The sequence below is a fragment of the Bacillus sp. GC_Bacil_1 genome, from assembly GCF_026540675.1.
In the GTDB taxonomy this organism is placed as follows: domain Bacteria; phylum Bacillota; class Bacilli; order Bacillales; family Bacillaceae_G; genus Bacillus_A; species Bacillus_A cereus.
Genome location: NZ_JALNUG010000001.1, coordinates 172,493 through 578,648, shown reverse-complemented (window position 1 = coordinate 578,648; position 406,156 = coordinate 172,493). Strand labels below are relative to the sequence as shown.

Below are 406,156 nucleotides of genomic sequence, written 5' to 3'. Positions count from 1 at the left end.
ATTCACTTCACTCTTTTTTATCACAATTATCTACTTTCCACTTCAACTGAAACTACTCGATCAATCTCTTTCAGGGAACTATATAACTCTGTTGTATATAAATCTTCTGGAGCTAAAATAACCATCTCCAGTTGCTGAAATGCTCCACTATCTATATCTTTAATTTTCACGCGTTTCACATGCATGCCTAAATTTTTAATTTGCTTAAATATACCATCTAACTCATGATGCTCTTTAACAGTAATTTTTATAGATAAATCCTTTTGTCTTAATGAATACGGTCCTGCAATTTTCACAAGTTGCGGAAGTACATTAATCGCTAAAATAATTAAAACCATAGCAACTGTCGCTTGTAAATAAAATCCCGCACCAATTGCGATCCCTAAAGCTGAAGCAGCCCACACCATAGAAGCTGTTGTTAATCCAGAAATAACATCATTACTTCTTCGTAAAATGACACCTGCGCCAAGAAAACCAATTCCACTAACAATTTGAGCGGCCAGTCGCATCGGATCCATATTTGTATGTCCTGGAACAGAATATACATGCACAGATTCAATTGAAACCATCGTAATTAAACAACTTGCTACAGAAATAACCATACTTGTTTTCACACCAAGTGGTTTATTCTTTAGCTGCCTATCTATCCCGATGAATAATCCTAAAAAGAGTGCTAAACCTAATTTGAGTAAAAATTCATATGACATATTTCCATTCTCCTTACTTTACAATGTTTCCCTTAGAATAACTCACTATAACTCTTTTATGATATCAATTCCAGTCTTTTCTATTCATTTAACGTAAAAAACCGAAAAAACATTTATAACGATGTTTCTCCGGCTTTTTATTACACTTTAGATTCTTCTTTATTTCTGATCTTTAATCTTAATTTCTGCATCTTTGTAGAATGCTAATTTACTGTCATTATACTCTTTTGTAAATTTGTTAAACTGCTCTTTCGACTTTTGTGCTTCCACATTTAATTCATTAACAGTTTTAACTTTTTCACCGATTTCTTTTAATTTCGTTTCTTTTACTTTTAATTTTTCATACAGTTCTTTTTCAGTCGCTAACACTTTCGTGTAATTTTCATTCATCTTTTTGAATGCATCATAACGGTTTTTATACGACTCTTCTACTGCTTTTGCTTGTTTTTGTAACTTCTTATCTTCAATCTTCTCTATATTACTTTGAACAGATTTTGTTTCCTTCTGTGCTTTTTCTAACATTTCTTTTTCACTTTTCAATACTTTTTCACGATCATCTACATTTGCAGTAGCTTGCTCTATTTTCTTCACAACTGCTTCATTATGATCTTTACCTTCTTGCAAAATTTGAGCATATAATTCTTGCCCTTGTTTCTCTAACTGCTCTAATTTTTTTGCTTCATCCACTAAAGATTTTTCTTGTGTTGCTGCTGTTTCAAAAGCTGTATATAGATTTTCTTCTGGCTTTTCACCGAAACAACCTGTTAAAAGTCCTACTGATAATGCTCCTACTACTGCTACTTTTCCATACTTCAACGTTCATTCCTCCATTACATACGGTTATCATGCCAGAGGTTCACTGGGAAGTGATTCTCTTCATGATAAGCTTCAAACTCATAACCCTTTTCTTTTAGCCCCTTTAAAATTGCTGGCACAGCAGCAACTGATTGCGGGTGAATATCATGCATTAAAATTACTTCTTGTGGTTTTGTTGCGTTTGTTAATACATTTTGAGCAATTTGTGCTGCAGCTGCATCAACTGGCATTTTATTGTATTTCCAATCTGATGAATCAATTGTCCAATCCCATACTTTAAATCCGCTTTCTACCACTTTATTTCGAAGACCTTCATTCAATCCAGGCATCGAACCATATGGAGGACGTGTTAATTTAGGTGATTTCCCAATAATATTAGCGATTAAACCTTGATCTTCTTTCATCTCATTTACATACTCGCCATTTTTATATAACTTTGCGAAATTATGTGTCATACTATGCATGCCTACATAATGACCCTCAGCATTTTCACGTTTCACTAAATCAGGAAATTCTTTGACATTCGCTCCAATTAAAAAGAACGTCGCCTTCGCATCATGTTGTTTTAGCGTATTTAATAATTCAGCCGTATATTTCCCTGGCCCATCGTCAAATGTAAGATAAGCAACTTTTCTTTCTTTTCCATTAAAACGACTTGGTGCCGTTTTATTCATTTCAACTTTCGGCTGTTCACTTGCAAGCTGCACTACATTTTCTTGTTTCGCAACAGCTTTTGCTGGTGAAGTAATTGATTGAAACATGTAATACCCAATAGCTACTGCGGCAATCGCTATTAAAACGACTACTATTTGTTTAATTTTTAAAGCTTTTTCCATTCTATCGAATTCCTCTCCCTATTAATCTTATATATAAATCGCCCAATATAATTATACATCTATTTATTTTTATTTCACCATATAAATAGATTTTATTTGTATTATAATGGGAGTTTTATCAAAATTGTTGTTCCTATTCCTTCTTTACTTGTAACACTAAGCGCACCGCCATGAAGCTCCACCATTTTTTTAACGATAGCTAAACCAATACCTGCACCTGCAGCATGATTATTAATTTGGTAAAATGATTGCTCAATATATGGTAAATGTTCTTTAGCAATTCCAATCCCTTCGTCTCTTACCTTAATCACTGCTTGTCCTTCTATTTTAGTCGCTTCAATGTGTATTGTGCTTTTTTTATGTGAATACTTAATTGCATTTTGAACAATATTCAAGAAAACTTGCTTTAGCCTATTTCGATCTCCCATCAATTCAATTCGGTCTATAGTAGTAATAAATTGAATTTCCTTCTCTTCCGATTTAGGAGTTAATTGCCAAATCGTCTCCTCTAGTATATCGTACAATTGCACCTTTTGTTTATATAAATTAAAATGATTTGATTGTAATCTTGAAAAATCTAACAATTCTTCTACTAAATGAATCAACCTATCTGTCTCACCTGAAATAATGCCCATACCTTGCTTTATTTCTTCTTCTGTTAAATGATCTACTGTTTTTAACGTCTCACTCCAACCTTTAATTCCTGTTAAAGGCGTTCGTATTTCGTGCGAAATAGAAGCAATGAATTCATTTTTCATCTGCTCAGCCTTATCTATTTTATAGGCCATATAATTTAAACTATGTGCCAAGTCACCTAATTCTCCAGGATAATCTTCTTTAATTTTTTGCTTTAATGTGCCTTCTGCATTTTGTGAAGAGGCTTGAATAATGGATTCAATTGGCTCAACAAATGAATTTGCCAAACGTCTACTAATTAAGAAGACGACTCCCGAAATAACAATACCTACAGAAATAGTAAACGTAATAATTTCAATAATCTTTTTATTTACATTTGTTAAAACAGTCGTATATTTTAAAACACCAATAGTTTGTCCTTGATGTATAAGTGGGCTTAGCACCTCTAGTTGTTTTTTATTACCTTTCTTAGTAACTTGATTATACATTTCACCTTCTAATAATGATTGTGGAATATTGACTTTACCTTCTATCTTTTCACCACTTGAAGATTGTATAACCGAGCCGTGACGATCAATTAACTGTAATTCTGTTCCTTCTAATTGAAAGCTACTAATTATGTCACCACTATATTCTTGTAACCGAATAAAGTATAGTGAATTGTATTCTGAAAAAAAACGTGTACTCGTTTTCGCATGAGACTCTATATATTGCACAATACCATTATAATAGTATCGATAAATTGAGACTGAAAATACAACTTCAAATAATACAAGCATAAGTGTAATGACCGTCATAAAATATAAAGTCACTTTCCGTTTCATCTTATACTTTCCTTCCACACATATCCTTTTCCCCACACCGTAAGAATAAATTCAGGTTCTGATGGATTACATTCTATCTTTTGACGTAACCGTCTCATATTTACATCTACCACTTTCGTCTCACCTACGTAATTGGTTCCCCAAATCATATTTAAAATTTCATCACGCGAAACTGGCTTTGAAGCCTGATTCATTAAATACTGTAATATCATATACTCTGTAGGTGTTAAATCGACTAATTGTCCAGCTTTATACAATCTTTCTTCTATAATATTTAACGAAAATGGACCTGACGTAACAATATTCGTTTTTTCTTCATGTACTTCTATTCTTCTTAATAAAGACTGTATACGTGCAGTTAATACTACTGGACTAAACGGTTTTGCAATATAATCATCTGCACCTATTCCTAGTCCTTGCACCTTATCTTCATCTTGTACACGTGCGGTTAACATAATAATACCCATTTTTTTATTTTCTTTCCTGATAGCCTCACAAACTTCTAAACCATTAATCCCCGGTAACATTACATCCAGCAGTGCTATATCAACAGTTTGTTCACTCAAAATTTGTAACGCTTCTTCTCCAGTAGTAGCTTCTATTACATAAAATCCAGCACGTTTTAAATTTAAAACAATAAAGCTACGGATTGTTAATTCATCTTCTAAAACTAAAATTTTTGACATAATTCTCACCTCCTACTCTTGTTGATAATCCGCTAGCGGTTTTATATATGCTTTCACTTTTTCAAATTTTGATTGCTTCGGTACTGCATATACGTGAGAAGCCGTTTTAATTGCTGCGCTGTAGCCTTTTATATTGAACCATTCTTTCCGCTTAAAAATATGAACTTCAAGCCATATTTCATTTGTTCTTGTATCCAAAAACTTTTGAGAATTTGATTCTTTTTGCTGATCTGGTATTGTAATTTTCCCTATTAACTCTTTAGGGATTTTCACATAATACCCTTTTTCTATATCTATATATCGTTCTTCAATTGGTTTAATTCCAGATTCACTCCACTGTATGTAACGTTCGAAAAGCGGACTATCACCATGTGATTTATCTTCCCAACCTTTTGGGCGTACAGTACGAACAAATTCAATAATGCCGTCTTCATTAACATCTTTACTTTCTACAACATATTCATTAAATAAATCTTCTTTCCCATCTATAGGTAATACTTCATAATGATCCTGATCAAATTTTGCTACATAAGTTATACCTGAATGAGCCCCTGTTCCCGCATCGATTACAACTGCCTTTAATGATTTAGAAATACGACCCATTTGTATTCTTTGAATACTATTTATATACGGATCAAATGTAACCTCTGACAATACCTTAAACTTTTCAATGAACTGAACCTTCAACTGTTCATCTTTCATATGCGAAACAAGGCTTATGTCTTTAAAACCATTTTTGTTTAAATCATCTATAAATAACTTTGTATACTTCTGTCTATAAAATTCCTTTATATCGTCACTCTCATCGGAAAAAACATACATTGTGTTTTCTAATAAATCACGATTGGTAGTTATTCCTATCAATAGTTCCCTTTTCCCACTCCCTGTGAAATCTCCTACCTCAACAATATCTACTTCTTCCCCATCAAATGTATAGGTTGACTTCATATTCCATCCATTATTTTTCTTCTCATATACGGCTAAATATATATGATAATCTTCATTAGGTATTTTATATACGATGACAGCTTCTTTTTTATTATCTCGCTCGAAATTCATTGACCATGTCGTCTGTTTATCTCTATTAGACATTGGAGTAAGTAAGCGATAATTAACAGGTAAATCTTTATCAATTTGTTCATTTAATTCATTAATCCATTTTTTATTTGTAGGAGCTTCCATTAGACTTGTTGGAGCTTCAGACATTTTACATCCAGTCAATATAAAGATAATTCCCATCATGCTTAACCATTTCTGCATATGATATCTTTCCTTACCACAAATTTTGAATATGTCCTTTTACTTTTTTACCTATCCATTATACTCATACATATGAGTATAATTTTTCTAAACTAAAAAATCGTTACAGAAAAGTTACAAATACATTCCAAAAAAAAGATTGGCAAAAGCCAATCTTTTTTTATTATTCGTTTCGAACTGGTTTTGGCGTTACACCTAAATGATCATTTAATTTTTTTGAAATATCTTTTACATTTTTTTCATTTGGAATGTAATAATAAATACCACCGATACGTTTATCTGTACCTTCTATTTGCATTTTTTCCATTTCCAAATTAGATCCTGCCATATTTTTTGTAATGGCAAGCATATCGTCAAATGTTAAGTTCGTTTTCATGTTTTTATCAACCGCATCTAGTAAAGAGCCCATTTTGCTAATTGATTGAACAGACATCGCTTTTTTGGCAATTGCTTCTATTACAAGTTGCTGTCTCTGTCCACGCATTGCGTCACTATCAATTTTACGCGTTCTTGCAAGTGCAAGTGCTTGTTCTCCATTTAAATGTTGGTAACCTTTTTCTAAATGGATCATACCAGCTTGGTCTTTACTATCTTGTTCAGTGAAAGTAACTGGTACATCAATATCAATACCACCAATTGAATCGACAATTTGTACGAATGATTCAAAGTTAAACTTCACATAATAATCAACAGGGACATTTAAAAATCTTTCCACCGTATCGCGTGTGCTTTCTACGCCACCAAATACGTGAGCATGAGTAATTTTATCTAATTTTTTTCTAGTTGGAATATAAACACGTGAATCACGTGGAATACTTACTAGCTTAACAGATTTATCATCTTTATTAATTGTTGCTAATAAAAGTGCATCTGTTCGAACTGCTTCGCCATATTGGCTTTTTCTCATTTCACTTCCATCTACACCCATGATTAATATTGAAATATTATCCTTTAAAGGTTCAACTTCTTTATCACGCTTTGATGACTTTTCAATTTTTGCATACGCATCATTTACAACAGCTTTTGCTTTATTATATATAAACGAACCATATCCTACTCCTCCAAAAATAAGTAGGAAAAATGGAATTAATATGAACCATTTTATTGACTTTCTTTTAGAACGCTTTTTATTACTTCTCGTATTTTGTTCTAATTCAGAGCTCATACCCATTCGCCTCTCTTTCTCTTTACCAAGTATAATGTAAGTCTATTTATCTTCATATTGAATTTCCTTTCATTAACCTTACAATTTTGTAAGGTTACTACTTAAACCCAATATGTATTCCATTTCACATTATACTCTCGTACTTATTTTTGGCAAGTCACTATTTACCATTTTCAAAAATTTAGCACTTCGCAACATGCGGATTTACAAATTTATTAACTCTTTCATTTTAAATTAGAATGTCTTTTTCCTAACAAACGATATGAATAAAGAATCCAGCTAATTATAAAATCTCTATGAACACAGTATATTTAACTTTATTATTTCTCAAACGGCGTATACACACTTTTCTTCCCCTGATTATCAATAAAAGCCGACTTTGCTTTTATTTTCGTTTTTTCTACTTCCATGTCTTCATTTGAGAAGTTCACAATGATTTTAATATCTTTTCCATAAGAAACAGATTGTACTAGCTTATCTTCTGACAAATACGCAAAATTCGTCATCTCTTCTTTTACTGCTTTTTCATGAACTTCATTCCAAACTTTTAGATGCTCTGCAATTTCTTTTTTATGCTTATTCCACTCTACTTCATCTAAATGGTACAACGGAGGAACATTATACAATAATTCAGACAGCATTCGATTTCCAACTTCATCTTTTACCTTTAAACTTCCCCATTCCCAATGGTGCGTTGTAATAACGGAATCATTGTATACTAATTTATATAATGGTACCGAATATACTGGGTTTAAATACACTTGTTTATATTCTTCTTTCAATGGTACTTGTTTTGCATATTTTTCGGGAACATTTTGATTTGGTGACCAATATCCACCGACATAATACGGACTTGTTTTATTTTTCCGCATATCTTCATCGTCCCATTTAATAACAGGTGTTTCAATTCCGTGTGCAAATGCAATCGTACTACTAGCAAAATCATTTCCACCTTCAGAACCAACGACCATACCCTTTTCTTGCGCAATGTAGTCCATTCGTTTTAAACGTGCTTTTAAATCTTGCTCTTGTGTCGTTATATGTTTCGCTGAATAGTCATCGTAAATTTCACCTGTCGCATCACAATCAATAAACCATGAATTATATTTAGGACCATTTTGTAATATATCATTCATGCGTTCCTTTACACTAGGCAGCGATAAAGTCGGGTTTAACTTGCGACCTCTGCCTAAAAAGCCTTGCACCTTTTCTCCGTTTTTCTTCGTTACAGTAGCCTCTTCATATAATGATGGGTCATTAAAGGATGCTGTGTTCCAATTTTTATCACTTTTTTCGTGAATGGAATGATATGAATCATACGGACCAACTAAATACCCCATTTCCTTAGCTTTTGTCACGAAATTAGGTTGCATAAATCCTTGTTCCCAGTTCGGCAGACCAATCCACGCTTTTTCTATTCCTGCCTCTTTCATTTCCTTTAGTATGTCCGTTCCATCTGCATTACCCCATTTACTTACCTCTTCAACCGCATCACCAAGTAGCGACTTTAATAAATGCTTATTTAAGCTATACAATTCTGTGTTCGTTAAGTGACCTACACCTTTCTTTAATAGCACACTAGCTTCCTGATCAACGTTTTGAAAAATATCCTCTTTATAAAATTCCTTCATGGATAATACTTCGTTTATATAACGTAAAATAACATTTTTTTGATACTTATCAATGAAATCTTGTTTACTTACTTGATCTAATACATTCAGTTCCCCAGGCTCTGAACTATTCTTTTGAATAAGTTCTTTTATATGACTAAACAGCGGGCTATTTATTTGCTCCCTTAGTTTTGGCCAATTTATATTATTTTCTGATAAACCATTTTGATTCCAAAAATAAAAATGCGCCGCTCCATATAACTTTTCGATTTCTTTATTTTTTCTAGCCTTTTCTTGTAATGTTTTAAATTCACCTTTTCGAACAATATCATCCTTATACAGTTTAGCAATGCTTACCGCATCATTATTTGTCACATATAATTGAAATCCATATGTTTTATTTTTATTTATGCTCGGAAATTCATGTGTAAAATCAAATCCTATTTTCGGATCCGAATGAAATTTCAATTCATTATTAAACATATTGTTTGCAATATATACAATTGAATATTTCGAACCATTTAATGCGAAAAACTTCATAGAAAATGATTCAGCAAATGAATATGCATCATCCTTTAAAAACTTCTTCCAATTCTCATCATTGCTCGGAATTTGCTTACCCTCCCATAACGGAAGTGTATAATTTTCAGCTTCTACTTTCGGCCATGTAAAGCTTTCTGCACCAGTCGATTCCACTTCAATGTTTAAGTGGTCTTTTTTCTTTTCTAATTTTATTTTTACTTTTTGATCTGGATATTCCCACGATGTACGATCCTTTTCTTTTTTTACATTCGATACCTTCATTTTCGGTAGGGGTTGTGATGCCTGTTCCTTTACCCCCTCATGTTCTACAGTTAATGTGAATGTTTCTGGATTTACATCATAAGTAAAATCTTTATACGTCGATTTCTTTATTTTAGACTCTTGTACAGCATTACTACCTTTTACGTCACAACCGACTAAAGTCGAAAATGGCATAGTTGTTAGAAGACATATCGCTATCATTTTTTTCATCCTCTGCACCTCCACCAATGAATATACAGGTGGTTTGTTACAGGAATGTGGCAAAAAATAATAGAGCTAGCATTTTGCTAGCTCTGTTTGGAGTATTAAAAGTTGATATGAACAACTATAATTCGCTTAGAAGATATGTAATACAGTAACTGCATTTTTTCTCAACAATTATGAAACTAAACAAATCAAAATTTTAACAAGCATTCTTCAACTGAAAAAATAAGTGTATACAATGTATCCTAAAAGTAGTACTAAAATGATTATTCCTGTACCTTTCCAATTCATACCGCCTGCTATATCAACTGGACTACCCGTTTCCGCTCTATTGAGTCCGTCATGTAAAGAACCCGTAGGATTACTTTTTAATTCACTTTGTCTCATACGCTCTCTTTTTTCTTCTGGTGACTCTTTATTCATTTAATCACCTCCAAAATGAATTCACTCTTTACTTACATTATTCAAAATCAACATTTGTTTTATATTTTTCCGAAAAAACCTAATTTAAAATAGGTTTGCAATGTAAAGAAAGCTAGCCATGCCAGCTTTCTTTACGATCCAATATGCTCTTCCTTATTTACAATAATACCTTTATGGTCGATTTCAAGCTCACATACTTTCATATCTGTAAATACTCTCGCTAATTGCTCAGCGATTTCTTGACGTTTCTCATATGGCGTTAATATAAAAATAGATGGTCCCGCACCGCTAAGTGCTGTGCCGTACGCACCAAATTCTTTTGCGCATTTACGAATAGATGGTAATAACGGTACGAGTTCTAAACGATATGGCTCGTGAAAATGGTCTCTCTCCATCATTTCACCTACAACTTCCCACCGTTTTTGACATAATGCAGCTACTAATACGTTACTTATCGCACTAGCTTTAACTGCCTCATGAAACGGAAACATCTTTGGTAATACAGAGCGACTTTCATCTGTATTTAATTCTTCATTCGGAATAAGAGAAATTACCCCTAATTCCTTGCTCTCAATTCTTACGACGGAAATATCCTTTCCATCAAGTGCTCCAATTACAGTTCCACCTAATATAGAAGCAGCAACATTATCAGGATGTCCTTCAAAATTTGTAGCAATTTGAACTTTTTGATCAGCAGTTAAGTTCAAATTGCCTAGTTGATTCGCAAGCTCTATCCCAGCTACAATCGCTGATGCACTACTTCCTAGCCCTCTCGTTAATGGGATATTACTAGTAACTTCTATTATATGGGGTGATATAGAAGGACATACTTTACATGCCGTGCTAACGATTAAATTTTTATCGTCTGTCGGAATTGATTCTTCAAAGGAATGGATTACTTGCCATTTATCAGCTTTTTCTTTAACCACCACACCTAAATACAATGACAAAGCTATTCCAACTGAATCAAATCCAGGACCAACATTCGCCGTACTAGCAGGGACACGAACGCTAAATGGTATCACGACATAATCACCCCTTTAATATGATCTTTAATTTGTTCTATATCATTTGACACACTTGCGATGTCTAGTTGATTTGAAGAAATAGCGATATCAGGATCCTTCAAACCATTTCCAGTTAATACCGCAACAACTGTTTCTCCCTTTTTGATTTTCCCAGATTGAACATGTTTAATTACGCCGGCTAATGAAGCATTTGATCCTGGTTCAGCGAAAACTCCTTCAGTTTTTGCCAATAACCTATACGCATGTAAAATTTCTTCATCTGATACCATATCTATTTCACCACAAGACTGCTCGGCAGCCTCTACTGCATACGCCCAACTTGCTGGGTTACCGATGCGAATCGCTGTTGCAATTGTTTCAGGCTCTTCAATTACATGCCCTTTTACAATTGCAGCTGCTCCTTCCGCTTCAAAGCCATGAATTCTTGGCTTTTTATAACCTTTTTCTTTCTCATATTCACAGAAGCCTTTCCAATACGCTGTAATATTCCCTGCATTCCCAACAGGGATAGCTAGAACATCTGGTGCATTTTGCAATTGGTCACAAATTTCAAATGCTGCTGTTTTTTGTCCTTCAATTCGATAAGGATTCACTGAATTTACTAATGTAATCGGCTCTTCTGCAGCAATATTTCTTACAGCCTTAAGTGCATCATCGAAATTCCCTTCTATTGAAATAATTTCAGCTCCATAAGCGACCGCTTGCGCTAATTTTCCATGCGCAATCTTTCCTTCAGGGATTACGATTATACATTTCATCCCAAGACGTGCCGCATATGCTGCAGCTGATGCTGATGTATTACCTGTTGATGCACAAATGATTGCTTCTGAACCTTCTTCTTTCGCCTTAGCAACTGCCATCACCATACCACGATCTTTAAAAGAACCTGTCGGATTCGCTCCTTCGTACTTACCATATAGCTGAATCCCTAATTGCTTTGATATATTTAATAACGGAATAAGAGGTGTGTTTCCTTCCATTAAACTGACATCAGGTGTGTTTTCATTCACCGGTAAATAAGAAGCATATTGTTTTAATAGTCCTTTATACATATTGTTTTTCCTCCTCAATAATGTAGTAACTGTTTATTTCACTTGCGACAGCTTCTATCGCTCCTAAAACTCGTTCGAATTGATACTTGGAAGTTCGATGTGTCACAACAACGACTTCTGCCAGTTCACGGTTTAAAGGTAATTGAATAACTTCTTTTAAACTTACAGAATAATTAACGAAACATTCTGTTACTTTTTGCAACATCCCAGGCTCATCTCGTAATGAAATACGCAAGAAATATTTCGAAACTACTTCTTCATCACCTTGTAATTCATAAGGAACTGGTTCTTTTAACGCACTTTTATTTTTCGGCACTTGATTCATATTTTTAACGATGGAAATAATATCACTTACTACAGCAGAACCAGTTGGCAGCTTTCCAGCTCCAGGTCCGTAAAACATTACTTCTCCTACCGCTTGACCGTGAACATATACTGCATTAAATTCATTATTTACATTCGATAATGGATGACGACTTGGTAAAAGTGTCGGTTCTACACTTAAATGAATGGCTGATCCTTGTTTTTCTGCTTTCCCAATTAACTTCATAGTAAATCCTAACTTTTCAGCCATTTGTAAATCTTCTTTTTCAACCTTTCGAATCCCTCTTACTTGCACATCATCTAATGAAACATTCATCGAAAAACCTAAGTTTGCAAGAATTGCTACCTTTCTCGCCGCATCTAGTCCATCTACATCTGCTGTCGGATCCGATTCTGCAAAACCTAATTTTTGTGCTTCCTGTAAAGCCTCTTCATAAGACCACCCATTTTGACTCATTTTTGTTAACATATAATTTGTTGTACCATTTACAATTCCCATTATTTTTTCAATTTGATCTGATGCTAGCCCGTCAGTTAGTCCTCTTAACACTGGAATACCGCCTGCTACGCTCGCTTCATAACATAAGTCACAATCATTATCGTTTGCCAGTTGAAGAAGCTCTGCACCATATACAGCCATTAAATCTTTATTTGCTGTTACGACATGTTTTTTATTTTCTAAAGCCTTAACAATATGCTGTTTTGCTTCTTCAATTCCGCCCATTACCTCTACTACAATATCAATATTTGAATCATTTAGAACTTCATCTGCATGACTTGTGACTGCAATTCCGTCAATACAAACATCGCGTTCTTTTTCCAAATCACGTACAACGACTGTTTTCACTTTCACTTTGTATCCTGTATCAAGAGCGATTTTTTTATAATGTTCTTTCAAAATATGAACAACACCACTTCCGACCGTACCTAAACCTAATACCCCAACATTTATAACGTTATTCATCTTCTAATCTCCTCCTACAATTTTATTATTTATCTCTATCAATCACCTTGCGCTGCTTTTTAATCATGCAGGTGGTGGTTATTTCCGTACGTACAAATCGTTCCATGTTACTGCACCTCCTTTCAAAGTAAAAAAACACACCCATCCCTAGGAAAGGGACGAATGTGTTTTCGTGGTTCCACCCTTGTTCCAATCTAGACGTATCTCTCCCTAGATTGCTCAAGTTCAGATAACGGCTGATACCGTCAATAATTAATAGATTACTCGTTCACTATTGAAGTTCAAAGGTGGTAAAATCATTTCTCGTGTTAGGAAGCTCACACCCTAGACTTCCCTCTCTGTAAACCGTAAAAATGATTTCTTGTCCTTATCGTTACTTTTCGTTCATGTTTATTTGTTAACTCATTATACTCGCATAAAAAACAAAATCAATACTATTTTTCAATTATTTTAAATTTTCAATCTACAAATCCGTAAAAAAACACACTCATCCCTAGGAAAGGGACGAATGTGTTTTCGTGGTTCCACCCTTGTTCCAATCTAGACGTATCTCTCCCTAGATTGCTCAAGTTCAGATAACGGCTGATACCGTCAATAATTAATAGATTACTCGTTCACTATTGAAGTTCAAAGGTGGTAAAATCATTTCTCGTGTTAGGAAGCTCACACCCTAGACTTCCCTCTCTGTAAACCGTAAAAATGATTTCTTGTCCTTATCGTTACTTTTTCGTTCATGTCTATTTGTTAACTTATTATAGTTATCAACTTTTTAAAAAGCAAGCCTATTTTTACTAACTATTTTCAAGAATTTTTTTTATTATATTTTACAATAGCATTATGCAACCGCCACTCAATTTACCTATTTTGTTATTTCTCCAGTTTATAAATCAACGGTTCATATATAAGTTCCCCATTTTAAAACCCGTACATATCCACCTCACAAAACTATATCAATAAAATTTTCAATACAATCTTTTTGTATAACTTTCTTCTAAAGAACGTGCAACATCTTCTTCTGAAGTATTCACTTTCGCATGCTCCAGCAACATTTTTGCTGCTGATGGTAACTCTTTTTTATTTAACCAAGATTCTGGATCCCACATCTTAGAACGAATAAACGCTTTTGCACAATGAATATAACACTCTTCTATTTCAACAACAATTCCAAGCAACGGATTACGTCCATTCGCCTGCATTTCTTTCAAAACTTCTTCGTCGTTTGTAATATACGCTCGACCATTTATTCGAAGCGTCTCCCCAAGACCTGGAATAAAAAAGATTAATCCTACACGTGGATTTGAAATAATATTCAAAATGGAGTCTATACGACGATTGCCCGGTCTTTCTGGAATGATAATTTTATTATTATTTAATACGTATACAAATCCAGGTGCATCTCCTCTCGGCGAAGCATCACACTCTCCTAATTTATTTGCAGTAGATAATACTAGAAAAGGAGATTTAGACAGAAAATCTACGCAATGGTGGTCTAATGATGAAATAACTTTCTTTAACGCTCGCTCACTTGGTTGCCCCAATATTTTCCGTAACTCTTCCTCTGTTGAAATAATCGATTTTATTTCCGCACGCTCTATCCCCACTTATAACCACTCCTTTTTCTTTATTTTCCCAGAATTCAATACAAATATTGTATAATGAAATTTGCAGAAAGGGGAATTAAAATGACAGAGTGGTTAACAATATTTGATCCTGAAAGAAATACACTTGGGAAGAAATTACGTGATGAAGTGCATCGTGACGGTGATTGGCACGAAACATTTCATTGTTGGTTTGTAGAAAAAGATAATGAAGATATGTTTTTATATTTCCAATTACGCTCTAAAAATAAAAAAGAAGCTCCATGTATATGGGATATTACTTCAGCTGGACATATTATGCATGATGAAGATGTACAAATTGGTGGTCTTCGTGAAATTGAGGAAGAATTAGGGCTTTCCTTTCAAACTAATGATTTAACATACAAGGGAATCTTTAAAATAGATTATGAAATTTCAAATCTTACTGATCGCGAGTTTTGTCATATGTATTTTCACAACGTCATCAATCCACTTCCATTCGCACCAGGTGAAGAAGTAGACGATGTGATGAAAGTACATGCAACTTCTTTTCTACAACTATTAAAAGGAGAGATTTCATCTTTAACGACTATTTCAGTCTTAAACAATACACCGATTACGATAACATTTGAAGATATTTATCCGTATGACCTTGCATACTATGAATTTGTTATAGAGCAAGGAAACGAATTATTAAAAAATAATAGTTTATAAATAAAATAGGACTCCTAGCATAATATTGCGTAGAGTCCTATTTTTTATTATTGTTCAAGTATTTTTAATCTACTCTCTACTTGTATAAATAAACGAATGATTAATAACAGCATAACCACTATAATCGCTATTATTGTATGTGGATATCTAAACAGTATACTAATAACACTTCCAATTAACATCATGATAAATCCGTTTTGCTTCATCACTTCCGCACTATACCTGTTACCCGCATCCCATAATTCCTTATTTTTCATAGATCGTTTCGTACGATAACCATATGCCGCATTAATATCGGTCGGTGGATTTTTTTGAAGAATAATTGCCGCAAGTATAAAAATAATACCAATCAATATGCTTATTCCTATGTTTACTAGTGCATCAATCAATTATATCCCCCCCTAACTTACACTTTCATTATACGACACACCCCTTATTTTTCCAATTTATAACACATTCACTTTCTTTCTTTCGATGTCTGGAACATACTTGGAAGTGTTACAAAACGTGCCCCTTTCGTTTTTAACTGCGGAATGATTTTGTCTAGTGCATCAACAGATCCTTGTAAATGCCCACCTGGAGTAGAATGCTGCAGTATGACACTACCTGGAAATGAATTCCCTAACACATTATTTGTAATCGTATCGGCACTTACACCTTTCCAATCAACTGTATCAACACTCCACTGTACAATCATAAAATTTTGCTCAGTTGCCCAATTCAATTGATTTTCAAGTATTTCACCATACGGTGGACGTATAAATTTAGGAGCATAGCCGGCTAAACGTTTTAATATTTCTTCCGTTTTTATAATTTGATTACGGTACTCAGCGTCATTTACTTTCGCTAAATTCGGATGACTGTACGTATGATTACCAATTACATGCCCTTCATTTGCAATACGCTTTACTACATTCGGAAATTTTTCTGCGTTTTCACCAAGTAAGAAAAAAGTAGCTTTTACATTATGTTGTTTTAACTTATCTAATATTTTTGGCGTGAATTCTGAATCTGGTCCATCATCAAATGTAAGAGCTACTTCCGCTTTATTATACGGTCCTGAAAATGCGTACGCATATTTTTCAACCCATGTAAATGGTGTCCACGATCCACGATCATCTGCTTTCATTTGTACTTCATAGCTTTGAGGGATATATGCGTATGGCAATGCGCTTATATAGTCTCCATAATAAAATGAGTTATATGGCATATAAGCATACGAAACATCTCGTTCTAGTCCCCATTGATATGGAGCAAACATTTCTGGCGAATAAAAATAATACATGATAAAAAACCTCCCTAAATTTTCATATGTGATTCATCTGCACTTTGTTAGAGAAATTGTTATTCATAAACAAAAATAAGACTGTCCTTAATTAGGACAGTCTTACTGCTTACTATTATTAATAAATCGATGTACTATCTTTTGGCAAAGCTTTCACATGTTTTAAATAGTTCGTCACTTTATCATCATCATCTTGCGGATATTGATATTCATATGTGTTAGCGATTTCGTTCGCCACTTCCCTAAATAAATCACCCATGACAAAGAATGACTTCCATATGTTTTCATATTCTGCATTAGAAAATGTTCTTTTAAATTGCACCCACATATCTTTTTCAATATATTGCTCGAAATGCTTTCCAAACTTCCCTGCATTAACTGTAAAATCTGTTTTCATACCAATATACCATTCTAGCATTACGATGAACATATCTCGCACTGGTCCCTCAAGCATTCCTTTTGCATAAGAAAGCTCTTCTCTCCATAGCCCTTTTGCCACATTCGTACTACACCACCAAAATTCATTACAACAATCCAAAAACTCTTTTTCTGTAGGCTTTTTTATTAAGTAATCTTTATCGCTTGCTGGCGGGAATCCTTCCATACAATTATCTTTATCGAGAAGTAATTTACTTAAACTATCTTGTCCAACGAACTTTTTTATTAACTCAACTGGAACTAGCGTTAAATCAATCCGATTCCCATCCATGAACTGCATCAAATACGGAAACTTCCCATCTTCATCTGGTTGAACTAACGACATTTCTTCTGGCATTTGTACTATCATTATTTCTCCAAATCTATGAACCCAATTATGATTAGACGTAAAAGATTGTATATCATTTACAACATACATAATATCATAGTCTTGAAAACAATCTCTTTTCACATTTGGATTTACACGCGATCCATTCATGATAACTGCTCGAATTCTTCCATCCTCTTTTGCTGTATTAATAATTAAGTCTAGCATTTCTTTTTCAGTTCTCATCTACTTATAGCCTCCAATTTTTTGATATATAATATAGTGTTATGTATGTCGGAGGCCCACGAGCTAATCTCGTTATACAAGATACATGTTATAATTTTTCAAACATCTTTTTCATTCTATCTATCTCCTTACCTCATTCTTTTACGATTGCCATTACAAATCCATCGTATCCCTTACTTCCGACAGTTTGAAGCGCTGTAGCACTAACACGTGGCTCAGCAGCTATTAATTCATAGAAACGACGTATCCCTTGTACACGAGGATCGGTACTAGTATTGTCAATAACTTCTCCTTCACGTACTACGTTATCCCCAATAATTACAGTACCCGGTCGTGATAGTTTTAGTGCCCATTCAAAATAAGCAGGGTTATTTTGTTTATCAGCATCTATAAAAATAAAATCAAACGGTTCATACTTCTCGTTTTCTATTTGTTGTAAAGAATCTAACGCTAATCCTGTTCGTATTTCAATTTTATCAGTCAAATTAGCACGCTCAATATTGCTACGTGCAATTTCAGCATGTTTTTCACTTGCTTCCAATGTAACAACTCGGCCTCCAGATGGCAATGCTCTAGCAAGCCATATCGTGCTATACCCGCCTAGCGTGCCAATTTCTAAAACATTACGAGCCCCTTGAATTTGTACTAATAATTGTAAAAACTTCCCTTGCGTTGGTGATACATCATGTGCTGGCAAATTAGCTGCAGCATTAGTTTGAAGAACCCCTTCTAATGTAGAATCTTTCGGTATTAATACATCACTCATATATTGATCAACAGCCGTCCATTTCTCAATTTCACTCATGCAAATACCATCCCTTTCAATTTCCCAATGCTTTCTACCATTCACTTTTAATTATACCGATAATTCTGTCTCGAATACAAAAAATAAAGAAGGGACATCTACCCCTTACAGAATAGATATCCCTTCTTTTAAAGTTAAATTTACTTCCTATGGATTAGTAGACCAAAGCCCAGCAGATTTAATAAATGTACGTTTATTTAATTTCAGCTGCGCTACGATAAATTCTGCAATATCTTCTGCTTGCATTACTTTATCAGGGTTTCCATCAGTTAATCCTAAATCTACAGCCATATCAGTCGCTACTGTACTTGGAGTTAAAGCTGTTACACGAATGTTATGTTTGCGAACTTCCATCGCTAACGATTCTGTTAGGCCAAGGACACCAAATTTAGAAGCACTATATGCACTTGTTACAGGTGCACCTTTTTGTCCTGCTGTAGATGAAATGTTAATGATATCACCAGATTGTTGTTCAATCATGCTCGGTAAAGCAGCACGAGTTGCATAATATACACCCATTAAGTTTACTTGAATGATTTTTTCCCAATCAGCAACGTCTAGTTCTAAAAACTTACCGAATTTAGAAATACCAGCGTTATTAATTAAAATATCGATAGATCCTAAACCATTTTTTAACGTTTCAATCGCAGTTGTTACTTCTTCGTATGAAGAAACATCAGCAGTTGCAATAACGGCTTTTACACCTTCTGCTTCTACTTCTTTCGCTACAGCTTTTAAGTTTTCTTCTGAACGAGCTAATAAGCCTACATTTACGCCTTCTTTCGCTAATGCGATTGCTACAGCGCGACCAATCCCTCTACCTGCTCCTGTAATTAAAGCATTTTTACCTTGTAATAATTCTGCCAAGTATAACACTCCTTAATCATCTCAGTTATGTATTATATTAAAATTGTATCTATGTTTATGTAAAAAGGCAATGATGCACTTTCATGTGCGTAGGTTACTTGTAGGTAACTATAGAAAGTTTTTGTTTATAAGTTTCATGTTTTTACCATTATTCATGTAAAATAAAAACAAATCCAGCATAGGAGAGTGTATGTGTATGAAAAGAAAAAAATGGGTCTTGTTACTAACTGCAGTCGGACTATTTATCATATTGTTTGCCCTGTACTTTATATTTGGTAATCCACTAAATTATAAAGTAATAGAAAAAGATACTAGCAATTATCTCCATATTAAAAAAGGTTATAAACAAGAAGAAATACAAGACATAACCGGAAAATATACTCCCATTTATAATATTGGCTATTATGCAACAGTAGTATATAAAGACGAACCATATTTTACATACTCTTATACATACGATGATAATAAAAAATAATACAAGACAACGGTATTTTAGGAAGACATACTGAGTCATTTGAACATCTTAATTTAAACTGGTCGTTGTTTGACCAGTTAGTAGATGGTATTCATACAAACTTGCAAGGAAGAGGTTTAAAAGAAAAGAAAGATTATTCTATACGAAACGTTCAATTCATTGATATAGATGACGATAAAAACGGTGCAGAAGCATACGTTGACTTTAAGAACGATAAAGAATCTGATTACTCATACCGTATGAATAACGAAGGAAAAGCTTATCAATATAATTGCAGTAACGGTAAATGCATTTTTAAAGAAAAATAGTGTTAGAAGGCTCTCCTTCTAACACTATTTTTCTTCATAATTAGGAATACACACAATAAATTCTGTTCCATTTCCTTCTTCACTCTCTACTTTTATCTCTCCTTGATGAAGGTCGAGTACTTTCTTTACAATAGCTAAACCTAAGCCACTTCCTCCATAGGCACGATTTCGTGAAGAATCCGCTTTATAAAAACGCTCAAAAATATGTTGTTTCTGTTCTTCTGATATACCGATTCCCGAATCATGGATGCGCACTTCCACTACTGTTTCATGTTCCTTTAACTGAATAGTAATCGTGCCACCGCTTGGAGTAAATTTAATACTATTATGAATTAAATTAATCCACACTTGACTCATACTTTCTTGGTCAGCAATAACATGTACTTTTTCTAAATCTAGTTCTAACTCGATTTCTTTTTCAGCCCAGAGTGGTTCACTATTTAACACAATTTGCTTTAACTGCTGATCTAATCGATAACTCACTCTTTCTGGTATATACTCTTCTGATTCTAAAAGAGTTAGCTTCAATAAGTTTTGACTTAGTTTAGATAATCTCGTTGTTTCAGTTTCAATAATGGTAAGATAATGTTTTCTTTTTTCCTCAGAAAGATTATCGTCTTGTAGTGCTCTAGCAAATCCTTTTATAGAAGTTAATGGTGACTGTATTTCATGAGAAACATTCGATACAAATTCTTGTCTCATTTTCTCCATCGTATTCAGTTCATCTGTCATATCATTTATACTTTTTACGAGCACGCCAATTTCTCCATCATACTTTTCTTCATTTCGTATTTTTACGGAGAAGTCTCCTTTTGCAATTTTTTGTATCGGTTCAATAATAGTCCAAATCATTGCCTCTCGTTTTGGCCTCATTAATATTCCAATTAATGTCCAAATAAGAATAATAAATATAAAACCGACCATATCACTAATTAGAAAGGCAACAAATGGCGATACGTTTACGTCAAAAGCATTCAATATACTAGTTGCTACATAAAATGCGATAGACCAAATGATAGTAAGAAAAGAAAAGAGCGCTAATACCGCTCCAAATACTTTCAGCATCTTCAACTTACTCATTCGTTTTCCTTTTCTCATTTACTTACCTCTAAGCGATACCCTAATCCTCTTATTGTTTTAATACTAAATTGCGACTGCTCTTCTTGAAACTTCTCACGTAACCGATTAATATGAACGTCTAGTGTACGTTCATTCCCTTCAAAATCATATCCCCATATTTCTTCAATTAATTGCTCTCTCGAACAAGTTCTTCCCGATTTAGACCCTAAAGTAAAGAGCAGCTCAAATTCTTTTAACGGTAACGTAACCGTTTGTTCTCCAGATGTAACTTCGAATGTTTTACGATTTAATAATACATTTCCAACTTGAATCGATTGTGAAACTGTAATTTGGTAACGTTTCAATAATGCTTTTACTCTCACTACTAGTTCTATAGGGTCAAATGGCTTTACAAGATAATCATCTGTCCCAAGGTGAAATCCTTTTACTTTTTGTGATGTTTCCCCTTTGGCAGTTAGCATCAGAACCGGGATATCATAGTATTTTCTTAATTCAAAACATACATCAAACCCATCCATATTCGGCATCATAATATCAAGAATAACCATATCGACTTTTACGTCATCCATTTTCCGAAGTGCATCTACTCCATCAATTGCCTCATATGTTTGAAAACCTTCTCGTTCTAAAAATACAGAAACGAGTTCCCTAATGTATGGATCGTCGTCTACTATTAAAATTTTAGGTATCAAAGGAACCATTTCCTTTCTACTTAGCATCTAATATATTGTTTAAAAATGCACCCTCTTTAATTTTCAATTGTTGCGTTGCAAACTCACGATACATATCATGCGTCTGTAATAATTCATCATGCGTACCACTACCTGTAAGATTCCCTTTCTCAATAAAGATAATTTTATCTGCATCTACAACAGTAGAAAGTCTATGCGCAATCACTAACGTTGTTCTGCCTTTCATTAAGTTATTTAACGCTTTTTGAACGACAGACTCAGATTTACTATCTAAGCTTGAAGTTGCCTCATCGAGCATAAGAATTTGCGGATTTCGAAGTAACGCTCGGGCAATGGCAATTCGCTGTCTTTGCCCACCAGAAAGCTTCACACCGCGTTCTCCAACTTCTGTTGCATAACCGTTTGGTAAGTCATGAATAAATGCATCAACATATGCCATTGCTGCTACTTTTTCAATTTCTTCATCCGTTACTTCGCCTTCAACGCCGTAACAAATATTATCACGAATCGTTCCATCGATTAACGGACTATCTTGTGATACGTAACCGATTTGACGTCGCCATGACTGTAATGAATAACTCGTAATTGATTCTTCCCCTAATTTAATGGCACCACTAGTTGGCTCATAAAAACGTTCCAGTAATGAGAATAACGTTGTTTTCCCACTACCACTTGGTCCTACAATCGCTGTCACTTTTCCAGATTCAATTGTGAAATCAATATTTTTCAAAACTTGCTCTTCTTCGTTATACTCAAAATGTACATTTTCAAGAACGATCGGTTGCTTAGCATTTGTCACTTTCACACCAGTTTCATGATCTTCTACTTTATATTCTAAAATCGTACTAATTCTTTCCGTTGCACCAATTGCCTTTTGGAATTGTGTAAAGAACATAGATAATTGACTCATCGGCATTACAATTTGAACTAAATACAAAATAAACGCTACAAGTTCACCAGTTGTTAATGCACCGCTAGAAACTCTCATCCCGCCATATCCTACGATAATAACAAGTAGTGCCATTAAAACAAACGACATAACTGGCGAAATTAATGCTTGCACCTTTCCTTCTTTCAAACCAAATTGTAATAATTTTTGTATACCTGTATTACCCGTTTCATATTCTCTTTTTTCTGTATTTGAAGATTTCACTAAACGAATTTCTGATAACACTTGCGTTAATACACTTGTAAAAGATGCCGTTTCATCTTGAAGCGCTTTTGAAATCTTATACATTTTTCGTCCAAGTGGAACTAAAATTAATACAGACAACGGAATAACCGTTAAAAGTAACGCAGTCATTTTCCAATCTAACACAAATAATACAATTAACGATCCAACAATTGAAATACCACCTGTTAATAAGTTTGACAAATGCTCAGAAATTAACGTTTTCACAACACCTGTATCATTCGTCATACGGCTAATGGTATCACCTGTTCTATTTTGATCGTAATAAGATACCGGCAAGATAAGTACCTTTTTCCACAAACGTTCTCTTAGTCCCGCTACAATCTTCTGCCCAATATAATTTAGTAAATATATAGACAACCCTGCCGCAATAGTTTGCATTACAAAGAAAGCAACTAACCCAACAATTTGTCCTGCACTAATTGAAGAAAGCGAAAAATTATCTACTAATCCTTTTGTTAGCATAGGAATAAATAAACTCGCTCCCGTAGAAAGCAAACTCATTAATAACGCAAAAACTAAAATTCCTTTCGGAGGATTTGTATCTTGAATAAGGCGTAAAAACTGCCTCCAACTCCCTTTTTTCTTCATTTCATTTCTAACTTCCATTCCTGTTCATCTCCTCGTGTTAAACCAAACTGTTCTTGCTAAAATTAGAATACGATACAAATGTAAACTGAATGTAAACACACTTTTTCTATTTTTACAAAATATACATAAAAACTCATCTTTACAACAGATATAAACATCTGATATTATTACCTGGTACTTAATATTATTCTATGTGAATTATAGATAAATAATTTAAAACACGATATAAATCTCCAGTTAGTGAAAGGAGTATCCTTTTTGCAAACAAATATACATTCTGAAAAGGAAACAATTATTTTTATTCATGGATTAGTTGGCAATCGTCGCGCCTTCAAAAAGGAGCAAAAACGATTTTCTGCCTCCTACAACATTATAACTTATGACTTATTAGGTCACGGTGATGATAAAGGAGAAGCAATCGACTTTTCATTACAGCGTCTCGTAGATCAATTATTAAACTTATATGAACAAGAAGGTATTAAAAAAGCTCATATTTGTGCGCTAAGTTACGGCTGTTACATCTCTACAATTTTTGCACAAATGCATCCAGAAAAAGTATTAAGTATTTGTCATATTGGAGGACATTACAATAACCCTTCTCGCTTATATAGCGTATTCCAAAATTTTTGGGAGAAGCGAGGGGATGAATATTCTAAATGGCTCTCTCAATACGCAAATACTATTTTTCCAAGTGGTATACTAAAAGCAAATCCGTTTGCAGTCATTTCAAGAAATATTTACTACCGTTTCGGATTACAATTACATTCATCCATTATTGCCCAGTCATTACGACATCGGTTAGAATTCGATTTAAAGTCTAAATTAGAATCACTTCCTCACCCTATACTATGGGTAATGGGAGAGCATGATCATCTCTATAAATCTTGTCTATTTGATTTGAAATCTATTTTACCTAACGTTCTATATAAGGAAATACCTTTAGCAGGACATGCAGCGAACTTATTTCGTCCTAACTATTTCCATGACTTATATGATCGATTTTTAAATGGAAATTTAAAATAAAAACTATTAAACTTCCAATTTATACAATTATAAAAAGGCTTCCCAAGTTTCCTTGGAAAGCCTTTTCTCTATACGAAAAGTATATAAAACTACTTTTTCTTAGTATGCTTTTGTGTAACCTAATAGGTGCTTGCTCCAGTAAGAGTTACTTACAGAACTAATACGTACACCAGTTGCATCTGTTTCTGCACTAATGAACTGACCGTTTCCTAAGTAAACACCCATGTGAGAAGGACCTGATTTATAAGTATTTTGGAAGTATACTAAATCACCTGGTTGTGGATTGCTAGTTTTTGTTTTAGAGCTCCAGTATCCAGCAACTGTTTGACGAGCGCCTTTATGACCAGTTTGATTTAATACGTAGTGAATGAATCCACTGCAGTCAAAACCAGCAGGTGTTGTACCAGCATTTCTGTATGGTGAACCATTTAAAGATCTAGCGAATCCAGCGATTGAAGATGTATCTCCACCTGTTGTTGGTTTTTGTACGTCTTTACCTGGTTGTTGAACGTTATTTGTAACGTTATTGTTATTTGTAACGTTGTTTACTCCGCCTTTTACAAACTTAACGAAGTCTGCACTTACGTAACCCGTGCGGCCGTTATGGTTAATTTTGTACCAACCATTTTCAGCGCCAGTAACGTTTAGTACTTTACCATTTGTTACTCCACCGATTACAGCGTTGTATGTAGCTGGGCCTGTACGTACTTTTAAAGCACCAGTGTTAACAACATAAGAACCACCAGTTTGAACTGTTGTAGTATTGTTGTTTGTAGTTGGTTGTTGTGTTTCGTTAGATACAGCAGAACCACCTTTTGTTACGAAGTCTTTGCTTACGTATCCAGTTCCACCATTGAAGTTGATTTTAAACCAATCTTGTACTTCACCTACAACTTGTACTGTTTTACCTTTGTTTACAGAACCTAATACTGTATGAGATGTACTTGGGCCTGTACGTACGTTAAGTGAAGAAACGTTTACTGTGTAAGTACCTGTTCCTTGTTGAACAGTCGTTCCTGTTTTGCCACCAGTCGTTACGAAGTCACCACTTACATAACCTGTTTGACCATTTACGTTTACTTTGAACCAACCGTTTTCTTGTCCAACTACTTGTAGCACTTGACCTGATTTCACTTTAGAAATAACGTTATGTCCTGTACCAGCACCTGAACGAACATTTAATACATCAGCAGTTACTGTGTATTTTAATTCAGAAGTTGTTTCTACAGTTTTTGTTTCAGTTACAGTCGTTTGAGTTTGAGTTTGAGTTTGTCCATTAATTTCTTTTAGCGCTTCATTTGAAACTTGTGCATGAGCAGAATCCATTCCTGGAACTGCAACGCCAGCTACAGAAGCTGCTGCTAAACCTGCAATTACTTTTTTCATAAGTTGTCTTTACTTCCTTTCCCTACTATCCTCTTAAAAAAAACTTAAAACTTTAATACTTTACAATATTATCAAAGTAAAATATTCATCCAGTTCCATTTTTTAGCAAGAGTTTTATTTTTCACACAGAGTTCATTTTAAATGAACAAAGTGAAATCCGTGTGAACTTCATGTGAACTTTATCATTAATTATAGTGTTTTTGCAATGATTTTTTCAAATTTCTTATATATCGCATGAAAATTCGACATTTCATTTAATATCTCAATATAAAACATCGCTTTTCTATCTTCTATAAAAAATTCTATTAACCTAATACAAACCACATTATGTATTTCCTTATAAAGCTCCTTACATGAAGTATACTTTCATCATGACAAAAATCACTCTATTTATCAATAGTATAATATTTTTAGAAAACTAAATTTCTATACTATCTACAATTTTGAAATAATTTGACGAATTGTAAGATTTATTTCATAAAAACCATTTCTCCTTTAAAGAAAACACACACTATACCAACTGTTTTCTTTTCCGATAATGGAATTTATAGGATAATCATAGTATTATATATCATAATAAAACTTTAATTAGTAAAGGTTTTATCCCCCCGCTAATTATTAACCCTCACTACTCGGGCTACCCATTAATGCGGAATTTTATTGGAATAAAAAGAGGAGGCATATTTGTGAGAAATATAATAGATGATCCAATACAAAAAAATATAGAGCCATACTATGCTTTTATTCAATTCGTTTCAATGATAACATTACAAAAAGTATCAGCTATTGAAATACGTAAAAATGAATTAAAAAATCAGATGAAAAATGCTGGACAAAAAAACCCTTATTACGTATAAAAAAGGTGAACAGGTTATATTCCTGTTCACCTTTTATCAAATTATTTTATTTATAAATTTTCACACGGTTTTCTAACGGTTGGAATTCTTTTTCACCAGCATGTACTACCGGTTTACCAAATGGCATTTGCGCAGTGAGCTTCCAATTTGCTGGAACATCCCACTCTTTTCTCACTTCTTCATCAATTAGCGGATTGTAATGCTGCAACGTAGCACCAAACCCTTCAATTTCTAAAGCTGTCCAAATTGCAAATTGTAACATTCCTGATGATTGCTGAGACCAAGTTGGGAAATTATCTTTATATAATGCAAAGTTTGCTTGAAGGCCTTCCACAACTTCACTGTCTTCAAAATATAAAACCGTTCCATAACCACTTTTAAATGCATTCATTTTTTCTTCAGTAGGTGCAAAGTTATTTTCAGGTACAATTTTTCTTAATGTTTCTTTCGTAATATCCCATAATTTATCATGTTGTTCTCCTAATAAAACAACAACGCGAGCACTTTGAGAATTAAAAGCTGAAGGTGTATGTTTTACAGCATGATAAATCACTTCTTGAATTTTTTCATCAGAAACTACTTGCTCTTTACTAATTGCATAAATAGATCTTCTGTCTTCAATTGCTGAGTAAAAATCTTTTGCCATCATAATTCCCTCCAATTTTCAATTGAGGCTATTTCATATGTATATGTCATATTACGCCCCTCAAACTTATTATTAATAAGCTTATAACTTTATAATATCACAGCAACAAATAAACTCAAATGATAACACTTGTATTTAGAATCTTTTTCCTTTTTAAAGTTAAAATAAAAAGACCGTTTGTTGTTATCTAAAATTAGTAACAACAAACAGTCTTACTTATGTAGCGATCTAGATTCGTATTTTACTTACTTACTTACTTACTTACTTACTTACTTACTTACTTACTTACTTACTTACTTAATTAACTAATCCAAATGCATACGACATTAACTTATTTGTCTCTGTAAAACGTTTTGTTTTACTTGATGTCCCCATGACTACTGTAATAATTCTGTTATCACCTTGCTTGGCAGTCCCAGTAAAACAATATCCTGCACTATCTGTAAATCCTGTTTTTAGTCCGTCCATTCCTTCTATATATAAACTTTTATTATTTTTGTTTAACATGTCGTTTGTGCTTATAACATTAATATTATTAAATGCTAGCTGACTTTGACGCAAGTGAGTCACTTCTAATATTTCCGGATAATCTTTTATAAGATGATACGCCAATTGTGCTACATCAGCAGCCGTCATTTTTGTTTCACTTCCATCTGGCTCTTGTAATCCAGAAGCATTTGCAAATTTAGCATGTTCCGACATTTTTAACTGTTTCGCTTTTGCATCCATAAGCTGAACGAAATCTTTCTCCGATTTTGCCATATGTTCTGCTAAAGCCACAGCTGAATTATTAGCTGACTCAATCATTAATGCATGATATAAATCTTTAACAGTTAATGTGTCATTAACTTGTACTGGGATTCTCGCTCCCTCTGTTTGTGCCGCCTTCGCACTCATTTTAACTGGATCTTCCCAGCGAACTTTCCCGTTATGTATACTCTCTAGTAGGAGATACGCTGTCATCATCTTAGACATACTAGCCGGTGCAAAAGCTTCATTTTCATTATATTGATAAATAATATCTCCATCACTCGCATCGATAATCATAGCCGCTTTTGCGTTAATTTCTGGTGGGATGTACTTTGGCGGGACTACTTTTTCAGTAAATCCTGCTTTAGGTAGTTCTGCCACTTGCAAAGGTTGTCCTTCTACATTCGCTACGCTCTTTTGATTTCCTTGGAATAAGAACCAACATATCCCTAAAATAATGACTAATAGGACTGTCATCCTTCCCCATTTTAACCGATTCATTTCAAAACTCCTTTAGCAAACCTTTTATACACTCACATTTAACCTTAACAACAATTCCTTTATACAGTCAAGGTAAAAAGTATATTTATTCATATACAGGAATTATTATTTTAATTTGTTTATGTTACACTTATAATACTGAAATATAAGAATATTCAACAATAAAATCTTGTAAATAAACTATTTAATAGAAGGGATTCATACAAATGCTACTTCCAAAATCATTAAAATATGGAGACACAATTGGGATCTACTCCCCTTCTTCACCAGTAACCTACACTTCTCCAAAAAGATTTGAACGAGCAAAATCTTACTTACAACAGAAAGGGTTTCGTATATTAGAAGGTTCATTAACAGGTCGATATGATTTTTATCGTTCTGGTAGTATACAAGAGCGTGCTGATGAACTAAATGCCTTGATAAGAAACCCTAATATTTCTTGTATTATGTCAACAATTGGTGGGATGAATTCAAATTCAATATTACCTTATATTGATTATGACGCTTTTCTAAATAACCCTAAAATAATGATTGGATATTCAGATGCAACTGCTTTATTACTAGGAATTTATGCTAAAACAGGAATCCCTACATTTTATGGGCCCGCTCTCGTCCCTTCCTTTGGCGAATTTGAACCTTTTGTTAACTGCACATACAAATATTTTGCAGAAACTTTACTACATGATCAATCTCTTCCTTATCATATAAAACAACCATTATTTTGGTCAGATGAATTTATTAATTGGGAAGAAAAGACGAAGGAGAAAGAACTTCGACCAAACAATTGGATTTCAGTAATTGAAGGAAAAGCTACTGGGCGTATTATTGGCGGGAATTTAAACACGATACAAGGAATTTGGGCTAGCCCCTATATGCCACATATTCAAGAAGGCGATATTCTCTTTATTGAGGACAGTTCAAAAGATGCAGCTACTATCGAAAGAAGCTTTTCATTCCTTAAAATTAACGGTGTATTTGATAAAATTTCAGGTATCATTCTTGGAAAACATGAGCAATTTGATGATTGTGGTACAAATCGAAAACCTTTTGAAATACTGTTGGAAGTACTTCAAAATCAAAAAATTCCTTTTCTAGCTGACTTCGATTGTTGTCATACACATCCAATGATTACTATACCTTTCGGTGTTCAAGTAGAGTTGGATGCAACAAATAAAACGATACATATTGTAGAATCTTGGAAAAAATGAATGCATGGCTTCTATTGTTTTACAATAAAAGCCATGATACTATATAATTTGGAATGTGAAAGATTAAACAAAATATATTTCTATATCTATCATTAAAAAAACAGATATAAATAGATATTTATATGTAAAAGAGAGTGAATAAATGAAACCAACTATTAAAAATTATGTATTTTTACATGTAGCTTTTTTGATATATTCTATCATTATGGTTTACATGAAATGGGCAGCTCAATTTCCAATTGCTTCAATCTCATTTTTTGTTGCTTATTTCGGACTAGTTATACTTTTATTCGGATATGCAATTTTATGGCAACAAGTAATTAAACATTTCGAAATTTCAAAAGCATATTCACATCGAGGGATTATTATACTATGGTCAATGCTTTGGTCAGTATTTCTATTTGGAGATACAATTCAGTGGAATCATTTACTTGGTGCAGCTATTATTATCGTCGGAATTGTGGTGGTGACAAAAGATGAATAGTTATATGCTATTGTTTATTTTCGGGATAATTTTAGCAAATTACTCACAAATATTATTAAAAAAAGCTACTTTACAACAATACGATTCTAGAATAAAAGAATATGTGAATCCTTATGTTATTATCGGTTACTCTTTATTTGTACTTAATGCTGGATTAAATGTAATCGCCATGAAGGGCATGGAATTAAAACAAGCATCAGCATTAGAATCCTTAAGTTATATCATCATATTAATTTTCGGTTGGTATTTCCTAGGGGAAAAAATAACGAAACGTAAACTCATCGGCAACATGATTATTATCGTTGGTGTAATCGTTTATTGTATCCAATAACAAAAAGCTCCGTTTGTAACAAACGGAGCTTTTTGTTATTGACCTAAATTTTGCACCTTATCTTTCAAATCACGAACTTGATCTATCGTCTGCATGAGCTCTGAGTTTTTAAATTGCTCTACGTCCATTTTTCCTTCCTCTATCTTTTTCATAGACGTATCAATTAACGAATTTAGCTTTTCATTATATCCAACGATTTGTTGATGAAGATCCTTCGCTACATCTGGTGGCGTTAATTCATTGAAAGCTGGTATATCTTGTTTAATTTCATTCAGCTTCGTTTCTAATTCTTTTCGAGCTGTCCCATCGTTAATAGCTTTCTCTGCTAATGCCGGTGCTTCATTTGCAAATGCGCTTATTTCATTTACATAGTCTGTCGCCTTTTGAGCATAATCTATGGAGTTCTTTCCTTCCTCCACTATTGAACATCCCATTAAACCAATTGAAACTATAAATACTAATAAAATTGATTTTATTTTCATTTCAGACTCCCTTCGTCTTTATAATTGTCTATAATTTTCTCTATCATAACTTCTAGCTAAATTGCTTACAACCTTTTTTCAAATAGCTATTTATACTCTTACATGCCCTATTATTGTTACAACATCTATTTCTATATGTACGCTTATAATATCTTCAATTATATCCATATATCCTTGTCCTATAGCTGCTCCATAGTGTAATGTAATCCCCTTCTTTTCATACACTGACTGTGGCACTGAAAAAATAAATCTCCTCAAGTTTCTTTCATCAGCTGGTTCCATAATTAAAACAATCCCATCCTCATCAAACATATACGCTCGCCCTCCAACTTTACATTCACTATGGCTCAGTATTGCCTTGGTCAGCAAAATTTAAAACATAATAAGTTAAGATACACTTTGCTCTATCATAAAGTGAAACTTTAATCAGCTCCCACCTAATTTCTTTGCTTTCGCTGAATTTTGAGGTGAAGTCTTACTGCCCGGCAAATAGCGAGATAAAAATAAAAAGCATTCATTCTTTTTTATTAAGAACGAATGCTTTTTAAAAAATCAATTTCCAACTCTAGCATCTTTTTTTGACGAGGTTTTACTTTCCTTACGGGAACTCCAGCGTAAATATACCAATCATCTAAACTCTCTTTTACCATACTCATCGCGCCGACTGCCGTACCTTCTCCTACAGTTACATTTGGAAAAATAATAGAATTAGCACCAATAATCACATGTTTTTTAAAAATAACTTTTCCTACTTTCACATTCCTATATTGATTCGGGACGGTTGGCCCCATTAATGTATTTCCACTGAAATCATCAAGTACTGCATATACGATTGTTTTAGCTGAGATGTTTGCAAAATCATGCATTTCAATCCCAACTTCCCCTCCATATAACGCTGTATACGCTGATATGTGCGAATAACTTCCAATTGTGATTTTACCACTTAAAATGCAAAAATCATCAATTCTTACATGATTGCCAACTGATATAGCACTCGGATTATATATACTTGCTTTTTTACTAACCAATACATTTTTCCCAACAGATAAAAATCCAATTTTCTTTAGTTCTTCTTGACTATAAAAACTATTCATCTACCGACACCACCTTCTGCTCTAAACAGATTACAATTTGCTCTACTAGTTCTTTCGTCATTCCTTCCCATAAAGGTAAACTTACGATTCGTTTTGCTATTTTATTCGTTTTTGTTAAATCTGTAGACTTATAGTTTTTAAAAAGAACTTGTTGGTGGCAAGATGGTGAAAAGTATAATCTAGCTTCTATTTTCTGTTTTTTCAGTTCTTCTATTACTTGTATGTTGCGAACTTCTTCTGGACAAATGATAGGCATAAATTGGTGAATAACTGCTTCTGTCTTTTGGACATTCCACCCTTTTTTCATTAGCCCAGTATTTTGTAACAATTGTTTATACCATTCAGAAATACGGGTGCGTTCTTTTAATTTTTGATCCCACTTTTTTATAGTCGCAATCCCAATAGCTGCTGCGTATTCAGACATTTTACAATTAAACCCCATCATCGTGCATTCACGATTTTTATCAAATCCGAAATTCCCCATTCTTTTAATACGTTGTATATCTTCTTCGTTTTTACTATATATGAGCCCTCCTTCACCAATTCCGAACGGCTTTGTTGCATGAAAGCTATATACGATCATTCCACTAAAATCTTGACCGTAATGCATCCCTCCATTCATTAATCCAAATCCCGGCGCCGCATCTACGACAACCGGAATCCCCTTCTTCTCTAATTCTTCATATTCTTCTAAGTTCATCCATGATCCAAAGGTGGCGTACGGGACAACAATCGCAACCTCTTCTTTTAATTCTTCTATCTTATCCAAAAGTACCGTTTTATCCATATACCAATCATCTATTGAAATATCAATAAAGTAAGGTTCCAATCCACACCAAATAGCGGCTAAGGCAGTCGCAGGGAATGTAAAGCTAGGCATGAGAGCATACTTTCCCTTTCTTCTTTTCTTTAGTTGAATAGCCGCCATTAACCCTAACGTTGCGTTTGCTACTGTTGTAACAGCTCCCCTGTTTTGAAAAAACGCCGACATAATTGTTTCCTCAAAACGTTGATTTATAGGTCCATAATTCGTATATATGTGAGATGTATCAATTTCCTTCAATTCGTCCAAATACTCACTTACAGGTACAGTTGAAGCACGTAAAAAAGGAATATTCTCCATATCTATCTATTCCTTCCTATCATTTTCGGACAATATAGAGCATATCTGTTTCAGATAATCCAAATTTCCTAGCACTTTTCATTCCTTGTTTTTCCGCTATGTTATATAATTCTACCTTAAATCCTGCATTCATTAATCGTTGAATAAATCCCGATTGATTATAAATTCTCACATGATCTTCTTGACCAAAAGCTAGTTTCCTCAATTGTGGTGTTACAATTAATTCATTCTCTACAATAAAATCTACATTCATTACGATTGGTACTTGAATAATTCCCCATCCATTTGGCTTTAACACTCTATATAACTCTCGCATTGCTTTGTCATCATTAGGAACGTGTTCTAACACATGACTACATAATATTACATCAAAAGTATTACTATCATATGTAATCCTTGTAACATCAATTTCCTTCATTAATGGATCCTTTGGTTCTAAGTCACCACATACATACGTAATATTTTTATACTCGTTAAACCAATCTCTTAACTTCGCTTCAGGTGCAATATGAAGCATTGTATAGTTTCTATTTAACAAGTCCGTTTCCGTTTCAATGTACGCACGATACAATCTTTCACGATCCATCGAATTACAAACTGGACATATCCCTGTATCTTTATTCCACATCTCAAATTTATATTTCGGAAAATCATAATGTGCTGGCCAAGGTGAAAATTTTTCAAATTGTTGATTGCAATATTGACAATAACAAGATTCTTTCTCGAACATATGAGCAACTAACTTGTTTAATCCTTTTTTTATCTTTTCATTATAAATTTGATCTAGTTCGCCATTTCTTACTGCATCCTTAACTATAAATCCCGCATTTTCTAAACAATAAGATAAACTCTCTTTATACTCACTTTCGGAACTTAAAAATCCACTATTATATGCATCTATAATTAATTCAATCCACTCTTCAATTGTCATTAAAATAAAATGCATTTGTTTTTGATTTTGTCCACTATGTTGTCTAAAATAACTAAGAGGTTCTTGTATATAAACTACTTTTCCTTTCCTCATCATATCTAGCCAAGTTGCAATGTCATTAATAGCAGAATAAGCCTTTCCTTTAAAATATCCAAACTTCCCGTCAAACAAATTCCGATTAAACAAAACAGTTGTCGGCTCACCAACTACATTTTTCAAGTTTTTTAACATATAATTCCCTAATTCTTTTCCTTCAAAAAGTGTAGTTTCTTTCGCGATTTTCATATTTAATGTTGAAGGTGGTAATATCTCTCCATTCTCATCAATCAGTTCACGATATGACGTCACAAATGAAATATTTTCTAACGTCAAAAAGTATTTCATCATTCTCTCGATCTTTTCATGATGAAATAAATCATCATCTAATAAAAAGTTTATATAGTCCCCATTCGCAAGTTCTACACACTTATTAAAGTTTTCGGCAACTAACGGCGTTTCATTTTTAACATATGTAATACACTCATATTCACGTAAGTACGGTTGAATCATAGCATTGACTTCATTATTTGTACTGTCGTCAGAAATAATAATTTCAATATTTTCATATGTTTGATTGAGAGCGCTGTTGAGTGCTAATTCTAAGTAATAAGGTCTATTGTACGCAGGAATAAGTATACTTACTTTCGGTAAAGAAGAATTATTATTTATATGTTGTTTTTTCTTTTCTATGTTTATTTTCTTCGCTCTAATTTTTTGGTAATAGTCTAATGTATATAATATCGATGATGGAACTATCCTTCTTGCATAATCTAGAAAATTAGTTATTGCTTTGTCTAACTCTTTTTCAGTGGATAAGAAACCATATTTTTCGCCTGCTATAATACTGTGTGAAAAATCTTCTAACCCATCCATCATTTTATTAGATTCATTTAACTGTTGATCTGGATGTAATCGAAAGTAACTAAGTGTCTCTGCTATATATACTGCTTTTCCTTTACTTAATAAAGATAACCATGAAGCTATATCTACGTTACATAAATACCGCCTCTTATCAAAAATCCCATATGGTTCTTGTAAATCATTTTTACGAAATAAAACTGTTGTCGGTTCTCCAATATAATTTTTTTGATCCACAATTACCTTATTTCCTAATTCTGTTCCCGCTATAATGGTATCCTCTTCAAATAAACGGACAGTCGAATAAATATGTCGTAGCTCTTTCCCTTTATCATCAATGACTTGACGATGAGATGTTACAAGCTTAATTTCATTATCTAAATCATCGAAAAAATACTTCATCATTTTTTCAATTTTATTCACATGAAATACATCATCATCCATTAAAAAATTTATATATTCACCGTTCGCTTCATTAAATAACATTAGCGCATTTTCAAATTGTCCGAGAGTTGATCTATTATTTATATAAATAATATTTGAATGATCACATAAGTATTTTTGTAACACTTTTTCTGTTTCATCATTCGTGCTGTCATCTCCAACTATAATTTCTATATTAGGGTACGTTTGTTCTAACACACTACATAGCGCCTTTTCAAAGTAACGAGGACGATTATACGTAGGAATTAATACACTTACCAACGGAAGTTGCTCTACCACCTCTTCAGTTCTTTCAATACGAGTTCTCATTTTAACTCTCTCACCTCTTCGCATATTATTTATATACGCGACACAAAAATCACATTACTTTAACTGTATGGAGCCTATATACTTTTATGCAAACATGAAACAAATTATCATACTTTTCGTTCCTGAATAAACATATTTAATAATGCGGACATTTTATTTGCACCTTTTTTATTCATATGATCACTATCATAAAAATCATCATCACAAAATAATGGTGAATCAAATAGATCTATAATTTGAAATGAATATTGAGTTTGAAAATCATTTATAACTTTATAAAAATCTTCTTTTAATTTCTTACTACTACAATTGAAATAATGTGAAGTAACTGGGAATACAACAATTAATGGTTTTATATCATTTTTTAACAGTAATTCTAAATATTTTTTAAAAATTATTTTATTTTCAACTAAAGTTTGAGGATACGCCAATTTAGCATGTGAAGCTGCTCTTATTTTCCCGTGTTCTTCAAAAGGAATATGAAGAGGAGTAGTATTCCATTCAGCATTTATCCAAGGCAGTATCAATGATTCATCTTTTAGTTCATCTAATAAAATATATTCAAAATGCAAATTAAAAATAGAAAGAAGTGGTTTCGGAGTATTTAGATGGGAGAATCCATCAGTGGGTAGAGGAGAGTGAACTACAGTATGATGACCATCTTGAAACAATGGATAATATACTTTGTGAATTCTATATGATTCAGATGATAACGACATATCAAAGTAAAACGAGAAATAGGCTATTCCTATTAAACAATATTGAAATGAATGATTGTTTGATAAAAGTTGTGACGCTATTAAATAATCATAGTATAGATCTTGCGATGGAAGTGTTAATTTTATTGACTTTTTTGAGAGAAGCTCCGTACTTATGCCACAATGTGGATAAGACAAACCGGTAGCAAACAATTCATACGTCGGATCACTCTTTGCTTTTTTCATAGAAATGTATAAAGACATAAGATCCGGATTTATTTGATAGATAGAAATTAATTTATCCTTCCATTCATACATGTATTTTGTTAAATTAATAATTTTTGAACTTTGCACGCCCCTATTTATCAAATCATTTGTAAGTTTTTCTGCGTCCCCTCTCCAAATGACTATATATTGAAAAGAACTTTCTAGACGAACAACATCTGAAACGTCCACAACATGAACTATTGTTTTACATTTATTTTTGTCTAACGTATTTCGAATCCTATCCCCTGATAATTCATCACTTAAAACAATGATTTTATATTGCTCCTTCATGTACATCCCCTCCATTATATGTATAATATGAAATTCATTTTTAATTCGTAACAATCATATACACCTGCAATCTAACAAAAAAAATAGCTCCACCATTAGGCGTAGCTATTTTTACAATTATTGCTTATTCAAATTATATTCCTTTATCTAACTCATAAAGTTTACGATACTTTTCATTTTCTTTCAGAAGTTGTTTATGACTACCTTGCATGACAATTTGGCCACGATCAAGGAATATAACTTCGTCTACATGTTCTATTCCTACAAGATGGTGCGTAATCCAAATAACCGTCTTTTCTTCCGTTGCAGAAAACATTGTTTCAATTAAAGACAATTCTGTTTTTGGATCTAAACCGATAGTCGGTTCATCAAGTACAATAATTGGTGTTTCTTGCATAAGAGTTCTAGCAAAAGCAACCCTTTGTCTTTCCCCACCAGAAAACCGCTTTCCCATTTCATGCATTTTTGTTTGTAATCCGTCTGGAAGAGAAGTAACATGTGAAGCTAATTGTGCTTTCTCTAAAGCTTTCCATATCTCTTCATCCGTCGCCTCTGGTTTGCCAATTCGTACATTATTTCCAATTGTCGTATCAAACAAATGGGGCTTTTGATTTAATACAGAAATATATTTAGATAAAAGATTCGTATGAGCTCGTTCACCATTTAGTACAACTTGGCCATTTACTGGGCTTAACGCCCCTGTTAACAATTTTAGTAAAGTAGATTTCCCTGTGCCACTTCTCCCTAAAACAGCAATTTTCTTCCCTGCTTTTATTTGTAATGATACATCTTTTAATACAATCTCATTACTATCTGGATAACTATACGATACGTGATTCAGTTCAATATCTACATGTTTTGGTTCAATATAATCTTTCTCTCCATGCAAATCCGTTTCATCATGTAAAACACTATCACTTTCTACGCCATTAAGACGATGGGTAGATTCTACATACGACGGTATTCGATCGATGGCATCTGCAATAGGAATAAGCGCGTTCGTTACAGATAAAGTCATTAATACGAAAGCTGCGATAACTGTAGGAGCAATTTGTTCACTTGCCGCTTCATTACCAGTCCATATGATCATCGAAATAACTACAATACCTACTACTAATTGAATGATACTGTCCCGAATATGATACCAGCGTTTCACTCTCTTTTCGATTTTTAACAACTGATCATTTTGTTTTACATACTCATTAATAAATTCATCTTTACGACCACTTGCTTGCCAATCAGATAATCCAAAAACAGCATCTGTCAGTTGTTGATACAAACGGTTTCTTCCTTGCTTTAAAGTAACATGATGTTTCTTCATCAAAAGTAATGATACAAACGGAAGAAGAAAAACGATAATAGCTAACATACAACCTACAATAAGTGCAAAAACAAAATCAAATGCACCGATAACAAGTACGAAGATACTATAAACAACTAGCGCTAATATGCTAGGAAATATTGTACGTAAATATAGGTTTTGCAAATGCTCTATATCTTCGGATAACACTCCTAACATATCACCCGTTTGAAATCGAGAACGGAAAAATAACGCCTGTGGTTCTACTATTCTATATAGCCTCGTTCTCATTTTTTCTAATATACGTAGTACGACATCATGTCCAACTAAGCGCTCTATATAATGAAATACAGCTTGCCCTATACTAAACGCTCTTGTTGCAACAATAGGAACATATACAGCCATTACATTTTCTGGTCTAAGGGCAGATTTTGAGATCAAATAACCTGAAATAAAAAGTAACATCGCTCCTGAACTAACTCCAAGAAGACCAAGGAAAATAGTTAAAGTCATTCTACCTTTATTTTGTTTTATATAAGGTTTAACCCAGTTACTCATTTCTCTCCCCTCTCTTCCCTATGAAAATGTAATGTCTCATTCTCTAAAAGTTCTTCATACGTCCCACTTTCTTTCATTTCCCCTTTATTTAAAATAAGAATATGGTCCATTTGTTTCATCCAATGTAGACGGTGGGTTGCTAAAAATACTAACTTTCCATTAAATAGACGTAACATCGCTTGCTTTATTTCAAATTCGGTTTCAATATCAAGATGTGCCGTAGGCTCATCTAATAAAATGATTGGTTTTTTACTTAAAAGCGCACGCGCCATAGCAACACGCTGTTCTTGTCCGCCACTTAGCATACGTCCACCTTCCCCAATTCTTTCGTGCATCCCATTTGGAAGTGATGTAACGAGTGAACGAAGGCCGACTTCATTAATAACTCTTTCAACTTCTTCATCTGTTGCATTTGTTTCATAAAAACGAATGTTATCCTTTAATGAAAGCGGAAAAATATAAGGTTGCTGCGGAATATAAGCGATATTTTTTTGCCAATCTTCACGAGTAGATCCATCAACTTCTAGACCATTTACTAACATCTTTCCACTCGAAGGAGATAAAAAACCTGCTAATACGTCGATTAACGTCGATTTGCCTGCACCACTTTCACCAATAACACCAATAGCACCGTTACCTTCCCAAGTAAAATTAATCCTTTCTAATATAGCCTTTTCAGATTCAGTATTATTAACTTTGATATCTTGTAATTTCAAGCTACTAGAGGCATTCCATACTATGTCTTCGTTTAAATCTTTCTTTTGTATTCCTTTTTGTTGTTGCAAAATCTCTTCTATTTGCTCCATCGCAATTTGTCCATCTAATGTCGCATGATAATTTGCTCCCACTTGTTTAATCGGCAGAAAATATTCCGGAGCTAAAATCAAAATTGTAAGGGCTGGTAATAGTATAATCGTTCCATCTATTAAACGTATCCCTAATCCAACTGCCACAAACGCGATTGATAAACTCGTAAAGAAATCTAATGCAAAAGAAGAAAGAAAAGCAACTCGCAAAGTACGCATCGTTGCTTTTCTATACCTTTTACTTACTTTTTCAATCTTTCCTTCGTGCTGTTCACTTTTCCCTAAATACTTTAATGTTTCTAAACCTTTTAACGTATCTACAAAATGGTTCGAAAGTACACGATATATCTCGTACTGACTATCTGCCATTTTTTGCGCTGCTAATCCGAGAAGAATCATAAATATGATCACGATAGGAATCGTTACAACTAAAATGATTCCAGACTCAATATCTAGCGTAAAAACGTATAGTGCAATTAGACCTGGAACGATGCTACTTCTAATCATTTTAGGAATCGTTAATTCAATATATGTTTTAAATTTCTCAATCCCTTCAATTGATAAGGTAACCAGATGACCAGTTCCAACAGTTTGAACATACCTTGGACCTAATGTGAAATATGCCTCTATTAGTTGTTTTCTTAGTAACGACCCTGTTTTTTCAGCAAAACGTTCCACTAATATTTGTGATGTTCGAACTACTATGTGACGCGCTGCAAACGCGATACCAAAATAAACAATTTCACTTAATATTGTTTGTACTGTCTCTCCATGAAATAAAAACGTAATAGCTCGTGCTAAAAAGATTGTTTGCGCAATAATACTAAAAGCTTCTAAAATACTAATAATCGTTAACGCTACATATAAAATACGGCTACCGGGATAAGACGGAAGTCCTCTTTTTCTTTTCATTAGTACTCCAAATCGTTGTCTGACTTAACAGGTTGTCTAAATACATAATAACTCCATATTTGACTTCCGATAACGAAAGGCAAAATAGCAATCGCAAAGTAAGTCATAAGTTTTAATGCATAAGCTCCTGATGCTGCGTTGTAAATTGTCAAATCATTCATTGCTCCTAAAGAGCTAATCATAACACGTGGGAACATACCGATAAATACACTCGCACTTAGTAAAATGATTGTTAAACTCGTCATAAAGAAAGCCCAACCATCTCTTCTTCTTTTATTTAATAAAGTGGACACTAATAGTGCTACAAAAGCTCCGATTGGCACCATAATCCATTCTGTTCCATGAGCAGTGAAAATGTCGGTTTTCCATAACCCCACACCAGCAAAAACAAGAAGTGTAATTAATGAAAATGGTGCAATTTTTATTGCAGCAATTCGTGCACGTTCTCTCAATTTACCAGTTGTACGTATCGTAAGAAATTGTAATCCGTGAACAATACATAGCAGGAGAAACATTACTCCTCCAAGTAACGCAAATGGATGAAGTAATTGCAAGAATCCACCTACAACATTTTTACTCTCATCAATAGGTACACCTACCATAAAGTTTGCAATCGCAACTCCCCAAAGGATAGGAGGTAACATACTTCCAATAAACATCCCCCAATCCCATGCACTCTTCCATTTATGATTATCTATTTTCGCGCGAAATTTAAAAGAAACACCTCTTAAAATTAAAGCAAGAAGCATAAATACAAATGGAATATAAAAACCACTAAATAAAGTTGCATACCAGTGCGGAAATGCTGCAAACATCGCTCCGCCAGCACAAACAAGCCATACTTCATTCGCGTGCCAGAACGGTCCTATTGTATTTAAGTAAACTCGTTTTTCAAAATCATTCTTTCCTAAAAACCTCGAAACCATTCCTACCCCAAAGTCGAAACCTTCCAGTACAAAGAATCCAACAAATAAGATTGCAATAACTAAAAACCATAACTCATTAAGAGATAACATACTCTTCCTCCTTATCAAATGGATCATGGCTTTGATAATCCTTTTTCGTTTTCTTATTCTTGTGGCCCTTAATGGTACGAACAAATAAGTACACACAAATTCCACCCATAATTAAATACATTGATGTGAATGAAATAAGTGAGAATAATACTTCACCAAATGTTACATTTGGTGATACAGCATCTTCTGTTTTCATTACACCAAATACAACCCAAGGTTGACGACCCATTTCAGTCATAATCCACCCTACTGTATTACCGATGAATGGAAGAGAAATTGCATACACCATTAATTTTAAATACCACGTTTTTTCCGCTAAACGATCTTTTCTTGATAAGAACCATCCGTAAGCTCCTAGAAGAAGCATGAATGTTCCACTCATTACCATCGCTCTAAAACTCCAAAACATTGTATGCACTGGAGGAATATAATCTCCAGGTCCATATTTTTCCTCATATTGTTTTTGAATTTGATTCATCCCTTCAACTTGACCGCTAAACTTATCATACGATAATAGACTTAGCATATAAGGGATTTGAATTTCAAACGAATTTTCTTTCTTCTCTGTATCAATTTTCGAAAATACTGTAAATGGTGCTGGATCCTCACTTGTATTCCATAGCGCTTCGGCTGCCGCCATCTTCATTGGATGTGTCTTAATTAATTGTTGCGCTTGTGCATGACCGAAGAATAATACAAGCGCCGTTGTAATTGTTCCAATAATGATAGAAATTCGGAAAGATTTTTTAAATACTACAGTTTCTTGTCCTTTTGTAATTTTCCATGCACTTACACCAGCAATAAAGAATGCACCTGTTGCAATTGCCGCTGTAATTGTATGCGGGAATTGTACCCATAGTTGTGGGTTTTGAATAATGGCTAAGAAATCATTCATTTGCGCACGACCATCAGCTGCCATTTCATACCCGACAGGTGACTGCATAAATGCACTTGCAGTTAAAATCCAGAATGCTGATAACATCGTTCCAATTGAAAGGAGCCAAATACACATTAAGTGAATTCGCTTCGGTAATTTATCCTCACCGAATACCCATAAACCCAGGAATGTAGACTCAATGAAAAATGCCAGTAATCCTTCAATCGCAAGTGATGGACCAAATACATCACCTACAAAACGTGAATACGTTGACCAGTTCATACCAAACTGGAATTCTTGTAAAATACCTGTTACTACACCTACTGCAAAGTTAATAAGGAATAATTGCGTCCAAAACTTTGCCATCTTCTTATATACTTCTTGCCCTTTTACCACATACAACGTTTGCATGATCGCAATAATAAAAGCTAAACCAATTGACAGCGGAACAAAAAAGTAATGGAAAATCGTTGTTGATGCGAACTGTATTCGTGCCAATTCGAGCGTTTCCATACTAAAATCACTTCCTTCATAGTTTTTATAATAAAAGTTAATTGAGCAATCTTATCAAACTCAATTATTAAGAAATACGAAAAGACAAAAACATTTTGTATGTATTGTCGAAAAATATGAAGTTTCAGTTTTTCAAACTATTGTAATGCTATTTTTTACCTTTTCACTATTTCTGTAGTGTTTTATTCGTTAATCGAATTGTATAATATACCTGCATAGTAAATTCAGGTTATTTTTGACGTATTATTGACATCATTTTGTCTGAAATATGTCTTTTGTCATTTTTTTGAATCAGATTTTTCTCATTAGAAAAATGTGTTTTTTCAATATACTTCTTACTTTTATATCTATAAAACAATCGTTTTTCTCTTCATACACTTGACTTTCACCCGAAAAAATGTCCTCGAAACTACCCTCGATAAATGCTTGTTTTTTGTCAAGAGAAAAATGTATTTTCAAAATTCAAACTCGAAATAATGTTATTCAAAAATAGAAAATAACTTCCCTCTTCCTCGACTAAAAGTTCATTTTTTTGTCATTTTTCCAGAATAAATAAAAAAAACTGAAAGTCGATTAGACTCTCAGTTTTTTATTTATTTTGCTGTATGTTTTCTAACGGCTGGTAAAATTTCAGTAGCAATTAATTCAATATTTTTCTCAATTTTATCAAATGGTACACCGCCAAAATCAATTTGTGCCATAAAGCGTTGTTGGCCAAATAATTCATATTGGTAAAGCATTTTCTCAATGATTTGTTGTGGGCTACCAACCATTAAAGCATCACGGTAATCTATTGCATTTGTAAATTGCTGTTTCGGATACCCACCACCGCGCAGTGTAAGCATACCAGCATTAATGTGAGGGTAATATTCACTAAGTGCATCTTGTGAATTTTTTGCCGTATAAAATAAACTCGTTGTCGCAACTGGTAAACTAGCTGGATCAAATCCACTTTGTACAGCAGCCTCGCGGTAAGCATCTACTGACACTTTAAAGTTAATTGCTGGACCACCAAGTGTTGTTATCATCATTGGCACACCTGCACGTCCCGCTTTAATTGCACTAGCTGGTGGACCTCCAACTGCACGCCAAATTGGTAAGTTATTATTTTTCGCTCTCGGAATAACCGATGCATGTGCGAGCGGTGCTCTGAACTGTCCATTCCATGTTACATGTTCCTCGTTATTAATTTTTAATAAAAGATCCATCTTCTCTTCAAATAATTCTTCATAATCATTCACGTCATAACCAAGTAAACTATATCCTCCAATACGAGATCCACGACCAGCCACAATTTCTGCACGTCCATTAGAAATCAAGTCAATGGTAGCGAAATCCTCATATACTCGAACTGGGTCAGATGTACTTAATATCGTTGCGGAACTTGCAATTTTTATATTTTTCGTAGCTTGTGCAATAGCTCCTAAAATAACTGTATGAGCTTGTGTTGTAAAATGCGTTTGATGACTTTCGCCGACAGCAAACACATCAAGCCCTGCCTCATCTGCTAACTTAGCTGTTTCAATTAGTTCGTGAATTCTTTTTTCTGGCGTAATTTTCTCCCCATTATGTGGATTTAAAACATGATCACCAATTGAATATAATCCAAACTCAATTCCTTTTCTTATATCTATACGGTATTTTTCCATAGTTACTCTCCTCTTTAATAAAGTAGTATTAGTTTTTTTCTAAAAACGTTGGTAAGTCAAGTATATCTCCGTATTACCTATACCTTCACTTGATTAGTCAATTGACAGTGTAAAAAAAATTACTCTTGCGGTAATTCTTTTTTTTCACTATGCTTATGAACTTTCGTCATTAGCTCGTATAATATTTTCTGCTCTTCTTCATTTAATACATCATCAAAAAACGAAGATTGAAATGCAAGTTGCTCTGGCAATGCTTTCTCTAAGGCCGATTCCCCTTGCTCTGTAAGACTAATTGTTTTCGTTTTCCAATCTTGTTTTCGTACAATATATCCTTCTTTTTCAAGACGAGTTAACATTCGAGAAATGCCACCTTGTGTAACAGTTACCTTTTCAGCTAACTCCATTTGTGTTAGTGGTTGATACGTACGTATTTGCAAAAGCACATCAAATTGAGCTGTCGTTAAATCAAAACGTTTTAAAAACTCATTTGACATTTGATTACTTTGGTTCGTAAATCGTATTAAACGTAACCATATTAATGATCCTATCGTATTATCACGCATGTTTGATCACTTCCTATCGTGAATCTTACTATCACTTTACTACGCAAGTGATAAAAAAGCAAGAGAAAATGTAATAAATATAGCGATAGAGTATTGTATAAATAATGATAAGTAAGAATTCATATAAACATGAATTCTTACTTATCATTATTCTTAACTTTTCATTTCATTCATTACTATATTTAAAGCTGCCATAGCTTTTGGCCAACCAACGTAAAAAGCCATATGTGTTATTAATGCAACCAATTCATTCTCCATAACCCCATTTTGTTTAGCTAGCTTCAGATGAAATTGTAATTGTTCTGTATTACCGAGACTGATTAGTGCTGACACAGTACACAAGCTTCTTTCTCTTAATGTTAAAGTGGCATCCCGCCACACTTCCTCAAATAATATCTTTTCACTATAATGAGCAAATGCAGGTGACATTTCTCTCATTTTCTTTTTAATATGTACTTCAATAAGTTCGTTTTTCATTTTTTTCTCCCTTTATTTTCACCATTTGTGCTATTCCTTGACCAAATGACCAGTTTTCAGCAGCTGTCTCATTTAGTGTAATAAAAATATCCGAAGTTTTAAAATCGGAATATTCCGTAATTTTTAAGGATACGGATTGATACAAATCTTTTTTCTGTTGCACCGTTCTTCCCGGTCCACATGTAATAGAAACATAAATCATATTCTCTGTTCTCTTTTCTCCTCTTTCCAACAAATAATATGGATTATATAAAAATTTGTTTTGTTGGTAAGGTAGGAACATTTGAAAATAATCATTTTCAGGGATGTTAAAATGTTCAATTAATGAAAGATGGATACATTCACCCATTTTTTCCAACTCTTCTTCATTTAATGTGTTTTCAGAATAATAAATCTTCACAAAAGGCATAGACTTTCATTCCTTTTCTTATTTTTAATATACAACAAAATTTCATCGTGAAATGTGTAAAATCTCATATACTGTAACACCTTTATTCACTACAATATCAGGTTTCTCTTCATAAAACTCAAACCTACTATATCTCCATTTATCCGGATTATAAACGATTACATCCCCTAAACACTTTTCATTGTTTTGTACATTTTCATTCATCGTGTTTAATTGAGTCCCAACCAGCGTTTTACTTTGAGAAATACTTCCCGCATATTCAACAACATATCTACTTTTCTTAAATCCATCACTTAGATTAACAACTAATGGAACACCTATATGTATTTGTTGCCATCCAAAAGATTGTAAAATATTATCATAATATCCTTCAAAGATAAATTTGTTCATTCCTTCATGGCCATTCCAAATATATAAAGGTGCATAACAGTTATAGAAATTCCCGTCCTTACCTACCTCAGTAATTAAATAAGCTTTAAAATTCAGGTCTTGAAAACCATCAGTTTTATGCCCATTATCCTTTACCCTATTCCTAATAATCTTTATATTATAATCCTTTGGCAAAATGACCTTATATTGCATTCCAATCATGTTTATCACTCGCTTTCAATCTTATATACATTATGATAAATCGATAAGTGGCTAACGTAAAATAGGTATAAATTATATTTGGTATCATTTATAATGATAGTGCATAAGGGGCTGAGATACATGGAAATAAATGATCTTATTATATTCAAAACTGTGGCCAGTGAGGGTTCTATTAGTAAAGCTGCTAAAGAGTTAGGATATGTTCAACCGAACGTAACTGAGCGAATCAAAAAATTAGAACAAGAATTAGAAACGCCTTTACTACATAGAGATAACAAAGGTGTTTCCTTGTTACCTGCTGGTGACATTTTATTAGATTACACGAATAAAATATTAACTCTATTAGAAGAAGTAAAAGATGAAATTAAAACGAGTGGTTCTTCTTATATAATAGCGACGTCACAATCTATTTTGACAAATTATTTAAGTAAGCGTATTAAAGTAAATTTCAGAAATTATCAAATATATGTAGAAAGTAGTAGTCATTTGCAAAAATTACTGCAGCAACAAAAAGTTGATATGGTCATAACTTATGAGGATTATCCTGACGCATCGTTTAAAAAAGTGTTCACAACCTCAATTTCTGTAGGCTTATTAAAAGCGAAAGAAAAATGTACCATTGATTATTCAAAAGAAATTTTCTTCGTTAGCAATGACAAAAAGTGCCCTTTTAGGAATAAGACAATACAATTTCTAAAAGAAAACAATCTATCTCAGCGACAACTTCAACAGTTGGATTCTTATTCGCTTATGGAAGAGTTTATTGCTGATGGAAAAGGAATAGCTTTTTTACCGATTAAAAATGATACATTAGTAATAATTGAAGATGTTCCCCTTGAGAATTTAGCTGTTCATTTTTTTACGAATCAAACCTTTATAAAGCATATCCCTGATGAACTATTTGATTAATAAAATGACTTTGATTACAAACTTTTTTCAAAATAAAAATCCCTCTTTAACGAATATAAAAGAGGGATTTTTATTTTGTATACAATTGATTTTTCACACGTTTTGCTCCACTTCTGTACTTTTCTCCTTTTTATTCCTTTTAAAACTCTTCAATTTCTTAACCGTCCCAACCAATCCTTTCGGAAAAACGAGTAGCACGATAATATACAATAAACCTAGAATAATCGTCCATCTTTCAAAAATCGGATATTCCGTCGCTAGTTCTGATAAATAATATTTTAGTGATTCAATAATCCCAGACCCAGCAATAGCTCCAATTAATGTTCCCACTCCTCCAATCATTGTCATTAAGAGTGCATTTAGTGTCATTTCAATTGAAAATACAGTCGTATTGACAAAGCGCAATGTAATAACAAATAAACCACCGCTAATTGCAGCTACTATTCCTGCGACTACACTTGCGATTATTTTATAATGGAGGACTTTATATCCAAGTGCTTCAACACGTTGTTCATTTTGTGAAATTGCCTTTAATACTTTCCCAATAGAAGACTTTGTAAAAAGACGTAATAGAATAAAAATGAAGCATAAACATACAAGTGATACATAATAAAAAGTAAAACGATCACGGAATATTTCTGGTACCCCAAATGTAAAACCATCTCCTCCGTGAGTAAGCCCACGCCATTTTTCAGCAAGTACGAAAAACAACTGTGAAATAGCAAGTGTTAACATTGCATAAAAATGACTTTTCAATCGTAAAGAAAGCAAACCAATTATATAACTAACGATTGCTGAAACGATAATTGCAGCTACTATTCCAATTAAAAAGTTCGTTATTGATACGCCTTGTCGATCAAATAAAAGCGCTACCCCATATGCTCCTATCCCAAAGAACATACAATGACCGAACGATACAATTCCTGTATACCCAAGCAATACATCAAAACTCATTGCAAAAATAGCAAAGATGAAGATTTGAGTGAACAAAATTAACAGGCTCCGTGAATCATTTACGAACGGAAATACACTTAAACAAATGAGCATACATACTCCGAAGTATACTTTAATTCGGTCCGATGTGTTGTTCACCATTTCACCCCTTTTCACCAACAAGTCCAGTTGGCTTCACTATTAAGAAAAATAGTAACATTAACATATTAATTGCAAGTGATAAATCTGGTATAAAATACGCTGTAAAAGCACCAGCTAATCCGACAATTAAAGAAGCAATAGCTGAACCTTGTACGCTTCCTAATCCACCGATAATTACTACTATAAATGCTAAAATTGCATACTGCATGCCCATCTCGGCGAAAATAACGCCCGAATACGGTGCTAATAAGAATCCTCCCAAAGCTGCCATCCCTGCCCCTAATAAAAAGACGCAAGAAAATATCGCTTTTACATTAATACCAAGCGCTTGAACCATTTCTTTATCCATTACACCTGCACGGATCATAAGACCTATCTTCGTCTTTTTGAGTAATAGTAGTAGTGCAATGTAAATAATTATCCCAATCAAAATAACAAATAGACGATATTTAATTAATATAATACCTCCGAATGTAAAACTTCCTTGTAACCATAACGGTAATTTTGCACTAATAGGGTTTGGCCCCCAAAATATTTTAATACACTCACTAAGAACGAGCATTCCTCCAAGCGTAACGAGCAGCTGTCGAACATGATTTCCATATACCGGTCTAATAAGAAACCTTTCTAAAATAAATCCTAGGAACATTCCCATGGCTACTGCTCCAACTAAAGCTAATATATAACTTCCTGTCATATTAAATAACCAAACACCTGTAAATGCTCCCCATGCAAATAAACCACCGTGTGCAAAGTTTAAAACGCTCATTAGACCGAAAATAAGTGAAAGCCCTGATGCTAACAAAAAAATGAGCATCCCTGTTGAAATCCCATTTACAAATAAATTGATTAACACATCCATCCTTTTCACCTCGGATTCATGTTAAGAGATTCCTAAATATTTATGACACATTTCCTTATTCTTTTTTAATTCATTCATAAAACCGTTATGAACAATTCGTCCGTTATCCATAATGTAAAAATAATCGCCAATTTGACTAGCCATCATAAAATTTTGCTCAACAAGTAAAACTGTTGTTTTCTCTTTCATCTTCAAAATAGCTACCATTAATTTCTCCACCATTATCGGGGATAGCCCTTTGCTCGGTTCATCAATAAGTAATAATCCATCACTATTAATAAACGCTCTTGAAATAGCCAACATTTGCTTTTGCCCTCCGCTCAAGAGCCCACTTTTCTTATTCCAAAACTGCTTTAAATCCGGAAATAGTTCTAGCATCCACTCTATTTTCCCTTCTACTTCTTCACCTTTCCCCCTAGCAAGAGCGAATGTTTCTTCTACTGTCAAATCATGAAAAATACCTTGATTTTCTGGTACATATCCTATTCCTTTCCTTGAAATTAAATGTGTAGCTAATCCACTTACTTTTGCACTATCATAATAAATTTCACCATCTGCAATGCGGTGAAACCCCATCACTGAACGTAATGTCGTTGTTTTCCCTACCCCGTTTCTACCAAACAGTACAGTAATCGTCCCTTTCTCAACAGTAAGAGATACTCCTTGCAAAATATGAAACTGATCTAAATACGTTTCTATATTATTCACTTGTAATAGTGCCACTATATAATCCCCCTAAATAAGCACTTTGTACACGCTCATCTTTCATAATTTCTTCTGGCAATCCTTCAGCCAATAACTCTCCATGAAATAAAACGATAAGATGATCTGACAAACCTAGTATCATATCCATTTTGTGTTCGATAAGTACAATTGTGCTCTCTGGATGTTTCTTAATATTTTCAATCACTTGTAATATAGCAGGGACCTCTTCAACCGAAATACCTGCCGTCGGCTCATCAAGTAATAACACATCCGTTTTTAAAGCTAATAACATCGCAAGTTCTAGCTTTCTTTTCTCTCCATGTGCCAAATCTTTCGCTAATACGTTCTCTTTCTCGTGAAGTAATACTGTTTTTAAGAAACGTCTCGCCTCTCCAACTTGTTGCTTTAATTTTGCTGAACTCGGGAAAAAACTATAGTAATCTTGTACGAATGATTGAACACTTAAACGGACATTTTCAAGTACCGTTAATTCTGGGAATATGTTTGTAAGCTGAAAAGAGCGACCGATTCCTAAGCGTGTTCGATCTGAAATCGATAGTTTTGTAATATCTTGCCCTTTAAAATACACTTCACCTGTTGTGGGTGAAATCTGTCCACTTAGTAAATTAAATAATGTTGTCTTCCCCGCACCATTTGGCCCGATAATAGAAATGAGCTTTCCTTTTTGGACAGTTAAATTTACATCTTTAATAACATGATGTTCACCAAAAGATACGCTAAGATTTTTCGTCTCTAGCAAATGTGTCACGAAATCCCTCCCTTTAAAGCCGTGAGTATGAAAGAAATATGTATAAAGAGGGTCCCCCCTCTTTATACAAAAACAACAGAAAATTCAGTCTATTTATTTTGAACTGGTGGTTCTGTTTCTTTCATCGTTAATTCTCGCTCTAACACTGGCACCGGATAATCAACACCGTCTTGCTTTTTCAATGTGATAGAATACAGTATCTGCATGGCTTGGTGGTCCTTCTCTCTAAACTTCATCTTTCCTTTCGGTGTATCAAATTCCATTCCTTCCATTTTCTTAATCAAGGTATCTACATCTGTATCACCTTTTGTTTTCTTTAAGGCTTCTACAATAGAAATTGCTGCTGACATTCCTCCCGCTGTAAACAAATCTGGCACTGCACCATTAAAACGTTTTTTATGCTCTTCAACTAGCCAATCATTCACTTTATTTTTTGGAAGTGTGTGATAATATACGGAAAAACCTTGCATACCTACTAATGCATCCATTGTTTTTAATGCTGGTATATCTGGCGCACCTGTAGAAATTTTAATACCTTGCGCTTCCACATTCATATCTTTCAACTGTTTCCAAGGTGAATTTGCCCCTGCCCAAACGATAAATAAATAATCTGGTTTTGAACTAATGATATTTTGAATATTCGCTGTAAAATCTGTTGAATTTGTATCCGCGTATTGCTCATTCACAATGTTCGCACCTAATTTTTTCGCACCCGCTTTAAATGCAGCAATCCCTTCACGACCAAAAGCGTTATCTGGGGCAAATGTCGCAATCTTTACATCTTTTTTCGCAATTGCTGCTGCTCCTGCAATCGCATCTTGTGAGGAACTTCTTCCAGTTCTAAAAATATATTTATTCCAGTTCTTCCCGGTAATACTATCCGCAACTGCCGGTTCTACAACCATAATCTTTTCATATTCTTCAGCCAGTGGTAAAACCGCTAACGTATCACTTGAACTAGACGATCCAACTAAAAAATCAACTTTCTCTTCTTCTAATAACTTCGTAGCTTTTTTAACTGCTACATCCGCTTTCGTTTCTGTATCTTCTACAACAAACTTAATCTTTTTCCCATCTACTTTCCCAGTTCCACCAGTTGCATAATCTAACCCTAATTCAAATCCGTTCACTGTTTGTTTTCCATACGATTCTAGCGGTCCTGTTAAAGAAGCAAGGACTCCTACCTTAATCGTTTTTTCATCCTCTGTACTTGTTTTCTTTCCTGAACAAGCTGCCGTTATTAATAACGAACCTAAAACACAACCAGTAAACATTGTCTTTAGCCACTTACGTTTTTTCATCGACATTGTGATCCTCCCCATACTTTACTTTCTGATAGAATCAAACACGCCAAAATCCCCTGTCCGTAATCATGACTAACTAATTCGATAGATAATGGAAAACTCTTGTAGTACCCTCTACATTCGGCACAAATATATAATCACCTTCCTATGTAATGGAAACGGACATACAATCAATATATATTCTGCAATCCAATTGAAAATACTGTTTCATTTCAGCAATGACCATACAAAAAGACTAACTTATTTTTAAGTTAGTCTTTTCCCCTTAATTAGAGTTAAGTTCTACTTTCTCTAACCCTTCAGCCAATTGTTTCTTATCTAGTCCTTCTCCTATTACTACTAAGTTTGTCGGGAAACCGAAGTCTTGTTCTAATAAAGTTGGTACTCCGAACGAATATTGGAATAGGTGAGGGTATTTATCTCCACGGAATTTCACAAAACCTTTCACTCGATAAATACTATCTGGTAAATTCGAAAGCCATTCATATAATTTGTCTTGATCAATCGGTTTCGTAAATTGATATGTCATCGTTTGTATATGTAAATGCTGTTTGACATGTAGTGTCTCATGTTCCTCATCATTTGGAAATTCTGCTTCTTCTATATCTTTTAAAGATATATTACAATACTTTGTCTCATACATTTTCGCATGATCATTTATTGCCTTTACTTCTTCAAATACTGTGTTCTTATCTTCATCTGTTAGTAAATCTGCTTTATTAACAAGAATGTGACTACCAAATTTAAGTTGCTCATGCAATAGCTGTTGTACATTTGCACTTAATATACTTCGGTTTAACCACCTTACTGCATCTAAAACGACTACAATTGATTTCACTTCCAGAAAAGGAGCTAAAATTGGCGAGACACACGCGTCTAACACTTCAATTGGATGCGCAACACCTGTCGTTTCTATATAAATTACATCTGGTCTTTCTTGTTGGTATAACGAATGTAATTGTATTTCAAGCTCTTCTTTTAACGTACAACAAATACATCCTTTAAGAAGTTCTCTTAAAACATTCTCTTTTCCAATAATATCTGTATCTACCGAGTATTCACCAATTTCATTCATTAATACTGCAACTTTTCTATTCTTCTTTTTCTCTGCTGACAATAAATTTTGTAATAATGTTGATTTTCCACTACCTAAAAAACCACCTAATATATGAATCTCCACTTTATTCATTCAACCGACCATCCATTTCTTTACTTCAAATGTATTCAAAGCGTAATAATTACGATTTATATTTATCATTTTATTAAAAGAATGACCATTTGTAAATATAAGAGATTCACTGTTCATTTACTTCATATGCAACTCTAACTCCAGACTCAATTGCCCCTTGCATCCACCCATGTGTTAATGTCGTATGCTCTCCTGCAAAGTGTACTTTTCCAGATGGTGGTGTAATATACGGAAATAACTCGAGCTCTTGGCCTGGTTCGAAAGCTGTAAATGCACCGCAAGAATACGGATTTTTACTCCAGCTAAAAGATGTTCCAGTGACAAACTCACTATAGACGATGTCACCGTATATTTCCGCTAAATTTTTTAATGCGTAACGAATACGATCTCTTTGCGGGAGACTATCCCATGTTAACGCCTCATCTGCCCACGTATAACTTGCTATAACGATAGCTGGTCCTGGAGTATGAATGCCATAACTCGGATAGTATGTAAACCGTATCGGTAAATCAGTAATAGATTTACCTCCACACTGTCCCGCTTTCTCCCAAAATCTACTTTTAAACTCTATTGCAATTTTAGTTGCAGCAATATAATTTAATTCACGAATTGCTCTTTTTTTAAAATAAGAGAATAAATAGTATGGCTGAACTTCTACAAATCTTAACGCTGAAAATGGAATTGTAATAATAGCAAAATCACTTGTTATTGTAAATTGCTCTAACGTTTGTTCATGATTTCCTTGTAACATTACTTTATTATCTTCTTGTATAATTTTATCAACCTTATACGGCATTAAAATATGTTCCCTTAATTGTGGTAAGAATGCATTCGATAACTTATCCATTCCACCAGTTATTTCATAATATTTCGTTGTTGAAGTAAAGAAAATCATTTCACGTAATACTTCAATTAAGGACATTCCCATATAAGCTTCCATATCAAGAAGTACCCCAATCATATCTATCGCACCATCTGAATAATACTCCATTAAAAATGAACCAAGCGAATAAGTTTTATACTTTTTTTCAACGATAAGCCAGTTTTTATCAGGATCCTTCTTAATGTAATTTAGTATTGGTTCTAATACTTCAATCATTAGCTCTTCTGCCGTTTTTCCTCTTTCTTTATCCAAAACCGGATATTCAAGTACACTTGGATCATTTTCAAACACATTCAATCTCGTTTGAATGTTATTCGTATAAATGATATCTGCAAAAGTTTTATTTATAAAAAGGTTTAAAGGTAGTTTAAATTTATGAATATACGCTAAGGTTAACTTATGGGTGTCAGGGATTCTCATCGGTCCCGCATTAAAATATAAACCCACACTAAATGGTTCCCGAATCGTATACACTCTGCCACCTATTCTGTTATTTGCTTCTATAATCGTTACTTCGTGCCCAGCCTCTTTTAATAAAGAACCTGCAACTAATCCAGAAATCCCTGCACCTGCAATCGTAATCCGTTTTGGATTATTCTTTTTAACAAGCCCTGCATGAATAATATGAAGCATTTCTTCCATTGCTAATGGGTTCCCCATGCCATTTCCCCTTTTACAAAGGATTTTACTGAATTATATTCGGTTCACTGAATTCCTATGTTTTGTTCGCGGATTTGCACGGATACATTTTCAAATACTTGAATATCTTTTATAAAATGTAATAAACTAGATATGACTCTATAGAAGTAAGACGTATTATCTTACATAATAAAATCAATGAAATTGCGAGGAATTTTGAAATGAAAAAAGGTATTAACCGTGTTGTATTAGTAGGAACAGGAGCAGTTGGATGTAGTTATGCTTACTGCATGATTAACCAAGCCGTAGCTGAAGAATTTGTTTTAGTCGATGTAAATGAGGCAAAAGCTGAAGGAGAAGCAATGGATTTAAGTCATGCTGTTCCATTCGCACCAGCTCCAACTAGAGTATGGAAAGGCAGCTACGAAGATTGTAAAGATGCTGACCTTGTAGTTATTACAGCTGGATTACCACAAAAGCCAGGCGAAACACGTTTAGATTTAGTTGAGAAAAACGCTAAAATCTTTAAACAAATCGTTCGCAGTATTATGGATAGCGGATTTGATGGCATCTTCTTAATCGCAACAAACCCTGTAGATATTTTAACTTACGTAACTTGGAAAGAATCTGGTTTACCGAAAGAACGTGTAATCGGTTCTGGTACAACGCTTGATTCTGCTCGTTTCCGCTATATGTTAGGTGAGTACTTCGATATTGGTCCACACAACATTCACGCTTATATTATCGGAGAACACGGCGATACTGAACTTCCTGTTTGGAGTCATGTTTCCGTTGGTATCCAAAAACTACAAACACTGCTTGAAAAAGACAACACGTATAATCAAGAAGATTTAGACAAAATTTTCATAAACGTCCGTGATGCAGCTTACCATATTATTGAGCGTAAAGGCGCAACTTATTATGGTATCGGTATGTCACTTCTACGTGTTACAAAAGCAATTTTAAACGACGAAAATAGTGTATTAACTGTATCAGCTTACTTAGAAGGGCAATATGGTCAAAAAGATGTTTATATCGGGGTACCTGCTGTCTTAAATCGTGGCGGTGTTCGTGAAATTTTAGAGGTTGAATTAAGTGAAGAAGAAGAATTAAAATTCGATCACTCTGTTCAAGTATTAAAAGAAACAATGGCTCCGGTTCTTTAATTAAGATAAAAAAGCAATCCAATTTATTTTGGATTGCTTTTTTATCTTAATTATCCCCTATGACCTTTTAATGATTTTCTATCATTTCTTATTTTTTAGTCGCATCCTCATTATTTATATCAAGTACATCTAATAAAAAGATAAAGATTGGTATCCCGATAATAAGCCCCCATATTCCGAGAAAATGCTCTGAGAAGATAAGAATCATAAATGTGTAGAATATTGGTAAATTTGTTTTTGCAGACATAAACTTCGGATTTAAAAAATAACTTTCAAGAGCATGGATTACTGTTATGAATACGAGTATGTATACTACGTACATAACTCCGCCTACGTTGTAAGCAATGATACAAAGTGGAAACAAAGAAATAATCACACCTGCAACAGGAATCAACCCTAGTAAGAAAATCATAACAGCTAATACAAGTAGCTGTGGAAATCCTAAAACGATTAATGCAATGACAGTAAGAATACAATTTACAACGGCAATTAAAAACTGAGCCTCAATTACTTTGCCGAACGATCTTGCAAATCTTTCACCAAAATATGCAATTTCTTCATAAAAGATTTTTAACTTACTATCTTTAAACTTTGATGTAAATGTAATAATACGCTCCTTTTCTAATAAGAAAAATAAGCTTAAAATTAGAGATAATAATATTTGTAAACTTACCTTTCCTATATTTGCTATTGATTGATATATGACGTCTACACCTTGTTCTATATATTTTGATACTTCCATTCCATTAATTGTCGAAAGTGCATATTTAACGATTTCATTATCAGGTGGATTTTGAAAAAACAGTTTAAATTGATAAATTAATTGTGAAATTTGTATCGTCAGCACAGGTAAATATTTATATAATGTTGTGCCTATAAAGGAAACTAGTATTATATATAAACATGCAATAACAATTTTCCGGTTTACTTTCAATTTTCTTGAAATAAAACGTTGAAATCGATCCATTAAAAACGTCAGTATAAACGTAATTAATATTAAATTGATCATACTTTTTAATGCATATAATACAAGCGCTACTATTATTAAAACGAGAAACCGTTGAAACCCTCTACTTCGAAAAAAACTCTTTACTTCATTCATTAAGAATTAACCTCCCCCTTCAATGGATGGAAATTGAATATATTACATTTTATGAACTCCTATAGACAATCTTTCTTACTAATTGAGAAGAATCCTTTTTTTCTTTTCATATTGTTAGATTCGTTTAACTGGAATCCACCAACATAATTTCGGTGGATTCCAGTTATTTTTCATATAATCTTTTATAAACTAGGTGATTTTCTATTTTTAGACTGCTGTTCATACGCATATCCCATATTGAAAAGCTCTCTTTCACCAAACAGTTTCCCTACAAACACTACACCGATTGGTTCTCCATTTTTATCATATCCAGCAGGAACCGCTAATTCCGGGTAACCAGCTACAGCTGATAGAAGAACTTCATCGTTATTAATCATAACTAGAGCATCCAAACCTTTTTCTACTAAATACCTATCTAGCTCTTTTTTTGCATTTGCTTGACTCGTTTGTACTACGTTTTCGAACTCTTCTTTCGTTATAGCAGATTTTTCAGACCCCTCAATTAATGTTTGTCCGTATTTTATTCGTCTTTTACTATCCTTTTTATTAAACGCTAAAATCTCTTCTAACGATTTTACCGGTACATTCTTTTGCCGTGAAAGATAGTCGTTTACATTATGCTTGAACTCATATTCTAAAGTTTGCAAATTATCTACACCCCCATTGTTTAACTGAATATAATCAGTCAATATTGCACCTGCATCTTGAAGGTCTTTTTTTATTTTTTCTGCTACTGTTTTTCTATTTTCATCTTGTTGGTCTACAGAAAAAAGAAGCCCTATCTTTTTCCCTTTTAATCCATCTATTGATAAATCCTTTGTATAATTAATTCTTTCTTTATCTTTCATTTTTTCTGTCATAACATCTTTTTCGTCATAACCTATCATTGCATTAAATAACGTTGCTGCATCTTTTACTGTTCTTGCCATAGGTCCTGCTGTATCAAGAGTTTCAGCTAATGGAATAATTCCTGTTCTACTTACCATACCTAAAGATGGACGTAACCCAACTACTGATTGCTGCGCCGCTGGTGCAACAATCGATCCCGTCGTTTCTGTTCCAATTGCAAGCGGCGCAAAATCTGCCGCAACTACTGTAGCAGATCCTGAACTTGATCCTGAAGTATCGAATGTAATCGGACCGTACGGGTTTAAATTTTGTCCTTTCTTCCCGCTATACCCGCTTGGCATTGTAAAAGATAAATAGTTCGCCCACTCAGACATATTCGCTTTTCCTAAAACAAATGCTCCTTCTTCTTTCAACTGCTTCACAATTGTTGCGTCTTGATCTGCAATCCAATCTTTTAATACATAAGTTCCTGCACTAGTCGGCATCACTTTTTCCGTCTGTACATTATCTTTTACAACGACAGGAATACCATATAAATTCGAATTTTTGTTTCTACCCCGCTCTTGATCTAACTTTCTTGCTTCTTCCATCGCATTAGGATTTATCTCTGTAACAGAATTTAATGTTATTCCATTTTGATCATGTTCTTGTATTCTAAAGAGATAAATGCTCGTTAATTCTTCATATGACAACTTTCCGTCATCAATCATTTTTTGAAGCTCATCTACAGTCGCATTTACGACTTCTTTTTCTTTTATCTTTACATTTTCTATATTGATTCCTTTAAGCTGATTATGTATCGGTTGTAGCACTCTTTCTTTATCATATACAATACGCTCAGGTTCCTTTGGAAAATAATTTTTATACACGTAATATCCGCCGGCACACGCTAATAAGACAATGCCTCCAGTGATAGACAGCGTTACCTTTACCCATTTCTTCATGTTGCTTCCTCCACTCTATAAGATGCTTAGCTATACAAAAAAGAGAGTTACCTTTTACTTAACTCTCTCCAATCAAAATGCTAAATGAAAAAATGAAAGATTTCAATCTAATTACTTCTTTTTTTGCATTTGCTTTGCTAACATTTCTTTCACTTGATTATACGTTAATCCTGAATTTTTATTTAAACGCTTTACTTCCTCAACATCAGTACCTACCACTGTATATTTTTTCTCATCATTCATTTTTCTAATTCCCTTCTCACCGTATTATTTCTTATATTTCTTCCCTAAATGCGCATAAATTAACACCACTACAAAAAGGAAGCTGTTTTTAAGCACAGCTTCCTTCTCGTTACATATTGTATTTCTTAATAAAATTTCACTACATCTTCAGTAGGCAAGAACGTTCTTTCTGCTGGTTGTTCGTTTGGTTCACCAAATGGCATTTGACCTACTAAGCTCCACTCTGCTGGAATGTTCCAAGTTTCTTTCACTTCAGCATCTACGATTGGGTTGTAATGTTGTAATGATGCACCAATTCCTTCAGCCGATAATAGCATCCACACAGTATGTTGTAACATCGCATTTCCTTGATGAGACCAGAATGGGAACTGATCTTTGTATAATGGGGCATTTTCTTGCATTTTTTCTACAGTTGCTTGATCTTCAAAAAATAGAACTGTTCCTACACCTGCATGGAAGCCTTTTAGTCTTTCTACAGTCGCTTCAAAGTTTTCTGCTGGTACGCGTGCTCTTAGTGTTTCTTTAACGATATCCCAAAACTTTTCATGCCCTCCATCCATTAATACAACCATACGACCACTTTGCATATTGAAAGATGTTGGTGCGTGTAAAGCTGTTTTTAACACTTCTTCAATTCTTTCTTTCGTAATTGCATCGTTTTTTGCTACTTTACGAATTGAACGGCGGTTCACGATTGCTTCTTTTAAGTTTGTTGTAGTTGCTGACATTTTAATTCCTCCAAAAGTTTGTTTTATAATTTATTTTGTTATTTCATAACAAGCGAATTAGCAATATCCATCGGTATTACATTGCATACCTTCAAATGAATTTGTTTTATCCTTTTCAATTTCTTTATCAATGACCCTTTCTAGTGTTTCTTTACTAGCCAGCCCTTGAATGACTTCATCTCCAATCATGACAGTTGGAACAGCCATAATATTCGCTTCATCATATGCGTGTTGAATTGCTTCTTGATGCTTTTCTTTATATTTACGAGTTACTAAAGCATCTTTAAATTCCGCCTCAGGAAGTCCTACTTCTACCGCTAATTTTGTTAACACATCAATATCTTCAATGTTTTGCTCTTCTTGGAAAAATGCTGTGAATACGCGATGATGATACTCATTACCTAGTCCACGTTCTTTCGCAAATTGACATCCTTCGAAAGCTAAATGTGTATATGGATGTGGTGAAACACGTGGCAAGCGCATATCAATTCCTAACTTCTTCGCTGTCGGAAGAATGAAAGCATCCCATGAACCTAATTTTTCTGGTTCATTCCATGGATCTATTTTTGAATATGGACTTGGACGTAATTCAAATGGCATCCATTCAATCTCTACATCTTTCTCTTTCGCTACCTCATCTAATGGACCTTTTGCTAAAAAACAAAACGGACATATAAAATCTGAGTATACTTTCATTTTTACAGTCATAACTTTTACACCTTACCTTTATTGTTGTAATCAAATCAGTTACATTAATGACAAAAAAATATAAATAGGATTTAAGCATTCATTTTTTCTTGCAAAGTTTCAAACAACTGCCCCATTGTAATATTTCTCAAAACTTCTTCCATCGCGGATTGTGCTTGAATTAAAATAATTTCTAACACCGCTTGAATATTCGCCCCAATTGGACAATCTGGATTCGGTTGCTCGTGAATATGAAATAGCTTGTCTTCTTCGACTACGTTCACTGCATGATATACATCTAACAATGTGATTTCATATAAATCCTTTAGTAATCCCGCGCCACCCGGTCCACGATTTACGTAAACAAAGCCAGCTTGTTTCAAGTACGACATGATTTTACGAATGACTACTGGATTTGTATTGACACTCTCAGCCATATAGTCTGAAGTACAAAGTGAAGATGGATTGTTTTTCAAAATAGATAAAATATGAACAGCTATGGAAAAGCGGCTACTAATTTTCATCGTAATCACCACCTCGATGTAATCATTATAGTTACAACTAAAAAATAAGTCAATCCTTTTCATAGATTTTTTATAAGTAAATTAAAAAGTGTCCCATTATGATATATGAGACACCTCTTTTTATTCTGCAAATAGCGATTGAAATTCTTCAATAAATAGCTGCACAGCGATTGAAGAATCCTTTAATGAAGGAACAGCTAAAGCAATTTCTCTCCATACTTGTGGTTCCAATTCTCTCGTTTGCACATTTTTTGGTAAATTCGTTAAAGATAATTCAGCTAATATTGCAATGCCCAATCCTTCTTGAATCATATTTAAAGCTGTAGTAACTGTCGAAATTACATATTCAGCCCGAAGTGGTACGTTTGCTTGTTTAAACATATCAATAATGGGTGGTTCGTATCCACCCTTACATAATATGATCGGTTCATTCTCTAAATCACTAATTGTAATAGAGTCCTTCTTACAGAGAGGATGATCCTCTCTTAAGATAGCAACCATTTTCCCCTTCGTTAATGGAACAATCTCCATATCTTTATTAGGCAAAATAACAATTCCTATATCAATAACCCTCGATACTAACCAATCTTCAACTTCTTTAATCGTTCCTTCACAAAGAACGACTTCTAAGTTCGGATACTTCTCCTTAAAAAGGTTTATCATTTTGGGTAAGAAATGTGCAGAAGCGCTCGGAAAACTCCCAATTCGAATCGTCCCAACTTCGTGCCCTTTCTCCATCGCAACTTCTTGTTCAATCTTCTCTACACCGTTCAAAATCTCTCTAATATGTACAAGAATTCTGTTTCCTACATCCGTAACAATTAATCCTTTTCGTTTATCACGTATAAGAATCGTAACTCCTATCTCTGACTCAATACTTGAAATCGCATGACTAACAGCTGGCTGCGTCATATTTAACACCCGAGCTGCCTTCGTAAAACTACCTAACTCAACGGTTTTTATTAATACTTGCAGTTGTGTAATGGTCATAACTAATCACTTATACTCCCCATAAAAAAGATTCATTTTATTTATTACAGTCGATATCATATCATAGTGAAATGAATAACAACAAGGAGGTCTTACCGTGACACAGCTTTCTCGAACTAAGACGGCCATAATCCTTACCTTTCTCGTTTTCATGTGGGGAATCAATTGGCCTTTATCTAAGTTTGCCCTGCATTATACACCACCCGTTTTATTTGCAGGCGTTCGAACTTTAATTGGAGGATTCATTTTACTCCTTTTCGCATTACCGAAATACAAAGAGTTACACTTAAAAGAAACTTGGCATTTATACGTTATTTCTTCTTTACTTAACATCATTATATTTTACGGATTACAAACTGTCGGCCTTCAATATATGCCAGCTGGGTTATTTTCCGCCATTGTATTTCTACAACCTGTTTTACTCGGCATTTTCTCATGGATTTGGCTTGAAGAATCTATGTACGGCTTAAAAATTTTTGGGCTTGTTCTTGGATTTATTGGCGTGGGTGTCATTAGCTCTAGTAGTTTAACTGGACATATCTCTATTATCGGAATCCTTCTCGCGATAGGATGCGCTATTGGCTGGGCACTTGGAACAGTATTTATTAAGAAGACTGGGCACCGCGTTAATTCCATTTGGATGGTAACACTTCAGCTTATTATTGGTGGCCTTTGCTTAATTGGATTTGGTTCAGAGTTTGAAAGCTGGTCTAGTATCGCTTGGAGTATGCCATTTGTTAGCGTACTTCTCTTTATTTCATTCTTTGTTATTGCAATGGGGTGGCTTGCATACTTCACACTTGTTGGAGCTGGTGAAGCAAGTAAAGTTGGGGCTTATACCTTCCTCATTCCACTAATCGCTATTATTGTAAGTTCAATTTTCTTACATGAGGCTATTACCATTAGCTTATTCATCGGACTATTATTTATTGTTGTGAGTATTTGTTTTGTAAATATGAAACCGAAAACACTTGCTGTAAGGCAGCAAGTTGAAATGAAATAAACGTAAGAAAGAGCCTACTGTTTGTAGGCTCTTTCTTACGTCTTACTTTTTACGACGTACTACAAGAACACACGCACTTACCGACGATACTATCGCGAAAATAGATAAGACAATTGCTATCAATTGCATATTACTAGTACCTTCATTCTTTTCTACACTAGACACTTCACCATGTTCTCCTGTTAATGACGTACCTTTTGCAATTGTAGTAAGTGAATGCGGTTTTTCAGCTTTTTCATCACCTGTCCATTCAACAATTTCTCCGTCTTTATATTGTTGATATGCGTCCCAAGCTATTTTTTGCTCTTTATCCGGATTTTTAGCGACGAAAGTAAATCGCTGGAACTGGCCGGTTAAAATCCCTTCTCCTGTCGCTTCCCATACTACAGTTTTAACTTTTCCGGCTGTATCTTTTTGCTCCTCAACTTTCCATCCTGGGACTGGTTCATACTGTTGGAACTCTACTCCAGACGGTATTTTCAGTGTAACTTTCGTCGTTGCTTCATTTTTTTCAACTGGTACTTTTATCGTATAAGTCTCCCAAGAACCAATATCAGAAGTTGCTGGTTTTACAGTGACGTGCGCACTAACAGGTAACGAAAAAATTCCCATTGCAATAATTGTTGCGATCATTGTTGTTCCTAATTTTTTTATACGTTTCATTTTCTATTAGCTCCTTTTCATACATAGCTTCTTTTTATCTGCCACCGACAATAAATTTAAAATCTGTATCGAAACTATCAAGAGATTTTGTTAATCCATGAACATGTATATTCCAGTTTCCTGTCATGTTAATATACATACCTTCTGCTTCATATTCTCCCGGTGAAACTACTGAAACTTTAAATGAACCGTTTCCCATGTTCATATCTAATGATTGAGTAGTCAATATCATTTGTTCCATATCAGTAATAGGCTGTCCCTTTTCATCCTTTAGTGTAATATGGAATTTATTTTGACCTACCTTATTCGGACTTACATTTAGCGTAAGTTCATATCCATTATCTAATTGCTTACTCTCTGTAAATGGTCCAGTAGGAGGCATCGGTGGTGTTTGTACGTTTGTCATAAAAGCTACGATTACGAAAATGATAATTCCAATGACAAACTCTACTTTCACCGTAGCTCCTAATCCTTGCTGTGCTCGCATTCTCCCTTTCACATAATGAATAATTCCCAATATCCCCATGAAAATGAATAAAAGTATCTTTGTTAATAAAGCCAATCCATACTTCGTATCAAATAACGAGTGGATTGTTGGAATAAAAAATGTACTGTTAAAAAGGCCTGTTATTAAAATCACGATGACAGCACCTGTTGCCCACGGTGAAAAACGCTTAATCATATCCCAATACATATGCCACTTGTTATCCTCATTACGTAAAAGAAGAATAATAGATGATAAACCACCAGCCCATAATGAAGCTGCGAATAAATGTAGAAAATCCATAACGACAGCAATGTCTTTAAACTTTAAACCGTATGCGTGACTATTAAAGGCCTTCATAACAAGTAACCCTATAAACAATAGTATTGGAATACTCCATACTTTAAACGACGAAAACTTCTCATGCTTCACCGCAAAATACGTAACAATTATAAGCGTACTAATGAGAACCATTTGAGTAATCCATACATAACCAAAAACAGAAAGCTGTAATGTTTCTTTTAATAGTAAAGGGTTGAATGCTTCTAGCCACGAAACATCGGCATTTATTTTCGCTTGCAATGGTAGGTTGAATAACAAGCTAATAAATATCCCAAATAAGGAGATCCATATTATGTTCTTACTCCTTGATCGAACCGAGGTTGCATTCCCTTTATACATAATAAGATTAAAGAAGAGAACTCCTAAAAATAGCGAGAAACTTGTATATAAAATTCCACGTTCCATAATCATATCGATTTGCGGGACATACCCCATCTCTTCCACTTGTACATCGTCTGTTCCCGCTTCCGCTAATCCAATACGGAATGGAATAACCCCTTGAATTGGATGCCCATCAGCTGAAATAGCTTTCCACTGAATAGAGTAGAGACCATTTTTGAGATTTTCTTTTAATCCGGCTTCTAATAGTTTTTTATTTTTTTTATCAATATGAGCATCTTTTAAATCGACTCTTTTACCTGATGTATCTCTCACATACAATGTATTAAAACGTGAAACTTGTATGTCCTCATCGAATTCAATTTTCACAACAGATGGTGCTCTCTTCAACGTTTCATTTTCCGTAGGGTTTGATTTCACAACATACGCATGAGCATATGCACTTTTCGGTATCAATATGATAAGCACACACGCAAGTAATAACCATGTCCCTAATCTTCTCATTACTTTCACACTCATTTCACTTCTTTCTTCCTCATCGCTCTATTTTCATTACTTTAACTTCCGAAGTTTGATTCTCCGGCGAAATATTAACCTGATTAAATATAAACTTCTAGAAAGTATAACTCTTTATTTCTCTTCCACCTTTAAACTTCTAATATGATAGTAACTATCACGATAGATACAACTTACATTTTTAAAGTCGATTGTTATTATATCATAAAATATATTTATGTAAGTTATCAAAGAAGAAAAGTTATCGTGAATCATTTGTGAAGAAAATGTGAAATACATAAATAAAAAGGTATTACTTTATTACGTAACACCTTTTTAAAAATATCCCTCTTCTATTTCTCTTCCGGATAATCACAATACTCGATAATCGTTCCTTCAGTATCCGCTGGGTTAAGATAAATTAATCTTCTGCCGTGTTTATTAATTCGAAGTGTATGCTCTAACGTTCGAATGCCTTGCTCCTTTAACTCTTCTAAAGCTACATCTAAATCATCTACTCGATATGCAACATGATGTACACCTTTACCTTTTTGTTTGATGAATCTGGCAATTGGCGACGTCGTATTATTCGTCGGTGCAAGTAATTCAATTCTATCTCCATCCACTTCAAGAATGGCTACTTCGCTTTCCACACCAGGAGCTTCACTTACGTAACGATCTATTAAAGTTCCTAGTAACACATTTTCATAAAAACGTATCGTACTATCTATATCTCGAACTGCGATGCCGATATGATCAATTGTTTTTTTCATTTTATTTCCCCTACTACTTTATTTTTTCTATCCTTATCAATAGTAACAAAAAAAGTTATAGAAACAAGTTCTATAACTTTTTTATTTAACCTATTTTCTTATCCGCTCTAGTTGCTGGTTGAACTTGATTTTTTGCTTTTACAACGCTAATGCCATATCCGATAAATCCACCGATAATCGCTGGGAAGATCCAGCCTAATCCTACTTCCTGCATCGGAAGGAATTTAGTGAACACTTGGCTTACTACTTCAATGTTAACTCCAGCTGCACTTAATCCATCGAATAAGCTGATGATAAATGTTACGATTAAGCTCACTTGATAAACTTCAGCTCTTCCTTTGAATAATGAATGGAAGAATGTTAAGAAAATCAATACGATTGCTAGTGGATAAATTGCTGTTAATACTGGCACAGAAACTGCGATTAACTGTGTTAATCCTACGTTTGCAACAATTGCACTAAATACACATAGTGTGATTGCAATTGCTTTGTAAGGAACATTTGGGAATAACTTATGGAAGAATGAAGAACATGCTGATACAAGTCCCACACTAGTTGTTAAACAAGCTACTGTAATCATTAATCCTAATAATACTCCGCCATATGATCCGAAATAGTAGTTAGAAACTTTCGCTAATACTTCTCCGCCGTTCTCTAAATGTCCAAGCTTTGCAACACTTGAAGCACCCATATAAGAAAGAGCTGTATAGATAATTGCTAAAATAGATGCTGCAATTATTGTCGCTTTTGCACAAACGACCATAATTTGTGTTTTCGTTTTCGCACCTTTTTCTTTAATAGCATTGATGATGATAATCCCGAATACGAATGATGCGAGCGTATCCATCGTTAAGTATCCTTCTTGGAATCCTTTAAAGAATGCATGTGATGTATAAGCTTCCACTGGTGCTTGCATATCTCCAATCGGATGTATAAAAGCAACGATTACTAAAATACCGATGAAAGTCAACTTAATTGGCGTTAAAATTTTTCCAACAATATCGACAATTTTCGCGGGATTTAGCGAAAAAAAACAAGTGATGCTAAAGAATATAATTGTGAAAAGAATTAAAGGTGTAGAACCTACTCCCTCTGGCATAAACGGCTTAAGACCAATTTCATAAGATACATTTCCTGTTCTCGGTATTGCAAATAACGGACCGATCGCTAAGTATAAAACTGTTGTAAATACAATCCCGAACACTGGGTGAGCACGACTTGCTAATGACTGTAAATCATCTTTACCTGAAAAACCAAATGCTAGTACACCTAGTAATGGTAATCCAACACCAGTTACTAAAAATCCAGCGTTAGCAATCCATACATTCTCTCCTGCTGATTGACCAAGCATCGCTGGGAAAATTAAATTTCCTGCTCCAAAAAATAGTGCAAATAACATTAATCCAATAACTACTATGAACGAAAACGGTACTTTATTCGCCATATTATAACCCCCATTCAAATTTCCTTATCTCATTTTCCAATTTTAACTAATTGAATTTTCTGAATATTTAATTTAAGTATCAACTATTCTTGAACTCATTATAGTTTGCTATATAATATTTTGCAATACTATTTTCGAACTTTTCTTTTATTTTATAAACATACATTTTTTAACATGAAAAACAGACTAAAAAACCAACACGGTCATCCATGTTGGTTTTTCCATTTACTATCATAAATTAAAATTTCGCTGCTACTTTTTTAACGTTTTCTAGACCTTCTTCAACAATTTGTTGTGAACGATCTGGATATTGATTGTGCCCTTCAATTACAACTGTCTCTGGATTTGTAATTCCCCAGAATCCAAGTACAGTTGTTACGTAATTAACTGCCATTTCCATAGGAGCCATTTGCTCTGAAGAGTAATCTGAACCACGAGCACCTAACACAACTACTTTTTTACCACCAACTAAACCTTCTGGGCCATTTGCTGTATATTTAAACGTTTTTCCAGCTTGAGATAAGTATGAAATATATGTGATTAATGGTGCTGGTACTGTAAAGTTCCATAATGGGAATGCAAATACAACCTTATCAGCTTCTAAAAACTGATTTAAATATTGATCTACTGTAGCAACTGCCTTCTCTTCTTCAGCTGTTAACTCCATGCCTTGGCTACGTTTATATCCACCTGAAATCGCGATATTTCCGTAATAAGGAAGATCTAATGCAAATAAATCTAATTCCGTAATTTCTGTATTTGGATTTGCTTCTTTATAAGTACTTACAAATGTTTCATACATTTTTGAACTAACTGCTTGCTCCGCTGGACGATCGTTTGCTTTTACAAATAATACTTTTGACATTTTTTTATTCCCCTCTACATTCGTATTTTCTTCTTTTTTACCAAATAATGAGCTAAATAGTCCCATTTTCTTCACCTAATCTTTCTTTTCATATTCATTATTCATCATCATAAAAATTCTTATTCTAAGAAAAAGTTTCAATAGATACCTTAAGTTAAGCTATCAAAACTTTTTGTTATTTAATTACCTTATGTAAGTGATTGTAATATAGTCACTTACTTTAGTCAAGTAACTTTTAATAAAAAACAAAATCTCAATTTAAAAATATTAACTAAAATACAATTGAACACCAAATACATCTTTATTACTTGTATAATAAACTTAGAGAGGAAAATTCATATATAGAAAGGATTTATTCATGAGCACTATAGAAAAAATTCAAACTTTTATTATTCTTTTTGCTGTTACATGCGGCATCGTACTCGGACAATTTAATATGATACATACGTATTCAGACAAGTTTATTGTTCCCTTCTTATTTTTTATGCTATATGGATTATTCCTCAGCATCCCATTAAAAGAAATAAAAAACGGATTTCGCAATTTAAAATTTGCTGGAACAAGTCTTACTATTAACTTCTTATGGACCCCTTTACTCGCTTGGGGATTAGGAGCACTATTTCTTTCAGATCATCCAGCACTTTGGGTTGGATTTATAATGTTAATGGTTACTCCATGCACAGATTGGTACTTAATCTTTACTGAAATAGCGAAAGGAAATGTAGCACTTTCTACTGCAATTTTACCTGTAAATTTAATTTTGCAAGTACTACTCCTTCCAATTTATTTATTTTTATTTGCTGGTGTCATGAAAACTGTAGCGGTTTCTGTTTTAGTAGAAAGTATTGTTATCGTAATCGTCTTACCATTTATACTTGCACACGCTACAAAATTCATTATGAATAAAATGAAAAAAGCTGAAACTCTCGAGAATAAACTCATTCCGTTTTTCAGCTCTGCTCAAATTGTATTTTTAAGTTTAGCAATAGTAGCGATGTTTGCATCACAAGGTAAATATTTACTGCAAAATATGAATGTCGTTTTATTATTACTCGTTCCTGTTCTATTGTTCTTCATCATTAATTTTTTACTAGGACAATTTATCGGACGCATCATGCATTTATCTTACAAAGATACAGTAAGTCTAAGCTTAACAACGTTAGCAAGAAACTCACCTGTTGCACTCGCTATCGCTGTAACAGCTTTTCCAGACGAGCCTCTTATCGCACTTGCACTCGTTATTGGACCGTTGATTGAGTTACCGGTACTAGCTTGTGTTTCACAAGTTTTGTTGCTTATTAAGAAAAAACGGCAATACGCATAATAAAAAACGTCCCATTTTGGGACGTTTTTTATTATGGAAAGATTACATACAACACTTATTTCTTATTTCTTATTTATCAATACAAATGAAATTACCGAAACTACAAACGTAATAATACCAATTGTAATAAAGTGAAACTTTAATCATTGGGGGTTTTGTTCATCCCCCAATGATTATTAGCCCTCACCACTCCCGCATTAACAGATCCTTTCTAATTAAAAATGATAGGAAACGTAAATATAACGAAAGCTGCCCAAAGTCCGTATATTGGCAAATACTTCGTAACGGCATCTTGGATAGCTTTTGGTCCTGATTTATTTTGCAAGAAACGCATATAGGCAAACATAATCCAAATGAGATTTGCCCAAATCAGTATGTTTACTCCTAAAACAGCAAGTCTATTAGGTGTAATCCCGTAAGAAGAAAGTCTAAATACTATGGCTGACAATGCGACAGTGTCAATAATAAGCGCCAGAACAATTAAGGAAAAATTTATATAATCTGAAATATTCTTTTTCTCGTCCGAGTCACTTTCAACGATAGAAAATATGGTAACAGCCAATACACCAAGGAGGATTCCGTTGAAGGCCATTAGGAAATTGCGATCCAAGAACGGATTTTTCCCGACCAAAATTACCGTTATAAGATAGATAAGCAACGTGATCAGGACGAGAGGACTAAAAATTTTAGATATGTATGGTGTAATATTTTTAGCAAGCTTAAGATTCATTGATACTAAGTATGCAGCCACAATAGCGAGAGCCGCTGCTCCAAATAAAACAACATTACTAAAATAGAATTCTCCTATATCTAAGTCAACAAAGCTAAATAAACGCATGGTGAATACTGCTAGTATCATTCCGCTCACTGCCATGCTGGCGTAGAGAAGACAATATTCTAAATTAAATTTTATATAGGCTAATCTTGTACTGCCTTTTGAATATTCATTTCCTGTAAACGCAAGCCCTACTAAGACCCATAAAAATATAGGAAGATGTAAATAAGCAAGAATGGTACTGTCTTTATAATTTAATGGCAACGTATTAAGATACATCCCGGAAATAAGGAACAACGCTGCAAGGGAATAAATAATACTTTTTTTGGGAGTATTATTGTAAACAAAATAAGCAGCAATAAAGGGAATTACACCAAAAGCCAAGTTAATTGGAGCAATTGCTTCCTGCTCAACAAAGTGGAAAATGATCCTGGTGCTTATGCCGGCCAGAATAGCTAAAAGGCCCATGAATAAGAAACCTTTTTGAAACAAAGATGTTTTTTCTTTATTTACTTTCTCCTTGAAATGCAACCTTTCATACCAAGCACCTAGAACCTGGGAATCAGGGTTTTGGTCCCATGCTTGTGAGAATGCTTTTTTAAAAGCTTTCGGATCTTTTCTATACATCTTCTCCAACTCATGGGGGTTATCCATATTTTTAACAATCAAATTGTTAATGTTCATAGTTATACCTCCTCTAATTTTAAAAATAAGGTTGTTACCTTTTAACAAAAGCACCTCACTCATTTATTATGATTTTGATTTTAATACAAAATTTATCGTTTTACAATAAAAAATTATTATTTAAAGGATTTTTTTTATCGTTAAATTTTAAATAAAAGAAAAAACAAAAGAGCATGACAGTTTTATGTCATGCTCTTTTAACAAATTAATTCTCAAATACAAAATTAATCTTATTATCTTTCCACTCTAATTTCGCATCAAACGTTTTCTCGCCCTTTTTAAAACCTTTAATTAAATCAGTCTTTTCACCTTTTAAGAGCTTTGTCATATTCTTTTGCGAAATTGTTTTACTTAATATCTTCTTTGAAATGGTGAAATCACATTGCGTTGTATTATAGTTAGAACAACCGTAAAACGTTGACTTATCAATTACATCACCATCACATTTTTTACAGCTACCAACCTTTTTACCCGTTGTAAATTTCGATCCTTTCCGTTCAATCGATTCAACATGTAGTCCCGTGAAATCCCACTTCTCAGACATTTCCACTGCGTCTTCAATAATTTTAGCTGATAGCTTTTTCGTCTGTTCCATAAATGTAGCTGGTGAAGCTGTACCTTCACCAATTTCCGCAAGACGTTGTTCCCATTTCGCAGTCATTTCCGGTGAAGCTAGTATTTTATCACCAATTGCGGTAATTAATACTTTTCCTTTATCAGTCGCATACACTTGGTTTTTCTTTACATCTATATACTTACGGTCTTTCAGCATCGTAATAATACCTGCGCGAGTCGCTTCCGTACCTAAACCTTCTGTTTTCTTTAATACTTTCTCCAGCTCTTCATTCTCTAAATACTTACCAGCTGTTTTCATTAACGTAATAAGTTGTCCTTCTGTATAGCGCTTCGGTGGCTGTGTTTTTCCTTCTTTCACTTTCACCTTTACAACTTTTCCTTCTTCGCCTTCAGCTACAATTGGAAGAATGGTTTCGTCATCTTTATCGTCTTGGAAAATAACTTTACGCCAACCTTCTTGAATTTGCTGTTTTCCTTTTGAAATGAATTCAGCACGTTCATCTACAAGCGTTACAATCGTTGTATAGTCAAAGATTGCAACTTCATAATGAGCTGCAATAAGCCTTCTTACGATCATATCGTATATTTTCTTTTCATCACCTGATAGTCTGCTTGGGTTTGTAACTTGCTCTGTCGGAATAATTGCGTAGTGATCTGTTACTTTCTTTTCATTTACATAACGCTTGTTATTCATAATGGATTCAACCGGAGCCGGTAATAAGCCTTTATATTCATCAAACTGACTTAACTTCTGTAAAATATCAGGGAACGTCGCTGCTTCTCCTTGTGTAACATAGTTAGAATCTGAACGTGGATAAGAAACAATCCCTTTTTGATAGAGTGCTTGCGTTATATCAAGCGTCTTTTTCGGTGAAAACTTAAAGGCTTTATTTGCCGTTGCTTGCAGTGATGATAAGTTAAATAAAAGCGGCGGCTGAAACTCTTTACGCTCCGTTTTCATTTCCTTCACAACAGCCGGTTTCCCTTGGCAAAATGCCGCAATTTTATTCGCCATATCAGGGTCTTTTAAGCGGGATTCATTATCCTTTTCCCATTTTCCGTCATATTTCTTTCCTTCTATATTAAAGGTTGCAAACACTTCCCAGAAAGGCTCTGACTTAAAGTTTTCAATTTCTTTCTCTCGCTTTACAATCAATGCTAACGTTGGTGTTTGGACACGACCAGCAGAAAATACATCATTCATTCCTTTTTTCTTTAACAAAATACTAAAGACACGTGATGCATTCATACCAACAACCCAGTCAGCGCAAGATCTTGTGTATGCTTCGTAATACGTATTAATTGTATCTGATTCATCAAGTAGATTTTTAAATCCTTGGTAAATAGCTTGCTTCGTTAAAGATGAAATCCATAGACGTTTCATCGGCTTTTGCACGTTACAAAGATTAATAATATTTCGTACAATCAGTTCCCCTTCACGCCCAGCATCGCCCGCGTGAATAATTTCTGTTACCTGAGGATTATGTAACAGCTGTTTCACTACGTTAAATTGCTTATACTTTGACTTTGTTACTTCAAATTGAAAACGTTCTGGAATCATCGGTAATGTATTAAGTGACCATTTTTTCCACTCTGCGTGATAATGCTCTGGATTACATAACTGCGTCAAATGACCAATTGCCCATGTACAGTACGCTCCATTTGGAAATAACTCATTCGCTTCTACCTCTAAATATCCATCTTTCCGGCGATATTTAAACTGTGAAACAAGAGCCAACCCTTGATCTGGTTTCTCGGCAATAATTAATTTCATTTTATAACTCCCTATCTGTATTCCAGTGTTACTTTCATTGTCTATATGTTTAGAAGCGATGATAAAACAACAATCTTATTTATCATTCGCGGTTTGTCTCGCAAATGGGAGACCTATAATATTATACGCTTATTCTTTATGCCTTCACAATAGAAACTCATAATATAACAATTTCTTTCACATGCTTATAATTAAAAAAGACGCCCTAAAAAATCAAGCGTTCCTTTGCTTACATCTATGAAATTGTGCAGATAATATGCAGATATTAATAAGCATAAGTACCCTCCATATAAACATATGATGAAATGAACGATAGGACAAGGAGGTATCATAATGTTTGCTTATACGTTAACTACCTTAACACTTTGCTGTACCTCGATTCTTATTACATCCTATATTTCTAAACGTAAGGGTACCCTAATGGAGTATATGGTATTTATTATGTCTTTTAATATGAGTATCGGTTTAAGTATTGGTTTTTACTTAGGCATTCTCTTTAAGGGGGAATTACTATATTCTACTTTGCTTGCTATTTTAATTAGTGGTTTTATCGGTTTCTTAATCGGTCTACGTTTTCACCTATATACTGCTTTAGAAGGAATGTTCTCTGGATTAATGGCAAGTATGATGGGAGCAATGATTACAGAAATGTTAAACGCTCAACAAGCTCATAGTATATTGTTCATTAGCCTTTTACTTACTATAACGATTACTATGTTCTGTGTGATTCAATTATTATCGGAGAACTTTTCTACTTTTATCCAACAGCGTTTTTTGTTATTACTTTCAATTAGTGTAGTAATTATCGTTGCCGTATTCGCGACATTCCCAGATCATACTCCCTCACCTTCATCCGGGCATGATCAACACATACATTAGTACTTGCAACAAAAATGAATAAGCAGCTATCCATAGGATAACTGCTTCCTATTATTCTGGCTTATTAGGAATGTTTTGGTTTGGAACATAGTCAGATTTATAATCTGTATAGTTCACTTCCGTTACCATCCCTGCTGAAGCATGGTGTAAATCGTGACAGTGGAACATCCACTCACCCGGATTGTCTGCTACAAAGGCTACTTCATATTCTTCACCCGGTTTTAAGTTCAATGTATCTTTTACAATTGGAGAACCTTCTATCGGTTTTCCATCTTTACTCAACACCTGGAAAAAGTGTCCGTGTAAATGCATTGGGTGATCATCCATTTTAGAACGATTTACCAATCTCACTTTTACTAAATCACCCTTTTTCACTTGAATTGGGTCAATATCCGGAAATACCTTTCCGTTAATTGTATATACCATTTCATTTCCATTCATTTGCGTATTTAAGTCCATATTATATGTGGCAGTATACTCTTGATTTAACGTGAAACTACCTAATTTTTTAGTACCATATTTCATTATATCTACTTTCGGTAATTTTTCTTTTTCGTCTGTTTTATCTTTCATCTCTTTGCTGCCATCATACTCAATAACAGCTTTCATTCCTTTTGCACCTTTATTTTTTGAATGGTCTTCAACATACCATTTCCCAGGATTATTAGCAGTAAATTCAATATCATAACGTTCACCCGGTGCGATTGAAATTACTTTATCCTTTATAACTTTTGGATCGTTTATTGGTTGACCATCTGTCGCAATTACTTTTATATCATGGCCATGAACATGTATATCATGTGATAGATAACCAGCATTGACGAGTCTAAGACGAACGTTATCTCCCTTATTCACTTTTAATGGCGCTACTAAATCACCGCTTTTTCCATTGATTGTGAATAAATCGTACATACTCATATCATGACCTTCCAACTTCATATTTCCATGGTCCATTCCTTCCATATTACTAGAGCCTTTTTTATCACTGCCCATGTTCATATCAGAATGATCCATGCCGTTCTTATCATCATTCTTTTCCCCATTTTCATTACCTTTAGATTTATTACCTATTTGCCCTTTTGTCATTTCTTTTAACTGCTTATTAATTTCTTCTTTATCTGTAACCCATTCATCCAACATTAATGTGTAATCTTTATCATATTTTTCCTTTGTATCTTCTACAATGAGCGCTCCATACAAACCTCTATCTAATTGATTTACAGAATCTTGATGCGAGTGATACCAGTACGTTCCTGGTACGTTTGCTTCAAATTCGTAAGTGAAACTTTTTCCTGGTTCAACTGCATCTTGTGTCACACCTGGAATTCCATCCATGTTATTTGGGACAGGATATCCATGCCAATGAATAGATACTGGTGCAGATAATTCATTTTTTAATGTCACTTTCACCTTTTCACCTTTTTTCACCCGAATTTCTGAACCAGGAGATGAGCCATTAAATGTCCAGACTGGAACAATAACACCGTTACTTAATTTTTGCTTTTCTTCTTTCGCTATTAAAGTAACTTCTGGTCCTTTTTCAACCTTCAATGGTGTTGTAGCTGTTTCAGTCTGTAGTGTTTTTTTATCATTCATATTTTTATGATCATTTGTTGTATTTGTCGTCACAGAACAGGCAGCAATTAAAAATATTACAGAGACTGTAACGGCTGCTAATACAAATCGCTTCATGGAAAATCCCCCCTTTTTCTTTTTCAAAATCATTATAGAAGTTGATTTTCAAGAAAATAAGGAGATGTAATTAGATCTTACGTAAGCTAATTGGAAGATTACTAAAAGCGGAGACATTACAAGAGGCGAATATTTTAGAAATACAAAATGCTTTCCTTGTAGCGACTATATTAGCCGTTCTCGTATTTGTTTTGACGTTATTTCTTAAGAAACAATAACACTGGTATTATTAAATAAGAAAAATGTAGCTAAAATGCTCTTCACAAAAGAACTTACATTTTTGTATAATAAGAACTAATGTTCCTTACAAGAAGACAATAGACTCAAATTACACAAATATATCAAATAGAAGAGGATTGATATACGATGAAAATTGATAGACCAAAAATTTCACCAGAGTTATCTTCAAAGAATTTTCAAGATATTTTTTATGAAGAAGATCCAACATTAGAAGTGTGTGAAATTATAGACTCCACTTTCGAAAATGAATCTGTAGATAGAGTGCGATTGTATGATGCAGTGATAAAGAATTGTAAATTCACTAATACAGACTTTAGCAATATTGATATTACAGATGTTTGTTTTGAAAACTGCGATTTATCAAATGTTAATTTAAGCAATTCTTCTGTTCATAGAGTCGAATTTAAAAACAGTAAATTAATCGGGGTTAATTTTGCAGAATCTAGCTTAGGAAATGTTAAATTTGAGAATTCAATTTTGAATTTAGCAGCATTTGGGAATTCTAAACTAGAAAAAATTATATTTAATGAAACTTCATTAAATAATGCAGATTTTTTTGACTGTAAACTTAAAAAAGTTGAATTCCAATTATGTAGTCTTGATGAAGCTAATTTTGATCAGACATCACTGAAGGGGATAGATATTAGTTCTTCTACCTTTGATACACTTACAGTTTCAGTGAACGATTTAAGAGGATGTAAAGTATCAACATATCAAGCTGTTCAGTTTGCTACTTTATTAGGATTAATAATTAAAGATTAGTATTTCGAAGAAAAGAACCCTATCCCGAATCATGGATTTTTTAATTGTCCACGATTCGAGATAAAGTTCAAATAAATTAGTGATGACTCTTTTATTATTTAACTACAGCTTGGTTTCCTTTTACATGTTCATTATTTACACTCATAAATTCTTCAATTTCTTCAACTTCTCTAATGATATCTTTTGACAAGTTTTCATACCCGTCTTTCGTTACAAGAATGTCATCTTCAATACGAATTCCAATTGATTCTTCTTCAATATAAAGACCAGGTTCAATTGTTATAACCATACCTTCTTCTAACATTCTATCTTTATATGTTCCTACATCATGTGTATCTAAACCAAGGAAATGGCTGACACCATGATAATAGTATTTTGATAACTCTTCATCTTCTTGAATTAAACCAATTGCTTTACACTCTTCTGCCAGTACCTTTTTTGTATGCTCATTTAATGCAGCGAACTTTAATCCCGGCTTAATAATCTCTGTTGTTTCTTTTAATGCTTTTAATACAATATTATAAATTTGTTTTTGACGACTAGAGAATATTCCATTTGCCGGGAATGTATAACTAATATCAGCGTTATAGTAGTCTTTTTGAGCACCTAAATCTAGCAATACTAAATCACCATTTTGAATTTGTGCATCATTATCTTCATAATGAAGAACTGTAGCATTTTTACCACTTGCCAAAATTGTATTGAACGCATGATGCTTAATGCCAGATGATTTCAGTGTAAAATCAAATTGAGCTTCTAATTCATACTCCATCATGTCTGCTTTTGCATGCTTAAGTACGTTGTAAATACCGTCTTTCGTTATAGCAATCGCTTCTTTAATAATTTCAATTTCTTCCTCGGTTTTAAAAACTCGTAATTCACAAATGTTCGGATATACATTACCAATTGTTACATGTGGGTATTGTTCTCTTACATGTTTAGCAAACGTTAAAACTTTTGTCTCCGTACCATTCCACTCTCGGCGCTCTAAATCTAAATATATGTGCTTCGCGTTTTCTGTAAAAAGTATATTTGACATTGTCTTTTCAAAGCTATCTAAATATACAACTTTCTTTACACCTGAAATTTTCTCTGCTTCTTCACTAGAAACTGTTTTACCAACCCATTTTTCCATTACTGGATCTGATTTTTCAATGAAAAGTGTCTCTTCTACACTATTCCCAAACTTTTTCAGCATAAAAATAACATTTGGTTCATCGATTCCCGTTAAGTAGTAAAAATTACGATTCGGTACAAATTTATAATGTGCATCAGCTGACATATGCGGTGCTTGTCCCGCAAATAAAATCGTAACGGATTCATCAGGTAATGTTTTCGTTAGTCTTTCTCTATTTTGAGCAAAAAATGTTGATTTCATAATAATCCCCCTAGTGTTCTATGTATGCTTGTAAAGCTAATTGTCCTCTGTTATTCATTTTATTATTGTTATAATTTTTCGTCAATTTTTAACCTTTTAGATGGTGTTGACATAATAAAAATTAAGCGTTACAATAACTATATATTAGTAAGTAACTAATATATTCAAATCTAACTAGAGGTGAATCAAATGAAAAACATTTTATTCCGTATTAACGAATTGTCAAAAAAAGAAAAAGCAACTGGATTAACAGTTGATGAAAAACAAGAACAACAAATGTTACGTCAAAACTATACAGAAACATTTCGTGGAAGCCTAGATTCCATTTTATTAAATACAAAAATTGTTGATTCGAATGGTCTTAACGTTACACCAGTTGCATTACAAGATGCTCAAATACGTTTAAAATTAAGCAAATGAGTTCCGCGCTAAAGAATTTCAATAAAACATAAACAGAGCTGGATTTCCTATATAGAAATTCCAGCTCTGTTTATTGTCTTTTCTAATTTAGTAAACGAGCGATACATCGCAATTCTCCACGACACAATCATCGCAAATGCTAGTAAGAAAAACATGCCGCTTAACTCTGCCAAATCAATTGATTGGCTTAAATATGACTTTAATGCCACGCGTACAGCTAATAAGCCTACTAAAATGAATATGAATGCTTTTGACGGTTTCATAAATATATGTTCGCCTTTTATTTCGAACTTAGTTGTTTTAATAAGAAAAATAGAGAAAATAATCCCTATACTAATTGCCTCGACTATTTCTAACGATGTTAATCGAAAATCTGGTAAAAAGTACATCATCGCGCCTGTACTCATAAAAATTGGTGGTAATATAATTTTCTTTTTCGTTACCGGCTTTTTCGCTGCTTTAAAACGTAGAAACATTACCCCAACAGCCATACAAACCGCTATGACACTTGATAAAAGTGCTATCATACTTTCCACTCCTATCTATTTAAATGACTTTTTTAGCAAAATCATAAACCAATAAGTAACTACATGCCGCATTATAGAATTTCTTCATTATATTCCTCCTGCTGTAAACTTTCCATATTCGCTGCAATCATTTTACGCAAAGTTTATGAACGGAATATGAACAAAAAAGCCATTCTGCAATTAATAATTGCAAAATGGCTTTTTAACTTATTTTAAATCGTCAATTGTGAAAGCACCTGGAAGTAATTGCTCAACAGTCACTTCTTTTTCATCACCTTTTACATTCGTTAGTAATACAGGCATTTTCGGATCACAGAATTCAGCAATTACTTGTCTACACGCACCACATGGTGAAATCGGTCCATCAGTTTCTCCTGTAATAACTAAGTAACTAAAATCGCGCTCCCCTTCTGATACCGCTTTAAATATTGCTGTTCTTTCTGCACAGTTACATAAGCCATAAGAAGCATTTTCTATATTACAACCAGTATAGATTTTCCCTTCTTTCGTAACTAACGCTGCGCCAACAGGAAATTTAGAATACGGAATATACGCTTTCGATAACATCTTGTTTGCTTCTTCAATATATATTTTCTTATCCATATTATTTCCCCCTCAAAGTAAATGAAATGATCATTAGTCAGTAATAACTGTATGAACTAATTTAGGAGCCACTGCTGTTTCAGCGATAGAGATGTTCTCATAAATTTTTGCTTTTACATCTTCTACATTTTCACGGTTTGCGTAGATTGTTACGAAAGGCTCGCCTTCTTTTACTGCATCGCCAACTTTTTTACGTAACATTAATCCTACTGCTAAATCGATTTCATCTTCCTTCGTTGCACGACCTGCACCAAGTAACATAGCTGCAATACCAATCTCATCTGCAACAATGTTAGAAATAACACCTGAGGTTTTAGCAGGTACATCAATTACATACTTCGCTTGTGGCATTTTTTCTGGATTGTCTACAATTGAGCTATCTCCGCCTTGATTGCTTAAGAACTCTTTAAACTTCTCAGTTGCTTTTCCGTTCTTCATCACTTCAATTAGCATTTCACGAGCTTCTTCTAATGTATTTGCTTTTTTCGCAAGTACGACCATCTGACTTCCTAATACGAGTACTAATTCTGTTAAATCTTCTGGACCTTCACCTTTTAACGTATCAATCGCTTCTTTCACTTCTAGAGCGTTACCAATTGCAAAACCAAGTGGTTGTGACATATCTGAAATAACAGCCATAGTTTGACGTCCTACATTATTTCCGATACGTACCATTGCATGTGCTAATTCTTTTGCATCTTCTTCTGTTTTCATAAATGCACCAGCACCTGTTTTTACATCAAGTACGATTGCGTCAGCACCAGCTGCAATTTTTTTACTCATAATTGAACTTGCGATTAAAGGAATTGAGTTAACAGTTCCTGTTACGTCGCGTAATGCATAAATCTTTTTATCTGCAGGTGTTAAGTTTCCTGTTTGTCCAATAACAGCTACTTTGTCACGGTTTACAATATCAATGAATTGTTCTTTCGTAATTTCAACGTGGAATCCTTCTACCGCTTCTAATTTATCAATTGTTCCGCCTGTATGTCCTAAACCACGACCAGACATTTTTGCTACTGGTACATCTAAAGCAGCTACTAACGGTCCTAATACTAATGTTGTTGTATCACCAACACCGCCAGTTGAATGTTTGTCTACTTTAATTCCTTCAATTGCTGATAAGTCGATCGTTTCTCCAGACTCAACCATCGCCATCGTTAAATCTGCACGTTCGCGATCTGTCATATCTTTAAAGAAGATTGCCATTGCAAGCGCACTCACTTGATAATCAGGAATACTTCCGTCTGTATATCCATTAATAAAGAATTTGATTTCTTCAGTCGTTAATTCTTTGCCGTCACGTTTTTTTGCAATAATATCTACCATTCTCATTACAATCACCATTCCTTTTTATATTATATAAATCTATTAAAATAATAAGCCAACGATTGTTGCTGATAAGAAACTTACTAATGTTGCACCGAATAGTAATTTCAAACCAAATCTTGCGACTACATTCCCTTGCTTTTCATTTAAGCTCTTAACTGCCCCTGCAATAATCCCAATTGAAGAGAAGTTTGCAAATGAAACTAAGAATACAGAGATAATCGCTGTCGTTCTATCTGAGAAATTAAAGTTTCCTTGTGCTAAATCTGTCATAGCGACAAATTCATTTGATACTAATTTTGTTGCCATAATATTTCCGGCATTAACTGCTTCATGCCAAGGTACACCCATAATAAATGCAAATGGTGCAAATGCATAACCAAGAATTTCTTGGAATGAAATACCGATTACACCTTTAAATACTGCATTAATGAATGCGATAAGAGCAACGAAACCGACTAACATAGCTGCTACTGTAATCGCAACTTTAAATCCATCAATAATGTATTCCCCTAATACTTCAAAGAAAGTCTTTTTCTCTTCTTCTTGTACTTCTAACATATCTTCTTCCTCAGTAACTTCATACGGGTTAATGATAGAAGCAATGATGAAGCCACCGAATAAGTTAAGCACTAAAGCGGTTACAACATATTGTGGTTTTAATAAAACCATATATGATCCAACGATAGACATAGAAACTGTAGACATTGCTGATGCACATAATGTATACATTCTTTTCTCTGGCAATAACCCTAGTTGTTTCTTAACCGAAATAAATACTTCCGATTGTCCTAAAATCGCCGATGCCACAGCGTTATATGATTCTAGTTTCCCCATTCCATTTACTTTACTTAATGCTAGACCGATAGATTTTACAATAATAGGTAATACTTTAATATGTTGCAAAATACCTATTAAGGCTGATATAAATACGATTGGCATTAATACACTTAAAAAGAACGAAAACTCTTTTTGATTTACTAATCCACCAAATACGAAATTCACACCGTCAGCGGCATATTTTAATAGCTCTCCAAAACCATCTGCTATTCCGCTAATTAATATATTCCCTACACTTGTATTTAATAATAGAAACCCCAAAATGAATTGTAATATAACCATCGTTATGATTGGACGATATTTGACTTTCTTTCTATCATTACTAGCAAGCCAAGCGATACCTAAAATCAATACGAGGCCAAAAACACCGATTAAGTATTTCATAAGCCGTTTCCTCCCATTCGTATCCGCTTACATTTTTTTCAATTATTAAAGCAATAGATATACTTTAAACGTATATCTATTGCTTTAAGCTTTTATCGATTAGTAGTTATCTGTAGCACCTTTTGCATCATTTAATACGATTGCAACACTAGCACTTGCTCCAACGCGAGAAGCTCCAGCAGCTACCATTTTGTCTGCATCTTCACGTGTACGAACACCGCCAGATGCTTTTACACCAACGTTTGGTCCTACTGTTTTACGCATTAATGCGATATCTTCAGCAGTTGCTCCGCCAGTTGAGAATCCAGTTGAAGTTTTTACGAAATCAGCACCAGCTTTTACTGATAATTCACAAGCACGTACTTTCTCTTCATCTGTTAATAGGCAAGTTTCAATGATTACTTTTACAAGAGCTTTTCCTTTTGCTGCTTGTACTACTTCATAAATGTCTTTTTCAACAAATTCGTTATCACCATCTTTTAAAGCGCCTACGTTGATTACCATATCAACTTCAGTTGCACCTTTTGCGATAGCATCTTTTGTTTCAAATGCTTTTGTTTCAGTAGTGCTTGCTCCTAATGGGAAACCGATTACAGTACAAACGTCTACATCATGTCCAGCTAGTTCATCAGCCGCTAATTTTACCCATGTTGGGTTAATACAAACAGAAGCGAATTTATATTCCTTTGCTTCTTCGATTACTTTCATAACATCTTCTTTAGTAGTATTAGCTTTTAAAATTGTATGGTCAATTAACTTTGCAATGTTCATTATCTTCACTCCTCATATCTTTTAACAACTTCATTCTAACTCTTATTTGAACAAATGTAAATACACTTTTGAAATTTTGTTCATTCTTTTTTAAAGGGCATTTTCTTGTAGTAAATAAAGCGCATTCTAACAAAGAACACTTCATATATAATCAAATTTTCTATGTTAACAATGGTAGTATGTATCTCCATATCCATAATTATTTTTAAAAAGGCAATTTGTGTTCAAAAAAGACTCCTATCATTCATACATAACAAAATAAAAGGAGTTCTCAAAATGTTAATTTTGAGAACTCCTTTTATTTCTAACCTTTTTGATAATGTAACAGTTCTTTTGCTGTATGCTGATCGATAATTAATACATTTGCATACCCGCCACGTAACGCACCATCAATTGCTTTTATTTTTCTATTACCACCTGCAACTAAAATAGAGCGTTTCTTTAATTTCAGTTCCTCTAACTCAATTCCAATTGTACGCTGATTAATCTCTTCGCTACTAATATTTCCGTCTCCATCAAAGAAACGTGAACAAATGTCACCGACTGATTGTTTTTTGAGTAAACTTGTTTCATCCTTATCGAAATAACCTAATCGGAATAATAGCGCTTCGTCTCGCACTGTTCCTACAGTGAAAACTGCAATATTCGCTTGTTTCCCCATTTCGATAATGTGATGAATATGTCGATCCTGCTCTACTAATTCTTTTGTCACTGCATTATCAAATATAACTGGAAGAGGTAGATTTCTTGGCGTCGTTTGAAAAGCATCTGCAAATAAAGCTATCGTCTCATTCGCATATGTATTTACACTCGAATGACTAATGCCACCTTTTAGCTGGACAACCTCTACCCCTTTTACATGTTGCGGTACGATTTTTCTAGCAATTTCATACATCGTCATTCCCCAGCTTACACCAACAATATCACCGTTTTTAACCGTCTTTTCCATATACTCAGCAGCATATTTACTTATATACTCTGTAATCGTTGCATATTCCGGTACTGGAGAAAACACAACATGTGCCTCTAACAAGTTGTACTTTTCTTTCAGTAAATTCCCGACGTTATCTAAATCCGCAAATGGATCGGCGATGCTAATTTGAACAAACCCTTTTTCTTTCGCGTACTTTAACAATCTAGAAATCGTCGGTCTTGAAATATTTAATTTGTTAGCAATTTCTTGCTGACTATAATCTGATTGATAATATAATCTTGCAACTTCAACGCTTAATTGTTGTTTATCTTTTTCCATAGTAACTCATTACAAATCCCTTCCTGTATTTCCCTTTCGTTACAAGCATTATACAGCTTTATGCAAAAAAATTCGACTACCGAATTTTATTTAACTGAACTTCTATTACGCTTATTATATATAATGAAATCGTTCAATAAGAAACATGAAACATCATCTAAAGACTACCTTTGCTAAAATCTATTCAAATACCCCTCATAAACAAAAGATACTGTCCATAAGGGGTATGTATTCAATTTAACTTTATAAAAATTGGATGGAAACACTGCAAGTTCTCACTTATTTAGAATAAGAGAAAAGATGATGTTTTATTTGTTCAATAAAATAATGGTGGTGTATATTATCGTTAGATACGCGACTTGCCATAATAGCTCCCTCCATTGAAGATGCAAGAAAAGAAGCGAGCGATATAATATCTATATCTTCTTTAAGTTCTTGTTTCTCTATTCCTTCTTTTATGAGAGAAGCCATTAACATTACTGTATCATCATAACCTTTTGCTGCTGCTTTTTGTAATTCTGGAAATACTCCAGTACTTTCAATTGCGCTATTAAGTAATGGACAGCCTCCAGCAATAGGAGGATTATTAGCTGCATCTTGATATACAAGGAAAATTGCAAGGACTTTATCGATTGCTGTCTTTTTATTTTCCATTGCTTTATGAAAATGACTCCACATAATCTCACCACTTTTGTCGTAGGCAGCAAGGACAATTTCTTCTTTACTTTTGAATCTACGATAAATAGATCCCTTAGGTAGTTCAGTAGCTGTCATTATATCCTGTATGGATGTGCGAGTTATCCCATTAGTATTAAATAAATATAAAGATGTTTCAATAATTTTTTCTTTAATCTTATCAACTTTAGTCATACTTTGTAATCCTCCTAATAAAAACGAGCTTAATATTCCAGGTGATATTTACCATCTATTTTCTTGAATTTTTTTGTAAGTATAAATAAGTTTGGAACAAAAATATATTATCCATCCCTATATTATGTGAACCTCAAACAATACAGTTTGAAAAGAGGTAATCAAATTGTAGTATCTATATCATTCAAATGAATTTTCTGTCAAAATTAACATGTCCAATTATTTAATTCAGTCCTGTTATACAACTAATTTCACCTACAATCGTAGAAGGTGTAAAAATATATAGTTAATTTTAACGTATAGACTATGATTATTATATATAATTTTTATTAATATGTTTAGCTAAAGTGTTTGAACTACTCCCACTTTCACTTCATTCTATAAAAGATTAACCATTAATGATTACTGGAATTAAATTGTAACAAAGCAACTGAAATATAAATATATTTGCTTTTTTCCATTTTGATTTTGTTAATACTTTATAAAAAGGGTTTAAAAAACTAGAAACTTGTAGTATCATTAGATTTCAATTCGGACCGAACCGTCCGGTTTAAATCTTATATAAATATATTTAGAAGGAGAGCGTTATGCAGAAAGAAAAATCAAAAATTATAGGTAATTTAATTATGGGGGCAATACAGTGAACTTTATAAAAATGAATAAAAAAGAAATCATTATGCTAATAATCTTTACACTGTTTGTACCATTTCAAATTGGCTTGTACATACTATTTGGCATATCACTTTTAGCTAATGTCAATTTAGTTGAATCAGAATTTGTTCTTAGTGCCATCGGTTTTACTGTACCTGCTATTGTAGGAATCATTTGCTTTAGGAAAGAAATTATTGAAAGTTTTACTTATTTTAAAGAGAAGACAATTTTGAAAATAGTAAGTATTCCTATGGTAGTTTTATTTACGTTAATTGTGGAACAGTGTGTTATGTATTTTCTAGCAACTGGTCAACCAGAGAACCAAGAGCAGCTCCTTGAAACGGGTGCAGAGGTACCTCTTGTATTTACATTGCTTATATTTGGTATTCTGGGTCCAATACTTGAAGAAATTGTGTTTCGCCACATATTAATAAATCGTTTTTCTTACCATATTGGTACTGCTATTGCATCTATCATTTCGATTATGATTTTTACACTTCTTCATACGAATCAACTTTCGGATATTGCTATTTATTTACCTGGATCGTTGATACTTACTGCGGCTTATCTTATTTCTAAAAGATCCATTGCATATGTTATAGCGATACACATGTTAAACAATTGCCTTGGTTTCATTCTGTAAGAAACTAGACTTGTTTCTGGTGCCAAAAATACTTTTTCTATGGCATAAGAAAGCTAATCAAAAATTATAATATATTAGGAGAGTGTCAGTCATGATTGTAACAACAACTTCTGGAATTCAAGGTAAAGAGATTATTAAGTATATTGATATTGTAAATGGTGAAGCTATTATGGGTGCAAATATTGTCCGCGATGTATTCGCTTCCGTTCGTGATGTTGTCGGTGGCCGTGTTGGTGCTTATGAAAGTAAGCTAAAAGACGCTCGTGATATTGCAATGGGCGAAATGAAAGAACTTGCAAAAGAAAAAGGTGCGAACGCTATCGTTGGTATTGACGTAGATTACGAAGTTGTTCGTGATGGAATGTTAATGGTTGCTGTCAGTGGTACAGCTGTACGTATATAAGTAAATAAAAAAACGGTTCCCCTTGGAATTTATACTTTGAGGGGAAATCCTGGTTCTGTTGCAGATTTTAAAGAATAACAAGAGATGTTGATAAATCATTGTACGTCGAAAAAACACAGTTTGAGTGTAAACTGTGTTTTTTTATATAGAGGCACCATCCCATCACTATCAAGCTAAAATTTTGTGTTAACTTGTACAAAATGTCCATTTTTTCGCTTTGGGGTAATTTTGAATCCTTAAGTTTATGAGCATGTGGCGTTACCCTAATACTGTACAACTTTTTTATAAATGGTTGTAAGGTTCTACGTTTTTGACCATTCTGTACAACGATAACTTTGGTTTATTGATTTCACCTGTAATCTGGTAGCCTATCCTCTGATACAATTTAATGGCAAGTTGGTTCTCTTTCTTTACTGTCAGAGAGCATTTGGCAAAGCCTTGCAGCGAAGCTTGTTCCTCAGCAAACTCAATTAGTCTGGTACCTATCCCTAGTCCTCGACTTTCGGGCAGTAAGGCAATTGTGCCGATGTGAAACTCGTCATCTTCTCCCTCCTTCAAGGTAAACATGGAATAAAGCATTTTGATATTCAGAATGTTATAAACAACAAACCCCAGCTTTCGGAACGAAAGCAGCTGTTTAAAAGTGGGCCAGGCAAGACGATTTAAAACGGATATGGGATAGCAAGTAATCATCCCTAAAGTTTTCCCATCCATTTGAGCTTCATAGGCGTATTGATGACTAAAACGGTTGTTCTCCTGCCGCCATAGCTTACAAAATGTCCAATCGACTGTGTTCTTCTCCTCAGATCCTGCAAGTGGAAACGCCATGTATTCCAATGCCATTACATTTAGCTGGGCGCCGACAATGGATTGATGAACAGCCTTTACAATAGAGATTTTATTCATTATCCTATTGCTCCTTTTCACTTTCTATATTATTAATATTAATTATCATGGATTTGAATCAGTTCACTTCCCTCTCAATTCATCCTTAGCTTTGAAACCATAATAAAATGTATTTAAAACAAGCTCTGCAGCAGATTTTTTAGCCACATTTCCTTCATGTACCTGTTCCCAGGTATGGAAAAGCAGAGCATAAAGCGTATTCAAAATCCATTCACTGCTAACTGTTTGCTGAAAGTAACCTCTTTGTTGTAGCAATTCAATAACGCGTCTTAAGGGTTCCCTCAGCTTCTCTTCTGCTTCACCTAATTCTTTGTTGTTAAATACAGATGCATCATGACCTAGAAAATAGATTTTGTCACCTAAAGGGATTAACGCTTCAATGAGTTCCGGGATATAGTTTTCGCTTCTTTCCTCATCCAGTGGAATCTGGTTTACAGTATCACTTACCAGTTGTATAGCCCGATGGCCCAAGAACAGCATCAATTTCTCCCTGCTTTCGACGTAGCGATGGAGTGTAGCAATTCCAATTCCCGCATATTCCGCAATTTCATTCATCGAAGCAGTAGGATTTTCAACAAGCAATATAGTAGCTGAATCAAGAATTGCATTAAATCTCGCTTCCTTCAACGCTGACAAGTCTTTCTTCATCGTCAATCTCTCCCTTTTTCTGTATAACGTCGTCATTTTTGATAGATAAATATATCATTTGATATTATAATAAACAATCTCAAATAAAGTGTCCAGCTGCTGAATGTAGCTTTTCAAAAAGAATTATATTCCTGAAACTGATAGTACTTTGAATGTTTCATTTTTAGCATTTCATTATTTAGATAACGATGAAGAAATTAAATTCTTTAATGTAATAAATACAAGAGCCAAAGGAAATGGTACGAGTTACTTTCTGCATAAAGTTATCGGTTTATTTTAAAATTCACTTCCGGGTATTGGGTTATCAGCCTTTTAAGGGTTGAGCCGTCATCCTTCTGTTTTACATACTGGTCAAAAAATGCCAGGCTGAATTCGTTAATAATACGATGAACTTCCTTTGGATTTTCACCTGGGCTCTGCAACAGAGGTGAGAACAAATGTAAATCGGTAAAGCTTGTATGATCCGTATGAGGAATGACCATTGACATACCACCGCCAGCTAACCCGCGTCCGTATCGCTCCCTCACTTCAAAGGGATCTGCTTCATCAGGCTCTTCTGCATTCATGAGCAGAAATGGTTTTCCAATGCCACTTTCAGGCAAGATTTCACCATACAATGTACCATCCATATTGATAGCTGCTTTGACACGAGAATCTTTTGCAAGTATTTGTGCTGCGGTAGCTCCACCGTAAGAGTGGCCAAACATTCCAATTCGCGAGGTATCCAGTCTTCCTGTAAAGAAACCGGTCTCATCGTTTTCGTTAAGTTTCTCTATCTGATTAAGGACAAAGCTGACATCTTCCTCCCATAATTTTATGTGGCTATCTCCTTCATCAGTTAAATTGATGGGCTGTACGTAAGCAGTTCGACCACCTGGAAAGACGGTAGCTGCAGCATCAAAGGTATGATCGATACTTAGAACAATGTACCCTTGACTAGCCAACTCCTCAACTTGAAACGTGTTTTGATTACGAAAACCATTAAAACCATGAGAGAAAAGTAATATGGGATAGTGATTCTCTGAGTCTGAGAGTTGTAAATCCATAAACGAATGAGACTTTACCAATTCCATGTGGCTGAATGCAAATGCAGGAATGGACAATGTTTTTTCCAATCCCTTGGAGAGCTCATTTATGTTACGAATATAAGGTTCTGGATCCCCCTTGCTTTTTTCAGCTGCAGGATACCAAATTTGCACCATCAGTTCGCGCCGATCGGTTGGATTTTTCGAATATGGTTCATTTCTCTGATGATCAATCCAATGATATACCTTCGTACCGACCCTATGTGGGCCAGTTGGTTCTTCAAATGAAAATACTGGCATAAGTAAGGGTAGCGCAACTGCTACAGACAAATAGATACATAGCAACGAAGCCTTAACTATGAATATACCCGAACTTCTAAAGCCCTTTTTCCGCACCGTTAATAAATAGCATAAAATTAAGATAACTGGGGATACATATGCCGGAATCATCTGCCATCTAAAACCTTCTGCCAATAGCTGAACTGTAACCATTACAACGGCAACCAAAGTAGCTAATTTAGACCACTTTTTCGTTTCTCTTCCTACTAACAGTATCCAACTTAATAGACTAAAATTCACAACTATCAAAACAACTTCCCAGAAATTCATTGGCATATCTCCTTTGCATGCATTTTACTTCTAATTAAAGAGGTAGTTTTCAGTTTGAGCAAAAGCAGATGAAACACCTATATAGTTGCACCGATTATGCTAATCGTTTCATCCACTCTACTCCTTTCTTCAAATTAAAAACTTAAAATGCCCAGCTACCTTTACGGAAAATTGGTTCTACAGTTCCATCTGATAGAATACCGTCGATGTCCATCTCTCTGCTACCAATCATAAAGTCCTCATGTGTTACTGAAATATTTGCCCCTAACGTTTCAAGCTGATCGTTTTCTAAATCTCTTCCACCCTCTAAGCAAGTTGGATAAGCTTTACCAATCGCTAAATGATTCGATGCATTTTCATCAAACAATGTATTAAAATATAAAATTCCCGATGCTGAAATTGGTGATTCATGTGGTACAAGTGCTACTTCACCTAAATAGCAAGAGCCTTCATCCACATTAATAAGCTCCTGTAATAAATCATGTCCTACCTGTGCTTCAGCTTTAACAATTTTTCCTTCTTCAAATGTAAGTTTAAAGCCGTCAATAATATTTCCTTGATAAATTAATGGTTTTGTATTACTTACATAGCCATTTACCCCTTGTTTCATCGGTAACGTATACACCTCTTCTGTCGGCATATTAGCCATAAAGATAGTATCATCAGGAGTTTTACCACCTCCAGTAATCCATTTATGCTGTGGTGCTAATGCAATTGTTAAATCAGTTCCTGGCGCTGTATAGTGAAGCTTCATATATTTTTTATTGTTCAGTAGGACCGCACGAGATTCTAAATTCTCTACATGTTCACGCCATTTTTCAATAGCATTGCCTTCACCAATACGAACAGCTTTAAAAATAGCCTCCCATAATGCTGGTACTTGATCCTCAGCTGCTAAATCCGGGAACACCTTCGATGCCCACTTTGGCGAAGGAACTGCTACCATCGACCAAGCTATTGAATCCTTCATTACGGCGTTGCGATTGTTTCTCAGAGCAGCTCCTGCTACCTTTTGATAGGTAACTAGACGATCAGATGAAATACCTGTAAATTTATCAGGATCTATAGCATCTATCATTAATAGTGCTCCTTTACGTTCGATTAGCTCATCATTCATTTTAACTATCCACTCTGGGAAGCGATTAAATTCTTCATCTGAGGCATGATCAAAGTACGCACGTTCCATTTCTTCATCCGAAAAATTAACATGAACACGCCCTGCCCCAGCCTTATAAGCCTCTTTGACAACTATACGGGCGAAATCCAATGTATCTACTGATGTATTGACTAATAAGTATTGCCCTGGTTGAATATTGACACCGATTTTCACCGTAAGTTCTGCATATGCTTGTAATTTTTCTTCAAAAGTCATATTATTTACCTCGCTTTTATCAAATTGGTTTTGAATTCCCCTCACTAACCTGCTTTCATACCATACTTTCTGAACAGGTTTTCTCAGAATTTATCTTTCCTATTTTTTACATTTTTCATCAAGACATGATAACAACTAATGGATTTTTTCTACTACTCATATATTTACTTTCTAAACTTTGATTCAAATAATATTGGTTTTTTTCAAAAAATCTAATCGAAGGTATCAAACACTACAACAAATTATAGAGTTCTTTATTGTGAAAGCTCACTCATTTCTTCCCAATCTTTTCAATGTTGCTGCACCTAAAGGCTTTCCATCAATGTGGCGTTTAACATTCTCAATCACTCCTTTCTCTTTATAAAGTTATTTTTGATAGATAAACATATCATTTGATATAAGATTAAATCATTTCAAACGAATTATCAAGTCGTAAAATTTAATTTTTAAAAAATTGGGTAAAAAAAACTATATGAACATGGATTCTATCAAAGGGAGCGATAACGAAAAGATTTTTACGCACACATGGATACGAAATTACTGCTCAAAAATACCCCCTACATTTATCTGCAAGAGGGCTATCTTTTTATTCATTTTGCCAATAAACAAACATGTTTCCACTTTACCAATCTTTTTTCATGTTTATATTATCCTATCTAGATGAAGATATCTCCTAGAGGTAACACCACATGCCCATCAAGTTAAGAGTTTAATTGTTGCCACAAAACGAGAAAACTGAACCGGATTTTTATGAGTAATTATGAAGAGATAGAATTTTAGTTTTGGGGATATTTCAAAAGTTTAGCTTGATGGGTATGTGAATCTCCTCTCTATAACAAATATTTTTTAGTAAATGTTAAAAATTTTGCGAGAGTGTAAATTTTTAACATTTTAATTTTTCTCAATTGTATAACTTTATTTTTGAATTATACTTAATTCGTAATCCCAAAATTAGGAAAGGAACTTTGAGATAGGACATTTATCTTAAATGTTTACTTGGAGGAGTGATTAAAAAAATCAATAAAGGTAATGTGTTTCTAAATTAATCAGGAAGAGAACTTGAAATGTTACTATGCTTTTTTTACTCATCTAAAAATATCATCAAAATTTTTTAATAAGTGCAAATTTAAAAAATCCACTTTCGGCATTAATGAAAAAGCTGATATTTCGTATATAAGTAATTAATGAATTTGAACGAAAGGACTGATCTATATGGACAGCAGAAAGAATTGTAGATTACAAAAAACTATAAAGGTGTTTGCAACATCCGCTATTTTAGCAACCACGTTATTTGCACCTATTATGTCACACAATTTAGATGTGCATGCAGAAACTGCACAAACTGCAACTCAATTTGAACAAAGAGAGTTTGACCTTCCAGGTACAGGAAGTTTTTGGGATGAAGCAAAAAGAGAAAAAAGAAGTGAGCAAAAAAATTATATGCCAACAGGCATATATTTGAAACCTAATGAACAGGTTACAATTACAGTATCAGGAACGCAAAAGATTAGAGCCATTATTGGGACACATCAATATGATAAAGAATGGGGAAAAGAAATTGATCTTTCTCCAGGCTCTAATACTATCTCTTCACCAAACGGCGGCGTATTAGGGTTAGATAATTTTCAAAGCACAGGAACAGTTAAGGTGCAAGTAACGCAAGGCGGTAGTCCTATTCCTTTCTTTGTATTAGGGAAACACACAAAAGCTGACTGGATTGCCATGATGAACAACTATCCAAATGCACATGCAGTACAATTGAAATCAGAACGAGCCGTACTAACTGTAACTCGTGATAGTGCCAATAAATATATTGTAAATCAAGATCCTGTGCCCCTATTAAATAAATATGATGATATGATTCGAGCGCAAGACAAGTTAGCAGGGCTATCTGAAACGGATCCTAATCCTTTACATCGTTCAACTCGTCGTATTTGGGCCTTTGTAGAAAATCCTAACGCACAAAGTTGGGGCATGTATGCAAGTTGGGATGGAGCTGTCTTTACGACTGCTGGTGAAGCTATCAAAAGTACTTTAAATGTAAATGAGTTTGGATGGGGACAAATGCATGAAGCGGGACATGCACGACAACAATATCCATGGACGTGGAATGATTTAAGAGGTATGGGTGAAGTAACGAATAATCTATATTCATTAGCTGCATTCAAGAAAATATACCCAAATATACCAACACGTTTAGATACAGAGGGAGATTATAATAGAGCTTTTGCGTATTTAAACCAAACAAATAAAGAATATAAAAATATTGACGACCTGTTTGTAAAACTTGTTATGCTTTGGCAACTTCATTTGGCATATGGGGATGATTTTTATCCAAATCTCCACAAATTATATCGTGAGATACCTGAAGATCAACTTCCCAAAACAGACGAGGATAAAATACAGGCATTTATTTACAATACATCGAAAATAGCAAAACAAAATGTACTGCCATTCTTTGATAAATGGGGATTGAAAGCAACACAAGAAACGAGACAAAAAGTAGAAGCTTTAAACACCCCAACATTAATTGCACCTATATGGGAAGCGACGGATGCTAAACCTGTTAAACCACTTGCTGTATTGTCAAAAAAAATAATGAAGGCAAGTGCAAATAGTGAGGAATCAACGGGCTCAGCTAGTAAGGCGATAGATGGAAAAACAGATACACTTTGGCATAGTACTTGGACACCAAATCAATATCCTTACAATTTGACACTAGAACTTGGTGATACACGTACCATTTCACAATTGGCATATCTTCCAAGGCAAGATTGGTCAGAAAATGGCCGTATTTTAACTTACAATATTTATACGAGTGTAGATGGCATTACGTATGACAAAATATCATCAGGAACATGGGAAAATAATAGTGATAAGAAAACGGCAACATTTACCCCAGTTACTGCAAAGTATGTAAAAGTGGAAGTAACGAAAGGACAGAATGGATTTGCTTCAGCAGCTGAAGTAGATATTTTAGGGTATTAATTATTTTCACTTGTAAATGAGTATATGATCACAGGGTGGATTTTGAAATATTTTGAGGATCTGCCCTGTGATATTTTTTGCGTATTTCATGTTCTGTTTTCACTTTATAATTTCTGATAGGAAATTAAGTGAATAAGTTTCAGTTAATACTAATAAAGTAAAAGTCTATAATGATTCTTCAAAATTTCTTCCTCAAAAAATCTTTTTTATTTCAACATTTTTCTGACTACTTAGTTTTTCAAACACTGCTTCTGCTTCTTGACCATAATCTCTAAATGTACCTCCAGCAACAGAATCAATTTCTAAATATTTTTCCTTTGAAATCAGATTAGGAGTTAAGGAACCCTTATTCTCATCTCCTACTAAAGACATGTACATAAATATAAGTAGAAATATAACTAATAATCCTAATGTTATTTTCCCTATTTATTGTCTCCTGTTCTAAAAAAACAGTTTCTGTCTATCATACCAACAATAGGGAATGTCCTTTTAGAATTTATAAAAAATATAAAAATACATGACAAACTTATATATAATTGCAAGTTCAACTCTCACAAAAAACAGGATAAAAAAATAAACAGCAGAACTAGTCCACTGTTTACTTTGCCACACCTTCATGTAATTTTTCTGTATAATCCTTTACATCTTTCCAGCTATCTTTCGCTGTATGTAAATCTTCTTTTATAAACGTAAACTCTTCTGGAGAAATTCCTTTTACGTTTTGTAGTAAATTATTATATTTTGCACCTACTGTATACCATTGATTTGATATGTTTTGTAGTGCTGTAATTGCTGCATCAATTGTTTCTGTCATGTTTGTTGTTTTATTTTTTACATCAGTCAAAATTAAGACTTCTGCTTGCGCTCCTGAAATTCTATCTTTTAAATTAGCGATTTCTCTTTCTGCATTTGCGATATCTTTTTTCGCAACCGCAATCATTGGCCCGCCAGCAAGACATGTTATTAATGCTATGCAAAGTACGCCACCAGCAATGACCATATCATTACTCTTTTTAATTGAATCGTTATATGTATTTATTTGTTGCTCTAAAGCTGGAATACCAGCATTCGTACTTGCCAATATCGCTGTTAACTGATTTGTATCCTCTTTGAAACTATTTGTATCTTTCGCCATTCTATCGCGAAAAGCTTTCAAATTCCCTAATAATACATCTACCTCATTTTGATTCTTTACAATATCCGCATACAACTTTTCTAAATCCGCTTTTAATTTTCCGCTATCCTTTTGATCAATCGCTATTAACATGTCATTATAATACGATTGAAAAGTATTATTGTAATTTATAATATTTTGATCCGTTTTCATAATTTGAGGCTTCATATTATTTAACCAATATGCTGCATTAACTTTTGCATCTCTTTGATGCTGAATCATATTCCCTTTAAATTCACTATTAATCGAACTTATTTTACTTAAATCCGTCTCTTGTTGATTTTGAATTAATTTTGCATATGAATCCATTGCAAATATACTTGATGTCGTTTGTGCCATTACATCTTGGAATCCAGCTGGTCCAAGAGAATAGTTTTTCACATTTTCTTGTAGCACCTTTACATTTTGTTCTGCTGCAAAAGGATGTAAAGGGAATGCGTTACTCGTTGCCACCCCAGCAATCATTACCGCTAAAAGACATTTTTTATAAAAACTTTTCTGCATATTTTTCACCTATTCTCCTTATAAGGATATCAAAAGCTCCTGCTCACAACTGAACAGGAGCTTCAAATCATTCATCAACACTTAACGCTCTAACGATTCGTATTCAATTATGCTTTTTTCGTATCTACTACTTTAATATCTTCAGCATAAATCTTTTCTGCATAGTCTTTAATGTTTTTCCAGCTATCTTTCGCAATGTTTAAATCTTCTTTAATGAAAACTAGGTCGTTTGGACTAATAGAATCTACATTTTGAAGTAAAGAATTGTATTTTGATCCCATTGTGTACCATTGGTTTGAAATATTTTGTAACGCTGTAATTGCAGTATCAATTGTATTTGTTAAATACTCTGTTTGTGTTTTAATGTTCGTTAATCCTGCTACTTCTAATTGCGCAGTTGTAACTTGTCCTGTTATCTTTTGAATTTCTGCTTGTGCATTATCAAGCTCTTTCTTCGCTAATACGATTCCAGCTGTACCACCGCCTACAGCTGCTGCACCACCTGCAATTAATGCTACTCCTAGCGGTGTTCCTGCGCCCGTAGCAATAACTACTGCACCACCGATAATTGCAATTGGTCCTAGAGCTGTCGCAACAGATGAACCGATAATAATTGCATTATATTTACTAATTGCTTCATTGTACGTTGTAATTTGATTTTGCAGAAGCGGAATCCCTGCATCTTGACTAGCTAATATAGATGTAATTTGATTTGCATCACCCTTGAAGTTTTGCGTATCCGAAGTCATTTTATTTCGGAATTTCTTCAAGTCTTCTACTAACTGATCCACTTGTGCTTTATTTTCATTAATACTACTTGATAATCTAGTTAAGCCTTTCGTAAGAGTCGCTTTATCCTTTGCATCAACTGCAGCAACTAAAGTATCATAATAGTTTTGGAATTTCGTATTGTAGTTAATGATATTTTGATTTGTTGAAATAAGCTGTGGTTTTAATACATCTAACCATTGCTTCGCATTTCCTCTAGCTGTATCTTGGTGCTGAATTACTTTCCCTTTTAAAGCCGCATCAACAGACGATACATTTCCAAAGTTAACATTACCTTGTTTAATAATTGTTAAAGCGTACAGATCCATTACTAAAGCATTTGAACCTGTTCTTTCCATTGCATCTTTCAAGCCTTCTGGTCCTAATGAGTATTCTTCATAGTCATTATAAGCTTTTGCTACCGCATGAACTGGAGCTTGTTTCACTGTACTTTCAGCTGCATACGTATGAGCCGGCATAATATTTCCTGCTGCAAATACTGCCATAAGTGCTGATAGAGCCATTACTTTATAAGGTTTTTTTGTCATTTTTCTTCTCTCCCTATATCGCTAATTATTTTTCTGTTTAATGTACTTCAACGTTTGTAACGTAATCTTCAAATTGATTTGTTTGCTTATTCATTTCATCACTTACTTTTTTAATTTGATTGAAATGTTTTTGAAGTAAACTACTGTCTGTATACGTGCCTTCTTCAACATTTGTTTGAATTTGAATCATATTATTATTTAAAACTTTCCAATCCGTTAATAACGTTTCTAAAGTTGTAATTTGACGATCAATTAATTCTGTAAAGCTATTTACTTGATCTTCAACGAATGTAATTTGAGTCGCCTCTGCTTCAGTTTGTGATAACTTTTGAATAAGTGGTAATAACTCTTTTTGCTTTTGTTGAATGCGAAGAGCTGCTTCTCTCGTTTGACTATCTGCAGCATTTACAATTTCATTACTTAAAGTACCGATAGAAACAAAATCGATTGTTTTCGTTTGTGCAGTTTGATTTGTGATTGTAAATACTTGTTTACCGATATTAATAGAACCTTTAATGATTTCTTGAGGTCTATTCAAAATAGTAGTTAGTTCAGCTTGAATTTCCCCTTGAATTCTTTTAATATCTTCTCTTAATTTCACAATATCTCCACTTGATCCTTGCAGTGTTTTTATTGCTTCATCGGCTTTAATTGATAAGTTGTTACTATCTTTGTCTAATACTGTTTTAAATCTATTTAACTCTAATAAATCTTGCTCCATACTCTCTTGGATGCTTTGTACTTGCAATTGTAATTTTCCATATGCACTCATAAAATCTGCTTTTGCTTGCTGATCTTCATTTACGTTTCCTGCTAGTTCATAGAGCTTACTATAATAGCTATTAAATCTAGTGCTGTATCTCATCATTTCTTGATTTAAGTCAATTAGTTTCGGATTATATTCATCAATCCATTCTCTTACATTCGCCTTTGCAAACTTTTGATGATTCGTTAAGCTACTCATCGCATTTACCTTAATGTCTGGCTGTTGCAAGATAATTAATCCGTATGCTTGAATAAGCGGTGATTGTGATCCTAACATTCTAATTGAATTGGATAATGTATTTGGAGCAATTACATTTTGCGCATATACTGTTTTCACTTCTGTTTGCCCCTCCTTAGCGTAAGCGCTTACAGGAATGAAGCAACTCGTAGATACTGCTGTAACCAATAACCCTGTAATTAAAGTCTTTTTCACTTTAACTCCTCCTATGTATTAGCAACTATTACTATCGCATTTTATTATTCTATTTTCTTGCCCATAATTTGAGATGATTAAAATAGAGAACGTTCTCACCGTGATCCATGTATGAACCACCTCTCTCGTATTGCTACAGTACTTACTTATCGTCACAAAACATTTTATTATTTTTCATATGTGTTTAGTATGAATAACATTGTATAAATTTTCTATTTCATCGAAATTCTCACATTCACATAGTGAATATATTACTTAAAAATATTATTCATTTTAAACTAAACAACATGCGTAAATATGAAATTTCGTTTTGTTTTCATATATGTTTTGTACTGTAAGGTCATTTAAACACAGCTGTTTATATAACGTAAAGAAGTATTTTCATTCCCTTTATTTTCAAGCTTTCATGTCCTTATTTCAAAATATAATCCGATTCACTTTATCGATTGAAATATCTATATATCACAACAGAAAACACTACTTGCAAATAACCGATAAAATTATATTAATATAATTTTTAAATCCATATGCAATTATGCATAGCATATACACAAAAAGGATAGCTTCATTTTCACGAAGCTATCCTTCAAAAATCTTCTTATTTTTTCAAATGATATGGAACTGTCGTAATAACAACATTTCTTTTATAAAGTAAATACGCACGTATGAGTAAACTGGATTGATTATGAAGAATGTTATGCCAACCTTTTTTCGGAATGAACTGTGGTATAACGACCGTAACGCGGTAATTCGATTCACTTGCCTTATATTGCACTGTATCAATGAACTTCGTTAGCGGCTGAATAATACTTCTATAATGAGAATGTAATGTAACAAGCCTTACTTCAGGTTGCCACACCTTCCATTTCTCTTCAAATTTCTTTTCCTCTTCTCTGTCAAAAGCAACATATACAGCGATAACTTGATCTGCCGAAAGAGATTTCGCATAGTTCAATGAATTTTCTACTACATGCGTCATACCTGCTACAGGAACGACAATTACATTCCCCTCAATTGGAATAAGAGGTTCACAAGTTTTTAAACTTAATTGATCACCCACTGCATCATAATGCTTCTTAATTCGATGAAACAAGAAGATAATAGCAGGTAAGAAAATAAGAATCGACCAAACTTGTGCAAATTTAGTTAAAAAGAACATGCTCATTACGATAAAACTAATAACTGCACCAATTAAATTAACCGTTAATTTTAAAACCCATCCTTCAGGTTTTTCGCGAAGCCACTTTAATACCATCCCTGTTTGAGAAAGTGTAAATGGAATAAATACCCCTACTGCATATAACGGAATTAAATGTTCTGTTTGTCCTTGGAAAGCTACAATTAAAATAATCGAAGCAACTCCAAGTATTATAATACCGTTTGAGTAACCTAGACGGTCTCCTCTAATCGTAAACATTCTCGGTATAAATTTATCTTTTGCGAGGTTAACCGCTAATAAAGGAAATGCAGAATAGCCTGTATTAGCTGCGAGAATTAATATTAAAGCTGTTGTACCTTGTATGAAATAGTACATGAAATTACGTCCAAATGTTTGTTCAGCAATTTGAGAAACAACTGTTACTTCTTTACTCGGCGTCACTCCGTAATAATAAGCTAAAAATACAATTCCTGAAAATAACACAGCAAGTAATGCACCCATTGCAAGCAATGTTTTTGCAGCATTGTTTGGCGCAGGATCTTTAAAGTTCGGAATTGCGTTTGAAATTGCTTCAACACCTGTTAAAGCAGAACTACCTGATGCAAATGCTCTTAACAGTAAAAACAAACTAATACCCGCAACCGGCGTTCCGATCGGCGTGTGTAAAGTTGGTGAAACGTGACCAGTCAAAATATTATATATGCCTACACCAATTAATATAAATAGGGCTAAAACAAATAAATAAACAGGATATGCTAAAACAGAAGCTGATTCCGTTACTCCTCTTAAATTTAAGATGGTAATAAATATAACAAATATAATCGCAATGATTACATTATGTGCATGTAAACTAGGAAAAGCAGATGTTAGCGCATCTGTACCTGCAGATACACTTACCGCAACAGTTAAAATATAGTCGACTAATAAAGATCCTCCAGCAATTAAGCCTGGATTCATCCCTAAATTTTCTTTTGATACAACATACGCTCCCCCGCCATGCGGATAAGCAAAAATAATTTGACGATAAGATAAAATAAGGGCTGTCAATAATACTAATACCCCAACAGCGATCGGAATGGAATACCAATAAGCGATCGCTCCCACACCTGCTAAAGCAATTAAAATTTGTTCTGGACCGTAAGCAACTGATGACAATGCGTCAGAAGATAAAATAGCTAAAGCTTTCGTTTTATTAAGCTTTTGTTCTCCAAGCTCTGTTGATTTTAACGGTCTTCCAATTAAAAATCTTTTAATAGATGAAACCAATGCTGTCCACTCTCCAATAATTTTGTACGAACTTTTCTGCTTGTTACAGCCAGTAAACTATTTCTTCAGAAAACAAAAAATGTCTACAAGCCATAGCGAAATAGACTTGTAGACATTATTTTTTTTGTCGCACAAGCTCCACCTTCCTTCTCAATATAACGCTTACGAGGTTAGCTGTCGGATTCGGGCCTATGAGTAGCCCTACCTTTTTCAAGGATTCACCCCATCGGATTATGTACTAATCCGTAAAAACGGGTCCCCCGTACCATGCGGTTTCAGCGATTTAGAAAATTGAAACTGTGGATTATAATACTCCTTTATTTTCAAAAAGTAAACAAAAATTTTTAATAAGAAAAAAATTAAAATGATTGCGCATAATCCGCTGAGAAATATACATAATGAATATTAAAAATCCGCAAAGGAGACCCATATGTCTAAAGAAAAGAAGCCTATTTTTTCCGATTCATATTTAGATGCAGTAGCAAATGAAATTAATCAGTTATATGGTAAACGTGAACAGGAAATAAATTTGACAGATAGAACGAAAAGAAATAAATAATTTGTCATACAAAAAAATAAAAAAGATAGCAATACACTTATATATTGCTATCTTTTTTATTTTTTCATACATCTAATTCTATTACAGATTTGTTAAAGGTCATCTCTTCATACACCTTTAAATTTTGATATATAGATTCTAATAATGGTGCCGCTATAGAAAATTTCTCTGCTACATCCAGTAAATATCCTTGCAAGTGCTTCCCTTCAATAAACGAACCCTTTTCCATATCACGTTGCATTGATGACTTCATATCATACGAAATTTTATCAATCGTTTTCATATGTTCCTGGGCAATATTAGCCTTTACTGGAGCTCCTAATACTCTCATGATTTGTACAGATTCCTCAAACACATTACGGATAAAATCACGGCCGCCTTCACTTTCACGGATTGGTCCAATTGGTGCACGCATTAACGTTGTCACACCTGACATTACAGTAATAAATAAATATTTATGCCACATATCTTGCGTAATATTTTCACTTAAAACAAAACTAGATTTCGTACCTGAAAATGCTTTAGAAATATGCTTTACTCTCTCTGAATTTTGAGACTTAATTTCTCCAAACACAAGTCTGTTGGCAGCGCTAGTTTGTACAATTTCTCCTTGATTGTTTAACGTCGTCTCGATAAAGCATAAACCGCCAATTACTTTTTCTTCGCCGAATTCTTTTTGTAATAGCGATAAATGAGCGATACCATTTAACAATGGAATGATTACAGTATTTTCGCCAACAAACGGCTTCAAATCTTGAATTGCCTCGTTTAAGTGATACGCTTTTGTTGAAAATAAAATGACATCAAATGGAGAAGTTCGCTCTTCTTTCGTTATTAATTTCGGTCGGAAGGAAAAATCCCCGTTAACACTTCGGATTACAAGTCCTCTTTCCTCTAATTGTTTTTTCCGTTTACTACGAACAAGAAACGTGACATCTTCTCCCTTCTCGACTAATCTGCCACCAAAAAATCCTCCGACTCCACCAGCGCCTAATACTAAAATCCGCATACAGCATCCCCCTTTTCAAAATACAATTTTATAACTTTTAGTATACATAACATTATACATGTTCCCTGCTAAATAAGCTGAATTTTCACTCTCAATTGAGTATAAAAGAGTGGTTATTTTCAAATAAATTTGGGCATGTTGTTTCTATAGCATATATGGAAAGGACACAATGTAGATGGAGGCAATACAATCAATTGAGGAAAAAGGTGTAGCAACAGCTATATTCCAATTTATATTCCCGTTTTCGTTTAAAGCTGGATATGAACAAAATATGTTCCCTTTCTTACAAAAAAACGATTTTCGTCCTTTTCGGCTCGATCATCTCGATGATGAAAATACATATTATGGGGAGTTTAAAGTTTCACATCAAAATATGGAAGCATACTATCTTTCATTTACAAATAAAATTCTCTTTCCTCATTCAGAGCATCAAAAGGGCTTGCAACGTTATTCAAAGGACCTTAACTTAACTGGACATTTAACAACAAACCTTATTTCAATTCCATTCAAGATACACTCTATTGATGTAACACTTTGTCCTTATGAACTTGGCTTCTTAACAATTCGAACAGAAGTAAACACTGCTCCAAACATGACTTTATCTGAAGCAATCGAATTCGCTGCTCGCTTCCGTGTACTTGAAACTAAAAATGATACAAATGAGACTATTTGTATTGAATGTAACGGAAAGAAGTATTCCCAAGTTGAAAAATTCATTTTTGGTTATTTATTTCATGGTGTAACTGATTTCTTTGAAAAGAAGAGATTAAGAAGTTCATACTTTCAAACCTTCCCTTTCTTTGAAGACCAAAGAATGTACGTTCAAACTTTATTGTCACTAAAAGAAGGTATGGAACTTAATGAAGTAGATGTTTATCGTACTTCTAGTCTTTCCGGATTAACAAGTGATGGTAAGCCCTATGTGAGTGCAAATAACCTTCCTTACATTCATGACTATTTAAAAAAACACGCTTACCAGAGATGGGCTCCAAATCGTTATTTCATAATGGAAGAACATATTTTTACATGTGTAACAAATGATGGAGAACGCGAAATCTCTAAACTTGCTAGTCAAATGTTCGGAGAATTTTATTACGCTTTATTATTAAACCTATTTCATAAAATTGTTTTATTAAAAATGGCAAACGCCTATGCTGAGCTAAACATTGAACAAGATACTAATGAAATAGAGAAATTAATTTATTCGATCAATTCGTTCACTGCTAATTATTTTTCTTTAGAATTAGTATCCCAATCACAAAGTGAAGATATTTTCTTTCGCTTAAGAAAACTTTTTAATATTGAGGTTCTATACTCGAATGCGAAACAAAATCTTGATAGTTTGTTTAAATATCAAGAAAATGTCGCCTCTAAAAAAGATAGCCTTTTATTATTAATTTTAACGCTCTACTCTGTAGTGGGCCAAATGTTAGGGTTTACTATGATCGACCTTTTAAGAAACACCGATTCAAACAAAATATCGTCACCTCTTGAATTTTTCGCTCTATTAATTGCGATTAGCGGCATTGTCATTTCACTTATTTTAGGAGCCCAAAGTTTATACCAATGGGGTCTACAGCATAAACAAAGAAAAGCTTGGGTAAAACAAACGGTACTGTCTGCTGTAAAAGAAAAAGAGGATAAAAACTAAAGAAGGTTATTTTCAAATTCTTGGTGTGCTACAGTAAGTGAAATTTTTATCAGCGATTTTTAAGATATATCAGCGATTTTTTAAATATATCGACTTACCGACAAAAAACGACAAATGACAGGACTGGATAATAAAAAAAGGGTACTCCAAAATAAAACTTGGAGTACCTTTTTATTATACGAATTCAGCTTACTTCCCTGCTTCGATTTTCTCTAATGCAGCAGCTACTTGTTCTTCAGTTAATTCATGTTGTATTACATAGCGGTTACGTGGACTTACACGACATTCATGAGAACATGCACGTAAATATTTCGCTTCGTTTTCTTCAGAACATAAAATTTTCTTATTACATTCTGGATTTGAACAGTTTACATAGCGCTCACATGGTTCACCTGTAAAGTGATCTTTACCAACGATAACATGTTCTTTTTGGTTTACTGGAACAGCGATACGTTCATCAAACACGTAACATTGCCCATCCCAAAGCTCACCTTGTACTTCTGGATCTTTTCCGTACGTTACAATTCCGCCGTGAAGCTGACTTACATCTTCATAACCTTCACGAACTAACCAACCAGAGAATTTCTCACAACGAATTCCACCTGTACAGTATGTTAAAATCTTTTTACCTTCAAGTGTTTCTTTGTTTTCTCTAATCCAATCTGGTAATTCACGGAATGATTCGATATCAGGTTTAATCGCGCCTTTGAAGTGTCCTAAATCAAACTCATAATCATTTCGTGCATCAATGATAACTGTATCTTCTTGTTTCATTGCCTCATAAAAATCTTTTGGCTCTAAATACTTCCCAGTTATTTCGTGTGGGTTAATGTCATCTTCTAGACGAAGTGTAACTAATTCTGGACGAGGACGTACGTGCATTTTCTTGAATGCATGCCCTTCTTCTTCATCTATTTTAAATACGATACCATCAAAACGTGGATCATTATTCATTGCTTCCATGTATTTCTCTGTTTGCTCTACAGTTCCAGAACAAGTTCCGTTAATACCTTCTTTTGCTACAAGAATTCTTCCTTTTAATTCAAGTGAATTACAAAATGCTAAATGCTCTGCAGCAAATTCTTCTGGGTTTTCAATTGTTGTGTACATGTAATATAGTAATACTCTGTATGGTTTTGTAGTTGCCAATGTATTTCTACCACCTATCTAATTTTTAAAATCATGTATAAGTTAACGTTCATATCAAAACATATATAATAAGAAAATGAATCCCATTTTCTTTTCTTTATACTATTTTCTATCAGTTAACAAAAATAAAAAACAAGATTACACATCATAACACTATGGTTATGTTGTAATCCCAATATATTATATATCATACAATTGCAATTCCATCAATTAATATGCTGTATTATCAGCTTTATGTTCACATAAATTTCAAAAACAGCCCTTTAATTCACTATGATTCCCCATGTCATCACACCATAAACTCCCAATTCATTTTACATTATCACACCATCCATTGCATAAAGGCATATAATTTGCATTAAGGAAACTTTCGTGTTCAAATGAAATTATCACATAACATATTTAAATGTATTGAAATAATGAGTAAGAATAAATACAATAATTTCATCAAGTTAACATTTTAAAGGGGAAAACTACTATGAATAAAGATATAACAAAAGATAAACATCTCCCTTCTGAAAGTACAACTGTACAATCAGCTCACTTAGCTTTAAGTGGAGAAACAAAAGGCTGGAAAAGACTGTTACCATTTTTAGGACCCGCTTTTATCGCGTCCGTTGCTTATATTGATCCTGGCAACTTTGCTACAAATATCGCAGCTGGTTCACAATATGGATATTTACTATTATGGGTTATACTCGCTTCTAACTTAATGGCTGTATTAATCCAAACTTTATCGGCTAAATTAGGAATTGCTACAGGAAACAATTTACCCGAAATAGCTCGTGAAAACTTTCCAAAGCCTGTGTCTATCGGCTTATGGATACAAGGTGAACTAGTTATTATGGCTACAGATTTAGCGGAATTTATTGGAGCTGCTTTGGGGCTTTACTTACTATTTGGAATCCCGATGCTACCTGCCGCTTTAATTACAGCAGCCGGATCATTTATTATCCTTGAATTTCAACGTAGAGGATTTCGTCCACTAGAAGCTATTATTACAGGAATGATTTTCATTGTAGTAATTGCTTTTGGGATTCAAGTTTTTTATGCAAAACCAGAATTAAGTCCCCTTCTTTCAGGACTATTTATTCCAAAATTCCAAGGTGTAGACAGTATTTTACTTGCAGCAGGGATTTTAGGTGCGACAGTTATGCCGCATGCAATATACTTGCATTCTGCATTAACACAACGCCGTGTGGTCGGAACAACTGACGAACAAAAGAAAAAGATTTTTCGTTTCGAATTTATCGATATTATTATTGCAATGGTTATCGCTGGAGCAATTAATGCGAGTATGTTAATTGTTGCAGCTGCACTATTTTTTAAAAATGGTATGCACGTTGAAGATTTAGATGTTGCTTACACTCAATTTACCAACTTAGTAGGTCCTATATCAGCTGCTTTGTTTGGAATTGGTCTGTTATCAGCCGGTTTATCAAGCTCTTCTGTCGGTACAATGTCAGGCGATATTATTATGCAAGGATTCATTCGCATGCATATTCCGTTATATTTACGCCGATTTATTACAATGATTCCACCACTAGTTATTATCGCTTTAGGTGTAAATCCAACTTACGCTCTAGTTATGAGTCAAGTTGTCTTATCATTCGGTATTGCATTTGCACTTGTACCACTTATTATGTTTACAAGTAATAAAAAGATTATGGGTGCACTCGTTAACCACCGTATAACAACATTTATCGCATGGATAATTGCTGCTCTCGTTATCGTTTTAAATATCTTCTTACTGTATCAAACATTTGTAGGGTAATGAAAAAAGGGTATTCCAATTTTTATTTGGAATACCCTTTTTGGATGAAATGATTTTCTTCTAGTTACCACTTATGTATGCCCCTCTTTCCGGCATCATGACACCATTTTCAGTTCGAAAGTAAAGTGGCAATCCTTCCGCAAAAAACATACTTACCTTGGACGGATCTTGCCTTTGATGATGAATATGTAAATGCGGCTCACTTGAACTTCCTGAGTTACCGACTTGAGCAAGAACTTCTCCCTCTCTTACACGTTGTCCTTCTTTCACTTTAATTGACCCTTTCTTTAAATGGGCAAGAATTAAAAATGTGCCTGTTTCATCTAGTCGTAAATAAATATGATTCCCAGCCATTGACTGAAAATTATCCGATCCCGGAACTAAATCTTGTTCATTATTATTAATTGATACCACCGTCCCAGAAGCTGGTGCCATTACTTTCGCTCCATATATTCCGTAATCCTCTAACTTACTACTTTTCACTTCAGCAGGTGGAATGAGAATATCATATGCCCACCTTTCATTTGGTTTTATAACGTGATAGTTCGTTTCTAACCGATCACCACCCCAACCTATTAATACCCGTTCATTCAAAGGAAAACGAACTACTGTTTTAGGACTCATAGATTGTATATCTGCTGGATAAGCAATTCTACCTATATTAGCAAACCAACCGACAGGCCAAGCTCCAATGATAGAAAACAGAATGATTAAAAATAGCGTTCTATCTATCCGCTTTCTAAAAATGCCTTTCCAAAAAAATATTATTACTGATCCTATCAAGAGGAAAACTGAAATAAAACTAAAAGCCTGAATACTCCACCAAACAAAAACTGATGTAACACCATTAGCTACATAAATTAAACTCCAACTTATAATTAAAAAAGAAACTATAATTACTAATAAAAATTTCTTCCACATGTCGCATCCCTACTCTCATATCCTTCTTCTCAATGATACAAAGTAAAAATTACGACATATAAAAGAAATACTTACGACTTTCTTACTTTTTTATACTGCGGTAATTTCACAGTAAAAACTGTTTCTTTATCGTTACTACGTACAGTGATATCCCCTTGATGGAGATCGGCTATACTTTTTGAAATTGCAAGTCCTATTCCTTTCCCGCCCGTATGAGAACTACGTGATTTTTCACTACGATAAAACTTTTCAAAAATGTAAGGAAGGTCCTCTTTCGGAATGCATTGTCCAAAATTTTTAATTTCTACTTCAACATTCATTGTTTTATTGAAAATTTCAATTGCAATTCCCTTTCCATCTCTCCCGTACATAATACTATTACCTATTACATTTTCAAATAGTCTCACTATAAGTGTCACATCAACTTCTACATGTAACACTTCATCACTTTTAATATAAAAGCTCATATTGGCATCATCTAATTGTGGTACAAAGTCAATCATGATTTGTTCAATTAATGCTTTCATATCTACTTCATCTTTATGTAATTCAATCTCTCTATAATTTATTTGACAGTATTCTAATAAATCATCTACTTGATTTTTTAATTCATAACTTTTTCGCTTTAATATACTTACATACTGTTCACATTCTTCTCCATTCGAATGGAGTTTATTTCCTAACAGGTCCGCATAACCGATTAAAGATGTTACTGGCGTTCGTAAGTCATGAGAAATATTACTAATCATTTCATTTTTCATTTCCTGTGATTTTTTTTCATTTTCAATAGACTCTTTTAAACTTTTCGCCATTCTATTAACATTTGCTGCTAGTTCACCAATCTCGTCATTTTTCAAAATAGGTATATGTATTTCAAAATTACCGTCACTTATTTCCTTCACGTTCTTGTTAATTTGAGACAACCTTTTCATCAGTGTTTTTGTCATTAATGCAAAGTATGTTGTAGTAAAAATCAAAAAAACTATAAAATATAAAAATGAATATTTTTCCTCTAAAACATTAACCTGACTATATATATTTCCAACCAAAATTTGAAACACTATTATACTTACAGTTGCTAACAAGATGCTACATATGAATGCGATAAAAAACTTAGCTCTAATACCTTGTAATGATTTAATCTTCAAATTTATATCCGACTCCCCAAACATTTTGAATAAACTTCGGTTCTTTTGGATTCTCTTCAATTTTATTTCTCAATCTTGCAATATGAACCATTACTGTATTATTATTTTCATAGGCTCTTTCGTTCCAAACGCTCTCATATATTTCTTCAATTGTGAACACACGATTCCTTGCAGCTGCCATTAAGTGTAAAATATCATATTCAGTTTTCGTAAGATTGATTCTTTCTCCATATAACATTACTGTTCTCGACACTTCATCTATTTCTAAACCTCTAATATTTAGTTTCTTTTCCATTACTTGAACAGCATTTTGGTTGAAATATGTATACCTTCTTAATTGAGCTTTCACTCTTGCGATAAATTCAATTGTACTGAACGGCTTCACAATATAATCATCTGCCCCAGTACTAAATCCAATTACCTTATCTACATCCGATGATTTCGCGCTTAAAAACATAATTGGTAAACTATGTTTCTCTCTAATCCTTCTACAAAGTTCTATACCATCCATTTGAGGCATCATAATATCCAAAATAGCAAGTTGAATACTGTTATTATTTATTATTTCTAAAGCCTCTTCTCCTTTATGAGCACTAAAAACTTTAAAACCTTCTTGTTTTAAATTCACATTAATAAATTGAATAATATCTTTATCGTCATCTACAATTAATATCGAATTTTTTTCCATTTCCAAACCTCTTTTTGAAATATATTCCACATCTAAGTTTATCATAAATCAAATCTACCCTTACACCTTGAATAATCTTTATTTTCAGATTAAATTATATAATAACAAATACATTCTATTTTCATGTGAAAAGGAGCGAAAATATGTTTCCTTTATTAAAAACTGAAAGACTTATTTTAAGAGAACTTACCGAAGAAGATGCACCGCGTATACTACAATGCTTTTCTAATACTAATGTACTGCGCTATTATGGCCAAAAACCGTTACAAGATGTTGATCAAGTGAAACAAATCATTCATAACTTTAAGTTGAGTTACAATGCAAGAAACGGTATAAAATGGGGAATCGAATTAAAAGACAAGAAAGAACTCATCGGTACCATTGGTTTTCACGATTGGTCTTCTGAGCATAAACGAGCCAATATAAGTTATGCCTTTTTGCCTGAACACTGGGGAAAAGGCTATGCGACTGAAGCTGTTTCTGAGGTTATATCATACGGTTTCCATACAATTCATTTAAAGCGGATTGGAGCAATTGTATTTCTTGAAAATGAAGCTTCCAATAAAGTACTATTAAAATTAGGCTTTGAAAAAGAAGGTGTTCTAAAAAATTATATGTATCAAGATGATATCCCATATGATACGAATTTTTACGCTTTATTAAAATCGGTTTAATAGAATTCATGTGTAAAAAACTTGTTTTAGTATACTAGATATAGATAGTGAATTTTTAATGAAGGATGCTAAGTACTATACATTATAAAACATTAAAAAAGGGCTATGAGTAAACTTTTACTCATGCCCCTTTTTATGTTCTTTTTCTGTTTTCGCAATGCTTTTGGAATATGTACGCAAAAGGCTCACTTTCCATTTAATCCCCCGTCATCGCATATGCTCTAGAACGAAATTCCCCACAAACATACCGAAACTCAAAAATACCACACTTCCCCTTATCCTTATCTGGATTACGAAGGTTTTGAAACACAGGGGAGTTTCGATAAATTTCAGCTAGCGATGTTGTTCTAATGTTCCCGGTTTTAATTACCAATACCTTATTTGGATATGTTTCTCAGTATAAAATTAAGAAATTAGGAATTTTTCATTACTCTAAAAACACGCTCTTTAACTGAAGATTATTAAATTAAGTTTTTTAAAATTATATTTTTAAAGGTTTTCAACATCATTGCCTCTTTTCTAAAACCATAAAGAAAGTACTATCTGGTAGCGCAACCGCATTCCCAGACTCATCTGTAAACTCGATTTTCTCGCTAAGATGGTTTGTATATCCATCCTGCAAATAGTTCATAGCTTGAACGATGTTTACTTTATCTCCAAAGATACTCTTTACAAAATCCTTATAATCGTTTGGCGTAAAGATTCCAAACTGCTCCTGCACTTCATGAACGAAGGAGTCCTCGCCCCAAGTATATGTATATAAGAACTCCATTGCATCGTTAACAGGCATTTTGACTGTATTTTCTGCAATTACTTCATACTGGATTGTACGCCCCTTAAATTCATGGGCATACTGCTCTAAGAACTTCATTCCATCTGCATCTTTAAAACGAATCAACCGCATTAACTTTTTATCTTCGGTCATGATGCCATCACGAATGATAATACGACCTCCTCGCTTTAACACCTTATAGGCACTCTGCAGCCCCTTTTTAATAACTTCATGATTGAATTTCTTACCTTCATACTCGATATAAGAGAACAGCTCATGAAGGATAGAAGAATATACAATCGTATCAACCGATTCTTGTTCAAACGAGCTGCTTAAGTTGATTGCATCTCCTTTAATGACGTCCCAAGAACGCCCTTCGTTCTGCTTCTTCTTTTTCAACGTATCAATCACGTTTTCAGAAATATCGATACCGTAGATTCGTTTATTCTCGGTCTCTTCTTCAATCATGTCTAGCATGACACCACCACCAGCTCCGACATCTACAATCGTATCTCCCTTTATATAATCAAGAATAATTCGTTTATCATCAGCCGAGCTATTCATATGCTCCAAATACACTTCTTCGTTATGGAATCTATCATATGCATCCTTTCGTAACCCGAAGAAATCAAACAGCAGCACATTTGCCCGAGCATGCATCATATCTATCTTTTCTGCCTCTACACAGAAGGTAATTAACGCCTCACCTACAGCAGAAAACTGAAACGACACATACGCAGTCTTCATATCTTCATCGACTTTAACCTTAAAAGAAACATGCGTTGTATTCGGTTTCTCGTTCTCACGGTACTCCCGTAGATACTTCTCAATAACCCGCTTACGATACACGTTGTCCTTTTTTTCGCCTTTAAAATCATAATGCAGCTGTTGCATCAATTTCTCGAAATGTATATGCTGAACTTTTCTAGTGCCTATCTCATTCTTTAACATAACAAAAACTGTCCAAATATCCTCAAAGCTAAGAGCATGCATAGACGGTTCTACATACCATAAATCCTTATCAAATAAGAATGTTTGAACGTCACTCTTCTCGCTCCCCATAATTATATCTTTTTCAAATGCTGACTCCTTATGTTTTGGCGTGAGTCTATGTATGCGAGAAGTAAATGGTTCCATATAACCATCAAACAAACCATCAATTGTAATCTTCACATCGTTCTTCACTTCACTCCACAAAGCTTTTGATACGCCCTCAATAATGCATTGGTTAAGATAGTATAGAATCTCCTTTAACCTAACGTCTCCGTATTCTTCTTTATATGTGTTAATTAAATCAATATGGGAGTCCAAACGAGCCTCTCCGCGGATATACTGCCCGATTAATCCATGTGTTCTAATTAAATCTCGAATAAACAAATATTCAATAGCGTTTAAGTTTGTCTCTACACGTTCAATAAACTGAATGTCACTAAAGATGTCAGCAGAACCCTCATTATGTACCAATAGATTAATCCCTTTTTTCTTCCATTGCTCCCGCTGTTTTAAAGATCCTACCTTTGCAAGTTCACTATACGTTAGTACCTTTTCAATAATATGATACGCTTCTTCAGCTAAAGGCAATCCATCTAGCACTTGCAGCGTACGGTGTACATAGTACAACACTGCATCTGTTTTTAATGCACCAAGTGCTTGTACATTCTCATAGTTTTGATGTATCTCCTCTGCCTCAATTAGATGTTTTAACCACGTAGGGATTGCAACAGAAATCCCTTCAATGTATGTATTTAGAACTTCAATGCTTTTCAACTTATTTCCCTCCATATATAATCAATATCTGTAGTAAAGTCTGGGACACCTTCTCCAAAAAGAGCATCACCTTATGTCCCTCCCCCTAAATACTACTACTTGCTTTTTACCATCTACATCTCTTTCGAATAAAAATGCATCAAACCCAGTCTTTTTATCATGTAAAAGAGAGATATCAATTTCGTTACTAACATGCCAAGGTTGTAACATATTCTTTTGTTCATCTCTTATTTTAACTTCATTTGTTTTAACAGAATCAACTGAAAATGGAAAAGGCAAGCGGATGCACTCCACTTGCCATTTTTTCATAGCTTAGTATGTATTTGAATTTCTTTTGCTTTCTCTTTTTCACCCTTCACGCGTACAATTAAATCATATGATCCGGATTTTGGAGCTTCAAAAGAAAGCAAACCTTCTTTTTGAGAAGTGATTTCTTCTTCATAAATAACCTTATCATCTTTTGTAACTTGTAATAAAATTGTACCTTCTTCAACAGCTGCTTCATAAGGGATTTCCACATTTCCTTTTTCAGCTTTAAGCGTTTGTACATCGTAATATCCTTGCAGAGAACCAATTTTCAAAGTCGTTTCGCCATTTTTTTGAACCTTTGTAACTTGTGTTGCTGTATTGCACGCACTTAACAATACAACAAGAGTGAGAATCATAAATAAACGTAATGATTTCATAGAAATTCCCCTTTCTTTATGTATATGAGAATTAAAATCCATTCTTTAACTATTTCAAAAACACCAACACCTAAAAAGAATCACTGCTTTTCTTCAATTTCTTTTTTAAATAATTTTTGAAACTCTAATTCTGTTTCATTAATAAAACCAAGATGTAACACACTAGAAATATCTTCATGATTCAAGAAGAAATTGTACTCTGAAGAAATATTACCATGAGGGAAATAACAACATACATAATCCCATGTTGTTTTTGTTTCAGAATCCATTTGTCTTCTTCCATAAACCATTAATGGATGTTCCCAATCTTTAAACATTACAACAGAACCTATTGGAAGTAATTCTAACTCTAAATTTTGTCCCATCTTATTTCCCACCTCTTAAAATAGCTTTTTTTACAATAAAATACATAATAGAGAATAGTAAACAAGCTCCAATTGTACCGAAAGTTGCAATTGAAATTTTCCCTGCTAATGATTCATTTGGATCTAATGCATTAGGTAAAACTGTCCCAAAAATTGCAATGCAAGCTAATATAACCATAAAATATTTTAAAATTTTCACTTTTTTATTCATACTAATTTTCCCCTTTATTCTTTAATAGCAAATTCTCCACCAAATCCCCATAAACCTACACCAGGACCAAATGGTACATGGAATTTCACTCCACTTTTTCCAGCTTCTAAAGATCCCCCGACTGTCCCAAGTGACGCCGATCCTCCAATTTGTAATTTTTTATCAGAAAATGGAAGTGGGATTTTTATAGCACTCTCATATTTTACCAGAGTAGCTTCAGCTCCTATATGTAAATTCCCATTTTCTACATGAGCACCTAACTCTGCAGTAGCAAGTGCTACTTTAGCTTCAGCTCCCACATTAGATCCTTTAATATTCTCTAGTTCTATTCCAGCTTGAGCTACCGTAAAACCAGCCATTGGTCCAAAAGTTTGTTCCCTCTTGTTTTTATCTTTCACATCAAATTTATCATAAGTACGAGAACTTACAAATGGCTCAGCTTCAACTGTAAGCCCCTTAATAAATAGACCACCAGTTCCCTTTTCATCTACAAGTGATTTTTCATATTTTTCACCATTAATTACATAACCAATTCCTTTTACAACTACTCCAGCTCCCGCTTCAACTGCTGACTTTGAATTCATCAAAAGTGAATCATTTTTAGAGTTTTTAGACGAGTATTCCATATCAGCTTTTTCAAATTTCTCTGCTATACGAAGTAATTCATCTTCTATTTGCTTTATAATATTAAGAAAAGATTCATGTGCTTTATTCATTCTAGGTAGATCATTATAAAAACTTAAACTGGAAGCACCAACCCATCTCATTTGAAGCTTTAATAATTCCCCTTGAATTTTAAAATGACGATCTGATTCTATATTACTAGCATATTTAAAATTCTTTGCAATTCTTCTCAATTCTTCCGGTCTAACTTGTATATTCCCCATGGATATCCCCCTATCCCAATAACGCATTCAAAAAATTTCATCACACAAATTTTTAATCCTAATCATTAAAAACCCTACTTTTTCTTACTTTAATTGTTTCTAAAATGTAGAAAAGAATCCCTAAACCAAATATCTTTTCAGCATTAGAAATATTATTACCTAATTTAATAATAGGTACATTTAATCCGAATCTTTCGCTCCATTCCAAAGGCATATATCCTCTTTTACAGTTTATTAATATCCGGTTATCCATTGTCCGAAAAGAAGTTTCGAAAAAATCAAATTCAACTTCTACTTCACAAATTTTCATCTCTTTTTCATTCATTAAAGAACCACGTACCATTCCAAATCCTTGTATCATATTTTCTTTAAACATCCCTACACAATTATAATTTGAGTCATAAATAGCCCAATCATAGTTTTCAACTTCACTATGAAAATATGCAAGAATTTCCCCATCCTTTGCTTCCAATCCAACAACTTGCTTGTTTTTTAAAAAAGGTAATTTTGAAGAAATTATATCAGTTGGAACTATAGTTGTTCCTACTATATAGGCGCCATCGGGAGTATATAAACCGTAATGTTTATTATTTTGAGGTAATTCTAGTAAAACATAAGTATCAATATCCCAAAACTTCAAATCATTTTTAGCTATATTCTCTTTTAATAAATTCCCTTTTCTTAATTGCCAAAATCCAATTCCCCCAAAAACAAACGAAGCTATAACCATAAATATTATTTCTCCCCAATTAACATCACTCCAACTATTATACAGACAATATAATCCAAAGAGAAAAATCCCTGTCCCAATTAAACACTTAAACCGTCCCCTTTTTTTATAATACTCAAATAATTCCACACAAACACCTCTATCAAATCATCTTAATACCCCAAATTACCTTTTAAGTATACCAAGGACAAAATATATAATCTAATATTTTTTTTATATAATTAAAAACAAACATAGTTACAGAAAAAGAATGTTTGTATGCTGATCTGTACTACATTTCCTTATTCCTTGTATGCTATATTTCTATTCTTCTTTTTACTTAAACAAACTGCTCAATCTTATTTGTTGCAACTTCTTATGAATGTGTACCTACAATTTTGCATTTATCTTCTTTATATGCAGGGAACACCACCAAAGGATTTCCCTGCCCCCTGTAAAAAAAACCTTACTTTTAAAAAGTAAGGTTTTTTGTATTTATTCATTAGCAATATAAGCATTCTTATAAGTATAAATACCACCAAATTGATGTTTTTCAATCCCTTTTACATAATCCTTTTGTACATACGCTGAGCCAATATGATAAAGCGGTGCCACAGCTGCATCTTCTAATAATACCTGCTCAGCTTCTCGCAACGCTTCCCATCGTTTTTCCGTATCTAGTACAAAATCCGTTTTCGCTTTCTTTATTAATTCATCGTAACGAACATTAGAATAATTCATTTTATTATTCGGATTCTCTGTCGTAAATAACTCTAAATAACTAATTGGGTCTTTATAGTCAGGTCCCCAATTTGCCATAGTTATATCGTAATCACCTATTTGTTCTAACTGTAATTTTTGCTTAAATGGCTGTTGTTTAATTTGTATCGTTAACCCTTGCAAATTCTTCTCTAAATCACCTTTTATATATTCTGCCATACGTATTGCGTTATCTTGTTCGAACGTTAAGAACTCTAGGTTTACTTGTTCTACCCCAAGCTCTTTTTTCGCTTCTTCCCAAAGTTTTTTCGCATTTTGCAAATCATATGAGGAAATATCTCCATTTTCTTTTCTAAAATCTTTACCAGTCACTTCATTTACATGACCAACTGGTACAAGTCCACTTGCAGGTTTTGCTCCGTTATTAATAAAGTGAGCAACGAAATCATCTTTATTTAACGCTAATGAAATAGATTGACGCACCTTTTTATTTGCTAACGCGTTATTTTTTTCATTAAAACGAAGCATAGCAATTCCAGGATCACTCGACATATGTAATTCCTTATTCCCTTTATACTTGTCTACAACTTGCGAATTAATAGGTACTCGATCTAAATCTCCGGCTTCATATAAATTTACAGCTGTCATTGTATCCTTTAGGATATGAAAGTTTATTTCATCTAATTTCACTTTCTTTCGATCCCAATATGTAGTATTTTTCTTTAATTGAAACTCTTGCTCCTGCTTCCATTTTTCTAATACAAATGGACCGTTATATATGAGATTACTAGGTTCCAATGCATAATTGTTTCCTTGTTCTTTCAAAAATGATTCATGCTGTGGTAAGTATATAGGTAGTGCTAACAACTGTAAAAAATACGGAACTGGCTGTTCGAGTTCAACTTCTAACGTATAATTATTTATCGCTTTAACCCCAAGTGCATCAAGAGGCATTGTTCCCTTATTGATCTCTTTCGCATTTTTTACATAAAAGAGCATGGACGCATATTGAGAGGCTGTTTCAGGGTTAATTGCACGTTTCCAAGCAAATATAAAATCATTTGCTGTTACATTATCCCCATTTGACCATTTTGCATCTTTACGCAAGTCAAATGTATATTTCTTACCATCTTCACTTCTTTTAAACGATTTTGCTATGGCTGGAGTAGGCTGATCTTGATCGTTTAATACATATAACCCTTCAAATATATTCTGCATAATGTGTGCTGATGTACCATCTGTTGTTTTCACAGTGTCCAGAGAAGGAATTTCTTCTGATACTGTTACATTTAACACTTGTTTTTTAACCTCTATGTCACTTTTATCCGCTTTATTATTACAAGCTGTTAATAATAAAGATGTAACAAGTGCCATTACCATTAAATGGCTCTTTTTTCGCTTCATGAGTTGTTCTCCTTAAATATAAAATATTATAAAGCGTAATATATTATAGCAGAAATACTAACAGAAAGATGCGACATTCTTTTGAATATTTATTCGTTCAAGAAAAAAGCTATCCTTTTAAAAGGATAGCTTTTTCAACTGCCACATAATTATCTATCTTTGCAGACCTCGTTTATATCGACTTGCTTCAAATATAATACGCTCTTCATCTAACGTTTTACATTCACCATTCCAAACGACACGTTTTCCGTTAATAATTACATCGCTTATATCTTTACCACTCGCAGCATATACAAGGTGTGATAACACTTCATCTGCTGGTTGTAGATGCGGCTTGTTAGACGGGTCAATCGTAATAAAATCAGCACACTTACCAGCTTCTAGTGACCCTGTTTGTTTCATCCCGATTACTTCCGCAGCTCCTTTTGTCGCAAGAGAAAGAGCTGTTTCAACTGGTAATGCTGTTGCATCTTGGTGAATACCTTTTTGTAATAAAGTCGCTATGCGCATTTCTTCAAACATGTCTAAATTATTGTTAGATGCAACACTATCTGTTGCAATTCCTACTTTTATTCCTGCTTCTAGCATCGCTTTTACATTCGCTATACCAGAACCTAGTTTTAAATTACTATTCGGATTATGAGCTACTCGAACATCATGTTCTGCTAAAAATGCACGCTCATCATCATTTAATACTACACCGTGTGCAATAACTGTTGGGCGTTTAAACAATCCGCAGCTCGCTGCATATTCTACTGGACGTTTTCCATATTGTGCTTCAATATCACGTACTTCACGCTCTGTTTCAGAAAGATGGATATGAACCATCGTTTGATTCTCTACTGCAATCCGTGCGCACTCTTCTAACAATTCTGTACTACATGTATATGGACTATGTGGTGCAACCATCGTAGTTAACATGCCACTTTCTTTATAATAACGCTTCACATATTTCTCAGCTTCTTCAATTGCTTTCTTTTCATCGTCTTTCGTTCCGAAGCTAAATAAAGTCCTTGAAACAGCAGCTCGCATCCCGCTCCTTGATACCGTTTCCATAATTGCGTCTTGATCTACTCCAATTGGATTAAACATGTCAGAGAATGATGTTGTACCACTTTTCACCATCTCAAGTAATCCTAATTCCGTACTAGCGACCGCAATTTGGGGAGTAAATTGACTTTCCAGTGGCCAAATTCTCGTCTCAAGCCATGGCTGTAATAACATATCATCTCCAATACCTCTTAGGAGACTCATTACAACGTGTGTATGTGTATTTACAAGCCCTGGTAAAACCCACTTTCCTTTCATGTCAATTACTTCATCTACTTCAAAATCATTTGCAAATTCTCCGCTCTTTACATCTATAATTTGATCATTTTCTACAATGATATATCCATTTTCTATCACTTCGTTTTGTTCATTCATCGTTACAATTGTAGCGTTTACATAAGTTGTTTTCAAAAGTATTTCCCCTTTCAACTCTATGAAGTTCCCTTTAATAAGTTACCACCATTATAGTAACTTATTAAAGATTAAGAGTCAAAAGATAATTTTAATTCTTTCGTTATTTTTCCCTTCAAAATGCTATATTGTTTTTCATTTGTATCTGCAAATGCTTCTTCCCGATTTGACTTTTCATCCATATAATTCAATTTCCCATTGAATTGAGTCTCTGTAAAATCAAATCTCTGCCCATCTATAAAGTTATAAAAGTGCCATACCTCTCTTACTTTTGTCTTTTTAATTTCTCCTCCGTATATGTCTTGAACGACAAGAGCTGTAACACCACATTGTCCCTTTGCTGGGTTTTCAATTATCCACTTTGAACTCGTTTCAATCGACCACGATTTTATTAGTGCTTCATATATTCTTTTTTCCTTTACATCATCCATTCTAATCTTCCCCTACTATTAATAGTTTTACACATCATATTTCAAAAGAGGCAGTACACGCCCCTTAAAGACAGTTGATGGTGTCTCTCCTATTAACTGTGCTCCCATTTTCAAGTAATATCCTTTTGCATTCGGATCACTATCAATTGTAAAACTTTTTAATCCTAGTTCATTGGCTTTTTCTATTACATACTCCCAAAGTATTTTCCCGTAACCTTTTCCTTTGTAATGAGGATGAATGTACAAGAAATCGAGAGCTTTATCATTACGTAAAAATGAGAAAAAACCAATCTTCGCATTATCGTTTACTAAAACATATACAAAATTATTTTTTATGTACTCTTCCGTAATTGTTAAATCTTCCTTACAAGCAAGTATGAATTCTTCACTATAATTCCACGTTGCTTTTGAATGTAGTGCGAGTTCACTTAATTCATTTGCTTCACTTAATAATGCTTCTCTTATCTTCATGGTTCTTTTTCCTCACTTTCAATATGTACACTACTAAATTGATTCGGAAAGCACTTCAAAAAAACCTTTAATTTCCATAAATTAGAAATTATTTTTATAAATCTTTATTATAATCAGTACGATTTTCAACAATTTTTTTAAAGAAAAAGAACGCCATCCCTAAAAGTTGGCGTTCTCTTTTTCTAAATTTTAATCTTCAAGCTCACTCATTCGTTTTACTATTTCGTACGATACAAACCTATACAGTTTCTACTACCACTTCAAGCATTGTTCCATTTTTAGCATAGTTCGTATGCCAAGAAAAAGCTTTTTCTAAAATATGAGGAGTTTGTCCACCTCTTATTTTTGCTTCTTCGTAATAAGCTCGTAGCTGTTCACGATACATTGGATGTGCGCAATTCTCAATAATAAGTTCCACTCTTTCTCTTGGCGCAAGTCCCCTTAAGTCGGCATATCCCTGTTCAGTGACGATAACATCTACATCATGTTCAGTATGGTCTACATGAGAAACGAAAGGAACGATACTTGAAATGTTACCACCTTTCGCAATCGATTTAGTAACAAAGATAGCTAGGCGGGCATTTCTTGCAAAATCGCCAGACCCACCAATACCATTCATCATTTTTGTACCTAAAACGTGAGTAGAGTTAACATTTCCGTATATATCTAATTCTAATGCAGTATTAATTGAGATTAATCCAAGGCGACGAATAATTTCAGGATGATTGGAAATCTCTTGTGGACGCATCATTAATTTGTCACGATATTTTTCAAAGTTAGAAAATACTTGTTGCATTTTCTCTTCAGAAAGCGTGATAGAACAACAAGAAGCAAAATTGACTTTTCCAGCATCCATAAGATCAAAAACTGCATCTTGTAAAACCTCGGAATATACTTCTAAATCTTCAAATTCTGAATCTAACATTCCATGCAATACGGCGTTAGCCACTGAACCAATTCCTGATTGTAACGGCGCTAAACGATTTGTTAATCGGCCTACTTTGACTTCTTCTCGAAGGAATTCTATTAAATGCTGTGCCATAATAACAGTTTCTTCATCCGGAGGAACAATTGTCGATGGCGAATCCAATTGATTCGTAAACACAATTCCCTTTACTTTTTCAGGATCAATTGGAATACCGATTGTTCCAATTCGGTCATCTGTTTTCACAAGCGGAATTGGAAGCCTCTCCCCTTGTTTACCTGGTTCATATAGATCATGTAGCCCCTCTAATTGCGCGGATTGAGCCATATTCATTTCAATAATAATAGACTTAGCATTTAAGGAAAACGCTAAGGAATTTCCAATTGAAGTGGTTGGAATAATCATTCCGTCCTCTGTAATCGCAACCGCTTCCAAAATAGCGAAATCTATATCCAGAACGTCAGCACGGAGTAACTCTGCTGTATGAGACAAGTGTTGATCCACAAATAAAAAGTCTCCGTTATTAATTCCTTTTCGCATAGTCGCGTCAGCTTGGAAAGGTAATCTTTTCCCTAAAATTCCTGCCTCAGCAAATAATTTGTCTACATCCGATCCTAAAGAAGCCCCAGTATAAACATTTACTTTAAAAGATTCATCATTCTTAACTCGGTTTACAAGCGCAAATGGGACTGCTTTTACATCACCTGCACGTGTAAACCCACTTAAGCCTAAAGTCATTCCACTTTGAATCCAGGAAGCTGCTTCTTCAGGTGTAACTACCCGATCTTTTAGACGTTGATCTCTGATTCTATCTAAATTGTTCTCCATATGTAATCCCTCTCTCATTGAATATTCATAATTATTTTACACATTAACACTATCAAAATAGGGATTTTAGTATACAATGCCGAAAATTCAGACAGAACAGCAAATCTAGGTTCTAAAGCAGAAAAATTTAGAATCCTAGAAGTTTACGGAAATAACTAGCGTATGATTGACTAACTGGTACTCTCTCACCATTATCCATTGAAAGTACAAAAGTAGAATGGGTATCAGGATAAATCGCTTTAATATGATTAACATTTACAATAAACGAACGGTGACATCTAATAAATGAATCTTTCGGAAGCAAGTATTCGAATTCTTGCAGAGAGTATTTATGTGTTCCTGATAACTCTTCTGAATTCACATACGTCTTTTTATCTTTAGCCTCTAAATACATAACCTTTGAAAAAGGAACCGGAATCCAGCCGTCTGTTGTTTTTAAAGTAACAACTGACTTTCCATCCGTTAAAGCTGGATAAATTGCCGTTACGCACCCTTCAAGCTTTCCATTGTTTGAAAATGGTACAGCCATTCCATGATAAGGAATACCAAAAACATCCCGATTAATAAACTCAGAGGTTTTTTGATTCATCACCATCGCTTTATGAGCAATCGTTCCTTCCTTTATAGGATCCCCGACACTAATCTTTAAATCAATTCGTTTACTTGGCCGATAGTAAATATATTCTTTCGTATTCGAAACAGCAATTGAAATTTCATCTGAAAATAATTCCCCAACAACATCTAGTAATAAACCTAACGTTCTATCTTCCATTCTATTAACACCTCATTCACTATTATACTACTATTATGAACAGGCATCTGTTGCTTTATAAAAAGTTTGATTTTAAGTTACTTTTAAAATTAGTTTTATTCACTATTACTTCGTTACTACAAAAAACCTCACTTCAGAAAAGTGAGGTTTCCTCTCATACAATATTTCTTTATTTTTTGAACGACTATAGAATAAGATTTATTTTTTATTAAGTAAAGTGAATTTAAGAATTTATTGCCCCTATTTCTGTATAATAAATAATCCCAAACTACAAACAGTTTGGGATTATCTTTCTCATTTACTATGCGCATCTAACCACGAAATTAAATCTTTAAATACTTCATCCTTATTTACTTCATGAAACATTTCATGTCTACCATTTTCATATAAACGTAGTGTCACGTCTTTCACACCACATTTTTTATAGTTTTCATATACTTCTTTTACACCTTTCCCCATATCGCCAACAGGATCACGATCACCAGAGAATATATGTATTGGAAGATTCTTTGGCGTCTTCTTGTATTCTTCTAGTTTATTTACTTCTAATACTCCAGAAAATAATTCTCGGTAAAAACTCGTCGTACAAATGAAACCACATAACGGATCCGCAATATATTTATCAACTTGATTATTATCTGAAGATAACCAATCAAATTTTGTACGATTTGGCTTAAAGTTCGAATTGAAGTTTCCGAAAGATAAAAAGTTTAACATTGGACTTTTCGTTTTTGCCCCGCGCAATTTCATTTCGATTGTTGCTACTTTATGACCAATAGCTCCTAAAAGCCCTGGATTTCCACCTGTTCCTGAAATTAGAAATCCATCATATAGTTCACCCCTAAGTTGTACAGCACGTCTTGATAAAAAAGAACCCATACTATGTCCAAGTAAAAACAAAGGACTTGACTGTTCTTCTTTTATCCTTTCTGAAACAAAGATAACATCCGATACAACTTGATTCCACCCTATATTTGGTTCAAAATGACCATAATCTTCTTCTTTTTTTACTGTTTTCCCATGTCCTTTATGATCATGCGCATAAACACCATAACCTGCTTCCAATAAAGCATCTACAAATTCTATATACACCCCTGCATGCTCTGTCATGCCATGTGCAATCTGAATAATTCCTCTCGGATCTCCTTCTGGTAACCATTTACGCAAATAAATTTCCGATCCATCCAATGCCGTAACGAAACTTTCCTGTACATTCATTTCGTCAGCCCCCAAATTTATTATGTATACCTTTAAGAAAAATGAATATCCATTCACTTTTCTTATTTTATATTATATGTAATTGCTTTCATTATGACAAATGATGTATTTTTCAGACTTGCTTTCAAACTAATCTCTTGACGAACCAAAAATAAAATTATATAGTTACTTACATAAAGTAATTATATAATTTTTAGGAGGTTTCTACTATTATGATGCCATCACTATTTTTAGCACATGGTTCGCCTATGCTCGCTATTCAAGATACAGACTATACACGATTTTTAAAAACACTTGGAGAAACATATAAACCAAAAGCAATTGTTATTTTCACTGCTCACTGGGAAACTGAAGTATTAACGATTTCCTCATCAGATAACGAATATGAAACAATTTATGATTTTGGAGGTTTCCCCCCTGAGTTATACGAAATCAAATATCGTGCGAAAGGCTCTTCTAGCATTGCATCTATGTTAGAAACAAAATTTAGAAACAAAGGTATTCCAGTCCATCATAATATGACCAGAGGTTTAGATCATGGTTCATGGACACTCCTGCACCGCATGTATCCAGAAGCAAATATTCCTGTCGTGCAAATATCAGTAAATCCATTCCTTTCTGCAAAAGAACAATTTGAAATTGGAGAAGCACTTAAAGGACTCGGACAAGAAGATATTTTAGTAATCGGTAGTGGCGTTACCGTTCATAATTTACGAGCACTGAAATGGAATCAAACTACACCTGAAAAATGGGCAATTGAATTTGATGATTGGATTATTAAACATATGCAGAATAACGATAAAGATGCATTGTTTAATTGGGAGAATAATGCTCCTCATGCACAATTAGCCGTACCAAGAGCAGAGCATTTTGTTCCTTTGTTTATTGCAATGGGAAGTGGCGAGAATAGCGGTGAAGTCATTCACCGTAGTTATGAGCTTGGTACATTAAGTTATCTCTGTCTTCGATTTTAAAGAAAAAGGATGAAGCACATGTTGCTTCATCCTTTTTCTTTTTCATTCACTTAGTTAACTAACTTCCAAACGTTGTTTCTCTGATACTTCTTCGTTCTTATTATGAAAATAAACCCAAATACACGCAATAAATAATAGTGATGATGTAGAGAGGAAAACATATTGGAAGCCTGCATGCGCTGCAATTTGTCCCCCGAGCACTGGCCCAATCATATTTCCTAAAAACTGAAACGACTGATTATATCCAAATATTCGTCCCGTAACATGGGTTGGTGTATGTTGTTTTAGTAGAGTTTGTACGGAAGGCAATAATCCTGCTTGTGCGATACCTAATAAAAATCGAAGAATTAATAGTTGCCAAGCTGAGGTTACAAATGCTTGCGGGATAAAAATAATTCCTGCTGCAAATAACGCTACAACTAACGTTTTTTGAGGACCGATATGATCTGATAATCTTCCTAGTCTTGGTGCTGCCAAAATAACTGCTAATCCTGTCGCTGACATAACTGCACCCGCAATTGTTTCAATATGTGCAGTATGAGGACCTACTAAATTTTTCACGTACAATGTAACAATTGGTTGAACTGACATATTAGCAAGTTGAATAATAAATGTTGTTACAAATAAACTAATAATTAAATGCTTCGCTGGGACCATCGTCCATACTTTTTTCGGCTGTGTTTTTTTTGCTTGAGCAGAGTGATTTTCTTCATGCAGAAAGAAAAAAACGATGAGAAAGGAAAGGAATAAAAAAGCTCCTGTAACAAGAAAGACATGACGCATTCCAATTAACTCAGACAAATAACCTCCAAGTAACGGGCCAAGTAACGAACCGCTCACACCACCAGTTGAAATTGTGGAAATCGCCCAACCTGAATGTTCTTTCGGAGTTTCTGCTGCAATAAATGTCATCGCTGTTGAAAGGAAACCAGATACTGCTCCCATTAAAAATCTTAGTGCGACTAGTTGATACACATCCGTTACAAATCCCATAAGCGTCATAATAATCGCCATACCAAGGCTAGCACGAATAAGCATCAATTTCCGTCCATGTATATCACCAAGCTTCCCCCATATTGGTGATACGATCGCACCCATTAAAAATGTTACACCAAATGCAAGTCCCGACCACTGTGCAATGCTTGAAGTGCCAGTTACTCCTAATTCCTCAATATAAAAAGATAAGAAAGGAATTACTAAACTCATACCGGCTGCAGTGGTAAAACAACCTAGCCAACAAATCATTAAATTCCGTTTCCAGCTGGCCATTTTCACACCTTCTTTCTTTAGATACCCATTCTACACCCTTTCTTGTAAAAAGTTTAGTAATTTGCTTTATATGTAAGATTTACTACAAAACCCGCTATTTTCTAGTGAAAATCACTACAATCCCACATTTTTTTCATAATAAAACCAACTCCCACTAAATGAAGTTGGTTAATAATCCATTAAACCGTAACCATAAATAATTGAAACAATTACACCCACTACCAATATACCTGGAAGTAAATTTGCCACCTTGATTTTAATAATACTAAGCAAGTTCAATCCAATAGCAGATATCATAATGCCGCCCGTAGCCGTCATCTCCACTATAAATTGGTTCATTAATTCTTTCGGGACAAAACTATTAATTTGTGTTGCAAAAACTGCAATACCACCTTCATATAAAACAACTGGAATCGCCGAAAATACTACGCCAATTCCTAGAGTTGTCGTTAATATAATAGAAATAAATCCATCGATAATCGCCTTTGTAAATAAAATATCATGATTTCCGCGAATCCCACTGTCAAGTGCACCAAGTATCCCCATCGCGCCAATTGCAAAAATTAAAGTAGCTGTTACAAAACCTTCTGATATGCTACCTTTCCCTTTCGATCCAACTTTATTTTCTAGCCAATCCCCTAAATGTTTTAACTTTTCTTCTAATTGTAACCATTCTCCAATTACCGTACCAATCACTAAACTCAGTATGACAACAAGAAAGTTTTCACTTTTTAATGCCATTTGAAGCCCAAGCACAGTAACCGCTAAACCGATTGCGTGCATTATCGTCCCTTTCATACTTTCTGGAATCCTACTAAATAATTGACCAAGTAAAGTACCAAATATAATACAAATCCCATTTACAACTGCTCCTAATATAACCATTTCTCATTCTTCACCCTTCGAATTCTTTATTTCTATATTTTGGTTTATACATTGATTTACAGGTTATCTATATGTTAACTTAATATTGAGAATATTAACAAATGTTTTCCACTACATAACCCGCTATTTTTTGTAACTTTAATTACCTTTAATAGATTCAGTGTTAATTTAATTGCGGGATAATATTAAAAGGGAAGGTATATATGAAAACTTTACTAAAACGATTTTTGTTAATAGCCTTTTTCATTACACCGATTGTTTTATTAATCAATTACTCTTTTATTTCAAAAGCAAAAGACAAACCCGATTTGCAAAACAAATCTAGTAAAACCGCTTCAAAAAGCGAAAAGAAAATAGAAGACCAAGAAATCACACTCACCTTCTCTGGTGATACAATGTTTGATTGGCAATTACGTCCTATAATCGAAAAGAATGGGGCTGATTACCCATTCCAACATGTAAAAGAAGAAATAAAAAAAGCTGATATTTCTTTTGTGAATTTAGAGTCGGCATTTACAACGAAAGAAAAGAAAGCACCTGGGCAACTGTTTTGGATTAAAAGTGATCCATCTTCACTACAAGCTATTAAAAACACTGGATATGACATCGTAAATATTGGGAATAACCACACACTTGATTATGGGCAAGATGGATTATTAGATACGATTTCTCACGTAGAAAAATTAAAGTTCCCTTACACTGGAGCCGGAAAAAATGCGAAAGATGCATATACAGCACGAGAAATGACCGTAAAAGGGAAAAAGTTTAAATTTCTTTCCTTCGTTCGATTTATGCCTGATTCTAATTGGGTAGCTGGTGAGAATAAACCTGGCGTTGCGAATGGCTATGATTTAAATCTTGTAACAAAAACAATTAAAGAACAAAAACAAGATGCAGACTATTTAATCGTCTATATGCATTGGGGCGTTGAAAAATCAAATCGTCCGGTAGAATACCAAAAGCAATATGTACCTAAAATGGTTGAAGCAGGAGCTAACGCAATTGTCGGAAGCCATCCACATTGGTTACAAGGGTTTGAGTATTATAATAAAGTTCCTATCGCTTACTCATTAGGTAACTTTTTATTCCCGAGTTATGTGAATGGGAAAAGCGCTGAAACTGGCGTATTAACTTTAACTTTTAAAGGAAAGGATGTCCAAATGTCATTCAATCCTTATATCATTCGCAACAACCAAGTTTCCCCTGTAAATGAGGGAGAAAAGAAAAAAGCTCTTCAATATTTACAAACAATTTCAACTGATGTAGAAATTGATGATACAGGGAAAATAAAAAACAAACGAAACTAGACAGCTCAAAATCTATTTCTCTGTAATATACTTTACAGAATAGGTGATAAACATGCTGAAAGACTTATTAGAAAATGTAAGTTTGTTAGAGAACGTTTATAAAATTTCTATAGCAGTTCTACTTTTATGTTCCTTTTATTCTGTGAGACTATTTAAAAAAATAAAGCGAGAGAGAAATCTTACTCCTTTTGAATTTACAATGTATGTAATCATTCGTATTGCGATACTCTTTTGGTTAGCTAGCTTTATTCTTCTTGAATTTAATGAGTACCTAGTTTAACTATAAAAAAGATAGAACAAGCACTATATTCCCTCGCTTGTATCTATCTTTTTTATTTACATTCTAACTCTTTCCTTCTATTAAATAAGCAAATCAAACAAAACAGGGTTTTTATTAAGTTCCATAAATTGAATATTATTTTCTTTAAAGCGAGTAATTAATTGCTCATAATCTTCTTTATGTTTTAATTCTACGCCGACTAATGCTGGACCATTTTCTTTATTATGTTTCTTAATATACTCAAAGCGCGTAATGTCATCTTCTGGTCCTAATCCTTTATCAAGAAATTCTCTTAGCGCACCTGAACGCTGCGGAAATTCAATGATAAAGTAATGTTTCAGTCCTTCATAAATGAGCGAACGCTCTTTCATTTCTTGCATTCTATCAATATCATTATTTCCACCACTTAGCGTACATACAACTGTTTTACCTTTTATTTCATCTCTATATAAATCAAGCGCTGCAATAGAGAGTGCACCAGCCGGTTCAGCTACAATCGCATTTTTCTTATACAGTTCTAAAATCGTCGTACAAACTTTCCCCTCTGGTACTAAAATAATATCGTCAATTACATCTTTACAAGTTTCAAATGTTAACTTTCCTACTTTTTTAACAGCTGCCCCATCAACAAAGCTATCTATTTTCTCCAATGCTACATTTTCATTTTGAAGAAAAGCCTCTTTCATAGATGCAGCTCCCATTGGCTCTACACCAATAACCTTTGTAGTAGGACTAACACCTTTTACATATGTACCAACTCCTGATGCTAATCCACCACCACCGATTGCTGTAAAGATATAATCAACTGATTTCTCCATATCATGCATAATTTCAACTGCCACTGTCCCTTGACCTGCAACGACATACGGATCATCAAACGGATGAACAAATGTCATCTTATTTTCTTCACAATAGCGCTGTGCTTCTTGGAAAGAGCTATCGAATGTATCACCAACTAATACAATCTCTGCGAAATCACCACCGAAAAATTGTACTTGTGATACTTTTTGTTTCGGTGTTGTTGTGGGCATAAATATTTTTGACGTAATCTTCAATAAATTACACGTATAAGCAACTCCTTGCGCATGATTACCAGCACTTGCGCAAACAACACCGTTTTGTAATTTTTCTTTCGGTAAGCTTTGAATTAAATTGTACGCACCACGAATTTTGAAAGAGCGAATTAATTGTAAGTCTTCTCGTTTTACATAAACGTCACAATCATATTTCTCAGATAAAACTGTATCACGTTGTAACGGTGTTTTAATAACGATATCTTTCAGGCAATTATGAGCCATTAAGATATCTTCAATTTTCACTCTCTCCTTTACCTTTTGCACCATTATATATCATCCTTATCTCTTTTAAATTGGCTCAATCAAAATGTGGGATTTTCAGGACAGCCCCTGTATTCGCCGATGTTACCATTTGTGCATAACGTCCGAGCCAGCCAGTTTTTACTTTCGGTTCTGGTCGTTTCCATTCTTTTTTACGCTTATCTAATTCTTCATCACTCACTCTTACTTCTAGTAAGCGTTCTTCAACATCAATACATACAATATCCCCTTGTTCAAGAAGTGCAATCATCCCGCCAGCTGCTGCTTCTGGTGAAATATGTCCTACTGAAATTCCACGTGAAGCTCCAGAGAAACGTCCATCCGTTAATAATGCAACCTCAGCACCTAATCCCATTCCAGCAATTGCTGATGTTGGTGCTAACATTTCTGGCATACCAGGGCCACCTCTTGGTCCTTCATAACGAATGACAACTACATCTCCTTTTTTCACTTTCCCAAGCATAATGCCAGCAAGTGCCTCATCTTGTGAATTAAAAATAACGCAAGGTCCTTCAAAACGCTTTACTTCTGTTGCACCGCTTTTAATAACTGCTCCATCTTTCGCAAGGTTGCCTTTTAATATACGCAATCCTCCTTCCTCACTATGAGGGTTTTCGAGAGAGTGAATAACTTCCTTATCTTTAATCTCTGCCTCAGCAATATTTTCTCTTAATGTTTGCCCAGTAGCAGTTATTCGATCAAGATGAAGTACTCCTTCTTTCCGGCTCATCTCTTTCAAAATTGCACTAATCCCGCCCGCACGATCAATATCTTCCATATGCCAATTTGAGGCTGGACTTACTTTACATAAATGAGGTACACGTCTTGAAACTGCATCAATACGGTTCATATCATAATCTAGTCCTGCCTCTTGTGCGAGTGCTAGCGTATGTAATACTGTATTCGTTGATCCGCCCATCGCCATATCAAGTGCAAAAGCATCGTCAATTGCTTCTTCTGTTACAATATCACGCGGCTTAATATCTCTTTCAATTAAAATTTTCAATTTCTCTGCTGCTTGTTTAATTAACTCTTCGCGTCTTGGATCAATTGCTAAAATACTCCCGTTACCAGGAAGAGCTAAACCTAACACTTCACATAAACAATTCATAGAGTTCGCGGTAAACATACCCGAACAAGAGCCACAAGATGGACAGCCATGATCTTCAATATCTTTTAATTCTTCTTCTGAAATTTTCCCAGATTGATAAGCTCCTACTCCTTCAAAAACGGAACTCAGATCAACAACTTCCCCTTTAGATGTTTTTCCTGCTGCCATCGGGCCGCCTGAAACAAACACAGTCGGAATATTAATACGTAGTGCAGCCATCATCATACCTGGTGTAATTTTGTCACAGTTTGGGATACAAATCATGCCGTCAAACCAGTGTGCATTTACAACCGTTTCTACTGAATCTGCAATAATTTCACGACTTGGAAGAGAATAACGCATACCGATATGTCCCATCGCAATACCATCGTCAACTCCAATTGTATTGAATTCGAATGGTACCATACCTGCCGCGCGAACTGCCTCTTTTACAAGTTTCCCAAACTCGTTCAAGTGTTTATGCCCTGGAATAATTTCAATAAAAGAATTACAAATCGCTATGAAAGGTTTATCAAAATCTTCATCTTTCAAACCAGTTGCTTTTAATAAACTACGGTGCGGTGCTTTATCAAAACCTTTTTTAATCATGTCACTTCTCATCTTGTCAAATCCCCTCTTACATATTTTTCATTTATACTCTCTTACTCTATTTCTTTACTAATTCTTTCGGTGCATGAATCCAGCTCATCATTTCACGAAGCTCTGCTCCCACTTTTTCTAATTGATGATTTTGTTCTGCTTTTTTCATTGCGTTATACGTCGGACGCCCTGCTTGATTTTCTAAAATCCATTTCTTCGCAAATTCACCTTGCTGAATTTCTGTCAGAACACGCTTCATTTCCTTCTTCGTTTCATCTGTAACAATTCTCGATCCTGTTACATAATCTCCAAACTCTGCCGTATCTGAAATAGAATGGCGCATAGTCGTTAATCCACCTTCGTACATTAAGTCAACAATTAGCTTTAATTCATGCAAACATTCAAAGTATGCAATTTCAGGACGATATCCACCTTCCGTTAACGTTTCGAACCCGGCCTTCACAAGTGCAGTTACCCCGCCGCAAAGTACAGCTTGCTCACCGAATAAATCCGTTTCGGTTTCTTCTTGAAATGTCGTTTCAATTACCCCCGCACGTGTACACCCTACACCTTTTGCATACGCCAGTGCTACATGTAGCGCTGTTCCCGTCGCATCTTGATGCACTGCGACTAATGCTGGAACACCATTTCCTTCTTGAAATACACGGCGAACGAGATGACCTGGACTTTTTGGCGCGACCATCGCTACATCTACGTAACTTGGCGGATTAATTTGTCCGAAGTGAATGTTAAATCCATGTGAGAAAAGTAACATTTGTCCTTCACGAAGATTCTCTTCTACCTCTGCTTTATACACATGAGCTTGCTGTTCATCTGGCAATAACATTTGTACAACTTGTGCGGTTCGAACCGCTTCTGAAACAGACATTACTTCAAATCCATCCGCTTTCGCTACTTCATACGACTTACCAGGACGAACACCAACTACAACCTCTACACCAGAATCACGTAAATTTTGTGCTTGCGCATGACCTTGTGATCCATAACCAACTACTGCAACAGTTTTTCCTTGTAATAACTCTATATTTGCATCTTTTTCATAATATGTTTTCATATTCCATACACTCCTTATAATTTATTTACTTGCAGAACATCAATTAATTTTTTCAACTGACTAACAAGTAATGTCGCTTCATTTTCAGTACAAACTGCTGTGAGTTTCATTTCAGAAACACCACTAGTATCTCTTTCTTTTAAATGTAAAGAAGAAATATAATAACCACGCCGAGCAAAAATCCCACTTATACGTAATAAGACGCTTGGCTCGTTATGAATAACGAGTGAAAAAGTATGACTCATTCTTCCCACCTCTTCATAATCATTTCGTTATTCCCTTTGTTTGGCGGAACCATCGGAAATACGTTTTCACCTTCTTCTACACAAAAATCAACTACGACAGGACCTTCGTGAGCAAATGCTTCTAACATCACTTGTTTTGCCTCGGTTGAATTTGTTGCTCTTAATCCCTTTACTCCATAAGCTTCTGCTACTTTCACAAAATCTGGTGATCCAATTTTTGATTCTGATAAACGATTTTCATAAAACATTTCTTGCCATTGCCTTACCATCCCTAAAAATTTGTTATTTATGATAAATACTTTTACAGGGATGTTATTTTCAGCAATTGTTTGTAGTTCTTGAATGTTCATTTGAAAAGAAGCGTCACCTGCAATACAAATGACAAGTTCTTCTTTTTTAGCTAGCTGAGCACCAATTGCTGCTGGAAAACCAAACCCCATTGTTCCTAATCCTCCAGAGGTAAGGAACGTCCGAGGTTTTCTTGCTTTATAGAAGTGAGCAGCCCACATTTGATGCTGACCTACTTCTGTTGTGACAATCGCTTCACCATTCGTTAATTCACTTACTAAGTTGATCACATGCTGTGGTTTTAACTCAGATTCTTTTTGCTTATAAGAAAGTGGATATTCTTCTTTCCATGTCTTTACTTTCTGAAGCCATTCGTCTGTTTGTGTATAAATAGACATATGTAACAGCATGTGTAACGCTTTTTTTACATCACCAACAATCGGATGTTCTACAGTTACATTTTTATGAAACTCAGAAGAATCAATATCAATATGTACTTTTTTCGAGTTTGGAGAAAAAAGTTCTAATTTTCCTGTTACACGATCATCGAAGCGAACACCTAATGCAAGTAGTAAATCACATTCTGTTACCGCCATATTAGCAGCGTATGTCCCATGCATACCAAGCATCCCTAGAAACAATGGATCTCCCGGTGGATATGCACCAAGTCCCATTAAAGTTGAAACGACTGGAATACGGTTCTCCCTTGCGAATTCGAAGAGTTCATCGGATCCACCTGAATGAATGACACCTCCTCCAATATAAAGAAGTGGACGCTTAGATTTTGAAATTGCTTTAGCCACCTCTCTAAGTTTCATGCTGTCTGGTACAAGTTCTGGTTTGTACCCCGGAATATCAACTTCTTCATTAAAGAAACTGGTGACTTTTGCATTTTGAACATCTTTTGGAATATCAATTAATACTGGTCCCGGACGCCCGCTTTTGGCGATGTAAAAAGCTTCTTGCACAATTCGTGATACATGATTCACATCACGAACCTGGTAATTATGCTTCGTAACAGGTACTGTAATTCCGACAACATCCGCTTCTTGAAATCCATCTTTACCAATTAAAGGCGTCGCAACTTGACCGGTAATGACAACTAAAGGAATCGAATCCATATAAGAGTCTGCTAAGCCCGTAACTAAATTTGTCGCCCCTGGGCCAGAGGTAGCAAAGACTACCCCGACCTTTCCAGAAGCTCTCGCATATCCTTCAGCCGCATGAATGGCAGCTTGTTCATGACGAGTTAAAACATGTTTCAAACCACTTTCGTATAAAGCATCGTATATTGGCAAGATTGCTCCGCCCGGATAGCCGAAAATGGTCGTTACACCTAATCTCTTTAAACATTGAATCACATGTCCAGCGCCTGTCATTTCTTCATACTGTAATTTCTCATACGCTGTATACTGCTGCTTCATTTCCATTAACTCCTCTCCTTATTTACGCTAAGCTTTCCGTCAGCCCGGGAACACGTACTCCTCTTTCTCTCGTTAATTTTTTAAATTCTTCGGTCAATTGTTTCGTTACACTTCCTGGTTTCCCATCTCCAATTTCTCTGGAATCAACTTTTACAACTGGAATTAACTCCGCTGCTGTTCCTGTTAAAAATACTTCATCCGCTACATATACATCATGGCGAGTGAACGGTCTTTCCTCACACGGAATACTCAGTCGCTCACATAGCTCGATAACACTATTTCTCGTAATACCTTCTAATGCTCCTAAATAGGATGGCGGGGTTAATACTTTTCCATCTTTCACAACGAAAACATTATCACCAGAACCTTCACAAACATATCCTTGTTGATTTAACATAAGAGCCTCTAACACTCCTGCTTGTGCTGCTTCAATTTTTACAAGTACGTTATTTAAATAATTCATTGACTTAATACGTGGATCTAACGCATCTGGCGTATTACGTCTTGATGCAACAGATACAACGCTTAGCCCATTATCATAAAATTCTTGTGGGAATAACTTTAATTGTTCTGCAATGATAATTACGCTCGGCTTCACACAACTTCTCGGATCGAGCCCTAAGTCACCTTTTCCTCTTGAGACAATTAAGCGAATGTAAGCATCAGTATATTCGTTTTTTTGGAGTGTATGTAAAACTGCTTCTTCCATTTCTTCTACCGTCATTGGAATTGTTAGTAAAATAGATTTCGCTGATTCATACAATCGTTTCACATGTTCTTTTAAACAAAATACATTTCCTCCGTAACTACGAATCCCTTCAAATACACCGTCTCCGTATAAAAAACCGTGATCATATACTGAAACAACTGCCTTTTCTTTTTCTACAAATTCCCCATTCATGTAAATGTACTGGTTTCCCATCTCACATCGCTCCTCTTTTTTTCTCTATTTTTTGCAATCTATTTCTACATCGATTGCTGAGATGAGTATTTTTAACAGAATATTCAGTATATAAACCTTAAAAATATACTCGTCTCAACAATCGATTACTTACATACTTATAGCAATCCATTGCTGAGACGAGGGAATCGTGGTACCACTCAGCTTCCTTATACTTCTCACGAAATATAAGCTCTGCAAGTCCAATTAGACTTTTGTTTTTCTATCGGGAACAACCCCGCTACTTTTTACTAGTTTTCAAAAGTAGTGCTCCAAGGTGATTTTCAATGAGTGAATTGTTACCACCCTCACAGCCTCGGGGCAGCTCTCTGAAACAATCTTTATCATTTACTCTCCTCTTCTACGCATTCTCTTCTTCTATTTTTAAAAATAAAAACTCTCGCCTCAGCAATCAACTACTACAATTTAGTAGCTTTGATTGCTGAGGCGAGAGTTTCGCGTTACCACTCAGCTTCCTTATACTTCTCACGAAATATAAGCTTTGTAGGTCCAATCAGACCTCCGTCCTTTTACCGGAGACGATGCCGCCGCCCTCTACTCAGTTTCCCTTTCGCAAGCGATGCTCCGAGGTGATCTTCAATGATTCGATTGTTACTACCCTCACAGCCTTGGAGTAGCTCTCTGAAACGATCATAATCATCTACTTTCCTCTTCTTTGCATATACAACATATAAAGTTAGAAAATTCTTAATTAACTTTTATTTGTTACACGTATTATAGGACGTTGTTCTTTTCCTTGTCAACATGTTTTTTCAAAAAAAATCAAAATTCATTCTATTTATTTTTTCTCAAATCAAAATTGGAATGCATTACTTACATACACTCATATATTACTTAAGTATGTCTGCATTACTACATAAAGAAAAACTTATAAAGTTTATGAGGAGATGAGGAAACTATGTTAAAAGGGAAAGTAGCGTTAGTTACAGGAGCAAGCCGAGGAATTGGACGAGCAATCGCTAAACGTTTAGCAAATGACGGTGCATTGGTTGCTGTTCATTACGGTAATCGAAAAGATGACGCTGAAGAAACTGTTCATGAAATTCGATCAGATGGTGGCCAAGCTTTTTCTATCGGCGCAAATTTAGAATCCTTACACGGTGTAGAAAACCTTTATAACGCTTTAGATACTGAATTACAAATGCGCACTGGTGAAACACAATTTGATATTTTAATAAACAATGCTGGCATTGGTCCTGGTGCTTTTATTGAAGAAACGACTGAACAATTTTTTGATAGAATGGTTTCAGTAAATGCAAAAGCTCCATTCTTTATCATTCAACTAGCACTACCACGTTTACGTGACAATAGCCGAATTATTAATATTTCATCCGCTGCCACCCGCATTTCTTTACCTGATTTTGTTGCATATAGTATGACGAAAGGCGCTATTAATACAATGACTTTTACGCTAGCAAAACAGCTTGGAGCACGAGGAATAACGGTGAATGCAATACTTCCAGGATTTATTAAAACAGATATGAATGCAGAACTCTTGAGCGACCCAATGATGAAGCAGTACGCTACTACTATTTCCGCTTTCAATCGCTTAGGTGAAGTAGAAGACATTGCCGATACTGCTGCATTCCTTGCTTCTCCAGACAGCCGTTGGGTTACTGGACAATTAATTGATGTGAGCGGAGGATCTTGTTTATAAAAAACATATATTTTCAAATCTTTTTTATTGCGCAATAAAACAATTTATATAATACTATATAAAACATATACATTTAGGAGGATTACAGCAATGTCCGAAAAAACATACGAACTCGCAACCTTCGCAGGCGGTTGCTTTTGGTGCATGGTAAAACCATTTGATGAACTTCCTGGTATTCATAAAGTACTTTCTGGCTATGCAGGAGGTCATGTAGAAAACCCAACATATGAACAAGTAAAAGCTGGAACATCTGGACATTTAGAAGTTGTTCAAATTACATTCGATCCTTCTATTTTTCCTTATCAGAAATTACTAGACTTATATTGGCCACAAATCGATCCAACTGATGATGGCGGACAATTTTTTGACCGTGGTCCATCTTATCGTACCGCTATTTTTTATCATAACGAAACACAAAAAGGGCTTGCTGAAAAATCAAAACAAGCTCTTGCAGAAAGCGGTATGTTTAAAGATCCAATCGTGACTGAAATTCGTCCTGCTGCACCTTTTTACGAAGCAGAGGAATACCACCAACATTTCTATAAAAAGAATCCAGAGAAATATGCTACTGAGCAAAAGGAATCTGGTCGTGAAGACTTTATAAAAGAAAATTGGCAAAAAAAATAATAAAAACGCATCGTGCTTTTTGAGTACGATGCGTTTTTATTTTTGATAAAAGTACCATACAATTAATAGAACAATTGCTGTTAGTGACCAAAGTACTATCTCGTTTTTCACTCTATTCTTTTTCTTAGTCATTTCATTCCCTTCTAATAACTATTAAACATATTCAATTTTTTCTTTGTTTAATTGTCCATCTTATATAAGTGAATACATCCTTACAAATTCTAATAGCAAGACCACCAATAATTCCGATTGCAATGGAAATTACTAGCATCTGTCCAAAACTAAAAGAATTTGTGTACATTATGTAGAGAACGATACATATAAGTAAAACATCCGGTAAAGAAAGTAAAAACCTTTTAAGCATTCCTTTATCTCCTCTACACTTTTTAATTTATATCTTCTACTGTAATTTTGAAATAAAATTTGTTCAAAAATTCCATTTATACCCTCATTTTATGAAAAATAATAAGAATCCCTTTTCAAAAGAGATTCTTATTCAGCAGATTTAAGTTTAATTATTTTCTACATATCCTATTCCATAATTACTCCTAAAATAGAATAATATTACTAATGATTTATTGTAAATTGACTATTTGCCAGGCAACCGAATGTCGCGCCAGCTACCTACATCGCATTGGCCAAATTCATTATTACCTACCGCAATCACCGTGCCGTCTGATTTTAGTCCGACTGTATGTGCACAACCAGCCGCTATCGCTACAATATCTCTCCAATCACTTACGTTACATTGACCATACTCATTCCAACCCACTGCCACCACGGTACCGTTTGATTTAAGTCCGATTGTATGATTCGTACCAGCCGCTATTGCTACAATATCTCGCCAGCCACTTACATCACACTGGTTATGTTTATCATTACCCACTGCTGTCACCGTACCGTCTCGTTTAAGACCAACAGTATGAAGATACCCAGCCTTGACCGCTACAATACCTCGCCAGCTACTTACATTGCATTGACCATATCGATTATTCCCCACAGTCGTCAATGTGCCGTCCAATTTAAGACCGACTGTATGCCAGTCACCCGCTGTGACTGCCACAATACCTTGCCAACTGCTTACATTGCATTCTCCTTCTTTATTTCGGCCCACCGCTACTACCGTGCCATCCGATTTAAGGCCAATAGTACGACGCCACCCTGCCGCAACCGCTACAATATTATGCCAATCGTTTACATCACATTGTTCATGCTTATTCCAACCCACTGCTACCGCAGTACTGTCACATGTAAGACCGATTGTATGAGCATTACCCGTGTTCGTTGCCATATGAACATTGCCCACTGCGACTGCTTCAATATCTCGCCAGCCACTTACATTACATTCCCCTTCTTTATTCCGGCCCACCGCTACTACCGTGCCATCCGATTTCAGGCCAACTGTATGACAACGCCCCGCCGCTATCGTATCTTTAGGCCATCGTTTCACTTTTTCTTTCGATAAAAGGTAATCCATGTTTTACCTCCTTGCATATAAGCAACTGTATCATAATAGATATTTTTATCAAATTTCATTATAAATCTACATTTACAAAGAAAGCTTATTTTACTTCTTCAAAAAATAAAAACCTCCAGTTTAAATACTAGAGGTTTTCTCGTTATTTCTTCAAGCGTTCAATAAAATCGTTCAATTTATCTAGCGATTTCATATTCTGATTGCAAGCTACACCATCTTTGCAAATGTAGTTTCCCTTTTTAACGAAAGTTCCTGGTACATCGCCTTTAATTTCAACTAAAAACATTCCTACTTCTTCATGTCCATGACATAACGAACAAATGCTTTTTTTATTTAAACTTTGGAACGTTCCTTGCAGACCAACAAATTTATTTTTATCATTTTTCGCTATAATAAATTTCCTGCTTGACCCCTTATCAATCCAGCTTAAATAAGATATTTCTTTCATATCCATTTCTTCCATATCAGGAAGTTTTAACTTTTTCGCTTTAGGAAATAATTTTTTTAATGTTTGTGCTGTAACTTCTTGAAACGGAATTACATACGGATTTATTTTCATTAAAAATGATTCTGCATCTTCTCTATTTTGAACTGTTAATACCGTATCAATTAACTCTTTCTGTTCATCCGTTAAATTCTCAAATACATGTATTATCTTTTCAATCGCAAGCGATTTTAACGCTTGAATTACACCTCTATCATTTGCCGTTGCATGCCCGTTTGCTAAAATATAAGCTTGTGATTTTATAAAATTATATTGATCACTTCTAATAAACGCTTCCATCTTTATCACTCCATACAAATTGTTGATCTAGTTTTATTGTATACAATGATTACGTTTTTTGATATGTAAAAGATAACTTAGAAACAAACATTACATATATCACTTATTCTCTACCGCTGCATTTCCTGACAAAAGAAGCCATCATCTGTTTTCCATTCCGCATATAATACGTCTTCAAATTTAGTAATTCCTTTTTGCTTTATTTGTTTATAAAGCCATCCTTCATCAAATCCCGCTTCCCTCAAATTATCCTTAACTACTTTTCCATCGCTAATTAATGAAATTGGTAAGTATACAGGCTTATGTTTTAAACTTAAATCATTTATAGTAGGAGATTCGTATTTACTTTTTTTCAGAACGCTTATGTTTCCGTTCGGTTCCAATATCATATATTCAACTTCTCGGATTGAAAATATATCTTTTTGTTGCCTAAGCATTTGTTGTAATTGGTTTATATCCAAATGATTTACGCTTAATTGTTCACGATCAATCTTTCCGTTACGAATAATAATTGAAGGATATCCTTCAAAAAACCTTCTTGTTCCTCTTATTTTTTGTGTTATCACTTCTATAGTATAAATTAAAATTACCCAAACAAATACTGAATATAAAATAGACCATACTTTAATTTTAGGATCATATATTGAATTTCCAACGAGCTCACCTAGGACGATTGCAGAAATAAAATCAAATGGCGTTAGCTGAGATATTTGTGTTTTCCCTAATATTTTTGTAGCAATTAATAGAACAAAAAAACCAACTAAAAGCTCTATCGTTATTTGTCCAATATGATTCATATATGTTCACCTTTCTACTTTTCAAGTGCTCTGTATACCATTTAATAAAAAAACGGCACATTTTTTCTATTATCATGCCCGTTCACACCTCATATATCCAATACACATAAAACAAAAAGAGTCTGATTCAAAGTAATATATGAATCAGACTCTTTTCCTCTTATTTAGAATACACAATCTTTTTAATCGTTTCCCCAGAAAGAAAATATTCTTCTGCAAGTTGATGAATAGCAATCCCACTTTTAAACGCTTCTTTAATTGCTTTATTTCTTTCATCTAGTTGTTTTCTTCCGCCAGATCGTGTACCCCATTTATAATGTTTCGTTTCTTGTTTCGGAATGTAAATTGTTTCACCTTGTATATACTTTTGAATTTCAGTAATTAAACTCTCTGGTAAAACAGCATTAGCTTTTACGTATTTCATTTCTGCTCGCCCCTTATTTTTTATGGTTCATTTCAATAAGGTGCAAAGCCAAATATAAAAAATGATACGAGCTCATATAGGCGATTGTATATTACTTGTCTACCTCACGCAAAGTATCGCCATTTCCATACTTGGCTTTGCATGAGACGTTGCAGTGTCTGGCAATTGAATTATAATCGCCATATAAACACCTCCTAATATACCTTTTGCATTTTATTATATGATAAATTCCTTCTCCTTGCATCCACACCCTTCTTAAAGCACGAAATTACTTAGTTTGATATAATACTTTTTAACTGAATTAAAAATCATTGTGAGGTTACATTATGAAGAAAAAAATTATCATTACAATCGTTACACTATTCTTTATTATCACGGCATTATTCGGAACATACAAATTGATGAACGCAAGAAGCTTTCAATTATTTGGAGCTTTAACACAACGCGTAGAAACAAATGAAAAAGTGATTGCTTTAACTTTTGATGATGGCCCTACTAACAATGTAAAACAAATATTACCGCTACTAGATAAATACAACGCTAAAGCTACTTTCTTTTTAATTGGAAATGAATTAGAGCAAAATTTATCGTTAGGAGAAGCTATCGCGCAATCTGGGCACCAACTTGGAAACCATACATATTCTCATAATAGAATGGTTTTCAAAACACCTTCTTTTATTAAAGATGAAATAGAAAAAACGAATTCATTAATCCGCCAAACAGGATTTACAGACAAAATTGATTTTAGGCCCCCTAACGGAAAAAAATTAATCGGACTACCCTATTATTTAAATAAAAATAATATCGAAACCATTATATGGGATCTTGAGCCCGATACTTTTTATAAATCTGCAGCTGATAAAATTGAATATGTTAATAAAAATGTAAAACCAGGTTCTATCATTTTACTGCATTCTATGTATGATGAGTCTAATGAAAATTTTAAAACGATTGAAGGTATTTTAGATTCTTTATCTAAGAAGGGCTATCAGTTCGTAACAGTAAATGAATTGCAAAAAAGAGCAAAATAAAAAGGTAGCGTATCTATGTATGATACGCTACCTTTCTTTTTATATAATGCCAAGTACATTTAAGAATACGATAATAATCGCAATTGGTGCGATATAACGAAGTAAGAATAACCATAACACAAATAGTTTGTATCCTTTATTTTTACTTACACCTAGCTCTTTCATTAATACATCTTTCTTCATTTTTAAAGGAACAAAGATAGAAACTAATAATACACCAAGTGGCATTAAAACGTTACTTACTGCATAGTCCGCTAAATCAAAGACTGTCTTTCCGAAAATCTTCAGATCACTTAATATACCGAATGATAATGCTGATGGTACCCCAACAACGAAGATTAATAACCCTACGATTAAGGCCATTTTTTCACGTTTCCCTTTACCTTTTGATGTTAACGATGCAACACTAATTTCTAACATCGAAATTGCTGATGTAATCGTAGCGAAGAAGAATAGTAATAAGAAAACAATGAAGAATAATTTTCCGAACGCCATTTTACTGAAAATAGCTGGCAACACGATAAATAATAGTCCCGGCCCTTGAGATGGTTCCATTCCAAATGCGAACACAACTGGGAAAATTGCAAGTCCTGCAAGTAATGTAATAACAAGAGTTAAGGCTACGATAGAAAATGCTGAACGTGGTAAGCTTTCTTCTTTCGGTAAGTATGAGCTATACGTTACCATAACGGCTACCCCGACAGATAATGAGAAGAACGATTGCCCCATTGCGTATAATATAACTTCTGATGTTACATGTGAGAAATCAGGTTGTAAGAAGAAACGAACGCCTTCTCCAGCACCATCTAATGTAAGTGCACGAACGATTAATACAAAGAATAAAACGAATAATGCTGGCATGAAATATTTATTTACTTTTTCAACACCATTTTGTACACCTTTACTTACGATGAAAATAGTAATAAGGATGAATAATAGCTGTGATCCAACTGCTAAATATGGATTGGAAATGATTTCACCAAACGTAGCTTCGTATGCTCCATTTCCTTCCCATAGTCTACCTGTAATTGCATTCCATAAATATAATAAAATCCAGCCTCCTACAACACTGTAGAAAGAAAGTAATATGAAACATGTTACAATTCCTAATTTACCTAACCAAGGCCATAACGTTTTAGGAGCAATCTCTCTATATGCATCGACAGCCTCTTTTTGTGTACTTCTTCCAATAACAAATTCAGCTAATAATAGCGGTAAACCAATTAATAATGTGAAACCGATGAAAATTAGGAAGAACGCTCCGCCTCCTCCAATGCCGGCCATATATGGGAATTTCCAAATCGCTCCAAGACCAATTGCCGAACCTGCTGCAGCTAATACGAAACCTAATTTCGATGTCCATTGCTGTGAATTCATTTGTTAATCTCCTCTCTATCTCTTTTTCTTTGTTACAATTCGGTATTTATATTGTTCTATCAATACTCTTTTCTAATACGTTCACTTCCTCCCTAATAAAAAAACGTCCCTACGTAAATACGTAGGGACGACAAAAATATCGCGGTACCACCCTAGTTGTGAAGAACACTAAGAAACCACCTAAATAAAAACGCCCCTACGCAAAAACGTAGGGACGATAAAATATCGCGGTACCACCCTAGTTATGAAGACACACCAAAGTTAGGACCTAAATAAAAAACGTCCCTACGTAAATACGTAGGGACGATAAATATCGCGGTACCACCCTAGTTGTGAAAAAATCTTCACCACTTTATTTGATAACGGTATAAACTACCGTCTTTCATTTCCTCATAATGCGAGATTTATGAAAGATGCTCCAGGACGAACTTCATGAATAATCTATATACTGATTCACACCAACCATCAGCTCTCTGAAATAGGGAGATATTCACTACTATACCCTTTCATTGCCCAAATATTATTTTCCGAATTGATTACTATCATTTTTATCACACATTAAAAATAGTGTCAACTTATATTTCGAATTTTTATGTATTACAATCTATTTCAAAATTCGAAATATAAGTTTTTAGTTTAGAAAACAAGTGGATTAGTACATAACGAATTCTAACAGGCAATAGAAAAAGAATTACGTATTATTGATACTTATTCAATAATACAAATCATCTAGAAACATAACCTGTCTCTCTGTATTAATTTTTTAAGAGTTTGATGGATACCAAGAAAATTTCGCATCACTATCCAGTGGTCTATTTTTCGTTTCTTCTTTAATTACACGAAACCATTCATTTAGAATTTGAGTTTTGGGCAATTGAGCAGCAAGGTTATCTTCCCAAATTATATGTGAAAACCAGGCTTTCGTTTCCCATTCAAACTGCAATTGCGCAAACGAAATTATAGGGTGATCAGCTTCATGAAATTGCTCATTTACTGCATTTGAAACTTCTGGAGCTTTCGGTAACAACTCGTTCTGAATTCTATTTCTTATCGTCTCATTTTCTAGCTGATCCCAGAAATACAATTGCCCATTTATTTGATAGAAAATATCAAATGAAGCCTCACCTTTCTTCAAATTCAATAATACGAAGGCACGTTCCACATCATTGTCAGCCGCCTTTACAGCATTAACAATTATATTTTGTGCCATTGATACCCAGTAACTAGTCGCTTCCTCTACCGGTGATTCAACATACAATTCTTCACTTAATTCATGAAGAGTGGCTTCTTGCTCATTTACTTTTTCAACTTTTTTAAAAAACCTATTAAAAAAACCCATAACTTCCCCCTTATTACTGTTTTCTATTTCACAAAATAAAAAATCGATTTTTCTTGCTCATCCACATTTACTCCTGGCGCGTATGTATGAACTTGTTGCAACACTTCTTCTATTAGCAACTCTAACTCCTGCACACTATTTTCTGGACTCCCTATTAATGTGTCCGCCATACGTTCATATAAATTTTCAGGTTTAATAGTCATTCGTTCCACATTATTAGGCATCCATTTAAACGCTGGATGATGTACATACATTTTATTCAAACCAAATAAAACACCGAATACGTTCCTTTGTACTTCGCAAATAACATCATAAAGCATAAGCCAATCTTTCCGTTTTAAAAGCGCCTTTCGATTGTGCCAACGATTACTTAACCATAGATTTTCTGAAATCATTCGTTTTACTAGTTCATCTGGATATACCACTACTCTATCTTTTAATTCATTCACTTTCTCTTCTCCATACAAACTAACACCATCATGAACGGATGATACAATACATTGTTTTTCATAACTTATATCATATTGATTCACCACATCCGAAATCACTTTCTCTACTGTCTCTGTTAAAAAGTTACTAATCTCTAATTTAATTCCCTCTTTCGTTAAATACGTTTCCGACCATTCTTCTTCCTCATACGGATAATACGATAATATTGTCCCATCAATATGATGAATAGGGGCCCTACGATCCTCATCTTCTGGCGGTGTTGACCATAAAATATGTAATTCTATATCTGAATGTTCATCTTCAAGCTTTCTAGCTACTGAACCCGCTAAAATAATGGCTTCTACTTTCGGATTTTGCCTATAGATCTCTGACATCTCTATTGCTTTCTCTTTTAATCCCATTTCATTTCCCCCTAAAATTGCAGTAATCCCCTATATTTCATTTATCTATTTCGATATTACAGCTTGCATTACCTTTTCAAATTCCTACTACATCATATTTCTATCCAAAAGCGCTGAATAACTTCACCAGTACGAGAAGAAACTATTTCATTTTCTAACACACCGCCAACCTTTTGAATCGTTTTAGCAGAACCGATATTGGATTTATCACAAGTTATTAATACTTTCTGCAATCCTAATTTTTGTGCTTCAGCTAATGCAAGTTGTAGTTGTTTCGTAGCGTAACCGTGGCGACGTTTATTTGGATGGACACTATATCCAATATGACCGCTTTCCCGTAATAATTCTGGATTTAATCTATGTCTAATATTCACAAAACCTATAAGTTCCTCTTTTTCAAAACTTAAAAACTGACTAGATGGCACTCGATTAGCTAGTAAATTTTCTCCTAGTTCTTGTTTACTCACTTTTTCAAACCATTCATCAAGAGAATCAAAGTTTTGTAAAGAACTACTTCCATGTGGTTGTTCCCCTGAGTGTAAAAACGCGTGTCTATACGCTGTAATATGCTCACTATATTCATGGGTTGGTTTTAATAGTTTCATTGTTCTTCTCCCCCTCTTCATTCCATAAAACAAACACCTTAATAGCAGCTATTCACTATTAAGGTGTTTCTATCCTTTTTATTCAAATCACCCCATGCTCAAATAACGTTCACCTGTATCAGGCGCAATACATAAAACTTTTTTACCAGCGCCTAGACGTTTCGCTATCATGATTGCAGCATAAACAGATGCTCCAGAAGACGGCCCAACTAATAATCCCTCTTGTCTAGCTAAGTTTCTCATTGTCGTTAAAGCCTCTTCGTCTGCAATTTGAATAATTTCGTTATACACTTCTGTATTTAAGTTTTTCGGGATAAACCCTGGGCTTGTTCCTACTAGTTTATGAGGACCTGGCACACCACCTGATAAAACGGGTGATCCTTTCGGTTCCACTACTGCAATATATAAGTTTGGTAATTTCTCTTTTAACGTTTCACCAGTCCCTGTAATCGTTCCGCCTGTTCCTGCCGTTGCAACAAAAGCGTCCAGCTCTCCATCCATTTGTTCGTAAATTTCAAGCGCAGTCGTATAACGGTGAATATTCGGATTAGCTGGGTTTTCAAATTGTTGCGGAATAAAACTATTCGGTATTTGCTTTTGCAATTCTAACGCCTTCGCAATTGCTCCTGGCATTCTTTGTTCTGCTGGTGTTAAAACTACTTCTGCTCCGTATGCTTTCAATAAATTAATACGCTCTTTTGACATATTATCTGGCATAATTAAAATCGCTTTATACCCTTTAGCTGCTGCATTCATCGCTAAACCAATCCCTGTATTCCCGCTTGTCGGTTCAATAATTGTATCTCCTGGTTTGATGAGACCATTTTCTTCTGCAACGTGAAGTAAATTATAAGCAGCACGGTCTTTCACACTGCGCGATGGATTAAACATTTCTAGTTTCACATACACATCTGCTGCGTCTTCCGGAATAAATTTAGATAATCGGACGACAGGTGTATCTCCTATTAATTCCGTAACGTTTTCACACAATTTCATAGCGCATCCCCTATTCTATCGTTTTCTTATCACTTGGCAGTAACCATGAAGTGAGTCCAATTAATGGTAGACAACTACATAATAGCATAATAAATTGCAGGCTATATATATCTGCTAATTTCCCAAGAACTACAGCACCTAATGCTCCAAGTCCAAACGCAAGACCTACGATTAATCCTGACACCATTCCCACTTTTCCAGGTACAAGCTCTTGTGCATATACAACAATTACACTAAAACTACTTGAACTAATAAAACCGATACATAAAAATAACGGTACGACCCACACAAGTGAGACATGTGGTAATAACAGTGCAAGTGGCGCTGAACCTAACATTGAAAATACGATGATATTTTTCTTACCAAATCGATCTGCTAACGGTCCTCCGAAGAAAGTTCCTAACACACCAGCAATCATAAATGCGAATACGAAATACTGGGCATTTTTTATAGATAAACCGTAATGCTCTATTAAGTAAAATTGATAGAAATTCCCGATACCAGCACCGTACCAAGAGCGTACAAAAGTAAGAAAAACAAGAAGTATAATAACGAATTTAATGTGTGTACTTACAATTGCATTTTCCGCCTCAAGTGCAGCCCTCTTCTTCCTTCTTACAGCACCGGTTGCTAATTCATTTTTGTACCAATTCGATACGAAAATTAATAATACAATTCCTACTGCTGCAAATGCTGTAAAACCTAATGAACCAATTTGACCGAGTGGAACGAAAATTAGCGCTGTAAAAATAGGAGCTAGAGAATTCCCCGTGTTTCCCCCAACTTGATAAATTGCTTGCGCTAACCCTCGTTTTGCACCTGCCGCCATATACGCAACACGAGCGCCTTCTGGATGAAAGACCGCGGAACCTAAACCAATAAATAAAACAGAAATAATAACAATAATAAAGTTTGGTGCAAACGCGAGTCCAATCATTCCAAGCATACTTGAAAACATGCCGAGTGGTAATAAAAATGGTGACGGCTTCTTATCTGAATACATACCAAACACCGGTTGCATAATCGATGACGTCATATTTAATGCAAACGCAATCCACCCTACTTGCATATAGGATAAATTCATCGTTTTTTCCAAAATAGGAAACAACGCCGGCACAACTGCTTGCATCGAATCATTTAAAAAATGCCCAAAGCTAATCGCAAATAAAATTCGATATATTGTCGGTGTTTCTACAGTTTTTTTGTGTGAAACTGCCTGCATATGTGAATCTCCCCTTTCTGTACAAAATATATATTTATTACAGTAGGTGTAATAAATTCTGACTTTTGAAACATTTCTATTCTATACTGCTTTCATTTCTTTTTCCAGAAATATAACTTAACTCCCGTCATTGGCTTGCATCCTTGTAACTTTCAGCGGTAAAACAGTACAAAAAAAGACAACCCAATCACATACTGGGTTGCCTCTTACATTAAATTGCAAAATGCTTATACTTCTCGTAATCACTCGTCTTACATTCTATTTGTAATTTGGTACCTTCGTTTTCGTAACTCGTAGATAAAACGTGTGCATGATTATTGAAATACGAAACTACCTGTCCTTGATCATATGGAATTAACATTTCACACTTCGTATATTCTTTATAGATGTGTGAGCGAATCATTTCTACAAGTTCTTCAATTCCAACATGTTTCTTCGCTGATAAATAAACGCGATCTTCTTGCACTTTCGGAATTTCAACATCTACCATATCTGATTTATTATAAGCATAGATCGTTGGAATATTTTCTACTCCAATTTTCTTTAACGTTTCATTTGTAATATCAATTAATTGTTCATAATTTGGATTTGCGTAATCTACAACGTGAATAAGTAGGTCTGCTTCCGCTACTTCTTCTAACGTTGAACGGAACGCCTTCACAAGATGATGTGGTAATTTACTTACAAATCCAACTGTATCTGTTAATAAAAATGATTTATTATCTGGCAAATCAATATTTCGTACAGATGTTTCTAACGTCGCGAATAACATATCTTTTTCAAATACTTGTTTTTCTTCTGTACCATTATAAATTTCAAGCATTGCATTCATCGTCGTTGACTTTCCTGCATTCGTATAACCTACTAATGCTACAACAGGTATTTCATTTTTCTTACGCTGCTTTCGCTGCGTTTGACGCTGGGCAACGAGCGCTTCTAAATCTTTATTCAAAACTGAAATTTGTTCTTCAATTTTACGACGGTCTAACTCTAACTTCTTTTCACCGACACCTTTATTTTTCGTACCAACGCCGCCGCTCTGTCTCCCTAACGATTCACGAAGACCGATTAAACGAGGCATCATATACTGAAGGTGTGCTACTTCTACTTGTAGCTGTGCTTCTTTCGTTTTCGCACGTTGCGCAAAAATATCTAAAATTAAAATGGTACGATCAATTACCTTACAATCTAAATCCTCTTCTAAATTTCGAATTTGTGAAGGAGATAATTCATCATTAAAGATAACCATATTCGCATCTATTTCTTGTACATACGCTGCAACTTCTTCAATCTTTCCTTTTCCGATATAATGCGATGGATTTACTCGTTGTAAATTTTGCGTTACTTGCCCAATTACCTCTACATCACAAGCTTCCGCAAGATTTGTTAACTCTTCCATCGAATATGCAAAATCATCTTCATTACCTACATTTACTCCAACTAAAACTGCTCTTTGTAATACTTCTTCCATATATTTATTCCTCCATTTCGATTACGTAAAATAAAAAACACAGGTCGCTGCCTGTGTTTTCGTAAACGGATAAGGGTTCACCAAAGAAATAGAAGAAAGCTATGCTTTCATCCTATTTTATAGTCAAAAAGTCCCAAGATTGTATACGTATCCACAGTAAGTGTTCACTTATACAATCCCATTCTATTTATAAAGGCAAAACAAAAAGAGGGCGTATTCGTCCCTCCCTCTTTTTCACATATAAGCTTAATAAAGGGTTCCTTTAAAATAGGCAGACCAATCCCGTTCACTCTGTACACAGACAGAGCCTTTGAGCGCTATTCAATTATTGGCACAAAGTATTGAGACGTAATCTGATTAAGATCAAAGGAAGCCCCTCCGTTCATTTTAAGTTACATAAAGTGTAGCATAAGTAATTCGCTTTCACAAGGTTTAACAACCTATATCACACTAAAGAAAATCTTTATATTTTTACTTTAATCGTCATTTTTTGCGAATTTTTCTCACAATAAAAATAACAAAAGCAATTATCAATTTTAGAAACTTCTCGTATATTATTTTTACAGCACTCGCCAAATTCCTTCATAGTAAGTTAAGTATTATCGTTTTAATACAACAAAAATCTTTATTGACATTTTTATAACCTAATATTAGTATCAGGTTATAAAAAATAAAAGTTAGGAGATGTTCCTATGCATTCTAAATCTCGTATTACTGCAATTGGTACTTATGTTCCAGATCAAATATTGTCTAATAACGATTTAGAAAAGATGGTCCATACGAATGATGAATGGATTGTACAAAGAACAGGAATAAAGGAAAGAAGAATCGCTAGTGACGAAGAATACTCCTCAAACTTAGCCATTAAAGCAATTAAAAATTTATGTACAACATATAAGAAAAACTTAGAAGATGTCGACTGTATCATTGTCGCTACTACTACTGCTGATTACGTTTTCCCTAGTGTTGCTTGCCAAATACAACAATACTTCAACATACCTCATACACTAGCTTTTGATTTAAATGCAACTTGTGCTGGTTTTACATATGGACTACACGTCGGTAATAGCTTAATCACTTCTGGATCACATGAAAAAGTACTTGTCGTAGCGACAGAGACATTATCTAAAGTTACTGATTATAGCGATAGAACGACCTGTATTTTATTCGGTGATGGTGCTGGAGCTATTTTATTAGAAAGAGATGAAGACACCCCAAGCTTTATCGCTGCTCACATGGGAACAAACGGTGATGGCGGCATTCATCTATATAGAACAAACTTATCTACTACTATGAATGGCACACCACTGCAAACAAATGAAAAAATCGTTCAAAATGGAAGAGAAGTATATAAATGGGCAACACGCACAGTACCAAAAGGCATAAAAAATTTATTACATACCGTAAATATGCAAGTAGATGATATAGACTGGTTCATACCCCACAGCGCTAACTTACGAATGATCGAATCTATTTGCGAAAAATCTCAAATTCCAATACAAAAAACATTAACGAGCGTGGAATATATGGGGAATACCTCTTCAGTCACCATTCCACTCGCTTTAAATTTAGCTATAAAAGAAGGGAAATTAAATAACGGAGACACACTTTTACTATACGGATTTGGTGGCGGACTTACGCATTTAGGGCTTATTGTAGAGTGGAATTTAATTTAAGTGTATAAAAAGAGGCTCTAGTCAGTAACTAGAACCTCTTTTTCATTTAATTTCTTGCCCCTTTTCGAGACCATATCACAACAGGAATAAGTAATAACGCTAACACCCCTCCAGCCAATGACAATGCCGCATAACTTGAATTCGCTACTACCATACCTGACATTGCTCCACCAGAAGCTCCAGCTAGCGCAATAAAAACATCTATTTTCCCTTGTGTTTTAGCACGTGTAGACGTTGTTGTGGAATCAACGATTTGTGCTGTACCACTTATCAATCCGAGGTTCCATCCTAGCCCAAGTAAAGACAGAGCAACGATTAATAATAATAAAGAATCACTTGGCGCTATCGCAGCTATAACACCCGCTGCAAGTAAAATCACTCCACCAGCTATGCTCATTGTAGTTCGGCCAATTTTATCAATTAACATTCCTGTAACGAGAGATGGAAGATACATTGCACCTACATGAAAACCTATCACAAGTCCTACTGCACTTAAACCGTGACCGTGGTGTCCCATATGAACTGGCGTCATCGTCATAATCGCAACCATCACTATTTGCGTAAGTATCATTACGATTGCTCCAACTGTAATACCTCGTTTATTTTCTTTCGCTTCTTCTGTTATTGGTTGTCCTTTATATGTATGTTCCTGTTTATATCTTTCTATTATGTTAGCAATAATCAAAGGATCTGGACGAAGCATAACAAAAAGAACTAGACCCGCCAGTATAAATGCTGCTGCCGATAGTATGAACGGACCTGCAAGTTTAGGAACTCCAATTGAATGAGCAAAACTTCCCATTACCCCTACTAAATTTGGTCCTGCAACTGCACCGAAAGTCGTCATTACCATCGTAATACTAACAGCCGTTGCTCTCTGCTTCTTATCTGCTAAATCTGTACCTGCATAACGAGCTTGTAGATTCGTGGCTGTACCGGCACCATATATAAGTAAAGAAATAAGTAAAAGAATAATACTATTTGTTAAAGCTGCCATTACAACACCAATTGCTCCAAATCCGCCTACTATAAACCCTGTTGCAAGACCTATCCGGCGTCCATATCGTTGCGAAAGCTTCCCTACTATGAAAGCTGCGAATGCCGATCCTAATGTAAACATAGCAGTTGGTAATCCTGCAAATGCATCTGTTCCAAGCATTTGCTGCGCAAGAAGTGCTCCCACTGTAATACCAGCAGCTAGTCCTGCACCGCCAAACATTTGTGAAATGCTGACGATTATTAACGTTCGTTTGTATAGTTTTTGTTGCTCTTCTTCTGTGTACACATGATTATCTATTAAAGCCCCTGCCTTATCTAGCAATTCCCCATCCTCCTTTTAAAATTAATCCCTCTTGTTAATGTACTATGTATAACGTTACATATTCAATGGCATTTTCCATTCCTTCCTTTCATTCTAAAAAACTTTCTAATCATACTCGACTTATCCCATGCTATATTAAAAATACTAATATTCACAATATGCAAGGAGAAAACAATGAAAAAAACAGGCTGCTATAGCCTGTTTTTCTTTACGCTTCTTCTACTAATCTTCCCCTTCTCTTTTTACTCAAAGCTTTCCCTTCCCAAAACAACAAACTTACGAAAGCACAAATTAAAATAATTGGCACACTTGCTTTATATAAATCTGTAAAACTCATAGCCATCTGATTCTTGGCATAATGATTCACATCATTTGAAAATGTGAGTACCTCTTTCTTTATACTTTCCTCTTGTTTTTCAACTTCTTTTGTCACTTGCCTCATAACTTCTTCTCTTTTTACATCTCTATATTCTACTGGAACTTTTCTTAATATTTCATCCGTCTTGTCGCGAATCAATTCTTCCTTTTTCTCTTTACTTAATCCCATTGTCATTGCATTTTGTTTCTTATTTATATTCGACTCTAAACTTTGATTCTCTATTTTCTCTTTAGTCATTTGTAAAATTTCAGTTTGCTCAGTACTATTCACATGAATAGTACGCACCTTTTCTTCTGCATAACGATATACTTTTTCTTTATTTACAGTTAAATTGTGAGTTAAGTTAGAGACAAATATTGCGACTGCCAATACAATTCCGACTTGTCGTAACATTGATACAACACTTTGAGAAGCAGTTAACAATTCTCCTTCAAACGAAGACGCACTTAAAACTGTAATTGGCCCCACTACTAAACCATATCCAACACCTAATATCATACATGGAATAATAATTTCTATATTTGTTGAATGCACATCAATCATTTGCAACCAATAGTAGGAAAGCCCCATAATAAGAAATCCTGACAAAATAATAGTTACTTTTCCGAGTTTTTTAATTAAAGTTGCTGCAACTGGTGAGACAAAAAATATCATTGCTGAAATAGGTGTCACTAAAAAAGCCGCTTCAATTTCCGTTCGACCTTGTAGTTTCGTCAAGAACGTTGGAAGCAATACAGTAACTCCAATTAAAAATAAATTACTTAATATAACAACGATAGACGCTCCGACAAACATTCGATCTTGAAATAACTTTAAATTCACCATTGGATTATGAAGCTTTCGTTCTACTAAAACAAATAGAATAAGAGAAATAGTGCTAATTGCATAACAAGACAAAGCAATATTACTTTGCCATCCCCATGTATTACCTTTTACTAATATGAGAGTAAATGAAAAAATTGCTGTGCTACTTAATAGTAGTCCTATCCAATCTATTTTTGAGATAATACGTTCTTCATTTTTTATTTGTAGCATGATGCAACATAACACGATTCCTATTATACAAACCGGAACATTAACGAAGAACACCCATCTCCATCCTAAATTTTGCGTAATAATTCCACCTATTACTGGTCCCATAGCAGCTGACAATCCTTGTGTTACTCCTAAAATTGCAAGCGCAACATGCCTCTTAGCTAATGGCATAGCTGATACACCAATTACCATACTTGTTGGAAATAAAATCGCTGCCCCAATACTTTGTATAAAACGAGAAAAAATAAGAAAATCACCTGTATTAGCAAAAGCGCAAAGTACCGATCCACCACCAAAAATCACCAGACCAAGAATATACATCTTTGCTTTTCCAAAGATATCAGCTATCCGCCCTAACGGAATGGCAAGTACTGCAATCGTCATTGTATAAACATTTAATACCCAAGACATCTTTTCTAACGAAGTATTTACACTCGATTGTATTGCCGGTAAAGCTATATTCATAATTGTCGTATCAATCATACAAAGAAAGATACCTAGACACATTAAAAAGACAATCTTAATACCCTTTGATTGCTCCATCTTTATATACCCCTTTATTTATTGTGAACGCGTTTTTCATTCTTCTGTTTTATTGTTTTCTTTCGCCTCTAACTCTTCTAATTTTTTCTTCAAAGTCTCCACTTGTGCACTATACGATGCAATACCTACATCTAGTGAAATTTCTTCGACGAAAGTAATACCTACTCTCCACTTTTCATATTTCAATCGAAGATCTGCAATGTACGCTTCTTTTCTTTCAATTTCATCTTTAATCCATTTTTTTATTGTTACATCATCACTATAGTTACCAAAATACATTCTCATTAAAAAATCCGAACGTAAAACATCCTTCTCTACAGGTGTCTGCATGTATTGATAAAATTCTTCACGCCCCTCATCTGTAATAAAGTACATTTTCTTATTCGGTTTTCCCTCTTGCATGACAACCTCTTTTTTTATTTTCCCTTCATTCTCCAATTGTCGTAACGTTGGATAAATCATTCCAAAACTTCCATCAAAAAAATGAGTAAATACGTCTTCAAACACAATTTTAATATCGTAACCAGACAATTCCTTTTCCATTAATAAACCTAAAACAACATCTCTTCCCTTCAAAGTAAAACCCCCACATAGTATATAATCAATAATCATATTAACAATGTTAATATGATTATTGATTATATACCTTATTCTGTTAATTGTAAAATGTTTCTAAATAAAAAAGCCCCATAATTTGGTTTCACCAATTCACAGGACCATTTTCTTTTTTACTCTTTAACACCTACATCTTGCAAAACTTCGATATCCTCTTTCATTTCATAATAATAAGAAGGCAATTCTATACCATGTTCTAAGAAATAATCCTCAATGAATAAAATTATAATTTTTAACGTTTTCACACGAGCATACAATTTATCGTTACTTTCAATAATATGCCACTTCGCATTTGGCTTACTTGTTTTTTCAAACATGTCTTCCATTGCTTCAACATATTCATCCCATTTTTCACGATTACGCCAATCTTCGTCTGTAATTTTCCATCTTTTCAAAGGATTTTTCTCTCTATCTTTAAATCTCTTTAACTGTTCCTCTTTACTTATATGGTAGAAGAACTTCCCTATTATGTAATGGTCATCTGTTAGTAGTTTTTCAAAATCATTAATCTCATCATATGCTCTCATCCACTCTTCCTTTGTAGCAAATCCTTCAACACGCTCAACTAACACACGACCGTACCATGAGCGATCAAAAATGGTGATTTGCCCGTACTGTGGAATTTTACGCCAGAAACGTTGCAAATAATGGTAACGTTTTTCATGAGGTGCAGGCGCTCCAATTGGATTTACTTGGAACCCACGCGGGTCAAGATGTTCCGTCACCCGCTTAATTGCCCCACCTTTACCAGCCGCATCCCATCCTTCCATAACAAGCATAACCGCGATTTTTTCTTCTTTCAAAATTTGCTGTAATGCTAATAAGTGCCTTTGATATTTTTCTAATTTCTTATTGTACTTAGATTTTGATTCAATTTTTTTCGTTAAGTCTACTTTAGCAAGATGTCCATTTTCCATAAAACAAATCCCCCTTGTTGTATGACAATGTTATTTTAACATATTTTTGGTAATTTTTTCATATCCTAAATAGCTGTGTAGAAACATCTCTACACAGCTTCCCTCTCTAATTTCACATATACAAGTACATTTAACTACATTAAAACAAATAATTTATACGGAACTCTTAGTATATTCTTTTTATTAAAACGTAAAAATAGCCCTTTTAAAAAGGGCAGTAATCTAAGTATAGAAAAAACAAATTTATTCTTTCTTACTTCATACGTAATTATGCTAGCTATAAGAGTAGTGAATAAGATATTGATTCACTACTCACAATAACCACTTTACATTATATGGTATATTAACTCGTAAAAAGAAGATAATAACAAGTAAATCCATTAAAGAATGGGAGCTCTAAAAAAATGAAACGAAAAATATTAACTCTCTTTACGCTTATATGTTTAGCACTACCAATGCAAGCTAGTGCTTACACATTTCAGTCACTACCGATTGCATCAAAGTCTAAACAATGGTATGTCGAAATTGATAAATCTCATAACTCAAACAAGCAAGCAATCCAGCCGAAACAAGGTGTATTTGATACGTATAGTTTACTCGTAAAAAACATCGGTCATGATGTATCAAACGTATCCGTGGAAATACTTGATAACAATCCTACCTCTAAGGCTACCTTTAAACCTACTACACCTAATGAAAATATTTCTAAAAGTCATACAAGCTTTGACTACATGGTATTCCCATTAGACTTTAATAGTCATAATTTTAAAGTTGTGATCACTTGGGAAGAAAAGAATTTCTCTTATAACGGCCATCCGGTAAATGAAGGTAAAAAAATGAAACAAACATTTGTATTTGATGAAGAATAAGTCCTAATTTCTTTAGGGCTTATTCTTTCTTATGGATACCAATCGATACAGCACTAAAGCTACCTATGCAAACTTGGTTTAAAGAAAGATTCCCATTATTTTTTGAAACAGGCACTTTTGAAATTCAACGTGTTTGGGATAATGAGCTAAATAAACAAATTTCTATGACAATTACCCATACATAAAAAAGCTTGGAAACCCATCCAAGCCTTTCTTACTTCTGTGCAATTTTTTCAATCTTATAATGAATATGTAAAAATTCAAGTCCAAATAGCCACATGCTATGATGAGCTGTTAACATTTTATCCTTACCCTCTGTAATGATGAAAGTCTCTGCTAACGGTAAACGGATTGTTAAGAACCGAGTATGTAAATAAATCCCCTCATCTCCCTGGCCATTTTCTCTTAACTTACTAGTAATAATTAAATCATGATTATCATTACATAGCCTCAAAATACCAGTCATATTCGAATAAGGTAAAGGCAAGGCGATATTCATATATGTCTCATCCTTATCTGTATGCTTTGAATAAAGAGCTACAAAAATAGATTCACCTGCTTCATTTTTCCTTAGCCAAGCCCTTACATTCTCTCTTCCATCTTCCTCATCCATTACACCAATGATAGAGCCATGCATCGTTTCCCACTTGTCGCCCATTCCTAAATGTATTTGTCCTACATGCTTGCTCATTTTCTCATAACAAAATGCAAATAGGCGGAACCAACGAGCCCATTTAATATTTGATTGCAACTCATACTCTGTTGTATTTTCATAAAAACGAATAATACTTAAAGGTACCTTCGTCACGTCAAATGACTCACTATGAAAATCAGTTATTTGATCAACTAAACCGTTGTATTCCTTACTGCCTACTAAATTGCCGCTATATAAAAAAGCCTCACCAATTGCCACACTTCCTCTTAATTTACTCATTGGTTTCCCATAGTATTTATAATTCGGAACACTCTTTTCGATCATCCAGCCGACAAATGCCGGTAACGCTACTCCAATTCCGTTGACAACACCGTGAATCCAAACCATTTGAGCAATTGTAATCGTCATTACATGCTTCAAATTCCCGTATGAGTATATAAGTGAGAACACAATTGTAACCATGAGTGTACTAGACGAAACGATTAAAAGAATCTTTGCACTGATAGCATTAAATTTTGCTCTCCAAACGTAAAATCCATATCCATAAATCGCACATAAATATAGAAGCACTGCAAAAAATTCAAATATTCTCGAGTATGTAATTCCTATTGCAACTGTCATAGGTGAAATCATGATGATAAACATAATAGCATCATATACTTTACTTCTCTTTTCTCTTTTTCTCCCTATTAAACCAGCTGATAATGGCAATAGAAACGCCGAATAATGAAAATGTGCAGCTGTGAGTAAAACAATGTCAGAGCTAAAATGCATAATTGAAAGTTTTGCTACTGAAGCAAAAAACCAAAAACCACCTAAAAACAAATAAATATACGCACTATCTATGGCGTTCTCTTCTAGCGGCTTCCATCCTCTTTCTAGCAATCTACTTACACCAAATAACGCAACAATTCCTGTATATACAAACCAAACTAGCGCAAATACATAGTGATTTGTGACGAAAGCTAGCATTGTACAAATTGCTGCGATTGGATATAAAAACGATACGAATTTATAAAATAATAAATACGATCCATCTCTTTTTCTTTTATCAATAATACAAAGTGACATTGGTATAAATAGTAAAACAGATAATAATATAATTGCTTCAACAGGATTTATATTCGACCACTCATATATTAGAAAAACAACATAACAAGCAAGCCCAAATATTATATTTTTCATATCGTTTATTTCCTTTCCACAAATGTTCCCTTATATGAAAAAAGCGAGCCAATTAACGGGTTTCGTACTTGTACGTGAATTCGAAAACACTGTAGTGTTGCATCATAACTTTCAACAATTTTTGCCTCACCATACAAAAATTTTGGTAACGGAATTTTTCTTCCAAACATATAAAACCATTGTTTCTTTGAAGAAATATGCATTGCACCTAACTCATCGATATGAAAATGCAGTGTAGAAACGAGTAAATGTGGTTCGCCAAAATAATCTACAATTTCATTTTCTTTTTCATCCAATTGCATAACTGCATTAAAATATCTTTTCTTATTATGAAAATAAAAAGTACGATTCCACCTTACTAATTCTTGTCCATATTCATCTCGCTCAGCTGTATTTTGTATCGTAAATGGAATTTCCTCTCCTCGTTCTGAGAAAAACATTCGAAACCTCGATGCAATTTTTAATATGAATTTTACGAAAAAAGAACCACCGTAAATTTCATCCATCTTTCCTTCCCCTGTAAAACTATTTTCTTCTGTAATCGCATAACGCTTCTGCAATTCAGGATGAAGATTTTTATAGATATCCCCTAATAATCGTTCATACATATTAGCCATACACTTATCCCTTTCTCGTCCTCTTGCAATTTTTCGCGCTTGGTAAATCGAAACTATTTATATAACCGACAATTGATAACCCCATTAGAAGAATATTTAATGTAATCGGATTAAACGGACCTGTAAAGCTTGCAATATTCGTAAATCCTGCCGCTATCGTTAAAACCAATAACACAATAATATGCAGTATAAATAATTTTCGTTTTGTTAGTGGCAACAGCCATACGACACCGAAAATTATTTCTAACACCCCAATTATTTTAAGTATATATACACTATTTTCATTTGAACCGATTAATACAGAAAGCATCTTTACTTCTTCTGAATGAGTAAACAGTAGTTTTGGCACTATCCCTTGATATATCCATACAAAAGCAAACAAAAAACATACGAGCCAATACGTCATTGTTCTTCTAATTAGTAACCTAGGATGAAGCCCCTTTTCTAACCATAATTTTAAGGCATCAAAACTCCAAGCAGTCGCCCAACCTAATAACGGACGAAAAATATAGGAATCTATCACATTTCCTATACGACCAAATCTTGTATCATAATCATATCGTGTCTCAAAATGGATGTATTCTTTATTCGGCGTATACTTCCAATAACCACGTCCTATTTGAATAAGAGATAATGTATTATCCGTCCAAAATTTTAAAGAAGAAATTCTTTCACCAGTTTCTTTTCTTATTTCACCTATTGATTCCCCTTCTCCAGCTATTTCAAGCCCAAATCCAATCTTTGTTTTATACAAAAACTTCTGTGGTTCTCCTTCTTTTTTCTCTAAATACGAAATTTCAGTAAAGCGAGCATCCCACTCTGTATGTATATCTGGTTCTTGCGTATATTCCCATAATTTTCCCATCGTCGTGTTCATTTTTGTCGCAACATAAATAGGCTGTTTCCTTTTCATTCTCCCACCTCCTATGCACTATAAGTTTAATGTACATGCAATGAATTTATTTTGCTACATTTTTCACAAACTTCCTCATAAAAAGAAAGAATTTTTAAAATATATATAAAACACTTGATTCCCCGAAAAATTTAAATTATTATAAAACAAATGTTACCAACAACTTCATAAATCAAACACTCTCGCCTAAAACGTGAGATAGAGGTTGCAATACTTATGAGTATTCTAATGGAGACACAGAGATGTCTATGAACTTAGATGAAAGGAAGTATTGCCGAAATTGATAAATTTCTCTGCATTTATCAATTGGGGCTGTTTTCGAATAGAAACAGAACTGTCATATGTACAGACGTGTATGTATGAAGAGCTATCTACAAAAAAGAAATATCATTTTTTATGATATTCCTTTTTTGGCGGTTTTTTTATTAGCTCCGTTTTCTGTTTCCCTTTTCCTGTAACAGCACCATCCTCACTTATTTGAGATGGTGTTTTTTGTTTGTCTTTCTGGTAACTACAGGAGTATTGGGATCTATATATTTCCTAATCTATTCTTAAAAATAGACGAAAGAAGGAATTTGCAATGGAAACAATTGTTCAAAAATTTGGTGGCACTTCTGTCGGAAGCGTCGAGCGCATTCAACATGTAGCAAATTTAATTATTGAAGAATATGAACGAGGTCATAGCGTTGTCTCTGTCGTTTCAGCAATGGGAAAAAGCACGGATGAACTTGTCGCACTCGCTAACGCAATTACAGAAAATCCAAGTAAACGCGAAATGGATATGCTTCTATCGACAGGAGAGCAAGTAACTATTTCATTATTAACGATGGCACTACAAGCAAAAGGGTATAACGCGATTTCATTAACAGGATGGCAAGCTGGTATTACGACAGAATCTGTACATAGTAGTGCACGGATTACTGAAATTAATACAGATCGAATTCAGTCTTATCTTACTAAAGGCACGATTGTTATTGTAGCTGGTTTCCAAGGAGTCAGTGAAGATTTTGAAATTACAACGCTTGGACGAGGCGGTTCTGATACAACTGCTGTCGCATTAGCTGCTGCACTAAACGCAAAAAAATGTGATATTTACACAGATGTGACCGGCGTATATACGACGGATCCACGAGTTGTAAAAGATGCTTATAAATTAGATGAAATTTCTTATGACGAAATGTTAGAACTTGCAAACCTCGGTGCTGGTGTATTACACCCGCGTGCTGTTGAGTTTGCTAAAAATCATAATGTCATTTTAGAAGTTCGCTCAAGTATGGAACAAGAAAACGGAACAATTGTAAAAGGAGAATGTAACATGGAACAACAATCAATCGTTAAAGGTATTGCATTTGAAGATAATATTACACGCATCACAGTGAAAGGATTAGAACAAGGTTCACTTTCAACTGTTTTCTCTACATTAGCAGCGGCACATATTAATGTAGATATCATCATTCAAAGTATTACAAATGAAGGAACTGTTCATCTCTCCTTCTCCATCCATTCTAATGATTTAAGAGAAACATTAGAAGTATTGGAACAAAATCAAGAGGCACTTCACTATGAAGCAGTAGAATATGAAAATCATTTAGCAAAAATATCAATCGTAGGATCTGGCATGGTATCTAACCCTGGTGTCGCTGCAAATATGTTTACTACTTTAAAAGAAGAAGATATTCATATTAAAATGGTAAGTACATCAGAAATTAAAGTGTCTGTCGTTATTGACCGCCTTCATTTAGTAACAGGTGTTGAGGCACTGCATCAATCATTTATGGCGAAAATTGAGCCTTTCGTGCAAATGAGCTAATTTGATATGCTCAGTAACACTTATAAAAAAATCATATTAATCTACTTCCTTCCTATTAAATAAAAGCTGTTCGTTAACAAGATGCTATATGACATATAAAAAAACACCTTGTCAATTTTTCCTATACTGTGACAAGGTGTTTTTGACTGAAAGGAATTTGTAACTACTTAGTAGTATAATTATGAGGATGATTAAATAATGAACTTTTATACATAAGGAGATAAGACTATGGCAAAAAACAAATTATTACGAATGGACAATGTCAGCATCGTTGTAGAATCTCTTGATAACGCAATCTCTTTCTTTGAGGAGATTGGCTTGAATCTCGAAGGTCGAGCCAATGTCGAAGGTGAATGGGCTGGTCGCGTAACTGGACTCGGTTCTCAGTGCGTAGAGATCGCTATGATGGTCACTCCAGATGGCCACAACCGAATTGAACTTTCGCGATTTCTCACTCCTCCTACTATAGCAGATCACCGAAAAGCTCCTGTAAACGCCCTCGGATATCTACGCGTCATGTTCACCGTTGAAGATATTGACGAAATGGTATCCAGACTCACTAAGCATGGTGCAGAGCTCGTTGGCGAAGTAGTCCAGTACGAGAACTCGTATCGTCTCTGCTACATTCGTGGAGTCGAAGGAATTTTAATCGGTTTGGCGGAAGAACTCGGTAATAAATAAGCAAGTGACGTTTTATAAAAAGGCACTATCATTGAATAAAACTTAGACTCTTAAGCGACTTTATGATTATATTTTTAACCCCGTCCTAAATTTAGAACGGGGTTATGCTTGTTTGAGCTTTTAAAATTAAATAACTTTATTATCATTTTACATATAGATTTCAAGTCTCTACCCAAATAGCTTTTTAACATATTACCAATATCCTAAAATCATTATAAAACAATTAAAACATTCGTTATACCCTTTCCTAGGAAATATAACTAACTCTTCTCACTTTTTATCACATATATCTTTTCGCTCTTTCCCTTGAAAAAACGATCTATATTCATTCAAAATAACTTTCTTCACATCCGAATAAAAAACCATCATAAATAGTGCAACTCCTAATACAAACACCTGTATTCCTTCATAATCAATGAATGCACTCATAATTAACAATCCAAACCCAATATAAAAACCAAACTCATTCTCTTTTTCAAAATCCTTATCTTCTTCATCAATATGTATTTTTTCTTTAATGTTCTGTTTCCCTTTTATTAAATCATCAAGCGTAACATTGTACATTTCGCTTAGTAAAATTAGATTATCAATATCAGGATAACTTTTATCATTTTCCCATTTGTACACTGCTTGCCTCGTCACACCAATCTTTTTAGCAACATCCTCTTGCGAAAACCCCTTTGATTCTCGTAGTTTTTTAGCTGCTCTCCTATGCTCATAACGATAACGTCCCCTCCTTTAACAAATTATTACATAAAAAGAGATATAAATGAAAGAAACCATTAGTAAAACTCTCTGTAAACCATTCGTTTACACAATTTAAAAAAGAGGGAATAGCTCTATATTTAAGCTATTCCCTCACTTCTATTAAAACAGATGAATGTTTTCTTTTTTACAAGCTGCACGTAAATCGTCAGGCCATACAGAAGATTGAACTTCACCGATATGTGCTTTACGTAAGAAGTACATGCACATTCTTGATTGTCCAATGCCACCGCCGATTGTTAATGGTAGTACGTCTTCTAATATACCTTTATGGAAATCATACTCACGTTTGAAGTCTTCACCAGTTTTCGTTAACTGCTCATCAAGCGATTTACTATCAACACGAATTCCCATTGATGATAACTCAAATGAAGATTGTAGTACTGGGTGCCAGAATAAAATGTCACCGTTTAATTTCCAATCGTCATAATCAGCTGCGCGTCCGTCATGCTTTTCACCTGAACGAAGTGCATCACCAATTCCGATAATGAAGACTGCACCGTGTTCTTTTGCAATTGCATGTTCACGATCTTTCGGTGTTAATTCTGGATATTTATCTTCTAGTTCTTGGGAAGTAATGAAAACAATCTCTTCTGGTAAATACTTTCCAAGGAACGGATATTTTTCAAATAAATGATCTTCTAAATCTTTGAATATTCCATAAATTGTTTGTACTGTTTTTTGTAAGTATTCAACAGTACGCCATTCTTTTTGAACGATTTTTTCCCAATCCCATTGGTCAACATAAATGGAATGCGTTGCATCAAGTTCTTCATCACGACGAATCGCGTTCATGTTTGTATATAAACCTTCACCAGCTTCATATCCGTATTCATGTAATGCAAATCGTTTCCATTTCGCTAGTGAATGAACAATTTCTAATTCTTCTCCTGAATGTAACATATCAAATTCAATTGGGCGTTCTACACCGTTTAGGTGATCGTTTAATCCTGATTTTTTCGTTACGAATAATGGTGCAGATACGCGGAATAGTTCAAGGCGTCTTGCTAATTGGTCCTCGAAAAATGTTTTAACTTCCTTAATTGCGATTTGAGTCTCTCTTACTGTCATTAATGATTGATACATGGTGGTTTCCTCCTAAAATGTTTGGATGTTGTGAAAAGAAGCCAACAAAAAAAGCCCTTCTTTCCCAAAAAACTGGGACGAAAGGCTTTGGTTCCGCGGTACCACCCAAATTAGCAACAGAGGTTGCTCACTTATACAATACGGAGATGAAATATCTCGATACTGTTCTTCTTGTAACGGCGAAGTTCCCGGCTAAGTCTACTTTCCTATAAAGGATTTCGGTTAGCAACTCCAGGAGGTTCTTCATAATAGGCTTCGTATCAGGCTCACACCACCCCTGACTCGCTTAAACTACGTCCTACTACTACTCGTCCTTTCATAGTCGTTTTGTTGTCACATCTCTGAAACATTTTATTAATGATTATTCTATACAAAAAATAAAGAAAGTCAACAAAAAGTTTTAAAATATTTTTCAATTCTTTATTTTACGGCTTTATTGATTGTTGTTAATTTAACATCTTTACTTTTTCTGCCTCGTCAATCCAAAAAATGTTTCACTGACCGAAACTAACGTATACACAACAATTAATGTGATCGTTCGGAATATAGAATCCGCAGTATTTCTTATTATTTTCATTTTCTTTATAATTCCTTTCAGTTTACTTGCAATTTCATGATATACTATAGCATTCAAGCAGTTTATTTTTACTTAAAGCAATCATAGTCATTTATAAAGAGTATTTTCTAAATCATTGACTATTATCAAATAAGATTTTTATATAACGGAGTGATCATATGAGTAAAACGAAAGCAAAACCGAAAAAAGGTGTAGGACAAGGTACAGGAAGTAAAGGATGGAACCGTTGGCAATCAAGTGCAAAGAAAAAGGCAGCTGCCAAACCATACAAAAGTAAAGGTACAAAGAAGTAATTTAAATAACATTTGATTTCTTTACTTTGTACAAAACAAAATATAATTATTACAACAAAAAAGCTATGCCCTCATAAATTTGAAGGCATAGCTTTTTTATATTAAATCATTAAAATATCTCGAATTTCTTCCTCTGTGATTGAGGACAATTTCTCTTCTCCCGGCTCAATCACTTCAGCGATTAAATTTTTCTTACTTTCTTGCAGTTCATGCATTTTCTCCTCAATTGTTCCCTGAGCTACTAGCTTTATAACTTGCACTGTATTTTTTTGTCCCATTCGATACGCCCTATCGGCCGCTTGTTGTTCAACAGCTGGATTCCACCATAAATCATATAATATTACTGTATCTGCACCAGTTAAATTAAGTCCGGTACCACCAGCTTTTAAAGAAATGAGAAATAGATCTCCTTCTCCTTCGTTAAACCGATCGCACAGCTCTACACGATCCTGCGCTGGTGTACTCCCGTCTAAATAAAAGTATGGAATTGCTTGTCGATTTAACTCCCGACCAATAATGGAAAGCATCTTCGTAAATTGAGAAAAAATTAATATTCTCTTCCCTGTACTTCTACATTCCTCTAAAATCTCTAACAGTTGTTCAAATTTAGCTGAACTTCCTTTGTAATCATCAACAAATAAAGCGGGATGACAACAAATTTGTCGCAATCTCGTTAAACCAGCTAAAATTCTAATTTTATTTTTACGTAACGTGTCTTTGTCTAAATGCTTTAACGTTTCTTCCCTTAACTTCGCTAAATAAGCAGCATAGAGACTCTTTTGATCGGGTAATAACTCCGATGATTGTAAGTGCTCTATTTTCTCTGGCAACTCATTTAATACGTCCCCTTTTAATCGTCTTAATACGAATGGTTTCACTCGCTTCGCTATATCTTCACGCCTTAAATCACCGAACTCTTTTCTTCCTGGTAATAATTCCGGGAAGACGACATGGAAGATAGACCATAGCTCTTCTAATGAATTTTCTACAGGTGTACCAGTTAGTCCGAAACGGTATTCAGCTTGAATTGTTTTCACAGCTCTTGCCGTTTGCGTTGTAGGGTTTTTAAACGCCTGTGCTTCATCAAGAAATAGTGTATGAAATGGTCTTGCATATAATCTTATATCTCTTCTCAGTAATGGATATGACGTGATTACGACATCAAATTCCGTTATATCTTTCAAAATTTTCCGGCGCTCTGCTTGGTTTCCATCTGCAATAACTGCTCTAATATGCGGGGCGAATTTTTTCAATTCACTAAACCAATTATAAACAAGAGATGATGGTGAAACGACTAATATTGGCAGTTTCTTTTCTCGAATCTCAGTCAAAACAGAATCTATAAAAGCAATGCTTTGCAACGTTTTTCCAAGTCCCATATCATCTGCTAAAATACCGCCAAAACGGTAATGAGCAAGTGTTTTCATCCATTCGAACCCATATACTTGATACTTTCTCATTTCTGCATTTAAAGTATTTGGCACAGCAAACTTTAATTTTTTCGGGTTTTGAATGTTTTCTACTAACTCTTGAACTGAATCATCCAAACTTAAAACATTGCCTTCGTGAAGTCCGTTCATCCATTTTACACTCCGAATAAGCGGAACATTTACCTCTTCTCCATGTAAAAATTCTTTCCGAATACCTGATTCTTTTATAAACTGATTAATTTCATTAAACTCTTTACTCTCTAGCGACAAAAACGAACCGTTCGCCAATCGATAATATTTACGTTTCTCTTCAAGGGCCGCTAATACACCTTTAATTTCTGCTTCTGGTATTCCTTTTATATCAAAACGAAATGACAACCAATCAATTCTTTCTTTTCTTCTCACTCTAATAAGAGGAACTGCATCCCCTTTACTAATTCGCAATTTGATTGCTGTCGTCGCATAAATATCAACTAAACCTTTTAATGTTGGCACGACGTGATATAAAAAGTTATACTCAGCTTCTTCATTATGCATAAAGTAACCGCCTTCTGTTTTTGCAAAGGCACTTTCACTCATAATGTCTAAAATCTCTTTTTCTTTTTTCTCATCACGATTAAAAACAGACGGCTGTCCATCCTCTTCTAGCGGATTAATCATGACGTTCCCATAGTGAAATTCAAGACCTGCTAATAAGCGATTTTTCACGCGGTCTAAATACAATTTCGCTTTTAGCGAAGGTGTTTCAACACGATCCGATATTACTTCATCAATGTGTACCGTTCCGAGCTTCATTAAGCCTGGTACAACTTTCGCGACGAAATGTTCCATCTTACTTTCTGGAATATAAAACTGATTACTATTTGAGCGACTCATCATCTTTTGTAATTCAATAAGTCGCATACAATCTTCAATGTGTAAGTGATATAATTTCCCACCATAAAGTGCATTGTTATACATATCCATAACTTGTACACGATTTAGACCATCTATATGAAGTGTAAATCCGCCATTATTTCCCTTCGTAAATTCAAAGTGTAACGGCAACAAACCTTTTGAAACTTGTAATCCCTGAAACAGTTGTTTATTTTGTTTCAGCTGTACATATTCAACTTTAGAAAGTGAAGAGAGCATATCTTTCCATGAAGCTGGTGGTATAAATATCATACTTTCATCTTGTTTCGCATGTACTTCTAGCGCATCCTCATACATTTTTTCGTTATGATACATTTTAATGAGCTGCTGAATAATTGCATCCGTTTCTTGTTTAAAACTATGTACATCTGGTGTATATGTAAATTCATTTGAACAATGAAAAGACTCTCTTTTCTCCACCTTAGAAAGAAATTCTCTAATATGATTTATGAAATACAACTTGGCAAGTTTCAATTGAATTCCAAGAAGAGCACCACCACTTCTCGTAGCTACTGGTGTACATATAAACTCAACATCTAATATTTCACGTGTATCAAAACGGTGTTGTTTACTTTTTGGCCTCAGTGGTTTGTCTGCAAACAGCTGAAACATACCACTTGTCAATTGATCATTTCTGTTACTAGTGGAGCTCATTCCACCTGTTTGTTGATTATAGTTTATTTGTATTAATACTGCTGCAACATGTTGACAGTACGTTTGAAAAGACGCTAATGAAGGACAACTACATTTTGCAACAACATCACCCTTTTTGGCTTTTGCTACTGTAACATGGAAATCCTCGTTCCCTTTTACTGTCGCCTCACAAATTTCTTTATTTTCATCGTAATGATCTATTATCACTTTATTTGATTTATAATAGGTTTCACCTCTTTTATATGAGGTCTCTCCGCACACTTCTTTAATAATCGATTTATTCAATGTGAAACTCATCGCTTTGACACTTCCTTAATATAAAACCATTTTCTCTTACTTAACATTTTACATGCTCCACGAGAAAATATAAAATGTTGATTTAACAAAAAAAGATGCTTATTTATAAGCATCTTCTTCACTCTATCTCCATCAACCTCTTCGCCTCAAAATACAACACTTGAATAAACTTCTTCGTATTAATTCGCGTATGACCAGAAGATGCGAGTTCATCTTTCGTCATTTCTGTCATCCGTTTTCTAACTACGGTGAAATCGAAAAATTTTGGAGCATAGCTTTCAAATTTTGGATTTGAAAAGTCTGTTAGTCCTAAAGAAGCCAAATGATTTAACGACTGATAAATAGCTCGACGTACTCTTTGTTCAGACGCTTTTTTCTCTTTATCAATATCCGCACCTAAAGCTAGATCCCCTAATTTCCTTATCGTAATATGATGAAAAATTTCTTTTAACGCAGGAAAGCCAAACTCAAATGTCTGTGCCTTTTCTTGACCATATAAATATTCCAGCATACTAAGTAAATCTTTACTTCCATTCTCTCCCGCAATACCGAGTTCTGATAGTAAAAAGCGTCCTAAATCCCCTATCTTTTTTCCTTCTTGCACTGGTTCAGTACGCAATTGCGGTTTTTCCCACTGAAACACGTTATTCAATGATTTTTGAATATCATGTATAGAACGCTCCAATCTAATACGCTCTATCACTTTGCGTACAACAGATACAACTTCGATTTTGTTTAATGGTTTTGTAATATAATATTCTACACCAAGTGTATATGCCTCACCTATAAGCTGCTTCGATTCCACTTGAGAAATCATAATGATTTTCCCCGTGAAAGTTGACGCAATGTGACGAACTGTTTCAATTCCGTCCCTCATCGGCATCAACAAATCAATAAATAAAATATCTACTTTTTTAAAATTTAGTTGATCCGCTTCAATAAAAGCTCCGTCATCCGCCTCACCAATTACTTCTCCAAGATCTCCATCTTCAATAATTTGCGAAAGCATCGAACGGAAAACTTCATCATCGTCTACGATATAATAAAACAAATCTATTCCCCTTCCCGCTTTAAACTATCCTCCGGTAAACAAACGATAAACTTACATCCTCTTTTATTTTCTCGGTCTTCTAATTTCACTTCTCCGCCTAGCTCTGTTACCATTTCATTTATGTAAGAAAGCCCAATACCAGTTGACGGTGTTCCCGTTTGATCATACTTGGAAGTAAATCCTGGCTTAAATACTAATTTCTTATACTTTTGTGTAATACCAGGCCCATCGTCAATTACTTCAAAAAATATATGCTGATTTCTTTTATATAGCTTAATAATAACGAAACCTTTATCTTCAATTGCTTCAACTGCATTTGCAACTAAGTTATTAAAAATTGATAGCACTGTATACACGTGGTATGCAGCATGCTCACCTTCTATATGTTTAGAAAAACGTATATCCTTTTCTAGCATTTCAGCATACTTCTCGTTTATTCTAACAATCATCTCTGCTAACTCATGTCCTTCTACATATTCAGCCACATTTTTATCTAATAACAGTTTAGATAACCCTGCAAATATCCTTTGATTATCCTTTTTTATTTCATGCACTTCCCCCGCTATTTTCAATGCTGTTTTACTACTTGAATCAGCGCTTACTTGTAAATTTCGATATAGTTGATATGCTTCTTGTGTAATTAACTCCGCATTTTGTAACGTCTTTTTCAAATGAACAGATTCCACATATAAATTAGAAAGATGCATTAACATATTTTCATTTTCTTTTCGAACTTGCGATTCTTTTAATTTCGTTTCATATAAATTCATCATATTTAAAAAACCAAGTGCAAAGAAACTACGAAAAATAGCAATAATAATAAGTTTATTCACTTCAGAAATCGTTATTGTTGTACCTAGTACTAACATGTGATAAAACGCAAGTTCTGACATACTTGCAACAATTTCAATTGAAATTCCAAGGCATCCAATAATGATTGGTTTCTGATGGAACTTATTTACCCTACAAAGCGAAAAAAAACTGCCATAAATAAAATAATAGAAGAACACAGGATAACGCAAATAAAATGATTCTGTCATATGAAATGAACCTTGCATGATCCAGTCAAGACATACTCGGAATAAGACTACAGATATACCAACAAGAATACCTGCAACTCCTGCTGGTGCTCTTCTTAAAAATAATAATAAAAAGAAGAATAGCGGTGTACCGAAGCTAACTCGAAATGTATCATTAAAGGGATGAAAGTTCAGCTCCCCAGCAATCGGAACAACGACCATTAATATAATTAAAAGGGACATATCTTTCTTCCATAATTGATTCCAATTCAAAGGTGACACTTCCTATACTTTTTTTCAGTAGTAAAAGTGAAAGCCCGCTTATTGTTATAAACGGGCTTTTTTTCTATATTCTAACCTTTTCTACCGCTTTTATTTGGCGATACTCTGGCTTCCACATTACTTCTTGCACTGCCATCTTGATATCGTTATCACTTAAGTTCACTCTTGCAACACCTTCTGCAACTGCAACTTTCGCTACTTCAATTGCAACCATTTCTGAGATATTACGTAATTCTTCGACCTCTGGTAAAATAGGTGCTCCTGGCTGACTTGTATCTACCATACTTGCAACTGCTTCAGCAGCCGCTGCGAACATTCCATCCGTCATGACGCTTGCTCGTACTACAATTGTTCCAAGACCAAGCCCTGGGAAAATAAGTGCATTATTTGATTGTCCAATCACATACGTTACACCGTTATATGTAACTGGTTCAAATGGACTTCCTGTTGCAACTAACGCTCTTCCTTCTGTCCACTCGATTAAATCTGCTGGTTTTGCTTCAGCAAGTGGCGTCGGATTCGACATTGGTAAAATGATTGGTCTTTCTACGTGAGAAGCCATTTCTTTAATAATCTCTTCTTTAAATGCACCTGCAACAGTAGATGTACCAATTAAAATTGTCGGTTTTACATGTTTCACAACTTCAGCAAGTCCGATCACATCATTTTCTTTCCACTCACTTACTTCTGCTTCTTTTCTTGCGTACGGAATTTGGAAATCAAGAAGATCTTCCATATTATCTGTAACTAACCCGTTACGATCAATACACCAGAAACGCTTATATGATTCTTCTTCAGATACACCTACGCGGACCATCGCATCTCTAACTTGATCTGCGATACCGATTCCAGCCGTACCAGCACCAAATACAACAACGCGGTGTTCACTTAGCGGTACACCAGAAGCTTTCACTGCCGATAATACTGCCGCAAGTGAAACTGCACCTGTACCTTGAATATCATCATTAAACGTACAAACGTCATGACGGTATTTATCTAAAATTTTTCGTGCGTTACGAGAGCTAAAGTCTTCCCAATGTAAAAGTGCTTTCGGGAATTGTTTATTTACCGCTTGTACAAACGTATCAATAAATTCATCGTAAGCTTCACCTGTTATACGAGGGTGACGATTTCCAATATAAAATGGATTGTTTAATAGTTCCTCACGGTTTGTACCTACATCTAAAATTACCGGTAATACGCGGCTAGGATCGATTCCAACTGCGGCCGTATAAACAGCTAGCTTTCCGATTGCAATGTTAATACCACCAACTCCCCAGTCACCAATTCCTAATATGCCTTCTCCATCTGTTACAACGACTAAATCAATGTTCTCAGCTGTTGCACCAATATTGGTGAATGCTTCTTCAATACCTGATGGATCGTTAATCGATAAATAAACACCACGTGGTTTACGATATTCATGACTATATCTTTGAATTGCTACACCGACAGTTGGTGTATATACAATCGGTAACATTTCACGTAAATGATCTGTTAATATACGATAAAATAATACTTCATTTCGATCATGTAACGCAGTTAAGTATACATTCTTTAATAAATCATCCGGCTGAGAACTAAATTGTTCGTATGCTCGGCGTGCCTGTTCTTCTAACGTTAAAACCGCTGGCGGTAATAACCCTTTTAAACCTAACTCTTCTCTTTCATTTTGTGTGAAAGCTACCCCTTTATTTAAAAGTGGTGTTGATAATACTTCTGCTCCTCTTAATGTTGTTTCTAATGCACCATTAGAAGCTACTGTAAACTTGCTCATAACATCCCTACCTCTATTCATATATAGCATTTCTATATTGTAAACAAAAAAGAGGGGCTTGTCCCCCCTCTTCTTTTAATTTTTCTTTAAAAGAGTTGCTCCTGCAATCCCTGGATGTGTCATTTCAAATGGATCTAGAATTAACTCTAAGTCTTCTTGTGACAGTACACCATTTTTCACACAAAGTTCTCGAACGGATTGCCCTGTCGCGATTGCTTCTTTCGCAACGCGAGCTGCAGCTTCATAACCGATATGAGGGTTCACGGCTGTAATAATTCCTACACTTTTCTCAACATACTCTTTTAAGCGATCTTCATTCGCTTCAATTCCTTTTAAGCAATTATCTGTAAAGGCACGGAAACCGTTATTCATAATGCTAATTGATTGCAGTAAGTTGAAAACAAGTACTGGTTCCATAACGTTTAATTCTAATTGTCCTGCTTCTGAAGCAAGGCAAATTGTATGGTCATTACCAATTACTTGGAACGCAATTTGGTTAATAACTTCTGGCATAACAGGGTTTACTTTCCCTGGCATAATAGATGAACCTGGCTGACGAGCTGGTAACATAATTTCTGCTAAACCAACACGTGGACCTGATGCCATTAAGCGAAGGTCATTCGCAATTTTAGACATATTCATCATACATACTTTAAGTGCTGCAGATACTTCAGTATAAGCATCCGTATTTTGTGTCGCATCCACTAAATCTTCTGCACCAACAAGCGGTAATTCACTGATTGCAGCTAAATGTTTTACAACTGCTTCAATATATTCTGGATCTGCATTTAAGCCTGTACCAACTGCAGTTGCTCCCATGTTCACTTCATATAAGTGTTGACGTGATTGCTGAATTCGTTTCATATCACGTTCAAGTACACGAGAGTATGCTTTAAACTCTTGTCCAAGACGAATTGGCACAGCATCTTGTAAATGTGTACGACCCATTTTAATCACATGATCGAACTGTTCTGCTTTTAATTCAAATACATCATGCATATAACCCATCGTTTGTAATAAGCCTTCTAATGCATTTAACGTTGCGATATGAATCGCCGTTGGGAATGCATCATTTGTTGATTGCGCCATGTTTACATGACTATTTGGACTAATATAGTGATAGTCTCCCTTTTCCATTCCTAATAATTCAAGAGCACGATTGGCAATGACTTCATTTGCATTCATGTTCATTGAAGTACCTGCTCCGCCTTGAATTGGATCTACGATGAAATGATCATGCCATTTTCCATCAAGAATTTCTTGAGCAGCTTCTGCGATCACGCCACCCTTGTTCAATTCCAATCTTCCTACATCTGTATTCGCAAGTGCTGCTGCTTTTTTTACAATTGCGAACGCTCTAATTAAACCTTCATGGATTTTGTATCCTGTAATTGGGAAATTTTCAACTGCACGCATTGTTTGTACGCCATAGTATGCATAGTTTGGTACTTCTTTTTCACCTAAAAAATCTTTTTCAATTCGAACACCATTTTTAACTTCAGTTAATGTTGCCATGATTATTCACTCCTTAACGATTTCTTATGCTGCTTTTGTTTCTTTGACTGTTTCTACATATTGTTTTGCTTTCTCATTATCGAATTCGCCTTCCCACTTCGACATAACAATGGCCGCTAATGCATTTCCTAATACATTGACAGATGAGCGAATCATATCTAAAATGCGGTCAATTCCCGCAATTAACGCGATACCTTCTAGTGGTAGCCCCATTGAACCTAACGTTGCTAATACAACAACGAACGATGCACCTGGAACTCCCGCCATACCTTTGGATGTTAACATGAGAACGAATAATAACGTTATTTGCTCTGTCAGTGACATGTGCACACCGTACATTTGTGCAACAAACAATGCCGCTAACGCTTGATAAATAGCCGATCCAGTCAAGTTAAATGTATAACCTGTCGGAATTACGAAAGAGGCAACTGCCTTTGGACAACCGAACTCTTCCATTTTTCTCATTATATTAGGTAAAACAGCTTCTGAACTTGCTGTCGTAAACGAAAGAATCAGTTCTTCTTTTAAAATTTTTATTAATGTAAAAATGTTTACGCCAACCATTCTTGCATTAATACCTAATACAATCACAACGAATAGTATAACAGTTACGTATACAGCTAGCACTAGTTTTCCTAGCGGAAGTAATGTTGCTACACCAAATTTTGCAACCGTAACGGCAATTAATGCGAATACACCAAATGGTGCAAATTTCATAACTTGATTTGTAACCCAAAACATTGCTTCGAGTACGCCTTCAAAGAAGTTAAAAACAGGCTTTCCTTTTTCCCCAATTGCCGCAACTCCTAAGCCGAATAATACTGAGAAAAATATAATCGGTAATAGGTCACCTTGTGCAATCGATTCAAATACGTTTTTTGGTACAATGTGAACAATTGTCTCAGCAAAACCTTTCTTCTCCGTTGCATCTGCTGTTTGTTTATAAGAAGAAATATCACTTTGCTGTAAATTACTCATATCAACACCAGTACCTGGTTGAAATATATTCGCTGCAAGTAATCCCATTAAAATAGCAATCGTCGTAATAATTTCGAAATAAAGAATTGTCTTACCGCCCAGTTTCCCAAGCTTTTTCATATCTCCTACACCAGCTACCGCAACAATTAATGCTGAAATAACAATTGGTACTACAATCATCTTAATTAAGTGAATAAATATATCCCCAATTGGTGTGATATAAGAAATCGCCGTTTTATTGCCATAAAAGACTGCCCCTACTACAATCCCTAAAACAAGCGCGACAAAAATTTGTGTTGCCAATCCGAATTTTTTCATTTATGTTCATCCCCTTCATGCGAACGCTTTCAATTTGAATTTATAAAAGCTACTCACACATCTTATAAGCGAACCTACAAAATCATACAAAAACCTACAAGTTCGTCACAAAAAATTCATATATTTTTCTTCTTTTTTTCATTGACACCATTTTGTTAAAAAACGATAAAATAAACTTGATAAGTAATCAGATTGTTTCGTATAATCAAAAAGATATATGCTTAAAACAAATCAAAATGAAAAGGAGTGGATGTTATGAAAAACTATACAAAGCAATTCGTCCTATCTTCTTCTTTTCTTTTTCATTTTCTTAAAAAGGAACAAAGGCATTCGCCTTTGTTCCTTTTTTATTGCGATCTATATAGGGGGAATTGTTATGAGACCATATAAACGTGTCTTAATTAAATTAAGCGGCGGTGCACTTGCCGATCAAACTGGAAATAGCTTTAACTCCAAACGATTAGAACATATCGCAAACGAAATTTTATCCATTGTTGATTTAGGTATCGAAGTATCCATCGTCATCGGTGGCGGTAACATTTTTAGGGGACATCTAGCTGAAGAGTGGGGAATTGATCGCGTAGAAGCTGATAATATCGGTACGTTAGGTACAATCATTAACAGCTTAATGCTTCGCGGTGTTTTAACAAGTAAAACAAATAGAGAAGTACGCGTTATGACTTCCATTCCATTTAATGCAGTAGCTGAACCATACATTCGCTTGCGTGCAGTCCACCATTTAGATAACGGTTATATCGTTATCTTTGGAGGCGGTAACGGCCAACCGTTCGTGACGACAGATTATCCAAGTGTACAAAGAGCCATCGAGATGAATAGTGATGCCATATTAGTCGCAAAACAAGGGGTCGATGGCGTCTTTACAAGTGATCCAAAGCATAATAAATCAGCAAAAATGTACAGCAAACTAAACTATAATGATGTCGTTAGACAAAATATACAAGTCATGGATCAAGCGGCATTACTGCTTGCCCGGGACTACAATTTACCAGCACACGTCTTTAACTTTGATGAGCCTGGTGTCATGAAGAAAATATGTTTAGGCGAACATGTGGGGACGTTGATCAATGATGATGTTACGATGCTGGTGCATGAAAAATAATAATTCCCCACCAAAAAGGGTGCCTTTTGTAGGCACCCTTTCCTAATTCATCATCACAAATAGAAGTCAACCAATCCTGCCACTTTCTCCTTACAACGCTCCCAAAAAGATAACTTTTCAAAAAACTCTTTCGTCATTTCTTTCGAATCATGAAAATCCTCTGTTAACGCCTTATTAACTTGTCCTACAATAGGACCACCATAAATATAAAAATTCATTTCATCATTTATATTGAAGCTACGCGAAGTAAAGTTTGTTGTACCAATAACGGTTAATTCATTATCAATAAGCATTAATTTACCATGGAACATTCCTTTTTTATAACCATATACAGTAATCCCATTATTAACAGCTTGACGTATGTATGGATACGCCGCTTCTTTTATAAGAGGTAGATCCGGTTTATATGACCAAAGTATTTTTACTGTAACACCACGCTTTTGCGCCGCGATTAAAGCATTCATAGATTCTTTATTTTTCGCTATAAAATACGGTGTTGCAATTACAATGGAGTGCTGAGCTTGTTTTATGAGCTCTATATATTTTTCAGCAACGTAATGCCCATTGTAACTAGTCATAGTATGTAATGTATTCCCTTTACTAGCTTTATTCGTACTCCTCTTTATCTCTTCTTTCGTATCTCGTTTCCAATCTAAAGCGAATTGCTGTTCTAAATCTTTTGCTCCTTCTCCTTTAAGCCGCACATGATAATCACGCCAATATCCAAATCGCTTATCTTTCCCTAAGTACTCATCTCCTATATTAAATCCGCCTGTATAGCCAATTTCTCCATCAATCGTCGTAATACGGCGATGATTACGATGGTGAAGTGAATAAAATCCGAATGGTAATGTAGGTTTTCTACTATATGTAAAATGTACACCACTTTCCCGCAATTCATTTATCACCTTTCTTTCAAATGATAAATCATTAATGCGATCAACTGATAAATAGACGTTTAATCCTTCTTTTGCCTTCTCTTTTAATAAGTTTAAAAAAGTATGGCTACTTTTATCATCCGACAAAATGAAGAAATAAGTGTAGATGGAGCTTTTAGCTTCTCTTATATCAGTAAATAATTGTTTATAAAAAGGCTTCCCTTCTACATATAATTGAAAGTCACTATAATGAGGCGCATACTCTGTCGGCATGTTTTTCCCAGCTTCCATTTTCCTACCTAAGGTAACATCGATATGCATCCATATTAAAATAAAAACGAAAATAGCAATAGCAATAGAAGTAACTCGCAATATTTTTTTAATCATTTTGATTTCCTTCCGATCATTTTCTTTCCACCTTTCTATTTTGTCATTCAAGTTTAGATTTCATGCTTCATACAAAAAAGGATGTGACTTAACGTCACATCCTTTTCACATTAAACAAAATTCCTCGCATCATTATTTCTTCCAAACTTATAAATCGCAATTAAGAAGAATGCAATCGCGAAAGCGAATAAAATTAAAATGTTTAAATACAACTCAGAGAATGGAATTCCTTGCTGTAGTTTCGATACTGTGTCTAACAACCAGCGCTGTGGAAGAAAATTAGCTACTTTTTGTACTGCACTTGGCATAATATCATATGGGAAATAACATCCAGCAAGTAAGCATGTTGGTACAATGACCATGTTTTGCATCGCATTTGCCGATGCTGAGTTTTTCGAAAAAGCTACAAGAACTAATGATATTCCAATTGCGATTAATGCAAATAGCATTAGTACGCCCATCATCACTATAAAAGGCATATTGATATTCGTATGAAAAACATTCGTTAGGAATAGGATTGTAATCAAAATTTGTACTGTTAGTATTATCATATTTACCCCGACATTAGATAATATGAACTTCTTCCCATCTATCGGCGTTGATAATAGTCTAAAGTACGTTCTATTCTCTTTTTCTTTTAAAATATGACCTGATAAGTTCGCTGCTGAAAACAGCATAAACATAATAAGGTAACCCATCGTTTGATTTGTCATATCTTTATTTTTCGAAGTATCTTCTAGCGTCTCAGTTTTCATTTTAAATGAACTTTTTTGATACCCTGCGTACATATTGTCGAATGTACTTTGATCTGTTCCTGCTACTTTACTAATAGCTGCTATATTATCAATATAATTATATAAATATGATTTTATAAATCCTGTTACTTGATCACCTTTAATCGATGAAATTTCAATATGCTCTGGTTTCCCTTCTCGAACACTTTTTGAAAAACCAGAATCTAATGTAATAACTCCATCAAGTTTTTTGGAAGTGAGTTTATCTTCTACTTCAGACTCCTTAACCTTACTCACATTCACATGATTTAATCCTTCTAAAAACTTTATCGTATCATTTGCTATCGGCTCATTTTCTTTATTTACAATCCCGATATTTAACGTTCCTTGCCCTGCATTTCCGTATATCGAGAAGGAAATGAGCGTCCCTATTATCGGCAAGCTAATTATAATGAGTAAACTTTTTTTATTTTTCAAAAGCACAGATAACGTTTTTTGTATAAGCCATAAAATATCCTTCATACTATAGCCCCTCCCGTCTACGTAATGCAATAATTGCAATTAATAAAAAGAGTGCTGAAATTCCAATGTTTAAAGAAATGACTGGTAGTGCTGCCCCTACATCATTCGCATAAATAATTTTCATAACAGCTGTATTTGCCCAAGTTAATGGCGATAAGTTCGTAACGAAATTTTCTTCTACTACGAAATATGCACCTCCAAAAATAGAAGCTAATTGCACAACAACCATAATAATTGCCCTAGACGCTTCAGCTGTTTTCGTAATATATCCGATTCCTAAACCGAAGCTAATCGCTAGAAAGACTTGTGTTAATAAAATAAGAAATATGATTCCAAGATGGTCGCCCCAATTCGCTTGAAAAACAAATTTACTAAATAACATGACGAGTAATATGCACAGGGCATTTGCTACTAGGCTACCAAGTACTTTTCCAATGAATATTTCAGCTTTACTTATAGGTGCAGCAATGAGACGATCTCCTGTTTTACGTATTCGTTCTCCTCGAATTAAAGAACTCGCTCCCATCGCAGCATATAGTGCAATCATCGTTGTCATTACAACCGCATAGTAATCCATAGAACCTGGTTTTTTCGCAGCTTGTAAGGATGTTTCTTTTATATAATCATTATGATTTCCGTTTGAAATAACTGTGCTCACCTTAGTAGGATCTACTTTTGCAACTTCGACCGCTACATTGTACTTATCAACAAATGTTGTAAGCATTCCTTCCACAATACTCCCCTCAATACTACTTTTGTCACTTCCGTAAAATTTTGCACCATCTTTATTTAACTCTACATAAGCAGCATATTTATTTTTCTTCACTTCTTCTTTCCCATCTATACCTTCGGAAGCTTTTTTAAAATGAATACCTGATTTATCCACTTCTTTCGTAAATGCTTCAAATGATTGAGAAAACGTGCTACTCGCTTCATCTTTATATAGCACTTGTATATCTTTAATCGAATGACTATCACTATTAAATGCGTTGGTTAACGCTGTTCCTAACACAAGCATAAGCACAATCGGAAATGCTAACATAAAAACTAAAGTTCTTACGTCTCTGAAATCTCTTTTAATATGCATAATTGCAATATTGAAGATGTTCAATTGATGAACCTCCCTTTACCTTTTCTTCATTTACCTTTTATTTATCTCGTAAGTTTCTTCCGGTTAACGTAAGAAATACTGTTTCTAAGTTTGGAGCCTGCTCCTCTAACGAACGAATTTCAATGTCATGATTAATGAAATGCTGAATAATTTGATTTAAATTATTTAATCCTGCATCCGAGTTTACCTTGATTACGTTCTCTTCAATCTGAACAGCTTTCACACCGTTTATCTCTTTTAACTTTTCTACATCTAAATTTTCTACTGACTTCACTTCAATCCAAATATCTTTCGTATCTGTAATAATCGCTTTTAACTGTTCTTTCGTACCTTCTGCAATCACTTTACCGTGGTCGACAATTGCGATTTTCGTACAAATCTCTTCTACTTCTTCCATGTAGTGGCTCGTGTAAATAATAGTGCTTCCCATTTCATTTAACTTCCGGACAGACTGAAGAATATAGTTCCTTGACTGCGGATCAATTCCAACTGTCGGTTCATCCATAATAATTAACTTCGGTCTATGTGCAATTGCACAAGCAATATTTAATCTTCTTTTCATCCCACCAGAAAAGTTCTTCGGATAGCTTTTCTGTTTATCACTAAGTCCTACAAATTGAAGAGCTTCCTCTACCCTAGCTTTTAATTCAGCTCCTCGTAATCCGTACAATCCAGCAAAGAATTTCACATTTTCATAGGCAGTTAACTCTTCATAAATCGCAATATCTTGCGGAACAATACCGATATTCATTTTCGCAAATCGATTATGTTTCTTTATATTTTTTCCTAGTATGCTAATTTCACCTTCATTACTTCTTAACAAACCAGCAATCATATTTATCGTTGTACTCTTACCAGCACCATTTGATCCTAAAAAGCCAAATATTTCTCCTTCTTTAATAGATAAAGACATATTATCAACTGCGATGAAATCACCAAATTTTTTCGTTAAATTTTTAATTTCTAATGTATTCATCATTTTCACCCCTATTTTGGTTTCTCTGCTTTTAGTATAAACAAAAAGAATGAACCTGCTCAGTGCAGAAGTTCATTCTTTTCACATGAGAATATTCACTTTTTTCATATGAGATGGTTCATCCTCGTACCATTCTCTTTATATTGGCAACAACATCGTTACTGAAAAACCACTTTTCCCATCTACAATAATTTTTCCGTTTACAGACGCCGTTCGCTCCTCCATCCCCATAATACCGAGACCTTTTTTAATAAGAGCTACCCCTTTTCCGTTATCCTTCACTTGTACCTTTACCATCTTGTTAAGTACATGAATATCTATAGAAATGACTGTCGCATCAGCATATTTCATTGCATTTGTTAGTGCTTCTGTAACATTCTCACCGATAATTTTCCACTGAATGGGAGAAATCATATCTAAGTTCCCTTTGTATACAAAAGGAATATTCACATCATTCTTACCGGCAAATTCCTCTATGAATAATTTCATACGGTGAATGCCAATTTGCTCAGTTGGTGGCTTCATATTTTTTAATGTAATGCGAATACTTTCAATTCCATCTTTTGAAATGTGAATTGCATTTTGTAATAACTCCGCTGATTTTTCTTTATCTATCCCCATTAATCTCTTTGCTGCTTCCATTTGAATTAATGCACCCGTCATCGAGTGGCCAATTTTATCATGAATTTCTTGTGATAACCGATTTCTTTCTTCTAACTTAAACGTGTATTCTGATTGTCTTATGTACTCTTTATTTTCATGTAAGCTTTTCGTAAGTCGTTGCATATCTTTTCGCATCTTATCATTTTGCGATTCAAGCTTTACTACACGCGATATATATCGATCTGCAATAGTTAAAACGAGAAAAGAAAATGCGACAATTAATCCATAAGTCATTCGAATACTTTCATCTGCAATTGTAATTGGGAGCATCATAATGACAAAGCGTGGCCAATTCTTTTCTATGTAATAGAATGTAATTTCGTATAAATTCAAAGGTAAAAACAAAATAAAAAATGGATGAACCCTCCATGTAAATAACATAACTACGCCAATTGACATACAAATTAATATTTTTTTATACGTATCTTTTTTAAATATAGAAATCATTACGTTTACAGAGATGTAAATAAGTAAAGTAAATATAACCCACGGTAAATTTGCTACATTTGCGTAAATATAACTAAACACAATATATAAAAAAACAATTAATTTACTTACAGTTAACCAAAATTCCATATCATTAATCTACTTTCCCTGTTAAGTAATAAATCGCGATTTGTGTGCGATGTTCAAGTCCAGTTTTCCCTAAAACTGACGTAATATAATTTGCAATTGTTCCTTCAGATATAAAAAGCTGTTTCGAAATTTCTTTATTTGAGAAGCCTTTTGCAATTAATGCGATAATACTAAGCTCCCTTTCTGTGAAAAGACTCTTATCAATTTTACATTCTTCCTCTTTACTTTCCATTAAATTAGACTTAATTTTATCGAGGACAACATCTTGCATAACAGTTTGACCGTTATATACTCCTTTTATCGCATCACGAATCCGCTCCGGATCGTTATTTTTTAATAAATAACCTTTAGCTCCGTTTTTTACTGCATCCAAAATATATTCATCATCATCAAACGTCGTTAAAATAAGCGGTTTTGTTTTCGTCTCTTCACAAATGAATTTCGTCGCCTCTACCCCGTTCATATTTGGCATGCGAACATCTAATAGAGCGATATCAACGTCGTTCTTTTTGCAATACTCCACTGCTTCCTTCCCATCATTTACTGTATCTACTACTTCAAACTCTTCGTATGTATTTAAAATAATTTTCATGCCCTCTCTAATAAAAGAGTTATCATCCGCTATTAATATTTTAATTTTCATGTTTGTTAGTATGGCCCTTCCCCTACTAACATTCACATCCTTTCTTCCCGTAACATTTCCTACTTGCTCATTATATACTTCTCTTTACCATTTTTTCACACCTTTTTTCATCTAGCACTCCTGCAAAAAATATATTATTCTTTTTTTACAAAATGTGTAGGGTGACTTATCATTCTTTACGTCTATATAATAGAATGCGTCAAAAAGGAGGGAGAGACCGATTGAGGAAAAACAATTAATTGAAAAAGCACAGCAAGGAAGCGAGCATGCTTTTCGTATCCTTGTACAAACATATCGTCATTATATTTTTCAAGTTATCTTTTCTATTTTAAGACATGAAGAAGATGCTAAAGATGTTACACAAGAAGTATTCGTAAAAATTCATACCTCTCTCCCAAATTATCAATTTCGCGGATTAAAAACGTGGATGGCACGTATTGCCACCAATCACGCTATTGATTATAAGAGAAAGAAAGCTAGAGAACACGAAGAACTCTCCTTATGTAAAGAAACAGAGGAAAATATAAAATCCTCTCATAACATTGAAGCTTTACTATTGACGAAAGAGCAAAAATTACTTATTGCTCAAAAACTGAGAGAACTTCCGGAAAATTACCGTGACGTTGTTCTCGCGCATTACTTAGAGGAAAAAAGCTATCAAGAAATTGCTTTCCAAGAAAACATCGAAGTGAAAACAGTAGAAATGAAACTGTATCGGGCAAGAAAATGGATAAAAAAACATTGGAAGGAGGAAGAGTTTCTATGATGCATTATTCAAAAGAAGATTGGCGCAATTATACATTAGATTTTATAGAAAACAATGAACGTAAATCTATGGAAGAACACCTTTATGAATGTGATCATTGTTTAGCACTTTATATGGAAAGTATTGATGAACAACATGAAAACCTTCCAATGATAAATGATGATTCATTTACGAACGAAGTTATGACGCAAATTAATTTTGAAACGCTACAACCTAATGAAAATATAAAAACAAACTCACTAAAACGCACAATTATTCACTACATAATTGCGACTGCAGCTACAATTATTTTTATGGTAAGTGGTTTATTCCAATATATTTTTACAGCGACATCAAATTTCGAGAAATCTTCAAAACATAACGAGTCTTCTATCTCACAACAAATTGTAAACAAATCGGTAGATACATCAAAAAAGGACGGAGGTTTAAAGCATGAATAAAAACCCCTTTTTAGCACTTGTATTAGGGCTAATTCCTGGGCTTGGACATTTATACTTAAAAAAGCTAGGACGGTTTATTCTATATAGCGGAGGATCTTTATTTCTATTCTCCTTTGCAGTATTTTGTACCATAGTAGTAAGAGGACGTGATATTGCTTTTCTTTCTCTATTTTTACTAGCTGTTCTATGGGTAATTAACTTACTAGATTTAGTTATCACCATTATAAAACAAACGAAAAAACAAGAAGCTGGAGAATTGATAAATTCCTCTAAAGAGAGCGAACGATTTTATATCATTCTCCTATCCATCATCCCTGGACTTGGCCATTTCCAATTAGGACTTATGCAACGTGGACTTACATTTTTAGTAGCTTGCACAGGAATCGGAAGTATGATTATTTTCGTTGCACTTTTAACATCGCAAGAAAGTTTTCTTATCTTCCTTATTACATTACCTGTTTTATGGATTTACAATTTCTTCGATGTTGTTCAGCAACTCCAGAAAAAAGAACGTGGCGAGCAACTAGATGACCGTACTATTTTCGAAGATTTTGAAGAACATCGAGAGCAAGGAAAGAAAAGTAAAACATTTGCTTCTATTTTAGCGATGTTCCCTGGAGCAGGTCATATGTATTTAGGTTTACAACGCCGTGGTCTTCAGCTTATGGCAGCCTTTTTACTATCTATTTATTTACTCGACTTATTAAGACTTTCTGCGTTTTTATTTTTAGTACCAATCATTTGGTTCTATAGCTTTTTTGATGCGTTACAGCAAACAGCAAAATACGGAAAAGAACGAGTACAAGACGAACCCATTATCGATTATTTTATAAATCATCAAAGATGGATCGGTATCGGATTAATTACACTCGGTGGTTATTATTTATTAAATCAAACAGTCCTTCCTATTTTGAATGATTATTTTGTAACTATATTTAATATTCATCTTAGTGAACTATATTATCGCTATTTCCAGACATCTATCGTTGCGCTCCTTTTAATTGGCGGCGGCTTTAAATTGTTACTTGGAAATAAAGAAAACAAAGGTGGGACAAGCGAATGAGGACTTGGCGTGTTGGAACATTCTCAATGGGGCTTTCTATTATATCGTTAGGATGCTTTTTACTATTTTCAGTCGTAAAAGGAATTCAAGTATTAGATACACTAACTGCATGGTGGCCAGTTTTACTTATCATACTTGGAGCTGAAGTTTTACTATACCTTCTATTTTCTAAGAAGGAACAATCATTTATTAAATATGATATTTTTAGTATTTTCTTTATCGGTGTTTTAGGAAGCGTCGGAATTGCTTTTTACTGTTTATTATCAACTGGATTACTAGAAGAAGTTCGTCACTCTATTAACACAACGAGGCAAACGAGTAATATTCCAGACGGACAATTTGATATACCTGAATCTATCAAAAAAATCGTAGTAGATGCAGGTCATCAGCCTCTAACTATAGAGGGAAATAATACAAATCAAATTCACCTTTTGGGAACTTATGAAATGACGACGAAAGCAAATGAAAAACTCAATTTAAAACGAGATGATTTCCTTTCAGTTCAAACGGCTGGAGAAACGATGTATATCACTTTAAAATCATTACCTGTTCAGCATACGTTATTTAATTCAGCACCACAGGTGAAACCAACGCTTGTTCTTCCGCAAAATAAAAATGTGGAAATCCGTGCTTCAAATAACGAACTATCTCTTTATCCAGGTCAATTACAAACTAATTGGTTTGTACAGGAAAGCTCAAGAGTATCTGTCCATCTTGCAAAAGAGAGTGATGTATCTTTAACAGCAGTAACAAATCAAAAAGAAACACATGGAAGCACACCTTGGGAACAAGTAGAAGATTTAACGAAAAAAGAAAATACTTCTCCAGAAGAACATCCAGAATTAAACAACCAAGAACATTGGTATAAAAATTCGATTAAAACTGGAAATGGCACGTACAAGTTAAATATTGAGAAAGCTTATAATTTGAATATGAGTGTTCTCGAAAAATAAAAAACCTTCCGCAATTGCGGAAGGTTTTTCTCATATAATCGCTTTAATTCCTTCTAACACTAATCCAATCATAAATCCGCAAACCGCCCCGTTCACTCGGATCCACTGCAAATCTTTACCGACATTATTTTCAATCATTTCGATTAACGTTTTATCATCTAACTTATCAAGATTTTCTTGTACAAGCTTACCGATTTTCGAATGGTTTTTTTCCACAAGTGTAACAACTTGCTTTTGTAACCACTCCTCTATTTTTTGAACAGTTTGTTCATCTTCTTTTATTTTGTTCATTTGTTTTTGTAAAAATGGAATAACATATTTATCAGCAAATTCTTCATTATTTACAAAAGCAACTGCTCTTTGTTGTACTTGCTCTAGCATCTCTTTTATTTTGTCAGTAGCATTCCAATTCGCAATCCACTTTTCTTTCCAATTTTCTAATTCCTGTAATAAGGCTTCATTTTCTTTTACATTGATAATTTCTTGACGAATCTTCGCTAATATAAGTTGTCTTGTGCTATTATCAGCCTCTTGTAAGCTGTTAATATTACTAATGATAAACTTCTGCAAAATGCCGCCAATTTTATCTTCATCTACAATATTCATAAATGATTTCAAAGTAAACTGCAAGAATCCATCTACTTTTATATTTTCCATCGCCTTCATACCTAAGCTACCGAGCTGGTAACGAGCTTCATCTTGCGCTGTCCAATCTTTTACCTTCACTAATATGTAATCAAGTGTCTTTTCATCATATTCTTGCACAACTAATTGATCAACAAGCACTTGTAAAATGTTACTTGTATTAATTGTATGCAAATATGTTTTTAATTCTTTTTCAATAATAACAGCTAACTTTTCTGTATCTATTGTAACAATTGCTTTCTCTGCAATCGTTACAATCCCCTTTTTCACAGCATCAGACTGCATTTCTCTCTCAGCAATTTGCAGTACCATTTGTACTAACTGCATCTCTTTTACTTTATTCGTAATACTTTCTTTCGTCAGCCATTCATTTTCTAACGTATGAATGAGTCCTTTCGTTACCCGTTTACGGTTTTTAGGTAACAAAGCTGTATGCGGAATTGGTATTCCCATCGGATGACGGAATAAAGCTGTAACCGCGAACCAATCCGCAAGTCCACCAACCAATCCAGCTTCAAATCCACCTTGTATAATCTCTCCAGCTACCGTTCCTTGAAAAGGGATAGAAGCCGCAAAGCCGACACCCATAACCCCAAGCGAAATACCCGCTATATATTTAGTCTGTAATGACATCGTATACACATCCTCTTATTATGTAAAATAAAGCTTTTTTGTTGTATTTATTCAATATTAGTTATCCTTTATATATACTATAAAGAACTATTGTGAAAATAACAAAGATTTTTATGTACATGAAAAAATGAGGCTACAACTAGCCTCATTTTTCTTATACCGTTAAATCCAAACCTTTCCTATAATACTCATTCATTACATCTTTTGGAACCATACTTCCACCCGTTCCCCACACAATATGAGTACCTTTTTTCACCTTCTCTGTTACCTGTTGCTTTTGTAAATACTCACCTTCTTTGCATACTTTCACTGGCCCTATCATACCTGCTAGTGCAGAAGGCTCTAAATAAATATTTTCCGTATCAGCTAGTTCTTTTAACAATCTATATAACTCTTCATCGCTTACTGTGTAATTCCCACTCAAAAATGGTTCCATCGTTTTACCGACAAATCCAGATGGCCTTCCTACCGCAAGTCCATCCGCATCTGTTACATTATCAATTCCGATATCTTGAACGGAAATTTTGTCATGAAGGCCTGTCATTAAGCCGAGTAACATACAAGGAGAATGTGTTGGCTCTGCAAAGAAACAATGAACATTATCTTTATACAATAACTTTAAACCGAATGCTACTCCGCCAGGTCCTCCTCCTACTCCGCACGGAAGGTAAACAAATAAAGGATGATCTTCATCTACTACAACCTCTAACTCTTCTAATTGCTTTTGTAATCGTGATGCAGCTACTGCGTATCCTAAAAATAAATCATGTGAGTTTTCATCGTCTACAAAATAACAGCTAGGATCCGCATCCGCTTGTCTTCTTCCTTCTTCTACTGCTTTGCTATAATCATCTTCATATTCAATAACGTTTACACCTTTACTTCTTAATAAATCTTTCTTCCATTCTTTTGCGTCTGCTGACATATGAACAGTTACATTAAAACCTAGATTCGCACTCATAATCCCTATGCTAAGTCCTAAATTCCCTGTAGAACCTACTGCAATTGAATATTTCGAGAAAAACTCTCTACATGTATCACTATCTAAAACGGAATAATTATCTTCTTCTGTTACCATTCCGTGCTGCAATGCTAGTTGCTCAGCATGTTTCAACACTTCATAAATGCCGCCCCTAGCTTTAATTGATCCTGATATTGGAAGATGACTATCACATTTTAATAATAATTCTCCTAAAATAGGTTGCTCATATTTTCTCTCTAAAGCTTCTTTCATAGAAGGTATTTTCACTAAAGGTGATTCGATTATGCCGTTCGCCCCTTTCGTTTCAGGAAAAACTTTCGCAATATATGGTGCAAAACGCTTTAATCTCTCTTCCGCATCTTTTACATTCTCTTCATTAAGTGGTGAATCTTTTATTGCTGTTTCATACATTTGTATGTTTGGATTTATCCAAAATACTTCTTCTGTTGCAATAAGCTTATTCACTAATGGATATTCTGCTTGTAATGCCCCTATTTCTTTCATTTTGTTTCCTCCTTATATCCTTGTAGCTCACCATACAATAAATTATAATTAAATTAATTTTAATATAGTTTAACACAAATAATCCAATTTAGTTAATTTTAATTTAATTTATTTAAATATAATTTAATAATTATTAAGGAGATTTTCATTATGGAAAATATAGATATTGGTAAAAAAATTGAAAAACAAAGAAAAGAAAAAGGTTTAACTAGTAAAGAACTAGCAAAGATGGCCGATATTACACCATCAATGTTAAGTCAAATTGAGCGCGGGTCCGCTAACCCTTCTATCCAAACATTAAAAGTGCTTGCTAAAGCTCTTGATGTGCCAACATTTAGCTTTTTACTTGAAGATACAAATACAGACGATTTAATTGTACGTTCCCATAAACGAAAGAAAATGATTATTGATAATTTATCATATGAAATGCTTTCACCTGATTTCACTGGAAATTTAGCAACAGCAATTATGACCGTCCCGCCTAATACAGCTTCATCAGAAAATGTGCTAGAACATAAAGGAGAAGAATTAGCATTTGTCTTAGATGGGAAAATCACATTATATTTAAATGAGGAAGAATACGTATTAGAAACTGGCGACAGCGTAAAGATACCTGCTTATTTAAAGCATAAATGGGAGAATCATTTTGAAAAAAACGCGATAGTCTTATTTTCTGTTACTCCGCCGATTTTTTAATGTATCAATAAAAACAGGATGATTCTTATAAAATGAGGATTATCCTGTTTTTATTAAATAAGAAAGTGAAATTTTTGTTAAAAACTTAACAGTTGGACCCAATCCGAACAATCCTCCTAAAAACATATTTACAAGTAAAACTATCCCTCCCATTGATGCTAACGTATCATGAGTCAGATTCATCCCACCACTACCAGAGGCACTTGTAATATTCACATAAAAATAAGAAATATGTAAAAATTAATTAATTTTTCAGAATTTTGTTGAAAAATATGGTAAAACCACTCTTATACTTCTTCTATTTTGCTATTATAGAAATAATTAAATTAGGATACTTTTATCGAATGGGGGAATATATAATGAGTGTGTTATTAAAAGGGCATGAACAGATTGTCAACGAATTAAACATTTTATATCAAGTAATGGTAGCGGAGCAATTAATTGAAGCGAAACAATTAAAAGAAAAAATAGAGAAACAGATTAATAAAATTGAAGCTGATCAAAATCTATCGCTTTACTACTCCCTACTAAACTTTAAATATAAGGTCCTAACCGATTGGACAAACATTAAATATGATACTTTTAGTCAAATTGTTCGTTTAGACAATCCAATAACTGAAGACTTTATTACTTATTATTATCACTTTTTTAAAGCTGAACATGCTACCATTATTGGAAATTATGATGAAGCAAAAAAAGAATACGAAAAAGCTGAATCCCTTTTAAAACATGTACCAGGCGAACTAGAAGAAGCTGAATATAAATATAAATTCGCTATATTTAATCACCATACAAACAAACCACTTACAGCAATCAATTATGCAAATCAAGCTAAAGAGATTTTCTCAAAATATCCACGTTATGAAATTAAAATAGCTCTATGCGAAAACATTTTAGGCTCATGTTCTGTTTATTTAAAACAATTCGAACAAGCCGAAGAGAACTATAATTCAGCAATCAATATTTTACAAAAGCTGAAAGACGATACACTAATCTTAAAAGTTCGAAATAACTTAGGTTGGCTCTACTCTTCTCAAAATCTATCAACCCTTGCTATTAGACATCTTACAATAGTTACAAACAAATTACCTAAACACCTAAAAGCCAATTTTCTACAAGCCAAAGAACATTTTAGTTTAAATGAAAAAGAAATTGCAAACGATTGGGTTCAAAAAGGCTTAGAAATTTGTAATGAATTAAATAATCAAGAATATAAACACCATTTCACTATCTTAAAAACACAACACACTGGTATTCTAGACGACTTAGAAAACGCAATCATTGCAGGCACTACATATTTTAACAGTAAAGAATTATACGATTATGTACAAGAATATTACGAATTATTAGCAGTAGAATTTCATAAAGTGAATAAAATAGAGAAATCTCAAAAATATTTTTTCAAAACTTACGAAGCAAAACAAAAATTATTAACTAAGGAGGCACTAAGATAATGAAAAAGATTAGTTTAGCTATTTTAACCTTTACATGCATACTTGCTTTTGGATTTAATAATTTTACTGAAAGTCAACAAGCAAAACAACTTCCAAAATGGGATACAGATAAACAAGAAACACATGCAGACCTATAGAAACCTAAAAACCCCTAATAAAGGGGTTTTTAGATTTCTACAATATAATGATTTAGCATATGATGAAGAAATATGCTTATAAAAGATAGCCATACAGATACTCTCTGTACATGGCTATCTTTTATTTTTTCGGCACCAACAAAATCCCTAAACTAATAATACAAAAGCTCATTATTTGCTCTGCTGATAGACCAAACAGAACCGAATTTTGTTCACTAACAAGCGAAATAATAATATGAGCAAACCCCTCAATAATTAGAAAAACACTTATATTCTTTCCATTTCCGAGCCTTTCATTTTTCATCCATAACAAGCCCATTATACAAAGAGCAAGGCTGATCTCATATACGAAAATAGGGTGATATAAAAGTTTAGATTCATATATTTTCATTCCCCATGGTAGTGTCGTTTGTGCACCTACTTCATGATGTAATAGAAAATAAAAGATAATACTCACACACAGACCAAAAGGCAATGCATCAAGTAAAATACGAAGCGAAAATTGCTCCTTTTTACTTTTCCAAACAATGTATACACTCGCAATCACGCATCCTACTACAATATGTTGCATACTTCCAACAGCTAATATTGCTTGCACTGGCGCCCCAAAGGCCCATACAGGATTTAAAATTGATGGTGCAAACTTCCATACAAATACGATGATAAGAAAAGCATTTGTTACGGCATCCATCATTTTTTCATATGATACATTTTGATGCCTCATCTTTCGTTTCATCAACACAAATCCAAATAGACTTCCAATTATAAGAGATATGGGTTGTAACCTCACGATCCACTCCATCGTCACGAAATCTCCTTTTAATTCTCAATCAATTTCTTAAATTTCTTTTCTAATTGATCTGGTGGTAATACACCTCGTACATGATCTACTATAATTCCATCTTTATTAACAAAAAATGTCGTCGGTAAAGAGAATACTTTATAATCTAGTCCAGCTACTCCGTCCATATCTAATAGAACAGGAAACTCAAACCCATAGCGATTAGCAAATGCGCTTGCTTCTTGTACTGGGTCACTAACAGTTGCATTCACCGCAAAAATTTCAACATCCTTTTTATATTTATCATACATATGAACTAAATCAGGTGCCTCCATTTCACACGGCCCACACCATGATGCCCAAAAATTAATAATATATGGTTTTCCCTTAGCATCATTTAACGACTGCAACTTTCCGTCTAATCCTTTTAATGTAATGCTAGGTGCTTTAAAACCGACTTGTGGTAATACTTCTTTCTCCTGTAACTCTGCTTGTTTCGCTTTTCTTTCCTTCTCTTCTTTCTTTGAATTATAAAAGTTAACCCCCGCCCAAACGAGTGCCCCTACTAATATAATAGCAATTATTTTCTTCACTTTTCTTCCTCCTCATTTTTAAAAACCTGTAAATCCACCGAATAGACGAATAAAGAATGCTGTAATTTTCGTCATTTGATTTGTATACAATAAAATACCCGTTACAATCATCATTCCACCGCCAATTTTCATCATGACATTGGCATATGTAACAATCCATTTTACCTTCCCAATAAAGAACGCCATCACGAAAAATGGAACCGCAAACCCAAGAGTATACGCTGTAATATAAAGAAGTGCCCCTTCAGGATTCGTCGCGCCAAGCATGAGTACAGCTGAAAATATCGGTCCAACACATGGCGTCCAACCCGCTGCATATGTCATACCGACTAAAATCGAGCGAATAAATCCAGTCGATTTACTTCTATACTGCACCTTTTTCTCTGCCATAAGCCACTTAGGCTGAAACAAGCCCGTCATAAATAGCCCCATTAAAACAATAAAAATCCCACCAATTTGTTGAATCAATTTTTGGTTAGATGAAAATGTTACTCCAATCCAACTTACCGATAAACCTAACGCGTAAAATATAACCGAAAATCCAATCATAAAAAATACTGTATGTATAATCGCTGATTTTTGCATAATCCCACGATTTTCTTTTAAATCTTGAATAGACACACCTGTAATATAAGATAAATAAGATGGATATAGCGGTAAAGAGCACGGTGATATAAATGACAATACTCCCGCCCCAGCCACAAGCCAAATTGTTAAATCTGCTGCATTCATTTTATTCCCCCTGAAACACTACAACGAGTAGTGTTTATTCTAAAAAAAAGAGGCTATATGCACTCTCCGACAATAAGTACAACCGACATACAGAATAAACCTACTGTTACATATACCGAATTCGTATGTAACGGAATAGTAAGCTTAACAACCTTTTCATTTAACACTTGCTCGATTCGTAAATTTATTGCTGTTTTTGCAAATGAAGCTGTAACACATCGATTTTCCATTGTCTTTATTTTAATTAATTTTAATAACGCGCTACCTAACTCAAGTGAGGATTCCATTTTTTGCATCGCATATTTATCAGCAGCTAGTTCCTGATACGTATGATATCGCTGTAACAACCCTTTTAATATTGGTATGTACATCATTCCTTCTGCTAATAGCGTAAAACAAAATAATTTTAGCGGATCCCAATTCTTTTGATGATATTCTTCATGGAAAATAATTGCATCCATTTCTTCATCTGAAAATGTTTGAAGCATCCCTTCTGACATGACAACTTTCGGACGAAATAGCCCAATTGTAAATGCCGCAACTTCCGTAGTCGGCAATATATATATTTGTTTTCCTTTTCGGATGAAAGGGATAAGTACTTTTTGTAATTTTTTACTATAGAAAAATTGTCGCCAAATTCTTTTGCACACGATTAATACAGTAAGTAATAATAATCCAGCGATTATTATACGAATCAGCGATAATTCTTTCATATGTTTTTCTAACTGGAACAAGCAAAATTTTGAAAGAAGGAACATCTTATTTTGAAACAGAAATGGATATGTAACGTAATACAGTAACAAGCTGAAAAAGAGGGTACTAACAATTACTGCTAACAATACGATTTTACGCATTTGCCATTTCATTTCATTAATCCTCTTTTTTTAACTGACTCAATTTGTCTTCTAACTTTTTTATTAAAGTCGGATCAGCCTGCTCTAACTCATCTAACATATGATTTACAACTAAATCTCCAAATTCCCCCATCAATTCCTGTGTCATTTTCTTCGTTTGATTGGATAAGAATTCTTCTTTCGTTTGTACAGCACGATATATGCCACTTCTTTTCACAGTCTGTTTTTCTAAGTGTAATTTCTCTACTAACCTGTTCATAACTGTCATAACAGTGTTAAAATTCACAGGTGATTCTTCACTTAATTTCTGCTGCACTTCTTTAATCGTAATACCATCGCTAGACCAAACAATCTCCATAATTTTTGCTTCAAGCGGTCCAAAGAAATGATTTAACCCGTGCTCATTTAACTTATAGTTTTGAGTAAACATTGTACAACTCCTTTCACACTACGAATTGTAGTATAAATTAAATGAAAGGTCAAACGTAAATGATATATAAGAAAATTAACTACCTATAAATACATAGGCTATTCCATTCATTTTAAACCTAATTTTTCTCCAAATGTATCAAAAAGGTACTGCTCTAATATTTGTACACTAAACTTCTCATTACGCCCAAGGGCAAATAATTCCCGATCTTTCGCTACGATAGTATCTAACGGAATAACTACATTATCCACTATTTTTACAATTTCGATTATATTACTTTTCACATTCACTTCTGTTTTAAATTCAACGTTTTCTAACACTATATGTGAACGTCTTCCTGATGCAAAAAAAGTAAAATTAGGATTTTTAACAACGCCAATTTCAGTCTCTAACGCATATAAATAGTGAAAAATTACATCTCTATGTCCATCTTTTATTATTTTTTCATCCTTCTCATCGTCTAAGTATTCTTTCAGCTTCGTTGTAAATTCAAATCGAAAATCCACTTTTTTCACGCTCCTTCTTTGTATTTCATATTAAATAAATATATTGAAATAATTTTACCATATTGTAATACAACTTCCTATTAAAAGTAAAAACTGTTTTAGAAAATCGCTATTATTTCCGATACCCTTTTAAAATATAAGTATAAATTCAATATGAATGAATGCGTCATTATATCTATTTAAACATATTTTTTCCATATTTTGAAACATTAGTATGAAATATTATATATCAATGAATGGTTTCTAATGCATTGGTATATATAGTCAGTAGTTTCTTTACTATTCCGATATACTTAAGCTATATTTTCTAATTATTGATTACATTACGGAAGGAATGTAACTCTCTTCTATCGAATTTTTATATAACAAAAATGATTAGGTGGTGCTTTACTATGAAATTAGCTGTCATTGGTGGCGGTGATTTACAAGATTCAAATCACTTGCCTATTAATGAACGCCTTATAGGATTAACAAATAAACAGTACCCCAAAATATTGTTTATTCCAACGGCTAGTCATGATGATGAAAGCTATATAAAATTATTTTTAGACACGTTTGAAAAACAATTACATTGTGAAGTACAAATTTTACGTACTACAACAGATTCACCTTCTAAGTATGAAATAGACGAGATGATTCATTCAGCCGATTTAATTTATCTAGGTGGCGGGAACTATATTCACATGCTTACGCAATGGAAAGAACATAGACTCGATGAAAAATTATTATTGGCTCTGCAACAAGGAACACTTATTGCTGGTTATAGCGCTGGTGCTATGTGTTGGTTCACGTCTAGTATCCGATCAGATTATGAAGGTTCTGGTTATATAGAAAGTAACGGATGGGGGATTGTTAATAAAAGATTTTGTCCACATTATAATCAATTAAACAGAATGAACGCCTTCCATTCCTTTTTACAAAATCATCAAGGGAATATAGAAGGAATTGCACTCGAGGATAATTGCGCTTTATATATTACAGAAGAATCCTTTGAGATTATCGGTGAACCGGAAAAAGCGTGGGAGTTTTATATGAGTGATAAAACACTCATTAGACAACATTTTGATATCACTTTAAAAAGCTATTTGTAAACCTGCACTTACGAAAAAATGTCCCTAAGTCTAATAACTTAGGGACATTTTTTCTATTTAACTAACTAATCGTGTAATTCGTTTCTTTTGCCATGAAAGCTTATAATATGCATACTGTAATATTAAGCTGACAATAAATGCTGCTGGATACCCGATCCAGATGCCTTCTATTCCAAGACTTGTATGGTAAGAAAGATAATATGCTACGGGTACTTCTACAAGCCAAATTGAAACAACTCCAATAACAGTTGGCCAAAGTACTGTACCGCTCGCTCGCATTGTCGCACTAATAATTTGTGCATGACCGAAAATTAAATAACTCCATAACGTAATCATAACTAAGCTATGAGCAATTTCAATTGTAGTTTGACTCGTTAAAAATAGTGATAAGATGTCTCTTGAGAATAAGTAAATAAGAGATATTAACACACCACCGATGACGTAGTTCATAATAATTCCAGCCTTCACAACTTTCTGCAATCGATCAAATTGATTCGCACCAATCGATTGTGCCGCAAAAATGGAAACTGTAATACCAAGGCTAACTGCTGGCATTTGTACATAACTTGCAACTTGATTCACAACGCCGTAAGCAGCTGTTGCATCCGAACCGTAACGATTTACAAATGCGATTACGGCAATCTCAGATAATGATACTAATATCATATTTATACTTGCTGGTATACCGAGCCTTAGCAATAGCTTTAATAACTCCCCATCCATTCGAAGGTATTTTCTAACCGTGCCATCTAGTTGTAATGGGTGATTTTTCTTCTTTAAATACACAAGCATGACAATAAACGTAATAACTGTAGATATAACAGATGCATAGGCCGCTCCATACACATCTAATCTCGGAGCTCCTAACCATCCAAAAATAAGAACTGGTAATAAAATCATATTTAGCGCTGTACTTACAATTAAAAAGTAAAATGGCGTTTTAGAATCTCCTGTACCTCTCATAAATGTTGTATATGCGAAATATAAAAATAATACTGGCATCGATATAAATAAAATCCGTGCATAATGTACACTTATTTCAATAATATTTTCTGGCGTTCCCATTAGACGCATAATATCCATCGCAAAAATACTGCCTATTATCGCCAACACAACTCCAATAATAAAGGTAAACGTCAACGTCGTACCAACGATAGCTTTTAAACGATCTTCGTTTTTAGCACCAAACGCCTGACCAATTAAAATAGAGCTTCCTGAACCGATACCAATTACAAATGAAACGAGCAAGAAAAATAATGGGAAGAATGCTGATATAGCCGCTAAATCACTAACTCCAAGCCATCTTCCTACTACTACCATACCAAATAATTGTCCAACTGATTGTAGTACATTACTTAATAATAACGGTACTAAAAACATCGACATCGATTTCCAAATCGGTTTACTCTCACTTTCCAACTTATGTGACTCCGCACCTTCTTTATTGTTATCTGCAGGTGGTTTCAAATTTCATTTCTCCTTTTATTAAACATCTATTTTCAATCTCTATCTCTTTGTATAGTTGTTATAATACTGTGCTTCTATTCATTTTCTTTTCGTATGATTATAACTTCACCCAATATTGACTTCCATCGGCTGTTCGATCTAAAAATCCATATTCGATTAAATATCTTCTTAATGTTACAAAATCAGGGTATACATTTTCTATCACTGTATTTACTTCTTTTTCAGTATACTTTTTATTACTATCAAACTTCTTCACTAAATGGCGCAATATAATTAATTTACGCTTTTGTTTCTTCGGAAATTTAGAGAGAGGTCCATCTAATCCTTCTGTAAAATGAGCTTTTAATACTTCATCATTTTCTTCTTCCGTAATATTGTATCGATCATCCACCATCGTTGCTGTTCTATGAATTGGCACAAATTTCGTTTGTACTTTTGATTTTTCTTCTGATAATTCCATTAGCGCTAAAAATACTTTTGCTTGCTTCATTTTCTCTCGCAGTGTAAATCGATGATTACGAATTGTTGATGTACTTCCGCCATCCATCTCTTTTACAATTTCTTTATCATTCAGTCCCATATGGAAAAACTGAACCATTTTCTTTTGTAAATCCGTTAAACCAGTAAATTTCTTATCCATATTTAACAAATAATCAAACATAGACGTATGCTCATTTTGAATATGCAATTGGACGAACTTCTCTGCTTCATACAAAATTTGGTTATCTTGATAAATAACACCTTTAATAAATGTTTCACCACAAGCTAAGCAAATGTACTCCTCTTTTTCTTCATCAAACACATACCCTTTCTTTAATTCCTCTATTGACGCATCCCAAAACTTCTCTGAAATATCACTCATACTAAACACTCCTTTAAAATGTTTATTTAAAACCAAACAAATCAGCATAACGTTTATTACCACTTCACTATCTTATCACAACGCAAACAAACATTTCAATGTTTCGTTTACCCATTTTATAAACTTTTATAAAAACATCTAACAATAGGGTTTAATACAACGAAAAGCGAATATGTTTATACAAATTCATTTTATAGGATGTGAAATAGAACATAAATATTCTTCAAGACCCTTAGTTTACCGTTAAACAAATTGCACAGAATACATATGCGATTAGTGAATATGGAACTGGTATTCACTCATTCCAAAACTTCAGTATTCAATTTTAACTACAAAAAAGATGTTTTCGTATAAGAAAACATCCTTTACTTTTTATATATTCTATTTACAGTCTCTACTAAAACCTTACTTGCTTGTACAAATGTATGCTTTCGATTTCTATCTTCAACAAATTTATTAGCACAACTACTCATAATCATCATACAACTAATTATGACTAACGCTATCTTTCTATTCTTGTAAGTCACTTCATGCCACTCCACTATTACAAAACTTCTTTTGAATTTATCCCATCAAGAAATTTTACATGAATAATAAAACGTGTGAATATGCAATTCTGCATATTCACACGTTTTATCACAATGTTATGATTTAATTTAGTTAAAGAACAAGTATACCGAGGTGACTAACTTGAAGTTTAAAGCGAAAAAAAATCCATTCCACGTCATTTTCATTACATTATTTATAATTATTTTTTTCGTTTCGTTATTCTTCCAAAATGAAAATTCTATTTTTTTCACTCTCATGATGCTATTAAATATCGTGAACCTTTCTTCATTCTATTTCTCTCACTACAACGTAACGGAATCATCTCTTGTTGTAAAACACGGTTTCATACTTCGTACTGAAATCCCATTTAAAGACATTCGCCATATTAAGTACTCTGGCAAAAAACTTCGTTCAAAAAAATGGACTAGGCAACAATTAGAAATTAATTATAATTTATTTGACTCAGTGACCACTTTCGTACCACAAGAAGAAGAAAAATTCATTTCACTCTTAAAAGAGAACTGCCCACAGATGAAAGTAATGAATACGCCTGCTAACAAATAATATATTTTGAAGCTTGCATTATTGCAAGTAGATGAAACTTAAAAATGAACATCAAAAAAGCCAAGATTCTATACTAAGAATCTTGGCTTTTTCTATTACTCTTTTGGAGCAATCATTTTCTTTGGATCTACAATTTCATTAAATTGCTCTTCTGTTAGTAGTCCAGATTGCAACGCTGCTTCTTTTAAAGTTAATCCTTCTTTATGAGCATGCTTCGCAATTTTCGCTGCATTTTCATATCCGATATGTGGGTTTAGCGCTGTTACAAGCATTAGTGAACGATTCACATTTTCATTAATTACTTCTTCATCTGCTTCAATACCAACTGCACAATTGTCATTAAACGAAACAATTGCATCCGCTAATAAGTGAGCTGATTGTAAGAAGTTATAAGCAATAACAGGTTTAAATACATTTAACTCAAAGTTACCTTGGCTCGCAGCAAATCCGATTGTTGCATCATTCCCCATTACTTGCGCTACAACCATCGTTAACGCTTCACTTTGCGTTGGATTTACTTTACCTGGCATAATAGAGCTTCCCGGTTCATTTGCTGGAATAATAATTTCTCCAAGACCACTACGTGGACCACTTGCAAGCCAACGTACATCGTTAGCAATCTTCATTAGATCCGCAGCTAATGCTTTTAATGCACCGTGAGTATATACAACTTCATCATGGCTCGTTAATGCATGGAACTTATTTGGTGCAGAAACAAATTGTTTACCTGTAAATTGACTAATTTCCTCTGATACCATCTCACCAAATTTAGGATGAGCATTAATACCTGTTCCAACCGCAGTTCCACCAATTGCTAACTCTTTCATATATGTATTGCTCTCTGCAATCATACGCTCTGTTTTTTCAAGCATACGGTGCCATCCGCTAATTTCTTGCCCTAAAGTTAACGGCGTTGCATCTTGTAAATGTGTACGACCAATTTTTATAATATGTTCAAATGCAGTTACTTTTTCTGCTAAAGTTTCTTTTAATTTCGTAATTGCTGGTAATACGTGATTTTCTACTGCGATTACACAAGCTACATGAAGCGCCGTTGGAAATGTATCATTTGAACTTTGTGACATGTTCACATCATCATTCGGATGAATATGTACGTCAGATCCCTTCTCTTTCAAAATTTGATTCCCACGATTTGCAATTACTTCATTCACATTCATGTTTGACTGTGTACCACTACCTGTTTGCCATACGACAAGCGGAAAATGTTCATTCCATTTCCCTGCAATCACTTCATCCGCAGCTTCTACAATTGCTTCTGCTTTTTCTTCTGATAGCTTTCCTAATTTTTGATTGCTAAGCGCTGCACTCTTCTTTAAAATTGCAAATGCTTTTACAATTTCAAGCGGCATTTGCTCTGTTCCAATTGGAAAGTTTTCTTTACTACGTTGTGTTTGTGCTGCCCATAATTTATCAGCTGGAACTTTTATTTCTCCTAATGTATCTCTTTCAATTCTGTACTCCATGTTTTCATCCCCTTGAAAATATAATACCTACATCTCTTATAATAACAGACTTTCTCTTAAATGATAAGAATTCTCACTCTTATATATAGATATTCTATATTTATTTTAAAAAATTCCTCTTGACCTAAACTTAAGTTTAGGCTGTATCCTTTCCATTGTAACCTACTATAACACTACTGGAGGAATTCAATATGAAAAAATATGCTTTTATAACAGGTGCGAATAAAGGAATTGGATATGAACTTGTTCGTCAATTAGCAGAAAAAGATTACCACGTATTTTTAGGTGCTCGTAATGAACAACTTGGACAACAAGCCGTAGAATCTTTAAATGTTTCAAACGTTTCCTATATTCAAGTAGATATTTCAAATTCACAATCCATTCAAGAAGCAACAAAGAAAATTTACGAAACGACTGACCACTTACATTTATTAATTAATAACGCAGGCATAGCGCTAGACTTCAATACGCTACCTAGTGAATTAAATATTGAAACTTTACGCCAAGGATTTGAAGTTAACTTTTTTGGAACTTTCCAAATGATGCAAGCCTTTTTACCATTATTAAAGAAATCAAGCAACAGTAAAATCATAAATGTAACAACTGACATGGCCTCACTAACAATGTTTGCTAATGGTGAAACACATCCAATTAATACACTAGGATATAATTCTTCCAAAACAGCTATTAATGCTTTAACATTAGCTTTTAGTAAAGAATTTGCCACTAACGGTCCAGAAGTATTTGGAGTAACTCCTGGTTTTACAACTACGGATCTTAATGGAAATTCCCCCGGTGGCCATACAACCACTGAAAGTGCTAAAATTATTATTAAATATGCATTAAGTGAAACAAACTATAATGGTAAAATATTTAACAAAGATGGCATTATACCTTGGTAATAAAAGGATGAATGATATGTATTATACAATTGGGCAAGTCGCCAAAATGCAACACTTAACTATTTCTCAAATACGTTATTACGATAAACAAGGACTGTTTCCTTTTCTGCAAAGAAACGAAAAAGGAGATCGAGTTTTTGATGAAGAAGCACTGAAATATTTAGAGATGATTTTGTGTTTAAAAAACACTGGTATGCCAATTCAAAAAATAAAACAATTTATCGACTGGTCTATGGAAGGAGAATCTACCATCCTTCAAAGGTTAGAATTAATGAAACAACAGGAGACCAATGTCTTACAGCTCATTCAAGACACTGAAAAAAACTTAAAAAAGATACAACAAAAAATTGCTAAATATGAGAATGAAATAACTTCAGAAAATGCTATTAAAAAATAAAAAAATCACCTTCTACATATTGTAGAAGGTGATTTTTATTTTATGATGCTTGCTTTCCTTTATCTGCATCATCTACATACCAGATGAATTTGCCTGTATATCCGTAAATAACTGCTAAAATTAACGATACGAAGCTTAACCACATAAACGGAACGTATGAGAACGTTGCTACACCTAAAATACCAGCCATAAAAATACCATTATCAGACCATGGAACCATACCTGAAGTTAACGTTCCACCTACTTCTGAGTTACGTGCTAATACACGACGGTCTATTTTTAATTTATCATAGCTATCTTCCATAATTTTTGGTGTTAAAATTAGTGATACATACATCGCACAACCAAATATATTAGCTAAGAATGCCACGATTAATGTAGACAATGTTACATTACCTGCAGAATTTAATTTCTTCTCAAATTTTGATACGATTACTTTTAAAACACCTAGTTTTTCAAGTAATCCACCAAATCCTAAACCGAAAATAATAACGGCTACTGAGCCAAGCATGCCGTTAATTCCACCACGGTTTAATAACTTGTCAACAAACTCAACACCAGATTGAATTGAGAATCCGTTATAAGCTGTTCCAATCGCCTCTCCAAAGTTCATCCCTTGGAAAAGAGTTGCCCAAATTGCACCAATTAAAGCTCCCATTGCAATTGTTGGCATAGACGGTTTCTTCATCGCTAATAGAACGATAACAATGACCGCTGGAATAAGCATCCATATTTTAATATCAAATTGCTTTAATAAAGCTTCTTTTAAAAATTCTACTCGATTCAAATCTACATTATCGCCGCCATACATCCAACCAGCTACAGTAAACATAATACTAGTAATAATATAAGCCGGAACATCTAATACGAGCATAGCTCGAACGTGAGCAATAACATCTACTTTCGCCATAGAAGCTGCAAGAACTGTGCTATCAGAAAGTGGTGATAATTTGTCGCCGAAATAAGCTCCTGAAAGAACTGCACCAGCAACAAGCGGAAGTGGTAAACCAAGTCCTTCACCAATCGCCATCATAGCAATACCTGCTGTTCCCACTGTTCCCCAAGATGTTCCTGTTGCGATAGAAGTTATAGAACAAATAATTAATGTTGCTAATAGGAATATGCTAGGGTGAATAAATTCTAATCCATAATAGATTAATGTTGGTACTACCCCACCAGCAATCCATGTTCCAATTAAAGCACCTACTGCAACTAAAATCAGTATTGCTTCTAATCCGTTAGAAATCCCTTTCGTAATTGCATCTTGCAATTCTTGATAACGAAATCCTAATCTTAATCCAAGCGCAATTACTAAAAACCATGAAATAAATAGCGCTAATTGAATTGGGAGATCAAAAATCGTTTGGAAGGAAAAGACAACAGCAAGAAATAGTAATAAAAGAACTATGATTTCTAGCATCGATGGTAATCTTACACTTTTCATTTTTTTCTCTCCTTACAAGTCGATAACATGACGTATGTCGTCTTACATGTATGTAATATACAATTAGCGAAGACAAAACAAAATTTTCATATTATTTCGATTTATTTTTCCAGTATAATATATTCACAACCCTTTCTATTGTAAAAGTAGATTACGTTTTTCGCAATGAAAAATATAAAAAATGTTGTATTTTTATTTATCCCGATATTTTCGGTCAATAAGACCCTTGTATCAAAATTTAGTAAGTGCAAAGTACCTAGTTAAGAAATTAACTACTATAAAATCCCGGATTGATATGAACGTATTAAAGCTTTATTTTATTTACAAGGAACAATCCCATACTAACTTTTTTAATATTTGCTGCAACAAAACTTTTTACAACTATCTTAACTTTTTAATTCACACCATTATTTTCTACATAAAAAATAGGGCACACATCATAAAAATGATGCATGCCCTACCTTTATTTATACATATTTTGTATTTCTTCTTTATTTTTAAGTATTTCTTCAAACTTATCACTACAACCCTTCGGAAATAACACTCCCAGTCCATATGAATGCGCAAATTGAAAATGAGGATACTTCGCTTTTACCTCATCCCAAAACTTATATACGCCGAAATCACCACTTCTAACTTCAATATCATGAAATAATACAATACCGTTTTTCGCGACTTTCGGTAGCCATGTATTATAATCGTGAGAAACAGCTTCATACGTATGATAGCCATCAATATGCAAAAGATTTATCGTTTCATCTTGAAACCGCTCTACAGCATCATCAAAAGTAGATCGAATTAAATTTCCTATATTAAGGTAGTTATCGCTCACTACTTTTTCTACTATTTGAAAAACCCCTTCTCCATATGGACCTGTATGCCCATCTCCAGCCCAAGTATCTACTGCAAAGCATTTAGTCGATAACCCTCCATCTTTTACTCCTTGACAAAAACTGAAGAAAGAAGCACCTAGATGTGTACCTAACTCAACTAAAGTTTCTGGTTTTTCAAATCGTACTAAGTCATATGCAAAATCTAAATGTCCACTCCACGCAGATTGTGACCGAATAATAGGACTAAATGTTTCAAATTCAAATGATGGTTTATGAGTAACCCAGTTCATCGCATAACTCCTTCTGCACATATTTTTAACAAACCAAATTACTCTTATCTTTATTTTTTTATCGCCATGATTATGATTCTATTTCATGAAAATATGAAGAATTTATTCTTTTCTATTGAGGTAAAGCATCATATACATATGGGTCAGTTGGCTTATTAATTTTCTTGATTTTGTTTACTTTTACAAGTGGAAAGACTGTTCCTTTATATGTCGTTCCACCTAATAATCCTGTTATTTCCACCCATGTTTCTTCTGGAATTTTTTCAACATTTTGCCCGGTAACAATCATCCCCCAGACTGATGCATCCGCAATACAACAAGTTATGCCATATCGAGCCACTACTGTTTTATTACCCGTCACATCTTTATCCTTATATATAAACCCTAAGAATGTAATTTCTTTCCCTTTAAACCAATTAACATTTTGACCAATTACATTCATTGTTTGAACATAGTCCTTATCCTTTACTTGTAGTTTACGCTGTCCTAACATACTTTTTACTACTTGCTCTTCCGTTTTATAAGTCGTTGATAAATTTGATGTTTCTTCTGGATCAACGGATACTTCTCGCCCATCAAAATTAACCTGTTCCCCCTCTTTTTCATTCCTTTCCAGACTTCTCGACTGTACACTTTGATTCATACCCCTTTTTCCTGCTAAACTTCCATCAATTGTTACACTTCCAAAGAGAAAAGCACTAACTATCGGAACGACAAATAAAACATATACAAAGAAACTTTTTATCCCTGATTTTGATGTTGTATGATGTTTACAACAATTACAATCATGCTGTTTCTCTCTTCCATCTCCCCAAACTTGTACAGTACCAAAAATTAAAATTACTACAAAAGCTATATACGTAAATTTGATCATTTTTGGAGCGATAAAATTATAAATATTACCTGTTACAAGTAGTTTAAATAAGAGCATTGCTAAACCAATTAAAATAATGCCACGTATATAGCGATGATACGCCTTCTGCTCCTCTTTCTCCATTCTTTCTCACCTCCTATAACATTATGATTTGCAGGATGGTATACACAGATGCAATGACAATTCCTATCAAAAAGAATACAAATCTCTTTTGAAAATATGCAAATAGCATTAACGTATTTTTCATATCAAGCATAGGCCCAAATACAAGAAATGCGAGAAGTGCCTTTACCGAGAAAACATGTCCAAAAGATGCCGCTATAAAAGCATCGGCTGCAGAGCAAATTGATAAAACATAACCAAATCCCATCATAATAAAGGGGGCAATTACTTCGTTATGTGCTACTGCATCCAGTACATTCCGATCAAAAAACGTTTGAAATACACTTGCTAAAAAAGCACCAATCAATAAATACTTACCAGTATCAAAAAACTCATCTACAATATGATTCATAACATCTTTCCAACTCTTTTTATTGCTTGTTTGAACTGAAACCTCTACGTCTTTTAAAACATTTCTTTCGCGATAGCAATAATACACAATTAGACCTATGAATAGAGCAACTAAAATTGTTATCCCAAAGCGTGCATATACTACGTAATCATTTTTTGGAAACGCATATACAGTAGATAAAAGAACAACTGGATTCATAATGGGTGCACTCAGTAAAATAACAATGCCTACATGAAGTGGTAACCCCTTTTGAATGAGCCTTCTTACAATTGGTATAATGACACATTCACACATTGGAAAAAGAACTCCCACAAATACTGCCGGAATCATTGCAACAATCGGAGATTTCGGCATTACTTTTTGAATCATATCTTCCGTCACAAACACTTGAATACATGAAGAAACAATTACCCCTAATAAAATAAAGGGTATTGCTTCAAAAATGATACTTAAAAATACTGTATTCACATTTAACCATTCCTGTGGCATATTTTTGTGCAAATTTGCTAGACTTGTAAAATCTACAAAAAATAATAAAAAGAGAAACATAGCGATAAGAGCTATGCCTACTAATTCTTTTGAAACTCTATTAAAGACCAAGCTTCTCGCCTCCATTTTATTTATATGTAAACATGTGCTTGTCCAAATGCTTCATACTACAGCACAAATTTTATAGTCTATTTCTATTCTTAAATCGTAATCATTATGATTTATTCTTGCTTTTTCTTTTCCCATCGTTTAACATAAAGCGTAATCATTACGATTTAAAGGAGAGATCATTTCATGAAAAAAGTACCTATCACTGTATTAAGTGGTTTTTTAGGATCTGGAAAAACTACCTTACTACATCACATTTTGACTAATAAGAATAACTTAAAAGTAGCTGTCATCGTTAATGATATGGGCGAAGTAAACATTGATGCATCTCTTATAAAAAAGGGTGGTTTTTCACGTACGGAGGAAAAACTAGTAGAAATTCAAAATGGCTGTATTTGTTGTACACTACGAGAAGATTTAATGATAGAAGTGAATCGTCTTGTTGAAAATGGTGATATTGACTATATTATTATTGAATCTTCTGGTATAAGTGAGCCTATTCCAGTTGCTCAAACGTTTACTTATACAGACGAAGTTCTTAACATTGATTTAACGAAAAATTGCCGCCTCGATACGATGGTTACAGTTGTAGATGCAAATAGATTTTGGGATGATTTTGCAGACGGAGAAAGTTTATTAGACCGAAAACAAGCAATCGATGAAAATGATACCCGGGAAGTTATTGATTTATTAATAGATCAAATTGAGTTTGCAAACGTAATTATTCTTAATAAGATAGATTTACTAGAAAAAGAAGATGTGATAGAGCTTCATCATTTACTAAAAAAATTAAATCCTAATGCAAAAATTCTTGAATCTTCGTTTAGCAAAGTACCATTACAAGAAATTTTAAACACAAATCTATTTAATTATGAAGAAGCTAGTCAATCGGCCGGCTGGATACAAGAATTAAATAGTGAACATCATACACCGGAAACGGAAGAATACAGTATCAATTCCTTTGTTTACCGTCGCAAATATCCTTTCCATCCCGAGCGCCTTATGAATTGGCTAGAAAAATGGCCTTTAGATGTTGTAAGAGCGAAAGGATTCTTCTGGCTCGCATCTCGTAATAATATGATAGGGCTTCTATCTCAAGCAGGTTCCTCTATTACAATTCAAGGAGCCGGTGAATGGATAGCCGCATTACCTGAAACTGAAAGAAATCAAATGATTGCAGAAGAACCAGAAGTATTAAAAAACTGGGACGAGCGATATGGAGATCGAATAACTGAGCTCGTATTTATCGGTATTGATATGAATCGTTCTGTGATTGAACAATCATTAGATGATTGTCTATTAACAGAAAAGGAAATGGGACAAAAGTGGAATACATTTATTGATCCTATTCCGGCTTTTACTTATACTTCATAATAATTAATAAAAGGCTTCAGTAGAATGAAGCCTTTTTATTTTATAGCACTCTTATTTAATAGGTTTGCTTTAATTATAAATACAACTGTACCTAAAACAATTAATATAGCATATATGATACTAACTACATCACCTATTTTTTCTAAGCTAAGCGGTAATATTATAGTAGCAACTCCGACTATATAAGAAAATGCTCCTGAAAGCTTCGCTAATTTATTTTTATCTCCAACAAACGTTTCTTCTTGATATCCTGCTAACAAAAACAACCTCTTTTTCACATGTATTTGATACACTAAAAAAATGATAAGTAACCCAACAAATAAACAAACTAAAAATCCAGCTAACATATACTCCCCCTCCTCTACAATATTTTACTATACATAAAAAATTAGAAATTTCAGTTTATTAACGAGTCATTCTGTGATATATTGCATATTGTATTCAATTTATATTTTTAGAAAGGAGAATTTTAGATCATATGGATTCAAATCGATTAAAAGGAATTATAATGGTCATAATCGGTGCTTGTTTATGGGGCTTGTCTGGTACAGCTGCACAACAACTTTTTCAATATGACAATGTTTCAACCGAATGGTTAGTTACGATCCGTTTACTTATATCTGGAATTATTTTGCTCATTATTTCCTCATTCGGAACGAGAAAAAAAGAGATATTTGGCATTTGGAAACAAAAATCTAATGCTATTAAAATGATTTTGTTTGGTCTATTCGGTATGCTTGCTGTACAGTATACGTATTTCTCTTCAATTAAAGAAGGAAATGCTGCCGTGGCAACATTATTACAATATTTAGCTCCTATATTCATCACTGTATACTTACTTTTCAAATGGAACGTTCGTCCATCAAAAATTGATTTCATTTCAATTACCCTTTCATTAGTAGGTACTTTTCTCTTACTAACAAACGGGTCTGTTCATAACTTGGCTGTTTCTACACCAGCTATTATTTGGGGTGTTTTATCTGGATTATCTCTCGCTTTTTATAGTTTATATTCAAAGGAATTGTTAGAAAAATGGTCTTCCTCCGTTATCGTTGGATGGGGCATGATTATTGGGGGTATTGGTGTAACGATTGTACACTTTATTTCTACAAACGAATTCATTTTATTATCAACTATGAAATATGTAAAACTAAGTACCCTACCGCTCATCACATTTGTCGTCATTTTCGGGACACTTATTGCCTTTTATTTATACTTAGACAGCATACGATACCTGACTCCGAAAGAAACAACATTATTTGGTTGCACAGAACCACTCGCAGCTATTATTTCTTCTGTACTTATATTGCACGTGCCATTTCAATCTTTTCAGTTATTAGGCGCTTTTTGTGTCATTGTAATGGTGCTCATCTTAAGCCAAAAACCGGATGAAGGGAAACAAAAATTAAAGCTTGTTCATGCAAAAAAGGAAAATATACAATGAAAGGATTGAATTCACTATGCCTGTCCCTCAAAATTATAAAAAACCAGGAAGAATTTCAGCAAAATCACTCGTTTTAAATCAACTACAAAATTGGATTATTGAAGGTGTACTGAAGCCCAATGAAAAAATTAATGATGGGGAATTGGCTGAGGCACTAGGAGTAAGCAGAACACCTGTAAGAGAAGCACTTCAAATATTAGAGCTTTCTGGATTAGTGGAAATGGTACCAGGGCAAAAAACGAAAATTGCTCCTATTAAGTTAGACGACGTATCTATCATTTATGAAACGATGGCTGGTCTTCACTCTATTATAGGAAAGCAAGCTCTTCAAAACATTACAGACGCTGATATTCAACTACTTTCTGAAATAAATGATCATTTTCAGCACTCTATAGAGAAAAAAAACGCAAAACAAGCTTTAGAATTAGATATACAATTCCACAATACAATTTCTTCTATTGCTAAAAACCAATATATTGAACCCTTTCTAGAAAATATGCAACTTCACGTTTTACGTCTTGAATATTTGTTTTTCCAAAACTTTGTTCCGGCAAGTCAATCTATTGAAGAACATCACTCTATCATTCAAGCATTACAGAAGCAGGACGAAAAACAAATGGAACAAATAATGACCCAAAACTGGCTCCGTCCCATGAAAGAAATACAAAAAATAATTTCTACGAAATAAAAAGAGAGCTGGTTACACAAAATCGTAACCAGCTCTCCTTTTACTAATCTATATAGCTATGCCTGGATATTCGCATAATCTTCCATATCTTCGTACTCTTTTTCCAATTCCTCTAAAGACAGCTCGTATAATTGTCGGTCGCGAATCTTAAACACACCTGCTCCAATTAACTCATCAATTAAATGCCTCTTACGATTTTCAACAGCAAAACGGAGTTGACTACTCATCTTTTAAAAAACTCCTTTCTACGATCATTGAAAATGATAATCTTTATCAATTACCACTTTTGATTATAAAAGATGACTCTTTATAAGTAAAGTAATTTCATGAAATATTTACCTTGCAAAGTATTTGTGGCCACATTATATATATGTATGCCGTGCGAAAAATGTTATGACACTTTTTCTTATCCTTTTTCTTTCATACTTTGCAAGTTGTCTCATCATGATTAAATTCACCATCTATTTCTACTTGAATGGTGACATGTTCTACATGAAATTTCTCCTTTAATACATACGTAGCCTCTTTTAATATACTTTGCGTTTCATTCCCTTTAATAATAAGATGACATGTTAATACTTGAAAATCTGATGTGACAGACCATATGTGCAAATCATGAACTTCTTTGACAATCGGAATATTTAATAACGTACTTTTTACCTCTTCAACATTTATGTGCTGTGGTGCACCTTCCATTAATATATGAACCGTATCACGTGTTACACGCCATCCACTAATAATGACTAAAATAGACACAAGAATACTAGCAATCGCATCTGCAGCAGTCCATCCGAAAAATTTAATAAGTAACGCAGCAATGATCGCTCCGACGGAACCCAATAGATCGCCTAGTACGTGCAGGAAAGCACTTCTTAAATTCAAATTACCTTTCACATCTCCGCCTCTCATTAATATCCAAGCTGATAAAATATTAATAAGCAGACCAAGGACTGCAATAATGAGCATCCCATTACTAGCAATCTCAACTGGTTCTTTAAAACGACGGATTGCTTCAATAAAAATGTATACCGAAATGACAATAAGAACGACACCGTTACATAATGCTGCTAACATTTCGACTCGCTTATATCCATATGTTTTCACAGTTGTTGCTGTTTTTTCTCCGAGCTTAAACGCAAGTAAACTTAAAGCTAAAGATACTGCATCACTTAGCATATGCCCCGCGTCAGATAGTAGTGCTAAGCTATTTGTTACAAATCCACCAATAACTTCTGCAATCATAAAACTTGTTGTTAGTAGGAAGGCAATTAGTAACGCCTTTTTATTTTTTGAATGACCATGATCATGCGAATGTCCCATACTTATACTCCTTTAAGTACAATATCTGTATGTTAGTATGAAACAAACTCCCCATCTTTATCCCGAATCGACTGATTGTAAACGCCCGCTTCCTCTGTATACACACTTCGCTATTTTTTAGACAATCCCTTTTTCTCAAATAAAACAAGACTACTTCTTTTTTATTTTCATATTGTTTACTAATGAAAGAATTTTAAGGAGGTTACTTAAATGAAACGTTTATTTCTCTGTATGGAACGTGAACTTGTTGTAGTGAAAGAACAATATGATAACTATGAAACGACTTACCACTTACAAAATATGCAACCTACCTGTATCGCTGTTGATCCGTTCCACCCAAACCGTGTATATTGCGGAACATTTGGACGAGGTCTATGGTTAAGTGACGATAGCGGGGATTCATGGAGACCAATTGGAGATTCTTATCGTTACTTTGATTTCCCTAAAGAAGATGGTATTTTACACTCCTCTATCACTTCCATAACAATAAGCTCAAATGAACAAGTGAACGGATATGGGGTCGTTTATGTCGGCACAGAACCGAGCGCTTTATTTCGCTCTGAAAATGGTGGTGAAACGTGGACTGAACTTAAAAATATGAAATCATTATTATCTTCTTATACGTGGGCTTTCCCGCCTAGACCTTTTACCCATCACGTACGCTGGATTACAGTTGATCCAAACAACCCTAATACAATACACATTTCAATCGAAGCTGGTGCTGTTATTCAAAGTAATGATAAAGGGCATACATGGATTGATAAAAAATTCGGTGCTCCTATCGATGCTCATCAATTACTTATGCACCCTGAAGCACCAAATCGTCTTTATGCATCATGTGGTGACGGATTTATGGGCGGACCTGATCGTGCTTATCTTGAAAGTTATAACAATGGAAACAGCTGGATCTCATGTAGTGAAGGACTTGAACATCATTATTTATACAGCATGGCAATTGATCCAGCTGATTGCAATACGATTCTCGTTTCAGCTGCACCGAGTGCTGATCTGGCTCATCACCGTATCCCTTATGAATCTTATATTTATCGAAAAACGAAAGATACTCCGTTCCAGCAAGTACAACAAGGACTACCATCTGCAATCGGTACAGTCATTTCGATGTTTGCGACAAACAAGGCTGAACCACATACGTTTTACACGTTAAATAACAATGGCGTCTTTCAATCCAATGATAGCGGCGAATCGTGGGAACAACTAAATATTCCGTGGAAAGATGAATACAAAACGCAGCATCCGCATGCATTGCTCGTTACTAGTTCTTAACGAAAAAAAGACTGCCTAAATGGTTTTAGGCAGTCTCTCTTTTATTTCTTTAAATCAATGACAATATCATCTAACACAATATCTTTACTCTTCGCTTCTTTTTTCGGCACTTCTATTTTCTTCTCTTTCCCATTCACATACTCTACTCCACCATGATTTTCAGGTGTATGTACTCGCAAGTGCACGCGAGGTGTAACGATAAGCTTTGTTGCATTTTCGTTTAACTTTTGGAATGTAGAACTCCAACTACCTTTGTGCGGTTCTGCTACTGTACTAGTTCCGCCATTTCCTTCACCAGCATATTTATTTCCTAAATCATCTTTTATTTCTAATTCCACATCAGCGCTATCCCATATACTTCTTAATACTTTAGATTCTTCCTGATTGAAAAAAACGATAAATGACATCGGAGTTACTTCCATTTTGTCTATATTTACTTTTATTAATTCATTTTCAGAAACCCTATTAACCTTTACTTCTTTACTCTCCATTGCTTTTAAACTAAGTGCGAAGTTCCAATTCCCCTTAATTGAATTACCTTTATAATCCAACTCAATCTCTTCCATATTCCACCAAACGTTTGCAACATCTAACCTTTTACTACTATTACCACTCATCGTAGTCATACCTACGTACTTTTTCTCTCCAACTTTTGTAACGTTCGAACTACCTCCTCCGCCATTAAAGCCCCTAACTTGCGGACTTCCAAATGGGAACGGTTTCTCTCCTAAATCTTTTTCGCTTTCAATAGAATATGTGATTGTAATTGTTCTACCATCAAACACAGCATCATTAATGGTAACCTTAACTCCATTACTCTCTCTCGTCATATTCAACTCAGTCGAAAATTCTTTATAATTTTCATATAACCCTGTTCTACCATTATCTAAAAATCGGAATATGTCACCGACAATTGGCAATCCCCCCGCATATGTAGGAAATCCGATACCGAGTGTTGCAACTGATAATCCTACTAAAATAGATGCAGCAGCGACACCTTTTTTCCAACTTTTCATCTTTTTCTTCGTACGTATCGATTGTTTTACATTTCGTTTTACTTTTTCCTTTTCAATTTCAGAAGCCTCAATTTCTTCTAGTTCTTTTTCATCTATATCAATATCATTTAACAGTTCATAAATGTCTTTCATATCGCACTACCTCCAAAACTAATATTCGTAGCATTTTGTTGTAGTTTCTTTTTCCCACGGTACACTCGATTATCAATTGCTGCCCGAGTTAATCCTAACTTGTCACCTATTTCCTCTGTCTTCATACCAAGTAAATATTTCATAATGAACACCTTTTGATCTAGCGGTTCTAATTGATTAATGAGCTTCAATAATTCTTCCCTATCTTCCATAACGATTAATTCGTCTTCTGCTGATTTTTCTGTACTAATATGAAACTCATCTGAAATGATTTCTACTGTTTTAGTCGATTTCCGGTAATAATCAATTGCTTTAAACTTTGCAATCGCTGCAATCCACTTTTTAAAATCACTCGGCTCTCCATGAAATTTATTTGCGTTATTCCAAATGGAAAGAAATATATCGTTTATACATTCCTCTATGAGTCCATCATTTTGAATTGGAAGTAGAACTTTATGCGTGATCCCCTTTATGAGTGGTAAGTATGTATCGACAACAAATTCTAACGCGTCTTCTTTTTGCCGCTGTAATCTTTTTATAAAATTTTTCTCATTTGATTTCATGTAGCGATTCCCCTTATTGTTTTGTAAAAGCTTTTACACCCTATATAACGTCTGAGAAAATTTTTTCTCTCATCTTTTTATTTTTTGTATGTAATGGCATACTTTCCCTTAGCCATTGTCTCACATAACTATGCGTTCAAAGAAAATTTTCTCAAGTCTGTAATTTAATTCATGTAGTACACTATTTATATAGTCACTTTTTAACTTAGTGTACATTTTATTTCGTTAATCTACTATTTTAATTTAGGAGATGAGATGTGTATGTGTGGAATTACAGGTTGGGTAGATTGGAAGGAAGACCTTTCAAATCAACATGTTATTTTAAAAAAGATGGCAAATAGTATTGAGCATCGTGGTCCAGATGCTGAAGGATTTTGGTTTTCACCTCGCGCAGCTTTTGCACACCGCCGATTAATCGTAATAGATCCTAAAGGAGGAACGCAGCCAAAAACATTTCGTGCTGGTGATTATACGTATGCTCTTACTTATAATGGAGAAATTTATAATTTCCGTGAACTTAGAGAGCAGCTTCAAAAATGTGGGCATGCATTTGAAACCCATTCAGATACAGAAGTATTACTACATGCTTATTTAGAATGGAAAGAAGACTGCGTACGACATTTAAACGGAATTTTCGCTTTTGCCTTATGGGATGATCAGAAGCAACAATTGTTTTTAGCACGAGATCATTTAGGTGTAAAACCACTCTTTTTTACAGAAAGAAATGGCAGTATTATTTTCGGCTCTGAAATTAAAGCATTATTAGCGCATCCATCTGTCCCTGCTGAAATTGATGCGGATGGAATAAATGAAATATTTGGATTAGGCTTATTTCGCACTCCAGGATGTGGCGTCTTTAAACATATTCAAGAAGTACGTGCTGGACATTCTATAACATTTACACGTCATAAAAAAGGAGTTACGAAGTATTGGAATTTAGAAAGTAAGTTCCATACAGACTCTATAGAAGATACATCTTCGCATATTTTATCTATTTTACAAGATACAGTAAAAAGACAATTAATTGCCGATGTTCCTCTCGTTTGTATGTTATCAGGCGGATTAGACTCTAGCGGTATTACTGCACTTGCGGGTAAAGAATTTGCTGCTGAAAATAAAACACTTCATACGTATTCTGTTGACTTTGTAAATAGCGCAAAAGATTTCGAACTGACATTTGCTCGCACTGGTTTAGACGCACCTTGGGTAAAACGCGTTTCTGAACATGTCGGGACAGCGCATCATGATATTATTGTGAATGCTGAAGAATTAGCAAATCAATTATTCGTTCCCCTTCATGCAAAAGATTTACCAAGTGCTGGTGAAATGGAAACTTCACTATATTTACTATTTTGCGAAATGAAAAAAGATGCGACCGTAGCTTTATCCGGCGAATCGGCTGATGAAGTATTCGGTGGATATCCTTGGTTTCATCAAGAAGAACTACTATATGTAGATAAGTTTCCTTGGCTAAAAAATTGGAAAAATACATCTCCTCTTCTACTAAATGAAGTAAGTAACCAATGTAATCTAGAAGACTATATTGATACACGATTCCAAGAGGCGATACTTGAAGTACCTACTCTTGAAGGCGAAAGTAAAAAATCCGCGAAACAACGTCAAATGTTTTATTTATTTTTAACACGATTCCTTCCTTTCTTACTTGACCGTAAAGATCGCATGAGTATGGCTGTTGGATTTGAAGTTCGTGTACCGTTTTGTGATTATAGATTAGTTGAATATTTATGGAATGTTCCTTTCAACATAAAAAGTATTGATAATATTGAAAAAGGCATTTTACGTAGAGCACTACAACCAGCTTTACCTGACGATGTACGCAATAGAAGAAAAAGCGCTTATCCAACTTCACAAGATCCACTCTACTTACAAACAATCCGTAATTTAACACTTGATATGTGTAACAATAAAAACAATCCTATTTTCTCACTTATTAACCATTCCATCTTACTTTCAATTGCTGATCAAAGTAATAAAGAGATTAACAATTTTGAGGCAAGAAGTGCCATGGAGTATATGCTACAAGTAAATGAATGGTTGAAAACATATCACATCCATATTGCTTAACAAAAAGGAGTTCAAGGATAAAAACCTTGAACTCCTTTTATATTAATTAGCACATTGTTTATTATCAGTATCAATAGACCATCCAATAATCGTGGCACAGTCTCTACCTTTCCACTGCAGTACATTTGTTAATACGGGCTCAATCTGCAAGCTATTTCCGTCGTGTAATATTTCTACTAAAGATTGATCATCATCAAACCTTCGTTTGTCACACTCTAAAATACCGTCCGTTGCCATTACAATGTGATTCATTCCTTTTTCTAATCCTCTTACACCTGACGTAAAGCAAGGTGTATTTGCTGCAAAAATATTTTTCCTGCCAATATATTCGTAATTCTTCCGTTTATTTAATCGTCCTTTTCCATTTTTCGTTTTCTCAGAATGGAATAAATACGCGAAACAATCACCAACTGATAACCAATATAAAAATTCGCCTTTTCGTAAACAAATTAAGCAAGCGAGTTCCTCATCATCTTGATCACACTTTTTAATAAATAACTCATCTGTAAATAACGCTAATAGGTACATATGTGTATGATGGAAAGCTAAATGTATTGGATATGAGAATAACTCTTTTAGTTTTTCTTTTCTTTCCGAAATCGCTTCTATTATATAATCTATATTTTTTGTTTTGTGATGTGTATCAAAAATCATAACAAATTCAAATTGTAATTCAGGATCCCACCAAGCCAGCACCGCATCTCCTCGTTCATATGCATCACTCTCTTGATTTCCCCCATATACGCCGACTGAAAGAGGACCACATTTTTCAACATGTATTTCATCTACATACATCTGTTCATGACTAATCCATTTGAATGTATTCACAGCTATCATCCTCTCTCTTGCTAAATGTATACCTTTACACATAGATTACCTTATATTTCAATAAAAATAAACTTTTTCAACATTTTTTATCCAAATAAAAGGATTTTATTTCTAAAACAACGAATATATCTTACTATACGATATAAAAAAGGGGATTTATTATTATGAACAACATTAATCAACATTGGGAGAGCATTTATTATCACTTACGATACGAATACGAGGACAACCTTTCCCACCAAGCAATTCGTATTTTACAAATCGTTTCTCGTGAGAAAGGTATAACAATTGGAAAAGTCGCTACTGAGCTTAGTCTTTCTCATAACACAGCGTCTGAACACATAAAGCGCCTTATTCAAAAGGGCTTCATCATTAAAGAGCGAAATAAAAAAGATGAAAGAGTTGTAAATCTTACATTAACAATTGAAGGAATTGAAGTATTAGAAAAACATACTTTACTAGATAAAGAAAAGATAAAAATATTAGAATTACAGTTATCAAAAGAAGAACAACAATTAATTGAAAAAGCATTTTCGTTATTAGCGAAGGAGGCAAAATATGCATTTCCTCGTTAAAGTAATCGTTTCGGCACTTATTATCGGCATTATCACTGAAGTCGCTAAACATTACAGTACGATAGGTGGCTTTATTGCTGCCCTTCCTCTCGTGAGTTTACTTAGTTTATTTTGGATTTCATTCGAAGGCGGAAATAAACAAGAATTGAGTCAATTTGCTTTAGGGGTATTATATGGATTCCCCGCATCAGCACTATTATTATTTATTGTCTATATTGGTTTAAAAAATTCATTTACACTTAGTACATCTGTCCTACTTGGTATAGGTGTTTGGTGTATCGTTTTTGCTTGTCAAAAATTATTTCAAGCTTAGGAGGAATTAACATTCATAAATTTGTAGAAATAATGGGGCAAAATATAGAAGTACATATAAAAGGAGATGGTAAACAAACTGTAGTCATTCAAACTGGAATGACTTGCTCATTTTATGATTGGTTTCCTATTATAGAAAAGCTTTCAGAGCATTTTACAGTTGTTTCATACCATCGCCCAGGTTACGGAAAAAGTGATTTAGGCAATCAGCCGCGTACAATAAGGCAAGTTACAAAAGAGCTACATATGTTACTAAACAAACTAGCTATTCAAGAACCATTTATTCTAATCGGTCATTCCTATGGAGGATTATGTGCACAACATTTTGCGATGTTACATGAAGATAAGCTGCAAGCACTTATTTTAGTTGATTCTACTTCGATGAACTTACACCGTTTAGATGAACTTCATTTACCAATTTCTGATCAAACTGATTCTGATGATGTTTGGTTTCAAAAATATAATATATATTCCAAAATGGATGTAGACACACTTTATAATGAACTAAAACCTATTCTCACCGATCAATCAAAACAGCAAATTGAATTCTCTACCTCGCCTTCATTATATAAAGCGACAGCTTCTGAACTATCGGAGTGGAAAAACTGTGCTCTCTCACTAAAAGAGCTATGTAAAACATTAGAAATACCATTAATCGTTATCGGTAGAGATCCTCAATATTCTATTACTCAATTGACTAATGGCGGCATGCCAAAAGAGGAAGCAACACAACTTGAAGCAATGTGGCAAGAACTAATTCACGAACAATTACACCTCTCAACTAACAACCAATATATTCTTGCCGAACATGCTAGTCACGGTATAGAAAATGATCGATCAGATATTATTATTGAGGCGATTCATTTCTTACAAATAAAAAAAGGAAGCAACTAAAGCTGCTTCCTTACTTATCTATTCATAATCTTCTTCATCATCGATTTCTTCGTAATATGAACTTCCATTACTTACATATATAGGGCCATTCGCAACATCAATACGTAGTACCCACGCCCATGGCACAGCTAAACGTTTATGTATCGCTCGCCAAAAGCTCATTGATTTTCTTTCGTACTCCTGGAACTCCTGAAGTAACTCTTTGTAGGAGGAACCGTCTAACTGAATATTTGCTTCTAACAAACGAGAATGGGCATAGTACTGTAACTCTAGTTCAGCAGCAATTTCCATTTCTTCTTCCGTTGCCATACCAATAATTGTTCCATCTTCTGGTGCAATTTCATATACGTTTTGAACTTCAATAAGCCCTTCTTTCTCTTTCTCAAACATGTAAACAGCCTCCTTTAACATATATTTTTTATGTTACAAAGTCATACTTCTACAATAACTTCTCTCTTTCCTCTTTTTTTGATAAACTTTTACAAAATATTTAACCGATGACCTGTTTTCTCTATTCTTTCAGCAGAAATGAAACGATTTTTATCAAAATTTAATTGATACACATCAGGCATATGAAGTGTTTTCCAAAACTCTAAATCATATTTCGAATTAAAATAATTCATGAGTAATACCATAATATTTCCATGCGTACCTATTACAATATTCTTACCTTCATATTGTTTTAATATATTTTGCATACATATTACAGCGCGCCTTTGTGCGACATCATTCGATTCTCCGCCTTCGTATGCAAAACTCCAATCTTCCCACACATTCTGCATAGCATCATTAAAATTTGATACCGGTTCTGTGCTCAATAATCTTTCACGCAAATCTTCTTCTGTTTGTATTAATAATTTATATGTATTCGCAATTCCTTGTACAGTTTGGATTGCTCTTTTATACGGGCTAGAAATCACAACATCAATATGTTTATCTTTTAATAAGCGTGTTACATTCTCTGCATCACAGTTCCCTTTTTCAGATAAAGGTCGCTCCCGTTCTTCTTTTGTATAGGTAGAATGGGCATGGCGAACGAAATAGATTGTTGTCATTTTTCAACCTTCTTTCTTATTTTCAATTTATATTCAATAACAAGATTGGAAAATCCTGTATTAAAAAAGAGCACTTTGCATAAGCGCTCTTTTGTTTACATAATAAAATTATTTCATTATAATTTATTTCTGAATTCCTCACTTATGGCAATATCTCGAATAAAGTAATCCATATTACTTAGAAGTTTTTCAAATGCTTTTTCACTCAAATTGTTCATCATAAAGACAATCTCAATCTTATTCCCTTTTTTATCAGTACCATAGAAACTATTTGTTAATACAAATGCCGTAGAACCACCTTTCTGTCCAGCAAATTCGAACATACCCTCTCCTACGGTTCCTTTAAATATATTCTCAATCTCACCTTGCATTTGTGGTGTAAAATAATTTCTGCTATTTATCTTTTCCAGTAAACTCATGTAATCCTTCGCATTTGCACCTATAAACCGATCTGACCAAATACGTTGAAAGTCCATATCGGCTTTTAACGATATCTCGCGTTTTGTCCATTCTTTCTCGTCTTTCATCCATTCATGTATTTGCCATACATGCTTAACATATTCATCATTAGACATATTACGTAGCTTGTCCAATGCTTTATTTTGAGGAATATGCAGTTCTTTTTCAACATAGCCCCTCATATATAATGCCCCTGTATACGTTGGATAAAATTCATCGTGACTATTTAAGCCTAACTCTTTCAAACTTTCATTTATCCGCGCTGCTCCAAGCTTGTCCAATAAATATGATGTATTCGCATTCGAACTATAATGGATCATTCCTTTCACTACTTCTTCTAAAGAAGTTTGACCACCCTTCACTAACTCTTTAACTTTTACATCATCTAGCCATGCAGGGTGTGCACCACCATCAGTATTTTTCACATAGTATTTTTCTAATTCTTTCAATGAAATTTGCTCGTCTTTTCTTATTTTCCCTTCAGCTACTTGCTTAGCATATTCAATTGCTATAACGATTTTCGACATACTTGCTAGCGGTAGTTTTTCTTTTTCATTTATTGATGTCAATGTTTCACCATTTCTTTTAACAATTAAAGAAGTTGTTTTATCATCCTTATGTTCTTTTATGTAATTTAGCACATAATTAGAGTCTTCTTTGGAATTGACATATTCCTTCACTGAAAAGAAAGCTATACAGCCTACTATAGTAATTCCAGCTATAATTCCAACAACTTTTAATCCCCTCATGATACTCCCCCTAAAATAAACATATTATATATTATACTAAATAATTTTCCCTTTTTAAGTAATAATTAGATTATTTATACAAAAAACACTTCTTTTCTTAAACAACAAAAAAACATGCTTTCATGATGAGAGCATGTTTTGTGATATTCTTCACATTGTTTAGTTGAAAAATTTTACTTACCATGATGTAACATTAAATCACTAAGTTCTTCTTCAATGTGATTTAATTTCGCAACGCCTTCTTTCCATTTATGAATATAACGTGAGACCCCAACGAAAAACAAAACAATAATTGTGGAAAGAATAATACCATATACGATTGCTACAGTACTCATAGTTACACTTCCTTATAATTAGTAATGTGGTTATTAGTTATATTTTTATTATAAACCTTTTTCTTTTAAAATACTTCAATTTCAACTTTTTGTAACAAAATTGATTTTTCTAACATTTCGTTCGTAAAAATGGCATATTTTTCACAAATTATACAAAACTTCACCATATGTACTATTACCATATGAGTTATATTATTAAATAGAATAAAGGGGATGATATACTATGACGACTTGGTTTATTGTGATGTTAGTTGTATTTGGAGCATTTAAAATTATCGTTTCTAGCCTTCCTAACACTGTTATTGAATCCATTATTAGCAAGTACGAAACACATCCACAACTTGACGAAGAGAATGTGACTATTACAATTCACGGAAATAACGTAGAAGGCGAAAAGAAATCAAAAATTATTCATGATTTTAACGAAGGTTTATTTTTAGATCGCTATTATGCACCACCCCATAATGAAGGCACTCCTTTAATTATCAATGCAAAACGTGGTAAAAAAGATTTCACATTTTATATTTACAGTCATGAAGAGCATGTTGATGTTGTAAAACAATATAAAAAGAAGGTAGTTGCTTATAGTTTACGCTCTAAAAATCTTCAAAACAGTGATATGTTCGTATCAGCTGATTTGTATAGTGATAATAAAGTTATTGAATTTTGACTAAAAAAGATAAGAGCCTTACTACATTCTATATGTAGCAAGGCTCTTTAAAGTTGTTTCAAATTATATCCATCTGCTTATGTAATGCTTAAAAAATGAATAATAAAGTTGTTTACTTCTTATTAAACTAACGCCCCCGTTAGTTTAAGTGTAACTCTTCACAATTATTTGATATTATATAGATAAATAGAAATATAAATCAGAATTTAGTTTATAGTTATAAAAATAAGTTATTTATATCCTTATAATTCTTCAGAAAGGAGAGTGTATGAAAAAGACTATTGTTTTTGTATTAACGATATTTATATTATTCTCAGGATTCGCAACACAAAGTTATGCGTTGTCAGATTCGAAATCTGTGGCAATACAAGCATTGCTAGATGATGCCTGTCGTACGTCAGGTGTGCCTGGAATGTCACTCTCAATACTTGCTGATGGTGAAGTGTTCTACTTTTCTTCTGGGTATGCAGATCTTGAAAAGGGACTGTCTGCAAGTGAAAATACACTCTATGAGTTGGCCTCGGTGAGTAAAGCTTTTACTGGTATGGGGATTTTGCTATTGGAAGAGCAAGGGCTGCTATCAATGACTGACCCTATCCAAAAATATTTACCTTGGTTTACGTTAAAGTATCAAGGTAAACCTGTTGATATGCAAAACCTTACACTAAATAACTTTCTTCACCATACCAGCGGCCTAACAAATATTAGACATCTTCAAAATATTCCACAAGGTAATACGCCTGATATGTTGCAAAAGACCGTGGAAACGCTGGTAGATGCAGAATTGGCGTTCTCTTCCGGTGAACAATATAACTATGGAACCGTTAATTATGACGTATTGGGTTTGGTTATTGAGATTGTATCACGACAAAGCTATGAAGACTTTATGAAGGAGCAGGTATTTATACCCTTAGGTCTTCACCAGACGTATGTTTATAAAGAAGATGCTCAAGCCACTGGACAGTTAGCACAGGGCTACCGTTCTTCCTTTTTTATAACAACTCCATTTAACGCTCCGGATTATGCTGGGAATAAACCTGCCGGCTATATCATTTCTAATACAAAAGATATGGCGCGTTGGATGGGCATACAGATGGGTATTGTGCAGGACATACCCGAAATATTTCACAGGGCTATCGAAAAATCACATAGGGGTGATATGTCTGTTTCGGCTGTCAATGATATGTATTATGCGGCAGGTTGGTCGGTAAACGCCGAACAAACGTTTATAGAACACACTGGGGGTAATCCAAATTTTAGTACCAAAGTAGCCATACTGCCAAATGAAAGAACAGCCATCTGCTTACTGAGCAACGGCGCAAATACCAATATAAACCTGGTACTAAAAGTTAAAAATATATTAAACGGCAATCTAACTCAGTCATATGAGATAAGCGGCACACAGCTTTTGGACATCATTTTGTCGTCTACCACAATTATTCTTTGCCTATTAGCCGTTCTGTTATTTTTCTTAGGATTAAGAAAAAGGAAAACGAATGAGCAGCAGCCAATGACAAAAAAGAGAACAATCGTAACAATTATTTTCCTAATCGCTACGATTGCCCAGTGTATAATGTTTTTTGCCCTCGATTGGTCAACGATACTTATTTGGCAAACATATAGTGTTCTTACAGCTTTAATTTCGTCAACATTATTAACAGCAAGCATTACTTGGTTTGTATATACTCACCGATTAGATGCCTCGGTCCGAAAATAAGTATAATGTTAAGTAAATAAATCCTAATTTATCGATATTTTTAATTTAAAAAACAGAAGACACCTCGGTGTCTTCTTTAATGTCATCGACACTTCTCCTAGTTAAACCCACTTGCTATTTCTTCCACTAACCTGCCTCGTTAGTAGAAGAAGGATTTTTAAACAACTATATTATTTTTCAAATGACTTTATTGTAAATTAAACAACTTTATTATCTCTGTACATGATTTAGCTTAATACTCATATATAAAAAGGAATCCACGAAATATGGATTCCTTTTTTCTCATTTACTGAAAAATAAGCTCTGTCTTTAAACTATCTTTCGGTAACAACCAGTCTTTTTTCTCTAAACTCCCCATTAATAATTCCCTTTGTTTTGTCGCAATACTTTCTTCATTTGTTTTAAATGACACTTCTATTACGAAGTCATCTTCTAATTTTCCGGTATTACTTAATGGCCAAATTTCAATATTTGCTTTTATGTTTTCAAACTCTCCTGTATATCGTTTCATTAATACAGGACCATAAATACGGGAATTCTTTAACATCTCTTCTCCCCAATTTGTATACAACCATTTGTTCATTTTCCCTGGTACTTTTTCTATTAACATGTTTTGAGCAGCTTGTTCATTTGGTAAATCAAGTACCCCATATCCTTTAGCACTGTAGCTTTTCTTATTTGAAATGCTTAATGTTTTCTTCTCAAATCCCCAATCTATTTCCGCCTCATAACTATCCGTATTACTATCGAATCCTTCTTTTTTAGCTACTTCTAGTGCATCTTGAATTACACCATTTTGAATAGGGTATCTTTTTTTATATGTTAGTTCAAAATCTTTACTAAATTCTTTTTTTCGAATTCTAGCAAACCAACCTTCATCACTTAAACTTTTATTCGCAGTATCTAAAAATTGCACTTGTATTCTTTCATATTTTGTACCAACCTGGAAATGTTCTAGCACCTCTTGCTTCATCTCTTTGTTATAACCTAATACTTGTTCTGGCTTCAATAATAACTTCACTTCAAAACTAGGTTTCATTGGACTAGCAGTAAACCCTTCCTTAACGTTATAAAGAAAACAACAAAAGAAAATGCTTACGAATACAAATACTTTTTTCATATACCTATCCCCTTTACATTTTAACTGACTTCTATACGTTCCATTGCAAGTGAATATACATTTTCATATCCTGCTGTACTTAGCTTTTGTTGTAATCGATCCGTATCCTCTTTCAAAGCGTGCACTAGCACCGTATGTTCTGGTAATAATGTATTTAACATCTTTTTAACGTCTCTTATACTTTGGTGAACTTTATACGAAACTCGATTCACCCTACATGTACTCCTTACATGTTCTTTCATAACTCTTTCTGCAAAACTCCCTTTAGCAATATGCCCAGTAAAAATAACGGAATTCCGTTTTTCATTCCGAAGCTGTTCATAGTATAACTGTGCTCGTTTCGTTTGCATATTCGCATCACTCATTACAACTATTCCGTAACTATTTTGCATACAAATGTCATTATCCATAACTATTATGTTTCTTTTTAGACTCTTCATAACCCATTTAAGTTCTTCATTATTTTTTATCCAATCTTTGTATACGAACATCTCTTCAAATCCAGCCAAAATTTCTTTATCTACTATAATTGGAAACTCTTTATACCTTTCATATAAATACAATACGATATCTTGTGCCCTACCAAGCGCGGGCAATGGTAGTAATGCTATTCCTTTATTTTGCACAACTCGTTCAATTTCTGCACATAGTTCGTTAACACGTTCATTTTGCGAAACATCATCTGTGTGATAAGCGGCATCTACAATTGCGACTTTTATATTGTGGCCCAATTTCTCAGGTAAATTAGCTTGTAGTATATTAGACTCTGCTGAATAGTCGCCTGAATAAAATACGTATGTATTACACATATCAACTAAAAACCAAACAGCTCCTAATACATGCCCACTATATCCCCATTGAAACCGCAATGTAGGAGTAATTTGTATCCATTCATTTGGATTACTAATCTCATCAATACATACATAATTTAAATCTTTTATATTTTGGTCGATATAAGGTAAATTCCACCCTTTCATCACATTATAGTTTCTCCATTTTTCATAATATAACGGCAGTTGCTCCTTCGTATAACGAGTCGTCCAAATTTTTTTCTTATATCCATACTTCGCTAATAAAGGTAAACCCATCGTATGATCTTCATGAATATGTGATAAAAATACCGCATCTAAAAACGGAACAGCTTCTCTCTCTATTTTTGGATAACTATTCTCATATGATCGATTAATACCACAATCAAATAATATTTTCGCCTCTTTATTTTTTACAAAATAGCAGGAGCGACCGTATTCTCCTGCTCCTCCCCATACTTCCACTCTCATCATGCTACCCCTTTTCGTTTTTGCTCCATATGTTGCAGCAGTAATAAGCATATTGTTGTAAGTCCAACAGAAACAACGGCCATCGCCATTCCTATAGATACTTCACCCTGTTCAAATTGAGCAAAAATAAATGTTGCTGACGTTTCTACTGATGGAGGTAATACGAGAAGCGATGCTACTAACTCTCTTATCGAAATTGTAAATGTCATCGCCCATCCAGCAAGAATACCCGGGATAATAAGAGGCAATATTATTTTTCTAAAAATATAAATATAATTTCCAGAAAAAATACTTCCGGCCTGTACAAGGGAATCATCAATTTGTCCAAGTGATGATTTTACATACTGCACTGTGTAAGGTAAAAAAAGAACAACATACGTTACGATAACCATGATTGGTGTATTGTAAATTGACATAGGCATATATGGTGAATTCCAAAATAGAATAAGACCTACAACCATAACGATTCCTGGTACCATATTCGGTAACATACCGCACATATCAAGCCATTTTTCAGAGGTTTTTTTCCCCTTTCGAATCATAAGTGCCAAAAAGACTCCAATCATTACCGCGATAATCGCTGTTACGAGTGAAAAAAGAAAACTATTCCATAAAGCCTCTAATCCCGGAGATCCTATTGTAAACAATGCCTCATAATGGCTTGTTGTAAAGTTATTTACATGTAAACCGCCGCCTCTTAATTTTGACAAAGAAGTAATAAGTATAGAAAAGTATGGAATTCCAATTGATACTATTAATAAACCAATTACATACATCCATGCTACAACGCGCGTAAATATAGACAAAGTATATCTTTTAGATTTCACACCTTTTCCACTAACCATTGCATATGAATACTTTCGATTCAATACATTTTGCATATACCAAATAAGCATACAAGCACTAAGTAATAAAGAAGATAATGCTGTTGCACTACTAAAATCAATTGGCCAACTCGAAATAAATTTATGGATTTCTGATGTTAACACGTGGAATCCTATTCTACGTCCGAATGTAGCCGGTGTTCCAAATTCAGCAATCGTCTTTACGAAAATGAGTAAAGCACCCATTACATAACTTGATACTAATAACGGCAATATTATTTTTCTTAAACGACAGAAAAAACTTCCGCCATGAACTGCTGCAGCTTCTTCTTTACTACTCCCAATCTGAAGTAACGTGTTTTTCAGCATGAAATAAAGGAATGGGAATAAATGCAGACTCATAATTAAGACCATACCTCCTAAACTAAAAAACGATGATGAAACTGTCTTTAGCATCGGAAAAAATTGTTCAAAATAGCCGTTAGGTTGCATGAACAAAATCCAGCCCATTGATCCAATATACGGCGGTGTCATAAATGGAATCATAAAAACAATATCTAACTTACTATACTTTCCTACATCTGTTTTGCTCATAATAAACGCCAATGGAAATGCAAATATTGTAGCTCCTATTACAACGAGTACACCTAGAAGCAGCGAATTCAGAAAAATCCCAGCTAATCCACCACTCTGCATCACTTCAAAAGGCTTTAAAAAGTTCCAACTGCTATTTTCATATATACTAGAAAATAAAATAAGAAAAAGGGGAATGACGATTAACATCGCCACAAGCAATAACGCTACCGTCATTCCAACTTGTCTTACTGATACAAATCGATTTACCATGGAATCACCATCTTATTGAAATACTTTCTTAAATTGTTTTCCTATTTCATCTTGCTCTTTCTCAACTGTTTTCCAATCAATATTTAATACTGGAATCTCTTCTACATTTGGTCTATTTTCAGCTTTTATATCTGTTCTACCAGGTAATAAATACGCTTTAGCAACTTGTTTTTGTACATCATCGGATAATAAATAATCAATAAACTCTTTTGCACCTTCAACATTTTTACTATCCTTCATAATCCCCGCTGCACGTGGGCTAATAACTGTTCCGCTTTTTGGATATACAATATCAACAGGTTCCCCCTTTGCTTTTGCGCTATACGTCATATAATCAACACCCGCAATTACCATATCTTTCGCACCTGTTACAACTGGATCTAACGCTTCCTGATTTGCTCCTGCTACTGTAACTTCATTTTTCTTAAGCTGCTCAAATAAATTCCATCCATCTTGTCCATTCTTTTTCACGTATCCTGTTACAAAGTCTAAAGCTGAACCTGAAAGTGCTGGATCTGGAAGATTCACTTTCCCTTTCCATTCTCCTTTCGTTATATCGCTCCAATCTTCAGGCGCTGTCTTCACATTTTTTGTATTGTACACAATCCCTAATGCTGAAGCACTATACCCGAAATAATGCCCTTTATCATCTGACCATTCAGAACGCAGCTTATCAGCTTGTTTCGCCTCTTTATAAGCTAACGTTTTTCCCTCTTTCTTTAATCCTTCCATCGCTGGTAATGATGCAAGTACGACTACATCAACGACTGGATTTTTCTTTTCAGCTTCCATTCTCGCTAAAATTTTACCAGTTGTCCCTTGAAACATTTCCACCTTTATACCAGTTTTCTTTTCAAAGTCTTTTTGAATTTTTTCTGCTAACCCCTTTGGCCCTGCACTATATACAACAATTTTCTTTTCAGTCGTATTTTTACTTTTTGCATCTGCATTGCCTGTCTTTGAACTACACCCTGTTACTACAGCCGAAAATAATAAAGTACATACAAATAAAGACTTAAGCAAACTGAATTTCTTCATACGATTCTCCCCCTATATGATGAATACATTTTTTTGGCACATATAACGATACTGGTTTACCGATGCTTAATTTACTATTGTGATAAGCTGTCCATATTCCGAGTGCCCCCATGTTTACTTTTATTTCATACCGTTCTCCTACATATGTAACGTGCTTAATTTCACCTGTATACATTTCGCACACTTCATTTTTCGTCCAGCTCACATGCTCTGGACGAACCATTTTTTTACCCTCTACAAGCCAATTCGCCTTACCAACAAATTTGGCGACAAATTCATGAGACGGTTTCACATAAATATCTTCCGGTGTTCCTTTTTGTAATACTTCTCCTTGTTTCATGACAATAATTTGGTCTGACATTGACATTGCTTCTGTTTGGTCGTGAGTGACATACAGTGCAGTTAAATCAATGGAATGAACGATATCCATAAGCTCTATTCTCATTTCTTCTCGCAAAATTGCATCGAGTGCACTTAGCGGTTCATCAAACAAAATAAAATGAGGTTTTGTTACAATTGCTCTAGCGAATGCGACACGTTGTTGCTGTCCACCAGAAAGTTCGTGTGGATACCTTTTCTCCATACCTTGCAGGCGAACTCGCTTTATCGCATCTTCTACTTTTTCTCGCAATTGATTCGTTTGCTTTGTAGCTCTTAAACCAAATGCAACATTTTCAAAAACAGTCATGTGCGGCCATAAAGCAAAATCTTGAAATACCATACCGATATTCCGTTCATGAGGAGATGTCTTTATCTTTTTTGCAGCAGAATACATGCACTGGTCTCCAAAATATATTTCTCCCTTATCCGGTTCTTCAAGCCCTGCTATCATTCTAAGTAAAGTCGTTTTCCCACACCCTGAAGGTCCTAAAAGTGTAGTAAATTCCCCTTGTTTCATTACAATCTGCAACGGCTTTAACGCCTGTATTTTTCCAAATGTCTTTTCTAATCCACTAATTGTAATATCCATTGCTTCACCTCTCTCCCCTCATTCTTAACCTGCTTTCATTCTATACGGAAGATTTATACTGAATGTTAATGTACTGTAAAGATTAAATTAAAAAACTTCTAATAAACTATTTATTTCTATAGATTTTTTCTATAGTTAAAATAAAAAAGGCGGCAATTCATAATGAATCTCTTAAAATTAGAAATTGTAGTACTTATTAAGAAATACAAAAAGCTTACAATCGTTGCAGAAAAACTTGGCGTTAAACAACCAACTATTACATTTCATATAAAAAGCTTAGAAGAAGAACTCGGTGTATCTCTATTCGAATTACGTTCTGGAAGGTATTTCTTAACAGAGGCTGGTGAGGCTTTGCACCATTATGCTTGTAAAATAGATGCACTTATGAAAGAAGCTAGACGTGTCACGCAAGAGTTTAAAGATTTTCATAAAGGTGCTATAACAATCGGCGCTAGTTATGTACCAGCGACTTATCTTTTACCAGAAGTCGTTCATCAATTTCAATGTGAATTTCCCAATATAAAAATAACGCTACTAGTGAAAACAGCCCCTGAAATTCGAATGATGCTACAAAATCACGAAATCGACCTTGGGATAATTTCCGCTGCTCCATTTGATGAACCACTTTTAAAACAAACGAATATAATGCCCGATACACTTGTTCTTGCCTTTTCCAAAGAACATTATTTTTCAAAGAAAGACAATGTATCGTTACAAAATATCGAAAAGGAACGCATACTATTGCATCGTAATCCATCTACAACGAGAGATTTACTTACACAATGGACGTTGGCGCACAACATTACATTCCAATCTGAAATTGAATTAGACTCATTAGAAACGATGAAACAAATTTTAAAATATGGTAATGGAATTTCCTTTATTTCTAAACTTGCTATCGAGCAAGAAATACAACGAAATGAGCTATGCTATATACCAATCCCTGAATTTGAATTTCAGCGTAACATTTATACGATTCATCATGAGGACAGATGGAATTCTAAAATCATTTCTTTTTTACTACAGAGCATCACTTCATTTGCAACAAAAAATTAAAAGGCTGTCGTTATGCACGACAGCCTTTCAAACTATAAATCTATTTATTTTTCTTTGCCTCAATTTTTGCTTGCGCCTCTTCAGCCTTATCTAATGCTTCTGATACTTTCTTCTCTTTTTCTTTCACTTCATCTATACTATCGACAGCTTTAATAATTTTATCGATTCCTTCTTCTTCTACTTTTCTACGCTTTGCCACTCTTTCATTTACTTTCTCTTCCACATCTTTTGCTTTTTGAAGCATATTCTCTGCATTTGATGTTACAGCTTTTTCAAGTTCAGCATCTTTTTTCTTTTGTAACACTTCATTTGCAATGTCTTTCGCTTCTAAATACTTACCATCTTTTAATGCTGTTGCTCCGTGATCCATTTTCTCAGCAACTTCTTTATATGATTTCGCTTCATTTCCTGATTTCTCTTTTTCTGCTTTTTCGAACCACATTATTGCATCACTATACTTTTCATCTTTCAATGATTGCATACCTGTTTCAATATATGTGTCATAATTGCTACATCCAGCCATTACGACTAATAGAAAAAGCATAACAAAACTTAATTTTTTCATGCTGTTGTCTCCTTTTCTTTGCAAGCTCACTTTACTTTAACATACATGAAAAAGAGTTTCAAAAACTAAAATACTAATTTAGTCATTTTTATAATGATAAGTCAAATTTTTATTATTTTCTTATTTTTAAGCGGACACATCTACTTGTTTTTTCGCCATATGTTGCTTTACTCCAACTAATACAACTAACAATAACCCTCCGCCTATTGTCATCATAACAATGCTAGTTGGCAACATATCTAATAGTAGTCCATATACAATCATACCAAGTGGTGCGATTGCAGTCGCAATTGTTTCAAGTAGGCCAAACACACGCCCTAGGTAGCTCGGATCTGTCGTTTTTTGCATATGTACTTGCATTGGAATGTTTACAATCATAATTGCTATACCAGTTAACATCATAAAAGCAATATAGTAAATAAAACTTGCTACTTTTGGAATGATAACTAACAACGGAAAGACTGTACATAAACTTAAACCTGCAAACAAAAACAGTCCAGTATAAATAGAACGAAACGGATTATTCACTTCTTTACGCACTGATAAAGCAATCGCTCCCATTAGCATCCCGACTGCTAACATTCCCTCTACAGTACCGAGTTGCTTTGAAGATAAATGCAATGTATGGACGATAATGTACGGAAGTGCAACTGTTAGACCACACGCAAAAAAGTTTACCCACAATGCTATTTTCATTAAACCATATATTTCACGTTGTCTTTTTACATATAAAAAACCTTCTTTTATACTCATCAAGAAATGCTCTGTACTTTCAGCCACTTCTTTTTTATATAAATCAAATACGATAAATAATTGCAAAATAACCGCTAAAAAGAACGTAATGCTATTTAATAGGAAAAACGATTTAATTGAAAAGAAACCATATACAACTCCGCCAATAATCGGTCCTAAAATATTTGATAAAGAAGCCGCCGTTTGATTTAAAGCACTCGCTTTTTGAATACGTCCTTCATCTACTAAACTCGGAATAGACGAAGTTAATGCAACAGAATAAAAACTTGCACAAATTGATAATAATGCTGCTGAAATATAAATAAAAAGAAGTGATGGCCCAAATATAGTAGCAAGAATAAACATACTAAGCATCGTTAAACTACTTAATAAATCAGTACCAATGACAAGCCATTTTCGATTCACACGGTCTGCTACAGCACCAGCAATTGGGCCACAGATCATCCTTGGAAGTGATCCGCAAACGAGCGTAATTGCAAAACCCATCCCTGAACCAGTAGTCTTTAATACATATAACCCCATTGCGAACGTATAAATACCTGCGCCTAATAAAGACGTCATTTTTCCAATCATCATTAAAATGATATTTCTAGTTGCAATCTTCATTCTTGAATCATGTTGTCCTATACTTATATCTCCCATTTTTGACTCTCTCCCCTTAAAAGTTAAATTGTGTTAAACTTATTATATAATCAACTTTCCAATTTTTACAACAAAAAGTTAAATACAATTAAACTTTTTAAATATAAAGGAGCAATAATATGGCAACTCTCGGTGAAAAAATTAAAGCATTACGAAAAGATAAAAAGCTTACGCAAACAGCACTGGCAGGTTCGGAACTGACAAAAAGTATGCTTAGTCAAATTGAAAATGGAAAAGCTACACCTTCTATGAAAACATTACAATATATTGCGGAAAAACTTGAATGTGAAACGAGCTTTTTATTAGAAGAAGATGAAGAAGAAATTGTGGAACTCATTCAAAAAATGGAGCCATTAATAAAATCAAATAAATGCGATGAAGTATACAAGACTTTACTACCTATCGTTCAAAAAGAACTACCCCTTACTTTAAACACAGCACGTTTATATAAACAATTCATAACTGGAGCGGCCATTATGAACGATTACAATATTGAATATTACGTTGAAACAGCTGTTTCTATATTTGAAAAATATACTTTGTATCGTGAAAGTACTGAAACGAAACTACTGTTTTACTATATGCTCTACAAACGGAAAAAATATAAAGAATGTTTACAGTTGATTACCAAAATTCGCTATGAATATAAAACGAAGAATTTAGAAATGGATCTTATTACACATATACAATTATATTTAAAAGAAGCAATTATTTTACTCGCATATGGTAATTATGAAAAATGTGAAAAAATCATTTTAGATGCACTTGCATTTTCAAAAAAACATCAAGTGTATTATAAAACAGATGAATTTTACCGTATTTTATCTTATCAAAAAATCATTACAACCGATAAAGAACGATATTTATATTACATAAAAAAATCGGAGCAATTTGCCATTTTTACAGAAGATACTTTATCCGCTGCAAATATAGATATATTAAAAGCTTATTACTACAATACCGTTACAAATGAATATACAATTGCATTAGAACATTTAGAACAATTCCGAGAAAAACTAAAAGATGTACCGATTTTTCAAGAAGATGGATTGTATTATCTTGAAAAAGGAAAATCTCTGTATGGTTTAAAACGTTACGAGGAAGCTTTGGAAACATTAAAACGTGCTAATATTCCAGACTATATGAGTCATCCACTTGATCAGTCATGGTTATTAACAGCTGGCTCATATCGTGCCCTGTGTCATATAGAACTTCAAGATAAACCAGCTGCTCTGAAAGAAGCAAAAGAAGCAGTTCAAACGATAGATGGTTATCCTGATTCCATCTTTTCTTCATTTATTAAAGAAACATTACAAATAATACAAAAACTTTAAGAATGTCTCTAAATGGTATATTATTCCTCTTTTTTAGCAAAGATAATAATGATGGGAGGAATACAAATGAATATACAACGTGCAATAGAGCTTTCTGTGTCAGCGGAACAAGCCAATGTCAGTTTTCAAGGCATGCCTGTTATGATTCAACACGTCGATGAAAGCAATGAAACCGCCCGCATATATGAAGTAAAAAACCCAGGACGCGAATTAACTGTTCCAGTTAATAGCTTAGAGGAAATATAAGAAATGCCACTTCTCTTTTGAAGTGGCATTTTTCTTCTTTCAGATTACTTATTATAAATTTCTTCAATCTTTTATTTTACATGAGCTGAAAAAATAAGAATTTTCTACTTCTTTTCTTTTTATGACCTGCTAAAATACAAACTATGGATTAATTATTCGTACTATACATTAAGGAGGAAAAATAATGGCATCTAATTTAGAAAAAAACAAGCCTTATTATGCAGTTATATTCACTTCTAATTTATCAAATGATACAACAGATTATAATACCGTTGCCGAAGAAATGGAGAAACTTGCAAAGCAACAATCTGGATTTTTAGGTGTAGAAAGTGCACGAGGTAATTCTGGAATCGGAATAACAATTTCTTATTGGGAATCACTTGATGCGATTGAAAATTGGAAAAAGAACACCTTACATAAAGAAGCGAAAAAAAGAGGTCGTGAGCAATGGTATGAAAACTTCCACCTGCGTATTTGCCTTGTTGAGAAAGAATTTAAGTTTCATAGAGGTACTTTATAACTATGAAGAAAAAAGTAGCTCTCATTGCTGTTCATGAAATATATGGTGTGAACGACCATATGCATCACGTTACCAACCACTTTACTTCATCTCATATAGACGTATTCTGTCCTAACCTTCTACAATCGCAACATGCATTTCATTATAGTGATGAAGAAAAAGCATATGAACATTTTGTAAATCATATTGGATTTGATTATGGAAAAAAGCAAATTGAAGAATTCATTTCTCATCTTTCTAGTAGTTATACACATATTGGTCTTATCGGCTTTAGCGTTGGAGCTACCGTCTCATGGCTATGTAGTAACAATCCGAAAATAGATTTTATTATCGGATGTTACGGTTCTCGTATACGCGACTATGTTCACATAAAGCCTACATGCGCTACACTACTTATATTTCCTGAAAAAGAAGCTAGTTTTTCAGTATCCTCTTTAATTCAAACATTGCAGCAACAAAATAATCCTTTATTAGAAATAAAACAACTACACGGTGAACATGGATTTCTAAATCCGTACACCGAAAAATATAACAGGCACTCTACAAAACAAGCATACAATTTAATAGATTCATTTCTTGTAAAGTGAAACTTCAATCAGTGGGGGGCATCCCCCACCTAATCTCTTTTCTTACGTTGAGTTTTAAGGTGTGGGTCTTACTTGCCCATGCGTGATAAAAACAATCTTATAAAGGAGACTCAAAATGACGCTGACATTACTCTTACTTGTTTTCATACTCATTGCCTTTATCTCAGCGCTAACTATCATTTTTAAAACCGTAAAAAAAGGATATTTTTCAACCGCCCCTACTTACAATCTATTATCATTTGCATTTTATTTTTTACAAATTGGATCTTATATGTAACAACTTTTTATTCGTTACTCCCCGAGAAAGTTAGCGAGTTCATATTCCTGCCCATTTGGTTTTTCCTTTGTATTTTAGGATTTATCGCTTTTTGGCACGAATGGAGAAATAATCGTGTGTTCTCGATATGTATTGGTTTTCTTTCCTTTATTAGTTTTCTATTTGGGCTGTTGTTGTTAGTTCTTTCGGGGATGTAATAGAAGAAGGAAGAAAAGCCAACTTTCAACTTTTCTTCCTTCTATGTTTACCTTTAGCTTTCACTGTCACTGATTCACAAGGTGTATAATATATTTGAGGCGTCGCCTTATCAACAAACATCATAAATGTAATAAAACCGAGAATAAAGAAAATAAACAACGTTAACAAAATTGCTCCTATCGTTAAAAGTATCATAACACCACCCCTATATTTTTCATGTTATTACACTTTTCGCTATTATATGAGCGTAATCCTTTTTAGAAAAAGAAACGTAACAAAATAATCACAACCACTCCCGTTAATACTGTACCTAATAAACTACGAGTATATATCGCTACAAGAAATGTTGGAATTGCTGCAATAAGATAATCCCACTGCATCGTCTCATGCATAAATAAAACTTGTGCTAAAAGCGCTGCTAATATCGCAATTGGTATGTAATTTAACCATTTTAAACCCCAGTCAGGAATTTGTAGTTTGCTAAATACAAGTAGAGGTAAAATACGTGGCACGAGTGTAACAGCTCCTGCTGCTAGTAAAAGTAATAATACATCTAATCTCATTTCCATTTTTCAATCAACACTCCAATCGTCGCAGCTAGTAAGGTTGCGATAATAACCGCTATACTATCTGGCATAAATAGGTGTGAAACGTATGCGATAATAATCGCTACAATTGCAACACTTAAATGAATTGCTAGTTTCGGTTTACTACTTATGAGCTGAAGAACAAATAATCCGATAAACATCGCTGGTAATGCATAATCCATGCCGTATGTATGTGGATCTGGTATCCACTCACCAAATAGCCCGCCAATGATAGTAGCAAGAATCCAATTTAAATACGCTGTTACATTAAGCCCTATCATCCATCTTTCACCTAAATATCCTTTTTGCGCAGCATGCTGCACTGCAACGCCGAAAGTTTCATCTGTAATTTGAGAACCGATGATTAAGTTTTTAAATAGAGGAATTTTCGTAAAGTACGGTGCAAGCGCTGCGCTCATTAATAAATGGCGTAAATTAACAAAAAATACAGTGAAAATAATTGCGGAAGCAGGAGCACCGGCTGCATACATACCAGCTAATATAAATTGGGCAGAACCTGCATATATTAAAGTGGACATAAATGCAATTTCAATGATAGAAAAACCTGCTGTTTTTGCAATTACACCAGCTGCTATACCGATGCTCAAATAACCAAATACAGTTGGTAAACAATCTTTTACTCCTTGCTGAAATGTATCATCGCTCTGCAAAGCTACATGTGCCTCAGCTTTACTCATCTCTATCATCCTCCATTCCTTCTAAAGTTCGTTTTCCTGTTACGACATGAACTAAATCTATATTTTCACGCCATAACGTATCTAACTTATCAGCTCCAAATTCCTTTGTGATTTCTTCAACCATAATATCGTGCCGCACATACTCTGTAGCAACGAGAACTAGCGCTGGGTCATACGTTGTAACAGCCCATGAAGTGCTATCATTTGAGAAGTTCGCAATTAATACTTCCTCTCCATCACGAGCAATAACAGTTAAATGACCACCCATTCTCTTTTCAACAACGTGGGGCGTCATATAATTATGATGAAACGTCGCTCCTATTTTTGTTTCTGGAGCTCCAAATAAGATTGAAAATATATGTACGCCTTCCTCTTCCTTTTGATGAATGTATGGCTCAATTTCATGCACTTGATCTTCCCATACAGAAATCCATAATTCTTCCTTTGCCCTATTAATTATATTGCATATTTCTTTTAAAACACGATCATTTGAGCGAATATGCGAAATTACATCTATTTGTCGCTCTTGTTCTAAACAATTTAGTTTCTCATCTAAAAATTCAAAGGACTTTTCAAAGTCTTTTCGCATTCGATTCATTAATTCGGTAGCTGGTACTGGTACATATTTAACTGGTTCAGAAGGTACAATATGCACCGCTCCTTTATCCATTAACTTACCGAGTACCTCGTAAATCATAGAACGAGGTACTCCTGTTTGTTTACTCACTTCATAGCCTGTTACTGGGGAGTGTTTTAACAATCCAATATACGCTTTACATTCATACTGGGAAAATCCTAACTTTTGTAATTCCTTTATAATTTCATCCATCGGTAACCCCTCACAATCTAAATCGCCCTTACTTCAAAACGACGATTTTGCTTCCCTTTACTTTTTACTTTATCAATAACAAGTGTTCCTATTTCACTCGTATTTTTCACATGTGTGCCTCCACAAGCTTGTTCGTCTAAATTTTCAATTGTAACAATGCGGATTTCTTGGATAGTAGTTGGCAGGAGATTTATTGCTGTTTTAATCATTCCTACAGCATTTTCTGCTTCTTCGCGGCTCATATAGCGAGTGGAAATTTCTTTATTTTGCTCAATAAGTTTATTCACTTCCTCAACAATTTCTTCTACTTCCACGCTCGATAACTCTTGTAACTCATTAAAATCGATACGGGCTTTATCAGGATAAATTTGGTTTCCGGTGCATAGTGCTCCATACTTTTCATAAACAACAGCTCCGATAAGATGCAGTAAAGAGTGATGACGCATTAAATTATGACGTCTTTCCCAATTAATCTCTAATTTAACTGGACCTAATTTTACTTGAGCTTCATCTTTTATATAGTGAACTATTTCTCCCTGCTCCCTCTTTACTTTTTCAACTTCAAATACAGACCCATCTTGTACAATGACACCCGTATCACATTCCTGCCCTCCACCAGTTGGATAAAAAACTGTTTCTTTTAGAAATACTTTATTCCCTTCTACTTTTATCACTTCTGTTTCGCAACTCGTTTTGTATGCATCTTCTAAATATAATGCCGTTGTCATACTCTCACCTCTTTAGTAGTTATAGTTATACCTACTAATATAAAAAATAACATTCATACAGTCAACTTATATTTCAGAATTTTTAATTTTAAACAAAAAAAGCCTTTTACAATAAGGCTTTTTTCTACATGCTATTATTTTAACTGTAAAGTATTTAATATGTTCCCCGCCAAATGCTCCCGTAAAGTAGAACCTGTATACTCTTCCCTAAATACACCCGCCTTCACAAATAAAGGGATGACTTCACTAAAGAATAGATTTAGTGACTTTGGAGGTCCTCCTGGAATAGCAATAAATCCATCTAACGCCCCTGCCTCAAACCTATCCATAATTTGCTTCGCAACGTCCTGTGGTGTACCAACCGCAACCCAATGAGCCGATCCAACAACTTCTGGTCGTTCTAGTATTTGTTCAACTGTTGGTTCATTTTTAATAATGAAGTTCCGTAATAACTCGGCATGAGTTTTACTACGTACAGTTTGATCCCGACTCGGCAGCATCTCTTCCGTAATTTTACTTTCTAGCGGAATCCCTCTCGCATCTAATCCGAGAACCATTTCAAGTAACGTATATCTCTTCTCTTTTGTGAGATGTTGATGAGCTTGCCTATGCATTTCTAACGCTTCTTCATATGTATCACCTATAAAGAAATATAATCCAGGTAATACACGTATAGCATCTTGCTTTCGGCCATGTTTTTCTGCTCTTCTTCTTAAATCTTGACGAAGTTCAATACCTGACTCTACATCTGGCGTTGCAGCAAAAATTGCATCAGCAACAGAAGCAGCAAAATTCCGACCAGACTCTGAAGCACCGGCTTGAAATAATGGCATTTCTCCTGATATATGCTGCGGAATATTAAGTGGACCTTTTACCTTAAAGTACTCACCATTATGCTCAATAGGCTTTACCATCTCTCTAATAACATCAGGATTATCTACTTTCAATACTTCATTAGGGTGACTCCTCCAAAGTTTTCTTACTAACTCTGTACATTCTGCCGCTTTCGCGTATCGTTCCTCAGATGATGGCATCCCTTCCTCACCAAAGTTTTCAGCACCGTCAATGGATGTAACAATATTCCACCCTACTCGGCCGTTACTAATCCAGTGTAACGATTGTAATTGCCTTGCTAATATATATGGTGGATAAAACGAAGTTGAAGCAGTTGTAACGACTCCAATTTTTTCTGTCGCATAAGCAATAGCAGTAAACAGTAACGTCGGGTCTAAAATGACACTCCCTTTATTACGAGCAATTAAATCTGGGTGCGCCACTAAATAATCGGCTTTAAAAACAAAATCTAACTTAGCCTTTTCTGCCTGTAGTGCCAACTCTACTTGTTCATCAATTCCGGAATTAAACTCATTCAATTCTTCTTTCTTTCTAGAAATTAAACATAATCCAATGCAAAGTTGATTCTTTGTAGACATATATACACCATCCCCTTGTTTTTAATTCACTTAGTTAAACAAATGTTGCTGTCATTATGAAATTCTATTCTTATGAAAATAGATAAAATGATATTGATAATCATTATCATTTTATGATGTAACTGTAATAAAAGCAATAACAAAAAAGACTCCCACTTTTGGAAGTCCTTTATCTCAATATTTCATTCGCTTCTTTTTCATAAATTTTATCAAATGACGTCATAACGCGCTGTGATGCTTGAATCATCTTTTGATCCGTCATAAGATCGGCCATCTCTTTCGTCATATCTACATTTGAATTTTCTAGCATATGATTTTTTACTATTCCTGTTCCGTTCGGTAAATTAGCAATGTTTCCTTCTGCTAGTGTAAAGCTTTTATTTTCACGTTGTACGAGACGAGCATTCGTTTCTGCATCTACTGTTTTTGTTTGCAAACGAGCAATATTATTTTGTGTTACTTCATCATATAATGTACCGTCTGCTTGTACAGCAACCTTTGCTCCTTCCGGAATACGAATACGCTCATTATTCTCTCCCATTACGAAAGCACCTGAAGATGTTTGTAAATAACGATCACTATTTAATGTGAAACTACCATCTCTCGTTAAAAACGTTTCATCATTTTTAGAAGTAACGAAAAATGATGTTGTGCCGGCTGCGCCGTCATCTAAAAAGAAATCTGTAGCGCTATTTGTCATTTGTATATTTCCTTGTACTAAATTCACATGTGTTGCAGCTGGTACTACAGCATAATCGACCGAACCGATATTTGTTACCGCCCCATCTCCGCGGCGATATGTGTCTTGTACATCAAATACTTTAGACGTCATATTTTCTGCTTTAAATCCTGTCGTTTGAGCATTTGCAACGTTATTCGAATGAACATTAATTCGCTGCATGTAGTTCATCATACCCATAGAACCTATATAAAGACCGTTCATATTCGTTTGAATAAGGCAAGCGCCTTATTCTTCACCTCTTTTCTACGATGTTTGTAACATTTGTTTCGCTAAATGTTCAGCTGTAGCGATATGTATATTTTTCCTTATGTCTTGGCCATCTGTCATTAATACAATAGGAGCTGATGATACTGCTGGAATTTTCAACAATTCACCACTACTTGCTGTTTCATCAAATTTTGTAAACACAATACCATCTATATGAATATCTTTAAAGTTTGTAATGATTTCAATCATATCTTTACTTTTCATCGAAGCTGATAACGTTAAACAAATATAATCTGGCTCTACTTGTCCCATCGTTTCAATCATTTCTTCTACTGTTTCTGTCGTACGATAATTTTTTCCGGCTGTATCAATTAAAATATAATCGACGCGCGCTTCTTCTTTAAAATACGTAAGCGCTCTTGTCATTGCAGCTTCATCACGCACAGCAATTACTTCCGATCCAATTGTCTTTACGTTATCTTGCAATTGCTGCACTGTCCCTATGCGCGAATGATCTGTCGTTATAAAACCAACTGTTTTGTTCTTACCGTGAAATTGCCATGCCATTTTCGCAAGCGTCGTCGTTTTACCAACACCAGTTGGACCGATTAATGCAATTGTTTGTACTTCTTTTTCAAAGACGTTTTCCGTATTGAAATGAGATTTCATATCTTCCAATATGTACCTAATAACTTCTTCTTCCGTAATCATCGTTGCATTTTCAAACTTTATTTTTAACTTTTCAGCATATGCATAAATGAAATATTGTTCCACATCGTTTTGTTCTAGCATCCGAATTACCTTTTGAATAATAAACGGTACAGATTCTTGACTTTCTTTCTTTGGAACTACTTCTTCTTTCTTTACCGGAACGACTTGTTTCACAACTTTTTTCTTTTTCGGTACTTCCGTTTCTTTCGTCTGTTTCACCACGACAATTCCTTTTTCAAACAGCTTTAATAGTTTTTCTTTTTTTCTTGCCCATTCTTCACTATTTCCTGTTTGCATTGCCGCGTATGACATAGAAGTCGTTACGTTTTCTAAATTGTGCAGTACTGATTGAATTCCATTCGCCTTCACAATTTGTTCTGAAGGATCATTCACAACATCCATTAACTGTTCATGAAATTGAGCTGTACCTTCATTCACTTCTTCCTGTTTTTCTTCTGGAAAAGCAACTAACATTTCATAATCCTTTTTCCAGAAAAACGGTATATTTCGTTTTACACTTTCATCGACAACGTAATAATAATCTGTACCATATTGGTCAAATAACTTTCGATACAATTCATTTTTCGAAGCTGCTTTTATTCGCATTAACGCTTCTTTCTTTTCTGTACTTTCCATTACTTCACCCCCTACTATTCAATATAGGCAATTTGATCCACAACAATTTCTGGTGCTAATTCGCTAATACAAAGTACTTGTGCTTCTACTTGATAACGTTCTAGCAGTCTTACAATTGCAAATCTAAAATCTTTTCTACGTGTTAATAACACTGGTTCTCTTCCCATTAAACGTGCTTGCTTAAAGACGCGCTGCACTTGCTCAACGACACGTGTTTCTAAATCTAAATCCCAGTTTAACAAGTAACCTTGATATGAATTATTCACAACATCCGCATCTAACTCAATTGAATCAGAGAAGAGCGCTGCATAAATTTTTCCGTCCGGATTTTTCGCATTTTCACAAATAACTTTTGAAATACATTCACGAACAAATGATGTCACACCATCAACGTGATTTTGATACACTTCTTTTCCGTCAATAATACCTTCAATAATTGTTGGTAAATCACGAATAGAAATACCTTCTTTTAGAAGTTGTTTAATAACATTTTGAACGAGTGATAAATCAATTTCTTTCTTCTTAATCTCTTCTAATAGAACGCCATTATCATTTTCAAGCGAGTTAATTAAGTCTTTTACATGTTGGCGCTGAATTAATTCATGCAGATTACGCCTTACGACAACATCTAAATGTGTAATTAATATGCTAAGTGGCTCTAACACTTGATAGCCTTTCATTTGTGCATCTTGCACCATATGCTCTAAAATCCAATATCCATCTTCGCCGAAAATTGGATCTTTCGCTGGTTCTGCATCTAAATCAGCCATTACGTTCGGTGTTTTTAGTGCTAATAAATAACCTGATTTTAAAACACCTTCAGCCGCCTTCGCACCTTTAATACGAATAATGTAACGACCACGTGGTCTAAAGCTCGTATTATCTTTAAAGTTAATTCCAGGAACGTTAATACCAAGGTCAGTAATAATCGACTTCCGCATAAGAACAACTTTATCACGAGCTGTTTCCCCGTTAATTTTCTGCTTTACAAGTGCTGCTAAATCTAAACCGAGTTCTACAATAATCGGATATTTATCCGTAAATACTCCGAATGAATCTTCCACTTGTTGCAGTTGCTCATCTTCGCCTTGAATCATTTCTAATTCTTTTTGAAGCTCGTCTTCTTTTTCTTTCTTTATTCGATTTTTATTACGAATGCCTAAGAAGATAATCGTTCCACCAACGAGTGCGAATGGTAAAAACGGTAGCGGAGTAAAAATACCCATTGCGATAAATAAACCACCTAGTGCATATACAACGACTTCATGCGCTAATAGCTCTTTAAAGATACCTTCTGTTACTGTATCCGGTGAGCCGTCAAATACACGCGTTACGATAATACCTGTTGAAATTGCAAGCATTAATGAACCGATTTGGTTTACGATTCCGTCACCGACAGTTAACTGTGTATAATGAAGAGCTGCATCTGCAAAGCTCATTCTTTGCTGCATCATGCCGACAATTAAACCGAAAATAATGTTTACGAATAAAATGACAATCCCGAAAATAACGTCCCCTTTAATGAACTTCCCGGCACCATCCATCGCTCCGTAAAACTCTGTTTCCATATTTAATTTTTTACGTTTTGCCTGTGCATCTTTTTCTGAAATAATACGCTGGTTTAAATCAGCATCGATAGACATTTGTTTCCCTGGTAAAGAATCAAGTGTAAAACGAGCTGCTACTTCAGCTGTACGAGATGCACCGTTTGCAACGATAAACTGGAATATGATTAAAACTATAAAAATAACGATACCAATTAATAAGTTCCCGCCAATTACGAACTGGCCAAACTCTTCAATAACATGACCCGCATTTCCGTCTGTTAAAATCGCTCGCGTCGTCGAAACGTTAATCGATACGCGGAAAATCCCGATTAATAACAACATCGTCGGAAATGACTTTAACTCATCCCACTCGTTAATACTTGTCGCTCGCATATAAATAAGCACTGACATACTTAGTAGAAAAACGATAACGATATCAAGTATAAATGGTGGAAGTGGAATTAAGAGCGCCACAACGAATGACGCTGCTAAAAAGATAGAAAAATAGGTTCTTGCAGAATCCATCTTAAACAAAGAGATCCCCTCCAAACGCGCTATTATACTTCAAGTTCATTCGTTTGAATTAAATAGCGCATAACTTCAATTACAGCTACGTATAAATCTTCAGGAATTGTCTCATCTTCCTCGACTTGATAATATAAAGAACGAGCAAGCGGACGGTTTTCCACCATTGGTATTTCATGTTCACGGGCAAGCGTTCGTATATATAATGCGAGCTCATCTTCCCCTTTTGCAACGACAATAGGCGCCGCATCAACTTGTTTATTGTACCGAAGCACCACTGAAATATGCGTCGGGTTGTTTACAATAAACGTTGCACCATCCATCTTCTTCGCGATTGTCCCTTGCAAGATCGCATGCATAAAGTTTTTTCGTTTCCCCTTTACTTGCGGGTCCCCTTCATTATCTTTATGCTCTTGTTTCACTTCTTCTTTTTTCATCTTAATATCTTGTTCATACTCCCATTTTTGATAAATGAAATCGATAATAGAAAGAACGATTAAAATAATTAAAATTGCTAAGAAGATAAATTTAATTTGCCTAATAATTTCAGTAAGTGACGCAGTCCAGTTAAAACCAATCATACTGACGATTTTCTCTAAATTCTTTTTAAAAAGAACGTACGAAACGTAACCGATTAATCCCATATAGAACAGTGATTTCAAAATATCTACTAAACTTTTACGACTAAACAATCTCGTAAAATAGTTTTTCGGATTAATACGTGACGCTTTCGGTTTAATGACTTTAGAAGAAAATAGGAAGCCGACTTGAATCATATAATTGAATAAATGAAAAGCATATACGAGTATTAATATCGGAGCCGATACTTTCAGTAATAAAATCCCCATTAAATAAAAATACTCGGTTGAATCTGTATTTTTTCCAATTTGATCAAACAGCACCGCTACGGAATTTGCAATCTCATAACCTAGCCAATCTCCGAAAAAGTAAACGACAACTGCTAATACGAGAATGGAAAATAAATTATTTAAATCTTTACTCCGGGCAATATTCCCTTCTTCACGCGATTTTTTACGCTTCTGCGGGGTGGCCTTTTCTGTTTTATTATCCTTTGCCATGCGCGTCCCCCTACTTCGTTAAGAAAAAGTTAAATAGTTTCGTATACTCTTCAAGTAATACATCCGTCATATTTTTAAACACATAACCGAGCATCGGTACACTCATCGCAATAAACAAAATACCGCACGTAATTTTAATTACGTATGCATTCATAAAAACGTTTAATTGCGGAGCATTTTTTGCAATTAAAATTAGAACAAAGTTAATGATGAATAAACTTCCCATAAGCGGCAGAGCAATTTCAACCGCTGATGTTATCGCAAATAATAACGTTGCGAGTAGACTATCTAAAAAACTAGTCGTCAACAATTTTGAAATCGCCTCTGTATATTGAAACGACTTTAAAATCGTGGCAACGAAATAGTTAATGCCGCCAAGTGAAATAAAAATAATGAGAAAAAATATATCAAAAATGGTTGATAGTAAAGTAGACTGTGAGCCCGCATTTACATCAAACAAACTTGCTTGTGATAAACCGATATCAAAGTCTAAAATATGCCCTGCCATTTTCGGAATGTTCCACAGCATCTCTACAATTTTTGAAAGTGATAAACCAATTACAATTTGCGTTGCTGCATAAGCTGCAACGTCCCAAACTGTCTTGATGTGAGAGACATCCACTTGATCGGCCACTGTAATTGAAAGAGCAAGTCCAACTGTAACCTTCGCCATTGCTGGAATGGATCGGCCTGAGAAAAACGGTAAAAAATATAAAAATGAAGTAATGCGACAAAACGCAAAAAACGTCGCCGCCCATAATTCCATATTCATTTCAGTTCACCTATCTTAGTACGAACGCAATAGCGATGGGATTTTATCAAATAAATCTAAAATAAGCATCGTTAACTCTTGGAACATCCACGGACCTAAAATGATAATAACGAGCACAATACTCGCCATTTTCGGTAAAAACGTCAGCGTTTGCTCTTGAATTTGCATCATTGCCATAATAACCGCGATAATAATAACGACAATCAGACTTACAACGGCAATCGGCATTAAAATCATAACCCCTTTATAAAAAAAGGTTTGGAAAATATCTATAATTGGTGACGTATTCATTTATATGACTCCTATCACATAGCATCAAGCGCTTCAGGCGACCGTCTTAAACATAATATCGACGATTTTTGTATATCCACCTAAATATACGAAAACGAGTATTTTAAACGGTAAACTTAAAATCATCGGCGGTACCATCATCATCCCGAGGTACATTAAAAGTGTACTAATAATCAAATCTATAAATACAAACGCTAAATAAATGAACATCCCTGTTAGTAAACCTTTTTGAATTTGCGTTAACGTAAAGGATGGTACGAGTGTAAATAAGGAAAGATCTTTCAAATCTTTCGGCAACTCTTCTCCGCGTACTTTCAGCATCATTTTCAAATCATGCTTATACGTATGCTTTGACATATATTCTTTCATAATAGGAGCTGTCGTTTCCGCAGCTTGGCTTACTGTTATTTTCTCTTTCGTCATCGGATCCCACACATCGCTCTTCAGTTGCCCGAGTACAGGCTGCATCGTAAAGAGTGATAAAAATAATGCAAGTCCAACAAGCACTTGGTTTGGTGGTAAATTCATTACCCCAAGTCCTTGACGTGTAATCCCAAGAACGATCATAAAATAAGTAAAATGTGTAAATAATAGAACGATAGAAGAAGATAATGATAAAAGGGTAACGAGCGCAAATAGTTGTACACTTGAATTACTCGTAAACTCTTTTCCATTTTCGAAATTAATAAAACCGTTCGGGGCCGCATACGCTGGATTTACAAAAATAATTGAAAAAACGATAGAAAATACGAAAATAACGGCTAATAATGATAACTGTTTCTTTATTCTCATGATGGATCCTCTACTTTTTTCGTTTCAGTCTTCACCGCGTCTTCTAGTGCTTGTTGAAACTGATTTCCTGTTCCGGTTAATTGCACAGACTGTACACCGTTATTACTAATAACAGTGAACACTTGCTTTCCGTCCACTTCAAATAAAAAGGCACTCGTTTGATGATTTAAATACACGCCGTCTTTTACTTGAATATGGCCATTTTCACCCTGCTTAAAAAACTGCTGTTTGCGCGTCTTTTTTGTCATATAATATGCACCGTAACCGAGCGCACCAAACAGTAAAACGACTTGAAATAAGGTCGTCATATACGACATATGACTCCTCCTTTACTCTTTATCTTGCATTTGACTTTGCGCTTTCATAAGCGCCGCTTGTTTTTTATCAGCTTCAATTTCAGAAATGATAATACCGAATTTCTCGTCCATTACAATTGCTTCACCGATGCCGACTTTCATATTACTTAAATACACATCTACTTTATGTCCTAAGTTTTTCTCTACTTCAAGAACATCGCCAACTTTTAACTGCTTTACATCACCGAGCGTAATAGATGACTTTCCAAGCTTTACACCAAGTTCAATCGAAATATCTGAAACAGTATCAATATGTGCTTTACCTGCTTCATTTCGCTTTCCTGCAAAATCTTCTAATCCCATTAATGACACAGGAGATACTTCATGCTTCATATGGATCCTCCTACTCTACAAAACTTTTAAATAGGAGCGCCTTACGCGTTCCATCTTTTCCAATAAAACAATTAAATTTATGCTTTCCATCTACATAACCAAGTAATTCATCCGAAACTTTCGTATGAAGCGGAATAATATCGCCTTCTTCAATTTGTTCAATCTCACTCATTGTCATTTTCTGCTCACCAATCGCAACGTGAACAGGTTTGTACACTTGATTTACTTTCACTTCCACTTCAGACGTATACTTCCTACGTTTGTCCGAAGAATGTTCGACAATATTTTCAGACGTTAACTTATCCATAATTTCTTCAACAGATAAGAACGGAATCCCGATACGCACCGTCGTATTCCAAAAATCTGTTTTCATATTTACATTAAGTAATGAAATGATATCGCTCGCTGTCGTAATCTTTAATGCATTCGGATCTGTTTCCGTCGTTACAAATTTCGGTTCAATCGCAACAACACTTTCAAATGATTGCTCTAAATTTTTACAAAGAAGCAAGAATATATTATCAAGCGTTAAAAACTCAAATGCTGTTAACGGTCTGCGCATCGTAAAGTTACGCTTACTATCTCCGCCAAGCCAACATTCATGAATATAAATAACGAATGCTAAATCAATCTCAATAACAATTTCTCCAAGCTCTGGTAAACCGAGATCAATTACGCAATATAAATAATAATCTTTCGGCATTTTCTCCACATACTCACTCGTAAATGGAACTTGCTCAACTGTTGAAGGCTCTAGTTCAATTGGAATACGCATACGCGCTGATAACGTCTGTGACGTCTGTTTCCCAAACGTAGAAGCAATCGCTTGCAAACTACGTAAATGCTCAACACCGAACTTCTCTGGTCTATTAAAATCATACTCTTGAAATTTCTCTTGCTTTCCTGCTTCTTGTGCGAAAGCTGGCATTTCCTCGCCTTCATTTACCGCCTTCAGCAGGGCATCAATTTGCTCTTGGCTTAATTTTTCGCCACTCATGACAATCCCCTTCCCTACCTTTTCAATTCAACGATTTCAACGTACATCTTCCCATTCTTCGTCAAAATCTTTCCGGTTCCAATCTCTTCATTCTCAAGCATAAGACGCACCGTATTTTTCGTTGAATTTTCAAGACGATACAATGTACCTTTCGTAATATGAAGCAGATCTTCAATTTTCTTTTTCGTATTTCCGATTTCAAAATAAATTGTTAACGGAATATCATCTTGTAATTTCAAATCTAGCCAACTCCCATATCATGTTCACGAAAATTTCATGTTCTCTCTATATATGAAACTCCCTATTTTGAAACGTCGATATTTAATATTTTTTTAATATATCCTTGCGTTTCTTTAAATGGCGGTACGCCTCCGTACTTTCTCACATTCCCAGGACCAGCATTGTAAGAAGCAAGTGCCAATACTAAGTCGCCGTTATTTTTCTTTAAATAACCGCTTAACTCTTTCACGCCACCTTCAATACTTTCAGCTGGTGAAAATGGATTCTTCACACCCATCTCTTTCACATTCGCTGGCATAAGTTGCATAAGACCCATCGCACCTGCATGTGACACCGTTTTCGGATTAAAATTAGACTCTACTTCAATCATTTTTTGAATTAACGTTTTCGGAATTCCGTATGTACGACTTACACGATCAATAATATCCTCATACTTCCCTTCATTGGAAGAACGTATTTTTTGAATATTATACTTCTTCGTTAATTCCCACGTATCAGCAGCCTCATTTTTCGTTTCTGGGAAACGTCGTTCAAACTCTTTTTGCGCAACTTGCACTTCATCTGCTTTCTTCGTTTCAACCTTTTCTTCAGGCTTACTCGCTTCCTCTACTTTATTAATAGTTTCTGCCGGTTTATTAACAACCGCTTCTATTTTCGTAGATTGTACCGGCTGACTCATATCCTCTACTTTGGCCGGCTGCGTAGTTTCTTTCGTCTCCTTCGCAGGTTCACTCTGCAACTTCTCTTGAAAACGACTACTCACAAATGCTTGTGGACTACTTAACTTTTGCTGAATTTGTCCTTTTTTATATGCAAGCACTTCTTTTACTATATTTCCAACTATCATAATATCACCTTTTCGGTAAACAAAGATAATCTAATATTAGAGTTTTTTTTTAAAGTTTGCAATAATCCTTTTAATAATTATGTAATAAAAAAATGAATATATTGTTAAACTGTTATTTTTTTATATTTATTAATTCGAATTTTTAGTTGACACCCGTTGTAGCAAGGATTACAATAAATCTCGAAATTGATTTTTTCGCATATTACCGTTTTTCAATTTGCAGAAAAGTCAATATAAAAAAATGGGGGTTTCTTAACATGAGAATTAATACAAACATTAACAGCATGCGTACTCAAGAGTACATGCGCCAAAACCAAGCAAAAATGAGCAACGCTATGGACCGTTTATCAAGCGGTAAACGTATCAACAACGCTTCTGACGATGCAGCAGGTCTTGCAATCGCAACTCGTATGCGTGCTCGTGAAAGTGGATTAGGTGTTGCTGCTAACAACACACAAGACGGTATTTCATTAATCCGTACAGCTGATTCAGCAATGAACTCAGTATCTAACATCTTACTTCGTATGCGTGACCTTGCAAACCAATCTGCAAATGGTACAAATACTAATGAAAACCAAGCTGCATTAAACAAAGAATTTGACGCATTAAAAGAGCAAATCGATTATATTTCTACAAACACTGAGTTTAATGACAAAAAATTATTAGATGGTTCAAATACAGAAATCGCAATTCAGACATTAGATAACGCTGATACAAGTAAACAAATTAACATTAACTTATCTAATGTATCCACTAAAGAATTAAAACTTGATACTTTATCTATCGGAACTGATAAAGTTAACAAAACAACATATGCGACAACTACAACATCATTTGATGATCTTGGAAAGGCAACAGAGACTACTAAAGCGACGCTTGATCCAAAAGTAAAAGCTACTATGGAAGAATTTGATAAAGTTAAATCTTTCATGTCTGCAGATGATGTAAAGAAAATCGAAGCAAAATTAGAAATCTACAATAAAGCAGACGATGGTGGATCAAAAGCTGCAGCAAATGATTTAGGTGCAGAATTTGCTAAATTAACAAAACTTGAAACTTCAGATCTTAAAGCTGATGCTTCTGGTGCAATCGCGTCTATCGATACAGCACTTAAAAACATTGCATCTAACCGCGCAACTCTAGGTGCTACATTAAACCGTCTTGACTTTAACGTAAACAACCTTAAGAGCCAATCTTCTTCTATGGCTTCAGCTGCTTCTCAAATCGAAGACGCTGATATGGCGAAAGAAATGTCTGAAATGACTAAGTTCAAAATCTTGAACGAAGCTGGAATCAGCATGCTTTCTCAAGCAAACCAAACTCCACAAATGGTTTCTAAATTATTACAATAAGCCATTTGAGCTAGTTTCTTGAATAAACCTCTCTGCTTGCGGAGAGGTTTATTTTTTCTATATAGATAGATTGAAAGATTTTTTAACTTAAAGAGAAGCTCTAATCATATTTAGTAGCGGTCAGGGCCTGTTTTATCCTAGTTCCGTGTATGAAAACAAAAAGATATAGTGAGCATACGCCCCTTTTTCTTTTCATAACCGTTTATTAGCTTTAGAACACTAACTATATCAATCTATAAGGAGTGTCTATTATGCGTATTGATACGAATGTTTTAAGTATGAATGCTAGGCAGTCGTTGTATGAGAATGAGAAGCGTATGCATGTTACGATTGAGCATTTGGCGACTGGTAAGAAGTTCAACAACGCTTCGGATAATCCCGCTAATATTGCAATTGTGACTCGTATGCATGCGAGAGCGAGTGGTATGCGTGTGGCGATTCGTAATAATGTGGATGCGATATTGATGCTTCGCACGGCGGAAGCTGCCCTTCAAACTGTGACAAATATTTTACAGCGTATGCGTGATTTAGCCGTACAATCTGCGAACGGTACGAATTCAAATAAAAACCGTCATTCGCTGAATAAAGAGTTTCAGTCTTTAGCAGAACAAATTGGCTATATTGGCGAGACGACTGAGTTTAATGATTTATCCGTATTTGACGGTCAAAACCGCCCAGTTACATTAGACGATATCGGTCATACAATAAATATGACGAAACATATTCCCCCTTCCCCTACACAACATGACATCAAGATTTCAACAGAACAAGAAGCAAGAGCGGCGATTCTTAAAATTGAAGAGGCTTTACAAAATGTATTACTTCATCGTGCCGACCTTGGCTCTATGATAAATCGTTTACAGTTCAATATTGAAAATTTAAATAGCCAAAGTATGGCGTTAACAGATGCTGTATCTCGAATTGAAGATGCATACATGGCGCAGGAGATGAGTGATTTTTTAAAGTTCAAATTATTAACTGAAGTTGCCCTTAGTATGGTTTCACAAGCGAACCAAATTCCGCAAATGGTTTCTAAACTACTACAATCATAAAAATTAATCTTCCTTCTTTGGAACGATTCCATACAAAATAAAAGGGAAATACATATAAACTATGTATCTCCCTTTTATTTTGTACCCAAATTTTATTACTGTGTTACCGTCATAACTTGTCCGCTACGGTCAACCATTATTTTCATTTTACCGTCTTGTGCATTATATAGACCTAGTTTATGTAATTCCATTTTACAATCTTGTACGAAAGTTGGTAATTTACGTATTTGATCAATATCAGAACTTGTAATGAAATGAATTAAAAGCTGCGTCATCCCTTTAATATCTTGTACAAGCTCTTCTTTCTCTCGTTTTAGCCTTTCATTTTCCAGTTGTAACGACTGCAATTCACCTTCTAGACTACGTGTATTCTTTGCTTCTCTAGAACGCCCTGCTGCCATGCTAGAAAGCTTATAAATACCTTCCATAAACTGATGTAGTTCGTCTTCTTTCCTTTCACTACATTGATTAATTGTTTCAAAGTTATCAACGATACCAGATATAACTGTTACAAGATTTTTTTCATCCTCTTTATGCTGGATTTCTTCTTTTAATTCGTACTCGTTTTCTTGTTTTCTTGCAACGATTGTTTCTTTTACTGGTATATATTTTCGCTTTCGTCCTGGTTTTTGTTTTTCAATATTTTCAAACGGTATTTCACGTTTTTTCAATTTATAATACGTATTTTGCAATTGACTTTCTGTTTTTGGAAAAAGATTTAGTTCATTTTTACTTACGTATTTTGAAATATTTAAAATGTTTAAACCGTGACGCTGACAAAATTGATACACTTCATACAGTAGCTCTAGTTCAGATTTCAGCCATGTAATTGCTGATTTTTCGTACGCTCGCATCCCGCCATTTTTTTCTATATCTATTTGAAATAATACCATTCTATTATGTAAATCAACTAATTCTTCATACTTTACTTGGAATTCTTTTTCTATTTTTTTAAATTCCACCTCTAGTTGCATATCTTTCATTTTATTATTTGACATGTTTTGTAAAAGACCTAATACATTAATTGCTGTGTGGTGATACATAATCTGTGCCACTCCCCCTCATCCTTTCACAATTCTCATCTGACTCCCATGTCTTTTAAGAAAATAGCAATTTTTACATATCCATATTATAACAGTTCGAAATTATCTGTCAAATAATTAACATACAAAAATGTATAGAAAGTATAAAAATTTGGAAAATGTTTTTTTATTAATATGCAAAATTACATATTAATTACATTTAATTATATTATATGGTATTTTGAATATTTTTTCACCGAAAAAATTTGCGTTACCACGAAATATTACTAAAATAACCATCGAAAATACGTTTGCTTATATTTTTAAATCAAAAATCTCTAAATAAAGATTATTCACACATACAGCGACAAACACCCAAGAAACCTTTCATTTTTCTACCAGCTTAAAGTATAGAATACTAAAAAGGAATTAGCCATATGTAGCATTGGCTAATTCCTTCCCCTCTCTAACAGAATAGAGTTATAAATCCAGTCTTCAGATCCTCAATCAAAGTCTCACTTCTTCTTACCTAAAACTACTTCATACCTCTGAACTCACATCGCATAAGACTCTATTAATCACTAAAAACTTCCTTACATAAGTAGTTCCCCTATTCCTACTAAATAGAAAAATGTTATACGCCAGCTCTTCTACTTACCTATAACCACTCCATATGTCTGGTCTCAACATCGCATAGGGCTCTATTAAGCACTGACTGCTCAACACTTAGCTAGAGCTTCTATTCCGGCTAAATAGAAGCTTTTAAAGCACTAACTTATCAACTAAACCAATTAGCTCTTGAATATCTGGCTTACTTACTTGAGCATTTGCTCCTACAGCTTCACCTTTATGGAATAATTCATTTGTAATTAATGAAGAGAAAATAATGACTGGTAAACGATTCATTACTTCACTATCCTTAACCACTTTCGTTAAATGATGTCCATCCATTTTTGGCATTTCAATATCCGTAATTAGCAAGTGAATATGTTCAAACATTTTTTCGCCTTGCTCTTTCGCTAATTTTTCAATTTGTGCTAACGCTTCTGCACCATTGCTGAAGAAGTTCATTTTCGTATATCCAGCTGATGATAATGTTTCTTCTAATATTTGGCGAAGCATCGCTGAATCTTCTGCAATGTAAATTACTTTTTCAGCTCGATCTGTTTTTTGCTCTAATCCTGCAATTGATTTATTGTCATAACCAGTGCCGCTAATTTCACATACAATTTTTTCATAATCTAATAGTAAGATGATTTTTCCATCTAGTTTTACAATACCAGATGTCGTTTCTTCTAGTCCCATAGATAATGAAGCTGGTTCATCAATTTGTTCCCACGAAATACGTTGAATACGATGCACTTCATCAACGCGGAAAATAACTTTCATTTGGTTTAATTCTGAGATGATAAATTTCGTTTGATCAAGTGGCTTTGTTGACTTTAAATTAAGAGCCATCGCCAAGTTAATAACAGGTAAAATTTCACCACGTACTTGAACAACACCTTCAACTGCATGATGAGATTCTGGCACAGTTGTAACAGGGAATGGATTAATGATTTCACGTACTTTCATTACATTAATACTAAATAGGTTTTCACCAACAGTGTACGTAACAATCTCTAATTCATTTGTTCCGCTTTCTAATAAAATACTTTGTGCTTGTGACATAAAGGTGTCGCTCCCCTTCCATTAATTCCGTATATCTAATTATTAAGCTTTATAAAAGCGAAAAAGTCAACTACCTATATAAAAAATATAGATAGTCGAACGATTCATTTTATTAAAAAACAATTAATCTTGTATAAACGCAGCAAGTGCCTCTAATAACACTTCTTGTGCTCCTACAATTTCGGTCGGCATTGCTTCCCATTTTTTCGAAAGCTCCGTCTCTACTCTTATTCTCAGCTCAGAATTCATTTCTGCTAGCACATATTCTTTCGTTGCTATATCAACATCAAGTAGCGCAAGTGCATATAATTCCGGGTCATTTATTTCTTCGAATAATCGTTTTAATACTACCGGTGCTATATGTTTTAATTTTTCAATATGAATTTCCTTATCCGAAAATAGTAACTCATATTGAATAAACGTAACATTTTCTTTAATCACTTTAAAATAACAATTATTTTTTTTATCATTCACAAAATAACCATTTGGATCTGCAATAATACTCTCTACTTTACGAATTAAATCTGGCAAACTATTCGCCGCCATTACAGTCCGCTGCTCAACCTCACTCGGCGAAATGAATGTAACGCGATACTTATTTTGCGCCATCCTCCTCACCTCTCCTTTTATAAAAATCTATCGTCACATACTATCCAGAAGGCACTGGTCTACTATGAAATGATTATCTCATCTCCAACTATCTCAGTACGCCTCCATAGCTCTATTCTTACAACTCGGAGCTCTTCTGGACCATAACCGTTTATCCACACTAAACTTTGCTTACCTCTTCTTATACTACCCTAGTAACTCTCCATACCTCTGTCCTTACACACCAGTCGAGGCCCTATTACACACTAACCGCTCAAAAACAACGCTGGGTCCTCTCGTCAACCCTAAAAAGACCTTTTTAAGAACTTTTCAATAACTCTATGTTATTAAACCAAAACGCTATTTGCTGATCCGTAATATTTGGCAACATAACAAAAAACTCACGACACTTCATCTCATCCTTAAACAGTTGATACTTCCAAACGCTATCGCTACCAACACTTATGAAATAAAACTCATGGATACGGCCAATGATTGCTTGTTTTTCGCCAAATGAATACGGAGGCACTTGCTTAATTTCAAATTGATCTGGTAAATATACATGCTCTTCTCGTTCTATTTTTAATACTTGCTCGGCAAGTTCACGTTTATTTTCGAAAAAAGGCAATTGTAAAATTCGCTCTTGTCTTGTCATACGAATAAAAAACCCTTTCTACTCCATTACATTTTTTCTTTACGATATATTATCGAATTAAGTTTACAACTTCATTTAATACTTCATCTGAAACTTTAATAACTTTCGCATTTCCTTGGAATCCGCGTTGATATAACATTAAGTCAACGAATTCTACAGATAAATCTACGTTTGCACCTTCTTGTGCACCACCACGCACTTTACCCGCACCGTTTTGACCAGATGCACCAAGAGCTAAAATACCTGTTGTATTCGTCGCTGTATAGTTACCATTACCTGTTTTCATTAGTCCGCCTTCGTTCGGGAACATCGCAACAGCTAATTGACCTGCAGATTTCATACTTCCATCAGAATATTTTACCATCACATATCCACCGTCAGCAATGAAGCAATCTTTAACCGTCGCTGCAGCTCTACCATCTACGTCTGTTACTGATAATGTTTTATCTGTTGGATGGTTTGTTAAATGACTTAAGTCTAATTTTATAGAGCCGCCATCAAATGGAATATTGGCCCCTTGCTCTTTCGGATTTGGATTTCCAACAGCATCAAATGTCATATTACCACCTGCACCTGGAACATCCTTAAACTCTGTTTCTTTTTTCGAGTCATTACGCATTTGTACTTTATATGTATAATTATGTTCACTCGTTTGTTTAAACTCTACACGCATTGTCCATGTATTTCCCGCATTATCATATACAGGTAAATCTTGTGTAATTTGTTTTTCACCAGTTGGAATATTGCCTTTAATTGTCCCTTTCGATGTTCGAATACCACCAATTGCTGTTCCCATTGGAATTTGCAACGGTCCTGGAATTCCAGATAAATCAACTTCACCAGTTGCCTCATTTGCAGGGTATGCAAATACGTATTGACCTTCAGTATTCGTAATATAGTAATCTGAAGATATCCCAAACGTACCTTTACGAGTAAATTCCATATTTCCGCCTTTTGAATCACCTACAACGAAGAAACCATTACCTTCCATTGCGGCTTGTGTTTTGCCACCTGTTAACGTAATTGTACCATCACTATAATCCGTAACAGTACCACTCATTTTCACACCGTTACCAATACTTTTCGGATTCGTTCCTGCGTATTTACCGTCACCTTTTGCACCAATCGAATTGTTATATAGTAAATCATCAAACATTGCTTTTTGTTTTTTATAACCTACTGTTTGTGCATTGGCAATATTATTTGAAGTTACACTTAATGCATTTTGTGTTGCATTCATCCCTGTAATACTTGTATATAACGCTTTAATCATAACGTATGGACACTCCTTATGAATTTGTAGTTTTTACTTCTTCAGTTACTTTTTGATCGTCTTTCTTTGCGTCTTCTGGGTTCGTTTCCCCAATCGGTTTATCAGACACTCTCTCAACGAAACGAAGAGATACAACCTTATTATTAATAACGAGCTGTACATCGTTATTTTCCGCAAGGCGAACCGTTTCTACTTGACCGGTTACTTTGTTTCCGTCACCGTCAACACCTCTTACGTATTTACCTAAAAACTTCATTCCACCATCAAGTGCTGTTGAATACATCGTTGATTGTAGCTTATCTACTGCTTTCGTCATATTCTGTACTTGTTCCATAAGAGATAACTGTGCTGTCTGATTCATCATTTGATTCATATCCATCGCATTAAATGGATCTTGATGTTGGAAACTTGATAAAAACAATTTTAAGAAATCATCTTTCCCCATTACCCCAGGAGTCTTTTGCGCTCCTGCCGAAACTCCATTACTTTGTTGCACTGGCGATTGTACACCATTAACAGGTACATTACTTTTTTGCGCTCCTGCTTGTAACGGAATATGATTTGTACTCGTTGTATTTAATCCAACTGTTGGCACTCTTTATTCCTCCAATAATCCCGCAAATTCTGTTGATTGTTGTTTTTCATGATTTGTATTTGCTAATTTCTGTTTTTGCCTTTGCTCTTGTTCTCGCTGTTCTTTTCGATTTTCATCTTTATCTGAATAGCTAATTTGAATATTGATTTCTTTTTCTTTTAACTTTAATTTCAATTCATCAAAAATGATTTCAACACGTTTTTTCGCATCGTGTTTTTCCATTTCTACGTGAACGTCAATTTGATCTCCGTGTTTTTTCATAAACACTGTTAATGTACCAAGTTTTTCTGGATTTAACTGGAATAAAACACGTTCTTGTTTCACTACAAATTTTTGCAGCGCTTCTACTTGCGCTTCCATTTTCTTTCCTAAGTCAGGTAATGAAACTTTCTCAGCACCACTATTTGATTTCCCTATTTGTTCGGTACTCGTCGTTTTATTTAATAACTCTGCACCTGCAGAGCTCGAATCATTTAATGCATCAACCTCTGGCAACTCTACCTTTGCATCATCGCTCTCAAGTTTCGGAAGATCTACCTCTTTAGACTCTTCTTGTTCCTTTGCAATATTACAAGTTTCTGTTTCTACAACTTTCAATGCTTGCATCGTTTGCTCTGGCATCTTCATTTTGTCTAATACCATTTGCATTGTATCTTCTAAACATATAGCATTTTTGATATTCATATTTGAAAGAAGTTCTTGTAATTGTTGTAATTCAGCTGCAGGTAATTCATTAAGTTTAATATTGCCATATTCTTTATATAGCTCTTGTATTTTTTGTATGTATTGATATAACAATTCCGGCTGCACATGTAATTGCTCAATTGCAACCATTTGCTCAGATACAGCTAATAACAACTGTTCTGTCTCTTTTTTTTCTTCTTTCTTTACATTTGGTTCTTCTTTCGTTACCGATTTTTTAGAAAGAATATAATCTTTTTTCTCTTCTGTTGGTGCTTCTTCTCGTTTCGTTTTCTCCGTTTGCGGCTGTTTTTTATTTTCCATTCTCATCGTACGATCGAATGAAGAATCTTCATTTTTTGATTGTACTTCTAGCCCTTTTTCTTTTTGCGGAGGTAAACTTTGTTGCACCGGTAATACAGACTGTATCACTACATTCACCTCATCCATTCATACACATTTTCAAATCCAGAAGCATTTTTTCTTCCAGCTTTTCTTGTGCTTTCGCAAGCTTTTTACAATTTTCTTGATACATCTCATCAATGACACGTTCTTTTTCTTTTACTTGCTCTAAAAGGCTTTCATTTTTTTGAATAAAACCTTCCGTTTTTTTTATTTTTCGATTCCATTCTTCTATTCTTTCAGGTGAAAACGTATGTGAAGAAAGCATGCCCGCCATAATACGTTGCCCAGTTTGTACGACTTTACTACGCGATTTCACAACATATAAATCATATTCTTTTTTTTGTTCTATTTTTCTTTTTTCAGCTGTTAATTCATACACTTCTTTTAAAATATGTTCTTTTTCTTGATTTATTTGCAATTTTATTGTGTCGTACTGCTGTTTATCCACCTGTTTTCATAGCCCCTTCCTATTATAACGTTCTCTTTTTCTATTATATAGTTTTTTTCCAAAAAAATCTGTGAAATATTAAAAAACAAAAAAATAAGACCTCTTCGGCAGAGGCCTTATACTATATGGTGTATCGCTTCAACGATATCATCAAATTGGAAACTATCCGATCGACCTTGCTTTAAAAATGTATTTATGCCTTCTACTTTATTTTTACATTCAAAAATATAAGCATTTTCTTCATTTTCTTGAATCGTTCCTAACTTAAAATACAATTCATTTTCTTTATAAATTGATAAAATTTTTCTCATTTCATTTGCAAGTTGCCAATGATGTGGCGAAACAATTTCTTCCATAATCCTACTTACTGAATCTAATACTGAAATTGCAGGATAATGACTAAGCGTTGCAAGCTCACGCTTTAATACAATATGTCCATCTAAAATACCACGTGCTAAATCTGGTACGGGACCATTTAAATCGTCCCCATCAACAAGCACCGTATAAATACCTGTTATAGATCCCTTTTGTGTTTTCCCAGACCGCTCTAACAGCTTCTTCATATAACTTTCCATTAACAGTGTTTTACCACCAATCGGTAACTCTTTAACAGCAATATCAACACTTCTTCGTGCATCGGCGAAACGAGTAACAGAGTCCATCATAAGTAATACGTTATTGCCTTGATCACGGAAGTATTCAGCAATAGACGTTGCGAGTTTCGCGGCACGAAGTTGCATAAGGTGACTTTCATCTGACGTCGCTACAACAACGACGCTTTTTCGCATCCCTTCCTCGCCTAACTCTTTTCGAATAAAGTCTTTTACTTCCCGACCACGTTCTCCTACTAAACTAATAACGTTTATATCAGCTTTTGCATTTTTTGCTATCATTCCAAGTAAAGTAGATTTACCAACACCTGACCCAGCAAAAATACCAATCTTTTGACCGATACCAATTGTTAGCATAGAATCAATTGATTTTATTCCTGTTTCAAATACATCGGTAATCTCTTCACGTTCAAATGCATGTATAGGCGGTGCATCTAGTTTAATTTTCTGTAATGGAATGTTTTCAGCTTCCTCATTTAACACTTCACCATTTGCACTTAACACCTTTCCGAGCAAGTGATTACCACGTGGTACAACAACATCTTCTGAAACTAATGTCACTGAATCTCCATAACATACTTTTTCTGTCTGTTCAAATGGAAGTAGCATATTATTTTCTTTTTCAATGGCAATCACCTCACATAAGACGTTATGTTCTCCAACGAAGCAAACATCTCCGATCTTCGCTTTCGGCCCTTTTGCTACGAAAAACTGTTCTTGTACACTATGAACTTTGCCTACTTTCGTATACAGCGGTGTTTCAATGAACTTATTCCATTTTTCGTTCTCATTCATTAACAGGCGGCTCATACATTTTGCTCCTCAAATAACTTCTCTTCTTCCCATTTCTGACGAAGTTTCGCAAATATAGGTGCAAATTTAAATTCAAAGAACTCTTTCTCTTCTTCCAGAACAAATTCACCAAACTGCAGGGAGAAATCATATTTCCATTCTACTAATTGTAGTAACCAATATTCTTTCGTATTCTCCTTCTCTTCTTGAATACGTTCAAACGTTTCTGGATGTACTGTAATGATTAATTTTTCAAACGAAGTTGGCAATGTTTGCACGATGCCAGTTAAAATAGGTAACACATCAAGCGATCGTGAATCTACCGCTTGATTCACGATTTTTTCTGCTAGATGAAAAGATTGATCCCATAATAACTCTGTCCATTCATATGCTGTTTCTTGTTGTTCTTTTTGAAACTGCACACGCGCTGCTTCCATCTGTTCCATTTGTTCATGAATATGCATTTGAAATTGTTCTTTATCTTGTAATAACTGCTGCCGCTCTCGTTCTAGCATTTGCTTCTCTTGCCTTAGCTGATTCATTTCCATATGTAATGACTCTTGCTGGGCGCGAAGCTCTGCATGATCAGTTTGTAATTCTTCCTCTTCTATTTGGACTGAAGCTGGTTTTGGAAATTGTAATTCATACGTTTCTTCAGAAAAAGAAACAGAATTCTTCGGAATTCTGTTTTTAAATAAGGACATCCTCTTCACCTCTTTGAACGATAATTCTTCCTTCTTTCTCTAGCTTTTTCACTGTACCAGTAATCGTTTGCTGCGCTTTTTCAGCATCCGTCATCTTAAGCGGTCCTAAGCCATCTAATTCTTCTAGAATCATCTCTTTACGGTTTGAAGACATACATGTAAATAATTTCTCTTTAATTTCTTCTTTTGCAATTTTAAGTGCTTTCGCAAGAACACCGTTATCTGTAATTTCTTCTAATACACGGCGAAGCGCAAGATCTTCAAGACCAAGTAAGTCTTCAAAGACAAACATATTTTCTTTAATTTTCTCAGATAACTCATAATCGACTTCATCCAGCTTTTGGAAGACTGTTTTTTCAACACCACGTGAAACATTATTTAAAATGTTTACGATTGTTTTCAAGCCATCAGTTTTATTAATTGCACTGAATGCCATATTATTTAATTTCGATTTTAACAACTCACCAATTTGATTAATTAATTCACCATCAACTTGTTCTAACTTCGCAATACCCATTACCGTCTCTACTCGTTTATGATCTGGCAATCTCTCAATTAATTGAGACGCAAGTTGCGGTTTAATATAAGAAGCGATAATTGCAATTGTTTGTGGTGACTCATCATTAAGCACTGTAAGAAGTGGTTCTAAATCTGTAAGTGAATTTAAGAATTCAAATGGATTATCTTTGTTATACCAAAGATCTTCCAATAATTTTTCCAGTTCGTCTTCTGGCATGTTTTTAAATATGCGACGAATGTATTCTTTATCTGGAGTGACTAAGTTCAATTCTTTTACATTTAGTTCATATAAGAACTCTCCTAGTACATTTTCTAACGTTTCTGGTTTGTATACACGAAACTTTGCGATTTCACGAAGTAATACTTCTTTTTCCTCAGCTGTCATATATTCAATGACTTTTGCTGCCACCCCTTCTTCTAATGTACGAATAAGGATGGCAGCTTTTTCTTTGGAGGAGATTTCATCTAACATCGTTGTTCCTCCCTTACTGTCCGTTTAACCATTTTTTAATTACTTTTGCAGTTCCTTCTACATGTTCTTTCGTAGCATCCTGCACTTGTTCATCTAACGTTGGTTCTTTCGGTTCTTCTGGTTCAGGTTTTGGCTCTGGCACTATTTTTTCTTCAGGAATTTCCAAGATACTTTCATTACTTGCAGCAATTTCGTCTTCTGCTAAGTATTCTTCATATTCCTCTTCTTCTTTCTTTCTCTTACGTCTTGCTAATAAGAACCATACTAGACCACCGATTGCTAATAAGCCAGCTGTAATTCCACCGAATAACCACCAGTTCATACCACTTTTTTCTGGCTCTTTCTCTTTTTCGGCTTTCGGCTGATCGAACTGAACAGTTACAACGTTAACTTGACCATTTATAAAGTTACCGTTCGGATCAGCTTGAAGTCCTGCCGCTGTTCCGATTGCTTCTTTAAAAGTTGTCATATCCATTCTACGTTTTACTAACGTATCATTATCTACCCATACAACAACATTTGTTTTCGTTAATTCTGGGTGTTTCTTAATTGTTTCAACTGTTTTATCTATTTCATAGTTTTCGATTTTGTTACCATTTTTATTATCATAGACAACTTTACCATTTTGATTATTGTTCGTACCGTAGTTTGGCACTTCACCGTTCGCTGTAATACCAGCACCTTGCTTCGTATCTGCCCCTTCTTGCGCAGTAGAGCTTTCCTCTTGCTCTTGTTTACTACGAAGTACACCTTTATCACCATACTTTTCTGACTGACGTGTAACTTCATCGTAGTTTACAGATACTTTCGTATTCACTTTATATTCATTCGGTTTAAACATCGTCATTAACGTTGCATCAATATCTTGCTTTAATTTACCTTCAAGTTGATGCTGCATCTCTACTTCTTTCTCATAAGAAGAAGAACTACTAGAATGTGCTTCATCTGTCCCTTTTGAGATAACACCTTTTTTACTATCAATAACGCTTACTTCTTCTGCCTTCACGCCAGGAACTGCTGCACTAATCATTTGCTGTATACCTGCAACTTGATCAGCTGTTAACAATTGGCCACGCTTCACTCCAACCGTAATCGCCGCTGTTCCTTTTGCTTTTTCTTCATCAAAAATTGTCTCTTTTTCAGGCAATGTAATTTGAACATTTGCCGTTTCAACTGTCGCAAAGTTTCTTACAATATCTTGCTCCAATTGCTTCTTCGTACCGACAATTTGCTTCATTTTTTTATCTTGCTCACTTGAACCGAGCGAGCTTTCTAATAAAATTTCCTCACCGCTTTTAGAATTAAACGGTAAGCCCATCCCATTCATTTCTTTTCGAACCCATGGAGCATCATTCTTTTGCACACGAATCGAACCATCGGCCGCTAATTGATAATCGACACCTAACTTCGATAATTCTGCTGTAATCTCTTGTTTATCTGTATCATTTAAATTTTGATATACAACAACATATTTATCTGGCAAGGTGAAGTATAAAAGTGCTCCTGTTACAATCGCTAAAAGCGCAGCACCAATTACTAACTTATGCCACGTTTTTAACGATTGGATAACATTTTTCATCTTTTCCATTTAAACACACCCGTCCACTTTCCTAAATTTGCATATTAATTAGTGACTTATAATTTTCAATAAGATTATCACGTACGAGAGCAGCCGTTTTCATTTGAGACTCAGCTTTCTTTTGCTGAATTAAAACGTCATGTGTTTCTCCTACCCCTTTAGTTAGTAAATCATATACTGCTGTTTGCGCATTGTTTTGCGTTTGATTCATATCTTCCAATAAATCAATAAACTTTTTCCCCTCAACTACAGATGTTTGAGAAGTTTTCGATGCACCAATTGACTGAATTGCTCCAAATGGTTGTGTATTTAACATTGGTTGGATTTTCATATTACTATCTTCCCCCTTATCCTCGGCCGATTTCTAAATCTTTATCAAGCATTTTTTTATTTGCATTTAATACACTCGTATTTGCTTCATACATTTTTTGAGCAACCATAACATTCGTCATTTCAGCAGTTACATCAATATTTGGATAACGTACATATCCTTCTTCATTTGCGTGCGGATGCGTCGGATCATACACTAAATTTTCCGTTTTGTCTGCTTCAATACTTTTTATCTTCACTCCGTTAGTAGGAGCCCCATCTAGCATACTTGCAAAACTATTGTTTGATTCTAGCACCACACTACGACGCTCATATAAATCTGCCCCCGGAGCCGCCGTCGTATTTGCATTTACAATATTGTTAGAAGTAACTTCCATCCACTTTCTCGCTGTCGTTAGCCCTGAGCCACTTGCATTAATTGCCTGAAACATCCGTTGTCTCTCCTTCTACTTTTAACGTCCGCGTGCCGCTTGGTTAATTGCATATTGTGTATTAATTGCGTTAACTGAAATACCGTATAACTGATTTGTTTTCATTAAATCTAGCATTTCTGTCGTTACATCCACACTATTTCCGTCTTTATTCGTTTGCATTGATTTTGTTTGAATCTTTGCATATGTATTTTTCGTATTTACTGTCGGCAAGTGCATTTCATTCGTTTGATATAAATCTGGATTGCTCTTTAAATCAGCCGCATTGTTTTTATATAATGCACTACTTTTATTCATCTGCTCAGCAAATGTTACATCTTGTGCTTTATAGCCAGGTGTATTCGCATTTGCAATATTACTAGAAACAGTATTTCGTTTCGTCACTAAATAATTCATATAATGGCTTACATCACTCACTAAATCTGGCATATTCCACACCCTTCCTTTTCTAACGTAATGATCCACTGATAGAAGTTTCACTTCATTATTTATTTTCTTATATGCGTTTATTAAAATATTTACTATTATGTACCCTTACATATTTTATTCCATTTTTTCATTATTGTCTTTAGAAAAATACAAAAATATAAAAAAGAATGCAAAAAAACTGTATACACATAGTAATCTATAGAACATTTCAATATATAAACTACAAACTAAAGTCCATTTTTCTATTATTTAGATTACTATTATTTTTTCATCACAGTCATAAAATGAAACCTCAATCAGCGGATTTCTTTATGTAAACGAAGGAATAGATCCCCTTTTAAAAGGGGGATCTGCTTCCAGACGTTATTATTAATATTTACCGTAAAATGAATTAGCCTTCATTCGCCCATCATTTGTCATAATCATTTCTTCCAAAATCTTTTGCTTATCTCGAATATGCTGAGCTGCCTTAATAATGAATGGGCTTACTTCTGCTGCAACTTGCGCACGCGTTTCTTCATCCAATGTCATCATCCAGCGATTTAACATCTCACTCTTCTCAGCAAACTCTCTGTCTGACACTTGCAATTCACCGATTTCATTAAAACAGCTGACAAACGTCCGATAAATATCATTGTTCATTTTCAAGTGCTCCGCGGTAACCGTCTATTAAATCTTGTAACACTTTCACAATTGCATCAATATCTTTCGCTTCACGCGTTACTTTCATCGTTTGAATTTGAATGCTAATCCAGTCATATAAACCATATAGACTATCATATAAATCTTTCGTAATCTCAGGATTTAATTGCAGCTTTAGTTCTTCAAAAATACGTTCTAATTTTTCAAGAAGTGCGTCCCCTTCTTGTAGTTTAAAAGTATGTAAAAGTTCTTCTAAATTACGAAACTCTACAATACATCTTTCATAAATAAAAATTGTATTTTTAATCGGATTACTCGTCATAATATCATTTTGCATATAACGTTGCCATGCTTGCATACGATCACTTCCTCAACTTTCATTAATCATCACTTTTTTGTTTTGTCATTGCTTTAATTGTTTTTAGTTGGCTATCAAGCGCCGCCAATGTACTTTCTAGCTTTTGATACTTCTTCACAATTTCATCTTGCTTTTGCAAGTTTTGCGTTTCAATATCTTTAATCTTTTTATCTAAATCACTTACACGTGAATCAATGTTTTTTACTCTCTCGCCGACTACACCTTTATCACCGAATAGTTTATCAAGCGGTTCTTCCATCATTTTTCCTAAACCGTTAGAACTAAAGAAAAATTGCTTCGCTGCATCTGGCTTCTCTTTTAATGCTTTCGTTAACTTTTCGTCATCAACTTCCATCGTTCCATCTTGCTTTAATTGAATACCAAATGTGAATAAATAATTACCATCTTGAGAAAATGTTACGACATTGTTCATCGCTTGACGTACACTTTGCATAATAGCTTGACCTTGGAAAGCTCCACCTTTTCCAGCAAAGATATCTACTGTAGAAACAGCTTTGTTATAATCAGCTACCATTTTTTTAATAACATTCGATGCATCTGTTACGTTTGAGTCATTTACTGTAAATTTCAGATCTATACCTTTTGTTTTTGGATCTGTTGTTGTACCAGCATCTGGCGCTCCTTCTACTTTCGGCTCAGTTACCTTTAATAATTCAATTTTCACACCTGGAAGAGCTTCAATTGTATTCGTAGAACTTTCATCTGTAATACCATTAATACTATATTTAGCATTTTGTGCTTCATTGATTGTATTAAGCGCTACGCCATCCGCATTAGCTAAACCAATATCTTGAAATAGTGTAGATGTGTTCCCCTCAAACTTAATTACTCCATCTGTTCCTTCTTTTTTCGAGGTCATGAAAATTTTATTTCCAAGTGTATAAGCTGATACGCCATAATCTCCATCATTAATCTTATTAATTAAATCTTTATATGTCATATCAGTTGTTACTTTTAGTTCTTTACCACCAAGTTTTAATGTTTCATCTTTAGGAAGCTTCGCATTTATATCTTTAATGTCATTTGAAGCTATTTGATGACGCTGTGCAAGCTGTGTAATCGTCATATTAAAAGTTCCTGCAATCGCACCACCATCAGCTTTTACATTAATATAACCGTCTTGTGTTGTCGTTACTTTTTTCTCATTTCCTTTAAAAGCCGCTAAGTTTTTAAAAGTTTGTGTAAAAGAACTAAATTCTGATTTTAAACTTGTATATAGTAGTTTATCATTTGTAAGGTCATTCTTTTCTTTCGTATATGGTGTTTTTCTCATATCTAAAGCATTCATTTCTAATTCGACGAAGTTAGAAGTATCGATCATATTATTTCCGAGGTTCCAAATTTGTTGTCTACCACCAATACCTGTCATCGTTGTTCCTGCCATTTTTCTCACTCCTTATAGATTACATGTAGTCTAAAATACTCGTTTTACTCATCGTACTAACCGCTTTAAGCGTCGCTTCATACGTTGCATTTATATATGCCAAGTCAGAAATTGCGACCGCTAAATCAACATCCTCAATTTCTTTACGGTTTTCTTGAAGCGCTAAATTTTGCTCACTTAAAATTGTTTTAAACGTCTCCATTGTGTTCATTGTTGAACCAACTTCAGTTGTACGGTTAATGATGCCATCTAAGTTTTTCTTATTTTCTCCTAATAACGGTTGTAACGCTTTTTGGTCACCTTTTTGCATCGCTTCGCTCATCTGTTTTAACGTTTTTATAACCGGTGATAATAATGCTTCTCCGTTACGAAATGCCTTTAATTCATAACCATCATTTAATTGCCAGTTCACATCATTTTTTCCGCCCTGGTACGTACCATCTTCTGTAAATGGTGGATTCTCTGCACTATCACCACCGAAAATATAACGGCCTTGCTCTTTCGTATTCGCTAAATATACAACTTGTTTTAAAATTTGATCAATCTCTGCACCAATGGCTTTCAATTCTTTTTCACCATTTGGCTCATTTAATGCCTGTACCGTTAATTGATCTGCTCTCGTTAAAGATTTAAAAATACCTTGTAAAGTATTTTCAGTTTGTGTTAATACATTTTTTGAGTCAGCTAAATCTTTCTGCATTTGTTCAATATTCGCCAATGAATGTTGAATCGCAAATGATTTACTCGCTGCTAGTGGATCTTCACTCATAAGAAGATTTTTCTTCCCTGAAGTTACTTGGTTTCTATGGTATTGTTGTTGCACATTCAAATCCATTAACTGATTCTTTGCCCAGTTTGCATTTTGAAATGTAGATACTCTCATTTCTATCTCCTCCTTATATATTTCCAATCAATTATTATCACTTATCGAATAATCGAAAATAGACTATCAAACACTTCATTCATTGTAGTAATAGCTTTAGAGTTTGCGACGAAATATTTTTGGAAGGCCATTAAATTTACCATTTCCTCTTCCATATTTACACCTTCAATGCTCATTTTTTCTTGTTGAATACCTTCTAGTAAGTCGCCATGAATTTTTTGATAACCATTTACTGCACTTTTATCAGATGCAACACGAACTATAAATTGATCTAATGCTTGTTTATAAGAAAGACCTTCTTTATAATCGTCCTCTGTAACTGCTGCTAGTTTATTTGCTGTTTCAGCAGATATTTTCATTTTCGAAATATCTTTTTGGAATTCTGGATTTAACTTCATATCTTTCGCATGATCTCCAACGAAGAAATCTTTTCCCATCACTGTATTCACTTGATTTTTCATCGAACTCATTAAGTCTTCAAGATTTTTTTTATAATCAACTATCTTCGCTTTCGTGTCAATCGCTGATTTTATCGCTCCGCTAGTTACATTGATTTCTGAACCGTAAATCTCAACTGACATTGGGTCTTTTTCTTTATTTAATTGAAGTGGATATGTATCTTGTCCATTTACTGTTAAAATACCATTCATTCTAACACTCGCGATATTAGGATTCATAGATTCATATGATACTTCTATATTTGCATACTTAGACATCTCTGTAACGATGCGATCTCGTTCGTCTAAAAGTTGATTTGGCACTTGTGTACCTGCTTGTCCAATTTTATGATTCGCTTCTGCTAAACTAGCAGCAAGACGATTAAATTCATTAACATGCGCTTCAATATCTTCTGCCGTCTGTGCCTCCACTGTATCTAAGTTTTTCGCAAGACGATTCACTTGACTTGTGAACTTCCCAGTTTCAGAAATTAATGTATCGTAGTAGTTTGGTTGTTCTGGATTTTTCGCCACTTCACGAAAGGCATTAAAGAAACCGTCCATTAAACTAGATAATGAATTCTTTCCTGTCGTTCCAACCATAGACTCTACACGTGATAAAGTCGAATTCATGTAGTTATAGTAAGAGAGCTGAGATAATTGATCATTAAACTGCTTCGTCTTTACCTCATCAGTAATACGGTCAACACCTAGCGTTTGTACACCGTAACCAATTCTCTGTTCTGGCGTATGACCATTGCTTGCTCCAACAGATCCGTAATTCACCATTTGACGCACATAACCCGGTGTATGAATGTTAGACAAGTTTTGTTTCGTTGTTTGTAACCCCATTTGAGCCGCTAACATGCCCGATAGCGGTGTATTATAATCAGATAATCTCATAAAGCTTCACTTCTCCTTTACAATAGTTCGTTCATAAAGATTTGCGAATTATTGTTTCGCTCTAAGTTATATTCAGAAACAGAATCCACAATACTTTCTGTAGTTTTTAATAGTACGTTTAAGTAATATTGATTTTTCAAAAGAATCATTTTTACATTCTCTTCTAATTCAGTTACGTTTTTTTGTAATTCTTCCATTTTTTCAATTTCTTCTTGAGAAAAATACGAAAATAACGCACTTACACGAAACGATTCAACTCCTTGTTCTTTACAGAACTGAACAACCATTTCTTCAAATGAGCTTGATAACCCTTTTAAACCATCAATGTACTGCAATTGCTCTACTTGCAACTTTTGAACTGCATTTACATTTTTATTTTTTAAATTCTCATATATTTGCTCTCCAAGCGCTTGAATATTTTCATACGCTTTTTGAATAATAACGAGTTTTTCATATAATTGTATGTACATATAGCTTCCTTCCTTTTACAAGACTAAATTCACAATTAAACCATGGATTTCTCCAATTTGATTTAACATTTCTAAATGTCCTGTTTTCGTATTAATTAAATTCATCACATCTTCTAATTCATTCAATCCCATTTCTGCCTGTTTCACAATCGTCATTTTCTGTGAATATCCGTAACGTGGGTGACGAGACATGACATCTTTATACTGCAATACATTATCAACGTAAAAATTCAAAAATGATTTTACTGTATTTTTGTATTCCATTACATTATCAAGCGTTAATTCCATTTCAATTTTCTCTTTAATTTCTCCAATATTATCGACAAACGCTTCCATTTGTTCTAGTAATTTATCTTTTTTCGGATCTGCATGCAAATTATCCGAAAATGTAAGTCCTGTCCTGACATTTGCTTCTTTCGGCATTTGAGTAGCAGGCGGTATATGCGATAAAATTGGATTATGCGAGATAGAACGTAGCATATATATCACCTATTTATTTTTTTATTTCTTCCTAAACTTAATCGTAAAATCCAGTTATTTATAATTATACTCTGAACAGTAATATTTTGCAGTTATTTTTTATAAAAGATATGTTACAATTTAGCATGAGGTGGCACAATTCTATGAATATTTTCCTTTGTGGTTCAAATCAATTAACAGCATTAGATCAAGAAGAAATTAAAAAATTTTTAACTGACTATGCTCACAAACATAAAATTTACATATTATGTTATAAATCTATTGAAAATGAGGTTCTTCGTTTTTTCGTTGAGAATGAAAGACTCGCTCAAAATTTATGCCTTTACACGCTGCAACCATTGCAAGCAATAACAGATGAATTTCAAGAAGTCGTTGATTACTTAAAAAAACACGGAGCCGAATATGTTGCTTTTGATCATCCTTCTGACTCCATTTACCGATCAGATTATATGTTTTTTGTTAAACAAATTATTGAAGACACTGATTTAGTTCTCTGTTTTTATAATGGGGACAAACATACATCTGTCATCCCTGTCGATGTTGCAAAAGAAGCAGGTATTGATGCTGTCATTTATGATTTACCAGGATTACATGAAAAGCAAATGAAAAAAAGCTTTGAACAAAAAATTCGTATGATGTAAAGGGGGAGGCACAATATCATTATTGTGCCCATTGTAAATATGATAATTGAACAAGATTATGATCATTTTATCGCGAGTTTTAAACAACAATTCAATATGGATATCGCTTCTTATAAACAAGATAGAATGCGCCGTAGAATCGATGCTTTCATTTCGAGAAAAGGCTTCGAAAACTACACTAATTTTTTAAACAAATTACGCGCTGATCAAAATTTATTTTTAAATTTTATTGACTATATTACAATTAACGTTTCAGAGTTTTTTAGAAATAAAGAGCGCTGGCAAACTTTAGAGTCGAAAGCACTACCAAAATTACTCGAACAAAATAGCGGAAAATTAAAGGTATGGAGTGCCGCTTGCGCTGCTGGTGAAGAACCGTACACACTCTCTTTAATTTTATCAAAGCATCTAGCTCCATTTCGTTTTGAAATTCAAGCAACAGATCTTGATTTTCATATTTTAGAAACCGCAAAACGCGGTCAATATACAGAACGTTCTCTGAAGGAATTACCTAATGATTTGAAAGAACGTCATTTCACAAAAGAGAATGATATATATTCATTGCATCAAAACATTAAACAAAACGTTACGTTCAAACAGCACGACCTTTTAATGCAGTCGTTCGATACAAATTATGATTTGATTATTTGTCGTAACGTAATGATTTATTTTACAGAAGAAGCAAGAGTAAAACTTTATGAAAAATTTAGTCGTTCTTTACGAAAAGGCGGTGTACTATTTGTTGGTAGTACGGAACAAATTTTAACACCCGAACGTTATAATCTTCAGCGATTTGATACATTCTTCTACGAAAAAATATAAAAGAGGTCGTCACAATGGAGTGACGACCTTTTTACATAACTCGAATTAAAATAATACCGACAATCCATATAAATAGAAAAAGAAACGTCATAGACCATTTATGTTCTTGCACCGTATGTTTCAACGCCTGTGACAATTGTGTCATGTTCATTTCCGCAAGCGCTCTCCATACACTTACATCCCGATCTTTAGCAATACGGTCTGTAACGCTAATTAAAATTGTTTCGTTAGACAGTTTCGTTATATAAGCAGTAATAACCGTTACCATCAAATTTATATTTCCTTCTGAAGAATCACTTTCCACTCTAGAGATAAGTGCACTCACATCTAGTAACGGAATATGTACTTTTCTACCAAATGATAGTTGTACTTCAGCGAAATCATATGTTCCATCTAACAAAGGAAGTTCTTTTATATGCGCCTGCTTAACAAGCCCTTGTAGGCTTCTAATTACTTGTTCAAATATTTTTTCTGTTTGCTTACCTTCTCCAGATAACGTGTGTAACTTTTTAAAAAGTTGTAACACTGTATCCATCTCTTTAGAAAGCATTTCCTTCATAATCTTTCCATCACTTAAACTTGCAAGTAAAATACCTATTTCATTATTTTTCGAAATAATTTTAGACTGTCCAGTAAACACTAAATTGCTACGCTTTCGTTCTTTCTGGATTTCATGCTCCGAAATAGCTGCAGGCTGTTTTAATGGTTGTAACGCCTTATCTTCAATTGTCGTACGTTTAATCTCCATTTAAGCGCCTCCACTACTATGAAATAATTAGCCCCATTCTTTATTACTCTTTAAAACTAAAAACAGTACGAATAAACCTGACATGATAGTAAACACATCAGAAGCTTGCACTCCCTGTTCACCTTTTTCTTCTTTCTTGTCTTTCGGTTCTTCTTTTTGTTCTTTCTTTTTAGAGGCAACTTGTTTGTTATTTTTCTCTTTTTGGTTCTTCCCCTTATGTACTTCCTTGTTGTCTTCGAACGGCTCTTTTATAACGTAAGTAAATTCCTCTTTCTCTTTCAACGGTTCTTTTATAAACTTATTTACTATCTCATCTTGCTTCGGAATTTGAACAACTGGCAAATTTTCTTCTGGAAGCGGGTTTTTGACTTTCGAATCTTCTTGTTTCTCATTTTCTTTCTTATCTTCTAATTCATTTTCTAGTTTATTATCTAATTTATCTTCTTTCTCTTTCTCTTCTATCTTTTTATCATCTTCGTTTTTTGGTGCCAAAACAGAAATGATATATTCACTTTTCTCAACAAGTTTATTACCTGCTGCATCTATTATCTCTACAAGTAATTCATATGGACCAGCCGGCAATGCTTCTGTTATTTCAAATACTTTTTGCCAATCCATATCATGCTTGTTGTAGTCTAATAAAAACGAAAGCTCTTTATTTTCTTTCCCTTTTAATGTAACGCGCACTTCTTTTACAACCGATTCTATATCTGACGCTTTTACTCGTAGATGTATAGAATCTCCCTGTTTTCGTTCAACTAAGTTCTCTTTTACTTCATCAATAGTAACTTTCTGTAACTTTGGCAATTCTTTATCTATAGTTGGCGTTTCATTTTTAATCCGAATGAGTGGGACTTTTACTTCATTTTTTACGAGCTCTTCTTTCTCATTCTCTTTGTAACTTTGAACAAGCTGAAGATTCCAATCACCTTGCAAATCAAAATCCCCTGCTTTATAGTTAGCAACCCAGCTCTTCGTTTCTTCATCATACTCAAAAGATAACATTCTTTCTTGCGCATATTGCTCGCCATTTTTTTGTAACTGCAATATACCTTTCATACTTTGAATGTTTTTCCCATTTGGTTCTACAGCAATTCGCACCTCTTCGCCAACTTTAAGCTCCAGCTTATTTACTGTAATAATTCCCTGTTCTGTTTCTATCTTTCTTTCACTCAATTGTTTATTTGCTACTTCTTGTTGTTCTGCTTCTTTTTGTTTCTCTTCTTTTTGTTTCTCTTCATCTTGTTTCGTTTCCACTTGCTCTGGCGGTTCTTGAGATTCCTTATTTTCTTCTTGTACATTCACTTCATTTATTTTTTGATCTGGCTCAATTTGTTCCTCAGCCTGACTTTGCAAGGGGAAGAACAAGCACACATGTATGCATAGCCAACTCATTAGAAAAAACTTTACGTTTTTCATCTACTAGTTCAAACTCCTATTTCAATGCCTTATAGTGATTTCGTCACTTTTACTCCGAAAAATCCATCTACATTTACAAGTTCACCATACGCCACTAATACATCATTTACATAAATACGAATTGGTTCATCAATATCCTCATCTAGTACAACTGCTTCATTTTCTTGTAAACTTAATATATCTTGAATCGTTTTCACTGTACTTCCAAATACAAATTTCACGTTCATTTCTACATTTTGTAGAATGGACGTGTCCATATATACTGGTTCCATTTGTTTTACTTCTTTAAATTCAATAGGTTGCACAACTGGTTCTACAATTTTTTCTTCTTCAATTTCTTCTGTGGCAATCTCTTCTTCTTCCACCATTGGATACAGAAGTCGCCTTACCATTTCTTTCGCTTCAGAAATTGGCAAAATTTGATACATTTTCGATTGAAGCAGATCACCAATTTCAAGATTGAACGTAATTTGAACGAGTTCGTCCACTTCCATTGACTCTCCCAAATACTCCATTTCTTCTTTTAACGTTACAAATTTAACATTTGGCGGCGTCATGTCCATTTTTTCTTGGAACATTTCTGACATCGCCGTAGCAGCGTGACCCATCATTTGGTTCATTATTTCTTTAATACCGCTCAGTTCTAATTCAGTAAGCTCTTTTTCCGGATCAACTTCACCTGTTCCCATCATCATTAAATCTACCATTGTTAAGGCGACATCTTTCGTAAATACGAATACATTCTCATTCTTTAGCCCTTCAACAAAGTCAACATTTAAAATAACAAATGGCACTGGTACTCCATCATAATGACGAACATTGATTGCTTCCACATTTGGTGTACTAATTGTAACTGGCTGATTTAAAAGCGTTGACAATACTGTTGAAGCGGAACCAATTGAAATATTTGCAATTTCACCAAGCACATCTTTCTCTTCTTGTGTTAAATGCTCTTTTTCAACTTCTTCTACAATCTCAGTTTCCACTACTTCTGCTGGCTCATCTTTTTCTTCTACTCCACCAGATAATTGCATTAATTTATTTACCATTTGTTTCGCATGCTCAACTGAAACAATTTGTACAAGTTTAGAGTTTACAAGATTATCTATCTTTAAATCAAACGACACTTTAACAATCGTATGATTCCCATCGATTTCAGAGATTTTTTCCATTTCTTCTGATAACTTTACAACATTAATCGTCGGCGGAGACATATCTACTGTATCTTGGAAGAATTCCGACATAGATGTAGCTGCGAATCCCATCATTTGATTCATCGCTTCTTGTACAGCACTTAGTTCTAATTCACCAAGTTCTTTTCCATCCTCCACTTCACCTGTTCCCATCATCATTAAATCAGCAATGGACAATGCAACATCTTGTTTAAGAACAAGAAGGTTTTCCATATCTAATCCTTTTGTAAAATGAATGTTTAATACAACATGTGGAACTTCGACATCTCTTGAATCATATAAATCTACCAACTCTATGCGAGGAGCAGTAATGCTTACTTGCCTATTTAAAATCGTTGATAATACAGTCGAAGCTGAACCAAATGATATATTTGCAATTTCGCCAAGAATATCGCATTCTTGAGGCGTTAAATGCTCATTTTCTTTTTCTAGCACAATCGTGCTCGTATCCCCTTTTGTGTGTTGCTCAGGCATTTTCCCTGCCTCCTCATTTCTGTTTTTCTATCAAATAATATAAACTCTCATTTGATTTTAGCAAACTTATTATATAAAACGTTAATATGTATGTATTCCCATTATTAGATTAGTAACGATTAGCCAAAAAGCTCCCCAATTGTATACAAGTGGGGAGCTTTCCTTCATTCCTATTATAAACCTTCTGGGTTTAAAATGAGGACCACTCGTCCATCACCGAGAATCGTCGCACCAGAGAAATAGTTAGAACTCTCTGCAAAGAAGTCACCTAATGACTTTAAGACTATTTCTCTTTGACCGATAATTGTGTTTACAATAAGTCCATAGCTGCGATGTGTATTACGAACAATTAACACAGGAACCATTTGACCATCATATGACGCAAACGCCTCATCTACTGTTTTTTCACCAAATACAGTACTTAAATGTTTCACTTCAATAATTTGATTACGATAATTTAACACATCTTTTCCTTGTAAGGATTGGATGTCTTCTCTCTTAATTCGAATTGCTTCAACGATATTTCCAAGAGGTAAAGCATAACGCTTATCATTCGTTTGAACAAGCATAGATTGAATAATAGATAACGTTAATGGAAGTTCAATTCTAAATGTACTTCCCTTTCCTTCCTCAGAATCAATAATTAAATGTCCACCTAAACTATGAATCGTATGTTTTACAACATCTAATCCGACACCGCGTCCAGAAAGATCTGATACAACTTCAGCTGTACTAAATCCCGGTTGGAAAATAAGATCAAACACTTCACGATCTGTTAATCTATTCGCATCCGCTTCAGTTACAACGCCATTTTTAATCGCTTTTTCTAATACTTTCCCTTTATTAATACCGTTTCCATCATCCGTAATTTGAATAACGACATGATTTCCACTATGAAAGGCTTCTAATTTAATCGTACCTGTCTCATTTTTACCTGCATCACGTCGTTTTTCAACAGTTTCAACACCGTGATCGATTGCATTTCGAATTAAATGAACGAGCGGATCGCCGATTTCATCAATAACAATTTTATCTACTTCAGTATCTTCACCTGTAATTTGTAAATCGATTTTTTTCCCTAAATCTTTCGCTAACATACGTACCATACGCGGGAAACGATTGAACACAGTTTCAATCGGCACCATACGCATATTTAATAGTACATTTTGAATATCTTTTGAAATATCGCCTAATCGATTTAAATGTTCAATTAGCTCCTTGTTTTGAATTATTTGAGCCAATTCATCAATGCGCCCACGTTCAATTACACTTTCTTCAAACATATTCATTAATCTTTCGATTTTCTCTAATTGAACACGAATTGAACGATTCTCCACTTTAGCATTTTTCGTTTTTGTAGTACTTTTAGCTGGCATAGTACTTGAAGGTTGATTCGTTGCCTCTATCGGTGATTTTACTTGCGTAACCACAGCAGGTTGTAGCTTTTCTTCTACTTGCACAACTTCTTGTGTCACGACTTTTTTAGAAGCTACTTCCTTCGATATAGGTTCTCCTTGCTTTACTTCCACTTTCTCAATTTCAGAAACATGAAGTACTACTTGTTTCAATTCTTCTATACTACAATCCGTATCCATAAATACTGTAAATTCAAATCCGAAAGCATCTGCTTCAATTTCTTCAATACTCGGAGCTGTTTTTTGTATATTCCCTACATTCTGCAATGCTTCAATACACATAATGGCACGTACTGCTTTTAAAATTGCTTGCTGTTCAACTGTTATATGCACTTCATGTGAAACTGCATCATCGTTGTCTATATGATTTTGCTCTATATGTTCCTTAGGAGTTTCTACATTGCCGTTCAATAATGCTTCTAATTTCTGTTTAGTTGACACTACATCAATATTGCCCATTCCACCTTGTTGCACATCTGCAACCATCTTCTCCAAATTATCAATGCACTCAAAAATCACATCAATAATATCCGCATTTACAACTATATTTCCATGACGAATTTCATCTAACACATTTTCCATCTTATGCGTTAAATCAGCCATCTCTGTAAATTCCATACTCGCAGACATACCTTTGAATGTATGAGCGGATCGGAATATTTCTCCTACAACATCCATATCAGCAGGATTTTGTTCTAACACTAGCACATTTTCATTTAGCGACTGTAAATGTTCTTCTGACTCTTCGAAAAATATATTTAATAGATCTGTTTGCATTTTTATCCCCTACCTGTCTAACAAACATTTCATTTATGTATAACAATTTAGTGTTTTACAATGAGAAAAAAGGGGGCCACACGTCGATCCGCTATCACTGTTTTGATTCCTTGTGGCACCCCTTCTATATTAACTATTTGCTACTTTTGTTAAAGCTTCAATTACACGATCCGCTTGGAATGGCTTTACAATAAAGTCTTTTGCCCCGCCCTTAATTGCATCTAATACCATACCTTGTTGTCCCATTGCAGAACAAATAACAACCTTTGCACTTGAATCAATTTTAATAATTTCTTTTAATGCTTCAAGCCCGTCCATTTCTGGCATAGTAATATCTAATGTTACAATATCAGGTTGAAGTTCTTTATACTTTTGAATTGCTTCTACCCCATTCTCTGCTTCGCCGATAACTTCAAATTCAGCATTACTTTTTAATAAGTTTTTAATCATCGTTCGCATAAACATCGCATCGTCTACTACTAAAATTTTATGTGCCATTCTTTTTAATTCTCTCCTTCTATGTATAAATATATCTTAATATTTCACCTTATCATTCTCACTCATTATACAAAATAAAATGATAAAATTTAATATTTTTTTAAAAGAATTTTCGTATTTTTATTATTTTATTATTAAAATAATAATATACTACTCTTTTATATAAATAACAACGCGACGGTTTTTTTCCCAGTTTTGCGGTGAATCATTTGGTACAATTGGCTTTGTGTCTGCATATCCTACTGCAGCTAGCCTTTTATCATCCACATTATACACTTCAATTAAATGGTGAATCATATTTGCCGCTCGTGCTGAAGATAACTCCCAATTAGAAGGGAATTTCTCGTTATGAATAGGTCTACTATCTGTATGTCCCTCTACAACAATTGGGTTAGGTACGGATTGAAAAAATCCAACTAATTGACTTATTATCCCTTTCGCTTCGGGCTTAACGTTCGCATCGCCTGTATCAAATATTAAATTATCTACTATAACGACGCTTACCCCTGTATCCTCTCGATATACATTCACTTGACTAATACCGTTATTATCTACATACGCTTTCAACTTCTTATATAATTCATCCATTCTCTTTTTTGAAATCATTTTTTCATCATTTTTTTCATGTGAAATATCTGGTATTGTATTTTCCATTACTTTTGCATCTACTTGCCCCGTATCACTAAACTTTTCAAGCATCTTTGACAATTTTACTGCATCTTGCTTTGATGTAGCAACTAGTAATACGAAGAAAGTTAATAATAACATCGTTAAATCTGTAAAAGTCGTCATCCAACGAGGCGATCCCTTTTGCGATCCTTTACTCATCATACCACTCCTTGAAATATTAGGCTGCTCCTCTTACCTTTTTTACCTTTGTTTCGTATACGTATGTATCCAGTTTCAACTTTAATTTAGAAGGGATTTGTCCGCGATACAATTCTGAAATTGCTTCTATTACAAACTTCTTCTCTGTATATAAATCTTCAATACCACGGTATACTTTTTCCGACAGAGGGATTGCAATCATATTCGCAAGTACAGACCCATATAATGTCGTTAACATCGCAACTGCCATCCCTGTACCAATTTGCGATGTATCTTGTAAGTTTTGGAGCATAATGATAAGACCGATTAACGTACCAATCATTCCCCAAGCTGGAGCAAAATCACCAATTTTATCTAATAATGCCGCTCCTTTTCTTAACTCATACACTTCCGTTTCAATATCTTTCAATAACACTTCTTTTAATTCATCTTCATCGTAACCGCTTAACATTAATCGAATTCCTTTTTGAATAAAAGGATTGTCTACTTGCTCTCCATCAACCTCTAAAGAAAGCAAGCCGTTCTTTTTAGACTTTTTCGAAAAATCAACAAACAAATTCGTTAACTGTTCTAAATCTTCTTCTCTTCTATGTAAAACAGTGAAAATACTTTTCGTATATTTTTTTATTTCTCCAAATCGATATGCCACAACAATTGTCGCTGTTGTTCCCCCTATGACAATTAAAATAGATGAAATATCTAAAAAGTTTTTGAAAGCTTTTATTCCACCGCCGCCAAGCATAATCGCCGCTATCACTATGATGAAACCTACTATAATGCCCACTGGGCTAGAAATATCAAACTTCCTTTTTCTTCTTTGTGGTCTAGCTAATACTTGATTTTTTTCTCCCATATTTCTGCCCTTTCCTTTCCATTTTCATATAACATTTTTTTATTTTAATAATACGTTTTCACATATAACATGTATTATACGCTTATCATCTGTTTATCGCAATATACTCATGAAATTGACACATTTCATTTCTATATTAGAATTATGGTATAAAAACATGAGGAGGCTCACGATGGAACACAACATTTTACAAGTCATTGCATTAGCAGAAAAACTAAAATATGAAATGCGACATAGCTGGCTTTCCAACGGACGTCAAGAAAGTGTTGCCGAACATACATGGCGTATGTCTCTAATGGCCATTTTAGTTGAACCTTATTTGGATCAAAAAGTAAATATTGAGAAATTACTTAAAATGGTTATTATTCACGACCTAGTCGAAGCCGAAGCTGGTGATATCCCTGCATTCGATACGATGAATAGTCACGAATTACAGCTACAAAAACAAAAAAATGAACTAGAAGCTATTTTAAATATTAAACAAACGTTAACAGGTTCTCTCGGTGAGGAATTATATGACTTATGGATGGAGTTTGAAGCAAAAGAAACGTACGAAGCAAAAGTTGCTAATGCACTCGATAAACTTGAGGTAAAAATCCAGCATAACGAAGCTGATATTGATACGTGGCTACCAATTGAACATAAAATGACATTCCAAGTAGCAAAGCATACAAACTTTGATTCTTTCCTATCTAAATTACAAAAAATTATTGAACAAGATGGAGAAAAGAAGTTAATTGCTGCCGGCATTGATGTTGAGGCATGCAAGCAATAATGAAATAAGACACTCAACAAGAGTGTCTTATTTCATTATTGTTGATATAGCCTGCTTATAAATAAGCTGTTGTTTTCCATCCACTAAAATTAAAACTGTAAATTTATCTACTCCAACAACTTCTCCTACTATTCTAACGCCACTCTTTAAGAAAATTGTAACTGTACCTTTTTCTTCTTTTATTTGTTTATACAATTCTTCCTGTAAATGTTCCAATTACTGTCCTCTCCTTTCTGTGAAACATCTTAATATAAAAAACTATAAATTTTTTATTTATGCACTTTGTCTTTTATATTCATAAACTTATTAATTAGTATATCTAAATCACGACTAAATAACAAAACTTTATCATGATCCAATCCGTGTCTCGCAACAAGTTGAATTAATTCTTTCTTTTTGTTTTCTATTTTATTTTGTAATTGTCCCATCTCCATCTCTATACTAAAACTCCCTTTTCCCATAATATTACTTGTAAAATTATAGTACATATTCTCTCATAAAAAAATAAAAAAATGGTTTTTTTTACAATTTTTTATTTTTCTATGCCTAAATTACGAATCATGTAAAGGTTTATTTACAAATCACTAACATACAATCCTAATGAATCTACAGGCATTTGTCTAATTATAAATGAGACTGGCTCGTTTTCTATACAAAAAACATACTGTATATAGTAGTCCATGAACCATATAGATTAACTTACTAAAAAGGAGGAAAACATATGAGTTATGGTGGAAGTTGCGCTGGTTTCGGCGGTGGATTTGCTTTGCTTATCGTACTATTCATCCTTCTAATCATCATCGGATGTAGCTGTTGGGGTGGCGGCGGATACGGATATTAATATATCCTATCCTTGACAAATGAACTAAAAACTATAAAAAAACAGCTCATATTTGAGCTGTTTTTTTCATACTTTCGTATGAATTTATATCCCTCTTATTTGCGATTTCAACTAGCAACATATTGTTTACTATGGAATAAGAAACATTTTTACTAAGGGGGATTACAATGATTAGAGGTCTTTACGAAGCGCATTTACCTGTCCGCAACTTAAAAGTATCAATACCTTTTTATGAATCACTAGGGCTAAAATTATATAAACGAGGAGATAATATTGCTTTCTTTTGGATTAAAGAAAATGAGAGTTGGCTCGGCCTTTGGGAAGGCACAGAATACAAAGTGAATTATCACCCCTCTTTACGACATATCGCCTTTCAAGTAAGTTTACATGATTTAGAAAATGCGATTCATTGGCTAAATCAAAAAGGAATTTCAGCACGAAAAGACTTTGGAATGGAACCAATTGAACCGATTGTTTTTCCGGAATTAGCACATGCAGCCGTATACTTTAACGACCCTGATGGAAATAGTTTAGAATTGATTGCACAATTACCTGTTGGACTTCCTACAGCGGAAAAAGTGTATTTAAGTGAGTGGAAAGAACAAATTCAAACATCGTCATTACATAAGGAGTAATCTATTTATGTCGATTTCTTATTCCACACTTCTTAAAACAAATAAAAACTTCAATAAACTATTTTATGGGCAAACATTAAGTGTACTTGGGGATTGGTTCCATACGGTAGCTTTATTAACATTTGTCTACAGCATAACGGAATCGCCGTTTATGATCGCACTTACTTTTATAAGTAAAAGTTTACCACAGCTTCTTCTTAGTCCATTCATAGGCGGAATTGTAGATCGTTTCTCTAAAAAGAATATTATGATTTTTACCGATATTACACGGGGAATTCTAGTCCTTACATACTTACTCGCAGGCTATAAAATTGAGATTATTTTCATTGCTAATATATGTTTATCTGTACTTGCTTGTTTATTTGAACCGGCTAAACAAGCAACCCTAAAAAATATTGTACACCAAAATCATTTCGTAACTGCTAACTCTCTTTCTAGTACAATTAATGGTTTTATGTCTATTATGGGGGCTTCTTTGGGCGGAGTAATTGCACAATCTTTACATATTGAGTTCGCTTTTTTAGTAAATAGCCTATCATACTTTCTTTCAGCCTATTTTATTTATAATATGAGTATTCCTGCTCATGATACTTGTAACAAGAACAAAGCATTTTTCACTGATATAAAAGGTGGTTATACATACATATTACAAACAAAAATCATTTTAACATTAATTCTTGTCGGCATTTCATGGGGGATTATTGGAGGCGCTTATCAACTACTTCTAACGATCTATGCCGAAAAAATTTTCCATACGAACATTGGGATTTTATATACGGTTCAAGGGGCTGGGCTTATGATAGGAAGCCTTCTCGTTAATCTTTATATATCCCATAATAAAGAAAAAATGAAAAAAGTATTCGGTTGGTCCTACTTATTACAAGGAATTTTCTTTCTCGGATTCATTCTATCCGATCAACTTATTATCGGTATCATTACTTTATTCTGTATGCGTATAGCAGGAGGAATCATCGTTCCACTTGATACGACATTACTTCAAACTTACACACACGAAAATATGATAGGTAAAGTTTTTTCATTCCATTATTCTATTTACGGATCTCTTATTCAGTTATCGATGTTTTTTACAGGAGGGCTGTTAGAAATTCTTTCTCCTCAAATGATTGGCAGTTTATTAGCTATATGTTGTATTTTGTAAGTTTTATATGGCTGTTTTTATTTTATCGCGGGGAATTTAATGAAGAATCTCCTTCTACTTAATAGCATGTTTATAAACATGCTATTTTTATTTATGTCGAAATACAGAGGAAAAAGACGATTTATTTTCCTTACGTTCTAATTTTTTAGAATGTACAATAAATTTAGATTATAAGAAAAGGGGTGCCATAATGTTTGACGATAGACTTACTATTTCAGCTGAGCAGCAGAAGCTCATTTCCAATGCAACTCGCATTCAAATTCTTCACCTTTTAAAAGATGAAGCACTTACTGCAAAACAAGTTGCTACTAAACTAAATAAATCTGCTGGAAGCGTACATTATCACGTTCAAATTTTATATGATGGAGGGTTGCTTGAATTAGTAGAAACGAAGGAAAAACGAGGGATTATTGAAAAATATTATAAAGCAAAAGCTGCTCATTTCTATATTGAAGAAAGCGGCACAGAAGGAACGAATACAGGTAGTCATATTGTATCTCATTTATTTTTAACTCCAGAGGAATTACAACAGCTTACTTGGGAGATTACACAAGTTTTATTACGCTGGGAAAACAAAACCGCTCGTCAATCAAACTCTGAAGAGGAATACGCTATTTCCTGCAGGATTAAAAAACAATGAAAGAAAGGACCATTTATTCATGAAAAATAAATTATTATTATTGTCGGGAACAGGAATTTCTCGTTTAGGTGATTTTATGTATCTCATCGCTCTAAACTTAATGGTGTTAAATAGCACAAACTCACCTGCTGCTGTAGCAGGATTATGGATTGTTGGTCCAATCGCCACTGTTGTTACAAAAATATGGTCTGGTAGTATAGTAGATCGATTAAACAAACGGTCCATTATGCTCATCACAGATATAATTCGAGCAGCTCTCATTGGCTGTATTCCATTATTTGATTCTATTTGGGCCATTTATATGTTCATCTTTTTAACTCGCATCGCTACATCATTTTTCGATCCAGCTTCATTTACTTATAAAACAATGCTCATACGAGCTGAAGAGCGCGCTCAATTTAATGCATGGAATAGCCTATGTACAAACGGGGCTTTTATTATCGGTCCAGCTCTTGCTGGAATACTTCTCACCACGTACTCAGCAGCCTTTGTTATTTACTGCAACTCACTTTCATTTCTACTTTCTACCATTCTCATTTACTTCTTGCCAAACATTACATTACAAACAAAGCAAAACGAAGAAGTTGCAAATACTTTTGTACAAACATTACGAAGTGATTGGAAACAAGTTTTTTCGTTCGCTCGAACAGAAACGTACATTATTCTCATATTCGTTTTATTTCAAGCGACTATGCTTGTTTCTATGGCACTCGATTCACAAGAAGTTGTTTTTACGAGGCAAGTACTGTTTTTAACCGATATAGAATACAGTATGCTTGTTAGTATAACTGGCGCTGCTTACGTTTCCGGTTCATTTCTCGTCTCTCTCTTTGCCAAACGATTACCAATTCAACATTGTATCGGATTAGGTATGATTTTCACAGCAATAGGCTATATAATTTTCGCCTTTTCAAATTCATTTATAGTCGCAGCAGGTGGTTTCATTTTACTTGGTATTTCTTCATCATTTGCTGGTACTGGCTTTATAACATTTTATCAAAATAACATCCCTATATATATGATAGGACGTATCGATAGCGTGTTTGATTCCATAAAAAATTTCATCCAAATCTTTTTCGTTTTAGCAATTGGGGCATCCGCACAATTTCTTTCCGTTCAATTTACTGTAATAAGTAGCTCGTTACTCATTCTTTTCCTTTCCTGTTTATTAGCAATCCGGGTAATGACTCCTTCACGAGAAAAATACTTTAAAACTACAGAATCATCATTAGAATATTAAATGCAACATAAAAAGCGGCTATTTGCCGTGCAGTAAGCCTCCCACTGATTAAAGTTTCACTTTATGTTAAAATATTTATTAAATTTGATTATGTAGGGGGGCTATTTTGGAAATTATATTCATTTTCATATGTATTATATTAGTAGCTTCTATTTTACAAACAAGTACAGGTTTTGGCTTTTCTATTATGGCAACACCTTTCTTACTCATGTTATTTCTACCACAAGAAGCTATACAAATAAATATCATTTTATCATTAATTATTTCCATATCACTCATTTGGAAAATAAGAATAGATATTGATTTTATACTACTGAAAAGATTAATTTTCGGAAGTATAGTTGGTGTTCCTTTTGGCATTTTCATTTTCACTTCCATTAACATCAACACTTTTAAATTAGCAATTAGCATCCTGCTTTTACTATTAACGTTGATGCTAATATGCAACTTTAAGATTAAATCAACAAAATCTAGAGATTTCTTAGTGGGCGGATTATCCGGTCTTTTAACGACAAGTATCGGTATGCCAGGACCACCCCTGTTACTTTACTTTACAGGAACTGATACGAAAAAAGAGAAATTGAGAGCAACTACTTTAGCTTTTTATCTATTTATATATTTCATTAGCCTACTAACTCAAATACTCTTTACTGGCACAAACAAAACAATTTGGGAATCAAGTTTTTACGCTATTCCAATCGTATTTCTAGGTTTGTATATAGGGCAAATTATTTTCAAATGGCTTAATCAACGAATTTTCAAAATATTTACGTACATCCTTTTAAGTTGCACGGGTATGTATCTTCTTATTGAAAGTTTGCATTTATTATAAGTAAGTTTTTCAAAATACAAAATCATAAATAAAATACTAACCAAACGATAAAAAGCGGCTATTATGCCGCTTTTTATTTTCACATTAAATATTTTAAAACTAGAAGCCCAGCTATCGCTATTACAAACACATTGAAAAAAATCATCCAACTTTTTTCGAAATCTTTATATCTCTCTTCTTTCACTCCACATTGTTTTAGCTTTCCAATTAAAACTGTTAATTCTTGATTATACTCTTTACTTCCTAATTGTATATAATTGTTATTTATTTTAATTCCATATACATTTTTCATTTTTTTATGTTGCGAAACTGCTTGAATTGAGTTTACTAATACACTGTATTCATTTAACTTTTTAAAATAACAATCTAACGCTATAATTTGTAACCTTGTATTAGTTAAAACAATGTAATAATAAAATGTAGCACCTGTGGTTAATATATTAGGTATAACTTTAGAATTTACAAGACTTCCTTCTTCCACTAATATTTCACATTGTATTTCCTCTCCTTCTTGCAACTCTTTCCGAACTGATTCTTCCAACATTTGCACCGTTAATTTCTTCAATAACTCCCCGTTTTTCACATAATACTTATCTATATTTATAGATTCATTCGCTTCTTTCTCTAAACGTGTAATTTCTTCCTCTGAATATTGGAGCTCATTTAACATCGATAATAATCTTTTATCCATATTACACACTCCCTTTCCACAGTTTTTGAAGTTTTTTCTTCCCACGAGAAATTCGATTGTATATATAATCTGCCGTTACTTTTAATTCTTTTGCAATATCGTCAATGGAATACCCATCAATATACCTCTTTAAAAAGATATATCGATCTTTCTTATTTAAATCTTGAACAATTTCCATAATCTCTTCTTCTTGTTCTATTTCATACCTATCATGGACACTTGTATCTATTTCTACGTCCTTATCGATTTTATTCTCTTTATATACTTTCTTTTTATATTCCAATGCCTTCAATTTAGTAATACCAATCATCCAAGATTTTAAGTTTCCCTTTTCTGTATCAAATTGGTCGATATTAAACCAAATAACAGTAAATACATCGTTATAACAATCATCCACATATTGTTTTTCAGTAGGGGTACTTAATGATTTATGAATAATGTATAAAATTAATTTTCCATATTGATCAATCACTTCTTTCAAAGCATCTTGATCATGTTTTTTCATAGCTATAATTAAATCCTCTTCAGAATCGAAAATCATATGCATCTTCCTTCCTCAGTTCCCCTTTAGCAGCTGCCTTTACTTACTATTGGTATTTCATTCTCATTTTCTATCACTTTTGTAAAAATTTATTAACTTTTATTTCTATGTATATGATAACAAACGAAATACCTAAGATCAGAAAGAATAGACAACTTTCTGATCTTAGGTATTTCTCCTTTCAAAAAAAGCAAACCCGCATTCAGGTTTGCCCTTTTACTCACTTCTTATTTAATCCTTTTTCACTTAAAAACTCTTTCATATGCATTCTTTTTTCTTTAGACATAAACGAACTCATTGATTCCGTCCATGTTACGCTTTTCTTGTTTGATGATCTTTCTTTGTAATACGAGTTCATCGTTTCATCATATTCATTTAATAATTCATCATATTTCTTTTCATCATATCCATTTTCATGAAGAACCGCTGCTACCGGTAAGCGTGGTTTAACTCCATGTTCTTCATCTGGTACACCGACTGTCATTCCGAATACAGGATATACTTTATCTGGTAAATGAAGCAATTCGCTCACTTCTCTCGGATTATTACGAATACCACCAATATAACAAATACCGTATCCTAATGACTCTGCTGCTAACGCTAAGTTTTGCGCAAAAAGTGAAGCATCTACCGTCGCAACGATAAAGTCTTCCACCCCTTCATGCTTTATCTCTGTACCATGTTTTTCACATGCAATTTCAAGTCGTTTTAAATCTGCACAACAAACAAAGAATGCTGCGCAGTCTTTCACATGGCGATTTCCGGATAACTCTGCTAATTTAGCCTTTAATTCCTGATTTGTTACATATATGACAGAATACGCCTGTACAAAATGTGATGAAGCCGCATGCTGTGCAGCGTGCACCATTTTTTCTACTACATCTTTCGGAATTGATTCTTCTTTATATTTACGAACTGAAACGTGTTGCTCTATCTTATGTATTATCTCATTCATGAAAATCACTCCTTTTTCTCTTCATAATGAAAAATTAACACATCTTTTTCAATATTCACAACTTATAAGCACAAAAAGAGCAATTCTTTTTGAATTGCTCTTTTTTTTAAAACGTCTATGAATACGGTAAATGAAATTATATTAACGGTAATTTAAATGAAATTTTTTCTTGTCTTATTACGCCGTTTTCAAGACTTTAATACCTTTTACGATATTCCAAATGAAGTAGTAAATTCCTACAAGAATGAACACTGTATATGTGATAATCATTCCAATTCCAGCACCGTCAGATTGATTGAAACCTAAACCGTACATTCCTGATACTGCTAGTCCTCCAAATAAGATTGCGTATGGGAAAACATGTGACCAAAATGCTTTTTTCGCGTGATACTTCACTTCATCTTCTGCAACAAAGTACACGATAATTGGTAGTAAAAATGGTGCAAAAAAGATACTAAAGTAACATAACGAAGATAAAATATTATTTCCTTTCATCCGATTCACCTCTAAATAGTTTTTGTTACTTTCATTATGTCAGGAAATCATTCTAGAAACTATCGCTTTACCTTTCACTAACGTGACATATTTGTAAGATTTTCCTCAAATTAAATCCCGTCTGAAGTTTCAGACGGGATCACTTTCACTATATTCGATTCATAAACCAATACTGTGTAATGGCTAAATATTCTCGTACATTCGATGGAATGATGATTGGTCTCGGTGTTTTTGCCGGAAGACCTTCTAATTGTAAACCTTGTTTGGCAGCTATTTTTTTCGCTCTAAACATATGAAAATCGTTTGTTACGATCATACCTTTTTTCATATCGGCTGGAATTAACGGTTTTGAGAATGTAATATTCTCATCTGTACTCGTAGATTTGTCCTCCATTATAATACGGTCTTCTGCGATGTTTTGTTTTATTAGTCCTTGTTTCATTGCTAATGCTTCTGAAATGTCTTCACCTTTTCCTTGTCCTCCAGATACGATAGCGATTGTTTTCTCATGTGATTTTAAATATTCAGCTGCTTTATCAATACGATATTGCAATGAATAAGATGGTTTCGTTCCATTTACTTTCGATCCTAGTACAATTATGTACTCAGCATCTTCACTTGCATTCATATGTCCATGCTTATAAATGTGATATTGTAAAAACCCCGCATATACGGCGCAAATCATTATAACAACTAAAATACACTTTATTATTTTCTTCTTTCTCATACTCATATACTCCTATTTTCTTTTACTTCCTTCATGATAATATCCATTTATTTGTTTGTATACAGACAAATTCCAATAAACCCTAAATTATCCTCTGAAAGGTAATATTTATATTACTTTCGGGAATAGTAAGTACAACTTTACACCAAGGAGTGTCTCTATTGCTTCTCTTTTTATGTAACGTGTCGTTCTTTTTCATCTTATTTTTACTATCGCTTAAGTTACTCGGTAAATCCGCGTTAGCACAACTAACTCCTCATGATTTTGGGGCTATAATCTTTTTATCTTATTTAGCTTTCCAGGCCATACCCGTCTCTGGTGCTTTACAAGCATTTCTCGGTATGGTTGTTATTACATGTTTACATTTACTCCTTACAAAATTAAGCCTATTCAACAAACTAAATCGTTTTATTCTCGGACACCCTATCATTTTAATTAAACATGGTGATATTATTTTTGAGAACTTACAAAAAAGTAGATATCCCATTGCCGAACTACTTTCTAATCTTCGCGTTGCAGGATATCCGAGTGTTCATGAAATTGAATACGCCATTTTAGAAGCGAACGGAGCTATTAGTATTTTACCAAAAAGAGAACTTGTACCATTAACTCCAAAAGATTTAAACATAGATGTTAAGTATGCTGGATTACCAATTGCACTTATTGTCGATTCACAAATTCAATATGATAACTTAAAGTTGATACATAAAGATGAAAAATGGTTATATAAAGAATTAAAAGAAAAAGGAATTACACATATTAAAAACGTTGCCTTTGCTTCTGTTCAAGAAACGGATGGATCTTTTGCGATTAGTTTAAAGGAATAAAAAAATCCCCTTAATTGCTTAGGGGGATTTTCTTCATCATATCGCTTCTTTCTCTCCTGCCATATTTAATGGAACAGGATGTTTCATACGATTCATCGTAAATACGATAATCGCTGTCATTACTTCCGCAACTGGCATAACGAGCCAAATTCCGTTTATCCCAAATAATTTTGGCATAATCCATAACAATGGAATGATAAATAGTAACCCTCGGCTCATTATAATAAGTACTGATTTCTTCGTTTGTCGCACTGATTGGAAGTACTCTCCATACACAATGTTATAACCTAAAAATACGTATTGGATAAAGAATAAACTAATACCTGTTAAGGTTAACTCCAATAATTCTGGAGATTGAACATCAAATAAACCAATGATATATTTCCCGAAGAATAATCCGACAATTATCGCAACGCCTCCGAGGACAACTGCAATTTTCACAGCAAACTTCAATCCTTCACGAAGTCTCTCTGATAAATTTGCCCCGTAATGGAAACTAGCAATCGGTTGCAATGCTGCTCCAACACCGAAGAATAATAGTAATGTCATTGCATGAATACTATTCACCATCGCATAGGAAGCTACTCCTACTTCTCCTGCATATTGAACAAATGCGATATTAAAACCAATCGTTACGATTGCAACTGTGCTTTCTGCTGTAAAACTTGGGAAACCAATCACCATAATTTGTTTGACAGTATCCCATTCAAAATGGAATTTCGTCCATTTTAAAATGCTACTTTTTCTAAAGAAATGAGTTAATAATACAAGGAAACCAATCGCTGCTGAAAGAATAGTCGCTGAAGCAGCACCTGTTACGCCCCATCCAAAGATAAAAATAAAGATATAGTCAAACAGTATATTTAATACAGCTGTTACAACAAGACCAGCCATTGCTAAATTAGGATTTCCATCATTTCGTATAAATGTACTTAAAATATTTTCTAAAACGTATATCATTCCAAATGTTAGTAATACGTGTAAATAGTCTAACGCATATGGTAAAATCACTTCATTTGCACCAAATAAGTACGCTAAATCTTCTATTCTCCATAAACAAATAGCCGCTAAAACACCTACGATAACAACTGCTACCGTCATGGATTGAGTAAAAATAGACCTTGCTCTTTCTCGTTTATTTTCACCTAATGCAATAGAATATAACGTTGCCCCGCCCATCCCGATCCATAATGAAATAGAGAAGAAAATCGAAAACGCTGGAATAGCCACGTTTACTCCTGCTAAACCGTTCGCCCCAACTCCTCTACTAATCATAACCGCGTCAATTACAATATTCACTGACATTAAAACCATTCCTAGAACGGCTGGTATTAAATAAGAAATAAATAAACTTTTAACTGGTTTTTCTCTTAATTTTTCTGTTGCTTCCATACTATTATGCTCCTTTTTCAACGCTCTGTTCACAGTTTAAACCTTCAAGTAACTTGAAGGTCAAGAGAGAATTAAAAAAATAGGAAATTTAATTATCGGAATTGATGCAGGTTTGTAATTAATAGAAGTCCTACACTCTATTTTTTCATTACTGGAATTTGAATTTCTGTTACTTGCTCCTCTGGATTTTCTGTTACAGACCAATCAATTAATCCAATCTCAATCGAATCTCCACTTATTTCGTATCCTTCTTGATCAATGTATTCCATTAATTTCTTATATGTTTCACCTGTTTCTTCATATGATCCATGATGATAAGCGCACGCAAACATACCAGCTTTAATTGAATCTGAACTATGTACTTGATAAGGCATATAATCCAAAAGAATAAATACGCTACTATATGCTTGAAACTCCTTTTGCATGAATGCTTTTTTGGAAATTGTCACACCTATATCTCCTGAAAATAGACTATCATCCATTTGCTTCATATTTTTTTGAAGCGAATGGATATAATAATCAAACATATCATCTGTCGTATTTGGCGCCACTGCAATCGCTGTTATTTTTCTTTTTGGTATTTTTTTAATAAGTATTCGATCGGTTTCCGCTTTCGTCGCCTTCTTTATTAAATGAATTCTATGTTCCATTTTTGCTAAAGCATATTCAATTTCTCTTTGTTTCTTCAGCATCATTTCTTGTTGTTTTTCCAGTAAATTGAGTGCGTATGTTGGATTTCTTTCATCAATATATTTCTTAATTTCCTTTAACGGAATATTTAACTGGCGTAAAAATTTAATCGTATCTAACAGTGAAAATTGATCGATTGTATAATAACGATAATTCGTTTGAGGATCAACAATGGACGGATGAAAAATTCCTTTTTCATCATAATACCTCAATGTAGATTCTGCAATATTATGCATTTTTGCCATTTCTCCAATTGTAAAGCGTTTATTTAATAACATGTTTCCTTCTCCAATTCATTAAAAATATTGCCTTATTTCTTCTTATTATATAGCCATTCCCTTCATACCTAAATCAAATTCCATCATGAAAATCTGCTATTTTTTCATTGATTTTTAATAAATTTTATTATATATTAATTACAGGTTCAAATTACAAGTTCAAAAGAACTTGTAATCAGACCCTTTTGTTTAATGGGTTTTACATATTTTCATTAGGCAAATTCCGAGAAATCGTATGATAAAATTAAAAATGACGAGGAGAGGATCAGATGGAATTCGAATTTTTCTTTCAAATTGCACTTATTTTATTAAGTACAAAGCTTGCTGGTGATCTTAGTGTTAGATTAGGTCAACCTTCTGTACTAGGTAAATTAATTGTCGGTATCGTTATCGGTCCAGCTGTATTAGGTTGGATTGAAAATTCAGAGTTTCTAACTCAATTAAGTAATGTCGGAGTTATTCTTTTAATGTTTATGGCTGGACTTGAAACAGACTTAGAAGAATTAAACGCAAATCGTAATTCTTCTTTAGCAGTTGCACTCGGAGGTATCATTCTTCCATTCGTAGGTGGTTACGTTTCCGGTCTTGTGATGGGAATGGAACAAGGAAACGCTGTATTCTTAGGATTACTTCTATGTGCGACAAGTGTTAGTATTTCCGTACAAACACTTCGTGATTTAGGTAAAATGAAAACACGTGAAAGTACGACGATGCTTGGAGCCGCTGTATTTGATGACATTCTTGTTGTTATTTTATTAGCATTTGCAATGAGCTTCTTAGGTACTGATGATGTTAACTTAACAATGGTTATCTTGAAGAAAGTAGTATTCTTCGCTTCTATTATTTTAATCGGATGGAAAGGTGTTCCTGCGATTATGCGCTGGTTATCACCACTGCGCGTATCTGAGTCTATCGTGAGCGCGGCTCTTATCATCTGTTTCTCATTCGCATATTTCGGCGAATTATTAGGAATTGCTGGTATTATCGGTGCTTTCGCTGCTGGTATTGCAATTTCTCAAACAAACTACAAACATGAAGTAGAAAAGAAAGTAGAACCAATTGCTTACGCTATGTTCGTTCCCGTATTCTTCGTTAGTATCGGTATGAATATTACATTTGACGGTATCGGCAATCAAATTTGGTTCATCTTAGCATTAACTGTTATCGCTGTATTAACGAAATTAATCGGCTGTGGATTCGGTGCTCGAATGACTGGATTTGACGCTAAGTCTTCTGCAATTATCGGTGCTGGAATGGTTTCTCGTGGTGAAGTTGCACTTATCATCGCAGGAACAGGACTTTCTTCAGGTCTATTGGCACAAGATTACTTTACAGCAATCGTTATTGTCGTTATTTTAACTACAATGATTACACCACCAATGTTAAAATACACTTTTGGTGCAAAAGATAAAGCAATGAAAGCAAGCAAATAAATTTACTATAATAAAAGGAGATTGCTATTTTATAAGATAGCAATCTCCTTTTTGTTTTATCTTTAAACAATCCCGTTCTTTTTTAACCATTTTTCAAAAATAATTCGTGCTTCATCATCATCAATATCATTCCCAAATGAATACACCATAATGCCATAATCATCTATATATTTACCTAGCTTCATTCCCTCCACTTTCTTATAAAAATCGTCTGCCTCATAGTGCGGAATATAAGCATCCCAAACTGGTTCATTTATTCTTTTGTACGCCGTCACTTCTAAATCATATCCGTCTTCATAATATCCGATGTGATAATGTTTGTTAGGATCATATTTCTCCATTAAAAGTCCCCTCCTACTAAACAAGAGCGAGCCTTATATTACAGCTCGCTCCTCTCTCTATTTATTAAATACGCTCCATCGCTGTCTTCAACGTTCCAACAACGAAAGCAATCTCTTCACTTGAAATAACAAGAGGCGGCGCTAATGTTAAAACGTTATTATATCCTGCTGTTGTCATACCGTTTCGTCCTATAATTAAGCCCTTTTCTTTACAAGCATTTACAACACTTGCTATTTTATCATTATCAATTGGTTCTTTCGTCTCTTTATCATTTACTAATTCAATTCCAACTAGTAAACCTTTCCCTCGAATATTCCCAACAAGTGGATGTTCCCCAATTTCATCTTTTAGTTGCTCTAATAAAAGGGAACCCATTTGTGCAGATCGCTCAATTAAATTTTCATTTTCCATAATCTCTAAATTTTTAAGTGCTAATGCACAAGCTGCTGGATTTCCACCAAATGTATTAATATGGCGGAAAAATTCATATTCTCCTTTACCTTTAAAAGCCTCATATATTTCTTTTTTCACAGCTGTTGCAGATAATGGTAAATATGCGCTCGTAATGCCTTTTGCCATTGTAATAATATCTGGCTTCACATCATAATTCATAAATCCGAATGCTTTTCCTGTACGCCCAAAACCGCAAATCACTTCATCACTAATAAGTAAGGCACCGTGTTTTTGACACGTCTCATGAACAGCTTTCATATAGTCTTGTGGTGGCATTAATATGCCCCCGCCTGTAATAATAGGTTCCATAATAAACGCAGCAATTGTTTCACTTAATTCCCACGTCATAACACGATCGACTTCTTTCACACATTCTACATCATAAATATGCTGCCCTTCAATTTCAGGCATACGATAACAATCTGGTGGTGTTACATGTAAAAAACCTGAAGCAAACGGCTCATATTGATATCTACGCTGCGCTTGTCCCGTCGCTGCCATTGTCGCCATTGTATTCCCGTGATACCCACGATAACGTGACATAAATTTATAACGATGTGGTTCACCTTTTTGAGCATAGTATTGTCTTGCTATTTTAAAAGCTGTTTCGTTCGCTTCTGAACCACTATTTGAGAAGAAAATAACATACTCTCCCCCAAGCCACTCATTTAACTTTTCAGCAAGCTTTATAGCTGGCTCATGGGATTGTGACATTGGAAAGTATGATAATGTTTGTAATTGCTTATAAGCCGCTTCTGCGAGCTCTTTTCTTCCATATCCACTATTCACACACCAAAGGCCACTCATACCATCTAAATATCTTTTTCCTTGTATATCTTCAACCCAGCACCCTTCAGCTTTTGCCCCTACCATTGTACTATTTGGACTAAAGGGACGCATTCCGTGCCAAACATATTGCTCATCTTTTGCTAATAATTCATCAGTTTGCTTCGTTTTCATCATTACTTCCACCTTCCATAACAACTTATTTTTCACAAAAGCTGCGCTGGTGCCATGATGACTTAAATTTCTCCCTGCTATTTTCATTCCACAAAATTAAGACAAATCCTACTTACAAATCAGTAATATTTACAAGAAAATGACAAAAGAAAAAAGAGCTTTTCTTATCTATCGAAAAGCTCCTCTTTTATTTAATGTGAAGACGCATCGCTAATGCCATGACCAGTATTAGATTTCACTAGAATTTCATCAAATTTCGCTGCATCTTCTTTCTTACTAGATAAAACCGTTCCTAAATATGCTGCAAGAAATCCGAGTGGAATTGAAATAATTCCTGGTGTCGTATATGGGAATAATGCTTCCCCAACAAAAATAGCTTTTCCAGCTACAGGGTTCCAAACATTCGGACTCAACGCTACGAGAACAATTGCCGATACGAGACCTACAATCATACCCGAAATAGCACCCGTTGTATTAAAACGCTTCCAATATATTGTAAATAAAATTACTGGTAGATTTGCACTCGCTGCAACTGCAAATGCTAATGATACTAAAAATGCTACGTTTAATGTTTGGGCAAATAATGCAAGTATGATAGATAGTATCGCTACTCCAATAGATGCATAACGAGCCATGGATACTTGCTCTTTTTCCGTTGATTTTCCTTTACGAATGATTTCATTATAAAAATCATGAGCGAATGCTGATGCTGCTGTTAATACAAGACCTGCCACTACAGCCAAAATCGTTGCAAAAGCAATTGCTGATACGAAAGCAAATAAGAAGTCTCCACCTAACGCTTTGGCTAATAAAGGTGCCGCCATATTACCAGCTGGGTTCGCTTTAATAATCGCTTCATTTCCTACAAACGCTGCCGCACCAAATCCTAAGAAAATCGTCATAATATAAAATGCACCAATTAACCACGTCGCATATACGACAGATTGACGTGCAGTTTTTGCATCACGTACTGTAAAAAAGCGGACTAGTATATGTGGTAATCCAGCTGTACCAAGTACTAGTCCTAAATTTAAAGAAAGTGTATCAAGACCATCCTTATACTTTACACCTGGATTTAAAAATGAATCTTTTAAAGGTGTAGCTGTTTTCATTTGGGCGAACATTTCAGTCACGCTGAAGTTGAATTTTGCGAAAACGATAACAGAAATAATAAACGTACCAGCCATAAGTAATACAGCCTTTACAATTTGTACCCAGCTCGTTGCTGTCATACCTCCAAAAATAACATACACCGTCATAAGTGTTCCAACGATTAATACAGATGTCGTATATTCAATCCCTAATAATAATTTAATAAGTGCACCCGCGCCAACTAATTGTGCAATCATGTAAAAGATAGAAATCGTCATCGTATTAAGAGCTGCAACTCCGCGAACTTTTTTCGCATCAAAGCGTGCTGCAATCATATCCGCCAAAGTGTACTTTCCTAAATTTCTAAGCGGTTCTGCAACAAGATACAGTACAACTAAATAAGCAACTAAAAAACCGATACTATAAAAGAATCCATCAAACCCAGTTAATGCGATTGCTCCGGCTATACCAAGAAATGAAGCAGCAGACATGTAATCTCCAGCAATGGCTAGACCATTTTGCCAACCAGTTAATCCCCCTCCGGCCGTATAAAATTCACTCGCATTTTTCGTTTTTTTCGATGCAAAATAGGTTATGACTAGCGTACCAAGAACGATAATTAAAAATAGTGCAAACGCAGTAGTATTCAAGTTCAGCCCCTCCCTTTTTGCATGTTTTGCAGAATTTTTCGGGAGATTTCATCAAATGATTCTGCTTTTTTGCTATAAATCATACATAGTGCCCATGTCATGATAAATTGGGAAAAAGCAAATACCCACGCCCATGTAACATCACCAAATGCAGGTGTATTAAGCACCTTTGAATACGACGTTAAAATAGGCAGTGCAATAAAAAAACTAAAAAAGAAAATACTCATTGGAACGATAAACTTCTTTTTCGTATTTAATAACAATTGAAATTCTTCCGACTGAACGACCTCTGTATAATTCACCTCATTTTGCAACTTACGTGCTGACGTATCATCTCGTTTCATTAACCGATCCCCTCTCTTACTTGAAATACACTTCCCCTTTGCATACCTAAAGACTAAATTTTATAAATATTCAGAAACTTATACTCATTTTAGACAATCCATACATTCATGCAAAGATTTTTCGATAGACATTTTTCGGCAAATTCCCCCAAATTTTTAATATACTTTTTCAAAATAAAGTGACACTTTACTTTTTTCCTCATTAAGACAAAAGCAGTGCTTAACGCACTACTTTTGTCTTTTTTTCCTTTTCTAAATTACGAGCTGTTTCGCTTAACTCAACATCTTTTCCGTCTTTAAGTGTTCCAAATATAAAATCGAATACTGGATTTGAAACACCGAACCAAAACTTTTCGTTTTTATAATGGTGTAATATATGTTGTTTTTTTAGCCATCTTCCAAACTTAGTGACGGGACGAATCGGTCTATGGGCAATATAATGTTTCCATTCGTAAACGAGCAGCATAATAATCATTCCGATTCCAAATGAAAGTGTAATAGTAACACTTTTTGTAATACCATATGCTACAAGTAAATATATAGTAAAACTAGGTATACTAAACCATACTGGTAAAAACAAAAGTTTTAAATCATCTGGATATACGTGGTGATCATAATGCAATCTTCTTAACATTTTTAATAGAAATGTGTTTTTAGGTGGCTTTATATGGAATAAAAAACGATGTGTCATATATTCATTAAGTGTATAGAAAACAATCCCAAACATACATGCTAACATCCCAAACCACGTAAAAAATTGCATTTTTAAAATAATAATGAAAATAAATAGAATGCTATACATAATAACGATATCATGTTGTAAAAAGAACTCTTTCCCCACTTTTTTCATCTTGTTTCCCCCTTTTCCAAAAAAACAGCCGCAACATATCGTTACGACTATTTCTTTTCTATTCTTATTCTATTCACTTTACAAATTTGCCTGCTGTTCTATTGTCGAGAAAAAATTATTTGGTCCAAATATATTTTGCTTCGGAATAATATGTTCCACTGCAAACACTGTTACTTCTCCTCTTTGCACTTCTCCAATAATGAGACCAAATATTTCATGATTTACTGCAAACGTCGGTTGCTTTGTTTGTAGCAATCTTGCAGCATTATGAAATACCGCTTCATATAGTGGATTTCTATCAGTAATTTCTTTTCGGATTTTTGGCGCTAACGTAATGATAATTTCTTTTCCGTCAATAGTGGTTCGATACATAAAAATCTCCCCTTCAATCTTATGTGAACAACTGTAAAGCTTTGTATGCAAAATGTATAGAGTAACCTACTAAAATAATACCTGCTCCGGCTGTTATGTAGCCCAGCGCTTTTGGTTTTAATAAAGTTCTTCCAAAATGTACAGAAAATGCAATATTTAAATTCCATAAAATAATACCAACAATAATGCAAAGACTGTACAAAAAAGCTTCTTGTTTCGTTACCTTCGTAAGTAATGAGCTAAGTGTACTTCCGTATATACCAAACCAAAAAACAAGATTTAATGGATTGGATATCGCAATTAAAAACCCTGCCATAAACGATTGCTTAAGGCCACCTACCTCTTCTTTTTTATATTCCATATTCGATTCGAAAATTCCTTGTTTTACACTTTGAAATCCTAAATAAAATAACAAGAAAAAACCCGTGCAATACATGAAGGCTTGTACATATGTATACATAAACACAGAAGATAAACCGAAATAAATGAGAAGCATAAATAAAACATCTGCAGTCATTCCACCAATTCCAACAACCCAAGCGTGCCAAAACCCACGTTCAATTCCTCGTTTTAACATTTCAATATTAATCGGCCCTACTGGCGCAGCTAATGATATACCTAATACAATTTGCTGTATAATTGCTCCAATCATCGCTCTATCCTTTCTACTCTCTTTACTACTAGTTAATGATGTAATTTGAAAAAATAGACTAGCTTTCGTAATAAAATACCCTTTTTTATCCAAAATATACAAAAGAGCCATCTAGGTGATGGCTCTTACTTTTTTATCTTATGAAGAAAAGGGCATTTCCCTTTTATTGGTTCTACATCGTCTCCTATGAAATATTGTTTCCATTCACGATGCTCTGGGTCACCATAATGACTAATGTTAGGATGTTTCGGCAATTGATCCCACTTTTCAACTCGCTCACGGACCATTTGTCTTGAATATGCTCCTTTAGGACGATCTCCCTCTAATCCATCAAAAATAGTGCGTGGCTGAAACCCAATAACGAGAGCATTCCCTAAATGTCTAGTTTTTCGTTGTTTATAAGCTGGCGCATTTCCAAATGCGAATATTGGCTCACCACCAAATGAAAATTCCCATAAATAATGGTCTGGATCTTCAGGAATTTGCTTTGGCCATGCTTGATCATCGTTTTCATGCAAATACTGTAGCACTTTCCAAAAAGAATCGCGGTAATATTCGAGTGATTGTTCTTCACATTCCGGTTCTATAAAAAGGAAAAAGCCCCTTCTTACAATCGGCCTCTCTTTCATTAACTCTAAAAAAGATAACATTGTATGCGGCAAATGACTCCAATCATTATGAGAAAGAAATGAATAACGAAGTTCATTCTTTTTCAAAGCTGTTAAACCGAAATAACATGGAAAAGTTGGTTCTAACACGACACTTGAAAAAATCTCAAATTCTTTTGCAACCCAATCCGGTATGTCGGTTCTCGTTCTTATTCCTTCATTATCTAATAAATAAGACTTATTCATTCTTTCACCTCATTATGTATAGCATTCAATTAAGAATATTACATACTCGGCCTGTCCTATACCTATTTAAAAATTCGACTGAAAAATTATTTAAAAATACAAAAAATAAAATCGCTTACTTGACTAAATTCTCCCAATTCGTGTATATTTAAATTAATCATTTAGCAGAATATTCAAGAATATAGCATTTTTAGTTTAGATTATTTTTTAAATGAATTTCACTAAATGAAAATAGTAAACGCTTTTAGGAGGAATTATAACATGCAAGGAAAAGTAAAATGGTTTAACAACGAAAAAGGTTTTGGATTTATCGAAATGGAAGGCGCTGACGATGTATTCGTACATTTCTCTGCTATTCAAGGAGACGGCTACAAAGCTTTAGAAGAAGGTCAAGAAGTATCTTTCGACATTACTGAAGGTAACCGCGGACCTCAAGCTGCTAACGTAGTAAAACTTTAATCCAACATATAACAGGAGGTTACCTTACTTGGTAACCTCCTTTATTATTCCTTTGTATATTTCCGTTTTACAGAGCAAAAACTATGTGAAATGCGCAATATACAAAGGAGGCAGTAACAATGGGATCAGAAGTAAATGATTTTGAAGAAGTAAAATTCCGTGTAGAAACAGCACAAAAAATGGTAGGATCAGCAACAATTTCAATGGATCCAGATACATTAGAGCATGCTACTACTGCAGTAGAAGCAGCTCGCTCACAGCTTGAAATTATGAAATCTGTTGCAGTAGATTTAGATGAACCATTTTTAATGAACGAGGAAAAGAAACTAAGCAAATGCGAGCAGCAATTAAACGAAGCAAAGCACTAAAAAACATCCAGAGAATTTTCTCTGGATGTTTTTTTATGACAACTGTTCTCCATACTTTTTCAATGTTTCTCCAACTGTACATTGTCTTATACAAAATGAATGAGCATAATACTTACTATTTGTCTTTCGATTATGTTCTCGCAAGAAACATCCTTCACAATATGTTTCTAATAAGTCATTTACCTCTGTAATGAGTTGCTTTTTATCCACCTTTGCACCTCTCTATTCGGTTATTTCTTTATGACTATCAATGACTGTCCCTTCTAATGCTTGCGTTGCTAATTGATGTGCTTCTTTATTTTGTTTTCTAGATATCGGTTCACATACAAGTTTTAATTTCATTTGCTTCGCCTTTTGTTCAATTTGATCTAAATAATGGTTTAAATGCTCATCATAACAAGGCCATTCTCCGGCTAATTGCTGCAGTACCACTTGTGAATCTCCGCGAAGTGTAACTGCTTCATACTTAATCCCTAGTTCCTCGAGTATATTCATACCGTATAATAATGATGCATATTCCGCTTCATTATTATCATATATACCTTCTATATATGCATTGCGGCGAATGCGGTAGTTTGTATTTCCTTTTTTATAATACACACATATACCAACGCCAGCTTCTTTCGTTTGCACATCATACCCCCCATCAAAATAAACGAGTATTTCTTGGGGCTCTTCCTCTACTTGCTTACTTAACTTTTTCATCTCTTTTAATGACCATTCTGCGTCCATTTCATCGTAAAATAAAAGTTCCTTAGCTCTTCCTGTTTTCTCAAAATCCTCTGCAAATTGAAGTACTTCTTCTATGTTCATATACTCTGTTGTTAATTCCGTCTGCAATCCACGCTTCGTTTTATACAACCAATGAATTTTATATTTCATACTACATTCCCCTTATGTAAGACTTCTTATATATATCCGGCTAATTGAAGCCTCACTTTATTTTATTATATTTTATCTAGAGTCACAGCATTATATTCAATATGATTACATACAAAAAGAGCTATCCCTATAGGAATAGCTCTTTCATCTATTACATAAATCTTTCAAATTGTACTCGCTTATTAATCCAGTACATTACAGGCATACCGATCGCCATGACAACAAATTCACCAATTGCACAAGTTAACCAAGACAACATAAATGGTAAACCCAATGCAAGATGAAGTTCAATTGCAATCATAAACATTGTAATTGTAAAGATAACTGTATTAAAAATCATACGAGCCCAAACACCTTTAATAAATCGCATAGAAATAATCGTTGCAACTAACGCAAGAATAGATTGCCCTACTCCAAATACTAAATCGTAAGCGATCATAGGTGAGAAAAAGAGATTCGTTAAAAATACACCTAATACAATTCCGTAAATTGCTTTCTTGTTAAATACAACGAGATGATTAAACATCTCTGAAATACGAAATTGTACATTCGTAAAGCCAAATGGCTGAATAAGCATAGAAACAGCAATATATAATGCCGCTAAAATACCATTACCGACTAAAGTTCTAATATTCATGACAAAATCTCCTTAGTTTTTTTACGTGGGATGGTTTCGAACCACGTTATTCGTTTTTTAAGCAACAAGATTATATTTTACGTGGTAGCCCCTCTTTCGTCAATAGATTCCTATCATAAACTACCTTTTTCCTTTTAGACAACGTATAATGAAACATATGAAAGATTTAGGAGGTTTCACTTCATGACAGCAACAATTCAAAATGAAAAAGTGATCGTTTCCATTTCTGACAAAGGTGCAGAATTACAGAGCGTTCGCTTAAAAGAAGACAACACAGAATATTTATGGCAAGGTGATTCTACTTATTGGGGACGCCGTGCACCAATTTTGTTCCCAATTGTCGGCCGATTAGTAGATAATACATACTACGTAGACGGTAAACCATATTCATTAACACAACACGGTTTCGCTCGTGATCTTACTTTCTCTGTGAAAGAACAAAGCGAAACAAAAATCACTTATATCGTTACTAGTAATGAAGAAACATTAAAAAAATACCCATACGAATTCGAACTACTCGTTTCTTATGAGCTAGATGGACAAATCGTTCATGTAACATATGAAGTAAACAATCCTACTTCAAAAGAGATGTTCTTCTCAATCGGAGCACATCCTGGCTTCAACTTCCCTTTATTGGAAGGTGAATCATTTACAGATTATCATTTATCGTTTAATGGTTCGGAACGCTTAGAAACAAGCGTATTAGAAGGACCTTATCTTTCAAACAAAAAGCAATTAATCGCTGAAAATACAACTGAATTGCCACTTACATATGATTTATTCAAAAATGATGCGCTTATTTTTGAAAATATGAATACGAATGAAATTTCGATTCGTTCTCATAAACATAATAAATTTGTAAAAGTAGAATTTGATGGCTTCCCATTTGTCGGCGTATGGACACCAGGGAATAACGCACCTTTCTTATGTATTGAACCTTGGTATGGAATCGCTGATGAAATAAATCCAGCAAAAGATTTCAAGGACAAAAAGGGAATTCAATCGTTACAAGCGAATGAAACATTTACATGTCGTTATAGCATCACAATCGGATAACTACTCTATCCCCTACTTCAAAAAGCATTTAAGTAGGGGATAATCTTATAATTTGGAGGTTTCTCATTTTGATTGAAGTATATATTGATGGTGCATCAAAAGGAAATCCTGGTCCTTCTGGTGCAGGAGTGTTTATTAAAGGCGTTCAGCCACCTGTACAATTATCATTACCACTTGGAACAATGTCCAATCATGAAGCAGAATACCGCGCTTTACTTCTAGCATTAAAATATTGCATCGAGCATAATTATAGCACTGTCTCTTTTCGTACAGATTCCCAGCTTGTCGAACGGGCTGTTGAAAAGGAATACGCAAAAAATAAAATATTTGCACCTCTTTTAGATGAAGCGCTGCAGTACATAAAAAACTTCGATCTCTTTTTTATTAAGTGGATTCCAAGTAGTCAAAATAAAGTAGCTGATGAATTAGCTAGAAAAGCTATCTTACAAAATTAACGGGGGTATGAGTGTGAAAAAAGAGTGGATTGCTCCTCTTGCTTTATTATTTGTCTCTTTTATTTGGGGAGCTACGTTTGTTGTCGTTCAAAACGCTATGTCTTTCGTTGGTCCATTTACGTTTAATGGTATTCGCTTTTTATTCGCTGGAATTATTTTATTATTCGTTCAAATTATTTTCTCACAAAAAACTTCAAAACAAGATATAAAACATAGTAGCACGGCAGGGATAATCGTTGGTTTTTTCTTATTTGTCGGTTATTTATTGCAAACATTTGGCTTACTCTATACAACATCTTCAAAAGCAGGTTTCTTAACTGGGCTAAGCATTGTTATGGTCCCAATCTTATCATTTATCTTTTTAAAACAAAAAGCTACCATTTTCATCGTACTTGGTATTGCTGTAGCTACAACAGGTTTGTACTTATTAACAGCTGCTGATTCTTTCCAATTAAATATAGGAGATATACTTGTTCTCGGTTGTGCAGTCGCTTTCGCTGCCCATATTCTTATTAACGGCTTCTTTTCTAAAAAAATATCACCTTTATTATTAAGCACATCTCAAGTATTAGCTGTCGGTATATTTTCTTCTATTTGCGCTTTCTTGTTTGAAGATTGGGAAAAAATATTTTCAGTAGTACTATGGACGAATTCTTCCTTTTTATTCGCTCTATTTTTAACTTCCCTGTTTGCAACATCTATTGCTTTTTTCATTCAAACATCAGCACAAAAACATACGTCTCCAACGAGAGTAGCAATCATTTTCGCCATGGAACCCGTTTTTGCTGCCTTAACAGGCGTTCTCGTTGCAAACGAACAACTTTCTATTTCTGCTATTATCGGATGCCTCTGTATATTCCTAGGCATGATTTTTGTTGAATTACCTTCCAAAACAAAAAAAGAAGCGCAGGCTGCGTGAAGTTACGCTTGTAACTTCCGCATAAAAGCCTTAGCGCTTTTTTTATCTGTAATTTCTTCCTCTTTCAATCGTTCTAATAACGCAACGAAATAACTACCATCAAACTGTAATTGATGTTTAATTGTCGCTTCTATTGCTGCGTTCACAATCCCATCAGACGCACCAGTATATCCTTGTCCGAACATAATAAACCCTTGCGCTTCCTCTGATAATTTAAATCCTTTCGTATGTAAGAATGAAAGATAATCTTCTACTGTTTGCATGTTATTCCCACCTACTCAAAAATTCTCCATCTCCTATCATACATGTTTTTACACGCTATGAGAATGAAATTTCTTTGACAACTTTGTAAATCAATCTTCTACTTCGCTTACAATGGAGGATTTCCTAACAACCTGAAGGAATATGTAAAGTGGAACTTATTTCATATTAAAGGGGAGACACGATGAAACAAGCACTATTAATTATCGACGCTCAACAAGAATTAATTGATGGAAATGAGCAAGAAAATGAAGTTTTTCGCAAAACCGAGCTATTATCTACACTAAATACAGCACTGCAGAAAGCAATAGATTCAAATGCTCTTATTGTTTTCGTAAGAGATATCGATGTTGCTTCTGGCAGCGGAGAAGGATTTGAAGTACATAATCAAATTAAAGTACCTCAGTCTGCAATCCTTATTAATAAAGCAGCAACAAACGCATTCTATGGCACTTCTTTACTCGAACTTTTAAAAGAAGAAAAAATTAACCATATCGTTATAGGCGGATGTAAAACAGAACATTGCATCGACACTGCCGTTAGGACAGCAACTGTAAAAGGATTTGACGTTACATTAATTAAAAACGGTCATTCAACAACTGATTCTAACGTATTGTCTGCAGAGCAAATTATTGGTCATCACAATAAAACTTTACACGGTCATTATAACGTTGATCATTTTTCTATGGTGAGAGACATCGAGGAAGACCTCTTTCAGCCAACTCATGACCAATATCGTGATTAAATTAGCTCAAAAAAGAATCCTTCATTTAAAAGGATTCTTTCTTTATCCAAAAATTTGCGCTGCAATACTATATAGTTCACCATTTCTTTTTAATAACCGATTACTATTTTTCATCATAATTGGCGGTGTATTCACCTTTTTAAAACCAGCAGTCTCTAATTCTTTCATGAAATCGTTCTTCCCTTCTGGTACATCCATTCTTAATTTTCCATTATGCCCTCTTGCTAAATCATGTACTATTCTCATTGCCATCGCATTATTTTTAGCAACGACTGGTCCTACTATTTTATTTTCTGGCGTTTGTATACTTAAACCGTATCCTTTACAACGACACACTGCTCACTTTGCATAATTCTTTGTTTTAAAAACTCGTTTCGGCTTGTCCCAAATGCGCCTTCATCTATTTTTATTATCCCTTCTAAATCACCCTCTTTATAAACCATCATACATTCTTCATTTTCTGCACATTTATGATTCGCATTGTACGAGTTACAAATATATTTAGAAACATAGCTTACTACCCTAAATCCTAATTTTTCATATAAGGGCTTCCCTTCATCCGTAGCAATAAGCATAATTGGAGTTTGAGCTGATACGCTGTTCATGCATGAATTCGTTATCACCCTTCCTATTCCTCTTCCCTTATAATCTGGATGTACAATTACCATTCCGATAGATGCCAACGCCTCCCCGTATAATATTATTGCTGCGCTAGCAATAAGTTCCTTTCGCTCATTCCATACGCCGTATACAATACCTGAGTTAAAAACTGTATCAATTTCTTCTCTGTTATAATCCCAGCCAATATAAGAAGATAATGCTACAATATCGCCTATTTGTTCTTTCCTAAGACGCTCCACCCTAATTTCCAATTCAATCATACTCCATCCCCTTATCTAGACATTTAAATCATTATTACTAAATCAACTTGTACATGTTTCCATTCATTTGTCACATACATATGTTATTTTGACCAAGACTATATTGTAAATGAGGTGACAACATGCCCATTACGAATCGATTTTCTACCACCACTAACGGCGCACTCGCTATTACTGGAAATACTTTAGGCTTAAGCAAAATTAGTAATCAAAACCGTGCTGGTACAATCGGGGCAATTGGTGCATTCGCAACTACGAATACTGCTTTACAAGTACCTACTTTTCCTGCTGGTACAACGTTAAACTATACACAAAATAGTTCTACCGCTATTTTAAATATCCCTGCTGGTAGTACTATTCTTTACGCAGAACTCGTTTGGGGTGGCAACTATTTATCTCGTGATCAAAACATTACGAGTGTATTAGGAAATCCAGTTTCTTTTACAACACCTATTTCAACATACTCGATTACCCCTTCAGCTGTTACGGCTTCAAATCAAACATTTGTTTCAAACTCTATTACATTTGGCTTTTACACTCGTTCAGCAGACGTAACAACCCTTATTCAAGCGGGAGGTTCTGGTTCCTATACTACAGGCGCGGTTCCTGGACTTGTAGATCCTATAGATGCTTCTAATGGAACAATTAATTCGGCTGGATGGACGCTTATCGTCGCTTATCAAAACGGGACATTGCCAGCAAGAAACTTAACCATTTATGTAGCGGGTAACCGTGTTTCTGCTGATACCGGTAGTGCAGATGTAGCTGTTTCTGGATTTTTAACACCTTCAGGAGGACCTGTAAGCGGAAGGTTATTTTTAAGTTCTATTGAAGGAGATGCAGATTTAATAGGGGATCAAGCTTTATTTGGACCAAATTTCAGTTCATTAAATGCTTTATCTGGGCCAAATAATGCTGTAAATAATTTCTTCGGTTCTCAAGTTAATAATGCTGCAGGAAACTTAGATACAACTGGGACATTTGGAACGCGAAATCAAAGTGCTTCTACAGGTACAAACATCTCCGCTGGAAGACAGGGCTGGGATATTACTTCTATTGATATTTCTCCTTATTTAACAAACTCACAAGTATCCGCCGCAATCCGTTTAACTACTAACGGAGATGCATATATGTTAAATACAGTCGGCTTACAAATTAATATAAACTCCCCAAATATACAAGCAACGAAAAGCGTAAATAAAAGTGTTGCTGCAATTGGAGATATTCTCACTTATACAGTTACTATTCCTAACACCGGGCTTCTTCCTGCCAATAACGCTATTTTTATAGATAGCCTCCCTAACGGTACTTCTTTTATACCCGGCACTGTAACAGTAGATAACGTACCACAAACAAATGCAAATCCTGCAGCTGGTATATCTCTTGGAACAATTAATAATGGTACTTCTCGCACAGTAACTTTCCAAGCTACTGTCGTTTCTCTTCCAAGTCAAAATCCTATCTCTAACACTGCTAATATTACATTTCAATATACACCTATCGCTGGAGGAACAACCTTTAACGGTCTTGCAACAAGCAACTCTGCTGGAACACAAATTAACCTGGCAGATATTAATGGAACAAAATCAGTTAACAAACTTTTCACAGATATTGGTGAAACATTAACTTACAGTATTGCCCTAGCTAATATAGGAAATATTGCTGCAACAAATGTTATATATACGGATCCGATTCCTAGCGGGACTACTTTCATTCCAGGAAGTGTAACTGTGAACGGAGTTACTCAAGCTGGCGCAAATCCCGCTAATGGTATATCAATTGGATCAATTGCTGCAAATTCTACTACTACTATTTCATTTCAAGTATTTGTTCCTTCTATCCCCCAAACAAATCCAATATTAAATAGTGGTACAACAACATATCAATACATTCCTGTACCAAATCAACCTGCAGTAAGTGGGACTGATACGACCAATATCGTATCTACTCAAGTGAATAACGCTACTGTAACAATGGCAAAAGCAGTAGATAAAAATTTTGCAGATATTGGTGATACACTAACGTACACCGTTTCCTTTACAGGTACAGGTAATACAAATGCGAACAATGTTATTTTTACGGATGTTATTCCTACTGGAACAACTTTCGTTCTAAACAGTTTAACAATAGATGGCACGACACAAGTGGGCGCAAATCCCGCTAGCGGTGTGAACATTGGATCCATCCCAAGCGGCACAATAAAAACTGTTGCATTTCAAGTAGTAGTAAACACAATACCCGCGTCAAATGTCGTATCTAACGGATCAAGCGCTTCTTATCAATATACCGTCAACCCTAGCCAATCTCCCGTTACAAAAAACATTTCTTCTAATCTCGTTTCCACTCAAATTAACAATGCGAATTTAACATTAACAAAATCAACTAACAAACAATTTGCCACAATTGGCGAAACGATAAGTTATACAATCCTTATTACAAACAGTGGAAATGCAACCGCTAATAACGTTCAACTAACAGATCCACTTCCAAACGGAACGATATTGACTCTTGGTACTGTAACACTAAACGGAGTTTTGCAGAATGTAGATTCTCTCGTTGCTTTACCTATCGGCACAATTCCTGGTGGAGCTACTTTTACCTTATCCTTTCAAGTAACAGTCATTAACATTACTGCCCAAAACCCTATTATTAATAATGCTTTCGCCTCTTATATTTACACTGTAAATCCAAGTTTGCCACCGACTTCAAAAACAGCAAATTCTAATTCTGTTACATCAACAATTAGACTAGCAAATCTCCACGTTAATAAATCTGTAGATAAAACGTTTGCGGAAGTTGGCGATGTATTAACTTACACCTTTGCTCTTACTAACGATGGAAATGTTGCAGCGAACAATGTATTACTATCTGATTCAATTGCGAATGGAACCGCCTTTGTCCCAAACAGCGTTATAGTTAACAGTGTTACTCAGCCAGGCGTTACACCAGCTAGCATCAATATTGGTAGCATCAATGCTAATACTACAATTACAGCTTCATTCCAAGTAGTAATAACTAGCATTCCAAATCCAAACCCTATTTCAAATAGCGCTTCCATCTCCTATAACTTTATCGTTGATCCAAACACTTCACCTGTAAGTAAGAACACTACTTCAACCACTACATTTACTCAAGTAAACGATGCAAATGTCATTTCAGCCAAAACAGTGGATCGAGAGTTCGCTACCGTAGGGGATATATTAACTTATACTGTTACTTTGACGAATGCAGGAAGTGTTTCTGCTGATAGCCCTACTTTCGTAGATACGAATCCAGACGGTACTACCTTTATTCCAAACACTTTTCTTATTAATGGTGTACTTCAAAATAACGCAGATCCAAATATAGGTGTTCCGCTACCTTCCATTGCTGCTAACGGTTCACTTACCGTCTCTTATCAAGTAACCGTCACCTCTTTACCAACACAAAATCCAACATTAAATTCATCTAGTACACAGTATAGCTTTATTTTAAATCCGGGCGATCCACCAACTATAGAAACATCTGTAAGTAACACTGTAAGTACACAAATTAATTTAGCAAATGTCGTTATTGTCAAAGAAGTAGATTTAACTATCGCCGACGTCGGGCAACCAATCACATATACAATTTCTTTAGCTAATCTTGGCAATACTACAGCAAATAATGTTATTGTTACCGATATAATCCCTAATGGCACCACTATCGTTCCAAATAGTATTTTTATAGGTGGTGCTTTACAACTAGGTGCAGACCCTAGTGCCGGTCTTCAAGTGGGCTCCATTCCTTCGGGTGGTTTTACAACGATTGTGTTTCAAATAAGTGCAAATGGGCTACCTTCACCAAACCCAATTCAAAACAGCGCTGCACTTCAATATAGCTTTATCGCTGATCCAAACTTACCTGCTCTTGTTAGAAACACTGCTAGCAATATAGTAACTACACAAATTAATACTGCTAATATCGTTGCTACAAAACTAACGAGTACGAACTTCGCTGATGTCGGTGATGTCATACTATATGCGACTATTTTAACGAATAACGGGAATATCCCTGCTGCTAATGTAACATTTACAGATATCATTCCAGCGGGTACCCTCTTCATTCCTAATACTGTAACGATTAATAATGTCCCTATAGCTAATGCAAATCCTGCTAACGGCATTTCGATTGGTACGATAGGAGCGAATTCATCACGCACTGTTGCATTCCAAGTTTTTGTACCAACTATCCCTGCTGTAAACCCAATTACAAATCAATCAGGCACAACATTCCAATATACGTATGATCCATCCAAACCAGCTGTAATGCAGATGGTTGCTTCTAACACTGTACAGACAACTATTAATAACGCCTCAATTGCCGCTACTAAATCGGCAGATAAACAGTTTGCTAACGTAAATGATATTATTACGTACACAACTACTTTAACGAATAACGGGAACACACTTGCATCAAATGTAATATTTACAGATGTAATTCCAAACGGGACATCGTTCATTCCTAATAGTGTTACTGTAAACGGGAATACACTGCCTAATGTCAATCCAGCAAGCGGAATTGCAATCGACCCAATAAATTCGAATGCAAATACAATCATCTCATTCCAAGTACAAGTAAATTCTATCCCGAACCCAAATCCAATCCCGAACCAAAGCAATACAACGTACCAGTATGTCGTAGATCCTAACTTACCTCCAGCATCCGCCAATACGTTAAGTAACGTAATAACAACTCAAATTAATAACGCTACTATTGTCGCTACTAAGTCTGTGAATACACCGACAGCTGCAATTGGTGATATTGTTACCTATACGATTGCAGTAACAAATACAGGTAATATCCCTGCTAGTGCAACTGTTTTAACAGATGGGCTTGGCGCAGGAGCTTCATTTATCCAAAACTCCGTAACTATCAATAATGTTCCACAACCAGGATTAGATCCATCACTTGGTGTTCACTTGGCAGATATTTCGCCAGGAGATACTGTATTCATTACTTTTCAAGCACAAATTTTAGCGATACCACCTAGTGGCACATTAACAAATAATGCTCTTGTAAATTATGAATATACCGTGAACCCAAACCAATCTCCTGCTGTTGGTAGCACCGTAACAAATACAACAGTTACACCAATTATTGACGCTACTTTAGTAATAAATAAAAGCGCTAGTACAACTTTCGCTACAATTGGTGATACAATTACATTCAATTCATCTATTACAAACACCGGAAATACTATTGCGAACAACATTATTTTTACTGATACAATTCCAAACGGTACTACCTTTATCCCAAATAGCTTTAAGATAAATGGTGTAACCGTTCCGAATGCAAATCCACAAAACGGTATCAATATTGGTAACTTGAATTCAAATGCATCTGCTACACTCAGTTTTCAAGTAAACATTACAACACTTCCAAACCCGAATCCAATCCCGAACAAATCATCGCTTCAATATAGCTTTATTGTAGATATAAATGAACCGCCAGTTTCACGAACAGTTCAATCTAATAAAACTTTTACACAAGTAAATACTGCTTCTGTTATCGCAACAAAAACTGCAAGCAGTGCTTTTGCTGCTGTTGGAGATACAATTACGTATACAACTACCCTCACCAATAGCGGAAATACTACCGCAAACACACCTGTTTTTATCGATATATTACCACCTGAACTTTCATTCGTTCCTGATAGCGTACAAATTAATACCATCCCACAACTTGGATTTAGACCAGATAGCGGGATCTCTTTAGACTCAATTCCAGTTGGAGGAACGACAACAATTAGCTTTCAAGCTATCGTTGGCTCAATACCAGCTACCAATCCAACTTTGAACCAATCTAGCACAACATACTTGATCATTGTTGATCCTACCCAGCCGCCTGTGACAGAAACAGCTACAAGTAATCCAACTTTAGTTCAAATTAACGAAGCAATTATTCAAGCAACGAAAAGTGTGGATCGACTATTTTCTGACGTAGCACCTAGAAATTCATTTTTAACGTATACTGTTTTATTGGAGAATATAGGAAACGCAACTGCTACGAATATCATTTTTACAGATCCAATTCCAAATAATACAGTGTTTATAGAGGATAGCGTTCGAGTAGGCGGGGTTTTATTACCTGGGGTAAATCCCGCGAATGGGATACCAATTGGGGATATTATTGCAGGAGATTTTACAAACGTTACCTTCCGTGTGCAAGTAGTTAGCATTCCAAATCCAATTTTCACAATTGGACCTGGGGGGCCAAACTCACCAGTTGTAAACGGAGCTTCCATTGATTATCAATTTATGACAGGACCTAATTTACCACTCGTTTCAAGAAATACGACATCTAATCCCGTTTCGACACAAATAAATTCTGGGGAAATTGTGGCAATCAAATCTGTAGATAAAACTTTCGCAACAATTGGCGATACAATTTCTTATACGATTACATTAAATAACCCTGGAAATGTCACTTCACAAAATATAATTTTCACAGATATTTTACCTGACGGAACGACATTCATATCTGGCACTCTTACAAACGATTCTGGTACACAGCAAATCGGAAATCCAGCTAACGGGATTCAGATTGGAAATATAAACCCAAATGGAACGGCCGTTATTACTCTCAACGTACTTGTTACAAACATTCCAAGTATAAATCCAATTTCTAATTCTAGTTCTGTACAATTTTCACATGTGGTCGACCCTAGCCAACCTGCCGTATCACAAACGAATGTATCTAATACGGTTTCGACAACTATTAACAGTGCGATATTAACAACCCAAAAAAGTGTGGATAAATCTATTATTTCCGTCGGGGATACACTTACGTATACAACAACTATTACAAATACAGGAAATACACCAGCTACAAATATAACTTTTACAAGTGCAATTCCAGCTAGTACTACTTTTATACCAGATTCCGTCACAATAAATGGCATCCAACAGCTTGGTGCACAGCCAGCACTCGGAGTAAATATACCAAATATCGCGCCTGGTGAAACAGTAACTGTTACCTTCCAAGTAAATGTTATTTCTGTTCCTCTTTCAAGTTCAATTATGGGTAACGATACAATTTTATATTCTTATACTGTTGATCCAAACGGAACTCCTGCTACTACTTCTACTTCAACGAATATTGTCACAAACCCAGTATTAGATGCTATGATAACGATGATAAAATCGGTCGATCAAACGCTTGTAACACTAGGCGATACCATTACCTATACGACAATTTTAACGAATAACGGCAATACAAATGCAACGAATATTACTTTCACTGATCTTATACCAGATGGTACAACATTTATTACTGACAGCGTTACAATAAATGGAATCACACAAATTGGATTGAATCCTAATACAGGCATAACGATTGGATCAATTGCCCCTAACAGCTCAATATCTATAGCATTTCAAGTGACTGCTACTTCTACCCCTGTTCAAAATCCTATTGCCAATTCCGCTAGTGCTTCTTACACATTTATCGCGGATCCCAATGCACCTATTGTTTCAAGAAATGTTACTTCAAACACAACGTTTACTACAATTAATACTGCTACCATTCTTTCATCGAAACAAGTTGATAAAGCTTTTAGCCACATCGGAGATACACTCACTTATACTGTCACTTTAACAAACAATGGAAATTCCTCCGCACAAAATGTTATTTTCACAGATGCTATGTCGAGCGGAACGACATTTATTACAAATTCATTTTCTATTAATGGAATTCCTCAAAGTGGTGCAGATCCAACAAACGGTGTAAATATTGGGCCGATAACAGCTGGGGCTACAGTAACTGTTTCATTCCAAGTAAATGTGACCTCATTACCAACCCAAAACCCAATTGTAAATTTCTCATCAACATCGTACCAATTAGTCTCACCACCTGATGCAGAAACTTCAATTAGTAATCCTGTTTCAACACAAATTAAAGAAGCAATATTATCTATGACGAAAAATGAAAGTGTATCCTTTGCAGATATCGGGCAAACTGCTTTTTATACTACTTCTATTACCAATGTAGGCAATTCCGATGCAACTAATATTGTATTCACAGATGCATTACCAAGTGGACTCACATTTGTTCCTAACACATTAACTGTCGATGGCGTTTTACAACCTAACGCGGATCCAAATACAGGTGTATTACTTGCAACACTTCCACCAAATGAAATATATAGTATCGTCTTTCAAGTTACAGTAAACAATATTCCCCCTAGTAACCCAGCACCAAATACAGCAGCAACGACGTATGAGTTTACTGTTGATCCTGTTAATCCCCCCATTTCAAGTGCAGCTACTTCCAACACTACACTTCTTCAAATAAACAACGCAACTATTATTAGCACAAAAACAGCAGATCTTACTTTCGCGGATATTGGTAATACAATAACATTTACACTTAACCTCCCTAATACCGGGAATGTGACCGCAACTGATGTAACTATTATCGATATTCTTGATAGCAATTTAAGTTTCGTTCCAAATAGTTTCACAGCTAATGGGCAAACCATTCCAAACGCCGATTTATCAACTGGTGTAAATATTGGTTCCATTAATGGTGGTAATACGGCAATCGTTACATTTCAAGCAACTGTTATTACACTTCCAACACTTAACCCCATTTCTAACTCTGCTTCTACCACATATCATTATGTCGTTGATCCTAGCCAGCCACCTATTACAACTTCCAATCAATCTAATACAACGACAACACAAATTAATAGCGCTATCCTTACTGCACAAAAAAATTCAGATGTATCTACGGTAGATATCGGGCAGGATATTACCTACACCGTTACAATTACAAATAGCGGAAATGTGAGTGCAACGAATGTTATTTTTACCGACCTTATTCCAGACGGAACTTCCTTTGAACCGAATAGCTTTACACTAAACGGAACTAGCATCCCAAATGCAGATATCATTACAGGCGTTCCAATCGGTGATATCGCGCCAAACGAATCTGTCATCGTAGCATTTCACATTTTCGCCAATGGAATTCCGCCTATAAATCCAATTACTAATCAAGCTAGCGTTAGCTTTCAACATATCGTTAATCCAGCTAATCCTCCAGTTTCAAAAAATATTATTTCTAACAACGTTACAACAAAAATTGAAAGTGCTATTTTAAATACTATTAAAATAGGAGATAAAACTTTTGCAACGATTGGTGATACAATTACGTATACAACGACTATTACGAACACAGGCAATATTCCTGCTAACAACGCTATATTCTCAGACCCTTTACCATCGTGGACACAATTTGTTGCAGGATCAGTTATTGTTGATGGCACTCCATTACCATCGGCTTCTATCATTGACGGTGTTGGCATAAATACAATCAATCCAAATCAAACTGTTACAATCATATTCCAAGTACAAATCGTAAGTAATCCAACAACGTTCACACCTGAACTCCAAAACTTAGGATTTGTTAACTTCCAATATAACGTAGGCAATGCATTACAGGCTCAACCTGGCAATGTGGAAACGAACGTCTTCGTTACCTCTATTAATTCAGCAATACTTTCAGCTGTAAAAACTGCTAATACAGCCTTTGCAAATATTGGAGATACGATCACTTATACAGTTTTGATTCAAAATAGCGGCAATACAAATGCAACGAATGTAAATTTCTCAGACATGGTTCCAGCAGGTACGACCTTTGTTGAAAATAGTTTTGCTGTAAATGGAAGTACCATTCCAGGCGCAAATCCAAATAATGGAGTTAATGTCGGAACAGTTAGCGCAGGTAGTTCCTTAACCGTTACTTTCCAAGTCATAGTTACATCAACTCCACCTTCAAATCCGATTACAAACGTAGCATCTATTCAATACGCATTCATCGTTGATCCGGCCTCTCCTCCTGTTACAGGCACAATAAATTCTAATAGCGCTTCAACACAAATTAATAACGCGACTGTTACAACTGTTTTACAAGCAAATCGTTCAATTGTATCTATCGGGGATATAATTACGTATACAGCAACATTAACGAATACTGGAAACTTCCCTGCAAACTCTGTATTACTCATTAACGGAGTTCCTGAAGGAGCATTATTTGTTCCAAATAGTGTTACGCTCAACGGGATTTCACTTCCAGATGCAAGTCCAACTCTCGGTATTCCAGTTGGTATTATCGCACCAGGTGATTCCGCTACTATTACGTTCCAATTTCTTGCAAGTTCTATTCCACCGCAAGGAGCGATTATAAATCAAGCACTTACAAGTTACACGTATATTGTCGATCCAAGTCAACCTCCTGTTACAGCAACATCCTCGTCTAATACGGTTAATACAGCTGTTGTTGATGCATCGTTATCCGTAATTAAAAGTACAGATTCTCTCGTACAATCTACTGACGGTACAATCACTTACACAGTAGTCGTTCAAAACAACGGAAATACTACTGCAAATACAGTTACTTTAACAGATTTGGTCCCAGAAGGAACTGCATTTATTCCGAATAGCGTAACTATTAATAGTATTTCCGTTCCAGGTGCCAATCCTAACGTAGGAATACCATTAAACTCCATCGCACCGTCAGAAAACGTCACTGTAACATTCCAAGTTATCGTTCAATCTATTCCAAGCGTGAACCCAATTTCTAATACAGCCCGTATTGACTATACTTTTATCGCCGATCCAACTGCCCCTATCATCTCTCGAACAATTACGTCTAATCCTGCTTTCACACAAATTTCGGATGCGACTATCCTTTCTTTAAAAGGAGTCAATTCACAACAAGCAACAACAGGTGATATTTTGACTTACACAATAACACTAGAAAATACCGGAAATATTCCAGCTACTAATCTCATATTTTCAGATACTATCTCCCCAAATACTACATTCGTAGAAAATAGTTTTACACTTAACGGAACAACTATACTTGGTGCTAATCCAAATGTAGGTGTTACTTTACCTACCCTAGCAGCAAACGCTACTCATCTTATTTCGTTCCAAATTCTTATTAACGATTCATTCTCGCAAGAATCGATTACAAATCAATCCAATACAACATATACAATCCAACCAGACCCAGGGCAACCGCCTATTACTGAAACATCTACTAGTAATATCGTCATTACAAATTTCGTGCAAGCACAATTGACAATTACTAAAACATCCAATCCAACAACTGTAGATATCGGTGGAACTATACTTTATATTTCTGAAGTGAAAAATATCGGTAATGTTGACGCAATAAATATTAATTTCACAGATTTTATTCCAGCTGGGACTACATTCGTTCCCGATAGTGTCACAATTAATGGTGTCCTTCAGCCAGGTGTAAATCCTGAAAACGGAATACCGATTGGAACAATTCCAGCAAACAGTTCCAAAACGATACTATTTCAAGTGCAAACAAATAATCCACCTACTGAAACCGAAATTGCAAATCAATCTTCAGCAACTTACCAATATGTAAGTATTCCTACAGCCCCACCAGTAAATCGCTCTGCAAATTCTAACATTGTTACAACATCACTTCAAAATGCAAATATTATTTCTGTTAAAAGCGCGGATGTAAATTTCATATCAATCGGGCAAATTATTACCTACACAAATACACTACAAAATATAGGAACTGTTCCGGCTAACAATACCGTGTTCATTGATAACATTCCAGAAGGTACTATATTCATTGAGGATAGCTTAGCAATAAATAATGTAACTCAGCCTGGCGCTAATCCTGAAAACGGAGTAACTCTCGGCACGATACAACCAAATGAAACAGTCACTATTTCATTCCAAGTACAACTTACAAATATACCAGAGGGCAATACAGTCATTAATATTTCAGACACTTCGTACGAATACCAAATTGACCCTAGTTCTCCAATTATTCAGCGTAGATCGTTATCAAATGCAGTAAATACTGAAGTGCGAACGGCAAATGTTAGTGCAATTAAATCCGCTAACAGATCCATTACACGTATCGGTCAAATCATCACATATACAGTCGCAGTTACAAACGCCGGTACAATACCTATTACAAATACTCTCCTACTTGACGCAATTGCTGCTGGCACCACATTCGTTCCAAATAGCATTCTTGTAGATGGCGTACCAAGACCTAACGAAAATCCAATTACCGGTATCAATCTTGATATAATTCTTCCAAATAATACGATTATTGTTACGTTCCAAGTAAGTGTAGTCTCTATACCGCCACAAAATAACATTAATAATATCGCCGTCATTCACTATGAGTATCGACCAGACCCAAGCGGACCACCAATTTCAGAAACAACCTCTTCCAATAGTACAAATATACAATTTATTGATGCTATTCTTATTGCTACAAAATCCGCTAATACTGTATTAGCTAACATTGATGAAACCATTGAATATACAGTATTCATTCAAAATAATGGATCGACTACAACTAACTCCATCTTTTTTACAGATACTATAGCGGATGGAACAGTATTTATTCCAGGAAGTGTAATAGTTAACAATACTGTACTTCCTGCAGCAGATCCGAATATCGGCTTTTCCATTCCTAATGTCGCAGCAGGTCAAATGGCTACAATAACATTCCAAGTTTCCGTTACGAATTTACCTGCTGTAAATCCAACACCTAATACTGCAAACATCGTCTACGACTTTATTTTCAATCCTGACTTTGCACCAATTCAAAAATCTACTACTTCCAATACTACTTTCGTTCAAATTAATGATGCTGATATCGTTTCACTTAAAACTGTTGATTTGACCTCTGTAACAATTGGTGACATTTTAACTTATACAACAACTTTAACGAATACAGGGAATACGGATGCCACTGCTGTTGTATTTACAGACAATATACCCGATGGAACAACCTTTATTGACGGTAGCGTTTTAGTAAATAACATTCCTCAGCTTAACGCCAATCCAGGTGCAGGTATACTTGTAGGAACGATTGCTCCTAATATTTCTATCCCAGTCACATTTTCTGTTACTGTCGTAGCTCTTCCTGCTAGCGGCCATGTTCAAAATCAATCAACTTCTCGTTATGCAATAAACGTGGAAGAACAAATATCGACTAGCAATATTACCTCCACTGAAGTTATTTCTGCTAATGTAATTGCGACAAAAACAACGCCTATCCAATATGCTGACCTACAAACTATTATCCCTTATACCATTTCCATTACAAACAATGGGAATATACAAGTAGAAAACATTATTGCTACAGATATCATCCCAGTAAATACGAGCTTTATAGAGAATAGTGTTATCGTGAACGGCAACGCTCGGCCAAATGACAACCCTCTTAACGGTATACAAATTGATACCATTCCACCTAATACGACAGCAACTATTCTATTCCAAGTACGGGTTACTTCGATTCCACAAACAAATCCAATCTCTAACACGAGTACAATTAAATATGAATACACGGTACCAGATCGACCACCTATTACCGAAACTATTATTTCATCAGCTGCCGCAACAGAAATTAATCACGCAAATTTGAATAGTAATAAAGCTGTTGACCTTGCATTTGCAACGGTTGGTGATACGTTAACATATACGATTACACTAAATCAAACCGGTAATGTTGCAACAAATGATGTGATCATTCAAGATATTATTCCTCAAGGTACTACGTTTATAGAAAATAGCGTCATTGTAAACGGAGAAACTCTTCCAGGAGCGAATCCAGTAAGCGGCATACCACTTGGTACTATAACTATTGACGGAAATGCTATCGTTTCATTCCAAGTAACTGTGACTTCTATTCCAACACCAAATGAACTAAACAACAACGCAATTACTACTTTTAACTATATAGTCAACCCAAATAACGTACCTGTTACAAATACGACTACAACAAATACCGTCACAACTACTGTCCAAAATGATAATGTCATTGCCATAAAATCTGTTGATGTAACGAATGCCTTACCTGCTCAAACTTTGACGTATACAATTACGATTACGAATAGCGGTAATGTAACGATTGAAAACCTTCTTGCCATAGACACCGTACCAATAGATACGACTTTTGTTGCTGGTAGTGTTACGATTAACGGAATCAATCAGCCTAATGAGAATCCTGAAAATGGTATTACGTTAGGAAATCTTGCTCCTAATGACTCTGTCTTTATTACGTTCCAAGTGACAATATCTTCTTCTACTCTTCAACCTACAATTAATAACGATGCTTCTGTTTCCTATACCGTTATCATTGATCCAACAAAACCACCTATTACAATTACAAAGCAAACAAATACCGTTACAACGACAGTCATTGATCCGATGGTTCGTATTGAAAAAACAACTGACAAATCTATTGTCGTTATAGGAGATATCATTACATTCACATTAGCGGTATTTAATCACTCCCCAATTCCGACAATCAGCACTTCTGTTATAGACACAATTCCAGCTGGTACAACATTTATAGAAAACAGCGTAACAATTAACGGTACTCCCGTTCCAAATGTTCGTCCAGACACTGGTATTAATATCGGCTCTTTACCTGCAGATTCAGTAGCAACTATAACATTTCAAGTCCTCGTAACTTCTATTCCTTCAAACAGTACAATTATAAATTCTGCAACAGTTACCGCTGCCTTTCAATTGACACCACAGGATCCAATTATTACTTTCATTGTTAATTCAAATATCGTTCGTATACCAGTTCAATTTATAACTACAACAGTCACGAAAAATGCTTCCGTCAGCTCTGCTTATTTAAATCAATATTTTGATTACACGGTGCGCATTACGAATACTTCCAAAATTTCACTCTCAAATATTTCATTACAAGATACTATTCCAGCAGGTTTACAATTTATAAACGGCACTGTCTTTATTAACGGTGAACGCTCTCCACTAGCGAATCCGAATATCGGTTTCCTAGTCGCTACTAATTTGGAACCAAACGAAACAATTATCGTGTTATTCACAGTACAAGTAATAAGTCCACCTGTTAATAATGAATTTAAAAATACGGCCAATATTTCGTTACAACTTCAAGTCTCACCTACCGACCCACCAATTACAGTAACCGTTACAAGTAACGAAAACATCGTCACCTTTGTTCCAGAAAATCCAGATGAAACACTTCCAAATTTAAATTGCTTCTTTGACGGTGAGCGCTTCATTCGTATTACTCCTCGAAATGTACGAAATTACCTTTGGACTTGGATTTGGTGGAAGTAATTGAAACAAAAAAGAGATTGTAGTTTGGTTGAAACCAAATTACAATCTCTTTTTCATTACCTATATTCCACTACGTTGTAACTCGTCCAATGATATACGATTAAACACCATCTCAAGTTATTTTAGTCGTAATAAGTTGGCCAGCTTCATTAATAGTAACTTTCCATTTCACTCCACTAGCAGTCTTCATGATTATACCTTTACTTGCCTCTATTTCAATATCTCCAAACATTCTTCCTCCAGTTGTCGCTAACCAAGCACTCCCATTTTCCATAGAAGATCTTGCAAAAATACGATTAATTCGAAAACGCTTATGGTCTTGAGAATAACCACTTAATGTAATTCTAACTTTATATAACTGACTCGCCTTCATATTCGATATAATTGTATCGCCAACATTTAATGGAACATCCAACGCGATAACCCAGCTTCCAGTTGCACTTAATGCATATTCAATTTTAATTTTCTTTGGGCTCTCTCCCCACCCAAAATACATTCCAAAACAATTTAACATTTGTATTGGTTTTTTCGTAAAATCCAGTTCAATTACAACTGGATTACTATCTGGAACGTCAATATAGTTTACACTTTGTTCATCTATTAAATTAAAGCAATTTGCGAGATTCCCCCCGTAAGGTACTTTCCCACTTACTTGCTTAATCGTATACTTCTGCTGAGCATTTACTAAAATATCATCTTGATTCCCTATTAAATGTGGTTTATTTAACGTAATCGGTAACTGAATTCGAAGAGATTCTTCATAGGTAGACTTACAAACATTGTATTGTCCTTTATCTACAATAGTTGTAGAAAGTAAATTTGAAAAAAGGTAGTTACGATGCGAATTAGAAGAAAATTCAATGACAATCTGTTCACTACTCATCCGGTACGTATCCCAAATCATACAATCAAATGTATTATACGCACCTGAGCAACGAATTGCTTTTTTCGTTTGTTGTCTACATTGCACTTGAATATCATGAAACGTATTTCCTGAACTTTCATTTGGCAAATCACTATTTCCATCTACTTCAATCCCATACACACATCCATCAATAAATATTGATTGAAATACATTGGCGTTAATCCAGCAAGGTGTATTAATATCATCTATATACTCTGTTTTCAAATATATTGCAGTTTGAAAGTTTTTAATTTGAATAAATTTAACTTGAAAGAAACTAATATAATCCCATGCCTTTTGACAATAAAAATGTATAGCTTTTCCTTTATACGATGGAGTTGTATTTATTATATTTATATTTGATATAACAGATTGATTAGGTACTTCGATTTGTTGTGAACCAGAAACATAAATAACAGCAGATTGAAACAATGGATTTATAACTTGAATAGTACCACCAACTATCGAAGCGTTACTTTGTAGCTCAAATGCATTAAAATCTCCATCAATTTGCAGCGTTACGGTAGGATCTAACTCTAATCTTACGTTTGATTTAATAACAATCGGCTTTACAATTTTGTACGTATTTACTCCTGTAATTTTTACTGTCGAAATTCGGTTAGCTACACAATAATCAATAGCTTGTTGAATTGCTAATGAGCTATCATTTACCGAGTTTGGAACTGCGCCAAAACAATCAATGTGAACGCTACTTTCTGGCGCACAATCTTCTTGGGAAGAAATATATTCTGACAAAATAAATTCACTCCTCATATTACCTTTTTTCATATAATATGTGAGTTCTCTCTTAAAAGTTTCTATAATAAAAAAAACAAACGACCTACCCGGTCATTTGTTTAACTCATATATATTTTTCGTTTCTTCTATCATTTTAGTTAACGAGAAATACCTCACTGCTTTCTCTCGTGCTTTCAATCTAATATCATTTACCCTTTCTTCATTCCCTTGTAGTTCTTCAAGTGCACTTGCGAATTCAGATTCGCAATATTCAGATATCAAAACGCCTGACTCTCCATCTATTACCGCTTCATTTATTCCGCCAACATCTATTGAAACAATTGGTGTCCCTGTAGCCATCGCTTCAATTACTACCATTGGAAACACTTCACGAAAAGATAATAAAAGTAAGGCATCCATATTCCCTATAAACTCATGCGGCTCTGAAATATTCCCTATCATCTTCACCCTTTGCTGCAATCCATATTTTTCTATTTCTTTCATAATCGATTCTTTCTCTGGTCCATCACCAGCAATATAAAACATAAAATCATTTCTCTTTTTCAACACATTTGCAATTTTGACAAATAGTTGATGGTTTTTCTCTTTGGATAATCTAGCTAATATCCCTATTTTATATGTAGGTTCTTTCTTCTTCTGCTGGAATAAAAACTTTTCAATATCGACACCGTTATAAATTGTATTTATTTTTTCTTCTGCTACATGAATTGAAATTAAATTATTCTTTTCAAACTCACTTACTGTAATAATATTGTTTACATATTTATTCATGAAATAACGAAAAAGCGTTGGCATTTTCTTTTCTAATATCGTTACATTATGTTTCGTATAAACAATTTTCATCTTTTTTTTAATAAACTTTTGAATTAGAAAAGCATATAATACCATTCGCAAACTATTTGCATGAATAAGTTCTATCTTTCGTTTACAAATTTCGTTTCGTAAATAATAAATATTTCTCAAATGATTCCATCGACTAAGTAATATAAAATTTTCTTTTCTAGTAAGAGATTCATATAGTTCTCCATCACCTGCAGCTGTATAAATCTTAAAATCATCATAACGCAAATTACTTTCCAATTTACAGAAATAGCTCTCGGCTCCGCCAGTTATCAATTTATCTGTCATCAACAGTATATTCATAATTGCGTCTTCCCAACTACATTAATTTTATTTTTTTTATAAGCATGATAAGCATACTTACTAAAATAGTAAAAAATTTGCACCGAATTCAGTCGTTCTTGTTCCCTTAACAATTTCCAATACCGGAAAGCTGCTCTAATTTTATTTCTAGAAACAGAATTTGTAACAATTCTATATTTTGCTAACACTTGCTGTATCCCTTTTGCTTCATACCCTTCATGTAATAAGTTCAGCCATAACGCTGTATCCTCCGGCTGTATACTAGGCATTTCGACATACGGAATTTTTTCACGATCAATCATCACTGTTAAACACCCGATAATTGTATTTCCTACTAAATAATGATAGTCAACAGATTTTGGTACACTCACTTCACGATTTAATTCATTACCATTTTCATCAATTAAACTATACGACGCATATGAAAAAGCTATATTCATTTCTTCCATAAATAACAATTGTGTCTTCAATTTATGTGGCAACCATATATCATCACTATCTAAAAAGGCAATGTACCTTCCTCTTGCCTCTTGGATCGCTAAATTCCGAGCTTTAGCAGCACCAACATTTTCTTTTAATGATAATAACCTAATTCGTGAGTCTCCTTCTATCATCTCTTTAATTTTTGCGGCAGATTGGTCGGTTGAACCGTCATCAACGATAATCATTTCCCAGTTTTCATACGATTGATTCTGTACAGATGAAATTGTCTCACCTATAAATCGTATACTATTATAAGAAGGTGTTATTACAGAAACATAAGGCGGCTCGTTAGGCTCGTTATGTACTGATAGACATTTTACCATCTATCTTTCCCCTTCCTTCATATATTGAAATATACTTCACAACAACTGCTAAAAATAAAAAGAACGCTTCGTTAATAATGAGTGACAATGACATCATCTGAAATAAAAATGCAATCATAGTCAATAGAAGATATGGTTTTTCACGAAACAAAGTATGCTGCGCTAGCTTGAACATTAATATGAATAAAAACGCGCTATATAGAAGAAAACCAATTGTACCCGATTCAGACAAAATTTCTAAAAATGTATTGTGTACATATAATTTTTCATTAAATTGATACTCATAATAATTCGAAAAGTTAAAAGCGCCGATTCCAATATATGGATTGGATAAATAATATTTAAAAGCAGCTTCCCATAATGTAAATCTACCACTTCCATTATCATGGGAAAAATCAGAAATTCGTTTATTTAATATATCATCTAATTGGCCCCCCATTACACTATTCGATAAACTAAAAATAACTACACTAAACAATACTAAACTCATAATTATTTTTATTTTTTTGGCGAAACTAGACATACATATATATACAAAAACGACAAGTACAAGCGCTAATATACCGCCCCTTGAAAAGGTTAATAGACTTGTCGTAACACATAAAATCAATCCTAAGATGTTAGTAATATTTTGTAAATTCGTCATATAGTACATAAAAAATATTGTATTATAAAAAATAAAAATGTTAGGATCATCTAGCAATCCAATTAATCGTGGATATCCTCTATCCACTAATAACCCAGCAAAAATTTCTCTCTCTTCTCCACCGTATAAACTAAAGTATTGTAAACCAATTATATATAGTATTAGACTTACTACATTAAATACTACTCCTACATAAGCAATAGATGATTCAAGTACCACTATTTCAGTATTCCCCAATAAATTCCTCATTATAAAATAGCATCCTAAAACGAGTAGCACGCCAAAAATCATACGAATACTAGCATTTAAATACATAGAAAGAATTCCACTTAAACAATAAATGAAATAAAACAGTAAAAATACAACTTCATGAAAATATAACTTTTGAATATGAAAGTTTTTAATTGTTAAACAAAAATATATGACTAAAAAAATCATATATATCTTCAATGAAAATCCAATATATAAATTGTATTTACTTAACATAACAAATAATATTAGAAGAATAATCCATCCCATCGATACTTTCATATTATTTTCCATAGGCTATATCCCCTGTTTCGTAATATAATCCTTTTTGCGTATTTTTCTTATAAAAGAAAGAAGAAGTTTTTTCAGCTCATAATCATATAGGAATATGGCAGCTACTACGATTAGTATATTAAGAACAAGCGCAATTAAATGATATGTATGCAATATATATTGCACTCCAATAAAGGTTACACCAAAATAAATTGTATACGGTATTACAATTTGGAATACAATTTTTTTCTTCACTACACTTACCGCTATGTATCCCACTAAAGCGACGATTTCAAATAAAACCATAGCGTATGCCGCTCCTATCACTCCACCAATACTACTAAAGCTATAAAGCATAACCCCACCTATCACCAATGCTACACACTGCACAACAGTTCTCTTATTTTGACATCCACTCGTCGTTAAACCATCAGCAATGGCAATATTTAAACTTTGTAGCACAATAAGAAATGATAATATTTGGAGTGGTTCTACTGCATTGCTCCATTCTTCATGAAAAAATATAGAAATAAAGTGTGGTGCTAAATGATATAAACCGATCGTCATACATATCCCTACAATCGCCATTGATTTAATTTGAAGCAAATTTAATTTCGTATGCTCTTCTATATTATTCTGGTTATAATGCTTAAAGAGCACTGGAAAAAATGCACCTGCAATTACCCCTGGTACTTGATATAAAGCTGCCGGCATCCGGTACGCCACTGCAAAAACACCTACCATACTTAATGGCAATGTATAGTTAAGCAAGATAGGTGCTAATTGTGGCGTACTCATTATTAAAAAACCGCTAATAATAAAGGGAGTTAATTGCCAAAATAACGCTTTATGAATTACGACTTTCATATTCATTTTCGTCTTTCTTCTCATGATATATATACTGAATAAACCACCGATCATATACCCAAAAGCATATAAGCGAGCCGTTACATACACCGGTAACTCTCCGAAAATACAAAAACATGTAATTATAATGACAACCGATGCTGATACAACTTTAATGAGCGCTATATACTTCATACGTTCCGTCAGTTGAAAATAGGCAATTCCTATGTTTTGCCAAGTTAATCCTATTAACATGAAAAACATTACGTTTATCATCATATAAATTAAATTTTTATCCGCATACATATAATGAATAACAATATAACCGATTATAGAAATAACAATAAGTAGAATCATCCTTATTTTTATATACGATGATAAAATCTTCTCTAAATCTGCTCCATCCTTTGCCCCTTCTCGAAGAAACGTATTACTAAGTCCTAAGTCTGTAAAAAATAACATAACAAACGTCACTGCTATGGCAACACTAAACATCCCATAATGTTGTGCGTTAAAAAAGTTTGCTAAAACAATTAAACTGACGGCCTGAAGAAGGTTAGCTAAAATCGTACTATAAAATAGATGGATAATATTGTTTAGAATAGATCTACCCATACAAGTTCTCCTTTGCAAGTAACCTACTTACATATGTTGTTTGTTTACCTTTATATTTATCTTGCACCATTACCGTTCAATACAATTAAAACGGTTTTACATAAAATACGGATGTCCATCCGAAATGTTTTCATTTCAATATACTCCATGTCCAGCCTCAACTTTTCCTTTGGATCAAGATTATATCCTCCATTTATTTGTGCCCATCCTGTTAATCCTGGTTTTACCATTAAACGATCCTTAAATTCTGGAATAAACGTATCAAACTCATTATAAAAAAACTCTCTCTCTGGTCTAGGGCCTACAAAAGACATATCTCCTCTTAAAATATTTAAAAGTTGTGGTAATTCATCAATTCTCGTTTTTCTTATAAACAATCCAACTTTTGTAATTCTTGAATCATGTTCTTTTGCCCATTGTGGGCCATTTATTTCAGCATCCTTTACCATTGATCTTAATTTAAATACATTAAACTTCTTCCCGTTTATACCTAAACGTTCTTGAAAGTAAATTGGAGCCCCTGATGTTTCTAAAGTAATCATAATACAAAAGAACAACATAATTGGTATCGTTAATAGTAACAATATGATTGAAAATATAATATCAAACAAGCGTTTTACACTTCGATTCAATATGCTAGGCTTTTCTTGAGCCGGAATCGTATACAACTTGGCTTGATTTGTTTCACGAATCATGGATCGTTACCCCCACATTCAAGAATATAAAATTATACCTATTAATTCACATTCTTTCCTATTTATATCCGCTATTACTTTTTGCACTGTACGTAGTGAATCTTTTCGCTTTTTAACTGCTAAGACCACTCCATCGCATTTCTCTGCAATAATGTGCGTAGCAGGAAGATCAAATACTTCAGAAGAATAAAAGAAAATGTAATCAAAATCTTCTTTCCACTTAGCAATCGCATTATCAAATTCATCCATAGCAACTAAGGGCGTCCCTGTGTGTACTGTTTTTTTTGCAGGAATACAATATAAGTATTTAGACAAATTACTAGAAAAAGATTCATAATTACAGGGGAAAGAGCTTATTATATCGTTTACGGTTATCATGTGATCACTTTGTAATAATACATGTAATTTAGGGTCAGAAAAATTCACATCAATAAGTAACACCTTTTTCTTCATTTCTGCAAACACTAGACCCATATTTACTATAAGTGAGGCAACAACCCCTCTGTCCTTCGTTGAACTAACTGTGAATAGTTGTTTTCCAGATTTTTTCAGCTCGTGATACACCGTATAAAACTGCTCTTTCATCAGATCATCATGCAGATCGAATGGCAGCTGTTTCTTTGTCCTAAACATCGACATGTTCACCTCGATATATAGATGATTGTTTATCAATCTCTGTAGATTTCTGTTTTCTATTCGGTTTCACATTTATGTGACCAATAACAAAGACTGTTGTTATTTTCTCTAAATCTTGTTCCGTGTATATACGTTCATCAAAATAATCTCGAAATACAGCTAAACCTATCCCAACAAAAAAACTAACAATTAAAGAAATAGGAATGATCAGTTGAAATTTCGGAAACAATTTTTCAGCCTGTTCCTGTAACTCAGGATCCGTCAACACTTTCACACCTTGTACATTTGTGTACTGTTGAAAACTTTTTTGTGATTGCTCTGCCAATGTCTTTACAATATCTTTCACGACTTTCGGATTGGAATCTTTTACTGTAACAGTTACAATTTGTGAGTTGTCCGTATTCACCACCGAGATTTTTTGTGCTAATTCATAACTTGATTGCTCTAATTTCAAAGTTTTTTTAACTGTTGAAATAATTAATGGGCTTTTTAAAATATCGACATACGATGTTACTAGTTGCTTATTTTCTTGTGTTTTATTTGTTGAATTTTCCTTATTAAACTCATCTAAATTCCCAACAAGAATTTGCGTTGAATATTGATATGAAGGCTTTAAAACATACATAGAGATAATAACTAAAGAAGCGGTTAAACAACACATCGTTAAAATAATCGTTACGAATCTTCTTTTCAATAATTGTTGAAAATCTTTTATACTCAATTCTTGTTTCAATTATTTCACCGCCCTTTTCTGAATAACATCTTGCAAGTCACTCTTTACTGATAACCCTTTCTCCTTTCTATTCACTTGTTTTGTTACATACTTTCCGACTCTGAATGCAAATTTTTCTACATATATATACGAAAGCATTGCAAGTATAAACGAAAAAACAAGTGAAAAAATTAAAATAATTGGCAACGGTAATATTTCATGGAGCATGTATATAAGGGAAAATAACGATATAATATGATATAAATAAAGACTGTAAGAAATCTTCCCCAAATATAACAAGTATTTATTACGTAGTAAGGACGACAAAGTTGATATTGACAAGCTTAATATGACAAATAGACATGCACTTATCGCCACTACGTAGTCTCGAAATATAAAATTATTGAGTACTTTCATTTCTCCAATAAGCCCTTCATACATAAAAAGTAAAATCGCAAATAAAAACCATGCAATTTTCGTGTTTTTAGTACAATTACTATAAAAAACTATTAAATTATTTTTATACTTCGCAACTAGTGCTCCTAGTAAAAACAGCACCGTGTAATGCAATGTTAATGCATAGCTTGTTAATGTTAAGCCCGGGCGAAACAAAAATAATATTACGACAGAACATATACTAAAACTAAACAATAATAGTAATGAACACCTTAACGTTTTTCGTAAACAAATCATCAAAATTAACGGAAAAATTATTGATATTCGCATTTCATGGACAAGTGACCAAATGACACCGTTATATGCATCTGTATTATATTTCCCCACCAATAAAATATGTTGTGCGATTAAGCTTGAAGAACTTTCAATCGTCCATGAGCGATTAAACCATTCACTTAAATAAGAAATACCATATTCACTAATTGTAGCCTGGCATATAATAGCTATTATTATTGCCACAATATAAGGAATATATATTCTGCATATACGTTTTAAAAGGTATGATCCATAGCTACTATAGTTTTTTTGAATAGATTCATACAAAACAAATCCGCTCAAAACAAAAAAGATAATAACAGATTCGTTACCACTACTAAAAATTAGACGAGCAGGTGTTTCTTTTAATAGGTACACAACAAATGGTTTATTATCTTCATAACTGTAATTTTGAAATGCTGAAAAAATCATTAAATGATGACCGATCATTACTACTAATGAAGAAATCCCTCTTATAGAGTCCAATTCTTCGTATCTCTTCATCTTTTTACATCAACTCCTAATGAAATGATACTAATCATTTCAAAGCGACATCTTTATTCATATTCCTCTCCTTTCTTTTCATTCCAATTTTTCATATTAAAATGATTTTATAGTATAAATTTGAGTGTATTGTAACATTTTTTGTAATATTATGAATAGCGAATCTCAAAAATTGGTATATACCAATTTCAACCTCGAAAAATGAGTAATATTGATAGAAAAACACTATAAAAATATCTTGCATATTTACAAAATTAAAGAGATGAATAGCGTTTTTTCAATATAAAATAAAAAAGATAGCCTATATAGGCTATCTTTTTTATTTTATTTAATTACTCGCACCACTATATGCTACATGTCGTTTCTCAATTCTCTCTTCAATTTCTTTCATATTTTCTTTATTATTTAATAGTGATTGTTTATTTTCAATTAATAATTGTTTAAAAGATTTCCTCACTTTTTTTCTCATTTTCATTGTCCTCCTTGGGGGATGGTTTATATAAAAGATAAAGAATTATCTGTGTGTCCTTATAATAATTGATTGTTGTGAATTCTATTTGAACTTCATATGAAAATTCCATTTATTTTCTGACAACTTTGTGAACACGAAAAAAAGACTCTCTAAAACTATGTTGAAATTAATTCACTTCATTATAAAAATTACTATTTCTATCAACTTTTATCATTATATCTTGTCGAAACATTTATATATTTAAAATTGAGTTCGACATAATTTTATTTACTATAATACTGTTTACAAAAACAAAAAGAAGGTGTCACCAAGTCAAAGTTCGACTTATGCAACATCCCTCTTTCCAAACTATTTATAGCATATTTATTAATATTTCAGGTCTTCCCCAATTCATTTCTTCACAAACAAATCTAAGTTTTTCTTCATCCATTGTGTGTAATCCCTCTTCTAGTAAACATGAAATTGGAACTTCACAGTGAATTTGTGCTAATTGCAACGAAATATTTAAGTTCTCTAAATCACTTTCAATCTTCGTACGCTGCGCTTTTGTTAATGATTCTACATTTTCTAGTACAGCGGATACTGTTCCGTGCTCTTGAATAAGCTTATACGCTGTTTTTTCACCGATACCTTTTACACCTGGATAATTATCACTTGTATCTCCCATGAAAGCTTTTGCATGGACGATTTGCCACGGCTCTACACCTTTTTCTTCCATGATTTTCTCCGGTGTGTAATATTCGTAATTTCCAATTCCTTTACGCAGAAGCATAACTGTAACGTTCTTATCAACAAGTTGAAGTAAATCTGTATCACCAGTTAAAATATAAACTTCAGCTTCATTGCAGTATTGTTTTGCAAGCGTACCGATACAATCATCGGCTTCGTAGCCTTTCATACCGATAACTGGAATGGATAATTTTGCAGTCATTTCTTGCACTAAATCAAATTGAGGAATTAATTCTTCTGGTGGCGCTGCACGATTTGCTTTATAATTCGAGAACGATTCTGTTCTAAATGTCGTACTTCCCATATCCCAGCATGTAACGATATGTGTTGGTTCGATCGCTTGCGTAGCTGTTAACAAGTGTTTCATATAACCATGAATCCCGTTCGTAGGGGTTCCATCTTGTCGTTTCATAAATTGTCCGTAGACACTTGTTGCGTAAAAAGCACGAAATAATAGTGCCATACCATCAACTAATAATACTTTTTTCATAATTCCTCTCCTATTAAAAAAATAATAACCTCACGTTATCACGTAAGGTTATATAAATAGATTACCATTCTACGTTTTTGCTCAACTTTGTCTATTATACATTGTTTTTGTATATTTAGCACCATTAACACATTAAGACGTTCTACTACAACAAGTATGCAATATGCCTGAATACGTATTTTTTCCAGTAGAAACAACGACAGCCTTTGCACTTCCACTAACGATATGTGAACCTTTAAAACATACATTTTCAAGCTCAAGTGGATTATAATCTTTCATCCGTTTTAATGGAATAAATCGTTTACGTTCAAGGTGATAGCAGCTTTCAAACTTCTCTATGCTCGCTTCGTTTCCCGTTAACACAGACTCATTCACTAATAAATCATCTGCATAAATAATACGTACATCAGCTGGCACAGCATCTCCAGCCGAAAGAAAAATCATATCTCCAGGTACAAGTTCTTGCACTGGTATCTCTATCATTTTCAGTTCACTATTTAGCCCTGTACTATTAGAACATTCTACTCTAGATACAGTAATCGTTTCACGTTGTAACTCATCACACACACGTTGTTTTGAAAAACCTGGAATCATGCCACCAAGCTTCATCATTACTTCTGCAAGAATTGCTCTTTTTGAAGTTAGTTCATTTCGGCCATATACTTGAATACGTTTTTGTGCCTCTTTCATTGATAGTCCGTCTCTTGTTGTTTTAAAATATGCAAATACAGATTTTACATCTCTTGTTGCAATTTCAATTAATAAATCTTTATTTTTTTGGAGCATTGTTTGTTCTTTTATTGATTTTTTATTTAGTTTATATGACGTGTTACCCACAGTTTTGTTTGCATATAACATATTATCGTCTCCTCCTTTACAACATAGGAAGAAACGCTTTGTTTCTCAATTTATCCACTTTACTGTGAAAGTGTCTAGCGCTTTATAAACGCTACATTGTGATAAATATAGAGGGAGGAACAAATCGTTTCCTGCCTACATCATATATTTTTGATTTGAAGTATATGGGTAACGGAACCGAGTCAGAATTTGACATGCTCCTCACCTCCTCGTTTAATTTTATAGTTTATACTATGAAATTACTCATAGCTTGGTAACAAAAAAGACCCCTACCCTTAAGAGAGTAGTGGCCATTACATACACAAATAAACGATTTCTAATATAATTAGAAATCTACGGACCTCTCCCTCGCCGAGTTTTAGCACTGTATAGCATAGGTACATTACCAGCTACGTTAAGAAAAACCTTAATTCGATCATTCCTGTTGACCCATTGGCGTCTCTCGACATTTTTGGGCAGTAGCATTTCTCTATACAGGAGCCTCACCTAACAGAGACTTATTTTCATTACATTGAAAATGTTACTCTTATTTAAAATAGATGTCAACAGTAGCCTACAATTTTTTCAAAAGGTATGGCAAACTAACGTATATAAAGTGAAACTTTAATCAGTGGGGGTTTTGTTCATCCCCCACTGATTATTAGCCCTCACCAATCGGGCTGCCCGGCAAATAGCGGGATAGAATAAAAAACTTTACGTTTAAACGTAAAGTTTTTAATAAGTTATACAACCAGCGATTACAATCCCAATCGAAAGCGATAAAAACATAAGAAAAAGACCGACTGCTTGATTATCTTCTTCGAGACTTTTGTTTATATTAAAGCGTGGTGTAAGCCACTCAGCTAAATAAAAGACGATAATTTGAGCCAAAATCCCAACTGCTCCCCACGAAATCATATCAAGAAGTGAAATTGAATTAGCTGCTGTCGAATATAAAACAACAGCTAACCCAAGTAATCGTCCTCCAAGCACATAGCTTACCGCCTTATTTCCTTGAGCCATTAACTTAAATTCCTTTACTTTCGTTGTCACTTCCATCAAGAACAGACCTATACATAAAAGGCCGAGTGTTACTGCTAAATATAATAAAAAATTAATCATTTTTCCCCCTCCTTTTTATACCTACCGGTAAATAGTACGATTCATTTCCTGTAATCTTTTCTCCCGCACGAATACCGATACTACTCGCTTTTCCAGCAATTAAAAACGAACCAAACACATATGACAGTTTCTCGATCCCTTTTTCTGTTTCCAAGGATACGACTGGCAGTTCGGTATACTTTTGAAATATCGGCAGTGACGCTTTATACGTTTCGTGTGCATTTTGAAGCATAATATTTTCGTCTTTATCGCGAATCGTAATTGTATCTCCTTCTCTCCCAAATGAAGGTTTTTGAACGAAAGAACCTTTTCCTAAAAATAAATCTGGTTCTAAATATGTAGGTAACATATATTCTTTAATCCACTGTTGTTCCTCATTTGTATAAAAGACCTCTTCTTCTGCTAACCCCCAAATAAGACACTGAATTGATTTTGGCTGAAGTAAAAATGCTGACAAAGGATTTATTATAAAAAGCTTTCCGGCTTTTACAAGTTGTAACAGTTCCACACCTACCAAATCTCCTGTTTCAGGATCTTGATCCTCAATTAAATCTTCTATCGGATATGTTTGGCGATATAAAACATCAATCTTCGCCCCATCTTTATCGACTAGAGCACCCTTTGTAATTCTAAGTTCTGACATTGGCACTACTTTATTTTCAACATGGCATAGCTGACTTAAATACATAGTCGTATTCCAATCCTCGATATGTTCATGATGTGCTGTAAAAACAACATTTGGATTATCTAATCCCTTTGTCGCTTCCATTACTGCTTTCGTTACACCAGAAGATAGCAATCGTTCTTGATCCGAGTTTGGATCATCATAGCCTAGATTTTCACATACTTTCCCATTCATTTGAAAACATTCCACAATAAAAGTTGGTGTATCACTATTAAACTCAAGCATTTTGATTTTATTATCCTCTGTTACAGCAAAATCAAATCGCGAAATTACAGATTCAGGATAAAGCCCTTTCATTCTAATGAATGATAAACTCGCGGATGGAAAGCCAAGATCTAGAAGCTGTTCGTCACTTAAATTACGCAGCAGTCTAGCAGTCTTAAAAAATATTTTCCCCATTCGTTCAGTCGCTAAGTGTAATTGGTCCAAAGTCTGATTTGTTATAGAAAAAACATGAAACAAACTATACTCACATTCATATAAATCCGACCAAAAATTCGGATATTTTAAATAAAATTCTTTTCGATCCCTTATGTATTGTGACATATTTTAGCCCCCAAATCCTCCCTTTGAACCGCTTCCAATTCCACCTTTAAATTCAGCAGACGATTGATACGATTTAAACGCCGATGAATTTTTAAAAGTGGATTTATTTTGATAGTATCGCCCACCATAGAAATAATGCCCACGATAACCTGAACTACTATCATCACACTGCCATACCCCAAGTTCATCATCCCAATCCCAATCAGAACAACTATTATCATTCGGTTTTGGGGGAAGATCTTGTGCGCAACCAAATAAAGTGCCAGTCATTAAAGACGTTACGACACCACCTACTAGCCATTTCGTTTTTGTCACCTTCGCACTCCCCTTTTTAAATTCTATTCCTATTATATAGGATGGCATGATAAAGTAGAAGAAAAAGGAAGAAGAGGGATGAAATGCGCTTAGAATATCGACTTAATGATGAAACGAAAGGGTATCCTGCTTTATGGAACTACGCCAATATTTCTAATTCTGAAATTATCGCACGCATGACTTGTGAATATTTTATTAAAGAGAAAAATACTTATGTTGTTACTGCAACTTCGGTTGATCCAGACGGAACAGCAGTTATTTATATTCAAAAAGAAGTTTTCGCCAATGACCCTTCAGACCCTACATACTCCCACATCGGTTTTGAAATTAGAGAACTAAGTGAAACGAGTTCAAGCTTAGTAGATAGTCAAGATGTATGGAACTACGAAGAAATTTTACCATCTCTTCATTCAGATATTATATATATTCAGCGAGACGGCATGTCTATGGAATTCTCCTTGGATTCAAGAGAGATTGATGAAGACAGAAAGTGCTACATTTATTACGGAAACTTCACAGGTGAATCAAGATAATATTGATATATCTATGCAACAAAAAAACCTTACGTATAAAACGTAAGGTTTTTATATAGCCCCACATATGCCGTTCTCTCTAGATGTCCATAAACCTGCTCTCACAGGTGGATGCTCTCACAAATGTTTGTAACTTCCTTCTTAAAAAGATGGCATGTTAGCTACATTTAAATATTGAACTTCCATATTAAACTTATTGGTTTAAGACATGCATAAGCTACGTACACCGTAGGAATTTTATATAAGGTTAGTTGAAATAAGACCCCCGCACGTGCCGCTCCTCGTAAATGTCCAAAAACCCGCTACTCGCAGGTGGATGCCCTCACAGTTACCGTACATCTTCCTCCACAAGGAAGGCTTGATGATGGTCGCTAAATATTGAGCTTCCGTATAACTAACATCGGTTTTAGACATAAATAAGTTACGTACACCGCAGGATGTATTATTTACTTGTCGTTATATTATCACATTGTTTCCAATGTGTAAAATACAAAGTTTTTCGAGCAACCTCTTGCTTGTGACCTTATTTTAATACAAATTATTTTTGCATGCAAGTGATTAATCTTCTTCTTTTGCAATTTGATTTTCTGGATAAGAAATCCAATCACTCCAGCTACCTGCATACAATTTAACATTTTGGAATCCAGCCAATTTTAACGCAATGATATTTGGACATGCCGTAACACCAGAACCACAATATACAATGGTTTCCTTATCTTTCGACAGATTTTGGAATCGTTCTTGTTGCTCAGCTTCATTCTTAAATTGTCCTGATTGCAACATTCCATCCTTCCAAAAATAGTTTGTTGCTGTCGGAATATGTCCTGCTTTATGATCGACAAGTTCCTCTACACCAGCATAACGTTTTGGCTCTCTTGAATCAATTAACGTAACATCTGCACCTGCTTGGATATTCTCTCTTACTGTTTCCATCGATACAAGCATATGATCTTGTATGTTTGTTTTAAATGTTTTTCGTATAACAACAGGAATTTCCGTTGTTGTCGGTAGTCCATTCTCTTTCCAAACCGGGAAACCACCATCTAATATATATACTTTCTCATGTCCTACATAGTTACATAACCACCATAAACGAGCAGCATTTGCACCAGCTTGACTGTCATACGCAATTACTGTCGTATGTTCATCAATACCAACCTCCGAAAGCTTGTCCGCAAACTCTTCAATGCTTGGCAACGGATGGCGGCCACCATGTTCTGCTATAGGACTTGATAAATCTAAATTCAAATCAAAATATAACGCATGAGGAATATGTTCTTCTTCATACTTTTCTCTACCCCAATTAGGATTCGCTAAATCAAAACGACAATCGATTACACGGACGTTCTCATCTTCTATATGCTCACGTAACCATTCGACTGTAACTATCATTTTTAACGACCTTCTTTCTCTTGTAAACGACTTACATACTCCATAACCATTTCTTCTGTAACATATTTACGCTGCAAGGTAACACCATTTTTTGCAAGATCATTAATTTGCTTTGTTACAACATTAATGACATCAACCGAAAATTCTTTCCCATTTGACGCAAGAGATACGGCTGCTTCAATAGCTGCTTCACGCTGCGCATCTAATTGTAAACATGCTTTTACACTTTCATTTTGTTTACGAGAATGTGCTGTAATTGCTTTATGTACTTCCATCTTCTCTTCCCCCTAAATAAGTTATACGTTCTAATTCAATTCCATTGCAAGCCGAATCATATCACGGCATACAATGCCATTTTCAATAATCTCTTCTTCATAATGCTTCGAAAAGTAATCAAAATCAATAGAAAAAATACGAAATCCACATTTTTGATATAAAGCAAGTTGTGAAACACTAGAATTTCCTGTACCAATTTCAAGTTTTGACATACCATATCCTTTAGCAGTTTCTACGGCATGCCTTAATAGCTTCTTCCCAATCCCTTTTCCTTGCAAATGCTCTGCAACCGCAATATTCATGATTTCCATCGTCTTCGGCCTTGTTTCCAAAAGAACATACACACCGATGATGCTGCCCCCTTGCTTTGCTACGTATGTTAACCCTCTTTGTACATATATAGCTATTTGCCGTTCACTTGGATCAGCAAGTAGCAATAAAGACTTCGGTATAGCCTCTTTTAAAATACGTTCTATTACAAAAGACATAAAAAATCCCCCCATCTCTATTGTTCTAAACCCTCCTTGTCTACCATAAATAATAGAAAGGAGGGATTCACCATGGACAACAATGAGAAAAAATGCAACGTCATCTCTATTGATGGAAAGAAGAAGAAAAGCGACACGTATTCCTATCCAAAATTAGTAGTTGAAAATAAAACATACGAATTTTCTTCATTCGTCTTATGCGGTGAAACACCAGATGGCAGACGACTCGTTCTTACTCATATGATTTCTACCGATGAATTTGCTGGATTTGTCAAATCTTTAGATACTGTACTGCAAAAGAAAATTGAACGAATCTTTTTCTCATAACGACTATATAACATAAATTTCTTTTTCAATCTCTACTAACTGATTGTGCAATTGTTCTTTACTTTGTTCATATAGAGATACATCGATCGTTTCAGCCAATGCAAACAATATACTTTCATAATAGTTCATTACATCTTGTTGCATCACTTTTTGGAATAAATTCCACTTCATATCCCATTCTTGCTTATAATGATGGACAAATAAATCTTTTTCATCGGCTACATAGTTTGATACAAGCGGTTCTAATACAAATTTAGCGTCTTCTTGCATAAAAGCTTTGTCATTCTTTTCAAAAAAGCTTTTCTCATTTTTAAAATGTGCCAGTGCTTTTTTGAAATCTTTTATTTCAACTGAAGGGAACGGTTCTTTATGTGTAATATCTTTATATTCATACTCAACTGTTCCATTCATAGAAATTGATTGATTTTCTACTTTACAGTTCACTACAATTTCGTCCTTTGCACGCTTCATCACTTCGTCTATCCATTTTTCAAGACGTAATGATGTCGCACGCATTTCTTGTAATAAATCATGCTGAATAAATGCTACTAATTCCATAACACACTGTTGCAATTGTGTTTTCACATTTCCATCCGTTCGAAGTGACGCCGGATTAATAAATTCAGTAAACACATCGTTATAACGTAGGAATAGACGCTGTTGCACGTAATAAAGCAACTCTTTCACTTCATTTTGCATCGCCTGTTCTTCAGCAAGTACACTATATGATGAAATAATATGAAGTAGTTGATCACGCTCTGCTTCATATTTTTTCGTTTGCTTCTCTTTCTCTTCATTCCCCTGCTTTGCACCATTTATCATGTTTACTAAAAGCTGATTTGCCCCTTGCAACGCACCATATAGAGCATGCACAGAAACAAGCATTAAATCTCTCATCATAAAGGACGTAAATGATTCCTCAAACTTAGTAATTCCAGAGTTTTGTAAAATACCATACTTCTCTTTTTCAACATTCTTTCCTTGTTTCTCTTCAAGCGCACATAAACTTGAAATTGCAAATAAACGCGGATTTCTAATACCGTATTGCAGTAGCTGATCTGCGATATAACCTTTTACCATTTCAAGTTCTTCTTCAGACTCTGCTAAATCCGCCGCATTAATTAAGAAGAACATTTTATCAAGGGCAAAAGTATCCTTTACACGCCCAAGCTGAATTAAAAATTCACGATCAGCACGAGAGAATACATGGTTATAATATGTTACAAATAAAATAGCATCTGCATTTTTAATATACTGGAATGCAACATCCGTATGGCGAGCATTAATAGAATCCGCTCCAGGTGTGTCTACAAGCGCTACTCCCTGCCTTGTTAAAGCACAATCATAATAAAGCTCCATATACTCAACGAAGCATGATTTTTCTTCATTCGCTACATAATCAGAGAACTCTTCTAATGTGACTTGTACTTGTTCTCCTAAATAAGTAGAAACTGCATCATACCCTTTTTGTACCGCTCGTAAAAAGCTAAATGTTGTTTTTTGCTTCCCAGTCGGTGAAGGATATTTCATAACTTTATCAATTTGTGCTAACGCCTCATCTAACGTAGTAATCTCATAATGAAACAGCTTATAAACAGCTTTCATATCTTCTAATAGAGCTTGCTTTGATTTGAATTGAACCATTACTGTTCCGTGTGGTTTTTCCTCTGTAACCGGCAAAATTTGATTAATCGTTGCCGTCGTCGGATTTGGTGATACAGGAAGTACCTTCTCACCAAGTAAGGCATTGGCAAATGATGATTTCCCAGCACTAAAAGCTCCGAATAACGCTACTGTAAATTGTTTCGTTTCCACACGACGCCTTTTTTCTATCACCTCTTGCTGTACATGTTTCAGCGCTGGCAATGGCTCTAATATCATTTCAGCTTTCTTCACTTTCTCTAATATACGCTGAATATTTAAAGCTGCCGTTCCTTTTATCTCTTCTTCATGAGCCGCTACGTTATCATTTACCATTTCCTGCTCTTGTAGTGTGAATTTCTCACTAACAATTTGTTTTTCACGTTGCAATATCTGCTCTATTTGCAATCCTTCTGGTGTAGCAACACGCTCGTGCCAAACATTTTGTAAATAACTTTCATACGTCTCTAAATTGTTACTGTATTGTAATTCCGTCTCTTTTGCCGTTTGCAACATCGTATATTTTTCAATCTCTTCTTCCATACGAGCAACTGCTTCCTTCACTTTTTGCTTTAAAACAACTGCACTTTTATCAAAAATTTGCTGTGCTTTTGTAAAATAACGTTTCTTCAGTTCATTCGCTACATCCGCTGTATAAAGAAGTAAGTAATCACCTGTGAAACCTGCACCTTGTTTAATGACTTCAGCTAACATTTCTGGTCCAAAAGCGATTTCTAAAGCATATATGTCTTTCCCAATTTCCTCCGTGAACAATCCTTCTTCTTTTAAGAAGGCTACAATAAATTCTTTCACATGAAAATCAAGTTGCGTTTCAACAGTCTTTTGAAGGGCAGAATAAAACGCCTCTACACGTCTTTGTTTTTCTTGCTCCGTCTTTCCTTTCGCAAATAGCAAACCAACTTTAAACTTTGTTAATTTCGTTTCTAAATATGCATTTGCCAATTCTCTCATTTCAAATGGCATTAAATACGCGTTATCTAATATAGCTTGTAAACCTTTTATAAATTCGTTTCTCACATGAGATTCTTTACTAGCCTCGCGATGTTTAGTTTCCGTTAGCTCTTCTTTCTTTTCAACTATTTCTGAAATCAAAAGCGGTGATGCTAACTCTTCCTCATATGTCAAAAGAGCTTTTTCATTTTCAGAAACAATAAACGAGAAATGTTCTCCCATTAAATGTTCTGTTTCTCGCTCCATTCCCTCTCTTACATACTGCTCTTTTTCTTTCATAATAGAAGTAATTAATGTTTCTAAGCTTCCAATTTCATTATGTGGATGGTTCATCATTCGTAATGACGTATAATAAACTCCATCTACTTCAATATCCCAGTTAGAGAACGATTGTTTCACACTATCTTTATAATCCTCAAATGATAATTCATTTTCTTTATGTTTATCTATTTGATTTACAACGAGATAAACCGTTTTATTACGTTGTTTCAATTCTTTAACAAATTGCAAATTCACTTCCGATTGGACGTGATTATAATCCATCATATAAAAAATTACGTCTGCTAGATGTAGCGTTGATTCTGTTGCTAGTTGATGGGCATCATCTGTTGAGTCAATCCCTGGTGTATCAACTAACATAACACCCTCAGGAATTGGTGCATCATTCCGATAAATATGAACACCAATTACCTCATCGCCATCTTTACAAATTTGCTTTAATTCTTCTGCTGAATATGCACCGTCATATTCGTACTGTTCTCCAGATTTAATCGTTACAACAACACGATCAAATCCCTTTTCAATTTTAACGACGTTAGCGCTTGTCGGAATTGGACTTGTTGGTAACAACTGCGCTTTATATAGATGATTCATCATCGTTGATTTCCCTGCTGAGAAGTGACCGCAGAACGCTATCATAAGCTGCTCTCGTTTATATTTTTGAATTACTTCAAACAACTTTAAGCTATTCTCTGCATCGCCGTGTTTTTGCCACTCTTCATAAAAACAAACAAGTTTTTTCATACCGTTTGTCTGTACTATGTTTGTCATCCCCTTGTTCCCCTTTATCCAAGATGTATATACTTTTCCCCGCTAATTGCGAGCTCATAACCAGTGAGAGTTACACCTACCCATTGATTACAGTTTCACTTTACTATCATACTAAATTTTCAGCATATTCTCATTAAAAATAAAAAATCCCTTTCATTCTTTTTACAAATGAAAGGGATTTTATGTCATATCACTCATTTTGCTGTTCCTACTCCATTTAAAACATACTTTGCAATAACTGCATATACAGCAACTGTACCTGCTACTAATGCATATACCATACTCATGCACCAACCTTTTTTGATAATGATTATCACTTTTGAATACATTTTATCATTAAAGAGAATCATTATCAATACTTTTCATAAAGAAAGCTCCTTATAAGAAGGAGCTTTACTGCCTGTTTTGAAAAAGGTTAAAACTTGTTGTGCACTCTTATTATATCTCATCCTACATAACTTAACAGTTTAAAAAAATGGAAATATCCCCTATCCCCTCCATCTTACATTTTGTATACTAAAAGGGAATTACTTAACAAGGAGGAAAAAAATGACACAAAATCTCACACAAGGCGAGAGGATACACTCCATTGATATTATTAGAGGAATAGCTGTATTAGGTATTTTTCTTGTTAACTGGCCAATTATTGCCGGGGTTGACTCACGTGATATTACAGGAATTTACGAAGGGATAGACAGCTATATTCGCCTATTTTACGATATGTTTATTCAAACGAAATTTTATACAATTTTTTCGTTTTTATTCGGATTAGGTTTTTATATTTTTATGAATCGTGCTGAGGCGAAGACCGATCGTCCAAAAACTTTGTTTGTTCGCCGCTTACTTATCTTATTATTATTCGGGTTCTTACATTACGTTCTTTTATGGGACGGTGACATTTTACATACTTATGCAATTACCGGGTTTTTCTTATTTTTATTTTACAAAAGAAAGACACGTACTATTTTAATATGGTCAATTGTACTATTAAGTTTCATGCAATTGTTCACATTATTAGGTTCTCTTGTCATGTTATTAGTGCCGGTAGATGAACTAGGCCTTTCCATAGCCATTATGCCGTTAGAAAACTGGGGCTTACAAATTACAGACAGATTCTATTCATTCTATTCTGAAGCAATAAGTAACAGTCTTATTATGCTTCCTGAAACACTAGGATTGTTTTTACTCGGATTATATGCCGGTAAAAAAGACATTTTCCGCCGTGCTAAGGAATTAGATCCAAAACTTAAAAAATGGCAAATCATTATGTTCATTTTAACATTACCGATGTGGTTTATTATGGTTTACTTCTTTATGAACAATCAACCATACACACCATTTTCACTTATGGGCATTACGATGATAAGCGGAAAGACATTGTTCATCTTCTACATTGTCACGTTAATGCGTTTATTACAAAAAGAAAAATGGCAAACGTTATTACGTCCATTCCAATACGTTGGACGAATGGCATTAACAAATTACATCTCGCATACAATTGTTACATTACTTGTATTCGGGCTATTGTTTAAAAATGATTATCTGGCTCCACTATGGGTTGGACCACTATTCTGCATTAGTTTCTACACGTTACAAATCTTTATTAGCCGCTGGTGGCTTTCACATTACCAATACGGACCACTTGAGTACATTTGGCGTCTTGGTACTTACGGGAAAATGATGCCACTTAAAAAGAAAAGCAAGGTCTCATAACGAGACCTTGCTTTTTTACGCTTCTCTTACTGCACTTTGCATAGACACCGGCTCTTCTTTTACTTTCACTTTACGCTGTGGCACCATATTAAATACGATATTTAAAAGTACTGCTGACGCACTTCCAAGTACAATTCCGTTATCTGTTAAAATACGAATGTTTTCAGGAAGTTGTGAGAATAATGTAGGAACAACTGTAACCCCAAGCCCAATTCCGACAGAACATGCAACAATTAATAAGTTTTCTTGTTTGCCAAAATCAACGCTACTTAACATTTTAATACCATATGCCATTACCATACCGAACATTGCGAGCATAGCACCGCCAAGTACTGATTTCGGAATGATTGTTGTAATAGCTGCGATTTTAGGAATGAATCCAAGAACGATTAACATACCACCGCAAGTATAAATAATAACGCGATTTCTTACTCCAGTTAATTGAACAAGTCCTACGTTTTGAGAGTAAGTTGTATATGGGAACGCGTTGAAAATGCCACCTAACACCATCGCTAATCCTTCTGCTCGATAGCCCTTTGTTAATTCTTTTTCACCGATTTTTTTATTGCAAATATCAGATAATGCAAAGTATACACCCGTTGCTTCCACAATCCCTACACAAGCAACGAGAATCATCGTAATAACTGGTGTTAATTCAAATGTTGGTGTACCGAAGTAAAATGGTTGAATACCATGGAACCAATCAGCCTCTCCAACCGCTTGCAAGCTTACTTTCCCCATAAACGCTGCAACGATTGTACCGAACAATAGACCTAGTAAAATAGAGATTGAACGAATAAATCCATCAAAGAAACGATACATAATGATGATAAATAGTAACACACCAAATGCTAATGCTAAATTTTCAAGACTACCGAAATCCTTACTTCCTACTCCGCCAGCCATATCATTAATTGCTGCTGGAACAAGTGTAACTCCAATTACAGTAACAACAGATCCTGTTACAACAGGTGGAAATAGTTTTACAAGCTTTCCAAATAATTTCGCAAAAATAACAACGAATAACCCAGCAGCAATAATTGCTCCATAAATAGAAGACACACCGTATTGTTTTCCAATCGCAATCATCGGTCCAACGGCTGTAAATGTACAACCGAGTACAACGGGAAGTCCAATACCGAAAAAGCGATTTGATAATGCTTGTAAAATTGTTGCAACGCCGCACATTAATAAATCAATTGAGACTAAATATGTTAATTCTTTTTGATTTAAACCAAGTCCACCGCCCACAATAAGCGGAACGATAATTGCTCCAGCATACATTGCAAGCATATGTTGCATACCAAGCGATGCAATTTTAAATGGATGCTGCTTCATCGTTTATTTCACCTCCGCAGTTTCTTGCTGTACAAATGTAACTGTGCCGTTATCAAGTGATGCAATTTCTGCTAGTGATTCAACACGAACGCCTTGTTCACGAAGCTTCTTTCCTCCATCTTGAAATGCTTTTTCAATAACAATTCCAATTCCTGCAATACTTGCTCCTGCTTGCTCTACCAAACTCATTAAACCTAAAGCAGCCTGACCGTTTGCTAAAAAGTCATCGATGATTAGCACGCGATCATTTTCATCAATATGATTTCGAGATAATGAAATTTCATTTGTTTCTTGTTTTGTAAATGAATATACGTTTGCAACGTACATATTATCTTGTAACGTTAACGATTTACGTTTTCTTGCAAAGATTACTTTTACACCAAGCTCTAATGCAGCCATAACAGATGGTGCAATGCCTGAAGATTCAATCGTCACGATTTTTGTAATGTTCTCTTCTTTAAAACGTTTAGCAAATTCTTTTCCGATTTCTTGCATAAGTACTGGATCAATTTGGTGATTTAAAAATGCATCCACCTTTAATACGTCACCAGATAAAACCTTTCCTTCATTCAAAATCTTTTCTTGTAATACTTTCATGTTTGTTCCCCCTCTTATGCAATAAAAAAACTCCAAAAGCCGCCACCACTCGTTACAAGTGAGAGACGCGCTTTTGGAGTTTCGCAAAAAAGAATGCCAAACAAGCAATTATATTCGTCCTCACTCATAGTCAAAGTATTTACGGTACTTCGGTAGAAACTTGCAGGCCATATCCCCGCGATTATATGAGTGTAGCTAACTATTTATTTTATAGAAGGATTATAACGCACTTTTTATACTTTGAAAAGCATTTATCGAAAAAACACGTACGAATTTTTAAAAACTACTATTTTCGTTCGAGTTTTGTAAACTCTTTCATTTCCAATTACAGCTTCGTTAAAATGATTGGCCCATCTTTTGTAATCGCAAGTGTATGCTCATATTGAGCTGATAATTTCCCATCCATCGTTCGTGCAGTCCACCCATTTAAATCTACTTTCGAATATCGCATACCTACATTGACAATCGGCTCAATCGTAATCACCATTCCTTCTTGTAACTGAGGCCCTTGTCCTTGTTTCCCAAAATGAAAAATTGCTGGTTCTTCATGAATCTCTTTACCGATTCCATGTCCCGTAAAGTCTCTTGCGACAGAAAAACCTTCATTTGTTACATAACTTTCAATTGCATAGCCAATGTCTCCTACATGATTACCGATTACCGCCTGATCAACCCCTTTATATAAAGCATTCTCAGCTACTAGCAACAACTTTTCTGCTTCATCAGAAACTTTTCCAACTCTATACGTCCAAGCAGAATCTGAAAGACCCCCATTTAAGTTTACTACCGTGTCAATTGTTACAATATCACCCTCAGTTAAAGGAACATCGGCCGGAAACGCATGACACATTTCATCGTTTACAGATGCACATATCGCATATGGATAACCATTGTAATCTTTCTGTTCAGATGTGGCACCATGCTTTTTTAAATACATTTCAACAAACGTATTAATCTCTTGCGTCGTTATACCTGGCTTTATCATTTTCGCAATTTCTTTATGACATGAAGCAAGTAATTTTCCAGATTCATGCATCAAATCTATTTCATTTTTCGTTTTAATTGTAATCATACTACCTCTACCTTTCCTTGCTAAACCTACTATTCGCTACTAAACTTCTATCATACACATCCTTTACCAAAATTTCAAAACCCTCAATTACAACAAGTAAAAAATATGTATCATATATTTCTAAATCAAAATAAAAAAACAGAAGATCCCTCTGTTTTTTAATCACGTTTACATATGTAGTTCATTTTCAAAAACTCAAAACAACTACCATTTGTTTTCTGTATAAACGTTCCAACCACTTCAAATCCCGCCCTTTTATACACTTTTATCGCTCTCTCATTAAATGTCGCTACTGATAGTGTTATATATTTGCATCCGTATTTTTCTTTGCTAAAAGCTAGTCCAGCATTCACGAACTGTAAACCAAATCCATTGCCAGTTATATCAGGTCTCATTCCAAGTCCTATATCAACCGTTCCATCATTCATTTTACAAACAGTAAAAAAACCAATGAGAATGCCATTTTGCTTCACAGAAAATGTATGATCTCCTCTACTCTCACCATGTAAAAATTCAGCTAAATCTTCTTCATCTGCCTCTATATCATAAAAAGAATATTTCCCTTCATAATGCCAGTTATACGCAATTTCCTCCGCTTCTTCTTGCTTCATTACTGTATATGTATGACCCATTCTATCATCCCCTTTAATAAAAAGAGCTGCAATTAAGCAGCTCTTTTTTTACAACTCATAAATCGCTCTATATTTCGCTTCTAAATAATCGGCTAAGTAGTTTGCATTTAAGCCTTCACCTGTTACATCTTCTAAAATTTCAAGCGGCTTTTTCGTTTTACCATATTGGTGAATATGTTCTGTTAACCATTCACGAATCGGTGTTACGTTTCCTTCTTCTAATAATGCATCAAAGTTCGGAATGTCTTTTAACATTCTTTGCTTAAATTGCGCTGCATACATGTAACCAAGCGCATAAGATGGGAAGTATCCAAATGAGCCACCAGCCCAGTGAACATCTTGCAATACACCTTGCGCATCATTTTCCGGACGAATTCCTAAATATGCTTCCATCTTATCATTCCAAGCTGCTGGTAAGTCCTTCACTTGTAATGTACCATCAAATAATTCTTTCTCTAATTCATAACGCACCATAACATGAAGCGGGTATGTAAGCTCATCTGCTTCTATACGAATGAATGACGGCTTCGATTCGTTAATTGCATCATAAAACTCATCGACTGACATATCATCAAATTGACCATCGCTATACTCTTTTAATAAATCATAATTTTTCTTCCAGAATGATTTATTACGGCCGATAAAGTTCTCAAAGAATAATGATTGTGATTCGTGAATACCCATAGATGTACCACTGCAAAGTGGTGTACCTTCAAATTGTTCTGCAATGTTTTGTTCATATACTGCATGACCACATTCATGAATTGTTCCAAATACAGCCATACGGAAATCTTTTTCATCATAGCGTGTCGTAATACGAACATCCCCTCTATTTAATGTAATTTCGAAAGGATGTACTGTTTCATCAAGACGACCTGCTTCAAAGTCATAATTCAATTGCTTTAATAGTTCTAATGTAAAGTTCTTTTGTTTTTCTTTTGAAAATTGTTCCGATAAAGCACTTGTTTTTAATCCTTTTTTAGACTCAGAGATTTCTTTTACAAGCGGCACGATACGCTCACGAAGTTGACCAAATACGTGATCTAAAACTTCTACTGTAATACCTGGCTCATACATGTCTAATAATGTATTGTATTTATATGTCTCATAACCCCAATATGTAATAAATTTCTTTTTAAATTCAACAATTTTTTCTAAGTACGGGCGGAACATTTCGAAATCAGATTTTTCGCGAGCTTCTTCCCACACACTCTCTGCTTTCGCTTCTAATTTCACATAAGCCTCATATTCAGCTTGTGGAATTTTTTTATTTCTATCATATTCTTTCCGACACTCTTCAACCATTTTCTTCGTCGTTTCAGAAAGTTTATCTTCACGTATTAAAGCTTCAAGTTCTGTTAAATAGTTTCCCATCTCATCTGAAGTCGACATAGCAAACACTTCTGACGAAAGCATACCAATTACTTCTGAACGCTGATCTACACCTTTTTTTGGTGCACCTGTTCTTAAATCCCAAAACATTAAACTTAATGCTTCTCCGTAATTCTGTATCTTCTTCACGTATGTTAAAAATTGTTTTTCTACCTCATATGTAGCAACTGTCATCGTATAAAAGCCTCCTTTTTCTACCTCAAACTTAATTCGACACGGAAACATAAATTCCTTTTATAATAGAAAAAAAGCTTGGCAAGCGCCAAGCTTTCTCCTTATAATTCTTTACCTTCTACTGGCAGTACATTTTTCACAGCTGCAACTACTTTCTCATCTTCTGAATCAGATAAGAAGATTGATATAGCACCTTTATCTTCACTTGTACGAATCAAACGCCCAATTCCTTGACGAAGTCGTAAAATCATATATGGTACATCTACATCCCAGAATGAATCATTTACGTGCTTACGTTTCGCTTCAAACACAGGATCGTTTGGAGGGAATGGTAATGACCAAATAATAACGTGTGATAATGATGAACCAGGAATATCTAAACCTTCCCATAAATGAACCGCACAAAGTACAGTCTCTTCTTCATTTTGGAAACGAGAAACGAGCTGGCTAATTTCCTGATCTCCTTCATATAAGAACGGAACCGACATTTGCTCCTTACTTACATACTCTTTGAACGCTGCAAGCTCTTGCGTTGTACGGAATAATACAAGCGTACGTCCATTTGTTTTTTGTACATTTTCAAGTGTATATTGACACTTTCTTTCCCATTCATTTTCTTTCGTATGCGATAGTAAGTTTACTGCCATTTGCTCTTCGTAATCAAACGGTGAAGCAACTGAGAATGATAAGTAATCTTTTACCCCTAGGCTATTAGCTGTAAACGCGAATGAATCATTGTTCGATAATGTCGCAGAAGAGAAAATATACGGTATTTTCTTCGAGAACACTTTCTCTTGTAATACTTCTTCAACTGCACGCGGCATAATCACTAACGTGAAGGCACCATCACCTTCTTCACCCCAAGTAATTACATTTTTCTCGTGCATGAACAGACGAAGTGAATGTTCTAATACATCTAAATGCTCATCAACAATATTTAAATCATACGTGTTTACTGTATGCATTTCACTTTCGAATACTAATGCATCTCCAACTTCACCAATTTTTGCATAAAGTCGTTTCGCTTCAGCTGTTACTTTTTCTGTCACAGTAATTTCTAAACGATCAGAACCGGCAATTTCTTTTTTGTTTTCTTGTAACACATCAAAGAATCGCTCTGTTTGCCAAATTGTTTCTTCTACTAAATGTGCAAACTCCTCACGAATATCGTTTTGTAGCAATCTCGTTAAAAGTTGCTCCATCATCGTTTGCTTTAAACGGTATGTTAAAGCTTTTTGAGCTGCATATTCTACAAGATGTCCTTCATCGAATACAACGCAGCTACTTTCTGGTAATAACGGAATTTGCCCTTCACGCTTACGAGCATCGTACGTCCAAATATGATCCATATAGAAATCTTGAGAACAAATAATTAAATCTGCTGCTTTACGATAATGTTCACGAGAAAGAGTTTGTCCACAACGATGACGAGAATCACAAGTAAAGCAATCTTGGAAGTAATCCCAATTTACTTTTGACCATTCTTCGTCATTTAAAAGTGGAAATTCTTTTCTGTCACCATAGTGAGTAAAGTTTTGCATCGTACCATGATCGAATACAAACTGTGGTAACTCGTAATATACGTCTTCAATTACTTCTGGAGCTCGTCCACTCATAACATCTTCAAGTTTACGTAAGCATAAATAATTATCCATTGATTTTGCAAGCCTTACATCAACAGATAGCCCTAATGCTTCAGATAACTTAGCGATGTCCCCTTCTTCTTTTACAAGCTGCTCAATTAACGTTTCATCTGCACAAGCAATAATAGCTGGTTTCCCAGTATAACGCGCGTAACAAATTGCATATAGAAGATATACAATTGTTTTCCCTGTTCCTACACCAGCTTCTGCGAACATAACTTTCTTTTCTTGGAAAGCGCGTTCTAACTGAAACGCCATAAAAATTTGTTCATCACGCTCTTCAAAGCCTTTTTCCGGAAGGATGTCGTAAAACACATCTCCAATCCACTCATTCAACTTATCATAAAAATTATCTTGTTTTCCTACTTCAAATGGTAATCTCTTCTCAGTAAACATCCTTAGCCTCCAACCAAAAAGTTTTTCTATAAAAAAATAATAGCAACTGCTACGCATATGTATGCATTTGCTTTCCCCTGTTGCAATACATAGAAATTCACGAAAAAAAATTTTCCTTTCGAAAAAGGAAAATTTTCTTCTATATTAATGACTTTAAATACCGTTTATCAATCGCTGTTTCATGTGAAAGAGCTGACAAATATTCTTCTTGTGCTTTTTGTATTTCATCTACAATCGCACCTTGACTATCCACTTCTTTTCCGAGCTCATCATACGTACGGTGAATAGCTTTTTGAATCATTGATAATTGGAAATTATCCATATCACTTCCTCCTTTACGCATTACATAATAGCCAGTATATGCGCGCTGGAGGAGTTTTATACTATGAATTACGCGGTGGACGTTTTCCGAAGTATTGGTAGTAATCTGTACGGATAAATCCGTTAAATAGTTTACGCTTCTTCGACGCATCTTTTCCGTAACACTTCTCAAATGCTTCGTAGCTTGTTAATACATACGCTGACCATGTATCTAACGGGCGGAATACTTGTCCCATTTCTTTATACAGTTGTTCAACGAGTGCTTTTTCACTTAAACGTTCTCCGTATGGAGGATTCGTTACAACGTAGCCATAATCCTCTTTTGTTGTGAAATCTTTTACTTGCATTTGTTTAAATGTAATTAAATCGCTTAAGCCTACTTCTTCTGCGTTATCTTGAGCAACTCGAATCATACGATGATCAATATCTGATCCAATGATTTGTAAGCGTTGATCATAGTTCGCTAAATCTTCAGCTTCTTGACGAGCTTCACGCCAGTTTTGTTTACCTACCCAGCCCCACTCGTCAGATGCGAAACCACGGTTAAATCCTGGTGCAATGTTTTGTCCAATTAATGCTGCTTCAATCGGAATTGTACCTGATCCACAGAATGGATCAACAAATGGACGATCTGGCTTCCAGTTTGTTAATTTAATTAAAGACGCAGCTAATGTTTCTTTTAACGGAGCTTCCCCTTGATCCATACGGTATCCACGTTTATGAAGTCCAACACCACTCGCATCAATTGTTAATGTTGCAATATCCTTGAGCATTGCAATCTCGATACGGAATAACGGACCATCTTCTTCAAACCAAGTTGTACGTTTATATGTTGTTTTTAATTTTTCAACGACAGCTTTTTTAACGATACGTTGGCAATCCGAAACACTGAATAATTCAGATTTTAAAGATTTACCGATAACAGGGAATTCGCCATTCTCTGGAATATAATCTCCCCAGTTTAATGCTTTCGTTTTTTCAAATAGCTCATCAAATGTTGTTGCTTTAAATTCGCCAACTTTAATTTTTACACGGTCCGCAGTACGCAACCATAAATTCGTACGACAAATCGCCTTTTCATCTGCTTCAAATGTTACTTTGCTGTTTTCTACTTGACATTCATAACCAAGATCGCGAACTTCTCGGGCAACTAACGCTTCAATACCCATTGCCGCTGTTGCAATTAAAGTAACTTTTCCCATTTGCATTCACCTCTTATGTATATTCAAACAATAATTAATAGCAATTGGTCCTATTAATCATTACATTTTACGAAAAATTTTCTCATTAACCATTTTAACTCATACTTTACAACTTCATACAAATAAAAAGCCCTCCTCTAACAAAGGAGAGCTGAGTTATTTCATAGTTGGTTCATAACGTTCTGTAAGCCATGTTCTGTTCCTTTGTACTACAAACGGCCCACGCCTCGTACTCCGGTGGCAATCATCTATCTACAGGTTATAAAACCTGTCCTTTCCCGTCGTTCATTTCCTTGGAAAAGATTCCCCTACCATTATTTGGGTTTCTCGCTCGTGGGGTTTACCTCGTTCCACTCCTATCATTTCTTCAAGGACTTCGTCACTGTGGCACTTTAAAGGTAGTCAAACCATATCCGAAAGGACTTAGGTTTTTTCCCTGCCGTTAAACCAGCCTTACAGCCAGAATACCCTAGCTTATGAATTGGCTAGGCACGAACACTACAGCCATCTCAGGCCGTGCGAGCATGGACTTTCCTCTACAACGTTGGCGTTGCAGCGATTACCCAAACGTTATGACATCCATTAGTATAGTGGAAACAAAAAGATTTTGCAACGTTTTTTTCTATGTAAAACGCTTAAACCTTTTCCCACCTTACATCATTCGTATAACTTACTTCCAAATACAGCTTTTTCTAAGTTAGATAAGCGTTTTAAAATATCCGTATTCGTGTTGTTATAAACCGGTTGTGCAACTGGTGTTTGTACAGGTTGTTGTGGAACTTGCGTTACTGCTAGTTTTTGTTCCTCTAATTCACGCTTTAAACGAGCATTTTGTTGCTTTAATTGCTCAAACTCTTTGTGGAAAGCTTCATAGTCTTTAATGATCATATCAAGAAACTTGTCTACTTCTTCTTGCTGATAACCTCTCATACCTGTTTTAAATTCTTTTTCTAAAATATCTTTCGCTGTTAATTTAATTTTATCCGAAATCATTTTCTTCACCTCAAATTTTTACCAAAACTTTCATTAACTAAATTTTTTCAGAAACAATGCTTTTTGTCAATCATATATACGAGTACTATATTACATATTACTCTGCATTATTCCACTGTTCCTCTTCTATTATATCTTGTAAATCAGAAAAAAGAATGAAATAACTGTGATAATTTTCTATTTCCCCTTTTTTCTTTGCTGCTTCTACAATATATTTGGGACTTCCTGGTTTTTCTTCATCATATACCGCTAAAAGCGCATCACTTTTTTCAATAAAAAATTGATTTTTTAATTTAAATTGTTCTGGGCTTTCATACTTCCTTTTCGTGATACTATCAACATGGTCTGCTTGAGAAAGAATAAATTCGTAATATTCACGATTATCTTCTTTCCAATTTTCTTCTTGTTCTAAAAACGGAGTGAATACCGCTAATTTTAAATCTGGATATTCTACTTGAATTTCAAAAACAACTTCAGCAGCCCATAATTCTACACCTAACTGGCCGCTTATTATAACCCACTCTAAACCATCTTCTACAAAAGTGGTTAATTTACGGTATAATGCCTTTTTTATACACTCCACCCCTGGATGATCATTTTTAAATATTCCAAGTTCAAATGGCTTATATCCTGTTACTGCAATAACTTTCATATCAACACTCCAATTACAAAAAAAGAACTAGCATTTCGCTAGTTCTAACATATCATTTACTTTTTAAACATTCCACCAACGTTTGGTCCAATATTTGGACCGAATGGTGATACGTTTGGTCCAATATTCGGTCCGAATGGTGATACGTTTGGTCCAAACGGAGATACATTTGGTCCTGGACCAAATGGAGATACGTGATGTCCATGATGTCCATGACCACACGGTCCACATCCACCGCCGAATCCTGGGTCGATTGGGTCCACAACATTTACATTTGAATTTGTTTGTGGGAAGAAGTTTTGGTTTTTAATTTGTTGATGATGTACATGTGTTGTATGTGTTGGGAAAATGTGTGGCACCACCGTTGTTGAAAAAGAGTGTGTTACGCATTGTTTTGTCGGATGAACGACAGGAGCAGTTGTACAAATAGGTCCTACAGGCTTATGCCCTCCAAAACAAGGATGACAATGATGCATAGTTTTTTCTCTCCTCTCTCGTTAAAAAAATCTGATTACACTTTACAGTATGAGAAAAGAGAGAAAGCCGATTGTTATATATACCCATTTATTACAAGGAAATTTGTCTAGTCCTTTATTTCATATACAATACTTTCATAGACAACCCTTCAACATTACTTACCAAAGAAGCCTCCAACTTGTTTTACAATACCTGTCACCTGATTCATCGCATTCATCATCTGGCCAGCTGTGTTCATCATTTTATTTACATCATAGTTACCATCTGATGTTTTAAATTGAGAAACAAAACTAGAAAACTGACTTGGCTGTTGTTGCTTTTGTTTACTCTGTGTCGGATACGGTTGTTTTGGTGGATAAAACATCCCTTGTTGATTAGCATAGGGCGCTTGTGGTGGCATATAATATTGTGAATTCATATAAGGCTGCTGCTGTTGTTGATTCATGTATGGTTGCTGAGCTTGTGATTGTTGAGCTTGATTCACATAAGGTTGCTGCTGTTGTGGTTGTTGGGCCTGATTTACATAAGGTTGCTGCTGTTGTTGAGCTTGATTCATAAATGACACTTCAAACGGTTGATAATAATTTTGATTTCCATAATAAGGCTCGAAAGGATACATATTATACCGTAAATATGTATCCGTATTATATTGGTACATATTTTGCTGTGCATATGGATTCGTTTGCTGATATACGTTAGATTGTTGAAACATGCATTCTCTCCTCCTTTACATAAGTTTCTACATATATAATATGTACCTATAAAATAATATGTGTGATGGAGTATCTGTCTATTTTTGTCGGAAGTTTAAATTTTTAAAAAATTAAAAAAGAAAACCCTTCCATGCTATGATAATTAAGAAGAAGATTCTCATAGGGGAGGAATCAACATGGTATTAGGGGATTTAAAACAAGCGTTTTCTCAAAAAAAGGGGTATTGCACAGAGAATGCAAATGAATTATTAGACTTTGCGAGACATTGGTATCTCGAAGGAAAAATATGCATATCAGATTATCGAACATTAATAAAAGAATTAGAAATAAACGGCGCAACAAAACCTACAACAATGACAGAAGCATAAAAATAACAAGAGGGTTCTCCCTCTTGTTATTTACATTGCTCAACTATATTTTGCAAAGTATACGAAACGGCTTGGTGTGTTTCAAAGAATCGTTTACCTTTACCTTTATTTACAAAGCATTGTAACACATTCGTTTGTAAATTATCGTATACTTGATCAATTTGCTGTACATGTATATACTTTGGCTTTTCTTCTTTAATCCACGTATAAGCTAATTCTTTCCACTTCTCTAATTCCTCATCTACCATATCTACAAACGGTTTCATATCCTTATAAAAGTCGTATTCGGTTAGTTCTCTTTTTTTTACATTCGCTTCATTATTATACTGCATGAGTTTTTCTGAAGACTGTATTAATGATTCATTCTTCATTTCTTTCCCACCTTATTATGCACTCACTACGACGTTTTGAAATGTCTTTACCCAATTCCCTTTTTCTTCGTGATGCACTAATTTATTTTCCATATGTTCAATATGCATTTCTGTTATTTCTATCTTATTGCATATTTTTTCACTCGCATCCTTTAATGCATGATTCATTCTAATCCCTATATTCATTTCCAGCAAATCGAGAGAACTTAACATTTGATCCATTTTTTTCATTACATCTTCCTTCTGAACCATCGCCATATACAAAACGCCTCCTTCTTTGCTTTTCCTTTGTCATGTAATTTCGCCGAATGATTCACCACTCCTGCCCACATGACAAAACTAGTTGTTATTCGTCAAAGAAATCATTTCGTATGTCATTTATAGAAATGGTAACAATACAAAAAGGAGGTGTATTACAATGGCAAAGAACAAAAATGAAAAAAAGAAAAACCAAAACAAACAACAAAATAAACCTGAGACTGGCAATCCAAAGCTAGATGGTCCAAACTTCCCTGCTACATAAAGCGAGACTTTATTACGAACAGGTAGATTTCAAATCATCCTTAATCTCCTACTAGCATTACGTTTTGAAATTAAAGTTGTAGCACGCATAGCAGGATTGTTTCAAATTAAGAAGTCCCGTCTTCAAAATGGAAGACGGGACTTCTTTTTTATTATATCATGAACTCATCCATCCTTTTAGCAAAACGATTTACGATAGATAGCCTATAGATTTGTTCTCTCTTTCTTCTATACCATTCTGTTATATTAACTTCCTCTTTAGGTTCTTCAAGTACAAATAGCACATTCATTTTCATATTTGCACAAAACCAATCTCTCATTTTTATTTCTTCATGTAAAATAACAGGATAAATATCTCTAAGTGTTGGCGTATAAGACTTTCGAGTTTCCTGTGCGTAAACTTCATAATCTTCTCTAGACCCAGTATGTGTAGTTTGCAATGCAAACTTATAAAACGAACCATTATAAATTGGATGAAATAATAACCATGCTAATTTTTTTCCTAGTTCTATACGCTGTTGTAACGTTTCAAATTGATAAACCGAAAATCCATACATCCTCCCTTCAATTGTTGGGAAGATAACTGCACTAATATGAAATCTTTCTTGTACTTTAAAAAGTGCAGTATGGAATACATGTTTTTTAAAAAATGTGTTCTCAATGACTGGTTTTTGAATTTTATTTTGTTCATTTATAATAAGCGCTGTCATAAGCCTATTCATATCTCTTCTTTCCCAGAAAAGTAACCATTCTTTTTCCATAAAAATTGATACGCTGAAATATTGCAACAAATGAAAGAGAGGTGCCCGTCTCTTCTTACTTTCCTCATACAATAATAGCTGAGGAAATGCATCTAAGAAAATAATCCAATTAGCTTGTTCGTACAGAAGAAATAAATGTTTTTTTACCGTTTCAGGTAATACAGTGGCATAATATCTCCCTTCTAAATCAGTCATATTCCATCCCGCATTTCTCGAAACCATACTCGCTAAAAAGGCCCACCTGATTTCACTATTTCTTAAATAATATTCGTGATAAGATTGTGTCCGAGAAATATTGTCCACATTAGCTATTTCTGTTTTCTTTTTAATATTGCGAATGATCGCTTTTTCTTTCTCTGTACAAAAATTTTTTTCTCGATTTTGTTTAATTTTCATATAATCATTCCATGTAAACATAAATAAGTCATCATACCTTTCATCAAAAAGGTCACATCTTTTTTCATTTTTTGATATAATCACCTTTGTAAGTAATTCTTAGCAAGTTGGGAGTGGACACACTATGACCATTCGTTACCCAAATGGAAAAAGGTATAATCAAGCTTCACAACCTCAAAAAACACCTATAAAAACACATACTTATAGTAATAGAGGTATGTCCCTTGAAGAGGAATTGAATGAAACAAATCAATATTACTTAACCCATAATATTGCATGTGTACATAAAAAGCCTACACCTCTTCAAATTGTAAAAGTAGATTACCCCGCTCGAAGTGCTGCAGTGGTAAAAGAAGCGTATTTTAAACAACCTTCTACGACAGATTACAACGGTGTATACAAAGGGAAATACATCGATTTTGAAGCAAAGGAAACAAAAAATAAAACTAGTTTCCCACTTCAAAACTTCCACCTTCATCAAATAGAACATATGAAGCAAGTGGTTGCTCATAATGGAATTGCATTTGTCATTATTAAATTTACACTTTTTGATGAATTTTATTTATTAGATGCAAAACATATTATTGCATTTTGGAATCGTCAAAATACAGGTGGACGCAAGTCGATTACGAAAGAAGAAATAGAAGAGCATGGATCCTTATTATCATGCGGTTATCACCCTCGGATTGACTATATCCGTGTACTAGACACGGTTTATTTTTCGTGATAGAGTCATCACTAAGGCTCTTTTTTCGACTTTTGGGGGAGAGAATGAAAGGTAGGAGAAAGTATAATGTCAGATAATTATCGTTCTCGTACAGAACGAAATCATGTAAAAAATCAAGAGAAAAAAACAAATAAAGAAGAAAAACCAAAGAAAAAAGGCTCCTTTTTCAAGAAATTCCTTATAGGTTGTCTACTTCTTGGTATCGTTGGTCTTGTAGCCGGCGTTTCCGCTTTCTTTGTTATGGTAAAGGACGCTCCAAAATTAGATAAATCCAAACTTGTTAATCCTTTATCAACAAAGTTTCTTGATAAAAACGGAAATTTCTTCTATGAATACGGTGCTGAAAAACGAACGCATGTTACTTATGATCAAATTCCAAAAGTAGTTGAAAATGCATTCCTTGCAACTGAGGATTCGCGTTTCTATGATCATAATGGAATTGACTTTAAACGAACTACAAAAGCAGTTATGGAAAATGTCACTGGTGGTTTCGGTTCCCAAGGTGGTAGTACGATTACACAGCAAGTCGTTAAGAACTATTTTCTAACGATGGATAAAACCGCTAAGAGAAAAGTACAAGAATGGTACTTATCTTATAAATTAGAGCAACAATACTCTAAACATGAGATTTTAGAAATGTACTTAAATAAGATTAATTTAGGTAACCGTTCATATGGTATTGCGACAGCAGCGCAAAAATATTATGGTAAAGATTTAAAAGACTTGCAATTACATGAAGCTGCTATGCTCGCTGGTTTACCCCAAGGTCCAAACATTTATGATCCAACAAAAAAGGAAAATGTTGAACGAGCAACAAATCGTCGTAATGTCGTATTATCATTAATGAATCGACATGGTTATATAACAAAAGAAGAAATGAATAACGCCGTTAAGATTCCAGTAACTGAGGGCCTTCAACCGTCTTCAGAAGTAACTGAGATGAAGTATCAAGCATTTTTAGATGCGGTTGTAAAAGAAGTTGAAAAAGAATATCCTGATGTAAATATCGGTTCAGATGGTTTAACGATTCATACAACACTTGATCAAGATGCTCAAGATTACGCCGACAAAATTATGGATGGCAATCTTATTAAGTATCCGGACGATCAATTCCAAGGGTCATTCGTATTTATGGATACACAGTCTGGAGAAGTTCGAGCAATTGGTGCTGGACGTAAAGAAAGTAAGTCTACTTTCAAAGGTCATAATATGGCAACTGATTTAAAACGCCAAGTTGGTTCAACAATGAAACCAATTTTCGACTACGGTCCGGCAATTGAAAATTTACAATGGTCTACATACCATCAATTAAACGACTCAGAGTATACGTATTCCAATGGTAAGAAAATACAAAATGCAACAAAGAGTTACAAAGGTGACGTTTCACTACGTGAAGCTTTGAAAAAGTCATTAAACATTCCAGCTTTAAAGACAGCACAAACAGTTGGTCTTAATAAGTCAAAAGAATTTGCTGAAGGTTTAGGCATGACCTTTAAAGAAGGAAAAGTCTACGAATCAACAGCAATCGGTAGTAACGATAGTTCTCCATTAGAAGTAGCAGGTGCATATGCAACCTTTGGTAATAGTGGTAACTATAATAAACCACACTTCGTAAAAGAAGTAACCTTCCCGGATGGGAAAAAGAAAAGCTTTAAACCGAAAGAACATCGCGCAATGCAAGACTATACAGCTTATATGGTTACTGACGTTCTTCGTGACGTAGTAAAACCTGGTTCTGGTGGTACAGGTCCAACAGCATACGTTTCAGGTGTTGACGTAGCAGGTAAAACAGGAACACAAAACTTTGATGAATCAGTTCTTCAAAAATATGACATCCCAGCTGATGCAAACAGAGATAGCTGGTTTGCTGGATATACGCCACAATACACAATGGCTGTTTGGACCGGTTACGAAAAAGATGGTCCAAAAAATTATGTTAGCGATCGCTCCACTAGAATTGCACAGCAAATGTTCCAAGTAATGATGAGCAAATTCGCTACAGATAAATCACGCTTTGAACGTCCTTCTTCTGTTCAAGAAATAAACGGAGAACTATACGTAAAAGGTGCGAAAAAAGATGCAATTAAACAAATTAAAGTAGATGCCCCTAGTGGTCTGAATGTCACTTTCGATGGCGCTAGCACAGTTACACTAAACTGGTCTGGACCAGCAGAAGTTGATGCATATGCAGCCAGCTATAAAGCAACTGACGGTTCAAGTGGTAGCCTATCAATAAGTGGTACGACAGCTACTCTTGGTGGTATTAAACCAGGTGTTACTTACAGCTTCTCTGTAGTAGCGAAAAAAGGCACTGGCACAAGCCCAGCAGTTGGTGCATCCTTCACTGCGCCTGGCGGAACTCCAGATGCGAAAAAAGCTGAAGAAGAGGCTAAGAAAAAGGCCGATGAAGAAGCTAAGAAAAAAGCTGATGAGGAAGCCCAGAAAAAGGCTAATGAAGATAAAGTAAAACAAGACGAAGCTAAGAAAAAAGCTGAAGAAGAGGCTAAGAAACAACAAGAACAGCAACAGCAACAAGAACAACAACAGCAACAAGAACAACAACGTAAACAGCAAGAAGAAGCTCAAAAGAAAGCTGATGAGGAAGCTAGAAGAAAAGCTGAAGAAGAAGCTAAGAAAAAAGCTGAAGAAGAAGCTAAGAAGAAAGCTGAAGAAGAGGCCAAGAAAAAAGCTGAAGAAGAAGCTAAGAAACAACAAGAACAGCAACATCAAAATACCGGAGGAGATACACCTCACGCAGACGGTACTGTTATTACAACAGAGTCCTAATAAACAAAAAAGAAGTCCGTTTCTCTTAACGAGAAGCGGACTTCTTTTTTGTTATCATTTTCTTTACATATAGCTTTTCTATTTCGATATACAACTGCGCTAATTGAATATAAGAATGATAATTACTCGGTTTCTTTATTATGAATGAATATCTTTCCATAAAATTAACAGGTTGCACTTTTAATTTATTCGTATTTATTTGCATTTCATTCAAACTATGAACAGGTTGCTCATTTAGCCAATAGACAACCGATAACAAGTGAGCTGCAAAAAGAATCATTGGCCCCTCAGCCTCTTGCTTATTTCTATTTCGAAACAGTATAGCAATGTCTTCATGCTTATTTTTCCATACATTCAACATCGCTGGAATACTGTTTTCAATTTCCTTCCATGGCTCATACTGTCTTTCAATATCAAATATAAAGTAAGTATTTTGTATTATTTCTTCAAAAGACTCGTCTGTATGATACTCAATTGAATTTACGCTTTCTTTAAAAAATGGTAAGCAGTGAAATTCTTTCGGTATTTCTATAACTCGCTCCATCCCTTATTTCACCTTCATTCGCTTCTTTCCTTCACGACATACTTCTAACAGTCTGCACTCCTCACATTGCGGTCGTTGTGCTTTACAATGATAACGTCCAAAGAAAATCATACGATGATGCGTAACCCCCCACTCATCCATCGGTACTTTCTTCATTAACGTTTTTTCTACTTCTAACACAGAATCTTTCCATCTACAAATCGCTAATCGTTTACTCACTCGCTCCACATGTGTATCAACAGCAATTGCAGGAATCCCAAACGCTACGGAAACTACAACATTCGCTGTTTTCCTTCCTACACCGGGTAATTTCGTAAGTTCATCTCGATCGCTCGGTACCTCCCCATTATAGTCATCTAATAACATTCGGCATAATTTTTGAATGTTTTTTGCTTTATTTCTATACAATCCGATAGAGCGTATATCTTGTTGTAATTCTTCTAGAGAAACACTTAAATAATCTTCTGGTGTTTTATATTTTTGAAATAAATTTCTTGTCACTTTATTTACAAGTACATCTGTACATTGTGCAGATAACGCCACCGCGATTACAAGTTCAAATGGATTATCATGAACCAATTCACAATGCGCTTCTGGATACATATCCGCCATTGTGTCTAAACAATAACGGATTTGCGTTTTGTTAAGCATATTTCTCCTCCTATATTACTGCTCCAACCAATTATAAAAAGGCACTTTTCCAGTAAATTTCGTCTCTTGTTTTGTCATTTGTTGTGCTCTTTGTTGATTCGCTCTAAATTTTTGACCTTGATTTTGAGCCTGATCTACCGTTTTAATTCCATTCTTTTTCCACTCAAATAAAATACGATCAATATATCGGAAATTTAGTTTCCCACTCATTACAGCTTCTCTAAGAGCTGCTTGAATTAAATTTGGATGATGTTGATCTTGGTCCTCCCACATTCCTAACGTTTCACATTCGAACGGCGAAAGTGGTCTTCCAAATTCTTTTTCAAATACTGTATATAAATTTACTTGCAGCTGTTTTTTTTCTTTTTGCTCTTCCTCTATTGATTCATCCATTAAGAAATGTAATATTTTTTCCCATAACGGTTGTAAAGAATAACTTTCGCACATCATTGCTTCTGATCTTTGTCCACCTTCTAGTGATAAAAAACCTTTTTGAATCAACGCTTGAATTACTTCCATACATTTCATTTCCGTTATCGTCATCCGTTCAGAAATCTCTGAAGGAGTCGGAAACGAATTACCTGATTCTAAAAATGTGTGTACATGAAGTACAACCATAAATTCCGTCTCATTTAAACCTAATTTTTTATAATGCATCATAAGCAATTTTGGAATTGCAATGCTTCCCTGCTCAAACCACTGTAGCATCATTTTCTTTTTCATCACCAAACACCTCGCTCTCTAGTATAACACACCTTTAGCTATTTCTTTTTGCCACAATTCGTCAAAAAAACCTCCCCATCAATAGGGAGGTTTTTTATATTACATGAATGAAATATAAAATTAAGCTTGCACTTTACTTTTCATAAATGTATGGATACGTTCTAATGCTTTCTCTACTTGTTCAAGAGATGTCGCATATGATAAACGAACATTATTTGGAGCACCAAATCCTGTACCTGGTACAAGAGCCACTTTTTCCTCTTCTAATAGAGCCTTTGCCCAATCATCAACTGTTGCATATCCTGATAAAGCTACAGCTTCTTTTACGTTAGGGAATAAGTAAAATGCACCTTGCGGTTTAATACAAGTAAAGCCAGGGATTTGAATTAATTTATCATAAATGATGTTTAATCTCTCTTCAAAGGCTTGACGCATTGTTTCCACAGGTTCTTGTGAGCCTGCATATGCCGCAATTGCGCCGTATTGAGCGATTGAAGTAGGGTTTGACGTACTATGACTCGCTAAGTTCGTCATCGCTTTAATAAGCTGCTTATTTCCTGCTGCATATCCAATACGCCATCCTGTCATAGAATGAGATTTAGATACACCATTAATAATAAGTGTTTGTTCTTTTAATGCATTAGAAAGCTGGGCAATTGATGTATATTCTACGCCACCATAAATTAATTTTTCATAAATTTCATCAGAAACGATTAAAATATCATGTTCTAAACATACTTCTCCAAGCTGTTGTAATTCTTCTTTGCTATAAATCATTCCTGTTGGATTGCTCGGTGAATTAATAATAACTGCTTTCGTTTTCTCTGTAATTGCCTCACGCAGCTGCTTTGCTGTAATTTTGTACTCATTGTCTTCTAAACCTTCTACATAAACCGGCTTACCGCCAGCAAGCTTTACTTGCTCTGGATAGCTTACCCAGTAAGGAGTTGGAATGATAACTTCATCTCCCTCATCAAGTAATACTTGGAATAATGTATATAATGCATGCTTTGCGCCATTACATACAATAATTTCAGATGGATCATACGCAATACCTTGATCGCGAGTAAATTTCTTCACAATTTCTTGTTTTAACGATTGTAATCCACCTGTTGGTGTATACTTCGTATGCCCTTCTAACATCGCTTTATGTGCAGCATCCATAATATGCTCTGGTGTATTAAAGTCAGGTTCCCCTGCCCCTAATCCAATTACATCATGACCCTCTGCTTTTAATGCTTGTGCCTTTGCTGTAATTTCTAAAGTTGAAGACGGTGTTAAAGCAGCTACTCGCTTTGCTAATTTCATTTGTAGTTCCCCCTACATCTATTTTTCAATGCTATATCGTCTTAAAAATTTTCCATCTTTAAATTCAAGATAGTAATAACTATAACGATTGTCATCATCAATATATGTAACTTCCCATAGTGGTACATCATTTTCAAAGCCTAATTTCACTTTCATAATCTCTTTCGGCTTACTTTTTGATTCCTTACTTTCATTGCCGACTTGTTCTAATGTTCTTTGTATAGCCTCTTTTTCAGAAATACCTTCGCTCTTTTTCCTTACTACAGTATCCCCTTTTTTCTCCGGCACCCAAACGATAAGTTGTTCTCCCTTTTCATCTGTACCTTGCACGACTATATATGCAGATTTTCCGTTGTAATAATCAACAGATTTCACCTTTGTAAGCTTTGCTTTTTCTTTAGCAATTTCTACAAATTTCGACTCTTTTGGAATTTTCTTCCCCATTGCTTTATTATAAACATACGCCCCATATATTCCGCTAGCAACGATAACAATAATGATTGCAAAGATCCACTTTTTCATTGTATCACTACGTTCTGTAAATCGTAAATACAGCTGTTTCTTTATCTTTTTCGTCTAATGCTAGTCCGAACATGAGGTCCTGCTCTTTTAACGTACGATTCAAACTATCAACAATTTTATACAAATCAGACGAATATTTAATACGCGTCGTTGATAGTACTTCGATTTTCTTCTCCATGAAAAAACTCCTCCGTTACACAAAAATTTCTAATTATAGAAGAACGCAATGCGGTTACAATAAGAGTACATTCTTTACAACCCCTGCTTCATCACCCATCTATTATAGCAGGACATGTACAGCAAAAAAAGGTTTCAAGTCGAAAACCAACACATTTTGTATACAAGAAGTAAGAAAAATAAAATTCCTCCTACCCACATTTTTTACGCCTGAAGTTTATAAGTATTTCAGGCGTATTTTTCTTCCATTTTTATTCATTTGATGGTTCTTCTAATTGTACTAATAATTCTTCTAATGGTCCTTCATAAAGAGGTACGTTAGGGATCGATTGTAGAAATCGTTTTCCATAGGAAGAACTCGTCAAACGACGATCTAACACTACTACCGTTCCTGTATCTGTATTCGTTCGAATTAAGCGGCCGAATCCTTGTTTGAAACGTAATATTGCTTGTGGCAGCGCTAATTTAGCGAATACATCCTCACCTTGATTTTTTAGCCACTCACCTTTCGCTTCCATCATCGGCTGATGAGGCGGCGTAAATGGTAGACGGACAATAACAAGACAACTTAAGGCATCTCCTGGAATATCTATCCCTTCCCAGAAACTGCTCGTCCCTAATAAAATTGATTTGTCGAACTCTTGAAACTTTCGAATTAAACGGCTTCGACTTCTATTATTCACACTTTGTGTGAGTAATAAATAACCCTCTAATTCATCATTATTTTTTAAATTCGCATACGCTTCTTTTAACATTTCATACGAAGTGAATAAAACAAGCATTCTGCCCTTTGTGGCTTTCGCTATCTTTGCAATATGTTCCGATACAGATTCAATATATCGCTCATTACTTACTTGCTTAATAAAAGGTACATCCGTTGAAACCATTAATTTCATTTGTTCATCATAACGAAATGGCGATGGAACCTTTAAAGTATTTGGAGCGAAATCATGTAAACCAAGTTCCTCTTTTATATAATCAAACGTATCGTTAACTGTTAGTGTTGCGGATGTAAAAATAACACTCTTTTTTTCTGTTAAAAATTCATCAGCAAATCTTTCACCAATATGAACAGGCTGTGCATATAGAACTGTTGAATGAATCGTCCCTTTCGTTTCAGTCTCCATCCAAGTTACATACGAATTCTTTTCTAATACGAGTAACTGTAATGATTCTGCCATCTTTCTCAGCAACTCAATTAAATGCATAAATTCACCTGTTACAACATGCATCTCCCATTCTAACTTACTTTGTAATATATCCACTTGCTTCTCAAGAGCAGTTACTACCCTTCTTAATTCATATATAAAACGATTTGTTAATTCAACGATACTATCCCACAACTTACCTTTTTCTAGTTCTGCGTTATACCTATAGATGAGCGGCATATTATTCGTTCCTTGTTCTTGCTTTGTTTGTTTAAATATAAAAGTACGTAACATTTGGAAGAGTTCATCCGCATCAAACTTAAGTTCCTTCAAACTATAACTTATCATACGGAAAGTTGAACGAGATGCTTGCTCTGATTTTTTCATCATTTTATATACTTTGGAGAGTACATCTTCTGTTTCTAGCGTCCCAAGACGAGATATAACCAATTGAAAATACATACAAGAGAACTGTTCACCCAATGTTCTACTCGCAGCTTCTTCAATATGGTGAGCTTCATCAAAAATAATATGTTCGCATGAAGCAAACAGCGGTTCTTCACTTGAAAAATCTTGAAATAATAACGCATGATTTGTGATAACGATATCTGCAAATAAAGCTTTATTCTTCGCTCGCTGGTAAAAACAACGACTAAACCAATTACTTTGCATACCGCCTGGACTATACGCATCACTACAAATACGATTCCAAAGTAACTTTCCGCCCTCAGGAATATTTAATTCGTCTTGATCACCCGTTTCAGTTTGCAATAGCCAAACTAAAATCTTCGCCTTCGTAAGTGCCATATCATAATTTTTTTCTTCCTCTTGTAAAGCATACTCAAATTTGTGTAAGCAAAGATAATGCTTTCTTCCTTTAAGAAGAGCTACCTCAAATGAAAATGGCATTATTTTTTGTAATAACGGTATTTCTTTTTCTAATATTTGTTGTTGGAGTTGTACCGTTTGTGTACTTATAATGACAGGTTCTTCTTTTCTCTTTGCAAAATAAAGACTAGGAAGCAAATATGCAAGAGTCTTTCCTGTTCCTGTACCGGCTTCAATTAGTGAAAAACGAGAGTCTCTTAACGCCGTATATATCTCTTTCATCATCAGTTGTTGACTTTCTCTTCTTTCAAACTTTGGCATATGTGATTCCAATTTATCCATCGTTTTATTCAAGAAAGCATCAAACTTTGATGAACACGTTTCTCCAAGGTTTAAGGAATAGTTCCGCTTTTTCAGCGCAATATTTCGATGTATTTCATACTCCGCTATATCTTCTTTACCATTCATTACTTTCTTTAAAATATTTTCAGAAAGCACATCAGCTATATCACTTTGGAACACATCGCTTAATTCATAAAGTGATTGCAACGTGACAAGTGGTAACTTTTCAATTTCATTTAAAAATTGTAAAAATAATTCCGCTGTTGCAAGAGCATCACTATCCGCACGATGTGGTTGATCATGTTCTAGTTCATGCTTCTTAGCTAAATCACGTAATTTATAACTATCAGCTGTCGGCAAAAGAATTTGAGCCAATTCAACCGTGTCGATTTTAGGACAATGTATTTCTGTATATCCAGCCTGTCTTAATTCTTCATTTAAAAAATTCCAATCAAAGTGAACATTATGCGCAACGAAAGCCGCACCTTGTAATAGCTCAACAATCATCGGGGCTACATCTTGAAATAACGGGGCTTGTTTTACAAGACTTTCATCAATCCCTGTTAATTCTGTAATAAATGGTGGGATCTCTCTCTTTGGGTTAACAAAAGACGAAAAAATCTCCAATATCTCTCCATCTTCTACTACAACAGCTGCAATTTGGGTAATTTTATCCTTCCCATCTTTCCAGGAGTTCCCTGTCGTCTCTAAATCAACAACGACATAACGCTTACTCATATATGTAACACCTCAATTTCTTACCTTTCAAACAACAATAATTTATATAATGTTACTATACCACGTTTTATCTCATCTTAATGAAAAGATGCACAAAAAAGCTATCTCCGCAATGGAGATAGCCTTTCTACTTATAATATCGTACCCGCTTTTTCAGCACCTAACATTTCAATAATTTGATTATTATCGTCTAGTACTGCAATTTTGGGTTCTTGTTTATGAACCTCTTCTTCCGTAACTAGCCCATAACAAATAATAATTACTTTGTCCCCTGGTTGTACAAGCCTTGCCGCAGCACCGTTTAAACAAACAACACCACTACCGCGTTCCCCTTTAATAACGTATGTCTCTAAACGAGCACCATTATTATTATTTACAATTTGGACTTTTTCGTTTTCTACAATATTTACTGCATCCATTAAATCTTCATCAATTGTAATACTACCTACATAATTTAAATTTGCCTCCGTTACAGTTGCACGATGTAACTTTGCTCTCATCATTGTGCGAAACATAGGTGCTCCCCCTTATTTAACCGTTAATGTTATATTGTCAATTAATCTTACATTTTCAAACTTAACTGCAATAGCTAAAATGATTCGTCCTTCGACTTTCTCTACCATTGTTAATGACGGATATGCATATAAATCCGCATAATCTACAGTGCCTTTCGTATGCGTCTCAATATACTCTTTCACAAGATTTGTAATGATTTCCGGATTACGTTCACCTACCTTAATTCTTTCTTTCGCTATACATAGGCTGCGGTATAAATGAAGAGCCTCTTCACGTTCATCTTGTGATAGGTACACGTTACGAGAACTTTTCGCTAATCCATCTTCTTCCCTTACAATATCAACTGGTACGATTGTAACCGGAATATTGAAATCAGTTACAAATCCTTCAATTACTGCAACTTGTTGAGCATCTTTCATACCGAAATAAGCACGCGTTGGCAGCGTAATATTAAATAGTTTCATTAGTACAGTTGCAACACCAGCAAAATGACCAGGTCTTTGTTGACCGCATAATACGTCCGTGCGCTTCACAACTTCTACTGTTGTTGTTTGTTCTGCTGGATACATTTCTTCTACACTCGGATAAAACAAATAATCTACACCGTTTTCTTTTGCTACATTTTCATCTCTATTAATATCACGAGGATATCGATCTAAATCTTCATTTGGGCCAAATTGCAGCGGGTTTACAAATACACTTAAAACTACAATTTCATTTTCTTCTCTTGCCTTACGTAATAAGGTAGCATGCCCTTCATGTAAATAACCCATCGTTGGAACAAAACCAATACTCTTTCCACTTGCACGAAGTTCGTTTGTAATTTGCTGCATCTCTTGCACTGTAGTTACGATTTTCATTATTGTGTTCCTCCGTATAACGCTAAGCATTCTTCCTCTTTCATTGTGAACGAATGTTTTTCTTCAGGAAATTGCCTTGTCTTTACTTCAGTAACATATTGTGAAATCCCACGCACAATCTCCTCTTGAACAGATATATATTGCTTCACAAATTTCGGCACACGATTCACGCCGTATGAGATAAGATCATGATAAACAAGCACTTGCCCATCTACTTTTTGTCCTGCACCAATCCCAATTGTCGGTATTGTTAGTTGCTCTGAAATAAGTTCTGCTAACTGCATTGGTACACATTCTAACACAAGCGCTATTGCACCAGCTTCTTCACATTTCTTTGCATCTTCTATTAATTTCTTTGCACTCTCCGCATCTTTTCCTTGCACTTTATATCCACCCAACACTCCTACAGATTGAGGGGTTAAACCTAAATGCGCTACAACAGGAATTCCTGCGTTCGTCAAATATTGAATCGTTGATATAACTTCTCCAGCACCTTCTACCTTCAGTGCATGCGCCCCGCTCTCTTGAACGATGCGGCGTGCATTCACCATCGTTTCTTGTAATGATACGTGATACGACATAAATGGCATATCAGTTACAATAAACGTCTCTTTCGCTCCACGGCGTACAGCTTTCGTATGATGAATCATATCCTCTACTGTTACAGGTACTGTTGAATCGTATCCGAGTACAACCATTCCAAGAGAATCTCCAACTAAAATCATATCAACTTCAGCTTCTTCTGCTAATTTAGCAGATGGATAATCATACGCCGTTAGCATTGTAATCGGCTCACCTTGCTCTTTCATCTTCAAAAAATCTGTTTTTGTTTTCAAAAACTACTCCTCCTTTATGCAGGAGAGAGGAGATGGCCGCAATCATATAAAAAACCCTCTGGCCATAAAAGGGCAGAAGGGTTGTGTGTTAGTCGGCATTATTCATCCCTCTGTCCCAGTCCGTTATTGGATCAAGGCAGAATCCAAGTTATTATTTTTCGTATTACTTCGAATCATGGTGCAGTTCGCTCTGATACTACCCACATTCGAACTAATTATAGCAAACTACAAAAGGGAATTACTACATTTTTTTGAAAAAATAATTTTTTATTCTGATTACGGTATATGAAATTTAATAAGAGAGTATATATGCTAGAAAGTGAAACTTTAATCAGCCCGATCCCCACCTAACTTCTTTGCTTCCGCTGAATTTTGAGGTGGAGGTCTTACTGCCCGGTAAATAGCGGGATAAAGTTTTTATAGATAATTCAATCCTGAAAAGATACATGTTTTTTCAACGCATGTTAAAAAATTCCAAGTTAATTTCTTCTGTAATCAATTTAACTGTATAGTATAACTCTTAAACTAATGATGCAGGTTAATTGAGGAAAAGTACTTAACAAAGGAGAATTGCAGATGTCTATGAACAGGTGGTTATTTCGATTCAGCAGTTTGCTTGTAATGATTGTATGGTGGATGTCTTTAGGATCCTTTCATGTATTTGCCTCAGTTAATGTCGTAACACAACCCACCGATGTAATGAACGTGATTGAGGTTGAACTAAATGATGATTACTTTAATCCAAATGTCATCACGATTCCGCTTGAAGGATCAACAACATTACTATTGAAAAATAAAGGTAAAAACGAGCACACCTTTACAGTGAAAAAACTCGGCATTGACGTCGTAGTTGAGTCAGGAAAAGAAAAGAATATTACCGTGAAACCTAAAAATGCTGGTACATATGAATTAATATGTCGATACCATCTCCTTAAAGGAATGGAAGGCAAAGTAATCGTCAAATAACATGCCAGGCCAACTAGACGGAAGATATCTTGAAATGAACTTTAAATATGAAAAGGATTTATTATCATGTTACAAATTTAACTCAAAAATATTGAAATAAAAAGAAGTTCCAAAAGAGGAACTTCTTTTACTTAATTTCGATATCTGCAGAATGAATATGATGTACTTTCCCCTCATGATCCTCCAGAAGTAATACACCATCCTCTGTGATTCCTTTTGCTAACCCCGTAATCGTCTCTCTCATCGTTCGAGCGGTAATTTCTTTCCCGATGCTCACAGCGTAACTTTCCCAAAGAATTTTAATGACAGAGAAACCATTTTTTAAATACTCTTCATATAATTTTTCTAGTTGTAAATAGATTTGTTGCATAAGTTCTGCACGAACAATCGGCTTACCTGATTCAATCGCTAATGAAGTAGCAATGTGCTGAATTTCTTCATCAAAATGTTCTTGCTTTTGATTCGCATTAATACCGATGCCCATAATGACAGCATTAATTTTATCAGGATCCGCTTGCATTTCTGTTAATATACCTACAGCCTTTTTACCTTGAATTAAAATGTCATTTGGCCATTTTATTCCCACGTCTACACCTGTACATTTTTCAATTGCCTGTGCAACACTAACAGCCGCTAACAAAGTAAGTTGCGGTGCATGATGAACTGGAATCGATGGGCGTAAAATAATACTCATCCAAATTCCTGTTCCTTTTGGTGAATGCCATTTTCTGCTTAAACGACCTCTTCCCGCTGTTTGTTCTTCTGCTACAACGATAGTTCCTTCTTCTGCACCTTCATAAGCAAGTTTTGCTGCAATGTGCTGCGTTGATTCAACAGTTTCTTCAAAATACACTGTTCTACCAATTCGCTTCGTTTGTAGCCCTAACTGAATTTCATTAGCAGTCACTTTGTCTGGCTTACTTGCAATTCGGTAACCTAATCGGCGCACAGCTTCAAGTTCATATCCCTCACTCCGGAGATCTTCCATATGTTTCCACACAGCAGTTCTTGAACAACCAAGTTTATCACTAATCGTTTGGCCGGATACAAACTCGCCATCCGCTTCAGAAAAAACTTGTAATAACTGCTTTCTTATAGTAGATTGCATCCTTGCAGCCACTCCCTTATACGCTCTTTCTCATTAACTACGTTTCCTTTTACAATTGCTTCCTCGATTTTCTGAAGCATGTCAGCAACCCACGGACCAGGCTTTTTGTTTGCCCAGTTTAATAAATCATTACCAGTCACATTCATTTCTTGACGACCCTGGATTGGCAATGCATGAAACATTGATTGTACTCGTTTAACAGATGTAGGATCATAGCTTTCAATCATCGCTTCATATACTCTCTCTGCCATTTCAGCGATATAAATTCCCGTTTTATAAAGAAGGACTGTATCCCAATCCTTCTCCTTTCTAGTACGGATTGCCAATAAAACTGCAACAATATCTTTTATTTTTTTATTCGAAAACTTCCATTGACGTAAAAAGACAGATGGATGTTCTTCTCCGATACAATATAAGAAAAATGCCCACGCCTCAATATCCGTTTCGAAAGAATCCCATTTATACTGCGTAGCTTTTAACAGTCTCTCTTCTGACATTTGTAAATATGGCAAATGAGAAAATAGCTTCGTCTCTACTAATTCTTTGAGACCTTTCACACAATATGTACCAGTTAACAATTTCTCAAACTCTACTGTAATGCGCTCAATTGCTATATGTTCTAGCAAATGTCCATACGTTTCAATCGCTTGCTTCGTTTTCGTTTCTAATGAAAAACCTAACGCGCTTACAAACCGAATACCACGCATCATTCGCAGGGCATCTTCTTGAAAACGATCCGCAGCATTTCCAACTGTCACAATTTCTCTCTGTTGAATGGCTTCCTGTCCAGCAAATAAATCAACCATTTCGCCTTCTTCTGTCATAGCAATTGCATTCATCGTGAAATCACGACGTTTTAAATCCTCTTCTAATGAACGAACAAATTGAACACTACTAGGTCTTCGAAAATCTTCATATTCGCTTTCTGTTCGAAAAGTAGTTACCTCATAAGGCTCACCATTTTCTAAAACAATTACAGTTCCATGCTCAAGACCAACAGGAACATTTCTTGGGAATATAGCCATCACTTCTTCTGGTAAAGCAGATGTCGCAATATCAATATCTCCAATCGGCCTATCGATAATAAGATCTCGTACGCTCCCACCAACAAAGTAAGCCTCATGTCCTTGTTGTTTTAATGTCTCAATAATAGAACTAGCTTTTTTAAATCTTTCCATTTTTGTCATCCCTTAGTACGTCATAGTAAATCGTTTCATATTGTGAAACAATTTTTTCTGAGCGAAATTGCTCATAAACACTTTCTCTTGCTCGTTCTCCCATATTACGGTGAAGTTCCTCGTCCTTTAATAGCTGAGTAGCTTGATTTGCCACTCCTGTTGTATCGCCAACTTCACATAAATATCCTGTTTCCCCGTGTTGAATAACCTCTGGAATACCTCCAACCCGTGTTCCGATACAAGGTACACCACACGCCATTGCTTCTAATAAAACAAGACCAAAACTTTCCTTCTCTGATAGAAGCAACATTAAATCACTCATCGCAAGTAGTTCTGCAACATTATCTTGCTTCCCTAGGAATAAAACACGATCTTCAATATGTAAATTCTTCACTATCTGTAAAATCGTACAGAATTCTGGTCCGTCTCCAACAAGAAGCAACTTCGCATCTACTTCTTTAACAATTTTAGCAAATGCCTCAACAACATCCTGCACACGTTTCACTTTACGGAAATTCGAAATATGAATAAGTACTTTTTCACTCTCACTTATACCGTATTCTTTCTTTAATTGAGACATATTACGTTTGAAATATACACGTTCGTCTATAAAGTTATATACCGTTTGAATTTCTTTACTTGGTTTTACAAGCTCATGCGTTTCGTTAATTAATGAATGCGAGACAGCAGTAACAACATCCGATTGCTCAATACCAAAACGAATTAAATTATTTAACGAAGGGTCGGAACCTAACACAGTAATATCTGTTCCATGCAAGGTTGTAACAATTTTAATACGCTCTCCGATCATTTGTTTTGCTAAATATGCACAAATTGCATGTGGTATTGCGTAATGCACATGTAAAATGTCTAAGTTTTCTCTTTGTGCAACCTCTGCCATTTTACTTGCTAACGCTAAATCGTATGGTGGATATTGAAATACAGAGTACTGGCTTACCGTCACTTCATGAAAATATATGTTTGGATATACTTTATTTAACCGGAATGGTAAACCCGATGTAATAAAGTGAATTTCATGCCCGCGTTCCGCCAATTGCTTTCCTAATTCTGTTCCAACAACTCCAGAACCACCTACAGAAGGATAACATGTAATACCTATTTTTAATTTCATTTACATCCCCCTAATAAATCAGCATGTAATAAAACCGGTTTCTTACTCATAAATCCCTCGGCATACAAGACTCCAACTTCTTTTCCAAACATCTTCTCACGAGCAATCACAGTTTCAACGTATCCTTCTGTTAACGGTGTCTTAACCCCATCACTTCCTGTTGAAAATTGACTTTCATATGCTTCTAATGCTTCCACCTTTATAGAGAGGTACTCACTTATATCTATACAAAAATTCGGTTTATGAAAACCATTAATCATATAATTATAAAAAGACTCCACACGATGTGGTGAAAGTTCCGGCATATATTTACGGATTCCTGCTGAAAAAATAGCCTCTTCCACAAGCTTTGCACAATTTGCATGATCTGGATGACGATCTTCATAGTATGGCGCAAAAACTAGTTTTGGTTTATATGTACGGATCACCTTGACAATTTCACGTATATACTCTTCTTTCATATACAAACCACGGTCTGGCATCGCTAAATTCAGCCTCGTTTTTACTCCCATTATACGAGCTGCGACCTCTGCTTCTTCTTTTCTCAACTCTATCGTTCCATTGGAAGAAAGATCAGCTTCTGTTAAATCACAAATACCTACTTCATACCCTTGCTTTGTATATTTAGCGATGGTACCAGCCATGCCGATTTCAACATCATCGGCATGAGCACCAAACGCTAATATATGTAATCCACTCATAATTGTTCCCCTCATTTTCTTAACTTACGATAATCTAAATCTCCTCGCTCTAATGCGTGCATCAACATTTCAGCACTTGCCATATTCGTTGCAAGTGGAATCGCATATACATCACATAAACGAAGCAATGCATTCACATCCGGTTCATGCGGCTGTGCTGTTAATGGATCGCGGAAGAAAATCACCATATCTAAATCGTTTTTTGCAATCATTGCACCAATTTCTTGATCTCCACCAAGAGGGCCAGATTGATATCTTGTTACAACTAATCCAGTCGCTTCCATAATACGAAGCCCTGTCGTTCCTGTTGCAAATAATTCATGTTGCTCAAAAATTGGTTTATATGCGTATGCAAACGAAACCATATCATTTTTCTTTTTGTCATGTGCGATTAAGGCAATTTTCATCCGTTGTCTCCCCTTTAGTCGATAATATTTTCTAAACCGTACACAAGATGATCAAGGTTCATTACTGTCTCAATTGATAGTTTTACACCTGACATAAATGATGCACGATTGAATGAATCATGACGAACTGTTAACATTTGTCCATCTCCACCAAACATTACTTCTTGGTGTGCAATAAGCCCTGGCAAACGTACACTATGAATGTGAATACCGTCTACATTTGCACCACGTGCACCTGCTAGTTGCTCTACTTCATTTGGATGACCTTGCTGCTTTGATTCACGATTTTGACGAATTAATTCTACCGTTTTTACAGCTGTACCAGATGGTGCGTCTAATTTTTGATCATGATGTAATTCAATTACCTCAACATCTTGGAAATATTTCGCTGCCATTTGTGAGAATTTCATCATAAGAACTGCACCAATTGCAAAGTTTGGAGCAATAATTGTTCCTACTGCTTTTTCTTTTGCATTCTCTGTTAAACGTGCCAATTCTTCTTCTGTAAATCCAGTTGTACCAATAACAGAACGAAGTCCACGCTCAACTGCAAGTGTAACGTGTTGTTTCCCAACTTCTGGTGTTGTTAAATCTAACAACACATCTGCTTCTACTTCATCTAAACAAGTATGTAAATCAGCGTAAATCGGTGCATGTAATGCTGGCATGCCAGGTAAATCAGAAATCTTCTCACCACCATGCTTATAATCCACTGCTGCTACTAAATTAAAATGTTCCGTTCTTTCCATAAGAAGGACTGCTTCATGTCCCATACGTCCTCTTGGTCCGGCGATAATTACTTTAATTTCTTTCATTATTCTTTCTCTCCCTCATCAATACGTGTCCAGCGATCTTTATCACGTGTATTAAATTTATTCATTACAATGTTATGTGCTGTCTCTAAATCAATATTTAAACTATTTGCCATACAAATCATAACAAATAATACATCTCCAAGCTCTTCTTCAATACTTCTTTCTTTTTCAGTTGTTTTCTTCGGTTTCTCACCATAATAATGATTTACCTCTCTCGCAAGCTCTCCCATTTCTTCCGTTAAACGAGCCATCATTGCAAGCGGACTGAAATAACCTTCTTTAAACTGACCAATATATGCATCTACTTCTTTCTGCATATCTTTCATCGTTTTTGCTTCCATACTATTCACCTCTAATCCTTCCTCTTTCATGTTAGCCAATTCATCGCGATTTGACAAATATTATTCCCCGCCAAACACCTATTTGCGACCCTTTTTTGGATAGACTATAATAAAGTGAAACTTTCTTTTGCGCTTTTTACAAAAGATTAGTTGAACCAATCGGGTTCCTACGGCTGGTTCGCCTTTCTTCAGAGCTTTATCTCCTACCAGCCGTTGGAACGGGGTAAAGTGAAACTTTCTTTTGCGCTTTTTGCAAAAGATTAGCCCATACTAATCGAGTTCTTACTATTTTCACTAGCAACTAGAAATTACTTATTATTATGTTTTACCGTTTCAGCGGAGCAATGTAATCATTACATAATTAGGGGGATTTCTATATGACATCAAAATTGAAGATGCGAAATATTATTTTTATTTTAATCGGTTCCGCTATATTTTCTTTCGGTATTGTCAATATCAATATTGAAAACCACCTTGCAGAAGGTGGGTTTACTGGTATTACACTATTATTGTATTTTTTATTTAAGTTTGATCCTTCCTACTCAAACTTAATTTTAAATATCCCTATATTTTTTATTGGTTGGAGGTTACTTGGCAGAACGACATTTTTATATACATTAATCGGCACATTTAGCGTATCTTTATTTCTATGGATTTTCCAGCGTTACGAAGTGCTCAACTTACATTTAAACTTGCAAAATGATATGACACTCGCAGCTTTATTCGCCGGGGCATTTATCGGTATCGGTCTTGGGATAATATTTAAATATGGCGGGACTACTGGCGGTGTAGATATTATCGCACGACTAGCTCACAAATATGTTGGCTGGAGTATGGGTAAAACGATGTTTATGTTCGATGCTGTCGTTATCGTCGTCTCTATTCTTACCTATTTATCATACCGCGAGGGTATGTATACGTTAGTTGCTGTTTTTATCGGGGCTAAAGTCATTGATTTTATGCAAGAAGGAGCCTATGCCGCCAAAGGAGCGACTATTATCTCAGAGAAAAACGATGAAATTGCTGCCAAAATTTTATCTGAAATGGAGCGCGGAGCAACCTTTTTAAAGGCTGTTGGATCGTATACAAAAGTGGAACGTAACGTACTGTATTGCGTTGTTGCTAAAAATGAAATCGTGAAATTAAAGAATATTATTACTTCAGTAGATCCTCATGCATTTGTCGCTGTAAGTGATGTACATGATGTAGTTGGTGAAGGATTTACGTTAGATGAAAATAAAAACCCTTTACATAATTAAATGTAACTAGAAAAGCGCCTTAGCTTTTCTAGTTTTTTATTACAAGTCTTTTAAGCTTCTCCAAATCCTCATAAATAAGCTCCAATAAACTCCGATTATAAAAAATGGAAGCTGGATGAAAAGTTGGAAAAACAGGATATTCATTCTCTGACCATGTAAACTCTGCACTTTGCATATCCTTTAATTTTTGAATGGGCTGTTTTAATAATTGCCCGTGTACATCTGTGATTTTTTTATTTTTTCCTGTTAAACGTTGAAGACCAATATTTCCAAGTGTGACGATAAGCCTCGGATTTATTTTCTCTAATTCATAATCTAACAAAGGCGCATGGGCAACTATTTCTCCTTGATTTGGCGTTCTATTATACTTTTTTTGTATGCTTTCACCATTTCGTTCTTTTTTCTCTCGCCATTTATAAGGTCTACTCCGAACAGCGCTCGTAATATATACTTCTTCCCTCGTAACGTGAATACGCTCTAAAAAACCCATTAATTGTTTTCCCGACCTCCCGCTAAACGGAATCCCATTATGAATTTCTGTTTCACCAGGCGCTTCTCCTAACAACATAAATTTGGGATTTTCAGGACCTTGTCCACTTAAAAAACCTTCTAGTTGATAAGGAGCACTACGCTCTTTCACTTGTTTTACTAAATGGTCTGGATATTTCATTTCCCCCACCGCCTTTCCGCATTACTTCTATTATTTCTATTTGTAATACATTATATAATTCAATCCACACAACAAAAAAAGACTATCAAAATTGATAGTCTTTAGTCGTCGCTACGCTGCATACCAGTATACATTAATACGAGACGTAATAATTCAAATACCGCTACAGCTGCAGCTGCTACATATGTTAATGCTGCTGCATTTAATACTTTACGAGCTTGGCCATATTCATCTGTTGATACGATACCTAACGCTTCAATTTGTTGCATTGCACGCTTTGAAGCATCGAACTCAACTGGTAATGTAACAAGTTGGAACACAACACCTGCAGCCATTAAAATAATTCCTAATAACAATAGTTTCGACATTGTCGCAAATATACCAATCATAATAAATACCCATGATATATTCGATCCAAAATTCGCCACAGGAACTAACGAATGACGAATACGCATAAAGTTATAATCTTGCGCATCTTGAATTGCGTGTCCTACTTCATGTGCTGCCACTGCTGTACCAGCAACTGAATGTCCATAATAGTTATCTGTTGATAATCGAACCGTCTTGGCCGTTGGATCATAATGGTCTGATAAATGACCTGGTGTTTCTTCCACAGCTACATTGTATAATCCATTTTCATCTAAAATTTTTCGAGCCACTTCCGCTCCTGTCATACCTGATGTTGAATAAACTTGTGAATACTTGCTATAGGCACTTCGTACTCTTGACTGTGCATACAACGGTATGATCATTATGATCGCGAAGTAAATTAAATAAAACATCATGAACCTCCATTGAAGTTTTAATTATAGTACTTCTCATTCTATTTTCTTCTGCCACTATTGTCAATGAATAAACCTTACAATCCATATCTTTACTTATTACATTATCTATTTTTAGAATGCACATTACTTTTTCTTTTTTCTCTCTCTCCTTTATACTTTCTCCATCCAACATAAGTTAATGTGAATAAAATAAGTCCCCCAGTAATTGTCATAAACCAAATGAGAGAAGGTGCAATTTCATCCTTTTTTACTGTGTGAAATATCTTTTGCAAATCCCCTTTAATAATCCCTAATTGCATTTGGCCACCTTTCGTTTTTAACATAACGTTACGAAATTCATCCAAATAAGATAAATGAACATTTACACGCTGTACCTCGTTTTCTGGCAAAGCAATCATTAAACTTGGATAAATAATATTGAATTCATTTAAAAATGTATTTAATGTTTGTTGAAACTGCCCAGCATCTTCTTTTTCCATCGCTTTTTCCATTTGAGAAAAGGCATCCATTACTTTCCTTTCTCTTTCCATCCAAAGTGGTTGATATTTCGATACTTGTGCATCAACAGCAAGTTGTAATGCCAACACATTATCCATTTTAGCTTGCTTACCTAAACCTTCTTCAGAGAGCGATTGCTGCGCCTTGTCGTAAGCTAAAGAAATAACTCTAACTTGATCTGGTGTTACTTCATGCTTCTTTTCATTCCCCTTCATTAAAAATTGCTCTGAGAAAAGTTGTAATACTTGTACCGCTTTTTCATCTTCATTACGCTTCACTAACTGTAACGAGTCGTCTAACAACCCTGTTAGCTCATTCCACTCTTCAGCATATATACGTAACGGAAACATTATAATTAGAAATGCTATCAATCCAATTAATGTTCTCTTCATCCCGGTCCCCCCTATAACTACTAGTACAAAATATGTTAATTGGGACAAGAATAGAACAGAACTGAACCGAAAAATATATTATCGTTTTACAAAGAAAAAATTCTCTTTAAGCAGAGAATTTTTTCTTTGACATCCTTTTCTTTTTTACGAAATATCTATATAAGCTATAACAAAGTATACTACCACCTAAAATGAATAATAAAATAGCACACGCAGCATGCATAAAGAACTCCTCTGGTAGCATTAATATAACTGGATCCGTTTCAATATCAAACATCCAATAATCATTACTGAATAAAAGCTTATGGAATAATACAAAGCTCTTTTCAAAATTAATAGCGATTGGTAACATAAGCGCTATCGGAAAAATGATTGTTAAAATTGATCCGTGCAGTAAAAACTTTTCATTTTTCTTTTTTAATAAATAAATTCCCCCTATCACTGCAATCATAATTGTCGCATACATCACATATTGAATCTTTACTAAAATATTTTTAACATCTACAAAATGAATACGGCCATTTGTAGACATATCTAATGTTGGCAAATGTAATGCTCCGTCATAAAACGGGGATAAATATGTAATAAGCACATCGTAATTTCTTTTAATTTCATCCTTCGTCATATCCGCTAAATCAGGAATATTTAAAAAATCAATTTCAAAATAATACAGCCATTTTCCATACACAACTGCCGTTGTTGCGAGTGCAAAAATAGAAAATGCTATGCTATATGAAACAACTAAAGTAATCAATCGATCCAATATTTTTGTACCACTCTGATTTTTCTCCATGTTCTCCCCCTAAATGTTCTAACCATCATAAAGAAAATTGTTTCCTGTGATCACGTAAGCAACAATAATATGTAATACATAGTACAGCAACGCTTAACCAAAACGTAAAATAACCAATTTCCTCTACAAACAAATGCATAATTCCATATCGTGGCATTTGCCAAAATAAATAATCAATTGCATCGTTATGCAACGTCCACACACCCGCTACTATAAAATGCCATTTTTTTATACGGTAAAATGGAGCATATAAAACACCTTGCACTGCCATCGCAAAGTGCGAAAGCATTAACATGTAGCCCATAAGGCCAATAGGACCTTTTACGTAAATCATAATCGCATTTACAACAACAGCCCAAATACCATATTTTATTAAAGTAACAATCGCTAGCGCTTCTATTAATCCCCAGTTTCTCTTTGTCAAAAAAGCAATTAAAACAAAGACAAAAAAGAGACTCGCCATAGGACTATCTGGTACAAACGGCCAAAATATAGGTGACGTTTCTTTCAGTTGATTTCCGTACCATATAAACCCGTAAATTGTACCTAATATGTTAACAACCAATAAAAATAATAATACCGAGCGTTGTCTTAACATTGCATACAAGTACACCAATCTGTATGTCCAACACCTTTCAAGCAAAGTAATTCATTCACTAAATCCTACTCTATTATAACAAACTTCATCCAACTAAATAGAAAAGCTGACTACAAATTTTGTAGTCAGCTTTTTATTATTTTTTATTATACTTTGCAACGAATTCCGAAAGCTTCTTCAGTTCCTCATCTGTACCTTTAAATACACCTTTAGGCATGGAACCTTTTCCATCTTTCGCAATTTTAGCAATTTCTTCTGGCTTTAAAGCTAAGTTTTGCAGTGCTGGTGCTGCCGCCCCGCCCTGTAAGTTGTCACCATGACATGTTAAACAAGTATTTTTTTGCATTAATTTATAGCCATCATCATTTTTATCAACTGGCGCGGTTTTTACAATTGCTCCTTGTTTCTTTGCAGCTTCCCAGTCGTGGTGTGCTACAGATTCCCAAGTTAAAAAGATAATCGATGCAATTGCTAAAAGCATAAATCCAGTTGCTACAGGACGCTTCAATGGACGTCTTTCTGGACCTCGATCAAGAAATGGAGCTAACAGTAATGCACCAAACGCAATCCCTGGCATAATAAACGCTCCAATTACAGTAAATGAACCGGAAGCATAAGAATACTTTAATAACTGATACAAGAATAAGAAATACCAATCTGGAAGTGGTATATATCCAGCATCTGTTGGATCCGCCATTCTCTCAAGCGGCGACGGATGCGCCACTGTTAAACATAAATAACCGATTAAAAAAACTGCACCAACCATCCATTCTTTTAACAAGAAGTTCGGCCAAAATGCTTCTGTTTTCCCTGGGTATTCAGAATAGTCTTTTGGAATATTTGGTTTCCGAGCTACCGGTACCCGAGAATCTCCTACAAACTTCATCCCTTTGCCGCGATGCATAATCTCCCTCCTTTAGTTCTTTCCCCTTTAATTTAGCAATCTCTTATAGTGGACCGGAAATACCTTGTTTGCGAATCATGATGAAGTGGAAGGCCATTAAACCTAGAAGTGCTGCCGGTAAGAAGAAGACGTGAATAGCAAAGAAGCGAGTTAATGTTTGAGCGCCAACAATTTCGGAATGACCAGCGAGTAATGTTTTAATATAAGGACCAATGAGCGGTGTTTGCTCTGCAATTTGAATCCCTACTTTTGTAGCAAATAAAGCTTTCATATCCCACGGTAATAAATATCCGGTAAAACCAAGACCTAACATAACAAAGAAAATAAGAACACCAACAATCCAGTTTAACTCACGGGGCTTTTTATACGCACCTTGGAAGAAAACTCTGAGTGTATGTAAAAACATCATTACAATTACGAGACTAGCACCCCAGTGGTGCATACCACGAACAATTTGCCCATAAGCAACTTCATTTTGTAAATAGTAAACTGATTCCCAAGCATTTTTAATATCAGGCACATAATACATCGTCAAAAACATTCCAGATAAAATTTGAATTACAGTAACGAAAAAGGTAAGTCCTCCAAAGCAATAGACGAATGCAGAAAAGTGATGTGCCGGGTTTACATGTTCAGGTACTTCATGATCAGCGATATCACGCCATATCGGTGTAATATCTAATCTTTCATCTACCCAATCATAAATTTTATTTAACATCTACTTTGCACCCCCTCTTGGCTTCGCTTTTCCTAGATACAGCGTTCCATCTTTCACTTTAGACTCGTACACATCCAGCGGAGCAAGGGGTGGCGTACCTTTAATGTTCATCCCATCTTTTGTATAACGACCCCCGTGACATGGACAAAAGAATTGATTCGGATGTGCTTTGTCCGAATTCCAGTTAACTGTACATCCTAAATGTTTACATACTGGAGAGAACGCAACAATGTCTCCGCTTTCATCTTTATGAACCCAAGCCGATTTTGGTTCTTCAGACTTGTACCAACCATCAACCTGTTTCACTTTAAAATCGAAACGCTTCGGCTCTGTTGTAATATCCTTTACTTGCGCAACAGCAACCATATCTGTTCCGGCTTCTTTTCTTAACACCGGATCAAGCGCAAATCGCGTCATCGGCATTAAAATACCGGCAGCCATAAAGCCTCCTACCCCTGTGAGTGTGTAATTTAAAAATTGTCTTCTTGACACGCGATGTTCTTTCTCGCTCACGAAAATTTCCCCCCTCTATCAGAAATTGTCCCCTCGTGATAAATTATATAAAAAATAAAAACTAGGACACTATCATGATATAATACGCTCATGCACAGGTCAATATCATACTACTCATAATAATAAGAACTTTCTGTTTATTGTGAGTTTCCCCACTTCTCTTCCAACATCACCATTATATTTTTTATATGTGCATGAATAACTTCTCTTTTTGCTTGATCACTAAATTGTTCTAATGCTAATGAAGGAAACCAAAATAAATCTCCCTGTAACTCTTGCATATCCTCTTTCCATGAAAAATCACTTGTAACATAAGCAATATGCTTAAAACCTTCGCTTCGTAAATGATTTGTCCATTCTTGCAAACGACCTTTTTCATTCTTTTGACTTTCTACCAAATAAGTAAACGCAGGTAGTAAAAGCACTCTTCCTTTATACTCTCTTTCCAATTCCGTGCTCAACAATTCGATAAATTCACCTTGTTCTACAACCATTTTCATTTCTTGTGCTGCCGAAATTGATAAAAGCGGTATTACTCCTGTATCAACATACTCTCTTGCTTGTTCAAACTGTTCCACATCTTTTACACTCCACTTCAAATTCCTTCCCTCCTTCACTTGCAAATGACAGAACTTTCACTTTATATATATTAAACCATACTAAAAGAGGTAAAAAAAGAAAAACTACCCAATATAGGTAGTTTTTCTTGGCGAAAGTCTGAAATTTGTAAAAATTTATTAATCCAAATAAATTCTATAAAGTCTTTAACTCGGCCGTTAATCTATGAAACGCTTCCTTATCTTGCTTATCTAACGCTTCATCAATTTGTTTCAAAAGGCGTTCTCTCCTAAATGAAAATACACTTTCTTCCAAAAACCTTTCTGCAAGTAAACGATCTTTTTCATTTACTTCAATATGCTTTGGTAGATATGGGTTTTCTTCTAATACAGCTACATAATTCGCATTTTGAAACGATGATTTAAAGTTGAGTTGAATATAAATATCCTCATCTCGATTTAAACGAATATCATGAAACGATTTTTCAGCATCTGTTGTCATAACATTTTGTTTAAAAAAGTGAAACGGTGTGTCTTTCACACAATTCGCTGACATCACTAAGCCACGCGGACAATATTTTGCATGCTCTACGAAGTGGACTTTATGCATCAATTGGTCGTGACTCATTAAATAATTCAGAATCCATACACATTCACGCTGTTTCAGTTGGTAATTATTCAAAAACCATTTTACAAAATCCTTCTTCTCGTTTACAGAAACAGGGGTATTCATAGCAATTAAGTCCCTCCTCTGTCTTTCTCTTTTCTTTTTAGATTCAAGAAGCGGCATTCAGTTTCCTTCCAACTTATGAAAAATCCTCTAAATTATATAACAACTCTTCAATATGAATTTGTGTCGGGTCTAGTTGTAATAACTGGGTAAATACTTCTTTCGCCTCTTTTCGCTTTCCTTCTTCCAATAAGAAATAACCGTATTCTTCTAAGAAGTCTGGATGATTCTTAAAAGAAGTATATGCACTTTCATAGTGTTTTAATGCATCCGAATACATTTCTAATTGTTTTTTTGCATACGCAAGGTCCCAAAGTAGTTGTGTATCTGGTTCTCCACTATCAATAGCACGCTCTACAATTGCAATTAACTCTTCGTACTTTTCTTGTCCTTTTAAGATATACGCATATTTTAATGTTGCGCCTAAATGCCCTGGGTCTAACTCAAGTGCTTTTTGAAGAACTTCCTCTGCTTCTACTATTTTTCCTAATTTCGCCGCAATGTTCGCTAACTCTACATAAAACGGAACTGAAAGCTCATCTACTTTAATTCCTTCATGAAGCGTTTCATAGCTTTCTTGAAGCATTCCTTCTTTTTCATAGCTTTTCGCTAAATACATGTACAGTGATGCGTACTCAGGGTCTAATTCTTTTAGTTCTTGCCAAGCACCGATTGCTCTCTGATATTCTTCACCTTGGTATAATGTGAAGGCATATCCAAATAATGAGTGAATATCTTTTTGTTCCTCTAGGCCTGCTTCATAATAAGAAATCGCCTCTTCCCAGTTTCCAATCGCACTTAACGTTTCTGCAAGACGAAGTGCGATTACAACACCACCCATTACTTTATGTTCAGCTAATAGCGATTCATAATAAGTAATTGCCTTTTGTTCTTCACCTTTACTACTATATAATTCTGCTAACCCAAACGTAATAACAGGTTCATCAGGCATCATTTCTTTCGCCTTTAATAGTTTTTGCTCTGCTACATCATCAAAACCTTGCATTTGGAATAAATCTGCAACAAGTAATAAAGATTGAACATATAAATCGTCATTTTCTGGAATATCATGAAGTACTTCAATCGCTTCATCTTCTTTATCTAGATCAATATATAATTCTGCTAAAAATACAGTGAATTCACTTTCTTCCGGATACAGTAAACGTAAGTCTTCAGTAATCGCTAATGCCTCATCTGTAAATCCAAGTGTATGATAGTAACGAGCGATATCATACTTCTCTTCATCATTTGCAATTTTTAATTGTTCTTTTAATAATTGTAATCCTTTTTCCGCTTCACCATTTTCAATATATGAAACAGCTTGTTCAAACTTTTGCATAAACGTCTCCTTTAATTCTAAAAAATATTCTCTTCTGTTCATTTATCATAAGCAACTCACTGTTAGAACGCAACCTTTAGAATGAGCATGCTTCTTCTTATACTTCTTCTTACAGAGTAGGTAATTGTTCAAAAGGTTCGGATATGACACCGATACCTTATCATCATCTTCTATTGTACCGCTTTCTTTTATGACCGTGCAAATAACTTCTCTCACTAATTATCAAGCCATACAAACCGTGATTTACAGAACAACTTAATTACCAGTCTTCAACCTTTATTTTTAATACGATAAAAAAGGCTCCTATAATAGGAGCCTTCACAATCTCTTAAGAATATGTTTCTTCTTTCTGTACTTGCTCATTTACAAGCTCTTTCAGCAACTCTATAATTTCATCATTTTCTTCTTTCAAACCGACCGTAATACGAATACCATCATCGATACCAAATGCAGCACCAGAACGAACGATATATCCTTTTTTCATTAATCGTTCGAAAGCTTCATTACCTGGTATACCAAGTTTTAAGAAAATGAAATTTGTTTGAGATGGATAATAGAATACGTTATATTCTTTACAAAATGCATAATACTGATTTAGACCTTCAGCATTCTTTTTCACACAATCTTGTAAAAAGGCTTGATCTTCTAATGCAGCGAGTGCTACAGATTGCGCTACAGTTGATGTATTGAATGGTAACCTCGCTACTTCTAGCTGTCCGATTAACTTCGCATCCCCAATTGCATATCCGATACGAAAAGCAGCTAAACCATATGCTTTTGAAAACGTGCGTAAAACCATAAGATTTTCATACTTTTCAAGAAGTGGCAATGTTTGCGGATAGTCTTCTGCTTCCGCGTATTCATAATATGCTTCGTCCATAATAACGAGAGCCGACTTAGGAACTGATTCTAAAAATGAAAGTAATTTTTGTTTCTCAACATATGTACCTGTCGGATTATTCGGATTACAAATCCATACAATTTTCGTTTTATCATCTACTTGCTCTAGCATTGCATCTAAATCGTGAATACCGTCTTTAAGTGATACTTCACGAACTTCTGCTCCTTCAATAACAGCATGGTGATGATATTGTGAAAACGTAGGATTCGCCATTACAACGTTTGTTCCTTCATGTAGTAACGCTCGGCTAATCATTTGAATGACTTCATCTAATCCACTACCAAATAGTAGTTGTTCTGCTTTTACACCTAAATGTTCCGCTACTTTTGTCCGAAGTTCAAAGGCATATCCATCTGGATAAAGGGCATATTGGCTCGCTAAAGAAGTTAATGCTTCTGTCACACGCGCTGAGCAACCGAATGGATTTTCGTTCGATGCTAATTTCACAATTTTCGATAATCCATATTCCCTTTTTACTTCTTCAATGTTTTTCCCAGGCACATACGCTCTCAAAGTTAACAATTGCTCTTTCACTCTCATTTTTCTTCCCCCAGTCATTTCATTCAATTTGATTACAATACAGTTATAGCCCCTTACTGTAATCTTTTATCATAACCGTCACTATTACGAGAATACCTCTAAATGAGCACTTCACAACACTTCGCTATCATTTTAAACCATATCTTTTTGAAATGCCTCTAACGCAATATGAACAGTCTCATCTGAAATAGATACGACATTCACTACCCCATATTCCTGCATAAGCACCATATGAATTGCTCCTGCATTTGCTTTCTTATCTTGTTTCATCAATTGAACGAGGCGCTCTACATTCAAATCTCTTGGCATTTTTGGATAGCCGTATTTCAAGAACCACTGCTTCATATCTTCATAAGCAAGATCAACCTTGTACACTTGCTCACTTAAAAATATGGCGAATAACATTCCAACCGCTACGCCGTCACCGTGAGTAATATTCCCATACCCTAGCTCTTTTTCAAGAGCATGTCCTAACGTATGTCCAAAGTTCAAATGGGCACGTACACCCTTCTCTGTTTCATCTTGTGACACAACATTTGCCTTTACAGGAATCGCCTTCGTTAATATATGGATTAACTTCTCATCACGAAGATCCGCTAATGTTTGCACTTCTTCTTTTAACCAATGATATAGCTCCACATCACCAATAAGAGCATGCTTTATCACCTCTGCATAACCTGAACGCCACTCTTTTTCAGGAAGAGACTGTAAAAACGGTGTATGATATACAACCGCTTCTGGCTGATGGAATGCACCAATCATATTTTTACCTAACGGATGATTAATCGCTACTTTCCCACCTACTGCGCTATCGTGCGCTAATAAAGTCGTCGGAACCTGCACAAAGCGAATACCCCGCATAAAAGATGCAGCAACAAAACCAGCTAAATCTCCAATCATTCCGCCTCCAAGTGCAAGAATTAAAGAATTTCTATCTAATTTATTTTCAAGAGCTGACGTATGAGCCGCATAGAAATTTTCGAAAGACTTCTCTTTTTCGCCACTTGGTACAACAAACGAAAACACGTCCTGCTCCACTTGTAATGCATCGATAACTGTCTGTAAATGTAGTGATGCAACAGCTTCATCTGAAATGATCATTACGTTAGATACAGCTGACTGCATATTTTGAACGATCATTGTTAAGTTTGACAACGCTTCTTTACCAACATGTACATCATATTCTTTTGATTTCGTTTGAATATGTATGTTTCCCATTAAAATCCCCTCGCATATTCATTATGTTTCTCAATATTTTCACGAATTAGTTCCATACGATCTAATCCGAATTGTTCTATTAAAGCTGTTGCTAATTCCCAAGCCACAACCGCTTCTGCAACGACACTAGCTGCTGGCACTGCACAACTATCTGAACGTTCAATGCTCGCTGTAAAAGGCTCTTTCGTATCAATATCTACACTTTGAAGAGGTTTATAAAGTGTAGGTATCGGTTTCATCACACCGCGCACAACAATTGGCATTCCAGTCGTCATACCGCCTTCTAATCCACCTGCATTATTTGTTCTTCTTGTATATCCATGCTCCTCATTCCATAGAATTTCATCATGAACTTCACTTCCCGGTCTATGCGCTGCTTCAAAACCAATTCCAATCTCGACACCTTTAAAAGCATTAATACTCATAATTGCAGCTGCTAATTTCGCATCCAGTTTTCGATCATAATGCACGTAGCTACCTACTCCAATTGGCATTCCTTCCACAATTACTTCAACGATTCCACCAATTGAATCACCATTTGCTTTCGCATCATCAATCGCTTTCATCATTTGGTTACCAGCTCCGTCATCTAAGCAACGTACAGGAGATGCTTCTGTAATACTCTTTAATTCTTCAATTGAACTATACGTAACCTCCTTAGCTTGTACACCGCCAATTTCAATTACATGGCCCGCCACTTTAATACCAAGTTCTGCTAACACCTTTTTAGCAACCGCACCAGCAGCAACACGCACCGTCGTTTCGCGCGCTGACGAACGTTCCAGTACATTCCTCATATCTCTATGACCATATTTAATTGCACCATTTAAATCAGCATGCCCAGGCCTTGGTTTTGTCACTTTCCTTTTTATCTCTTTTTCTTCCTGCTCAGTTAAAGGCTCTGCCCCCATAATTTTTGTCCAATGGGCAAAATCACGATTTTCAACAACGAGTGCAATAGGGGAACCTAATGTTTCTCCATGTCTAACACCACTTAAAATTTGCACTTGATCCGTTTCAATTTGCATGCGTCTACCACGCCCATATCCCTTTTGCCTTCTAGCTAACTCTTCGTTTATATCATCCGCTACTAAAGACAATCCTGCTGGAACACCTTCTATAATCGTTGTAAGTTGCGGACCATGAGATTCACCAGCTGTAATATATCGCATACGTTATTCCTCTTTTCGTATATGTATTTATCTCACTATATTAACTTTTATCATTCTAAAAATATTAAAGAAATTATATCATAAATCGACCATTTTCTTATTCTATATTTCCGATAGGCCTAATTTAAATATCAATATATCATAACAGCTCAAACTTCGTAACTAATTGAAAATAAAAAAAGTGCAAGAAGAATACCCCTATTCTCCTTGCACTTTTTACTATTATCACAGTGATTAAAGCGTTTACAAATTATTTCAAAATAATTAGTAAATCCATTCATTCATTAATTTTGAGTAGTCAACTAATTCTTCTTCTTTAAAGAAAATAGCAATCTCGCGCTCTGCGCTTTCTAAAGAATCAGAACCATGAATAATATTTTTCGCAACAGTTACACCGAAATCTCCACGAATTGTTCCAGGAGCTGCTTCATGTGGTCTTGTTTTCCCCATCATGTTACGCGCTGTATCTACTACACCTTCACCTTGCCATACCATTGCGAATACAGGTCCAGATGTAATAAAGTCTACTAACTCACCAAAGAAAGGTTTTTCCTTATGCTCAGCGTAGTGTTGTCCAGCAATTTCCGGAGTGACTTGCATTAATTTTGCACCAACTAATTGAAAGCCTTTTTTCTCAAAACGAGCTACAATTTCCCCAATGAAGGCACGTTGTACACCGTCTGGTTTTACCATTAGAAATGTTTTTTCCATAAAAAATCTCTCCACTTCTGAATTATGTATGTAATTGTATATCCCCACACACATATTATCACCCTTATCACAATTGTGCAATAGTTTTGAAATAGAGAGATTATTTTATTTTTTAGAATAAACATTAAAATTTTCGTTTTCCAATATACTTTGCAACATTTTGTAATGCATACTTTGCTTTTCCACGTGGGAGTGGTTTTATTATTTCTAAAGCTTTATGTAAATAACGTTCACTAAACGCAAATGCTTGATCAATTGCTGGACTATTTTTTACAGCATCAATAATTTCTTGCATTTCACTTGCTGTTGTATTTTCATGTACAGATGTGATTTTTTGACGAAGTACTGGATCTTCCATCGCATATAAAGCAGGGAGCGTTATGTTTCCTTGTAATAAATCTCCACCAGCAGGTTTTCCAAGTTTCTCTTCTGTGGAAACGAAGTCTAAAATGTCATCAATAATTTGATAAGACATTCCTACAAAATACCCATACCAAAATAGACGATTTACTGTATCACGATTAGCACCAGCAGCAATCGCTCCCAATTGACAACTCGCGGCAATTAATAATGCTGTTTTTCGCTTTATTCTTCTTAAATACGTTCTTAAATTTTGGTCATAATTGTATTTATCTTTAATTTGTTCAATTTCACCTTTACAGACTTCTAAAATAGTATGTGATAACGCTTGATGCGCCTCTGGGATTTCGATATTTGTTATACATTCAAGAGACTTAGCGAACAAATAGTCCCCTGTATACATCGCAATACGATCTCCCCATTTCGCATTCACAGTCGCACTGCCGCGTCGTAAAAATGCAGCATCAATAACATCATCGTGAACAAGAGAAGCCATATGAATAAGCTCTAACGCAACAGCAACATGCTTAATCGCATCTAACTTATAATCTCCAAATTTCCCTGCAAGCAACACAAATACAGGACGAATTCGCTTCCCACCAGCTTCAATAAGTTGTAATGCTGCCTCTTCTACTAATGGCTGTTCAGAAGCAACTGTCTTTTTTAATTCTTTTTCTATCACATTAATATCCGATCGTAAAAAAGAGTACATAAGTTGTAACTTCATATTGTTCACCTTAACCTAAAACTTCTTTTTTCTTTTTTCTATTTTGATTCTGGTTTAATACCTAAATGCATCGCTGCTACCCCAAAAGTAAATGGTTTCACTTGCACACGTTCAAGTCCAGCTTGCTCAAACATTTGGGCCAATTCTTTCATCCCTGGGAATGCACTAGCAGATTCTTGAAGCCATGAATATTCTTTATAACTTTTCGCAAACATCTTTCCAAATAACGGCATGATATATTTAAAGTATAAAATATACCCTTGTCGAAAACCAATCATTGTTGGTTGAGATGTTTCTAAACAGATTACTTTTCCACCTGGTTTTACTACACGCGTCATTTCTTTTAATACGTGCATATAATCCGGTACGTTACGTAAACCAAACCCAATTGTTACATAATCAAACGTATTATCTTCAAATGGAAGCTCCATTGCATTCCCATGTAGAAGTTCTACTTGTTTTAATTGTAACGCCTCTACCTTTTGCTTACCGACAGATAACATATTTTCACTGAAGTCTAAGCCAACAACCTTTCCTTGCTCACCTACCGCTCCAGCTAGCGCAATTGTCCAATCTGCGGTTCCGCAGCATACATCAAGCGCTTTACTGCCAGGTTGTACATCCATAATTCGCATCGTTTCTTTACGCCACGCTTTATGTCTTTGAAAACTAATTACAGAATTCATCACATCGTATTTATCAGAAATCTTTTCAAATACGTCATGTACTCTTTCTTCTTTTGATTGTTGCATGCTCGTACCTTCTTCCAATGTAAAATTGCTTATGTCTTCTATTTATCCCTTAACACAGAATTTATTTCACTTACGTCTGTGTGATTTTCTAAAAATTGTTTTTCTTTCTTTCTCAATTCCATCATCCAACCATTAATCACTACTTCTGCTTTATCCCCTAAAGCATCTTGCACCGCTTGAAAAACAGGTGAATGTTGTTTATCAGCATACAATTGAATTTCTTTTTGAAGGCGATTTCCACCTAATACGTATGTGATAAATGGCTTCCAATGTGATAAATGAAAATGATCACATGTTTTTTGAAGGAGCGCAGACTCAATCGTTACTACGCTTTTCATTATGTCATCCGTCGTTTCATGCGCTTTTTGGTATAACATAATTTTGTGTTCATTTATCTCTTTAATTCCTTCAGCAAGTGCACGAATTAAAACAATATCACGATTCATAGACAATAAATAATAATATAGTCCACTATAGTAATCGCCTGCAAGTACTGTTAATTGACGACATTTATGGAATTCAATCTCTTCCTCGCCTGCTTTATTTGATACCCTTTCATGCGTATCAAGCGCAATTTGTACAAGCATAATTGTTACTACGTAATGCTCAATTTGTTCTATATGTAAGTTTGCACTCTTTAAAGCACCATATAACAATGCTATCTTTTCTTCATCAATAAATGGTTCTTCAATATAGTTTATAAAATAAGGATGGCGTAATTTCTCCATCAATTTCTCTTTTATACCCGCATACCCTCCGTAGATGTCACACACAAAAAATCACCCTTGTTTTCTAATTCATAAAACTTATTATAACACATACACTCTATTTTCTATAACCAAAACTTGGCTACACCTACCATTCATGTAAGCAATCTTTCTAATCTCACTCTGTCTAGCTAAAACTATATCATTTATTTACTAAAAAAAAAAAGAAAAGCAGTTTCCCGCTTTTCTTTACTTCGCTTTAATAAACGATAAAATTTCACTGCGCGCTGCAGCATCATTTTCAAGCACACCACGCACTGCTGTCGTTACTGTTTTCGCACCTGGTTTTTTCACACCACGCATCGTCATACACATATGTTCTGCTTCTACTACTACCATTACACCATGAGGCTCTAGTACTTCCATAATAGAGTTCGCTACTGTTGATGTAATACGTTCTTGCAGTTGTGGACGACGTGCAATTGTATCTACAGTACGAGCTAATTTACTTAACCCTGTCACCTTTCCACCTTGCGGAATATATGCAACGTGAGCAACTCCATAGAATGGAACTAAATGATGCTCACACATCGAATAAAATGGTATATCTTTTACTAGTACAAGCTCTTCGTGATCTTCTCCGAATACTTTATGCAAATGCTCTTTCGGATCTTCATGCATACCTGAGAACACTTCTGCGTACATTTTTGCAACACGCTTTGGCGTATCAAGTACTCCCTCACGATTTGGATCATCCCCAATCGCCTCTAAAATAAGGCGTACTGCATGTTCAATTTGTTCTAAATTAACTTTTGCCATCCGCTAGCCCTCCCGAAAACCTAAAAGTGATACGAACACATTCTAGCATATTTATGTTTTTAAAAGCAAAAAGAAGAGTTCCCAAAAAGGAAACTCTTCTTCCCTGTTAATATGTAAGGATTATTTAACCGCATCTTTTAACGCTTTACCAGGTTTGAATGCAGGTACTTTACTTGCAGCGATTTCAATCTCCTCACCTGTTTGTGGGTTACGACCTTTACGAGCCGCACGCTCACGAACTTCGAAGTTACCGAATCCGATCAGTTGTACTTTATCACCTTGTTTTAAAGCTTCTAAGATAGAATCAAAAACAGCGTCTACTGCTTTTGTTGCGTCCTTTTTAGAAAGGGAACTTGCTTCTGCAACAGCATTGATTAAATCTGTCTTGTTCATGCCATTCACCTCCTCCCAAAGATAAGACTGTATAATGATCATAAAATGAGTCTTACTTTCATTTGTAGGCAATTTTTACAAATTCTATACTACAAAGATGTAGATAAATCATTATCAACGCCTATATTATACGATTCTCCTTTATAATTCAATATTTTTAAGGAAATTGTTACTCTGAAAATGTGAAAATCTGATGAAACTTGACAATTTACAACAATGTATTAGATAATGACTGTTTATTTTTCTATTTTATAATCGAAAAAACAAAAAATCCCTCTACAGTGAGAGGGATTTTTCTTATAGTATAATCGCAATTAATCCGCCAGATCCTTCATTAATAATTCTTTCTAGCGTTTCTTTTAATTTATATCTAGCATTTTCTGGCATTAAAGATAATTTCGCCTGAATTCCTTCTCGAACAATCGAGCTAAGCGAACGTCCAAATATATCAGAATTCCAAATTGATAACGGGTCATCTTCAAAATCTTGCATTAAATAACGAACTAATTCTTCACTTTGCTTTTCAGTACCAATGATCGGCTCAAACGTTGACTCTACATCTACTTTAATCATATGAATAGATGGCGCTACCGCTTTTAACTTCACACCAAACCTTGAACCGTGACGAATAATTTCTGGCTCATCTAAGCTCATATCCGCTAGCGCAGGGGCTGCTACACCATATCCTGTTTGCTTAACCATACGCAATGCATCTGCCACTTGGTCGTATTCTATTTTCGCATGAGATAAATCGAGCATAAGCTTCAATAAATGATCTTTCCCTCGAATTTCTACTCCTACTACTTCTTTTAAAATCTGATCATATAATTCATCTGGCGCATATAAATCAATCTCCGCCACACCTTGCCCCATATCAATGCCAGCTAGGCTCGCTCGATCAATAAATTCATATTGACTAAACTGCCAAACAACGCGATCCACATCACGAAGACGTTTTATATCCTTCACAGTTTCTTGAACTGCTTCTTGATAACTTTGACGCAACCAATGCCCTTCATTTAGCACCATTACCCAGCTCGGAAGGTTCACATTCACTTCTAATACAGGGAATTCAAATAGCGCTTCACGAAGTACATTATATACATCTGTTTCTCTTAAACTCTCCACACTCATTGCAATAACCGGGATATCATATTCTTCTGATAAACTTTGGCGTAATTGCTCTGTATCTGGATGATACGGCTGTACCGTATTAATTATCATAATGAAAGGTTTTCCTACTTCTTTCAACTCATTTACAACGCGTTCTTCTGCCTCTATATAATCTCTTCTTGGAATTTCACCAATTGTTCCATCTGTTGTAATTACAACACCAATTGTTGAATGTTCTTGAATTACTTTACGCGTGCCGATTTCTGCAGCTTCATGGAATGGAATAGGTTCTTCATACCAAGGGGTATTAATCATGCGCGGGCCATTCTCATCTTCATAGCCCTTCGCTCCTGGAACCGTATATCCAACACAATCTACTAATCGAATGTTCACTTCAAGTCCTTCATCTACTTCGATAGAAACCGCTTGGTTTGGAACAAACTTCGGTTCCGTCGTCATAATTGTACGACCAGCAGCACTTTGAGGCAATTCATCCTGCGCTCTTTGACGGTCAGACTCATTCTCAATATTTGGAATAACTACAAGTTCCATAAATTTTTTAATGAATGTTGATTTCCCTGTTCGAACAGCTCCTACAACTCCAAAATAAATATCACCGCCTGTTCGTTCTGCAATATCTTTAAAAATATCTACCTTTTCCAAGTGATTCCCTCCCTCAAAATTTTTGGGAATAATTCCGCGTTTATAGTCAACTAATACCTTCTCTAACGTTGCCTATAATATCTGATATAATATAATGGTATTCTAGAAGTTCGGACAATATATCATATAATTTTGTCCAATTTCATATGACTATTAAAAAATATCTTTTGTTTGCATCGTAAGTTGTATAACATAAAAAACCTTTCTTCTAGAACTTATTCACTAAAAGAAAGGTTCATGACTTATGATTTTAAAAAAATTGGTTCTCCGTTCTTTACTGTGTACGGTAAAGAATAGGCTGGTACAAACGGGGAACCTTTCGAAAGTATATTTCGAATATCTTCTCCCTCCGTAAACTGCCCTTCATTTTTTTTCAAAGCGTCATATAAGTCGATTCTATAATCAACAAAAACTTCTCCTTTTTCATTAATTACAAAAGGAAGCCCTTTACCAGAATATGGACTTGTCACTTGTGGCACATCTTTATATCCTAGTTTTTTGAAATCCAATTCATATACACCATCTGAAATTACTTTTTTAAAAGGTGGATATTGATGTTCATCACGATACATCCTAAGTTTTAAAGATAATTCCTGAATTTGTTCAGCCATCCTAACATCAATTAACTTTACTGTTGGATTTGTTTCAACGTCTATTAATACGTATTGATATACTCCTCCACTTTCATATGCATTCCCTGGCGCTTCTTGTATGTAACGCGGAGCAATCTGTTGAAAATCGATTGGATACTTTTGATAAATAGGTGTACTCATATCCCTCGTCTTAATTGGCAATATCCCATCATTTTGCTCCTTAAATGTCACAACAGCTTTTTGAACAACCTGTAGCTGATCTTCATAAGGAACCGCATTTTGCTTCATATTTTCTTTCGGATACAGACACCCCGTTAAAAGGCTCATACAACAAAATATTAAAATAATATGGACTTTTTTCACTAGCATCACCTTTTCATACTAATATAACTTGCTCCGTATGTAGTATTTTCGAGACCATTCCATTTACTGCTGTACAGGTCCACTAAATACAACAAGAAAAATAACAATTCCTGACACAACCATAAGGGTGTACGCTACTAACGCTGTAATCCCTTTCAAAAATTTATTCTTTATTTTATGTCTACTTAATAAAATAAAACTTACTGCAAAAAACATAAATCCAATTGCCCCTAAAGCCAACCACATTTTCATAAGCCCTTCTGACATATACACACCCCTTTTTATTAATCTATTTTTATACTATTTTAACAAATTAAAATCTTTAAACAAATACAAAAAGAACATTTTACTACAAATCGCGAATATGTAACTTTAATCAATAGGTTTTTCAGCATCTTCCACCAATCTAGATAAAAATAAAACCGAAGCTATTGTATCTCTCGCTTCGGTTGACCAAATATGCCCAAAAACAGCTCTATTCCCATTCTTTCATGGCTATCATATGCAATCTACAAACTCTTTGTTTCTCATAATTTATTTTTTAAACATTTTGCTTAACGAGCCAAAATCTGCTGGCATATTATTATTAATAATCGCTTTTACAATTTGATCCTCTTGCTCTTTCGGCACTTCACGTCCCGCCATAAGAGCCACTTGATGAATCAATTGACGAAGTACAGTTTCATCACGTAAATTCGCATTTTGCACGGATGATGCTAATTTAAAAATATCTTCTTTATTTACTTTCGCTTCCTTCTCAATATTATTAAAAATGTTATTATCCATTCTTTTCACCCTCTCCTCAAGTTACTCTTCATCCTATGCAAAAATAAATAAATGGTGAAAAGACCCATAAAATAAAAAAGCGACAGAAGTACAAATGTACTTCTGTCGCTTTTCTTTACAGTAAGTCAGGTATAGCTTCCACTTCATGTTTTCGAACACGTCCCATTAATGAGCCTACCGCATCTTTTACGTTATTCCCATTGAACAGCACGTCATATAAAGCAGCTGTAATCGGCATTTCAACTTCCATTTTCTCTGCCAATTCATGAGCAGCTTTCGTTGTTCTTACACCTTCCACAACCATACCCATGCTTTCTAACACTTCTTCTAAAGAATGTCCTTTTCCAAGCATATTTCCAGCGCGCCAATTTCGGCTATGAACACTTGTACAAGTTACAATTAAGTCTCCCATACCAGTTAGACCAGCAAACGTTAACGGATTCCCGCCCATTTTTCTTCCTAAACGAGCAATCTCTGTTAAACCACGTGTCATCAATGCCGCTTTTGCATTATCACCTAATCCAAGACCATCAGTTATACCAGCAGCTAATGCGATAATATTTTTTAACGCACCACCAAGTTCAACTCCAACGATATCTGGATTTGTGTATACACGAAAATAACTATTCATAAATAAATCTTGTACTTCCTCAGCCGCTTCCATACGCTTTGCTGCAGACGTAACTGTTGTCGCTTGTCGTAAACCAACTTCTTCAGCATGACTCGGTCCAGACAATACAACAACATCTTTAATTAAGTTCTCTGGAATTTCTTCCTCAATTACTTCCGAAATACGTTTTGACGTACCAGGTTCAATCCCTTTACTCGCATGAATCCAAGTAATCGGTTCTGTAACAATTTCTTTCATCTCTTGTAATACATCTCTGTACGCTTTCGTCGGTACTACTAGCAGTACTGTATTTACATCTACTAATGCTTCTTCTAAAGAAGAGTAGGCTAC

Annotated in this window: 402 protein-coding genes, 3 other RNA genes, 7 pseudogenes, 5 riboswitches and 5 other annotated features (1 of these 422 only partly in view); of the genes and pseudogenes, 90 read left to right on the top strand and 322 right to left on the bottom strand. The window is 34.6% G+C overall.

Annotated elements, in window-relative coordinates:
• Positions 1-26: 26 nt before the first annotated feature.
• From OXT04_RS03020 to OXT04_RS02960, 13 genes are all read right to left on the bottom strand, one after another.
• A complete protein-coding gene (locus tag OXT04_RS03020) occupies positions 27-707 on the bottom strand; it encodes an MgtC/SapB family protein (RefSeq protein ID WP_000119510.1) in 681 nt (226 codons plus the stop codon).
• A 159-nt stretch (positions 708-866) separates the two neighbouring features.
• Positions 867-1,523, bottom strand: a complete 657-nt coding sequence (locus OXT04_RS03015; protein WP_000873563.1) for a YkyA family protein — start codon at positions 1,521-1,523, stop codon at positions 867-869.
• A gap of 14 nt (positions 1,524-1,537) precedes the next feature.
• Entirely contained in the window at positions 1,538-2,359 is an 822-nt protein-coding gene (locus tag OXT04_RS03010; protein WP_061661212.1) for a peptidoglycan-N-acetylglucosamine deacetylase, read from the bottom strand.
• A 101-nt stretch (positions 2,360-2,460) separates the two neighbouring features.
• Entirely contained in the window at positions 2,461-3,819 is a 1,359-nt protein-coding gene (locus tag OXT04_RS03005; protein WP_267412839.1) for a sensor histidine kinase, read from the bottom strand.
• The gene (locus OXT04_RS03000) at positions 3,816-4,505 is read right to left on the bottom strand and encodes a response regulator transcription factor (RefSeq protein WP_267412837.1); all 690 of its coding nucleotides are present in this window, start codon (positions 4,503-4,505) and stop codon (positions 3,816-3,818) included. The genes OXT04_RS03005 and OXT04_RS03000 overlap by 4 nt, the downstream gene beginning before the upstream one ends.
• Positions 4,506-4,517: 12 nt before the next feature.
• Positions 4,518-5,765 carry a hypothetical protein gene (locus OXT04_RS02995; RefSeq protein WP_001174878.1) on the bottom strand — a complete coding sequence of 416 codons (1,248 nt, stop codon included), beginning with the start codon at positions 5,763-5,765 and terminating at the stop codon, positions 4,518-4,520.
• Between the two features lie 163 nt (positions 5,766-5,928).
• Entirely contained in the window at positions 5,929-6,930 is a 1,002-nt protein-coding gene (locus tag OXT04_RS02990; protein ID WP_002093954.1) for an LCP family protein, read from the bottom strand.
• Between the two features lie 320 nt (positions 6,931-7,250).
• A complete protein-coding gene (locus tag OXT04_RS02985; RefSeq protein WP_098533690.1) occupies positions 7,251-9,554 on the bottom strand; it encodes a glycoside hydrolase in 2,304 nt (767 codons plus the stop codon).
• Positions 9,555-9,761: 207 nt separating this feature from the next.
• On the bottom strand, positions 9,762-9,971 hold the full coding sequence (locus OXT04_RS02980; RefSeq protein WP_001031479.1) for a DUF6366 family protein: 210 nt from the start codon (positions 9,969-9,971) through the stop codon (positions 9,762-9,764).
• A 131-nt stretch (positions 9,972-10,102) separates the two neighbouring features.
• Positions 10,103-10,996: a homoserine kinase gene (gene thrB / locus OXT04_RS02975; protein ID WP_000612104.1), complete on the bottom strand. Its 894-nt coding sequence runs from the start codon at positions 10,994-10,996 to the stop codon at positions 10,103-10,105.
• Complete coding sequence (gene thrC, locus OXT04_RS02970) at positions 10,993-12,051, bottom strand: threonine synthase (protein ID WP_072938226.1); 1,059 nt, start codon at positions 12,049-12,051, stop codon at positions 10,993-10,995. Before thrC ends, thrB begins: the two co-directional genes overlap by 4 nt.
• Positions 12,044-13,339, bottom strand: coding sequence for a homoserine dehydrogenase (locus OXT04_RS02965; protein ID WP_065228676.1), 1,296 nt, complete (start codon positions 13,337-13,339; stop codon positions 12,044-12,046). Before OXT04_RS02965 ends, thrC begins: the two co-directional genes overlap by 8 nt.
• A gap of 151 nt (positions 13,340-13,490) precedes the next feature.
• Positions 13,491-13,722: a binding site (T-box leader), on the bottom strand.
• A 114-nt stretch (positions 13,723-13,836) separates the two neighbouring features.
• Positions 13,837-14,068 (bottom strand) — a binding site (T-box leader).
• 233 nt (positions 14,069-14,301) lie between these two features.
• Positions 14,302-14,940 carry a pyridoxamine 5'-phosphate oxidase family protein gene (locus tag OXT04_RS02960; RefSeq protein ID WP_071714412.1) on the bottom strand — a complete coding sequence of 213 codons (639 nt, stop codon included), beginning with the start codon at positions 14,938-14,940 and terminating at the stop codon, positions 14,302-14,304.
• Between the two features lie 81 nt (positions 14,941-15,021).
• On the opposite strand from OXT04_RS02960, the gene OXT04_RS02955 reads away from it, so the two are divergent.
• The gene (locus OXT04_RS02955) at positions 15,022-15,630 is read left to right on the top strand and encodes an NUDIX hydrolase (RefSeq protein ID WP_267412822.1); all 609 of its coding nucleotides are present in this window, start codon (positions 15,022-15,024) and stop codon (positions 15,628-15,630) included.
• A gap of 47 nt (positions 15,631-15,677) precedes the next feature.
• Here OXT04_RS02955 and OXT04_RS02950 read toward each other — a convergent pair whose 3' ends face one another.
• The 5 genes from OXT04_RS02950 to OXT04_RS02930 form a co-directional block, all read right to left on the bottom strand.
• Positions 15,678-16,016 (bottom strand): SdpI family protein, encoded by a 339-nt coding sequence (locus OXT04_RS02950; protein WP_025118474.1) that lies wholly within the window; start codon positions 16,014-16,016, stop codon positions 15,678-15,680.
• A 71-nt stretch (positions 16,017-16,087) separates the two neighbouring features.
• Complete coding sequence (locus tag OXT04_RS02945; protein ID WP_000291203.1) at positions 16,088-16,915, bottom strand: peptidoglycan-N-acetylglucosamine deacetylase; 828 nt, start codon at positions 16,913-16,915, stop codon at positions 16,088-16,090.
• 118 nt (positions 16,916-17,033) lie between these two features.
• The gene (locus tag OXT04_RS02940; RefSeq protein ID WP_001258528.1) at positions 17,034-17,906 is read right to left on the bottom strand and encodes an aminoglycoside 6-adenylyltransferase; all 873 of its coding nucleotides are present in this window, start codon (positions 17,904-17,906) and stop codon (positions 17,034-17,036) included.
• Between the two features lie 133 nt (positions 17,907-18,039).
• The gene (locus tag OXT04_RS02935) at positions 18,040-18,711 is read right to left on the bottom strand and encodes an O-methyltransferase (RefSeq protein WP_071714413.1); all 672 of its coding nucleotides are present in this window, start codon (positions 18,709-18,711) and stop codon (positions 18,040-18,042) included.
• Between the two features lie 147 nt (positions 18,712-18,858).
• The gene (locus OXT04_RS02930; protein WP_000818985.1) at positions 18,859-19,578 is read right to left on the bottom strand and encodes a 3-ketoacyl-ACP reductase; all 720 of its coding nucleotides are present in this window, start codon (positions 19,576-19,578) and stop codon (positions 18,859-18,861) included.
• A 190-nt stretch (positions 19,579-19,768) separates the two neighbouring features.
• Here OXT04_RS02930 and OXT04_RS02925 point away from each other — a divergent pair.
• Positions 19,769-20,361: pseudogene (locus tag OXT04_RS02925) on the top strand (DUF3139 domain-containing protein).
• A gap of 24 nt (positions 20,362-20,385) precedes the next feature.
• On the opposite strand, the gene hitS reads toward OXT04_RS02925, so the two are convergent.
• From hitS to OXT04_RS02910, 3 genes are read right to left on the bottom strand one after another with little or no spacing between them, the layout of a single operon-like run.
• A complete protein-coding gene (hitS, locus tag OXT04_RS02920; protein WP_141548212.1) occupies positions 20,386-21,459 on the bottom strand; it encodes an envelope stress sensor histidine kinase HitS in 1,074 nt (357 codons plus the stop codon).
• Positions 21,456-22,133 (bottom strand): envelope stress response regulator transcription factor HitR, encoded by a 678-nt coding sequence (gene hitR / locus OXT04_RS02915; protein ID WP_141548217.1) that lies wholly within the window; start codon positions 22,131-22,133, stop codon positions 21,456-21,458. Before hitR ends, hitS begins: the two co-directional genes overlap by 4 nt.
• 16 nt (positions 22,134-22,149) lie before the next feature.
• Positions 22,150-23,934 (bottom strand): ABC transporter ATP-binding protein, encoded by a 1,785-nt coding sequence (locus OXT04_RS02910; protein ID WP_098533694.1) that lies wholly within the window; start codon positions 23,932-23,934, stop codon positions 22,150-22,152.
• 240 nt (positions 23,935-24,174) lie between these two features.
• Between OXT04_RS02910 and OXT04_RS02905 the strand changes: the two genes are divergently transcribed.
• Complete coding sequence (locus OXT04_RS02905; protein ID WP_065228667.1) at positions 24,175-24,939, top strand: alpha/beta fold hydrolase; 765 nt, start codon at positions 24,175-24,177, stop codon at positions 24,937-24,939.
• A 99-nt stretch (positions 24,940-25,038) separates the two neighbouring features.
• Here the strand turns inward: OXT04_RS02905 and entFM are convergent, their stop codons facing one another.
• Positions 25,039-26,325 (bottom strand): enterotoxin EntFM, encoded by a 1,287-nt coding sequence (entFM, locus tag OXT04_RS02900; RefSeq protein ID WP_267412810.1) that lies wholly within the window; start codon positions 26,323-26,325, stop codon positions 25,039-25,041.
• 686 nt (positions 26,326-27,011) lie between these two features.
• On the opposite strand from entFM, the gene OXT04_RS02895 reads away from it, so the two are divergent.
• A complete protein-coding gene (locus tag OXT04_RS02895) occupies positions 27,012-27,182 on the top strand; it encodes a hypothetical protein (protein ID WP_001244281.1) in 171 nt (56 codons plus the stop codon).
• Positions 27,183-27,228: 46 nt separating this feature from the next.
• On the opposite strand, the gene OXT04_RS02890 is transcribed toward OXT04_RS02895, so the two are convergent.
• Positions 27,229-27,831, bottom strand: a complete 603-nt coding sequence (locus OXT04_RS02890) for a nitroreductase family protein (RefSeq protein ID WP_002093949.1) — start codon at positions 27,829-27,831, stop codon at positions 27,229-27,231.
• A 294-nt stretch (positions 27,832-28,125) separates the two neighbouring features.
• Positions 28,126-29,079 (bottom strand): D-alanyl-D-alanine carboxypeptidase family protein, encoded by a 954-nt coding sequence (locus tag OXT04_RS02885; RefSeq protein ID WP_001080878.1) that lies wholly within the window; start codon positions 29,077-29,079, stop codon positions 28,126-28,128.
• A 206-nt stretch (positions 29,080-29,285) separates the two neighbouring features.
• On the opposite strand from OXT04_RS02885, the gene OXT04_RS02880 reads away from it, so the two are divergent.
• The 3 genes from OXT04_RS02880 (at position 29,286) to OXT04_RS02870 (ending at position 31,102) form a co-directional block, all read left to right on the top strand.
• Positions 29,286-30,287: a S66 family peptidase gene (locus OXT04_RS02880; RefSeq protein ID WP_023521717.1), complete on the top strand. Its 1,002-nt coding sequence runs from the start codon at positions 29,286-29,288 to the stop codon at positions 30,285-30,287.
• A gap of 142 nt (positions 30,288-30,429) precedes the next feature.
• A complete protein-coding gene (locus tag OXT04_RS02875) occupies positions 30,430-30,771 on the top strand; it encodes an EamA family transporter (protein WP_000805130.1) in 342 nt (113 codons plus the stop codon).
• Positions 30,764-31,102, top strand: coding sequence for an EamA family transporter (locus OXT04_RS02870; RefSeq protein ID WP_001089874.1), 339 nt, complete (start codon positions 30,764-30,766; stop codon positions 31,100-31,102). Before OXT04_RS02875 ends, OXT04_RS02870 begins: the two co-directional genes overlap by 8 nt.
• 35 nt (positions 31,103-31,137) lie before the next feature.
• Here the strand turns inward: OXT04_RS02870 and OXT04_RS02865 are convergent, their stop codons facing one another.
• The 15 genes from OXT04_RS02865 to OXT04_RS02795 form a co-directional block, all read right to left on the bottom strand.
• The gene (locus OXT04_RS02865) at positions 31,138-31,584 is read right to left on the bottom strand and encodes a DUF6376 family protein (protein WP_000695205.1); all 447 of its coding nucleotides are present in this window, start codon (positions 31,582-31,584) and stop codon (positions 31,138-31,140) included.
• Positions 31,585-31,674: 90 nt separating this feature from the next.
• Positions 31,675-31,896, bottom strand: a complete 222-nt coding sequence (locus OXT04_RS02860) for a hypothetical protein (RefSeq protein ID WP_000459105.1) — start codon at positions 31,894-31,896, stop codon at positions 31,675-31,677.
• A 215-nt stretch (positions 31,897-32,111) separates the two neighbouring features.
• Positions 32,112-32,678 carry an acyltransferase gene (locus tag OXT04_RS02855; RefSeq protein WP_267412797.1) on the bottom strand — a complete coding sequence of 189 codons (567 nt, stop codon included), beginning with the start codon at positions 32,676-32,678 and terminating at the stop codon, positions 32,112-32,114.
• Positions 32,671-33,801, bottom strand: coding sequence for a DegT/DnrJ/EryC1/StrS aminotransferase family protein (locus OXT04_RS02850; RefSeq protein WP_097821614.1), 1,131 nt, complete (start codon positions 33,799-33,801; stop codon positions 32,671-32,673). The genes OXT04_RS02855 and OXT04_RS02850 overlap by 8 nt, the downstream gene beginning before the upstream one ends.
• A gap of 19 nt (positions 33,802-33,820) precedes the next feature.
• A complete protein-coding gene (locus OXT04_RS02845; RefSeq protein WP_267412796.1) occupies positions 33,821-36,382 on the bottom strand; it encodes a glycosyltransferase in 2,562 nt (853 codons plus the stop codon).
• Between the two features lie 107 nt (positions 36,383-36,489).
• Positions 36,490-37,638, bottom strand: coding sequence for a hypothetical protein (locus tag OXT04_RS02840; RefSeq protein WP_061139432.1), 1,149 nt, complete (start codon positions 37,636-37,638; stop codon positions 36,490-36,492).
• A 133-nt stretch (positions 37,639-37,771) separates the two neighbouring features.
• Positions 37,772-39,496: a thiol reductant ABC exporter subunit CydC gene (gene cydC / locus OXT04_RS02835; RefSeq protein ID WP_065228660.1), complete on the bottom strand. Its 1,725-nt coding sequence runs from the start codon at positions 39,494-39,496 to the stop codon at positions 37,772-37,774.
• On the bottom strand, positions 39,493-41,214 hold the full coding sequence (cydD, locus tag OXT04_RS02830) for a thiol reductant ABC exporter subunit CydD (RefSeq protein WP_065228659.1): 1,722 nt from the start codon (positions 41,212-41,214) through the stop codon (positions 39,493-39,495). Before cydD ends, cydC begins: the two co-directional genes overlap by 4 nt.
• Complete coding sequence (gene cydB / locus OXT04_RS02825; protein WP_000950083.1) at positions 41,214-42,230, bottom strand: cytochrome d ubiquinol oxidase subunit II; 1,017 nt, start codon at positions 42,228-42,230, stop codon at positions 41,214-41,216. The genes cydD and cydB overlap by 1 nt, the downstream gene beginning before the upstream one ends.
• Positions 42,217-43,620 (bottom strand): cytochrome ubiquinol oxidase subunit I, encoded by a 1,404-nt coding sequence (cydA, locus tag OXT04_RS02820; protein ID WP_097821611.1) that lies wholly within the window; start codon positions 43,618-43,620, stop codon positions 42,217-42,219. The genes cydB and cydA overlap by 14 nt, the downstream gene beginning before the upstream one ends.
• 593 nt (positions 43,621-44,213) lie before the next feature.
• Positions 44,214-45,269, bottom strand: a complete 1,056-nt coding sequence (locus OXT04_RS02815; RefSeq protein WP_000417537.1) for an LLM class flavin-dependent oxidoreductase — start codon at positions 45,267-45,269, stop codon at positions 44,214-44,216.
• Positions 45,270-45,388: 119 nt separating this feature from the next.
• Positions 45,389-45,832, bottom strand: a complete 444-nt coding sequence (locus OXT04_RS02810; protein WP_001205528.1) for a MarR family winged helix-turn-helix transcriptional regulator — start codon at positions 45,830-45,832, stop codon at positions 45,389-45,391.
• Between the two features lie 153 nt (positions 45,833-45,985).
• Complete coding sequence (locus OXT04_RS02805; RefSeq protein WP_000787201.1) at positions 45,986-46,309, bottom strand: carboxymuconolactone decarboxylase family protein; 324 nt, start codon at positions 46,307-46,309, stop codon at positions 45,986-45,988.
• On the bottom strand, positions 46,290-46,718 hold the full coding sequence (locus OXT04_RS02800; protein ID WP_098533717.1) for a tautomerase family protein: 429 nt from the start codon (positions 46,716-46,718) through the stop codon (positions 46,290-46,292). Before OXT04_RS02800 ends, OXT04_RS02805 begins: the two co-directional genes overlap by 20 nt.
• A gap of 42 nt (positions 46,719-46,760) precedes the next feature.
• The gene (locus OXT04_RS02795; protein ID WP_065228657.1) at positions 46,761-47,309 is read right to left on the bottom strand and encodes a DUF4865 family protein; all 549 of its coding nucleotides are present in this window, start codon (positions 47,307-47,309) and stop codon (positions 46,761-46,763) included.
• Positions 47,310-47,429: 120 nt separating this feature from the next.
• Here OXT04_RS02795 and OXT04_RS02790 point away from each other — a divergent pair, with 120 nt between their 5' ends.
• Entirely contained in the window at positions 47,430-48,218 is a 789-nt protein-coding gene (locus OXT04_RS02790) for a LysR family transcriptional regulator (RefSeq protein WP_000404994.1), read from the top strand.
• A 93-nt stretch (positions 48,219-48,311) separates the two neighbouring features.
• On the opposite strand, the gene OXT04_RS02785 is transcribed toward OXT04_RS02790, so the two are convergent.
• The 7 genes from OXT04_RS02785 to OXT04_RS02755 all read right to left on the bottom strand — a co-directional run bounded on the left by OXT04_RS02785 (position 48,312) and on the right by OXT04_RS02755 (position 55,685).
• Positions 48,312-49,265, bottom strand: coding sequence for a branched-chain amino acid ABC transporter permease (locus tag OXT04_RS02785; protein WP_002083259.1), 954 nt, complete (start codon positions 49,263-49,265; stop codon positions 48,312-48,314).
• A 49-nt stretch (positions 49,266-49,314) separates the two neighbouring features.
• The gene (locus OXT04_RS02780) at positions 49,315-50,175 is read right to left on the bottom strand and encodes a branched-chain amino acid ABC transporter permease (protein WP_097821610.1); all 861 of its coding nucleotides are present in this window, start codon (positions 50,173-50,175) and stop codon (positions 49,315-49,317) included.
• 21 nt (positions 50,176-50,196) lie between these two features.
• Positions 50,197-50,898, bottom strand: a complete 702-nt coding sequence (locus tag OXT04_RS02775; protein WP_267412766.1) for an ABC transporter ATP-binding protein — start codon at positions 50,896-50,898, stop codon at positions 50,197-50,199.
• A complete protein-coding gene (locus OXT04_RS02770; RefSeq protein WP_000149328.1) occupies positions 50,876-51,649 on the bottom strand; it encodes an ABC transporter ATP-binding protein in 774 nt (257 codons plus the stop codon). The genes OXT04_RS02775 and OXT04_RS02770 overlap by 23 nt, the downstream gene beginning before the upstream one ends.
• An 89-nt stretch (positions 51,650-51,738) precedes the next feature.
• Positions 51,739-52,956: a substrate-binding domain-containing protein gene (locus OXT04_RS02765; RefSeq protein WP_000061994.1), complete on the bottom strand. Its 1,218-nt coding sequence runs from the start codon at positions 52,954-52,956 to the stop codon at positions 51,739-51,741.
• A 262-nt stretch (positions 52,957-53,218) separates the two neighbouring features.
• Positions 53,219-54,142 carry a CobW family GTP-binding protein gene (locus OXT04_RS02760; RefSeq protein WP_267412762.1) on the bottom strand — a complete coding sequence of 308 codons (924 nt, stop codon included), beginning with the start codon at positions 54,140-54,142 and terminating at the stop codon, positions 53,219-53,221.
• A gap of 106 nt (positions 54,143-54,248) precedes the next feature.
• A complete protein-coding gene (locus OXT04_RS02755; RefSeq protein ID WP_000528002.1) occupies positions 54,249-55,685 on the bottom strand; it encodes a flavin monoamine oxidase family protein in 1,437 nt (478 codons plus the stop codon).
• 200 nt (positions 55,686-55,885) lie between these two features.
• Between OXT04_RS02755 and OXT04_RS02750 the strand changes: the two genes are divergently transcribed.
• Positions 55,886-56,830 carry an L-lactate dehydrogenase gene (locus OXT04_RS02750; protein WP_000715322.1) on the top strand — a complete coding sequence of 315 codons (945 nt, stop codon included), beginning with the start codon at positions 55,886-55,888 and terminating at the stop codon, positions 56,828-56,830.
• A gap of 88 nt (positions 56,831-56,918) precedes the next feature.
• On the opposite strand, the gene OXT04_RS02745 is transcribed toward OXT04_RS02750, so the two are convergent.
• The 7 genes from OXT04_RS02745 to OXT04_RS02715 all read right to left on the bottom strand — a co-directional run bounded on the left by OXT04_RS02745 (position 56,919) and on the right by OXT04_RS02715 (position 62,897).
• Positions 56,919-57,932, bottom strand: a complete 1,014-nt coding sequence (locus tag OXT04_RS02745) for an AI-2E family transporter (protein WP_001006597.1) — start codon at positions 57,930-57,932, stop codon at positions 56,919-56,921.
• A gap of 182 nt (positions 57,933-58,114) precedes the next feature.
• A complete protein-coding gene (locus tag OXT04_RS02740) occupies positions 58,115-59,725 on the bottom strand; it encodes an amidase family protein (RefSeq protein WP_267412749.1) in 1,611 nt (536 codons plus the stop codon).
• Positions 59,726-59,836: 111 nt separating this feature from the next.
• Entirely contained in the window at positions 59,837-59,968 is a 132-nt protein-coding gene (locus OXT04_RS02735; protein ID WP_000997344.1) for a hypothetical protein, read from the bottom strand.
• Positions 59,969-60,093: 125 nt separating this feature from the next.
• A complete protein-coding gene (locus OXT04_RS02730) occupies positions 60,094-60,696 on the bottom strand; it encodes a nitroreductase family protein (protein ID WP_267412747.1) in 603 nt (200 codons plus the stop codon).
• 57 nt (positions 60,697-60,753) lie between these two features.
• Entirely contained in the window at positions 60,754-61,404 is a 651-nt protein-coding gene (locus OXT04_RS02725; RefSeq protein ID WP_000216673.1) for a DsbA family oxidoreductase, read from the bottom strand.
• Between the two features lie 71 nt (positions 61,405-61,475).
• Entirely contained in the window at positions 61,476-61,907 is a 432-nt protein-coding gene (locus OXT04_RS02720; RefSeq protein ID WP_000704085.1) for an Rrf2 family transcriptional regulator, read from the bottom strand.
• A 120-nt stretch (positions 61,908-62,027) separates the two neighbouring features.
• Positions 62,028-62,897, bottom strand: a complete 870-nt coding sequence (locus OXT04_RS02715) for a LysR family transcriptional regulator (RefSeq protein ID WP_267412742.1) — start codon at positions 62,895-62,897, stop codon at positions 62,028-62,030.
• Between the two features lie 97 nt (positions 62,898-62,994).
• On the opposite strand from OXT04_RS02715, the gene OXT04_RS02710 reads away from it, so the two are divergent.
• Positions 62,995-63,900: a DMT family transporter gene (locus OXT04_RS02710; protein ID WP_065228653.1), complete on the top strand. Its 906-nt coding sequence runs from the start codon at positions 62,995-62,997 to the stop codon at positions 63,898-63,900.
• A 42-nt stretch (positions 63,901-63,942) separates the two neighbouring features.
• Here the strand turns inward: OXT04_RS02710 and OXT04_RS02705 are convergent, their stop codons facing one another.
• The 5 genes from OXT04_RS02705 to OXT04_RS02685 form a co-directional block, all read right to left on the bottom strand.
• Entirely contained in the window at positions 63,943-64,563 is a 621-nt protein-coding gene (locus OXT04_RS02705) for a YcnI family copper-binding membrane protein (protein ID WP_267412739.1), read from the bottom strand.
• A gap of 34 nt (positions 64,564-64,597) precedes the next feature.
• Positions 64,598-66,247: a copper resistance CopC/CopD family protein gene (locus tag OXT04_RS02700; protein ID WP_139213211.1), complete on the bottom strand. Its 1,650-nt coding sequence runs from the start codon at positions 66,245-66,247 to the stop codon at positions 64,598-64,600.
• A 329-nt stretch (positions 66,248-66,576) separates the two neighbouring features.
• Positions 66,577-66,996, bottom strand: coding sequence for a VOC family protein (locus OXT04_RS02695; protein ID WP_000750850.1), 420 nt, complete (start codon positions 66,994-66,996; stop codon positions 66,577-66,579).
• 85 nt (positions 66,997-67,081) lie between these two features.
• Entirely contained in the window at positions 67,082-68,440 is a 1,359-nt protein-coding gene (gene brnQ / locus OXT04_RS02690) for a branched-chain amino acid transport system II carrier protein (RefSeq protein WP_001284785.1), read from the bottom strand.
• A gap of 238 nt (positions 68,441-68,678) precedes the next feature.
• Entirely contained in the window at positions 68,679-69,371 is a 693-nt protein-coding gene (locus tag OXT04_RS02685) for an FMN-dependent NADH-azoreductase (protein WP_000522528.1), read from the bottom strand.
• A 292-nt stretch (positions 69,372-69,663) separates the two neighbouring features.
• On the opposite strand from OXT04_RS02685, the gene OXT04_RS02680 reads away from it, so the two are divergent.
• Positions 69,664-70,629, top strand: coding sequence for an arsenic resistance protein (locus tag OXT04_RS02680; protein WP_016513000.1), 966 nt, complete (start codon positions 69,664-69,666; stop codon positions 70,627-70,629).
• 211 nt (positions 70,630-70,840) lie between these two features.
• Here OXT04_RS02680 and OXT04_RS02675 read toward each other — a convergent pair whose 3' ends face one another.
• Both OXT04_RS02675 and topB read right to left on the bottom strand, forming a co-directional pair.
• On the bottom strand, positions 70,841-72,088 hold the full coding sequence (locus OXT04_RS02675) for a DUF4153 domain-containing protein (RefSeq protein ID WP_267412730.1): 1,248 nt from the start codon (positions 72,086-72,088) through the stop codon (positions 70,841-70,843).
• Positions 72,089-72,293: 205 nt separating this feature from the next.
• The gene (topB, locus tag OXT04_RS02670; RefSeq protein ID WP_000766771.1) at positions 72,294-74,438 is read right to left on the bottom strand and encodes a DNA topoisomerase III; all 2,145 of its coding nucleotides are present in this window, start codon (positions 74,436-74,438) and stop codon (positions 72,294-72,296) included.
• 333 nt (positions 74,439-74,771) lie between these two features.
• Between topB and OXT04_RS02665 the strand changes: the two genes are divergently transcribed.
• On the top strand, positions 74,772-75,317 hold the full coding sequence (locus OXT04_RS02665; RefSeq protein ID WP_267412729.1) for a hypothetical protein: 546 nt from the start codon (positions 74,772-74,774) through the stop codon (positions 75,315-75,317).
• Between the two features lie 51 nt (positions 75,318-75,368).
• On the opposite strand, the gene OXT04_RS02660 is transcribed toward OXT04_RS02665, so the two are convergent.
• Positions 75,369-77,009: a multicopper oxidase family protein gene (locus OXT04_RS02660; protein ID WP_267412728.1), complete on the bottom strand. Its 1,641-nt coding sequence runs from the start codon at positions 77,007-77,009 to the stop codon at positions 75,369-75,371.
• 366 nt (positions 77,010-77,375) lie between these two features.
• On the opposite strand from OXT04_RS02660, the gene OXT04_RS02655 reads away from it, so the two are divergent.
• Positions 77,376-78,011, top strand: a complete 636-nt coding sequence (locus OXT04_RS02655) for a pentapeptide repeat-containing protein (RefSeq protein ID WP_000687268.1) — start codon at positions 77,376-77,378, stop codon at positions 78,009-78,011.
• A 94-nt stretch (positions 78,012-78,105) separates the two neighbouring features.
• On the opposite strand, the gene OXT04_RS02650 is transcribed toward OXT04_RS02655, so the two are convergent.
• Positions 78,106-79,389, bottom strand: coding sequence for an aminopeptidase P family protein (locus OXT04_RS02650; protein WP_267412727.1), 1,284 nt, complete (start codon positions 79,387-79,389; stop codon positions 78,106-78,108).
• Between the two features lie 189 nt (positions 79,390-79,578).
• Here OXT04_RS02650 and OXT04_RS02645 point away from each other — a divergent pair, with 189 nt between their 5' ends.
• Positions 79,579-79,809 carry a DUF896 domain-containing protein gene (locus OXT04_RS02645; RefSeq protein ID WP_061660350.1) on the top strand — a complete coding sequence of 77 codons (231 nt, stop codon included), beginning with the start codon at positions 79,579-79,581 and terminating at the stop codon, positions 79,807-79,809.
• Positions 79,810-79,856: 47 nt separating this feature from the next.
• Here OXT04_RS02645 and OXT04_RS02640 read toward each other — a convergent pair whose 3' ends face one another.
• From OXT04_RS02640 to OXT04_RS02610, 7 genes are all read right to left on the bottom strand, one after another.
• Positions 79,857-80,336 (bottom strand): CcdC family protein, encoded by a 480-nt coding sequence (locus OXT04_RS02640; protein WP_000561069.1) that lies wholly within the window; start codon positions 80,334-80,336, stop codon positions 79,857-79,859.
• Positions 80,337-80,543: 207 nt separating this feature from the next.
• The gene (locus tag OXT04_RS02635) at positions 80,544-80,939 is read right to left on the bottom strand and encodes a cytidine deaminase (protein ID WP_065228642.1); all 396 of its coding nucleotides are present in this window, start codon (positions 80,937-80,939) and stop codon (positions 80,544-80,546) included.
• Between the two features lie 33 nt (positions 80,940-80,972).
• Complete coding sequence (locus tag OXT04_RS02630) at positions 80,973-82,274, bottom strand: pyrimidine-nucleoside phosphorylase (protein WP_001983022.1); 1,302 nt, start codon at positions 82,272-82,274, stop codon at positions 80,973-80,975.
• A 36-nt stretch (positions 82,275-82,310) separates the two neighbouring features.
• Positions 82,311-83,492, bottom strand: a complete 1,182-nt coding sequence (locus OXT04_RS02625) for a NupC/NupG family nucleoside CNT transporter (protein WP_000876188.1) — start codon at positions 83,490-83,492, stop codon at positions 82,311-82,313.
• A gap of 99 nt (positions 83,493-83,591) precedes the next feature.
• A complete protein-coding gene (deoC, locus tag OXT04_RS02620; RefSeq protein ID WP_001017440.1) occupies positions 83,592-84,263 on the bottom strand; it encodes a deoxyribose-phosphate aldolase in 672 nt (223 codons plus the stop codon).
• Positions 84,264-84,567: 304 nt separating this feature from the next.
• Positions 84,568-85,515 carry a DNA-binding transcriptional repressor DeoR gene (locus OXT04_RS02615; RefSeq protein WP_000409787.1) on the bottom strand — a complete coding sequence of 316 codons (948 nt, stop codon included), beginning with the start codon at positions 85,513-85,515 and terminating at the stop codon, positions 84,568-84,570.
• A gap of 279 nt (positions 85,516-85,794) precedes the next feature.
• The gene (locus OXT04_RS02610; RefSeq protein ID WP_065228640.1) at positions 85,795-86,385 is read right to left on the bottom strand and encodes a TetR/AcrR family transcriptional regulator; all 591 of its coding nucleotides are present in this window, start codon (positions 86,383-86,385) and stop codon (positions 85,795-85,797) included.
• A gap of 640 nt (positions 86,386-87,025) precedes the next feature.
• Between OXT04_RS02610 and OXT04_RS02605 the strand changes: the two genes are divergently transcribed.
• Both OXT04_RS02605 and OXT04_RS02600 read left to right on the top strand, forming a co-directional pair.
• The gene (locus OXT04_RS02605) at positions 87,026-87,679 is read left to right on the top strand and encodes a CPBP family intramembrane glutamic endopeptidase (RefSeq protein WP_098014317.1); all 654 of its coding nucleotides are present in this window, start codon (positions 87,026-87,028) and stop codon (positions 87,677-87,679) included.
• 91 nt (positions 87,680-87,770) lie between these two features.
• The gene (locus tag OXT04_RS02600) at positions 87,771-88,082 is read left to right on the top strand and encodes a heavy metal-binding domain-containing protein (RefSeq protein ID WP_065228638.1); all 312 of its coding nucleotides are present in this window, start codon (positions 87,771-87,773) and stop codon (positions 88,080-88,082) included.
• 282 nt (positions 88,083-88,364) lie between these two features.
• Here OXT04_RS02600 and OXT04_RS02595 read toward each other — a convergent pair whose 3' ends face one another.
• The 4 genes from OXT04_RS02595 to OXT04_RS02580 form a co-directional block, all read right to left on the bottom strand.
• Positions 88,365-88,988 carry a GNAT family N-acetyltransferase gene (locus OXT04_RS02595; protein ID WP_098014319.1) on the bottom strand — a complete coding sequence of 208 codons (624 nt, stop codon included), beginning with the start codon at positions 88,986-88,988 and terminating at the stop codon, positions 88,365-88,367.
• Positions 88,989-89,051: 63 nt separating this feature from the next.
• On the bottom strand, positions 89,052-89,636 hold the full coding sequence (locus OXT04_RS02590; RefSeq protein WP_000710981.1) for a TetR/AcrR family transcriptional regulator: 585 nt from the start codon (positions 89,634-89,636) through the stop codon (positions 89,052-89,054).
• Positions 89,637-89,899: 263 nt separating this feature from the next.
• Positions 89,900-91,270: an alpha/beta hydrolase family protein gene (locus OXT04_RS02585; RefSeq protein ID WP_267412723.1), complete on the bottom strand. Its 1,371-nt coding sequence runs from the start codon at positions 91,268-91,270 to the stop codon at positions 89,900-89,902.
• Positions 91,271-91,412: 142 nt separating this feature from the next.
• The gene (locus tag OXT04_RS02580; protein ID WP_061660346.1) at positions 91,413-92,642 is read right to left on the bottom strand and encodes an aminopeptidase; all 1,230 of its coding nucleotides are present in this window, start codon (positions 92,640-92,642) and stop codon (positions 91,413-91,415) included.
• A gap of 1,212 nt (positions 92,643-93,854) precedes the next feature.
• On the opposite strand from OXT04_RS02580, the gene OXT04_RS02575 reads away from it, so the two are divergent.
• Positions 93,855-95,630 carry a M60 family metallopeptidase gene (locus tag OXT04_RS02575; RefSeq protein WP_097924321.1) on the top strand — a complete coding sequence of 592 codons (1,776 nt, stop codon included), beginning with the start codon at positions 93,855-93,857 and terminating at the stop codon, positions 95,628-95,630.
• Between the two features lie 192 nt (positions 95,631-95,822).
• Here OXT04_RS02575 and OXT04_RS02570 read toward each other — a convergent pair whose 3' ends face one another.
• From OXT04_RS02570 to OXT04_RS02550, 5 genes are all read right to left on the bottom strand, one after another.
• Positions 95,823-96,002, bottom strand: coding sequence for a hypothetical protein (locus OXT04_RS02570; RefSeq protein WP_097924319.1), 180 nt, complete (start codon positions 96,000-96,002; stop codon positions 95,823-95,825).
• Positions 96,003-96,228: 226 nt separating this feature from the next.
• Positions 96,229-97,308: a non-hemolytic enterotoxin NHE subunit C gene (nheC, locus tag OXT04_RS02565; RefSeq protein WP_033657501.1), complete on the bottom strand. Its 1,080-nt coding sequence runs from the start codon at positions 97,306-97,308 to the stop codon at positions 96,229-96,231.
• Positions 97,309-97,415: 107 nt separating this feature from the next.
• A complete protein-coding gene (gene nheB, locus OXT04_RS02560; protein ID WP_000162968.1) occupies positions 97,416-98,624 on the bottom strand; it encodes a non-hemolytic enterotoxin NHE subunit B in 1,209 nt (402 codons plus the stop codon).
• Between the two features lie 37 nt (positions 98,625-98,661).
• Positions 98,662-99,822 carry a non-hemolytic enterotoxin NHE subunit A gene (nheA, locus tag OXT04_RS02555; RefSeq protein WP_000751828.1) on the bottom strand — a complete coding sequence of 387 codons (1,161 nt, stop codon included), beginning with the start codon at positions 99,820-99,822 and terminating at the stop codon, positions 98,662-98,664.
• A gap of 598 nt (positions 99,823-100,420) precedes the next feature.
• Positions 100,421-102,247 (bottom strand): APC family permease, encoded by a 1,827-nt coding sequence (locus OXT04_RS02550; protein WP_000254901.1) that lies wholly within the window; start codon positions 102,245-102,247, stop codon positions 100,421-100,423.
• Positions 102,248-102,391: 144 nt separating this feature from the next.
• Positions 102,392-102,538: riboswitch (cyclic di-AMP (ydaO/yuaA leader) on the bottom strand.
• Between the two features lie 139 nt (positions 102,539-102,677).
• On the opposite strand from OXT04_RS02550, the gene OXT04_RS02545 reads away from it, so the two are divergent.
• The gene (locus OXT04_RS02545) at positions 102,678-102,806 is read left to right on the top strand and encodes a hypothetical protein (RefSeq protein ID WP_000031873.1); all 129 of its coding nucleotides are present in this window, start codon (positions 102,678-102,680) and stop codon (positions 102,804-102,806) included.
• Between the two features lie 64 nt (positions 102,807-102,870).
• Here the strand turns inward: OXT04_RS02545 and panE are convergent, their stop codons facing one another.
• Complete coding sequence (panE, locus tag OXT04_RS02540; RefSeq protein ID WP_001221913.1) at positions 102,871-103,815, bottom strand: 2-dehydropantoate 2-reductase; 945 nt, start codon at positions 103,813-103,815, stop codon at positions 102,871-102,873.
• Between the two features lie 175 nt (positions 103,816-103,990).
• On the opposite strand from panE, the gene OXT04_RS02535 reads away from it, so the two are divergent.
• On the top strand, positions 103,991-105,466 hold the full coding sequence (locus OXT04_RS02535) for a hypothetical protein (RefSeq protein WP_000387439.1): 1,476 nt from the start codon (positions 103,991-103,993) through the stop codon (positions 105,464-105,466).
• A 189-nt stretch (positions 105,467-105,655) separates the two neighbouring features.
• On the opposite strand, the gene trhO is transcribed toward OXT04_RS02535, so the two are convergent.
• A complete protein-coding gene (gene trhO, locus OXT04_RS02530; RefSeq protein WP_000246224.1) occupies positions 105,656-106,615 on the bottom strand; it encodes an oxygen-dependent tRNA uridine(34) hydroxylase TrhO in 960 nt (319 codons plus the stop codon).
• 478 nt (positions 106,616-107,093) lie between these two features.
• Here trhO and OXT04_RS02525 point away from each other — a divergent pair, with 478 nt between their 5' ends.
• The gene (locus OXT04_RS02525; protein WP_001030687.1) at positions 107,094-108,389 is read left to right on the top strand and encodes an Nramp family divalent metal transporter; all 1,296 of its coding nucleotides are present in this window, start codon (positions 107,094-107,096) and stop codon (positions 108,387-108,389) included.
• Positions 108,390-108,449: 60 nt separating this feature from the next.
• Here the strand turns inward: OXT04_RS02525 and OXT04_RS02520 are convergent, their stop codons facing one another.
• The 3 genes from OXT04_RS02520 to OXT04_RS02510 all read right to left on the bottom strand — a co-directional run bounded on the left by OXT04_RS02520 (position 108,450) and on the right by OXT04_RS02510 (position 111,146).
• Positions 108,450-109,310: a M23 family metallopeptidase gene (locus tag OXT04_RS02520; protein WP_016513019.1), complete on the bottom strand. Its 861-nt coding sequence runs from the start codon at positions 109,308-109,310 to the stop codon at positions 108,450-108,452.
• A 71-nt stretch (positions 109,311-109,381) separates the two neighbouring features.
• A complete protein-coding gene (locus OXT04_RS02515) occupies positions 109,382-110,482 on the bottom strand; it encodes a sensor histidine kinase (RefSeq protein ID WP_170954600.1) in 1,101 nt (366 codons plus the stop codon).
• Complete coding sequence (locus OXT04_RS02510; RefSeq protein ID WP_267412689.1) at positions 110,448-111,146, bottom strand: response regulator transcription factor; 699 nt, start codon at positions 111,144-111,146, stop codon at positions 110,448-110,450. Before OXT04_RS02510 ends, OXT04_RS02515 begins: the two co-directional genes overlap by 35 nt.
• A gap of 143 nt (positions 111,147-111,289) precedes the next feature.
• Between OXT04_RS02510 and OXT04_RS02505 the strand changes: the two genes are divergently transcribed.
• A complete protein-coding gene (locus OXT04_RS02505) occupies positions 111,290-111,820 on the top strand; it encodes a GNAT family N-acetyltransferase (protein WP_000484220.1) in 531 nt (176 codons plus the stop codon).
• Positions 111,821-111,912: 92 nt separating this feature from the next.
• On the opposite strand, the pseudogene OXT04_RS02500 reads toward OXT04_RS02505, so the two are convergent.
• The 15 genes and pseudogenes from OXT04_RS02500 to OXT04_RS02430 all read right to left on the bottom strand — a co-directional run.
• Positions 111,913-112,208: pseudogene (locus tag OXT04_RS02500) on the bottom strand (hypothetical protein); the annotation flags it as partial.
• A gap of 117 nt (positions 112,209-112,325) precedes the next feature.
• Complete coding sequence (locus OXT04_RS02495; RefSeq protein WP_139213207.1) at positions 112,326-114,359, bottom strand: class I SAM-dependent methyltransferase; 2,034 nt, start codon at positions 114,357-114,359, stop codon at positions 112,326-112,328.
• 66 nt (positions 114,360-114,425) lie between these two features.
• Entirely contained in the window at positions 114,426-114,638 is a 213-nt protein-coding gene (locus OXT04_RS02490) for a hypothetical protein (protein ID WP_139213206.1), read from the bottom strand.
• A gap of 26 nt (positions 114,639-114,664) precedes the next feature.
• On the bottom strand, positions 114,665-115,045 hold the full coding sequence (locus OXT04_RS02485; protein ID WP_000838921.1) for a BA_1872 family lipoprotein: 381 nt from the start codon (positions 115,043-115,045) through the stop codon (positions 114,665-114,667).
• A gap of 80 nt (positions 115,046-115,125) precedes the next feature.
• Complete coding sequence (locus OXT04_RS02480) at positions 115,126-115,410, bottom strand: DUF4176 domain-containing protein (RefSeq protein WP_000531359.1); 285 nt, start codon at positions 115,408-115,410, stop codon at positions 115,126-115,128.
• A gap of 1 nt (position 115,411) precedes the next feature.
• A complete protein-coding gene (locus tag OXT04_RS02475) occupies positions 115,412-115,621 on the bottom strand; it encodes a hypothetical protein (protein ID WP_001036914.1) in 210 nt (69 codons plus the stop codon).
• 14 nt (positions 115,622-115,635) lie between these two features.
• The gene (locus tag OXT04_RS02470) at positions 115,636-116,508 is read right to left on the bottom strand and encodes a WXG100 family type VII secretion target (protein WP_023521673.1); all 873 of its coding nucleotides are present in this window, start codon (positions 116,506-116,508) and stop codon (positions 115,636-115,638) included.
• 58 nt (positions 116,509-116,566) lie between these two features.
• Entirely contained in the window at positions 116,567-117,367 is an 801-nt protein-coding gene (locus OXT04_RS02465; RefSeq protein ID WP_139213205.1) for an ABC transporter ATP-binding protein, read from the bottom strand.
• A 345-nt stretch (positions 117,368-117,712) separates the two neighbouring features.
• Positions 117,713-119,341 carry a peptide ABC transporter substrate-binding protein gene (locus OXT04_RS02460; RefSeq protein WP_267412670.1) on the bottom strand — a complete coding sequence of 543 codons (1,629 nt, stop codon included), beginning with the start codon at positions 119,339-119,341 and terminating at the stop codon, positions 117,713-117,715.
• A 153-nt stretch (positions 119,342-119,494) separates the two neighbouring features.
• Positions 119,495-120,820, bottom strand: coding sequence for a bifunctional S-methyl-5'-thioadenosine deaminase/S-adenosylhomocysteine deaminase (locus OXT04_RS02455; RefSeq protein WP_002153101.1), 1,326 nt, complete (start codon positions 120,818-120,820; stop codon positions 119,495-119,497).
• A 53-nt stretch (positions 120,821-120,873) separates the two neighbouring features.
• Complete coding sequence (locus OXT04_RS02450) at positions 120,874-121,233, bottom strand: YunG family protein (protein WP_000342902.1); 360 nt, start codon at positions 121,231-121,233, stop codon at positions 120,874-120,876.
• Between the two features lie 27 nt (positions 121,234-121,260).
• The gene (locus tag OXT04_RS02445; protein WP_000701899.1) at positions 121,261-121,704 is read right to left on the bottom strand and encodes a GNAT family N-acetyltransferase; all 444 of its coding nucleotides are present in this window, start codon (positions 121,702-121,704) and stop codon (positions 121,261-121,263) included.
• 238 nt (positions 121,705-121,942) lie between these two features.
• Positions 121,943-123,457 (bottom strand): succinyl-CoA:acetate CoA-transferase ScpC, encoded by a 1,515-nt coding sequence (scpC, locus tag OXT04_RS02440; protein ID WP_267412669.1) that lies wholly within the window; start codon positions 123,455-123,457, stop codon positions 121,943-121,945.
• 127 nt (positions 123,458-123,584) lie between these two features.
• Positions 123,585-124,229 (bottom strand): LytTR family DNA-binding domain-containing protein, encoded by a 645-nt coding sequence (locus OXT04_RS02435; RefSeq protein WP_000390209.1) that lies wholly within the window; start codon positions 124,227-124,229, stop codon positions 123,585-123,587.
• A 294-nt stretch (positions 124,230-124,523) separates the two neighbouring features.
• The gene (locus OXT04_RS02430; RefSeq protein ID WP_267412667.1) at positions 124,524-125,447 is read right to left on the bottom strand and encodes an alpha/beta fold hydrolase; all 924 of its coding nucleotides are present in this window, start codon (positions 125,445-125,447) and stop codon (positions 124,524-124,526) included.
• 212 nt (positions 125,448-125,659) lie between these two features.
• On the opposite strand from OXT04_RS02430, the gene OXT04_RS02425 reads away from it, so the two are divergent.
• Positions 125,660-126,421 carry a DODA-type extradiol aromatic ring-opening family dioxygenase gene (locus OXT04_RS02425; protein WP_016513025.1) on the top strand — a complete coding sequence of 254 codons (762 nt, stop codon included), beginning with the start codon at positions 125,660-125,662 and terminating at the stop codon, positions 126,419-126,421.
• A gap of 54 nt (positions 126,422-126,475) precedes the next feature.
• Here the strand turns inward: OXT04_RS02425 and OXT04_RS02420 are convergent, their stop codons facing one another.
• Positions 126,476-127,690, bottom strand: coding sequence for a multidrug efflux MFS transporter (locus OXT04_RS02420; protein WP_000179302.1), 1,215 nt, complete (start codon positions 127,688-127,690; stop codon positions 126,476-126,478).
• A gap of 168 nt (positions 127,691-127,858) precedes the next feature.
• The gene (locus OXT04_RS02415) at positions 127,859-128,575 is read right to left on the bottom strand and encodes a DUF554 domain-containing protein (RefSeq protein ID WP_098014331.1); all 717 of its coding nucleotides are present in this window, start codon (positions 128,573-128,575) and stop codon (positions 127,859-127,861) included.
• A gap of 203 nt (positions 128,576-128,778) precedes the next feature.
• Between OXT04_RS02415 and OXT04_RS02410 the strand changes: the two genes are divergently transcribed.
• Positions 128,779-129,882, top strand: a complete 1,104-nt coding sequence (locus OXT04_RS02410) for a CapA family protein (RefSeq protein WP_267412655.1) — start codon at positions 128,779-128,781, stop codon at positions 129,880-129,882.
• 52 nt (positions 129,883-129,934) lie between these two features.
• Complete coding sequence (locus OXT04_RS02405) at positions 129,935-130,162, top strand: hypothetical protein (RefSeq protein ID WP_000910229.1); 228 nt, start codon at positions 129,935-129,937, stop codon at positions 130,160-130,162.
• Positions 130,163-130,242: 80 nt separating this feature from the next.
• Here the strand turns inward: OXT04_RS02405 and ilvA are convergent, their stop codons facing one another.
• The 6 genes from ilvA to ilvE are packed head-to-tail and all read right to left on the bottom strand — an operon-like array spanning position 130,243 to position 137,143.
• The gene (gene ilvA, locus OXT04_RS02400; protein WP_000250319.1) at positions 130,243-131,505 is read right to left on the bottom strand and encodes a threonine ammonia-lyase IlvA; all 1,263 of its coding nucleotides are present in this window, start codon (positions 131,503-131,505) and stop codon (positions 130,243-130,245) included.
• A gap of 31 nt (positions 131,506-131,536) precedes the next feature.
• Positions 131,537-133,210 carry a dihydroxy-acid dehydratase gene (gene ilvD, locus OXT04_RS02395; RefSeq protein ID WP_001255813.1) on the bottom strand — a complete coding sequence of 558 codons (1,674 nt, stop codon included), beginning with the start codon at positions 133,208-133,210 and terminating at the stop codon, positions 131,537-131,539.
• A gap of 46 nt (positions 133,211-133,256) precedes the next feature.
• Positions 133,257-134,264: a ketol-acid reductoisomerase gene (gene ilvC, locus OXT04_RS02390; RefSeq protein WP_098255525.1), complete on the bottom strand. Its 1,008-nt coding sequence runs from the start codon at positions 134,262-134,264 to the stop codon at positions 133,257-133,259.
• A 14-nt stretch (positions 134,265-134,278) separates the two neighbouring features.
• Entirely contained in the window at positions 134,279-134,509 is a 231-nt protein-coding gene (locus OXT04_RS02385; RefSeq protein ID WP_000019909.1) for an ACT domain-containing protein, read from the bottom strand.
• The gene (gene ilvB / locus OXT04_RS02380) at positions 134,506-136,221 is read right to left on the bottom strand and encodes an acetolactate synthase large subunit (protein WP_267412849.1); all 1,716 of its coding nucleotides are present in this window, start codon (positions 136,219-136,221) and stop codon (positions 134,506-134,508) included. The genes OXT04_RS02385 and ilvB overlap by 4 nt, the downstream gene beginning before the upstream one ends.
• Positions 136,222-136,243: 22 nt before the next feature.
• Positions 136,244-137,143, bottom strand: coding sequence for a branched-chain-amino-acid transaminase (ilvE, locus tag OXT04_RS02375; RefSeq protein WP_000528161.1), 900 nt, complete (start codon positions 137,141-137,143; stop codon positions 136,244-136,246).
• A gap of 151 nt (positions 137,144-137,294) precedes the next feature.
• Positions 137,295-137,534: a binding site (T-box leader), on the bottom strand.
• 546 nt (positions 137,535-138,080) lie between these two features.
• On the opposite strand from ilvE, the gene OXT04_RS02370 reads away from it, so the two are divergent.
• Positions 138,081-138,839: an SDR family oxidoreductase gene (locus tag OXT04_RS02370; RefSeq protein ID WP_065228619.1), complete on the top strand. Its 759-nt coding sequence runs from the start codon at positions 138,081-138,083 to the stop codon at positions 138,837-138,839.
• A gap of 90 nt (positions 138,840-138,929) precedes the next feature.
• Entirely contained in the window at positions 138,930-139,466 is a 537-nt protein-coding gene (msrA, locus tag OXT04_RS02365) for a peptide-methionine (S)-S-oxide reductase MsrA (protein ID WP_001291883.1), read from the top strand.
• 163 nt (positions 139,467-139,629) lie between these two features.
• Here msrA and OXT04_RS02360 read toward each other — a convergent pair whose 3' ends face one another.
• The 5 genes from OXT04_RS02360 to OXT04_RS02340 form a co-directional block, all read right to left on the bottom strand.
• A complete protein-coding gene (locus tag OXT04_RS02360) occupies positions 139,630-139,830 on the bottom strand; it encodes a hypothetical protein (protein ID WP_000919314.1) in 201 nt (66 codons plus the stop codon).
• A gap of 225 nt (positions 139,831-140,055) precedes the next feature.
• Positions 140,056-140,943 (bottom strand): RCC1 domain-containing protein, encoded by an 888-nt coding sequence (locus OXT04_RS02355; protein WP_025118568.1) that lies wholly within the window; start codon positions 140,941-140,943, stop codon positions 140,056-140,058.
• A gap of 142 nt (positions 140,944-141,085) precedes the next feature.
• On the bottom strand, positions 141,086-141,727 hold the full coding sequence (locus OXT04_RS02350) for a FusB/FusC family EF-G-binding protein (protein ID WP_000387074.1): 642 nt from the start codon (positions 141,725-141,727) through the stop codon (positions 141,086-141,088).
• A gap of 110 nt (positions 141,728-141,837) precedes the next feature.
• Complete coding sequence (locus OXT04_RS02345) at positions 141,838-142,524, bottom strand: DUF421 domain-containing protein (RefSeq protein WP_001015539.1); 687 nt, start codon at positions 142,522-142,524, stop codon at positions 141,838-141,840.
• A 160-nt stretch (positions 142,525-142,684) separates the two neighbouring features.
• Positions 142,685-142,948 carry a CD3324 family protein gene (locus OXT04_RS02340; RefSeq protein WP_000878325.1) on the bottom strand — a complete coding sequence of 88 codons (264 nt, stop codon included), beginning with the start codon at positions 142,946-142,948 and terminating at the stop codon, positions 142,685-142,687.
• 326 nt (positions 142,949-143,274) lie between these two features.
• On the opposite strand from OXT04_RS02340, the gene OXT04_RS02335 reads away from it, so the two are divergent.
• A complete protein-coding gene (locus tag OXT04_RS02335) occupies positions 143,275-143,979 on the top strand; it encodes a polysaccharide deacetylase family protein (RefSeq protein ID WP_000726855.1) in 705 nt (234 codons plus the stop codon).
• 39 nt (positions 143,980-144,018) lie between these two features.
• Here OXT04_RS02335 and OXT04_RS02330 read toward each other — a convergent pair whose 3' ends face one another.
• From OXT04_RS02330 to hflX, 7 genes are all read right to left on the bottom strand, one after another.
• Positions 144,019-145,356: a sodium-dependent transporter gene (locus OXT04_RS02330; RefSeq protein ID WP_001088187.1), complete on the bottom strand. Its 1,338-nt coding sequence runs from the start codon at positions 145,354-145,356 to the stop codon at positions 144,019-144,021.
• Between the two features lie 296 nt (positions 145,357-145,652).
• Positions 145,653-145,875 (bottom strand) — a binding site (T-box leader).
• Positions 145,876-146,119: 244 nt separating this feature from the next.
• Positions 146,120-146,695, bottom strand: a complete 576-nt coding sequence (locus OXT04_RS02325; RefSeq protein WP_267412647.1) for a hypothetical protein — start codon at positions 146,693-146,695, stop codon at positions 146,120-146,122.
• Between the two features lie 23 nt (positions 146,696-146,718).
• On the bottom strand, positions 146,719-147,546 hold the full coding sequence (locus OXT04_RS02320; protein WP_071714453.1) for a DUF4037 domain-containing protein: 828 nt from the start codon (positions 147,544-147,546) through the stop codon (positions 146,719-146,721).
• Between the two features lie 92 nt (positions 147,547-147,638).
• Positions 147,639-148,151 carry a GNAT family N-acetyltransferase gene (locus tag OXT04_RS02315; RefSeq protein WP_000771301.1) on the bottom strand — a complete coding sequence of 171 codons (513 nt, stop codon included), beginning with the start codon at positions 148,149-148,151 and terminating at the stop codon, positions 147,639-147,641.
• Positions 148,152-148,238: 87 nt separating this feature from the next.
• Complete coding sequence (cysK, locus tag OXT04_RS02310) at positions 148,239-149,147, bottom strand: cysteine synthase A (protein ID WP_267412646.1); 909 nt, start codon at positions 149,145-149,147, stop codon at positions 148,239-148,241.
• Between the two features lie 10 nt (positions 149,148-149,157).
• Positions 149,158-150,369 carry an MFS transporter gene (locus tag OXT04_RS02305; protein WP_001149399.1) on the bottom strand — a complete coding sequence of 404 codons (1,212 nt, stop codon included), beginning with the start codon at positions 150,367-150,369 and terminating at the stop codon, positions 149,158-149,160.
• Positions 150,370-150,580: 211 nt separating this feature from the next.
• Entirely contained in the window at positions 150,581-151,840 is a 1,260-nt protein-coding gene (gene hflX / locus OXT04_RS02300) for a GTPase HflX (RefSeq protein ID WP_000393283.1), read from the bottom strand.
• Between the two features lie 692 nt (positions 151,841-152,532).
• On the opposite strand from hflX, the gene OXT04_RS02295 reads away from it, so the two are divergent.
• On the top strand, positions 152,533-153,516 hold the full coding sequence (locus tag OXT04_RS02295; protein ID WP_071714454.1) for a ketoacyl-ACP synthase III: 984 nt from the start codon (positions 152,533-152,535) through the stop codon (positions 153,514-153,516).
• 46 nt (positions 153,517-153,562) lie between these two features.
• Here the strand turns inward: OXT04_RS02295 and OXT04_RS02290 are convergent, their stop codons facing one another.
• From OXT04_RS02290 to OXT04_RS02275, 4 genes are all read right to left on the bottom strand, one after another.
• Positions 153,563-154,837, bottom strand: coding sequence for an MFS transporter (locus OXT04_RS02290; RefSeq protein WP_071714455.1), 1,275 nt, complete (start codon positions 154,835-154,837; stop codon positions 153,563-153,565).
• A gap of 208 nt (positions 154,838-155,045) precedes the next feature.
• Positions 155,046-156,794, bottom strand: a complete 1,749-nt coding sequence (locus tag OXT04_RS02285) for an MDR family MFS transporter (RefSeq protein WP_071714456.1) — start codon at positions 156,792-156,794, stop codon at positions 155,046-155,048.
• Between the two features lie 36 nt (positions 156,795-156,830).
• Positions 156,831-157,370, bottom strand: coding sequence for a PadR family transcriptional regulator (locus OXT04_RS02280; protein WP_000678333.1), 540 nt, complete (start codon positions 157,368-157,370; stop codon positions 156,831-156,833).
• Positions 157,371-157,522: 152 nt separating this feature from the next.
• Positions 157,523-158,326, bottom strand: coding sequence for a polyphosphate kinase 2 family protein (locus OXT04_RS02275; protein WP_072938178.1), 804 nt, complete (start codon positions 158,324-158,326; stop codon positions 157,523-157,525).
• 404 nt (positions 158,327-158,730) lie between these two features.
• Here OXT04_RS02275 and OXT04_RS02270 point away from each other — a divergent pair, with 404 nt between their 5' ends.
• Both OXT04_RS02270 and OXT04_RS02265 read left to right on the top strand, forming a co-directional pair.
• Complete coding sequence (locus OXT04_RS02270; RefSeq protein ID WP_000823335.1) at positions 158,731-159,195, top strand: hypothetical protein; 465 nt, start codon at positions 158,731-158,733, stop codon at positions 159,193-159,195.
• Positions 159,196-159,224: 29 nt separating this feature from the next.
• Positions 159,225-159,380, top strand: a pseudogene (locus OXT04_RS02265) (DNA mismatch repair protein MutT); the annotation flags it as partial.
• A 29-nt stretch (positions 159,381-159,409) separates the two neighbouring features.
• On the opposite strand, the gene OXT04_RS02260 reads toward OXT04_RS02265, so the two are convergent.
• The 3 genes from OXT04_RS02260 to OXT04_RS02250 are packed head-to-tail and all read right to left on the bottom strand — an operon-like array spanning position 159,410 to position 162,565.
• Positions 159,410-161,035 carry a YndJ family protein gene (locus OXT04_RS02260; RefSeq protein ID WP_097821591.1) on the bottom strand — a complete coding sequence of 542 codons (1,626 nt, stop codon included), beginning with the start codon at positions 161,033-161,035 and terminating at the stop codon, positions 159,410-159,412.
• Between the two features lie 5 nt (positions 161,036-161,040).
• The gene (locus OXT04_RS02255; RefSeq protein ID WP_065228613.1) at positions 161,041-161,652 is read right to left on the bottom strand and encodes a DUF4166 domain-containing protein; all 612 of its coding nucleotides are present in this window, start codon (positions 161,650-161,652) and stop codon (positions 161,041-161,043) included.
• A gap of 4 nt (positions 161,653-161,656) precedes the next feature.
• On the bottom strand, positions 161,657-162,565 hold the full coding sequence (locus OXT04_RS02250) for a DoxX-like family protein (protein WP_267412645.1): 909 nt from the start codon (positions 162,563-162,565) through the stop codon (positions 161,657-161,659).
• A gap of 191 nt (positions 162,566-162,756) precedes the next feature.
• Positions 162,757-162,943, top strand: a riboswitch (Lysine riboswitch).
• Positions 162,944-163,145: 202 nt separating this feature from the next.
• Between OXT04_RS02250 and OXT04_RS02245 the strand changes: the two genes are divergently transcribed.
• On the top strand, positions 163,146-164,375 hold the full coding sequence (locus OXT04_RS02245) for an aspartate kinase (protein ID WP_267412644.1): 1,230 nt from the start codon (positions 163,146-163,148) through the stop codon (positions 164,373-164,375).
• Between the two features lie 228 nt (positions 164,376-164,603).
• Positions 164,604-165,056, top strand: a complete 453-nt coding sequence (locus OXT04_RS02240; protein WP_097912379.1) for a VOC family protein — start codon at positions 164,604-164,606, stop codon at positions 165,054-165,056.
• Positions 165,057-165,326: 270 nt separating this feature from the next.
• On the opposite strand, the pseudogene OXT04_RS02235 reads toward OXT04_RS02240, so the two are convergent.
• Positions 165,327-165,775 (bottom strand): annotated as a pseudogene (locus OXT04_RS02235) (helix-turn-helix domain-containing protein).
• A gap of 148 nt (positions 165,776-165,923) precedes the next feature.
• The gene (gene asnA / locus OXT04_RS02230) at positions 165,924-166,907 is read right to left on the bottom strand and encodes an aspartate--ammonia ligase (protein ID WP_267412642.1); all 984 of its coding nucleotides are present in this window, start codon (positions 166,905-166,907) and stop codon (positions 165,924-165,926) included.
• A 70-nt stretch (positions 166,908-166,977) separates the two neighbouring features.
• Positions 166,978-167,236 (bottom strand) — a binding site (T-box leader).
• A gap of 406 nt (positions 167,237-167,642) precedes the next feature.
• Here asnA and OXT04_RS02225 point away from each other — a divergent pair.
• Complete coding sequence (locus OXT04_RS02225; protein ID WP_000047588.1) at positions 167,643-167,777, top strand: DUF3934 domain-containing protein; 135 nt, start codon at positions 167,643-167,645, stop codon at positions 167,775-167,777.
• A 101-nt stretch (positions 167,778-167,878) separates the two neighbouring features.
• Here the strand turns inward: OXT04_RS02225 and OXT04_RS02220 are convergent, their stop codons facing one another.
• From OXT04_RS02220 to OXT04_RS02195, 6 genes are all read right to left on the bottom strand, one after another.
• The gene (locus tag OXT04_RS02220; protein ID WP_097853446.1) at positions 167,879-171,073 is read right to left on the bottom strand and encodes a DEAD/DEAH box helicase; all 3,195 of its coding nucleotides are present in this window, start codon (positions 171,071-171,073) and stop codon (positions 167,879-167,881) included.
• Between the two features lie 118 nt (positions 171,074-171,191).
• A complete protein-coding gene (locus OXT04_RS02215; RefSeq protein ID WP_098256549.1) occupies positions 171,192-172,124 on the bottom strand; it encodes a response regulator in 933 nt (310 codons plus the stop codon).
• 2 nt (positions 172,125-172,126) lie between these two features.
• Entirely contained in the window at positions 172,127-173,425 is a 1,299-nt protein-coding gene (locus OXT04_RS02210; RefSeq protein WP_080477855.1) for a sensor histidine kinase, read from the bottom strand.
• A gap of 64 nt (positions 173,426-173,489) precedes the next feature.
• A complete protein-coding gene (gene malS, locus OXT04_RS02205; protein ID WP_065228756.1) occupies positions 173,490-175,202 on the bottom strand; it encodes an oxaloacetate-decarboxylating malate dehydrogenase in 1,713 nt (570 codons plus the stop codon).
• A gap of 75 nt (positions 175,203-175,277) precedes the next feature.
• Positions 175,278-176,717: an aspartate ammonia-lyase gene (gene aspA, locus OXT04_RS02200; protein WP_000224200.1), complete on the bottom strand. Its 1,440-nt coding sequence runs from the start codon at positions 176,715-176,717 to the stop codon at positions 175,278-175,280.
• Between the two features lie 24 nt (positions 176,718-176,741).
• On the bottom strand, positions 176,742-178,013 hold the full coding sequence (locus OXT04_RS02195; protein ID WP_000713291.1) for a cation:dicarboxylate symporter family transporter: 1,272 nt from the start codon (positions 178,011-178,013) through the stop codon (positions 176,742-176,744).
• A 376-nt stretch (positions 178,014-178,389) separates the two neighbouring features.
• Here OXT04_RS02195 and pyrH point away from each other — a divergent pair, with 376 nt between their 5' ends.
• Positions 178,390-179,133, top strand: coding sequence for a UMP kinase (gene pyrH / locus OXT04_RS02190; protein ID WP_001248059.1), 744 nt, complete (start codon positions 178,390-178,392; stop codon positions 179,131-179,133).
• Positions 179,134-179,186: 53 nt separating this feature from the next.
• On the opposite strand, the gene cls is transcribed toward pyrH, so the two are convergent.
• The 6 genes from cls to OXT04_RS02160 form a co-directional block, all read right to left on the bottom strand.
• Entirely contained in the window at positions 179,187-180,398 is a 1,212-nt protein-coding gene (gene cls / locus OXT04_RS02185; RefSeq protein WP_053564787.1) for a cardiolipin synthase, read from the bottom strand.
• Positions 180,399-180,508: 110 nt separating this feature from the next.
• Positions 180,509-181,654 (bottom strand): ABC transporter permease, encoded by a 1,146-nt coding sequence (locus OXT04_RS02180; RefSeq protein ID WP_000651881.1) that lies wholly within the window; start codon positions 181,652-181,654, stop codon positions 180,509-180,511.
• A gap of 1 nt (position 181,655) precedes the next feature.
• Positions 181,656-182,765 carry an ABC transporter permease gene (locus OXT04_RS02175; RefSeq protein ID WP_097924305.1) on the bottom strand — a complete coding sequence of 370 codons (1,110 nt, stop codon included), beginning with the start codon at positions 182,763-182,765 and terminating at the stop codon, positions 181,656-181,658.
• Positions 182,766-182,802: 37 nt separating this feature from the next.
• The gene (locus tag OXT04_RS02170) at positions 182,803-183,741 is read right to left on the bottom strand and encodes an ABC transporter ATP-binding protein (protein WP_001093820.1); all 939 of its coding nucleotides are present in this window, start codon (positions 183,739-183,741) and stop codon (positions 182,803-182,805) included.
• A 138-nt stretch (positions 183,742-183,879) separates the two neighbouring features.
• Positions 183,880-184,980, bottom strand: a complete 1,101-nt coding sequence (locus OXT04_RS02165) for a sensor histidine kinase (RefSeq protein WP_097924304.1) — start codon at positions 184,978-184,980, stop codon at positions 183,880-183,882.
• A gap of 4 nt (positions 184,981-184,984) precedes the next feature.
• Positions 184,985-185,623, bottom strand: coding sequence for a response regulator transcription factor (locus tag OXT04_RS02160; RefSeq protein WP_000694106.1), 639 nt, complete (start codon positions 185,621-185,623; stop codon positions 184,985-184,987).
• Between the two features lie 220 nt (positions 185,624-185,843).
• Between OXT04_RS02160 and OXT04_RS02155 the strand changes: the two genes are divergently transcribed.
• From OXT04_RS02155 to exsE, 4 genes are read left to right on the top strand one after another with little or no spacing between them, the layout of a single operon-like run.
• The gene (locus OXT04_RS02155; protein WP_306236426.1) at positions 185,844-186,389 is read left to right on the top strand and encodes an RNA polymerase sigma factor; all 546 of its coding nucleotides are present in this window, start codon (positions 185,844-185,846) and stop codon (positions 186,387-186,389) included.
• Positions 186,386-186,829: a hypothetical protein gene (locus tag OXT04_RS02150; RefSeq protein ID WP_000972339.1), complete on the top strand. Its 444-nt coding sequence runs from the start codon at positions 186,386-186,388 to the stop codon at positions 186,827-186,829. The genes OXT04_RS02155 and OXT04_RS02150 overlap by 4 nt, the downstream gene beginning before the upstream one ends.
• Positions 186,822-187,892, top strand: a complete 1,071-nt coding sequence (locus OXT04_RS02145) for a hypothetical protein (RefSeq protein WP_001039125.1) — start codon at positions 186,822-186,824, stop codon at positions 187,890-187,892. Before OXT04_RS02150 ends, OXT04_RS02145 begins: the two co-directional genes overlap by 8 nt.
• Positions 187,889-188,845 (top strand): exosporium protein ExsE, encoded by a 957-nt coding sequence (gene exsE / locus OXT04_RS02140; RefSeq protein ID WP_001261430.1) that lies wholly within the window; start codon positions 187,889-187,891, stop codon positions 188,843-188,845. The genes OXT04_RS02145 and exsE overlap by 4 nt, the downstream gene beginning before the upstream one ends.
• 30 nt (positions 188,846-188,875) lie before the next feature.
• Here exsE and OXT04_RS02135 read toward each other — a convergent pair whose 3' ends face one another.
• Together OXT04_RS02135 and OXT04_RS02130 are read right to left on the bottom strand one after the other, a co-directional pair.
• A complete protein-coding gene (locus tag OXT04_RS02135) occupies positions 188,876-190,123 on the bottom strand; it encodes a DUF445 domain-containing protein (RefSeq protein ID WP_000058311.1) in 1,248 nt (415 codons plus the stop codon).
• A gap of 154 nt (positions 190,124-190,277) precedes the next feature.
• Positions 190,278-191,609, bottom strand: coding sequence for a D-serine ammonia-lyase (locus OXT04_RS02130; protein WP_000658544.1), 1,332 nt, complete (start codon positions 191,607-191,609; stop codon positions 190,278-190,280).
• A gap of 150 nt (positions 191,610-191,759) precedes the next feature.
• On the opposite strand from OXT04_RS02130, the gene OXT04_RS02125 reads away from it, so the two are divergent.
• Positions 191,760-192,305 (top strand): helix-turn-helix domain-containing protein, encoded by a 546-nt coding sequence (locus OXT04_RS02125; protein WP_063547005.1) that lies wholly within the window; start codon positions 191,760-191,762, stop codon positions 192,303-192,305.
• A 39-nt stretch (positions 192,306-192,344) separates the two neighbouring features.
• Here the strand turns inward: OXT04_RS02125 and OXT04_RS02120 are convergent, their stop codons facing one another.
• Complete coding sequence (locus tag OXT04_RS02120) at positions 192,345-192,521, bottom strand: hypothetical protein (protein WP_002025592.1); 177 nt, start codon at positions 192,519-192,521, stop codon at positions 192,345-192,347.
• Between the two features lie 143 nt (positions 192,522-192,664).
• On the opposite strand from OXT04_RS02120, the gene OXT04_RS02115 reads away from it, so the two are divergent.
• Together OXT04_RS02115 and OXT04_RS02110 are read left to right on the top strand one after the other, a co-directional pair.
• Positions 192,665-193,759 (top strand): response regulator aspartate phosphatase, encoded by a 1,095-nt coding sequence (locus OXT04_RS02115; RefSeq protein WP_097821577.1) that lies wholly within the window; start codon positions 192,665-192,667, stop codon positions 193,757-193,759.
• Positions 193,759-193,896 carry a hypothetical protein gene (locus OXT04_RS02110; protein WP_000724012.1) on the top strand — a complete coding sequence of 46 codons (138 nt, stop codon included), beginning with the start codon at positions 193,759-193,761 and terminating at the stop codon, positions 193,894-193,896. The genes OXT04_RS02115 and OXT04_RS02110 overlap by 1 nt, the downstream gene beginning before the upstream one ends.
• A 121-nt stretch (positions 193,897-194,017) precedes the next feature.
• On the opposite strand, the gene OXT04_RS02105 is transcribed toward OXT04_RS02110, so the two are convergent.
• The 6 genes from OXT04_RS02105 to OXT04_RS02080 form a co-directional block, all read right to left on the bottom strand.
• Positions 194,018-194,698 carry a prolipoprotein diacylglyceryl transferase family protein gene (locus OXT04_RS02105; RefSeq protein ID WP_069355371.1) on the bottom strand — a complete coding sequence of 227 codons (681 nt, stop codon included), beginning with the start codon at positions 194,696-194,698 and terminating at the stop codon, positions 194,018-194,020.
• Positions 194,699-194,715: 17 nt separating this feature from the next.
• On the bottom strand, positions 194,716-195,270 hold the full coding sequence (locus OXT04_RS02100) for a TlpA family protein disulfide reductase (RefSeq protein WP_000719879.1): 555 nt from the start codon (positions 195,268-195,270) through the stop codon (positions 194,716-194,718).
• A gap of 18 nt (positions 195,271-195,288) precedes the next feature.
• Positions 195,289-196,002, bottom strand: coding sequence for a cytochrome c-type biogenesis protein CcdA (gene ccdA / locus OXT04_RS02095; protein WP_097821576.1), 714 nt, complete (start codon positions 196,000-196,002; stop codon positions 195,289-195,291).
• Between the two features lie 53 nt (positions 196,003-196,055).
• Positions 196,056-196,868, bottom strand: coding sequence for a M56 family metallopeptidase (locus OXT04_RS02090; protein WP_023521637.1), 813 nt, complete (start codon positions 196,866-196,868; stop codon positions 196,056-196,058).
• A 4-nt stretch (positions 196,869-196,872) separates the two neighbouring features.
• Complete coding sequence (locus tag OXT04_RS02085; RefSeq protein ID WP_000495052.1) at positions 196,873-197,286, bottom strand: BlaI/MecI/CopY family transcriptional regulator; 414 nt, start codon at positions 197,284-197,286, stop codon at positions 196,873-196,875.
• 107 nt (positions 197,287-197,393) lie between these two features.
• Complete coding sequence (locus OXT04_RS02080; RefSeq protein WP_000347529.1) at positions 197,394-197,792, bottom strand: DUF3942 family protein; 399 nt, start codon at positions 197,790-197,792, stop codon at positions 197,394-197,396.
• Positions 197,793-198,184: 392 nt separating this feature from the next.
• Here OXT04_RS02080 and OXT04_RS02075 point away from each other — a divergent pair, with 392 nt between their 5' ends.
• Complete coding sequence (locus OXT04_RS02075) at positions 198,185-198,883, top strand: peptidase E (RefSeq protein WP_097924300.1); 699 nt, start codon at positions 198,185-198,187, stop codon at positions 198,881-198,883.
• A gap of 57 nt (positions 198,884-198,940) precedes the next feature.
• On the opposite strand, the gene OXT04_RS02070 is transcribed toward OXT04_RS02075, so the two are convergent.
• The 3 genes from OXT04_RS02070 to OXT04_RS02060 all read right to left on the bottom strand — a co-directional run bounded on the left by OXT04_RS02070 (position 198,941) and on the right by OXT04_RS02060 (position 201,739).
• On the bottom strand, positions 198,941-200,350 hold the full coding sequence (locus OXT04_RS02070; RefSeq protein ID WP_086392040.1) for an MATE family efflux transporter: 1,410 nt from the start codon (positions 200,348-200,350) through the stop codon (positions 198,941-198,943).
• A gap of 97 nt (positions 200,351-200,447) precedes the next feature.
• On the bottom strand, positions 200,448-201,212 hold the full coding sequence (locus OXT04_RS02065; protein ID WP_001280271.1) for a DUF2087 domain-containing protein: 765 nt from the start codon (positions 201,210-201,212) through the stop codon (positions 200,448-200,450).
• 365 nt (positions 201,213-201,577) lie between these two features.
• Entirely contained in the window at positions 201,578-201,739 is a 162-nt protein-coding gene (locus tag OXT04_RS02060) for a hypothetical protein (RefSeq protein ID WP_000221432.1), read from the bottom strand.
• Positions 201,740-201,902: 163 nt separating this feature from the next.
• On the opposite strand from OXT04_RS02060, the gene OXT04_RS02055 reads away from it, so the two are divergent.
• Positions 201,903-202,325: a PH domain-containing protein gene (locus OXT04_RS02055; RefSeq protein ID WP_000669072.1), complete on the top strand. Its 423-nt coding sequence runs from the start codon at positions 201,903-201,905 to the stop codon at positions 202,323-202,325.
• Positions 202,326-202,420: 95 nt separating this feature from the next.
• On the opposite strand, the gene fumC is transcribed toward OXT04_RS02055, so the two are convergent.
• Entirely contained in the window at positions 202,421-203,809 is a 1,389-nt protein-coding gene (gene fumC / locus OXT04_RS02050; protein ID WP_053564799.1) for a class II fumarate hydratase, read from the bottom strand.
• A gap of 191 nt (positions 203,810-204,000) precedes the next feature.
• Here fumC and OXT04_RS02045 point away from each other — a divergent pair, with 191 nt between their 5' ends.
• Both OXT04_RS02045 and OXT04_RS02040 read left to right on the top strand, forming a co-directional pair.
• On the top strand, positions 204,001-204,711 hold the full coding sequence (locus OXT04_RS02045; RefSeq protein WP_000759552.1) for an SDR family NAD(P)-dependent oxidoreductase: 711 nt from the start codon (positions 204,001-204,003) through the stop codon (positions 204,709-204,711).
• 16 nt (positions 204,712-204,727) lie between these two features.
• Positions 204,728-205,108: a MerR family transcriptional regulator gene (locus OXT04_RS02040; protein ID WP_002153132.1), complete on the top strand. Its 381-nt coding sequence runs from the start codon at positions 204,728-204,730 to the stop codon at positions 205,106-205,108.
• A gap of 40 nt (positions 205,109-205,148) precedes the next feature.
• On the opposite strand, the gene nhaC is transcribed toward OXT04_RS02040, so the two are convergent.
• The 4 genes from nhaC to OXT04_RS02020 form a co-directional block, all read right to left on the bottom strand.
• Complete coding sequence (nhaC, locus tag OXT04_RS02035; RefSeq protein ID WP_000843986.1) at positions 205,149-206,552, bottom strand: Na+/H+ antiporter NhaC; 1,404 nt, start codon at positions 206,550-206,552, stop codon at positions 205,149-205,151.
• A gap of 463 nt (positions 206,553-207,015) precedes the next feature.
• Positions 207,016-207,675, bottom strand: a complete 660-nt coding sequence (locus OXT04_RS02030; protein ID WP_089148932.1) for a class I SAM-dependent methyltransferase — start codon at positions 207,673-207,675, stop codon at positions 207,016-207,018.
• 112 nt (positions 207,676-207,787) lie between these two features.
• Complete coding sequence (locus OXT04_RS02025; protein ID WP_097821574.1) at positions 207,788-208,672, bottom strand: TIGR03943 family putative permease subunit; 885 nt, start codon at positions 208,670-208,672, stop codon at positions 207,788-207,790.
• Between the two features lie 13 nt (positions 208,673-208,685).
• A complete protein-coding gene (locus tag OXT04_RS02020; RefSeq protein ID WP_175495679.1) occupies positions 208,686-209,678 on the bottom strand; it encodes a permease in 993 nt (330 codons plus the stop codon).
• 168 nt (positions 209,679-209,846) lie between these two features.
• Between OXT04_RS02020 and OXT04_RS02015 the strand changes: the two genes are divergently transcribed.
• Complete coding sequence (locus OXT04_RS02015; RefSeq protein ID WP_075717962.1) at positions 209,847-211,034, top strand: GTP-binding protein; 1,188 nt, start codon at positions 209,847-209,849, stop codon at positions 211,032-211,034.
• Between the two features lie 35 nt (positions 211,035-211,069).
• Here the strand turns inward: OXT04_RS02015 and OXT04_RS02010 are convergent, their stop codons facing one another.
• Positions 211,070-211,381 (bottom strand): DUF3784 domain-containing protein, encoded by a 312-nt coding sequence (locus OXT04_RS02010; protein ID WP_053564804.1) that lies wholly within the window; start codon positions 211,379-211,381, stop codon positions 211,070-211,072.
• A 131-nt stretch (positions 211,382-211,512) separates the two neighbouring features.
• Here OXT04_RS02010 and OXT04_RS02005 point away from each other — a divergent pair, with 131 nt between their 5' ends.
• Both OXT04_RS02005 and OXT04_RS02000 read left to right on the top strand, forming a co-directional pair.
• A complete protein-coding gene (locus tag OXT04_RS02005; protein ID WP_065228593.1) occupies positions 211,513-212,478 on the top strand; it encodes a DMT family transporter in 966 nt (321 codons plus the stop codon).
• Positions 212,479-212,494: 16 nt separating this feature from the next.
• Positions 212,495-213,166 carry a GntR family transcriptional regulator gene (locus tag OXT04_RS02000; protein WP_002023787.1) on the top strand — a complete coding sequence of 224 codons (672 nt, stop codon included), beginning with the start codon at positions 212,495-212,497 and terminating at the stop codon, positions 213,164-213,166.
• 56 nt (positions 213,167-213,222) lie between these two features.
• Here the strand turns inward: OXT04_RS02000 and fbpA are convergent, their stop codons facing one another.
• Both fbpA and OXT04_RS01990 read right to left on the bottom strand, forming a co-directional pair.
• A complete protein-coding gene (gene fbpA, locus OXT04_RS01995) occupies positions 213,223-213,393 on the bottom strand; it encodes a Fur-regulated basic protein FbpA (RefSeq protein ID WP_000098302.1) in 171 nt (56 codons plus the stop codon).
• 193 nt (positions 213,394-213,586) lie between these two features.
• Positions 213,587-214,486: a cation diffusion facilitator family transporter gene (locus tag OXT04_RS01990; RefSeq protein ID WP_090976037.1), complete on the bottom strand. Its 900-nt coding sequence runs from the start codon at positions 214,484-214,486 to the stop codon at positions 213,587-213,589.
• A gap of 210 nt (positions 214,487-214,696) precedes the next feature.
• On the opposite strand from OXT04_RS01990, the gene OXT04_RS01985 reads away from it, so the two are divergent.
• On the top strand, positions 214,697-215,770 hold the full coding sequence (locus OXT04_RS01985; protein WP_267412639.1) for a WD40/YVTN/BNR-like repeat-containing protein: 1,074 nt from the start codon (positions 214,697-214,699) through the stop codon (positions 215,768-215,770).
• Between the two features lie 41 nt (positions 215,771-215,811).
• On the opposite strand, the gene OXT04_RS01980 is transcribed toward OXT04_RS01985, so the two are convergent.
• On the bottom strand, positions 215,812-216,918 hold the full coding sequence (locus OXT04_RS01980) for a DUF4179 domain-containing protein (RefSeq protein WP_267412638.1): 1,107 nt from the start codon (positions 216,916-216,918) through the stop codon (positions 215,812-215,814).
• Positions 216,915-217,481: a sigma-70 family RNA polymerase sigma factor gene (locus OXT04_RS01975; protein WP_000840007.1), complete on the bottom strand. Its 567-nt coding sequence runs from the start codon at positions 217,479-217,481 to the stop codon at positions 216,915-216,917. Before OXT04_RS01975 ends, OXT04_RS01980 begins: the two co-directional genes overlap by 4 nt.
• A 261-nt stretch (positions 217,482-217,742) precedes the next feature.
• On the opposite strand from OXT04_RS01975, the gene asnB reads away from it, so the two are divergent.
• Complete coding sequence (gene asnB / locus OXT04_RS01970) at positions 217,743-219,566, top strand: asparagine synthase (glutamine-hydrolyzing) (protein WP_110496399.1); 1,824 nt, start codon at positions 217,743-217,745, stop codon at positions 219,564-219,566.
• A 42-nt stretch (positions 219,567-219,608) separates the two neighbouring features.
• On the opposite strand, the gene OXT04_RS01965 is transcribed toward asnB, so the two are convergent.
• Positions 219,609-220,436: a PP2C family serine/threonine-protein phosphatase gene (locus OXT04_RS01965; RefSeq protein ID WP_002040904.1), complete on the bottom strand. Its 828-nt coding sequence runs from the start codon at positions 220,434-220,436 to the stop codon at positions 219,609-219,611.
• 122 nt (positions 220,437-220,558) lie between these two features.
• Between OXT04_RS01965 and OXT04_RS01960 the strand changes: the two genes are divergently transcribed.
• Genes OXT04_RS01960 through OXT04_RS01950 form a run of 3 tightly spaced genes read left to right on the top strand, consistent with a single transcriptional unit; the run spans position 220,559 to position 222,175 of the window.
• A complete protein-coding gene (locus tag OXT04_RS01960) occupies positions 220,559-220,969 on the top strand; it encodes a MarR family winged helix-turn-helix transcriptional regulator (protein ID WP_053564811.1) in 411 nt (136 codons plus the stop codon).
• Positions 220,953-221,282, top strand: a complete 330-nt coding sequence (locus tag OXT04_RS01955; RefSeq protein WP_000545616.1) for a DUF3147 family protein — start codon at positions 220,953-220,955, stop codon at positions 221,280-221,282. The genes OXT04_RS01960 and OXT04_RS01955 overlap by 17 nt, the downstream gene beginning before the upstream one ends.
• Entirely contained in the window at positions 221,243-222,175 is a 933-nt protein-coding gene (locus OXT04_RS01950; RefSeq protein WP_141549601.1) for an alpha/beta fold hydrolase, read from the top strand. Before OXT04_RS01955 ends, OXT04_RS01950 begins: the two co-directional genes overlap by 40 nt.
• Before the next feature lie 18 nt (positions 222,176-222,193).
• Here OXT04_RS01950 and OXT04_RS01945 read toward each other — a convergent pair whose 3' ends face one another.
• The 5 genes from OXT04_RS01945 to OXT04_RS01925 form a co-directional block, all read right to left on the bottom strand.
• Positions 222,194-222,565, bottom strand: a complete 372-nt coding sequence (locus OXT04_RS01945; protein ID WP_000461779.1) for a hypothetical protein — start codon at positions 222,563-222,565, stop codon at positions 222,194-222,196.
• Between the two features lie 89 nt (positions 222,566-222,654).
• Complete coding sequence (locus tag OXT04_RS01940; protein WP_097821569.1) at positions 222,655-223,230, bottom strand: histidine phosphatase family protein; 576 nt, start codon at positions 223,228-223,230, stop codon at positions 222,655-222,657.
• Between the two features lie 116 nt (positions 223,231-223,346).
• Positions 223,347-224,438 (bottom strand): serine hydrolase, encoded by a 1,092-nt coding sequence (locus tag OXT04_RS01935; protein WP_001214676.1) that lies wholly within the window; start codon positions 224,436-224,438, stop codon positions 223,347-223,349.
• A 173-nt stretch (positions 224,439-224,611) separates the two neighbouring features.
• Positions 224,612-224,773, bottom strand: coding sequence for a hypothetical protein (locus OXT04_RS01930; RefSeq protein WP_000108701.1), 162 nt, complete (start codon positions 224,771-224,773; stop codon positions 224,612-224,614).
• Between the two features lie 65 nt (positions 224,774-224,838).
• Positions 224,839-224,955: a hypothetical protein gene (locus OXT04_RS01925; protein ID WP_001987133.1), complete on the bottom strand. Its 117-nt coding sequence runs from the start codon at positions 224,953-224,955 to the stop codon at positions 224,839-224,841.
• A gap of 41 nt (positions 224,956-224,996) precedes the next feature.
• Between OXT04_RS01925 and OXT04_RS01920 the strand changes: the two genes are divergently transcribed.
• Positions 224,997-225,443: a YfmQ family protein gene (locus tag OXT04_RS01920; protein ID WP_029441929.1), complete on the top strand. Its 447-nt coding sequence runs from the start codon at positions 224,997-224,999 to the stop codon at positions 225,441-225,443.
• 268 nt (positions 225,444-225,711) lie between these two features.
• Complete coding sequence (locus tag OXT04_RS01915; RefSeq protein ID WP_097821568.1) at positions 225,712-227,160, top strand: serine hydrolase domain-containing protein; 1,449 nt, start codon at positions 225,712-225,714, stop codon at positions 227,158-227,160.
• Between the two features lie 286 nt (positions 227,161-227,446).
• Here OXT04_RS01915 and OXT04_RS01910 read toward each other — a convergent pair whose 3' ends face one another.
• From OXT04_RS01910 to OXT04_RS01890, 5 genes are read right to left on the bottom strand one after another with little or no spacing between them, the layout of a single operon-like run.
• Positions 227,447-228,280: a hypothetical protein gene (locus OXT04_RS01910; RefSeq protein ID WP_097821567.1), complete on the bottom strand. Its 834-nt coding sequence runs from the start codon at positions 228,278-228,280 to the stop codon at positions 227,447-227,449.
• A 20-nt stretch (positions 228,281-228,300) separates the two neighbouring features.
• Positions 228,301-229,563: an MBL fold metallo-hydrolase gene (locus OXT04_RS01905; RefSeq protein WP_176544389.1), complete on the bottom strand. Its 1,263-nt coding sequence runs from the start codon at positions 229,561-229,563 to the stop codon at positions 228,301-228,303.
• Positions 229,560-231,230 carry an ABC transporter permease gene (locus OXT04_RS01900; RefSeq protein WP_267412637.1) on the bottom strand — a complete coding sequence of 557 codons (1,671 nt, stop codon included), beginning with the start codon at positions 231,228-231,230 and terminating at the stop codon, positions 229,560-229,562. Before OXT04_RS01900 ends, OXT04_RS01905 begins: the two co-directional genes overlap by 4 nt.
• 12 nt (positions 231,231-231,242) lie before the next feature.
• Positions 231,243-232,268, bottom strand: coding sequence for an ABC transporter substrate-binding protein (locus OXT04_RS01895; protein WP_267412636.1), 1,026 nt, complete (start codon positions 232,266-232,268; stop codon positions 231,243-231,245).
• Positions 232,246-233,238, bottom strand: coding sequence for an ABC transporter ATP-binding protein (locus tag OXT04_RS01890; protein WP_000355536.1), 993 nt, complete (start codon positions 233,236-233,238; stop codon positions 232,246-232,248). Before OXT04_RS01890 ends, OXT04_RS01895 begins: the two co-directional genes overlap by 23 nt.
• A gap of 162 nt (positions 233,239-233,400) precedes the next feature.
• On the opposite strand from OXT04_RS01890, the gene OXT04_RS01885 reads away from it, so the two are divergent.
• Positions 233,401-234,294 (top strand): LysR family transcriptional regulator, encoded by an 894-nt coding sequence (locus tag OXT04_RS01885; protein WP_097821563.1) that lies wholly within the window; start codon positions 233,401-233,403, stop codon positions 234,292-234,294.
• A gap of 40 nt (positions 234,295-234,334) precedes the next feature.
• Here OXT04_RS01885 and OXT04_RS01880 read toward each other — a convergent pair whose 3' ends face one another.
• A complete protein-coding gene (locus OXT04_RS01880; RefSeq protein WP_097821562.1) occupies positions 234,335-234,859 on the bottom strand; it encodes a DUF4398 domain-containing protein in 525 nt (174 codons plus the stop codon).
• A 126-nt stretch (positions 234,860-234,985) separates the two neighbouring features.
• Positions 234,986-236,254, bottom strand: a complete 1,269-nt coding sequence (locus OXT04_RS01875; RefSeq protein WP_000502472.1) for an MFS transporter — start codon at positions 236,252-236,254, stop codon at positions 234,986-234,988.
• A gap of 119 nt (positions 236,255-236,373) precedes the next feature.
• Here OXT04_RS01875 and OXT04_RS01870 point away from each other — a divergent pair, with 119 nt between their 5' ends.
• From OXT04_RS01870 to OXT04_RS01850, 5 genes and pseudogenes are all read left to right on the top strand, one after another.
• Positions 236,374-237,588: a helix-turn-helix domain-containing protein gene (locus OXT04_RS01870; RefSeq protein WP_097821561.1), complete on the top strand. Its 1,215-nt coding sequence runs from the start codon at positions 236,374-236,376 to the stop codon at positions 237,586-237,588.
• A gap of 66 nt (positions 237,589-237,654) precedes the next feature.
• Complete coding sequence (locus tag OXT04_RS01865; protein WP_001025734.1) at positions 237,655-237,834, top strand: H-type small acid-soluble spore protein; 180 nt, start codon at positions 237,655-237,657, stop codon at positions 237,832-237,834.
• Between the two features lie 184 nt (positions 237,835-238,018).
• Positions 238,019-238,354 carry an antibiotic biosynthesis monooxygenase family protein gene (locus tag OXT04_RS01860; protein WP_097821560.1) on the top strand — a complete coding sequence of 112 codons (336 nt, stop codon included), beginning with the start codon at positions 238,019-238,021 and terminating at the stop codon, positions 238,352-238,354.
• Between the two features lie 2 nt (positions 238,355-238,356).
• Positions 238,357-238,941 carry a dienelactone hydrolase family protein gene (locus OXT04_RS01855; protein ID WP_097821559.1) on the top strand — a complete coding sequence of 195 codons (585 nt, stop codon included), beginning with the start codon at positions 238,357-238,359 and terminating at the stop codon, positions 238,939-238,941.
• A gap of 115 nt (positions 238,942-239,056) precedes the next feature.
• Positions 239,057-239,415, top strand: a pseudogene (locus tag OXT04_RS01850) (hypothetical protein).
• 25 nt (positions 239,416-239,440) lie between these two features.
• Here the strand turns inward: OXT04_RS01850 and OXT04_RS01845 are convergent.
• From OXT04_RS01845 to OXT04_RS01760, 18 genes are all read right to left on the bottom strand, one after another.
• Entirely contained in the window at positions 239,441-239,611 is a 171-nt protein-coding gene (locus OXT04_RS01845) for a DUF3951 domain-containing protein (protein ID WP_000602245.1), read from the bottom strand.
• 62 nt (positions 239,612-239,673) lie between these two features.
• Entirely contained in the window at positions 239,674-239,985 is a 312-nt protein-coding gene (locus OXT04_RS01840; RefSeq protein ID WP_000425944.1) for an AzlD domain-containing protein, read from the bottom strand.
• Positions 239,976-240,701 (bottom strand): AzlC family ABC transporter permease, encoded by a 726-nt coding sequence (locus OXT04_RS01835; protein ID WP_000029963.1) that lies wholly within the window; start codon positions 240,699-240,701, stop codon positions 239,976-239,978. The genes OXT04_RS01840 and OXT04_RS01835 overlap by 10 nt, the downstream gene beginning before the upstream one ends.
• Positions 240,694-241,530 (bottom strand): TrmB family transcriptional regulator, encoded by an 837-nt coding sequence (locus OXT04_RS01830; protein ID WP_016513054.1) that lies wholly within the window; start codon positions 241,528-241,530, stop codon positions 240,694-240,696. Before OXT04_RS01830 ends, OXT04_RS01835 begins: the two co-directional genes overlap by 8 nt.
• 17 nt (positions 241,531-241,547) lie before the next feature.
• Positions 241,548-242,258, bottom strand: coding sequence for an alanyl-tRNA editing protein (locus OXT04_RS01825; protein WP_000205375.1), 711 nt, complete (start codon positions 242,256-242,258; stop codon positions 241,548-241,550).
• 134 nt (positions 242,259-242,392) lie between these two features.
• Positions 242,393-243,691 (bottom strand): NtaA/DmoA family FMN-dependent monooxygenase, encoded by a 1,299-nt coding sequence (locus tag OXT04_RS01820; protein WP_097821558.1) that lies wholly within the window; start codon positions 243,689-243,691, stop codon positions 242,393-242,395.
• A gap of 169 nt (positions 243,692-243,860) precedes the next feature.
• Positions 243,861-244,634: a flagellar basal-body rod protein FlgG gene (locus OXT04_RS01815; RefSeq protein ID WP_001013934.1), complete on the bottom strand. Its 774-nt coding sequence runs from the start codon at positions 244,632-244,634 to the stop codon at positions 243,861-243,863.
• A gap of 42 nt (positions 244,635-244,676) precedes the next feature.
• Positions 244,677-245,987: a flagellar biosynthesis GTPase FlhF gene (gene flhF / locus OXT04_RS01810; protein ID WP_000446182.1), complete on the bottom strand. Its 1,311-nt coding sequence runs from the start codon at positions 245,985-245,987 to the stop codon at positions 244,677-244,679.
• Between the two features lie 14 nt (positions 245,988-246,001).
• Positions 246,002-248,068 carry a flagellar biosynthesis protein FlhA gene (flhA, locus tag OXT04_RS01805; protein ID WP_000475626.1) on the bottom strand — a complete coding sequence of 689 codons (2,067 nt, stop codon included), beginning with the start codon at positions 248,066-248,068 and terminating at the stop codon, positions 246,002-246,004.
• 23 nt (positions 248,069-248,091) lie between these two features.
• Positions 248,092-249,138 (bottom strand): flagellar type III secretion system protein FlhB, encoded by a 1,047-nt coding sequence (gene flhB, locus OXT04_RS01800; protein WP_001040119.1) that lies wholly within the window; start codon positions 249,136-249,138, stop codon positions 248,092-248,094.
• 10 nt (positions 249,139-249,148) lie between these two features.
• Positions 249,149-249,910, bottom strand: coding sequence for a flagellar biosynthetic protein FliR (locus tag OXT04_RS01795; RefSeq protein WP_001055717.1), 762 nt, complete (start codon positions 249,908-249,910; stop codon positions 249,149-249,151).
• 15 nt (positions 249,911-249,925) lie between these two features.
• Positions 249,926-250,201 (bottom strand): flagellar biosynthetic protein FliQ, encoded by a 276-nt coding sequence (locus OXT04_RS01790; protein WP_001098080.1) that lies wholly within the window; start codon positions 250,199-250,201, stop codon positions 249,926-249,928.
• 33 nt (positions 250,202-250,234) lie between these two features.
• On the bottom strand, positions 250,235-250,993 hold the full coding sequence (locus OXT04_RS01785) for a flagellar type III secretion system pore protein FliP (protein ID WP_001220582.1): 759 nt from the start codon (positions 250,991-250,993) through the stop codon (positions 250,235-250,237).
• Positions 250,990-251,310: a hypothetical protein gene (locus tag OXT04_RS01780; RefSeq protein ID WP_000121178.1), complete on the bottom strand. Its 321-nt coding sequence runs from the start codon at positions 251,308-251,310 to the stop codon at positions 250,990-250,992. Before OXT04_RS01780 ends, OXT04_RS01785 begins: the two co-directional genes overlap by 4 nt.
• A 12-nt stretch (positions 251,311-251,322) precedes the next feature.
• Positions 251,323-251,682: a flagellar motor switch protein FliN gene (fliN, locus tag OXT04_RS01775; protein ID WP_000680010.1), complete on the bottom strand. Its 360-nt coding sequence runs from the start codon at positions 251,680-251,682 to the stop codon at positions 251,323-251,325.
• A 10-nt stretch (positions 251,683-251,692) separates the two neighbouring features.
• A complete protein-coding gene (fliM, locus tag OXT04_RS01770) occupies positions 251,693-252,679 on the bottom strand; it encodes a flagellar motor switch protein FliM (RefSeq protein WP_000012361.1) in 987 nt (328 codons plus the stop codon).
• Positions 252,680-252,693: 14 nt separating this feature from the next.
• The gene (locus tag OXT04_RS01765; RefSeq protein WP_000775712.1) at positions 252,694-252,918 is read right to left on the bottom strand and encodes a flagellar motor switch protein FliN; all 225 of its coding nucleotides are present in this window, start codon (positions 252,916-252,918) and stop codon (positions 252,694-252,696) included.
• Between the two features lie 62 nt (positions 252,919-252,980).
• A complete protein-coding gene (locus OXT04_RS01760) occupies positions 252,981-253,766 on the bottom strand; it encodes a lytic transglycosylase domain-containing protein (protein ID WP_000635230.1) in 786 nt (261 codons plus the stop codon).
• Between the two features lie 257 nt (positions 253,767-254,023).
• Between OXT04_RS01760 and OXT04_RS01755 the strand changes: the two genes are divergently transcribed.
• Together OXT04_RS01755 and OXT04_RS01750 are read left to right on the top strand one after the other, a co-directional pair.
• Complete coding sequence (locus OXT04_RS01755) at positions 254,024-255,118, top strand: flagellin N-terminal helical domain-containing protein (protein WP_267412635.1); 1,095 nt, start codon at positions 254,024-254,026, stop codon at positions 255,116-255,118.
• Positions 255,119-255,369: 251 nt separating this feature from the next.
• On the top strand, positions 255,370-256,170 hold the full coding sequence (locus OXT04_RS01750) for a flagellin N-terminal helical domain-containing protein (protein ID WP_267412634.1): 801 nt from the start codon (positions 255,370-255,372) through the stop codon (positions 256,168-256,170).
• 95 nt (positions 256,171-256,265) lie between these two features.
• Here the strand turns inward: OXT04_RS01750 and OXT04_RS01745 are convergent, their stop codons facing one another.
• The 22 genes from OXT04_RS01745 to OXT04_RS01640 all read right to left on the bottom strand — a co-directional run bounded on the left by OXT04_RS01745 (position 256,266) and on the right by OXT04_RS01640 (position 274,953).
• Positions 256,266-257,213, bottom strand: a complete 948-nt coding sequence (locus OXT04_RS01745; protein ID WP_141549606.1) for a DNA-binding domain-containing protein — start codon at positions 257,211-257,213, stop codon at positions 256,266-256,268.
• Positions 257,214-257,954: 741 nt separating this feature from the next.
• Positions 257,955-258,863 (bottom strand): chemotaxis protein, encoded by a 909-nt coding sequence (locus OXT04_RS01740; protein WP_000075943.1) that lies wholly within the window; start codon positions 258,861-258,863, stop codon positions 257,955-257,957.
• A 123-nt stretch (positions 258,864-258,986) separates the two neighbouring features.
• On the bottom strand, positions 258,987-259,472 hold the full coding sequence (locus OXT04_RS01735; RefSeq protein ID WP_023521603.1) for a hypothetical protein: 486 nt from the start codon (positions 259,470-259,472) through the stop codon (positions 258,987-258,989).
• Positions 259,473-259,770: 298 nt separating this feature from the next.
• Positions 259,771-260,106 (bottom strand): DUF3964 family protein, encoded by a 336-nt coding sequence (locus tag OXT04_RS01730; protein WP_000198167.1) that lies wholly within the window; start codon positions 260,104-260,106, stop codon positions 259,771-259,773.
• A 49-nt stretch (positions 260,107-260,155) separates the two neighbouring features.
• A complete protein-coding gene (locus OXT04_RS01725; RefSeq protein ID WP_000588320.1) occupies positions 260,156-261,379 on the bottom strand; it encodes a flagellar hook protein FlgE in 1,224 nt (407 codons plus the stop codon).
• Positions 261,380-261,395: 16 nt separating this feature from the next.
• Positions 261,396-261,974, bottom strand: coding sequence for a flagellar hook assembly protein FlgD (locus OXT04_RS01720; protein WP_001143462.1), 579 nt, complete (start codon positions 261,972-261,974; stop codon positions 261,396-261,398).
• Between the two features lie 3 nt (positions 261,975-261,977).
• Positions 261,978-263,087 carry a flagellar hook-length control protein FliK gene (locus OXT04_RS01715; protein WP_000616458.1) on the bottom strand — a complete coding sequence of 370 codons (1,110 nt, stop codon included), beginning with the start codon at positions 263,085-263,087 and terminating at the stop codon, positions 261,978-261,980.
• Between the two features lie 10 nt (positions 263,088-263,097).
• Entirely contained in the window at positions 263,098-263,508 is a 411-nt protein-coding gene (locus OXT04_RS01710; RefSeq protein WP_000360860.1) for a hypothetical protein, read from the bottom strand.
• Between the two features lie 116 nt (positions 263,509-263,624).
• Positions 263,625-264,929: a flagellar protein export ATPase FliI gene (fliI, locus tag OXT04_RS01705; protein ID WP_000088692.1), complete on the bottom strand. Its 1,305-nt coding sequence runs from the start codon at positions 264,927-264,929 to the stop codon at positions 263,625-263,627.
• The gene (locus OXT04_RS01700; RefSeq protein WP_000051703.1) at positions 264,926-265,615 is read right to left on the bottom strand and encodes a FliH/SctL family protein; all 690 of its coding nucleotides are present in this window, start codon (positions 265,613-265,615) and stop codon (positions 264,926-264,928) included. Before OXT04_RS01700 ends, fliI begins: the two co-directional genes overlap by 4 nt.
• Complete coding sequence (gene fliG / locus OXT04_RS01695) at positions 265,602-266,606, bottom strand: flagellar motor switch protein FliG (protein WP_000883364.1); 1,005 nt, start codon at positions 266,604-266,606, stop codon at positions 265,602-265,604. The genes OXT04_RS01700 and fliG overlap by 14 nt, the downstream gene beginning before the upstream one ends.
• Before the next feature lie 13 nt (positions 266,607-266,619).
• Positions 266,620-268,194: a flagellar M-ring protein FliF C-terminal domain-containing protein gene (locus OXT04_RS01690; RefSeq protein ID WP_000413958.1), complete on the bottom strand. Its 1,575-nt coding sequence runs from the start codon at positions 268,192-268,194 to the stop codon at positions 266,620-266,622.
• A gap of 22 nt (positions 268,195-268,216) precedes the next feature.
• The gene (gene fliE / locus OXT04_RS01685) at positions 268,217-268,516 is read right to left on the bottom strand and encodes a flagellar hook-basal body complex protein FliE (protein WP_000701684.1); all 300 of its coding nucleotides are present in this window, start codon (positions 268,514-268,516) and stop codon (positions 268,217-268,219) included.
• Positions 268,517-268,532: 16 nt separating this feature from the next.
• Positions 268,533-268,946, bottom strand: coding sequence for a flagellar basal body rod protein FlgC (gene flgC / locus OXT04_RS01680; RefSeq protein ID WP_000484680.1), 414 nt, complete (start codon positions 268,944-268,946; stop codon positions 268,533-268,535).
• A gap of 21 nt (positions 268,947-268,967) precedes the next feature.
• Positions 268,968-269,426, bottom strand: a complete 459-nt coding sequence (flgB, locus tag OXT04_RS01675) for a flagellar basal body rod protein FlgB (protein WP_074789290.1) — start codon at positions 269,424-269,426, stop codon at positions 268,968-268,970.
• Between the two features lie 318 nt (positions 269,427-269,744).
• Positions 269,745-270,017, bottom strand: coding sequence for a hypothetical protein (locus tag OXT04_RS01670; protein ID WP_001058088.1), 273 nt, complete (start codon positions 270,015-270,017; stop codon positions 269,745-269,747).
• Positions 270,007-270,375 carry a flagellar export chaperone FliS gene (locus OXT04_RS01665; RefSeq protein ID WP_001149516.1) on the bottom strand — a complete coding sequence of 123 codons (369 nt, stop codon included), beginning with the start codon at positions 270,373-270,375 and terminating at the stop codon, positions 270,007-270,009. Before OXT04_RS01665 ends, OXT04_RS01670 begins: the two co-directional genes overlap by 11 nt.
• A gap of 22 nt (positions 270,376-270,397) precedes the next feature.
• Positions 270,398-271,780: a flagellar hook-associated protein 2 gene (locus tag OXT04_RS01660; RefSeq protein ID WP_023521601.1), complete on the bottom strand. Its 1,383-nt coding sequence runs from the start codon at positions 271,778-271,780 to the stop codon at positions 270,398-270,400.
• Positions 271,781-271,799: 19 nt separating this feature from the next.
• Positions 271,800-272,663, bottom strand: coding sequence for a flagellar hook-associated protein 3 (locus tag OXT04_RS01655; protein ID WP_023521600.1), 864 nt, complete (start codon positions 272,661-272,663; stop codon positions 271,800-271,802).
• 41 nt (positions 272,664-272,704) lie between these two features.
• Positions 272,705-274,003 carry a flagellar hook-associated protein FlgK gene (gene flgK / locus OXT04_RS01650; RefSeq protein WP_097919823.1) on the bottom strand — a complete coding sequence of 433 codons (1,299 nt, stop codon included), beginning with the start codon at positions 274,001-274,003 and terminating at the stop codon, positions 272,705-272,707.
• Positions 274,004-274,020: 17 nt separating this feature from the next.
• Positions 274,021-274,473: a hypothetical protein gene (locus tag OXT04_RS01645; RefSeq protein ID WP_000275878.1), complete on the bottom strand. Its 453-nt coding sequence runs from the start codon at positions 274,471-274,473 to the stop codon at positions 274,021-274,023.
• 15 nt (positions 274,474-274,488) lie between these two features.
• Positions 274,489-274,953, bottom strand: coding sequence for a YaaR family protein (locus tag OXT04_RS01640; RefSeq protein ID WP_021728667.1), 465 nt, complete (start codon positions 274,951-274,953; stop codon positions 274,489-274,491).
• A 143-nt stretch (positions 274,954-275,096) separates the two neighbouring features.
• Here OXT04_RS01640 and OXT04_RS01635 point away from each other — a divergent pair, with 143 nt between their 5' ends.
• Complete coding sequence (locus OXT04_RS01635; protein ID WP_001020110.1) at positions 275,097-275,594, top strand: flagellar motor switch protein FliG; 498 nt, start codon at positions 275,097-275,099, stop codon at positions 275,592-275,594.
• Positions 275,595-275,633: 39 nt separating this feature from the next.
• Positions 275,634-276,416, top strand: coding sequence for a protein-glutamate O-methyltransferase CheR (cheR, locus tag OXT04_RS01630; RefSeq protein ID WP_000582875.1), 783 nt, complete (start codon positions 275,634-275,636; stop codon positions 276,414-276,416).
• Between the two features lie 31 nt (positions 276,417-276,447).
• Here cheR and OXT04_RS01625 read toward each other — a convergent pair whose 3' ends face one another.
• From OXT04_RS01625 to OXT04_RS01595, 7 genes are all read right to left on the bottom strand, one after another.
• Positions 276,448-277,164 (bottom strand): hypothetical protein, encoded by a 717-nt coding sequence (locus OXT04_RS01625; RefSeq protein ID WP_016082186.1) that lies wholly within the window; start codon positions 277,162-277,164, stop codon positions 276,448-276,450.
• 27 nt (positions 277,165-277,191) lie between these two features.
• Positions 277,192-278,583, bottom strand: a complete 1,392-nt coding sequence (locus OXT04_RS01620; RefSeq protein WP_023521598.1) for a hypothetical protein — start codon at positions 278,581-278,583, stop codon at positions 277,192-277,194.
• Between the two features lie 29 nt (positions 278,584-278,612).
• On the bottom strand, positions 278,613-280,250 hold the full coding sequence (locus tag OXT04_RS01615) for a flagellar motor switch protein (protein WP_001115016.1): 1,638 nt from the start codon (positions 280,248-280,250) through the stop codon (positions 278,613-278,615).
• 173 nt (positions 280,251-280,423) lie between these two features.
• A complete protein-coding gene (locus tag OXT04_RS01610; protein WP_097919824.1) occupies positions 280,424-282,442 on the bottom strand; it encodes a chemotaxis protein CheA in 2,019 nt (672 codons plus the stop codon).
• Positions 282,443-282,571: 129 nt separating this feature from the next.
• The gene (locus OXT04_RS01605; RefSeq protein ID WP_000940568.1) at positions 282,572-282,940 is read right to left on the bottom strand and encodes a response regulator; all 369 of its coding nucleotides are present in this window, start codon (positions 282,938-282,940) and stop codon (positions 282,572-282,574) included.
• A gap of 150 nt (positions 282,941-283,090) precedes the next feature.
• Positions 283,091-283,768 (bottom strand): OmpA family protein, encoded by a 678-nt coding sequence (locus OXT04_RS01600; RefSeq protein WP_023521597.1) that lies wholly within the window; start codon positions 283,766-283,768, stop codon positions 283,091-283,093.
• A gap of 19 nt (positions 283,769-283,787) precedes the next feature.
• The gene (locus OXT04_RS01595) at positions 283,788-284,621 is read right to left on the bottom strand and encodes a MotA/TolQ/ExbB proton channel family protein (protein WP_098256560.1); all 834 of its coding nucleotides are present in this window, start codon (positions 284,619-284,621) and stop codon (positions 283,788-283,790) included.
• A 172-nt stretch (positions 284,622-284,793) separates the two neighbouring features.
• On the opposite strand from OXT04_RS01595, the gene OXT04_RS01590 reads away from it, so the two are divergent.
• Positions 284,794-285,396: an HD domain-containing protein gene (locus OXT04_RS01590; protein WP_016513063.1), complete on the top strand. Its 603-nt coding sequence runs from the start codon at positions 284,794-284,796 to the stop codon at positions 285,394-285,396.
• 27 nt (positions 285,397-285,423) lie between these two features.
• Here OXT04_RS01590 and hfq read toward each other — a convergent pair whose 3' ends face one another.
• Both hfq and OXT04_RS01580 read right to left on the bottom strand, forming a co-directional pair.
• Positions 285,424-285,612, bottom strand: a complete 189-nt coding sequence (hfq, locus tag OXT04_RS01585) for an RNA chaperone Hfq (RefSeq protein ID WP_000400665.1) — start codon at positions 285,610-285,612, stop codon at positions 285,424-285,426.
• Between the two features lie 53 nt (positions 285,613-285,665).
• Entirely contained in the window at positions 285,666-285,884 is a 219-nt protein-coding gene (locus tag OXT04_RS01580) for an aspartyl-phosphate phosphatase Spo0E family protein (RefSeq protein WP_000291691.1), read from the bottom strand.
• Positions 285,885-286,117: 233 nt separating this feature from the next.
• Between OXT04_RS01580 and OXT04_RS01575 the strand changes: the two genes are divergently transcribed.
• From OXT04_RS01575 to OXT04_RS01550, 6 genes and pseudogenes are all read left to right on the top strand, one after another.
• Positions 286,118-286,237 carry a YjcZ family sporulation protein gene (locus tag OXT04_RS01575; RefSeq protein WP_000120179.1) on the top strand — a complete coding sequence of 40 codons (120 nt, stop codon included), beginning with the start codon at positions 286,118-286,120 and terminating at the stop codon, positions 286,235-286,237.
• 167 nt (positions 286,238-286,404) lie between these two features.
• Positions 286,405-286,872 (top strand): VOC family protein, encoded by a 468-nt coding sequence (locus OXT04_RS01570; RefSeq protein WP_033696135.1) that lies wholly within the window; start codon positions 286,405-286,407, stop codon positions 286,870-286,872.
• A gap of 7 nt (positions 286,873-286,879) precedes the next feature.
• Positions 286,880-288,093, top strand: a pseudogene (locus OXT04_RS01565) (MFS transporter).
• Between the two features lie 128 nt (positions 288,094-288,221).
• Positions 288,222-288,671: an ArsR/SmtB family transcription factor gene (locus OXT04_RS01560; protein ID WP_000459089.1), complete on the top strand. Its 450-nt coding sequence runs from the start codon at positions 288,222-288,224 to the stop codon at positions 288,669-288,671.
• 19 nt (positions 288,672-288,690) lie between these two features.
• Positions 288,691-289,911, top strand: a complete 1,221-nt coding sequence (locus tag OXT04_RS01555) for an MFS transporter (protein WP_071730822.1) — start codon at positions 288,691-288,693, stop codon at positions 289,909-289,911.
• 106 nt (positions 289,912-290,017) lie between these two features.
• Positions 290,018-290,743 carry a sulfite exporter TauE/SafE family protein gene (locus OXT04_RS01550; protein WP_000402526.1) on the top strand — a complete coding sequence of 242 codons (726 nt, stop codon included), beginning with the start codon at positions 290,018-290,020 and terminating at the stop codon, positions 290,741-290,743.
• A gap of 79 nt (positions 290,744-290,822) precedes the next feature.
• Here the strand turns inward: OXT04_RS01550 and OXT04_RS01545 are convergent, their stop codons facing one another.
• From OXT04_RS01545 to OXT04_RS01525, 5 genes are all read right to left on the bottom strand, one after another.
• Positions 290,823-291,434 carry a flagellar motor switch protein FliG gene (locus tag OXT04_RS01545; RefSeq protein WP_000361356.1) on the bottom strand — a complete coding sequence of 204 codons (612 nt, stop codon included), beginning with the start codon at positions 291,432-291,434 and terminating at the stop codon, positions 290,823-290,825.
• A gap of 1 nt (position 291,435) precedes the next feature.
• Positions 291,436-291,981, bottom strand: a complete 546-nt coding sequence (locus OXT04_RS01540; RefSeq protein WP_003274080.1) for a sigma-70 family RNA polymerase sigma factor — start codon at positions 291,979-291,981, stop codon at positions 291,436-291,438.
• Between the two features lie 214 nt (positions 291,982-292,195).
• The gene (nfsA, locus tag OXT04_RS01535) at positions 292,196-292,930 is read right to left on the bottom strand and encodes an oxygen-insensitive NADPH nitroreductase (protein ID WP_001002379.1); all 735 of its coding nucleotides are present in this window, start codon (positions 292,928-292,930) and stop codon (positions 292,196-292,198) included.
• A gap of 177 nt (positions 292,931-293,107) precedes the next feature.
• Positions 293,108-293,425 (bottom strand): magnetosome magnetite crystal formation protein family, encoded by a 318-nt coding sequence (locus tag OXT04_RS01530; RefSeq protein ID WP_063546959.1) that lies wholly within the window; start codon positions 293,423-293,425, stop codon positions 293,108-293,110.
• Between the two features lie 148 nt (positions 293,426-293,573).
• A complete protein-coding gene (locus OXT04_RS01525; RefSeq protein WP_001227658.1) occupies positions 293,574-294,152 on the bottom strand; it encodes a YdcF family protein in 579 nt (192 codons plus the stop codon).
• A gap of 161 nt (positions 294,153-294,313) precedes the next feature.
• On the opposite strand from OXT04_RS01525, the gene OXT04_RS01520 reads away from it, so the two are divergent.
• Entirely contained in the window at positions 294,314-294,979 is a 666-nt protein-coding gene (locus tag OXT04_RS01520; RefSeq protein ID WP_097924911.1) for a DUF421 domain-containing protein, read from the top strand.
• A 36-nt stretch (positions 294,980-295,015) separates the two neighbouring features.
• Here the strand turns inward: OXT04_RS01520 and OXT04_RS01515 are convergent, their stop codons facing one another.
• Both OXT04_RS01515 and OXT04_RS01510 read right to left on the bottom strand, forming a co-directional pair.
• Positions 295,016-296,371 (bottom strand): MATE family efflux transporter, encoded by a 1,356-nt coding sequence (locus tag OXT04_RS01515; protein ID WP_050843133.1) that lies wholly within the window; start codon positions 296,369-296,371, stop codon positions 295,016-295,018.
• Positions 296,372-296,508: 137 nt separating this feature from the next.
• Positions 296,509-297,339, bottom strand: a complete 831-nt coding sequence (locus OXT04_RS01510) for a MerR family transcriptional regulator (protein ID WP_016082204.1) — start codon at positions 297,337-297,339, stop codon at positions 296,509-296,511.
• Positions 297,340-297,608: 269 nt separating this feature from the next.
• Between OXT04_RS01510 and OXT04_RS01505 the strand changes: the two genes are divergently transcribed.
• Positions 297,609-298,772 (top strand): cation:proton antiporter, encoded by a 1,164-nt coding sequence (locus OXT04_RS01505; protein WP_267412628.1) that lies wholly within the window; start codon positions 297,609-297,611, stop codon positions 298,770-298,772.
• 62 nt (positions 298,773-298,834) lie between these two features.
• Here OXT04_RS01505 and OXT04_RS01500 read toward each other — a convergent pair whose 3' ends face one another.
• The 8 genes from OXT04_RS01500 to OXT04_RS01465 form a co-directional block, all read right to left on the bottom strand.
• Positions 298,835-299,113: a DUF3986 family protein gene (locus tag OXT04_RS01500; RefSeq protein WP_000417068.1), complete on the bottom strand. Its 279-nt coding sequence runs from the start codon at positions 299,111-299,113 to the stop codon at positions 298,835-298,837.
• A 64-nt stretch (positions 299,114-299,177) separates the two neighbouring features.
• Entirely contained in the window at positions 299,178-300,527 is a 1,350-nt protein-coding gene (locus tag OXT04_RS01495) for an aspartate aminotransferase family protein (protein ID WP_000850962.1), read from the bottom strand.
• Positions 300,528-300,718: 191 nt separating this feature from the next.
• The gene (locus OXT04_RS01490; protein WP_001098239.1) at positions 300,719-302,269 is read right to left on the bottom strand and encodes a solute symporter family protein; all 1,551 of its coding nucleotides are present in this window, start codon (positions 302,267-302,269) and stop codon (positions 300,719-300,721) included.
• A gap of 2 nt (positions 302,270-302,271) precedes the next feature.
• Positions 302,272-302,613, bottom strand: coding sequence for a DUF485 domain-containing protein (locus OXT04_RS01485; protein WP_000817372.1), 342 nt, complete (start codon positions 302,611-302,613; stop codon positions 302,272-302,274).
• Positions 302,614-302,833: 220 nt separating this feature from the next.
• Entirely contained in the window at positions 302,834-303,463 is a 630-nt protein-coding gene (locus tag OXT04_RS01480) for a sterol desaturase family protein (RefSeq protein ID WP_065228563.1), read from the bottom strand.
• Between the two features lie 78 nt (positions 303,464-303,541).
• Positions 303,542-303,835, bottom strand: a complete 294-nt coding sequence (locus OXT04_RS01475) for a hypothetical protein (protein WP_000286361.1) — start codon at positions 303,833-303,835, stop codon at positions 303,542-303,544.
• A gap of 19 nt (positions 303,836-303,854) precedes the next feature.
• A complete protein-coding gene (locus OXT04_RS01470; RefSeq protein WP_139062871.1) occupies positions 303,855-304,598 on the bottom strand; it encodes a LysE family transporter in 744 nt (247 codons plus the stop codon).
• A 14-nt stretch (positions 304,599-304,612) separates the two neighbouring features.
• A complete protein-coding gene (locus OXT04_RS01465) occupies positions 304,613-305,341 on the bottom strand; it encodes a YqcI/YcgG family protein (protein WP_061660303.1) in 729 nt (242 codons plus the stop codon).
• 261 nt (positions 305,342-305,602) lie between these two features.
• On the opposite strand from OXT04_RS01465, the gene cspB reads away from it, so the two are divergent.
• Both cspB and OXT04_RS01455 read left to right on the top strand, forming a co-directional pair.
• Positions 305,603-305,800 (top strand): cold shock-like protein CspB, encoded by a 198-nt coding sequence (gene cspB, locus OXT04_RS01460; RefSeq protein ID WP_001161731.1) that lies wholly within the window; start codon positions 305,603-305,605, stop codon positions 305,798-305,800.
• A gap of 119 nt (positions 305,801-305,919) precedes the next feature.
• Positions 305,920-306,168, top strand: a complete 249-nt coding sequence (locus OXT04_RS01455; protein WP_000534400.1) for a DUF2564 family protein — start codon at positions 305,920-305,922, stop codon at positions 306,166-306,168.
• A gap of 33 nt (positions 306,169-306,201) precedes the next feature.
• Here OXT04_RS01455 and OXT04_RS01450 read toward each other — a convergent pair whose 3' ends face one another.
• The 3 genes from OXT04_RS01450 to OXT04_RS01440 form a co-directional block, all read right to left on the bottom strand.
• Positions 306,202-306,378: a zinc-finger domain-containing protein gene (locus OXT04_RS01450; RefSeq protein ID WP_000358801.1), complete on the bottom strand. Its 177-nt coding sequence runs from the start codon at positions 306,376-306,378 to the stop codon at positions 306,202-306,204.
• A gap of 12 nt (positions 306,379-306,390) precedes the next feature.
• Positions 306,391-307,050, bottom strand: a complete 660-nt coding sequence (locus OXT04_RS01445) for a ribonuclease H family protein (RefSeq protein WP_000875548.1) — start codon at positions 307,048-307,050, stop codon at positions 306,391-306,393.
• 151 nt (positions 307,051-307,201) lie between these two features.
• Positions 307,202-307,687: a QueT transporter family protein gene (locus OXT04_RS01440; protein ID WP_001026474.1), complete on the bottom strand. Its 486-nt coding sequence runs from the start codon at positions 307,685-307,687 to the stop codon at positions 307,202-307,204.
• Between the two features lie 6 nt (positions 307,688-307,693).
• Positions 307,694-307,738, bottom strand: a riboswitch (PreQ1 riboswitch).
• Positions 307,739-307,870: 132 nt separating this feature from the next.
• Between OXT04_RS01440 and OXT04_RS01435 the strand changes: the two genes are divergently transcribed.
• The 3 genes from OXT04_RS01435 to OXT04_RS01425 all read left to right on the top strand — a co-directional run bounded on the left by OXT04_RS01435 (position 307,871) and on the right by OXT04_RS01425 (position 310,117).
• Entirely contained in the window at positions 307,871-308,743 is an 873-nt protein-coding gene (locus tag OXT04_RS01435; protein WP_098284252.1) for an aldose 1-epimerase family protein, read from the top strand.
• Between the two features lie 68 nt (positions 308,744-308,811).
• Positions 308,812-309,198, top strand: a complete 387-nt coding sequence (locus OXT04_RS01430; protein ID WP_000573877.1) for a reverse transcriptase-like protein — start codon at positions 308,812-308,814, stop codon at positions 309,196-309,198.
• Positions 309,199-309,211: 13 nt separating this feature from the next.
• Positions 309,212-310,117, top strand: a complete 906-nt coding sequence (locus tag OXT04_RS01425) for a DMT family transporter (protein ID WP_141526254.1) — start codon at positions 309,212-309,214, stop codon at positions 310,115-310,117.
• Between the two features lie 2 nt (positions 310,118-310,119).
• Here OXT04_RS01425 and OXT04_RS01420 read toward each other — a convergent pair whose 3' ends face one another.
• Positions 310,120-310,380, bottom strand: coding sequence for a DUF6123 family protein (locus OXT04_RS01420; protein WP_001195212.1), 261 nt, complete (start codon positions 310,378-310,380; stop codon positions 310,120-310,122).
• A gap of 182 nt (positions 310,381-310,562) precedes the next feature.
• On the opposite strand from OXT04_RS01420, the gene OXT04_RS01415 reads away from it, so the two are divergent.
• Positions 310,563-311,123 (top strand): cysteine hydrolase family protein, encoded by a 561-nt coding sequence (locus OXT04_RS01415; protein ID WP_098256736.1) that lies wholly within the window; start codon positions 310,563-310,565, stop codon positions 311,121-311,123.
• Between the two features lie 42 nt (positions 311,124-311,165).
• Here the strand turns inward: OXT04_RS01415 and OXT04_RS01410 are convergent.
• Positions 311,166-312,004, bottom strand: a pseudogene (locus OXT04_RS01410) (GNAT family N-acetyltransferase).
• Between the two features lie 122 nt (positions 312,005-312,126).
• Between OXT04_RS01410 and OXT04_RS01405 the strand changes: the two are divergent.
• Positions 312,127-327,159: a DUF7507 domain-containing protein gene (locus OXT04_RS01405; RefSeq protein ID WP_267412626.1), complete on the top strand. Its 15,033-nt coding sequence runs from the start codon at positions 312,127-312,129 to the stop codon at positions 327,157-327,159.
• 112 nt (positions 327,160-327,271) lie between these two features.
• On the opposite strand, the gene OXT04_RS01400 is transcribed toward OXT04_RS01405, so the two are convergent.
• The 15 genes from OXT04_RS01400 to OXT04_RS01330 all read right to left on the bottom strand — a co-directional run bounded on the left by OXT04_RS01400 (position 327,272) and on the right by OXT04_RS01330 (position 341,854).
• Positions 327,272-328,819, bottom strand: a complete 1,548-nt coding sequence (locus tag OXT04_RS01400) for a glycoside hydrolase family protein (RefSeq protein ID WP_044584267.1) — start codon at positions 328,817-328,819, stop codon at positions 327,272-327,274.
• 93 nt (positions 328,820-328,912) lie between these two features.
• On the bottom strand, positions 328,913-329,965 hold the full coding sequence (locus tag OXT04_RS01395; RefSeq protein WP_001023700.1) for a glycosyltransferase family 4 protein: 1,053 nt from the start codon (positions 329,963-329,965) through the stop codon (positions 328,913-328,915).
• On the bottom strand, positions 329,962-330,771 hold the full coding sequence (locus OXT04_RS01390; RefSeq protein ID WP_075719738.1) for a glycosyltransferase family 2 protein: 810 nt from the start codon (positions 330,769-330,771) through the stop codon (positions 329,962-329,964). The genes OXT04_RS01395 and OXT04_RS01390 overlap by 4 nt, the downstream gene beginning before the upstream one ends.
• Positions 330,746-331,960 carry an O-antigen ligase family protein gene (locus OXT04_RS01385; RefSeq protein ID WP_000429880.1) on the bottom strand — a complete coding sequence of 405 codons (1,215 nt, stop codon included), beginning with the start codon at positions 331,958-331,960 and terminating at the stop codon, positions 330,746-330,748. Before OXT04_RS01385 ends, OXT04_RS01390 begins: the two co-directional genes overlap by 26 nt.
• 3 nt (positions 331,961-331,963) lie before the next feature.
• Positions 331,964-333,400, bottom strand: a complete 1,437-nt coding sequence (locus tag OXT04_RS01380; protein WP_141526253.1) for an oligosaccharide flippase family protein — start codon at positions 333,398-333,400, stop codon at positions 331,964-331,966.
• Between the two features lie 56 nt (positions 333,401-333,456).
• The gene (locus tag OXT04_RS01375) at positions 333,457-334,095 is read right to left on the bottom strand and encodes a sugar transferase (protein WP_065228552.1); all 639 of its coding nucleotides are present in this window, start codon (positions 334,093-334,095) and stop codon (positions 333,457-333,459) included.
• An 18-nt stretch (positions 334,096-334,113) separates the two neighbouring features.
• Complete coding sequence (locus OXT04_RS01370; protein ID WP_139213200.1) at positions 334,114-334,734, bottom strand: CpsD/CapB family tyrosine-protein kinase; 621 nt, start codon at positions 334,732-334,734, stop codon at positions 334,114-334,116.
• Positions 334,721-335,464: a YveK family protein gene (locus OXT04_RS01365; RefSeq protein WP_097924920.1), complete on the bottom strand. Its 744-nt coding sequence runs from the start codon at positions 335,462-335,464 to the stop codon at positions 334,721-334,723. The genes OXT04_RS01370 and OXT04_RS01365 overlap by 14 nt, the downstream gene beginning before the upstream one ends.
• Complete coding sequence (locus tag OXT04_RS01360; protein WP_097924922.1) at positions 335,465-336,658, bottom strand: acyltransferase family protein; 1,194 nt, start codon at positions 336,656-336,658, stop codon at positions 335,465-335,467. It abuts the gene before it with no gap.
• 328 nt (positions 336,659-336,986) lie between these two features.
• Positions 336,987-337,127 (bottom strand): FbpB family small basic protein, encoded by a 141-nt coding sequence (locus OXT04_RS01355; RefSeq protein WP_001228048.1) that lies wholly within the window; start codon positions 337,125-337,127, stop codon positions 336,987-336,989.
• Between the two features lie 355 nt (positions 337,128-337,482).
• Positions 337,483-338,349, bottom strand: a complete 867-nt coding sequence (locus OXT04_RS01350) for a 5'-3' exonuclease (protein ID WP_000757069.1) — start codon at positions 338,347-338,349, stop codon at positions 337,483-337,485.
• A gap of 132 nt (positions 338,350-338,481) precedes the next feature.
• On the bottom strand, positions 338,482-339,207 hold the full coding sequence (locus OXT04_RS01345; RefSeq protein WP_097924924.1) for a P-type ATPase actuator domain-containing protein: 726 nt from the start codon (positions 339,205-339,207) through the stop codon (positions 338,482-338,484).
• 335 nt (positions 339,208-339,542) lie between these two features.
• A riboswitch (M-box (ykoK) riboswitch) is annotated at positions 339,543-339,708 on the bottom strand.
• A gap of 213 nt (positions 339,709-339,921) precedes the next feature.
• On the bottom strand, positions 339,922-340,308 hold the full coding sequence (locus OXT04_RS01340; protein ID WP_000606862.1) for a DUF350 domain-containing protein: 387 nt from the start codon (positions 340,306-340,308) through the stop codon (positions 339,922-339,924).
• A complete protein-coding gene (locus tag OXT04_RS01335; RefSeq protein ID WP_065228547.1) occupies positions 340,301-341,539 on the bottom strand; it encodes a glutathionylspermidine synthase family protein in 1,239 nt (412 codons plus the stop codon). The genes OXT04_RS01340 and OXT04_RS01335 overlap by 8 nt, the downstream gene beginning before the upstream one ends.
• A 3-nt stretch (positions 341,540-341,542) precedes the next feature.
• Positions 341,543-341,854 carry a hypothetical protein gene (locus OXT04_RS01330; protein WP_000169030.1) on the bottom strand — a complete coding sequence of 104 codons (312 nt, stop codon included), beginning with the start codon at positions 341,852-341,854 and terminating at the stop codon, positions 341,543-341,545.
• 83 nt (positions 341,855-341,937) lie between these two features.
• Between OXT04_RS01330 and OXT04_RS01325 the strand changes: the two genes are divergently transcribed.
• Positions 341,938-342,387, top strand: coding sequence for a hypothetical protein (locus OXT04_RS01325; protein ID WP_001235522.1), 450 nt, complete (start codon positions 341,938-341,940; stop codon positions 342,385-342,387).
• Positions 342,388-342,441: 54 nt separating this feature from the next.
• Here the strand turns inward: OXT04_RS01325 and ssrS (OXT04_RS01320) are convergent.
• The 5 genes from ssrS (OXT04_RS01320) to OXT04_RS01300 form a co-directional block, all read right to left on the bottom strand.
• A non-coding RNA gene (ssrS, locus tag OXT04_RS01320) (6S RNA) lies at positions 342,442-342,625 on the bottom strand.
• A gap of 21 nt (positions 342,626-342,646) precedes the next feature.
• A non-coding RNA gene (gene ssrS / locus OXT04_RS01315) (6S RNA) lies at positions 342,647-342,829 on the bottom strand.
• A gap of 116 nt (positions 342,830-342,945) precedes the next feature.
• Positions 342,946-343,779 carry a sulfurtransferase gene (locus OXT04_RS01310; RefSeq protein WP_089170718.1) on the bottom strand — a complete coding sequence of 278 codons (834 nt, stop codon included), beginning with the start codon at positions 343,777-343,779 and terminating at the stop codon, positions 342,946-342,948.
• Between the two features lie 2 nt (positions 343,780-343,781).
• Positions 343,782-344,054, bottom strand: a complete 273-nt coding sequence (locus OXT04_RS01305; RefSeq protein ID WP_000451820.1) for a YpbS family protein — start codon at positions 344,052-344,054, stop codon at positions 343,782-343,784.
• Positions 344,055-344,084: 30 nt separating this feature from the next.
• The gene (locus OXT04_RS01300) at positions 344,085-344,543 is read right to left on the bottom strand and encodes a GNAT family N-acetyltransferase (protein WP_000011410.1); all 459 of its coding nucleotides are present in this window, start codon (positions 344,541-344,543) and stop codon (positions 344,085-344,087) included.
• A 72-nt stretch (positions 344,544-344,615) separates the two neighbouring features.
• Here OXT04_RS01300 and OXT04_RS01295 point away from each other — a divergent pair, with 72 nt between their 5' ends.
• On the top strand, positions 344,616-344,870 hold the full coding sequence (locus OXT04_RS01295) for a DUF3931 domain-containing protein (protein WP_000369740.1): 255 nt from the start codon (positions 344,616-344,618) through the stop codon (positions 344,868-344,870).
• A gap of 3 nt (positions 344,871-344,873) precedes the next feature.
• On the opposite strand, the gene OXT04_RS01290 is transcribed toward OXT04_RS01295, so the two are convergent.
• The gene (locus OXT04_RS01290; protein ID WP_098256733.1) at positions 344,874-348,533 is read right to left on the bottom strand and encodes a dynamin family protein; all 3,660 of its coding nucleotides are present in this window, start codon (positions 348,531-348,533) and stop codon (positions 344,874-344,876) included.
• Positions 348,534-349,082: 549 nt separating this feature from the next.
• Between OXT04_RS01290 and OXT04_RS01285 the strand changes: the two genes are divergently transcribed.
• Complete coding sequence (locus tag OXT04_RS01285; protein ID WP_000193179.1) at positions 349,083-350,246, top strand: DUF418 domain-containing protein; 1,164 nt, start codon at positions 349,083-349,085, stop codon at positions 350,244-350,246.
• A 15-nt stretch (positions 350,247-350,261) separates the two neighbouring features.
• Here OXT04_RS01285 and pbuX read toward each other — a convergent pair whose 3' ends face one another.
• From pbuX to OXT04_RS01220, 13 genes are all read right to left on the bottom strand, one after another.
• A complete protein-coding gene (pbuX, locus tag OXT04_RS01280; protein ID WP_000809230.1) occupies positions 350,262-351,584 on the bottom strand; it encodes a xanthine permease PbuX in 1,323 nt (440 codons plus the stop codon).
• A 3-nt stretch (positions 351,585-351,587) separates the two neighbouring features.
• A complete protein-coding gene (locus OXT04_RS01275) occupies positions 351,588-352,181 on the bottom strand; it encodes a xanthine phosphoribosyltransferase (RefSeq protein WP_000866496.1) in 594 nt (197 codons plus the stop codon).
• A gap of 107 nt (positions 352,182-352,288) precedes the next feature.
• Positions 352,289-352,390: riboswitch (purine riboswitch) on the bottom strand.
• Positions 352,391-352,506: 116 nt separating this feature from the next.
• Positions 352,507-353,253: a type I methionyl aminopeptidase gene (locus OXT04_RS01270; protein ID WP_065228543.1), complete on the bottom strand. Its 747-nt coding sequence runs from the start codon at positions 353,251-353,253 to the stop codon at positions 352,507-352,509.
• A 158-nt stretch (positions 353,254-353,411) separates the two neighbouring features.
• Positions 353,412-353,885 (bottom strand): GNAT family N-acetyltransferase, encoded by a 474-nt coding sequence (locus OXT04_RS01265; RefSeq protein ID WP_072941250.1) that lies wholly within the window; start codon positions 353,883-353,885, stop codon positions 353,412-353,414.
• Positions 353,886-353,933: 48 nt separating this feature from the next.
• On the bottom strand, positions 353,934-355,451 hold the full coding sequence (gene ypwA, locus OXT04_RS01260; protein ID WP_023521517.1) for a carboxypeptidase: 1,518 nt from the start codon (positions 355,449-355,451) through the stop codon (positions 353,934-353,936).
• Between the two features lie 101 nt (positions 355,452-355,552).
• Positions 355,553-357,490 carry an ATP-dependent DNA helicase gene (locus OXT04_RS01255; RefSeq protein WP_098256732.1) on the bottom strand — a complete coding sequence of 646 codons (1,938 nt, stop codon included), beginning with the start codon at positions 357,488-357,490 and terminating at the stop codon, positions 355,553-355,555.
• Positions 357,491-357,629: 139 nt separating this feature from the next.
• On the bottom strand, positions 357,630-357,812 hold the full coding sequence (locus OXT04_RS01250) for a DUF3921 domain-containing protein (RefSeq protein ID WP_000368570.1): 183 nt from the start codon (positions 357,810-357,812) through the stop codon (positions 357,630-357,632).
• Between the two features lie 61 nt (positions 357,813-357,873).
• On the bottom strand, positions 357,874-359,013 hold the full coding sequence (locus OXT04_RS01245; RefSeq protein ID WP_000521227.1) for a THUMP domain-containing class I SAM-dependent RNA methyltransferase: 1,140 nt from the start codon (positions 359,011-359,013) through the stop codon (positions 357,874-357,876).
• 180 nt (positions 359,014-359,193) lie between these two features.
• Positions 359,194-359,584, bottom strand: an RNA gene (rnpB, locus tag OXT04_RS01240) — RNase P RNA component class B.
• Positions 359,585-359,670: 86 nt separating this feature from the next.
• A complete protein-coding gene (gene gpsB / locus OXT04_RS01235; protein ID WP_000622431.1) occupies positions 359,671-360,006 on the bottom strand; it encodes a cell division regulator GpsB in 336 nt (111 codons plus the stop codon).
• 97 nt (positions 360,007-360,103) lie between these two features.
• Positions 360,104-360,658: an SLOG family protein gene (locus OXT04_RS01230; protein WP_000862925.1), complete on the bottom strand. Its 555-nt coding sequence runs from the start codon at positions 360,656-360,658 to the stop codon at positions 360,104-360,106.
• A gap of 56 nt (positions 360,659-360,714) precedes the next feature.
• Complete coding sequence (locus OXT04_RS01225) at positions 360,715-361,134, bottom strand: spore coat protein (RefSeq protein WP_078993573.1); 420 nt, start codon at positions 361,132-361,134, stop codon at positions 360,715-360,717.
• Between the two features lie 155 nt (positions 361,135-361,289).
• Positions 361,290-361,847, bottom strand: a complete 558-nt coding sequence (locus OXT04_RS01220; protein ID WP_065228538.1) for a YppG family protein — start codon at positions 361,845-361,847, stop codon at positions 361,290-361,292.
• A gap of 177 nt (positions 361,848-362,024) precedes the next feature.
• On the opposite strand from OXT04_RS01220, the gene OXT04_RS01215 reads away from it, so the two are divergent.
• A complete protein-coding gene (locus OXT04_RS01215; RefSeq protein WP_000242652.1) occupies positions 362,025-362,216 on the top strand; it encodes a YppF family protein in 192 nt (63 codons plus the stop codon).
• A gap of 26 nt (positions 362,217-362,242) precedes the next feature.
• On the opposite strand, the gene OXT04_RS01210 is transcribed toward OXT04_RS01215, so the two are convergent.
• Together OXT04_RS01210 and OXT04_RS01205 are read right to left on the bottom strand one after the other, a co-directional pair.
• Positions 362,243-362,587, bottom strand: coding sequence for a YppE family protein (locus OXT04_RS01210; RefSeq protein ID WP_000787408.1), 345 nt, complete (start codon positions 362,585-362,587; stop codon positions 362,243-362,245).
• A 15-nt stretch (positions 362,588-362,602) separates the two neighbouring features.
• Entirely contained in the window at positions 362,603-362,845 is a 243-nt protein-coding gene (locus OXT04_RS01205; protein WP_001252036.1) for a hypothetical protein, read from the bottom strand.
• An 85-nt stretch (positions 362,846-362,930) separates the two neighbouring features.
• Here OXT04_RS01205 and OXT04_RS29745 point away from each other — a divergent pair, with 85 nt between their 5' ends.
• A complete protein-coding gene (locus OXT04_RS29745; protein ID WP_001987054.1) occupies positions 362,931-363,110 on the top strand; it encodes a hypothetical protein in 180 nt (59 codons plus the stop codon).
• A 151-nt stretch (positions 363,111-363,261) separates the two neighbouring features.
• Here OXT04_RS29745 and OXT04_RS01200 read toward each other — a convergent pair whose 3' ends face one another.
• Complete coding sequence (locus OXT04_RS01200; protein WP_000495657.1) at positions 363,262-364,287, bottom strand: DUF2515 domain-containing protein; 1,026 nt, start codon at positions 364,285-364,287, stop codon at positions 363,262-363,264.
• Between the two features lie 103 nt (positions 364,288-364,390).
• On the opposite strand from OXT04_RS01200, the gene recU reads away from it, so the two are divergent.
• Both recU and OXT04_RS01190 read left to right on the top strand, forming a co-directional pair.
• Positions 364,391-364,993, top strand: a complete 603-nt coding sequence (gene recU / locus OXT04_RS01195; protein WP_000155599.1) for a Holliday junction resolvase RecU — start codon at positions 364,391-364,393, stop codon at positions 364,991-364,993.
• Positions 364,994-365,059: 66 nt separating this feature from the next.
• Complete coding sequence (locus OXT04_RS01190) at positions 365,060-367,780, top strand: PBP1A family penicillin-binding protein (protein ID WP_098256731.1); 2,721 nt, start codon at positions 365,060-365,062, stop codon at positions 367,778-367,780.
• Between the two features lie 25 nt (positions 367,781-367,805).
• Here OXT04_RS01190 and OXT04_RS01185 read toward each other — a convergent pair whose 3' ends face one another.
• The 10 genes from OXT04_RS01185 to panB all read right to left on the bottom strand — a co-directional run bounded on the left by OXT04_RS01185 (position 367,806) and on the right by panB (position 376,973).
• Positions 367,806-368,324, bottom strand: a complete 519-nt coding sequence (locus tag OXT04_RS01185; protein ID WP_029441862.1) for a YpoC family protein — start codon at positions 368,322-368,324, stop codon at positions 367,806-367,808.
• A 3-nt stretch (positions 368,325-368,327) separates the two neighbouring features.
• Positions 368,328-368,975, bottom strand: coding sequence for an endonuclease III (nth, locus tag OXT04_RS01180; RefSeq protein WP_000933035.1), 648 nt, complete (start codon positions 368,973-368,975; stop codon positions 368,328-368,330).
• 15 nt (positions 368,976-368,990) lie between these two features.
• Positions 368,991-369,698, bottom strand: coding sequence for a DNA replication protein DnaD (dnaD, locus tag OXT04_RS01175; protein ID WP_000728542.1), 708 nt, complete (start codon positions 369,696-369,698; stop codon positions 368,991-368,993).
• 120 nt (positions 369,699-369,818) lie between these two features.
• Positions 369,819-371,006, bottom strand: coding sequence for an aspartate transaminase AspB (gene aspB / locus OXT04_RS01170; protein WP_000761571.1), 1,188 nt, complete (start codon positions 371,004-371,006; stop codon positions 369,819-369,821).
• A gap of 18 nt (positions 371,007-371,024) precedes the next feature.
• Complete coding sequence (locus tag OXT04_RS01165; protein ID WP_000758740.1) at positions 371,025-371,528, bottom strand: cell wall elongation regulator TseB-like domain-containing protein; 504 nt, start codon at positions 371,526-371,528, stop codon at positions 371,025-371,027.
• 7 nt (positions 371,529-371,535) lie between these two features.
• Entirely contained in the window at positions 371,536-371,706 is a 171-nt protein-coding gene (locus OXT04_RS01160; protein WP_000412179.1) for a YpmA family protein, read from the bottom strand.
• 250 nt (positions 371,707-371,956) lie between these two features.
• Positions 371,957-374,761, bottom strand: coding sequence for an ATP-dependent DNA helicase DinG (dinG, locus tag OXT04_RS01155; RefSeq protein ID WP_000044967.1), 2,805 nt, complete (start codon positions 374,759-374,761; stop codon positions 371,957-371,959).
• Positions 374,762-374,892: 131 nt separating this feature from the next.
• Entirely contained in the window at positions 374,893-375,276 is a 384-nt protein-coding gene (gene panD, locus OXT04_RS01150; RefSeq protein ID WP_000490186.1) for an aspartate 1-decarboxylase, read from the bottom strand.
• Positions 375,277-375,288: 12 nt separating this feature from the next.
• A complete protein-coding gene (gene panC, locus OXT04_RS01145) occupies positions 375,289-376,137 on the bottom strand; it encodes a pantoate--beta-alanine ligase (protein ID WP_097919838.1) in 849 nt (282 codons plus the stop codon).
• Positions 376,137-376,973 (bottom strand): 3-methyl-2-oxobutanoate hydroxymethyltransferase, encoded by an 837-nt coding sequence (gene panB / locus OXT04_RS01140; RefSeq protein ID WP_098256730.1) that lies wholly within the window; start codon positions 376,971-376,973, stop codon positions 376,137-376,139. The genes panC and panB overlap by 1 nt, the downstream gene beginning before the upstream one ends.
• A gap of 576 nt (positions 376,974-377,549) precedes the next feature.
• On the opposite strand from panB, the gene OXT04_RS01135 reads away from it, so the two are divergent.
• Positions 377,550-377,939, top strand: coding sequence for a cupredoxin domain-containing protein (locus OXT04_RS01135; protein ID WP_098256729.1), 390 nt, complete (start codon positions 377,550-377,552; stop codon positions 377,937-377,939).
• Between the two features lie 127 nt (positions 377,940-378,066).
• Here the strand turns inward: OXT04_RS01135 and OXT04_RS01130 are convergent, their stop codons facing one another.
• From OXT04_RS01130 to OXT04_RS01100, 7 genes are read right to left on the bottom strand one after another with little or no spacing between them, the layout of a single operon-like run.
• A complete protein-coding gene (locus OXT04_RS01130) occupies positions 378,067-379,047 on the bottom strand; it encodes a biotin--[acetyl-CoA-carboxylase] ligase (protein ID WP_001192055.1) in 981 nt (326 codons plus the stop codon).
• Positions 379,032-380,225 (bottom strand): CCA tRNA nucleotidyltransferase, encoded by a 1,194-nt coding sequence (locus tag OXT04_RS01125; RefSeq protein WP_000439311.1) that lies wholly within the window; start codon positions 380,223-380,225, stop codon positions 379,032-379,034. The genes OXT04_RS01130 and OXT04_RS01125 overlap by 16 nt, the downstream gene beginning before the upstream one ends.
• The gene (bshA, locus tag OXT04_RS01120) at positions 380,212-381,357 is read right to left on the bottom strand and encodes an N-acetyl-alpha-D-glucosaminyl L-malate synthase BshA (protein WP_000768317.1); all 1,146 of its coding nucleotides are present in this window, start codon (positions 381,355-381,357) and stop codon (positions 380,212-380,214) included. The genes OXT04_RS01125 and bshA overlap by 14 nt, the downstream gene beginning before the upstream one ends.
• Positions 381,354-382,058, bottom strand: coding sequence for a bacillithiol biosynthesis deacetylase BshB1 (bshB1, locus tag OXT04_RS01115; RefSeq protein ID WP_000015660.1), 705 nt, complete (start codon positions 382,056-382,058; stop codon positions 381,354-381,356). Before bshB1 ends, bshA begins: the two co-directional genes overlap by 4 nt.
• A gap of 11 nt (positions 382,059-382,069) precedes the next feature.
• Positions 382,070-382,465 (bottom strand): methylglyoxal synthase, encoded by a 396-nt coding sequence (gene mgsA / locus OXT04_RS01110; RefSeq protein ID WP_000684765.1) that lies wholly within the window; start codon positions 382,463-382,465, stop codon positions 382,070-382,072.
• A gap of 14 nt (positions 382,466-382,479) precedes the next feature.
• Positions 382,480-383,280 (bottom strand): dihydrodipicolinate reductase, encoded by an 801-nt coding sequence (gene dapB / locus OXT04_RS01105; protein WP_000658810.1) that lies wholly within the window; start codon positions 383,278-383,280, stop codon positions 382,480-382,482.
• The gene (locus OXT04_RS01100; protein ID WP_002108639.1) at positions 383,280-383,621 is read right to left on the bottom strand and encodes a nucleotide pyrophosphohydrolase; all 342 of its coding nucleotides are present in this window, start codon (positions 383,619-383,621) and stop codon (positions 383,280-383,282) included. The genes dapB and OXT04_RS01100 overlap by 1 nt, the downstream gene beginning before the upstream one ends.
• Before the next feature lie 377 nt (positions 383,622-383,998).
• Between OXT04_RS01100 and OXT04_RS01095 the strand changes: the two genes are divergently transcribed.
• Positions 383,999-384,880, top strand: a complete 882-nt coding sequence (locus tag OXT04_RS01095) for a YitT family protein (protein WP_000202121.1) — start codon at positions 383,999-384,001, stop codon at positions 384,878-384,880.
• A gap of 28 nt (positions 384,881-384,908) precedes the next feature.
• Here the strand turns inward: OXT04_RS01095 and OXT04_RS01090 are convergent, their stop codons facing one another.
• The 25 genes from OXT04_RS01090 to OXT04_RS00970 form a co-directional block, all read right to left on the bottom strand.
• Positions 384,909-385,550, bottom strand: a complete 642-nt coding sequence (locus OXT04_RS01090; protein WP_098256728.1) for a uracil-DNA glycosylase — start codon at positions 385,548-385,550, stop codon at positions 384,909-384,911.
• Positions 385,551-385,651: 101 nt separating this feature from the next.
• On the bottom strand, positions 385,652-386,335 hold the full coding sequence (locus OXT04_RS01085) for a zinc metallopeptidase (protein ID WP_011109966.1): 684 nt from the start codon (positions 386,333-386,335) through the stop codon (positions 385,652-385,654).
• Between the two features lie 101 nt (positions 386,336-386,436).
• Positions 386,437-387,225 (bottom strand): sporulation protein YpjB, encoded by a 789-nt coding sequence (ypjB, locus tag OXT04_RS01080; protein ID WP_000831589.1) that lies wholly within the window; start codon positions 387,223-387,225, stop codon positions 386,437-386,439.
• Positions 387,226-387,331: 106 nt separating this feature from the next.
• On the bottom strand, positions 387,332-388,018 hold the full coding sequence (gene lit, locus OXT04_RS01075; RefSeq protein ID WP_023521507.1) for a lipoprotein intramolecular transacylase Lit: 687 nt from the start codon (positions 388,016-388,018) through the stop codon (positions 387,332-387,334).
• Positions 388,019-388,043: 25 nt separating this feature from the next.
• Positions 388,044-388,634 carry a lipoprotein heptaprenylglyceryl N-acetyltransferase LhaT gene (gene lhaT, locus OXT04_RS01070; RefSeq protein ID WP_141526252.1) on the bottom strand — a complete coding sequence of 197 codons (591 nt, stop codon included), beginning with the start codon at positions 388,632-388,634 and terminating at the stop codon, positions 388,044-388,046.
• Positions 388,635-388,752: 118 nt separating this feature from the next.
• Entirely contained in the window at positions 388,753-389,520 is a 768-nt protein-coding gene (gene qcrC / locus OXT04_RS01065) for a menaquinol-cytochrome c reductase cytochrome b/c subunit (RefSeq protein WP_023521505.1), read from the bottom strand.
• 43 nt (positions 389,521-389,563) lie between these two features.
• Positions 389,564-390,238, bottom strand: a complete 675-nt coding sequence (qcrB, locus tag OXT04_RS01060; protein ID WP_000932700.1) for a menaquinol-cytochrome c reductase cytochrome b subunit — start codon at positions 390,236-390,238, stop codon at positions 389,564-389,566.
• Entirely contained in the window at positions 390,239-390,751 is a 513-nt protein-coding gene (gene qcrA / locus OXT04_RS01055) for a menaquinol-cytochrome c reductase iron-sulfur subunit (protein WP_001290420.1), read from the bottom strand.
• 137 nt (positions 390,752-390,888) lie between these two features.
• Positions 390,889-391,350 (bottom strand): YpiF family protein, encoded by a 462-nt coding sequence (locus tag OXT04_RS01050; RefSeq protein WP_000872171.1) that lies wholly within the window; start codon positions 391,348-391,350, stop codon positions 390,889-390,891.
• Between the two features lie 154 nt (positions 391,351-391,504).
• Positions 391,505-392,041 carry a ReoY family proteolytic degradation factor gene (locus OXT04_RS01045; RefSeq protein WP_001095925.1) on the bottom strand — a complete coding sequence of 179 codons (537 nt, stop codon included), beginning with the start codon at positions 392,039-392,041 and terminating at the stop codon, positions 391,505-391,507.
• A 73-nt stretch (positions 392,042-392,114) separates the two neighbouring features.
• The gene (locus OXT04_RS01040; RefSeq protein ID WP_001168673.1) at positions 392,115-393,377 is read right to left on the bottom strand and encodes a tetratricopeptide repeat protein; all 1,263 of its coding nucleotides are present in this window, start codon (positions 393,375-393,377) and stop codon (positions 392,115-392,117) included.
• Between the two features lie 328 nt (positions 393,378-393,705).
• A complete protein-coding gene (hisC, locus tag OXT04_RS01035; protein WP_001264022.1) occupies positions 393,706-394,818 on the bottom strand; it encodes a histidinol-phosphate transaminase in 1,113 nt (370 codons plus the stop codon).
• Positions 394,819-394,950: 132 nt separating this feature from the next.
• The gene (gene aroB / locus OXT04_RS01030; RefSeq protein ID WP_267412620.1) at positions 394,951-396,036 is read right to left on the bottom strand and encodes a 3-dehydroquinate synthase; all 1,086 of its coding nucleotides are present in this window, start codon (positions 396,034-396,036) and stop codon (positions 394,951-394,953) included.
• A complete protein-coding gene (gene aroC / locus OXT04_RS01025; RefSeq protein ID WP_098256727.1) occupies positions 396,036-397,208 on the bottom strand; it encodes a chorismate synthase in 1,173 nt (390 codons plus the stop codon). The genes aroB and aroC overlap by 1 nt, the downstream gene beginning before the upstream one ends.
• Before the next feature lie 264 nt (positions 397,209-397,472).
• Positions 397,473-397,919, bottom strand: a complete 447-nt coding sequence (gene ndk / locus OXT04_RS01020; RefSeq protein WP_000415883.1) for a nucleoside-diphosphate kinase — start codon at positions 397,917-397,919, stop codon at positions 397,473-397,475.
• Between the two features lie 124 nt (positions 397,920-398,043).
• Positions 398,044-399,006 (bottom strand): heptaprenyl diphosphate synthase component II, encoded by a 963-nt coding sequence (hepT, locus tag OXT04_RS01015; protein ID WP_000776079.1) that lies wholly within the window; start codon positions 399,004-399,006, stop codon positions 398,044-398,046.
• A gap of 38 nt (positions 399,007-399,044) precedes the next feature.
• Positions 399,045-399,758: a 2-heptaprenyl-1,4-naphthoquinone methyltransferase gene (gene menG / locus OXT04_RS01010; protein ID WP_001187668.1), complete on the bottom strand. Its 714-nt coding sequence runs from the start codon at positions 399,756-399,758 to the stop codon at positions 399,045-399,047.
• Positions 399,759-399,796: 38 nt separating this feature from the next.
• Entirely contained in the window at positions 399,797-400,531 is a 735-nt protein-coding gene (locus OXT04_RS01005) for a heptaprenyl diphosphate synthase component 1 (RefSeq protein WP_000332853.1), read from the bottom strand.
• A 183-nt stretch (positions 400,532-400,714) separates the two neighbouring features.
• Positions 400,715-401,284 (bottom strand): GTP cyclohydrolase I FolE, encoded by a 570-nt coding sequence (gene folE, locus OXT04_RS01000; protein WP_001151481.1) that lies wholly within the window; start codon positions 401,282-401,284, stop codon positions 400,715-400,717.
• 120 nt (positions 401,285-401,404) lie between these two features.
• A complete protein-coding gene (locus tag OXT04_RS00995) occupies positions 401,405-401,677 on the bottom strand; it encodes an HU family DNA-binding protein (protein ID WP_001043860.1) in 273 nt (90 codons plus the stop codon).
• 297 nt (positions 401,678-401,974) lie between these two features.
• Positions 401,975-403,453, bottom strand: coding sequence for a stage IV sporulation protein A (gene spoIVA, locus OXT04_RS00990; RefSeq protein WP_000416519.1), 1,479 nt, complete (start codon positions 403,451-403,453; stop codon positions 401,975-401,977).
• A 242-nt stretch (positions 403,454-403,695) separates the two neighbouring features.
• The gene (locus OXT04_RS00985) at positions 403,696-404,409 is read right to left on the bottom strand and encodes a hypothetical protein (protein ID WP_000755480.1); all 714 of its coding nucleotides are present in this window, start codon (positions 404,407-404,409) and stop codon (positions 403,696-403,698) included.
• A 63-nt stretch (positions 404,410-404,472) separates the two neighbouring features.
• Positions 404,473-404,676, bottom strand: a complete 204-nt coding sequence (locus OXT04_RS00980) for a DUF2768 domain-containing protein (RefSeq protein WP_001289005.1) — start codon at positions 404,674-404,676, stop codon at positions 404,473-404,475.
• Between the two features lie 267 nt (positions 404,677-404,943).
• Positions 404,944-405,195 carry a stage VI sporulation protein F gene (locus OXT04_RS00975; protein WP_000369753.1) on the bottom strand — a complete coding sequence of 84 codons (252 nt, stop codon included), beginning with the start codon at positions 405,193-405,195 and terminating at the stop codon, positions 404,944-404,946.
• Positions 405,196-405,310: 115 nt separating this feature from the next.
• On the bottom strand, positions 405,311-406,156 hold the 3' portion of the coding sequence (locus tag OXT04_RS00970) for an NAD(P)H-dependent glycerol-3-phosphate dehydrogenase (protein WP_000161783.1). It continues 177 nt past the right edge of the window; only the last 846 of its 1,023 coding nucleotides appear in the window; its start codon lies beyond the right edge, outside the window — the gene reads right to left on this strand; it ends in the stop codon at positions 405,311-405,313.

Bases quoted from the DNA above. Each gene is read 5' to 3' on its own strand.
- aroC (WP_098256727.1), bottom strand. From the start codon at position 397,208: ATGCGATATATTACAGCTGGTGAATCTCATGGTCCGCAACTTACAACG.
- OXT04_RS01515 (WP_050843133.1), bottom strand. From the start codon at position 296,371: ATGGAAGCAACAGAAAAATTAAGAGAAAAACCAGTTAAAAGTTTATTT.
- OXT04_RS02715 (WP_267412742.1), bottom strand. From the start codon at position 62,897: ATGACCATTACACAACTGCAAGTATTAATAAAAACCGTTGAGTTAGGT.
- OXT04_RS01730 (WP_000198167.1), bottom strand. From the start codon at position 260,106: ATGACAAGACAAGAGCGAATTTTACAATTGCCTTTTTTCGAAAATAAA.
- OXT04_RS01510 (WP_016082204.1), bottom strand. From the start codon at position 297,339: ATGTTATTAAATAAACGCTTTACAATTGGAGAAATGGCAAAAATGCAT.
- OXT04_RS02010 (WP_053564804.1), bottom strand. From the start codon at position 211,381: ATGTTAGCTGGATTTTTAGTTTGTTTATTTGTTGGGTTACTTATCATT.
- OXT04_RS01455 (WP_000534400.1), top strand. From the start codon at position 305,920: ATGGGATCAGAAGTAAATGATTTTGAAGAAGTAAAATTCCGTGTAGAA.
- OXT04_RS02145 (WP_001039125.1), top strand. From the start codon at position 186,822: ATGAATAAAAACCCCTTTTTAGCACTTGTATTAGGGCTAATTCCTGGG.
- topB (WP_000766771.1), bottom strand. From the start codon at position 74,438: ATGAAATTAATTATTGCCGAGAAACCAGATCAAGGGTTGGCTCTTGTT.
- OXT04_RS01755 (WP_267412635.1), top strand. From the start codon at position 254,024: ATGAGAATTAATACAAACATTAACAGCATGCGTACTCAAGAGTACATG.
- OXT04_RS01955 (WP_000545616.1), top strand. From the start codon at position 220,953: ATGCATTTCCTCGTTAAAGTAATCGTTTCGGCACTTATTATCGGCATT.
- OXT04_RS02450 (WP_000342902.1), bottom strand. From the start codon at position 121,233: ATGGATGATGTAAAGGAAAAAAGAATATATGAAGCACTAATAAAATCG.
- dnaD (WP_000728542.1), bottom strand. From the start codon at position 369,698: ATGAAAAAGAAAATGATGCTACAGTGGTTTGAGCAGGGAAGCATTGCA.
- malS (WP_065228756.1), bottom strand. From the start codon at position 175,202: ATGAGCAAGTTTACAGTAGCTTCTAATGGTGCATTAGAAACAACATTA.
- OXT04_RS02600 (WP_065228638.1), top strand. From the start codon at position 87,771: ATGATTGTAACAACAACTTCTGGAATTCAAGGTAAAGAGATTATTAAG.
- OXT04_RS01785 (WP_001220582.1), bottom strand. From the start codon at position 250,993: ATGAGAATAAAGAAACAGTTATCATTATTAGCCGTTATTTTCGTATTT.
- OXT04_RS01370 (WP_139213200.1), bottom strand. From the start codon at position 334,734: ATGTCGATGTTTAGGACAAAGAAACAGCTGCCATTCGATCTGCATGAT.
- OXT04_RS01385 (WP_000429880.1), bottom strand. From the start codon at position 331,960: ATGGAAAATAATATGAAAGTATCGATGGGATGGATTATTCTTCTAATA.
- OXT04_RS02615 (WP_000409787.1), bottom strand. From the start codon at position 85,515: ATGGAAAAAGATAAACAACAATTAAGCGTTGAAGTTGCAAGATTATAT.
- OXT04_RS02860 (WP_000459105.1), bottom strand. From the start codon at position 31,896: ATGTTTGATGAGGATGGGATTGTTTTAATTATGGAACCAGCTGATGAA.
- OXT04_RS01895 (WP_267412636.1), bottom strand. From the start codon at position 232,268: ATGAAGAAATTCAGTTTGCTTAAGTCTTTATTTGTATGTACTTTATTA.
- OXT04_RS02330 (WP_001088187.1), bottom strand. From the start codon at position 145,356: ATGAATTCACAGCAATGGACATCGAAATTAGGTTTCGTATTAGCTGCA.
- OXT04_RS01655 (WP_023521600.1), bottom strand. From the start codon at position 272,663: ATGAGAGTATCTACATTTCAAAATGCAAACTGGGCAAAGAATCAGTTA.
- OXT04_RS02015 (WP_075717962.1), top strand. From the start codon at position 209,847: ATGAAAAAAGTACCTATCACTGTATTAAGTGGTTTTTTAGGATCTGGA.
- hisC (WP_001264022.1), bottom strand. From the start codon at position 394,818: ATGAGAGTGAAAGAGCAATTGTTAACTTTGAGAGCGTATGTGCCTGGG.
- OXT04_RS02275 (WP_072938178.1), bottom strand. From the start codon at position 158,326: ATGGAAAATGGACATCTTGCTAAAGTAGACTTAACGAAAAAAATTGAA.
- OXT04_RS02955 (WP_267412822.1), top strand. From the start codon at position 15,022: ATGACAGAGTGGTTAACAATATTTGATCCTGAAAGAAATACACTTGGG.
- OXT04_RS02340 (WP_000878325.1), bottom strand. From the start codon at position 142,948: ATGAAATACGTAAAAGCTAATGCTGTTTTACCAGAGAGTTTAATTACT.
- OXT04_RS02635 (WP_065228642.1), bottom strand. From the start codon at position 80,939: ATGGATAAGAAAATATATATTGAAGAAGCAAACAAGATGTTATCGAAA.
- OXT04_RS01200 (WP_000495657.1), bottom strand. From the start codon at position 364,287: ATGTTTACATGGAATGATTATATGAAAATTAAACAAAATCGAGAAAAA.
- OXT04_RS01885 (WP_097821563.1), top strand. From the start codon at position 233,401: ATGAATCTCTTAAAATTAGAAATTGTAGTACTTATTAAGAAATACAAA.
- fbpA (WP_000098302.1), bottom strand. From the start codon at position 213,393: ATGAGTAGTCAACTCCGTTTTGCTGTTGAAAATCGTAAGAGGCATTTA.
- OXT04_RS01295 (WP_000369740.1), top strand. From the start codon at position 344,616: ATGGACAACAATGAGAAAAAATGCAACGTCATCTCTATTGATGGAAAG.
- OXT04_RS02360 (WP_000919314.1), bottom strand. From the start codon at position 139,830: ATGCTTAAAAGGTTTTTACTTTCTTTACCGGATGTTTTACTTATATGT.
- OXT04_RS01660 (WP_023521601.1), bottom strand. From the start codon at position 271,780: ATGGCAGGAACAACGATGACAGGTATTGGTGGTAGACAACAAATTTGG.
- lit (WP_023521507.1), bottom strand. From the start codon at position 388,018: ATGGAGAAAAATCAGAGTGGTACAAAAATATTGGATCGATTGATTACT.
- OXT04_RS01690 (WP_000413958.1), bottom strand. From the start codon at position 268,194: ATGGAAAAGATGAAAAATGTTATCCAATCGTTAAAAACGTGGCATAAG.
- OXT04_RS01640 (WP_021728667.1), bottom strand. From the start codon at position 274,953: ATGCTACGTTCTATCTCGCATAATCCAATTTTATCGCATATACCGCCT.
- OXT04_RS01875 (WP_000502472.1), bottom strand. From the start codon at position 236,254: ATGGGAGATATAAGTATAGGACAACATGATTCAAGAATGAAGATTGCA.
- msrA (WP_001291883.1), top strand. From the start codon at position 138,930: ATGTCCGAAAAAACATACGAACTCGCAACCTTCGCAGGCGGTTGCTTT.
- OXT04_RS01840 (WP_000425944.1), bottom strand. From the start codon at position 239,985: ATGGAAATGAGATTAGATGTATTATTACTTTTACTAGCAGCAGGAGCT.
- OXT04_RS01225 (WP_078993573.1), bottom strand. From the start codon at position 361,134: ATGCATCATTGTCATCCTTGTTTTGGAGGGCATAAGCCTGTAGGACCT.
- OXT04_RS02850 (WP_097821614.1), bottom strand. From the start codon at position 33,801: ATGGAGAATATTCCTTTTTTACGTGCTTCAACTGTACCTGTAAGTGAG.
- OXT04_RS02815 (WP_000417537.1), bottom strand. From the start codon at position 45,269: ATGGAAAAATACCGTATAGATATAAGAAAAGGAATTGAGTTTGGATTA.
- OXT04_RS01725 (WP_000588320.1), bottom strand. From the start codon at position 261,379: ATGATTAAAGCGTTATATACAAGTATTACAGGGATGAATGCAACACAA.
- OXT04_RS01780 (WP_000121178.1), bottom strand. From the start codon at position 251,310: ATGTCGTATATGACGACCTTATTTCAAGTCGTTTTACTGTTTGGTGCG.
- OXT04_RS03000 (WP_267412837.1), bottom strand. From the start codon at position 4,505: ATGTCAAAAATTTTAGTTTTAGAAGATGAATTAACAATCCGTAGCTTT.
- OXT04_RS01485 (WP_000817372.1), bottom strand. From the start codon at position 302,613: ATGAAACGAGATGATACGTCAGCACGTAAGTTGCAAAATGAGGTGAAT.
- OXT04_RS02705 (WP_267412739.1), bottom strand. From the start codon at position 64,563: ATGAAACGTATAAAAAAATTAGGAACAACAATGATCGCAACAATTATT.
- OXT04_RS02870 (WP_001089874.1), top strand. From the start codon at position 30,764: ATGAATAGTTATATGCTATTGTTTATTTTCGGGATAATTTTAGCAAAT.
- OXT04_RS02445 (WP_000701899.1), bottom strand. From the start codon at position 121,704: ATGAAGATAAGAGAAGCATTATTAAGTGAAGCAAATGAATTAAGTGAA.
- ilvA (WP_000250319.1), bottom strand. From the start codon at position 131,505: ATGGTGCAAAAGGTAAAGGAGAGAGTGAAAATTGAAGATATCTTAATG.
- OXT04_RS01595 (WP_098256560.1), bottom strand. From the start codon at position 284,621: ATGGGAGAAAAAAATCAAGTATTAGCTAGACCACAAAGAAGAAAAAGG.
- OXT04_RS01185 (WP_029441862.1), bottom strand. From the start codon at position 368,324: ATGGAGCGAGTTATAGAAATACCGAAAGAATTTCACTGCTTACCATTT.
- OXT04_RS01290 (WP_098256733.1), bottom strand. From the start codon at position 348,533: ATGACAAACATAGTACAGACAAACGGTATGAAAAAACTTGTTTGTTTT.
- OXT04_RS02790 (WP_000404994.1), top strand. From the start codon at position 47,430: ATGGAAATAAATGATCTTATTATATTCAAAACTGTGGCCAGTGAGGGT.
- bshB1 (WP_000015660.1), bottom strand. From the start codon at position 382,058: ATGAGTGGATTACATATATTAGCGTTTGGTGCTCATGCCGATGATGTT.
- OXT04_RS02685 (WP_000522528.1), bottom strand. From the start codon at position 69,371: ATGGGACTATTTAGCTCATTATTTGGTAAAAAAGAAGAAAATACGAAT.
- OXT04_RS01480 (WP_065228563.1), bottom strand. From the start codon at position 303,463: ATGAAAAAAGTGGGGAAAGAGTTCTTTTTACAACATGATATCGTTATT.
- flgC (WP_000484680.1), bottom strand. From the start codon at position 268,946: ATGTTTCAGGCAATTAATGCAAGTGGCTCAGGGCTAACGACAGCGAGA.
- cydB (WP_000950083.1), bottom strand. From the start codon at position 42,230: ATGTTATCTCTTAATGAGTTATGGTTTTTAGTTATTGCAATCTTATTT.
- aroB (WP_267412620.1), bottom strand. From the start codon at position 396,036: ATGGGAAACATACATATTCAAACGAAATCAAAAGAATATGATGTACAT.
- OXT04_RS01815 (WP_001013934.1), bottom strand. From the start codon at position 244,634: ATGAACGGTCTTTATATAGGTTCTATGGGTATGATGAACTACATGCAG.
- OXT04_RS01945 (WP_000461779.1), bottom strand. From the start codon at position 222,565: ATGTTTGAGAAAGAGAAAGAAGGGCTTATTGAAGTTCAAAACGTATAT.
- OXT04_RS02115 (WP_097821577.1), top strand. From the start codon at position 192,665: ATGAGTGTGTTATTAAAAGGGCATGAACAGATTGTCAACGAATTAAAC.
- OXT04_RS02355 (WP_025118568.1), bottom strand. From the start codon at position 140,943: ATGGATTACCTTTTATCGAAAGAAAAAGTGAAACGATGGCCTAAAGAT.
- aspA (WP_000224200.1), bottom strand. From the start codon at position 176,717: ATGGCAACATTAACTGAAGTTAAAAATGGTGTTCGAATTGAAAAAGAT.
- OXT04_RS02335 (WP_000726855.1), top strand. From the start codon at position 143,275: ATGAAGAAAAAAATTATCATTACAATCGTTACACTATTCTTTATTATC.
- OXT04_RS01375 (WP_065228552.1), bottom strand. From the start codon at position 334,095: ATGATTCGTGAAACAAATCAAGCCAAGTTGTATACGATTCCGGCTCAA.
- OXT04_RS02935 (WP_071714413.1), bottom strand. From the start codon at position 18,711: ATGAGTGAAATTGAGAAATGGACGGCTGTTGATCAATATATGAGTGAT.
- thrC (WP_072938226.1), bottom strand. From the start codon at position 12,051: ATGTATAAAGGACTATTAAAACAATATGCTTCTTATTTACCGGTGAAT.
- OXT04_RS01095 (WP_000202121.1), top strand. From the start codon at position 383,999: ATGACATCAAAATTGAAGATGCGAAATATTATTTTTATTTTAATCGGT.
- OXT04_RS02655 (WP_000687268.1), top strand. From the start codon at position 77,376: ATGAAAATTGATAGACCAAAAATTTCACCAGAGTTATCTTCAAAGAAT.
- brnQ (WP_001284785.1), bottom strand. From the start codon at position 68,440: ATGGCGAATAAAGTACCGTTTTCGTTCATAGTAGTTATTGGATTAATG.
- OXT04_RS01495 (WP_000850962.1), bottom strand. From the start codon at position 300,527: ATGAAAACGAAGCAAACTGATGAATTATTAGCAAAAGATGAGCAATAT.
- cydA (WP_097821611.1), bottom strand. From the start codon at position 43,620: ATGGAAACGCTCGAATTGGCACGAATACAGTTCGCATCAACAACGATT.
- OXT04_RS03020 (WP_000119510.1), bottom strand. From the start codon at position 707: ATGTCATATGAATTTTTACTCAAATTAGGTTTAGCACTCTTTTTAGGA.
- OXT04_RS02535 (WP_000387439.1), top strand. From the start codon at position 103,991: ATGGAGGCAATACAATCAATTGAGGAAAAAGGTGTAGCAACAGCTATA.
- OXT04_RS02585 (WP_267412723.1), bottom strand. From the start codon at position 91,270: ATGAATTTCTGGGAAGTTGTTTTGATAGTTGTGAATTTTAGTCTATTA.
- ypwA (WP_023521517.1), bottom strand. From the start codon at position 355,451: ATGACAGTTGCTACATATGAGGTAGAAAAACAATTTTTAACATACGTG.
- OXT04_RS01880 (WP_097821562.1), bottom strand. From the start codon at position 234,859: ATGAAAAAATTAAGTTTTGTTATGCTTTTTCTATTAGTCGTAATGGCT.
- OXT04_RS02595 (WP_098014319.1), bottom strand. From the start codon at position 88,988: ATGAATAAAATCTCTATTGTAAAGGCTGTTCATCAATCCATTGTCGGC.
- OXT04_RS01285 (WP_000193179.1), top strand. From the start codon at position 349,083: ATGACACAAAATCTCACACAAGGCGAGAGGATACACTCCATTGATATT.
- fliE (WP_000701684.1), bottom strand. From the start codon at position 268,516: ATGAAAATCCAACCAATGTTAAATACACAACCATTTGGAGCAATTCAG.
- folE (WP_001151481.1), bottom strand. From the start codon at position 401,284: ATGGCAAAAGTTAATTTAGAACAAATTGAACATGCAGTACGCCTTATT.
- OXT04_RS01605 (WP_000940568.1), bottom strand. From the start codon at position 282,940: ATGGCACATAAAATTTTAGTAGTAGACGATGCGATGTTTATGCGAACG.
- OXT04_RS02675 (WP_267412730.1), bottom strand. From the start codon at position 72,088: ATGAACATTAACAATTTGATTGTTAAAAATATGGATAACCCCCATGAG.
- OXT04_RS02475 (WP_001036914.1), bottom strand. From the start codon at position 115,621: ATGAATAAAAAAGTGAAAATTTTAAAATATTTTATGGTTATATTAGCT.
- OXT04_RS01980 (WP_267412638.1), bottom strand. From the start codon at position 216,918: ATGAAAGACATTTATGAACTGTTAAATGATATTGATATAGATGAAAAA.
- asnB (WP_110496399.1), top strand. From the start codon at position 217,743: ATGTGTGGAATTACAGGTTGGGTAGATTGGAAGGAAGACCTTTCAAAT.
- OXT04_RS02350 (WP_000387074.1), bottom strand. From the start codon at position 141,727: ATGGAAGCGTTTATTAGAAGTGATCAATATAATTTTATAAAATCACAA.
- fliI (WP_000088692.1), bottom strand. From the start codon at position 264,929: ATGAGCCGCCTGTTAATGAATGAGAACGAAAAATGGAATAAGTTCATT.
- OXT04_RS02810 (WP_001205528.1), bottom strand. From the start codon at position 45,832: ATGCGTGATAATACGATAGGATCATTAATATGGTTACGTTTAATACGA.
- gpsB (WP_000622431.1), bottom strand. From the start codon at position 360,006: ATGATTTCGGATAAAATTAAATTAACAGCGAAAGATATTTTAGAAAAA.
- OXT04_RS00975 (WP_000369753.1), bottom strand. From the start codon at position 405,195: ATGGATAATAACATTTTTAATAATATTGAGAAGGAAGCGAAAGTAAAT.
- OXT04_RS01525 (WP_001227658.1), bottom strand. From the start codon at position 294,152: ATGAGAAAGAAGAAAATAATAAAGTGTATTTTAGTTGTTATAATGATT.
- OXT04_RS01310 (WP_089170718.1), bottom strand. From the start codon at position 343,779: ATGATAGTTACAGTCGAATGGTTACGTGAGCATATAGAAGATGAGAAC.
- OXT04_RS02525 (WP_001030687.1), top strand. From the start codon at position 107,094: ATGAATAAAGATATAACAAAAGATAAACATCTCCCTTCTGAAAGTACA.
- OXT04_RS01210 (WP_000787408.1), bottom strand. From the start codon at position 362,587: ATGAAGAATGAATCATTAATACAGTCTTCAGAAAAACTCATGCAGTAT.
- OXT04_RS02945 (WP_000291203.1), bottom strand. From the start codon at position 16,915: ATGTATTATTTTTATTCGCCAGAAATGTTTGCTCCATATCAATGGGGA.
- OXT04_RS01390 (WP_075719738.1), bottom strand. From the start codon at position 330,771: ATGGTAAAATGTCTATCAGTACATAACGAGCCTAACGAGCCGCCTTAT.
- OXT04_RS02980 (WP_001031479.1), bottom strand. From the start codon at position 9,971: ATGAATAAAGAGTCACCAGAAGAAAAAAGAGAGCGTATGAGACAAAGT.
- OXT04_RS01335 (WP_065228547.1), bottom strand. From the start codon at position 341,539: ATGTCACAATACATAAGGGATCGAAAAGAATTTTATTTAAAATATCCG.
- OXT04_RS01405 (WP_267412626.1), top strand. From the start codon at position 312,127: ATGCCCATTACGAATCGATTTTCTACCACCACTAACGGCGCACTCGCT.
- OXT04_RS01355 (WP_001228048.1), bottom strand. From the start codon at position 337,127: ATGAGAAAAAAAGTGAGGAAATCTTTTAAACAATTATTAATTGAAAAT.
- OXT04_RS01380 (WP_141526253.1), bottom strand. From the start codon at position 333,400: ATGGGTAGATCTATTCTAAACAATATTATCCATCTATTTTATAGTACG.
- OXT04_RS01255 (WP_098256732.1), bottom strand. From the start codon at position 357,490: ATGTTTACTGAGAAGAGATTACCATTTGAAGTAGGAAAACAAGATAAT.
- OXT04_RS02135 (WP_000058311.1), bottom strand. From the start codon at position 190,123: ATGTCATTACAGACTAAATATATAGCGGGTATTTCGCTTGGGGTTATG.
- OXT04_RS02045 (WP_000759552.1), top strand. From the start codon at position 204,001: ATGAAAAAATATGCTTTTATAACAGGTGCGAATAAAGGAATTGGATAT.
- OXT04_RS02485 (WP_000838921.1), bottom strand. From the start codon at position 115,045: ATGAAATCATTACGTTTATTTATGATTCTCACTCTTGTTGTATTGTTA.
- OXT04_RS01900 (WP_267412637.1), bottom strand. From the start codon at position 231,230: ATGGTAAATCGATTTGTATCAGTAAGACAAGTTGGAATGACGGTAGCG.
- OXT04_RS01965 (WP_002040904.1), bottom strand. From the start codon at position 220,436: ATGTGTAAAGGTATACATTTAGCAAGAGAGAGGATGATAGCTGTGAAT.
- OXT04_RS01825 (WP_000205375.1), bottom strand. From the start codon at position 242,258: ATGACAACGGCATTATATTTAGAAGATGCATACAAAACGAGTTGCGAA.
- OXT04_RS01620 (WP_023521598.1), bottom strand. From the start codon at position 278,583: ATGAAAAACGTAAAGTTTTTTCTAATGAGTTGGCTATGCATACATGTG.
- OXT04_RS02460 (WP_267412670.1), bottom strand. From the start codon at position 119,341: ATGAAGCGAAAAAAGAGCCATTTAATGGTAATGGCACTTGTTACATCT.
- hepT (WP_000776079.1), bottom strand. From the start codon at position 399,006: ATGAAGTTACAACTTATGTACTCTTTTTTACGATCGGATATTAATGTG.
- panE (WP_001221913.1), bottom strand. From the start codon at position 103,815: ATGCGGATTTTAGTATTAGGCGCTGGTGGAGTCGGAGGATTTTTTGGT.
- OXT04_RS01440 (WP_001026474.1), bottom strand. From the start codon at position 307,687: ATGAATATTAGAACTTTAGTCGGTAATGGTATTTTAGCGGCATTATAT.
- ypjB (WP_000831589.1), bottom strand. From the start codon at position 387,225: ATGAAGAGAACATTAATTGGATTGATAGCATTTCTAATTATAATGTTT.
- OXT04_RS02165 (WP_097924304.1), bottom strand. From the start codon at position 184,980: ATGGAATTTTGGTTAACTGTAAGTAAATTAATTGTTTTTTTATATATT.
- OXT04_RS02795 (WP_065228657.1), bottom strand. From the start codon at position 47,309: ATGATTGGAATGCAATATAAGGTCATTTTGCCAAAGGATTATAATATA.
- OXT04_RS02785 (WP_002083259.1), bottom strand. From the start codon at position 49,265: ATGCTCATTTGTTTAAGTGTATTTCCGTTCGTAAATGATTCACGGAGC.
- OXT04_RS01205 (WP_001252036.1), bottom strand. From the start codon at position 362,845: ATGGCGATGGTTCAGAAGGAAGATGTAATGAAAAAAATGGATCAAATG.
- OXT04_RS02510 (WP_267412689.1), bottom strand. From the start codon at position 111,146: ATGGAAAAAAATTCGATATTAATTGTAGATGACGATAAAGATATTATT.
- OXT04_RS02995 (WP_001174878.1), bottom strand. From the start codon at position 5,765: ATGCAGAAATGGTTAAGCATGATGGGAATTATCTTTATATTGACTGGA.
- OXT04_RS00980 (WP_001289005.1), bottom strand. From the start codon at position 404,676: ATGTCAGAAGGGCTTATGAAAATGTGGTTGGCTTTAGGGGCAATTGGA.
- OXT04_RS02630 (WP_001983022.1), bottom strand. From the start codon at position 82,274: ATGAGAATGGTAGATATTATTGCAAAAAAACGTGACGGCAAAGAATTA.
- OXT04_RS02515 (WP_170954600.1), bottom strand. From the start codon at position 110,482: ATGTTTGGGGAGTCGGATATAAATTTGAAGATTAAATCATTACAAGGT.
- OXT04_RS02940 (WP_001258528.1), bottom strand. From the start codon at position 17,906: ATGAGAACTGAAAAAGAAATGCTAGACTTAATTATTAATACAGCAAAA.
- OXT04_RS01190 (WP_098256731.1), top strand. From the start codon at position 365,060: ATGTCAGATAATTATCGTTCTCGTACAGAACGAAATCATGTAAAAAAT.
- OXT04_RS01470 (WP_139062871.1), bottom strand. From the start codon at position 304,598: ATGGCTCTTTTGTATATTTTGGATAAAAAAGGGTATTTTATTACGAAA.
- OXT04_RS01870 (WP_097821561.1), top strand. From the start codon at position 236,374: ATGGCAACTCTCGGTGAAAAAATTAAAGCATTACGAAAAGATAAAAAG.
- OXT04_RS01925 (WP_001987133.1), bottom strand. From the start codon at position 224,955: ATGGTAATAGTACATATGGTGAAGTTTTGTATAATTTGTGAAAAATAT.
- OXT04_RS02745 (WP_001006597.1), bottom strand. From the start codon at position 57,932: ATGAATGAAGTAAAGAGTTTTTTTCGAAGTAGAGGGTTTCAACGGTTT.
- OXT04_RS01420 (WP_001195212.1), bottom strand. From the start codon at position 310,380: ATGCAAACAGTAGAAGATTATCTTTCATTCTTACATACGAAAGGATTT.
- OXT04_RS01505 (WP_267412628.1), top strand. From the start codon at position 297,609: ATGGAATTCGAATTTTTCTTTCAAATTGCACTTATTTTATTAAGTACA.
- OXT04_RS02695 (WP_000750850.1), bottom strand. From the start codon at position 66,996: ATGAAAAAAACAATTGATCATATCGGCATCGCAGTTCGAGATATAGAT.
- flhF (WP_000446182.1), bottom strand. From the start codon at position 245,987: ATGGAAAGTACAGAAAAGAAAGAAGCGTTAATGCGAATAAAAGCAGCT.
- OXT04_RS02040 (WP_002153132.1), top strand. From the start codon at position 204,728: ATGTATTATACAATTGGGCAAGTCGCCAAAATGCAACACTTAACTATT.
- OXT04_RS01700 (WP_000051703.1), bottom strand. From the start codon at position 265,615: ATGTCCTTATTTAAAAACAGAATTCCGAAGAATTCTGTTTCTTTTTCT.
- OXT04_RS01915 (WP_097821568.1), top strand. From the start codon at position 225,712: ATGAAAAAGACTATTGTTTTTGTATTAACGATATTTATATTATTCTCA.
- OXT04_RS01930 (WP_000108701.1), bottom strand. From the start codon at position 224,773: ATGAGTACTGTAGCAATCGTATATGGTATTATTCTTTCCACAATTATT.
- OXT04_RS01305 (WP_000451820.1), bottom strand. From the start codon at position 344,054: ATGGAAGTACATAAAGCAATTACAGCACATTCTCGTAAACAAAATGAA.
- OXT04_RS02910 (WP_098533694.1), bottom strand. From the start codon at position 23,934: ATGGAAGTTAGAAATGAAATGAAGAAAAAAGGGAGTTGGAGGCAGTTT.
- OXT04_RS02755 (WP_000528002.1), bottom strand. From the start codon at position 55,685: ATGGGGAACCCATTAGCAATGGAAGAAATGCTTCATATTATTCATGCA.
- OXT04_RS01830 (WP_016513054.1), bottom strand. From the start codon at position 241,530: ATGGATGAAATTATAAAGGAATTACAAAAGTTAGGATTTTCCCAGTAT.
- exsE (WP_001261430.1), top strand. From the start codon at position 187,889: ATGAGGACTTGGCGTGTTGGAACATTCTCAATGGGGCTTTCTATTATA.
- OXT04_RS01735 (WP_023521603.1), bottom strand. From the start codon at position 259,472: ATGGCGCAAAATAAGTATCGCGTTACATTCATTTCGCCGAGTGAGGTT.
- ccdA (WP_097821576.1), bottom strand. From the start codon at position 196,002: ATGAATGCAGCAGATTTAACAATTTGGCTTGTGGCTGGGGCGGGAGTA.
- OXT04_RS02505 (WP_000484220.1), top strand. From the start codon at position 111,290: ATGTTTCCTTTATTAAAAACTGAAAGACTTATTTTAAGAGAACTTACC.
- OXT04_RS01160 (WP_000412179.1), bottom strand. From the start codon at position 371,706: ATGGAGAAGAAAATCGAAGTACTATCAACGACGCGTATTAAATATTCG.
- ndk (WP_000415883.1), bottom strand. From the start codon at position 397,919: ATGGAAAAAACATTTCTAATGGTAAAACCAGACGGTGTACAACGTGCC.
- OXT04_RS02000 (WP_002023787.1), top strand. From the start codon at position 212,495: ATGCCTGTCCCTCAAAATTATAAAAAACCAGGAAGAATTTCAGCAAAA.
- OXT04_RS01545 (WP_000361356.1), bottom strand. From the start codon at position 291,434: ATGGATAAAAGATTATTATCGATGTTAAATGAGCTCCAATATTCAGAG.
- OXT04_RS01865 (WP_001025734.1), top strand. From the start codon at position 237,655: ATGAATATACAACGTGCAATAGAGCTTTCTGTGTCAGCGGAACAAGCC.
- OXT04_RS02590 (WP_000710981.1), bottom strand. From the start codon at position 89,636: ATGAAGAAAGACTTGTCAGCGTTGAAGGAAGCGAGATTTAATGCAATT.
- OXT04_RS02545 (WP_000031873.1), top strand. From the start codon at position 102,678: ATGTCTAAAGAAAAGAAGCCTATTTTTTCCGATTCATATTTAGATGCA.
- OXT04_RS01100 (WP_002108639.1), bottom strand. From the start codon at position 383,621: ATGGAAGCAAAAACGATGAAAGATATGCAGAAAGAAGTAGATGCATAT.
- fumC (WP_053564799.1), bottom strand. From the start codon at position 203,809: ATGGAGTACAGAATTGAAAGAGATACATTAGGAGAAATAAAAGTTCCA.
- OXT04_RS01665 (WP_001149516.1), bottom strand. From the start codon at position 270,375: ATGCAAGCATGGCAACGTTATATGCAAAATGATATTATGACGAGTAAT.
- OXT04_RS02570 (WP_097924319.1), bottom strand. From the start codon at position 96,002: ATGTCTTTAGTAGGAGATGAGAATAAGGGTTCCTTAACTCCTAATCTG.
- OXT04_RS01890 (WP_000355536.1), bottom strand. From the start codon at position 233,238: ATGGATATTACAATTAGTGGATTAGAAAAGACATTTGGAAAAATACAG.
- OXT04_RS01625 (WP_016082186.1), bottom strand. From the start codon at position 277,164: ATGGAGATTAAACGTACGACAATTGAAGATAAGGCGTTACAACCATTA.
- aspB (WP_000761571.1), bottom strand. From the start codon at position 371,006: ATGAAATTAGCAAAGCGAGTAGCTGCTTTAACACCGTCTTCAACTTTA.
- cysK (WP_267412646.1), bottom strand. From the start codon at position 149,147: ATGAAATTGTGTGAAAACGTTACGGAATTAATAGGAGATACACCTGTC.
- OXT04_RS02700 (WP_139213211.1), bottom strand. From the start codon at position 66,247: ATGAGTGTGAAAGTAATGAGAAGATTAGGGACATGGTTATTACTTGCG.
- OXT04_RS02025 (WP_097821574.1), bottom strand. From the start codon at position 208,672: ATGGAGAAAGAGGAGCAGAAGGCGTATCATCGCTATATACGTGGCATT.
- ilvC (WP_098255525.1), bottom strand. From the start codon at position 134,264: ATGAAAACATATTATGAAAAAGATGCAAATATAGAGTTATTACAAGGA.
- OXT04_RS01855 (WP_097821559.1), top strand. From the start codon at position 238,357: ATGAAGAAAAAAGTAGCTCTCATTGCTGTTCATGAAATATATGGTGTG.
- OXT04_RS01125 (WP_000439311.1), bottom strand. From the start codon at position 380,225: ATGGAAAGATTTAAAAAAGCTAGTTCTATTATTGAGACATTAAAACAA.
- OXT04_RS02225 (WP_000047588.1), top strand. From the start codon at position 167,643: ATGAGTAAAACGAAAGCAAAACCGAAAAAAGGTGTAGGACAAGGTACA.
- OXT04_RS01745 (WP_141549606.1), bottom strand. From the start codon at position 257,213: ATGTATCACCACACAGCAATTAATGTATTAGGTCTTTTACAAAACATG.
- OXT04_RS02255 (WP_065228613.1), bottom strand. From the start codon at position 161,652: ATGGCTAATATGTATGAACGATTATTAGGGGATATCTATAAAAATCTT.
- ilvD (WP_001255813.1), bottom strand. From the start codon at position 133,210: ATGAGAAGTGACATGATTAAAAAAGGTTTTGATAAAGCACCGCACCGT.
- nhaC (WP_000843986.1), bottom strand. From the start codon at position 206,552: ATGAAAAGTGTAAGATTACCATCGATGCTAGAAATCATAGTTCTTTTA.
- OXT04_RS02805 (WP_000787201.1), bottom strand. From the start codon at position 46,309: ATGAAAAACGAACTTATTGAAGTACATATTAAAAAGAAAATGAGAGAA.
- OXT04_RS02315 (WP_000771301.1), bottom strand. From the start codon at position 148,151: ATGAAACTATTAAAACCAACCCATGAATATAGTGAGCATATTACAGCG.
- OXT04_RS01610 (WP_097919824.1), bottom strand. From the start codon at position 282,442: ATGCAAACAGATCTATTAAATATATTTTTCGAAGAGTCAGAAGAACAT.
- recU (WP_000155599.1), top strand. From the start codon at position 364,391: ATGACCATTCGTTACCCAAATGGAAAAAGGTATAATCAAGCTTCACAA.
- OXT04_RS02285 (WP_071714456.1), bottom strand. From the start codon at position 156,794: ATGGAGCAATCAAAGGGTATTAAGATTGTCTTTTTAATGTGTCTAGGT.
- OXT04_RS01750 (WP_267412634.1), top strand. From the start codon at position 255,370: ATGCGTATTGATACGAATGTTTTAAGTATGAATGCTAGGCAGTCGTTG.
- OXT04_RS02105 (WP_069355371.1), bottom strand. From the start codon at position 194,698: ATGGAGTGGATCGTGAGGTTACAACCCATATCTCTTATAATTGGAAGT.
- OXT04_RS02645 (WP_061660350.1), top strand. From the start codon at position 79,579: ATGAAAAACATTTTATTCCGTATTAACGAATTGTCAAAAAAAGAAAAA.
- OXT04_RS01905 (WP_176544389.1), bottom strand. From the start codon at position 229,563: ATGATGAGAGTGGAAGTATGGGGAGGAGCAGGAGAATACGGTCGCTCC.
- OXT04_RS01350 (WP_000757069.1), bottom strand. From the start codon at position 338,349: ATGAAAAAAGTATTATTAGTTGATGGTATGGCACTATTATTTCGTGCT.
- OXT04_RS02245 (WP_267412644.1), top strand. From the start codon at position 163,146: ATGGAAACAATTGTTCAAAAATTTGGTGGCACTTCTGTCGGAAGCGTC.
- OXT04_RS01325 (WP_001235522.1), top strand. From the start codon at position 341,938: ATGCGCTTAGAATATCGACTTAATGATGAAACGAAAGGGTATCCTGCT.
- fliN (WP_000680010.1), bottom strand. From the start codon at position 251,682: ATGAAGCATGAAGTATCTCCTGTGTCATTAATGGGATTAGAAGATTTT.
- OXT04_RS02680 (WP_016513000.1), top strand. From the start codon at position 69,664: ATGAGCACTATAGAAAAAATTCAAACTTTTATTATTCTTTTTGCTGTT.
- OXT04_RS01940 (WP_097821569.1), bottom strand. From the start codon at position 223,230: ATGACAACAATCTATTTCGTTCGCCATGCCCATTCTACCTATACAAAA.
- hitS (WP_141548212.1), bottom strand. From the start codon at position 21,459: ATGAGAAAAGGAAAACGAATGAGTAAGTTGAAGATGCTGAAAGTATTT.
- OXT04_RS02665 (WP_267412729.1), top strand. From the start codon at position 74,772: ATGTTTGCTTATACGTTAACTACCTTAACACTTTGCTGTACCTCGATT.
- OXT04_RS02855 (WP_267412797.1), bottom strand. From the start codon at position 32,678: ATGAATAGTTTTTATAGTCAAGAAGAACTAAAGAAAATTGGATTTTTA.
- OXT04_RS02880 (WP_023521717.1), top strand. From the start codon at position 29,286: ATGCTACTTCCAAAATCATTAAAATATGGAGACACAATTGGGATCTAC.
- OXT04_RS02370 (WP_065228619.1), top strand. From the start codon at position 138,081: ATGTTAAAAGGGAAAGTAGCGTTAGTTACAGGAGCAAGCCGAGGAATT.
- OXT04_RS02150 (WP_000972339.1), top strand. From the start codon at position 186,386: ATGATGCATTATTCAAAAGAAGATTGGCGCAATTATACATTAGATTTT.
- OXT04_RS02845 (WP_267412796.1), bottom strand. From the start codon at position 36,382: ATGAGAACTCGTATTGAAAGAACTGAAGAGGTGGTAGAGCAACTTCCG.
- OXT04_RS03010 (WP_061661212.1), bottom strand. From the start codon at position 2,359: ATGGAAAAAGCTTTAAAAATTAAACAAATAGTAGTCGTTTTAATAGCG.
- OXT04_RS01395 (WP_001023700.1), bottom strand. From the start codon at position 329,965: ATGAATATACTGTTGATGACAGATAAATTGATAACTGGCGGAGCCGAG.
- OXT04_RS01575 (WP_000120179.1), top strand. From the start codon at position 286,118: ATGAGTTATGGTGGAAGTTGCGCTGGTTTCGGCGGTGGATTTGCTTTG.
- OXT04_RS02385 (WP_000019909.1), bottom strand. From the start codon at position 134,509: ATGAGTCATACTTTTTCACTCGTTATTCATAACGAGCCAAGCGTCTTA.
- OXT04_RS01975 (WP_000840007.1), bottom strand. From the start codon at position 217,481: ATGAAATCAAATGAGAAAAATTTTATAAAAAGATTACAGCGGCAAAAA.
- OXT04_RS02250 (WP_267412645.1), bottom strand. From the start codon at position 162,565: ATGAAAAGGAAACAGCCTATTTATGTTGCGACAAAAATGAACACGACG.
- pbuX (WP_000809230.1), bottom strand. From the start codon at position 351,584: ATGAAGCAGCATCCATTTAAAATTGCATCGCTTGGTATGCAACATATG.
- OXT04_RS02430 (WP_267412667.1), bottom strand. From the start codon at position 125,447: ATGAATGTACAGGAAAGTTTCGTTACGGCATTGGATGGATCGGAAATT.
- OXT04_RS01910 (WP_097821567.1), bottom strand. From the start codon at position 228,280: ATGAAAAAAGTATTTGTATTCGTAAGCATTTTCTTTTGTTGTTTTCTT.
- cspB (WP_001161731.1), top strand. From the start codon at position 305,603: ATGCAAGGAAAAGTAAAATGGTTTAACAACGAAAAAGGTTTTGGATTT.
- OXT04_RS01265 (WP_072941250.1), bottom strand. From the start codon at position 353,885: ATGGGTCATACATATACAGTAATGAAGCAAGAAGAAGCGGAGGAAATT.
- OXT04_RS01045 (WP_001095925.1), bottom strand. From the start codon at position 392,041: ATGAATACCCCTGTTTCTGTAAACGAGAAGAAGGATTTTGTAAAATGG.
- OXT04_RS02725 (WP_000216673.1), bottom strand. From the start codon at position 61,404: ATGACTGTAAAAATGAAAGTATACTCAGATTTTATATGTCCGTTTTGT.
- OXT04_RS02170 (WP_001093820.1), bottom strand. From the start codon at position 183,741: ATGAATACATTAGAAATTAAAAATTTAACGAAAAAATTTGGTGATTTC.
- OXT04_RS01845 (WP_000602245.1), bottom strand. From the start codon at position 239,611: ATGATACTTTTAACGATAGGAGCAATTTTGTTAACGTTGTTTATTTTC.
- qcrB (WP_000932700.1), bottom strand. From the start codon at position 390,238: ATGTTAAATAAAATTTATGATTGGGTAGATGAAAGATTAGATATTACA.
- OXT04_RS02320 (WP_071714453.1), bottom strand. From the start codon at position 147,546: ATGGGATTAAAAGAGAAAGCAATAGAGATGTCAGAGATCTATAGGCAA.
- OXT04_RS01300 (WP_000011410.1), bottom strand. From the start codon at position 344,543: ATGTCTTTTGTAATAGAACGTATTTTAAAAGAGGCTATACCGAAGTCT.
- OXT04_RS02650 (WP_267412727.1), bottom strand. From the start codon at position 79,389: ATGAAATCAACATTTTTTGCTCAAAATAGAGAAAGACTAACGAAAACA.
- cls (WP_053564787.1), bottom strand. From the start codon at position 180,398: ATGATTAAAAAAATATTGCGAGTTACTTCTATTGCTATTGCTATTTTC.
- OXT04_RS02030 (WP_089148932.1), bottom strand. From the start codon at position 207,675: ATGAACTGGGTTACTCATAAACCATCATTTGAATTTGAAACATTTAGT.
- OXT04_RS02840 (WP_061139432.1), bottom strand. From the start codon at position 37,638: ATGAAGGAGCAATATAAAATCATTGTTTTAAGTGATGAATTATCAGGG.
- OXT04_RS01415 (WP_098256736.1), top strand. From the start codon at position 310,563: ATGAAACAAGCACTATTAATTATCGACGCTCAACAAGAATTAATTGAT.
- OXT04_RS02160 (WP_000694106.1), bottom strand. From the start codon at position 185,623: ATGAAAATTAAAATATTAATAGCGGATGATAACTCTTTTATTAGAGAG.
- OXT04_RS01340 (WP_000606862.1), bottom strand. From the start codon at position 340,308: ATGATTAATTTTTTATTATATTTAGCAGTAACACTCGGCCTTTTATGT.
- OXT04_RS02195 (WP_000713291.1), bottom strand. From the start codon at position 178,013: ATGAAAAAATTCGGATTGGCAACACAAATTTTTGTCGCGCTTGTTTTA.
- ilvB (WP_267412849.1), bottom strand. From the start codon at position 136,221: ATGAAGCAGCAGTATACAGCGTATGAGAAATTACAGTATGAAGAAATG.
- OXT04_RS02885 (WP_001080878.1), bottom strand. From the start codon at position 29,079: ATGAATCGGTTAAAATGGGGAAGGATGACAGTCCTATTAGTCATTATT.
- OXT04_RS01270 (WP_065228543.1), bottom strand. From the start codon at position 353,253: ATGATTACAATTAAAACGAAAAATGAAATAGATTTGATGCATGAATCT.
- OXT04_RS01465 (WP_061660303.1), bottom strand. From the start codon at position 305,341: ATGAATAAGTCTTATTTATTAGATAATGAAGGAATAAGAACGAGAACC.
- OXT04_RS01600 (WP_023521597.1), bottom strand. From the start codon at position 283,768: ATGAGTAAAGGATCGCAAAAGGGATCGCCTCGTTGGATGACGACTTTT.
- OXT04_RS01135 (WP_098256729.1), top strand. From the start codon at position 377,550: ATGTCTATGAACAGGTGGTTATTTCGATTCAGCAGTTTGCTTGTAATG.
- OXT04_RS01250 (WP_000368570.1), bottom strand. From the start codon at position 357,812: ATGGATAATTTCCAATTATCAATGATTCAAAAAGCTATTCACCGTACG.
- menG (WP_001187668.1), bottom strand. From the start codon at position 399,758: ATGCAACAATCAAAAGAAGAAAGAGTACATGACGTATTTGAAAAGATT.
- OXT04_RS01445 (WP_000875548.1), bottom strand. From the start codon at position 307,050: ATGAAATATAAAATTCATTGGTTGTATAAAACGAAGCGTGGATTGCAG.
- nfsA (WP_001002379.1), bottom strand. From the start codon at position 292,930: ATGAATGAGATAATACATAAGATAGAGCAACACGTTTCAGTTCGTAAA.
- OXT04_RS01345 (WP_097924924.1), bottom strand. From the start codon at position 339,207: ATGTTATATGCAAACAAAACTGTGGGTAACACGTCATATAAACTAAAT.
- panC (WP_097919838.1), bottom strand. From the start codon at position 376,137: ATGAAAATCGTAACTACAGTGCAAGAGATGCAGCAAATTACAAACGAA.
- OXT04_RS03005 (WP_267412839.1), bottom strand. From the start codon at position 3,819: ATGAAACGGAAAGTGACTTTATATTTTATGACGGTCATTACACTTATG.
- OXT04_RS02985 (WP_098533690.1), bottom strand. From the start codon at position 9,554: ATGAAAAAAATGATAGCGATATGTCTTCTAACAACTATGCCATTTTCG.
- OXT04_RS01760 (WP_000635230.1), bottom strand. From the start codon at position 253,766: ATGATAGTTGGAAATATAGTAAAAGAAGTGCTTGCATATAAAAAAGGA.
- OXT04_RS01215 (WP_000242652.1), top strand. From the start codon at position 362,025: ATGGTATTAGGGGATTTAAAACAAGCGTTTTCTCAAAAAAAGGGGTAT.
- OXT04_RS02295 (WP_071714454.1), top strand. From the start codon at position 152,533: ATGCATTCTAAATCTCGTATTACTGCAATTGGTACTTATGTTCCAGAT.
- OXT04_RS02610 (WP_065228640.1), bottom strand. From the start codon at position 86,385: ATGACTAAAGTTGATAAGATTAAAGAAAAAATTATTGAAACATCTTTA.
- OXT04_RS01920 (WP_029441929.1), top strand. From the start codon at position 224,997: ATGACGACTTGGTTTATTGTGATGTTAGTTGTATTTGGAGCATTTAAA.
- OXT04_RS02640 (WP_000561069.1), bottom strand. From the start codon at position 80,336: ATGATAGCACTTTTATCAAGTGTCATAGCGGTTTGTATGGCTGTTGGG.
- OXT04_RS02085 (WP_000495052.1), bottom strand. From the start codon at position 197,286: ATGTTTACTCAAAACTATAAGTTAAATGAGCACGGGTTAAATCATTTC.
- OXT04_RS01435 (WP_098284252.1), top strand. From the start codon at position 307,871: ATGACAGCAACAATTCAAAATGAAAAAGTGATCGTTTCCATTTCTGAC.
- OXT04_RS01475 (WP_000286361.1), bottom strand. From the start codon at position 303,835: ATGTATCGAACCACTATTGACGGAAAAGAAATTATCATTACGTTAGCG.
- OXT04_RS01040 (WP_001168673.1), bottom strand. From the start codon at position 393,377: ATGCAAAAGTTTGAACAAGCTGTTTCATATATTGAAAATGGTGAAGCG.
- OXT04_RS01090 (WP_098256728.1), bottom strand. From the start codon at position 385,550: ATGAAATATCCAGACCATTTAGTAAAACAAGTGAAAGAGCGTAGTGCT.
- OXT04_RS01245 (WP_000521227.1), bottom strand. From the start codon at position 359,013: ATGGGAAAAGTTACTTTAATTGCAACAGCGGCAATGGGTATTGAAGCG.
- OXT04_RS01590 (WP_016513063.1), top strand. From the start codon at position 284,794: ATGGAACACAACATTTTACAAGTCATTGCATTAGCAGAAAAACTAAAA.
- cydC (WP_065228660.1), bottom strand. From the start codon at position 39,496: ATGAGTAACTGGGTTAAACCTTATATAAAACAAAATAAAGGTAGAATG.
- OXT04_RS02735 (WP_000997344.1), bottom strand. From the start codon at position 59,968: ATGAATGATGAGAAAAAATATACAGTGGTAGGTACTGATGTTGAGGAA.
- OXT04_RS02720 (WP_000704085.1), bottom strand. From the start codon at position 61,907: ATGAAAATTAGTAGCCGCTTTTCCATAGCTGTTCATATTTTATCTATT.
- nth (WP_000933035.1), bottom strand. From the start codon at position 368,975: ATGCTTAACAAAACGCAAATCCGTTATTGTTTAGACACAATGGCGGAT.
- OXT04_RS01645 (WP_000275878.1), bottom strand. From the start codon at position 274,473: ATGTACATACAATTATATGAAAAACTCGTTATTATTCAAAAAGCGTAT.
- OXT04_RS02075 (WP_097924300.1), top strand. From the start codon at position 198,185: ATGAAATTAGCTGTCATTGGTGGCGGTGATTTACAAGATTCAAATCAC.
- OXT04_RS02130 (WP_000658544.1), bottom strand. From the start codon at position 191,609: ATGAAAGAAATAGGGGCATTACAAGCAGAATATCCATTAGTGAATAAG.
- OXT04_RS01795 (WP_001055717.1), bottom strand. From the start codon at position 249,910: ATGAATATGGAATTATGGGCGGCGACGTTTTTTGCGTTTTGTCGCATT.
- fliM (WP_000012361.1), bottom strand. From the start codon at position 252,679: ATGAGTGGCGAAAAATTAAGCCAAGAGCAAATTGATGCCCTGCTGAAG.
- OXT04_RS02730 (WP_267412747.1), bottom strand. From the start codon at position 60,696: ATGTCAGCAACTACAACAAACTTAAAAGAAGCAATCGTGAACCGCCGT.
- OXT04_RS02305 (WP_001149399.1), bottom strand. From the start codon at position 150,369: ATGCAGGCAGTTTCACACAAAAAAACTGTAGAAACACCGACAATATAT.
- OXT04_RS02180 (WP_000651881.1), bottom strand. From the start codon at position 181,654: ATGAAGGATATTTTATGGCTTATACAAAAAACGTTATCTGTGCTTTTG.
- OXT04_RS01220 (WP_065228538.1), bottom strand. From the start codon at position 361,847: ATGTTTCAACAATCTAACGTATATCAGCAAACGAATCCATATGCACAG.
- dapB (WP_000658810.1), bottom strand. From the start codon at position 383,280: ATGAAAGAAATTAAAGTAATTATCGCCGGACCAAGAGGACGTATGGGA.
- OXT04_RS01740 (WP_000075943.1), bottom strand. From the start codon at position 258,863: ATGTCACAAGCACAAAGTATTTTATTAGAAAGCGGAACAAATGAATTA.
- OXT04_RS02765 (WP_000061994.1), bottom strand. From the start codon at position 52,956: ATGTCGATGAAAAAACGTAAGTGGCTAAAGACAATGTTTACTGGTTGT.
- OXT04_RS02420 (WP_000179302.1), bottom strand. From the start codon at position 127,690: ATGGCCAGCTGGAAACGGAATTTAATGATTTGTTGGCTAGGTTGTTTT.
- OXT04_RS02125 (WP_063547005.1), top strand. From the start codon at position 191,760: ATGGAAAATATAGATATTGGTAAAAAAATTGAAAAACAAAGAAAAGAA.
- OXT04_RS02740 (WP_267412749.1), bottom strand. From the start codon at position 59,725: ATGAAGAAATGGGTAAAGGTAACGCTGTCTATCACTGGAGGCATTGTC.
- OXT04_RS01790 (WP_001098080.1), bottom strand. From the start codon at position 250,201: ATGAATACGTCACCAATTATAGATATTTTCCAAACCTTTTTTTATAAA.
- OXT04_RS01935 (WP_001214676.1), bottom strand. From the start codon at position 224,438: ATGAGGGGATTAAAAGTTGTTGGAATTATAGCTGGAATTACTATAGTA.
- OXT04_RS02625 (WP_000876188.1), bottom strand. From the start codon at position 83,492: ATGAAATACTTAATCGGTGTTTTTGGCCTCGTATTGATTTTAGGTATC.
- hflX (WP_000393283.1), bottom strand. From the start codon at position 151,840: ATGGAAGAAGTATTACAAAGAGCAGTTTTAGTTGGAGTAAATGTAGGT.
- OXT04_RS02520 (WP_016513019.1), bottom strand. From the start codon at position 109,310: ATGTGGAAGAAATTTTTATTAGTAATTATAGTTTCTTTTTTAATTATA.
- OXT04_RS02065 (WP_001280271.1), bottom strand. From the start codon at position 201,212: ATGAGTGATATTTCAGAGAAGTTTTGGGATGCGTCAATAGAGGAATTA.
- OXT04_RS02865 (WP_000695205.1), bottom strand. From the start codon at position 31,584: ATGAAAATAAAATCAATTTTATTAGTATTTATAGTTTCAATTGGTTTA.
- OXT04_RS01500 (WP_000417068.1), bottom strand. From the start codon at position 299,113: ATGGAGAAATATGATCCTAACAAACATTATCACATCGGATATTATGAA.
- OXT04_RS02580 (WP_061660346.1), bottom strand. From the start codon at position 92,642: ATGACTTTTGAAGAAAAATTACAAGCATATGCAGAACTTACGGTGAAA.
- deoC (WP_001017440.1), bottom strand. From the start codon at position 84,263: ATGAACATTGCAAAGTTAATTGACCATACAATTTTAAAAGCTAATACT.
- cheR (WP_000582875.1), top strand. From the start codon at position 275,634: ATGATAATTGAACAAGATTATGATCATTTTATCGCGAGTTTTAAACAA.
- OXT04_RS01275 (WP_000866496.1), bottom strand. From the start codon at position 352,181: ATGAAAGTATTACAAGAAAAGATTTTGAATGAAGGAAAGGTTTTATCT.
- fliG (WP_000883364.1), bottom strand. From the start codon at position 266,606: ATGTTAGATGAAATCTCCTCCAAAGAAAAAGCTGCCATCCTTATTCGT.
- OXT04_RS02990 (WP_002093954.1), bottom strand. From the start codon at position 6,930: ATGAGCTCTGAATTAGAACAAAATACGAGAAGTAATAAAAAGCGTTCT.
- OXT04_RS01530 (WP_063546959.1), bottom strand. From the start codon at position 293,425: ATGAAAGGAAATAATATTTTATCTTCGTTATGTTACTTTAGTATCTTT.
- OXT04_RS02875 (WP_000805130.1), top strand. From the start codon at position 30,430: ATGAAACCAACTATTAAAAATTATGTATTTTTACATGTAGCTTTTTTG.
- OXT04_RS02405 (WP_000910229.1), top strand. From the start codon at position 129,935: ATGCTGAAAGACTTATTAGAAAATGTAAGTTTGTTAGAGAACGTTTAT.
- OXT04_RS02415 (WP_098014331.1), bottom strand. From the start codon at position 128,575: ATGGTTATATTAGGAGCAGTTGTAAATGGGATTTGTATTATATTTGGT.
- OXT04_RS01230 (WP_000862925.1), bottom strand. From the start codon at position 360,658: ATGAAAGTTATTGCAGTAACAGGATATAAGCCATTTGAACTTGGAATA.
- scpC (WP_267412669.1), bottom strand. From the start codon at position 123,457: ATGGAGAACAATTTAGATAGAATCAGAGATCAACGTCTAAAAGATCGG.
- dinG (WP_000044967.1), bottom strand. From the start codon at position 374,761: ATGAGTAAGCGTTATGTCGTTGTTGATTTAGAGACGACAGGGAACTCC.
- cydD (WP_065228659.1), bottom strand. From the start codon at position 41,214: ATGAAAAGAAAAAGAGGACTTCCGTCTTATCCCGGTAGCCGTATTTTA.
- mgsA (WP_000684765.1), bottom strand. From the start codon at position 382,465: ATGAAAATTGCCTTAATCGCACATGACAAAAAGAAAAATGATATGGTT.
- OXT04_RS01820 (WP_097821558.1), bottom strand. From the start codon at position 243,691: ATGTCTACAAAGAATCAACTTTGCATTGGATTATGTTTAATTTCTAGA.
- OXT04_RS01560 (WP_000459089.1), top strand. From the start codon at position 288,222: ATGTTTGACGATAGACTTACTATTTCAGCTGAGCAGCAGAAGCTCATT.
- asnA (WP_267412642.1), bottom strand. From the start codon at position 166,907: ATGTATCAATCATTAATGACAGTAAGAGAGACTCAAATCGCAATTAAG.
- OXT04_RS02270 (WP_000823335.1), top strand. From the start codon at position 158,731: ATGAAACGAAAAATATTAACTCTCTTTACGCTTATATGTTTAGCACTA.
- OXT04_RS01085 (WP_011109966.1), bottom strand. From the start codon at position 386,335: ATGATGTTTTATTTAATTTACTTCGCGATCATAATGATCATACCGTTG.
- entFM (WP_267412810.1), bottom strand. From the start codon at position 26,325: ATGAAAAAAGTAATTGCAGGTTTAGCAGCAGCTTCTGTAGCTGGCGTT.
- OXT04_RS01860 (WP_097821560.1), top strand. From the start codon at position 238,019: ATGGCATCTAATTTAGAAAAAAACAAGCCTTATTATGCAGTTATATTC.
- OXT04_RS02575 (WP_097924321.1), top strand. From the start codon at position 93,855: ATGGACAGCAGAAAGAATTGTAGATTACAAAAAACTATAAAGGTGTTT.
- OXT04_RS01990 (WP_090976037.1), bottom strand. From the start codon at position 214,486: ATGGGACATTCGCATGATCATGGTCATTCAAAAAATAAAAAGGCGTTA.
- OXT04_RS01360 (WP_097924922.1), bottom strand. From the start codon at position 336,658: ATGAAGAGATACGAAGAATTGGACTCTATAAGAGGGATTTCTTCATTA.
- OXT04_RS00995 (WP_001043860.1), bottom strand. From the start codon at position 401,677: ATGAACAAGACAGATTTAATCAATGCTGTTGCAGAAGCAAGTTCCCTT.
- OXT04_RS02750 (WP_000715322.1), top strand. From the start codon at position 55,886: ATGAAAAAAGGTATTAACCGTGTTGTATTAGTAGGAACAGGAGCAGTT.
- OXT04_RS02425 (WP_016513025.1), top strand. From the start codon at position 125,660: ATGATGCCATCACTATTTTTAGCACATGGTTCGCCTATGCTCGCTATT.
- OXT04_RS01615 (WP_001115016.1), bottom strand. From the start codon at position 280,250: ATGCCTGAGCAACACACAAAAGGGGATACGAGCACGATTGTGCTAGAA.
- OXT04_RS02110 (WP_000724012.1), top strand. From the start codon at position 193,759: ATGAAAAAGATTAGTTTAGCTATTTTAACCTTTACATGCATACTTGCT.
- OXT04_RS02220 (WP_097853446.1), bottom strand. From the start codon at position 171,073: ATGAGTTTCACATTGAATAAATCGATTATTAAAGAAGTGTGCGGAGAG.
- OXT04_RS02965 (WP_065228676.1), bottom strand. From the start codon at position 13,339: ATGAATAACGTTATAAATGTTGGGGTATTAGGTTTAGGTACGGTCGGA.
- OXT04_RS01570 (WP_033696135.1), top strand. From the start codon at position 286,405: ATGATTAGAGGTCTTTACGAAGCGCATTTACCTGTCCGCAACTTAAAA.
- OXT04_RS02090 (WP_023521637.1), bottom strand. From the start codon at position 196,868: ATGAAATGGCAAATGCGTAAAATCGTATTGTTAGCAGTAATTGTTAGT.
- ilvE (WP_000528161.1), bottom strand. From the start codon at position 137,143: ATGGGAAACCAGTACATTTACATGAATGGGGAATTTGTAGAAAAAGAA.
- OXT04_RS01835 (WP_000029963.1), bottom strand. From the start codon at position 240,701: ATGAGTAAAGCTGAGGCACATGTAGCTTTGCAGAGCGATGATACATTT.
- OXT04_RS01960 (WP_053564811.1), top strand. From the start codon at position 220,559: ATGAACAACATTAATCAACATTGGGAGAGCATTTATTATCACTTACGA.
- OXT04_RS02660 (WP_267412728.1), bottom strand. From the start codon at position 77,009: ATGAAGCGATTTGTATTAGCAGCCGTTACAGTCTCTGTAATATTTTTA.
- OXT04_RS02005 (WP_065228593.1), top strand. From the start codon at position 211,513: ATGGATTCAAATCGATTAAAAGGAATTATAATGGTCATAATCGGTGCT.
- OXT04_RS02470 (WP_023521673.1), bottom strand. From the start codon at position 116,508: ATGGGGAATATACAAGTTAGACCGGAAGAATTGAGAAGAATTGCAAAG.
- flgK (WP_097919823.1), bottom strand. From the start codon at position 274,003: ATGAGATTATCTGATTATAATACACCGCTATCGGGCATGTTAGCGGCT.
- nheB (WP_000162968.1), bottom strand. From the start codon at position 98,624: ATGACAAAAAAACCTTATAAAGTAATGGCTCTATCAGCACTTATGGCA.
- OXT04_RS02260 (WP_097821591.1), bottom strand. From the start codon at position 161,035: ATGAAAAATATAATATTTGGGCTTGCTTGTTATGTTGTTTTTCTAATA.
- flhB (WP_001040119.1), bottom strand. From the start codon at position 249,138: ATGGCAAAGGATAATAAAACAGAAAAGGCCACCCCGCAGAAGCGTAAA.
- OXT04_RS02435 (WP_000390209.1), bottom strand. From the start codon at position 124,229: ATGGAAGATAGAACGTTAGGTTTATTACTAGATGTTGTTGGGGAATTA.
- qcrC (WP_023521505.1), bottom strand. From the start codon at position 389,520: ATGCATCGCGGCAAAGGGATGAAGTTTGTAGGAGATTCTCGGGTACCG.
- OXT04_RS02890 (WP_002093949.1), bottom strand. From the start codon at position 27,831: ATGATGGCAAAAGATTTTTACTCAGCAATTGAAGACAGAAGATCTATT.
- OXT04_RS01555 (WP_071730822.1), top strand. From the start codon at position 288,691: ATGAAAAATAAATTATTATTATTGTCGGGAACAGGAATTTCTCGTTTA.
- OXT04_RS02020 (WP_175495679.1), bottom strand. From the start codon at position 209,678: ATGGAGGCGAGAAGCTTGGTCTTTAATAGAGTTTCAAAAGAATTAGTA.
- OXT04_RS02780 (WP_097821610.1), bottom strand. From the start codon at position 50,175: ATGGATGTGTTAATCAATTTATTTGTAAATGGGATTTCAACAGGGATG.
- bshA (WP_000768317.1), bottom strand. From the start codon at position 381,357: ATGAAATTAAAAATAGGTATTACATGTTATCCTTCTGTAGGTGGTTCT.
- OXT04_RS01165 (WP_000758740.1), bottom strand. From the start codon at position 371,528: ATGAAAAAGTGGATCTTTGCAATCATTATTGTTATCGTTGCTAGCGGA.
- OXT04_RS01670 (WP_001058088.1), bottom strand. From the start codon at position 270,017: ATGAACAATGATATTTATCGGACGTTTGTCAGCTGTTTTAATGAAATC.
- OXT04_RS01580 (WP_000291691.1), bottom strand. From the start codon at position 285,884: ATGTACTATAATTTTACAAGTAATATTATGGGAAAAGGGAGTTTTAGT.
- OXT04_RS02410 (WP_267412655.1), top strand. From the start codon at position 128,779: ATGAAAACTTTACTAAAACGATTTTTGTTAATAGCCTTTTTCATTACA.
- OXT04_RS01130 (WP_001192055.1), bottom strand. From the start codon at position 379,047: ATGCAATCTACTATAAGAAAGCAGTTATTACAAGTTTTTTCTGAAGCG.
- OXT04_RS01635 (WP_001020110.1), top strand. From the start codon at position 275,097: ATGAATATTTTCCTTTGTGGTTCAAATCAATTAACAGCATTAGATCAA.
- OXT04_RS02345 (WP_001015539.1), bottom strand. From the start codon at position 142,524: ATGAATCATATTGGACAAATAACGATAGAGCTTTTAGTTGGTTTTTTT.
- panD (WP_000490186.1), bottom strand. From the start codon at position 375,276: ATGTTTCGCACAATGATGAGAGCAAAGTTACATCGTGCAACTGTAACG.
- OXT04_RS02325 (WP_267412647.1), bottom strand. From the start codon at position 146,695: ATGGGTTTTTTTAATAGGTTTTTTAAAAAAGTTGAAAAAGTAAATGAG.
- OXT04_RS02480 (WP_000531359.1), bottom strand. From the start codon at position 115,410: ATGGGACAAAATTTAGAGTTAGAATTACTTCCAATAGGTTCTGTTGTA.
- OXT04_RS02760 (WP_267412762.1), bottom strand. From the start codon at position 54,142: ATGAATAAAGTGGAGATTCATATATTAGGTGGTTTTTTAGGTAGTGGA.
- OXT04_RS02240 (WP_097912379.1), top strand. From the start codon at position 164,604: ATGGCAAAAAACAAATTATTACGAATGGACAATGTCAGCATCGTTGTA.
- OXT04_RS01985 (WP_267412639.1), top strand. From the start codon at position 214,697: ATGAAACGTTTATTTCTCTGTATGGAACGTGAACTTGTTGTAGTGAAA.
- OXT04_RS02800 (WP_098533717.1), bottom strand. From the start codon at position 46,718: ATGCCTTTTGTGAAGATTTATTATTCTGAAAACACATTAAATGAAGAA.
- pyrH (WP_001248059.1), top strand. From the start codon at position 178,390: ATGAGACCATATAAACGTGTCTTAATTAAATTAAGCGGCGGTGCACTT.
- OXT04_RS01540 (WP_003274080.1), bottom strand. From the start codon at position 291,981: ATGCATATGATTTTCGATTCTGAAGAGGATTTAATTATAGCTATGAAA.
- nheC (WP_033657501.1), bottom strand. From the start codon at position 97,308: ATGCAGAAAAGTTTTTATAAAAAATGTCTTTTAGCGGTAATGATTGCT.